This is a genomic window from Paenibacillus sp. FSL R5-0473 (genome assembly GCF_038004565.1).
In the GTDB taxonomy this organism is placed as follows: domain Bacteria; phylum Bacillota; class Bacilli; order Paenibacillales; family Paenibacillaceae; genus Paenibacillus; species Paenibacillus amylolyticus.
The window spans coordinates 692,058-1,153,430 of the sequence record NZ_JBBORL010000001.1; the positions used below are offsets into that span (position 1 = coordinate 692,058).

General features: G+C 45.5%; 360 protein-coding genes, 1 other RNA gene, 4 pseudogenes and 1 other annotated feature (2 of these 366 running past the window's edge). Of the genes and pseudogenes, 278 read left to right on the forward strand and 87 right to left on the reverse strand.

Features of this window, described 5'->3' with window-relative positions; translation table 11 throughout:
* The 13 genes from MKY28_RS03160 to MKY28_RS03220 all read left to right on the forward strand — a co-directional run.
* Positions 1–282: the final stretch of a glycoside hydrolase family 43 protein gene (locus MKY28_RS03160; RefSeq protein WP_340934834.1), read on the forward strand. Its footprint begins 1,209 nt before the window's first position; only the last 282 of its 1,491 coding nucleotides appear in the window; its start codon lies beyond the left edge, outside the window; its stop codon occupies positions 280–282.
* 71 nt (positions 283–353) lie between these two features.
* The gene (locus tag MKY28_RS03165) at positions 354–953 is read left to right on the forward strand and encodes a hypothetical protein (RefSeq protein ID WP_340934835.1); all 600 of its coding nucleotides are present in this window, start codon (positions 354–356) and stop codon (positions 951–953) included.
* A 100-nt stretch (positions 954–1,053) separates the two neighbouring features.
* Positions 1,054–1,599: a GrpB family protein gene (locus MKY28_RS03170; RefSeq protein WP_340934837.1), complete on the forward strand. Its 546-nt coding sequence runs from the start codon at positions 1,054–1,056 to the stop codon at positions 1,597–1,599.
* A gap of 41 nt (positions 1,600–1,640) precedes the next feature.
* A complete protein-coding gene (locus MKY28_RS03175) occupies positions 1,641–2,063 on the forward strand; it encodes a hypothetical protein (protein ID WP_340934838.1) in 423 nt (140 codons plus the stop codon).
* A 30-nt stretch (positions 2,064–2,093) separates the two neighbouring features.
* Positions 2,094–2,615 carry a cysteine hydrolase family protein gene (locus tag MKY28_RS03180; RefSeq protein ID WP_340934840.1) on the forward strand — a complete coding sequence of 174 codons (522 nt, stop codon included), beginning with the start codon at positions 2,094–2,096 and terminating at the stop codon, positions 2,613–2,615.
* Between the two features lie 137 nt (positions 2,616–2,752).
* Positions 2,753–3,097: a hypothetical protein gene (locus MKY28_RS03185; RefSeq protein WP_340934842.1), complete on the forward strand. Its 345-nt coding sequence runs from the start codon at positions 2,753–2,755 to the stop codon at positions 3,095–3,097.
* A 566-nt stretch (positions 3,098–3,663) separates the two neighbouring features.
* On the forward strand, positions 3,664–4,143 hold the full coding sequence (locus tag MKY28_RS03190) for a DinB family protein (protein ID WP_340018188.1): 480 nt from the start codon (positions 3,664–3,666) through the stop codon (positions 4,141–4,143).
* Between the two features lie 42 nt (positions 4,144–4,185).
* Positions 4,186–4,614: a GNAT family N-acetyltransferase gene (locus tag MKY28_RS03195; protein WP_180361841.1), complete on the forward strand. Its 429-nt coding sequence runs from the start codon at positions 4,186–4,188 to the stop codon at positions 4,612–4,614.
* A 33-nt stretch (positions 4,615–4,647) separates the two neighbouring features.
* Positions 4,648–5,520: an aminoglycoside phosphotransferase family protein gene (locus tag MKY28_RS03200; protein ID WP_340934843.1), complete on the forward strand. Its 873-nt coding sequence runs from the start codon at positions 4,648–4,650 to the stop codon at positions 5,518–5,520.
* A 135-nt stretch (positions 5,521–5,655) separates the two neighbouring features.
* The gene (locus MKY28_RS03205; protein ID WP_340934845.1) at positions 5,656–6,003 is read left to right on the forward strand and encodes a hypothetical protein; all 348 of its coding nucleotides are present in this window, start codon (positions 5,656–5,658) and stop codon (positions 6,001–6,003) included.
* A gap of 238 nt (positions 6,004–6,241) precedes the next feature.
* Positions 6,242–7,243 carry an endo-1,4-beta-xylanase gene (locus MKY28_RS03210; protein ID WP_340934848.1) on the forward strand — a complete coding sequence of 334 codons (1,002 nt, stop codon included), beginning with the start codon at positions 6,242–6,244 and terminating at the stop codon, positions 7,241–7,243.
* Between the two features lie 199 nt (positions 7,244–7,442).
* Positions 7,443–7,613, forward strand: coding sequence for a hypothetical protein (locus tag MKY28_RS03215; protein ID WP_186327841.1), 171 nt, complete (start codon positions 7,443–7,445; stop codon positions 7,611–7,613).
* A 165-nt stretch (positions 7,614–7,778) separates the two neighbouring features.
* On the forward strand, positions 7,779–8,597 hold the full coding sequence (locus MKY28_RS03220; protein ID WP_036617166.1) for a purine-nucleoside phosphorylase: 819 nt from the start codon (positions 7,779–7,781) through the stop codon (positions 8,595–8,597).
* 118 nt (positions 8,598–8,715) lie between these two features.
* Here the strand turns inward: MKY28_RS03220 and MKY28_RS03225 are convergent, their stop codons facing one another.
* Complete coding sequence (locus tag MKY28_RS03225; RefSeq protein ID WP_340934850.1) at positions 8,716–9,792, reverse strand: LacI family DNA-binding transcriptional regulator; 1,077 nt, start codon at positions 9,790–9,792, stop codon at positions 8,716–8,718.
* 540 nt (positions 9,793–10,332) lie between these two features.
* Here MKY28_RS03225 and MKY28_RS03230 point away from each other — a divergent pair.
* From MKY28_RS03230 to MKY28_RS03360, 27 genes are all read left to right on the forward strand, one after another.
* On the forward strand, positions 10,333–11,193 hold the full coding sequence (locus tag MKY28_RS03230) for an ABC transporter permease (protein ID WP_223200008.1): 861 nt from the start codon (positions 10,333–10,335) through the stop codon (positions 11,191–11,193).
* 16 nt (positions 11,194–11,209) lie between these two features.
* Positions 11,210–12,091 carry a carbohydrate ABC transporter permease gene (locus MKY28_RS03235; protein WP_036617174.1) on the forward strand — a complete coding sequence of 294 codons (882 nt, stop codon included), beginning with the start codon at positions 11,210–11,212 and terminating at the stop codon, positions 12,089–12,091.
* Positions 12,092–12,146: 55 nt separating this feature from the next.
* Positions 12,147–13,754 (forward strand): ABC transporter substrate-binding protein, encoded by a 1,608-nt coding sequence (locus MKY28_RS03240; protein WP_340934852.1) that lies wholly within the window; start codon positions 12,147–12,149, stop codon positions 13,752–13,754.
* Between the two features lie 25 nt (positions 13,755–13,779).
* Complete coding sequence (locus MKY28_RS03245; RefSeq protein WP_340934853.1) at positions 13,780–15,252, forward strand: glycoside hydrolase family 32 protein; 1,473 nt, start codon at positions 13,780–13,782, stop codon at positions 15,250–15,252.
* A 28-nt stretch (positions 15,253–15,280) separates the two neighbouring features.
* The gene (locus MKY28_RS03250; protein ID WP_340934855.1) at positions 15,281–16,180 is read left to right on the forward strand and encodes an ROK family protein; all 900 of its coding nucleotides are present in this window, start codon (positions 15,281–15,283) and stop codon (positions 16,178–16,180) included.
* 244 nt (positions 16,181–16,424) lie between these two features.
* Positions 16,425–16,862, forward strand: coding sequence for a GNAT family N-acetyltransferase (locus tag MKY28_RS03255; RefSeq protein WP_340934857.1), 438 nt, complete (start codon positions 16,425–16,427; stop codon positions 16,860–16,862).
* A gap of 275 nt (positions 16,863–17,137) precedes the next feature.
* Positions 17,138–17,419, forward strand: coding sequence for an acyl carrier protein (locus MKY28_RS03260; protein ID WP_076252870.1), 282 nt, complete (start codon positions 17,138–17,140; stop codon positions 17,417–17,419).
* 92 nt (positions 17,420–17,511) lie between these two features.
* The gene (locus MKY28_RS03265; RefSeq protein ID WP_340934859.1) at positions 17,512–18,708 is read left to right on the forward strand and encodes an acyl-CoA dehydrogenase family protein; all 1,197 of its coding nucleotides are present in this window, start codon (positions 17,512–17,514) and stop codon (positions 18,706–18,708) included.
* Positions 18,709–18,851: 143 nt separating this feature from the next.
* Positions 18,852–19,658 carry a phosphotransferase family protein gene (locus MKY28_RS03270; protein WP_340934861.1) on the forward strand — a complete coding sequence of 269 codons (807 nt, stop codon included), beginning with the start codon at positions 18,852–18,854 and terminating at the stop codon, positions 19,656–19,658.
* A 74-nt stretch (positions 19,659–19,732) separates the two neighbouring features.
* On the forward strand, positions 19,733–20,539 hold the full coding sequence (locus MKY28_RS03275; protein WP_076252867.1) for a helix-turn-helix domain-containing protein: 807 nt from the start codon (positions 19,733–19,735) through the stop codon (positions 20,537–20,539).
* An 88-nt stretch (positions 20,540–20,627) separates the two neighbouring features.
* A complete protein-coding gene (locus tag MKY28_RS03280) occupies positions 20,628–21,335 on the forward strand; it encodes a thioesterase II family protein (RefSeq protein ID WP_256720101.1) in 708 nt (235 codons plus the stop codon).
* Between the two features lie 23 nt (positions 21,336–21,358).
* Positions 21,359–23,923 (forward strand): non-ribosomal peptide synthetase, encoded by a 2,565-nt coding sequence (locus MKY28_RS03285; RefSeq protein ID WP_340934863.1) that lies wholly within the window; start codon positions 21,359–21,361, stop codon positions 23,921–23,923.
* A gap of 20 nt (positions 23,924–23,943) precedes the next feature.
* Positions 23,944–27,795, forward strand: coding sequence for a type I polyketide synthase (locus MKY28_RS03290; protein ID WP_340934864.1), 3,852 nt, complete (start codon positions 23,944–23,946; stop codon positions 27,793–27,795).
* 13 nt (positions 27,796–27,808) lie between these two features.
* Entirely contained in the window at positions 27,809–39,751 is an 11,943-nt protein-coding gene (locus tag MKY28_RS03295) for an amino acid adenylation domain-containing protein (RefSeq protein ID WP_340934866.1), read from the forward strand.
* A 28-nt stretch (positions 39,752–39,779) separates the two neighbouring features.
* Complete coding sequence (locus MKY28_RS03300; protein WP_340934868.1) at positions 39,780–47,525, forward strand: SDR family NAD(P)-dependent oxidoreductase; 7,746 nt, start codon at positions 39,780–39,782, stop codon at positions 47,523–47,525.
* On the forward strand, positions 47,503–56,496 hold the full coding sequence (locus MKY28_RS03305; RefSeq protein WP_340934870.1) for an SDR family NAD(P)-dependent oxidoreductase: 8,994 nt from the start codon (positions 47,503–47,505) through the stop codon (positions 56,494–56,496). Before MKY28_RS03300 ends, MKY28_RS03305 begins: the two co-directional genes overlap by 23 nt.
* A gap of 27 nt (positions 56,497–56,523) precedes the next feature.
* Entirely contained in the window at positions 56,524–57,375 is an 852-nt protein-coding gene (locus MKY28_RS03310; RefSeq protein ID WP_340934873.1) for a 3-hydroxyacyl-CoA dehydrogenase family protein, read from the forward strand.
* Positions 57,376–57,410: 35 nt separating this feature from the next.
* Positions 57,411–57,644 carry an acyl carrier protein gene (locus tag MKY28_RS03315; RefSeq protein ID WP_076252859.1) on the forward strand — a complete coding sequence of 78 codons (234 nt, stop codon included), beginning with the start codon at positions 57,411–57,413 and terminating at the stop codon, positions 57,642–57,644.
* 58 nt (positions 57,645–57,702) lie between these two features.
* Complete coding sequence (locus tag MKY28_RS03320) at positions 57,703–58,773, forward strand: HAD-IIIC family phosphatase (protein ID WP_340934875.1); 1,071 nt, start codon at positions 57,703–57,705, stop codon at positions 58,771–58,773.
* Positions 58,774–58,803: 30 nt separating this feature from the next.
* Complete coding sequence (gene fabD / locus MKY28_RS03325; protein ID WP_340934877.1) at positions 58,804–60,078, forward strand: ACP S-malonyltransferase; 1,275 nt, start codon at positions 58,804–58,806, stop codon at positions 60,076–60,078.
* Between the two features lie 87 nt (positions 60,079–60,165).
* Positions 60,166–61,146 (forward strand): ABC transporter ATP-binding protein, encoded by a 981-nt coding sequence (locus MKY28_RS03330; protein ID WP_017686951.1) that lies wholly within the window; start codon positions 60,166–60,168, stop codon positions 61,144–61,146.
* Entirely contained in the window at positions 61,143–62,015 is an 873-nt protein-coding gene (locus MKY28_RS03335; RefSeq protein ID WP_047843969.1) for an ABC transporter permease, read from the forward strand. Before MKY28_RS03330 ends, MKY28_RS03335 begins: the two co-directional genes overlap by 4 nt.
* A 37-nt stretch (positions 62,016–62,052) precedes the next feature.
* Positions 62,053–65,739 carry an amino acid adenylation domain-containing protein gene (locus MKY28_RS03340; protein ID WP_340934879.1) on the forward strand — a complete coding sequence of 1,229 codons (3,687 nt, stop codon included), beginning with the start codon at positions 62,053–62,055 and terminating at the stop codon, positions 65,737–65,739.
* Positions 65,740–66,013: 274 nt separating this feature from the next.
* Complete coding sequence (locus MKY28_RS03345) at positions 66,014–66,757, forward strand: hypothetical protein (protein WP_340934880.1); 744 nt, start codon at positions 66,014–66,016, stop codon at positions 66,755–66,757.
* Positions 66,758–66,910: 153 nt separating this feature from the next.
* Complete coding sequence (locus MKY28_RS03350; protein WP_340934882.1) at positions 66,911–68,140, forward strand: MFS transporter; 1,230 nt, start codon at positions 66,911–66,913, stop codon at positions 68,138–68,140.
* Positions 68,141–68,170: 30 nt separating this feature from the next.
* Positions 68,171–69,493, forward strand: coding sequence for an LLM class flavin-dependent oxidoreductase (locus MKY28_RS03355; RefSeq protein ID WP_340934884.1), 1,323 nt, complete (start codon positions 68,171–68,173; stop codon positions 69,491–69,493).
* Between the two features lie 146 nt (positions 69,494–69,639).
* Positions 69,640–70,467 carry a sugar phosphate isomerase/epimerase family protein gene (locus MKY28_RS03360; protein ID WP_340934886.1) on the forward strand — a complete coding sequence of 276 codons (828 nt, stop codon included), beginning with the start codon at positions 69,640–69,642 and terminating at the stop codon, positions 70,465–70,467.
* A 70-nt stretch (positions 70,468–70,537) separates the two neighbouring features.
* Here the strand turns inward: MKY28_RS03360 and MKY28_RS03365 are convergent, their stop codons facing one another.
* Positions 70,538–71,416, reverse strand: a complete 879-nt coding sequence (locus tag MKY28_RS03365) for an SDR family NAD(P)-dependent oxidoreductase (protein WP_340934889.1) — start codon at positions 71,414–71,416, stop codon at positions 70,538–70,540.
* A gap of 136 nt (positions 71,417–71,552) precedes the next feature.
* On the opposite strand from MKY28_RS03365, the gene MKY28_RS03370 reads away from it, so the two are divergent.
* The 4 genes from MKY28_RS03370 to MKY28_RS03385 all read left to right on the forward strand — a co-directional run bounded on the left by MKY28_RS03370 (position 71,553) and on the right by MKY28_RS03385 (position 74,083).
* Positions 71,553–72,032: a MarR family winged helix-turn-helix transcriptional regulator gene (locus MKY28_RS03370; protein WP_340934891.1), complete on the forward strand. Its 480-nt coding sequence runs from the start codon at positions 71,553–71,555 to the stop codon at positions 72,030–72,032.
* On the forward strand, positions 72,029–72,976 hold the full coding sequence (locus tag MKY28_RS03375) for a helix-turn-helix transcriptional regulator (protein ID WP_340934893.1): 948 nt from the start codon (positions 72,029–72,031) through the stop codon (positions 72,974–72,976). The genes MKY28_RS03370 and MKY28_RS03375 overlap by 4 nt, the downstream gene beginning before the upstream one ends.
* 67 nt (positions 72,977–73,043) lie before the next feature.
* Positions 73,044–73,580 carry a DinB family protein gene (locus MKY28_RS03380; protein ID WP_340934894.1) on the forward strand — a complete coding sequence of 179 codons (537 nt, stop codon included), beginning with the start codon at positions 73,044–73,046 and terminating at the stop codon, positions 73,578–73,580.
* 26 nt (positions 73,581–73,606) lie between these two features.
* Positions 73,607–74,083 carry an EVE domain-containing protein gene (locus tag MKY28_RS03385; RefSeq protein ID WP_340934896.1) on the forward strand — a complete coding sequence of 159 codons (477 nt, stop codon included), beginning with the start codon at positions 73,607–73,609 and terminating at the stop codon, positions 74,081–74,083.
* 42 nt (positions 74,084–74,125) lie between these two features.
* Here MKY28_RS03385 and yidD read toward each other — a convergent pair whose 3' ends face one another.
* Both yidD and MKY28_RS03395 read right to left on the reverse strand, forming a co-directional pair.
* The gene (gene yidD / locus MKY28_RS03390) at positions 74,126–74,632 is read right to left on the reverse strand and encodes a membrane protein insertion efficiency factor YidD (protein ID WP_340934898.1); all 507 of its coding nucleotides are present in this window, start codon (positions 74,630–74,632) and stop codon (positions 74,126–74,128) included.
* A 16-nt stretch (positions 74,633–74,648) separates the two neighbouring features.
* On the reverse strand, positions 74,649–74,870 hold the full coding sequence (locus MKY28_RS03395) for a hypothetical protein (protein WP_100529170.1): 222 nt from the start codon (positions 74,868–74,870) through the stop codon (positions 74,649–74,651).
* Between the two features lie 261 nt (positions 74,871–75,131).
* Between MKY28_RS03395 and MKY28_RS03400 the strand changes: the two genes are divergently transcribed.
* The 4 genes from MKY28_RS03400 (at position 75,132) to MKY28_RS03415 (ending at position 78,666) form a co-directional block, all read left to right on the forward strand.
* On the forward strand, positions 75,132–75,725 hold the full coding sequence (locus MKY28_RS03400; RefSeq protein WP_340934900.1) for a YdeI/OmpD-associated family protein: 594 nt from the start codon (positions 75,132–75,134) through the stop codon (positions 75,723–75,725).
* Positions 75,726–75,845: 120 nt separating this feature from the next.
* Positions 75,846–76,094, forward strand: coding sequence for a type II toxin-antitoxin system HicB family antitoxin (locus MKY28_RS03405; RefSeq protein WP_340934902.1), 249 nt, complete (start codon positions 75,846–75,848; stop codon positions 76,092–76,094).
* A gap of 192 nt (positions 76,095–76,286) precedes the next feature.
* Positions 76,287–76,649 (forward strand): hypothetical protein, encoded by a 363-nt coding sequence (locus MKY28_RS03410; RefSeq protein ID WP_340934904.1) that lies wholly within the window; start codon positions 76,287–76,289, stop codon positions 76,647–76,649.
* Positions 76,650–77,262: 613 nt separating this feature from the next.
* Positions 77,263–78,666, forward strand: a complete 1,404-nt coding sequence (locus MKY28_RS03415; protein ID WP_076252988.1) for a DHA2 family efflux MFS transporter permease subunit — start codon at positions 77,263–77,265, stop codon at positions 78,664–78,666.
* 243 nt (positions 78,667–78,909) lie between these two features.
* Here the strand turns inward: MKY28_RS03415 and MKY28_RS03420 are convergent, their stop codons facing one another.
* The 4 genes from MKY28_RS03420 to MKY28_RS03435 form a co-directional block, all read right to left on the reverse strand.
* The gene (locus MKY28_RS03420; RefSeq protein ID WP_076252846.1) at positions 78,910–80,232 is read right to left on the reverse strand and encodes an amidohydrolase family protein; all 1,323 of its coding nucleotides are present in this window, start codon (positions 80,230–80,232) and stop codon (positions 78,910–78,912) included.
* A 421-nt stretch (positions 80,233–80,653) separates the two neighbouring features.
* Entirely contained in the window at positions 80,654–81,265 is a 612-nt protein-coding gene (locus MKY28_RS03425; protein WP_340934905.1) for a TetR/AcrR family transcriptional regulator, read from the reverse strand.
* Positions 81,266–81,474: 209 nt separating this feature from the next.
* Positions 81,475–81,903, reverse strand: coding sequence for a hypothetical protein (locus MKY28_RS03430; RefSeq protein WP_143781275.1), 429 nt, complete (start codon positions 81,901–81,903; stop codon positions 81,475–81,477).
* A gap of 34 nt (positions 81,904–81,937) precedes the next feature.
* Entirely contained in the window at positions 81,938–82,597 is a 660-nt protein-coding gene (locus tag MKY28_RS03435; protein WP_076252844.1) for a hypothetical protein, read from the reverse strand.
* A gap of 356 nt (positions 82,598–82,953) precedes the next feature.
* On the opposite strand from MKY28_RS03435, the gene MKY28_RS03440 reads away from it, so the two are divergent.
* The 3 genes from MKY28_RS03440 (at position 82,954) to MKY28_RS03450 (ending at position 85,967) form a co-directional block, all read left to right on the forward strand.
* A complete protein-coding gene (locus MKY28_RS03440; protein ID WP_076252843.1) occupies positions 82,954–83,223 on the forward strand; it encodes a hypothetical protein in 270 nt (89 codons plus the stop codon).
* 199 nt (positions 83,224–83,422) lie between these two features.
* Positions 83,423–84,460, forward strand: coding sequence for an ROK family protein (locus MKY28_RS03445; protein WP_340934910.1), 1,038 nt, complete (start codon positions 83,423–83,425; stop codon positions 84,458–84,460).
* A gap of 307 nt (positions 84,461–84,767) precedes the next feature.
* A complete protein-coding gene (locus tag MKY28_RS03450) occupies positions 84,768–85,967 on the forward strand; it encodes an MFS transporter (protein WP_340937814.1) in 1,200 nt (399 codons plus the stop codon).
* Positions 85,968–86,165: 198 nt separating this feature from the next.
* On the opposite strand, the gene MKY28_RS03455 is transcribed toward MKY28_RS03450, so the two are convergent.
* Positions 86,166–86,771 carry a DedA family protein gene (locus tag MKY28_RS03455; protein ID WP_169483162.1) on the reverse strand — a complete coding sequence of 202 codons (606 nt, stop codon included), beginning with the start codon at positions 86,769–86,771 and terminating at the stop codon, positions 86,166–86,168.
* A 712-nt stretch (positions 86,772–87,483) separates the two neighbouring features.
* Between MKY28_RS03455 and MKY28_RS03460 the strand changes: the two genes are divergently transcribed.
* From MKY28_RS03460 to MKY28_RS03475, 4 genes are all read left to right on the forward strand, one after another.
* Positions 87,484–87,786, forward strand: a complete 303-nt coding sequence (locus tag MKY28_RS03460) for an AbrB/MazE/SpoVT family DNA-binding domain-containing protein (protein ID WP_051449997.1) — start codon at positions 87,484–87,486, stop codon at positions 87,784–87,786.
* On the forward strand, positions 87,783–88,118 hold the full coding sequence (locus tag MKY28_RS03465) for a type II toxin-antitoxin system PemK/MazF family toxin (RefSeq protein ID WP_340934913.1): 336 nt from the start codon (positions 87,783–87,785) through the stop codon (positions 88,116–88,118). The genes MKY28_RS03460 and MKY28_RS03465 overlap by 4 nt, the downstream gene beginning before the upstream one ends.
* A 299-nt stretch (positions 88,119–88,417) precedes the next feature.
* Positions 88,418–91,585 carry a GNAT family N-acetyltransferase gene (locus MKY28_RS03470; protein ID WP_340934915.1) on the forward strand — a complete coding sequence of 1,056 codons (3,168 nt, stop codon included), beginning with the start codon at positions 88,418–88,420 and terminating at the stop codon, positions 91,583–91,585.
* Positions 91,572–92,450, forward strand: a complete 879-nt coding sequence (locus tag MKY28_RS03475; protein WP_237177071.1) for an amidohydrolase family protein — start codon at positions 91,572–91,574, stop codon at positions 92,448–92,450. Before MKY28_RS03470 ends, MKY28_RS03475 begins: the two co-directional genes overlap by 14 nt.
* A gap of 169 nt (positions 92,451–92,619) precedes the next feature.
* Here the strand turns inward: MKY28_RS03475 and MKY28_RS03480 are convergent, their stop codons facing one another.
* Complete coding sequence (locus MKY28_RS03480; RefSeq protein WP_340934917.1) at positions 92,620–93,576, reverse strand: phosphotransferase family protein; 957 nt, start codon at positions 93,574–93,576, stop codon at positions 92,620–92,622.
* A 97-nt stretch (positions 93,577–93,673) separates the two neighbouring features.
* Between MKY28_RS03480 and MKY28_RS03485 the strand changes: the two genes are divergently transcribed.
* On the forward strand, positions 93,674–94,837 hold the full coding sequence (locus MKY28_RS03485; protein ID WP_340934919.1) for an iron-containing alcohol dehydrogenase: 1,164 nt from the start codon (positions 93,674–93,676) through the stop codon (positions 94,835–94,837).
* A 154-nt stretch (positions 94,838–94,991) separates the two neighbouring features.
* On the opposite strand, the gene MKY28_RS03490 is transcribed toward MKY28_RS03485, so the two are convergent.
* The gene (locus tag MKY28_RS03490; RefSeq protein WP_340934921.1) at positions 94,992–95,417 is read right to left on the reverse strand and encodes a hypothetical protein; all 426 of its coding nucleotides are present in this window, start codon (positions 95,415–95,417) and stop codon (positions 94,992–94,994) included.
* A 276-nt stretch (positions 95,418–95,693) separates the two neighbouring features.
* On the opposite strand from MKY28_RS03490, the gene MKY28_RS03495 reads away from it, so the two are divergent.
* Positions 95,694–97,751 (forward strand): methyl-accepting chemotaxis protein, encoded by a 2,058-nt coding sequence (locus MKY28_RS03495; RefSeq protein WP_051449996.1) that lies wholly within the window; start codon positions 95,694–95,696, stop codon positions 97,749–97,751.
* A 100-nt stretch (positions 97,752–97,851) separates the two neighbouring features.
* On the opposite strand, the gene MKY28_RS03500 is transcribed toward MKY28_RS03495, so the two are convergent.
* The 6 genes from MKY28_RS03500 to MKY28_RS03525 form a co-directional block, all read right to left on the reverse strand.
* On the reverse strand, positions 97,852–98,238 hold the full coding sequence (locus MKY28_RS03500) for a RidA family protein (protein WP_047843941.1): 387 nt from the start codon (positions 98,236–98,238) through the stop codon (positions 97,852–97,854).
* 19 nt (positions 98,239–98,257) lie between these two features.
* On the reverse strand, positions 98,258–99,634 hold the full coding sequence (locus MKY28_RS03505) for an amidase (RefSeq protein ID WP_076252836.1): 1,377 nt from the start codon (positions 99,632–99,634) through the stop codon (positions 98,258–98,260).
* 193 nt (positions 99,635–99,827) lie between these two features.
* Positions 99,828–100,859 carry an ABC transporter substrate-binding protein gene (locus MKY28_RS03510; RefSeq protein WP_340934925.1) on the reverse strand — a complete coding sequence of 344 codons (1,032 nt, stop codon included), beginning with the start codon at positions 100,857–100,859 and terminating at the stop codon, positions 99,828–99,830.
* Positions 100,860–100,893: 34 nt separating this feature from the next.
* The gene (locus MKY28_RS03515) at positions 100,894–101,760 is read right to left on the reverse strand and encodes an ABC transporter permease (RefSeq protein WP_127549961.1); all 867 of its coding nucleotides are present in this window, start codon (positions 101,758–101,760) and stop codon (positions 100,894–100,896) included.
* A complete protein-coding gene (locus tag MKY28_RS03520) occupies positions 101,760–102,536 on the reverse strand; it encodes an ABC transporter ATP-binding protein (RefSeq protein WP_036617567.1) in 777 nt (258 codons plus the stop codon). Before MKY28_RS03520 ends, MKY28_RS03515 begins: the two co-directional genes overlap by 1 nt.
* A 241-nt stretch (positions 102,537–102,777) precedes the next feature.
* The gene (locus MKY28_RS03525; RefSeq protein WP_340934929.1) at positions 102,778–104,457 is read right to left on the reverse strand and encodes a PucR family transcriptional regulator; all 1,680 of its coding nucleotides are present in this window, start codon (positions 104,455–104,457) and stop codon (positions 102,778–102,780) included.
* A gap of 228 nt (positions 104,458–104,685) precedes the next feature.
* On the opposite strand from MKY28_RS03525, the gene MKY28_RS03530 reads away from it, so the two are divergent.
* From MKY28_RS03530 to MKY28_RS03555, 6 genes and pseudogenes are all read left to right on the forward strand, one after another.
* Positions 104,686–105,216 carry a hypothetical protein gene (locus tag MKY28_RS03530; protein WP_340934931.1) on the forward strand — a complete coding sequence of 177 codons (531 nt, stop codon included), beginning with the start codon at positions 104,686–104,688 and terminating at the stop codon, positions 105,214–105,216.
* Positions 105,217–105,229: 13 nt separating this feature from the next.
* On the forward strand, positions 105,230–105,568 hold the full coding sequence (locus MKY28_RS03535) for a hypothetical protein (RefSeq protein ID WP_340934933.1): 339 nt from the start codon (positions 105,230–105,232) through the stop codon (positions 105,566–105,568).
* Between the two features lie 124 nt (positions 105,569–105,692).
* Positions 105,693–106,337: a hypothetical protein gene (locus MKY28_RS03540; protein ID WP_340934935.1), complete on the forward strand. Its 645-nt coding sequence runs from the start codon at positions 105,693–105,695 to the stop codon at positions 106,335–106,337.
* Between the two features lie 210 nt (positions 106,338–106,547).
* A pseudogene (gene fabZ, locus MKY28_RS03545) lies at positions 106,548–106,980 on the forward strand (3-hydroxyacyl-ACP dehydratase FabZ).
* Between the two features lie 53 nt (positions 106,981–107,033).
* Positions 107,034–107,219 carry a hypothetical protein gene (locus tag MKY28_RS03550; RefSeq protein ID WP_100529189.1) on the forward strand — a complete coding sequence of 62 codons (186 nt, stop codon included), beginning with the start codon at positions 107,034–107,036 and terminating at the stop codon, positions 107,217–107,219.
* 131 nt (positions 107,220–107,350) lie between these two features.
* Entirely contained in the window at positions 107,351–107,776 is a 426-nt protein-coding gene (locus tag MKY28_RS03555) for a hypothetical protein (RefSeq protein WP_340934937.1), read from the forward strand.
* Positions 107,777–107,926: 150 nt separating this feature from the next.
* On the opposite strand, the gene MKY28_RS03560 is transcribed toward MKY28_RS03555, so the two are convergent.
* Entirely contained in the window at positions 107,927–108,289 is a 363-nt protein-coding gene (locus MKY28_RS03560; RefSeq protein WP_017687018.1) for an iron-sulfur cluster biosynthesis family protein, read from the reverse strand.
* Between the two features lie 287 nt (positions 108,290–108,576).
* Here MKY28_RS03560 and MKY28_RS03565 point away from each other — a divergent pair, with 287 nt between their 5' ends.
* From MKY28_RS03565 to MKY28_RS03600, 8 genes are all read left to right on the forward strand, one after another.
* Positions 108,577–109,605, forward strand: coding sequence for a LacI family DNA-binding transcriptional regulator (locus tag MKY28_RS03565; protein WP_036617286.1), 1,029 nt, complete (start codon positions 108,577–108,579; stop codon positions 109,603–109,605).
* A gap of 181 nt (positions 109,606–109,786) precedes the next feature.
* The gene (locus tag MKY28_RS03570) at positions 109,787–111,058 is read left to right on the forward strand and encodes an ABC transporter substrate-binding protein (RefSeq protein WP_076252824.1); all 1,272 of its coding nucleotides are present in this window, start codon (positions 109,787–109,789) and stop codon (positions 111,056–111,058) included.
* Positions 111,059–111,159: 101 nt separating this feature from the next.
* Complete coding sequence (locus MKY28_RS03575; protein WP_036668619.1) at positions 111,160–112,047, forward strand: carbohydrate ABC transporter permease; 888 nt, start codon at positions 111,160–111,162, stop codon at positions 112,045–112,047.
* Complete coding sequence (locus tag MKY28_RS03580; RefSeq protein ID WP_017687022.1) at positions 112,040–112,885, forward strand: carbohydrate ABC transporter permease; 846 nt, start codon at positions 112,040–112,042, stop codon at positions 112,883–112,885. Before MKY28_RS03575 ends, MKY28_RS03580 begins: the two co-directional genes overlap by 8 nt.
* Positions 112,886–112,975: 90 nt before the next feature.
* Positions 112,976–114,472 (forward strand): glycoside hydrolase family 30 protein, encoded by a 1,497-nt coding sequence (locus MKY28_RS03585; RefSeq protein WP_340934940.1) that lies wholly within the window; start codon positions 112,976–112,978, stop codon positions 114,470–114,472.
* Between the two features lie 264 nt (positions 114,473–114,736).
* Entirely contained in the window at positions 114,737–117,775 is a 3,039-nt protein-coding gene (locus tag MKY28_RS03590; protein ID WP_340934942.1) for a beta-galactosidase, read from the forward strand.
* Between the two features lie 442 nt (positions 117,776–118,217).
* Positions 118,218–119,564 carry a glycoside hydrolase family 43 protein gene (locus MKY28_RS03595; RefSeq protein ID WP_340934944.1) on the forward strand — a complete coding sequence of 449 codons (1,347 nt, stop codon included), beginning with the start codon at positions 118,218–118,220 and terminating at the stop codon, positions 119,562–119,564.
* Positions 119,565–119,604: 40 nt separating this feature from the next.
* Positions 119,605–121,449, forward strand: coding sequence for an RICIN domain-containing protein (locus MKY28_RS03600; RefSeq protein WP_076328224.1), 1,845 nt, complete (start codon positions 119,605–119,607; stop codon positions 121,447–121,449).
* Between the two features lie 134 nt (positions 121,450–121,583).
* Here the strand turns inward: MKY28_RS03600 and solA are convergent, their stop codons facing one another.
* On the reverse strand, positions 121,584–122,717 hold the full coding sequence (gene solA / locus MKY28_RS03605; RefSeq protein ID WP_143781427.1) for an N-methyl-L-tryptophan oxidase: 1,134 nt from the start codon (positions 122,715–122,717) through the stop codon (positions 121,584–121,586).
* A 131-nt stretch (positions 122,718–122,848) separates the two neighbouring features.
* Here solA and MKY28_RS03610 point away from each other — a divergent pair, with 131 nt between their 5' ends.
* The 6 genes from MKY28_RS03610 to MKY28_RS03635 all read left to right on the forward strand — a co-directional run bounded on the left by MKY28_RS03610 (position 122,849) and on the right by MKY28_RS03635 (position 127,487).
* Positions 122,849–123,406: a GNAT family N-acetyltransferase gene (locus MKY28_RS03610; RefSeq protein ID WP_076328222.1), complete on the forward strand. Its 558-nt coding sequence runs from the start codon at positions 122,849–122,851 to the stop codon at positions 123,404–123,406.
* 110 nt (positions 123,407–123,516) lie between these two features.
* Entirely contained in the window at positions 123,517–124,272 is a 756-nt protein-coding gene (locus MKY28_RS03615) for an exodeoxyribonuclease III (protein ID WP_076328221.1), read from the forward strand.
* 233 nt (positions 124,273–124,505) lie between these two features.
* On the forward strand, positions 124,506–125,489 hold the full coding sequence (locus tag MKY28_RS03620) for an alpha/beta hydrolase (protein WP_047843923.1): 984 nt from the start codon (positions 124,506–124,508) through the stop codon (positions 125,487–125,489).
* A gap of 50 nt (positions 125,490–125,539) precedes the next feature.
* Entirely contained in the window at positions 125,540–125,686 is a 147-nt protein-coding gene (locus MKY28_RS03625; protein ID WP_017687030.1) for a hypothetical protein, read from the forward strand.
* A 32-nt stretch (positions 125,687–125,718) separates the two neighbouring features.
* Entirely contained in the window at positions 125,719–126,297 is a 579-nt protein-coding gene (locus MKY28_RS03630; protein WP_047843922.1) for a hypothetical protein, read from the forward strand.
* A 212-nt stretch (positions 126,298–126,509) separates the two neighbouring features.
* The gene (locus tag MKY28_RS03635; RefSeq protein ID WP_017687032.1) at positions 126,510–127,487 is read left to right on the forward strand and encodes a diaminopimelate dehydrogenase; all 978 of its coding nucleotides are present in this window, start codon (positions 126,510–126,512) and stop codon (positions 127,485–127,487) included.
* A gap of 159 nt (positions 127,488–127,646) precedes the next feature.
* Here MKY28_RS03635 and MKY28_RS03640 read toward each other — a convergent pair whose 3' ends face one another.
* Both MKY28_RS03640 and gdhA read right to left on the reverse strand, forming a co-directional pair.
* A complete protein-coding gene (locus MKY28_RS03640) occupies positions 127,647–128,501 on the reverse strand; it encodes a pentapeptide repeat-containing protein (RefSeq protein WP_340934951.1) in 855 nt (284 codons plus the stop codon).
* A gap of 154 nt (positions 128,502–128,655) precedes the next feature.
* Positions 128,656–130,041, reverse strand: coding sequence for an NADP-specific glutamate dehydrogenase (gdhA, locus tag MKY28_RS03645; RefSeq protein WP_200904550.1), 1,386 nt, complete (start codon positions 130,039–130,041; stop codon positions 128,656–128,658).
* 388 nt (positions 130,042–130,429) lie between these two features.
* On the opposite strand from gdhA, the gene MKY28_RS03650 reads away from it, so the two are divergent.
* The 5 genes from MKY28_RS03650 (at position 130,430) to MKY28_RS03670 (ending at position 134,902) form a co-directional block, all read left to right on the forward strand.
* Entirely contained in the window at positions 130,430–130,903 is a 474-nt protein-coding gene (locus MKY28_RS03650; protein ID WP_340934952.1) for a GreA/GreB family elongation factor, read from the forward strand.
* On the forward strand, positions 130,893–131,399 hold the full coding sequence (locus MKY28_RS03655; RefSeq protein ID WP_036617317.1) for a cation:proton antiporter regulatory subunit: 507 nt from the start codon (positions 130,893–130,895) through the stop codon (positions 131,397–131,399). Before MKY28_RS03650 ends, MKY28_RS03655 begins: the two co-directional genes overlap by 11 nt.
* Positions 131,400–131,402: 3 nt before the next feature.
* Positions 131,403–132,608, forward strand: coding sequence for a cation:proton antiporter (locus MKY28_RS03660; RefSeq protein WP_017687037.1), 1,206 nt, complete (start codon positions 131,403–131,405; stop codon positions 132,606–132,608).
* Positions 132,609–133,127: 519 nt separating this feature from the next.
* The gene (locus MKY28_RS03665) at positions 133,128–133,844 is read left to right on the forward strand and encodes an expansin EXLX1 family cellulose-binding protein (protein ID WP_036668609.1); all 717 of its coding nucleotides are present in this window, start codon (positions 133,128–133,130) and stop codon (positions 133,842–133,844) included.
* A gap of 110 nt (positions 133,845–133,954) precedes the next feature.
* The gene (locus MKY28_RS03670) at positions 133,955–134,902 is read left to right on the forward strand and encodes an alpha/beta hydrolase (RefSeq protein ID WP_340934953.1); all 948 of its coding nucleotides are present in this window, start codon (positions 133,955–133,957) and stop codon (positions 134,900–134,902) included.
* A 69-nt stretch (positions 134,903–134,971) separates the two neighbouring features.
* Here MKY28_RS03670 and MKY28_RS03675 read toward each other — a convergent pair whose 3' ends face one another.
* Positions 134,972–135,850, reverse strand: coding sequence for a PhzF family phenazine biosynthesis protein (locus MKY28_RS03675; protein ID WP_340934954.1), 879 nt, complete (start codon positions 135,848–135,850; stop codon positions 134,972–134,974).
* A gap of 196 nt (positions 135,851–136,046) precedes the next feature.
* Here MKY28_RS03675 and MKY28_RS03680 point away from each other — a divergent pair, with 196 nt between their 5' ends.
* A complete protein-coding gene (locus MKY28_RS03680; RefSeq protein WP_036668743.1) occupies positions 136,047–136,973 on the forward strand; it encodes an NADP-dependent oxidoreductase in 927 nt (308 codons plus the stop codon).
* Here MKY28_RS03680 and MKY28_RS03685 read toward each other — a convergent pair.
* Positions 136,957–137,592 (reverse strand): type 1 glutamine amidotransferase family protein, encoded by a 636-nt coding sequence (locus MKY28_RS03685; protein WP_340937816.1) that lies wholly within the window; start codon positions 137,590–137,592, stop codon positions 136,957–136,959. The two genes, MKY28_RS03680 and MKY28_RS03685, sit on opposite strands and share 17 nt — an antisense overlap.
* Before the next feature lie 200 nt (positions 137,593–137,792).
* Between MKY28_RS03685 and MKY28_RS03690 the strand changes: the two genes are divergently transcribed.
* From MKY28_RS03690 to MKY28_RS03700, 3 genes and pseudogenes are all read left to right on the forward strand, one after another.
* Complete coding sequence (locus MKY28_RS03690; protein WP_340934957.1) at positions 137,793–138,530, forward strand: cyclase family protein; 738 nt, start codon at positions 137,793–137,795, stop codon at positions 138,528–138,530.
* 248 nt (positions 138,531–138,778) lie between these two features.
* Positions 138,779–139,000: pseudogene (locus MKY28_RS03695) on the forward strand (hypothetical protein).
* A gap of 64 nt (positions 139,001–139,064) precedes the next feature.
* A complete protein-coding gene (locus tag MKY28_RS03700) occupies positions 139,065–139,523 on the forward strand; it encodes a GNAT family N-acetyltransferase (RefSeq protein ID WP_047843914.1) in 459 nt (152 codons plus the stop codon).
* Between the two features lie 265 nt (positions 139,524–139,788).
* Here MKY28_RS03700 and MKY28_RS03705 read toward each other — a convergent pair whose 3' ends face one another.
* Complete coding sequence (locus MKY28_RS03705) at positions 139,789–139,989, reverse strand: hypothetical protein (protein WP_026080945.1); 201 nt, start codon at positions 139,987–139,989, stop codon at positions 139,789–139,791.
* A 1,032-nt stretch (positions 139,990–141,021) separates the two neighbouring features.
* On the opposite strand from MKY28_RS03705, the gene MKY28_RS03710 reads away from it, so the two are divergent.
* Entirely contained in the window at positions 141,022–142,008 is a 987-nt protein-coding gene (locus MKY28_RS03710; protein WP_340934960.1) for an ROK family protein, read from the forward strand.
* 61 nt (positions 142,009–142,069) lie between these two features.
* The gene (locus MKY28_RS03715) at positions 142,070–142,711 is read left to right on the forward strand and encodes a sugar O-acetyltransferase (RefSeq protein WP_076252810.1); all 642 of its coding nucleotides are present in this window, start codon (positions 142,070–142,072) and stop codon (positions 142,709–142,711) included.
* Positions 142,712–142,772: 61 nt separating this feature from the next.
* Here MKY28_RS03715 and MKY28_RS03720 read toward each other — a convergent pair whose 3' ends face one another.
* The 3 genes from MKY28_RS03720 to MKY28_RS03730 form a co-directional block, all read right to left on the reverse strand.
* Positions 142,773–144,593 (reverse strand): ABC transporter substrate-binding protein, encoded by a 1,821-nt coding sequence (locus tag MKY28_RS03720; protein WP_340934963.1) that lies wholly within the window; start codon positions 144,591–144,593, stop codon positions 142,773–142,775.
* A 76-nt stretch (positions 144,594–144,669) separates the two neighbouring features.
* Entirely contained in the window at positions 144,670–146,181 is a 1,512-nt protein-coding gene (locus MKY28_RS03725) for an ABC transporter permease (protein WP_076328215.1), read from the reverse strand.
* 36 nt (positions 146,182–146,217) lie between these two features.
* A complete protein-coding gene (locus MKY28_RS03730) occupies positions 146,218–147,660 on the reverse strand; it encodes an ABC transporter permease subunit (RefSeq protein ID WP_340934967.1) in 1,443 nt (480 codons plus the stop codon).
* Between the two features lie 150 nt (positions 147,661–147,810).
* On the opposite strand from MKY28_RS03730, the gene MKY28_RS03735 reads away from it, so the two are divergent.
* Complete coding sequence (locus tag MKY28_RS03735) at positions 147,811–149,562, forward strand: ABC transporter ATP-binding protein (RefSeq protein ID WP_340018102.1); 1,752 nt, start codon at positions 147,811–147,813, stop codon at positions 149,560–149,562.
* Positions 149,563–149,676: 114 nt separating this feature from the next.
* Here the strand turns inward: MKY28_RS03735 and MKY28_RS03740 are convergent, their stop codons facing one another.
* The 3 genes from MKY28_RS03740 to MKY28_RS03750 form a co-directional block, all read right to left on the reverse strand.
* The gene (locus MKY28_RS03740) at positions 149,677–150,456 is read right to left on the reverse strand and encodes a hypothetical protein (RefSeq protein ID WP_340031002.1); all 780 of its coding nucleotides are present in this window, start codon (positions 150,454–150,456) and stop codon (positions 149,677–149,679) included.
* 110 nt (positions 150,457–150,566) lie between these two features.
* On the reverse strand, positions 150,567–151,328 hold the full coding sequence (locus tag MKY28_RS03745; protein WP_338706764.1) for a LuxR C-terminal-related transcriptional regulator: 762 nt from the start codon (positions 151,326–151,328) through the stop codon (positions 150,567–150,569).
* Between the two features lie 26 nt (positions 151,329–151,354).
* Positions 151,355–152,419: a suppressor of fused domain protein gene (locus tag MKY28_RS03750; protein ID WP_340934969.1), complete on the reverse strand. Its 1,065-nt coding sequence runs from the start codon at positions 152,417–152,419 to the stop codon at positions 151,355–151,357.
* A 147-nt stretch (positions 152,420–152,566) separates the two neighbouring features.
* On the opposite strand from MKY28_RS03750, the gene MKY28_RS03755 reads away from it, so the two are divergent.
* The 6 genes from MKY28_RS03755 (at position 152,567) to MKY28_RS03780 (ending at position 161,023) form a co-directional block, all read left to right on the forward strand.
* Positions 152,567–152,860, forward strand: a complete 294-nt coding sequence (locus MKY28_RS03755; RefSeq protein ID WP_051447477.1) for an antitoxin Xre/MbcA/ParS toxin-binding domain-containing protein — start codon at positions 152,567–152,569, stop codon at positions 152,858–152,860.
* A 290-nt stretch (positions 152,861–153,150) separates the two neighbouring features.
* Positions 153,151–154,608 (forward strand): glycoside hydrolase family 1 protein, encoded by a 1,458-nt coding sequence (locus tag MKY28_RS03760; protein WP_340934972.1) that lies wholly within the window; start codon positions 153,151–153,153, stop codon positions 154,606–154,608.
* A gap of 135 nt (positions 154,609–154,743) precedes the next feature.
* Positions 154,744–156,426: an S-layer homology domain-containing protein gene (locus tag MKY28_RS03765; protein ID WP_340934973.1), complete on the forward strand. Its 1,683-nt coding sequence runs from the start codon at positions 154,744–154,746 to the stop codon at positions 156,424–156,426.
* Between the two features lie 48 nt (positions 156,427–156,474).
* Complete coding sequence (locus MKY28_RS03770) at positions 156,475–157,899, forward strand: glycoside hydrolase family 1 protein (RefSeq protein WP_036617361.1); 1,425 nt, start codon at positions 156,475–156,477, stop codon at positions 157,897–157,899.
* A gap of 233 nt (positions 157,900–158,132) precedes the next feature.
* Positions 158,133–158,984, forward strand: coding sequence for a BglG family transcription antiterminator LicT (gene licT / locus MKY28_RS03775; RefSeq protein ID WP_036617363.1), 852 nt, complete (start codon positions 158,133–158,135; stop codon positions 158,982–158,984).
* A gap of 128 nt (positions 158,985–159,112) precedes the next feature.
* Positions 159,113–161,023: a beta-glucoside-specific PTS transporter subunit IIABC gene (locus MKY28_RS03780; protein WP_076252801.1), complete on the forward strand. Its 1,911-nt coding sequence runs from the start codon at positions 159,113–159,115 to the stop codon at positions 161,021–161,023.
* 71 nt (positions 161,024–161,094) lie between these two features.
* On the opposite strand, the gene MKY28_RS03785 is transcribed toward MKY28_RS03780, so the two are convergent.
* Positions 161,095–161,997, reverse strand: coding sequence for a LysR family transcriptional regulator (locus MKY28_RS03785; protein WP_101315078.1), 903 nt, complete (start codon positions 161,995–161,997; stop codon positions 161,095–161,097).
* 184 nt (positions 161,998–162,181) lie between these two features.
* Here MKY28_RS03785 and MKY28_RS03790 point away from each other — a divergent pair, with 184 nt between their 5' ends.
* Entirely contained in the window at positions 162,182–162,769 is a 588-nt protein-coding gene (locus MKY28_RS03790; RefSeq protein ID WP_101315079.1) for an ankyrin repeat domain-containing protein, read from the forward strand.
* Positions 162,770–162,818: 49 nt separating this feature from the next.
* Positions 162,819–164,162 carry a uracil/xanthine transporter gene (locus tag MKY28_RS03795; protein ID WP_257468256.1) on the forward strand — a complete coding sequence of 448 codons (1,344 nt, stop codon included), beginning with the start codon at positions 162,819–162,821 and terminating at the stop codon, positions 164,160–164,162.
* A 75-nt stretch (positions 164,163–164,237) separates the two neighbouring features.
* Here the strand turns inward: MKY28_RS03795 and MKY28_RS03800 are convergent, their stop codons facing one another.
* Complete coding sequence (locus tag MKY28_RS03800; protein WP_036617371.1) at positions 164,238–164,615, reverse strand: PilZ domain-containing protein; 378 nt, start codon at positions 164,613–164,615, stop codon at positions 164,238–164,240.
* Between the two features lie 188 nt (positions 164,616–164,803).
* Here MKY28_RS03800 and MKY28_RS03805 point away from each other — a divergent pair, with 188 nt between their 5' ends.
* The 7 genes from MKY28_RS03805 to MKY28_RS03835 all read left to right on the forward strand — a co-directional run bounded on the left by MKY28_RS03805 (position 164,804) and on the right by MKY28_RS03835 (position 169,289).
* Positions 164,804–165,271 carry a DUF6386 family protein gene (locus tag MKY28_RS03805; RefSeq protein ID WP_340934981.1) on the forward strand — a complete coding sequence of 156 codons (468 nt, stop codon included), beginning with the start codon at positions 164,804–164,806 and terminating at the stop codon, positions 165,269–165,271.
* Positions 165,272–165,299: 28 nt separating this feature from the next.
* Positions 165,300–165,980: a hypothetical protein gene (locus MKY28_RS03810; RefSeq protein ID WP_340934983.1), complete on the forward strand. Its 681-nt coding sequence runs from the start codon at positions 165,300–165,302 to the stop codon at positions 165,978–165,980.
* Positions 165,981–166,007: 27 nt separating this feature from the next.
* A complete protein-coding gene (locus tag MKY28_RS03815) occupies positions 166,008–166,655 on the forward strand; it encodes an SMI1/KNR4 family protein (protein WP_340934985.1) in 648 nt (215 codons plus the stop codon).
* A 14-nt stretch (positions 166,656–166,669) separates the two neighbouring features.
* Positions 166,670–166,996, forward strand: a complete 327-nt coding sequence (locus tag MKY28_RS03820) for a hypothetical protein (RefSeq protein WP_076318774.1) — start codon at positions 166,670–166,672, stop codon at positions 166,994–166,996.
* 34 nt (positions 166,997–167,030) lie between these two features.
* Complete coding sequence (locus MKY28_RS03825; protein WP_340934987.1) at positions 167,031–167,432, forward strand: hypothetical protein; 402 nt, start codon at positions 167,031–167,033, stop codon at positions 167,430–167,432.
* A gap of 179 nt (positions 167,433–167,611) precedes the next feature.
* Positions 167,612–168,160, forward strand: coding sequence for a sigma-70 family RNA polymerase sigma factor (locus MKY28_RS03830; RefSeq protein ID WP_340934989.1), 549 nt, complete (start codon positions 167,612–167,614; stop codon positions 168,158–168,160).
* Complete coding sequence (locus MKY28_RS03835; RefSeq protein WP_340934991.1) at positions 168,150–169,289, forward strand: DUF4179 domain-containing protein; 1,140 nt, start codon at positions 168,150–168,152, stop codon at positions 169,287–169,289. Before MKY28_RS03830 ends, MKY28_RS03835 begins: the two co-directional genes overlap by 11 nt.
* Positions 169,290–169,412: 123 nt before the next feature.
* Here MKY28_RS03835 and MKY28_RS03840 read toward each other — a convergent pair whose 3' ends face one another.
* Positions 169,413–171,398, reverse strand: a complete 1,986-nt coding sequence (locus tag MKY28_RS03840; RefSeq protein WP_340934994.1) for a beta-galactosidase — start codon at positions 171,396–171,398, stop codon at positions 169,413–169,415.
* A gap of 114 nt (positions 171,399–171,512) precedes the next feature.
* On the opposite strand from MKY28_RS03840, the gene MKY28_RS03845 reads away from it, so the two are divergent.
* The 4 genes from MKY28_RS03845 (at position 171,513) to MKY28_RS03860 (ending at position 176,874) form a co-directional block, all read left to right on the forward strand.
* Entirely contained in the window at positions 171,513–172,355 is an 843-nt protein-coding gene (locus MKY28_RS03845) for an AraC family transcriptional regulator (protein WP_101315012.1), read from the forward strand.
* Positions 172,356–172,644: 289 nt separating this feature from the next.
* Positions 172,645–173,688 (forward strand): pectate lyase family protein, encoded by a 1,044-nt coding sequence (locus tag MKY28_RS03850; RefSeq protein WP_445670881.1) that lies wholly within the window; start codon positions 172,645–172,647, stop codon positions 173,686–173,688.
* Positions 173,689–173,990: 302 nt separating this feature from the next.
* Positions 173,991–175,469 (forward strand): methyl-accepting chemotaxis protein, encoded by a 1,479-nt coding sequence (locus MKY28_RS03855; RefSeq protein WP_340934996.1) that lies wholly within the window; start codon positions 173,991–173,993, stop codon positions 175,467–175,469.
* Positions 175,470–175,665: 196 nt separating this feature from the next.
* The gene (locus MKY28_RS03860) at positions 175,666–176,874 is read left to right on the forward strand and encodes a GNAT family N-acetyltransferase (RefSeq protein WP_340934998.1); all 1,209 of its coding nucleotides are present in this window, start codon (positions 175,666–175,668) and stop codon (positions 176,872–176,874) included.
* A 119-nt stretch (positions 176,875–176,993) separates the two neighbouring features.
* Here MKY28_RS03860 and MKY28_RS03865 read toward each other — a convergent pair whose 3' ends face one another.
* Positions 176,994–177,359: a VOC family protein gene (locus tag MKY28_RS03865; RefSeq protein ID WP_076328197.1), complete on the reverse strand. Its 366-nt coding sequence runs from the start codon at positions 177,357–177,359 to the stop codon at positions 176,994–176,996.
* A gap of 574 nt (positions 177,360–177,933) precedes the next feature.
* Between MKY28_RS03865 and MKY28_RS03870 the strand changes: the two genes are divergently transcribed.
* The 5 genes from MKY28_RS03870 to MKY28_RS03890 all read left to right on the forward strand — a co-directional run bounded on the left by MKY28_RS03870 (position 177,934) and on the right by MKY28_RS03890 (position 186,523).
* Positions 177,934–179,535, forward strand: a complete 1,602-nt coding sequence (locus MKY28_RS03870) for a hypothetical protein (RefSeq protein ID WP_179086493.1) — start codon at positions 177,934–177,936, stop codon at positions 179,533–179,535.
* 14 nt (positions 179,536–179,549) lie between these two features.
* Positions 179,550–180,284: an OmpA/MotB family protein gene (locus MKY28_RS03875; protein WP_245838147.1), complete on the forward strand. Its 735-nt coding sequence runs from the start codon at positions 179,550–179,552 to the stop codon at positions 180,282–180,284.
* The gene (locus tag MKY28_RS03880) at positions 180,274–181,509 is read left to right on the forward strand and encodes a hypothetical protein (protein WP_076328195.1); all 1,236 of its coding nucleotides are present in this window, start codon (positions 180,274–180,276) and stop codon (positions 181,507–181,509) included. Before MKY28_RS03875 ends, MKY28_RS03880 begins: the two co-directional genes overlap by 11 nt.
* A 42-nt stretch (positions 181,510–181,551) precedes the next feature.
* Entirely contained in the window at positions 181,552–184,281 is a 2,730-nt protein-coding gene (locus MKY28_RS03885) for a DEAD/DEAH box helicase (protein WP_179086492.1), read from the forward strand.
* Positions 184,282–184,363: 82 nt separating this feature from the next.
* Entirely contained in the window at positions 184,364–186,523 is a 2,160-nt protein-coding gene (locus tag MKY28_RS03890) for a Z1 domain-containing protein (protein WP_340935003.1), read from the forward strand.
* Between the two features lie 184 nt (positions 186,524–186,707).
* Here MKY28_RS03890 and MKY28_RS03895 read toward each other — a convergent pair whose 3' ends face one another.
* Positions 186,708–188,360, reverse strand: coding sequence for an alkaline phosphatase (locus MKY28_RS03895; protein ID WP_340935005.1), 1,653 nt, complete (start codon positions 188,358–188,360; stop codon positions 186,708–186,710).
* A gap of 229 nt (positions 188,361–188,589) precedes the next feature.
* Between MKY28_RS03895 and MKY28_RS03900 the strand changes: the two genes are divergently transcribed.
* The 3 genes from MKY28_RS03900 to MKY28_RS03910 all read left to right on the forward strand — a co-directional run bounded on the left by MKY28_RS03900 (position 188,590) and on the right by MKY28_RS03910 (position 193,825).
* The gene (locus MKY28_RS03900; protein WP_340935008.1) at positions 188,590–190,503 is read left to right on the forward strand and encodes an AraC family transcriptional regulator; all 1,914 of its coding nucleotides are present in this window, start codon (positions 188,590–188,592) and stop codon (positions 190,501–190,503) included.
* Between the two features lie 726 nt (positions 190,504–191,229).
* A complete protein-coding gene (locus MKY28_RS03905) occupies positions 191,230–193,473 on the forward strand; it encodes a carboxylesterase/lipase family protein (protein ID WP_101315005.1) in 2,244 nt (747 codons plus the stop codon).
* Positions 193,474–193,618: 145 nt separating this feature from the next.
* Positions 193,619–193,825 (forward strand): hypothetical protein, encoded by a 207-nt coding sequence (locus tag MKY28_RS03910; RefSeq protein ID WP_340906305.1) that lies wholly within the window; start codon positions 193,619–193,621, stop codon positions 193,823–193,825.
* Positions 193,826–193,958: 133 nt separating this feature from the next.
* Here the strand turns inward: MKY28_RS03910 and MKY28_RS03915 are convergent, their stop codons facing one another.
* Positions 193,959–195,545 (reverse strand): choice-of-anchor I domain-containing protein, encoded by a 1,587-nt coding sequence (locus MKY28_RS03915; RefSeq protein ID WP_340935011.1) that lies wholly within the window; start codon positions 195,543–195,545, stop codon positions 193,959–193,961.
* 321 nt (positions 195,546–195,866) lie between these two features.
* On the opposite strand from MKY28_RS03915, the gene MKY28_RS03920 reads away from it, so the two are divergent.
* The 3 genes from MKY28_RS03920 to MKY28_RS03930 all read left to right on the forward strand — a co-directional run bounded on the left by MKY28_RS03920 (position 195,867) and on the right by MKY28_RS03930 (position 198,775).
* Positions 195,867–196,826: a helix-turn-helix transcriptional regulator gene (locus MKY28_RS03920; protein WP_340935014.1), complete on the forward strand. Its 960-nt coding sequence runs from the start codon at positions 195,867–195,869 to the stop codon at positions 196,824–196,826.
* A 111-nt stretch (positions 196,827–196,937) separates the two neighbouring features.
* A complete protein-coding gene (locus MKY28_RS03925; protein WP_340935016.1) occupies positions 196,938–198,140 on the forward strand; it encodes an MFS transporter in 1,203 nt (400 codons plus the stop codon).
* A 191-nt stretch (positions 198,141–198,331) separates the two neighbouring features.
* The gene (locus MKY28_RS03930) at positions 198,332–198,775 is read left to right on the forward strand and encodes an Hsp20/alpha crystallin family protein (protein WP_036668649.1); all 444 of its coding nucleotides are present in this window, start codon (positions 198,332–198,334) and stop codon (positions 198,773–198,775) included.
* Between the two features lie 135 nt (positions 198,776–198,910).
* Here the strand turns inward: MKY28_RS03930 and MKY28_RS03935 are convergent, their stop codons facing one another.
* Together MKY28_RS03935 and MKY28_RS03940 are read right to left on the reverse strand one after the other, a co-directional pair.
* Complete coding sequence (locus MKY28_RS03935) at positions 198,911–199,468, reverse strand: DUF1697 domain-containing protein (protein WP_340935018.1); 558 nt, start codon at positions 199,466–199,468, stop codon at positions 198,911–198,913.
* 34 nt (positions 199,469–199,502) lie between these two features.
* On the reverse strand, positions 199,503–200,153 hold the full coding sequence (locus MKY28_RS03940) for a hypothetical protein (protein WP_340935020.1): 651 nt from the start codon (positions 200,151–200,153) through the stop codon (positions 199,503–199,505).
* 336 nt (positions 200,154–200,489) lie between these two features.
* Here MKY28_RS03940 and MKY28_RS03945 point away from each other — a divergent pair, with 336 nt between their 5' ends.
* The 3 genes from MKY28_RS03945 (at position 200,490) to MKY28_RS03955 (ending at position 204,118) form a co-directional block, all read left to right on the forward strand.
* Positions 200,490–202,124, forward strand: a complete 1,635-nt coding sequence (locus tag MKY28_RS03945; RefSeq protein WP_340935022.1) for a DUF1593 domain-containing protein — start codon at positions 200,490–200,492, stop codon at positions 202,122–202,124.
* A gap of 178 nt (positions 202,125–202,302) precedes the next feature.
* Positions 202,303–203,109 carry an alpha/beta fold hydrolase gene (locus MKY28_RS03950; RefSeq protein ID WP_036617433.1) on the forward strand — a complete coding sequence of 269 codons (807 nt, stop codon included), beginning with the start codon at positions 202,303–202,305 and terminating at the stop codon, positions 203,107–203,109.
* A 25-nt stretch (positions 203,110–203,134) separates the two neighbouring features.
* Positions 203,135–204,118 carry a sensor domain-containing diguanylate cyclase gene (locus tag MKY28_RS03955; RefSeq protein ID WP_340935026.1) on the forward strand — a complete coding sequence of 328 codons (984 nt, stop codon included), beginning with the start codon at positions 203,135–203,137 and terminating at the stop codon, positions 204,116–204,118.
* Positions 204,119–204,248: 130 nt separating this feature from the next.
* On the opposite strand, the gene MKY28_RS03960 is transcribed toward MKY28_RS03955, so the two are convergent.
* Complete coding sequence (locus MKY28_RS03960) at positions 204,249–205,736, reverse strand: DUF5123 domain-containing protein (protein WP_445670882.1); 1,488 nt, start codon at positions 205,734–205,736, stop codon at positions 204,249–204,251.
* A gap of 102 nt (positions 205,737–205,838) precedes the next feature.
* Between MKY28_RS03960 and MKY28_RS03965 the strand changes: the two genes are divergently transcribed.
* Positions 205,839–206,495, forward strand: coding sequence for a DUF2625 domain-containing protein (locus MKY28_RS03965; RefSeq protein WP_036668639.1), 657 nt, complete (start codon positions 205,839–205,841; stop codon positions 206,493–206,495).
* A 153-nt stretch (positions 206,496–206,648) separates the two neighbouring features.
* Here the strand turns inward: MKY28_RS03965 and MKY28_RS03970 are convergent, their stop codons facing one another.
* A complete protein-coding gene (locus MKY28_RS03970; RefSeq protein WP_340935029.1) occupies positions 206,649–207,989 on the reverse strand; it encodes an MFS transporter in 1,341 nt (446 codons plus the stop codon).
* A gap of 290 nt (positions 207,990–208,279) precedes the next feature.
* On the opposite strand from MKY28_RS03970, the gene MKY28_RS03975 reads away from it, so the two are divergent.
* Positions 208,280–208,663, forward strand: a complete 384-nt coding sequence (locus MKY28_RS03975) for a VOC family protein (RefSeq protein WP_192133516.1) — start codon at positions 208,280–208,282, stop codon at positions 208,661–208,663.
* Between the two features lie 63 nt (positions 208,664–208,726).
* On the opposite strand, the gene MKY28_RS03980 is transcribed toward MKY28_RS03975, so the two are convergent.
* Positions 208,727–211,378: a cation-translocating P-type ATPase gene (locus tag MKY28_RS03980; RefSeq protein ID WP_036668636.1), complete on the reverse strand. Its 2,652-nt coding sequence runs from the start codon at positions 211,376–211,378 to the stop codon at positions 208,727–208,729.
* Positions 211,379–211,687: 309 nt separating this feature from the next.
* Here MKY28_RS03980 and hcp point away from each other — a divergent pair, with 309 nt between their 5' ends.
* The 6 genes from hcp (at position 211,688) to MKY28_RS04010 (ending at position 219,263) form a co-directional block, all read left to right on the forward strand.
* Positions 211,688–212,980 carry a hydroxylamine reductase gene (hcp, locus tag MKY28_RS03985; RefSeq protein WP_076214070.1) on the forward strand — a complete coding sequence of 431 codons (1,293 nt, stop codon included), beginning with the start codon at positions 211,688–211,690 and terminating at the stop codon, positions 212,978–212,980.
* A gap of 297 nt (positions 212,981–213,277) precedes the next feature.
* Entirely contained in the window at positions 213,278–214,687 is a 1,410-nt protein-coding gene (locus MKY28_RS03990) for a PTS transporter subunit EIIC (protein WP_340935034.1), read from the forward strand.
* Positions 214,688–214,914: 227 nt separating this feature from the next.
* On the forward strand, positions 214,915–216,540 hold the full coding sequence (locus MKY28_RS03995) for a helix-turn-helix domain-containing protein (protein ID WP_340935036.1): 1,626 nt from the start codon (positions 214,915–214,917) through the stop codon (positions 216,538–216,540).
* 102 nt (positions 216,541–216,642) lie between these two features.
* The gene (locus tag MKY28_RS04000) at positions 216,643–217,659 is read left to right on the forward strand and encodes an ABC transporter substrate-binding protein (RefSeq protein WP_340018053.1); all 1,017 of its coding nucleotides are present in this window, start codon (positions 216,643–216,645) and stop codon (positions 217,657–217,659) included.
* Positions 217,660–218,691, forward strand: coding sequence for an NAD(P)/FAD-dependent oxidoreductase (locus MKY28_RS04005; RefSeq protein ID WP_340018052.1), 1,032 nt, complete (start codon positions 217,660–217,662; stop codon positions 218,689–218,691). It begins immediately after the preceding gene.
* Between the two features lie 173 nt (positions 218,692–218,864).
* The gene (locus MKY28_RS04010; RefSeq protein WP_036617460.1) at positions 218,865–219,263 is read left to right on the forward strand and encodes a hypothetical protein; all 399 of its coding nucleotides are present in this window, start codon (positions 218,865–218,867) and stop codon (positions 219,261–219,263) included.
* Between the two features lie 570 nt (positions 219,264–219,833).
* Here the strand turns inward: MKY28_RS04010 and MKY28_RS04015 are convergent.
* Entirely contained in the window at positions 219,834–220,808 is a 975-nt protein-coding gene (locus MKY28_RS04015) for an ABC transporter substrate-binding protein (RefSeq protein WP_340935038.1), read from the reverse strand.
* Between the two features lie 204 nt (positions 220,809–221,012).
* On the opposite strand from MKY28_RS04015, the gene MKY28_RS04020 reads away from it, so the two are divergent.
* The 4 genes from MKY28_RS04020 (at position 221,013) to MKY28_RS04035 (ending at position 226,798) form a co-directional block, all read left to right on the forward strand.
* Positions 221,013–222,863, forward strand: coding sequence for an AraC family transcriptional regulator (locus tag MKY28_RS04020; protein WP_340935040.1), 1,851 nt, complete (start codon positions 221,013–221,015; stop codon positions 222,861–222,863).
* 170 nt (positions 222,864–223,033) lie between these two features.
* On the forward strand, positions 223,034–223,576 hold the full coding sequence (locus MKY28_RS04025) for a CueP family metal-binding protein (RefSeq protein WP_340935042.1): 543 nt from the start codon (positions 223,034–223,036) through the stop codon (positions 223,574–223,576).
* A 175-nt stretch (positions 223,577–223,751) separates the two neighbouring features.
* Positions 223,752–224,753 carry an ABC transporter substrate-binding protein gene (locus tag MKY28_RS04030; RefSeq protein ID WP_340935044.1) on the forward strand — a complete coding sequence of 334 codons (1,002 nt, stop codon included), beginning with the start codon at positions 223,752–223,754 and terminating at the stop codon, positions 224,751–224,753.
* On the forward strand, positions 224,750–226,798 hold the full coding sequence (locus MKY28_RS04035; RefSeq protein WP_340935046.1) for an iron ABC transporter permease: 2,049 nt from the start codon (positions 224,750–224,752) through the stop codon (positions 226,796–226,798). Before MKY28_RS04030 ends, MKY28_RS04035 begins: the two co-directional genes overlap by 4 nt.
* A 290-nt stretch (positions 226,799–227,088) precedes the next feature.
* On the opposite strand, the gene MKY28_RS04040 is transcribed toward MKY28_RS04035, so the two are convergent.
* Positions 227,089–228,261 carry an aminotransferase class I/II-fold pyridoxal phosphate-dependent enzyme gene (locus MKY28_RS04040; RefSeq protein WP_340935047.1) on the reverse strand — a complete coding sequence of 391 codons (1,173 nt, stop codon included), beginning with the start codon at positions 228,259–228,261 and terminating at the stop codon, positions 227,089–227,091.
* A 94-nt stretch (positions 228,262–228,355) separates the two neighbouring features.
* On the reverse strand, positions 228,356–230,431 hold the full coding sequence (locus tag MKY28_RS04045) for a methyl-accepting chemotaxis protein (protein ID WP_340935049.1): 2,076 nt from the start codon (positions 230,429–230,431) through the stop codon (positions 228,356–228,358).
* Between the two features lie 258 nt (positions 230,432–230,689).
* Between MKY28_RS04045 and MKY28_RS04050 the strand changes: the two genes are divergently transcribed.
* A complete protein-coding gene (locus MKY28_RS04050; protein WP_340935050.1) occupies positions 230,690–231,718 on the forward strand; it encodes a hypothetical protein in 1,029 nt (342 codons plus the stop codon).
* A gap of 79 nt (positions 231,719–231,797) precedes the next feature.
* Here the strand turns inward: MKY28_RS04050 and MKY28_RS04055 are convergent, their stop codons facing one another.
* From MKY28_RS04055 to MKY28_RS04075, 5 genes are all read right to left on the reverse strand, one after another.
* Positions 231,798–232,517, reverse strand: a complete 720-nt coding sequence (locus MKY28_RS04055) for an SDR family oxidoreductase (protein ID WP_036617480.1) — start codon at positions 232,515–232,517, stop codon at positions 231,798–231,800.
* A 174-nt stretch (positions 232,518–232,691) separates the two neighbouring features.
* Positions 232,692–237,665, reverse strand: coding sequence for a discoidin domain-containing protein (locus MKY28_RS04060; protein WP_340935053.1), 4,974 nt, complete (start codon positions 237,663–237,665; stop codon positions 232,692–232,694).
* A 254-nt stretch (positions 237,666–237,919) separates the two neighbouring features.
* Entirely contained in the window at positions 237,920–238,117 is a 198-nt protein-coding gene (locus tag MKY28_RS04065) for a winged helix-turn-helix transcriptional regulator (RefSeq protein WP_340937823.1), read from the reverse strand.
* Positions 238,118–238,274: 157 nt separating this feature from the next.
* Positions 238,275–240,338, reverse strand: coding sequence for a beta-xylosidase family glycoside hydrolase (locus MKY28_RS04070; protein WP_340935055.1), 2,064 nt, complete (start codon positions 240,336–240,338; stop codon positions 238,275–238,277).
* A 33-nt stretch (positions 240,339–240,371) separates the two neighbouring features.
* Positions 240,372–242,306, reverse strand: a complete 1,935-nt coding sequence (locus MKY28_RS04075) for a carbohydrate-binding protein (protein WP_036668624.1) — start codon at positions 242,304–242,306, stop codon at positions 240,372–240,374.
* Between the two features lie 903 nt (positions 242,307–243,209).
* On the opposite strand from MKY28_RS04075, the gene MKY28_RS04080 reads away from it, so the two are divergent.
* Together MKY28_RS04080 and MKY28_RS04085 are read left to right on the forward strand one after the other, a co-directional pair.
* Positions 243,210–243,569 (forward strand): hypothetical protein, encoded by a 360-nt coding sequence (locus MKY28_RS04080; protein WP_340935058.1) that lies wholly within the window; start codon positions 243,210–243,212, stop codon positions 243,567–243,569.
* Between the two features lie 33 nt (positions 243,570–243,602).
* On the forward strand, positions 243,603–245,099 hold the full coding sequence (locus MKY28_RS04085; protein WP_340935060.1) for an exosporium glycoprotein BclB-related protein: 1,497 nt from the start codon (positions 243,603–243,605) through the stop codon (positions 245,097–245,099).
* Between the two features lie 180 nt (positions 245,100–245,279).
* Here MKY28_RS04085 and MKY28_RS04090 read toward each other — a convergent pair whose 3' ends face one another.
* Positions 245,280–247,229 (reverse strand): AraC family transcriptional regulator, encoded by a 1,950-nt coding sequence (locus MKY28_RS04090; RefSeq protein WP_340935061.1) that lies wholly within the window; start codon positions 247,227–247,229, stop codon positions 245,280–245,282.
* A 225-nt stretch (positions 247,230–247,454) separates the two neighbouring features.
* Between MKY28_RS04090 and MKY28_RS04095 the strand changes: the two genes are divergently transcribed.
* The gene (locus tag MKY28_RS04095) at positions 247,455–248,384 is read left to right on the forward strand and encodes a DUF5050 domain-containing protein (RefSeq protein ID WP_340935063.1); all 930 of its coding nucleotides are present in this window, start codon (positions 247,455–247,457) and stop codon (positions 248,382–248,384) included.
* A 226-nt stretch (positions 248,385–248,610) separates the two neighbouring features.
* Here MKY28_RS04095 and MKY28_RS04100 read toward each other — a convergent pair whose 3' ends face one another.
* Complete coding sequence (locus tag MKY28_RS04100; RefSeq protein WP_340935066.1) at positions 248,611–248,964, reverse strand: DoxX family protein; 354 nt, start codon at positions 248,962–248,964, stop codon at positions 248,611–248,613.
* 139 nt (positions 248,965–249,103) lie between these two features.
* Between MKY28_RS04100 and MKY28_RS04105 the strand changes: the two genes are divergently transcribed.
* Positions 249,104–249,487 carry a winged helix-turn-helix transcriptional regulator gene (locus tag MKY28_RS04105; protein WP_076254337.1) on the forward strand — a complete coding sequence of 128 codons (384 nt, stop codon included), beginning with the start codon at positions 249,104–249,106 and terminating at the stop codon, positions 249,485–249,487.
* 24 nt (positions 249,488–249,511) lie between these two features.
* Entirely contained in the window at positions 249,512–250,549 is a 1,038-nt protein-coding gene (locus tag MKY28_RS04110) for an NAD(P)/FAD-dependent oxidoreductase (RefSeq protein ID WP_340935069.1), read from the forward strand.
* Positions 250,550–250,700: 151 nt separating this feature from the next.
* On the opposite strand, the gene MKY28_RS04115 is transcribed toward MKY28_RS04110, so the two are convergent.
* Positions 250,701–251,462 (reverse strand): ankyrin repeat domain-containing protein, encoded by a 762-nt coding sequence (locus tag MKY28_RS04115; protein WP_340935070.1) that lies wholly within the window; start codon positions 251,460–251,462, stop codon positions 250,701–250,703.
* A 65-nt stretch (positions 251,463–251,527) separates the two neighbouring features.
* Positions 251,528–252,499, reverse strand: coding sequence for a phosphotransferase (locus tag MKY28_RS04120; RefSeq protein WP_340935072.1), 972 nt, complete (start codon positions 252,497–252,499; stop codon positions 251,528–251,530).
* Between the two features lie 745 nt (positions 252,500–253,244).
* Here MKY28_RS04120 and MKY28_RS04125 point away from each other — a divergent pair.
* Positions 253,245–253,832 carry an imm11 family protein gene (locus tag MKY28_RS04125; protein WP_340935073.1) on the forward strand — a complete coding sequence of 196 codons (588 nt, stop codon included), beginning with the start codon at positions 253,245–253,247 and terminating at the stop codon, positions 253,830–253,832.
* A gap of 102 nt (positions 253,833–253,934) precedes the next feature.
* Here the strand turns inward: MKY28_RS04125 and MKY28_RS04130 are convergent, their stop codons facing one another.
* Entirely contained in the window at positions 253,935–255,152 is a 1,218-nt protein-coding gene (locus tag MKY28_RS04130; RefSeq protein ID WP_282320615.1) for a hypothetical protein, read from the reverse strand.
* A gap of 312 nt (positions 255,153–255,464) precedes the next feature.
* A pseudogene (locus MKY28_RS04135) lies at positions 255,465–255,617 on the reverse strand (sulfurtransferase); the annotation flags it as partial.
* Positions 255,618–255,904: 287 nt separating this feature from the next.
* Here MKY28_RS04135 and MKY28_RS04140 point away from each other — a divergent pair.
* Complete coding sequence (locus tag MKY28_RS04140; RefSeq protein WP_340935078.1) at positions 255,905–257,464, forward strand: acetamidase/formamidase family protein; 1,560 nt, start codon at positions 255,905–255,907, stop codon at positions 257,462–257,464.
* 230 nt (positions 257,465–257,694) lie between these two features.
* On the opposite strand, the gene MKY28_RS04145 is transcribed toward MKY28_RS04140, so the two are convergent.
* Together MKY28_RS04145 and MKY28_RS04150 are read right to left on the reverse strand one after the other, a co-directional pair.
* Positions 257,695–258,531, reverse strand: a complete 837-nt coding sequence (locus MKY28_RS04145; protein ID WP_340935080.1) for a sulfurtransferase — start codon at positions 258,529–258,531, stop codon at positions 257,695–257,697.
* 63 nt (positions 258,532–258,594) lie between these two features.
* On the reverse strand, positions 258,595–259,539 hold the full coding sequence (locus MKY28_RS04150; RefSeq protein ID WP_076318813.1) for a DMT family transporter: 945 nt from the start codon (positions 259,537–259,539) through the stop codon (positions 258,595–258,597).
* 228 nt (positions 259,540–259,767) lie between these two features.
* On the opposite strand from MKY28_RS04150, the gene MKY28_RS04155 reads away from it, so the two are divergent.
* From MKY28_RS04155 to MKY28_RS04165, 3 genes are all read left to right on the forward strand, one after another.
* Positions 259,768–260,670, forward strand: coding sequence for a polysaccharide deacetylase family protein (locus MKY28_RS04155; protein WP_340935082.1), 903 nt, complete (start codon positions 259,768–259,770; stop codon positions 260,668–260,670).
* Between the two features lie 37 nt (positions 260,671–260,707).
* The gene (locus MKY28_RS04160; RefSeq protein ID WP_340935087.1) at positions 260,708–261,361 is read left to right on the forward strand and encodes a YkyA family protein; all 654 of its coding nucleotides are present in this window, start codon (positions 260,708–260,710) and stop codon (positions 261,359–261,361) included.
* 142 nt (positions 261,362–261,503) lie between these two features.
* On the forward strand, positions 261,504–262,394 hold the full coding sequence (locus MKY28_RS04165) for a hypothetical protein (protein ID WP_340935088.1): 891 nt from the start codon (positions 261,504–261,506) through the stop codon (positions 262,392–262,394).
* Between the two features lie 212 nt (positions 262,395–262,606).
* On the opposite strand, the gene MKY28_RS04170 is transcribed toward MKY28_RS04165, so the two are convergent.
* Together MKY28_RS04170 and MKY28_RS04175 are read right to left on the reverse strand one after the other, a co-directional pair.
* Positions 262,607–263,779, reverse strand: coding sequence for a mannitol-1-phosphate 5-dehydrogenase (locus MKY28_RS04170; protein ID WP_340935090.1), 1,173 nt, complete (start codon positions 263,777–263,779; stop codon positions 262,607–262,609).
* Positions 263,780–263,826: 47 nt separating this feature from the next.
* Entirely contained in the window at positions 263,827–264,495 is a 669-nt protein-coding gene (locus MKY28_RS04175; RefSeq protein ID WP_036615249.1) for an HAD family hydrolase, read from the reverse strand.
* Between the two features lie 506 nt (positions 264,496–265,001).
* Here MKY28_RS04175 and MKY28_RS04180 point away from each other — a divergent pair.
* Positions 265,002–265,928 (forward strand): ADP-ribosylglycohydrolase family protein, encoded by a 927-nt coding sequence (locus tag MKY28_RS04180; RefSeq protein WP_340935092.1) that lies wholly within the window; start codon positions 265,002–265,004, stop codon positions 265,926–265,928.
* A 26-nt stretch (positions 265,929–265,954) separates the two neighbouring features.
* Positions 265,955–267,202, forward strand: a complete 1,248-nt coding sequence (locus MKY28_RS04185; RefSeq protein ID WP_340935094.1) for an MFS transporter — start codon at positions 265,955–265,957, stop codon at positions 267,200–267,202.
* 66 nt (positions 267,203–267,268) lie between these two features.
* On the opposite strand, the gene MKY28_RS04190 is transcribed toward MKY28_RS04185, so the two are convergent.
* The gene (locus MKY28_RS04190) at positions 267,269–269,674 is read right to left on the reverse strand and encodes a galactose-binding domain-containing protein (protein ID WP_340935096.1); all 2,406 of its coding nucleotides are present in this window, start codon (positions 269,672–269,674) and stop codon (positions 267,269–267,271) included.
* Positions 269,675–270,330: 656 nt separating this feature from the next.
* Here MKY28_RS04190 and MKY28_RS04195 point away from each other — a divergent pair.
* From MKY28_RS04195 to MKY28_RS04230, 8 genes and pseudogenes are all read left to right on the forward strand, one after another.
* On the forward strand, positions 270,331–271,143 hold the full coding sequence (locus MKY28_RS04195) for an alpha/beta hydrolase (protein WP_405159413.1): 813 nt from the start codon (positions 270,331–270,333) through the stop codon (positions 271,141–271,143).
* A 219-nt stretch (positions 271,144–271,362) separates the two neighbouring features.
* Positions 271,363–271,542: a hypothetical protein gene (locus MKY28_RS04200; protein WP_036615241.1), complete on the forward strand. Its 180-nt coding sequence runs from the start codon at positions 271,363–271,365 to the stop codon at positions 271,540–271,542.
* A 130-nt stretch (positions 271,543–271,672) separates the two neighbouring features.
* Entirely contained in the window at positions 271,673–272,371 is a 699-nt protein-coding gene (gene sigK, locus MKY28_RS04205) for an RNA polymerase sporulation sigma factor SigK (RefSeq protein ID WP_017687130.1), read from the forward strand.
* 178 nt (positions 272,372–272,549) lie between these two features.
* Complete coding sequence (gene tnpA, locus MKY28_RS04210) at positions 272,550–273,023, forward strand: IS200/IS605 family transposase (protein WP_100529447.1); 474 nt, start codon at positions 272,550–272,552, stop codon at positions 273,021–273,023.
* 695 nt (positions 273,024–273,718) lie between these two features.
* On the forward strand, positions 273,719–275,794 hold the full coding sequence (locus tag MKY28_RS04215) for an AAA family ATPase (protein ID WP_340935097.1): 2,076 nt from the start codon (positions 273,719–273,721) through the stop codon (positions 275,792–275,794).
* Positions 275,779–277,731, forward strand: coding sequence for a UvrD-helicase domain-containing protein (locus MKY28_RS04220; RefSeq protein ID WP_340935099.1), 1,953 nt, complete (start codon positions 275,779–275,781; stop codon positions 277,729–277,731). The genes MKY28_RS04215 and MKY28_RS04220 overlap by 16 nt, the downstream gene beginning before the upstream one ends.
* Before the next feature lie 106 nt (positions 277,732–277,837).
* Positions 277,838–278,338: pseudogene (gene sigK / locus MKY28_RS04225) on the forward strand (RNA polymerase sporulation sigma factor SigK); the annotation flags it as partial.
* Positions 278,339–279,197: 859 nt separating this feature from the next.
* Complete coding sequence (locus MKY28_RS04230) at positions 279,198–280,559, forward strand: amino acid permease (protein WP_100528531.1); 1,362 nt, start codon at positions 279,198–279,200, stop codon at positions 280,557–280,559.
* A gap of 58 nt (positions 280,560–280,617) precedes the next feature.
* Here MKY28_RS04230 and MKY28_RS04235 read toward each other — a convergent pair whose 3' ends face one another.
* Positions 280,618–281,802: a serine hydrolase domain-containing protein gene (locus MKY28_RS04235; protein ID WP_340935101.1), complete on the reverse strand. Its 1,185-nt coding sequence runs from the start codon at positions 281,800–281,802 to the stop codon at positions 280,618–280,620.
* Between the two features lie 170 nt (positions 281,803–281,972).
* On the opposite strand from MKY28_RS04235, the gene MKY28_RS04240 reads away from it, so the two are divergent.
* The gene (locus MKY28_RS04240) at positions 281,973–282,425 is read left to right on the forward strand and encodes an Lrp/AsnC family transcriptional regulator (RefSeq protein ID WP_100528533.1); all 453 of its coding nucleotides are present in this window, start codon (positions 281,973–281,975) and stop codon (positions 282,423–282,425) included.
* Between the two features lie 94 nt (positions 282,426–282,519).
* Here the strand turns inward: MKY28_RS04240 and MKY28_RS04245 are convergent, their stop codons facing one another.
* Positions 282,520–283,725 carry an MFS transporter gene (locus MKY28_RS04245; RefSeq protein WP_340935102.1) on the reverse strand — a complete coding sequence of 402 codons (1,206 nt, stop codon included), beginning with the start codon at positions 283,723–283,725 and terminating at the stop codon, positions 282,520–282,522.
* A gap of 222 nt (positions 283,726–283,947) precedes the next feature.
* Positions 283,948–285,012 carry an ABC transporter substrate-binding protein gene (locus MKY28_RS04250; RefSeq protein WP_340935104.1) on the reverse strand — a complete coding sequence of 355 codons (1,065 nt, stop codon included), beginning with the start codon at positions 285,010–285,012 and terminating at the stop codon, positions 283,948–283,950.
* 166 nt (positions 285,013–285,178) lie between these two features.
* Here MKY28_RS04250 and MKY28_RS04255 point away from each other — a divergent pair, with 166 nt between their 5' ends.
* Entirely contained in the window at positions 285,179–286,255 is a 1,077-nt protein-coding gene (locus tag MKY28_RS04255) for a FecCD family ABC transporter permease (RefSeq protein WP_339287244.1), read from the forward strand.
* A 2-nt stretch (positions 286,256–286,257) separates the two neighbouring features.
* Positions 286,258–287,025 (forward strand): ABC transporter ATP-binding protein, encoded by a 768-nt coding sequence (locus MKY28_RS04260; RefSeq protein ID WP_340935107.1) that lies wholly within the window; start codon positions 286,258–286,260, stop codon positions 287,023–287,025.
* Positions 287,026–287,167: 142 nt separating this feature from the next.
* Here MKY28_RS04260 and MKY28_RS04265 read toward each other — a convergent pair whose 3' ends face one another.
* Positions 287,168–287,800: a DUF421 domain-containing protein gene (locus MKY28_RS04265; protein WP_340935108.1), complete on the reverse strand. Its 633-nt coding sequence runs from the start codon at positions 287,798–287,800 to the stop codon at positions 287,168–287,170.
* Between the two features lie 154 nt (positions 287,801–287,954).
* Here MKY28_RS04265 and rnhA point away from each other — a divergent pair, with 154 nt between their 5' ends.
* From rnhA to MKY28_RS04290, 5 genes are all read left to right on the forward strand, one after another.
* Positions 287,955–288,608 carry a ribonuclease H gene (gene rnhA, locus MKY28_RS04270; RefSeq protein ID WP_036615228.1) on the forward strand — a complete coding sequence of 218 codons (654 nt, stop codon included), beginning with the start codon at positions 287,955–287,957 and terminating at the stop codon, positions 288,606–288,608.
* 332 nt (positions 288,609–288,940) lie between these two features.
* Positions 288,941–289,810 (forward strand): alpha/beta fold hydrolase, encoded by an 870-nt coding sequence (locus MKY28_RS04275; RefSeq protein ID WP_036615225.1) that lies wholly within the window; start codon positions 288,941–288,943, stop codon positions 289,808–289,810.
* A gap of 299 nt (positions 289,811–290,109) precedes the next feature.
* A complete protein-coding gene (locus MKY28_RS04280; RefSeq protein ID WP_036615222.1) occupies positions 290,110–291,099 on the forward strand; it encodes a serine/threonine protein kinase in 990 nt (329 codons plus the stop codon).
* A 309-nt stretch (positions 291,100–291,408) separates the two neighbouring features.
* Positions 291,409–291,849 carry an Imm48 family immunity protein gene (gene imm48, locus MKY28_RS04285; RefSeq protein WP_051447381.1) on the forward strand — a complete coding sequence of 147 codons (441 nt, stop codon included), beginning with the start codon at positions 291,409–291,411 and terminating at the stop codon, positions 291,847–291,849.
* A gap of 31 nt (positions 291,850–291,880) precedes the next feature.
* The gene (locus MKY28_RS04290) at positions 291,881–292,420 is read left to right on the forward strand and encodes an RNA 2'-phosphotransferase (protein WP_340935111.1); all 540 of its coding nucleotides are present in this window, start codon (positions 291,881–291,883) and stop codon (positions 292,418–292,420) included.
* A 203-nt stretch (positions 292,421–292,623) separates the two neighbouring features.
* On the opposite strand, the gene MKY28_RS04295 is transcribed toward MKY28_RS04290, so the two are convergent.
* Complete coding sequence (locus MKY28_RS04295; RefSeq protein WP_340935113.1) at positions 292,624–293,481, reverse strand: SDR family oxidoreductase; 858 nt, start codon at positions 293,479–293,481, stop codon at positions 292,624–292,626.
* Between the two features lie 110 nt (positions 293,482–293,591).
* Positions 293,592–294,017 carry an Rrf2 family transcriptional regulator gene (locus MKY28_RS04300; RefSeq protein ID WP_036668516.1) on the reverse strand — a complete coding sequence of 142 codons (426 nt, stop codon included), beginning with the start codon at positions 294,015–294,017 and terminating at the stop codon, positions 293,592–293,594.
* 423 nt (positions 294,018–294,440) lie between these two features.
* On the opposite strand from MKY28_RS04300, the gene MKY28_RS04305 reads away from it, so the two are divergent.
* The 16 genes from MKY28_RS04305 to MKY28_RS04380 all read left to right on the forward strand — a co-directional run bounded on the left by MKY28_RS04305 (position 294,441) and on the right by MKY28_RS04380 (position 328,709).
* The gene (locus MKY28_RS04305) at positions 294,441–294,917 is read left to right on the forward strand and encodes a DUF6790 family protein (RefSeq protein WP_026080959.1); all 477 of its coding nucleotides are present in this window, start codon (positions 294,441–294,443) and stop codon (positions 294,915–294,917) included.
* 63 nt (positions 294,918–294,980) lie between these two features.
* A complete protein-coding gene (locus tag MKY28_RS04310; protein WP_340937825.1) occupies positions 294,981–311,759 on the forward strand; it encodes a non-ribosomal peptide synthetase/type I polyketide synthase in 16,779 nt (5,592 codons plus the stop codon).
* Complete coding sequence (locus MKY28_RS04315; protein WP_340028800.1) at positions 311,749–315,945, forward strand: beta-ketoacyl synthase N-terminal-like domain-containing protein; 4,197 nt, start codon at positions 311,749–311,751, stop codon at positions 315,943–315,945. The genes MKY28_RS04310 and MKY28_RS04315 overlap by 11 nt, the downstream gene beginning before the upstream one ends.
* Positions 315,942–316,199: an acyl carrier protein gene (locus MKY28_RS04320; protein WP_036668520.1), complete on the forward strand. Its 258-nt coding sequence runs from the start codon at positions 315,942–315,944 to the stop codon at positions 316,197–316,199. The genes MKY28_RS04315 and MKY28_RS04320 overlap by 4 nt, the downstream gene beginning before the upstream one ends.
* Complete coding sequence (locus tag MKY28_RS04325; RefSeq protein ID WP_076328140.1) at positions 316,196–317,347, forward strand: acyl-CoA dehydrogenase family protein; 1,152 nt, start codon at positions 316,196–316,198, stop codon at positions 317,345–317,347. The genes MKY28_RS04320 and MKY28_RS04325 overlap by 4 nt, the downstream gene beginning before the upstream one ends.
* Positions 317,344–318,324 (forward strand): ACP S-malonyltransferase, encoded by a 981-nt coding sequence (locus MKY28_RS04330; RefSeq protein ID WP_340935114.1) that lies wholly within the window; start codon positions 317,344–317,346, stop codon positions 318,322–318,324. Before MKY28_RS04325 ends, MKY28_RS04330 begins: the two co-directional genes overlap by 4 nt.
* On the forward strand, positions 318,321–319,640 hold the full coding sequence (locus MKY28_RS04335; RefSeq protein WP_036668522.1) for an aspartate aminotransferase family protein: 1,320 nt from the start codon (positions 318,321–318,323) through the stop codon (positions 319,638–319,640). Before MKY28_RS04330 ends, MKY28_RS04335 begins: the two co-directional genes overlap by 4 nt.
* 28 nt (positions 319,641–319,668) lie before the next feature.
* The gene (locus MKY28_RS04340; protein ID WP_047843827.1) at positions 319,669–320,520 is read left to right on the forward strand and encodes a 3-hydroxyacyl-CoA dehydrogenase family protein; all 852 of its coding nucleotides are present in this window, start codon (positions 319,669–319,671) and stop codon (positions 320,518–320,520) included.
* Positions 320,510–321,589, forward strand: coding sequence for an HAD-IIIC family phosphatase (locus tag MKY28_RS04345; RefSeq protein WP_445670883.1), 1,080 nt, complete (start codon positions 320,510–320,512; stop codon positions 321,587–321,589). The genes MKY28_RS04340 and MKY28_RS04345 overlap by 11 nt, the downstream gene beginning before the upstream one ends.
* Positions 321,590–321,604: 15 nt before the next feature.
* Positions 321,605–321,868, forward strand: a complete 264-nt coding sequence (locus MKY28_RS04350; protein WP_017687156.1) for an acyl carrier protein — start codon at positions 321,605–321,607, stop codon at positions 321,866–321,868.
* The gene (locus MKY28_RS04355) at positions 321,865–322,749 is read left to right on the forward strand and encodes a hypothetical protein (RefSeq protein WP_017687157.1); all 885 of its coding nucleotides are present in this window, start codon (positions 321,865–321,867) and stop codon (positions 322,747–322,749) included. Before MKY28_RS04350 ends, MKY28_RS04355 begins: the two co-directional genes overlap by 4 nt.
* A 25-nt stretch (positions 322,750–322,774) precedes the next feature.
* Positions 322,775–323,515 carry a thioesterase II family protein gene (locus MKY28_RS04360; RefSeq protein ID WP_340028803.1) on the forward strand — a complete coding sequence of 247 codons (741 nt, stop codon included), beginning with the start codon at positions 322,775–322,777 and terminating at the stop codon, positions 323,513–323,515.
* Positions 323,516–323,550: 35 nt separating this feature from the next.
* Positions 323,551–325,884, forward strand: a complete 2,334-nt coding sequence (locus MKY28_RS04365) for an ABC transporter permease (RefSeq protein ID WP_340028804.1) — start codon at positions 323,551–323,553, stop codon at positions 325,882–325,884.
* A 12-nt stretch (positions 325,885–325,896) separates the two neighbouring features.
* Positions 325,897–326,664, forward strand: coding sequence for an ABC transporter ATP-binding protein (locus MKY28_RS04370; RefSeq protein WP_047843824.1), 768 nt, complete (start codon positions 325,897–325,899; stop codon positions 326,662–326,664).
* Between the two features lie 60 nt (positions 326,665–326,724).
* The gene (locus MKY28_RS04375; RefSeq protein WP_036615194.1) at positions 326,725–327,360 is read left to right on the forward strand and encodes a TetR/AcrR family transcriptional regulator; all 636 of its coding nucleotides are present in this window, start codon (positions 326,725–326,727) and stop codon (positions 327,358–327,360) included.
* Between the two features lie 20 nt (positions 327,361–327,380).
* Complete coding sequence (locus MKY28_RS04380; RefSeq protein WP_340028805.1) at positions 327,381–328,709, forward strand: MFS transporter; 1,329 nt, start codon at positions 327,381–327,383, stop codon at positions 328,707–328,709.
* A gap of 162 nt (positions 328,710–328,871) precedes the next feature.
* Here MKY28_RS04380 and MKY28_RS04385 read toward each other — a convergent pair whose 3' ends face one another.
* From MKY28_RS04385 to MKY28_RS04395, 3 genes are all read right to left on the reverse strand, one after another.
* Positions 328,872–329,696 (reverse strand): carbohydrate ABC transporter permease, encoded by an 825-nt coding sequence (locus MKY28_RS04385; RefSeq protein ID WP_340018004.1) that lies wholly within the window; start codon positions 329,694–329,696, stop codon positions 328,872–328,874.
* A gap of 1 nt (position 329,697) precedes the next feature.
* A complete protein-coding gene (locus MKY28_RS04390) occupies positions 329,698–330,570 on the reverse strand; it encodes a carbohydrate ABC transporter permease (protein WP_017687164.1) in 873 nt (290 codons plus the stop codon).
* Between the two features lie 100 nt (positions 330,571–330,670).
* Positions 330,671–331,972: an ABC transporter substrate-binding protein gene (locus MKY28_RS04395; protein WP_340935120.1), complete on the reverse strand. Its 1,302-nt coding sequence runs from the start codon at positions 331,970–331,972 to the stop codon at positions 330,671–330,673.
* Between the two features lie 180 nt (positions 331,973–332,152).
* On the opposite strand from MKY28_RS04395, the gene MKY28_RS04400 reads away from it, so the two are divergent.
* Both MKY28_RS04400 and MKY28_RS04405 read left to right on the forward strand, forming a co-directional pair.
* Positions 332,153–334,051, forward strand: a complete 1,899-nt coding sequence (locus MKY28_RS04400; RefSeq protein ID WP_340935122.1) for a cache domain-containing sensor histidine kinase — start codon at positions 332,153–332,155, stop codon at positions 334,049–334,051.
* The gene (locus tag MKY28_RS04405; protein WP_036668535.1) at positions 334,035–334,844 is read left to right on the forward strand and encodes a response regulator transcription factor; all 810 of its coding nucleotides are present in this window, start codon (positions 334,035–334,037) and stop codon (positions 334,842–334,844) included. The genes MKY28_RS04400 and MKY28_RS04405 overlap by 17 nt, the downstream gene beginning before the upstream one ends.
* On the opposite strand, the gene MKY28_RS04410 is transcribed toward MKY28_RS04405, so the two are convergent.
* From MKY28_RS04410 to nirB, 4 genes are all read right to left on the reverse strand, one after another.
* Positions 334,845–335,474: a YfbR-like 5'-deoxynucleotidase gene (locus tag MKY28_RS04410; RefSeq protein ID WP_074095934.1), complete on the reverse strand. Its 630-nt coding sequence runs from the start codon at positions 335,472–335,474 to the stop codon at positions 334,845–334,847. It lies immediately after the preceding gene.
* Positions 335,475–335,758: 284 nt separating this feature from the next.
* Complete coding sequence (locus MKY28_RS04415; protein ID WP_076318837.1) at positions 335,759–336,541, reverse strand: formate/nitrite transporter family protein; 783 nt, start codon at positions 336,539–336,541, stop codon at positions 335,759–335,761.
* A gap of 43 nt (positions 336,542–336,584) precedes the next feature.
* Complete coding sequence (nirD, locus tag MKY28_RS04420) at positions 336,585–336,911, reverse strand: nitrite reductase small subunit NirD (protein ID WP_076254401.1); 327 nt, start codon at positions 336,909–336,911, stop codon at positions 336,585–336,587.
* 57 nt (positions 336,912–336,968) lie between these two features.
* Positions 336,969–339,398: a nitrite reductase large subunit NirB gene (gene nirB, locus MKY28_RS04425; RefSeq protein ID WP_340935125.1), complete on the reverse strand. Its 2,430-nt coding sequence runs from the start codon at positions 339,396–339,398 to the stop codon at positions 336,969–336,971.
* A 275-nt stretch (positions 339,399–339,673) separates the two neighbouring features.
* Here nirB and MKY28_RS04430 point away from each other — a divergent pair, with 275 nt between their 5' ends.
* Positions 339,674–340,381, forward strand: coding sequence for a metal-dependent hydrolase (locus MKY28_RS04430; protein ID WP_036615169.1), 708 nt, complete (start codon positions 339,674–339,676; stop codon positions 340,379–340,381).
* A gap of 226 nt (positions 340,382–340,607) precedes the next feature.
* Here the strand turns inward: MKY28_RS04430 and MKY28_RS04435 are convergent, their stop codons facing one another.
* Together MKY28_RS04435 and MKY28_RS04440 are read right to left on the reverse strand one after the other, a co-directional pair.
* Positions 340,608–340,931, reverse strand: a complete 324-nt coding sequence (locus MKY28_RS04435; protein ID WP_074095924.1) for a hypothetical protein — start codon at positions 340,929–340,931, stop codon at positions 340,608–340,610.
* A 179-nt stretch (positions 340,932–341,110) separates the two neighbouring features.
* Complete coding sequence (locus MKY28_RS04440; protein ID WP_340935127.1) at positions 341,111–342,184, reverse strand: M42 family metallopeptidase; 1,074 nt, start codon at positions 342,182–342,184, stop codon at positions 341,111–341,113.
* Between the two features lie 786 nt (positions 342,185–342,970).
* Here MKY28_RS04440 and spoVAC point away from each other — a divergent pair.
* The 17 genes from spoVAC to leuS all read left to right on the forward strand — a co-directional run bounded on the left by spoVAC (position 342,971) and on the right by leuS (position 360,302).
* On the forward strand, positions 342,971–343,474 hold the full coding sequence (gene spoVAC, locus MKY28_RS04445) for a stage V sporulation protein AC (RefSeq protein WP_036615164.1): 504 nt from the start codon (positions 342,971–342,973) through the stop codon (positions 343,472–343,474).
* Positions 343,471–344,487 carry a stage V sporulation protein AD gene (gene spoVAD, locus MKY28_RS04450; RefSeq protein WP_036615162.1) on the forward strand — a complete coding sequence of 339 codons (1,017 nt, stop codon included), beginning with the start codon at positions 343,471–343,473 and terminating at the stop codon, positions 344,485–344,487. Before spoVAC ends, spoVAD begins: the two co-directional genes overlap by 4 nt.
* Before the next feature lie 5 nt (positions 344,488–344,492).
* A complete protein-coding gene (gene spoVAE, locus MKY28_RS04455) occupies positions 344,493–344,843 on the forward strand; it encodes a stage V sporulation protein AE (protein WP_036615159.1) in 351 nt (116 codons plus the stop codon).
* A 208-nt stretch (positions 344,844–345,051) separates the two neighbouring features.
* On the forward strand, positions 345,052–346,008 hold the full coding sequence (locus tag MKY28_RS04460) for an AAA family ATPase (RefSeq protein ID WP_036615157.1): 957 nt from the start codon (positions 345,052–345,054) through the stop codon (positions 346,006–346,008).
* 3 nt (positions 346,009–346,011) lie between these two features.
* Positions 346,012–347,259, forward strand: coding sequence for a DUF58 domain-containing protein (locus tag MKY28_RS04465; protein WP_445670884.1), 1,248 nt, complete (start codon positions 346,012–346,014; stop codon positions 347,257–347,259).
* Positions 347,256–349,469 carry a DUF4129 domain-containing transglutaminase family protein gene (locus MKY28_RS04470; RefSeq protein WP_340935132.1) on the forward strand — a complete coding sequence of 738 codons (2,214 nt, stop codon included), beginning with the start codon at positions 347,256–347,258 and terminating at the stop codon, positions 349,467–349,469. The genes MKY28_RS04465 and MKY28_RS04470 overlap by 4 nt, the downstream gene beginning before the upstream one ends.
* 110 nt (positions 349,470–349,579) lie before the next feature.
* Positions 349,580–350,107 carry a YqeG family HAD IIIA-type phosphatase gene (locus tag MKY28_RS04475; protein ID WP_036615148.1) on the forward strand — a complete coding sequence of 176 codons (528 nt, stop codon included), beginning with the start codon at positions 349,580–349,582 and terminating at the stop codon, positions 350,105–350,107.
* A complete protein-coding gene (gene yqeH / locus MKY28_RS04480; protein WP_017687184.1) occupies positions 350,104–351,231 on the forward strand; it encodes a ribosome biogenesis GTPase YqeH in 1,128 nt (375 codons plus the stop codon). The genes MKY28_RS04475 and yqeH overlap by 4 nt, the downstream gene beginning before the upstream one ends.
* A 42-nt stretch (positions 351,232–351,273) precedes the next feature.
* Positions 351,274–352,143: a shikimate dehydrogenase gene (aroE, locus tag MKY28_RS04485; RefSeq protein ID WP_340935134.1), complete on the forward strand. Its 870-nt coding sequence runs from the start codon at positions 351,274–351,276 to the stop codon at positions 352,141–352,143.
* Positions 352,144–352,412: 269 nt separating this feature from the next.
* Positions 352,413–352,706, forward strand: coding sequence for a ribosome assembly RNA-binding protein YhbY (yhbY, locus tag MKY28_RS04490; protein ID WP_017687186.1), 294 nt, complete (start codon positions 352,413–352,415; stop codon positions 352,704–352,706).
* Between the two features lie 15 nt (positions 352,707–352,721).
* Positions 352,722–353,312: a nicotinate-nucleotide adenylyltransferase gene (locus MKY28_RS04495; RefSeq protein WP_074095918.1), complete on the forward strand. Its 591-nt coding sequence runs from the start codon at positions 352,722–352,724 to the stop codon at positions 353,310–353,312.
* Complete coding sequence (yqeK, locus tag MKY28_RS04500; RefSeq protein WP_340935136.1) at positions 353,296–353,862, forward strand: bis(5'-nucleosyl)-tetraphosphatase (symmetrical) YqeK; 567 nt, start codon at positions 353,296–353,298, stop codon at positions 353,860–353,862. The genes MKY28_RS04495 and yqeK overlap by 17 nt, the downstream gene beginning before the upstream one ends.
* Positions 353,863–353,879: 17 nt before the next feature.
* On the forward strand, positions 353,880–354,227 hold the full coding sequence (gene rsfS / locus MKY28_RS04505; protein WP_036615136.1) for a ribosome silencing factor: 348 nt from the start codon (positions 353,880–353,882) through the stop codon (positions 354,225–354,227).
* Positions 354,224–355,129 (forward strand): CvfB family protein, encoded by a 906-nt coding sequence (locus MKY28_RS04510; RefSeq protein ID WP_340935138.1) that lies wholly within the window; start codon positions 354,224–354,226, stop codon positions 355,127–355,129. The genes rsfS and MKY28_RS04510 overlap by 4 nt, the downstream gene beginning before the upstream one ends.
* Before the next feature lie 319 nt (positions 355,130–355,448).
* Positions 355,449–356,219 carry a class I SAM-dependent DNA methyltransferase gene (locus MKY28_RS04515; protein ID WP_076254435.1) on the forward strand — a complete coding sequence of 257 codons (771 nt, stop codon included), beginning with the start codon at positions 355,449–355,451 and terminating at the stop codon, positions 356,217–356,219.
* Between the two features lie 221 nt (positions 356,220–356,440).
* Positions 356,441–357,397 (forward strand): phosphotransferase family protein, encoded by a 957-nt coding sequence (locus tag MKY28_RS04520; protein ID WP_340935140.1) that lies wholly within the window; start codon positions 356,441–356,443, stop codon positions 357,395–357,397.
* A gap of 112 nt (positions 357,398–357,509) precedes the next feature.
* Positions 357,510–357,779, forward strand: a binding site (T-box leader).
* Positions 357,780–357,857: 78 nt separating this feature from the next.
* Positions 357,858–360,302: a leucine--tRNA ligase gene (gene leuS / locus MKY28_RS04525; RefSeq protein ID WP_036668549.1), complete on the forward strand. Its 2,445-nt coding sequence runs from the start codon at positions 357,858–357,860 to the stop codon at positions 360,300–360,302.
* Here the strand turns inward: leuS and comER are convergent.
* Positions 360,283–361,128, reverse strand: coding sequence for a late competence protein ComER (gene comER / locus MKY28_RS04530; RefSeq protein WP_036668550.1), 846 nt, complete (start codon positions 361,126–361,128; stop codon positions 360,283–360,285). The two genes, leuS and comER, sit on opposite strands and share 20 nt — an antisense overlap.
* Before the next feature lie 185 nt (positions 361,129–361,313).
* Between comER and MKY28_RS04535 the strand changes: the two genes are divergently transcribed.
* The 5 genes from MKY28_RS04535 to MKY28_RS04555 all read left to right on the forward strand — a co-directional run bounded on the left by MKY28_RS04535 (position 361,314) and on the right by MKY28_RS04555 (position 367,007).
* Positions 361,314–361,949 carry a ComEA family DNA-binding protein gene (locus tag MKY28_RS04535; protein ID WP_165789847.1) on the forward strand — a complete coding sequence of 212 codons (636 nt, stop codon included), beginning with the start codon at positions 361,314–361,316 and terminating at the stop codon, positions 361,947–361,949.
* Between the two features lie 39 nt (positions 361,950–361,988).
* Positions 361,989–362,507 carry a deoxycytidylate deaminase gene (locus tag MKY28_RS04540; RefSeq protein WP_017687196.1) on the forward strand — a complete coding sequence of 173 codons (519 nt, stop codon included), beginning with the start codon at positions 361,989–361,991 and terminating at the stop codon, positions 362,505–362,507.
* 102 nt (positions 362,508–362,609) lie between these two features.
* A complete protein-coding gene (locus MKY28_RS04545) occupies positions 362,610–365,486 on the forward strand; it encodes a ComEC/Rec2 family competence protein (RefSeq protein WP_340935146.1) in 2,877 nt (958 codons plus the stop codon).
* Positions 365,487–366,618: 1,132 nt separating this feature from the next.
* Positions 366,619–366,849 carry a hypothetical protein gene (locus MKY28_RS04550; RefSeq protein ID WP_340935148.1) on the forward strand — a complete coding sequence of 77 codons (231 nt, stop codon included), beginning with the start codon at positions 366,619–366,621 and terminating at the stop codon, positions 366,847–366,849.
* 2 nt (positions 366,850–366,851) lie between these two features.
* Positions 366,852–367,007 (forward strand): hypothetical protein, encoded by a 156-nt coding sequence (locus MKY28_RS04555; RefSeq protein ID WP_307416693.1) that lies wholly within the window; start codon positions 366,852–366,854, stop codon positions 367,005–367,007.
* A gap of 136 nt (positions 367,008–367,143) precedes the next feature.
* Here MKY28_RS04555 and MKY28_RS04560 read toward each other — a convergent pair whose 3' ends face one another.
* Positions 367,144–367,446, reverse strand: a complete 303-nt coding sequence (locus tag MKY28_RS04560; RefSeq protein WP_076211684.1) for a hypothetical protein — start codon at positions 367,444–367,446, stop codon at positions 367,144–367,146.
* A gap of 351 nt (positions 367,447–367,797) precedes the next feature.
* On the opposite strand from MKY28_RS04560, the gene MKY28_RS04565 reads away from it, so the two are divergent.
* The 3 genes from MKY28_RS04565 to holA all read left to right on the forward strand — a co-directional run bounded on the left by MKY28_RS04565 (position 367,798) and on the right by holA (position 370,899).
* Entirely contained in the window at positions 367,798–368,346 is a 549-nt protein-coding gene (locus MKY28_RS04565; RefSeq protein WP_017687205.1) for an RNA polymerase sigma factor, read from the forward strand.
* Positions 368,343–369,626, forward strand: coding sequence for a zf-HC2 domain-containing protein (locus tag MKY28_RS04570; RefSeq protein WP_340935153.1), 1,284 nt, complete (start codon positions 368,343–368,345; stop codon positions 369,624–369,626). Before MKY28_RS04565 ends, MKY28_RS04570 begins: the two co-directional genes overlap by 4 nt.
* 256 nt (positions 369,627–369,882) lie before the next feature.
* Positions 369,883–370,899, forward strand: coding sequence for a DNA polymerase III subunit delta (holA, locus tag MKY28_RS04575; RefSeq protein WP_036668560.1), 1,017 nt, complete (start codon positions 369,883–369,885; stop codon positions 370,897–370,899).
* A gap of 188 nt (positions 370,900–371,087) precedes the next feature.
* Here the strand turns inward: holA and rpsT are convergent, their stop codons facing one another.
* Positions 371,088–371,360, reverse strand: a complete 273-nt coding sequence (rpsT, locus tag MKY28_RS04580; protein ID WP_024628504.1) for a 30S ribosomal protein S20 — start codon at positions 371,358–371,360, stop codon at positions 371,088–371,090.
* A gap of 175 nt (positions 371,361–371,535) precedes the next feature.
* Between rpsT and gpr the strand changes: the two genes are divergently transcribed.
* The 18 genes from gpr to MKY28_RS04670 all read left to right on the forward strand — a co-directional run bounded on the left by gpr (position 371,536) and on the right by MKY28_RS04670 (position 389,538).
* A complete protein-coding gene (gpr, locus tag MKY28_RS04585) occupies positions 371,536–372,537 on the forward strand; it encodes a GPR endopeptidase (RefSeq protein WP_036615103.1) in 1,002 nt (333 codons plus the stop codon).
* A 146-nt stretch (positions 372,538–372,683) separates the two neighbouring features.
* Positions 372,684–373,979 carry a stage II sporulation protein P gene (locus MKY28_RS04590; RefSeq protein ID WP_340935155.1) on the forward strand — a complete coding sequence of 432 codons (1,296 nt, stop codon included), beginning with the start codon at positions 372,684–372,686 and terminating at the stop codon, positions 373,977–373,979.
* Between the two features lie 55 nt (positions 373,980–374,034).
* Positions 374,035–374,394 carry a hypothetical protein gene (locus tag MKY28_RS04595; RefSeq protein WP_100527021.1) on the forward strand — a complete coding sequence of 120 codons (360 nt, stop codon included), beginning with the start codon at positions 374,035–374,037 and terminating at the stop codon, positions 374,392–374,394.
* A gap of 145 nt (positions 374,395–374,539) precedes the next feature.
* Positions 374,540–376,354, forward strand: coding sequence for a translation elongation factor 4 (gene lepA, locus MKY28_RS04600; protein WP_074095901.1), 1,815 nt, complete (start codon positions 374,540–374,542; stop codon positions 376,352–376,354).
* A 182-nt stretch (positions 376,355–376,536) separates the two neighbouring features.
* Complete coding sequence (hemW, locus tag MKY28_RS04605; RefSeq protein ID WP_036615094.1) at positions 376,537–377,721, forward strand: radical SAM family heme chaperone HemW; 1,185 nt, start codon at positions 376,537–376,539, stop codon at positions 377,719–377,721.
* A gap of 118 nt (positions 377,722–377,839) precedes the next feature.
* A complete protein-coding gene (locus MKY28_RS04610) occupies positions 377,840–378,310 on the forward strand; it encodes an N-acetyltransferase (protein ID WP_017687214.1) in 471 nt (156 codons plus the stop codon).
* Positions 378,311–378,564: 254 nt separating this feature from the next.
* A complete protein-coding gene (gene hrcA, locus MKY28_RS04615) occupies positions 378,565–379,596 on the forward strand; it encodes a heat-inducible transcriptional repressor HrcA (protein WP_036615092.1) in 1,032 nt (343 codons plus the stop codon).
* Between the two features lie 44 nt (positions 379,597–379,640).
* Complete coding sequence (grpE, locus tag MKY28_RS04620) at positions 379,641–380,204, forward strand: nucleotide exchange factor GrpE (RefSeq protein WP_036668567.1); 564 nt, start codon at positions 379,641–379,643, stop codon at positions 380,202–380,204.
* Positions 380,205–380,365: 161 nt separating this feature from the next.
* Positions 380,366–382,213, forward strand: coding sequence for a molecular chaperone DnaK (dnaK, locus tag MKY28_RS04625; protein WP_036615087.1), 1,848 nt, complete (start codon positions 380,366–380,368; stop codon positions 382,211–382,213).
* Positions 382,214–382,342: 129 nt separating this feature from the next.
* Positions 382,343–383,467: a molecular chaperone DnaJ gene (gene dnaJ / locus MKY28_RS04630; RefSeq protein ID WP_036615086.1), complete on the forward strand. Its 1,125-nt coding sequence runs from the start codon at positions 382,343–382,345 to the stop codon at positions 383,465–383,467.
* A gap of 240 nt (positions 383,468–383,707) precedes the next feature.
* Positions 383,708–384,076 carry a hypothetical protein gene (locus tag MKY28_RS04635; RefSeq protein ID WP_017687219.1) on the forward strand — a complete coding sequence of 123 codons (369 nt, stop codon included), beginning with the start codon at positions 383,708–383,710 and terminating at the stop codon, positions 384,074–384,076.
* A 257-nt stretch (positions 384,077–384,333) separates the two neighbouring features.
* Positions 384,334–384,513, forward strand: a complete 180-nt coding sequence (locus tag MKY28_RS04640) for a YfhD family protein (RefSeq protein ID WP_017687220.1) — start codon at positions 384,334–384,336, stop codon at positions 384,511–384,513.
* The gene (locus MKY28_RS04645; RefSeq protein WP_211080824.1) at positions 384,506–384,898 is read left to right on the forward strand and encodes a hypothetical protein; all 393 of its coding nucleotides are present in this window, start codon (positions 384,506–384,508) and stop codon (positions 384,896–384,898) included. The genes MKY28_RS04640 and MKY28_RS04645 overlap by 8 nt, the downstream gene beginning before the upstream one ends.
* Positions 384,899–385,088: 190 nt before the next feature.
* A complete protein-coding gene (gene prmA, locus MKY28_RS04650; RefSeq protein ID WP_036668569.1) occupies positions 385,089–386,054 on the forward strand; it encodes a 50S ribosomal protein L11 methyltransferase in 966 nt (321 codons plus the stop codon).
* Between the two features lie 3 nt (positions 386,055–386,057).
* Positions 386,058–386,738, forward strand: a complete 681-nt coding sequence (locus MKY28_RS04655; protein ID WP_036668570.1) for a site-2 protease family protein — start codon at positions 386,058–386,060, stop codon at positions 386,736–386,738.
* 137 nt (positions 386,739–386,875) lie between these two features.
* The gene (locus MKY28_RS04660) at positions 386,876–387,640 is read left to right on the forward strand and encodes a 16S rRNA (uracil(1498)-N(3))-methyltransferase (protein ID WP_036668571.1); all 765 of its coding nucleotides are present in this window, start codon (positions 386,876–386,878) and stop codon (positions 387,638–387,640) included.
* 2 nt (positions 387,641–387,642) lie between these two features.
* Entirely contained in the window at positions 387,643–388,989 is a 1,347-nt protein-coding gene (gene mtaB, locus MKY28_RS04665; RefSeq protein WP_036615072.1) for a tRNA (N(6)-L-threonylcarbamoyladenosine(37)-C(2))-methylthiotransferase MtaB, read from the forward strand.
* 114 nt (positions 388,990–389,103) lie between these two features.
* Entirely contained in the window at positions 389,104–389,538 is a 435-nt protein-coding gene (locus tag MKY28_RS04670; RefSeq protein ID WP_036668572.1) for an NUDIX hydrolase, read from the forward strand.
* Between the two features lie 64 nt (positions 389,539–389,602).
* On the opposite strand, the gene MKY28_RS04675 is transcribed toward MKY28_RS04670, so the two are convergent.
* Positions 389,603–390,604, reverse strand: a complete 1,002-nt coding sequence (locus MKY28_RS04675; RefSeq protein WP_017687227.1) for a Na/Pi cotransporter family protein — start codon at positions 390,602–390,604, stop codon at positions 389,603–389,605.
* 334 nt (positions 390,605–390,938) lie between these two features.
* On the opposite strand from MKY28_RS04675, the gene MKY28_RS04680 reads away from it, so the two are divergent.
* From MKY28_RS04680 to MKY28_RS04705, 6 genes are all read left to right on the forward strand, one after another.
* The gene (locus MKY28_RS04680) at positions 390,939–392,315 is read left to right on the forward strand and encodes a class I SAM-dependent rRNA methyltransferase (protein ID WP_036672074.1); all 1,377 of its coding nucleotides are present in this window, start codon (positions 390,939–390,941) and stop codon (positions 392,313–392,315) included.
* A gap of 199 nt (positions 392,316–392,514) precedes the next feature.
* Positions 392,515–396,018, forward strand: a complete 3,504-nt coding sequence (addB, locus tag MKY28_RS04685; RefSeq protein WP_036672073.1) for a helicase-exonuclease AddAB subunit AddB — start codon at positions 392,515–392,517, stop codon at positions 396,016–396,018.
* A complete protein-coding gene (gene addA / locus MKY28_RS04690) occupies positions 396,015–400,442 on the forward strand; it encodes a helicase-exonuclease AddAB subunit AddA (RefSeq protein ID WP_036672071.1) in 4,428 nt (1,475 codons plus the stop codon). The genes addB and addA overlap by 4 nt, the downstream gene beginning before the upstream one ends.
* Before the next feature lie 59 nt (positions 400,443–400,501).
* Positions 400,502–401,686: an exonuclease SbcCD subunit D gene (locus MKY28_RS04695; RefSeq protein ID WP_036672068.1), complete on the forward strand. Its 1,185-nt coding sequence runs from the start codon at positions 400,502–400,504 to the stop codon at positions 401,684–401,686.
* Positions 401,683–405,102: an SMC family ATPase gene (locus MKY28_RS04700; protein WP_340935165.1), complete on the forward strand. Its 3,420-nt coding sequence runs from the start codon at positions 401,683–401,685 to the stop codon at positions 405,100–405,102. The genes MKY28_RS04695 and MKY28_RS04700 overlap by 4 nt, the downstream gene beginning before the upstream one ends.
* A gap of 427 nt (positions 405,103–405,529) precedes the next feature.
* Positions 405,530–405,874, forward strand: a complete 345-nt coding sequence (locus MKY28_RS04705) for a hypothetical protein (protein WP_036674796.1) — start codon at positions 405,530–405,532, stop codon at positions 405,872–405,874.
* A gap of 770 nt (positions 405,875–406,644) precedes the next feature.
* On the opposite strand, the gene MKY28_RS04710 is transcribed toward MKY28_RS04705, so the two are convergent.
* A complete protein-coding gene (locus tag MKY28_RS04710) occupies positions 406,645–407,778 on the reverse strand; it encodes a bifunctional cystathionine gamma-lyase/homocysteine desulfhydrase (protein ID WP_340935168.1) in 1,134 nt (377 codons plus the stop codon).
* A 1-nt stretch (position 407,779) separates the two neighbouring features.
* Positions 407,780–408,703 (reverse strand): PLP-dependent cysteine synthase family protein, encoded by a 924-nt coding sequence (locus MKY28_RS04715; RefSeq protein WP_036674798.1) that lies wholly within the window; start codon positions 408,701–408,703, stop codon positions 407,780–407,782.
* A gap of 248 nt (positions 408,704–408,951) precedes the next feature.
* On the opposite strand from MKY28_RS04715, the gene MKY28_RS04720 reads away from it, so the two are divergent.
* From MKY28_RS04720 to rnpB, 24 genes are all read left to right on the forward strand, one after another.
* The gene (locus MKY28_RS04720) at positions 408,952–409,311 is read left to right on the forward strand and encodes a histidine triad nucleotide-binding protein (protein WP_024628477.1); all 360 of its coding nucleotides are present in this window, start codon (positions 408,952–408,954) and stop codon (positions 409,309–409,311) included.
* A 232-nt stretch (positions 409,312–409,543) separates the two neighbouring features.
* Complete coding sequence (rpsU, locus tag MKY28_RS04725; protein WP_005547957.1) at positions 409,544–409,717, forward strand: 30S ribosomal protein S21; 174 nt, start codon at positions 409,544–409,546, stop codon at positions 409,715–409,717.
* Between the two features lie 15 nt (positions 409,718–409,732).
* Complete coding sequence (locus MKY28_RS04730) at positions 409,733–410,176, forward strand: GatB/YqeY domain-containing protein (protein WP_017687237.1); 444 nt, start codon at positions 409,733–409,735, stop codon at positions 410,174–410,176.
* A 282-nt stretch (positions 410,177–410,458) separates the two neighbouring features.
* Positions 410,459–411,781, forward strand: a complete 1,323-nt coding sequence (locus tag MKY28_RS04735; RefSeq protein WP_051450046.1) for an NfeD family protein — start codon at positions 410,459–410,461, stop codon at positions 411,779–411,781.
* 158 nt (positions 411,782–411,939) lie between these two features.
* Positions 411,940–412,950 (forward strand): flotillin-like protein FloA, encoded by a 1,011-nt coding sequence (gene floA / locus MKY28_RS04740; RefSeq protein WP_036615045.1) that lies wholly within the window; start codon positions 411,940–411,942, stop codon positions 412,948–412,950.
* 13 nt (positions 412,951–412,963) lie between these two features.
* Positions 412,964–413,563 carry a hypothetical protein gene (locus MKY28_RS04745; protein ID WP_036674800.1) on the forward strand — a complete coding sequence of 200 codons (600 nt, stop codon included), beginning with the start codon at positions 412,964–412,966 and terminating at the stop codon, positions 413,561–413,563.
* A 180-nt stretch (positions 413,564–413,743) separates the two neighbouring features.
* On the forward strand, positions 413,744–414,037 hold the full coding sequence (gene yqfC / locus MKY28_RS04750; RefSeq protein ID WP_036674801.1) for a sporulation protein YqfC: 294 nt from the start codon (positions 413,744–413,746) through the stop codon (positions 414,035–414,037).
* Positions 414,034–415,227 carry a sporulation protein YqfD gene (gene yqfD / locus MKY28_RS04755; protein ID WP_036674802.1) on the forward strand — a complete coding sequence of 398 codons (1,194 nt, stop codon included), beginning with the start codon at positions 414,034–414,036 and terminating at the stop codon, positions 415,225–415,227. The genes yqfC and yqfD overlap by 4 nt, the downstream gene beginning before the upstream one ends.
* Before the next feature lie 6 nt (positions 415,228–415,233).
* Positions 415,234–416,205 carry a PhoH family protein gene (locus MKY28_RS04760; RefSeq protein ID WP_017687243.1) on the forward strand — a complete coding sequence of 324 codons (972 nt, stop codon included), beginning with the start codon at positions 415,234–415,236 and terminating at the stop codon, positions 416,203–416,205.
* 16 nt (positions 416,206–416,221) lie between these two features.
* Positions 416,222–418,471, forward strand: coding sequence for an HD family phosphohydrolase (locus tag MKY28_RS04765; RefSeq protein ID WP_036674803.1), 2,250 nt, complete (start codon positions 416,222–416,224; stop codon positions 418,469–418,471).
* A 115-nt stretch (positions 418,472–418,586) separates the two neighbouring features.
* Positions 418,587–419,084, forward strand: coding sequence for an rRNA maturation RNase YbeY (gene ybeY / locus MKY28_RS04770; protein ID WP_036615036.1), 498 nt, complete (start codon positions 418,587–418,589; stop codon positions 419,082–419,084).
* Positions 419,084–419,455, forward strand: a complete 372-nt coding sequence (locus tag MKY28_RS04775) for a diacylglycerol kinase family protein (protein ID WP_017687246.1) — start codon at positions 419,084–419,086, stop codon at positions 419,453–419,455. Before ybeY ends, MKY28_RS04775 begins: the two co-directional genes overlap by 1 nt.
* A gap of 302 nt (positions 419,456–419,757) precedes the next feature.
* Positions 419,758–420,171 (forward strand): cytidine deaminase, encoded by a 414-nt coding sequence (locus MKY28_RS04780; protein WP_036615035.1) that lies wholly within the window; start codon positions 419,758–419,760, stop codon positions 420,169–420,171.
* 39 nt (positions 420,172–420,210) lie between these two features.
* Positions 420,211–421,110: a GTPase Era gene (era, locus tag MKY28_RS04785; RefSeq protein ID WP_017687248.1), complete on the forward strand. Its 900-nt coding sequence runs from the start codon at positions 420,211–420,213 to the stop codon at positions 421,108–421,110.
* 104 nt (positions 421,111–421,214) lie between these two features.
* On the forward strand, positions 421,215–421,355 hold the full coding sequence (locus tag MKY28_RS04790) for a YqzL family protein (protein WP_074095877.1): 141 nt from the start codon (positions 421,215–421,217) through the stop codon (positions 421,353–421,355).
* 33 nt (positions 421,356–421,388) lie between these two features.
* The gene (gene recO / locus MKY28_RS04795; RefSeq protein ID WP_036615032.1) at positions 421,389–422,141 is read left to right on the forward strand and encodes a DNA repair protein RecO; all 753 of its coding nucleotides are present in this window, start codon (positions 421,389–421,391) and stop codon (positions 422,139–422,141) included.
* Between the two features lie 410 nt (positions 422,142–422,551).
* Entirely contained in the window at positions 422,552–423,439 is an 888-nt protein-coding gene (glyQ, locus tag MKY28_RS04800; protein ID WP_017687252.1) for a glycine--tRNA ligase subunit alpha, read from the forward strand.
* A complete protein-coding gene (gene glyS / locus MKY28_RS04805; protein WP_340935172.1) occupies positions 423,432–425,507 on the forward strand; it encodes a glycine--tRNA ligase subunit beta in 2,076 nt (691 codons plus the stop codon). The genes glyQ and glyS overlap by 8 nt, the downstream gene beginning before the upstream one ends.
* A 208-nt stretch (positions 425,508–425,715) precedes the next feature.
* A complete protein-coding gene (locus MKY28_RS04810) occupies positions 425,716–426,204 on the forward strand; it encodes a YaiI/YqxD family protein (protein WP_047843776.1) in 489 nt (162 codons plus the stop codon).
* Positions 426,205–426,251: 47 nt separating this feature from the next.
* Positions 426,252–428,072 carry a DNA primase gene (gene dnaG / locus MKY28_RS04815; protein WP_036615029.1) on the forward strand — a complete coding sequence of 607 codons (1,821 nt, stop codon included), beginning with the start codon at positions 426,252–426,254 and terminating at the stop codon, positions 428,070–428,072.
* A 43-nt stretch (positions 428,073–428,115) separates the two neighbouring features.
* A complete protein-coding gene (rpoD, locus tag MKY28_RS04820; RefSeq protein WP_017687256.1) occupies positions 428,116–429,255 on the forward strand; it encodes an RNA polymerase sigma factor RpoD in 1,140 nt (379 codons plus the stop codon).
* A 184-nt stretch (positions 429,256–429,439) separates the two neighbouring features.
* Positions 429,440–430,198, forward strand: coding sequence for a tRNA (adenine(22)-N(1))-methyltransferase (locus MKY28_RS04825; RefSeq protein WP_100527037.1), 759 nt, complete (start codon positions 429,440–429,442; stop codon positions 430,196–430,198).
* Entirely contained in the window at positions 430,174–431,289 is a 1,116-nt protein-coding gene (locus MKY28_RS04830) for a Nif3-like dinuclear metal center hexameric protein (RefSeq protein WP_076328102.1), read from the forward strand. The genes MKY28_RS04825 and MKY28_RS04830 overlap by 25 nt, the downstream gene beginning before the upstream one ends.
* 82 nt (positions 431,290–431,371) lie before the next feature.
* An RNA gene (gene rnpB / locus MKY28_RS04835) (RNase P RNA component class A) lies at positions 431,372–431,781 on the forward strand.
* Positions 431,782–432,038: 257 nt separating this feature from the next.
* On the opposite strand, the gene MKY28_RS04840 is transcribed toward rnpB, so the two are convergent.
* Positions 432,039–433,268 carry an aminotransferase-like domain-containing protein gene (locus tag MKY28_RS04840; protein WP_036615022.1) on the reverse strand — a complete coding sequence of 410 codons (1,230 nt, stop codon included), beginning with the start codon at positions 433,266–433,268 and terminating at the stop codon, positions 432,039–432,041.
* Between the two features lie 107 nt (positions 433,269–433,375).
* Here MKY28_RS04840 and pdxR point away from each other — a divergent pair, with 107 nt between their 5' ends.
* Both pdxR and MKY28_RS04850 read left to right on the forward strand, forming a co-directional pair.
* Positions 433,376–434,896 carry a MocR-like pyridoxine biosynthesis transcription factor PdxR gene (gene pdxR / locus MKY28_RS04845; RefSeq protein WP_036615019.1) on the forward strand — a complete coding sequence of 507 codons (1,521 nt, stop codon included), beginning with the start codon at positions 433,376–433,378 and terminating at the stop codon, positions 434,894–434,896.
* Between the two features lie 86 nt (positions 434,897–434,982).
* Positions 434,983–435,240 (forward strand): hypothetical protein, encoded by a 258-nt coding sequence (locus MKY28_RS04850; protein ID WP_036615016.1) that lies wholly within the window; start codon positions 434,983–434,985, stop codon positions 435,238–435,240.
* 102 nt (positions 435,241–435,342) lie between these two features.
* Here the strand turns inward: MKY28_RS04850 and MKY28_RS04855 are convergent, their stop codons facing one another.
* Complete coding sequence (locus MKY28_RS04855) at positions 435,343–437,217, reverse strand: S8 family peptidase (protein ID WP_340935175.1); 1,875 nt, start codon at positions 437,215–437,217, stop codon at positions 435,343–435,345.
* Positions 437,218–437,500: 283 nt separating this feature from the next.
* On the opposite strand from MKY28_RS04855, the gene MKY28_RS04860 reads away from it, so the two are divergent.
* From MKY28_RS04860 to thiI, 6 genes are all read left to right on the forward strand, one after another.
* Positions 437,501–438,007 carry a YpuI family protein gene (locus MKY28_RS04860; RefSeq protein WP_017687263.1) on the forward strand — a complete coding sequence of 169 codons (507 nt, stop codon included), beginning with the start codon at positions 437,501–437,503 and terminating at the stop codon, positions 438,005–438,007.
* A 165-nt stretch (positions 438,008–438,172) separates the two neighbouring features.
* On the forward strand, positions 438,173–438,391 hold the full coding sequence (locus tag MKY28_RS04865) for a DUF1540 domain-containing protein (protein ID WP_074095869.1): 219 nt from the start codon (positions 438,173–438,175) through the stop codon (positions 438,389–438,391).
* 35 nt (positions 438,392–438,426) lie between these two features.
* Positions 438,427–438,840, forward strand: coding sequence for a hypothetical protein (locus tag MKY28_RS04870; protein ID WP_036674813.1), 414 nt, complete (start codon positions 438,427–438,429; stop codon positions 438,838–438,840).
* Positions 438,841–439,031: 191 nt separating this feature from the next.
* On the forward strand, positions 439,032–439,784 hold the full coding sequence (locus MKY28_RS04875; RefSeq protein WP_340935176.1) for a lytic transglycosylase domain-containing protein: 753 nt from the start codon (positions 439,032–439,034) through the stop codon (positions 439,782–439,784).
* Between the two features lie 172 nt (positions 439,785–439,956).
* Complete coding sequence (locus tag MKY28_RS04880; protein ID WP_340935178.1) at positions 439,957–441,105, forward strand: cysteine desulfurase family protein; 1,149 nt, start codon at positions 439,957–439,959, stop codon at positions 441,103–441,105.
* 5 nt (positions 441,106–441,110) lie between these two features.
* Positions 441,111–442,352, forward strand: a complete 1,242-nt coding sequence (gene thiI, locus MKY28_RS04885; RefSeq protein ID WP_100527636.1) for a tRNA uracil 4-sulfurtransferase ThiI — start codon at positions 441,111–441,113, stop codon at positions 442,350–442,352.
* Positions 442,353–442,475: 123 nt separating this feature from the next.
* On the opposite strand, the gene MKY28_RS04890 is transcribed toward thiI, so the two are convergent.
* Complete coding sequence (locus MKY28_RS04890) at positions 442,476–443,186, reverse strand: TerC family protein (protein WP_036615002.1); 711 nt, start codon at positions 443,184–443,186, stop codon at positions 442,476–442,478.
* An 87-nt stretch (positions 443,187–443,273) separates the two neighbouring features.
* Between MKY28_RS04890 and MKY28_RS04895 the strand changes: the two genes are divergently transcribed.
* The 6 genes from MKY28_RS04895 to MKY28_RS04920 all read left to right on the forward strand — a co-directional run bounded on the left by MKY28_RS04895 (position 443,274) and on the right by MKY28_RS04920 (position 449,045).
* A complete protein-coding gene (locus MKY28_RS04895) occupies positions 443,274–443,933 on the forward strand; it encodes a TerC family protein (RefSeq protein WP_047843767.1) in 660 nt (219 codons plus the stop codon).
* Positions 443,934–444,230: 297 nt separating this feature from the next.
* Complete coding sequence (locus tag MKY28_RS04900) at positions 444,231–444,725, forward strand: hypothetical protein (RefSeq protein ID WP_143781059.1); 495 nt, start codon at positions 444,231–444,233, stop codon at positions 444,723–444,725.
* Positions 444,726–444,902: 177 nt separating this feature from the next.
* Complete coding sequence (typA, locus tag MKY28_RS04905) at positions 444,903–446,747, forward strand: translational GTPase TypA (RefSeq protein ID WP_036674819.1); 1,845 nt, start codon at positions 444,903–444,905, stop codon at positions 446,745–446,747.
* A gap of 298 nt (positions 446,748–447,045) precedes the next feature.
* Positions 447,046–447,342, forward strand: a complete 297-nt coding sequence (locus MKY28_RS04910; RefSeq protein WP_036614990.1) for a YlaH-like family protein — start codon at positions 447,046–447,048, stop codon at positions 447,340–447,342.
* Between the two features lie 90 nt (positions 447,343–447,432).
* Positions 447,433–448,494 (forward strand): LCP family protein, encoded by a 1,062-nt coding sequence (locus MKY28_RS04915; protein WP_340935182.1) that lies wholly within the window; start codon positions 447,433–447,435, stop codon positions 448,492–448,494.
* A gap of 98 nt (positions 448,495–448,592) precedes the next feature.
* Positions 448,593–449,045 (forward strand): pyridoxamine 5'-phosphate oxidase family protein, encoded by a 453-nt coding sequence (locus MKY28_RS04920; RefSeq protein ID WP_076318866.1) that lies wholly within the window; start codon positions 448,593–448,595, stop codon positions 449,043–449,045.
* A 7-nt stretch (positions 449,046–449,052) separates the two neighbouring features.
* On the opposite strand, the gene MKY28_RS04925 is transcribed toward MKY28_RS04920, so the two are convergent.
* Positions 449,053–449,748, reverse strand: a complete 696-nt coding sequence (locus tag MKY28_RS04925; RefSeq protein WP_076318867.1) for a YhcN/YlaJ family sporulation lipoprotein — start codon at positions 449,746–449,748, stop codon at positions 449,053–449,055.
* A gap of 152 nt (positions 449,749–449,900) precedes the next feature.
* Between MKY28_RS04925 and MKY28_RS04930 the strand changes: the two genes are divergently transcribed.
* Together MKY28_RS04930 and MKY28_RS04935 are read left to right on the forward strand one after the other, a co-directional pair.
* Complete coding sequence (locus MKY28_RS04930) at positions 449,901–451,235, forward strand: PhoH family protein (protein ID WP_024628438.1); 1,335 nt, start codon at positions 449,901–449,903, stop codon at positions 451,233–451,235.
* 221 nt (positions 451,236–451,456) lie between these two features.
* The gene (locus MKY28_RS04935) at positions 451,457–452,728 is read left to right on the forward strand and encodes an extracellular solute-binding protein (RefSeq protein WP_340935184.1); all 1,272 of its coding nucleotides are present in this window, start codon (positions 451,457–451,459) and stop codon (positions 452,726–452,728) included.
* A gap of 23 nt (positions 452,729–452,751) precedes the next feature.
* On the opposite strand, the gene MKY28_RS04940 is transcribed toward MKY28_RS04935, so the two are convergent.
* Together MKY28_RS04940 and MKY28_RS04945 are read right to left on the reverse strand one after the other, a co-directional pair.
* On the reverse strand, positions 452,752–453,831 hold the full coding sequence (locus MKY28_RS04940; RefSeq protein ID WP_340935187.1) for a hypothetical protein: 1,080 nt from the start codon (positions 453,829–453,831) through the stop codon (positions 452,752–452,754).
* Between the two features lie 184 nt (positions 453,832–454,015).
* A complete protein-coding gene (locus tag MKY28_RS04945; RefSeq protein WP_017687281.1) occupies positions 454,016–454,252 on the reverse strand; it encodes a DUF2626 domain-containing protein in 237 nt (78 codons plus the stop codon).
* A 313-nt stretch (positions 454,253–454,565) separates the two neighbouring features.
* Between MKY28_RS04945 and MKY28_RS04950 the strand changes: the two genes are divergently transcribed.
* The 7 genes from MKY28_RS04950 to MKY28_RS04980 form a co-directional block, all read left to right on the forward strand.
* Entirely contained in the window at positions 454,566–455,216 is a 651-nt protein-coding gene (locus tag MKY28_RS04950; protein ID WP_036674824.1) for an RsfA family transcriptional regulator, read from the forward strand.
* A 150-nt stretch (positions 455,217–455,366) separates the two neighbouring features.
* Positions 455,367–456,326, forward strand: a complete 960-nt coding sequence (locus tag MKY28_RS04955) for a ketopantoate reductase family protein (protein WP_340935189.1) — start codon at positions 455,367–455,369, stop codon at positions 456,324–456,326.
* Positions 456,326–456,700 carry a DUF3397 domain-containing protein gene (locus MKY28_RS04960; protein WP_036614898.1) on the forward strand — a complete coding sequence of 125 codons (375 nt, stop codon included), beginning with the start codon at positions 456,326–456,328 and terminating at the stop codon, positions 456,698–456,700. Before MKY28_RS04955 ends, MKY28_RS04960 begins: the two co-directional genes overlap by 1 nt.
* 153 nt (positions 456,701–456,853) lie before the next feature.
* Entirely contained in the window at positions 456,854–458,551 is a 1,698-nt protein-coding gene (locus MKY28_RS04965; RefSeq protein WP_036614896.1) for a peptide ABC transporter substrate-binding protein, read from the forward strand.
* A 189-nt stretch (positions 458,552–458,740) separates the two neighbouring features.
* A complete protein-coding gene (locus MKY28_RS04970) occupies positions 458,741–459,673 on the forward strand; it encodes an ABC transporter permease (RefSeq protein WP_036614893.1) in 933 nt (310 codons plus the stop codon).
* 47 nt (positions 459,674–459,720) lie between these two features.
* Positions 459,721–460,602 (forward strand): ABC transporter permease, encoded by an 882-nt coding sequence (locus tag MKY28_RS04975; RefSeq protein WP_370511422.1) that lies wholly within the window; start codon positions 459,721–459,723, stop codon positions 460,600–460,602.
* A 17-nt stretch (positions 460,603–460,619) separates the two neighbouring features.
* A protein-coding gene (locus MKY28_RS04980) for an ABC transporter ATP-binding protein (protein WP_036614890.1) crosses the window boundary here: on the forward strand, positions 460,620–461,373 show its 5' portion. It continues 1,016 nt past the right edge of the window; the window shows 754 of its 1,770 coding nt (coding positions 1–754); its start codon is at positions 460,620–460,622; its stop codon lies off the right edge, out of view.

Genomic DNA, 461,373 nt, shown 5'->3' on the forward strand with positions numbered 1-461,373 from the left:
TATAAGGTGATCGAGCGTCTAAACATCGGTGATATCAAATCGAGAGAACATGAAGTGGATCTGGGAAATAAACAGCATGCAACGCTGGTGATCCGCTCAAACCAAGAACGCTACAGTTTCCTGTTTCAAACAGATGGTGAAGAGATTCTGCTAGGCACGGCACAGACGAGATACCTATCCTCGGAGGTGGCAGGAGGTTTTACAGGCGTACTCATTGGGTTATACGCGAGTGGGCAAGATACTTCAGCTGAGTTTACAAATTTCAAGTGTGATTATCATTAAGAAGTTAAGGGAAGGGCCTAAGGGTCCTTCTCTTTTTTGAAATTTGTGTCAAAATATAGATATATTAATAAATGCCAATAGAAGAGAGTGATTTAAACTTGCAAGTACATTATAAAATGCCAGAATCCTTAGTAGACATCGTTCGAATAGATAAGAAATTACGTGAACAACATGTTGGAACCATCGACGATTATATGGGTTTTTATATTAGTTTTAACAATGATGATGATAGATACTATTGTACGCCAGATGATGCCATCATGTTTGGAAGAACAGGGGCAGATGGTGACCATTTTGCTTTTTTCACGTTCAACAGATCCATTAGTGATTTGGAAGAAGCGCCTATTATCTTTATTCAACCTACGGCATTTGGGAATCAAGTAACGTTAGTGGCCAGAAACCTTAAGGATTTTATAGCATTATTTATTAATCTTAAAGAAATTTATGTGTTGGAAAGATTTCGGTTTTATAAGAATAAATTAGATTTTACGAATGACTATAACGATAATTATATGGAAGATATAAAGATGCGAGAGAGTGATAATCATTTAATTATTGAACTGCTAAAGGAGAATATAAAAGGGATAACAGAAATTGATGATGTGTACGAATATATGATTGAATCCCAAAAACAAATAGAACTCGGAATAAATAATGATGACTTCGGATGATCTCTCTATTGAATCTTTAAAATAGTCTACATGTAACAAAAGGTTAAAAGAACGTGTTATTTAATTATATAGTTTGATTGGATAACCAAGGAGGAGTTATATGGAGGATCAATGGAGAATCGCAAAGTATGACCCGGCATGGCGTGATTTGTTTCTCGAAACGGGTTCGAAATTAAGAGAAGCGTTAGGAGAAAAGGCCGTGCGGATTGACCATGTTGGGTCCACTTCAATTGTGGGAATAGATGCGAAACCCATCATAGATATACAAATATCTGTTTCCCAGTATGAAAATCTGTTGGACTACAAACATGAGATCGAAACAGTCGGATTTGTATTCAGAGCAGAAAATCCAGATAAGACTAAACGTTACTTTCGTGAAGAACCCGGAAACAGAAGGATACATATACACGTTAGACAGGTAGGCAGTTTCTCCGAGCAGATGACCTTGCTGTTCAGAGACTATTTAAGGGAGCATCCAGAAGATTGTTTGAAATATGCAGAAGAAAAGCACAGACTCATGTCATTGTATAAAGATCAGCGTCCCAAATATGTTGAAGGAAAAGGACCAATGGTGTGGAGCATATTACAGAGAGCACATCGTTGGTCTCAAGAAATCGGATGGCAGCCGGCAAAATCTGACGCATGAGCACATCCAATGAATAGAGATAACTGTATTGGAGTGATGAGATGAACATGGGAAGAAAGCTGATAACAACCGCTCTAACCATCATTTGTTTTACTTTGGCTGCAAGTCTCATATCGATGAATGAATCCTACAGTTTTGATTTTTACATTCTTATTTATCTGATATACGCGACTCCCTTGATCCTGTTGATCGGGCTACCTTTATCGATATTGCTAGACTATCTGCTCAGCCGAATACAATTCCCTAATCATGTGTTGTATCTAAGTACGAGGATATTAGGCTATGCATGCGCTGGAGTTCTAGGTATGTATATTTATTATGTGGTCATGGGCGCAGGAGAAGCAATCTTGGATTTCAAAGAGACATTAGTTCTGACCTTATTTGGCGTTCTTGCCGCTATCCTATTTGTATTGATTGATATGGGATTGGAAGTTTTGTTAAAGGTACGAAGAAAAAAGAGTTGAATTAAATTGATTTGTCAGGAGGAAAGCAAAATGACAACGCATTGTGCACTTCTAATCATTGACGTACAGGTAGCGATGTTTGATGAAGCAGATCCCGTATATCAGGGGGAACGATTGCTTCAGAAGATCCAGGTGTTAATTGCCAGGGCCCGTGAAGCAGGGCATTCCATCATATATATCCAACACTGCGAAGGGCCAGGCAGTCCACTGGAACGAGGAACACTGGGGTGGGACATCCATCCGTCCATTGCACCTAGTGCTGGTGACCTCGTTATCGAAAAAGAGACACCGGATTCGTTTCACAAAACCGATCTGCATCTGAAATTGCAAGAAGATGGCGTGACGGAGTTGATTCTCGCGGGTATGCAAACTGAGGTATGTGTAGACACGACTTGCCGCAGAGCGTTCAGTCTGGGTTACACGGTCAATCTGGTTCAAGATGCGCACAGCACATGGAATTCAAAGACGCTTCAAGCAGAGCAGATCATTGCACATCACAATACGGTACTGAGATTGTTTGCCAACGTGGTGGATATGGAGAATGCGCTGTAATGCTAGGAAAACGTAGGCGATTCTGGTTTTTCATAGGTGCGGCAATCCTGTTTTTGTATTTTCTAATCACGAGTAACCCTGATCCAAATAAGCCGATTTCGAGAAATCAAGTGATAAGCACAGAGATGAGCATAGTTGTGTACACTAGGACAGGCGACGGTGGAGCACACGTTAGCATTGACAATGTTACGTTAAGTAAAGAAGACATTAGCCGTATAGTCGGCTGGCTGAATGCAGCCCCGGAATCAGCCAAAATACCAGTAGATGATGTCACAGGAAGCATTAGTGCGGGAATTGCTTTGAAATTAAAGCATAACGCTAAAGTTACGATTCAATACAATCGGAAACAGATTATTGTAACCAGAAAAAGCAGATTTAATAGAAGTTCGAGATATATAGTTGATCAAAAGGACTTAAGAGACTTTATGGATCAAAAGTTGAAAGGCACGTATTTTGGTAAAGATCCCAATAAGGATGAATGAGGAGGAGAGGTATTGACGATTAACAAAAGAATAATGAATCTATCAGCCTGGCTTGCTGTATTAGCCATCCTATGTATTCCTGGAACTTTACATACTGAAGATGGACCGCTCCGAACAGAGTATGGTTTCCCGCTCCGATTTTTTACGGATTATCATTATGCTAATTCTGAGGGAACTATCTGGTTTATATCGGGCATCTATTTAAATGTACTTCTATATTTGTTCAATGTTCTGTTTATTTATGCAGGAATTCATGTAATCTTGTATATAAAAAAGAAAATAACTAAATAAATTGAACTGAATATTTACACGAAACGGAGAGGACAGAAAAAAACTGAAGAAGCGAAGTGTTCGCCTAATAGCTTTCTGAAAGAAAGCTGCATCGGAAGCATAGGCTTATCCCCGGAGTTTCCCATTATAAAATGAATCAAAAAACTCTGGGGATAACAGCGATCGGAAGGTTGTTCTGTCATCGGAGTGGTAAGTGTAAACATTCGGAGGATACCTTTGCCCATACAGAATTGATCGAATCTCTATGAAAAACATCGATAAAGGGGAATATACCAATGGAAACATTCTTTCGTTATAACTGGATGGTGCGTGAGCAATGGTATGTGTGGTGTGAAGATGTACCGCTTGAAGAATTGCTTCGGCCTCGCACGGGCGGAGTAGGCAACATATTACAAACATTATTTCATATCATTGATGTAGAGTGGAGCTGGCTTCAGTTGCTACAGGGCAAACCGGATGATGCAGAAGATTTTGCAAACTACCAGAATCTTGAGGCGGTAAGGAGACTCGATCGCAAGTTACGTCCTGATGTGGAGGCATTTGTTAGAGCCTGGGATTCGAGTATGGAAAAAAGAGCTTATATTGATCATCGCTCAGCTGGCAAGGCCAGTACAGATTCATGGGGAGAAATTATGCGACATGTGATCGCCCATGAGATTCACCATATGGGTCAGCTGTCGGTATGGGCCAGAGAATTGGGCAAACAGCCAGTATCCGCCAATGTCATTGGCAAAGGCCTGATTATACCTGACTAACAGGGAGAGAGCGGCATGACATGAATGAACGGAGGAGAAGTGATGATTCATTGCAGGAAAGCTACGATTCAGGATGGCGAAGTGATGAGCCAATTATCCCATCAACTGGGTTATGTCAGCACAACTGAAGAAATCAAGGAGAGACTAACTCTTCTCTCTTCCTTACCAGACCATTATGTATGTGTAGCTGAGATTGATTCGAGGGTCGTAGGCTGGGGCCATGTACAGGGAAGACATTCCATTGAGAGTCCATCTTTTGCCGAGATCGGTGGACTAGTTGTGGATGGGATTCATCAAGGGATGGGGATTGGTAAGATAATCATGAGCGAATGCGAGGAATGGGCTCGGGTTAACGGCTTTGATAAGATTCGGGTACGTTGTAACGGAAAAAGGGAATCTGCACATCGGTTTTATATAGCTATCGGTTATGAAGAGAAGAAATGGCAGAAGGTATTTGATAAACGATTATAATCTAATCTTGTGTATCATGGAAGGAGGGGAACGATGACGATTCAACTTAGCCAGGTGAATTGGGTAGAACTGGATGAACGTATTCAGCAGGTGATTAAACAGGAGTATCAGATCATTCCCTTGTCACCTGGACTAGAAGCAACTGTGATGAAAATCGAAATGGGAGATCAGCGGTACGTCTTGAAAGTCTGGGACAAGGATTCTAAACCGGATATCGCCAAACAATATCGACTATTGTCCAAGCTTTATCAAAGTGGAATTCGTGTTTCCAAACCCTACGGTTGGGGATTAGACGAGCAAGAGAATCAAGTGCTGTTAACGAGCTATGATGGAGAGCGGATTACCCAATTAACACAAACCAAACTGGCACATTTGGCTGAGCGATTAATGGAGGTCCATCGTTATCCGGTGAATGAAGTGGGTACTGGAGAAGATGAAGAATACATATTCAGGTACGATTTTGTTCAATACTTTTTTCCTCAAATTGAGTTACATGACGATATAAATGATCTTCTGGCAAACTTGATCCAGCAGGTCCAGATCAGACAGGATCGCTTGATTCATGGCGATTATAATCTGGGAAACATTCTTGAGATGGACGACCATTACACCATCATCGATTGGACTAATGGGCAGTATGGTGACCCAAGGTACGATATGGCATGGTCTGTGTTTCTGATCACGATCTATAATGGGGAAAGTTATGGTGAGATGTATCACGCTCAATTTGCACGTTCTGCAAGTTATACGTACACGCTGGAAGAGGAGCAGGTTTTTGAAGCTGTAGCTTGTCTTCGCTGGATTCTGTTAAAGCGCGTTGGGGATGTACCCATGGGGCCAAATGTAATGCAACGGGTGCACAACATGGCTGTCCATAATTCATATTTGCATGAGAATCTGCTGTAATCGTAATACGAGGATATACAATGACGACAGTATACGACTAAGTAATAGAAAGACCACTTTTTTTAAATAAAATAAACAGCCAGTCCTAAACTAGCGATCCTCGCATACCTATGATAGTAGAGGAGCGTGATTGATATGGAGCAGAAAGTGCAAACTTACTTCGAACTGAAACAGCAGCAAAAAGATATTGAGCAGCAGTTGTCTATACTACGAGATGAGATTGTCGCGTATTGTGCAGAACAAGGGGTCTATGAGACGCAGGTTGGTGGTTACACCGTGAAAACAGTGCTTCAGAACCGGAAGGAATACGATGATCAGAAGCTGTATGCTTCTCTTCCAGACCCGGACATCTGGCGATTGTTATCCAAGGTAGACAGCCATAAGCTGAAAAGCCTCATCAAGCTGAACATTCTGTCCGAGGAACAAATTAACCCGGCATGCACAGTGAAACAGGTGACCTTGTTACAGGTAGACAAGCTTTAACGCTTCATATCCTCTTTGTATATGAGTTGATTTAAATGAACATCACGATCACAAACACCTTCCGAGAAATGTTCTGTTGCGATGAGCAGTGGAACATACGTGGAGGTGTTTTTTATTGCGCGAATAGGGCCCGGGATTATAAATAGTTAAATATGAGGGGGAAGAAGTATAATTTGTTCATTGTAAGCGTATTTAACAAACGATATGATGGATAAAAAATGGCAGGGAGGAATTGTAAATGCCAACCGAAATTCCATCACTACATGCTGCGTACGCTAATACGTTCAAAATAGGTGCTGCTGTACATACCAGAATGTTGCAGTCCGAAGGAGATTTCATTGCCAAACACTTCAATAGTATCACGGCTGAAAATCAGATGAAATTTGAAGAAATTCACCCGGAAGAGGATCGTTATTCATTTGAGGCGGCGGATAAAATTGTTGATTTTGCTGTTGCCCAAGGGATTGGGGTTCGCGGACATACTTTGGTCTGGCATAATCAAACATCGAAATGGGTCTTTGAGGATATCTCAGGTGCTCCCGCTTCCAGAGAGCTGTTATTATATCGCTTGAAGCAACATATTGATACGGTAGTAGGTCGGTATAAGGGGCAAATATATGCGTGGGATGTCGTTAATGAAGCTGTTGAAGATAAGACCGACCTGTTCATGCGGGACACGAAGTGGTTAGAGCTGGTGGGAGAAGATTATTTGCTGCAAGCGTTCAGTATGGCTCATGAAGCTGATCCAAATGCTCTTCTTTTCTATAATGACTACAATGAGACGGATCCGGTCAAACGGGAGAAGATCTACAATCTGGTTCGGTCTTTGCTGGACAAGGGAGCGCCTGTACACGGGATTGGGTTGCAGGGGCATTGGAATATTCATGGTCCTTCGATTGAGGAGATCCGAATGGCTATTGAGCGTTATGCTTCACTGGATGTGCAGTTGCATGTTACGGAGCTGGATATGTCCGTGTTTCGTCATGAGGATCGTCGAACGGACCTCACCGCGCCAACTTCAGAGATGGCTGAGCTACAGGAGCGTCGATATGAAGAAATCTTTAATTTGTTCCGTGAGTATAAATCATCCATTACCTCTGTGACATTCTGGGGAGTAGCGGACAATTATACCTGGTTAGACCATTTCCCGGTACGCGGACGCAAAAATTGGCCCTTTGTTTTTGATCAGCAGTTGCAGCCAAAGGAATCATTTTGGCGTATCATTAACCCTATGTCCTGAACATCAGGGAAGTGGAGAGAATCGGTCACGATGTGGCCGATTTTTTGCTGTAGTCAATATAGATTATACAGTGCGGTTATCTCGTGCATGATTAGAGGCGTTGATTTGTATGGATGATAAAAATATGGTATTAAATGGGATTATGTGATAGGGTTGAAGAAATGGTGAACCAAATTCTTTCCTGAAATGAGATGAGAAGATGGATCGCACCCGCAATTACCTGTTAATATTTGCAGGAAACTTGGTCGCTGCGTATTATATCTTTGAAGAAGGTACTTTTGCCAAACCACTGATGTTTGCTACATTCATGCTGTTGCTGATTATGACTATCGATTATATGAAAAGTAGAAACAAATATACATTGGATTAGGGTATGTCCATGTTTTTAAACGATTCTGGAGCATAGGGTCGTTTTTTTATTGTATATAGAACAGCTTCCATTTACATCATGACCATTGTTCATTACACTTGATGAGTAACACCTCATTAACTCAGTTTTCGTTAACTCAATTCAGATCATCAGGAGGATATCATTATGCATCAATCCGCACATATTCAGGAAGCAAGAGATTACATATTAAACCGAATCCATACCAAACCTGCCGTAGGCATGATTCTGGGTTCTGGACTGGGAGCGCTCGCGGACGAGATTGAAAATGCGACCGTTATCCCGTATACAGATATTCCGTATTTCGCTCAATCTGAGGCTATCGGCCATGCCAATGAATTGGTTATTGGTGAACTGATGGGCAAAACGGTTGTAGCGATGAAAGGCCGCCTTCATTATTATGAAGGTTTTACATTGGACGAAGTGACTTTCCCCGTTCGGATCATGAAGGCGCTGGGTGTCGAGCAATTGCTTATCACCAATGCCTGCGGAGCCATCAACACAAGCTTTGAGCCGGGTCAACTGATGCTCATTACAGATCATATTAACCTGGTAGGCAATAACCCGTTGATGGGGCCGAATAACGCCGAACTGGGTGTTCGTTTCCCAGACGTATCACAGGTATACAATCGTGAACTGCGCAGCATTGCCCTTAAGGTTGCAGAAGAGCAGAATGTTGGCTTGCAGCAAGGTGTCTATGCATGGTGGAGTGGCCCGGCATATGAGACACCAGCGGAGATTCGCATGATTCGTACGATGGGTGCGGATGCAGTGGGGATGTCCACGGTACCTGAAGCCATTGTTGCCATCCATGGCGGTATGAAGGTACTAGGCATTTCCTGTCTGACCAACATGGCCTGTGGTATTCTGGATCAGCCGTTAAGTCATGATGAAGTTATTGAAGTGGCTGCGCAAGTGAAAACAACCTTTATCGGACTTGTAAAAGGCATCTTGAAAGAGATTTAATCGCGAGATGATTTTTTATCTAGGCCACGATGGATAGGATAGAGTTTTCATCCAACCAAATCGAAACCACAAAAAAACGTATGCTTCACGAGTTGTTACTCGTGAGACATACGTTTTTTTATTTTGCAGAACTATGAACCATCTGAGAATGCTCGGCCATGATTGATGGCGTAGACTCCCTGATGATGGGTTTGGTCACAATGTGGGAGACCTGATATGGCTGTGTCGGGCTATTAATCCGGGATAACAGCATCTCCGCAGTCTTAATGCCCATCTCATTGCTATAAATATGAACCGTCGTTAATGCTGGCTCAATAATTCGAGATTGGGGTGCATTATCGAATCCGCATATCGCAATATCCTGTGGCACAGCGACATTTCTGTCTTTTAACGCTCTAATCAGATCAACTGCTATAAAGTCATTAGCGCATACGTAAGCGGAAGGTAGGGAGGCCAGCTCTGCCACTCGCTGGTTCAACCATCCTGGCTTGGAGAAACACAGGCGATCATTATCTACGATGCAATGGGACAGGTCGACCTGCAACCCCGCCTCCAGCATAGCACGCTGATATCCAACCCATCGTTCATTAAAGCTCTTGCAGTGATTGTAATCTCCGACGAATCCAATACTTGTGTAGCCGCTCTCAATTAATTTTGTGGTTAACTGATAGATGCTATGTTCATTCTCCATGAGTAGCAGATCTGCTTTGAATTCGGGATAACATATGTTGGAAGCGCAATCGATAAAGATGGTGGGAATGCCCAGATCGGTAATCAGCTGTGTATATTCCAGATCAAATAATTCAATGCAAATGATGCCGTCTACTTTGGCTATATCAAAATTGTTGGGAAGTGTAAGTGTATCTTGATCGTCTTCACGCACGATATGAATCGAGAGATTGTATCCCTCCGCACTGATTCTTTTCTCCAGACCACTGATTAACAACGAACCAAAGTGAGATGTACCAGGCAGGTTTTCAGTTAACAGGGCGATATTGCCCGGAGCCTTGGTTAGAACATGCTCATTGTCCATATAGGCAAACTGTTTATATTTAAGTTCAATTGCTTTTTTAATTACACGATTTCGGGTTTCATCCGGGATGTTTCCGCTATCATTTAATGCTTTGGAAGCCGTATTTCTGGAGATCCCCAAAGCATCAGCGATGTCTTGTATCGTGACTTTTTCCTTTGCCATCTAATGCTTCACCTCTAATCCTCAATAGTCATCCATATTCTTCTCTAAGTCAAATGTATAATAGAACGGGACAAATAGCAATCTCTGTTTTACAAATGCACAATTACATTTACATTTAGATAGTCGAATTCTATTTTCATAATTGTTCCAGAAGTTTTGTTAATTAGTGTAACAATGATAATCTATTACAGTCATGATATAGAAATATCTATGCGAGTATTAACGATTCAGTGCTGTATATATGCAAATTTAATCCTCTTTAGTTACATTAATGCAAAGATGAAATGATCAAATGCACAAATATTTTTTTACAAAACGTATTGACTAAATCCGTTGAAACCTGATAAATTGTAAATTATCAAATAGGCAATTGTAAATATTGAAAGCCCTTACTGAAAACAATTGTCAACTTCTAGAATGAACGGGGGTATCGTGTTGGATAACATAGCCGACAGCAAAAAGGGCGAAGGAAGGGTACTGAAAGTGAGGACGACAAGCGGTCATAGGTTACAGCAGCTCAAAAAAAATTACTTTTTATATATGTTGCTTGCACCAGCCTTAATTTTGACTCTTATCTTCAAGTACATTCCGATGTACGGAGCCATCATTGCGTTTAAGGATTTCAGTCCGATCAAAGGCATCATGGGTAGTGATTGGGTAGGACTGAAGCATTTTGAGAAATTTATAGCTTCACCCAATTTCGATATCATTTTAATGAATACGCTTAAACTCAGCTTTTTGGGATTGATATTCAGTTTCCCGGTGCCCATCTTACTGGCACTCATGCTGAATCAGGTACGCAAAGCTGGCATCAAGAAAAATATTCAATTGTTTCTGTACGCACCCAATTTCATCTCGGTTGTTGTGGTTGTGGGTATGCTGTTCATCTTCCTCTCACCGACAGGGCCAATTAATCAATTAGCCACATGGATTACAGGTCAGCCGATCATGTTTATGTCTGAACCGGAATATTTCCGCTGGATCTACATTTTGTCCGATATCTGGACCGGAGCGGGCTGGGCTTCCATCATATACGTCGCGGCTTTGGCCAATGTTGATCCGGAGCTTCACAATGCGGCTAATCTGGATGGAGCCAATCTCCTTCAGCGTATTCGCCACATTGACCTTCCAACGATTCGTCCGATTATGGCCATCGTCTTTATCCTTGCAGCTGGCGGGATTATGTCCATTGGATTTGAGAAGGCTTATCTGATGCAGACGTCCATGAACCTGCCTTCCTCCGAGATTATTGCCACGTATGTCTACAAGGTGGGGTTACAGTCTGGAGATTACGCTTATTCTGCGGCAGTTGGATTGTTCAACTCGGTTATCAATGTGATTTTGCTGGTGACGGTGAATCTGATTGTGAAGAAATTGAATGAAGGCGAAGGCCTCTATTAGGAAAGGAGTATTATCCATGGTTGTTAAACACACGGGAATGGATCGATTGATCCTCACACTCAATGCCATCTTTCTCACCTGTGCTGTACTGGTTGTGGTTGTTCCCCTGATTTATATTGTTATCGCCTCTTTCATGGACCCAACGGTGCTACTGAATCGTGGACTGTCCTTTAATGTATCGGACTGGAGTCTGGACGGATATCAGATGATTTTGTCCAATCCAGCCATGATCCGGGGGTTTGCAAATGCGGTATTGTACTCAGTTTCCTTTGCACTGATCACCGTGACCGTATCCATATTTGCAGGTTATGCATTGTCGGATGATAGGCTCGCGGGACGTGGATTTTTCATGATTATCTTTATCATTACGATGTTCTTCGGCGGGGGATTAATCCCTACGTATCTACTCATACGTAATCTCGGCATGCTTGATACGGTGTGGGCGATCATCATCCCTGGAGCGGTTAACGTCTGGAACATCATTCTCTCCAGAACCTTTTTCAAAGGAGTCCCTCGAGAACTGAAAGAAGCTGCAAACGTGGATGGCGCCTCTGAGATGAAGATTTTCTTCCAGATCGTCATTCCATTGTCGAAACCGATCATTTTTGTACTCGCACTCTATGCGTTCGTTGGGCAATGGAATTCCTATTTTGATGCAATGATCTATCTCGATAATCCGAACTTGCATCCGTTACAGCTCGTTCTGCGTTCCATTCTGATTCAGAATCAGGCTGCACCGGGCATGATCAGTGATCAGCTCGCGATGGCAGAACTGAAACGGCTCTCCGAGATGATTAAATACTCAGCGATTGTCATTTCGAGTCTGCCACTCATTATCATGTACCCGTTTTTCCAGAAGTATTTCGAAAAAGGTGTCATGGTCGGTTCCCTCAAATAGTGAACAGCCTGCGATACAGTAAGTTGATCCAATCCAACTCATGGAGGTCATTATTATGAAAAAAGTGAACAAGTCCAGAAAAGCCGTTACAACGGCATCCATTTCCATGTTATCTGCAATGCTCTTTTTAACCGCCTGTGGCGGAGGTGGAGGCGGCGCGGCAAGTGAGGCGCAATCCCCTGATGGCAAGGTGACATTGAATTTTATAACACAGAGCTCTCCGCTGGCTCCCGCTGATCCAAACGACAAGCTAATTAACAAGCGACTCGAAGAGAAAACCAATGTGCATATCAACTGGAAGAACTATACGAGTGATGTGTTTGCAGAAAAAAGAAATCTGGCGGTCGCCAGCGGTGATTTGCCGGATGCCATTTTTGATGCAGGTTACGGGGACTATGATCTCCTGAAACTGGCGAAGGACGGGGCGATCATTCCACTTGAGGACATGATTGAACAACACATGCCCAATCTGAAAAAGGTGCTGGAGGAAGCTCCCGAATACAAGAGCATGATTACGGCTCCAGACGGACATATTTATTCATTCCCATGGATTGAAGAACTCGGAAGTGGCAAACAACGGATTCAGGCGGTGGATAACTTACCCTGGATTAATGTGGAATGGCTGAACAAGCTTGGACTGAAGATGCCAACGACAACCGAAGAACTGAAAGAAGTATTGATCGCGTTCAAAACTCAAGATCCAAACGGCAACGGTAAGGCCGACGAAATTCCGTTATCTTTCATTAACAAACCGGGCGGAGAAGATCTGACATTTCTCTTTGCGGCATTTGGACTCGGAGAGAACTGGGATCATACCGTGGTAACCAATGATGGGAAAGTGGTCTTCACGGCAGCTGATGAAGGCTACAAGGAAGCGGTTAAATACATTCATGAGCTGGTTAAGGAAGGCCTCGTGGATGTCGAATCGTACCAGCAGGATTGGAACACGTATCTTGCGAAAGGCAAGGATAATAAGTACGGCATGTACTTCACATGGGATAAGGCTAACATTACAGGCATGAATGATACGTATGATGTTCTGCCTCCGGTTGCCGGGCCTAACGGAGAGATCAATGTCACAAGAACAAACGGAATAGGACTTGATCGTGGTCGCATGGTCATTACCAGCAGCAATAAAAACCTGGAATCCACAGCGAAGTGGGTAGACCAACTGTACGATCCGATCCAATCTGTGCAGAACAACTGGGGTACCTATGGAGACGAGAGTCAGCAAAATATTTTTGAATTCGATGAAGCCAAAGGCATGCTGAAGCATCTTCCGCTGGAGGGCTCTGCACCAGTTGAACTCAGACAAAAAACCAGTATCGCAGGACCATTGGCCATACTCGACAGTTATTATGACAAATACACAACCAAACCGGAAGATGCGGCTTGGCGGATGGAACTTCTCGATAAGGTTATGGTTCCGCATATGAAAGCGGAGAACGTATATCCAAGTGTGTTCTTCTCCATCGATGAACTGGATCGATTGTCCACGATTGAGACCGATCTCTTCGCCTATGTGTTACGTCTGCGTACAGAATGGTATCAGAACGGGAAAATAGATCAGGAATGGGATGCTTACTTGAAAGAGCTGGATCGCCTTGGATTGCAAGAATGGCTACAGATTAAACAAGCGGGATATGACCGTAATAACAAATAAAGAAAAGTACGGAGGAGAAACCATAATGTCGACAATTCTTAAACAAGATTACAGAAATGAATACCATTTTTCACCGAAAGAGAAGTGGATGAACGACCCAAACGGCATGGTGTTTTTCAATGGGGAGTATCACTTGTTCTATCAGCATCACCCACATGGAACCACATGGGGCCCCATGCACTGGGGCCATGCAGTGAGCAGGGACCTGATCTCCTGGGAGGAACTTCCGATAGCTTTACTCCCCGATGAGAATGGCACTATATTCTCGGGAAGTGCCGTAGTGGATTGGAATAATACGACCGGATTCTTTGAGGGTGAGCCAGGATTGGTTGCTATTTTCACCCATCATCTTGAAGTTAAAAACCAAGATGCCATACAAACCCAGAGTCTGGCGTATAGCAAAGACAGCGGCAGAACCTGGACTAAGTACGAGGGTAATCCGGTATTAAAGCATGAGTCCTTTGTTGATTTCCGTGATCCCAAAGTGTTCTGGCATGAGCAGACCAAGGAGTGGGTTATGATTATCGCTTGTGGTCAAACGGTATGTCTGTATCGTTCTCCCAATCTGAAGGATTGGACGCTAGGAAGTGAATTTGGAGCAGGGATTGGTTCACACGATGGCGTGTGGGAATGCCCCGACCTGTTCCCGCTTGCATTAGATGGAGATTCAGGGCAGGAGAAATGGGTGATGCTCGTTAGCATCGGTGCAGATCCTGCTTTTATTGAAGGCTCCAGAACACAATATTTTACCGGAGATTTTGATGGAACTACATTTGTCCCAGACGAGGCATCCCAGACGATTCGCTGGATTGATTATGGTCGGGATAACTACGCAGGAGTTAGTTGGTCTGACGTTCCTGAGGAAGATGGAAGACGCCTCATTATCGGCTGGATGAGCAACTGGATGTATGCCAACCAGACGCCGACCAATGATTACCGTGGAGCAATGACCATTGCCCGGGAGTTGACACTGGAGACAAGAGCGGGAGAAGTTATATTGATTCAACGTCCTGCACGTGAACTTGAGCAAGCCCGTACGCCAGTATTGTCCCTACAGGATGCTTCGATTCAGCAAGTGAGTGAGCAGTTGAACACATTGCAACTCGTGAACTATGAGATCCATGCAGAGTGGGCTCAGGATCAGACGTTCCATTTTGCACTAAGAAGCGGCGCAGATCACGAAACGGTCGTTGGTGTAGACTCGATCCGAAGTGAAGTGTACGTTGATCGTAGTCGATCGGGCATCGGCAATTTTCATGAACTTTTCCTGAGCCGTCATACAGCTGAGTTAAAAGAAGTGAACGGAAATCAAAGTTTGCGTATCTTTGTAGATCATTCATCTGTGGAGGTATTTGCAAATGATGGTCAGGCGGTTATCACGGATCTGATCTATCCGGATGCGGATTGCCAAGGCATCTCTGCTCATGCCGAAAATACAGATCTGGTCTTCTCTTCACTTCATATCTATGAGATATCATCAACCAAGGCTAAAGGTTAATTGTAATGAAGGAAAGGGGCCCAAAACGATGCGTATTGGAGCTATAGAAGCGGGCGGAACAAAGTTTGTATGTGGTGTAGGTAATGAGCATGGGCAGATTGAAGATCGGATCAGCTTTCCAACAGAACATCCGGAGACTACCCTTGCTAAGGTGATCGACTATTTCAGGGATAAAGATGTGGAAGCCCTGGGGATCGGCTCCTTTGGTCCGATTGATCTGCAACCGGATAGTCCCACCTATGGTTATATTACGACCACACCTAAGCCTGGGTGGGAAAACTGTAATGTGGTTGGAACCTTGAAGCATGAATTTCCGGTTCCTTTTGGATGGGATACGGATGTGAATGCTGCCGCGCTCGGTGAAGCGACGTGGGGAGCGGCGCAAGGACTGGACAACTGTGTATATTACACGATTGGTACAGGAGTTGGTGTCGGACTTGTGGCAGGGGGCAAACGAGTACACGGATTGTTACATCCCGAGGGTGGACATATTCGGACAAGACGCCATCCAGACGATCACTTTGCCGGATTATGCCCATATCATGGCGATTGCTTGGAGGGAATGGCAGCAGGTCCAGCCATTGAAGCTCGTTGGCAGATCCCTGGCAGTGAACTGCCGGCAGATCATCCGGCGTGGGAGATCGAATCCTTTTACATTGCGGAGTCGATTACTACGGCCATCTTGCTTCATTCGCCGCAGAAGATCATCTTGGGTGGTGGTGTGATGCAGCAAGATCATCTGTTTCCTATGATCCGGGAGCAGGTAGTGCGGAATCTCAATGGTTATGTAAATGCTGCCCCAATCACGCAACATATCGACCAATATATTGTGCAGCCCGGATTGGGCCAGCATGCAGGCCTATGTGGTGCGTTAGCATTGGGTCTGGAAGCATTACAACATGCGGCACAAGCTTCACATGTTTCATAGTTTTCTATAATAATCTACATCCCAGAAGGGATGGCTGCAGGTTCGCTTATTGGTATAAGCAAGACTGCACCGTCCTTTTTGGGCTTTTTTATTTTTTTGAGGAGTTCAGTATGTTTGAAAAATATAGTGCGTTCTAAAATCCGGTGTTGCTCAAGTGAGTTGCCAAAGGTATGATTTTTAGTGTTCTATAGTGCGATATGACATTCAAAAATTAACGTTTCTCCACTGGAAAGGAATTCAACAAATGAACCCAATAACAATGCGTCAAGCTGTACAGGCAGACCAAGAGCAACTTGCTGATTTGCGAGCCTTGGTATTATACGATGATCTAACCAGACTGGGAAGGTACGATGATGTGAAGGTGCGTGAACGTTTCCGGAATACATTCAATCCTGCCCAGACACAGATTATTGAAGTGGAGGGTTCAATGGTAGGTTGTGTAGCGTTAAAGCCCAAGGCTGAGGCATATCTATTGGAACATTTCTACATACATCCCGATTATCAAGGCCAGAGAATAGGAACTCAGGTACTGAACATGCTGCTGGAACAGGATGAAGTTCAGGGGAAACGTGTTATTTTAAATGTTTTGCAGGGAAGCCCTGCTCGGCGATTGTATGAACGATTTGGATTTATATTGGACAGTGAAGATGAGGTCGATGTATTTATGTCAAAGCACCTTTGAGATAATGAATCATTGTCGCAAGATAGGGATATCATCTCGAAGGTGGAAACCTATTAAATATTTGTGAATACATGGCAATAGTGATTGCTTGACTCAGGAAAATTATGATAGTATCGAAGTCAGAGAATATATGGAATATTTACAAAATGTAGGACTTTTTTTGTTGCGATTCCTATACTCTTAGGCAAACGTTCGAACAGATTCTGATCACAGAAATGGTGCTACAAAAATGGATTTTCAAAGATTACATGTCTCACATCGAGGAGGAATCTTTTTTGCAAGAATATCCTGTGGCTTATGATCAGTTTGATATTCACTTCTATCAGGTCGTGGAAATGTTTTCTGAACAAAAGCTGGATGTAAGTGCGTTGGATGAGGATTTAAGAGTTCTTGGATTAAACTCCATTTCATTTATCAAACTGATCATTGCCTTGGAGAACGAATTCAATATTGAGATGGACGATGAGTATCTTGAATTGGAGAACTTCACAACATTGCAACATCTGAAAGACAGTTTGCGTAAGTGCATCAATTATGAGATTCCCAATGAGTCATAAAGGGGAAATGACGACACAAGCTTATATCAGACAATCACAGCATCGAGTTCCGTTTATTGGACTTATAACCTCAAAATCAGGAGTGATATGTGATGAAAGTTGAACTGAATGCGGAGCAATTGATGTGGCAGGAACAATTCAAGGATTTTGTAGACAGCGAGATTATTTCATATGCTAGTTTAAATGACAGCGAAGAACGAATTCACCCGGAACTCCTTGCGAAAATAACAGAGGCTGGTTATCTGGGCTCCATGTTGCCAAAAGAATATGGCGGGATGGAACTGGACAATATCACTATCGGGATTCTTAACGAAGAGGTTGGACGTGGGTGCTCCTCTGTCAGAAGTTTGTTAACCGTTCAGGGGATGGTGGGTTTAGCGATCTTGCGTTGGGGAACGGAGCAACAAAGACAGTACTGGTTGCCTGCATTAGCTACGGGAACAACTTTGGGTTCATTCGGATTGACAGAACCGAGTGTTGGAAGCGATGCCAAAAGCATTGAAACAACGGCCGTATTAGACGGAGATGAATACATACTTAACGGTCATAAAAAATGGATTACCATGGGGCAGCTTGCAGACGTATTTTTGATTCTTGCCCAATGTGAGAACAAGCCGACAGCGTTTATCGTGGAGAGAGATTCCATTGGGTTCAGCGTTGAACCTATGAGCGGGTTGCTTGGAGCGAGAGCATCGATGATTGCTGAACTGAAAATGGATTCTTGTCGTATTCCGAAGGAAAACCTCCTGGGTCAAGTTGGTACAGGGTTATCACATGTTGCTCTACCTTGTCTGGATTATGGAAGATACACGATCGCTTGTGGCTGTGTAGGTTTAGCCAAGGCATGTCTGGATGCATCGGTACATTATGCCAATTCCAGAATCCAATTCGGAAGAGCTATACGCGAGAATCAAATGATACAAAAAATGATCACTGAAATGTCAGTGAATATGAAAGCGGCACGGATGCTGTGTTACAGAGCAGGATATTTAAGAGATGTGGGTGATCCAGAGAGCATTATGGAAACTTGGACTGCCAAATACTTTGCTTCAACCATGGTGAATAAAGTTGCCAGTGATGCGGTGCAAATTCATGGTGCCAATGGTTGCCATCGAGACTATCCCGTAGAGAGATATTATCGGGATGCCCGGATCAATGAAATTATCGAAGGCACGACTCAAATGCATGAAATTTTAATCGCAACACAGGAGGTTGTAACACACCGCCGTGAAATAAGAGGTTCAAATAAAGCAGAAAAAGTTAAGGATAGCGCGAATCGAAACGTTTAGATTTTGCATTGCAGGACCTAAGGAAGAGCCCTTTTTTTGCATTAGGCAGGATCATTCATTATGCTATGAAAAAAGGGCTTGATCATTAGGTTCTTTGATGTTTTACCATAATTGATTTAGGAAAGATACGGAGTTGATTAGGATTGAAACGGATTGGGCAGGGACAGACAGCGGAAATATTCAGACATGGTGAAACTTCAATTTTGAAACTTTTCAGAGAAGATTTCTCTGCGGAAGCGATTCAGCATGAGTTTGATAATACTCGAATCGTTTTGGAACTTGGAGTTAAATGCCCACAAACAATCGATATGGTGACGATCAATAATCGTAAAGGTATCATATTTGAGTTGGCCAGTGGAAGGACACTTCTGGAAGAGATGATTATTAAACCGTGGTCCATTGAGCGCAGAGCAAGGCAGATGGCAGAACTTCATCATCAAATACACCAGCAATCGGGTGAACAGATTCAACAAAAGCATAAGACTGTATTAGAGAAGAATATATCAAACGCAAGCGATCTATCGGACATTGAGAAGCAACAGATTATGGACTATGTACATAGTTTGCCGGAAGGCAGATCTCTATGTCATGGGGATTTCCATCCCAATAATGTGATTACAGGCAAAGAATCCTGGATCATAGACTGGATGACAGGCGCATCGGGCTGTCCAGCAGCAGATGTGGCAAGGACGCTAGTGTTATTAAAATACGGAAATTTGCCCAAAGGCGCTCCATTGATGATGAAAGTTCTGCTGAAGATAATCAAAAGCAGGATGAGTAAAGCGTATATTGAGTATTACTTGTCTCTCTCGGGCATGGACATTCGCGAGATACATCGATGGGTTCTTCCCATTGCTGCAGCCAGACTAACGGAGTGGATACCACCTGAGGAAAAAAAAGATTTATTGGATTACATTCGTAATCAGCTTAAAAAATTCAACACAACTTAGATCAAGATTAGGAATGAATGTATAGCACCGTACTTGTCAAAACCGTCCGAAAAACAATCAGGAGGTTAACGATAATGGATTTCCAACTACGTTCTGTTGTTTCTTATGATATGGTCGTCCGTGAAAAAAAACATCTATTTGACTTGTCTCTCAGAAGACAGATTGCCATATTTGAGGTCATGGATGCATTGGAAATCAGTGTGTTTAGCAAAACGGTGCAAGTTAAGGCAGGGGCTGTGCTGCTGGCAAATAAAATAAGACTGCAAAATTACGATAAACCTGTTCTGAAAATGAGGGGGATTATTTTTGGATCGGATCTGCTTGAGCGACTGCCAAGCTGTCACATATTAAGTGAGAATGGTAGTAAACACTATGATCTTGCTGTAAGTCTGTTGAACCGAACGGTAGAGAGTAGAGAGGACATCGAAATAGCTGAAAGAGATTTTCTTGAAGTATACTCCAGTTACTATCAAACGAATTTGGCTAATTTGATGCGACCGGAAACGGATCGGGAGGACTCAGTCAAACGGAACTTGGTCATGATATGCAAGTATATCCAAAACAATTATGAGAAGCCAATTACTCTGCAATTTCTGGCGGATATGGTTGGTTATAATCCAGTGTATCTGTGTAATCTGTTTTCTAAGGTTTTCAATGTTTCGCCACTGAAGTACCTACAGCAGATTCGGGTGGATAAGGCACAGGAGTACGTAACCAAGACGGATCTTCCAATCTCTGAAATTACGACGAAGCTAGGGTACAGTTCTAGTACACAATTTAGTGCAATGTACAAGAAAAAAGTAGGCAAAAGTCCGACCGAACATCGCAATCAATTCAGAAGCAACAAGGGAGATTTGCCCCTATCTATTCAATCTACATAATGTATTCAATAACACAGAAAATATTGTATTTTTTTACGTAAAATGATAAATTACGATAAAAATAAGAATACGAGGAATGATAGGGCTAATGAAGAAAATTCAACTTTTTTGTTTGCCTCATGCAGGTGGATCAGCCATGATTTTTCATCGCTGGAAATCATCTTTAAGCCCTTTTATTGACGTAATACCGATCGAATTAAAAGGAAGAGGCGCTCGAGTGGGGGAACCATTCTATGAAAGCTTTGAAGAAGCGATTGAAGATATCTACCCCACGGTTTCCTCACTAATTCATGGGCCTTATGCTATTTTCGGACATAGCATGGGAAGCTGGATGGCGCTCGAACTATATTACCGACTTGCACAGTCAACGAAACAATTGCCTGAACATATGATGCTTTCAGGCAATCGTGCACCACATATTTTCAAGGATGAGAATATTCACGCATTGCCAGACGAAGAGTTCAGAGAGGCGATTCAGAACATGGGTGGAACGTCGGATGAGGTCTTTACCAATAAAGAGCTCTTTTCGTTATTTGCACCTGTACTTAGAGCGGATTTCAGGATTGTCGAACTCTATCGTTTTCAGCCCAAGCCTTTCAAGGTTCAGAGTGATATTACCGTGTTAACTGGCAGAAGCGATACCCGAGTGAAATCTAGCGATCTGATCGGATGGAAAAAGTACGCTGGTTCACAATGTGACATTGTCAAATTGGATGGAGGACACTTCTATATCCAGGATAATATTCAGGAAACAACGAGAATTATAAATGAAAAGCTGCAACCTTATGTAATCTAGTTGACAAGGAGTGTGTTCCAGTTATGAGCATGGATAACTTGGCTCAATTATTTAGCTCCCTTGGTTCAGTCACAGACAGAGGTATTACTTTTCTGAATGGCAGCAAAGAAGAAAAGGTTGTATCGTACCAGTCCCTTCTGCAATCAGCCAAAATCCGATTAGGAGAACTTCAAGCATTCGGGATGCAGCCGGGTAATGAATTGATCTTCCAACTGAACTCGGAAGAAGAGTTTATTGTCACCTTTTGGGCTTGCACGCTTGGAAAAATCATACCGGTTCCGATAACCGTAGGCGGAAATCAGGAGCAAAGAATGAAGCTTTACAATGTGTGGAAAACGTTGAATCATCCGTTTATTGCTGCTGATCAGGATCTCACGGAAAGCTTGGACAAGTTTGCCCGGAAGAATGGACTGGAAGAGGTTGTCCAAGAAATGCATGCCCGAATCTTTATAGTACAGGGCATCTCGAACGTACGAGAAGAACCTATTGTTGAGGGAATTGAAGCTAGCATCCAGCCGGATGACATAGCCTTTATCCAATTTTCTTCAGGTTCTACGGGACAAACCAAGGGTGTAGTAATTACACACCGCAATGTCATGATAAATATACAAGCTATGAATATAGCAACCCAAATCTCCTCTAATGACCGTTCTTTGAGTTGGTTACCCCTGACCCATGATATGGGTCTGATTGCGTTTCACCTTACAAGTACCTTCCAAGGTCTGCAACAGTTTATTATGCCGACTTCCTTATTTATCCGTCACCCTACATTATGGTTAACCAAAACTTCTGAACACCGTGTCACCCAACTATATGCTCCAAATTTTGCTTATAAATATTTTCTGGATTCATATAATCCACTAACCTTTGCATCAACCGATTTGTCTTCGGTACGTTTTATTATGAACGGTGCTGAGCCGATATCTCCGGCACTTTGTTTCAATTTTCTGGAGGCGATGAGTCCTTATGGACTGGCTTCCAATACAATGCTGACGGCGTACGGCTTGGCCGAAGCAACCGTTGGTGTTTCTTTTGGTAACGTCGGTGATTTGACTTGTTATGTACTGGACAGAAGATATTTGGAGACCGGGAAACCATTCATAGAAGTTGAACCGGGCTCAGAACATGCTGTTTCTTTTGTGGAAGTAGGCAAGCCGGTTCAATACTGTGATGTACGAATATGTGATGATTATGATAAGCCGGTCGAGGAATTGGTGCTGGGCAGTATTCAAATTAAAGGATTGAGTGTAACAAGCGGTTATTACAACAATGCAGCAGCTACGGAAAAAGCAAGTACAGCCGATGGATGGATTCGTACTGGAGATATTGGATTTATGAATGATGGCGCAATAGTCATTACGGGCAGAACCAAGGACATTATCTTTATCAATGGTCAAAACGTATATCCGCATGATATTGAACGTGTAACGGAGGAACTGGAGCAGTTTGATCTGGGGAAAGTCGCTGTATGTGGTGTCTCCAATCTACTTACAGGATCGGAAAGCGTTGTAATGTTTGTACTGTATAAAAAGGACTTGCCATCTTTTATTCCAAGAGTTGGAGAAGCCAAAGCACATATTCAGCAGCGGATGGGGATTGAACTCAAGTCCGTGCTGCCCATTAAGCAAATTCCTAAAACGACGAGTGGAAAATTTCAACGTTACAGGCTTCAGGAGCGGTACGAAACAGGAGAATTTAGTGAAATCGAACAATCTATTCAGAGCATGTTAAGCCATATCCAGGAGAACAAAGAAGTACAACCAGCTCGTGATCATATCGAACAAAAGCTGATTGAGATTGTTGAGTCCGTAGCGGGACTTAGGAATGTCGGAGTAACGGATAACCTGGCTGAAGCTGGATTCGATTCGCTAAAAGTAACGCAGATTCATGAGGCAATCGATGATGCATTTCCAGACAAAATAGCAATTTCCAGCTTGTATTCACATACCTCTATTGTCTCATGGGCGAATCTGATCAGACAAGACAGAGTGGAAATGGAGCCTGTACGGATGGATCGGGGCTTTTTCCATACGGATCGAGGTTACGAAGCCTTGTCGTATCAATTCACTCTCCCAGCTTCATTGGTACAGGATATGCGACTGATTGCACAATCCGAAGCGATCAGTATTCATGTGTTGGCATCAGCTATGTATGCTTACTTGTTACACACGTTGTCAGAACAACCCTCTATTGATATGCACGTATCCTATGGTACAGCGAGAATGATCACACCTGTACGATTGAATTTCGATCAATACAAGACAATGAAAGAGCTCTTTCAAAATGTTCATCAACAGATCATAACCATGCCTTCCGATCGAGCGTTTCCCGTCGAGCAGATGAGCCAGATCAGAACAAGCAGCACGGAGTGGGCAATTATTCCTTTATATGGTGAACAGCATCTGTTCAAGGCATCGGACGATGTACTGAACTATTACGATCTGATTATCCTAGTGTCTGACGAAGGTGATATTCTGCAGTGCAATTGTCGTTTTAATGGACGTAAATTAAAACAGAGCCGTGTGAAACGTCTTATTGCCAATTATGTGAGAGGACTTCAACTATTGGTACAACCGGAATTGAAATGAAATTTCATAGGGGGACGGCCATGCTTGATCAATTGTTCGACAGAGAGCAATGGGAAGAAGAAGATGACCAGGACACTACTACTGAAATGGATATAACAACGGATAATAGACATGATATAGCTGTTATAGGTATCGGTGCGAAGTTGCCGACCGGAGAGTCGCTGGATGAATTTTGGAAGATGCTTGATTATGGAATTGATTGCATACGTGAATTGCCCAATCATCGAAAGGGCCAGTTGGATCAATACTTGCTTCACAAGCAAGGTTCATTGGAGCATGTACGTTATTTGAACGGAGCTTATCTGGACGAAATCGATGAATTTGATTATTCCTTCTTCCGTATGAGTGTACAGGAAGCCAAGCTGATGAGTCCGGTCCAACGATTGTTTTTGCAAACGGTATGGCGTGCGGTTGAGGATGCAGGTTATGGTGGTGACCGTTTGGCTGGAAGTTCAACAGGGGTGTACGTGGGTGTAATCGGAGATCAAGAAGGTTACAAGTACAAACAGATGGTCGAGGAATTAAGCCCGGACATGTTACCGATCGCCACCGTAGGCAATCTTTCGTCCATCATTCCTGCAAGAATTGCGTATCTACTTAATCTGACGGGGCCGGCTATGGTTGTAGACACAGCATGCTCCTCTTCGCTGGTTGCTCTGGATATGGCAGTACGTGCATTACGTGAAGGAAGTTGTGATATGGCTATCGCTGGAGGGATCAGGCTGAATATGATTCCACTGGATAAAGAGTATTACAAAATCGGTATTGAATCCAGTGATGGAACAACAAGAACCTTTGATGAAGATGCGGATGGATCAGGAATGGGTGAGGGTGTAGTAAGTGTTGTACTTAAACCTGTGGAACAGGCATTGCGGGATCATGATCATGTGTATGCAGTCATAAAAGGCACAGCTGTGAATCAGAATGGGTATTCGGCAGGGATCACAACGCCCAATGCGGTAGCTCATGAAAAAGTACTGACTCATGCTTGGCGTGATGCTGGAATTCATCCAGAGAGTCTTTCTTATCTGGAAGCACATGGGACAGGTACGCTCATTGGGGACCCGATTGAACTGGAAGGAATCAAATCGGCTTTTCGCAGATTTACGGACAAAAAACAATTCTGTGCCATAGGATCGGTTAAGTCCAATGTGGGCCATTTGTACGACAGTGCAGGATTAGCGGGTCTGCTGAAGGCGATTATGGCACTCAGATCCAAACGTATTCCCTCTACACTTCATTTTAATAAGCCAAACCCAAAATTTGAATTTGATACATCACCAGTCTATGTCAATGTCATTTCAAGGGAGTGGGAGGCGGCCACTCCTCGAAGATGTGGAGTCAGTTCATTTGGGTTAAGCGGCACCAATTGCCATGTCGTACTGGAAGAAGCTCCGAACATATCAGTGGAATTGGGGCGCGATGACCATTATCCCTTTTTGATCTCAAGTGTATCATCCGGAAATCTCTCCCGTCAGGTGCAATCATATGTGAAGTGGATCAATGAGAACCCGAAGGCCGATGTGAGGGATGTATGCTGCACAGCAGCTACTGGAAGACAGCATCATGCACACCGAGCGGTGTGGGTGGTCAGTTCGTTGGATCAATTGCTGCAGCATTTAAACGACTTTCTTGCAGAACCCAAGACCGGTAAATATGAACAAGATACATTTAGGAAAAGTAATCAGTTATTCACTACAGAAGAACTTATCTCGAACTGGCATATCGAAGGATGTGATAGAGCAACCGTGCTAGAGGAGTTGTGCACACATTATCAAGGCGGTGCTCAGATCAATTGGTCAAGAATCTATCCAGATGTGACCTATAACAAGTTGAGCTTGCCCACATATTCATTTGAGGAGAGTAAGTGCTGGATTGATACTAACCCCGATAATTCGGTACAGACTGAGGAAGAAGCGATGTATTATTCATTGTCATGGAAGCCTTGGAGCGAGATCGGCAAGATTAACTCATCCAGCATCCATAATGTTGAACGTGTTTTATTAATACGAAATGATACACAGCTACATGCAACCCAGTTGGTGAACCAAATTCGTGAAGCTGGAGTAGCAGTTATCGAAGTGATATTGGGAACATCTTACCTTCAACAGGATGCACAGACATATGTAATTCGAAATAACGAGAGTGATTATATCAAACTTTTGCTGGAAGTGTCCTTTGGAGGTCCCTATCGGATCGTGCATTTAGCATCACTTGACCATTTAGAAAATAAGGAAAACAGGCTGGACAAAGGTCTTATGTCTGTATGGAGACTTACCAAGGCGTGCTCACACGTCATTGCAGAGCAGGTTGAGATGATTTTGGTGACAAGCTTTGCTAATGAAGTGACGGGTGACGAGAAAGTTCTGTATCCGGAGAATTCGGCGATGCTGGCTTTCGGACATACGGTACAGCGTGAGATTCAGAATCTCGAATGCTTCTGTATAGATGTTGACCAAGATTGGGATACCTCTCAGTATATGCGTTACATTTTGGGGCCGTTGGAGAAGAAGTCTTTGGCGATTAGAAATGGACAAGCATACCAAGCTGAATTCGCACCTGCTGATGTGGGTTCCATGCCTGATGTTGATATGAACTGGAAAGAAAACGGCGTATACATTATTACAGGTGGACTTGGTGGTCTGGGGATGGAGATTGCTGAACGCTTGCTATCATTTGGACGTATGAATCTGGCTTTGATTGCAAGAACGGCACTGCCCAAACGTCACAATTGGGACATCATTCTAAATGCGAAAAATACTTCACCAGATCTAAAAAGTAAGCTTCTTCGGTTGCTTGATATGGAGAAACGGGCCGGACAGTTGATGTATCTCGGAGCTGATGTTGCCGATGCAGATCAGTTAAGTCAAGCCATTGAACAATTAAGAAGTCGATTTGGTCGTATACATGGCATCATCCATGCAGCAGGCGTTGGGAGTACACAACATGCTGACCAGATGACTGAGGAAGAGTTTACAGCAATGCTGGCTCCGAAAGTGAAGGGGACTCCTCTGCTGGATCAGTTAACAGCCGATGATCAGCCAGATTTTCTAGTCATGTTCTCGTCCGTCGCTACGTTATTTGGTTCTACTGGACAGGCTGCTTATGCCGCCGCGAATGCATATCAGGATGCCTATGCCCCAATGCGGAACCGCAAAGGGATGCGTACGATAACGCTGAATTGGACTACCTGGAAAGAGGTAGGCATGGCTTCCAGAGCCGGGTTTGATTTTGACACCTTATTCAAAGCGATGCCCAAAGAGTGGGCATTGGATCGATTGTTCGAAATAATGGGAAAACAGACCGACCGTCTGCTGGTGGGGGAATTGAACTGGAATTCACCCTATTTAAACATTTTGAATAACTACCACTTTCATCTTGATGCCAACATCGGACAAAGGTTACAAAAATTGATGAGAATGCCGGAAAGAGCAAAGCAAATATCAATGAAGAAGGAATCCGCTTCTACTGTTCAGATCCCAACGGAACAGTATGAACTTGAATTGGAATCTTCCGTGGAGATGGACCGGACTATTGCGAATATAGTTGGACCATATTTAGGCATTAAAGAGATGAATGTACATGACAGCTTTTTCGAACTCGGTGCAGACTCTATTATGATTAAGCAGATTTTCTTGAAATTGGACAAAACTTACCCTGGAAAACTCATACTGACCGATCTGTTTGAATATCCAAGTATCTCCAGACTAACTACTTATATGAGCACCACAGAAAAGCAGAAGCCTCACCAGTCTCCTCAAAAGGAAACTTTCGAAGAGGAACGGGATACAGATCTTGAGAATCTGTTCGATGAGATCGAACGTGGAGCAATGGATCTGGATGAAGCAATCATCAACCTTCAAAAGATGTAGGGGGACGTGAAGCGTGGAGAAAATTCTGAAGCTCCTGGTAGAGAGTGTCAAGGACCAGAAGATGAACAAAACAACGGCGGCTCAGATCGTGAAAATGCTAAAAGAAGGGGAAAAGAAACCCGTCAAGGATATCGCCATCATCGGTATTTCAGCCAAGTTGCCCAATATGGAAACACTGGATGACTACTGGGATAATATCCAGAGTGGTGTAGATTGCATACGTCCCATTCCCAAGACACGAAAATCGGATATGGACGCTATTCTCTCTTATATGGATATACCTGAGGGAGATATTCAATATTACGAAGCGGCGTACCTGGACAATATTGACCAATTCGACCATGAATTCTTTCGTTTGCCTCCCAAAGAAGCCAGTTTAACGGATGTTAATCAGCGTTTGTTTATGGAGACGGCATGGGATGCCATGGAGGATGCAGGATACGGTAACGATAAATTATCGGGCACCAATACAGGTGTCTATGTAGGCTTTTCCAACAATATCAAAGATATGTATATGCGATATATTACCGAAACGATGCAGACAAGTGCACTGTCCATCGTTGGAAATTTGGCTTCCATATTATCCAATCGAATCTCGTATCTTCTGAATCTGAAGGGACCCAGTATTGTTGTTGATACAGCGTGTTCCTCTTCACTCGTAGCTGTCGCCATGGCATGCCAGGCTATCCGGAACAAGGAATGTGATATGGCAATCGCGGGCGGTGTGAAACTTCATCTCATGACACGCGAGAATCAGAATGAGAAAATCGGGATGGAATCTCCAGACTACCGGACCAAAACATTTGATGATTCTGCAAATGGGGCGGGAATGGGCGAAGGAGTCACTGCTTTATTGCTGAAACCACTAGACGCTGCAATGCGTGATGGGGATCAGATCTACGCGGTAATTAAAGGTTTGGCCGTCAATCAGGATGGAAGTTCTGGCGGATTAACTGTACCAAACCCATCCACTCAGGCTGAGTTGATTGTAAAAGCGTGGGAGGACGGTAACATTGATCCCGAAACGATCTCGTACTTCGAACCGCATGGTACGGGGACAGAATTGGGAGATCCCATTGAGATTAAGGGAATTCAGAACGCGTTTAAGAAATATACTTCCAAGAAACAATTTTGTGCGATCGGTTCGGTTAAAACCAATATCGGTCATCTGTACGAAGCAGCTGGAACTGCTGGCTTAATTAAGGCAATTCTGGCGCTGAAAAATAAAAAACTCCCTCCAACTTTGAACTTTGAAAAGCCAAACAGAGCCATTGACTTCAGTGGATCACCCGTTTACGTAAATACTACACTACGAGAGTGGAACACGGATGGAACAACTCCAAGACGGTGTGGTATCAGCTCTTTTGGCATTGGGGGAACCAATTGTCATCTCGTGCTTGAGGAAGCACCTGATCGGGCAACTGCAGCGCATCAAGCGAACACTTCTGTAACAGGTCCATCCATTCTGACGTTGTCCGCCAAGTCTGAGGAATCGCTACGTCAGATGATCAGTAAGTATATCTATTTTCTTGAAAAAAATGAACTGCCAACATTACAAGATATGTGTTATACCGCCAACACGGGAAGAGGAAAGTTTCCATATCGGGTAGCAATCATAATGAACAGCAACATCGATTTGCATCAGAAACTTACTCAGTTGGAGCGTTCAAAACAGCTATTTGGTACTTCACATGGTTCGCACATCTATACCGGTTTTCACAAGCTGGTTCAAGATGAGGAGGCAGCGGATCAGGAATTCAGAATGTCGCTCTCATCCAGGCATGAGATGAGCATATCGCTGGGACAAGCTCTTGGAGAATTCATGAACAGTGGGCAGCAAGACATCAATGCGTTACATCAGGCTGCTTCATACTATGTCTCTGGGGGCGATGCTGACTGGGAAGCGCTTTATGCGAATCAGAATGTATTCAAGGTCAGTTTGCCATCTTACGCATTTCAGACGCACAGATGTTGGATCGACATTCCAAAACGTAACAGAAGATCGGAAAAGGTACAGGCAGAGGGCATGTTTTATCAAGCTGTATGGCAACGATACACGTCCGTATCTCGAGATTCTGTCGTCTCAAAAATGAAAGGCGCCGTACTTCTCTTCCGCGGAAACGATCAAGTCAGTGCTGCCTTGACGGTCCGATTGGAGCGTGAGCTCGAAGCACGAGTCATTCAGGTAGCCTGGGGGGATCGTTATGAGAAGTATGATGATTCGCACTATGTGATTCGTGGTGATGAAAGTGATTACATTCAGTTATTGGATGATATGAAGGGTCAGGGGCTAACCCGCATTATTCACGGGTTTACTCTGGCAGAGAATGATTCAGATGATTATTTACAAAGCGAGGAACAATTGAAGTTAAGCCAGGACCGTGGAATTCAGAGTGCATTCTACTTGACCCGTGCGATTCTACATCATCATATGACAGAGGGACTTCAGCTTCAATTCATATCCTCCCTAGCGAATGCAGTTACGGGGTATGAAAGTCAGGTACGACCGGAAAATGCAACGCTTAACGGATTCGCAAAAGTCATTGAACAGGAGTATCCGGAAATATCCTGCCGATTCATTGATGTGGATTCAGATACCGATGCGGATACGATCTATGCAGAATTGAATAGCTCCCATGACCGTTTCCAAGTGGCGTATCGCCATAATCAGTCATACGTTGAAGAATTGGATATTGCCAACATTCTGGAAGCCAGTCATGAGGAAGTGACTATTCGTGAGAACGGTTTATATCTTATTGCTGGTGGAACAGGCGGAATTGGCTTGCAGTTCGCGAAGCATCTGGCTGATGAACGCTGCATTCGTCTGGCACTAATCAGTCGTACGGCGATGCCTGATCGCACTGTGTGGGACAAGCTTATTCAAGAAGAAGATCCAAAGATAATATCCATAGAAATGATTGAACGAATGAAAACCATTATGGAGCTTGAAGCCGGAGGATCAAGTGTTGAATTAATCAGTGCAGACATCTCCGATCTGGAGCAGATGACTCATGTTGTGCAGAGGTTGAGAACAAAATATGGGCAAATCTATGGGGTAATTAATAGCGCTGGTGTTGCCAATGATGGCTTGATTATCCGTAAGGAAGAGACTGCATTCCAAGAGGTTCTGAGACCGAAGGTTCAGGGAACCTGGGTTCTGAATCAAGTAACAGTGCAGGAACCACTCGATTTCTTCGTTATGTTTTCTTCTGGCATATCCATGTTAGGAGAACCGGGGCAGAGCGATTATGTTGCTGCAAACTGTTTTCTGGATAGCTTTGCGTCTTACCGTGCAAATGGGTCGGGCCGAACGCTAACCATTAACTGGCCTGCCTGGAAGGAAACCGGGATGGCTGCCAGATTTGGTCTGAATGTGGATACAGCATTCAAGACGTTAGCGACTCATCAAGCGATCAGTGCTTTTGACATGGTATTGAGCCGTCGTATACGCCGAGTGTTGATCGGTGAGCCCAATTATGCGAGTGAACTCCTACCGTTGTTAGAGTCGTCAAGAGTTATCCAATTTTCGGAAGCCATGACAGCACGAATTCAACAGGAACGTAATCATTTGAATTATCATAACAACCAGCTGACGAGAACTGAATATGAGCAGAAGGTTGAACTGCACGGACGAGATAACGGTATATATACAACTACGGAGAAGGAACTTGCCCAACTGGTGGGACATGTTCTCGGGTTTACCGGGTTAGATGTATACGACAACTTGTTTGAACTCGGCGTTGATTCAATATCAATGATGCGCATTATTACTGAAATACGGGTACGCTACCATGTTCACCTAAACTACCACACGTTCTTTGAAGGTATGAATCTGGCGAAGCTTGCAATTCATCTGATTGGTGCACTCAAGGAAACTGGAGCGATATCCGAGTATCCCCAGCAAGAGCCGGAACCGGCGACCCTGTATGAGGACTTCCCTTTGACAGAAGTACAGATGGCTTATCTGTTAGGTCGAGACGAGCGGTTTGAAATGGGGGGAACATCCACTCACTATTATCTGGAATTGGAAACCAAATTGAACATGACGCATTTCCAAACTGCATTGCAAAAAGTGATTCAGCGCCATCCAATGCTGCGAGCGGTCATATTGCCGGAGGGCATACAACGAATATTGCCACAGGTACCAGACTATCAACTGGAAATCGTTGATGTGTGCCATCTGAATGAGCAGGAAAAGTGGAAACACATTGAGGTGGAAAGAGATCGAATGTCCCATCATGTGTTTGAGCCGAGCCAATGGCCGCTGTTTGAATTCAAAGCTTTTAAAATAGATGATACACGGCATTACCTGTTATTCGGTTATGATCTGCTGATCTGTGATAGTGCGAGTATCCAGATCCTTGGAGAGGACCTGGTGCATTATTGCCGTGAGCCGGAAAAGGAACTTCCTGTACTCAAGTTTTCGTTCAAGGATTATATGATGGCATACAGAGAACTGAAAAAGGGTGAGATGTACGCACGTGACAAGAAGTACTGGATGGATCAGTTGGACACATTCCCTTCCGCTCCAGCACTTCCGCTGAAGCAGGAGCCCAGACATATCAAGAAACCGCAATTTTCACGGCTAAGCTGGATATTGGAACAAGATCTGTGGGAGCAATTAAAGCATAAGGCACAGCAAAAAAATGTAACACCTTCCGCGCTTCTGTGTACTGCCTTTGCTCGAGTTTTGGCCCGTTGGAGCAATCAGGATCGACTTGCCATTAATCTGGCGGCGTTCAACCGCTTTCCATTTCATGAAGAAACCGATCAAATTATCGGTGATTTTACATCCATCATGTTGCTCGAAATTAACGAACAAAAAAACAAGCCTTTTTGGGAACAAGCAAGAGACGTGCAGAGTGGCATGCTCAATATGTTGGAACATCGACATTATGACGGCGTGGAGTTCATTCGAGAACTGGCCCGTCATCGAGAAGCGGGTACTTCCGCCATTATGCCGATTGTATATACCAGCACATTATTTGTGGATGCCATCGGAAGCTGGCAGCATATCGGAGATCTGAAAATGGGTATCAGTCAGACCTCCCAAGTCTACCTTGATAATCAGGTGATGGAGACTGACGGGAGACTGACCATTAACTGGGACTATATTCAGGATCTTTTTCATTCCGATACACTTTCCGCCATGTTCGATGATTATACAGCGATAATTACTCATCTGTGTGAGCAAGAGAATATCGAGTTTTTACCAGATTTGCCTGAACAGGATAAGGCCATCTGGAATGCATTTAATTCAACAGCACAATCATTTCCTATATCTACACTGCATGGGTCTTTTATGGAGCAGGCGACCAAGACTCCTTATCAGACAGCATTGATTTACGGTAATCAGCAATTGACTTATCAACAGCTGGATGAACGTTCCAATCAGCTCGCTCATTACTTGACGCAACAAGGAATAACACGGGGAGACCGGGTGGGGTTGCTAGCCAAACGTGGTATGGAGACAATTGTGAATACCATCGGTATTCTCAAAGCAGGAGCGGTATACGTGCCTGTTGATCCCGATTATCCTGAAGATCGTCAGCAATACATTTTACAAAATAGTAACTGCAAAATGCTGTTATTACCCGAACTTTATACGTTTGAGGGACTGGCTGAATTGCCGGTGGAGCCACTGGAAAATAACGCAGCACCTGACGATCTTGCCTACATTATTTATACGTCTGGCAGCACGGGAACTCCAAAAGGGGTAGCTACTGCCCATGGCCCGGCAATGAATACCATTCGGGATATCAATATGAAGTTTGAAGTGACGGATCAAGATCGGATGCTTGGTATCTCTTCAATGTGCTTTGATCTGTCAGTCTATGATATTTTCGGTGGACTTGCGACGGGTGCAGCACTTGTGATCATTGCTGACCAGCGTGATATTCATGACATGTACGACGCAATACAACAGCATAAAGTAACCATCTGGAATTCAGTTCCAGCCATTATGCAACTGATGGCAGATTACGTAACCGATCAAACCAATGAACAATTAAGACTCATCCTGCTCAGTGGGGACTGGATACCAAAGAAATTGCCAGAGCAAGTACATGGGCGTTTTCCTTCGGCACAGGTTATCAGCTTGGGAGGTGCGACAGAGGCATCCATTTGGTCTATCTATTGTCCCATTGATACTGTCAAGTCTGATTGGAAGAGCATTCCTTATGGAAGACCACTTGCGAATCAGACATTCTATACGCTTGACTACACGGGTTGCCTGAGCCCAGTCGATGTCATTGGTGAGCTCTGTATCGGTGGAGCAGGATTGGCTCAAGGATACTTTAATGATCCGGTGAGGACCGACAATGCATTTTTTAATCATCCGGAATTGGGACGTTTATACCGTACAGGTGATTTTGGAGTCTTGCGAAGAGAAGGGTACATTGAATTCCTTGGCAGACGGGATTCCCAAGTGAAAATCAGGGGTTATCGGGTTGAACTTGGAGAAATTGAAAGCCGATTATCTACAGTTCCTAGCGTGAAGCAGGCTGTCGTTATAGATAAAGTGGACATGCAAGGGACAAAGGTACTGGTAGCCTATTACTCAGCGGAGCGCAGCTATGACGAATTGGAGATGAAGCGTCTTTTGGCAAAAGCACTTCCGGATTACATGGTTCCTCAGCATTTAATCCAGTTGCCTGAATTTCCACTTACACCCAATGGAAAGATTGATCGGAAAGCGTTACCGGAACCAACCTTTGGACAACAGTCCAGTGCACTTGCAGGGACAGAAAGCCCAACGGAGCAAAAGCTGATTGAACTCTGTGAATCGGTATTTGGTATGAATGGAGTAGGAACTCACGACAGCTTTTTCCAGATGGGGATCAATTCAATTCTAATGGTGCAGCTGGTGAATCGGATTGGGCAGGAATTCAATCAGCGTCTCAGCTTCAAGGAATTTATGGCCCTGAGAGATATTTATGAACTGGCGGCTCTGCTTGAGAGCTCTGTGGAAAATGAAGAGTCAGTGGTAACAATTCATTATCCGCAACATGATCCATGCCCTGATCCTGAAGGCCGACCATTCCCGCTGACCGAGGTACAGATGGCTTATGTCGCAGGAAGAAGTCAGGCTTTTGAAATGGGGGGCACTTCGACACACGGGTACCTCGAATTCGAAACTCAGCTGGAGATGACGCGCTTTAATGAAGCACTAATCAAGCTGATTGAACATCATCCTATGTTGCGGGCAATTATCCTGCCTACCGGAGAGCAACGAATCCTGCCACATGTACCGGTATACCGGATGGATATTGAAGATATCAGTGGTTTGAGTTCTGACGAGATGGAACGGGTGATCATAGCCGAAAGAGAACGTATGTCTCATCATATTTTTGAATTGGAGCAATGGCCATTATTTGAGATACGTGCGAAAAAAATATCTGAAAATACACATCTGCTGTTGTTTGGATATGATCTGCTCATTGCTGATGGGGCAAGCATACAGATCTTCAATAATGATCTACTGAAATTCTATCATCATCCCGAGATTGATCCGGAGCCTAATCCATTTACATTCCGCGATTATATTCTTGCTTACAATGAATTCCGTAAATCGAATACGTACCTGGCTGACAAACAATACTGGCTTGCCCGAGTAGAGGAGTTCCCAGCAGCACCTGCACTCCCATTGAAGACAGATCCTGCACAGATCAGCGAGCCAAAATTCAAGCGACTCAATGAAGTGTTTGAACCACAGCGTTGGGAGATATTGAAAAAAATTGCTAATGGACACGGGCTAACACCTTCATCGCTTCTCTGTGCAGCCTATGCCCAGATCTTATCGTACTGGAGCAATCAACAGAAGATTGCACTGAACCTGACAGTCTTCAATCGTTATCCATTCCACCCAAGCATACAGGATATCATTGGGGACTTTACTTCCATGATTTTAATTGATGTGGATATGACTTCAGGGAACGATTTTATGGGTCATGTACGCCATGTTCAGAACAGTATACTGGAGGCGCTGGAGCACAGGCATTATGAAGGCATCGAATTCATACGTGATCTCTCCAAGCATCATCAAATGGGGAACAAGACCGTAATGCCAATTGTCTTCACAAGTATGATCTTTAATGAACGTGAGACATCTGAAGCAACTCAGGGACTGATTGGAAAGGTTCGAACTGGGGTCAGCCAAACATCGCAGGTATATCTGGATCATCAGGCTTCGGATGCGGGAGGGCAGCTAACGCTAACCTGGGATTACGTGGATGACTTGTTTGACCAACAGGTGGTCGAAACGATGTTTGCGCAATATATTGCACTGCTGGATGGCCTAATTGTAGGAGAAACGATTACGGGGCCTGACATTCCTTCAGTCGATCGGAGCATTTTGGAAAGGTATAACCAATCAGAAGAAAATATTATGCCAACAACATTGCAACATTTATTTGACCGTATGGCCAAACATTATCCAGATCAGGATGCATTGTTGTTTGAGGATGAGCGGATGACGTATTCGGAGCTGGACCGAAGATCCGGTCAACTGGCAGGATATTTACTTGAACAGGAGATCGGGCGAGGGAATCGAGTTGGCGTTGTAGCAAGGCGCCGTATGGAGACCATTGTAAATGTAATGGCTATACTTCGCACTGGTGCGGCATATGTACCACTTGATCCGGATTATCCTGAAGATCGGCAAGCTTACATGCTTAAGAATAGTGATTGCCGAATTGTATTGGACGTGGATGCCTATGATCAGGTCTCGGCTTCAGGTTATCCTCTACTCGAAGGTGAGCCATCTGGAACACCTGATGACATTGCATATGTGATCTATACCTCGGGAAGTACGGGTAGACCGAAGGGTGTGGCCATTACTCATGGGGCTGTAACGAATACGATTCAGGATATGAACAGAAAGTTCGGTGTTCATGAGAAGGATCGCATGCTTGGCGTATCTTCCATGTGTTTCGATTTATCCGTATATGACGTGTTCGGTGCACTTTCCTCGGGTGCAGCTCTCGTAATTATATCCGACCAAAGAGATATCCGAATGATGAAAGAGGCCGTTGATCGCCATCAGGTTACAATCTGGAATTCGGTTCCAGCGATTATGGATATGTTCATGGATCGACTGGAATCCGATGCTGGACGAAGTTACCGTTGGGCAAGTGATGAAGAGATTCAGACGTCAACCCAACTCGCTGTGGAGAAAGAGTCAGTAGAATCGGTGTACCACTGGTCATTCTCCACGCTGTGGCGAATGGATGGAAAGCATATCTACGTGGATGAGTTCAAATGCCCTGCATATGCAACTGGTATGTTCCCTGAACTGTATTTCTTGGCACAAAAGGGGATTCGGCAATCCGAGATTGCTTCTTTCTTCCCGAATGTACCTGTTAGTGAAGTGAATTCGCTCATGGAACTGCTCATTCGCAAACGTGCTTTGGTCAGCGGACTTATGGAGCCAGCGGAAATTTTCAAGAAGCAGACGCAGTTATTCCGCAATCCGTATGACGAAAAGGTGGCATACGATGCACAGGCATACGAGGAATTTAAAAAAATACAGTTGCATCGTAATTTCGGTGAGAACACCACACTTGAGGTCTCACTGGAGCGTGGTGTTGAATATCCTGATTTCATCTCCAAGCGACGTTCTCATCGTTCCTTTAAGGAGGATCAGCCTGTCACCATGAAACAGTTCTCCGATCTGATGGGAGTACTGGGTCAGTATGATCAAGGACAGGAAATTCGGTATTACTATCCTTCTGCGGGAGGGCTATATCCGATAGATGTGTTTGTGTATGTGAAGGAAGGAAGAGTTGCGGGAATGGAGGCGGGCTTGTACTACTTTAGTCCAGTGGATTACACGGTACGCCTTATTCATGGCAATCAGTCATTCACTGATGAAATGCACTATTACACAAACAGGTCCATTTATCAGTCTTCAGCGTTTACTGTTTTCTTCATTTACAACGCGGAAGCAACCATGCCGAAATATGGCGCGCAAGGTTATTTATACTCCCTTATTGATACCGGAATTATGGTATCCTCACTAAACAGTGTTGGAGAGATGTTGGGCATTGGAATGTGTTCGATTGGAGATATGCCTTTTGAGAAAATAAAACCGTTATTCAATTTAAATGAAAATCAGATCTGGCTTCATACGGTGGAAGCAGGATTGAAGCCAGACGATGAAATGGCTTCTCCAGAAGAATGGAGCAGCAGAAATTATATCAGGCAAAGTCCAAGCGTATCGGTATCCTATGGCGAAAACTCAATGGCTGCTGACCCATCCCTATTATCGGAACGTTCCGTAGCAGTCCTGGGTGCACAGACCGCTCCGCTGGCTAAGTTAAATATCCAAAGTTCTGATATAGAAAGAGCAGTAAACATCACCAACGAGGGTAACCATCAAAGCAGTCTTCGTCTTATACTGCTCAGCGGTGACTGGATACCTCTATCGTTACCGGGCAAAGTCAGAAATCTGTGTCCTGATGCAAGCATTGTGAGTCTCGGTGGTGCAACAGAGGCTAGTATTTGGTCCATTTATTACCCTATTAATTCAATATCTGATGCGTGGAACAGTATCCCTTACGGGTATCCGTTGGCGAATCAAACATTCCATGTGCTCGATTATAAACTGCGTCCATGTCCGGTTGATGTTCCAGGTGAGATGTTTATCGGCGGAGTAGGTCTTGCAAATCAATATGTGAATGACTTGGATAAAACGGAGAAAGCATTCATTCAGCATCCGCTCCTTGGTCGATTGTATAGAACGGGAGACCATGGCGTCATGCGTAAAGAGGGATACATTGAATTTTTGGGCAGAAAGGACAACCAGATCAAAATCAGGGGGCATCGCGTGGAACTTGGTGAAATTGAAGCCATATTCATTCAGCACCACGCCTTGAAGCGTGTGTATGTAATGGACAGGCAGAACGAGCAAAAGAAAAAATATCTGTGTGCCTATTATGTCTCTGATCAAGAAGTTTCCATTGCTGAATTGCGAGAATTTCTGATATCCAGATTGCCGGAGTACATGGTGCCTTCATTCTTTATCCGGTTGGAAGCCATCCCTCTAACAGCAAATGGAAAAATCAATCGTAACGCATTACCTGAACCAACAGCTCTACACACAGCTCAGGTCCAATACAAGGCTCCCGCCAATGATATTGAGAAACTATTGGTACAGATATGGAGCGAAGTACTTGGCAATGCTCACATTGGTGTGAATCAGCATTTCTTTGAGATCGGCGGCGATTCTGTTCTGATGATCAAAGCACATGCCAGACTTGATGACCAATATCCGGGAATTGTGAAGATAACCGACATGTTTAATTTGCCAACTATTTCGGATATTACGGCATTTATCGAGAATCAGTTGGACGAGATGGATGTAATCCATGTATCACGCTCCCGCATTCCCTTGTCCATGGATTATTTCGTGGAAGGAGATTCAACATCAAACGAAACAGAAGAGTTGCAGTTTGCCTTATCGGCAGAACTCTATGATCGTGTGGTGAATGCTGCCAGCAGGTGGGACGTGGAGGTGGATGATATTTTATTTGCCGGCTTTGCGTACCTTCTCGCACAGGCCTCCAACCGTGATCGGATAAGTGTGCATGCAGCCATTGGGCAGTCCGACTATATTCAAGTATTTGATCTGGACTTCGGCTCGTTGGAACAATTTAATGAATTATTCCAGCTTATCCATCAATCCAAGGGTCAAGATGGCAGAGAGACCTTCCACACCAAACATGTTAGTACACTTTTGCAGGAGCCCGGTACAGGAACATTACCTTTGTTCTATAACGCTGGTGCAGTTGCTTCGGGAGTGCCGGTGTCTGAACTGTACGACTTAACGTTACAAGTGGTTCATCAGGAGGACAGCCTGCACTTCGTATGTGGATTCCGTTCAATGAAATGGCGGAAGAGCAAGGTAGAGTCACTCTTGCAACTCTACTTTAAACTACTGAACCCGATACTCGAATGATCTCAAGCCGACTGTAAAGGAGAGCAAAATGAGAAAAGGATTAATGGGAAGTATTAAACTGGATGATCTCCTGGAATCCGGAGCAGAATCGGTCGATATCGAAAGTGTTTCGACTAAGGACATTGCCATTATTGGAATGTCCGGCAGATTCCCTGGTGCAGAGGAACTCGAGGCATATTGGAGCAATCTGGTTAACGGTGTGGACAGTATCAGCGATTTTCCCGCAGAACGACAATCTTTCACAGATTATTATATGAAGACACGGGGAGAGTCGGTCGCGTATACCAAAGCAGGGTTTTTGAATCATATTGACCGATTCGATTATCGTTTCTTCAACCTGTCTCCCCGTGAAGCTTCTCTCATGGACCCCAATCAGCGGTTGTTTCTTGAAACGGCTTGGCATGCCATTGAGAATTCGGGATATGGGGGCGGGAAGCTTAAAGGAAGCAACACAGGTGTGTACGTTGGGTTTCGAAACGATGAAGTATATGACTACAAAAGATTAATCACTGACTTGGAACCTCAGGCAGATCCCAGTGCAGTTCCAGGTAATCTGGCCTCCATTCTGGCTAGCCGGATTTCTTACTTGCTGGATCTGAAGGGGCCGAGCCTTTGTCTTGATACAGCATGTTCATCTTCTCTCGTAGCCATCCATCTCGCGTCCCAGGCCATTCGAAACGGGGATTGTGATCTGGCTGTCGCTGGTGGCGTAAAGATACGTTTGTTTCCCCTCGATGAAGGGAACAAGCTTGGTGTGGAAGCGCCAGATGGCAAAGTAAAGGCATTTGATGCAGATTCGGATGGGACGGTCTGGGGTGAAGGCGCTGCCGCTATTATACTCAAACCTTTGAACAAAGCACTCAGGGATCGAGACCATATTTATGCAGTCATCAAAGGAAGTGCTGTGAATCAGGATGGAACTTCCGTAGGCATCACAGCGCCGAATACCGCTTCACAGACAGATTTGCTGGTGAAAGCATGGAAAAATGCGGGGATTAACCCGGAGACGCTTAATTATATTGAAACACATGGTACAGGAACAGATATGGGAGATCCCATTGAGTTTGAGGCCATTCGCAGAGCGTTCCAAAAGTTTACGAACAAGAAACAATTCTGTGCTATCGGTTCAGTGAAAACAAATGTGGGCCACTTGGATTGTGTAGCTGGCATGGCTTCGCTTTTCAAGGTCATTATGGGGATGCGTGAAGGCATGATGCCACCCACACTTCATTTTCAGCGTCAAAACTCAAAAATCAACTTTGAAGATTCTCCAGTCTATCTCAACACACGCCCTAGAATATGGCATGCCGAAGGAGCTCCACGCAGATGTGGTGTCAGCGCGTTTGGTCTAAGTGGAACCAATAGTCACATTGTAGTTGAAGAGCCGCCACGTTATCACAGGCCAGATACCGCAGTGACCCCGGATATGCAAATTTTAACGATCTCTGCCAAAAGTGCTGCCAGCTTAACAAAGCTGGTGCAAGCGTATCAGGCCTTGCTCGTTTCAGATCCTGAACTTTCGCTGGCAGATCTATCATTTTCGGCTAATACCGGAAGAGGGCACTACACTCAAAGGCTTGCGATCACTTACAGTGATCGCAAGGATTTGGAAAGAAAATTGAAGCTTGTATCAGACGTAAATGGTGGTCCTGATCTCGAGATAAACGGAGTACACACAGGCATACATCGGATAATAACAGCCGGTGCAGGGGAGTCCACGCGAAGTACATGGGAAATCACGGAGCAGGAGGTCAGACTACTTGGACAGAAGGCCCAAGTATGGCTTTCTGAACCTCATGTTCATCCGAGGGAAGTGCTGTTGGAGGCCATTTGTGATTTGTATGTTCAGGGAGCCGATGTGAGTTGGGAAGATCTGTACAGAGAAAAGTCTGTGCGCAGGATTCCACTTCCGTCATACCAGTTTGAACCGAACATATGCTGGCTGGACTGGAAATCGGACATGGATCAACGCCAGACAGATGACATGTATCGGAGCATGTATAGAACGCGCTGGATCGCGGATTCTTTGGAACCATCCATACCCGATGAGGAGCAGCAGCCAATTGATGATGGGATAACCCTGATATTGCGAAAAGATAAGGACCTTGAAGGCGAAAGGCTTGAAACCACCTTGCGTAATCTGGGACGAAAGCTGGTATCCGTGACATTTGACGGAGATGTTGCCGTTATGGAAGGACTCTCAGGTCTAGTGCAACTTTCTTCAGAAGATGTTTATGATCATCTGCTTGGTGCATTGCCTTTCAATGATATAACCCGTGTTATTCATCTACTGAGTTCAACGCCCAGAATGCAGGTGCATAATCTGGCGGATCTTTCTCAGGCGGAAATAGAGGGTCCTCTGAGTCTGTTCAGACTGGTCAAATCTCTGGTGCAGAGGGCGGTGTCTGGCCCTGTAGACATATCAATTGCTACGACAACTGCTTATCAAGTGACGGGGGACGAAGTGGAACTGTATCCTGAGCACGCTGCCTTGATCGGCTGGGCTAAGGTTATAGGAAAGGAATATCCGCATATCCGGTGTCAGTGCATTGACAGAGATGAACATAGTTCACTTGAATCTATTCCGGAGTTGGTTGGTGGTATAGGCATCTCCAACGAGAATTTTGCCTATCGGAATGGGATTCGTTATGTTGAACAGCTGGATGAATGGAACACAGAGACTCAGGAAAATAGCGACTGGCAACTGGTTGAAGATGGAGTATACATCATAACGGGTGGAGCAGGGGGGATAGGTTCAGAGATTGGGAGATGGATGGCTGGTCAGACAAAGGTACGAATTGTCCTACTGGGACGGACTGAATTACCCAACAGAGAGCAATGGCCCCTGCTTCGTAAGAATGGGAAAGACCAGACGGCTGTTCAGCAGATTATTCGTGAAATAGATGCCATGGAGAGTCTTGGAGCAATGGTAACTTATTTTAGCGTAGATGTATCCGATGAAATGCGTCTTACCCATACGTTGGATGATATCAGACAAACGGCTGGTTCTATACGTGGAATTGTGCATTGTGCAGGAACGGGCAGTGATCTGTCTACCGATCAGAAGAGTGAAGATGACGTCAAGCGCACGTTGGCTCCCAAGATCAGGGGGACATGGCTGCTTGATCAACTTACCCGACAAGATCAGCCTGATTTTATGCTGTTATGTTCTTCTATCGCTACAACATTCAGCACGTTGACTATGGGAGATTATGTTGCAGCTAATGCCTACCTGGATACGTTCGCTGCACAACGAACCAAGCAGGGACTTCACACACTCGCGATTAACTGGGTGACCTGGAGGGAGCGGGGAATGGCAGCACGTTCGGGTTTTACGGCGGATACTATATTTAAGGCCATTTTACCTGAACAGGCGATCCATACTCTCGCAGACGTTGTTACTCAAAAAGTAGACCGCGTTATTATCGGGGAATTAAACATAGATGGTGGGGGCATTCGTTTACTCGAACGTTCAGGGATTCGGGTTGCTCCACATTTGCTCGAACGATTGAAGAGAATGAAGTCTACGACCAGGTCTATAGCAGAAAGGGCTTCTACCCGATCACTTTCACAACATGGCACGGGTCAGGTGATCCTAACGGGAAAAGAAAAAGAGGATTACACCGAAGCAGAACGACGTGTCGCTGATGTTTGCAGACAGGTATTGGGTTTCGAGGAAATTAACATCCATGAAAATTTCTTTGAACTGGGAGCCGATTCCCTCTTGTTAAAAACAATGCATGCCAGATTGGAACTGCTTGATCCAGGTTCACTTATGATTACGGACTTGTTTGAGCACGCAACAGTGTATAAGCTGGCCCGTTTTCTGGTAGATAAACGCCAGGGAAGCAACAACATGACACATCATACACCGATGAAAGGAACGGAACAGGACATAGCCATTATTGGTATTTCCGTCAAACTGCCTAACGCCAACACCACAGATGAATTCTGGGACAATATTCGTAACGGATTGGATTGCAGGACCGCATTGTCTGCAGAACGAAAGGATGCCATTGATCGCTATATTCGATATAAACAGTTTCCTGAGGGCAGCGTTGCTCTTGTGGAAGGGTCCTATATTGATGAGATTGATAAGTTCGATAGTACCTTTTTCCGTTTGTCTCCCAAGGAAGCAAGTCTGATGGACCCACATCAGCGTCTCTTCCTGCAGGCATGCTGGGAAGCAGTTGAAGATGCCGGTTGTGTAGAAGACATTAGTGGAAGTTATACCGGGGTGTTTGTTGGATACTCGCCGAATATTCGCGATATGTATTCACGACTCATTTATGAAACCAATCCGACTCTGCTATCCAGCGCTATGGTGGGCAACACAGCAGCAGTTACCTCTGGAAGAGTATCTTATATGCTGGACTTGAAAGGGCCGTCGATGGTCGTAGACACAGCCTGTTCATCATCGCTCGTTGCTGTAGATGCAGCATGTCAATCGATTCGTAGTGGCAAGTGTGAAATGGCCATAGCGGGTGGGATTAAAATCCATACGATGCCGATTCATCACACGAATACACGCATGGGAATAGGTATGGAATCCATGGATGGAATCACGCGTGCATTTGATGAGGAATCGGAGGGAACGGGATTTGGCGAAGGCATTGGTGTAATCATGCTCAAACCACTCGAAAAAGCTAAACAGGATGGCGACCAAATCTATGCGGTCATTAAGGGATCAGCATCCAATCAGGATGGCAGTTCTGCCGGGATGACAGCACCAAATCCGGCGGCTCAGGAAGACGTGATTCGCAAGGCATGGGATGATGCTGGCATTGATCCTGCGACCATTGGTTATGTGGAAGCTCACGGGACGGGTACACCTTTAGGGGATCCGATTGAAGTAAACAGTTTGACGAATGCATTTCGTATGTTCACCGACAAACGAAATTTCTGTGCGATTGGATCTGTCAAAGCCAATATGGGTCATCTGCTTGAGGCAGCGGGAATCGTCGGGTTGATCAAAGTAGCGTTGGCACTTAAAAACAAGGAATTGCCTGCAACGATTCACTTTAATCGACCCAATGAAAATATCCCGTTTTACGATTCTGCCATATACGTCAACACCGTTACTCGTAAGTGGGAGGTTGAAGGCCATCCGCGGCGAGCTGGCGTCAGTGCGTTTGGCATGAGCGGAACCAATGCCCATATTGTGCTGGAAGAGCCACCGGCGGATTATACCCATAAAGAACTCCCTGACCATGTTCCTCACGTTGGGCCACAGTTGTTCATGCTTTCAGCCAAATCACGTGAGAGCTTGCAGCAACTTGTTACGAGGTACGTTGCATATGGCCCGCAATTATTACAAATGGATTTGCAGGATATTTGTTACACGGTCCAGGCTGGGCGCAGTCATTATCCGCATCGATTAATTTTTGCAGTGAATACGACAATGGAGCTTGTTTCCCGTTTGAATGAATTGAACCGGCTCTACTTTTGGGAGCCTGAACTGGGTGACACCGGCAAGGTTTTCTATCGTTATGGAGAACACCGATTGGTATCAGGTACGGATGGGATTAGACGTCCGGATGATCTTACTCTGGTTCAGAAGGAAAGTTTGAACGCCGAAATTCAAGAAGTGTCATTAGCGTGGAGGGACGGCTTGTACAGGGACGAATCCATGCAGGTCAAAATTAGTGAGTTGTATTCGGCGGGCGCAGATTTGCCACCATTATTATGGAATGACGGACAGGCAACTCGTAAAGTGCGGCTCCCGGTGTATGCTTTCGAGCGTAAGACACACTGGCTGGACATACCCGACGTCGCCCCTGTAAAAGTGGAACGTATGGAACAACCATTTCATGTTATTCGTTGGGTTAACACGCCATCCAACGATGGGACATCATGGATGTCCTCCGAATCTGGAGATGTGTTATTGTTCACAGGAAAAACCGCTCTTTCGGCATCGATCTATGAGAGATTACTAGCTGCGGGTCGGAAGGTTGTAAGAGTAGAGATTGGACTTCAAAAGGATTCTACTCCAGGTGATGGATGGTATGGCGTTGATTCAGATAAACAGGCGTATGAGGACTTGTTAACAGATCTTCAATCCGAGTATCGATTCACACATATTATCCATATGTCAACGACTGAACAAGCAGTATTTCCCGAGAGTATCGAGCAATTAGAGGTGACCCAGCAACGTGGGGCTCGCAGCCTGATGTATCTTACACAGGCGCTGGCACATGTGGGTTATGAACGCGGGCTGAGTCTTACGCTGGTATCTGATTATGTGAACGAAGTGACAGGTAATGAACGTGTCCTTCAGCCACAACAAGCTCCTTTTATGGGAATGGGACGAGTTGTAGGTCAGGAATTGATGGGCATATCCTGCAAATTTCTGGACGTTGATGATGTTGTCTCTGCTGAAGATGTGTTACAAGAGATCGGCCGGAAGTCTGATTTGTATCTTGTTGCTTACCGGGAAGGTACCCGTTATGAGGAGCAGTTCGAGACTTTGAACGATACGACGGTGATCGGCCATGCGCCAGCAATTCAAAATGACGGTGTATACGTGATTACTGGCGGCACGAAAGGCATTGGACTGGAAGTTGCCCAGTACTTGGCTGACAAGGGAGCAGGACATGTTGCTTTGCTTGCCCGTTCACCTTTTCCGCCGCGTGACCAGTGGACTGAATGGCTTGATCAGAACAGAGACAGGGAAGTGTGCGAGACGATAAACCGCGTCACGGATTTGGAGAAGAAGGGAACATCATGTTCCTTTTATCAAGTGGATATCGGGCATCTGCATAGGCTACGTGAGGTATTTGATGAACTTCGACATACCTGCGGTCCCATTCGTGGCGTAGTCCACAGTGCCGGTGTACCTGGTGAAGGCATGCTGATGCGCAAGACGGAGGAACAGTTCTCAGCGGTGATAGGTCCCAAAGTCCATGGAACATGGGCGCTTGATCAGGTCACGCTTGAGGATAATCTTGACTTCTTCCTGCTCTTCTCCACGATCTCTTCGGTGTTTGCTGCTCCGGGCCAGGGGGACTATGCTGCTGCCAATGCATACCTGGATGCGTTTGCTGCATATCGAAGCAAGCTCGGGAAACGAACCCTAACTATGAATTGGAACACATGGCGAGATACGGGGATGGGCGTTCGTTACGGCATCAATGTGGATGGCGTATTCTCTGCCATTCCTACGGAGCAGGGCATTGCATGGCTGGATCGTGCGATGGGAATGAACTTGAATCGGGTAATCGTCGGCGAGATCAATCGTGAAAGCAAATTGCTTGGCATGATGTCAAGTGTTGCTGTGAGACTATCTGATGACCTGAGATCCCTGGCTACTGATGAGAAAACTGTGTTTCCTGAAACTCAGAACCAGACCGGTTATGCAGAAGTTACTCTGGATGGCAGGACAGGAGAAGGAGCATATAGCGATGCTGAGGATCTGATTGCCAAAATCTTCGGTTCGGTACTAGGGTTCAGTGAAATCAATATTTATGACAGTTTCTTCGAATTAGGGGGAGATTCGATCATGTTGGGCCAGATGCATGAGTTATTGGATCGGCATTTCCCCAATAAGATCAAACTGGTAGATCTGTTTGAATATACTACCGTAGACAAACTCAGCAATTACATTGCAGGCAATGAGCAACATATCCTGCAAGCTGCACCGATAACATCCGCATCAGAAGAGCAGGACGGAGATTGGAATGACTCATTAAGCCATATGCTGGACAAGTTGCAGGACGGGGAAGTATCTGTCGAAGACATTCTTCATCGTTTGGATGAAATACGGCCAGGGGAGTGAGCTTGTGGAGAAAGTCTACAAACATGTTGTTGAAAACATAGCCTCCGGCAAAATTGACAAAGTGACGGGGATTCAGGTCATTAATCTGCTGAAGCAGGAAGAAGCAAATCATCAAGAGGATATAGCAGTCATAGGCATGAGCCTTAAATTTCCCCATGCGAATCGTCCAGAGGAATACTGGCACATTGTTGAGCAGGGGATTGATTGCATAGGTGATTATCCATCTGATCGAAAATCTGTAACGGATGAGTACCTCAGACTAAGCGGATATTCAGACGAATTCCTTCAATATCTGGATGGTGCTTTTCTGGATGAAGTGGATCAATTCGATTATAAGTTCTTCCGTCTCTCGCCAAAAGAGGCCAGTCTGATGGACCCTTGTCATCGTTTATTTTTGCAAACAGCATGGCATGCCATCGAAGATGCTGGTTACGGTGGGCAAAGGCTTGCAGGAAGCAATACCGGCGTCTTTACCGGATTTGCCAATAGTAACAACTATAAGGAAATGATCAAGGATACCAATCCGGAAGAGTTGTCTATTGCGATGACTGGAAATATCGCGTCAATGCTTCCTACCCGCATCTCGTATCTGCTTAATCTAAAAGGACCGACCATGGTAGTGGATACGGCTTGTTCGTCCTCGTTGGTATCCGTTTATCTGGCTTGTAAATCGCTGATGAACGGGGATTGCAACATGGCGATTGCCGGAGGAGTTAAGCTGGATATTTTGCCAGTGGATAATGATTTTCTGAAGATTGGGATTGAATCCACCGACTACCGGACAAGAGCTTTTGATAAAGAAGCAGATGGGTCCGGTATGGGTGAAGGTGTGGCTGCAGTAATTTTGAAGCCGCTTCGTCAGGCTCAGAAGGATGGAGATCACATCTATGGTGTAATCAAAGGCATCGCTTTGAATCAGGATGGAACGTCCATGGGCATCACGGCCCCTAATCCGGTTGCTCAATCCGAAGTAATCGAGGAAGCGTGGAAGCGAGCAGGCATCCACCCGGAATCTCTGGCCTATATTGAAACCCATGGAACAGGAACGAATCTGGGTGACCCTATCGAGATTCAGGGGCTGGAACGTGCTTTTCGAAAATATACGAATAAAAAGCAATTTTGTGCAATTGGTTCGGTCAAAACCAATGTTGGGCATCTGTATGAAACAGCAGGTATGGCCAGTCTGATCAAAGGACTTTTATCGTTGTATCATCAGAAACTCCCGCCTTCCCTTCATTTTAATTATCCAAACCTGAATATTGATTTCGGGAATTCACCCGTCTATGTCAATACAAGGTTAAGAGAGTGGGAGCGAGGTGCTGATCCGCGTAGATGCGGGATAAGTACATTTGGTTTGAGCGGAACGAATTGTCATATAGTGCTGGAAGAAGCTCCTGTACAGGCCACTTTGAACGTTACGCATGATGGGCATACGGGTGTTCATCCATTCACGTTGTCTGCGGGATCAGATCATGGAATTCAAGTTCTGATGAAACAGTATCTGGACGGAGTATCTACCTTCTCCGACAGGTATTCATTACTGGATGTGTGTCGAACAGCCAATGCATGTCGCGGACATTATGCTCACCGAGTGATCATTTTGGCTGAACATTTGGAGGATTTTCGCATTAAGCTGACCCAGGTTATATCTGGAGACATTCATACGTTCACAGCACCTTGGTTTCATTATGGGGAACACCGACTGATCAGCGACAATAGGGAAGTTTCAGGGGTACATGATATTACTCAGAAAAACGTTCGTGCGTTAAGCGAAGAGGTCCGGCAAGAATTGAACCAGATGAATGAGGCTACATTTGACTGGGGGCGCCTGTGTACTCTTTACGTGCAAGGAGCATCCGTGGACTGGTGGCGTCTGTATGAGGGCAAGTCTACGAAGACCGTACCTCTGGCGGGTTATCCTTTTGATTCGCAGAAATGCTGGATTGACATGGGAAGCAGACCAGCAGAAGAGAGTGTCCACCATGACAACGGATTGTTTTCTCTCACGTGGCATGAGCTTGAGGGAGATTACGAGGATAACGAAGTTCATTCAAGCGAGAGAGTTGTACTCTTTACGGCTGATGACAAAGGTGGGGCTGACCTTGCATTGCTTTTGCAACAATCGGGTAAGGACGTCATTAAGGTTTGCCCGGGAGATTACTATGAACAGAGGAACGATACTGATTTTCGAATTGGTTCCAAAGAGGTCGATTTTGATTCTTTAGTCAATGCTTTGGATTCAAAATCATGGTCACAGGTCATCTACGCACCTACCTTTGCTTCGGACACTTCTGTTCAGAATCTGGTGGAGTTGAATGAATCACAGGAACGCGGCGTTTACAGCCTGCTGTATCTGGTTCGTTCATTGACCAGACATGGTATTGATTATGATATGGATATGGTGATTTTGACCCAATGTGTCCATCATGTCACAGGCAAAGAACAGATTCTTAGACCCGAACTCGCACCCCTAGAAGGTCTTGCCAAGGTCATACGCAAGGAGCATCTGAACATACAATGTCGAGTTATCGACGTGGAAGATGTGCTATGGAGCAAAGGGAGTGCAGAGCCTCTTTTCAGAAAAACAGATCACTTCCTTACCGCCATTCGAGACGGAAAACGGTATATTCAGTCATTCGGTACACTCCAGCCTGTTGCAGAGTCGGACAGTAACAATGGACAATTTCCGGCTCTTCATTCAGACGGGATATATCTTGTGTCTGGTGGAGCCGGAGGTATCGGGATTGAAGTATCCAAATATTTGGCTGGCAGGGACAAGGTACATCTGGCATGGATTAATCGTACTGCCTTTCCACCCCGGAGAACATGGGAAGCGATTTTGGAAGCACAGCAGGATCAATCGTTATGCCGAAAGATTCAGGGAGTGCTTGATATTGAAAATATGGGAGCTACCGTTGAAATATACAGCGCTGACATTTCCAAAAAAGAAGAGGTAGTTCCAATTGTAGAAGAGCTGCGTCAACGTCATGGGAAGATCCGGGGGGTTATCCATGGCGCGGGAATCGGAAGATCCGACCTGTTGATGAATCGTACGGATGACCAGTTTAAAAGCATTTTCAATCCGAAGGTGATGGGTACACGTATTTTGGATGAAGTTACCCATTCGGATGATCTGGATTTCTTTATTCTGTTTTCTTCGGTAGCAACGATGTTTAGCGGAGCCGTTCAAGGAGATTATACTGCAGCCAATGCTTATCTGGATGCCTACGGGGAATATCGGAACAAGCTCGGCAGAAGGACACATGTGGTGAACTGGACGACCTGGAAAGAGACTGGTATGGCCCTTGAAGGTGGTTTCACAATCGATACCATTTTTAAGACGTTGCCAACCGGCAAGGCTCTTGAAGGGTTTGAGCAGGTGTTATCCCATAATGTACCGAGAGCACTTGTAGGTTATCTCAATTATGAGAACGGTGGAGTCTTCCTACTCGAAAAATCAGGGGTGATGCTCTCTCCTGTGCTGACTGCGCAAATTGAACTATTCAAGGAGAAAAAGAAGCAGGAAAAAGCGAACAAAGCAAAGAGTGCAGCGACAAATCCAGCAGGAGAAGTAAGTCTGACAGGAAGTCTCAACGAAGAGTTTAGTGATACGGAAAAACGTGTGGCCGAATGTTGCAGAAAAATATTAGGTTTTGATCAAATTGATATTCACGACAACTTCTTTGAACTAGGTGCGGACTCTATTCTGCTAATGAAAATTCAGAGTGAGATTGAGCGAATTTTTCCAGGAGCCATTAATGTTACGGACCTGTTCGAATACTCGAATGTTCATCATCTCGCAAAATTTATCGGTGGAAAAAACAAGAAGGAGGAACAGCGTCCTTCTCCAGCGATGCATCTCAAGAAGCGTACTGCGGCGGAACGAGATGGAGATATTGCGATTATCGGCATGGCTGTGAATGTGCCGCTTGCTTCCACACCTGAGGAGCTGTGGGCGCATCTCGTCAACGGCACGGATCTGGTTCGGTCGTTTCCGGAATCGAGAAAAGCGGATATTGACAAGCATTTTGCGTTCACAGGTCATGACCAGGCACAGATGAAATACAACGAAAACGCGTATCTGGAAGACATAGACAAGTTTGATGCAGGTTTCTTTCGGTTATCGCCCAAGGAAGCAAGTCTAATGGATCCCAATCAGCGATTATTTCTTGAAGCTGCGTGGACTGCAATTGAGGATGCAGGGTATGGCGGCACCAGATTGAGTGGTAGTAAAACAGGCGTATATCTTGGATATGCGGCAACCTTGCGAGATCTGTATGCACGTCTCTTATATGAAGTTGATCCTGGGAGCGGATCAAGCTCCATGGTGGGTAATCTGACAGCAATGATGTCTGCCCGGATATCATATTTATTGGATCTAAAAGGCCCAAGCATGGTTATTGATACGGCCTGTTCATCTTCATTGGTGTCTGTAGACATGGCTTGCAAAGCTATTCGTAGCGGACAATGTGATTATGCACTGGCTGGGGGGATCAAGATTAATCTGTGCCCGGTGGATGATGAAAATATGAAACTTGGCATTGAGTCTACAGACCATCGCTCCAAAGCTTTTGATGATGAAGCAGATGGAGCAGGTATTGGTGAAGGGGTTGCAGTGGTACTGCTGAAATCACTTCAGCAGGCATTGGATGACCATGATTCGATCCATGCTGTAATTAAAGGCGGGGCTGTGAATCAGGATGGCAGTTCAATAGGCATCACGGCACCTAATCCGGCATCCCAAACAGAGGTAATCATATCTGCTCTGGAGGATGCAGGAGTTGAACCGGAGACAATCACCTACATTGAAACACATGGCACGGGCACGACATTGGGAGATCCGATTGAAATTAAGGGCATATCCGATGCACTGTCGAGCTACACAGATCGCAAGCAATTCTGTGCGGTGAGTTCCATCAAGACCAACTTGGGGCATTCTTCGGAAGCTGCTGGAGTGATTAGTTTGGTGAAGGCGGTCATGGCGTTGCGTGAGAAAAAGCTTCCTCCGACGCTGTACTTTAATCGACCTAATCGAATGATTGAATTTTCCAATTCACCGGTCTTCGTGAATACCCGTCTTCGTACGTGGCATTCAGAGGAAGGACCGCGACGTTGTGGGATTAGCGCGTTTGGGATTAGTGGAACCAATTGTCACGTTATCCTGGAAGAGGCCCCAGTGCAGACATTTGTCCAAGCAGAGGAACGCAGACCTTATATTTTGCCTCTTTCCGCCAAAAGTAAAGACTCTCTATCCAGATTGATCGCAGCTTATCATGATTATCTCGATAGTTACGATGAACTGGATTTGTTAAGCCTGTGCGGAACAGCTGCTCAGGGAAGAGGACACTACAAGTTGCGTATCGCCATTCCTTTTAAAGACAAAGAAGAGCTGGTATCCCGATTGGACAAGCTGCGTGGGTGCCCGTTTAGCGAGATTAAACCGCCCGTTGCTTATGCATCTGAACATCGAATGGTTCCTGAGACGAAGGAGCCGGGTGTTGGCGAATTGACGGAACAAAAACTTCGTGAATTAAACGAGCAAGCAGACAGGGTACTGAAGCTCATTAACGAGCACGGATGGGAAGATCAGCACTTGGAGGAAATATCGATTCTTTATACACAGGGGGCCGATATTGACTGGTCCAGATTGTACGCAGAAGAGGAAACCTTCCGGCTCCATCTTCCAACGTATCCTTACGAGCGCAATCGTTGCTGGATTGATATTCCCGAACGAGTTGCGGTTCAACCATCCGTTGTGCAGAAGGAAGAACCAACGATGCATTATACCATTGGCTGGGTGGAAGCAACGAATCCTGAGCGGCTCATTCCGAATCCGCAAACCGTCTTGCTTTTGAAGGGGACAATTCCGTTATGTGACAGTCTCTCCCGGGAACTTACTGAACGTGGAGCACATGTAATTGAAGTTACGCTTGGTGCAACATATGCGAAGATCTCTCCGGTTCATTATCAGATCGATGGTTCGGAGGACCAGTATCTGCAATTATTGAAGGCTACGAAGAACCACAGAATAGATCAGATTATTCATACCTTTACCATAAATGGTCATACAGCACCCGAGAGTCCGAAGGAACTGGAGGATGCCTTATGCCGAGGTGTGCATAGCTTGTTTTACCTTACAAAAGCCATTGCAGGTGCAGGATTGCGAAATCGAATGCGCATTGTTCTGTTATCCCAGTACGTTCACGAAGTTAGCGGCCACGAATCACATCTTGCTCCTGAATATGCAACGATGTTTGGCCTGGGCAAAGCGATTGGACAAGAGCATCCTCAGCTGGAATGCAAAGTCATGGATATAGATGATGACACCGCTATTCCTATTTTGCTCAATGCAATGAATGCAGATGATGTTTTCTACTCCACTGCTTATCGGAAGGGTCAACGATATGTGGAAGAGTTTAGGAAGACAGATCTGTTGGGAGCTGAGCTCTCTGAAGTAACCATTAAGGAGCAAGGGGTCTATCTCATCACTGGTGGAATGGGCGGCATTGGCCGAGCATTCGCAGAACATTTTGCCAACAGACACAACGTTACCTTGATTCTTGCAGGCAGATCGGATTTCCCTGATCGGGAAACATGGCCAGCCATTTTGGAGGATAACAAGGATCTGGAGCAATGCAACAAAATTAAATGGATACATTCGATTGAGACCAAAGGTTCCACAGTAGGTCTCTACAGCGTGGATACAGGTGATCTTCAACAAGTATCAAGACTCATGGAGAACATCAGAGAGCAGTACGGCAAAGTGGATGGCATTGTTCATGGTGCAGGGGTAGCCGGTGAGGGGTTCCTTGCATCCAAGGATGCGGAGACCTTTAACCGTGTGTTGCTTCCGAAAGTCCAGGGAACCTGGAATATTGATCAGGCAACAGCCCAAGACTCTCTTGATTTTCTTGTTCTGTTCTCAACCACTTCAACATTATTCAGCTCTCCGGGTCAAGGAGATTATTCAGCAGCGAATAGTTATCTGGATGCTTATGCAGCGTATCGCAATCGCAGGGGCGGACGAACGTTAACGATCAATTGGGTGGCCTGGAAAGAGACCGGGATGGCCAAAGATTTTGGCGTAAATGATGACATGGTATTCAAGTCTGTTTTAACAAAGTCTGCATTAAAGGCCTTTGACCAGGCTTTTCAGCGTAAAGTGCATCGATCTATCATCGGCGAACTGAATTATGACTCGGAATATATGGCCTACGTAGGTGATATGCCAATGATGATGTCGGAGGAAGTATACAACACGATTCAGGATCAAAGTGCCAGCGTGATTGCTGAAGTGGAGATGAGAAAGGCAACGCTGAACAAAGAAGTCTCATTACACGGCCGCAATGATGGTCAATATACAGCCATGGAACAGATGTTATCCCGGATCTGGTCACTTCATTTGGGACTGACAGAAATGGATCTGTATGATGATTTTTACGAATATGGTGGAGATTCCATTATTGGGCTCAAGATGGCATCGGATATATACAGGGAAACGGGGATACAGGTTAATCCTTCGGATGTGCTGCAATATCCAACGATCTGGGGACTGGGAGTTCACCTGCAATCTCTGGTCGATGTGGAGAATGCAACAGTTGGACAACAGTCTATCCCTCATGCAGAAGTCAAAGAAAAATATCCACTTTCATCAGCTCAAAAAAGGATATTCTACCTTTGCACTCAGGACCCGGACAACATCAGCTATAACCTGAACAAAGCATTGATTATGGAGGGGAATTTTGACCCATTCACGTTGAACGGTTATATGAACACTCTGATTCAGCGCCATGAATCGTTCCGTACATCATTTCACTGGGAACAAGGAGAGCCGATTCAGAGAATTCACGAGAACGTGGATTTTTCGATCGAAACGTTGCCAGATGTCATTTGTGGAACGGAAGCAGTAGAAGATGTAGTGAAGCAGTTTGTCCGACCGTTTGATCTGGAAGCGGCACCGTTGATTCGCATGATTGTCGGTTCGTTGGATGACGGTCGTCATCTGTTGATGTTCGATGTGCATCACTTGGTTACAGATGGTATGTCGATGGACAATATGATGCACGAAATCACGTCAATGTACAGTGGTTCACCTCTACCGAATATTCCTTATCAGTATAGAGATTACTCGGAGTGGAGCAACCAGTATCAGCAATCGGATTCGATTAAATCACAGGAAGCCTTCTGGCTGGAAACGCTGAAAGGACCATTGCCGACACTGCAACTTCCAACAGACTTTTCACGACCTGATCGAAAAACCTATGATGGAGCCAAAATGACTTTTTATGCTGACGAAGCACTCACTGCACGTATAGGCAAGCTCGGAGCACGTACAGGAACCACGCTATACATGTTACTCTTATCCGCCTTAAATGTCCTATTGCATAAATACACGAACCAGAGTGATATACTCATCGGTTCGCCTGTTACGGGTCGCCAACAGGGTAACTTTGATGCCACGATTGGCATGTTTGTGAATACAATTGTCCTGAGAAACGAACCTGTGCCCGATGACTCATTCAGGGAGTTACTTCTGGACGTGAAGCAGCGTACGTTATCGGCTTTTGCACATCAGGACTGTCAATTCGACCGAATTGTACAGCTTGTGAATAGTACACGTGATCCGAGCAGAAATCCGCTGTTTGATGTGTATTTTGCACTGCAAAATGTTGGGATGTACACCGGAGAGATTGAGGATTTCAAAGGCACATTAATCGATTATGACAGTGGAGTTTCAAGGTTTGATCTGGCACTGGATGCGATTGAGCGGGACGGTACGATCGAGTTTATTCTGGAATATAATACAAGCTTGTTCTTGCCTGGCACAGCTGAATATATCGCCAAAGATTTTGTGAAAATTCTTGAGATAATTTCAGAGCAGCCGGATACTTTGATCTATGATATTGAAGTTGATCGTGTCACGGATATCACGGATGAAGCTGTGGATGAAGAAGTGAATTTCAATTTCTAGCCAGATCACAGAGGGGCGTTGATAGGAATGAAGGTTGGTGTAATCGGAGCAGGCGTCATGGGAAAAGGGGTTGCGCAGAGCCTTGCCCAGTCCCGGCACAACGTGGTTTTGATCGACGTGAGTGATGAAGTTTTGGATCAGGCGAGAACAGCCTTGTTTACCAATATCCGATTTTCGGGATTCTACAACAAGGATACCGAGGCCGAAGACCCGGAAATGGTGCTCTCGCGTGTGGAGTTTACGACACATTACGATTCGCTCAGCGATGCTGATTTCATTATTGAGAACGTGCCTGAGCAATGGGATGTGAAAAAAGAAGTCTATGCACAGCTTGAAAACTATTGCCCCGATTCTTGTATTTATTTGGTCAATACATCATGCATTTCGATTACAAAAGTTGGTTCCATCACCAAACGGCCTGACAAGGTCATCGGTGTACATTTTATGAATCCGGTCCCGTTAAAGCCCGTAGTCGAAGCTATTCAGGGTTATCACACTTCGGATACAACGATTGAAGCGACCAGATCCCTGCTCCATACCATGGGCAAAGAAGCCATACTGGTACAAGATCTTCCCGGTTTTGTATCTAACCGAATATCCCATCTTCTCATGAATGAAGCTGCCTTTGTTGTTCAGGATCAGGTAGCTTCACCGGAAGAGGTGGATGACATATTCGTCAAATGTTTCGGACATAAGATGGGCCCACTTCACACAGCAGATTTGATTGGTTTGGATACTGTGGTTCATTCATTGGATGTACTCTATGAGAGTTATCAGGACCCGAAATACAGAGTATGTCCCTTGCTTCGCAAGATGGTGGATGCCGGATTGTTAGGCGCAAAAAGCGGTCAAGGCTTCTTTGAGCACGTGATTCTGTAAGGGTATCGACTATAAATTATACGAGGTGACTGTGCATGGAGTCCAAAGTCAAAGTGAAAACATTTCTGAGTCGTTTCTATCGCAAACGTGAAATTGAGGATGATGAGGATATTTTTGAATTGGGTTTTGCCAATTCCCTGTTTGCAATGCAGATGGTGATGTTTCTGGAGAAAGAATTCAACATTCGGATTGAGACCCAGGATATGGATCTGAGCAACTTCCGTACGTTGAACAAGATTAATGAACTGATTGAACGAAAGACAGCATAGACTGCCTGATGGTCTTGAAGCAATAATTTGGAACAATATGCCAAGGAGGGGTTCAGGTATGGGTGATCCATCGGTAAGTTCGGTAATGGACAAGCAAAAGCAAGAGAAGGTGAAGCTGCTCGTCTGGGATCTGGATAATACAATCTGGGAAGGTGTCCTACTGGAAGATGAGAATGTTGTCTTGAGAGAGGGAATTATTGATGTGATTCGGACACTGGACGAGCGTGGGGTTCTGCAATCCATCGCCAGTAAAAATGACCATCAGACAGCCATGGAGAAGCTTGAGGAATTCGGAATTCATGAATACTTCCTATATCCCCAGATTCACTGGAATTCCAAGTCGAGCTCGATTCAATCCATCATAACTTCCATTAATATCGGAGCGAATACGGTTGCTTTTGTGGATGATCAGATGTTTGAGCTGGAAGAGGTACAGTTTGAGCATGCTGAAGTTCGATGCATAGATGCTGCCCAGTACCTGGACATTCCCGACATGGAGATGATGAATCCCCGTTTTATTACGGAGGACTCCAAACTTCGCCGTTTAATGTACAAAAGCGATGAGATCCGTAATAAGGCGGAAGATGAATTCACAGGTCCCAAAGATGACTTTCTGGCTTCACTTGGCATGACATTCACGATATCTCCCCTCAAGGGAGATGATCTGCAGCGTGCTGAAGAGTTGACGGTGCGGACTCATCAACTGAACACGACAGGGTATACCTATTCCTATGAAGATCTGGAACAACTCAGTCAATCTCCTAATCACAAACTTCTCATTACAGGACTGGAAGACAAGTATGGAGCATATGGAAAAATTGGACTCGCTTTGCTTGAGATGGAAGAGGAGTACTGGACCGTGAAGCTGCTGCTGATGTCTTGCCGTGTAATGTCACGAGGGGTAGGCACGATTCTCATGAATTATATCCTGGAACAGGCGAAAGAAGCCGGGGTCAAGATACGGGCTGAATTCAAAATGACCGATCGTAATCGGATGATGTATCTGACCTATAAATTTGGCGGATTCAAAGAAATCCATCAGGAAGAGGACCTTGTCATTTTTGAACACGACATGAGCTATATTCAGAAAATTCCTTCATATGTGGAACTGAACATTATTAATAATTAATACACCAACCCTATTAATGGAGGTTACGACATGGAAAAAATAGCACTGCTGTTTCCGGGACAAGGTTCTCAGTATGTAGGTATGGGAAAGAGTTTCTATGATCAATATAGCATTGCCAAGCAAACGTATGAGGAAGCGAGTGACGTTGCAGGTGTGGATCTGGCAAAACTATGTTTTGAAGGAAGTCTATCTGAACTGAATCAGAATGAGAACATGCAACCTGCTCTTCTGGCAACGAATGTAGCGGCTTTCAGAGTGTATATGGAAGAAGTGGGGATTCGACCACAGTTCTGCGCAGGTCACAGTATGGGTGAATATTCGGCATTGGTATGTTCAGGCGCCATGACATTTTCCGATGCTGTTCGAATCACCAAATTGCGTGGTGCGATGATGCAGATTCATATTGATCGGGGCACAGGATCAATGACCATTATGGACGGTATTGATGCATCCATCGTGGAGCAACTCTGTGAACAATACAGCGGCGAGCAGGGTGTAGCTGTGGTCTCCTGTTATAATTCGCCAACACAAGCTGCCGTATCTGGTCATCAATACGTACTGGAGGAGATCGAAGCAGCTGTATTGGATGCCGATGGTCAGGTTACTCCCCTAATGTCCAGTGCACCCATTCATAGTTCGCTGATGGCGGAAGATGCAGAGCGGCTCGGCCAAGAACTGGCAAAGTATTCGTACAATATGTTCAAATGGCCGGTACTATCCAATGTTACAGGTCAACCTTATGGTGATGTGGAGCGAATTCCGGGATTGCTGACAGATCAGATGGTCAAACCTGTGCAATGGACACGGATTCTTCAGTACCTTGAGCGTTTTGGTGTCACACTTGCCATCGAAATGGGACCCAAAAATGTATTGAATAAATTGACAAAAACGAACTATCCTGATATCAATTCGCTCTGCTTTGGCGAAAAAGCGGAACGACAAAAATTGATCAGCATGTTTCAATTGGATGGCAAGAAGAAAAAAGGAGTACCCACAGTCATAACTAAATGTTTAGCAATTGCAGTGGCAACGCCGAACCAGAATTGGGATGAAGCAGAGTATCAACAAGGCGTTGTTCAGCGTTACAAACGAATCCAGGCAATTCAGGAACAGGTTGAAAATGCGGGGGACAAACCCTCAAAAGAGCAAATGATAGAAGCGTTGGAACTGCTCAAGGGCATCTTTGAAACTAAAAAGTTACCTGTTAAAGAAAGAAATCAGTGGATGAATCATATCATTGATGATACTGGACATCACTACGAACTGGCGGAGTATCTGGTACACGAAGCTGTCGGCGTAAAGTGATTACATTAGGGGCGAAATGCGCTGCAATAGCGTATTCGCCCTTCCATGAATTCAGCAATACAGGCAATACATAAAGGGGGAGAACAAGTGAGAGTACTATCCGCTGAGAACGTCACGAAGTCCTATGGTAAACACCTAGCGTTAGATAACATGTCCTTTGAGCTTCGCAAGGGTGAGATCCACACAATTCTGGGCACCAACGGTTCAGGTAAAACAACATTTATTAAAGTTCTGGCGACTCTGTTGACCAAGGACTCCGGAATTGTCAATATCGGCGGCTACGATTTGGATACCGATGCGAACATCATCAGGAGACTAATCGGATACGTGGGTCAAGATACTGAACGCTCAGCTTATGCGAGATTAACTGTTCGAGAGAACTTGATATTCTTTGGAAGACTTACCGGACTTAGCAAGCAAGAGATTTCTAACCAGATTGACAAATTAAGTACGTATCTGGATTTCTCGGAACATCTGAACAAGCAATTTATGCAATTATCGGGAGGCCAAAAGCAAACCGTTGTCATTATGCGAGCCCTGCTGCATGATCCTGAAGTGATATATCTGGATGAACCGACCAAGGGCCTGGACCCCGTGATCTCCAGACGTGTACGTGAGTTCATTAAAAGTTATGTGCGAGATGAGGGGAAATCCATTATTCTGACCTCTCACATTCTGACTGAGGTAGAGGACATGACGGACCGTGTGTCCCTGATGCGCAAAGGAACGCTCCTTAAAACAGGTACAATTGCCGAACTAAAATCCAATCTGGGCGCAGTCGAATTCATCGACATTCCCAGAGCAGACTTGCCCCCTTCCATTCAGGAGCGAATCACTGCTCTGCCGGAGGTAACTTCCACTATTATTCGTGAGGAGGAAGACACGGTTTCCTTCGGAATCACGAACCTGTACGACGGGATGGGCGCGGTGATTAGTGAATTAAAAGAAGGCAATATCCATACGACCATTCAGCATAGACAACTAACACTTGAAGATTTGTTTGTTCAGCTCTATGTGAAGTCTGATGAGAATTTAGAGTACACATTGGCAGGAGGCAGAGAACAGTGAGTATCGAATACGCTAAAACCGGGACAGGTCAGGAAACGCTAAAGCTGCAAGCCATAGGTAAACCTACCGGATTTTTCACCGTCGTGTGGGCAACAACCGTGAAGGAATTGCAGATTGCTGTAAGGTATCTGCCCAACTTCTTCGGTAACTTCCTACAGTTGGGTCTACGAGTACTCTTTTTCCTGCTGATGTCCACGTTTGTTGTATACGAGGGAGAGAATGTACTTCAAGGAGATAACCTGTTTATCTTTTACCTGGGTGCAATCCTTGTATGGCTGTTCTACGGAGTAGCGTTAAACGCTCCGCTCGGTGCCGTGACGAATGATCTCCATAACGGCACTTTGGAGTATCTGTACTGCAATCCAATCTCTCGTTATGCGTATTATGTGGGGACGGTTGTAGCCAGTGCATTAATGAATGTCATTGTGTTCATACCGATGTATATCCTGCTTGTTCTGTACGCAGGTCTCAACTTTGCTGAATCCATGATGATTCTAGTCACCTGTCTTGTGGTCATCGTTGCATTAATGGCGCTTGGCGTCATGATTGCACTACTGGGGATTCTGTACCGCCAGGTCTCATCCATTGTGGGTATTTTGTTTATCATGTTTGAATTTGTAGCAGGTGCTTATTTCCCAGTGGACCAGTTTCCGGCAGTCGTTCGTTGGATCGCATATCTCCTGCCTTATACCTGGGGGTATGATATGGTGCGTTATTACAGCTTCAAAACAGATTGGGTACCCCTTGCACCGATCTGGATGGAATGGTGCATCCTCATCTTTTTTGCCATTTCGTATACAATCATCTCAATCGTTATGCTGCGCAAGGTAGAAAAGATGGCAAAGAAAAAAGGTCTCAACCTAATCTGATTATTCTTGATCCCAAAGAGAATGGGAGGCGTGCTAATTGTCAGCAGAGCCAGGTGCATTCATGCAAAATTTGCTATTATCGAGCCGAAAGTTCGAAGAGGAGAAGCAATATTGGCTAAACCATCTCTCAGGGGACCTTCAATTCAGCATGTTTCCTAGTGAACAAACGAGGGGGACATGGGGTGAGCAAGTGTTTGAGGAGATGCAATTTGCATTTCCTCAACCTGTTTCAGAACAAATCTTTCGTATCTCCGGGAACACCGAAGCAGGGGCATTTATTCTTCTTCTGGCAGGTGTCACATATGTGTTACACCGTTACCTGGACAATGACGATATAACTGTAGGTATTCCCGCTTCGTCTGGTGCAGCAAATTCAAGTCAACTACGTGCTATTCGCATCAATTTTGGTGAAGAGTGTTCTTTTAAGGAGCTTGTTCTTCAGCTCAGGACCCTTGTGGGTACAGCCAAAAAGTTTAACCATCTTTCGCTGGAGAAAATTCTTGAATTGCTTGGTCATGAGGGGACAGACTCGCCAAGGGTGGCCACTGTGGTTCGAATGGACAATATGCAGGAGAATTTACAGGAAACAGGCCCCCTAGCCGATATGGTGTTTTCACTTCAAATGTCTAAAGTGGGGCTGGCGTTACGAATGAATTACAATGCTGCATTATATTCTCCAGCAATTATTGAACAGATTGTAGACCATGTGATGCGTGTGCTCTCTATTTGTACAACCCATCCAGATGAGGGATTACATCATATAAAGATGCTCTCGCGCAAGGAAGACCAGGTTATTCAACATCTGAATGATACGGAGATACGTTTTCCTGAAGCTCGTTCAATCATCCAGATGATCCAGTCTTGGTCTGCACAACAGCCGGATATTCCCGCAGTGATCTGCGGAGATAATATTCTTACCTATCGAAGCTTGGATTGCAAATCAGATCAACTTGCGAAATACCTGTTAGCTCAGGGAGTAAGGTCAGGTTCCGTTGTAGGAATTCTGTTAACGCGATCGGAAGACATGCTCTTGGCTATGCTGGGTGTACTTAAGGCGGGGGCTGCTTACATGCCGATGGACCCTGCATATGCAAATAATCGTTTGCAGTTCATGCTGGAGGATAGCCAGGCTGCGATTTTGCTAACTAGGCCCGATCTAATCGGCTCACTCATATATACAGGCCAAATAATCGATATTTCTCGCATGGAAGACTGGGATGACCAACATATCTCACTGCCTGTTATTTCGTCGGAGCAGTTGGCTTATTTGATATATACTTCCGGATCTACAGGCAGGCCAAAAGGGGTCATGATTGAACATCTGGCACTAAGAAACTTTGTGGAAGGTGTATCCCGCAGCATTTCTTTTGAAGCTGGCAAACGAATTCTCGCCCTCACAACATTCTCCTTTGATATCTTTGTACTGGAAACGCTTGGGGCACTCGCTAACGGGTTAACACTGATAATGGCGGTCGAGGAGGATCAGTTAAGTCCAAGCCGTATTGCGCATCTAATTGTTACTCACAACATTGAATTAATACAAATAACTCCTTCTCGACTGCGAATGCTTCAGATTGGGCTTACAGTCGATTCACCGGTATGGAGCGTAATTCAAATATTGATGATTGGAGGGGAAGCTCTACCGTATGCCTTGTATAAGGAGGTCGCGGGGATGACCTCTGCCCGCATCTACAATATGTATGGTCCCACAGAAACAACAATATGGTCGAGCATTAAGGAACTTTCACCTACCTCGACAATTTCGATTGGTCATCCGATTGCCAATACCCGTATTTATATTCTGGATAAGCGGCATCGGCATATGCCAATCGGAGCAACGGGAGAGTTATGCATCGCAGGAGATGGAGTAGCCAGAGGTTATTGGAACAGACCTGAGCTTACGGCCGAGAGGTTTGTAAAAGACCCTTTTCATGAAGGCGCTTATATGTATAAAACGGGAGATCTCGCACGTCTCAATGCTAATGGAGATCTGGAGTATCTGGGTCGTTCCGATTTTCAAGTGAAAATACGTGGTTATCGGATCGAACTCGGGGAGATCGAGAACAGATTGCTCCAGTACCCGGCTATCTCGGCTGCTGCGGTCACAGTTCGGTCAGATCAGGATGGGCAGTCCCTGTTATGTGCCTATTACACAGTAACGGAGAGCCAAAGTATCAATCAGGAGCAATTGCGATCTTTTTTGCTGGCAGAGTTGCCTGAATATATGCTGCCCTCCAGATACACCAAGTTGGATCATATGCCATATACGGCCAATGGGAAATTGGATCGAAAAGCTCTTCCAGATCCTTTGCTCTTACAGGGAGAAGGGACAGATACTACACTGCCACGCAATGCATTAGAGCAGTTGCTCGCTGAACTGTGGTCGGATCTGTTGCAATTGAAAGAGATTGACGTTCATGCCCGCTTCTTCGAAATTGGGGGGCATTCACTGAATGTCATCAAACTTGAGGCGGATATGGAGAGGCAGAGTATTCCGCTTACTGCTGATGAAGTGATGCGGTATGAGACCATTGAATCACTGGCTGAAGTGCTTCGAAACAAGGGGTATGAAGCGGATGAGTATAACTCTGAAAAAGAGATACTTCTTGAAGAGCAGGATATGCGAGAGACAGATGGTGCAATGGAGCAATTTACCGAAGAAGTCGGGGCAACAGCGGAAGCGGATCACCTTATATTACATCATTCCCATAGGCCAATAGTTATCATCGCAGGAATAGAGCCGTTTAATGATGTTTTCTACAAAAACTGCTTCTATAATTCACTTTTTCCCGTATTAAACCTCTATTCAATTGGTGTACTGCCTGTGATGATCAACGACCGAATGCACTATAGATTCGATGAACATCAGGGCATACTCCGATTAGAGTATCAAGCTGTATTATCAGATGCCCAGCTAATTGAACGTATGGGGCTAACTTATGAAACGAAGACCTACAGCGAGGATGTACGAAAAGATATTATGGAGGCGGTTAATTTGAACCGCCCAGTAATTATCCGAGTGGACTGTTATTACGAGTCCTTGCGCAAAGACATGTATTTACGTACCCACTGGCCTCATTCCTTATTAATCTATGGGTATGATCTCCAGCGGCAAGTGTTCCATGTAATAGAACATGATCACCGGGACAATCTCACGTATCAACCGATGGAGATGCCTATGAATGATATTGTACAAGCTTATGAAGGATTCGTACGGCTTTTCATGGAGGAAGAAGAAGTACCCACGTTCTATGCATTTTCAGCTTGTGAAACTGTCGCACATGAAAGAAACAATATAATGTTGGGAGAACTGCGTGACATGTTTATTGATCATGTACGCGTTACACCAGGGGAGATTAATCAGGAAATGAGTCATCTTCTGTCCTTCATACAGAAGACGTATCAGTTCAATGAAGAAGAAGATTCACCTGATATGGCCTATGCTGAACTTGTTCTACAATCCATTGTAGACATTGTGAATGCCAAAAAGGTCGAAACCTATCGTATGCAACGGTTATATGAACATCATACCGATCTTGTTTCTGCTGCTCAGGCAATACAGGATCATTGGAGGGAGTTACGTAACGTGCTGGCGAAGGCGGTATATCGGGAGAATATGACACATAATCAGTGGAGAAAATTCACAAGCAAGCTGGAAGCCATTCATGAACTGGAGAAGCATAACTTAATAAATTGCTCAGGATTGGAGATCAGTCATGATTAAAAAATTGCAAATGAACGAGCCTCTAATGACTACCTACCCACATCATGCGAGTCTCTTTTCCATGCTAGATTTGGACAAGCGTTCACGTAGCTGGATTTATCATAATTTTCTATTGGTCATCCTAAGTCACAATGATGAAGGGGGCTATGGATTGGACGTCTGTTCACAATATTATCCTTGGCATAAATTCAAAATGTCGACATGCCCTATGTTGATTACAAGGGTGTACGATAGAGATATGATTTTAAAACAGTGGGAACTGCAAGATTTTTTAGTGGAACTAATTCAAAAGAATAATTATATTTATTTCCTGAGAAATATTCCTGGCGGTGGTAAGCATGAGGTATTCATCTCTGGATTCGATTCGGATCGTAAAGAGTTTCTGTGCCATGATTTTTGGGATGGATTCTACGGTGAGAAATGGCTTCCCTATGATGAGATCACTGTTATTCAAGATTCGAATTTCGATGCTGAATGGTCTACGGATTACCTAAACGGAATATGGGCCATTGAAAAGACAGATGAGTATAAGGAACCCAGTGAATATTATTATGAAACGGTTCTCCAGTTCTCCAAAGAGGATCTAATGAATATTTTGAAAGAATACGTAGGAGAGACTAATCAAGTTCGCAGTATTCTGAGAAAGGATCACCGTTATCTTGGAAGTGAAATATACGATAAGATGATTAAGATGCTGGGGATGCAGAAGAAAGGGATGCAAAATCAGCCGTTTGCTATACATCCTTTTCACCTGCTTTACGAACATAAACAACTGCTTGCTCAAGCCATACTTGACTTTCTCCCCGATCCTTCGTTAAAAATCCGATTGGAAGAACTGGTAAGCGAAGCTTTGAAACTCCGTAATCTGGTCATGTATATGAATGAATTCATCATGGAGCAGGGTGTATACAAAAAGTATGATGTCATGCTTGATAAAATCATTGAATTGAAAAATATGGAATTGGCTATTATGAAACATGTATTCGAATACGAGTATCAATCACAGTTAGGACAATAACCAATACGATGTATCGCCGATAAGATAGACCCATTCATTTAATTCTTGAATGGGTCTATTGAACTTTTCTATTATACTTTCCAGTGGTCGTATTCTAACATGGATAATAACCTACTTTTTATATAGGAATTATATAGTATGGAGAATGCCAAGATGCCACAATGGAAGAGAAATCTGTATATTCTGTGGTTCGGCCTGTTTTTTAATCATATGGCGTACTCGCTATCCGTTCCGTTCTTTCCTATATTCCTGCAAAATGATCTTGGTATCCATACCGGTCTGGAAGCCTGGTCCGGTATTTCCATCTCCATCAGCTTTCTGATCAGTGGATTATGCGCACCCTTCTGGGGATCACTGGCTGATCGATATGGCAGCAAACTGATGCTGGTCCGTTCTGGTGTAGGGCTAGGCATTGCACATCTCGCTAACTTTTTTGTGTACGATCCGTATACGTTTATCGCGGTGAGGGTCTTTCAGGGACTCATGGCTGGTTTTCATCCCGCCTCGATTACACTGATTGGCACCAATACTCCGGAGAAACAGGTGGGTTATGCACTTGGCGTGATCTCCACGGCCAGCGCTGCGGGCGGGATTCTTGGTCCTCTTGCTGGAGGTGTGCTAAGTCACTGGATCGGACTGCGGGGATGTTTCATTGCATCGGCCGTGATTACGTTACTCGCGGCACTGATGGTCCTCGGTGTTAAGGAGTCACGACAAGCTCGGACGATCGTTCCAACGAAGATCATAGGGGATTTGAAAAGAGCGGCTTCCACGCCGGGTTTGATGCGAATCTACGGTTTGATTCTGCTAGTTTCGACCTCCGTGCTCATCATCGAACCGGTGCTGACGCTCTATGTGGTCCAGATTGGCGGAGATGTTGGCAGTGCAACACTCAGTGCAGGGATTGTCTTCTCAGCGATTGGTGTGGCAACCGTCATTATGGGGCCGCGCTGGGGCAAGATTGGTGGAAGGATCGGATACGAGAAAACACTGTTTATTGGTCTGATTGGCGGTGGAATTGGCAGTCTGCTTCAAATGACAGCAACGAATCTGATTTATTTTGGCAGCCTGCGATTTGTTTATGGTTTGTTCTTTGCCGCAGTCTATCCGGCACTTAATGCGCTGATCATCAAATATGCTGATCACGACTTTCGTGGGAGGGCTGTCAGTCTGAGTCAGACGGCGAGTCAGTTCGGTATTGTGCTTGGACCGTTAATCGGTGGTTTTCTCGGTGGATGGATCGGCATTCCGTTTATTTTTCTCTTCACAGGAATTGTATTGCTTGGAGCGGCTTGGGCAGTCAGAGTTAGTGATGTGAAGAAGGCGGATAAAACCGAATTGCGGATGGCAGTAGACTCAGGTAGTACGAATATGAAGAAGTGAACACTCACAATGAAATGGGGAGGAATATATATGTCACAACGACGATTGAAACTGGGAGCCAATCTGAACGGCGTAGGGAACAGCATTTCCTTTTGGCGTCACCCCGACATTCCCGTTAACGCGAGTGTTAGTCTGGGATTCTACCAGAAGCAGGCACGTATCGCGGAGAAAGGGAAGTTCGATCTGCTTTTTATTGCAGATGGTCTCTTCATCAACGAGAAGTCCAATCCTCATTTTCTCAATCGCTTCGAACCATTGACACTTCTGTCCGCACTCGCCGGGGCAACTTCCCACATCGGGCTGGTTGCTACATTGTCTACTTCCTATAGTGAACCCTTCACGGTTGCGCGGCAATTTGCCTCGTTGGATCAATTAAGCGGTGGGAGAGCAGGATGGAATGTGGTTACTTCACCTCTGGAAGGTTCGGCACTGAACTTTGGCAAAGGCGAACATCCGAACCATGCGCTACGCTACGAAATTGCGGAAGAACATTTGAATGTGGTCAAAGGCTTATGGGATTCCTGGGAGGACGATGCCTTTATCGGAGACAAAGAGCAGGGCGTATTTTTCGATCCTGCCAAGTTACATACGCTGAATCACAAAGGAACGCACTTCTCGGTACAGGGTCCGCTTAATGTAGGGCGTTCGAAGCAGGGGCATCCGGTCATTTTCCAGGCGGGCTCATCTGAATCTGGTAAAGATCTGGCCACCCGATCGGCGGATGCCGTCTACACAGGACATGAGACGCTGGAGGAAGCAAGGGAGTTCTACCGCGATGTGAAAGCAAGAGCGGTGGCTTATGGACGCAAGGCAGAGAATATCCTGATCTTCCCGGGCATCGGCCCGATTGTGGGTAGAACAGCGGAAGAGGCTGAGCAGAAATATCAGGAAATTGCCGAACTGGTGAATATTGATCAGGCGTTGAATTATCTGGGACGTTACTTCGATCATTATGACTTCTCCCAGCACGCGCTGGACGAACCTTTCCCCGAGATTGGGGAGATTGGCAGCAACAGCTTCCGCAGTACAACAGACAAGATCAAGCAGCAGGCAAGAGAACAGGGGCTGACCTTGCGCCAAGTGGCATTGCTGGCATCTACCCCGCGTACATCGTTCATTGGTACACCGGATCAGATCGCAGATCGGATTCAGGAATGGTTTGAAGGCGAAGCGGCAGACGGATTCAATGTTCGTACCGTGGTACCCAATGGCTTGGAAGATTTCGTGGAGTTAGTTGTTCCAGTTCTGCAAGAACGAGGGCTGTTCCGTACGGAGTATGAACATGAGACGCTAAGGGAGAATCTGGGTCTTGAGATTCCACGTAACCGGTATACATTAGAGAGCGTGAGATAGAAAAGATAGAGCGGTAATGACGTTAAGGTAACGTTGTTGCGGCTCTTTTTTGATGGTTTCTTTTTCGGAGAGTACTGCTATTATAAAATGATAAAGAAAATGATACACAAGTTGCAATTCCAGACGAGTCACAGGAGGAGATTGGGATGATTAGAGGGTTAACGAATGCGGGACTGGGCAATATCGAGTCTGATGAACAATATATCATAGATGCGGCCAAGCACGGATTCGGATCTGTAGATTTGAATCCGCTCTCATTGATTGAAACGTATGGCAAAGAACAGGCACAACATCTGCTGGAAAGCAATAAGGTGATCATCGGTTCATCGGGTCTGACGGTGGAGTGGCGGACGACAGATGAACAGTTCCGTGAGGGGTTGCAATCGTTGGTCGCTATGGCAGAAGCTTCTGCTTCGCTGGACTGTTACAGCTGTTGCACGTATATTTTACCCTCAACGGATCAACCGGCAGCGCAATTTATGGCGGCGGCTACGAAACGCTTGAGACTCTGTGCAGATATCTTGGATGCTTACGGGATTAAGTTGGGTCTGGAGTTTGTGGGTTGCCATCATTTGCGGACGCAATGGAAAAATCCATTTATCTGGCGTGTGGAAGATACGCTGGACTGGATCGAGACGATCCATGCGCCTAACGCAGGTTTACTCGTAGATTCCTATCACTGGCATACAAATGGTTTACCGATGGAAGATCTGTTGAAGCTGAAGAAAGAACAGGTTGTTCATGTTCATATTAATGATGCTTATGATCTACCCGTTGAAGAATTGCTGGATTATGAGCGTTTGTACACCGGCGAAGGGGTCATTGATCTGGGTGGATTTCTGAGAAACCTGCAGGCGATTGGTTACAATGGTGTGGTGGCTCAGGAAGTACTGGCACCGGCATCGAATCTAAGTTTGAGTGAAATATTGGCTAAGTCGAAAGCAGGTTTTGACAAGGTATTTGCGACAATCTAAGTTACTGAAAAAAGGAGGGGGTGTTCCTAGCTGTGTTTATGGCTTATGGAACACCCCTGTTCTTGTTCAATTAATCCAGTATGCCGTGATCTTTCATCAGTTGTTTCGTAACGATCCACAGTCTGTTTTGCATGCCCTCATCTCCGCCAGGATGTATAGGAACAATAGATGCTCCAGTTCCCACATTAAAATATCCTCCTGATACCTCGCCATACTTCGAATCCACAGCCAACCTAGTAATGATATCCGCACCCCGGCGCGGGTCGCCGATATGCAAAAAGGTTAACATGCGTTCAAACACACTTGCAAACCATAGCTCTCGTCCAAGACCCGTAACATTAAAGCCAGGATTCAAGGCATTTACGCGAATTCCGGTTCCACGCCATTGTCTGGCTAGTTCACCAGTAAACATAATATTGAGCAGTTTGGTTTTGCCATAGATTGGAGAGGAACCACGTGCAGTAAAAGGAGTGATATCCGTTAAGTCATCTGGCAACACCAGAGTGCCGTGATTCCGCGAAGCTTCAGATGCAACATTGACGACACGGGCATGGCCCGACTGAATCAGGGAAGATTGCAAGGTGTGCGTTAACAGCCAAGGTGCCAAATAGTTGACGGTAATCATCTCGGCATATCCTTCGGACGTGACTCTCTGTTCAAAAGCATGAAGTCCGGCATTATTCAAAAGTACGTCTATACGCGGATAAGCGGCTGCAATCTCTAACCCAATACGTTTTACATCACTCAGTAAGGATAAGTCTCCATAGAATAATTCGATTTTGGCAGAAGACATGATCTCCTTGATTTTGTACCTGGTAGCCTCGGCACGTTCCTTGCTTCGGGCTGTAAGTATAAGATGTGCCCCGCGTTTGGCGAGTTCCATGGCTGCAAGCTGCCCTAAACCGCTTGTTGCTCCGGTAATTACAATAATGGGATGTTTAGTTTGCATAAGAAGATCTCCTTTTGACACGAATAGATTCGGAATTATATAATGGACATAAATCAACTATAAATATTAATTGATATTTGTCAACTATATTTCCGGAAGTCTACTTTCATGTTTCAGGGAGAGGGAGTTAACAATAATGAGTGAAAATCCAGTCAAAACCAAAGATAGAGCAACCCTCGAGCTAGCGCTGGGTGAGCAGATTCATGCACTGATCAGTGCATCGCATGCGCTTAACGTTCGATCTGCCGAGCGTTTTGATGCGAACCTGCAACCTGCCGCTTTTCAACTGGTACGGTGGCTCTACTCCTATGGCCCAACAAGTGCCGCGGCTTTGGCAGAAGCGAATGCAATGGACCGCAGCTCGGTCAGCCGATTAATCAAACAACTTGAAAAGTCGGGATATGTTAGCAAAGAGCAAGACCCCAAGGATCGGCGCGGGGTGTTACTATCTCTTACGGAACTTGGTCAACAATCGACGGTTGGTGCGCTCAAGGAGAAGGAGTCAGCTTTTTATAACCGTATATCCAGATGGGATGATAAGGAACTGGAACGTTTCACCGCCATGCTCAGGCAGTTTAACGGATTGGATGATGAAACGGTGGGGGTTAGAGAATGAACAAAACGGAGCGGCAACTTGCGATTACGCTTGAATTGCAGCGAAGAAAGATGTTAAGAGCAGAAGATTTAGCTGCTCAATTCGAGACAAGTGTACGTACCATATATCGAGATATTCAGGCATTAAGTGAGGCTGGTGTTCCGATTATGGGAGCTCCGGGTCAGGGGTATTCCCTCATGGAAGGATATTTTCTGCCCCCGGTAAGCTTCACCGCAGAAGAAGCCGTATCCCTGCTCATGGGAGCTGATTTTATCGAACAGAGATTGGATACAGAATACGCGATGGAGGCTAAGTCGGCTCAACGCAAAATTGAAGCGATCTTACCAGAATCCGTTCGTAATGAATCAATACGTGTACGGGAAACGATGCGACTGCTTCATACGGTTGAACCTTTAACCCGAGCGCGGGTGAAAACATACCTTAACCAGATACGTAATGCTATTCTGGATCAACGTAAAATCAGCTTTATGTATCTGAAAAAAATGCCAGGAACGGATGGAAATCGGTATAACATGCGAGAGGTTTCACCCTATGGCCTCTCACTGGTTCAGGAGAATTGGATGTTAATTGCACGTTGTGATATGCGACAAGACATTCGTCATTTTCGTTTGTCACGGATGACTGAACTTTCCGTGCTGGAGGATCAATTCCTTTTGCCACCGGATTTTGATCTAAACAGTTATCGACCTCCTGACGATCGTAACGAACAAGTATTAATCAGAGCAAAACCTGAAATTGCTGACAAAGTTATGGAGGCCCTTCATTTTTATATGGATGCATTTGAGGAGCGAGAGGAAGATGTTGTTTTTCATTTTCGTGTCCGCTACCCGGAAGAAATATTGCATTATTTACTTGGATGGGGTGGAGATATCGAGGTCTTGGAGCCAGAGTCTTTGCGCTTCCGAATGCAGGAAGTAGCCAAAAACATCTTAAAACACTACTGACATACACCTGTCAGTAGTGTTTTTTTATACTTTGATATATCACAGATCAAGAGGAGTGGGTTGAAGGATGAGAAGTACAACGGAAGTATTGAAATCATTTGAAACGGCAGTAGAACGATATTTGGCAGAACTGAAAAATTTGGATATGTCTAGCTTATATAAAAAACAGAGTGAAGAGGAATGGTCCATTGGACAGATGTATGTACATTTGATTCAATCAGCGCTCTTCATGCATCTACATAATATTGAACAGTGTTTGAGCAGCGAGGATTCGACGTTAAATTCGGATGAGGAAAAAACAGAACTGGGTAGGCAAGTGTTTGAATTAGGACAATTCCCTCCCGTTCCCGTTAGAGTACCCGCTTCCCCGCAGTACACCCCGCAACCACCTGAGAGCATGGATTCCTTGATCGATGGGCTTCACGAGGTAGTGAACCGGATGAGGAGTACAGAACCTCTTGTATACCAAGCATCGGTAAACAACAAAATACGTCATCCAAGGCTTGGCGCTCTAAACGCTCAGGAGTGGTTTTTGTTGATAGAGATGCACTACAGACATCATTTTTTGCAATTAGACCGATTGAAATCGAATCTGGAAATGTAAACGAGAGAAGGGAATGAGATGTATCCATGAAACCAAATCAGGACAGCAGATATTGGATTGGTGTTGTATCTGCTTCTCATGTGAATGTAGCCGTAGAGGGAGGGTTTGCGCAGTTGTGCCATGGCAAGTCAGCGCTGTTGCGACAGATGTCCCCTGGTGACTGGATGATATACTATTCTCCACGCACAGATATATCAAGTGGCAAGCCACTTCAGGCTTTTACCGCTATTGGTCAAATTACCGACGACAGGATATACCAATATCAGATGTCGGAATCCTTTATACCCTTTCGCCGAGATCTTCGTTATCTTCCGTGTCGAGAAGTAAAGATCGCAACGTTGTTAGACCAACTCAGTTTTACACGCGGGAATCGCAATTGGGGGTTTCCATTTCGTAAAGGTCACTTTGAAATTGGGGTTGATGACTTCAGGATGATAGCTTCCTCCATGTTGGAAGAAGAGACACAGGCACTGCTCGGTATTAGCTTAAGCCAGAAATGTTAACCAAAGCAAAAGGCCCATAGATTGTCTATGGACCTTTTGGCTTTATGGATAATCATATCCTCCACCGTTGATATTACATTTGCGAAGACGATGAATGCCCAAGGAAAGACCTTTAATCGCCCCGTATTTCTCAATAGCTTGAATCATATACACAGAACAGCTTGGTTCAAAACGACATTTGTTCCTCACTTCAATGGGGGCAAAACGTTGATGAATTCTAATACTCCATATCAGGATCACTCTAACACGTCGTAGAACTATGAATAACATACTTGCTATGAAAACAATCTGGGCACTTAGCAAAGCATATACTGGGGTGAATAGATTCAAGAGATAGAAACAGATCATAGAGATGATTAGACCTGTGAATAATGCAAGTGAAACGTTAAGCAAAGACTTCAACCAATCAATTTCTGGAATAACATGAGTTCTTATATAGAAACTGCTTCGAGGATCGTTTTCTTCATGATGTGTATGTAAGAGTCTAATAAGTTCTTCTTCGGATGGCATGTTATTAAATATCAGTTCCTCAGATTCTGAGTTTCTCATGATTGTTGTACTATTATTAAATCTCTCTGTAGAAAATCAGCATATAATGATGCGTTGTAACAGGTTGCTGGAGACAACCGGGCTTCTCGGTGACAGCTAGCGACTCCATCGATTGATAGATCCATCCGGATTGTGCTTTGTGATTGATGATATCAGCAAATAAATTAACAGCAGCCTGAGTATCACCTCGGTTTACTTGAACATTTTTTGGACCTGGAACGACTGTGTACTCTCTCATTTAAATCTTCCTTTCGTATGTTGGAATTATGGCAATAGACATTCCATTATTTTACTATGGGTATGGTGAACTGTCGATTGAAACTTATTAGATGAGATTGAATTAAATTATAGGCCATCTAACAGGAGGGTCTTTGTTGTTATGAAGGTTTAAATTCAAGTGGAAAAGTCAATAAAAGCTCTGTAAGCAACGCTGTACAATCCACTGAAAACCAGTACAATTGATCCTATAAGAACATGAGATAAAGAGAGGTATTTCTCCATGACGGATACAAGTGGGAATCGCAAAGTTGACGGCTATCTAAAGAAACTCAAAACGTGGAAGGAAGAGTCCACAAAACTGAGAGAGATTATTCGGGATTTTGAACTGACAGAGGATATGAAATGGATGCATCCTTGTTACATGCTGGATGGGAAAAACATCGTTTTAATTCATGGATTCAAAGAATACGTGGCTATTCTGTTCTTCAAAGGTGCTCTGCTGAAGGATACACACGGCATTTTGGTCCAGCAAACGGAGAATGTACAGGCAGAACGCCAGCTTCGCTTCACCAGTCTGGAGCAGATTGTGGAGCAGGAGGCTAGGATCAGAGCCTATATCCAGCAAGCGATTGAAGTGGAACAGGCAGGATTGCAGGTGGAAATGAAAAAGACTACCGAATATAGCGTTCCTGAGGAACTTCAGCAGCAATTCGATGAGAATCCTGCTTTCCGAGATGCATTTGAAGCACTGACACCCGGACGTCAGCGGGCATATCTCTATTATTTTTCACAACCGAAGCAATCCAAAACAAAAGTGTCACGAATCGAGAAGTATATGCAGCCGATCCTGGAGGGCAAAGGGTTGAATGATTAATCTTATAACAATATATTTGAGGGAAATTAAGAGTTAAAACGAGTGAAAGCCTTTCAGATATAATCCGAAAGGCTTTTTGCTGTTTTTGCTAAAAGTATAGATAACAGGAGAGTGTCCCATATGATTCGAACTTACCAATACTACGCAATTTTTAATTTTGCTGAGGATGGCATTAATGTTACATTTCCTGATCTGCCTGGATGTATCACCTGTGGCGAACCAATTGATGAAGCATTATTGATGGCGAAAGAAGCACTTGAATTATTTTTGGATGGAGAACCTGTTGAAGATATTCCGCCTTCTCAAAGCATAATGCCTGAATTATTGAATCCTAAAGATAAAGCATATTTAATTGAAGCAAATATCTGAAGCTTCAGCAGAAAGATCGGAATAAATAACTGTGAGTTGTTACAATTAGTGAAAATATTTTCATAATAGATGGGAAAACTTTGAGAATAATGACTAGTAACGGGAATGGACTGAATTAAAGCATCATTTCTACAAGAATCGATATCTCGATCAACAATTCGCTGGAGTTGTTATTGCTAGGTCAAATTTCCAATGAGATGGATAGCCAACTTGGTAATGTTATTAGGTAAAAAGATTCAGACCGAATGTATTACTGAATCCATCTCTGAAAGAGAAGTATCGAACTTTGATGTAGATCTTGGAGATAAGGCGGAAGACCCTTTTGAAATATCTAAAATTATTGCTTCTAAGAAAGGTGATGATCATATCAATGAAGAGCATTTACAGCAAGCTCTGAGAAAAATTGTAGAAATATCACGACCTTTTAGAGTGAATCCTTTTAATCGCATAGATTTTGATTTGCAAGATGAGTTAGCTAAGGAGTCTCGAAAGAAAGGCCCAAAAAATTCAAATATGAGTGAGAAGCAAAATTATCGTAAAAGTGCTAATAAATAAGTACATCACTGATCATAGCCCCATCACGTAGAGACAATTAAAAAGATTTTCACTAAGCGGCGACTTTTTCCCTAGAATTCAATCGGGGAGAGGTCGCCAATTTTTTTTGAAGAAACTTCAAACCAAAATAACTGACTTCGCAACTTGCTCATATTATCTGAATACACCTTTTTGGTTTCAGGTCAGACGCGACAGACTAAGTTTAAACATCGCTGAATCTCTGGGAACATAGGTAATTGTAAAAAAATAAATATCGTAAGAAAGTAGCACATCGTTTCGTTTTTTTGTGAATCTAAAAAAAAAGGGGGGTTGACTTTCTCTTTGGTTCAGGGGGGGCCTTGACAGGCGTATGTTATGATCAAAAAGTTGAAAGTTCTCCTGCAGATTTTGAACGAGAATCAGATAACTTTCCAAAAGGAGGTTTATATATGAGCAAAACACAATGCCTTTCCTGCTATTGCAGTTCTGGTTAACATATGCAGACAGAGGTATTTTGTTCTACTTAATTTCTAACATGAATCAAAAATTTGAAAGACACTGAGGAGTGAAGGTTTTGCAATCAGGTACTATTTCTGAAAATCAAAAAGTTCCAAATGTTAAGGTTTTCCCTATTATGTTTGCATTGATGCTTGCTGGTATCATAGGTACTTTTAATGAAACGGCAATTAATATTGCTATAAGTGATATTATTAATCAGTTCGCGATTACGGAAGCTAAAGTTCAATGGTTAACAAGTGGTTACTTACTTACACTGGGAATTCTAGTTCCTCTTTCTGGACTATTGATACAATGGTTTTCAACACGTCAACTTTTCCTGACATCAGTCAGTATGTCTATCGTAGGATCTGCAATTGGTGCTATGGCGGGAAGTTTTGATATCTTGCTATTAGGGAGGATACTTCAAGCAGCTGGAGCAGGGCTATTATTCCCATTGATGCTTAATACGGCTCTTATTATATTCCCAGCCGAGAAACGCGGAAAAGCGATGGGACTAGTCAGTCTTGTGTTCACAGCGGGACCTGCTTTAGGCCCAGCCATCTCAGGTCTTTTAATTGATTATCTAAGCTGGAATTGGATATTCTGGGTATCGTTGATGGCTCTGGTGCTTGCTTTGTTGGCAGGCGTAGCGTTTATGAAAAATGTAGCACCTATAACCAAACCACGTATTGATATATACTCTCTAGTCTTGTCGACAATTGGTTTTGGTGGACTTGTTTATGGTATTAGTAGTGCAGGAGAGGGAGATCATGGTTGGAGTAACCCTGTTGTTATTGTACCCCTGATTGCCGGGGTTATCGCATTAATCCTATTTGTCATTCGTCAACTGAACATGAAAAAACCTCTAATGAACTTAAGAACTCTACAGAACCCTATGTTTGCTATAGGTACTTTGCTGGTATTCATATGTATGATGGTTTTTCTATCGTCCATGTTCATTCTTCCCATGTTTATGATTCGAGTTCTTGAATTAAGCGCACTGACGACTGGACTTATTCTTCTACCAGGCAGTGTAATTTCAGCTGTACTTTCTCCTGTCGTAGGGGCACTATTTGACAAATTCGGACCTAAGTTTTTGGTAGTCCCTGGTCTTATCATAGTTGCAGTCACTCTATGGTTCTGTTCTAATATTACGGTTGCTTCGTCCATTGCTTTGATTATGGTCATGCATACCTGTCTAATTGTCGGAATTCTGATGGTATGGATGCCTGCTCAGACAAATGGTCTGAATCAGCTACCTTCTGATATGTACCCCGATGGTGCGGCTATATTGAACACACTTCAACAAATCGCAGGAGCTATCGGTATTGCAATGGCAGTAAGTATCATGACAACCGGAACCGCAGACTTTATTAAGGGTGTGGCTGATCCTACGGAGCTGGGAAATGCAACACTGGCGTTAACCGCTGGTATGCAGAACGCATTATTCTTCACGATGTTTGTAGCCCTTGCCGGACTTGTTCTAGGTGTATTTGTAAGACGAGTGAAAGTTCAGAAGTGGTCTGGAAACTCGGAATAGTCATAATATAGCTCTGCCAGATCAGTGGACTACTATTATGAGACAACTTTACCGAATACTGATTTGATGATGATCTAATAAGTTGAGATACAGATCATCTTTTAAAAACTAAATTGTACCCTACAAGATAGACACTTTGAAAAAGTCCATCTTGTAGGGTGTTTTTCAAAAGGTTGTAAAAATACCGTTGACCCAATAATCATAGAGGATAACAATATACCAAGCATGATTTCACCCCTGAATTTACCAAACTGAGTTTAGAACATCGTCGACTTCTTTGATTCTTGTGACAGATGGTGTTTGAATTAGATTTCCTTTGACCATGACCATAGAGATGTCTGACAAGGCCTCGATATGTTCCAGTGGATTTTGCTCCATGATAATCAGATCGGCATGTTTTCCGATATCCACCGTCCCTGTAACATCGTCAACACCGAGGATCTTTGCATTGGTTCGAGTCACTATGTCGATGACCTGTTTGTTGTTCAGGTTGGCCTGTCTCATGTAGTGGTCCATCTCTCTCCACATATCATAGTGAGTCACGTAAGGCATAGCGGCATCGGTGCCAATCCCGATGGTGATGTCGTTTTCGATCGCTTGTATTACGCCCTTGAGCATTGAATCGTAGACGAGTCTGGAATTCTCTTTTACCGTTGCACTTACCTTCGTTACGCTCGTATCCAGTGAAGCGGAGGGATAAGCGGCTTGCAGGGTGGGGATGAGTGCGGTGTAGCCATTCAAGGCATTGGGATTATTTTTGTACAAACGAATGATTTCGTCATCCATCTCCGAACCGTGCTCAATGGTATCGACGCCACCTTGTAACGCAACCCGTACGCCTTCCGTGCTCTCCACATGCGCTACCACCCGCAAACCAATCTTATGCGCTTCATCGCAGATCGCCGCAACTTCGTCCACCGTCATCTGTAAACGGCCAGCCTCGCCGACTATTTTCGCATCCGTCACACCACCCGTCACACAGATTTTGATCAGATCCACGCCGTGTTTCACATTAATGCGTACATTTTTTCGTGCTTCCCACGGAGAGTCACCAACCAGAGCCAGAAATGGAGCACCGTGCCCACCCGTGACACTTAGGAAAAACCCGGAGACGAGCAGATTGGGGCCGACAAAGTCACCGTTGTTAATCTCATCCCGCAGCTGGACATCCGTGTAAAAGAATTCCCCCACACTGCGCATCGTTGTTACACCCGCATGGAGTGCGGTCAGTGCATTGCGTTTCATTCGTTTTTTCAAAACGTTTCTGCCAAACTTCGTGTTCAATATTCGATCATAGCCAAACTGCAACAAGCCTTCACTGACCGAGAGACTGAACGGTTTTCCATCTGCAAAGAGGTGTACGTGTGCATTGATCAGTCCTGGCATTACGTATTTTCCTGAGAGGTCGATGGTTGTGTAGTGACTTGGGATATGCAAATCGTTATCTCGGCCGATATCCTGAATAAGTCCTTGTTCATTGACGAGAATGGTCATATTTTCTTGCAAATTGCGGCTTGAGTCGCCGTGGATCAGATTGACGTTTTTCAATGCGTAAGCGGTGTTCATGTTGTGTTCCTCCTTAGAATGTGGATGGGATTATATAAGTTGAAAGAGGGTATGTACACTTGCCACTCCGATGACAGAACAACCTTCGGATCGCTGTTATCCCCAGATTTTTTTGATTCCCTCTTAATAGGGAAAATCCGGTGATAGCTTATGCTTCCGATGTAGCTTTCTTTCAGAAAGCTTTCAGGCGAACGCTTCGTTTCCTCTGGTTATTTCTGTCCTCTCCGTTATCGTGTAAATGTAGGTTCAACTTAAATAGTTTGGTAAATGGTAAATATCCAACTTAAAAATGAATTATAAATTCATTTTTGGGTCAAAAAAATAGAGTGACTTAATATTAGTGTTTTTTTGCGTGCAAACCAAGTGAAGTTGATCTGATCTGCACGCTTTGTCTACCTGGCATAAGTGATTAGATGAAGCGTTATTCGTTGAGACTCTTCATACCGTACAGTCTGTATACATACAACGCCTCAAAGATTTGCTTCCGGCTGTCCTCACTCATCTCTCGCTTCAATAGATCCAGGTTCATATCAATCACGTTGTGCGCGAGAATGTTCAGCAAGATCAGGTTCTCCTCGGTGCCGATCTCATATCGTTTATATTGATTCTTCAGATAGGCCTTCTTGGTTTCGATCATCAGCTCAACAAGCTCATTCTTGGCGTTGGTGTAGATGGTGCCTTTATTCTTTTCAAAGATAATGACAATCTGATTCCGGTATTTTCGTAATACATCCACCTGTTCCTGCAACAGTGCCGACTTTCGCTCGCTATCCGTTTCCTCGAACAAGGTCTGATTATCAAAGTGGATCGTCTCCACCAGCACATTTTTTAGATAATCCACGAGATCCGGCGGCACAACGGCGTAGAATAATTCTTTCTTATTCTTAAAATAAGTATAGATATTGCCCACGGAAATACTGATCTCATCCGCGATATCGCTCATCTTGGCACCCACATAGCCTTTTTCAAAAAAGACCTTGAGCGCTGCGTATTCAATCTCTTTCCTGACTTCGTCTTTCTTGGCTTGCACCATCGGGAACGACTCCTTAATAGTGAATGGTTGGTTCGTTATTAGGATAGACCTTTTTGAGGGTGGGTGTCAAATGGGGGAGGGAATGCCAATAATAATGTAACAAATATGCTATCTAAGTTGTAGCCAAGTGGATATTATTTATTTTGTCGGACTCGAATACAAGAAAAATTAAGCATCCATAGTTCAGTCGAATATTGAACCAAGGCTGCTTAGGGATTTTTGGCAACTGTCCTAGAAGACATAATTGATGTGTTCATTCCTAGAGTCCAAGCATATAAATTTCCGTTAACGTCAGAATAATAATTACCAAAGTAAGCAATGGTACTCGTGTTCGGATCAGCGTATTTAATAACTCTTCCGTTAGTAGACTCAGTATTAGTTTTTGTAATATTAACTACACCAGTAGTATCCCACCTTGAGGCTCCGTTACTGACATATCCAGCGTATGTTGAGTCAACATTTTGGAGATTATAAGTGAAATTTGAAGAACCTTGATGATTGTTACAATCAACAGAGTATCCAGAAGATTCTCCATTCTGGTGACAAGTATTAGGAGACTTATGTGCATATGCATTTATAGGAACAAGAGTTGATAAAAGAAGAGATGATACTGACAATTTTACTAGGAATTTTCTCATAATCTATACCCCATTTCTTTCTCATTGTTAATAACTACTTAGTTACTGATTCTATTTTCTTAATGAATTCTTCTTCGTTGAGCACTTGGGTGTTAGTCGTTTCATTGAGATTTAAAGTATGGTTATTCTCAATATCATAAAGTTCTTTGTCAATATAACCTAATTTTTCAACATTGTTATTTCTAATATTTTTATACATATTAGTCTCTTCACCCAGTATCCAATAAAGGTTTGGATATTCTTTTGCCACAGAACCAACAGCTTTTTTCAAGAATAGAATATATTCTTCATTTTCTTGGAATAACGGATTATCATTAAACAAGACTTCATTATTACCTTGTTGCATGATACTAATAGTTTCTGATACTAGTGTAGGGTCACTTTTTTGAGTACTTAGAATTTGAGCATTAAATATACTTTTAGGGACAGGTTCGGTAAGTTCACCAAGGTTTTCACGTAATACTACTTTGACAATTAAATCGGCTTGTTTAACCCCATCCTCGAAGGGAAATACCTCTAGTTGACCTCTGAAGGTTTTCTTTTCATTCGTTTCTTGAATATTAATAGGTCCTGAAGTCTGAGCATCCCCATTAACGACTGTCCCTGAATTCCTTTGATCAAGTGTACCTGAGTAAATCATTCCACCTGTCATTAAAGAGAGTATGACTGTTGAAAAAACTAATTTTTTATTCATAAAGCTAACCTCCAATCAAAATTTATGTTCTTTCCAATAATTAGACAGTGGAATTTATTGAAATGTTTCAAATATGTATATAAAAAATTGAATTAATGATTGTTTTATGTTGGAAATCTAAAATAATAATACTTTATAAAGCCGCATTTGCTTCTGGCAACGTCAAAGTTTTCATTTACACAAAAATCTTGATGCTACCTGCTACACATGCAAAGCTTAAAAATTACTATAAATTCAGTCAAATAGATGATTACTTTTAATAAACAATGATGTGAGTAGGAATACAATGGTACGTTCTCACGTACCACATCTTTTCTAGTGAGATGTTACCCTCTCCTTAACAAAGGAGTGGTGACATGACAAGTACCAACAGCGAAGACCTGAGTTCACAGTACGCACAACACATTGAACAGGAAGACGACTACGTTAACCAACTGGTCACATGTAACAAACTCATATTAGACGCCATGGACATCATCGCAAAGCAGGCAGGTGTGCTAGAGATGGATACCGTGAAACAAGCAGCGTATCACCTTCATGCCATGGAACAGGATCTGAACCGAAAGTTATTTGAAGTTCGACTGGAGAAGAGCATCTTGGCAAATCAAATGAGCCAGTCTACATAAAATCACCTTAACAAAAGGACAGCGCAGGATCATACAAGATGATCTTGCACTTTCTTTTTACCTTCCCGTCCAAACGATTTTTGCTCCCAATTAAGCATTGACTTTCCCCACAAATCCCCCTAAACTTCAATTATTAAAATACTTTTAAAAACTTTCATTGAATGGTTCGAAATGAACGAAAGGAGGCATATAACTAACCATGTTACCTACATCACACAACACCCAACAGGTGAAGCGCATTAATGTCGAACTGGTGAAGAACACGCTCCGATCCATGGGAGTAGGCACGAAGGCTTCGATTGCGAACCTGACAAAACTCAGCGTCGCAACATGCGGCACGATCCTTAACGAATTACTCCAAACGGGTGAAATTATCGATCTGGGCCCGGATGAATCGAGTGGGGGAAGACCTGCGAGTCGGTATCAGTTCAATGCGGACTACGCAAGCGTACTGTGCCTGATTATTCGAACAGAGGGTGGCATTCACTCGATCACACATACATATGCCAATCTGAACGGAGAGATGGCGGATGAACAGACACTCTTTTTGGATGAGATTAATGTAACGGTGGTAGAGGATCTAATTGCAAATCTGATTGAACAACACCACAATGTGCAGGCGATTGGTATCGGTATACCTGGTGTGGCGCACAACGGCGTGATTGGCATTTGCGACGTACCGGAGCTGATGTATCAGCCACTCGGGCCAAGGCTTAAGGAGCAATATGAAGACGTGGAAGTGGTCATTGGCAACGACATGAACCTGACCGTTTACGGTCTGTACAACCAGCAGCAATTTGAGGAAGAGAAGAACTTTGCGGTGGTGACTTTTCCGGAGAACCATTTTCCGGGTGCAGGTTTTATCATTGATGGTCGTCCGCTGACAGGGAATACGCAATTTGGGGGCGAGGTGTCCTTTTTACCTTTTGGCGTGTCACGAGAAGAGCAACTGCGAATGTTGAAAACGACGGAAGGGTTGCAGGAACTCGTCACAAAGACGCTTGTATCCATCATCGCGATCATTAACCCCGCTACGATTGTGGTTACAGGTGATACAATGGACCCAGCTATGCGGGATGGACTGACGCAAGGTTGTCTGAATCATCTAATTCCACAGGAGCATATGCCGGAGTTGATCATCCAAAGAGACACGCGCCGCGAATATGTGACTGGGCTGGTCGCGGTGACGCTGGAGAGCCTGACCTACCGCATTCAGGTGGTTGAGAAGCAGTGGTAAAGGAAAAAGGAGCTTTTACGAGTATTCTATTTTTAGGAATAAAGCTTAACCATGTTTCCTGCCTCAAATGTACAAATTATTGACACGATAACGTAGAGGGCAGAACCAATCTGAAGAACGCCTTTATCACTGTATTTTCACCTTTAGGAACAATTCAAAAAAATACAGGGATAACAGCGGTCGGAAGATGGTACTGCAATCGTAGTTATAACGTGCAATCATTTTCCTGAACACACTGGAGGAACTTATTTTGAATCAGCAAGCAGGTACGCAAGGGAACAAACGAAAGTTCAACAAGCTGTACGCCATGCAGCTGGCAACAATCTTTCTGGGATTTATCGTATTTGGCATATCGGAAAATATTAAGGGGCCGGCCATTCCGCGCATTCAATTCGACTTCAATCTGGATGAGAAACAGCTCGGGACGTTATTGTCCCTGAACGCACTGGGGTACCTGATCGCCTGCTCCTTCACGGCTATTCTGGTTCGCAAATGGGGCATCAAGGCGGTTAGCATCATTTCGTTTGCATCGATGATCTTATCGGGTGTGTTCATTTACATGTCTCATAACTATCCACTCTTTGCTTCATCGTACTTCTTCATGTACATCGGTAACGGTATGCTGGAGATTGCTTTGGCGATTCTGGGTGCGCGGATCTTTGTGAAAAACACAGGTACGATGATGAACCTGTCTCATTTCTTCTATGGGCTGAGTTCAACGGTAGCACCTTTGCTGGCGACGGGTGTGATGTCTTTGCGCGTGTTTGGACACGAACTGGACTGGCGCGGCATGTATCTGGTGATGCTGTCACTCTGTCTGCTGCCGATTATTGCGGCGCTGCGCAGCAAATTCCCGGGGGACGATCTTCCTCATGAAGATCGGACTTCACTCAAGACGTTAACACGTGATCCTGCCCTTTGGCTGATGGTGCTCATTCTTTCTTTTGGCGTGGTATCGGAACTGGCGGTTGGGGGTTGGCTCGTTAACTTTCTGGAGAAAGCCTATACGTGGGATACGGTCAAAGCATCTGGGCTTCTGTCTGCGTTCTTCCTCAGTTTCTCGCTGGGACGCCTGCTGCTTGGTCCATTGACGGACCGAATCGGATTTGTATTGTCACTGATTCTGTTCTCGGCTTTCTCGGGAGTATGTACGTTCGTTGCGCTTGCAGGGGGAGAACGACTTGCGATTTTCTTTGCGATATCTGGCGCGGGAATAGCGATGATCTATCCAACAGTTATGGCATTTATCGCACGCAGATATCCGAACGGCAGTGACACCGCGATTACATTCACGGTTACCTTGATGGGAGTGGGTAGTGTCATCGGTAACTATGTGATTGGCTGGGTGATTGAGGGCGTGAAGAATTTGTACGGTTCAACGACTCAGTTGGGACTGCTGCGCGGACTTCAGGCGGGATATGGATTCATTGGTTTATGTGCGGTGATCTGTGCGGCATCGGGTGTAGTGTTGTATGTGTATTTGAAAAGAAGGCAGGAATTGATTTAGTTATCAATTGAACTGATAAAGCCCCACTGATCGCCATGATCGGTGGGGCTTTGCATATGAATATACGAGTAGATTAGTACGGTATATCATCTATCACTAGTATCTTAACAAATCATAACCACGGGTCATGTAGAATAAGGACTTTTTTTCATCATATACCAGCCACTTTACTATACAGTCTGAATTTCCTCAACAAGCCTATGACTTGTTCAAAGCCGTTCTTCTTTTCCAACGTTTCAAAAGCACGTACAATCCAAAAGCACCTAAGAAAATCACCGCTGCCGGAACGATATAAGGTTTAACAATCTCATCCACATGCTCCCATTGAGAGCCTAATTTGAAGCCTAGGTAGATATACAATGAGGTGATCGGAAGCATGGCCAAGAAGGTAAAGATACTGAACTTAAACACATTCATCTTTGCCATTCCACATGGGATGGAGATCACGGTCCGAATACCGGGTACAAAACGTCCATAGAAAGCTACCCCGCTGCCATATTTCTCGAAGAACTTATCGGAAGCGTCTAGATGGTGGGGGCGAATCAAGAAATACTTGCCGAATTTTTCGACCATCGGCCTGCCGCCGTATCGTCCCAGGGCATACAACGTCAGAGGTCCAAACGTACCACCTACGGTACCAGCCAGAATAGCCAGCCAAAGCTTCATATCCCCAAGATACACCCAATATCCCGCCATTGGCAGTACAAGTTCAGCAGGTACGAATTCAAACGACAAGGCAATAACCAGACCTGCGTATGACAAATCTTTAAAAAAGAGTATAAATTGCGTGATCCATTCTGTCATGCTTTCCCTCCATGAATCTATCTTTTTTATATATAAAAGAAACACTCCTGTACAAAGAGTAACAATAGCGAATAGAGCTTGTCAAAGTTCACATGGATGTCCTTTTCAGGGCACACTGCGGCAATATGTTTACCCATACATAAGGGTTGAATGGATTCATTGACACTTCATACGGAAGTGGATACCGAAGCAATGATATATTATTCTCTGAAAATGCTTCCAATTATAGTATGATAAAACTATCACTAGCTTCTTCACCATCCTGTACATAAAGAGAAGGAGATCAGAACATGACCGTAACTTCGATTATCGACCAGATCCATATTATTGAATACGCCCCCTCTTACGCTACTGTGCGCAAGACCGTGGAGGCCGGATGGCCGACGGGAGTGTGGTTTTGATTTCTTTGACTATACGTGGAAAAAGGGAGATGTCTCCATGCGGGCTGCATTTGAAAAGTCGGGTCGCGGGCTGACTGCCCTCGAAACACCGGATTACGAAATCTCTACAGAGGTTGATGATCATGATCTGGTTTTCGGTTCCAGCTATAAGGTTCGCTATCGCATTAAGAACACTTCTGCGTCCGAACTGGCAGTCGAGATCAAGGCACATTATACAAGGGTAAGCTACCGAGGGACTATAGCTCCAATGTATCCTTTTATTGTTTCATGTATATCATATAGATATACAACTGTAGGGAGGTGAGGTATAATTGGAGCATCAATCAAACGAAAGGCGTGGGATTGCCATGACTACAGCCACACTTAGCAAATGGGGAAATAGCAGTGCAATTCGCATTCCTAACCAATTGCTTAAGCGTCTAAATCTGGAAGAAGGCTCGGAAATCGAGATTTTGGTGACAGAAGATAATGAATTGTTGTTGCGTCCAAAAACCAAGCCTGTAGAGTCCAATGAGGAACTACGTAACCATCTAAAGACTTTGCTCTCTAAAGTGAAACGGGATACAAGACATGAAGAAATAGACTTTGGTACTGAAGGGAACGAGTTACTTTGATTATTCCCAAACGAGGCGATCTGATATGGCTTGACTTTGATCCTCAAGCGGGTCACGAGCAAGCCGGGAGACGACCGGCTATTGTTCTATCGGAACTTGAATTCAATGAAACAACGGGTTTTGCCGTTGTATGTCCCATAACGAGCCAAGCCAAGGATTATCCTTTTGAAGTTACACTACCAGAAGAGCTGCCATTTTCAGGTGTTGTTTTGACGGATCAGTTGAAGAGTCTTGATGTGCGGCAACGACGTATCCAAATTGCGGGGCATGCCGAACCAACCTCTGAATTTATGAAATCAGTTCTACGCAATGTCCGTTCTATATTGGCATAATTTAAAATTAGTAGCTGATCATATTCCTAAATCCACGTCTAACTAAAAGACGTGGATTTTTTCTTTCATGCCTAAATAGATTCGTCCATCCTTGACGCTTCTAACAAGAGCTTCCGAAAGGCACATATAAGTTGGAAAGAAAGATTTTTAATTCTCTGAAAATGCTTCCATTTATAGTATGATAAGACTATCGCTAGCTTCTTCAAACATGGCCTGTATTATCTCTGCGGCTATCGGGCAAAGGCCATATCGAAAGTTCACAAAGACCATCCTATAGATAAAGATAAGGAGATCCAAATATGACAGTAACTTCGATTATTGATCAAATCCATATTATTGAATACGACCCCTCTTACGCTGCCGCACTCGCGGATATGTGGAACCGTAGTAATGAAAGCTGGGGAGGGGGCACCAACCTTAGAACAGAGGAAACAGTTCGCCGGGAGATGGAGAGTTCGTCCAATCTTTATGTGTTTCTAGCCGTTCATGAGAAAGAGGTTGTTGGCTTCTGCAGTTTTGCTCATTACCGCTATGACGAGAGAGCCCTATATGTACCGTTGCTTAACGTACGCCCCGACTATCACGGTTATAAGGTTGGACGTAATCTGATCCTGAATGCTGTGCGCAAGACCGTAGAGGCCGGATGGCCCCGCCTGGATCTGTTCACATGGGCAGGGAATACAAAGGCTGTACCGATGTACAAGAAATGTGGATTCTTCTGGGAGAAAAAAGATGATAATGTACATCTGATGAATTTCATCCCTACCATTTTGCAGACCGAAGCACTTGCTCCATATTTCGAGGAGTTGGATTGGTATGCAGACAGCACGCGTGAACTCGTGGTCGAGCCGGATGGCCGACGGGAGCGTGGTTTTGATTTCTTTGACTACACGTGGAAAAAGGGAGATGTCTCCCTGCGGGCTGAATTTGAAAAGTCGGGTCGCGGGCTGACTGCCCTTGAAACACCAGATTACGAAATCTCAACAGAAGTCGATGATCATGATCTGGTATTCGGTTCCAGCTATAAGGTTCGCTATCGCATTAAGAACAATTCTGCGTCCGAACTGGCGGTTGAGATCAAGGGTGAGGATAACAAAAACATTCGATTTGCGCTGGACATTGCACAAGCAGTCGCTCCGGGAGAAACCATCATCGTGGAAGGTGAGTTTCACCTTGATCCAATTACAGAGGAACAGAATAACAATAAGACTCATCCCGTGGTTGTCAGCACATGGTTGATTGGCGGTAAGAAAGCGGAGTTCAGGTTAGGTATTGCCCCGAAATTCCCGGCCAAGATCAAGACCATCTTGCCTGTGAAGGAACTCTATCCAGGCATCCCGGCGGAGTTGGTTCTGAACGTGGAAAATAATGTGGATGCCGAAACGGAGTTCAGCTTGGACCTGCCAGAGGATGAATTCCTGGAATGGGCGGAGCGTTCGGTGCGCTTTACGGTGCCTGCCAAAGGTAAGATGTCTGTGCCAGTGCCTTTCACCTTGCGTTCATATGGTCTCTATTCCCAAGAAGTAGAAGTGACGGCTGTCCCAGTGGGGAACCATGCGATCTCTTTTACAAGCAAACTTTCTGTACTGATGAAGGGAATCGAAGGGAAATATGGCGGGCAGATTGAGGATCAATGGGTGGCTGTTAACGGCGCATTCTCGCTCCATATGAACAAGCAAGATAATAACATGTGGATTGAATACCCGGGCTCCCGTCATTCGTTCTGGTGGACTTATCCGAAGCTGGGTAAGCCGTTTGCCGAAGAGTTATCCAAGAAACAAGCAAAAGAAGTGAATATTTATCCCGAAGGGGAACGTCAGGTTCTTGAAGCACTGTATGACTCGGAGGATTTCCCTGGCTTGCAGATCAAGTCGGTGGTCAAGCTGTCTGCGAATGGAATCGCCGAATTCCACCATGAGGTTGAAAATACACGAGATACTGCCTGGGAAGAGGACCTGTATCTAATGAATAACTTTGGGTTCTATGGTAGCAGGTTAATCCTTCCTTATCAGGGGCGCTTCGTGGATATGGGTGATTCTTACGCTGGCGATCCGAGCCATTGGAATAGCTCACAGATTACGGAGAACTGGCTGTTCTGCAAAGAAGAGTATGGTGCCAGCGGTATCTATTGGGACCCTTCTCTGAAGCTGCTTCGCCCGGAATACACGCTGGGGTTGCAGCATGAGCTTGGCCGTATTGCCGCAGGAGCCGTTGTACGGACCAAAGCAACTGTATATGCTTTGAACACGTTTGCCAAATGGCATGATTTCCGTGCGTTTGCACGTAAGCAGCGTAACCCGGTCATTCCGTTGCTGGACAGTCATCTGGATCTGACACTAAGTGAGGGGAATCCATTTGCACCAGACGAGCTGCAAGCAACGTTGACTGAACACAAACTGGTTCCGCTTGCGGGCAAGCTGGAGCTATATGTGCAACAGGGTGGCGAACCGGAGGTTATGGCAAATGCTAAGGAATTCAGTCCGGAGCAGAACCTAAACTCCGCCAAGCTGACATTTTCACCAGACGAAGCGGACCGAGACCAGCACGTGAGTGGTTGGAAAGTTCGTGGGCTATACCGGGGCGAAGATCGGATTCAGGAGCGAACTGCCCTTTGGTTCCCGCAGAGCGGAACAGAGGTGAAGCAGAAGATTGAAGAAGGTTCTGCTGGACCTTTGTACACTGTAGACAATGGAGTGTTGTCGATCGCTGTTGCTCCTGTATTCGGGAGTGTAGTACATTCCCTGCAATATGCAGGAGAAGAATGGCTGGATAGCTCGTACCCTGAACCGGCTCCACGCTCGTGGTGGAATCCGTGGTATGGCGGGCTGGGTGTCGGGGTTCCAGGCATGAATGGTTTCAGCCGCCAGTTGGAACAAAGAGCCGCTTCCTGGACAGAGCAGAAGGATCAATACGGCAACGTCTGGAAGGGTATAAAGCTGACCACCCGGATTGAGAAGCATGAAGCGAATCGTGGAATCACGATCCACCAGCATTATCTGATGCTGCCCGGTGTTCCTGTGCTATGCACGTTGCTTGCCGTAACAAACGAAAGTGGCCTGACGCTGACGGATTACTCGCTTGCGGAGGAACGTTTCCTCCAGCCTTCATCTGTATTTGCGGAAGGTTGGATAGAGCAACCGGGTAAAGATCGATTCCCGCTGGGCAAGGTGGATGTGGGCCTGCCACTTGAAGATCTTTTGCGAGTAGGATCGGTTTCGCGTGAAAACATGCTGCATGCGGTCCATCGTTACCCGAATCAGAGTGCATGGGGGTTTGCCAATAATCAGGTGACTGGTCTGAATGTTCATCATCATCTGACACTCCAGCAGGGGGAGACGGTCTGGACGGAGCCGACGTATCTGGTTCTGGGACCAATCCCGCTAAGTTCACCGGATGTGCAGGACCTTCTCAAACTTAATTTTGCAACTTCTACCGATGAAAAGGAGGCTTCACATGCCGATCATTGATATTCATATTCACCTGTCGGACATCGACAGTTTTCACCGAACAGCGATTGATCTGTCTAAAGTGGATTACTCTGCCGCTGGTCTTAAAGCGGAGTTTGATAAAAACGACGTCATTATGGGTATCGGAATGGGGGTTACGGAGCAGACGAAGGGAGCGTTCCCGGATTCCAGTTCCCCTAACCCGATGGGACTTGATCTGGAAGAGAAGGTTCCGTCATTCCTCATGGAATGTGTGGGGATCAATCCTAATGCGTTAGACGGTAAACACGCTCAGGACGAGCTGGACCGGATTGAAGCAAGACTGCAATCCCCTGAAGTAGCCGGAATCAAACTCTATGCCGGATACTATCATCACTATGTGTATGACAAAATCTATACTCCGGTCTATGAACTCGCAGCCAAGTACAACCTGCCTGTCGTGATTCATACGGGTGACACTTACTCCATGAATGGATTACTCAAATATTCGCATCCGTTGACGGTGGATGAATTAGCCTTGCAGCAGCGTGGTGTGAACTTCATGATCTGTCATCTGGGTGATCCCTGGGTGATGGATGCAGCTGAAGTGGTGGCAAAGAATCCTAACGTGTACGCGGATTTGTCTGGTCTTGTGGTGGGGGATCGGCCTCATTTTGAACGGTTCATGAACGAACCTTTATTCATGGATCATTTCCGCCGGGCCTTGGTCTATTCGGATCATTACGAGAAAATGCTGTTTGGCACCGACTGGCCGCTTGCGCCCATCGATCTGTATGCCGAATTTGTCCGCCGACTTGTACCGGAACAGCATCATGATAAAGTCTTCTATGAGAATGCCTTCGGGCTGTTTCCGCGTATTGGACAGCGGATTGCCGATCTGGGGTAGAACCTAAGTACCGAATTATTAATATCTGAGGGGATGTAAACCATCCTGTTATGGAAGCATGCGATGGTTATATTGAATCCATGTGATGTAAGCTCCTGCCACTTTGCTGGCAGGAGTTTTTTTATCCAGGAGAACAAGGCATTCATCGTACGTCTAATCTGATGAGGGATTAGGAGAACAAAGGTTGAGTCACCATTTTCATATACCTTTTTAAGTCGTTTTCTGCATGTGGGTATTGTTCCCAAACCCCAAGGTTCCAACTCATATAACGAATGCCGAGATATCGGGATGCCAGAGAGAAGTACTTCTCGAATTGATGTTGTGAAATATCGTATCCGTGAGAACTTAGGGACTCCCGATAGATATCAACTTGTTTCAAATGTGTACAGCGCAGAGGGATATCAAAGAACAGGGAGCCATACCTTGCTTCCTCCCAATCGATAAAATAAACATCCTCATTCTTGTGTACCAATACATTGCCAGGATTCAGATCATTATGAATCATCGTATGTGTGTGCTCATCTTCGATGAGAATTTCAAGATCATCTACAATATGATCTGCTACAGCTTCAATTTCCGAAATGAGCGGTGATCCGAATTCCTCAATGAATGATGGACGTTCTATGGCGGTGTTCCACAACGGTCTCCAGCGTCTTTCCATCATTTCGATGATATGAGATCGATCCACAATAGGTATCCATGGCAGTTCTTTTTTCGACCCCATATTCGTTCCATGTATGTAGGCCAGTGCTTGTAATTCTTTATTCTGAAGCAGGTCTATATCCAGATGACTATAATCGGTTTGGTAGTCCACATCCTGAATGCAGATCAGACTGCGATCTTGAGTATGAACTTCATTTGATAGACTATAGGGTACATTGGCTCCCTGTAAAAATAATCTGGACAAGGCAGAGTGTTCAATGAACGTGGCCTTCTTTGTTACGTAAGAAATATCCTTTTTCACTCCATTTATAAGGAATTCAATGTGATGTCGAAGCAATTCAACGGCTTGAGATCCGGCACCGATTGGGTTACTTTTGATACTTAGAATGTGAATATCCGAGGATACATATTGATTAATGGTTTGTTTTATTAATTGTTGTAATGTGACAGACTCCATACTCATTTGTTATCTCCTTCTTGCCTGTATTTGTTTTTGCGAATAAAGAGAACTATAATGGTGGATGCACAAAATTTCAGATTTCTTTGGAGGAACATACGTTATGAGATCTTTTCAGTTTTATAATCCGACCCGGCTGATTTTTGGCAAAGGGCAACTTCAAGCACTACAAACCGAAGTTCCAAAATACGGAAAGCGTATTTTGCTTGTATATGGTGGTGGAAGCATCAAACGTAGCGGGCTGTACGATCAGGTAATCAGCCAGTTGAATGAAATCGGAGCAGAGATTACGGAACTGGCTGGTGTGGAACCGAACCCTCGTCTGTCTACGGTTCATAAGGGTGTAGATCTATGCAGAACACATAACATTGATCTGGTTCTTGCGGTTGGCGGCGGCAGTGTGCTTGACTGCGGGAAAGCCATCGCAGTAGGAGCCAAATACGATGGAGACATGTGGGATGTTGTTGTGCGCGAAGCAACCCCAGAAGGCGGCCTTCCACTGGGTACAATTCTAACGATGGCAGCGACAGGCTCCGAGATGAACAACGGTTCAGTAATAACCAATCAGGACACGCAGGAAAAATGGGCATGGTTCAGCGAGTATTCTTTCCCGGTGTTCTCCATTCTTGATCCGGAGTACACATACACCGTACCACTGGATCAGACTGTATACGGCATGGTAGACATGATGTCTCATGTGTTTGAACACTATTTCCATCTGGATACGAATACACCGGTCCAGCTTGGATTCTGTGAGACGATTCTTCGTACCGTTATTGATACGGCCCCTCGTCTGATTAAAGATCCAGAAAACTATGAACTGCGTGAAACCATTCTCTACTGCGGAACAATGGCGCTTAACGATGTCCTGAATATGGGTCTTGCCGGAGATTGGGCTTCTCACAATATAGAACATGCTGTATCGGCTGTGTATGACATTCCTCATGGGGGAGGTCTTGCAATCCTCTTCCCACACTGGATGAAGCATAATCTGGATGTGGATGTAGATCGATTCAAACGTATGGCCATTAATGTATTTGATATTAATCCTACTGGAAAGTCGGACAAACAAGTGGCTGAAGAAGGGATTGAAGCGCTGCGTACATTCTGGACTTCGATTGGTGCCCCTAGCCGTCTGGCGGACTATGACATCGACGACAGTCAGATTGACGTAATGGCTGATAAAGCGATGCGATTTGGTCCGTTCGGATTCTTCAAAAACTTGCAGCGTGAAGATGTAGTACAAATCTATCAAGCTGCACTGTAATTGTAAATCTTACAATCACTTTGTATAATGAGTCACATTAAACAAGGACCTTCCTGTAATACATAGGAACGTCCTTGTTTTTTTATTATGACATCATATCTTATGCGCTCCACCGTGTATCTGGACTTCAATATCATGTGATCCCCTTTTCGAATTAATTCTTCGGTTCAACTACGGCTTCATTGACAGGGGTATCCTTTCGTTTCAGATACATCTTGCTTGGACGATGCAAGAGCACGATGAGCAGGGCGAAGAGATGAATCAGGGTGAACAGGTTACTCTCATTTGGAATGGCAACGAATAGCGCCAGACTCAGAAACGTCACGGTGAGCTTGAACTTTCTTTTGGTGATGAATATAACAGCGAGCAGGCTGGGACCGATGATAAACAACATTCTGGCTAAGATTACGCCAGAGGCGTAAGCCAGATCATCTCCTTTACGTAAGAAACCCAGATAGGCCTCCATGTTCTGGTTGAAGTCAATGAGGAACACGATAAAGGACACAATCACGTAGATCAGTTTCACACTCAATAAAATACGCACGACATTTAATAGCGTAGGTAATGCTGTTTTTGCCATATCACTTCTCCTATTCGACTTTTAATAAAGTAGGCATTTTCGGATTCAATGCGTCGTCCCTCTTCCTGCACGATATGTATTTTATATATTATACGATGTTGATGTTATATTTTGTATTAACCCAAAGTCTTCATTTTCCAATCGTTTGCAGTGGCCTTTGACCTAGTATAACTGGCGAAACAGCTTACAGATTATTTGATATCGACCGATATAAAGTAGATACATAGAATTTGGACTTCATAATGATGAAAATGAAAATGGATGGTGAATGTAATCATGGTATTTAGCAAGGCAAGAGAACGCATGCGCAACATGTCGTTCAGAGTCAAACTGCCACTTATGATCAGTCTGCTGGTGTGTATCGTACTGGCGGTAACTGCAGTAGTATCCTACACTGTAGCGGCTGTCATCACACTCGACAAAAGCAAAGATGAGATTAAAGCAACCTCGGACCGGGTGGGGGCAGGTTTGTATGCTTCACTAAGTTTGGAAGAACAATCCACCTTTTTGATCACAACACATCGGACCTTCCAGGATCTGCTGGAGATTCGAAATACGGATGGACAGGAAGGGGAGAATTTTTTCTCGGAAAACAATGAACTGCTGGATAAGGCAAGTGGTATTCTTGCGGACAGTCTGGCAGGTATGGAAGGTAACAACAGTCTGATTTTGTTGGATCGGAATGGCATTATTATTGCAGCGAATGATCCGGCAGTTATCAAGGCGGAACGCGGAGATCGGGCATATTTCCAAGAAGCGATTCAGGGTAAAAATGTGATTAGTGAAGGGATTGTAGCCAAGTCCTCAGGACAACTAGGTACGGCTTTTGCCATGCCAATCTACAATGAGAATCAAGAAGTACAGGGAGTGCTCGTATCTGCAGCATCCACCTCGTTCTTCGTTAATCAGCTACAAAATATCAATATTAATGATGAGGGAAAAGTGATCATTCTGGACCGTGTAGGTACGGTCATCTACGATTCAGCGGATGAGAAGTTGGCAGGCCAGAAGATGGAGTCCGGCGAATACCAATCATTGATAGATCTTGCTCCTGGCGCTGAACTACAGCAAGGGGATATTAGCACAGATGAGAAAGTGGCGTATTACTCCAAAATACCAAGATCAGACTGGACCGTCGTTGTTGAAGATAAACTGAGTGATGTGCAGAAGCCTTTGCGTGCGATGGCAAAACAGATGTATATTGTTCTGTTTAGTGCTATTGCGGTCTCCGTCGTAGCGGGTATTCTGATCTCTTTGCTGGTAACCAGACCAATTACAAGACTAACTGTGTTGTTCAGACAGCTTGCTGACGGCGATCTGACGGTGCAGGCTCAAGGTAAATATAGCGGAGAATTCAAACAATTGGTGGACAGCTTCAATACCATGGCAGCAGGCAATAAACAGCTGATCTCCAGCATGAACCATTCCATCGGCATCCTGAAAACTAGTACATCCGAGCTGGAACAGTCCACTCAGCAAACTTCGACCACGATTGCCGAAACAACGACAACAGCATTTGAGATTTCACGAGCGATGGAGTCCCAGGCCAACGATACGGAAGCCATTGTGGACAAATTCATGAATGTTGGTAACAAGATTGCCAACGTGAATGGAATGTCACAGGCAGTGAAGTTCAAGGCAGATGAAATTACGGATGCATTCAAAAATAATCATGAAGTTATTGATGCACTCATTGCGGTGAACGGGCAGAACGAGATTGAAGTTGGCAACATCTCCAAAATTACAGTGCAACTCGCCGAAAGCTCCTCGGGCATTCACCAGATTACAGGTACGATTGCCGAAATCGCAAATCAGACGAAATTACTTGCGTTGAATGCTTCGATCGAGGCGGCGAGAGCTGGTGATCAGGGACGTGGCTTCGCAGTCGTTGCTTCTGAGATCCGCAAGCTGGCAGAGCAGACGACAGCTCAATCGGAGGATATCAACCGAATTGTAATGCAGACCATTGATCACGTGGAGCAGAATAACCGAAGTGTTCAGGCTATTGAAGCGATTGCGGAACAGCATAAGAGCAGTGTTAGCCAGACCAAGGAGACATTCAATTTTGTCACCGAGAATATGAATGAGATGATGAGCCAGGTTCAGGCTATTGCCACGGAGATCGAATCCATTGAACGTGATAAGGATGACGTCATTGGGGCTGCACAGAATTTGTCTGCTTCCGGTGAAGAGGTGTCGGCTTCTGTTGAGGAAGTCACAGCAACAATGCAGGAACAGTCCGGCATGACGGAACATTTGACAGATATGGTGCAGAGAATCGATGGACTGACCAAACAACTTGCCGAAGAAGCATCTCGCTTCAAAACAAAATAGGAATACGAAAAGAAACCCGTTTTTCAAAAGAGAACCGGGTTTCTAGAACAAAAAGAGCACCTGTACCCATCTATGGCTACAGGTGCTCTTTGGTGATGTGTTATTCTCCTCGAATGGAAGGCGCATACGCCAGCACTTCCATTTCAATTAAATAAGGGCCTAAACCGCTGAATACGGTAATACGGGCGGGATAGGGTTGTTTAATCATTCGCGCATACACTTCGTTGTATTCGGGTTGATCCTCGACTCGGGCCAGATGAGTGGTTACCTTCACAATATGATCGAGTGTAAGTCCGGCTTCTTGCAGGATCACCTCAATATTACGAATGCACTGCTCCGTCTGCTCCTTAATGCCGCCAATGGGCTCAAGCGTCTGTGGATCGACACCTACCTGACCTGCGACGTAGAGGAAATCTCCTGCGCGGACAGCATGGGAGAAAGGAAGCGGGAACTTGGGTGCTGCACTTGCATGTATGATGGTAGACATCGTAGCGGTCATTCCTTTCCTAATGAATGTGTATGATTGGTGTTAACTGATGCCAGTTCGTAGCCTGCTGATAATGATGAGCGATGGACAACAGGCGGTCTTCTCGCATGAGTGGACCAGCAAGCTGCATGCCGATAGGTAATTGCTTCCCTGAGGTGGTATCAAACCCGATGGGTACGGTGATGGACGGTAGACCCGTATTGGTGAACGGTCCGTTAAAAATCGGGCTCCCCGTCTTGTAGCCGTATGGGGCCACATAGGGTGTTGATGGAGTCAATAACACATCCACTTCATCGAAAAGCATCATCATCTCGCTCCGGAATATCGTTCGGATGCGTTGTGCCTGCAAATAATCAACGGCACTCGTCTGGTAACCGAGTTCAAGCTGCTCCCGCATCGTGTGGCCGTAACGATCAGAGGCTTCCGCGAAGCGTTCCTGATGGAAGGCGGCAGCTTCTGCCCGCATAACCGTACGATGAGCAGCAATGGTCTCTTCCATATAAGAGGGCAGGTCAACTTTCTTCCATTGCATGCCCAGCTTCTCAAGCACAGCGATTGCCGACTCTACCGCTAACAAGATCGCTGGTTCATCGGTTTGGAAGAAGTTGCTCGGGAGACCGATCACCATTTCTGAAATAGGATGCTCAAGAACATTTTTTAAGTCTGGCTTGCCATAAGGAAGCGTGAAGGAGTCCAGCTCATCTTGCCCGGCCATTGCTTCCAGAACGATTGCGTTATCTTGTGCGGACCGAGTGAATGCGCCAATATGATCCAGGCTCCAACTGGCTGTGATGACACCATTACGGCTAACTCTGCCGTAAGTGGGTTTCATACAGGTTAATCCGTTGTAAGCTGCGGGTCTAAGCAGAGATCCAAAGGTCTGTGTCCCGAGTGTGAAGGAAGCCATGCCAGCCGCTACTGCAGCGGCAGAGCCGGAGCTGGAACCGCCCGGGGTATGTTCTAAATTCCATGGGTTGCGGGTTGGTGGTTCTCCTCCCTGAAAGGCGTATTCCGTCGTTGTTGTCTTGCCGAGCAGGATAGCTCCTGCAGCTTGCAACTTATCAATCACTGTTGCATTCGTTCCGGGTACGAAGTCTGGAAAGGTACTTGATCCAGCGGAGGTGCGTATGCCAGCGGTATGGATAATGTCTTTGGCTCCATAGGGAATACCATGCAGAGGACCGAGATATTCGCCATTCATCAGTTTTTGTTCAGACTCTCTCGCGGCCTGCAAAGCCTGTTCGGCGGTGACCGTAACAAAGGCTTGCACAGAAGGCTCTACTTTCTCAATGCGATTCAAATAGGATTTTGTAAGCTCAACAGGAGATATCAACTTATTTTTAATCAGTGTTGCGGCTTCAGCAATCGTCAGCTCGTTAAGTGGTTTCGTAATCATCGCAGAGGCACGCTCCTATGCGGGGGATTGGGCCCTACTTCTTCTGGCAACTTGAAGTTTCGAATCAGCTCTAAGTCTGCTGTAAATAGGGCAAGCTCCTCGCTTGTAATAACTCCGTCCGCATATTTGGCGCTTTCTGTACGGCGGTGTGTGAGATAGTCGTCCTGGTTCAGAGTAATCACCCTTTCTCTCTCTATTTGGTGGTGAAGCTTGAATCGATAATCTCCTCGTAAGCGAGGTCTTCCTTCAGATTGCCGATGAAGCGTTGCATGTCGATTGCGGTCTCGAAGGCTGATTCATTGATGAGCCCCTCCGCAGGATATACCTTGCTGTCGATCATGCGTTGTACCGCTTGCTCCACGACGTTTTTGTCCAGATTCGGAAATTCCTTCACGGCAACTGCTTTTGCGCCTTCAGGATTCGATTGAATGTAGTCCAGAGCTTGCTCAATAGAGGTGACAAAGCGCTGGGTGAGATCAGGATTCTTTTCAATGAAGCTTGCAGTTGTATTCATGGTTGCAAAGGCAAAGTCAGGATAATCCTTCGTAAAATCATGGACAATATGCAGTCCCTCAGCAATGCCTTGATCCAGCTGCGGCTCGTAAACGATGGCAATGTCGGCTTTGCCGGCTAATACAGCACCAAGCTCGGAGCCATTCTGAACCTCAGTGATCGTCACATCCTTGTCGATATCGATGTTATTGTCAGCGAATAGTTTCTGCAGTAAGCTGTTCGAACTTGTAGGTGCCAAGCCCACAACGATGGTTTTACCTTTGAAATCCGCTGTCGAGTTCACGGTTACTCCTTCTCGCGCAACTGCCCATACTGGAGCACTGCCGGATAGAAGGACCAGTGAGCGAGCATCTCCGCCCTTTGCATTAGCAAATGCGACATGCTCAGGACCATGGAAGGAGAACGCCGACTCGCCTGAGATCACCGAAGACAATGCTGTTGGACCGCTTCCGGCAGCACGGATGGAAGATAGCTCAATGCGATTCTCCTCTAGAAAACCTTGGTTGTTCGCTACATACAAGGGAAGGTAGAGCAGGTTGTGATACACCTCGGAGACCATAATTTTGTCCACCTGCGTATTTGCTTGCCCCCCGCTATTAGATGCACCTGCACCACTCGCGGGTGTTGTGGCATTGCTTCCGCATGCACTGAGCAGTGTAGTCAAAATAACCGTCATCGTTGCTAGAAAAGCTATCTTTTTGAATGTACGCATTAGTCATCAGTCCCCTTTAATCGTTGTAGGTCAGCTATACAGATGTGGATTTGCTGCTGGTCTTGTTGTCATTCCATGGAAGGAGACGGGATTCGATATAACCGACACAGGTGTAGAGGAGCATGGCGACCAGCATAAGCATGAACACGCCGACCCATACGGCCGGAAGGTTGAACAGGTTACCTTCGACGAATACCATGTGTCCAAGTCCTTTATCTGAAGAGATGAATTCTCCACCTACAACAGACACCAGTGCCAAACCGATATTGATCCGGAAGGCCGAGATGATCCATGGCAGAGAGGAAGGAACGATAATTTTGCGGAAAATTTGTGATTTCTTTGCACCGAAGGATTTCATCAGATTAATCTGGGATTCGTCGATTTGATGCGTCGCTTGGTAGGCGGATAATAGCGCGACGATAAATGTCGCCACGGAGGCCAGAGCAATTTTGGAGAAGATGCCTGAGCCAAACCAGATGATAATCATGGGAGCAAGTGCGATCTTCGGAATACCGTTCATCGCTACAATGAATGGATCGAGTACACGGGCAACGGACTTGGAATACCACATGAGCAGTCCTGCCAATGATCCGATTAAGCTTCCGGCTACAAAGCCGATAACGGTGGCATTCACCGTTGCAAACGCGTCTGTAAGCAGTTGTCCTGAGCTAGCCATGGTGATGGCGGCATCAAGAATGGCGCTTGGTGATCCCATGAGGAATCCGTTAACAAGTTTCAGACGAACGGCGGATTCCCAGATCACCAGGATGACCGCTACAATAATGAACCGCCACAGCATCGTCATCAGCCATTCTTTGGAGAAGGTGGGCTGTCTGCGTTTGCTTTTCGCAACTCCAGCAGGCTTTCCGGCAAGGGTAATTTCAGGTGATGTGCTCTTCATTAGCTGATCCTCCCCATTTGGATATCAAGCTCTGACCAGATCGATTCAAAATACTGTTTGAACTTCTGGTCGGAGCGGGCTTTCAGTGCTGAGCCATATTGCGAGGCGAGACCAATGTCATACACCTGCTTCACAGTTGTTGGTCGTTTACTCATAACGGCAATGCGGTCGGAGATGGCGATGGCTTCCTCAATGTCATGCGTGATCAGGACGCCTGTCTTGCCCTCGGATTTCAGGATAGACAAGATCTCATCCTCCAGAATGAGTCTGGTCTGATAATCAAGTGCGGAGAAGGGTTCATCCAGTAATATAATATCGGGCTGGGTAACGAGGGTACGAATGAGGGCTACACGTTGGCGCATACCGCCTGATAGTGTGGAGGGATAGGCTTCTGCGAATGAGGCCAGGCCATAGCGATCCAGATAATCCATGGCAATATCGCCGCGATCCTTTTTGGACATGCCCTTCACTTCCAAGCCTAGCGTGACATTGTCCAGGATGCTTCTCCAAGGAAGTAACAGGTCCTTCTGCATCATATAACCGACATGTCCGGTGGTCTGATCGATCTCTTCGCCACAGACGATAACCTTCCCATTTGTCGGCTTAAGCAGACCTGCGATAATATTGAAAATCGTACTTTTGCCGCAACCGCTCGGTCCCACGATACTGAAGAACTCCTGTTTCTTGATTTGCATCGAAACCTCAGCCAGGACCTGAATATCTTCTCCGGTTGCACTGACAAATGATTTGGATACGCCTTGTATTTGTATAGCCATGATAGGTAGCCCCTTTCCTACAGCCTGATGTTTTTTCGTTTCTTGATGTAATTTGATGTTAATTAACATGACATTAATGGATATATTCCTAATCATATAGACTGTTTGCATCATTGTCATTAGTTACTCTGAACATAAAAATAGAATTAAATCAGTTAAAATGCACAAATGAAGATTGAACGTGAATTGAATATGAAAAGAAAACAAAAGAACGTGTCATTATACATGACACGTTCTCGATTTAAGACGTATGATTAGCTTCACTAGGGGCTGGATTAACATTCAAAAGGGACTCAAGTGCGAAGGCAAGTCGGAAGCGAAGGCTCTCCATTGGGTCCTTAATGTTCCTGCCGGTTAGTTTCTCGCATTTCTCCAACCTATAGATCACTGTATTGCGATGTACAAAGAGCTCTTTGGCTGTATCGACGATCTGGCAATGATTCTCATAGAAGGAGGACAAGGTTTTCATCAGTTCGTTGCGCTCGTTTGGATCTCGGTCGTTGAAGGGCTTAAAGGTTTCATGATGGAACTGCAGCATCTCATCGTGGGGAATCATGCGCAGCAGACGGCTTATATCCATGGTTTGATAGGAATGAGCGAAGCGGGTCTTTCGCATCTGATAGCCGGACTGGAGCGCCTTGACTGCTTCTTTATAGGAGAGTCCAATATCCAATACATTCGTGTAGGAATTACCTATGCCGAAGGATAGGCTGAGCTGCGACTCTGTATACAGATTGATCGCCATCCGCTCAAGCTGCTGAACAACGGTGTGTTCGTCCCAAGACGTTTCAGCCAAAAAGACGAGTATGCCGAACTGGTCGTTCTTAGTAAACATGACAAAGGAGAGATCCAATCTGGCGAATTCCTGTTTAATCAGCTCATAATTAGCGTCTCGTTCCGAGATGAATCGCTCTTCCCCAGAGGGAGTAGAGTTCTGCTTAGGTATGCCCGCTAAGGATTCATCCTTTTTGGCAACGATGAGAACAGAACTTCCTTTGGCTTGCAGCCCATATTTCTTGCCGCGATGCAGCGCTTCTTGTTCCGAACGAATGAAACCCTGAATGAGATCGGAGAAATATTCATTTTTGTAACGGCGGGAGCGCTCCTTGACGGCTTGCTTCTTGGTTAACTCGAGACCGATCACATTGACGGCTTGCTCCAGTGCCAGAGTGGAGAGTTTAGAGGTTGCGGAACTGTCGTATAGTGCGATCAAATAACCCTCGTGCCGATCCGTGAAGATGGGATGAAGCTCGGCGTGTCGATATTTATCAGCAGTAAGCAGGCAGATCGAGATTGCGGTGTGGAAGGAAGGGTGCTCATCTATAAATGTCAGTATGGGCGCGGCAAGAGACAGGTCATCCATCTGTTGTGCATAATGGGAGCTTGCCGTAATCTGCTTCTTCGAACCAAGCAGTAGTACAGGTGAGGATAGCAGTTGAGACAACGTATCTACGATGGATGGTATGCCTTTTCCCTGCATGACCATCGTGGAAAATTGCTTGTGAATAGACAAGGCATAATGTAGCTCATGGGTTTTATTCTGAAGGATGGCACTAATCGAATGTTGAAATATCTCACCGAGTGTATTGTCAATCTCAGACAGTTCGATGATTGGGAAGCCCAGCCTGTCGGCTGTCTCAAGCAGTTGCGGAGATAATTCAAGAGAGAAACGCTGAGTCTTGACAGCAAGCGCCGCACAGCCAATAGTATGCATGTCTGTAATGAATGCAAGATGAGCATCAGGACGCTCTTTCAAGATATAACCGTTGGTCAGCAGCATATCTCCCGCCTTCAGGAATTGGACAATATCTGGCGCATCCATAATATTAATTGATTGCACCAAGCGATCTAGTCCGCGATGTCCTGCAATAACCTTTGCTTTGGAGAGAATGGGGATATTCAATAACTGTTGCAGATCCATCTTCAACCCACTCGCTTTCATAATAATATGTTATAAAATCTAACATTAAGTTAGGTGGGCGTAAAGAAGTGTTTGGATAAAGAGGCTAAAAGATAGATGTAAACATATTTCTCATAAATATAAAAACTTTCCAATAATTCGATGCGTTATACTAAATAGATCTCAAAGAAAATTTGATCGCTATTACCAACTCTATCAACTCTATCACTAAAAAGGAGTTCTCAATCCATGAAACGAAAAGGATTAGTATTGCTTTTACTTGCCAGTGTTGTTGCTGGTTCTATTTTAGTAGCATCGACTACTACTGCGGAAAGAGTCGTAGCCCAAACTCCGATGGAAGCGGCAACGGAGTACTTTCAGGCTTACATTGCTAGGGATGTTGAAGGAATGATGTTCTATTCTAAAGATACCAATTATTTGGATGAGAAAAGTCGTGAAGAAGGATATGTGAAGGATTTTAAAACCAATCCAACTACAGGATATGAAATTGTGGAAAGCAAACAAATCAACACGGATGAAGTTCAATTTTATGTAGTTCAAAAGTATGCAGGACAAGACTACGAACAGTCACCACCACTCCCGTATAAAATTTTCGAAAGCGAAAATGGATGGAAGGTTTTAGTAGAGCCACTAGAAATCAATACATTGACAGGTGAAGTCACTAAAGGTACACCGATTCACGCTTTGCAGTATACAGATCAGTCGATGTTTTATCTGGTTTCTACTAAAACACAGGTCCCATTCTATAGAAACGATTGAGGAGTGACCACCAATGAAAAAATTCTTTATCAGTACGGCATTATTAATGACTGTTTCGGCAGTGACTGCTTTAAGTATTTATGCGAGTAATTATTATGATGATGCTAAAGCGGCTAACCCGAACTATCCGGATTTTGGTCCTGAAGTAAAATTATCAGAAGAGGAAATTAATAGAGCTCTAGAAAATGTCAGTGGTATAACGACATCATTCGGAACATTTAATAGGGTACCCGAGAAAGATGCCTTCATTTCCGAGAAGGAAACGGTGGATAACTTAGATCATTTAACTGCTGATACCAAACAGATTTTTTCTCACGGCAACTACTTTGTGAAAAGCGATTCCGAGGAATAAATTGTTCAGACAATTAAGATCGGAAAGGCGGTGTGGCAATGCCAGCGACCTGGACATTTAATGCAAATAAAAAGAGACATTCTCCCTTTTAAGAAACAATCTTATACAAGGGGATGGTTGTACAATGAAAATTTCAGACCGACTATTAAGACAATATTTAGATCACGTTTATTGGATATGTGGAGGCCCTTGTGGCGGCAAAAGCACGATGACAAAGTTACTTTCTTCAAAATGGGATATGAATTATTATTCCTCAGATGACCACACTTTCGATTATCAAAAAAAGGCTAATCCGCAGGATCATCCAGCAATTTTACGACACTTCATTGATTGGGAATGGTTCTTTTTAGGGCGTGGGAACGATAGAAGTCACTGGTTAAATTCAGTGTTTGATGAAAGCGTTGAGTTTATTATTTTGGATTTGTTACAGATGGGGAAAGAGAAGCCAATCGTAGTAGATACTTTTATGGAACCTGCTTATCTAAGGGAGATTGTTAACCCCAACCGCGTTGTTTATATGTTTGCAGAAGATGACCTAATTCGAGCGGAGTATCTGGATCGAGATCATCTGAGAGGCATGGAGGATGTGTTCCCTAATTTATCAGATCCACAACGTGCACGGGACGAAACATTAAACACGGTGGTTCGAGCATCGAATCATTACCTGCAACAAGCAGAGCAGTATCAATTAAAATGGTTTATGAGAACATCTCAGTCCAATAAAGATCAGATGTTATTGGAATTTGAAAAGCATTTCGGTTTTCGATGATACTGAAGTGTCAAATGATATCAGTCGTTTGTTACACTAAAAGTATACGGTAGCTCAATAAACCTCAGACAGCAGTCGATCAACCTGATCGGCTGCTTTTGTTCAGCTAGCGGGAAAGATACTTTAATAATGGCTGAGTTCTCCAGATGACATTAGAATGGTGATCAGCCAGTATTTGAGGAGGAAATCCATGCTTAATTTAAACAACAAATTAAAGCGCTTATTCCTCTTAGATATCTCTTTCTTTTGGACGATAGAATCTTAAAAATTGTCGAGGGAAAGAAAGCCGTTGGAATCAAAATGTGACTTTCAATGAATCATATTTCCTTGGTCACTTTCCCGACTATCCTGTCATACCTGGAGTCTTGATTTTAGAAGCTTTAGCACAGGTTGGTGGTATAGCTATGTCCAACGTAGACAGAAATAACCATAAGATAGGGTTACTGACTGGTATTGATAATTGTCGATTCAACAAGCAAGTAAAACCAGAGGATCAACTCATCTTGAATTTGAAGTGACCCGAACTAAAAAACAGATTGTCAAAGGAATAGGCGTCGCAATGGTAAACAATGAATTGGTTTGTGAAGCAGAAATAATGTTTGCTTTTAATTCTATTGGGCATTCAATTAACGGGAAACGATAGTTCAGGGAAATCAATGAACAGTTTTCCACCTGTCTTTTGAAGGAGAAGTGCAAATGAAACGTATTATTATTGGCCTGTTTGGAATTCTTGTCATCAGCTTTGTTTTATTATTAGGGGTTCGGATCATAGGCTTTCCTATACCCATAGTTATTGAGCATTCAGAGACTCCCGCAGAGACTGAATTAAAGTATCATGAGGAAGGTGACTCGAAGACTAAAATAATCTGGTGGGGAGATTAGGAAGGAACTTTCAGTGCAAGGGGAAATCGGATTATTATTGCTGCTCTCAAATAGTGTAATTCGCTTTTCATAGCGTAAGTATAATTCCATTAGCATCTTCAGTATGAAAGAGGTGATATAAAGTTAATAAAATGAGTAATAACATCTTAATGTTGGTATTAGTGGTATCCATGATATTTGCGGGATGTTCACCAAAAGAAAAAAATGAAGATACAATTACTGAACGTGTAGTAACATCTGATTTTATTCTCGAAGTAACAACACCAACTGTTTTAGGTACTGGTGAGGCACTGAAAGTAAAAGGAATTTTAAAATATACAGGTATTAAACCAGTTGAAGTATCTCATGGAAAACCTATCATTCGTTTTTCCTTCTCCGGTAGTAACGAGCAGCGTAATTATGCGGATGTGGGATATGTAACTGAGTTTAAGTCAGGTCAAGTGGTTGAGGTTGAAGATGAGTTTATAGTAACCAAAAAAGGGAAACAAAATCTCATTGTGGATATGACCGCGGATATCTCTATGACCATGAACCCAATTGAAATTGTTGTGAAGTAATCTTAGTAATATTTAACTGACAACAAACGTTAGCTCACATGAAATGTTTACGAAAATAATGCCTAATAAACTCATTAAAATCTTAAAAAACCTCCCGTCCCGCATGACATCTGGGCTTGGGAGGTTTTGATTATAGTGCTAATTAAACGTTTATCGTACAAACCATCCAGTGGGCTGAGGGGCTACGTCTGCGGTATCTCGTAAATCATGGACTTTGACATTACTGCCATAGATCATGGAATCGCTGCTCAGTCGGAATGAAGGGAAACTGTGCTCGGATTGCAGACGCAGAGACGGTTCAAAGTAAATCTGCTGCTGTTTGTTGATTACAAAGGGAAGCGACCCCGCTTCTACGGTAACATCATCGCTATCCGGCTCGTTTAAGATCAGAAGTACCGCAATTCCGTCACAACCGCATCCATCGGTATCATAAAACAATTTGAAATAGCCTGGTCGATCTCCCAGCTTTTCAGTAAGTCTTGCTTCTGCCAGCGGACTGACTTGAATGATCATGACGTTGTTCACACTCCTCTAATCTCCAATGAATTCGCTTACAATTTAATATATGGACCATAAACGCAGATTAGAAGGTGAAATAAAGAAAAGCAAACATGTCCTGTATATATTGACGCTAATGCGTAATGCAACGAACAATTTACGTATGAATGTTATACCCGGAATTTCTATGGGTTCAGTGTGAAATCATTCGCCCGTCAATGAAACCCATTTCATCGCCATTCCTTATCTGGTATGATAAGCAGGGAAAATAGGGAAAATTAGAGAAAAAGGAAGGTTCCGCTATGACACCGATCACCATATACGACATCGCCAAAGAAGCAAATGTATCTGTAGCGACGGTCTCCCGAGTACTGAATGATACGGCACCTGTGCGTGCAAGCACCCGAGAGAAGATTATGTCCATCATTGAAAAACACCAGTTTCAGCCCAACGCGCAGGCGCGCAGTCTGATCAAAAAAGAGACGGGCACCATTGCCATCATCCTGCCGGACATTACCAATCCCTTCTTCCCGGAAGTGTTCTGGGGCGCGGAGAATGAGGCTCGCGGATTGGGGTATACCTTCTTTCTGTGCAATACCGCAGGCGACTACAACAGGGAATCTGAATATTTGTCCATCCTGCGAGAGAAGCGGGTAGACGGGATTATTTTTCTCGGCGGGCGTATTAACATGCAGGTCTGTCCGGATGACATGGCTCAGGAATTGATTGATATGGGCAAACGTATGCCGATCGTGCTGGTCAATGGCAATATTGCCAAAGGTGGGTTCCACCGGGTATACACGGATGAAGGTGCAGGGGCAGCCCTTGCAGCTGAGCATTTGCTTGAACTGGGGCATCGCGATATCGCCTTTGTTGGCGGTCTGAAAGAGTTGTCCACCACCATGGTCAAGGTCAGAGCTGTGCAGAAGAAACTTCGGGAGCATGGGCTCGAAATACCAAAAGAACGGCAACTGCTCGGCAGCTTCTCCATCGACGACGGCAAACGGGAGATGTCCAAACTACTGGATCGTGACAATCCACCTACCGCAGTTATCTGTGTCAATGACAATACAGCGATTGGCGCCATCAAATCGACGATTGAGCATGGGCTCTCAATTCCGAAGGATATATCCATTGTAGGTTTTGATGATACACCGCTCGCCAGTGCCGTTATACCGGAACTGACAACCGTATCCCAGAACACGTATCAGCTTGGCAAACAGGCTGTGGATGTGCTGCATGAGTTGATTAACCAAGGCAAACCGAAGAAGCAGATCATTCTGCAACCGGAGCTGATTGTGCGTCAAAGTACAGGACCTGCTGCAAGATAAAGGGGCCTGTAATTGGAAAAGAAAGCGTTGACATTTCCTCGAAGGGTGAAATATAATGAGTGCGTGAATGAAACCCCTTTCATAAAGTGGAACGGGTTTTATGTTTCAGCTTAATGAAACCCATTTCATGAAACGGGTTTCAGTGTAGTCATCCATTCATTATATCAAGGGGGCGTAACGTATGAGAAGAAGTTTAAAGGTCATTTCGTTATTGATGCTGGTCATGGTAATGGGTCTGACAGCCTGTAGCAGCGGGAGTAAAAACGGTTCTTCCGGCGAGTCCGGTGGCAAGGTTGATTTGAGCATGACAATCTGGGGCTCAGAGGATGAGAAGAAGATTTATCAGGAACGACTCGACATTGTGAAACAGACGTATCCCGATATTAACGTGAAGCTGAACGTGGTTGCAGGGGATTATGACCAGAAGGTACAGACCATGATCGCCGGAGGAACGGCACCGGACATCATGATGATTGCCGAGAACTATCAGGCTTACGCCTCCAAGAATCAGATTATACCGCTGGATGACATGATTCAGGCGAACAATGTGAACATGTCCGAGCGTTATTCCGATGATATCGCAAACCTGATGAAGTATGATGGCAAACAATTTGGTTTGCCGGATCGTGCAGGTGCGATGGTCCTCTTTTATAACAAAGATCTGTTCGACAAGGCTGGGGTGGAATACCCAACCAAAGATTGGACGCAGGATGATCTGATGGCGGCAGCTCAGAAGCTGACGGTGAAGGAGAACGGCAAAACGACTCAATGGGGTTACTATCCCGGTAGCTGGTGGCCGCAATGGATGCAGCTGATCTACCAGAACGGTGGCTCACTGTTCGATGAGAGTGGCAAACCAACCTTCAATACAGAGCCTGTGCGGAAAGCATTACAATTCATGAATGATCTGACCTTCACACACGGTGCGGGACCAACGCCAACCGAGATTGCCGACATGGGGAATATTGGAGCTGATCCGCTGTTCGCTCAAGGCAAGATCGCCATGGAAACGACAGGGTTCTGGAACATCGGTTCACTTGCCAAGGTGGAAGGAATTAATTGGGATATCTCTCCGGTATGGGGCGAAACAAACGCATTCTTTAACGGGTTAACGATTACCAACGCTTCCAAACACAAGGAAGAAGCTTTCAAAGTCATCGAAGCACTGACCACACCGGAAGCACAGATGCCAATGGTCAAAGCCGGTCAGGATGCTCCTGCAACCAAAGCCGGTCTGTCCAGTGATGAATTCCTGAACGCAGAATATGGCGGCAAAAAAATCAACATGGCTGCGTTCAGTGAATCAACGATCTATGCAGAACCATTCAACCCGCAATGGAACGAAATGATGAAGCTCATTAACGATAAGCTGGGTGTCTACTTCAACAACAAAGCCTCGCTTGATGATACCGTAACCGAAATTCAGAGTGGACTGGAAAGACTCTACAAATAGAGGATTTTTCTGAACATGCACAAATAGCAGCGACAGCAGGACAGGTGGAATCGGCGAGAATGCGGGTTCCATCTGCTCTCTGCGTCATGGGAGGGCTTAACGTGAGAAAAAAGGACGGGAAATGGTTCTACATCTTCATCTCGCCTTGGCTGATCGGGTTTCTGGGGCTGACTCTGGGTCCGATCCTATTTTCCATCTATATGAGCTTCACGAATTGGGATCTGTTCCAGTCCCCTGAATTCATCGGTATCGACAATTACAAAACGTTACTGACCGATGATCCGATCTTCTGGAAATCCGTCGGCAATACATTCTTCTATGCACTGATATCCATTCCACTGGGCATGTCGATCTCGCTCTGGATTGCCTATTACCTGAACAAAAAAATCAAAGGGATCACCTTCTTCCGTATTCTGTTTTATCTGCCGTCGGTTGTTCCGGTGGTTGCGAGTTCATTGCTCTTCATCCACTTGCTAGCACCGACGGAAGGATTGATCAACCAGGCACTTGCAATCTTCGGTATCCAGGGTCCTGCCTGGCTTCTTGATCCGAACTGGGTTAAGCCTGCATTGATTCTCATGTCCTTATGGGGTGTGGGTGGTGGAGTGGTATTGCTGCTTGCAGGGATGAAAGGCATTCCACAGGAGCTGTACGAGGCCGCTGCCATCGATGGAGCGAAGAGTACACAATCGTTCTTCCATATTACATTCCCAATGCTAACTCCCGTCATTTTCTTCAATCTCGTGACCGGCATGATTGGAGCGCTCCAGACCTTCGCGCAGGTATTTATCGTAACTGCCGGGGGACCTGACAATTCAAGTCAGATGGTTGTTCCCTATTTGTTCCAGAATGCGTTCCAATTCTACAAAATGGGATATGCATCGGCGATTGCCTGGGTACTATTCATCATCATCATGGCGTTGACACTTGTTGTATTCCGTTCATCGGCGCTATGGGTGCACTACGAGGAGGGAAAAGCCAATGAGTAATCCATCGACTGTGGAGAAGACGATATCCTATATTTTTCTGATTCTGGTCGGGGTGCTGCTTGCTTCGCCTTTCCTGTACATGATCTCCATTGCACTGGCAAGTGACGCAACAACCGTCAAATCAGCCTTTACCTTTGTTCCAATGGAGTTCCAATGGTCGAATTTTTATACCATCTTCACGAATAACAATCTTGGAACATATCTCAAAAACTCGGTCATCATTACCGTCTTTACGATTGTCGGATCGGTATTATCAGCTTCGATCGTATCCTACGGCTTTGCCCGAATCAAAGCGAAAGGCAGCCGTTTCCTGTTTATTGTGTTGCTCAGTACGATGATGATTCCGGGTGAGGTGACGATGGTACCGCAGTTCATCATCTTCCGTCATCTGGACTGGATTAATACATTCTACCCGCTGATCGTGCCGAGTTTCTTCGCCGGAGCGTTCAACGTATTCCTGATTCGGCAGTTCGTCATGAGTATTCCAAAATCACTGGATGAAGCGGCCATGATCGATGGTATGGGACACCCGGGAATCTACTGGAAGATCATCATGCCACTGACTTATCCGATACTTGCGGCCATTGCGATCTTCTCATTCTCCTATAACTGGGGCAACTTCATGGGGCCGCTCATCTATATCAATGATCCGGAGAAAATGCCGCTGGCACTTGGGGTGCAGCTGTTGACTACGGTAGGTGGCGGGCAGATGCCGCCATGGAACCTTGTGATGATTGCTTCCCTGTTCCTCACCATTCCGATGGTGCTGGTATATCTGTTCGGACAGCGTTATGTCTATGAAGCCAACATTAGCGGCGGAAGCAGCGGAATCAAGTAACCGAAGTGTCTGTAGTGGTTGTATGTATTGAACCTGATGTTCAGGGTCAATGGAGTAATCAACGTACATGGAGAAAGGATTGTATAGCCCATGGCGCATAAAGAACAACGCAGCAGGAGCAAACGGAACTATATCCTCATGGGTGTAGCCCTGATTGCCCTGCTGGCAGGAGGAGGAATTGTTATCAATCATTTTGCCAATGAATCATCCAAAACACTTGAGTTCCAAGGGGAACCGGTACGTCTAAAGATGGACCAATCCTATGATCATTTTGAAGGTTGGGGTACGTCACTTGCCTGGTGGGCCAACGATCTTGGAGAATGGAAGGATCAGGCAAAGGTTAGTGAAGTGATGGATCTGGTCTTTGACCCGGAGAAAGGATTAGGTCTGAACATCGTTCGTTACAATATTGGCGGCGAGGAAAATCCGGAGATGAAAGCTCTTCGTCCCGGCGGGGATGTACCTGGCTTCCAGCCTGAACCTGGAGAGTGGGACTGGGATGCTGATGCAGGTCAGCGTGCTGTATTACAAGGCTCGATGGAGCGTGGTGTGAACATTGCCGAAGCATTCTCCAATTCACCACCTTACTGGATGACGATCAGTGGATCCGTTACCGGAGCCGTGGATGGCAGCAATAATCTGCGTGATGACCAGTATGATGCATTTGCCGATTATCTGACCGAAGTTGTAAAGCATTATCGGGACGAGTGGGGGATCACCTTCCGCACACTGAATCCACTCAATGAACCTTCCTCCGACTGGTGGAAGAAGGGCAATATGCAGGAAGGCAGTCATTTTACGAATGAGAAACAGGCCGAGATTATCAAGAAAGTTGCTGCATCGTTGAAAACCAAAGGACTGGATGGAACCGTCATTAGTGCCGCGGATGATAACAGCATTGATGAGACGGTGTTTAATTTCAACCTCTATGATCAGGACACGCTGGACGTAATCCAGCAGATCAATACCCACTCCTATAATGGTAGCAAAATGGAAGAGCTGCGCACGCTGGCAGAACGCCATGGCAAAAAGCTGTGGATGTCCGAGTACGGAACCGGCGGCAGCGAGCCGCACAGTCATGAGGATATGACCTCGGTGCAAGAATTGGCGGAGCGGATAATGTTTGATCTGAAAATCATGCAGCCATCCGCCTGGGTATACTGGCAGGCCGTTGAAGATGAAGGCGCCAATAACAATTGGGGCTTCATTCATGCCAATTTCAACGGAGAAGAGCAGTACGAGATGACCAAACAGTATTACGGCATGGCCCAGTTCACGAAGTTCATTCGTCCTGGCGCGACAATTATTCCAACCGATGGTGGACGCACGCTGGCTGCCTACGACGCGGAACACCAGAGATTGGTGCTAGTGATTCGCAATGAATTGTCAGCGGGTACAACGGCGTTTGAACTGGAAGGGTATGCGTACGGAAAATCAGCCACCGCGCAGGTGTATCAGACTTCACCGGATCGGAACATGGAACAGCTTGAAGACATCCCGGTGTATGCCAACGGACTGGAAGTGCCTACGGCTGACAATTCTATCACAACGGTTGTACTGGAAGGCGTAACGTTACAGGGGAATTGATGATTAAGGAATATAAATTAAACTAAACATTTACACCAAACGGAGAGGAAAGAAAAAACCTGAAAAAGCGAAGCGTTCGCCTACAAGCTTTCTGCAAGAAAGCTACATCGGAAGCATACGCTATCCCCGGATTTTCCCTTTGAGAAAAGGAAATCAAAAAAATCTGGGGATAACAGCGATCGGAAGGTTGTTCTGTCATCGAAGTGTGCAGTGTAAATAATCTTTAGTTCAATTTATATCAATAAAGAGAAGGAGGGGATAATTTTGACAGAGAAAGCATCCCTTTTGCTGCAGGAACAGGAGAAGAACATCGCAAGGGCTGAGAATGGTGTTCTATCTGAATTAACATACGATGCACGCAGCTTTTTCCTAAACGGAGAGCGTGTATTTCTGAACAGTGCCACGGTCCATTATTTCCGTATGCCAAAGGAGGAATGGCGTGAGGCTCTGCTGAAGGCGAAGCTGGCAGGTATGAACTGCATCGACACTTACTTTGCGTGGAATGTGCATGAACCGGAAGAAGGACAGTGGTCCTTTGAAGGGGACAACGATTGCGGAGCATTTCTGGATTTGTGCGCAGAACTGGGCATGTGGGTCATCGCGCGTCCGGGTCCGTTTATCTGTGCAGAATGGGATTTTGGCGGTTTCCCATACTGGCTTGGTACGAAGGACGGCATGAAATTCCGGGAAAATAATGAGACGTATCTGCACTATGTGAATTTGTATTTTGACCGGATTGTGCCGATTATTCGGGAACGCCAGCTGTCCGCTGGGGGCACGGTCATTCTGGTTCAGGTGGAAAATGAATACGGGTATCTGATGGATGACGCTGCTGCAAGTGACCATATGAATACGCTGAGAGATGGATTGTTGCAACGTGGCATTGACGCTACGCTGATCACTTGCGTTGGCGGGGCGGAAGGCACAATTGAAGGGGCTAATTTCTGGTCAGGTGCTGACGGGCATTATGAGAAACTCCGAGCCAAACAGCCGGACACCCCGAAGATGGTCACGGAATTCTGGACCGGATGGTTTGAGAATTGGGGAGGACCTTCAGCCATTCAGAAGACAGCCCCTTTACTAGAGAGACGTATCATGGAGATTCTGCGTGCCGGGTATACCGGAATCAGTCACTACATGTTCTATGGTGGCACGAACTTTGGTGGATATGGCGGCAGAACGATGGGTAGCAGTGACATCTTCATGATTACGTCCTATGACTATGATGCACCGCTGAACGAATATGGACGGGTGACACCGAAATATGCAGTAACCAAGAATTTGTCCTATTTCGTCCATGCTTTCGGGGCCCTTCTGATGGAAACAGAGGAAATTCCAGAAGAACAGATCGTTGTACGTCATCCTGAAGGCATATCTGTACGAGGCAGACAGGCTGACAACCAGAAGATTTGGTTTCTGGAGAGTCACAAGGATGAACGCGAGACGATGCACATTACTTTGGAGGAAGGCCGTACTCTTCCCGTATCGCTGAATCCAGGACAGATTGTTCCTTTGCTGGATCGAGTACAGATTGCTGAACACGTATACCTGACTGCGGGTACGATGATTACGGGCAATGAAATGATAAATGGAGAATTGACTCTGTTCATCGTGGCGGCTGCCGGGCAGCGTTCTGTTGTTGAACTGGAAGCCGAGGTATTAAACGTCACGGGCAGTACAGTGCAAGTGCTGGTCGAACATGATTCAGCCAGGAACGTATACCGCTTCGATTTGTTCCATTTCCAAGAGCCGGGAACGATCCAGCTGGAAGCAAACGGCACACCGATCCGATTCATCATTCTGGATCAAGAAACGATGAATCGAACATGGCGATTGGAAGCAACAGATCAGAAGGGACTACGTTATGTGATCGGTTTCGATGACGTGGACGTATTGCCAACTGGTCAGGTCAAGGGTATGATTACTGACCCAGATCGCACAATTACGCTGCTTGGTGACTGGACCGATGGAGAACGGACGTTAACAGGTCACGAGTTCTATACCAGCGAGAAGCCTATTGCAGGTATACAGCAGCAGCTTCCGTGGACATTACCGAGTGCGCCGACATTGTCTGATTCTCCTGAGCTGTCACGTGTTACGTTAACTGCGAAGCAGCGTCCGGCGAGTGGACAACCAGAAGACTTTTCCCGATACGGACAAGATTTTGGTTATCTATTGTACGAATGTGATTTCGAGAGTCCAACCGAAGGGATCACTAACCTCATTTTGCCGGATATCCAGGATACTGCCAGAATCATTGTTAATGGTGTTCAGCAGGCATTAGTGCGTCAGGTAGGTGCCGCTGGAGTACAGTTGCAGGTGGCCAAAGGGAAGAATACACTTCAGATTCTGGTGCAGCATATGGGCAGATTGAACTTCTCCCCGTATTTGGGTGAGAGCAAAGGTCTGGCTGGTGCTGTGTATCTGGATGGCAAGGTTCAGGATATTCGCCGGGATTGGCGTATGGAGAGTGGACTTGTGCATCTCGACGAGGTGAACTCTCTCCAAGGATCTCCACTGCTGAGCAGAAGCTTTACGCTGGATGGCATGGATCGGGCGATTCTTGTGGGTGCCTTGAGCAAAGGTCTTCGTATCAATGGCATCGAAGTTCCGATGGAAGGATATCAGGATTGGTTTGCCTTCCAGACGTTAGACATATCCTTGTATATCAAGCCCGGAGAGACGAATACATTGGAAATGCCTTATAGCCGTTCATCGCTGGATAGACTGGAACTGATCACATATCCGAGTCAGGGAGAACTGAAGGATTGGCGTATTGCAGGGACGGATGCATTGCTTCCGCAACAATGGGAGAGCTACGAGGTAGGACCGGAATCGATCCATCCTGGAGCACAGGGGTCAATCCAGCGTGCAGGACAGACTGGTATCGCCCCAGGTGGCAATTGTACTGCCAATTTGATTCCCCACAACACGAATGGATCGGTTAATAGTGCTACATTAAGCGAGAAGTCTCACCCTGTATCCAATCATACTCCAGTCCGAGGATCGTATGGTCAGCCGGTCTGGTACCGCTGGCGTTTCGCGAAGCCTGCAGTTTCAGAGCATCATAAAGTGAACCTGATGCTTCGCCTGACCGGAATGAGCAAAGGAACCATTCACCTGAACGGACATCATCTGGGCCGTTACTGGCAGATTGGTCCGCAAGAGGATTACAAAATTCCAGTAGCATGGCTACAGGAAGAGAATGAATTACTTTTGTTCGATGAAGAAGGCAGAACACCAGAACGTGTACGATTCCTGTTGGATGCGTTATCCCGTTATCCGTGGGTTGTGGTGAAATAGTTCATGCATGGATCGTTAGCTGTCTTACTGATCCAACTATAGTTGAGAACAATAACTGGATCGAGATAGTTCGAGTTGGGCTCAGCATTTCACCTTTTTTACTACGGTCACACTACCTCATTTTCTTAGTCAAATAACTCGAGCTTGTGAATCTTTGGATTCAGTCTTGCGGAGTGAATTAGCTAAGGGAATGGGGGAACTGTGGTGATCAGGTTGGTACAACGAACTAAGGTAACACTTGTAGTTTAATTAATTGTAACCGTTTACATATATAAAGAGTGTTCATCCATGATCTTTGAAGGGAGTGATGCTTCATGTAATTGGAATTTGAACAGGTAGTCGTGAGGTGTTGCTTATCAGTGGCAGTCCCAGGTACGCTTTGTCATTGGTAATACAGTAAGGTATTCCTCTGTTCATCACTCATGAATAAGGAGATGACCCAATGTTGACGAAGAAGGAAGAGGGAATAGGAATAGGAGTAGGAAAGTCCAAAGGTTTCAAGGCCGGAATGATTCTGCTGCTTGGAACATTGCTTCTATTAACGATGTTATTCCCCAATACAGCCAGAGCAGCAACAAGTGTATATACGATATCCGCTTTTACGAACACAAGTGAGTCCAATATGTATATCTACGAATCCTATAATGCGACCCACTATGGTTTGCTAAAAGGGCCAGCCTATACACCTCCGGCCGATCTGATCCGCGATCCCAGCATCATGAAGCACACAGATGGTCTATATTACGTTGTTTACACCACGAACTGGTCGGGTAACACCATTGGCATCGCCTCCAGCCCGGATAAGGTAAACTGGACATTTGTCCGTAACGTTACATTATCCACCCCTACCACAATCGCACACACCTGGGCACCAGAATGGTTCAAAGACAGCAACGGCAGTCTGAACATTATCGTGTCCCTCTCACCAGGAAACTATCAGAATTTCAAACCTTATGTACTCACAGCTTCAGGTAGTAATCTAACATCTACCTCATGGTCTGCACCTACTGAACTGGCAGGCATTGCTCCCAATTATATCGACACTTTTATCGTGAAGACAGGCTCAACCTATCATGCTTTTACCAAGAACGAGACCACCAAATACATTGAATATGCGACAGCAACCTCGCTAACGGGTCCTTATACCTTTAAAGGTACAGGGGATTGGGCAGGTTGGGGTTCTTGGGTGGAAGGTCCGGCGCTTGTTCAGCTGGATAATGGTTCATGGCGAATCTACTTTGACGGCTATGCAACACAAAAATATTATTACAGCGACTCTGCTGACAACTTCCAGACTTGGGGTGCCAAACAAGAGATTGCAGGTCTTACCGGACTCGTCCGGCATATGACCGTATTGAAAGAGTCCGGACAACCGGGGGATATCCGCAAGCTGGAGTCATTCAATGTGCCTGGCAGCTTCATTCGTCACTACAACTATCAGGCACGGATTGATGCGAGTGTCAGTCCGGCGGAAGATGCACAATTCCGTATCGTTCCCGGGCTGTCGAATGCAACAGGCATTTCGTTTGAGTCCATGAATTATCCGGGTTATTTCCTGCGCAATAATAATGGCAACATCACACTTGTGAAAAATGACGGCAGCACTACATTCCGAAATGACGCCACGTTCAAACGTGTAAATGGACTTGCTAACGCTAGTTGGACATCGTATACCTCGTTTAGTAACCCGAACCTGTACCTGAGACATTATAATAACATGTTGAAACTGGAAGCTGTCGTTACTGCACTCGATAAGTCAGACGCGACCTTCAGAGAGGTTGCACAATAATTGGTGTTCGTGTTTTGAAAAATGATAAGGAGTGAAGCGGATGAAGTGGTTAAAACGAATGAGCTCGCTGCTGCTGGCAGGAAGTCTGTTAACAGGAAGTTTAGGTGTGGGGACAGAGGTATCTGCTGCAGGAGCCTACACGGCTGTTGCCGATCCATCGAAGCAATATCAGACGATGGAAGGATGGGGGACATCCCTCGCGTGGTGGGGAAAAGTGGTTGGAGAATATTCCAATCGGGATGAGTATGTGGAGAAAATGTTCAACGCGAATACCGGACTGGGTTTGAATATCCTGCGGTACAACATTGGAGGCGGGGATAATCCATCATCCAATATCCTCGAATATCGCAAAGCCGTTCCTGGTTACCAGCCTTCTCCCGGCGTGTATGACTGGAATGCAGATGCAAACCAACGATATATGCTGCAAGCTGCCAAAGCGCAAGGCGTGAATGTCATCGAAGCTTTTGCAAATTCCGCACCTTACTGGATGACCATCAGTGGTAATGTGTCCGGTTCGGCCAATGGTGGTAACAACCTCAAGCCCGATTACTACGATGATTTTGCCGATTACTTAACTGAGGTTGTGAAGCATTTTCGTGATAACTGGGGGATCACATTTGATAGCGTAACTCCGCTGAATGAACCGATCTCGACGTGGTGGAAGCAGGGCAATGACCAGGAGGGCATGCACTTTGACCGGGCGGATCAGAACACAATTCTGAGTCAGGTACAAGCTTCGTTGAATGCAAAGGGCCTGTCCACAAAGCTGAGCGCACCGGAAGAATACAGTATCGATGATTCCAATGTGTCGTTCAACAGCTACAGCAATGCGGTTAAATCAGCGATCACTCAGATCAACACTCATACGTATGGCGGAAGCAATCGTACTGCTTTGCGCAACACAGCGACGTCTGCGGGCAAACATCTGTGGACCTCGGAATATGGAGACGGGGATGCAAGTGGACTTACCATGTCACGTACCATCCTCAAGGATATTCGCAATATGGGCGCAAGTGGATGGGTGTATTGGCAAGCCGTCGATAGTGCAGAAGGATGGGGATTTTTCAAGAACGTGTTGAACAATACACAAACGACCAGTTACACCGTGAACCAAAAATATTATGTCATGGGTAATTACAGCAAATTTATTCGTCCTGGGTACAAGATTATCGGCATGAGTGATGCCAATACCCTTGCAGCCTATGATGCAGCTTCCGGCAAAGTAGTACTGGTTACAACCAATTCGGAATCGACGGATACAACGGTAACCTATGATCTCAGTCGTTTTACGAACACAGGCACGTCTGCTCAAGTATATCGGACCTCTTCAACGGAGAAGTTGCAGCAACTGACCAATATTTCGGTGCAAAACAAAACCTTTACCGCTACGGCAAAGGCCAATTCGGTCACAACCTACGTCATTTCCGGTGCAACTTACAATGGCGGTACAGGATATGAATCCGGGGCCATCTACAAATTAATCAACCGCAATAGTGGACTTGCACTCGATGTTAACGGTGCTTCTTCTACGGGTGGGGCAACAATCATTCAGTGGAATGATAATGGAGCAGCCAACCAGCAGTGGAAGCTGGAGTCCGCAGGTAACGGATATTACAACATCCGCAATGTGGGCAGTGGGCTTTTGCTGGATGTGAATTCGGGTTCCACACAAGGCGGAGCCGCTCTGATTCAGTGGCAGGATAACGGGGGCAACAATCAGCAATGGCTGCCAATTGATGTGGGAGGATATGTGGTACTTGCGAATCGAAACAGTGGCCTGACGGTTGACATCAATCAAGGGTCTCTAACCGCGGGTGCCTCAACCATTCAGTGGGCCGACAATGGCGGGGCCAATCAGCAATGGAGCCTAGTCAAAGTTAATTAGTGTGAGTACGCATGAATTAAACGTTATTACGTGTCCTTTTTTCTTGAGGGTGCAGTGCTCTAAGCAACACTGCACCCTCAAGGAAAGTAGCTATTTTAGACATACATACATATATTCATCCACCCAGCTGGTACTTAACGAAAACGGGATAGGGCGAACCTGCTAATATCCTGATCGGTGTGCCCCGTTTGCACCAAGTCGGATAGAATCTGCCCAATGGCACTTGCAAACTTGAAGCCATGACCGGAGAAACCGCCTGCGAGCCACACACGTTCATGGGCAGGGTGTCGGTCGATAATAAAATCTTCATCCGAAGTGAATTCATACTTGCATACACTACCACGCTTCAATGCTCCTGCTGCCTGAGGCATATGAAGTTCGAGCAGCCTGCGCAGATCCCCCTCGTCCGTTTCTTCCGTACCAAATGGAGCCATTGTACTTCCTGGTGTCCACACCTGGCCCGTATCATGACGACCCATCTTCAGACCTGATCCGCCAATGCTTGGAAATCCATAATATGTACCTTCTTTTCCCGCCAGTGTAAAACCGGGGAAGTGTGCCTCGCCATACAAGGCTTCTGGTGCATCAAACCATCCAACCGTTTTACGTACAGCCTGGATCGGGAGATCCACGAAAGGTTTCAATGTCTGAAACCAGGCGCCAGCGCTCAGGATGATTTGATTTGCATGGTATGTCTCACCACCTGAAGTCTGAACTGCCACGGAATGTGGTCCGTATTCGATATGCTCCACCCGTGTGTGTGTTAACAAGGTGGCACCATGAGCCTCGGCCGCCTTGCGAAAGGCACGAATACAGGGTTCACTATACAAATAACCCGCATCAGGCTCATACATGCCCTCGTAATGTTCAGGTACTGTAATACCTGGCCAGCGTTTCATCACCTCGGCTGCGTGCAACGTTTCATACCGAATACCTGCATCATCTGCATGGCTCAATCGGTTGTGGAAGGAATGAATCTCCGGATCAACCACATTTATTACACCGGAAGGAACAAACAGTTGGTCTCCGGTCGTTTCCTCCAGCTCGTGCCATAACTTCTGTGCAAGTAATGCCATGGCAATATAGTCAGGCCCACCACTGTACACATGGCGCATCAGTCTGCTATCCCCGTGATGACTTCCTTCCGTATGCGGAGGATCAAAGGCATCGATTAATAAAGTTTTGCATCCACTGCGCGATAGATAATACCCAGCACTCATACCCATGGAGCCGGCTCCAACGATAATAACGTCATATGATTGTGTGATAATAGCACGTCCTCTCCTATGTATCCTTTTCTACAGTAATGCCTTAATAGAACATATTAATAGTAAAAGCTTGATGAAGGCAAGTGTAGTAAAATGGACTTCTACAATGAATGTTGCAAAGGAGACCTCGCATGAGTGAGCAATTTAGGTTTGATCTATTTCCATTAATTCAGACAGAACGATTCATCCTCCGGTCAGCCGAGGCTGGAGACAGCCATGATCTGCTCGCGTTATATTCCGATGAAGCTGTGGTTCAATATATGCCATTCACTCCCTTTGAATCCGTGGAGGATGCACAGGGTGAGATGAATTGGTATACGAAGATTTTCAAAGAACACACGGGTTTACGCTGGATGATTGAAGACCGTGAAACTCGTAAAGTGATCGGAACCTGTGGGTTCCTGAACTATGAAGATGTACATAACCGTGCAGAAATTGGATACGATTTGCGTTCATCTTTCTGGGGCCGCGGTGTTATGACGGAAGTGGCCCGTGCAGTGTTACATTTTGGATTCACAAGCATGCAGCTCAACAAAATTGAAGCAAAGGTTGAACCGGAGAACGAGGCGTCAATTCACCTGTTACATAAACTTGATTTCCAACAGGAAGGTGTACTGCGGCAGCATGAGTTTGAGAAAGGCAGATATATTGACCTTGCGGTGTTCTCTAAGTTACGAAGCGAAATATAGGCAAGCTAGCCCCATCAGGATTCCAATGACTCCATCTCATTCCAGAGCCGTAAGGCTTGTCCCTCTGAATGAGCCCGTGCTATATTGGAGAGATGTGAGGAGATGAGGATATGAAGCTGGTGTCCTGGAATGTGAATGGCTTAAGGGCATGTGTGACCAAAGGATTCATGGATTATTATCAGGAGAGTCAGGCGGACATTTTCTGCCTTCAGGAGACCAAATTACAAGCCGGACAGATTGAGATGGACCTGGGGGAAGATGTTTATCAATATTGGAATTATGCGATCAAAAAAGGTTATTCCGGTACGGCTGTATTTAGCCGAATCAAACCTTTATCCGTTCGTTACGGGATGGAGGAGGACAGCGAGCCGGAAGGCCGGATGATTACACTGGAGTATGATGAGTTTTATCTGGTGAACGTCTATACCCCTAATGCGAAGCGGGATCTGACCCGGCTGCCTTATCGTCTGGAATGGGAGGATCGATTCCGGGGGTACATTCTGCAATTGGAGCAGACTAAACCGGTTATCGTCTGTGGTGACCTGAATGTGGCTCATGAGGAGATTGACCTGAAGAATCCGAAGCCCAATCTGGGCAATTCCGGATTTACCCTTGAAGAGCGTGGCAAGATGACTGATTTGCTTGCTTCCGGGTATGTAGACAGCTTCCGTCATCTGTATCCGGATCGTACGGATGTATACAGCTGGTGGTCTTATATGCCGAAGGTTAGAGAACGGAACGTGGGCTGGCGCATTGATTATTTTCTCGTATCCAATCAATTGGCACCTAAGGTGGCAGATGCGCATATCGACTGCCACGTGATGGGCAGTGATCATTGCCCGGTGGGTCTTACTTTGCAACTATAGGTAAGGATCATCGTGAGATAGATTGAGGTAAGAGTTTTAGAATACAAGTATAGATCAACTGCAAGTTTCCTGAATGGGAGATTTGCAGTTTTTTTTGCGTCACAGGTAGGGGAGGGACACTGGACTTTGGTTGGGGAAAGAACTGGACTCGGGATTGTTTCAATCCCGCTATTTCTTGGGTACGATTGAAGCATACATATATAGATGAACCTTTGGGGTAAGGGGTAGAGAAGATGAAGAAGGGGTTACGGAGAGGGTTAAAAGTGCTGGGAGGCATCATGCTTGCCACAGGACTTTTGCTGCTGGCAGGTACAGCGTATGAAGCGTATCAATCCACGCAGGATATGAAGTCCTATCCCCCGCCAGGCAAGTATTATGAAGTGAGTGGTCGCAACATGCACCTCTACACCGCCGGCAAAGGAGAGGTAACCGTGGTGTTTGCCTCAGGCTGGGGTACACCCAATCCGTATGTGGATTTCAGTCCGCTATATGACAAGTTGAAATCACAGGTGAAAATTGCGGTATATGATCGGTTCGGGTATGGATACAGCGACTATACGGATGACCCTCGTGATGTTGATACCATCTCGGAAGAGATCCACCAATTGCTACGAACATCCGGTCAACGTCCACCTTACATCATGGTCGGTCACTCCCTGGGTGCGCTGGAGACACTGCGGTTTGCGCAAAGGTATCCTGATGAAGTGGCTGGCATGGTCATGATCGATGGCGGAAGCCCAGAGTATTACAGTCGTACGGATCTGAATACACCGGAATGGATGATGGATGGGTCCCGTTTTCTGGTGAAAACAGGCATCGCACGAACATTGCTGCAATCGGATCGCATGATGGCATCTCTGGTCATTGACCCAAGTCTGGTAACGGAACCGATGAAAAAAGCCGTCACGATATCCACGCTGAGACATGCGTACAATGACAATGTCATGGAAGAGGTTCGGAATTCCAGAACAAATGCAGCGTGTGTGCTTGAGAACAAAACGAAGTTTGGCTTTCCCCTGACGATCCTCACAGCCGGTTCGGAGGAGTTGGATGAGGACAGTCATGCATGGCAGGCCGACCAAGCGAATTTTGCTTCATGGTCAAGACACGGAACACAGCTGACAGTTCCACAAGCGACACACAGTATCCACAACAGTCAACCGGATATTGTCGCCGCCGAGATCATGAAATTAGTGACACCGTCCAGTGACCTATGAGTAACATGATTCCACAAACACATGATGAACAGGATGAGGAGGAGGGATGGATGAAAAAGTTTAAAGTAATCACCCGCTTCCTGTCCATTCTTGTAGCCAGTTGTCTATTGTCTTTAAGTGTATTATCTGTATCTGTGATATGGGTTAAGAATAACGTTCATGCGGTGCCTGTGATCCAGCCGTTTGAACGTGATTAGCACATAAAATGAAGATGAAGGAGTGGTAACGGATGGTAAAGAGAAGGAAATATGTATTGGCTTGTGCGGCACTGGCGATGGTAGTGGCCTTGAGTGCTTGCAGTAGCGCGGCAGACGAACCGAGTGATACGGAGAAGGTGGACACTGAAGTTTCCTCCGGAACTGGTGAACAAGCGACTGATGAAGGTGCAAGCGAAGCAACAACAAGTGCAGTGACCGAAACGGAGGGTACGACTGCACCAACCGACTCGGACTCGGATAGTGGTGAAGAAACGTCTGCTGGAACCAATGAGTTGCCGGAGAACTTGCCAAGTGATTTCCCATTGCCGGAAGATGCAACAATTCGTTTAGCCAATTCTGGTGAGAATGAAGGCAAGCAATCGGCGATGGTGATTTTCTCCACTGAACAAGATATGAAAACCGTATCTCAGCTGTATAAAGATTACTTCAACGCCAAAAAGTTGACGGATGCAGGTCAGACGATCGATGACAAAAATATTATCATTCAGGGAACCGATCCAGAAACGCAGGATGTCTGGTCCTTGATTGGAGGAACATTGGCGGGACAGGAAGGCGTCATTGAACTGACGTTGACCTGGACAGAATCATAAGCAGAAGATAAGGGCTATTTTTCTTTCCTGCTTTTTTTCTTCCTAAAATAACGAATGAACGCCATAATACCTTGCATACGGAGCCGCATTATTGCTGCACCGCTGCAAGGTATTTTTATTTCGAACTGGAAACCTGACAGGTTACATGTTATGTTATATCATTATAAACAGAGTAATAGACAACTATAGAAGAAGACAGGAGAGGATTGAACATGATTAGAGTGGGTATTGTTGGTTACGGTAACTTGGGTAAAGGTGTAGAGAAAGCCATTTCCCAGAACGAGGATATGGAACTGATTGCTGTGTTTACACGTCGTAATCCGGAGCAGATGGTCGCTGAAAGCACAGAAGTACGTTTTGAGCATATCTCTGCAGCGGAGCAATACATAGGCAAGGTTGATGTTATGATCCTCTGTGGTGGTTCTGCAACCGACCTTCCAGAGCAGACACCAGCCATCGCCAAGTTGTTCAATACGGTAGATAGCTTCGATACACATGCGAAGATTCCTGAATTCTACAAGGAAGTTAATGCTGCGGCAGAGCAAGGCGGTCACGTAAGTGTCATTTCCACAGGTTGGGACCCAGGCTTGTTCTCCATGAACCGTCTGCTTGCACAGTCCATCCTGCCAGAAGGAAAAGAGTACACGTTCTGGGGCAAAGGTGTGAGCCAAGGCCACTCGGATGCTATTCGTCGTGTTCCAGGCGTTAAGGCTGGTGTACAGTATACTGTACCTGTTGAAGAGGTGATCAACCGCATTCGTGCAGGGGAGACACCAGAGCTGTCTACACGTGAGAAACATCTGCGTCAATGTTATGTGGTAGCAGAAGATGGTGCTAATCAGGATGAGATCCGTGAGACGATTGTGTCGATGCCTAACTATTTTGCAGATTACGATACAACTGTAACATTCATTAGCGAAGAAGAATTGAAATCCGAGCATGAAGGTATGCCGCATGGTGGATTTGTAATTCGCAGTGGGGTTACAGGTGCTGGTCAAAAGCAAATTATTGAATTTGGTCTGAAACTCGACAGCAATCCTGAATTTACAGCAAGCGTACTTGTAGCGTATGCAAGAGCCGCACAACGCTTGAGCGTGGAAGGACATAAGGGAGCAAAAACGGTATTTGATATTCCGCTCGGTCATTTGTCTCCAAAATCGGCTGAAGATCTTCGCCGCGACTTGTTATAATTCTGATTCGTTCCAGTGATTTTATAGAAACAGCTCGTCCTTGGATGTATAGGACGAGCTGTTTTTTTTGCTGTTGCTGTATACGATTCATACATTCATATGAATTGGCAGGTACTATCCTGCCTGTATCCCTGCTCGTGCTCTTGCGGAAATGGCACCCTACACCCAGTGTGAGGGAATGTTAAGATGATCCGGCAACTTGGTATTCACATTACCTTTGGCTGCATTAATCTGGGATTGCGTCAGGAAGATGCCACCTCTCAGGTCTGCATCGCCCAGATCCGTATCCCGCAAGTCCGCGCCAATCCAATCCGCATTTCTTGTGTCTGCATTTCGGAGATCGGCTGCGATCATTAAAGCCCCTCGGAAGCTTGCGCCCCGCAGGTCAGTCCCTTTTAAATTGGCACCAAAAAAGTCACTTCCGGTACGTTTTTTACTCTTCTTCGACTTCCCTTGTCCATGAGCGGTGGGTGGCACATTCGCGCGTACCATCTCACTTGCCTGGACCAAGAGTTGATTCACACTGGACCGATAATTGGCGATGTCCAGACGGAGAAGGGCCGCAGGCTCCAGATTGCTCAAGCGCTCAACCTCCTCATATAACTCACCAAATGCCGAGTGAAGGGATGACGTCTCCGGTCTCATCATCATTTCCTTCATATAACTGAGCAACTCGTGAAGTTGTCGCAAGGCAGGCAGACAATCGAACATCTCGTTTGCAGACTCTGGATGATCACGCCAATCTCTGCCCGCGTAGGTCACTTGAGACAGCTTCTGTCCAGCTCCGAAACAGTCGTATACCGTGCAACCTTTGAACCCTTTCTGCCGAAGCTGGGTATGGATACCACATCGATTGTCCGTACGCAGATTGGGACAGGGTGTGCCGCTGGCTTTATCAAAAGCAAAGTCAGATGACTTGCCATAGGGCAAGGCAACACAGCACAGGCCAAAACATTGCTCACAGTCTGCGCTAAGATGAGGACTCGCAGTGCTGGCAAATGGTTGGTTAGACAATGTAAACACTTCCTTATAATAGTACAAATAGATGGAATTACGTCAGTACCACTTTACCATTGCCTTGCGATTAGAGCAATTGAAGACAAGGAAAAAAGGGCAGTTTCCCAAATGGATGGGAACGCCCTCTGATCGTGGAGAATCACGTATTAAATTAAACTACACCTTGAGCGATCATGGAATCGGCTACCTTGAGGAAACCGGCGATATTCGCTCCGGCTACGAGGTTGCCTTCACAGCCATACTCTTCAGCAGCTTCTACACAGCTGGTGTAGATGTTCTTCATGATGTCATGCAGCTTGGCGTCTACTTCTTCAAATGACCAGGACAACCGCATGCTGTTCTGTGACATTTCAAGAGCAGACACGGCTACACCTCCGGCATTAGCCGCTTTGGCTGGACCGAACAGCACGCCTGCACCGTGGAAGACGTCAATGGCAGCCAGGGTGGAAGGCATATTGGCGCCTTCGCCAATGGCCTTCACGCCACCTTTGATTAGAAGGGCCGCAGCTTCTTCATCGATCTCATTTTGCGTTGCACATGGAAGAGCAATATCACAAGGGATGGACCAGATGCCTTCACAGCCTTCAGTATATGTAGCATGCGGGTGTTCTTTGATGTATTCGCTGATGCGAAGACGATCAACCTCTTTCAGACGTTTCACGGTATCCAGGTTGATGCCTTGTGGATCGTGTATGTAGCCACCTGAGTCACTACACGCCACAACTGTAGCTCCAAGCTCCTGTGCCTTCTGAATGGCATAGATGGACACATTACCAGAGCCAGAGACAACGACTGTGCTGTCTTGGAAGCTGAGTCCCTTGGATTGCAGCATCTCCTTCACGAAGTACACACAGCCGAAGCCAGTCGCTTCCTTACGCGCCAAGCTTCCTCCGTACAGCAGTCCTTTACCTGTCAATACGCCTGCCACATGTCCGCCATGGATACGTTTGTATTGGCCGAACATGTAACCAATTTCCCGTGCACCTACACCAATGTCACCTGCTGGTACATCGGTATCGGAACCAATATATTTGTAAAGTTCAGTCATGAAGCTTTGCGTGAAACGCATGACTTCCAGATCCGATTTTCCTTTGGGATCGAAGTCAGAACCGCCTTTACCACCGCCAATGGGCAGACCGGTCAAAGCATTTTTGAAGATCTGTTCGAAGCCAAGGAACTTGATGATGCCCGAGTATACAGAAGGATGGAAGCGAAGTCCGCCTTTGTAAGGGCCAATGGCACTGTTGAATTGCACACGGAATCCACGGTTAACCTGAACTTTGCCCTGATCATCTACCCATGGGACACGGAATGTGATTACACGTTCAGGTTCAACAAGCTGTTCCAACAGACTATGGTTCTTATACTTAGGGTGTGCTTCAATAACAGGAATAAGGGAATCCAGAATTTCTTTGACAGCCTGATGGAACTCATCTTCGTGCGGATTTCTGGCGACAACCGACTCGTAAACGGAATGAACATATTCTGCGGCAGTAACTTGAACGGACTCTGTAGTTTCTTTTGTTATCGTGGACACTTTTTCGATGCACTCCTTTATTGTGTTAAAGTCTGTAGAGGCTTATTTGCATAAATTGAATAAAAGTTTGTAGTTAAATATACAGGAAAGCAAATAAAAATACGAGATGAAAATTCATAAAATGTTTTTTATGCAGTAATTAAAATGTTCTATGGATCTACCATATGATGTGAAGAATTAAGTTATTAAATGGAAGATATGACCACAAATGATAATAAAAAAGCAAGTTAGACGAATATACTGGATTAAAATATTAGTTTTGGTAAGATGGTAAGAAGGTCTCGTATCCCGGGGTCTTTTTAAAATAAAAAGGAGGAAAACAAGATGATGAAGAGAAACATGCCAATCAACATGGAGAACAAGGCTTGTATAGGGGGTGAAATCTATTATGAACCATAGGACTTCCCGCCATAATTGCAGAGAGAAGCTGGTGAGCCAGCTATTTACATTCGGTGAAGAGAAAAGAACATTTCTCGACGCCTATTTCGACGTGCGCGATCCAGAGCGGATACAATTGGAAAAACAATTGTCCGCATATACAGAGTATGTGGAAAAACTGCTCCTGGGTCCTGATGAAGATCTGGACTCAGCTGTATTGATCGGCAGTCATATTGATTTTGAATATCTCGATTTTCATACGTCAGATTCTTTCATGATTGTCATGCCAGAGGATACTAATCCTGATGAGGGTCGTATTTCCTTCCTCTCTCCAGTAGGGAGTCAATTACTGCTTGGCAGTAAAGGGGAAGTTAAGTCTGTTCATACACCATCAGGTTCCATGAGAATCCGCATTACGGGGATCGAGCTGAAAAGCGAAACCTTGAACGAGCCGGCGCTAGGGGGTGCAGATCATGCACTTTAAAGAGACGGACTTACCAGGGATTGGACGTAAATACTGGCTGCATACCCGTAGTGGTGAGCATTTGGTCATAGTGATTCATAACGACGAGCGACGTGACCTGTTCCATATGGAGTCAGGGGATACACCTGAAGAGGTGGGTGATATGGTATCTCTTGTCACCCTGGACGATGATGAAGCCCGGGCGGTAGCCGCTATTGTTGGTGGTATGACCTATAAACCGAAGTTTCAGGATGAGCGTGAAGTGATGCTTGAAGGGCTGTTAATCGAATGGCTACGGATTGAGCCTCACGCCGCAAGCGTAGGCATGACGATTGGTGAACTGGATATCCGTCAGGCCACGGGCGCCGTAATTCTCGCTGTTGTGACCAAGGATAAGGAGAAGCATTTTAATCCAGGCCCGGATTATGCTTTTACCGCTGGAGCTACAATTGTAGTTGCCGGTGAACGGAATCAGATCAAACATCTCAAACAATTGTTAACTGATGGACGGACTTAGCCTATGGATATGCTCATATTCGAAGTGGGAATTGCCGTTGCGCTGATTACACTTACTGGGCTGATATCTTCACGATTACGATTTTCGGTCATTCCTTTCTATATCCTGATTGGTATGGCTGTTGGACCACATGCACCACAGATCGGCATAGTGGATTTACGTTTTATCGAAAGTTCGACCTTTATTGAATTTATGGGCAGGCTTGGCATTTTGTTTCTGCTATTTTATCTGGGTTTGGAGTTCTCGGTCTCCCGGTTATTAAAGTCTGGCAAAGCCATTCTGACCGGGGGCATGTTCTATGTTGGTCTGAATTTTGTCTCTGGATTGCTGTTGGGGTGGTTCATGGATCTGCCCCTTCAGGAGACACTTGTTGTCTGCGGGATCATGACCAGCTCTTCTACAGCCATTGTAGCTAAAGTGCTCGTTGATCTGAAACGCACGGCAAACCCTGAAACAGAGATTATTATGGGCATGATCATGTTCGATGACTTGTTCATCGCGATTCATATCTCTATCCTGACCGGGCTTGTGCTCAGCGGGGCAACTTCATTCTTAAGTGTTCTGTTAGTATCGCTGTCTGCCCTGCTGTTTATTGTGCTGTTCCTGATTATTGGCAGGAAAAGCATCAAATATATTGATAAGGCACTGAATATCAAGTCATCAGAGTTGTTTCTGCTTACCGTCATGACACTGCTCTTCCTGGTAGCAGGTTTCTCGGAGACGCTGCACGTAGCGGAAGCTATTGGAGCGTTGATGATGGGGCTTGTGTTGGGCGAATCAAGACATGTGAGTCGGATTGAACATCAGATCATGCCTTTCAAAGATTTTTTTGGTGCAATTTTCTTCTTCAGTTTTGGCCTGACCATTGAGCCGGCTTCACTTGGCGGAGCTGTTGGGATGACGATTATTGCCGTTATTCTGACGATTGCCAGTAACTATGGTGCAGGTATGATCGCTGGCAGACTGGCTGGAATGAGCCCTAAGGCCTCGTTGAATGTGGGCTTTACCCTGGTCTCCCGGGGCGAATTCTCCATTATCATGGCGAACATCGGCAAGGCCGGAGGGCTGATGGCATCCATCCAATCGTTTGCCGTGTTGTATGTGTTAATTCTGGCTGTGCTGGGGCCTATCCTGACCAAAGAATCTCCGCGGATCTATGCTCAGTATGCGCGGCTAAGGAAGCGGATGAAACGAAGGGAAACGGGTTGAGTCAAACGCTGGCTGTCCTTGGACAGACCGGGTATTCTGACTGTAGTGTTTAATAGGCGTCACACCATTTGGAGAGCGAAATTACTCCGGGGTGTGGCGTTTTTTTATTACGGGGAACCCATCGAATACAGCCTTGTTATTATACCTACTTCACCAAATTATGGTATGTATCCATATCTTGTGCGTGGTCGTGAATGTTCAAATCCACGGGCAGGACTAAAGATGTGATTTAGTTGAGAGGGATTGAAAATAAGAAGTTATTATGTAAAATAATGTTATATTCAAATCTAGCAGTTGAATGGATCATTTACACGAGAACGTAGAGGACAGAAGAAACCTGAAGAAGCGGAGCGTTCGCCTTTATCAACAGATTTTCACCTTTGTAAAATTGAATCAAAAAATCTGGGGATAACAGTGATCGGAAGGTTATTCTGTCATCGGAGTGGCAAGTGTAAATATTCTTTAGTTCAACTTATGTTTCAATGTAACAGAAGTTAGAATGACGAGGAGGAATAGCTTATGAACAAGAAAAGTAGATTTCAACGGTTAAAATGGGCCGGTACAGGGATGTTGCTCAGTCTCGTATTATTTGCTCTACCTGCATCTGCCGCATGGAACGATACATATCAGGGTTACGCGACGTATACAGGCTCAGGCTACTCGGGAGGTGCAGTGTTGCTTGATCCCATCCCGGCGGACATGAAGATTACTGCACTTAATCCGTTCCAACTCAATTATAACGGAGTCAAAGCCGCTTTAGCGGGAGCCTATCTCGAGGTGCAGGGTCCTAAAGGCAAAACAACAGTCTATGTAACAGACCTCTATCCAGAGGGTGCCAGCGGAGCGCTGGATCTCTCACCGAATGCTTTTAACCTGATCGGTGACCCAAAGGCAGGCAAAATCGATATTAGTTGGAAAGTGGTCAAAGCTCCAATTCAAGGCAACGTCTCTTATCGGATCAAGGAAGGCAGCAGTCAGTGGTGGGCAGCCATTCAGGTTCGTAATCACAAATATCCGGTGCTGAAGTTCGAAGTGAAACAGAAGGATGGCACGTGGCTCAATCTTGAAAAGCAAGACTATAATCATTTCCTCGGAACTGGACTGGGCAAAGAAAAATTAAACGTTCGTATTACCGATATTCGCGGTCAGGTATTAAATGACACGATCCCGGCTCTGCCTAATGATGGGTCAGGTGGTGCATATATCGTACCGGGCAATGTACAGTTTCCCGATTGACAGATATACGGAGTTGTTATAAAAAGAAGTATGGTCATAGACGTATTCTTAACGAAAAGTCGTACACTGTACGGCTTTTTTTTGTATACAAAAAGAGGAGAATGTAACGTATGAAAAAAAGTTTGCCTTCATATCAGACAACACATCCCTATTGGAAACAGTATCAGGCCTTTTTCCCGGAAGAAGTGAGGTTAGGGGAGCATACAGCTCCTGAGGAAGAATGGTGGGAGTCAAATGGGGTTCATCTGCATATCGATCGCTTGCCTGCGTCGGAGTCTTCAATCAAAATTCTGTTCATTCATGGTGCGGGAGGCAATGGCAGGTTGCTCGCTCCGTATGCCCGCATGTTGCAGCGACATGGATACGAGGTGGTATCGCCAGATCTTCCGCCGTATGGGTTAAGTTACGCAATGTCTGGTACACGTATTAACTACGAACTTTGGATAGAGCTGCTTGTGTCACTCATCGAACGGGAACACAAAAAAGATGGCAAGCCAATCGTTGTATTGGGAAGTAGCATCGGAGGTATGCTTGCCTATCACACCAGTGCACGCAGCAAGCGTGTTAAGGGTTTGATCGCAACTACATTTGTAGACACGAGTAATCAGGAAATGCGAGATCAGCTTGCACCGAATCGTCTGGTAAGCCGGGCGGGAAAACGGATGATGGATCTGTTCCCTGGTCTGCTAGATCATGTACGTATTTCGGTCAAACAGGTATCCCGAATGCAACTGATTACTAATAACCAGGACTTAACCGGGCTTATTATGAATGATCCACAAGCGGCAGCTACACGTATTCCGTTGGAATTATTAAGAACATTCCTTAATAAAAAACCGGAGGTAAGCCCGGAACAGTTCAATCAGTGTCCGGTCCTGTTGGTTCACCCTGAACTGGACCCCATGACACCGATCAGGTTCAGCCAATCTTTTTTTGATCGTCTGGTGGTGGACAAGGAATGTGTGATCTTGGAAGGGGCAGGTCATTTTCCTATAGAGCAACCAGGACTGAACCAGTTGGAGGTAGCGGTACTACGATTTTTACAACAAATTCAATGATGACCACAGGCTACTACACTGCTTCGCATAAGATAGTTTACATATCCTAAGTACGTGAAACACCTTCCATTAAGGGAGGTGTTTTTGAATGTTTCTGATATGAACTGCGCTACCGCCAACCTGAATCTGTGTGATTTCATTAGAGCTGTTCAAAGTTAATCTGGCTCGGATCTCAGAGGGGCGGTTCATGGTATACCCTTGTCTGATCGTGTACGTGTGAAGATGAGGATCTGAAAGCTGGTTGTACTGGGATAAATAACAGAGCATTGCACCATTGGATGTGCCCGTCGCGCTCTCTTCCGGTATATCATAAAGCGGTGCAAAATTACGGCATTCTGCCAGAACGTCCTCAGCATCTGATTCGAGTGTAAACACATGATAACCTACGGCATGATGAGCCTTGCATATTTCAGAGATACGCTGGAAGTCAGGGTCGATTTTGGTCAGAACATCAACATCCCTAACAGCTATCAGGATATCGGGTAACCCGGTAGACACGATCTGTACAGGTAGCTCGGAATGCAAATCCTCCATAGAAATACGTAACGAATCGGCAATCTGCTGTCGATCCACGATCTCCCCAAACTCCGGCAACGTCTGAGACAGATAGACTTCTCCATTGACTTCGATATCAACTTTAAGAATTCCGGCCAGTGTCTCCAGTGTATATGTACCAACATTAACGAGATGTTGTGTCTTCATTAGATAAAATAAAGCAATTGTGGCATGTCCACATAGATCGACTTCATCACTTGGGGTGAAATAACGCACTTTGAAATCAGCCTGATCCGATGGCATGACAAACGCAGTCTCTGAAAAACCGACTTGTCTGGCAATCTCCTGCATCTGGGTTTCAGACAAATGCGCTGCTTGTAAAACAACACCTGCGGGGTTTCCGCCATGAGCCTTGTCCGAAAATGAATGTAATGTACTTACTTCTACTTCCATCGTGTTACCTCGCTTGTTCAGTTATTGGGTTAAGATTTAACGTAATCGATAATGGACATTATATCACGATTGTTGAACGGGCTTGTGAATCCCAGATTGCTGTGAATTTTGAATGAATAGGTCAAGTGATCGCCGGGAAAGGGTAATGAAGTGAGAGAGAGTATAACAATAATCAATGGAAAGGCTGGGATTTCTAATGAAAGCAATTGTGATTGAGGAATTTGGTGGAGCGGAACAATTGAAGGAACAAGAAGTAGCCAAGCCAACATGTGGAGTGAATCAGGTATTAATTCGAACACATGCCACGTCGGTGAATCCGGTAGACTTCAAAATCAGACAAGGTTATATGAAAGAAGCAGCGGAGAATTTTCCGTTGATTCTGGGCGGCGATGTTGCCGGTATTGTGGCTGAAGCAGGCTCAAATGTCACGAGGTTCAGAGAAGGTGATCGGGTATTTGCACGTCCGCGTCAATTCGGGACCTATGCAGAATATGTTGCTGTTGATGCAGACATTATTGCCCGTATACCGGAGAACTTGAGCTTTGAGGAAGCGGCAGCGATCCCGCTGGCTGCGATGACGGCATGGCAGGCACTTGTGGATCACGGACGTTTAGGCAAAGGGCAGAAGGTACTCATTCATGCTGGTGCAGGTGGTGTGGGAACGTATGCCATTCAGATCGCCAAGTCCCTCGGCGCTGAAGTGGCTTCCACGGCAAGTGAATCAAACGAAGCGTTGCTTCGTTCGTTGGGTGTGGATCATTTTATCAACTATAAAAAAGAAGATTTCTCGGAGATTCTCTCCGGTTATGATGTTGTGCTGGACACCATGGGCGGTGATATTCAGCGCGATAGCTTCAAGGTGTTAAAGTCTGGCGGGCATCTGGTATCCTTGGTGGAACAACCGGATGAGAAGCTTGCCAAGGAAGCCGGAGTAACGGCCAACGTCTTCATGATGGAGCCCAAAGGGGATCAACTGGATCAATTGGCTGAACTGGCTGCGGAAGGCAAGCTCAAATCGATTATTGATGGAACGTACCCGCTAACTCAACAGGGAGTAAGGGAAGCACATGAGAAGAGTGAAACCCATCATACCCGCGGGAAACTGGTTATTCAGGTGCAATAGAATTCATTAACTCGTAGAAGTATTTGGACTCATGAGTCTGATATAGATTGTACCAGGCCTGTAAGGTTTCTGGTGTATAGACATTCAACAGCTTCAACACATGCATTGTAAATTCTAACGGAGCTATTCCAGATGCAGTAACTAGATTTCCATCGGTTACTGCAGGCTCCGTTACATAATAGGTTTCTCCTGTATAATCTGGGCATATTATCTTCAGGTATTCTAAATCATTGCTTGTATGCTGTCTGGAATCCAGTATTCCTATTTTTGCAAGTGCAACTGTCGCACCGCAAATCGCCGCAATAACCGTACCCTCTTCTATAGAGGCAGCAACTTTTTTCAATAGGGGATCATGGATGGTGTCCATCCAGGTGTTTCCTCCCGGAAGAATGATGAGGTCGTCACCTTTCAATGTACATTCATCAATAGAAATATGAGGAAGGATGTTCAATCCTCCCATGGTAGTTACCGGATGTTTATCCACGCCTACGGTTACGACCTGTAAAGGCTGGATCTCTTTCCTGAAATACCTTCCCGAGTTCAATTCAGCAGTTAGATATCCTACCTCCCAGTCTGCCATCGTATCAAATACATATAGATATACGTTCTTCGTTTGCATCATACATGCTCCTTTTGTTTTCATGATTGAATGGATTACTCTTGTATTATAAATTAACTTCACTGACATCTACGGTCAGTGAAGTTTTTGAATTTGAAAATTAACAGCCCTAAGAACCAATATAGGGACTGCTCCCCAATTGTAGTGGAATAAGATATAATAGGAGAAATTTATTCCATTTTGTGCATGAGGTGATTAGGATGTCCAACGAACTCATTCAAGCCATTCAATTGTTAAAAGAAAAGAAATGGGTGGATCTGACCCATACGTTTGGTCCAGGCTCTCCACATTTTTCAGCTTTTGAGGCAGCACAATTCGATACCCTGTTTGATCACGATCAAGGTTTCTTTGCCCAGAGCTTCAAGTTCCCGGGTCAATACGGGACACATCTTGATGCGCCGATCCACTTCGTTCGGGATACCCGGTATCTGGATGAACTAGGTTTGAAGGAGCTTGTGCTCCCGCTTGTGGTCATTGACCAGTCCGCCGAAGTAGAGAACAATCCGGATTTCACACTGGATGTGGAGCATATTCTTGCATTTGAAAGAGAGCATGGCGTGATTGAAGCGGGAAGTTTCGTAGCCTTACGTACCGATTGGAGCAAACGCTGGCCTAACCATGAAACATTTGATAACAAGGATGCGGAGGGCAACAGTCATGCACCCGGCTGGTCGGTTAGTGCGCTCATGTTTTTATTCGAGGAAAGAAAAGTGCAAGCCATTGGGCATGAAACCTTTGACACGGATTCAGCGGTGGATTATCAGAAGAATGGAGCACTTCTGGCAGAATATTATGTACTTGCCCAGGATACATATCAAGTTGAGCTGTTAACAAACCTGGATCAGGTGCCGGCCAAGGGCGCTGTTATTTTCAATATTGTACCCAAAGCGGAGAAAGCTTCTGGTTTCCCAGTCCGGTCTTTTGCCATTCTGCCGTAAAACGGGGTAGATCAAAAGCTGAAATAGATAAATCCGGCACAGAACTCAGAATGATACTCAAGCAGACAGCCGGCTAAATAGTCGGCTGTCTTTCAACTAACGGGCAGAATAGTTGAAAAAGGTATTTTAATTTAAACCTCGAATATTTAATGTAATCGGATAGCTAAAAATTTGATGATAGACAGGAGTTAGATACGATGATATAAGGTTTCGGAGGAGTATTTTGGAGAACTAAGAATCTTGAAGTTATAAAAAAGGTACAGTCTTTATCAAGAATGACAGTTATTTTCCAACAGAACAACAAGTGATGTTAAATTTCCAAGTACCAAGTACATAATCTAAACGAGACTATGAAGCATCTTGAACAGATTAGTGTACTTCTTGCAAAGAAAAAAGAGACTAGTGAATTTGGAAAGTTTATTTTGAATGAATTTCCTGAAGGTCGACTGGTCGAGCTTTGGGAGAAATAACGGCATTAATTTTAAGATTAGAACAGGTATTCCATAATTTATATTATATATAAGGGGTAAGTGTATGCAGATTAGAGCTTTTCAAGAGTCCGATAAAGATTTCATTGTAAGTCTGGCTTTACGATTTATGGACTTTGAGCTGATGAGCTGGCGTGATCCAGACAAAATGGAAGAATCACAGCTCAGCCTAGCCCAAGAATCAGTAGACAATCTTTCTCCTGGTACTGAGATTTTTGTGGCGGAAGATGAAACAGGAGAGCTACTGGGTTTCCTTGAAGTACAGCCGCATAAAGATAAATTGAACGATATAGAACAAGGCTATATTGTGGCGATTGCGGTTTCTCCACAAGGAGAAGGAAAAGGGGTCGGCAAGGGACTCATGACCAAAGCAGAAGAGTGGTCAAGGCAAAAAGGCTATCGACAGCTTATACTGAATGTCTTTAACAATAACCTTCGTGCCGTAAATTTCTATAAGCATTTAAATTATGAAATTGAAGTTGTGAAGATGGTAAAAGAGCTATAGAGACCCTTACTTATAAGCTAACGGGAAACGTTAGTTCATAAAGCACGGGGCAGACTGCAGGTTGGCAGGCTGCTCTTTTTTCATTTAGCTAACTGGTAACAGGTAAGTAAGCTTATCAGGAACCAAGTTCAGCTAGGATTTGATTTATTTAGAAGCATAAATGTGTGCTTTGGCAAACTTATGGGTTAAGTCACAACTAACAAAGTCTAAATGATTCAAATATGTAAATAGCAAGGGAGGCGTATTCCGCCTCCTTTTTATGTTGTTACTTTTGATCCGAGTGAGGATCTTGATTAAATCTTTGAGAGATTTTTTTCTCTGTTTTCTTACGCCGTATCCAGCGCTTGAGTATGCCTTCTTCTTTGCGTTCTTGCAGTGTTTCCTTCAAACCTTGAATCATAAATTCCGATCTTCGTCTGTCATCCCGACTAATCTCGCGTAATTCCTTAATAAATTTGTCGTCCATATCTGCCTCTCGCTTATTCAGGATAATCCCATTATACCGAACGTACGTTCTTTTATCAAGTTTTTCCATTACGAATGATTTTCGAGATCAATATAGTGAAAAGCAGCACAGGAACAATACGTGGCATGTGTGAGAATGGTACTAGAGGGTTTGAGTATAATCCTCTTGCCAGTTTTTTGTTCCCGGGGATCATCCTATTGCTGGTTCTTGGCGTGATGCCTTCAACGATTGCTATTTCGCTCATCTGCTACATTCATTAGGGGCTGGGTGAGAGACTGAATCTCTATCCTGACCGCTATTGGGCTTGGACTTTTTCGTTGTATACGGGGTTTGCTCTCATCATCTGGATTATGGCGCAGGTGTACTGGATTCAGGATGTCTCTATCATTCACTTGGTCTATTTTGCATGGGGAGTGGGTATCCAAGTTGTGACCTTATTGCCCGGGGTACAGCGAATATATTCAAAATAAACTGCTTGTATATTGAACAAATGGCTGCCGACAGAATCGTTGAATGATTCTGTCGGCAGCTATTTATTATGAGCATCGAGATGATACGTGTTGTTGTAGTGATGTTTTCCACTTGTTTCTTGGACTGAGAGGGAATCGGATAAATCATATTGACAAAGAACTACTATCCTCGCATACTTACATAATACACTTTATAAAGTATATTTATTAACTAGAGGAATAGTCACATGTGGTAAGTATCGCAAAATCATAATCCGCATGAAACAGGGAGGTAAGTATGGATGGTCTACGTTATTATGGCAGTTATAATATGGGCAGGTACCTATGCAAGTATGGTCTTGTCAAAGCAACCGATTGAAGTGAAGCCTGTGAAATCGATGGATGATTTGTTTGAGTGAACAAAGTAGTTCGGCCGATTTCGATCCTTTTCCAGCACGATGGAACTCATGTGTTCGAGTAAGGCATTATGTTATGATATGGTGTGAATGACATCCATACCATTGCTTTGGCTCAATTGAACCAGAGTAGAAACGAGAGGGTTATGAAAAAAGCCAACGCTACAATGATGAAATACATCAATTTGAATAATGTGCGTGAAGTCATGCAGCAGATTGAGACGGCGACCAAACCGCAATTAGCTTTATTAACCAATCTTAGTGTTGTTACCATTAATGCGCTGATTCAGGAATTATGTGATGGCGGAGAGTTGTTCCAGGATAAAGTGGTTCCCTCTAACGGCGGTCGTCCTGCTCAGGCATATCGATATAATTATAACTTCAAGCTTGCTTTGGTTCTTTACATCAAAGAGATGAAAGGCCAGGAGTTGATTTCGGCGACGGTCATGAATCTGGAGAATAAGGTTGTGTTGAAGGAAGAGCGCATCTTGCCTGTTTTTGATAAACAGCATATGCTGCAACTTATCGCGCGTTTCATTAAGGAGTATCCCTCCATTGATATGATCGGCATCGGTATTCCGGGGCAAGCCGTGGATGGGGACATCACGGTGAGCAGTCATGAAGAGCTTATCCATTCACATCTGATACGGGAGATCGAGAGCGAGTTCCAACTGAACGTTCTCGTGGAGAATGATGTTAATGCAGCGATTAGCGGATACTGTACACAGCATGCGGATATGAAGGAACAGAGTGTAGCAGGAATTTATTTTCCGAACCGATACCCGCCGGGTATGGGCATGATGTTGAATGGACAGATGATCCGTGGGAAAAACGGGATGTTTGGTGAGATCAAGTATCTTCCTTATTCACCTGATTGGCACCGTGACATGAGCAAAGATGATTTTGTAGTGAACGTATGTCACATCTTGCAAACGATTAATGCCGTCGTTGCCCCGCACCAGATTGTCATTTATCAGGAACGGGTGGAGAGAGAAGAGCTGGATATGGCGTGGAAACAATACGGGAAGGATCACCCCATGCCGTCGTTGCCTGAGATCGTACATCAGGATTCGTTCCAACATGATTTTGATGCTGGGTTACGAGGAATGGTGCTTCAGGCGTTGAAGTCAGGCATTCTATCAGAAGCCTTATAACCCACAGTTCATGTCTGTGGCTTTTATTTGATAAGCTAACTCTTGTAGAGGAGGATTCATGATGCGTGAAGAAGAGAGAATCATGAAGGGCGTATTGTTCAGTCCAAGTGATCCCGAATTAAAGATCATCAAAAGGCGAGCCCATAATCTCAGTCAGCGTTACAGTCAGACCTTTGAAGAACAGACTGAGGAAAGGGATCAGATATTGCAACAGCTACTGGGAGAGATTGGAGAAGGCGGATTCATGCAAGGCCCCATCTTCTTTCATTATGGTGTGCATACCCGGATAGGCGAGCATTTCTTTGGTAATTACAATCTGACGATACAAGATGACGCGCAAGTGACGATCGGGGACTATACCAGTTTTGGACCCAACGTTACGATTGTTACCCCCATTCATCCCATGATTGCCAGCGAGCGGAGACAGATGGTGGACCAGAACGGTGATGTGAAGTCGCTATGTTATGCCAAACCGGTCACGATTGGAAACGATGTATGGATCTCGGCAAACGTCACAGTGTGCGGGGGCGTAACGATTGGAGACGGCTGTGTGATTGGAGCAGGTAGCGTGGTGACTCGTGATATTCCACCGCATTCTTTTGCAGCAGGCGTACCGTGCAGAGTTATTCGCAAAATTACTGATGCGGACAGCATGCGAAACTATCCCGATGTTCTGGCAGATTGCCGTGTGCTGGAAGAATAAAAAAGGCTGCCATCAGGATCAAATAGATGATCCTGGTGACAACCTTTTTTTTGTTATGCGTTTACTTGGAGGCGTTGTAGTTACTCAAGAATTCTTTTACTTTTGCAGGATCAGCTTTCAATTCATTCCCGGTCTGAACGAGCGGGCTTACTGTAGAGTATGCTTTGAGTTTGTTGTTCTTGTAGAAACTCAAAATCTCATCCTGATTAATGGAGTACAGCACGGCTTTTCTCAGGTCACTGCTCTTGGCAACTTCACGATTGGCCGTATTAAACAACAGATAGGAGACAGCGTTACTTGGCAGACTTTGCAGTTTCAGTTTGCTGTCATTTTCGATGATGTCATACTTGGTTTCAGGTACACCGTAGTATAAGTGGATTTCACTGCTGCGAAGAGCAGAGAGGGCACTGTCTGCATCCGCGATGAATCGGACGTTAACCTGAGCAATTTTTGGCTCATCTTCCGTGCCTTTACGGTAAGCCGGATTTTTTAAGAATACACCTTCATAGTCATTTTTATAAGACAAAATATAAGGTCCGCTAGTATAAAGGGTGTTATTGTATGCTGCGCCTTCAGTCACCGTGTTCTGATCACCGTAAGGAATATCTTTGTTGACGTCAAAGGAAGCTACATCATATGTGTTGATGCTCTCCACCTGTTTTTTGGACACGATGCCCGCAGATTGGTGAGCCAGATAGTTCAGTACTTGCGGGAAAGGTTCAGTTGTGGTCAGTTTAACGACCTGATATTTACCTGCGCTATTATCTGCTTTGGTTTTGTCCGTCACGAGTTCTGTAATTTTGCTGCCCAATCCTTGTTCCAATGCTTCGAGGATTGTGCCATTACCACTGGATTGTTTGATGGATTGTAATGCACTCAGATCCGTTACAACCTCAGCTTCTTTGATATGTTCATGCAGACTGTACGTCCGGTGATCCGGAACGGAATCTTTATTTTTAGCACGATCCAGGGAGAAGATCACATCATCTGCACCGACACGTTCTCCTGTATCTACGGCTTTTTTGTTATCAATCTTCGCAAAGTTGATATCGTCTCTGAGAATGAAGTAGTAGTCCGAATTACCTTCAGCAATACTGAAGTTATGGGACAGTGATCCATCTGCTGTCAGCTGATCGTCATCCGTCAAGTTAACGAGACGTACATACATATTGGTGTTCAACTGGTTGATGGAGCCGTCGTTTCCTTTGATTGGATCAAGGGAAGTCAGTACGGATGCACTTTGCGTCAGAATCAACGGATCTTTGGCATTTTTGGAGCTGTCCTTGAACTCAATCGGTTCCCAAGCCATGGCGCGGGATTTGGAGAGACGAACGGTGTCGACATTCAGAATGTCTTGGTTCACAGCCTGACTTTTCAGGGAAATGTACAGAGGAGCGATATACGCCTGATCCGTTACCAAGCGATCTTCCAATTGTTTGTACGTGTCTTTGTACTCATCTGGAGTTTGAGTAGCTGCCTGATCGATGAGTTTATCAAGTTCCGCATCTGCAAGGATACTGTAATCTCCACCTGTTTTGAAAAGAGAACGTACGGCATAATCGGGATTACCCGTTACCGTTGTCCAGCTGGACAAAGCAACGTCATAATTCCCTGCATCCTGCTGGGATTTGAAGCTGCCGTAATCCGGCTGCAGGTTCAGCTTCACATTGAAGCCGTTTTTGGTCAGCTGGTCGCGCACAATGTTTACATCATTTTCGGAAGAACTCATGGCGAGCAGTTCAATGTCTGCCGGTTTTTGTGCAGTTTCTGTTGCGTCCGCTGGTGCGGTCTCCGCCTGGGATTCAGTTTTCGTTTTTACGCTGCAGCCGGAAATCACAATGACGAGAATTAATAGTAATGAGATCAGTGTACGTTTTTTCATGGGATTACCCTCCATATCTTGAATGTGTGATGTGTGATTTCTTTTTTCTATATCATTCATTTCAACGACGAATCAGTTATGCCTTTTCCAGCTTGGGATCAAGCGCATCACGCAGACCGTCACCGAGAAAGTTAAACGAAAGAACCAGCAGAATAATAGCCAAGCCTGGATAAATCGCCAGATAAGAGTGGGTCTCCAGGTATGTACTGCCGAGCTTCAGAATGTTACCCCATTCCGGAATATGCGGCTCCACGCCGAGTCCCAGATAACTCAAACTGCTGGTAGCGATAACCGCTCCACCAATCGTGAGTGTGGACTTGATAATCATGGGCGCAAGGGAGTTGGGAATAATGTGTTTGAAAATAATCGTACGATTGTTGTACCCCAGTGCACGTGCAGCTTCCACAAATTCAAAAGTAGATACATAGAGCACACTGGCTCTCATGGTACGGGCGTAAGTTGGGATCGAACCCAGACTCAGCGCCAGAATAAGATTGACCGTATTGGCTCCAAACGCCGCAATAATGGCAATGGCGAGCAGAATTCCCGGAATCGCATAGAGAATATCCAGCAGCCGCATGATGATGTTATCCGTATGCCTTCCGTAGAAGCCGGAGAATGCTCCGAGGACTCCACCGATCAACACAGGAATGATGGTCGACATGCAACCTACGATTAAGGAGATCCGGGCACCAAATACAATCCGGGAAAATAAACATCGTCCGAAGTCGTCCGTTCCCAAGGGATACGCAAGGGAAGGGGGTTGAAGCAGAGCGGAGTAGTTGTTTTCCACAGCCATGCTGTAATCAAAAGTAAAGAAGCTGCAAATCGATATCGAGAACAGAAAAATGATAAAAAACAAACCGGACATGGCAGTCATATTTGGAGCAAGTCGCTCCCACAGATCATTCCAGAAGTTTGATTTTTGTTTCCCCTGTCTGCGAATGCGCCCAATAATGGAAATGCCGAGCAATAGGGCAAATACATTACCTGTGATTGAGGTCAGAATCAGCACTACACTGACACCGATCATCCAGCGAGGGAGGATAGAGGTCGCGTTATATCGGGATACGATAATCAGTACGACCAGGTCGATGACCAGAATAAATATGAGCACCGCCATAGCTGGCAGAAAGTTGTCAGCCACATAAGGTTTGAAAACATTTAACGCAGATACACCGATGACGAACAGCTGGGTTAACAGCATATATACCGCAAAGGTGTACTCCACATTCCTGGCTTTTCGAATCAGATGAAAGGCTGCCGTTACGATAAATATATTGCCAGAAATGATGGCAAGTAGCTGAACCCAGGCTAACCTGCGGGTCAAAGTAGAGATCGTACCCGTACGGATCAAGTCTTTTCGAATCCGAAGGGTGATGACACTTTGGACCAGTGTGAAGAATACATAGATCCCAAGTATCGTTAGCAGAAATGGTTTGAACGTCTGCCCGCTCCAGTCATAACTGTTGAACAGCAACAAGGCAGTCAAGAGAAGGGACGTGATCCAGGCGAAGCTTGCCTGACTATATTCTCGAGAAGACTTAAGCCGGAAACGCATTTCTTGTGTTAAGGACGAGTTTGTCATAATACACCTGCTTTAAGAGGTAGTTCAACACACACTTTAATATTGTTTCATCTTGGAGCGCACTCTTGGATCAATAAAAGCGTACAGCAGATCAACCGCTACATTGATAATGGAGATCGTAATTGCTGTGTAGATTACTCCGCCCATGATACTCGGAATATCGGGGATGAATTGTTTATCCACAATATAGCTGCCGAGACCGCTGATATTAAACACTTTCTCCGTCACTGCTGCCCCGCCAAGCATGGCTCCGAATTGAAGTCCAACCACAGTTACGATTGGAATCAATGCATTACGTACAGCGTGTTTCAGCATGACCTGACGTTCGCTTAACCCCTTGGCGCGGGCGGTCATCACATAATCCTCATGAATGACTTCCAGTGTAGAAGACCGGGTCATTCGTGCCACCGCAGCCGTAAGTCCTGTGCCCAGCACAATGGTTGGCATAATGATCGACAGCCAGTTCTGCGGGTTGAAGGTGGCGGGAAGCCACTGTAATTTGATCGAAAAGTTCAGAATGAAAATAAGTCCTTGCCAGAAATTCGGGATCGATAATCCAATCAGAGCGATGAACATAAACGTATAATCGAACCATGAATTAGGCTTAATCGCTGAGATGATACCGATGGGCAATGCGATGACGAGTGCTAGCAGCAGGGAGATGACCGCCAGCGTCAATGTAATTGGAAACTTTCTTGCAATCGTTGCTGTTACGTCTTCATTTCCTGCAAAAGACTTGCCAAGATCGAAGAGAGCAACTCCCTTAATATTGTTCCAGAGCTGTGTAAGATAAGGCTGATCCAAGCCATACACCTGATTGAATGCTGCGATCTGTTCCTGCGTTGCTGTCTCTCCGAGAATGTTAGCTGCCGGGTTGAACGGAGACATATACAAAATCGTAAATACGAGTGTGGCTACGCCCAGAATGACAAATACCGTCATCAGTATTCTTTCAAATATGTACTTTAGATAAGGATTTCCATACAAAAAGAGGATGCCATACATCAGACAGCCAGGAATAATGGATATCGCGAAAAACCACGGTTTGTCGATAAGGGTGTGGAATGTATTGGCCATCGTAAGACGTTGACTTCCCTGTTCCTGAAGTATGCGAGAAGTCCGCTCCTTCAACTCTTTCTGAACCGTTTCTTCCAACCATTCCTCGGTCTGACGTCTGAATTCTTCCTCACTGACCTGCTGCTGGAAAAAACGATGTTTGCGTCGAAGCTGTTCTTCGACTTCCAACTTCAGCTTGTTCCGATAGGAAGAAGCGAGCAGTTCTTGCTCAGCCATCTGCCTGGCGGCTACCCAGCCGTCATTTTTTCGATTCGAACGCCATATTAGAAACACGACCAGATTGATCGGTAATCCAAGAATGAACAGAACATATCGGTAGGAAGGATGAAGCAGCATTTTGCCATAAATAAAACTTAAATTGTGCACCAACCGCGTGAGTCTGCTGCCTTCTGCAAGATTCAAACCAAGCGTGCCTCCTTTCATTCAGGTTTAAATTGCATTATTCCGATTGATATAGTATATATTATTTAGGGTCTAAACAATTGTCAAGGAATTAAATGGTATACATATGAGATAAGTGAATGTGAAATACGGATGAGAGCTGGTGATAACATGGAACCTTTATTGAAAGTTAATGATCTATCGGTCTCTTTTCATTCTGGAGAGAGTGAGTTTCATGCAGTACGAGAGGTAAGTTTTGAAGTGCGCAAAGGAGAGACACTAGGCATTGTAGGCGAATCGGGTAGTGGCAAGAGTGTAACCGCACGTTCCATTATGAGGCTGCTTGCATCGCCGCCTTCACAGATGAAAAATGGAGAGATTCTGTTCAAAGGGGTCGATCTGGCGAATAAAACGCAGAAAGAGATGGAGAGCATCCGTGGGCGTGATATTGGCATGATCTTTCAGGACCCGATGAGTTCTCTTAATCCGACTATTAAAGTGGGTAAACAGATCTCTGAAAGTCTGATCAAACATCAGAAGGTGTCCAAAAGGGAAGCCAAGAAACAGGCAATTGCCATGATGGAGCGGGTGGGGATAACTCGTAGTGAAATACGCTACAACCAATATCCACACGAATTCTCCGGAGGCATGCGTCAGCGGGTCATGATCGGTATTGCACTTGCTTGTCGTCCTGAATTGCTCATTGCCGATGAGCCGACAACCGCACTTGACGTTACGATTCAGGCACAAATTCTTAATTTGATGAAAGATATGCAGGACCAACTAGGCACATCGATTATCCTGATCACGCATGATTTGGGCGTAGTAGCAGGCATGTGTGATCGTGTTGTTGTTATGAAAGAAGGACAGATTGTGGAAACCGGGACAACAACAGAGATTTTTGCTAATCCCAAACACCCGTATACGATCAGACTTCTGAATGCATTACCACGTCTGGATCAGAAGAAAAAGCCCAAACCGGTATCGTTGGTCCCGAGAGATCTGGAAGACGATCAACCGTTGCTTGAGGTGAAATCACTCAGACAACATTTTAATCTGGGCAAAGGTAACACCTTAAAGGCTGTTAATGATATCAGTTTTCATATTCGTCAAGGAGAGACGCTTGGCGTTGTAGGGGAATCCGGTAGCGGAAAATCAACCACGGGCCGTGCGATTCTGCGATTGCATGAGCCAACAGGTGGAGATGTACTGTTTAAAGGAGTCCCGCTCAATCGTTTGTCGGCTTCGGAGATGAAAACGATGCGTAGACATATGCAAATCATCTTCCAAGACCCCTATGCATCTCTGAATCCCAAAATGAGGATTATGGATATCATTGGAGAAGCGCTTGATATTCATCAACTTGCAGGCACTGCCGCTCAGCGGGAAAAGCGTGTGGAGGAATTGCTGGAGATGGTGGGTCTTGATCCCACCCATGCGCAGCGTTATCCACATGAATTCTCGGGTGGGCAGAGACAGCGGATCGGTATTGCACGAGCTCTGGCTGTGGAACCTGAATTCATCGTATGTGATGAGCCATTGTCTGCACTGGATGTGTCGATACAGGCTCAGATCGTACAATTGCTTGAAGAGTTGCAGCAGCGACTCGGATTGACGTATCTCTTCATCGCGCATGACTTGTCCATGGTTAAACATATCAGTGATCGAGTGGCGGTGATGTATAACGGGAAAATTGTAGAGCTGGCGGAGAGTGAAGAACTTTATTCCAACCCGCAACATGCCTACACCAAGGCTTTGCTATCTGCTATTCCCGTGCCTGATCCGGCGGTAGAAGCGAAGAAAAAGAGACATGTTGTCAAAGAAACAACTAGAGAAAATGTTGAAGTAGAGGACCGTTATAATCTGGAACATTCCAAGTGGGTAGAAGTCACGGAAGGGCACTGGGTAGCCATATCTAGTTAGATAGTGCAATATATAGTCTGTTTCAACGACAAAAGAACCCCGACGATGATCTCCACAGATCGTTATCGGGGTTGAGTTATATGTTCTTCGTATAATGGCAGTAATCAAAAGCGATTATTTGAATTGAACCGATTTCTTGATGGTATCAATCTCGGCTTTGGTCTTATCATCCACGTAAGTGAATATGAAGTTGAAAGCATATCCTTCAATAATTGTACTATAGTAATCTTGAGTAACGGTTGAACCGTCACCTGGATCCATCGTGATTTGCATCAGATCCATCTCTTTACCACCGATGGTTTCCGTTGTCATTTCCTTATAATCGTAAGGGAACTGGCTATCCACCATGAATTTTTTGGTTGCTTCCAGGTAGTCTTTACCTGTACGAATGCCTTGCAACAAGCTTACTTTCTCAGCAACCGCAATTGCGGAAGGACCAACTTGGCCTGCATCTAATGGATACTTTGAAGCCATAAGCAGATTCAATGTTTTGGTCTGAGACAGTTCAATTTGTTTTTTCTTTGTTTCATCATCACCAGCAATCGCTTCGGATGAAGCACTTGTCAGCTCATTCATGCCTGCAGCATCCTGGAACTCCCAAGCTTCCGGAAATTTCAGAGATACGCCAAAATAGTCATTGGTGTAAGAACCTTTTTCCGTAGTCCCCAGCTCAACGTCTTGTGAATTATCAGTTTCCTTGGACTCTTCGCTTGCTGGTTCTGTGTTCTCTGTTTCTTCTGTATTGGCTGTATCAGAATCAGTACCTGTCGTTGTTTCTGTCGGGGTAGGCTCTTCTGTTGCGGCTGTGTTATCTGCTTTGTCACCGCAAGCGGCTGCAACCAGCATAATCATAATGAGCATGGCGAATAAAGAAGCTTTTTTTGGAATTGTCATATTACCCTCCTGAAATGTGTGTGTGTGTTTCTCTCTCTACATGTTGCCTGCTTCCTAAATTGTAGCACAAACGTTCTCATATACTACCTATAGGAATCTATAGGGGTCTTCTATACATAAGACATTCGGCTGGCAATTGAAACAGCTTCTGTGCTGGATTGCACACCTAATTTGTTAAAAATCACTTTTTTGTGATGATTCACGGTGCATTCCTTGATCTTTAATTTCAAAGCAATGGCTTTTACCGTGAGGCCTCCGGCTATCATCTCCAGAATGGTTAACTGACGCTCGGTGAACTCCACCGCCGGTTTGTCGCACACTTCAGCAGTCTGTTGACTCTGATAACAGTTCTGCATGTACGCTGGAATTAGCTTGGCAATGGCGATCAGTTCACCTTGCATATTTGCATTAATGGTGGACACATCCAGATAACCTACATGTTGCGATCCCATGAACAGAGGTGCGGCGTAACAATGCCAGCTTTGAAAATAAGGACTTTCATGCTGCTCGGGCAGCAGCACTACAGGCTCGTTGCTGTCCATCGTTACAGATATGGCGTTAACTCCACAGCTCTGTGCAGTGAAGAACATGCCCGGACGAATGGGAGAATCTTCTACTACAGCTTTAAGATCTGAACTGTAATTCATCGAGAGGAGCACACCGTTGCTATCTGTGAGTAGAAACAGATAAGTGCCCGTTAAATTCTCTTGGATAACCGAGATACTGTTCTGGAATGCATGAATCAGGAAATGATTGATTTTACGAAGCCTGTCCAGACTGGGTTTTGGTAAATAGTCGAACGGAGCCGTTCCTGCTGCATGCGAGCAAGTCGGAGACTCTTCGTGTCGTGAGGCAAATGTAATGGCAGGCATGTTGTTTCCTCCTTGCTGCACAGTTCTCATCCAATCGTTTGAATGACGTGTCCTTCTTGGTCCTTGATTTCTGTTCTAACAATCTGAACGAGAATATGATCCAATGAAGTTATCTCGAATGTTCCTTCAAACGGGCGAAGGTTCTCTGCCAGCTTATCAACAATTTGTTTGTTCACCGTCAGGGTAACTTGTCTGTCCGATTCCAATACAGCTGGATGTTCTCCTGCTTCGAACAGAATATTAGTATCCGGTCCGATCAAGGATAGAGAGGCACCTTTCGAAATTCGGCTACGAAGGATGGTGCCAACTAGTACGGCTTGTTTGGCTCCAAGCTGGAGTTTGGCCGGAACCGATTTTTGCAGCATTTTTTTGCGAGGAGATTCCCAAGCCAGTTGTTGTATGAATAAAAATGCTGTGCTGGACCCGTCCTGCTCCATTCCATCCTCAACCGCTTGTATAACCGAAGGAATATCTGCGTACGAATTTCTCATCAGATCCGTCACATATTTGGGCATGAACATGGAGGAGGCAGACAGGAAGCCATGAGCATTCCAACTTTGAATCATTTCCAGTTCCCGACCTGTAATGCCAACCATCTGAATAAATTGCACTGAACCATTAGGCGTTGAGACCGCGGGTAGGTCCGGATCTTCAATAAACGAGAGAGCAGTCAGCAAAGTATCGGATTCCAGACAGATGGGGCCATTGGCGTCCATGTAATCCCCTGGCTGAAAGATATTTCCGCTGTTGAACACGTATCGTCCTACATTCTGTAACAGATTCAGCGCCCAGGCTGGCGGATCAGTCTCTGCTTCACTGCGTGTAAGACGAAAGGTGATTTCAAATCCATACCCGCTTTTGGATGCATCCTGCATCTCTTTTTCATATAATTCTGAGAAACCGTAGGTAACAAAATGCCAGTGAGGCATAGGTGTGTTCACCTCATAAACGCTAATGCCATCGAGTGGATCGGGACCTCCAAGAATATATGGAAGGGCAGTGCCGTAGTGTTTTGGCTCTTGTTCCCCATACAATTCACGCATGGATTGATCAATCGCATCCCAACCGGATGTGTTTTCTTCCTGAGTCATTATTGAATCCTCCTTGACTGTTCTTTCCCCCGAAAAACATTTAAAATTAAGTCTACCTGTTACAGAAACGGATTCAAGCGGCTTAAGGATGAATTGTGTCAGATAGGACTTGGGTGTTATTAATTGCAATTCAGGGAGTGAAATTACATGAGTATGAAAGGTATCTATTTAAAGGAGTTTAATCATACAAGCTGGGACTCATTTTCCGAAGGGTTTGAAGAACTTGGACAAAAGTTGGACCCCGCGTGGGTAGAACGTGCGCGATTACAAGGGATTCCGGCAGATATAAGTCGGGTGCTTTTGTGTGAAATGGGGGAGTACGTTTTTGAATGGATAGCGAAAGATATCCCGGCTTTAGGGGACAAAAGTCCCGCCGCTTACCTGGAAACGGAGGAGGGAGCGCAGGCATTAAGGGCAGCCATTATGCGTATGCCACGTTAATTTCTCTGATAAAGAGGTGTGCGAACGATCAGTTGATCCAGTGAAGTTGATTTTGCAAAATAGATATGTTACGCTTACATTACAAGAGCAAACACAACAGAATATGCAATAACATCTTTTGATGGATTGTAACTGTGAAGACAGGCAAAACCTAAACTGATGGTGAAATGAAAGCTCCTTTTTTTGGTGCTATTTTACCTTGAGTTTAGGTTTTTCTTGTTTTCTGCTCTAAATCACACCATTTTTCACCTGGAAAAACCAAAATAAATTTCGAAAAGAGGTTGTTGTTCATGACCACGGCAAAAAAAGGATTCCCCGAAAACTTCCTATGGGGCGGCGCTACAGCTGCCAATCAATTGGAGGGTGCATTCGATAAGGACGGCAAAGGCCTCTCCACAGCGGACATGATCGCTCATGTTCCCAAAGAGAAGCGTACAGGCGGACATGCTATGGAAATTTCCTCTTCCCGAATCGAAGAGATCCTCTCCGGCAAATTTGAAGAACGTTTCCCGAAACGTTTTGGTATCGATTTCTACCATCACTTTAGAGAAGATATTGCATTGTTCGCTGAAATGGGCTTCAAAGTATTCCGTTTGTCCATTCACTGGGCACGTATTTTCCCGAACGGTTATGATCAAGAGCCGAATGAAGCAGGCTTGAAATTCTATGATGAAGTATTCGACGAATTGTTGAAATATGGCATCGAGCCGCTCGTTACATTGTCTCACTATGAGACACCGCTTGGCTTGACGCAAAAATATAACGGCTGGGCTGGCCGTGAAGTAATCCAGCACTATGTTCGGTATGCAGAAACGGTGTTCAACCGTTATAAAAATAAAGTGAAATACTGGCTGACGTTTAATGAAATTAACGTAATGCTGTTCAGCCCATACACTGGCGGCGGCATTCTGATCGATAAAGTGGACAACAAACTGCAAACCACTTATCAAGCGCTGCATCACCAATTTGTAGCAAGTGCATTGGTAACGAAGCTTGCTCACGAGATTATGCCTGGTTCCCAAGTGGGTTGTATGCTTGCTCGTATGGAAACTTATGCAGCAACATGTAATCCGGTAGATGTTCGTCTGGCTCAACACGAGAATCAGATTAACCTCTTCTTCACGGACATGCATGCTCGTGGTAAATACCCGAACTACATGGCTCGTTATTTTGAAGAAAACGACATCGTGATCCAAAAAGAAGCAGGCGATGACGAGATCTTGCTGAACAATACCGTTGATTTCATCTCCTTCAGCTACTACATGTCCGTAACCAAATCTGCATCTGCAGACAAGGAAGAAACATCGGGTAACCTGACTGGCGGCGTGAAAAACCCTTATCTGGAAGCATCCGACTGGGGCTGGGAGATCGATCCTGTCGGTCTGCGCGTAACCTTGAACAACTTCTGGGATCGTTACCAGAAACCATTGTTCATCGTAGAAAATGGTCTGGGTGCATATGACCGTGTTGAAGAAGACGGTTCGATCCATGACTCCTATCGTGTGGATTACCTGAAAAAACACATCGAACAAATGAAAGAAGCCATCAAAGATGGCGTTGATCTGATTGGATTTACAGCATGGGGCCCGATTGACCTTGTGAGCATGTCCACTTCCGAAATGTCCAAACGTTATGGTTTCATCTACGTGGATCTGGATGACGAAGGTAACGGAACACTCAAACGTTCCAAAAAGGATTCATTCGAATGGTACAAAAACGTAATCTCCAGTAATGGTGAGCAACTGTAGTTCTCACGTTTTCTGAGCGGGCAAACCTGATATAACAGTTAGTGTTTAATGGAATTTAATGTTCCTGAGGGCCTGCTGATTAGCGTTTGTCCGCTTTTTTATGTGCTGCAAACATTACATATGGAGGGATATCTTTTGAAAAGATGGAGTATGAACACAAAAAGTATGGGATGGATGCTTGCCCTGACACTAAGTCTGAGTGTGATCTGGCCAGCAACCGTTGGTGCGGAAAGCACCCAGGTTACTCAAATCCAGGCCAATACCTATGTTGGTGATCCTGGAGAGATGGTAGAGTCCTTTGACATTACTGTAGCGAATCCGGAGAAATATCAGAATCTGAAAGCTTCAGACTTCGAAATTACTGGCAATTATGATGGCTATCCTTTAAATAAAGCGGAAGAGATCATACAAAATGAGTATGAAGATGACGGAATAAAATTGACAATTACGGATCATACCATCCATATGGCGGTAAAGCCTTTTAAATATCCAGGTGGATTTAAGTCAGCATTTGCAGTCAAAAGCAAGGCGTATCCTGAACTTTCTTTTGACGATAAAAATGTAAATGTAGTCAAAACGCGTACGGTCGATGAGTTTGAAAAAGGACAATTTACAGGCAGTAATGGTGCGAACTTGTCCTATCAACTGAAACGAAGCACGTCCGAAGAACCGAAGCCGCTCATGGTATGGCTCCATGGTGGTGGCGAAGTTGGTACGGACGGGCGCAGCCATCTTACTGCAAATCGTGGAGCTGTAGTCTGGACGGAATCGGGGTATGATACTTCCGTACTGGCCGTACAGTATCCTGAGAATTACAGCTTCAAAATCTATGATAACCCGGAGCAACTGGCCCAGATGCAGGCGTACTTCGTGGCGCAGTATGAGTTGATTCAGAAGCTGGTTGCTGAAGGTGAAGTTGATCCGAATCGGATCTATCTGTCTGGTGTTTCCAGTGGCGGTGGTGGTGCCTTCCGTTTCTTGACACAATATCCCGATCTGTTTGCTGGAGCGATTATTGTAGCGGCCAAGGATACGGTAGCGGATTACACCGGATCTGTAGAAGCATTCAAAAAAGAACTGAAAGATATTGTGGATGTTCCAGTATGGATTATGCATGCCAAAAATGATCCAACCACTGACAGCCGGACAAGCTCTTTGGCTTATCAGGCTTTGACTGAGCTTGGAGCCAAGCATGTCAATATGACGCTGTATGACGATGCATACATGGATAGCCAAAGACTGTACGGTGGCATGAAGCATTGGTCATGGGTACCGGCTTTTGACAACAAAGAAGTACTTGCCGACCTGTTCCAACTAAGCAAAGGGACTTCAGGGGAACAGGATGGAGGTAACATAGAGCATGGAACAAAACCAACTGAGCCTGTGACAAGAGCGCAGATCGCCCTCGTGCTTGCCGACAAGTTAAATCTTCCTGAAGTATCCGAATCTGTTTACCCGTACACAGATTCTGCTCCTGAATGGGCTCGTCAGGCCATTGCAACAGTGACCAAGGCAGGATTGATGAAAGGTGTCAGCAATCAGATATTTGCCTCGGGAGAGGAAGTAACACGTGCACAGATGGCAGTGATCGTAGACCATATTTTGACGAGTCGCGTCTGGAATGCTGCAGACGAGTCAACTGTAGTATTGTTCAAGGATTTGAATGATAAGCATTGGGCTTATGAAGCCGTTCAAAATAGTGCCAAAGCCGGTATTATGTCCGGTATGTCCAAAGATCAATTTGATTCATCGAAGTCGGTTACAGGTGCTCAGCTGGAGCTGATTCTGCAACGATTGGAACAATTGCCAACAAACTAAGTTCAATAACCAACTTTATAATGATAAATAATGAGAGGAATGATTGATATGACTACACCATTTCCGAAAGACTTCCTATGGGGCGGCGCTGTAGCAGCCAACCAACTTGAAGGAGCTTATAATACAGATGGCAAAGGTCTGTCTGTTCAAGATGTAATGCCACATGGGATTACAACGCCTAGAACGGAAGCACCTACAGAAGATAACCTGAAACTGATCGGTATCGATTTCTACAACCGCTACAAAGAGGATGTTAAACTGTTTGCTGAAATGGGCTTCAAAGTGTTCCGTACATCCATCGCTTGGTCCCGTATCTTCCCTAAAGGTGATGAATTGGAGCCAAATGAGAAAGGTCTGCAATTCTACGATGACCTGTTCGATGAGTGCCACAAATACGGGATTGAACCACTCGTAACGATCTCTCACTATGAGACACCGCTGCATTTGTCCAAAACATATGATGGCTGGGTTAACCGTAAAATGATCGATTTCTACGAGCGTTATGTAACAGTGCTGTTCAACCGTTTCAAAGGCAAAGTTAAATACTGGCTGACATTCAATGAAATCAACTCCATCCTGGAGGAACCATTCATGAGTGGCGGCATCTATACGCCAAAAGCTGAACTGTCCAAACAGGATCTGTACCAAGCGATCCATCATGAATTGGTAGCCAGTGCGTTAGCTGTGAAACTGGGTCATGAAATTATGCCTGAAGCCAAAATCGGCTGTATGGTACTGAGCATGCCTACGTATCCGTTGACTCCAAACCCGGATGATGTGGTTGCAGCCATGCATGCGGAACAGCGCAATGATATCTTTGCTGATATCCATGCACGTGGTTATTATCCGAAATACATTAATCGTTATTTCAAAGCGAATAATATCAATATTAAGTTTGAAGATGGCGATGCTGAAATTCTGAAGCATACCGTAGACTTTATCTCGTTCAGTTATTATGTAAGTATCTGTGAGACTGGTGATCCCGAGAAACGTATCGAAGGCAAAGGAAACCTGTTCGCAGGTGTGCAAAACCCTTATCTGAAAGCGAGTGAGTGGGGCTGGCAGATCGATCCGCAAGGACTGCGCGTAACCTTGAACAAATACTGGGACCGTTATCAAAAACCATTGTTTATTGTCGAAAATGGTCTGGGCGCAGTCGATGAGCTGATTACGGACGAAAATGGCAATAAAACGGTGAACGATGATTACCGTATTCAATACTTGAATGACCATCTGGTACAGGTTGGCGAAGCTCTTGAGGATGGCGTAGAAGTGATGGGTTATACGTCATGGGGCTGTATTGACCTGGTAAGTGCTTCAACAGCAGAGATGAAGAAACGTTATGGTTTCATCTATGTAGACCGCAACAATGACGGTTCAGGAACATTGGATCGTTACAAGAAAAAATCATTCCATTGGTACAAGGAAGTTATTAGTACAAATGGCGCAAGTCTTAAGAACAACAACGAGTAAATACTAGTTCTATAAGCATAGTTGTGCAAGCACCTTCTGATGTCACATTAACGCACATTAACCGCTTTCACAAAAACATTGTCATATGGATAATTATATGGTAAGATGGGCCTAAGGCTAATGAATACTGGATTGTTACTGTTCAATCAGGCAAAACCAGAGGCGGGGCATATTTCGTGACCTGCTTTGGTTTTGCCTTTTACTACTTTGACGGTGCAAGGTGATGTGGAGAAATGAAAATTGAGAAGGTGCTGAACAACAACGTAGTTACCGTAATTGATCCGGGAGGAAACGAACTGGTCGTTATGGGACGTGGAATTGCCTTCAAAAAGCATACTGGTGAATCGATTGACGAGAGTCTCGTCGAAAAAATATTCTCGCTTGAAAGTAAGGAAGTATCACAGAAACTCAAAACACTTCTGTCTGATATCCCGGTTGAATATGTCGAGTGCTCGGATGAGATTATCCGTTATGCCGAGACGGTGTTAGGTGAGAAGCTGCATGAGAGCATCTACATTTCACTGACGGATCATATTCATTTTGCCATTGATCGACATCGTCAAGGATTGCAGATCCGTAACGCATTGTTCTGGGAGATCAAGCGCATGTACCGGAAGGAATATGCCATTGGACTCAAGGCGCTACAGATTATTGAGGAAACATTAGGTGTCCTGCTACCCGAAGACGAATGCGCATTCATTGCAATGCATCTGGTTAATGCCCAGATGAACGGTGAGATGAGGGAAACAATCAGTATTACGAACATCGTTAAGGACATACTTAACATCGTAAGACGTAGCTTTGTGATTGAACTTGATGAAGATTCATTGAGTTATTATCGATTTTTAACTCATCTGAAGTTCTTTGCCCAACGTGTGTTGCAAGGAACGGCGATTGAAGATAAAGAAGTAGATAATCCGCTTCATGACTTGGTGAGCAAGCAGTATCCGGAAGCACATGCATGTGCAGTAAGGATCAGTGACTATACGCGTAAGATCTATAATCGGGTATTGTCCAAGGAAGAAATACTGTATCTGACCATTCATATTGAACGGATTGTCAGAAATGAACAAACAATTGAATAAAGTTGGGATTGTTACTGCTAAAAAGGCAAAACCTAAACGTTGAATAATGATAAGCTTTTCTGCTTTGTCATTATTCAGTGTTTAGGTTTTTTTTTAACCTTCATTACACATAAAAGGAGCAAAACACAATGGATAAACAACAATTGTCCAAGGACATTTTGAAGCTTGTTGGTGGGGAAGAGAATATCGATCAAGTCACACACTGTATGACAAGACTCAGATTTAACCTGAATGACAACCAAAAAGCGGACAAAGCGACGCTGAAAAATACACCAGGCGTTATGGGCGTGATGGAGAACGGTGGACAGTTCCAGGTTATCATCGGTAACGATGTGCCTATCGTGTATAACGCACTCGTTGGCAACATGTCCAAATCACCAAACGCAGATAATGCAACCTCAAGCGCTTCAACTGGGGAGAAGAAAAAGAGAAATCCAATAAGTGCGCTGTTCGACTTCATCTCAGGTATGTTTACACCAATCCTGCCTGCAATTACGGGTGCAGGTATGATCAAAGGGATCGTGGCTATCCTTGTCGCACTTGGATGGTTGTCCGATACTAGTTCAACCTATATCATTTTGTCGGCAATTGGTGACGGTGCCTTCTACTTCCTGCCAATCATTCTGGCGATCAGTGCTGCACGTAAGCTGGGTAGTAATATGTATATTGCCGCGGCGCTTGCTGCGGGCATTATGCACCCGACCATTACAGCATTGCTGGCCGATGGTCACAATTCATCCTTTATGGGGATTACAGTCATAGCGGCAACGTATTCTTCTACAGTTATTCCGATTGTTCTGGCCGTTTGGATTGCTTCATATGTAGAGAAAGCCGTTGATCGTGTTATACATGCTTCACTTAAGTTACTCATTGTTCCAACAGTTACCTTGTTAATTATGGTTCCACTGACGTTGATGACAGTAGGTCCATTGGGTACGGTTCTTGGTAATGGTTTGTCCGGTGGTATTTCATGGTTGTTCGACAACATGTCCATCTTCGCAAGTATCCTGATTGGTGGTACGATGTCACTGCTGATCATTACAGGTATGCACTATGCGTTGCTGCCAATCGTTGTTGGTTCAATGACAACACTGGGTTACGACTTTATTATTCCACTGATGTTTGCAGCTAACTTGGCACAAGGTGGTGCAGCATTTGGTGTAGGTCTCAGATCGAGAAATAGCAAAACCAAATCCCTGGCCTATTCCACAGGTCTTACGGCTATTATGGGGATCACGGAACCAGCGATGTATGGTATCAACATGAAGTTCAAAAAACCATTTATCGCAGCTCTCAGCGGGGGTGCTATTGCTGGTGCATTCATGGGAATCTTCAATGTTAAATCGTATGTTATTACAGGACTTGCAGGTCTGCCGAGTATTGCGGCATTTGTCAGTCCAGCAATTAGCACATTGATTTATGCTTTGGTTGGTGGTTTGATTGCCATCGTAGCGGCAGCAATCATTACGTATATCTTGGGCTTCCAAGAAGAAAATGCATCGGAGCCAGTAGCTGCACCAGCAGCAGAGCCGGCAACACCAGCAGCAACAACTTCTGCTGCTGTAACTGAAGAAGCAAAAGCACAAGATGAGCAAGTATTCAGCCCGATCACAGGTGAAGTTAAACCGCTGAGCGAAGTGCCAGACCCTGCGTTCTCTGAAGAGATTATGGGTAAAGGATTCGCGATTCAACCATCTGAAGGTCGCGTCGTATCTCCGATCAACGGAACCGTGTTCTCGTTATCGAAGAGTGGACATGCCATTGGTCTGGTAAGTGATACAGGCGCAGAGATGTTGATTCATATCGGGATTGATACCGTGAAGCTGAAAGGTCAATTCTTCTCTCCTAAAGTTCAAGCAGGTGCGAAGGTTGCTGTAGGTGATGTACTGATGGAGTTTGACCGGGAACAGATCGAAAAAGCCGGTTACACAACGATTACACCAGTCATTATTACAAATATGCATCAGTATGAGTCGATTGAGTCTGCTGGTCGCACTACGATCAAAGAAAAAGACTTGTTGTTCACAGCTAAAGCTTAACCATAAAAATGAAACAGCAGCTTCACTGGAATGTAATCCGGTAAAGCTGCTGTTTTTTTGCTTATAGCCTTTTACACGGAAAGCATCCCCTGAACCAATTGCACAAAATGTTGTGCAGGCTTGGACAGATAGCGGTTCTGCAGCCAGACCAGCGCCGAGCCAACCGTGGAATGCTGGTCCTGAATGCGATATACGTGAAATGGGTGCTCGTGATATAGCTGTAGTACCGTGTGAGGCACGATGGAACTGGCAAAGCCGAGTCGGACCAGCTCGAGCAACATATTAATGTCTGAGCACTCACCCATGATGGAGGGGGTAACCTGATGCTCCCGAAACTTGTCCAAAATTAGCTCGAACATACCGAGTCCTTCTGTGCTTGGAAGCAGTAGAGGGATACCTGTAAGCTGCTCAAAATAAGTCCCCATCTCCACTCCTGGTCCCATCTCTGTCGGACTATCAAGCGGTGTTGAAGAAATGTAGAAAAGGGGTTCCTGTGGCAGATGCAGAACCTCATAACGTTCAGTCTGGACAGGCATGCGTACACAGGCAAGTTCAACTTTGCCATCTTCCAGCAATCGGCATAATTGCGCAGATTCATTTTGTTGAATTTTATAGGTAACCTGTGGGTGGGTGGTGCGAAACTGTTGCAGTGCTTGCGGGATCAGGCGATCCGATATGGTATTGATGCCGATGGCGAGTTTGCCCCGTATGCCGTGACGGAAACTTTGCATCTCCATTACAGCTTCCTCCATATATTTGGTCAAGGTAACCGCATAATCATAGAAGCTGCGACCCGCCTGCGTTAGTTCCATCATACGTCCTTTGCGTTCAAACAAAATTACGCCAAGCTCTTCCTCCATTAACTTTAGTTGCTGACTTAAGGGTGGCTGAGCCATGTGCAGTCTTCGAGCTGCGGCTGTAATCTGTTTCTCCTCAGCAATGGCAATGAAATAGCGACATTGTTTGATATCCAAGTGGTTGTTCTCCTTCGCCTGCAATGTATATGTAATTCATATGGAAAGGCAACAAAACATGTATTTTTAATATACTACGATCTTATGTTACCATACATTAGATTTGCATACCTGACTAACAGGGTTTGGTTTCTATATGAATATTACTGCATGAGAAAGACCTTGAATTGGAGGATAAAACAACGTGGTTAGAACAATACATGATGCTGCTCAAGCGGGCCATACCGATGAGGTCATTCGATTTATCACACAACAGGGTAGCCGGTTGAATGAACGGGATGCATTGGGGCGAACACCTCTGCTGGCTGCGGTGCACGGTAACAAGATAGACACGGCAAGGATGTTAGTGGACGCCGGAGCCGACATTAATCTTCGGGATGCACGATTGGACAACCTGCTGTTATACGCGAGTGCTGAGGGTATGTATGACATGGTCGAATTGGCGATCACAGCAGGTGCAGATACGAGGTTAACGAATCGTTTTGGCGGCACAGCCCTTATCCCAGCAGCGGATCGGGGCCACGTGGACATTGTGGAGCTTCTGCTGACACGCAGTGATGTGGATGTGAACCATATCAACAACCTGGGGTGGACAGCCTTGCTGGAAGCGGTCATTTTGGGAGATGGTGGGCCGCGTCACCAGCAGATTGTTGCCTTGCTTTTACAATATGGTGCAGATCCAAAGATTGCGGATCGGGACGGGATTACACCGCTTGCACATGCGAACCGGCATCGGTATACCGAGATGGAACGACTATTAACCCAAGTCTGAAAAGGCTATACATTTATGATACAGAACAGTGAAAGGATATTCCAAACGAATGAACAGACATCAAGAGCATTTTTTACAAAAGAATATGAAGGACGTATCTTCACTGATTTTGGCAGGTATACAGTGGTTTTTCTTCCTGTTTACCAATACCGTTGTTGTTCCGCTATCCATTGGACATAATTTTCATCTGTCTCCGGATGCCATCGCTGCCTCCATGCAGCACGCATTTATCCTTACCGGAGCAGTGTGTATTCTTCAAGCCGTATTTGGTCATCGATATGCGATTATGGATGGTCCGTCAGGATTATGGTGGGGATTGACGCTAAGTTTGACGGTATCTGCTTCATCGGCCGGTATGAGTATGGAGCGTATTGGCGGTGGGCTGGCTGCAGGTTTTCTGTTAGCGGGATTAACGATGGTGATTCTGGGTTGGCTGGGAGCAGCGCAAGTGCTGCAAAAGCTGTTCACACCTATGGTGAAGAGTGCCATGTTGTTCTTAATGACGATTCAATTAACCATGAATTTTTTCAAAGGTATGATTGGATATACGGAGTTTGGTCGATTCGATCTGCCTGTTGCCGCATTGTCCGTTGTCATTGCATTTTTGGTGGCATGGATTCAATTAAAGGGCAGGGGGAAGCTGGGGAACTACGCGATCCTGATTGGGATTGTGGCAGGCTGGATCGCTTATAGTCTATTGTTTCCTGGACAACATAGCGGACAGCCGAATCAGGCCCCGGCTGGTCTCGAACTGTTTCCGTGGGGAGCGCCCAGATGGGAACCGGGTATTGTCATTACTGCATTTTTCGTGGGACTGGTGAACATGACGAATTCGATCACCACATTAAGCACAGTTGAGAAACTATACCGGACAGAAACAACAAGTCGTCAGTATAGGCATTCCTATGCGCTAACGGGTCTGTTCACGATGTTGTCAGCCTGTGTAGGTGTGCTGCCCTTTGGTTTATTTGCATCATCGATCGGGTTCCTGGAGAGTACTCGCATTCTGCGTCGTGCTGCCTTGATTATTGGAGCGGGGATGTTATGTGTGATAGGTCTTACACCTTCAGTGACAGCATTTTTTGCACAAATACCACCAAGCGTCGGCAGTGCGGTTTTGTTCGTGGCTTATCTTCAGATGTTTGGCACGGCACTTAGAACGCTTGAAGGTACGACGTTTAATTCTAAAACGATCTATCGTGTAGCGTTGCCGGTCCTCACGGGAGTTGCGGTCATGAATATTCCTGCGGAGGCCTTTCAAACTTTGCCCATGTACCTCATTCCGATCATAAGTAATGGTCTCGTCATAGGGGTATTGGTTTCACTGGTTCTTGAAAAAACCGTGAACTGGTCCAAAATGGAACAACCAGCGACAGTTAGTAAAGCGGCATAAAGAGTTTCATCTTGCGACAGTCCAATTTGATTGGGCTGTTTTTTTGTTTTTGTTACAGGTTTTAAGGCTATTTAACTATTTCACAATGATTTTGCCTTGTCCTGCAAGCATTCGCATCTCTCTAGAGAGACGGTCCTGGTTCCCATCCTGCATTTCGAGTTGAACCCCATAGTGCCATGAGGTATTTTTTTCTTGACCCCAGCGGAGAGTGCCTTCCATATATAGAGGGTCTTCAAAAAGCAGCATATTCATTCCAATCCGAATATCGTTATTCTCTACAGGAAGGGATAGCGGAAATGACAGCTGACAGCCGGATCGACTGATGTCACAGAGTTCAGCCTGAATGGGCTTGGCTGGTGCGTTAACCCCGTTGATGCTGAGAATATAGATCTCAAAGTGGATCGGTTCCTTCAATGTGTATCGAAAGGGTTCTTTTCTATTGTTAATTGACATGGCTTGGCTTCCTCCATCAGGTTCAAAAAAAGTCAGTTATGCTTATATCGACCATTTGGAGCGAGAAATGAAGAGTTGCGCAAGCAGAGATGGTCCGTGGGTTCCTTTTACACGTGTATCAGGCTTGATATAATGATGGAATATATTTCTGAGGTCAGACTTGGATCAGACAGAAGGGACGGGTGAATATGAGAGGAACATTTCAAATGGTTACAGATACGGCAACATTGTGCCTGTATGATCTGGCAGCGTTAAAACATCGGCTTGAGGATACTTCGGACTGGTGGTCCATTCCAGTGGATGAGCTGGCTGAGGTGAATACAGGTCATTGTCTGTTCTTGAATCTGGGTGCGGATGGAGTGTATGAGGTGGAATGGAGCCTGGAGGATGTGGAGGAGGATTCAGATCCAGATCACGCAGCGGAACGGGAAAAGGTGTATCATCTGCAAGTTCCGTCTGGGCACGTCTATCTGGGAGCGGCGGATGATGTCACTGGCGGTGAATTGGAGCCGGATGAGACGTGTGAAGGGGTTCTGTTTCAGTTAAAGCCGGGAAATTATGCGTGTATCGTCTCCAGAGAAGCCAGTCGGATCACCATTGTCATGACACCAAGTATTCAGGGAAATAACACGCTGGATGAATTAATCCGGATATAGTGTACATATACGAACAGGAGGGATTCATATGCAGGAATGGAACGAGATAACGATGATGAATGCAGATGCCCTGCGTAAACGGATGAGAATACTCACTGCTTTGGATATCATTTTTTCGGAGGAAGAATGGCTACGCGTTCATCATTATGAAGATAAAATTCAGCCAGGTGTGGCATGGGGAAGCATCAATAACGGCGCAGGTGATCATCTGCATGTATTGTTTACGAACTCAGGCACGTTGATCAAAGGATTCGATCATGAGTCACCCTTGAGCCCACATGCTCGTGAGGACGGCGAAATCTATTCGGGCATGTACGATGAAGTACCAGAGGTCTTGATGGCAGTTCTGCGAGATCAGGAGGAAACATTGGATCTGGAGGATGTGACCTTTTGCCTATGGCAGGAAGGGAACGACTTGCCATGGAAGGTTGGTAACTGGATTCAGCTGGCGATGGCCGAGGAAGACAAAGCGGACGCCAGAGGTGGCGCAGAATTTTTACTGGGATATTTGGAGAAGAACCCGGTAGATTACGTTGATTGGGCCAAAGGGTACTATGACTTGCCGGATCTGCCGTTGGAAGCCGTAGCTGAAGTATATGAAGAAAAACCGGTGACCGCCAGACTGATTAAGCAGTTGTGTCCTGAGCGAGATGTGGCAGCAGCACTGGATGAGTTGCAGCAACGCGGGTACGCCGTGGAACAAACGTAATGGAGTAGCAAAGGAGGGAAGTAGGCCATGTACAATGTACAACTGGAACGTATGCGTGAAAAGTTGATCACTCTCCGAAGTCTGGACCCGGATCTGGAGCTGTTTGGCGCAGAAAACCATGAATATGAGATGGTACCTGTATGGACACAGGAGGATATTACGCAATTTGAACAGAAATGGCGAATTGAGTTGCCGGAGGACTATAAGGTATGGCTTCTTCATATGGGAACGGGTGGTGCAGGGCCTTATTATGGTCTGGAAAACCCGGATGACGGCGTATACGCTGTGCTTGGTTATGACGATGAGCTGAACGCGGTCTCGGACCCTTTCCAATTCACGGAAGCATGGAACTGGAACTATGACTGGTTCGATGATAGCAAGGAAGAAGAGGAATGGGAAGCGCTGGAACATGAATATTTTGATCCAAAATGGTCGGCAGGCATGCTGCGCATCAGTGATTTTGGTTGTGGCGTCTCCATGAATCTGGTTGTTAAGGGGGCCTCCTACGGAGAGATCTGGGTTGATGACCGGGCTAACCGCAATGGAATCTATCCTGATCAGTATTGGGGCAATACGAATCGATTACATTTTCTGGACTGGTATGAGTTGTGGTTGGATCGTTCAATCCATCAAATGCATGAACAAAAGCAACAATCTGGAGCGAACGAAGTCTGAAGGAGGTTGTACATATGGGCTGGGAATATGGGATTAGAACAACGGAGCCTGCGATTTTACCTGAAGTTGTGAAGCGTTTGGCAAGTTCATTAAAATTTACCGAAGTGTATAGTTTGGAACACCAAGCCAACGGCTTTGTATTGAAACGTGAAGATCCTTCCTGGCCTAGAGCCCTTGAAGTGTGGATAGAAAAAGCTTCCGGGTTAGAAGAGATTGTGGATGGGGATTCGTATATCTACTGTTTGTTTCATATCTGGGGTGAAGAGGCGCGGAGCTGGATGCATCAGATGGAGCAAGAAACCAGGCGGGTTGATGGTGGTTTAATCTGGTTTGAACTCTGATGGGTAGAAGATTTGCCTGAAACAGGAGGAGCATATGGCTAAAAAATCAAAGAGAACAATTCCTGCGCTCATGTATCAGTATCAAGGTCCACAGCGGAATGTGGGTTTTGTTTTATCCCCTTTATACATACAAGAATCGGTTGAAGTAGAGATGGAAGACATGCTGTTCATATATAATGAAGACTTTGACTATATTTGTCCCGCATTGGATCGTGCATTTCCCTTAACTGACCCGCGAACTGGAGAAGAGATGAAGGCTCTTGATTCCTGCTGGGAGAATCCGATTACGAAGGATGTGTGGGTGGGGATTTTATCAGAGCTGGATCAACAGGTGGTTGCAGAGCCTGAATTACGGAACTTTTTGAATCAGTTTACAGCTTGGGTGAAAAACCATCTGCAATTGGCTGACGGGATCGAAGTCACCGGCAACCTGTAAGTTAGTTGATCTTGGATTGTTCATTCGTGTACGTAATTCAGTATACCGGCAGCCGAAGTGCTATGTAATCAAGCTCCCTCATAATGATGGCGGAGCTTTTTTGATGAACAAATATTAAAAACCGTTTGCTTCACTCACCCGTCTTATACCACAGAAAGAGAGAGAAGGAGGGATGCGGGGTGGAAACAAAAGCAGAGATGAACCAGAGGATATATGTACAGACCGAAGACGAGACGGCATTTGTGCAATCCATTATGGAACATCAAGATACGCTCATGTCCATTGCCTACAGTTACCTGCGTAACCAGCAAGATGCGCTGGAAGCGGTACAGGAGATGACGTGCCGGGCTTGGATCAAGCGTCGGACGCTGAACAATGAGAAGGCGTTCAAGTCGTGGATCATTCGGATTCTGATCTATATCTGCATCGATGAGCAGAGGCGCCGCAAGCGGGCGACACCTCTGGCGAAGGAGGATATAGAGGACAGCATTCCGGCGTCTTGGATGATTAGCGTTGATGATAATCGAATAGCTATGGAATCTCTTTTGCAAAAGGTGAAACCAAAATATCGCCATGTATTATTGCTGAAATATTATAACGACATGACACTGACGGATATTGCCTCCATCCTCGGCAAACCGGAAGGGACGATCAAGACCTGGCAGCACAAGGGGCTCCAGCAGTTGCGCAAGTTGATGAGGAATAGGAGGGATTGGCATGACCACTAACCCGGAGGAGAAAGCACTTCTTGCAGACGCATATCAGGTGAAAAGAGATAACCAGCAATGGAATCCGGCGGACACGACTGTTGCGATTCAACGTGGTCTCGCAAAGGCCAGAACAAAACGATCAGGTAGGACCGTTCGTATCAAATGGATCACAGCAGTGCTGATCACGGCCCTGGCTGCTGGTTGGTTTCTCTTAGGTCCGCTTGGGAGTTATGGTCAAGAGCAGGCAACATATACTGAGCCTGTGACCCATTGGGGAGTACTTGAACCCTTTCGTGAGTTGGCAACCGATGTGGAAAAAACCACGATAACATCAGCAATTAATAATGGGTATGTGCAACTTGTAGATCAGACGGTTACATCGGGTATATATGCGTTTACTGTGAATGCAGTTATGGCAGATGAGAATAGAATAACGGTATTGTATACTGCCAAAACGGATGCTTCGCAGGAGATGTATTCGACTGTCAATATGAAGATGACGGATGCATTGACAGGCGATTTGCTTGACAACGGAAGCTCAGGCGGTGTGTATTTTTCGAAGGATAAGCATATAGTGTATGGTCGAAGTACAATTGATCGAAATCGAAATAAACCATTGCCTGATCAAGTGAATCTACAATTCCAGCTGTCTTCAGTTGTACCAGATGTGGTGGATTATACAGGCAACGGGGAGAAGGAACGAAAATATCAATTCTCCAAAAAAATGAATGTTTCTTTCCCTCTGGATCCCAAGTTTTCTATCCCCAAAACGGAAATCATTAACGTTAATCGGACTTTTGTTCTTGGAGGCTATGAGGTCTTGTTGTCGGAGGTGGAGGTGTCTCCGCTGGTAACTCGGGTCAGATTTGTCCATGCACCTGATCAAGAGACTGATTACAAAACGAAGTTGTCGCTCAACGAGATTGTTCGGCCTATCGAGATCATTTCGACCTCCCGTAATGGGAAGCAGACCAAGTTATCCATGGTAGGTGGAAGCGGATCGGAAGATGGAATGATGTATTCTTTCAGTAGCAATCTGTTGGACCATCCGGAGTCCATGGTGTTAAAACTTAGTGGTAAACCAGATAAGGTCTATGATGATTTGCAGGAAGCCAAGAATGATGAACTGGAAATCAAAATCAAATAAGATGAACTAACTGGCAATACTCTTATTCAGATTAGGTGGATGTTAGTGAAAGCAGAGAAGGGATGTCCCTCAAGGTCGTAAGCCTTGTGAGACATCCCTTTTTAAATATGAAAACGGCTGATCTTATACAGTTAAAATATCTACTCCCAGAGCTGGAAGGGTCAACTTTTGATCCAACCTCTCGCTGGTCAACAAGCTGCGATAAGGAACGTCCAGCGTAATCTCTCGTTGCTCATTCATCAAATTGATCAGGAAGAGGAACTTTTGCTCCCCCTTCGTTCGAATCGACAGCTCGACACCTTCCGGCAACTGGATTTTGGGCGCCAATTCCTTTTCCTTCAATATGCCTTCAAACAGCTGATAGAAATACGATGGCTCCGGCCAAGTGCCGACATAATATATTTCACCTTCACCAAACTTATTGACAGTAACCGCTGGTACACCTTCGTAAAAGTCGTTGTCATACCAGGCAATCGGCTCTGCCCCTCGCAGTTCCAGTAGATCACACCATTGCTTCGCAGCAAATGTCTTGCCCTCCACGTTCCGTATCCGATGCTCACTGTTGCCGATGGCATCATATTCACTTACGACAACACCCGCCGCTTCCGCCAATAGCCCCGGCAGAGGCAGCATCTCACATACATTCCTCATGTTCTTCACACCAGTCCGATTGGTAAGGACAACCGTACCACCCTTGGCTGCGAATCGCTCCAGCCGCTGTGCTACTTCTTCACTTAACAGGAAGAGGGAAGGGACAATGACCAGCTTGTACCCATCGAGTTCCTCAGTCCAGTTGATAACGTCTGTACCGACGCCCATTTTCAGAAATGCATTATGCATAAAGGACAAGTTGTCTATATAGTGCATTCCCCCTTCCGCCTGCGGCTGAAGGGAAAGCGCTGTGTGCTGATCATGCGAATGCAGAATAGCAACCTGGGTAACAATGGTTGAGTCGGCGAGCATTTCTCCTAACCGGTTCACCTCGCGAGTAAGCTCGGCAAACTCCCTGAACCTGCGTCCAGGAACATTGCTGTGGTCGATCAGCCCATGCCAGAATTGTTCGGCTCCGCCGGTAGCACTCCGCCAGCGGAAATGGACGACCATATCCGCACCGCGGGCGATTGTCTGCCAGGAGCGAGCTCGGATCAGTCCAGGATACGGGGTGCGCTGAATCGGCATCCAGGCACCCTGTGCTCCGCTGAGCTGTTCCATTACCCAGAAATTCCGGCGTTTGATGCCGCGAACCAAGTCCAGCGTAAGCGCTCCGTTCCTCGGAAACCGATCGCCATAATCGCGATACAGCTCATTCGGATAATAATCAACAGAGACGAAGTCCAATTCGTTGTGCATATCATAATAGTCCAGGCTATTCGGATACTGCCACATGTTATGCGTCACAAATTGGCCTGGACAGTTACGGCGTAAAATCTCAAGCTGCCATCCCAGCAGATAGCCTACGCTGTCAGAACAAAACCGCTTGTACTCCAGAAGATAGGAAGGATTCATCGGTTTGCTGGCACCGAGTGGTGTTGTTACCTCAGCCCAACTGCTGTACTCACCACTCCAGACGACCGTTCCCCACTCCCGGTTCAACTCCTCCAGATTGGAATAACGCTTTTGCAGCCAAGCGACAAATGCACGATTACATGTATCACAATGGCATTCCTGGTAGTGCATCTCGTTATCGATTTGCCAGCCAATGACTGCGGGATGCTGTCCATAGCGCTGTGATATCGCTTCCACAAATTTGGAACCCAGCATTCTCAAGGAAGGGCTGTTGTTGCAACGATGTCCACGCACACCTGGCCGAATGATGTGGCGTTGTTCATCCATGGGCAGCACATCCGGATAACGGGTTGTCATCCAGTTTGGCGGGGTATTGGTGGGGGTGCATAACACAATTTCCATACCACGCGAAGCGAATACTTCTATAGCCGCATCCAGCCATTCAAACTGATAATTACCCTCAGTCGGTTCCATTCGGCTCCAGGCGAACTCCGCCATTCGCACAACTGCAACCCCTGTCTGTTGCATAAGTCTAGCATCTTTCTCCCATAACTCCGGGGTCCATTGCTCTGGATAATAATCAATTCCGATCTTAATTGTCATCCTGTGATCTCCTTTATTTATCAATATATTGCGATTATATGTTATATTAATTCGAGTGAATATCTTAAATAATTAATATGATATAACAATATTAAGATTAGGAGAGTTAGTCGTATGCCTCATCCCAATCGTAATTTTCCGGTGTTATCTGCCCGAGACAAGCTGCTCCCTTTTTATTTACTTGGCATCGGCCTGCATCATGAACAGGAGCATATCCGCCGAGACCAAGGCATTGAGGATTATCAGTGGATACAATGCCGCAGCGGTGTGGGTAAGCTCAAGCTAAGTGAAACGGAACATATCGTCAAGCCAGGTATGGGCATGCTGTTATTTCCTGGACAGAAGCACGAATATTATGCGCTATCCGACAGTTGGGAAGTCGACTGGATCATTTTCGATGGCAACGGGTCAGCAAACTTATTTGAAACCGTGGGCATTGTCGACACATGCGTATACACGCTTGCACAACCTGAATACCTTCTCTCCCGAATGCGGGAGTTGCTGCAAGCTGCCTTAACACCACAAGAGCAGACATTAAGCAATTACGCCTGCTCCGCCATTCTCTATACCTTATTGACAGAGATTATTCAACGCGTATCTGTTGAGGGCAGCGATACGGTCGGGCAGCAGTATGAGCGATTAAAACCGGTTCTGGACTATATTGAACAGCATTATGCTGAAGAGATCACTTTGCCAACGCTGGCTGGATTGATCTGTGTCACACCAGAATATTTCTGTCATTTGTTTAAGAAGACGACAGGTATTCGTCCCATTAGCTATGTTAATCAGGTAAGAGTCAACAAGAGCAAGGAACTGCTGCTCGACAATGTGCAGCGCGGGATGGAGGATATTGCTCGTCAAGTCGGCTTCGAATCGACCAGCTATTATGGAGCCATCTTCAAGAAGCTGGAACGAATTACACCTGGCTTCTTCCGCCGCAGCTATCAGAAGTCGTAACATATTATTATCCGCAAGCGATGTGTTTTTGTCAGAGGCTTTAGGAACTGATCCAAGGGTGGATCAGTTCCAAGTTGGATCACATAGTACTCGTTAATAGAGCCGCTAATTAGCGGCTCAATTTTGTGTGAACGAATAGCATGGTTTTATGTTTTTTCACTATATCTGATCTGCTGTTGCATAAAAATGATAATTGTTGTCTTTTTGCAATTTTTGTATTGTCACAGCCAAAGTTACACGATATAATCGAGTTGTCTTTGAGGATAATATTATAAAGGATGGTGAAATTTTGAAGAAATTTTCGATGCTTTTACTCGCTGTAACTCTATTGTTGTTAACTGTCTCCACAGCCCCATCTACATATGGTGCGGCAAGTTATCCGAACACAGGTACGAACGGGTTGACTGGTTTTGCAGGCAGTGCCAAGAATGAAAATGGTGTATCCAAGTCAGCTACGACAGGTGGCAAGAACGGTCAGGTGGTTTACGTTAGTAATCTCAATGACTTGAGAACACATATGGCGGGCTCTACAGCCAAGATTGTCGTCGTCGAACAGAATATTTCTTCCTCCACGCTTCAAAAGGTTGAATTTGGAGCCAACAAGACACTTGTAGGTTCCTTTGGCAAACATACATTAACGAATATTCATTTCAGATCCACAAGCAGTTCAAGCAATGTGATTTTTCAGAATCTGACTTTTGAACACGCTTCCAATATTAATGCCAATGATGATATCCAGATGTATATCACTTCAGGCTCCAATTACTGGATTGATCATGTGACGTTTGCTGGTCACAGCTACAGCTCTGGCGGTAGTGATCTGGACAAACTTCTGTATATTGGCGATCGCGCCGACTATATTACGATTAGCAATTCCAAATTTGCGAACCATAAGTATGGCGTCATCCTCGGTCATCCGAATGATGGTAACAGCAGTTACAATGGAGTACCTCATGTGACGATGTCCAACAATTATTTTGAAAATTTATATGTACGTGGTCCTGGACTTTTAAGATATGGTTACTTCCATCTCAAAAACAACTATGCAAACAACTTTAATCAGGCCATCACAATTGGTGAAAAAGCACGAATTTATTCCGAAAACAACTACTTTGGTGCCGGCGCTGAAAAGGGAGGCATCCTGGATGACAAAGGAAAAGGTGAGTTTACGGATACGGGCAGTACACCAGCGCTTAATAGTCCGACTTCTCCTAAAACGAACTGGAGACCAAGCTCCAATTACAGTTATCAGGTAGAAAGTTCCAGCTACGCGCGTGAGTTCGTCACCAAGTATGCAGGCTCCTCCAATACAACACTTGTATTTGGAAAGTAAGAGCTGTTGCACATCCTTTCACGACCCAAAAGGCCTGTCTTGTGCGCCATAACGCATGAGACAGGCCTTTTTTATTTGTAAAATGATATGCTTACATATCATTTTACATTTCATATTCATTTTAAATGTTGAATACCGATATACATAAAGTAGCGCTGGTTTCATACTTATGAAGTTAATATGTACTATGCTAAGGCGCTGCGTATTTGCGATTTGCACATAAGCAGGACCAAAGACTACTAGATGTAGTACAGAAAGGCCCTACAACTTACATTTAACCTACATAAAAGGACGGGGTAAGCATGAATCGTATGGACGAAATTATTTGGAAAAGGAACAAATTAATCGGTATCATTTTGTGGATTATTATTGCCATTGGTATGGGGCTGGCCTTTACGATGCCGAAGTTACTTGTGTCCAATGGAGTAGCTCTGATCTTTGTAGTTTGGATTACATACGCTAATGCGAAAAAGAAACATATTCATCTCATTCCATGGCTGATTACTGTATTACTTACAATATGTGGAGTCTATGTCGGTTGGGGAACGGTCAATTTTGCGTTAAGTTTGGTCATAACCGCAGTTCTACTGTTATTTCCTAACAAGAAATTTTTTGTGGTTGGATTTTCGGTATTACTAGTCAACAGTGTTCTTCAATTATTTGTTATGAATACCGTTGACTCTGTTGAGCTAATAGGTAATATCGTTAATGTGGGACTATTCGCTCTCACGGGGGCCATTCTGATGCTGGTCTCCCAGCTGAATCAAAGGCTCTTCCATGAAAGTGAAGTACGCCAGAATGAGGTGGAGCATTCTAAGCAAAGAGTGGAAACCATGCTGGAGCGTGTGAAGGAATCGGTCGAAGGTTTATCACGTTATACAGATCAATTGAAGCAAAAAGTGAATGCGACTGGTTCTATCACCAATGAGGTGACGCTTGGGTTCAGTGAGGTTGCAAAAGGTGTTGAGTTCCAGGCGACCAGTGTGGCCGAGATCTCGGAATCCTTATCTGTATCGGATCAGCATATCAAGGACGTTGCTTCGTATTCGCAGCAGATGAAAGAGTTGTCCGCAAGTATGGCAACGAGCACGCAAACTGGAAGCACACAGATGGACCAGCTAAACATCCAGATGCAAGATCTATATGAAACGATCAATACAACTGCAAATGACATGCGAAAGTTCAACGAGGAAAGTGAATCCATGACGCTTATGCTGAACAGCATAGCGGATATTGCGAGTCAGACCAACCTGCTCGCGCTTAATGCAGCCATTGAAGCCGCTCGTGCGGGTGAGCATGGACGTGGGTTTGCTGTTGTATCAGAGGAAGTGCGCAAGTTGGCAGAGAACTCGGGTCAGTCCGCAAGTGATATCGGAACCATCCTGTCTCGATTAAAAGGACAAACGCAGGCACTGACAGATCGATTCGAACGTATTCGTCTATCGTTACAACAAGGAAGAGATAGCGTCCATACGGCAGAGGAAGTATTCCGTACGATCAACAGCAACTCTCAGCATGTGTTGAATCAAGCGACAGATATCGAGACTAGTTCGGCGACCATGAAGGAATCTTCCACCAGAGTTGTGAATGAGGTTTCCGAGATTTCGAGTGTAACGGAGCAATCCAGTGCAGCGACAGAAGAGATTCTGGCGAGCATGGAAGAACAACGTAACCTGACACAGAAGATGGTAGAGAGCTTTGGAGAATTGGAGCAACTGATTGTGGACTTGAATGAGTTAGTCTCGGATCATCAGGCTTCTTCCGTTGAGAATAAATTTTAATATTAATAGTTGAGGGCCTGTTGGTACGTATTTAGCGTACTAGACGGGCTTTTTTCATCTGGAATACAGCTTGATGCCGACATTTTTTTCCTATACAGTGATGTGTAGAGTATGAAGAGCGTAGAACTGAAACTGTAAATGGTAGTTAAAAGAAGATGTAACCTCATGGGGGAGTAGAAGGTTGAAGGATAAAGGAATGAAAGATAGATTGGACTGTGATGACCGTACATATGAGGTTAGGAATGATAATCGAACTGCACGCGTGCAGCTGTATGATCAGCAATCGTTCAAAGACATGGATTGGCCCGATACGGAGGATGGCAGATATGCCAGAGTCTATCTGGAACCTATGATGCTGGACGGGACCCAAAGCTTTATGTCCAACGTGGAAACGACATTGTTGCTCGCACGAATTGATGATCTCGTTATTCCGCTGACGGTGAATGATACAGAGTATGATAATGCTTACGTTTGTTCGCCATATACGCATTATGTGAGTTACGCCAAGCAGGAATTGACCATGTTGCAGAAGCCTGTGTTGGAAAAAGGTCTTTCTGTGCTGCTCAGTCTAATAGGTTGGGGAATGAAGCAATCACAGATCAACAAAGTTGTGCATGTGAACAACTGGTTGTTGTCCACCAATCTGTATCCAGCCATGTCCGGTGAACAGGCGGAATGTTTGCTCGCATCGGTACAAGAGCGATACCCTGAACATGTCATTGTGTTTCGCTCCTTGTGTCCAGGACTTCATCCCGATCTGACGGCGAGGCTAACGGAAGCGGGCTGCCGATTAATTCCGAGCCGACAAATCTACCTGTACCAAGCGCATGATCCGAATTTTGGCAACTCGAAGTCACGCTGGCTGTTGAAGCGGGATTACGAATTATTGGCCAAGCATGGATACGAATTCGTATCCGTAGCAGATATGCCAGATGCAGATATTCTACGAATCGTTGAGCTGTACAAGCTGTTATATCTTGAAAAATACTCCTATCACAATCCGCAATTTACCGAGCGGTTCATTGCTGCTGCAATGGCATCAGGAACACTCAGGATCTATGGACTGCGAAAGGAGGGACGCCTGGACGCGGTGATGGGTTATTTCTGCCGAAATGGAATCATGACAACGCCACTGTTCGGTTACGATACAGCGGTGCCCCAGTCCATCGGACTATACCGCATGTTATCAGCTTGTCTGATCGGACAGGCTCGCGAGAACGGCCATCTGTTACATGAGAGCGCCGGGGCTGCGCAGTTCAAGCGCAATCGCGGTGCTGTGGCGGATTTTGAATATTCGGCTGTGTATGAGCGCCACCTTCCATGGGGCAGACGCTGGTGTTGGCTGCTGCTTGATCGGTTGTTGAATCGCATAGGTGTGCCGCTGATGCGCCGCATGAAGCTGTAAACAGACACAAAAACGTGCTTACGCTGCCCGATGCAGGTATGAGCTTGCATCTGGTTTGACTGCAAACACGCACTAACAACTGGTTATTGTGATACGCACATTTGTGCGCAATCGCCTAATTAGACATGCTCTGCGAGTTGCACCTCAAAGCCATCTGGATCTGTAATGTAAATAAACCGCAGATGCGGATTGGGCTGGATGGGGCCACGCACAATCGGAATATTCAGTTCTGCCAGTCGTTCCATGGCTTCATCCAGCGAGTTCACCTCATAACCGATCGACACGCCAGCCTCTGGTTTAAGAATGGATTCACTGCCCTCAATCAGTTCCAGCTTGGCTTCATTCTCCATGCCGAGCATTGCAATCTGCCGTCCACGGCTTTCGAATCTGCGCTGAATTGGAAGTCCAAGCATGTCGTGGTAGAACCCGAGTGAAGCTTCCAAATTACTGACCCTCAGCGTGATCCAGTTTAATTTGATCAACATAGGTGAATCTCTCCTTTTGTTTTGCATGATATGTATTTTTGTTACGTTCATTATACGATAGGCTTAAAGTTGAATGAACATAGACACACGTTAATATGGAGAAGGGTTCGTTTGGACTATTTATTTCTAAATTTTTTTTCTCTTAATAGGAAAAAATAGGTATAATGAACTTGGTAATTATGATAATCTTGGTTTGCAAGAAAAATATTGAAGTATAACAAGCATACTTTGAGTTGGGTATTTAAATTTAGTATCAAGTGAAGACCGTAATTTAGTTAACTACTATATATCTTTAGGAGGAGCTATGGCAACATTTTTTACATCTACAGAATTCGCATGGGGTTACATAGGTTTAATGGTCTCGATTTTCGTACTATGTTTGTTTTTTGTCCTCATACCTTACTGGAACAGCAAAAAAGCTGAATCTGACATCAAGGCTAAGCTTGATGAATTATCTAATATTACTGAAATGACAGCAAAGTTTCATAGCTTCAATGATTGGATGGAAAATCAGGATAATAAGTACATCAAGGGACATTTACTCCCCGCATGGAAGAGTTTCTATGTTAAGTATATGAGTTATCAACAGAAAGGCATACTCTACACACCAGATGTATATGACTTCTTTTTTGAAGAGCCTCTAGTACATAAATTTGGAAAAAGAAAGTTTGCAGAAGTTGTTGCGGGTATTTTTCTCTCCATGGGAATTGTAGGAACTTTCGTTGGGATTGCATTTGGTGTATCTCAAGTGCATGTCAATGGCGACTCAAGCACGATGCAAGACGGAATTAGCTCATTGCTTACGGGGATGAAAGTTAAATTTGCATCATCGATTGCGGGAGTTCTGCTGTCTCTCATTTGGCAGTTAATCGACAAAGGAATTTTCTATCCAAGGCTCACCAATGCATTTGGCAGTATTCGTCAACAGCTTGACGAGTCATTTCCAACTCAAGATCAAAGCACGTTATTGTTCAGCATGGACCAACGGCAAGAGAAGCAGATGCAGGATTTTCAGTCTTTTTTGTCAGATGTACTTATCCCTAATATGGTTAACGGTGTGGCAGATTCCATTCAGAAATCACTCGCACCTCAGATGGAACGAACTGAGAAAATGATGACAGATTTAATGCAGACATCGACAGTGAACCAATCCGAGGGTATGCAACAGATGGTTAATCAATTCGTTACTCAATTGAATGAACTAACTGGAGATCATATGAAGAATCTCGGAGAAGCATTGAACAATACCGTGGAATGGCAGAAAAAAGTGCATGAGGAAATGGGTGCGCTTGTGCAATCCATGCAGGATTCGGCTGCGGGACAGTCAGCGATGGTGGACAAGACCACCGTTCTTACGGAACATATTCATAATTATACAGAACGGATTACGGATTATCAGACAGTGTTGGAGAAAACCGTATCGGAATTGAACGAAACAACGGAGAAAAACAGCGAGCTTCAGAAGGTTACAGCAGATCTATTGGACAAAATGACGGAAGAACGCAATACGTTTAATGGTTATTTTGAAAACCATATGAACACGCTTAGAGAAAATGTAGATTCGATTGTGACCCAAACAGGATTACAAGTTACTTTCCAGCAACGTTTAGAAGAGAATTTACAGCGGATATCCAGCATTACACAGAGTCAACAATCATTGGCTGTCACATTATCTCAGCAAGCTGAACTTAGTCAAAGGTCGAATCAGGAACTGGAACTTATCTTTGATAAATTCACAAATAATAATACAGAGTTTGTTCATATCCAAGAAGATATGCAATCCTTGATGAGAGAAATCCAACATGAACGTGAAGCAGTGGGAAATATATCAACTAGGGTGCAAGACCAATTAGCTGAACAACTGGAAAGCATGGATCAGCGAGTGGAACATTTGCAGCAAGTGTGGACTTCAGCAAGCGAATCGATGTCCAAGACGAATAAGCATCTGGAAGTTTCCATGAATCAGTTTACAGATGATATGCATCGTGGTCTTCAAAACACGTTTAATCAATTTGACCAAGAACTAACCAAGTCAGTTCAGCATTTGGCGAGTGGCGTTGATGCGATTCAGGAAGGTTTGATCGATTTGCCTGATGCCATGCAGACATTGAAGCAAACGGTGTTGGAGATTAATCGTCAATCCAAACGGATCATGAATCCGGTAACTTCAGAGTAAGGTGATGATGCATTTTGGCTAGAGGATTTCGCAATGAGCGGCATATGTCACGAGCGCATGAAGGTGAAAAGGAGAGTTTTTGGGTATCTTATACCGATCTAATGTCGGCGTTGCTTGTCATTTTTGCCCTCGTACTCATGATTACCATATATAATACGCAATCGGCGTATGAAGAGAAAGAAGCAGCAATCAATGAAAAAAATCAGATGATTGAGGAAGTCATCGGTGTCAAATCGGAAATTATTCAGGAATTAATCAAAGCATTTAAAGATTCGGACCTAGCTCTGGAAGTCGATCCCCAGACAGGAGCAATCCGCTTCTCTGGCGGGGTGTTCTTCGATTCGAATAGCAGTCAAGTTTCGGCTAAAGGAAGAACGTATTTGGAACAGTTCATTCCGCAGTATATCAATATTCTATTGTCCGACCGTTTTCGCGATGAAATATCGCAAATTATCGTAGAAGGCCATACGGATACCGCAGGCGGATACCTATACAATCTAAAACTTTCCCAAGACCGCGCACTTTCTGTTGTTGAGCAAGTATTCCAGCCTAATTTCCCGGATTTTAAATATAAAGAAGAGCTAAAATCAGTCATTACGGCTAATGGTCGTTCCTTTAGTATACCGATCTTGAAGAAAGATGGGAAAATTGATGCAAATAAGTCCAGACGGGTGGAATTCAAATTCCGTTTGAAAGACGATCAACTATTGGATCAACTTCAAGGGTTGGGTGAGAAAGATGGAAATTAACCAATACTTTTATCAATTCTCGTTTAAACCACAACTGCTTACCGAAGAAAGAATTAAAATGGAACGGAAATACAAAAACAAACAGGCGGATATTATCCGGCAGCGCAGTAGAATGTTGCTTCCGAAATTGCTAGAGATCATTCGCGCTACCCCCATGGAAAATGTTGAGGAATTGGCGCACTCACTGAAGAAAATGGAAGTGCTGATGCTGATCTATAGCGAATATCCATTTCCTAATGAAAATAAGGATACGAGGCAGAAAATTAATCGTATTTTAACAGCGCGTTACTCTGTGGAAGTAGGAAAGACCGCATGGGTAATTTTCCAGCATCAATATGAAGAACCTTACTTGCTGGATCTTTTGCGCTCAATCTATCAAGTCGATCAATTTGGGTTCCTGTTGCTAGACGATAAGATACAGCACCATATGGAAAATGCGATGTACCACGAGTCCGGTATGGTGCAGGGAATTACTTCTGCTCTCCTACTAACGGGAATCAAAATGACAGATACATTTCATGCACTGAAAATCGAAGAAGAATCCAAGCTTGAATCGACTTTGATGCGAAAAATATTGGAGCAAGGACTCTCGCAAGATCATATGATTAATCGGGATGGAACCGATTTTATTGTTCGACTGCTAGAGAATTATTCAATGCACGAATACAAACAGCTCATTAAAAACTATTTAGAGCCACGTAAATACACTCAATTTCATGTCGCAATTGTTCAGCAGGCCGTAGCCAGGTTGAGAGATCCCAGGGAACGCGTCACGGATTGGCAATTTCTAAGTTCCGGTGCTCTTGAAGAAGTCAAACGCTGGCTTATCCAGAAGAAACTGCAGATTCTATTCGAAAACGACCAAGATAACCAACGATTGAACTATTGGAAAAGATTCATTGATTATATGCAGGACGTAGAGCTTGTCCAGGATCCCATGATCGCTTTTATACACTTCGATAACTTCGTTGTGGTTGAATACGGTAAGATGGGGGCGGCCTATTTCTATCATCGTGAAGGATTTGAGAAAATCATTCGTCCGATAAGCACATCACCGACTTTTAGAAACAGCAGGAGCCGCAGCAATAAAGAAAGCATGCTTAAAGTACCTGAATCCAGTCGAGCAGGTGTCCAGCTATTTATAGAGAAATTGGGTCATCATGGTCGAAGCTGGGACGATAAGTTCGATAGCTATATGAGACAGTATTTAAACGGAAGATTTTAGAGAATAGGAAGGCGAAGGCAGATGGCAGGTCTCTTTGGTTTCTTGAGCAAGCGTCGAAAGTCGACAGATTCTATAGTTTCGGACATACAGGTTGAGAAGGAAATGGTTCCGAACGGGCTATTGTATTCCATTGTCAGAGAAGAAAAGGCACTACAATTTCCACTTGGTCTAAGAATCTCCGAACTTCGACAGATCAGTAACGCTGAGCTGTTAGAGACTCTGGAAGACATGTGGTTCGAGGGATATTTGGATAAACAAGATAGCAATTATGTATTAAATACAGATAAATTTGACGATGTACCACCAGAACTGCGGGAGAGATTGGGCATTCCTGCATCGAAGAAGCTTGACCTGAAGTTAGGCCACGAGAGCGCAGTGGGAACGGCTCATTTTAAATTCGTGCTGGAAAAGGCTTGTGGTTCGTGGAGTCATTTGGAGCGAACTGCAAAAAGGATTGGGCCATGGCTGGTGTTACCCGATCAGCAGGTATTGCTTATGGATTCGGAGCAATATCAATTTCAACAGCTGATTGATAAGGCTCCTAATCCATTGGATCAGGAACGTATCTTCAGCTATATTGCGGAAGTTCGTCATTGGGCAATACATCATGAATATCCTATGGATGACTATTTGCTGCATCAGGAATATCTGTTTGTTGATAAAGTGGATCTTGGATTGGAATACAATTCGGAAGGTGTTTCGTTTCATCCGGAGTACCACTCATCAGATCCAATTAGCCCCGATTTGTTAAATGAAATGGGTTCTTCCGCTAGTCGTTATGCCGTGGATCGTCAGCGGAGAAAAGTATTTGTGAAGCCCTCAGTTGTAGATCATGCCGATCGTATTCGAGAATTACCAAAGATTCAAGGAGCGGATATCCCGAAATTTGCTGAAAATCCTGAAGCATATGTACCTGAAATGGAAGGTATTGATTTGTCCCTGTTTGGTGAACGGGTAAAGTCACTAGGTATTCGAGTCTATAAAGCCCAGCCATTTGTGCATGCTACTGAACAAGAGCGAGGATGGTTCGAACTGGATTTTGGCTTTTCCGCGCAAGACGAGACTGGGGAAGTACAGCAAACGTGGGAAGCTTCTGACATGTTGGATTTGATCTCAAAGGCCAAGGAGCAAGGCGAGGACTACATAGAATGGAATGGCAGCTGGCTTAAATTGCCGCAAGATGCTGAGGCCTTTGTAGAAACTACGGATACGGCAAAACGAGAAATGTTTAGTGAAGGTAACTTGGTAGATATAACGAAGCTGCCGTATGTGTTGGAGATTTACGAGAACATCAGTCAATTGGAGTTTAATCAGCCGATTCTGCAAGCGCAGCAAGAGATGCAGGATCTGGGAGTGTTCTCAAACCAGCCGCCTGAAGCATTTATTGCTTCCCTGAAACCATTCCAGGCAGATGGATTCGTATGGATGAAATCACTCCATTATCGCAAATTGGGAGGTCTATTGGCTGATGATATGGGGCTTGGGAAAACGATACAAGTGATTTCTTTCCTGTCTTATCTCCAGGAAATCGGAAGACTTACGCCAACATTAGTTGTGGTGCCCAAGACACTCATGGACAACTGGGAGAAGGAAGTGCGCAAATTTGCTCCTTACTTGCTGAAGTCGCTGTACCTTCATAGGGGAACGGAGCGGTTGAAGGATGCGGTGGAACTGAGGCACATTGGCATCACAGTAACAACGTATCATACCTTAGTGAAAGACCAACTGTCGTTTGGACAAGTGAACTGGCAGGTGGTGATCTGTGATGAAGCACAGGCCATCAAAAATCCCTCAACGGCTGCCTCCAAGGTGCTGAAAGCGATGAAGTCCAAATTCCGTCTCGCCATGACAGGAACCCCTGTGGAGAACGGATTGAGTGAGTTGTGGTCTATCATGGATTATGTGCAGCCAGGATTATTAGGCAGTCTCAGTCAGTTCAAGGAAGAATTTGTGAACAAGCTTACTACAGACTCAAGAGACACTGATGTCGAGCAGCAGCTTCTGGCTCGAATTGCGATGGTGTACAAGCGCCGCACGAAATCAGAAGAACTCGGGGATCAATTGCCGACCAAGCAGGCTGTCATTACCAATGTGCCTTTGGGAACGGAACAGGAACGTTTGTATAGCGAAGTAATCACCTTGGTCAAAAATAAAACGATGGACGGTTTGCAGGCTATTCAAAAACTAAAAGCGTTGAGCTCTCATCCGGGATTGATTGCTGACCAATACATGAATATACCGTACCAGCAAGTACCCAAGCTTAGAGAAACGGTGGAACTGATTCGTCAAGTCAAAGCAAAAGGGGAAAAAGTCCTTATCTTCACCGAATATATCAAGATGCAGGACATTTTACGAACAACGGTACGTGACTGCTTTGAGATCACGCCAATGATCATTAACGGCATGACCGATCGCAGACAAGAGCAAGTGGATCGCTTTAACAGTAACGTTGGATTCGATGTGATGATTTTGTCTCCGAAAGCTGCAGGAACAGGACTGACCATTACTTCAGCCAATCATGTGATCCATTACACGCGCTGGTGGAATCCGGCAGTTGAAAATCAGGCTACAGACCGCGTATACCGAATTGGGCAGGACAAGCCTGTAACGGTATATTACCCTATTGTTGCGGACACACAAGGCATGACCAAACAAGGTTCAGTTGAAGAGATCGTGCATCGGATTTTAAGTGAAAAACAGGAGATGGCTTCATCTGTCATCGTATCCAGTAAGAAATTAAGTGTTGAAGATGAAGTGTTGAAGGGGATATAAACTGAGTTATTCTATTTTTATGGGCTTATTTTAACTGCATATTGTAGGTGGAATTTTATTTGGAAAGGATGTATCAGAATATATGATTAATACTCTCAATTTAACGGGGGATTTCTTTACATATTTACAAAAAAAGAATAGTTATTCCTCTGAGTTAATCGAATGTATGGAGCGGACAGTCAAAAATTTACTCGATATAAAAACAACGGTAGACCGGCCAGGGATGCTCCTTGGGAAAATTCAATCAGGAAAAACCAGGACTTTCCTCGGAGTGATGTCACTAGCCTATGATAATGGGTATGATATTGTTATTGTACTGACAAAAGGTACAGAGGCTCTTACACAACAAACTTTGGAAAGGTTAAAGTCGGAGTTTAAGGATTTAAATGATCAAGATTATATGCAAATTTATGACATTATGGTAATGCCAACATTGACAAGATATGAGCGTAATCAGAAGCTTGTCTTTGTAGTGAAAAAGGAAACAAAGAATATGGATAGGTTACATCAAGCGTTCTTTGAAATTTATCCTGATCTTGTAAATAAAAAGATACTCATAATTGACGATGAAGCCGATTTTGCTAGTATTGGTTTTTCTAAAAAGAAAGATGAAGAGCCGGAGATTAAGAAAATAGCAGGGAAAATTAATGAATTCAGAAAATTAGTAAAGGATTGTAGCTTTCTACAAGTAACGGCTACTCCTTATTCGCTATATTTGCAACCTGAGGATATTGTTGTTGACTCGGAGGTTTTTAAACCGATTAAACCTGTTTTTACAGAACTTGTACCTATTCATGACAAATATATTGGTGGAGAATATTACTTTAAAGAAAGTGAAGAAGAGGGCACTATTGCTTATCATCTATTTGAGAAGGTTCCTCAGGAAGAATTATCTGTCTTGAAAAAAGAAGATAGGCGTGTTTTCAAAACTGAAGAATGTTTATACAGTAACAAAATTAAATCGCTTCGAGATGCTATTGTCAATTTTATAATAGGGGGCTGTATACGTCGCATACAAGATAGACAAAACCAAAAAGTTATAAAAAAATTTAGCTTTATAATACACACAGAGCTGGGGAAATCTGCACATGAATGGCAAGAGAGCATTGTAGATTCTATTGTTTCTAAACTAGCAGATGAATCTAAAGAAAGTTCGCCTCTTTTTGATCGACTTGTAAAAGAGGCATATGAAAATTTAAAAGACTCAATTAAACTTTCTAATTTACTAATGCCAGATATTTTGCAAGTTAATACTGAAGCAAAACAAGCTTTAGATGAAGGTCACATTATGATAACCAAAGTGAATTCCGAGAAGGATGTAAGTGAGTTGCTTGATGCATCTGGACAATTAAAGCTGAGAACACCTCTTAATATTTTTATTGGAGGACAAATACTAGATCGTGGAATTACTATAGGAAACTTGATTGGTTTCTATTACGGGAGACGACCAAAGACATTCCAGCAGGATACGGTCTTACAGCATTCACGTATGTATGGGGCAAGACCTATCGAGGACCTAACAGTGACACGGTTCTACACAACAGAAGGTATTTATTCCGTGATGCAACGTATTCATGAATTTGATTCAGCTCTTCGTGAAGCTTTTGAGAAGGGGAGCCATGAAAACGGTGTTGTATTTATACAAAAGGATTTATGGAGTCAAATTGTTCCTTGTTCACCTAATAAAATATTACTATCTAACACTACTACATTAAGACCAAAGGCCCGGCTCTTACCGGTTGGATTTAAGGTCAGAGCTAAAACACATGTTTTAAAACCAGTTGAGGCAATCAACACAATCATTGAGAGATACTGCAAAGATGTAAGTGATTCTCCAGAACCTTTTCTTATGGGGGTGGAGGATGTATTAAAAATAATAGATTATGTTGGACAAACATTTGAAGAGGGACATTCTTGGAATCAAAATGCGTTCATGGCAAGTATTCAATACTTAACTTCTATACCGAAAAATGAAGAGGATAAAGGGAAGGTCTGGATCATATTAAGAAAAGATAGAGATATATCGAGAGAGAAGAAAGATGGGCGATTAGAAAACTCTCCAGATTCTTATCAAGAGAAAGGTCTTGCAAAAGAAATAGCGGTAAATATTCCCGCAATTATACTTCTTAAACAGAATGGTACAGCCGAGGGATGGAGAGGTCATCCTTTTTATTGGCCAGTCCTTGTGGCCCCTCAAAAAATGAAAACAGTTGTATTTGCTAATCATTTGTACACAGATTGAGAAACGTATCACTTTAACTTTAAAAGATGGTCATTACAGTTTAAGATGGTTTGAGATAAAGCGGAACCTAAAATTCTTCATAAGAATCTAGTAATAAAACTAAAGCCTTAAACGTAAAAACTGCCGAGATTTTACCTCGGCAGTTTTTAAAGAGGATTCTTCATAGGTCAGGCATGCTCTTTTTTTATTGAATCAGATCAACGGCCGTTTGTGGTACAAATGCCTCTACGCCGTTATACACAATGACACCCTCCAAAGTTGTCTTTTTGCCGTTCACCAGTGCAATATTTTTGTAGATTTGCAGTTCCAGTTTGGTGTTGCCTTTTGTAACGAGAATCTTCGGATTTTTGGCGTCCGTCAGGTCCAGTTTGTACGTCGCGCCTTTGGCCGTAAATGCTTGTTTGGCAGGTACAAACAATTGTTTGCTCACGCTGTCGAGATCCAGATCCAGTACACATGCCATATATTTGGCGACATCCGTGTTATCAATCACACCGAATGGACGGTCATTGTTCGGAGCATACGTGTACAGCACAACATCTCCACCTGTATGACCACCGGTTGTCCAGCCGATCCCTGCACGTTTGCTAATCATTGGACCGATTGCATAGTTAAGACTGCCCGGCTCGGCCGCTTTAATGGTGGCAATCTCCTCGGAAGTAAGATCGATAATGCCATAATATTGTTTCATCACTGCTTTGATGTTTGTACGCTTGGCATTCAGCTTCGCTTCAACGCCCTCGCCTGTCAGTTTGGCCTTTTTCAAAGGTCCGATAAATGTGGACAACGGCTCTTTGTCATAAGTGCCGGAAGTTGCGTTGTTACCAATGGTGAGTCCACCATTACCATGGTCCGTAACAGCCACAACGGCAGTCTCTCCATCCGCTTTAGCAAAATCCATGGCTACTTTTACGGCATCGTCAAAAGCCAGTACGTCACTGATAATACCAATCGGATCATTGGCGTGAGCTGCCCAGTCCACTTTACTGCCTTCGACCATGAGGAAGAAGCCATCTTTGTCTTTGGACAGTACTTCAATGGCTTTGGATGTCATCTCGGCAAGGCTTGGCTGTTTTGCAGGATCACGGTCCATATTATAAGCCATGCCCGCTGGCGCGAACATACCCCATAGCTTGTTCGAATCGGATGCTTTCATTGCAGCTGGTGTAGTGACGTAATCGTAACCCAGTGCCTTGATAGACGAAACCAGATTCTCGCCGTCTTTACGTCCGGCTGGCTCAAGGTATTTGCTACCTCCACCCAACACAACGTCCATGCCATTGTAGACTTGTTGTTTGCTGAGTGCATCATAGTTTTTACGGTCCGGATAGTGAGAGGAGAAGTCCGCTGGTGTGGCGTGCATAATCTCGGATGTAGCGATAATGCCAGTTGCTTTACCCGCCAGTTTGGATGCTTCCAGCACGGAAGCAACAGGTTTTCTTTCGTCTCCAGGCGCAATCGCCTTTTGCCCTGGCATCGTAGCCTTGTCCGGCAGTACACCAACAAATCCGGTATGAGATTTATAACCTGTTGCAAAAGCAGTTCCGGCAGGAGCTGAGTCGGCAATCGGCGCATCGGCGGAGTGAGTCCGAACCATGCCGCTTGCCATGGAGTCCAGTGTCAGGGACGAGCCCTTATACCAACGAGCCAGAGCGGTAGCATCGTTAGCCATACCGTCAGGAATCAGAATAATCACATTTTTAATCGGTGATGCAGATGTCGTTGAGGTGGTATCTTCCACAGCCCACGCTGCACTGCTTCCTCCGAGTGTAGCCGTAATAATTGTTGTCACCGCGAGCATCATTTTGGCTGCACGGACATTAAACCGGTTTAACATGAATGCATCCTCCTAGAATATATGTATAGTTTGGTATCCCAAACCAAGTGTATACAACAATTGCTAAACTAACGTATGAAATGGATTAACTATATGTAAAATTTACGATTAGTGAAGGATGCTGGAATTCAGGTGTACTGGACAAAATGAGGACCACTCTTGTATGTTAAGGAGAAAATCGGGCTAGGGAATGAACCTCGTCTAATGATCGGCATTGAGGTGGTTTGTAATGAAAGAATGGTCAGAAGCCATTCAGTGGTGGAATAAAAATCAGGTGAAGCTCATGGACATTCGTCATCTGGTCTTGAAGCCGGGACAGGCAATTAAGCCGTATGTTTTGCCAGCCCATGCTTTTTTGCTTATGGTCAGAGGAGAAGCCATTGTTCATTTGGGCAAAGAAAAGCTCAGGTCCACCCAGACGCAGGTTCTGCATGGTGTCAAAGGCACAACTATACATATCCATTGTCTGGATGTCCCCTTTGAATATTATCTGATTTTATTTAAACCCCAGCCAAGCTCCACTGGTACCGACCCGTCGAGAGTAGAAAACGTACAACAAGAGTATGAATTTTCCCCGCAGCAGTATTATTTTGCAGCAACATATCCGCTGTTGCTAATTCCCATAATGGAGAGAATGCATGAATGCTGGGCAAGCAGCGAAGAATTGGACAGGTTGCAGGTTACAGGACTGTTGTATCAGTTTGTATACGAACAGTTTCGTCAATGGAAGCAGGCGAGTGATCAGGTAGCTGATCCTCCAGAATTAGCCGAGCAGATTGCAGCATACATTCAGGAGCACTACGCACATCCCGTGTCCATGGAGGATATGGCGGCCCAATTTCATTACAGCAGTCATTATCTGGCACGGGTATTCAAGCGAAAATTCGGTTGCAGTCCGATGGAATACGTCATCCAAACCCGGATGAACCAAGCCAAAGTATTGTTAACAGAGACAGAGGCTCAGATTCGTGATGTGGCTGAGAGCGTTGGATATAAAGATTTGTACTACTTTAGCCGAATCTTCAAACGAATAATGGGAGAAACTCCCGCTCAATATAAAATGCACAGTCATCTGCTTAAAGGTTCAAATCGTACCAATAAGAAGTCGGAATCGTTCATTGCTGGAGAACTCACACAACGCTATATTGATAATAACGATAATCATTATCAATACAACACTTGGAGCGTGAATAACTTGAATGTTCGTTTTAAGCCTACTTTGGCGGTCAGTTTATTATTTAGTTTATCCCTGCTATTAGCAGCTTGCGGGGGAGGAACTGATCCACAGTCAACAGCAAATGAAGATGCTTCACTGCCTGCAACCAAAATGTATACCGACGCATCGGGGAGAACGGTTGAGATCCCAGCCCAATCAGCCAAACCGGTTGTGATCACATATGGGGGGTATTTGCTGCCACTCGGAATGAAGCCGGCGGGTGCCAACAAGGAAACACTGGATCTGTACCCGGAAGAGATGGCTAATGTGCCGGATATCGGATCAGGAACGGGGAACGTAGAAGTGGTCTCGGATCTAGAGCCAGATCTGATCATCGTACCTGATTATACAAGCACGGAAGTGATCGGCACCTATGAGAAAATTGCGCCTACGATTACGGTAGCCTGGGGCGGTGACCCAGATGTCATCAACACCCTGAGAACGATGGGTGAGATTATGGATAAAAAAGAGGAAGCAGAGCGATGGATTGCTACTTTCGAAAGTAAATTGAATGGGATCCGGGATGAACTGAACATCAATATTGAACCGGGAACAACGGCCATGTCCTTCGTTATCTACAATAAGGAGGTATTACTTGGGGGAGAAGGCGGCACATTGGGCAAGTTGATATACCAGGATTTCGGATTTGTTATGCCTGAACAGTACAAAGCCTATGCAGATGGTGGAACCGTGCTCTCATTGGAGAAGCTGGCGGATAAACCTGCAGACTACTTCTTCACTCAGATGGACGATGAAGAGATGGAGCAGATGATGGAGCTATTCAATGAGCCGGTGTATCAGAGTATTCCTGCGATCAAAAATCATCGGATCATTAATGTTTCTCGCAACTATTGGAATTATGGACCTTATCTGGTCGACAAGGGGCTGGATAGCCTGATTGAGCAAGTGAGCAAGCTACAGGAATAAAAAAACATTTCATTCTACAAATTTGACGCAAATCACGTTATATCAGAGCAGGTTCATAGGTGGATGCGCCTATGGCCTGTTTTGTTATGTCGGCGGTTCTGTATGATTAAAGCTTACAACCGCTGGGCGCAGCGACCGCCATGCTCAATATTTATGGGCTTTTGGCTAGGCAGATACCCGAATCAATGTAGGTTCCGATTCGATATGATATGGAACTTGCAGAGCTTGTTTTTAATGTTACCCATTCAGAGATATATATTGACGATTAAAAAAAGATATTGCGAACGCTTACATTATGTGCTAACATCACCATAACAACAGGATTGTAACCGTGTTTAGGGCAATACCTGTGTCAGTTCATTCGTTGGTTGTTTGTTCATCAAACGATTGATTGCGTTTACATTTTCATATGGAATGAACCTCATTCCTCAGGGTTGTTACTGATTGCAGGCAAAACCTGAATTGAGGGCAGTAGACCACGCTAAAGCGATGTCTGTTTGCCTTCGGTTCAGGTTTTTTTATATAAAAAAATGCCTGATGGCATGACCGCAAGCGCCGTAGCAGATATTTCGAGCAGAAAGGAGCGCAGCAGATTTAATTTTTTCATAAATAGAGATATAGACTCATCCAGACATTGGAATACTGATTCTTAGATACGCAACTCAAATGGACATTCCAATGAACTTATCCCATCACACACTATTCGACAGCGAGGAGATTTATGACATGAAAACCATTAAACGTTCGATTGCTGTAGCAACAATTCTGGGGTTATGTGTATCCGCTCTACCAGCTTATGCAGCAGGCAATACAGGACCTTCTTCTTCAGCAGCGATGGACAAGCTGATCCAATCCGAGCTTATTCGCGGTAGCGGTCAAGGTGTTAATGCAGCTTATCTGAACAAAAAGGCTACACGCATTCAGGCCGCAGTACTTTACTTGCGTTTGTCAGGATTGGAGAAAGAAGCTCTCGCTTATCAGGGATCGGAAACGTACGACGATGCGGCTCAGGCAGGCAAAGTATTGCAACCGGTCGTTGGTTACTTGAAGCAGCATCCATATGTGTCTGAGATCGTAACAGGAACGGAGAAGTTTGAACCTAATGCACCCCTTACAGCGGAAGGTTATGCCGAAATGCTGCTGAAGGTGCTTGGATATGAAGCAGGTACGGATTATGAGCAGGGATCGGCTTCCACCTATGCAGCTGGTAAAGGAATCAAGGCGCTTCAAGGGAAGGGCGCGAGTCAACTTACCAACCGCCTGATGGCAGAGGCAACCGCACAGGCATTGCAGATACAGCTCAAGAATGGCAGTGGAACTTTGGAGCAGAACTGGTTGAAACATAAAGAAGCTGGAGCGTTCCAACCTCAAACGGTGCAACAGACCAAGTATGGCGCGATTGATGGCAAAACCTATGAGCAATATGGCACACTCGGCTGGCTCGGTGTTCCATACGCGGCACCTCCGGTAGGGGAACTGCGCTGGAAAGCCCCGCAAGAACCGGAATCATGGACAGGAACGAGATCGGCTAAGGAATTTGCAGCGAACAGCTTGCAGATCTCTGGTAAAAATACTGTAGGCAGCGAGGATTCGCTGTATCTCAATATCTGGCGTCCCGACACAACCAGTTCGAAACTTCCGGTTATGGTGTTCCTGCACGGCGGCGGGAATATGACCGGATCAGGTAAAGATTTTCAAGGTGAACAGCTTGCACGGAGCACCAACAGCATTATCATTTCAGTGAATTACCGTTTGGGAGCCCTTGGATTTTTCGAGAATGCAGCGCTGAAAACAGGCAATGCCCTGGATGACTCAGGTAACTATGGTCTGCTTGACGCATTCCGTGCATTGGAGTGGGTACAGGATAATATCGAAGGGTTTGGCGGAGATACAGGCAATGTTACATTAGCCGGACAATCTGCTGGTGCACGTGATGTGCTGGCAACTCTGATCTCGCCACTTAGCAAAGGATTGTATCAAAAAGCAGTTGCTTTCAGCGGAGGATTGACGACAGCATCACCGGAAGAAGGCGAGCAAAAATCCGAGGATGTACTTGTGAAGCTACTCGTGCAAGAGGGGAAAGCGGCTAATGCAGAAGAAGCAAAAGCATGGATTGGCAAGCAATCTCAGGCACAGCTGGAGAGCTATCTGCGTGAACTGCCTGCGGACAAGCTGGTCACAGCGTTTGGTGCAACCGCAATCCGTATGGACCCATTCCCGCATCTGTTCCGTGATGGCACAGTGATTCCAAAAGAAGGATTTGACGCCATCAATAATGGCAATTACACGAAAGTCCCTGTATTGCTCGGCAGCCTGGAAACGGAGTTCTCTGGTTTTGCCTTCGGTGATCCAAACTTCTCTCCATCCATCACGGATGAGACTCTGTTTACTGATAAAACCAAGGCGGAACAATATGCTGCTGCGTTGAAATACGGTAGCGAAGCTTATGCAGGCTTTAATGCAGAGCGTGTAGCGGAGCAATTGACCAGTGAAGCAGGTCAGCCACCGGTATATGCGTATCGTTTTGCATGGGGCACACAACCTGGGGTCATCTCTGAGCGTTTGCTCACGTTACTGGGCGCACCACATGGTGCGGATATGGACTTCTATACAGGACACGCAGACGGAATTGCTGCCTATTTCCCTGATGGGTACTTTAGCGATACAAACAAACCAGGACGTGATCAGTTGTCTGCCGCGATGGCAGCATATCTGAAGCAGTTCCTGTACACAGGCAATCCAGGCACGGGTGGATCACCTGATCTAGCGGCATGGACATCTTGGACGAAAGATGCTCAAGCCCCAATCATGCGTCTGGATGCTAGCAATACAACGGCAGAGATTGGCATGTCCACACAATATAATCAAGGCAAAGACGCCGTTATGGCAAAGATGAAAAAAGAATTGCCTGAAGAAACGTATAAACTGTTGACGGAAAAAGTGTTCGCAGGTCGTTTCTTCTGGGAATAAGGATCACCGGATAGGAAGGTATATATAGATAAATTGAAGCCAAGGGAGCATGCTCTCTTGGCTTTTTATACTGTTCGTTATGCTTAATTATGGTATTGTTGTAAATATAAATTAATAGAATGTCGGAAAGGGGAAACGTAAAGTTATGATTAGCTCTATAGGTATTGCAGGTATTATAACGCTATTAATTTTCTTTATTATGATTGGTCTTGTATTATATCTGGTTTTCTATCTTGTGATGAAGAAGTCTGGCGTCAAAGAGGAAGTATCCGCATTAAGGATGGAAGTACGAGTGTTACAAGAGGAAGTCGAGCGGAACAGGCGGGAATTGGAAAATATGAAACGTCGATAACCTTAGCAGCATTATATGTGGTACGTGGAATAGCGCATACAATAGTATGAGAGGACAGGGGCTCTACGCCCCCACCTACTCAATATAACGTGAAACCGCTCATTTCAGCCTTTACATACTAGGTACACTTGATCTATTTCTTGGCAAAAAAACTAAGTGTTCCCGTGCTTTCATCTGCACTCACAAACAGGCTACGTCCGTTAACACGATGAATTCCCTCTGGTGATTCTCCGGCTGTAGGAATTAGACCCAGGTAGTCCGGATTGACCGGATCAGCAAGATCAAAGAACAAAATGGCATCTGCCCGTTCGGAAGCTACCGCGGCATATGTTGTGCCGTCTACAGTAGCAACGGTCAGATTCTCCACTTCACTTCCCTTGTTGGGACTGCGATCATCGGGATACAAGCCGACCATAGCTGTTGCCTCGTCAATGAGGTTCTGGCTATCGTACATCCGCTGGCCTTGCAGATCCCAGACAGCGATATTACGTCCGCCTGCTTTTACACCATCCTCAAATTCATTCTTGCCCAAATCCCCTTCGTTAGCTGTCAGCAGGTATTTACCATCTGCCGAGAAAGCAATTCCATCCGGTTCATAACGAGCGGTCAACGTCTCTTTAAACTGAACGATACCATCATCTTTCAGATCTGCTTGATGTGAAGTAGTACCCAAAGCGAAGATTGAGCTGATTTTTTTTGTCTCCAGATCTACGAGGGCAACGACATTGTTTTCCTGTAACGTGATGGCTGCTGTTTTGTTATCTGGACTAATGGCAACATACTCTGGTTGTGGATCATGCGGATAGATGGCACCTTCTACATTTTCGAGAGATACCGGTAAGTTGGTGATCTCGCCCTCTAATACATTCCCGCCAGCAAAAGATACAACCATAATGCTACCCGGACGTTTGGTGTTGGCATAGTCAATTTCATCGGCAGCTTTATTCAGCTCTTCATCCTCTATGGCGATCACCGCATGCAGACCGTCAGGTGACAGTGCAATCGAGTCAGGACCAATGCCCAGTTCATACGTTTTGACGGTTTTGTAGGTTGTCAGATCCACAATGGCAAGCAACCCTTTGTTTGCTTCACTGTCTGTATCCCCTGTACGAATAACAGCAAGACCGTATTTGCCATCTTTGGACACGGTTACGCTTGTGACTTCAGCTTTGGCGGAGAGGTCCTGGAAGCTGACTGTCTTTAATAGGTTGACGTTTTTCAAGTCAGCAATGTCCAGTACGGAAATGCTGCCATTGTCTGCTTCGGTTACGAGCAGGCGTTGTCCATCTGGCGTAGAGGCTGATATTTCTGCTTTTCCACCAGGCATCTGAAACGTTGCGGTCTGTTCAAAACCGGTTTTATTTTGTTTCAGGATCAGTTGATCCGTAATTAATTTTAGCGTTTGGGAAGATACATACGTTGTACCTTTGGTGATGTAGCTTTTACTGTCCAGAGGAGTTTTCACACCGTTGATGGTGACCGATGACGTTCCTATAGGAAGTTGTACTTTAGTATCTGCGATCTGGATATCAACACTGTGACTGCTTCCGTTCCATGTGACCGTACCCTGCATATTTTGGATGGCTGTGCGCAGTACGACATGATCATTGGTGGTTTTAGTTGCGTCAGCGGCATGAATCATTGATGTGTAGCTGGTTGCTCCTGCGGTAAGAATGGCAGTCATCGACAGAACGGCAAGCCATTGATTTCTCTTTTTCAATGTTCCAGATCCCCTTTATCGTTTCGTGTGTAATGAGTTATACAATTGTTTTAGTATAGGGAGCTAATGTTAAGGTGAGGTAAGAGAAGTCTGCGATTTGTGTAAAAGGTTAGATAAGAGATATTTTTCCAAATTGGATATGTAAGTTAGCATATAAAATGATGTTGCCACATGAAGAAAAAAGCAGACGTGAGCCTTCATATATATAGGACTGGTCGAACGGGAGAAAATACGCTAGAATCATAATTGAGAATCATTATCAATTAATTCAGACTTTCTTTACTGACAAGTCTGATCAAGATATAGGCGAGGTGAATACCCATGCGCACGGATGATGCATTAGGCGTAGTATATCAGCATTACCTGACCCAGGAACCTTACAGTCAGAAAGATGAACACACGTATCTGCTCTCTCCCAAGGCGGGTAGCGGTAAGGTCAAAAGAGTGACAACATACAGTGGCATTGAGATTTTATATTCCCAGGTTGAATATCATCAGCCTTATCCTACGTATTTTGCGTCTGAGACACCCATTGTGGAATTGCAATTTGCCTTGTCAGGAGAGCGACATGTGGATATATCCGGTCAGGATTATTCATTATCGATAGGGCAAGGGGCCCTTATTTTTATGCATGATTTCGAAGCGTGGTTCCATCCTCCGGCAAGGGAGCTGTATACGTCTTTTTCGCTGGGGATTCCGGTTTCTCTGTTTAATTATGCAGCAGCACAATTGGGCGGTTTCAAGTCGATTGCGTTTAATCAGGTGTTGGGACGAAAAGTGTTCAAGCCGATTGTATTTCAATTGGATAACCGGATACGAACGATGATTGATAGTCTGATTGTAGAATTAAACAATAGTTATCGATCATCCTTAATGATGGAAGCGATAGCCTTGGAGATCTTGAATCGATTTATGATCCAATTGTTTGATTTGGCGCCAATCCCCGCGGGATTCTCCAGAGAGGACATCCGGAAGTTACATACGGCACGGGAGATTATGGAGGCCTGTATGGTAGATCCTCCATCTTTGCTAGCATTGTCCAGACAAGTAGGACTTAACGATTTTAAATTAAAAAAAGGATTCAAGGCACTTTTCGGAAGCACGGTGTTCGAATATTTGCGTCAGGTTCGTCTCGACAACGCCATGAAGTTGTTGCGCAATCAGGATAACAACGTCACCGAGGCCGCGATTGCGGTCGGTTACAGCAATGTCAGTGCCTTTTCGCAGCAATTTTATCGCAAATTCGGCGTGAAGCCTTCCGAGATGAAAAAGATTTATTAATAAATCCGTCTTGCCGTGAATTGTTCCGTATAGAGGCAGTGGGGATTCATTCAGCCTTGTATACTCCAGGTACAGTGGGTACTGTACTGAAATATAGAGGAGTGTACAAACATGAATAGAATCAGAGGAAGTATTTTTTTTAGCGTATTTGCAGCCATGTTGGGTCTGATGCTGATTGCACCCATTATGCCACCACTTATTCGCGAGTTGGGCATGAAAGAAAGTCATTCCGGTCTTATTATCTCGCTTGGGTCCATTATGATGGCTGTCATGGCTCCGGTATGGGGCAGATGGAGTGATCTGAAGGGTAGAAAACCCATCATATTGATTGGGTTCATAGGAATGTCTGTGAGCTGTGCATTATTTGCACTGGCATTGTACGGGGGATTAAATGCATGGATCGGAGGAGGGCTACTGTTAACCCTTCTGATTGTGACGCGCAGTCTGATTGGCATGTTTATTCCTGCCGTACTTTCTTCTGCCCAGGCCTATATGGGTGATGTGACAGAAGGGGAGGAGCGGGGAAGCGGGATGGCGATTATCAGTGCTGCGAATGGACTTGGCCTAGTATTTGGACCTGCGATTGCAGGAGCATTTACCCTTATCGGTCTGCTCTGGCCGCTTTATTTCGGCATTTTTATAGCGATAGCTGCATTTATTATTGCCTTGCTGTTAATCCCGTCAGCCAAACCGGTCATTCAGGCAAAACCGCCTAAAGTCAACCCGTTCCAACGTGGTTTACGAATGTACCTTGCTGCCGGCTTGGTCACGATGATGGGTATCATGACACTACAGGTTGTCGGGGGTTTTTATTTTCAGGATCAACTGGCTCTATCCTCAGCGGCGACGGCTCAAATGGTTTCGTTTGGACTCATGTTCTCTGGAGCAGCGATGTTGATCATGCAGGTCATTCAGATGAAATGGTTGAAATGGCAGCCACGCCCAATGATTTTGCTCGGGTCCCTTTTCCTGATCGCAAGTATGATCCTGTTTTTGGTCTTTAATGTGTTATCCATGTATTATTTCTCGTTTTTCCTGTTTGGCATGGGGTCAGGTCTGATGATGCCCGGGTTCATGGCAGGTGCTTCGCTGGCAGTTAGCAAGGAACAGCAGGGAGGGGCAGCGGGATTGGTAGCAGCCATCCAGGGGATATCCGCCGTTATTACCCCTTTACTTACAACGACACTCTATCAGGTGGACAAACATGTTCCATTTATGCTCGTAGCTGTTCTGGTTGTCTTGCTGGCAATCATGATGCTGGGAATGCGGAAGAATGAATCCAATACTGTAACGGACCCCATTCATTCGTTATAGTCAGACAAAGTCAGAAGATCAAATAAGGTCAAAATAAAAGAAAAAAGGATCTATTTTAAAATAGTGAACCATGATGAAAGAAAATCGGTTTTTTTGGTCTTTTACAGACTTTGAGCCTTATTTGCACGGGTATTATAATAATCAATGTAAGGAACACCAATAAACCAACCACATAAAAGGAGCTGATTTTCATGTTTGATCTGATTCCGTTTCGTAAACGAAATGAAGACCCGTTCGGACACATGTTGAAATCCTTCAATGACATGGTTGAGAACTCATTCCTCTCCCCTTTTGGAACTGGCTCCCAGCCATTCCGGACCGACATTCGTGAGGAAGAAGACAAATATTCGGTAGAAGCCGAGCTTCCGGGCATTGCCAAAGAGGATATAGACATTCAGGTTCAAGGTAATGAATTGATTATTCGTGCCAAACGCAATGATGTAGTGGAGCAGAAGGATGACTCCAATCGAATCATACGGCAGGAACGCCGTTCCGGCGAATTTATCCGTCGATTCTATGTTGATCATATTGATGAGGAGCACATTAAGGCCAGATTGGAAGAAGGTGTGCTGAAGCTCGAGATTCCGAAACGTCCTGGTGATGATCAATCTCGCAGACGCATTCAAATTGACTAATATAAAGTGGAAAAAATAGTTTCCTGACACGGCAAAAAGCATGCAGGAGACATCCATAAGGATGTTTTCTGCATGCTTTATTTTTCATATGAATTGGACGATGCATAACTGACTATCCATTGTGTTGGTACCGAGTTATTTCTCTGCTGTTGCTTGCATCAGGGCATATATCTTACGTGTGGTATTCACATTTCTAACCGTCATATAGGCATATACTTTGGATCCCACAAGCTTGTTCATGCCACTTTTGGATGCATCTTCTCTGCTGACTGAGTATAAAATCGCTCCGGGAACATAGATTAGTGTGCCGATTCCCGGTTTGATGGGCAGCTGGTCCAGCACGGAGGGCTCATTGATCTCATCCCAGAGGAACATCACATCACTTTTGGCTGTGTCATCATTAACCCATTCTTCTGGCAGCGCCTGAATAACGGATTGAATTTCATCCATATTCCGCACCATTACCCTGATCTGTAAGCCAAAATCGGCGGCGATGGCCTGTTCTAACACATGGGATATCTCCACATTCGCATTGGCACGTTCCTGATGATCGGCAAAAATAATATTGCCAGAGTTGATATAGGTAACGACATCCAGCATGCCTGCTTGTTCAAATGTTTCTTTCAGCTGCTTCATATTGATTTTATTGTTCCCGCCTACATTAATGCCTCGTAGCAAAGCCACATAGATCATATGGGCGCCCCTCCAATTCCTTTAATTCACCGTTTTAACAAAAGGACAGATACTCGAACAGATGAGCGGTATACTCTTCTCCCAACAGATCTTGCAATAAAGGTTCCACTTGCTCCAGATACTCGGGCTTGGTTTCATAGGTTTCTTCATCTTTTACTTCTCCGGCATAGGTGCGCGCCGCTTCAATCAGGATGGCTAGTGCACTGAAAAAGTCTGACAGCGAATCAGCAACACGGTTTGGTTCTCCACCTGTAAAAGCGGCATATACGGGAGAGTTTGGTGCTTCCACATCTACAATTAACGGATCATCGTTAAAGTTTGCGATGACGACGTGATTTTTTGGCCAAGTGGAGGACTCCTCATAAGGTTCATTCATGCCAATCCAGCGGAACCCCAGTTGCTGACGAAGCAGATGTTCAGGTGCGACAAAGGAAATCAGCGCTGCATCACCGATTTCGACGGCGGCATTTTTCATTTTGAGTGTACCTTCCGCATCCGCATCCATCATTTCATAATGACTGTACAGATACTGAAGTTCTGGAGAAAGAGGTATTCGAGTATCCACTTCCGGCTGGTGATGTTGTTCGCGGGGACGCAGATCATGATTTTTAAAAAGTCCATAAGCTTCATTATATATATCCTGCTGTTCCACCAAACGGCTCAAGGCCGCATCCAGTTGTTGCATGATGTCTGAGTCCTCCTAATAACATTGATATAATAACAGGCCGATTCGTTTGATTCTTGGCTATAAGCATTATACTATATCAAAGATAAATTCAAAAAAACATTTGAATACGTTTACATTCATGAGTGGACATGATATACTTTCACTCAAATAAGGATTGTTACTGCTTTGGGCAGGCAAAACCTGAACATCACTATGCGTGGACTTTGTTCCATTCATAATGTTGTTCGGGTTTTTTTGCATTCTACGGTCCATATTAAGGATAGAAAAAACAGAGGACGTACTTATTTCCAACCCAACACTAACATCACGCTGTACAGAAGAAAGGGGAGCATTATGAACAAGAGAAAATGGTTAAACGGTTTTGCCGCAGGTTGTCTCAGTATCATCCTGGTGATTAGTGGGTGCGCATCCAAAGCGCCACAAACCGTAAGTGACACACCGAATCAGCCGACAGAACAGACAGAGAATGAAACCCAGGAACCTGCAAACAACCAAGCTGCCAAAGGCAGAACAGTGATTACAACCGACGGTGAAGTGGATGATATGAACTCCGTCATTCGTTTCCTCTTATATTCGAATGAGATGGACCTTGCCGGAATTGTACTGACCAGCTCGGTGTATCATTATGCTGGAGACGAGGAAGCGGGGATCCAACCGTTCCGCTGGACAGGCACACAGTGGGTGTACGACATGATCGATGCCTATGGCGAGATTTACCCGAACTTGTCCAAACATGCGGATGGGTACCCGGAGCCGGAACAGCTTCGAGCGATGACGAAGATCGGTAATATTTCCGATAAAGGGGAGATGGAGAAGGAAACCGAAGGTTCTGAGTTCCTCGAAACTCTTTTCCTCGATGATGACTCCCGAGACCTGATTGTTCAGACATGGGGGGGCACCAATACCACAGCCAGAGCGCTGAAATCGATTGAAGAACAGTACAAAGATACGGCCGAGTGGGATACGATTCGCAAAAAAGTCAGTGACAAACTGGTCCTGTACATCATCCTCGATCAGGATGACAGCTACAACGAATACATTGCGAAGAATTGGCCGGATATCCGCATTCTCAACGACCAATCGAACTTCTGGCATTTTGCCTATGCATGGAAGATGCATGCCGAAGAAGTGAACAGTAAGCTTCATGGCGACTGGATGGTCAAGAACATTCTGGACGGACATGGCAAGCTGATGGATATGTATGCATCGATGGGTGATGGTAAAATGATCGAAGGCGAACTAGCCGAAGAACAACGGGGAAGTGCTGAGTATCTGAAGAACAATCCACAATATGACAAGTACGATTTTATATCTGAGGGTGACTCTCCTTCCTTCTTTTATCTGATTGATAATGGGCTGCGCAGTATGGAAGACCCTTCCTACGGCGGTTGGGGTGGACGCTTTGGCGTTGTGAACGACAAGCTGTTTAGAAACAATGTGCTTGATTACGATCCGTACACCAAACGCTATGAAGCCGAATACTCTCTGATGAGATGGTTTGACGATGTGCAGGATGATTTTGCAGCACGTGCAGACTGGGCCGTTGCAGACACTTACGAAGGTGCCAACCATAATCCGTCTTTAACGATTAAGGAAGGGGTGGATCTTAGTGTTAGTCCTGGGGAGGAAGTTACTCTTCACGCGGAGGGTAAAGACCCGGATGGAGATCAACTGACCTATACGTGGTGGAGATATTCCGAAGCGGACACTTATGAGGATTCCAAAGTAACACCGAACAAAGTTCAGCCTGAAATGGCGGGTGACCTGCAGCTTGGATTGCATCGTGAACTTGCCAAGGATGAGCAGGTGGATACGATAAAATTACAGGGCAGTGACACCGAAGCGGTGACATTTACCGTTCCTGACGATGCCAAATCGGGTGATACTCTTCATATCGTTGCCGAAGTACAGGATGATGGAGAGCATCAGTTGAAGCATTATCAACGTGTGATCCTAACTGTGAAATAAAGAAATAGGGGGGCTGTCCCAAAAGTCATCAACATGGCTGGTGGGACACCCCTCTTATTTATTTTTTTGGTGGATGAGAGAAGTTATTAATTATTTTTAATTCATATTCCAACATTTTCCGGTATACTAATCAGATAAAATGATTCAAGTGAATACTACCTCGGAGAGGTGATATGTAGTGACTGTTGATATACTTGTAAGAAATAATGTTAAGGTACTTGGCTCGGGTAGCCAAACGATTGTATTTGCTCATGGTTTTGGATGTGATCAGGATATGTGGCGTTACATTATTCCAGGTTTTATGGAGAACTACCGTGTGGTGTTGTTTGATTATGTTGGATCTGGCGAATCTCAAATTAACTATTATGATGCTATCAAATATAGCAACCTTCAAGGATACGCCCAGGATGTGCTGGAAGTTATGGAAGCGCTCGAACTAAAGGACACCATATTTGTCGGGCATTCCGTCAGTAGTATGATTGGTATGCTGGCATCAATTCAGAACCCCAAATATTTCAAAAAAATTATAATGTTAGGGCCCTCCCCACGTTACGTGAATGATCTGCCTAATTATTATGGAGGTTTCGATCGGAATGATATCGATGAATTGCTTGAGATGATGCAGATGAATTTTATTGGGTGGGCGAGTTATCTGGCACCCATTGTGATGAACAATCCGGAACGGAAAGAGCTGACGGAAGAGTTGGAGAAAAGCTTCTGCTCCAGAGATCCGCATATTGCGAGACAATTTGCCGAAGTGACGTTTTTATCTGACTGTCGTATTGATCTGGAGCAGGCAACTGTGCCAACATTAATTCTTCAGTGCTCGGATGACAGCATTGCCCCAGTAGAAGTAGGGGATTATCTACACGCCCATCTGAAGAATAGCAGGTTGCAACAGATGACGGCCAAGGGACATTATCCGCATCTAAGTCAACCGGAAGAAACCATCCGAATGATTAAGGATTATTTAACGAGCGCATAAAACGCGGAAGAAAGGCAGTTATTCCATGGATATACAATTAGATCTGGCTCCCTGTGGATACTTCTCTATCTCTGATTCGGGCGTCGTACAGTCGATTAATCAAACTTTGCTTACGATGCTTGGATATGAACGCGATGAGCTCATAGGGCAACATATTGAATCCACCATGTCGGTGAGCAACAAGGTGTTTTTCCATACGTATTTCTATCCCTACATCCAGTTATATGGACATGTGGACGAGATGTACTTCACGTTCCGTACCCGTGATCAGCAGGCTGTTCCTGTTCTGCTTAACGGTGTTCGTCAGACCCGTAACGGGGAAAGCGTGGTAGATTGTGTCGTTGTAGTCATGCGTAAGCGAATCGAACATGAGAAGGATATTTTGCATACCAAAACGAAGCTTCAGGAGCTGTATCAAGCGACGCAAGAAGCGAATAAGGAGCTTGAACGACTGCATGAGGAATATAAAATTAAAGAGCAGGCGTTAATCAAAGTGAATGATCAGTTGGAGACAATGGCCTCCACCGACTTGTTGACAGGATTGAAGAACCGCAGGTTTTTCCAGGAAAAAATGCTTGAAAGCTTACTGATGTTCCAGGAGAAACAACGTTATTTCTCCCTTCTCGTTGTGGACATTGATCATTTCAAAAACATTAATGATACGTACGGACATCCGATCGGAGATCTGGTGCTCGGTAATCTGGCAGGGCTGCTGCAAACGGTATCGCGAAGTACGGATGTGGTTGCACGTTACGGTGGGGAGGAATTTGTTGTCATTCTTCCAGATTGTGAAGAGGAGCAGGCGATCGGTATTGCAGAACGATATCGTTCACAGGTTGCTTCAGCCGATTGGGGTGAATATAACATTACTGTGAGTATCGGTGCGGCCACTGTAGTCGAGGATGATACGGAAAAGTCCTTGTTCCAAAGAGCGGACAACGCCCTGTATGCCTCCAAAACCGGAGGACGAAACCGGGTGACACATGCAGCTCAGATGGTAAAAAGTTAAGGGTTGGATTACATCAAAAGAAAGCAAAAAGGAGTCTGTGCATGATGAGGGAGATGATCCCACATGCACAGGCTCCTTTTATTTGCGTGAAAAAGATTTACTAAGTTGAGATGGCAGACTCAGGGTTAATTTATCGCGGTGCAAGGTAACCATACGCCTTTGCCGGAGAGTTCGCCTGAGGACGAAAATCTTCGTTGGGTTCATCCATAAATGCCGGGTTCACATATATGGAGTGTGCATCATTGCCAGATCCCTTGATGTAGGCGGCGATGCCGGAGTAGGCTTTATTTTTCCAAACCCACAGGGCATCTTCCTGCTCACCTGGTGAGTAATAGACATTATGGTCAAACACATTGCCGGTATTGCTAGTATATTCGTTGTATATTAGTACTTCCGAGCTGCCTGATACGAGAATGTTACGCATGAATGTATTGTTCTTTGTCCGTGACTGCATGAATAACTGTCCATTGCCTGCATTCAGGGTATCATTTCCCACAAGCGTATTGTACATAATCTTGCTATCCTCGGTAGCTCCTCGTTCCTCGTCATAACCTCCCATGGCAATACCCGTCAATCTATTGGAATAAATCAGGTTATCACGCACGGTAATGTTGCTGGTTGAACGTCCGGCATGCTCTGATGCAATCTCAATTCCGATGTCGCTCCGATATACCCGGTTCTGGTCGATGATATGATCTTTCCCGCCATCTACATAGATGCCGCCGGCCGAGTTGGTATTATTGGGCAGGTCTGTACCGTAGGAGGGATTGTTATTGGACGTAATATCGTATACTTCGTTGCCTCGTACAATGCCGTTCCGAGCCTGATCGTACGTGTCGTCCTCGGACGTACCCTCGTACCCGATCAGATCAATACCAATATTGTCGGAATCATGGATGATATTGTCCTGGATGGCAAAGGTATCAACATTACCGTTGACTGCGAGTGACTCGCTTGAACCAAGTGTAAGATCATACAATTCATTATCCTTGATGATGATATCGCGTAAAGCTTGAGGGTGCTCTGTGCCATATATGGCAATACCGTGGGCATCCCTGCCCCGCAAATCGGGACCTTCAGGAGTTGCGTAACTAGCAATCGCGTGTATGGTGTTGCCTAACAGCTGAATATGCTCACCTGCTCCGTGGACATAGATCCCGGTTGGAACTTGGCCCCCAAGTGTGGTTGTAAAATTACGAATTTCGAGATTTTGAATCGTGAGATAACTGGCATTTTCAATTTCAATTAACCCTTCAATGCCCCGGACAGATAAACCTTTACCATCAATGATAACCTGCTCCTGAGGATAACTTGAAAATAGGGTTGGATTAGCGGAAGAATTACCGCTCCGGGTGATTTTGACTTTCTGATGATAGACACCTTCACGCAAATAGATCGTGCTTCCTGGCGAAGCGTGGTCGGCTGCGTGCTGCAACGTTTTCCAAGGAGATTGAATGGTTCCTTTATTCGAGTCGTTTCCTTGGGGTGATATGTAATGGATGACCTGGGGATCAGACTTTTGAACAGAAACGGGTTCCTTCATGGCAGATGTATGATTCTGACAACCGGATACGAGCACCATCAGAATCGGAATCATAAGTATAACTACGCGAATCAAATCGTTTCCCCCTTGAATTTAGCTTTGAAGATAGATTATAGCAGATTTGAACGGGTTAATAACCCATGATATGCTCTTATAAAATCAGCGAGGAGACTGCTCATGAATACATTAACGATAGCTGAATTAGTAGATCGGGAGAATCACGCATGGGAAGAACTCAAGGAACTTCTGGATAGTGGGCAAAATACATATGTGTATGTTCCAGCAAAACAAGAGGCTGGAGAGGATACCCTCTATCGTCTGCAAATAAGCACCAAATCCTATTTGGGGGCTGTTGCTTATGAGACAGAAGGTATTGTACTGGACCATGGCTGGATCACGTTGCTTGGTGCGGGTGGTGACAGTACATCGGGGAGTCTCACCAGTTGGAATGGTGTGAGTGAGCAACCTTGGGTAGATGTGCTGGAAGGTATGATGGTCGTTGCATATGATGCGGCAGGCGGTTTCTTCGGACTGGATACAGGCAAGTATGGCCGCACGGGACACATATATTATTTTGCACCGGATACACTCGAATGGGAATCGACAGAACTGGCATATTCAGGTTTCATCAACTGGCTGGCGAATGGTGATCTGGAGCAGTTCTATCGGACCTTTCGCTGGAAAGGCTGGCAAGAGGATATGTCTCAGCTCCAGACAGGACAAGTATTTGCGTATTACCCACCACTTTGGACGCAGGAAGGTGACGGCGAGAGCAGTAGTAAAGCCCCAATTAGCATAATGGAGGCCTGGAAGTTCGCACTGGACGGTAAATAGTTGGCATGCTGCTGTAGGATGAAATCAGGAAAGTAACCGGTAAGTTCAAGTTCATTGAGTGATCTACTTTAAAAAAACGGCGTTTCTGTTCCAAACTAAAAAAGGCTCGCGCTTGCTGCGGGCCTCTTTGTTCTGAACTTTAAACCTCAATTATCAATTGTCCAATGTAACAGGTTTAATGCCTGAGCGTGAAGCTCTGCTATGCCAGACGGTCAACCCGAGTGAAACAACGCAGACGAGCAACAGACAAGCATACACCACATGATAAGCTTGCTCGACCGAGACTCCCGGAATGCTGTGTAGCAGCAGCCCACACACGGCTACAGACACCGAACCACCGAAGAACTGAATCAATTGTAACATGCCCATACCGGAACCGATTTGCGCTTTGGGCAGCACACGTGACGCTTCATTATTCAGTGAAGCCATGGAGGCTGACAGTGCCGGTGAGAAAAAGAGATAACCACTGGTAATGATCAAGGCGGACTGATCCAGTCCGAGCATGAATAAAGCAAGTACCGCTGCGAGCAGGGTGTGTCCGATGATCATAAATCGCATATTGTCATAACGGTCGATCCAGCGTCCAACGAAACGGGTGCAGAATGCTGCAACAATAGCTCCAGGTGCAATCAGCAAACCAATGGCGAGCGAAGAGCGTCCATATAAATCAGCGAGCACAAGCGGCATCAAAAACAGATTTCCCAGATTCACCACCAGCACGCAGAATCCGATAAGGATTAACCGGGTGTATCCTGGCGTTCGGAATACTTGTGGATTCACAAACGGAAGACTCGCTTTTCGAATATACAGGAGGTGTGCAACAAGTGAAATAACGCCCACGGCAAACCATAACCAGGATTGCTGGGTGATCGCGACGAGAAGTGTAGTGGCATTAATGACGGTTAGTATGGCACCAATAACATCGAACGGCTGATCTGTTTTGACTGTTTCCCGTGGAAGGAAATAGAGCAATACAGGCAGGGCGAGCAAGACAAGCACCGTTATGGCAAAAAGTCCGTTCCAGCCCCAGTATTCGCTAATGAGTCCGCCGACAATGGGGCCAAGTCCAAAAGCCATGGCGCTACCTGATGAGATCAGCGCGATGGCAGCTCCGCGTCGTTCCACCGGGATGTAACGACTTGCAATGACGAGACCCAGCCCGGCCATAACTCCTGCACCCGCAGATTGCAGAATACGTGTCAGTAACAGGATTGCAAAGTTATGTGCGAACAACCCTAGCAATGAAGATAACCCCAGGATCAGAAGCCCGACCGTTAACAGTTTGCGTACCGGGATACGGTCTGACAATCGGCTGTAGATCACCGTCGACAGGGCGTAACCAATCGAATAACTTGAGATGACCCAAGACCCCAGGTCCGAGGTAATCTGTAGATCTTGAATAATGACTGGCAAAGAAACATTGAACATGGTGGTATTCATCACAACGATGAACAAGCAGCATGTCCAGAGTGGCATGACAATTTTATCTTTCACGGTACCATTCCTGTCTTGGGTATGAATATGAATTCGGATTGAGCTCTGATGAAAATGTGATGAAAAGCAATATATCATTTTACACCCAAATTTATCATATGGCAATAATGTCATATTAATTCATTCGGATGTGATGAGCATAGAAAGATATTAATAATAAACAATAGACGGATTTCCTGAATTTAACTAAAATGATCATTGAAGCATACATAAGCAGATGGATCAGCGGTTAGGTAACTAGATATGTAAGTAATTAGCATGTTGAATTGAAAATGAAGGAGATTATACCCATGACTCATGCATTATTAATGTCCCATAGCGTATTTCCGACGCTTGATATGAATCGAACCGCGCAGTTTTATGAAGAAAAGATGGGCTTTCGGGTCGTCGAATATCTCGATGCCGCGGAACCTCATATCTGCCTGTATCGTGATCTTACCGAGATTATTTTGACCCAAAGCAATGGACAGAAGGTCATACCCAACAGAGAATTATATGGCTATGGATATGATGCATATTTTATTACCCAGAACCAGGAAGAGCTTCAACAGGAATTGATCAACGCAGATGTGAAAATCGTACGTGCCCTCAATCATACAGACTATAATAACAAGGAGTTTGTGATCGAGGATATTGATGGACGCTGGATCGCTTTTGGCATCAAACAGGGATAATTAGATACAGAAACAGGCGCTCCGATAACGGGCGCCTGTTTGTGCATGTTATAACTGCAGATCTTACGCCACAGTAACTTGTTTGCCGCGATTGCGAATCCACTTGATGACATCCATGAGAATGACTGCAGCAAGAGCAAGTCCGCCTGCAATCAGGAACTCATTCCAGCCGAATGTATCCGGGATGGCGAAGACACCGCGAACACCTGGAATCAGTGTGATTGCATAGAGACAGAGACATACCAGAATGGAGCCAAGCACGAATTTATTGGTCGTGAAACCCACCTGGAAGATCGTCTGTGTGTTGGAACGTGCTGCAAAAGTTTGCAGACTGCGTGCCAGAATCAAGGTTGTGAATGCCATAGCCACACTGATTTCCTCCGAGATGCCAAGTCCAATATATTGGGACACAATAACAGCCGCACCAATCAGGACACCACGCGTAATCACAGCTTGCAGGGTTCCGCCTGCGAAGATACCCTCGTTAATATCACGCGGTTTGCGTCGCATGACATCCGGCTCGGGTTTCTCTGTACCCAAAGCAATGGCAGGCAGGGAGTCGTTCACCAGATTGATGAACAGCAGCTGTAGGGCCGTAAATGGATTAACCCAGCCGACGATCAAGGCAAACAAAATGGCGATAATCGCGCCGAGGTTACCGGCAAACAGGTATGCGATGGCTTTTTTGATGTTATCAAATACCATCCGTCCAACACTGACCGCATTCACGATGGAGACAAAGTTATCATCCGTCAGAATCATGGCAGCCGCATCCTTGGCGACATCTGTTCCGCTACCCATCGCTACGCCGATGTCGGCTTGTTTCAGCGCAGGTGCGTCATTAACTCCATCTCCGGTCATGGCTGCAACTTTACCTTTTCGCTGCCATGCACGCACAATCCGGATTTTGTTCTCAGGTGATACTCTGGCGTAAACCGAGATATGTTCGAGTTGTTGATCCAGCTCCTCATCAGACATTTTGTCCAGTTCGGCTCCGGTAATGGCGAGGTCATCCGGTTCGGCAAGGCCGATATCCACACCGATCGCCTGAGCCGTTGTTTTGTGATCTCCAGTGATCATGATGGTGCGAATGCCCGCTTTTTTGGACTCTTCAATAGAACCGTATACCGCTTCACGCGGTGGGTCAATCATCGCTGTCAAACCAACCAGTGTCAGATCATGCTCGTCATCAATGGTGACCTGGTTTTTATCATCGAATTTTTTGTACGCGTAGGCCAGCACACGGAAGGCACGTTTCGAGAAGGCCTCATTTTTTTCTTCAAACTGTGTGCGAATCTCAGGTGTGAGGGGCTGAACCTCACCGTTGATAAACACATGACTACAGCGACTGAACAGCACATCAGGTCCACCCTTGGTCAGCAAAGCCGTCTGTCCCTCAAAGGTATGCACCGTACTCATGAGCTTTCGATCCGAGTCAAAAGGAAGCTCAGCTTCACGCGGGAACTGGTCACGGATTTCATTGTAATCCTTGTTCACCCGGTTGCTGAAGGCAATGAGGGCCACTTCGGTTGGATCACCCAATTCCTTGCCTTCCTGGTTAATATTTGAATCATTGCAGAGCACTGCAATATGTAACAGACGCCGTTCCTCTTCCGACCACTGATCGGGATCATCGGGGAATTCGTCCTTGGTGCCATGGGGAATGTAATAATCAACGACAGTCATCTTATTCTGAGTTAGCGTTCCTGTTTTATCCGTACAGATGATACTGGCAGAGCCGAGCGCCTCAACGGCAGGCAGTCTACGAATGATCGCATGTTGTTTGGCCATCTTATTTGTTCCGAGTGACAATACGATAGTCACAATGGAGGATAAGGCCTCAGGAATGGCAGCAACCGCAACAGCTACGGCAAACATCAGTGCATTTACGATGGAAGGCCCGATATTCTCCGTACCTTCGGTCAACCATACACGACCGGCTTCAATGCCAAAGATGAGAATCGACAAGCCCAGGATGAAAAAGCCCAGTTTTTTGCTGAATGATTCCAACTTGCGCTGTAATGGTGTGTTCTTGGCTTCGGCATTTTCAATCAGTTCGGCAATTTTGCCGATTTCGGTTTTGAGAGCTGTACCTGTAATGACAAGCATGCCCCGTCCATATACGACCAGTGAGCCACTGAAGGCCATATTGCGACGATCTCCGATTGGAGCCTCATCCGGGATGGTATCGGCGTGTTTCTCCGCAGCTTCGGACTCTCCGGTCAACATGCCTTCGTTGATTTTCAAACTTCCTGATTCCAGGATACGCCCGTCTGCCGGGACATAATCACCTGCATCCAGCATAACAATATCACCGGGAACGAGTTCCCTCGCTGGAATGGTTTTTTTCTGCCCGTCACGAATGACCTTGGCTTCAGGTGCAGACATTTGTTTCAGCGCGTCAAGTGAACTCTCGGCTTTTTTGGTCTGCACTACACTGATCACCGCGTTGAGCAAAATAACCAGGAATATGATCAATGATTCAATCAGGTGTCCAAGTACAACCTGTACCGCGGCTGCAATCAGCAGCACGATGACCATCGGATCTTTGAAATTTTCGAGGAACAATTTCCAGACGGGTGTTGCATCTTTACCTTTTAACTCGTTATATCCTTCCGTTTCAATTCTCTTGGCAGCTTCGGAGGTCGTAAGTCCCTTGGAGGAACTTTGTACATCCTGAAGGGTTTCCTCCGCACTGTGTCTGTAATGTTGCAATTGACCAGCTCCTTGAATATTAGATTTCTCTGTGTATTACCCTTACGGGCAAAATCTAGAATCGTTTCATTTTCGTATTTTTTTAAGATTATGGATTTATACGTTTTTAGCTGTACACAGTATTTTTCATAATGATCCGAGATATGCCTTTTTTTGAATGTTATTATTTCCAGTTTGGATGATAATCTGGAGAACCAAATATAGATGTTGGATCAGAAACTGTGTGCACCATCACACTAGCTCATATCAGGGTCTGTTACGCTATTACATAACGAACTGCGTTTAATCTAAGTTTGGAGGGGAAACCATATGTTTTGTTATCAGTGCGAACAGACGCCGAGTGGCGGGTGTACCGTGGTAGGGGTATGCGGCAAAAACGAAACAATCGCAAGTTTGCAGGATACGATGATTTTTGCGTTAAAAGGCATCGCTGCTTATGCGACACATGCACGCCAGTTGGGATATTCTGATCCTGAGGTGGATCGGATTACACATGAGGCATTATATATGACATTAACGAACTCGAATTTTAATGTACAGGAACATCTGGAGATGGCGATGAAGGTAGGTAATGCAGCAATCCGCATTATGGATGTGCTGGATCGTGCGCACACGGACCGTTTTGGTGTACCGCAACCGATTACGGTTAGCCAGAACCAGATTGAAGGACAGTGCATCGTGGTGACGGGACATAATCTGTATGCATTGGAGGAGTTGCTTCGTCAAACTGAAGGGAAAGGAATCAACATCTATACCCACTCGGAAATGTTGCCTGCGCACGGTTATCCGGCGCTGAAGAAATACGCCCATCTCAAGGGTAATATCGGCAAAGCCTGGTACGATCAGCGCAGACTGTTCGAACAATTCCCGGGTGCGATTCTCGCAACGACGAACTGTGTTATGCCGATCAAAGGCACATATGCAGACCGCTTTTTCTCATACGAAGTGGCGGGTCTGGAGGGTGTTGCCAAGATTATGGATGATGACTTCTCACCTCTGATTGAACGTGCATTGTCCCTGCCTGCGGCCGATATACAGTCCGAGCAAGTCTTAACGACAGGGTACCATCATGAGACCGTGATTGGGCTTGCGCCAGAGATTATTCAAGCGGTGAAAGACGGTCATATCCGTCGGTTCTTCGTTATTGCAGGCTGTGATGCACCAGGCAAAGGCGGCAACTACTATCGTGAACTCGCGACATCATTGCCGAATGATACCGTAATTCTGACGACTTCCTGTGGTAAGTTCCGCTTCAACGATGTGGATTATGGTACGGTTGGAGACACGGGTATACCGCGTTATATCGATCTGGGTCAATGCAACAATTCCGGTTCTACGGTGAAAATTGCAATGGCTTTGGCGGATGCTTTTGGCTGTACCGTGAACGAGTTACCTGTCAGTATTGTGCTGTCCTGGTTTGAGCAAAAAGCAGTTGCGATCCTGCTTGGCCTGTTCAGCCTTGGCATTCAGGACATTCGTATTGGACCAAAACCGCCTGAGTTTATATCGGAAGGTGTCTTGGATGTACTCGTAGATATGTTTGGTCTAAAGTTAATTACAACGGCAGAAGAAGATATGAACGCGATGTTGGCACTGTCATAGGATGAGGATGTATATTTACGTGCAACATCATCTGATGACTGCGAATGTCGGTTGTGAGTATGAAGAGTATGACTCATACGTACAGATGGATAAGAGCCTACATAAAAGTAGGCTTTTTTGCTTTTTCGACTTTCATAGGTCCATATACCTTGTATAAATGAACATGAAATGTCAGGTAAATTAGTTTTTTTATCCTATTGAAGTTTTTTCATGGAAATGTGTATATAGATAGAGGCATATTAGATCATAACACATCACAAAACACGGGTTTACCGTAATATGAGGAGATCGTACATAATGCATGACACACAGATTGAAGATTGGTTGAAACTCGCAGGTGGCAAGGAGAACATTAAGCTCGTAGAACATGATAAGGACACAACGACACTGGTACTGAAGGACAGTACACAGTTGAACATGTCGGCTCTTACCTCCGCAGATGTTGTAGCAAATATTCGGGTAACAGGTGAGCATTGTCATCTGGTAATAAGAGATGAATCTTCACTCATCTACAATACGTTACTGGGTATGGACGCTTGGGATTCGACAGGGACAGCGTTGCAGGAAGCGGGACACGCGAAGAAAAACGGATTCTCGATCTTACATTTTGTATCCGATGTATTCAGGCCCTTGATGCCTGCGATTCTCGGAGCCGCTGTTATTAAAATTATAGTCGCCATTATTGCGTTAATGGATACGTACAGTTCTGCCGACTCTTCAGCATTGATGGACAGCCAGACCTTTACGATCTTCAGGATCATTGGAGACAGTGTATTTTATGTACTGCCTGTATTGGTAGCAATCAGCACAGCGTATCGGTTGAAGAGTAATATCTATGTTGCAGCATCTATTGGCGGACTCATGTTTTATCCGGAGATGACCATGCTGATGTCAGGGGAAAAAGAGGTGCATTTCCTGGGTTTGCCACTTGTGTCCCAGCCTGCTTTTTACTCTACACCCATCTGGGTCATTCTCACGATCTGTGCAGCGGCCTGCCTGGAAAGAGTCATTGAACGATGGAGTCCAAAATTCTCCAAAGGGATGGTTGCTCCATTCCTGACGTTACTGATTCTTGTTCCGCTAGTATTGATGATACTTGGTCCAGTCGGCACCTGGATTGATGAATATCTGCCGGAGGCATTGAATTCACTAGTAGCTAATGCTCCAGTGTTGTCGGTGATGTTACTGGGAGCTGTCTTCTCACTGATGTTAATTATAGGATTACACTACTGGCTGATTGCCATCATCATTAATGAAATGGTTATGAATGGTGGTTCTATGGTGATTGCTGCCATGTTAGTGGCGATTGTTGGACAAACGGGGGCCGCGCTTGCAAACGGAATCCGCTCGAAAGAGCCAACATCAAGAAGCCTGGCTTTCTGGGCTACTGGAACCGCCCTCCTTGGAGTGGTAGAGCCTGCATTGTATGCGGTCAACATGAGAAAAAGATCCTCTTTCTATGCGGCATTGCTGGGTGGAGCTGCGGGTGGACTATATTTCGGATTGTTATCTGTCAAGGCATTTGCTATGGTGGGAAATCCGAGCTTGGTCAGCCTCCCGCTCTTCATCGAAGAGGGTAGCCTGAATCTGTTACACACTTGCATTGGTGTGGTTATTGCATTTGGTGTCTCAGGTGGACTAACGTATTGGATGGCAGGAAAAGGACAGAAACGGGGACAGGGGTCACCGAAAGCTAGTATTGATTAATATGTAAAACGTAGCATTGAAAAGTAGCATTAAAGTTGTAAGAAAGAGCTTGTACCTTATGGTGCGGGCTTTTTTGTTGTGTTTTTCTGATTAATGTAAGTATGAAATGTATAATCGCTGTCCTCCATGTTATTCAAGCCATACCTTGTTGGTTATGGAGTTGTCATGTATTTTGATATAGTGAAACCTATAAATCTGGATTACTAATCCCTTTGAAAGGATAACCTATGTCTGACAACATGGAATGGATTGCTCAATGGAAGTCAACGAATGCACTAAGCAACACATGGATAACGAAAGGCGAGCTGCATCACTTTTTCAGTCACACCTTGATATTTATCATTGATGGAAAAGCGATCTGGAATATAAATGGACACCTAGTTCACGTCTCCTATGGAGAATTAATTGCGCTTGAAGAGAACTCCGTAATGGAGGTCATTGAAGGTGGCAACCTGGATCTGGCAGGCTGGTATGTTCAGTTCGATACATATTCGGTGCTGCATGATAGACGGGAAGCTCAGAAGTTCGAATGGCGGTTACCGTCAGGAGAGGCGTATCAGAAAGTGCAACTGTCCGGTGGAAGTCTGCCAAGTATCATTCAGCATTGGAGTGAAGTGCATACACCGGATCAGAGTGCAGAAAGGGTTGGCAATCAGCATTTGTTATATGAGTTGTTAAGTAATCTATATCGGAAACAGCCGGATAACGAGTTGAAGCCGGAACACGGTATACTTCGCTCCATTGACTACATGCAGCAGCATTATGATCAGGTCATTACACGTACACAGTTAGCTCAAATTGCCGGTATTAGTCCATGGCATTATTCCCGCAAATTTAGTGAGCGATATGGTAAGCCACCTCTGGATTATCTGGCCCACTACCGGATCTATCGCGCGCAGGAAGAACTGATATTAACCGCTGCAACCTCACAGGATATTGCCAAAAAAACTGGATTTGAAGATGCTCATTATTTTAGCCGACGATTCAAACAGTTGACTGGCGTATCACCTAAGAAATATAGGCAGACGATGACGCAGCGCAAGATGGTGTCACTTTCTCCAATCTGTGCAGAAATTATGATTCATCTGGGTGTCATCCCCCATGCCGTAGTGGTCACCCCAATCCTGCTGTCCCCACATCACCATGAACAATTTAAAGCGTATGGAGTAGAGATGCTGGAGGTAACACAGTATGAGGTGGAGATAGAACTTGTTCGACAAGTTCAACCGGAGATGTTGATAGGAAACGTATTGACGGAAGAGGTCAAAAGGGAGTTGCGCACAATTGCACCGATTCTAACCGGACTTCATCAAGATGTAGAACCAATGCTCAATCAAATGGCAGCCTGGTTTTATAAAGAAGATGAGGCTTATAGACTGCATCAGCAGATGAAACACGAAGTCAGCGTAGCTAAGCGACAGTTGCAACCCTTCATCCAATCCGCGTCCACTGTCATGCTGCTGAGGGTAGAAGCGTTTGGTTATCGATATCTGGGTGGGCATTCACACGGGGTATCACACTTGTTATATGAACAGCTTGGATTAACACTGCCGCAAGCACTGGATTCAGGTACAGCATGGTTTAACCCTTGTTCGCTTGAACTGCTCACACAAGCCAATCCCGATTACCTCTTTGTGGAGAAGCGGATTATGCAGCACTTCAGTGCTGAAGAGAATATGAGGAAACTATGGGAGAGTCCGCAATGGAACGAGCTGAAGGCTGTGAAAAATAATCGGGTATTTTACGTAGATACTCACCTGTGGGTAGACGGTCACGGAATAACGGGACACACTCTGATTCTTAATCAGATCATTCGCCATTTTACGGAATCTTTTCATGAGAGAGCACAATAATCCAACGGAATACGCACGATATGCTATGGAAGCAACACTTCTTATTTGATACTATTTGATAATAATTATCATTATCAATATACATAAGGGGCGAAGTATATCATGTCACGAAGATTTAAAGGGTTTGGTATCATGCTGTTGGTGATTAGTGTAATGCTGGCGGCATGTTCCGGTGGAACCAAGGAAGAGAACACTACAACTGGAACAGCAGGTGCTACAACTGAAGGAGTAGCGAGTACTGCAGAAGAAACAGCGACTGAAAGTGGGACTAAGGTGGTGAAGGATCAGTTTGGAGAAGTAACGATTCCAACTCATCCTCAAAATCTGGTTGTGTTTGATTCGATCTATGCCGAGTATCTGATTGAGATAGGTGTAACACCCCAAATCGTTTTGTTAACTCCAGAAGTTGAAGCGGAATACCGCCCTGATTATTTGAAAGAACACGGAGTCCAGATCATTGAAGTCGAGCAATATCAATATAATTATGAGCAGTTGCTTGCGTTGTCACCGGATATGATCCTTGCAGCTGGCGAAGGCATGGAACAGGGCGTATATGATGAATTGTCCAAAATCGCTCCTACGGTGGCACTGGATGCCAACAGTGAAATGAAACGTGCTATGCCAAAGCTGGCTGCCATATTTGACAAGACCGAAGAATCTGACAAAGTACTGGCTGAATTCGATGAGAAAGCCTCACAAGCGAAAGAGAAAATCGCGGTAGCCCTGGGAGACAAGACCGTATTGGTTCTCCGGGTAGAGCACAATCGTTACCGTTTCATGGGTCCCAAAGGAGGAAGCAGCAGTGTTTTCTTCTATGATATCCTGGGTCTGAATAGTCCTGAAGCGATCAAAGACTCTACAGATTGGTTTAGCCAGTTCTCCCTGGAATTCTTGCCTGAGATGAATCCGGATTATATTTTCCTGGAAGACAGAACCCTCGTAGGTTATGACACGAAGAAATCCATGGAAGATCTGAAAGCAAGTCAAGTGTGGTCGAATCTGGAGGCTGTGAAGAATGATCATGTCTTCCCGTTGAAGACAAGCCAATTTGTATCAGGTGTAGGTCCGATTGGCTCTGTAAAATTGATGGACTATGTTGTTGAAAAGTTGGTGCCTTAAATGACAACGGAGACACAATTGGATATCTACGATATTACGATTATAGGTGGTGGGCCTGCTGGAATGTACGCCTCCTTTTATAGTGGCATGAGAGCCATGCGTACCAAAATCATTGAAGCCAAACAGGAACTGGGTGGATTCATGCGTACGTACCCGGAGAAGCTGATCTGGGATGTGGGAGGGGTTGATCCGATTCGCTGTGAGAAACTGATTGAATCGCTGGAGAGACAAGCGAGAACGTTCGATCCAACGATTGTATTTGGGCAGGAAATTGCTGAGCTTGAACGACGTGAAGATGGTGTATTTGTACTCATGTCCAAAACAGGGGAGCGCCATTACACACGTACCATCCTGTTATGTGCGGGTAGAGGCATGACTCAGGTGCAAAAGCTGGATGTCGAGGGTGCCAATCGGTATGAGCTGACAAATCTGCACTATACCGTAACTGATCTATCCCGATTTGCCGGGAAGCGTGTTCTGATCTCGGGTGGTGGCGATTCCGCAGTCGACTGGGCGAATGAAATGGGCAAAATAGCAAGTGAAGTTACGGTGGCACACAGACGTCATGAATTTACCGGACACGAGTCGCCAGTTGCTCAGATGAAAGCTCAGGCCAACGTCATGACGCCGTTTAGCATCTCACGCTTATACGGTACAGGTGACAAAATCGATCGTGTCGAGCTAGCCCATGTAGAAACTGGTGAGATCATACATGTTGAAGTGGATGAAGTTGTTGTAAGCCATGGGTATGATCGTGATTTCGGTAACCTTGTGCAATGGGGACTGGCGCGTGAAGATTACGGCGTGTCCGTTGATCAGCGCATGCGTACCAACATTCCAGGTATCTTTGGAGCGGGTGATTTCATCACTTATGGAAGCAAAGTCAGGCTGATCGCAGGTGCTTTTAACGATGCGGTGCTCGCAGTCAACAGTGCCAAGACGTATCTGGAACCTGCTGCTTCCGATATGGCGGGTGTCTCTTCCCATAATGCCCGTTTTTATGAAAAAAACAAAGCTCTCTCCAATACGTAGATAGGTTTGCGTGAATGGAAGGCAATCTGAAGAGCCCGACACAATTTCGAGATCTCCTCGAAATTGTTCGGGCTTTTTTCAATAGAATGATGAAGTAAGGAAATGAAATACAAGTTGAAGAAATGATATAATCATAACAAAGAAATATGAAAGATCACTATGGGAGGTAGCAGATGAAAAAGATAAACAAATTTATATCTTCTCCTCTTGAATTTGAGGTCTTGGAGCATGACCAGGTGATTGCCAAAGTGAAGTTGGATTATAGCAATCAAACGGTTGAAGTATGGCAAGATAAAAGTGTATCGCCTGTTTTTCTCCCTTTTCCAAGCAAGTCTAAGGTAACCGTTGGGGATGTACTGGATTACTTTGAATCCAGATGTTTCCCTCGCACCAGACATCATGCCGATAAAATTTTGCAATCATTAGGTCTGAATGATTATGTAGCTTCGGAGATCGTAAAACAAACACATGGTGTGTTATATGATGATTATGTCTGGATTCGATTTTCTAATGAGGAGTTGTCTTGTGCTGATGTCCATCCCCGTTTTGCAGGTGAGCAAGGATTCTCGTAAGACTTTTGTCAGTAGCAGCAAGATTTTGAGATAGTTGCTCAAATTTTAAGATCCCAGATTCGAAAGTATGAACACTTATTTGTGTGATTAGATATTTATAGTCTTTCGGCTTATGATCATTGACGACAGCGAGATATTCAAACCAAATAAAACAGCGCCACCTGAATCGTTCTGGTGGGCGCTGTTTGTGTAATCTTTTTTGAGCTGGATAAAGAGTCTTAAATCCCCAGACTGCCGATCTTGGCGAATGGATAGATGATTTTCTAAGGAACTCAGGACATCTTATTTGGCCTTCCGCTCCTCTTCTTAAATTCTAAGGAACCTCAGACACGTTATCTACCAAAATGCCCTTATAAAAACACTGAAAACGGCTTGTTAATCGGATATAGAGTGTCTCAAGTTCCTTAGATTTCTGCACGCGCTTCAAATCGTTGAATAAGACGCCTCAGATTCGTCAGTGCCTGCTCTCACTTGAAGGGCACGTTCTCATACATTCAGGATTCAGTGCGCTTGCCTACGCTGAACACGTTCAGGTTCGGTTTCGGGTCTCACTAGAATTGAAAACTCGCGCTAATTCAGCTCAGTCTGTCCACTTGCGAGTCGATCTGCGATCTCTTCGGCTTGTAGAATAGAGGTATAGGGATCAGCAGTGAAATATTTATGAATATCCAGTTTGTAGATATGGTCGTTCTGCACCGCAGGCAGATTGTCCCAGACGGTAGGCAACAGGGAGTGATCTTTCGTGCCTTTTGTAACCATCATCAGCAGGTAATCACCTACATACTCTCCAAAGACCTCCGCGCTAGCTTCCAGGTTTTCTTTGCCTTGGTCCAGAAGATCTGATTTTACCTTGGGTGCCGGAGTTAGTCCAAGCAATTCATAGGCTGCTCTTCCACCACGATTGGCGCTGTTGCCGATAATGGCTGGGTTCTTCAAAAAGTTAAAATCGGCAACGGTGAAGGTGGCACCGTCTGGAATGACACCTTTAATTTTGGCCTGAGCTGCTGCGATCCGTTGTTTAAATGATTCGTTCCAAGTTATAGCTTCTGCTTCGCGGTTCAGAATCTCGCCCATGGCTGTCACTTCTGCTTCCATGGAATCATACTGATCGGGTACGAATACGATAGTCGGAGCGATTTTGGAATAGGTCTGAAATTTCTCCTGGTCCCATGTGATAATCAGATCCGGTTCCAGCTCTACCATTTTCTCAAGTGAAACCTCACTATGGTTACCCAAATCGGCGCTATCGACAAGTTTGTCACGCAGGAACATTCCATAATCCAGCAGGCTGCTCGGCACACCAACGGGTGTTACGCCGACAGCCAGAACATGTCCTATATTCCAGTCAACGACAACCCGCTCCGGGTTGAGGGGGACTGTAACGTCTCCCATCATCGTAGAGAGTGTTCTTGTCTGTGGTGTGGTGTTACCTGTTTCTGTCGCGACGGGTTCCACCGTCTCTTGCCGGGTGCAACCACTAATGAATATGGCCATGATCAGCAAAACAGGCAGGGCGATACGATACCAAGCTTTCTTAAACAACATGACGAACCCTCTTTCTAATTGATAATGATTTTCATTTAATATAACTCTAGAGGCAATCTTGCGATTGCACAATAACCGATTCGGAAGCGGAAGCATAACCATTTCAGAACTCAATCGACAGGTTGAACTGAGAATGATTATCATATATGATGAGGCGAAGCTTTGGATGTGGTAACGAGGAAACACAAAGAAAGGTCCATGACGATGAACATAGAAGAATACGGGGCATTATGGGAGCATATAACAATCCGATTACTGGATATTCGGATCATGACCGTTAACATTAGTGAAGATCCTAATACGTGGACGCTTCCCTCGAATGCTTTTTTACTAATTACGAATGGCAAGGGGAAGATCTGGCTTGGTCAGGCGATGCATCACATTAAAGGGACATATATTCTGCACGCCTCCAAAGGAACGAGCCTGGATTGTATGGCTAAGAAGCCGATGGAAATACATATGTTGTCTTATTCGTCACCAGAGTCAGAGAAGCCAAATACTGAAAGATCCCAAACATATACTGGGGTGGAGTCTCTGCAATTCAGTTTTGGTTTTGATCCAGCGTGTCCATTGCCATTAATTGAAATCATGCAGTTGATGTACAGACAATGGAATGAACTACAGTCAGCAGGCCGGATTCAAACCAAGGCGTTGTTCTACCAATGGCTCGCCGAGATGCTGAAACAAATGCAGGAGCAGAGGTTTAACGATGCTAAGCTGGATCGGGTAGATCAGGCGGTGCATTATATGAAACGTCACTACGGAGAACCACTTAAGATAGAACAGGTAGCTGAAATGCTGAATTGTAGTCCAAGGTATCTGAACCAATTGTTTCAGCTTCAATTAAATACGAGTCCCAGCCGTGTGCTGTCACAGATTCGGATGGAACAGGCATTAAAACTACTGGTGAGCACGAATGGGACCTTACAGGAAATCGCGGAGAGAGTAGGCTATGAGAACGGCTACACGCTAAGTCGTTATTTCAAGAAACATTATGGTGTATCTCCTGAGTTTTACAGAAAGCGTCGAGAGTGCAGTGCTCCAGATGTAGCCCTGCAAACATTCCAACCACTTGCCGTTCTGGAAAGTCATTATTCGGGATGGAGCGAACGAACGGTACCTATAGTTGAAGCTGACAAAAACCAGCCAAAACAGAAGATTATAGATCTACAAGGAGTCCAAGTGAGGAAGCCCCCAGCGCCCGAGGTACCAAGAGCCAGAACTCGAAAACTTGCCACAAGCATGGGCGAGATTACGATACCGACCAAGCCTAGCCGTGTTGTCGTGGACTGGAATTTGGGAGAAGTGCTGGCATTGGGAGTGACGCCTCTTGGAGCGCCGCATTCACTCATTGAAAGTAACCAAATGCTGGAGCCTTATATCTATGATCAAGTACAGGATATCGGCAATCATAATTTTATCTCGCTCGAAAAAGTGCTTGAACTGGAGCCCGATTTGATTATCACCTGGAATCCTGCTGCCTACGCTTCCTATGCCAGAATTGCACCTACGGTGGTCTATGGAGAGACTGGTTACGGCTCTGTCGCGGAGGAGATTCGAGAGATGGGACGTATTCTGAATCGCCAGACAGAAGCCGAAACATGGATTAAGGAATACGGGCGGAGAGTACATACTTTGCAGCAAACGATCCCGGGCAAGGTCTCCGCAGAGAAGACATTTACCGTCATTGATCCGAACTGGGGAGAACATATTACCCTTGTGGGAAATACGGGAACTCGTGGAGGTAAGGCAGCCTACGGGTTACTGAACTTGAAGCCAGCAGGCAAGGTTCGCCAGGAACTATTGGAGCCGGGCCTGGAATACCTGGATATTGCGCGGAGTGCGGTAGGTGGGTACCTGGAGGACTACCTGTTGGTGTTGGATAATGGTCCAAGACACGGACTTGATCAAGCTTCAGGCAAACCATGGCAGAAGTCCATCGAGACAGATCACTGCCGGATTATTAGCCTTGACTGGAATAGATATTTTCTATCCGACCCGTTGTCTGCGGTACTTCAAGCCGAGGAAATGGCAGACCGGATTATGGCATATTAATTGTCGCTCACGCAATGAACTGTAAGACTTATCGACCAGATATCATATATGCATATCCCGAAATGAGCGAACCATATATGTGAATATCTGGTGAATTTCTCGATGTTTAAGTCCATGATGGTTTGTTCTCCATTATACTTGATGAAAACGGACGAGGAGATGGACTCCAAATGAAAAAACAAATGTGGATCATTGCAAGTGTTGTAGTTGTGATTGTAATCGGAACCTATCTGTTTGCAAGCAATACGGGCAAGGAAGAGGCGGGTACAGCCAATGCGCCCAACATCCGAAAATTGGTGGAAGATATCAGCACAGGAAAAGAAACACCAGAATCTGCTTCCATCAATGCCAAACAGTTAATCGTCACCGATCAAGATGAAAAAACCATTACATATGATTTGCCTGAAAATGAATTTTTCCTTTCCATTGCACCCTATGTGGACCAGACCCATCCCTGTGCAATTCATAGCTTGACCGGTTGTCAGGGGGAAATGAGCAATAAGGAATTTAGCGTTACCATTCACGATTCTCAAGGCAACACTTTTATGAAAGATGCAGTGATGAAGTCTGGTGCAAACGGATTTATGGATTTTTGGGTGCCTAGAGACAGAACCTATCTGATTCGTATTGTTGGAGATGGAAAGGTTGCAGAAACGCAATTGTCTACATATGAAAATGATAGTACATGCATCACTACGATGCAGTTGAGTTAACAGCAATCAATAGAAGGGAAGGATGGCTTTTGAGCTATTCTTTCCTTTTTTATTTGATAAAAGAATGGGAATAAGGTACTTTCCATTGACAAAAATTCATTCCTACGGCATAATCCAATAGTGATAATGATAATTGTTATCATATAAATACATATTAACAGGGGAGAAAAGAGATATGAAAAAAGGGTTGAATGGACTGTTGATTATGCTGGCCTTTGTGCTGGTTTTGGCGGGTTGTGGTAAAAGCACGACTACAACAGATACAAGTCAAGGTATTGACTCGGGTAGTGCTCCGGCTGAAGAGACAGCAGGTCCTGTTACCGTGAAGCATAAACGTGGAGAGCTTAAGCTGGACAAGCCAGCAGAACGTGTCGTTACGCTTGAATGGACATATACGGAAGATGTTGTTGCCCTGGGTGTTCAACCAGTAGGTAACGCAGATAACGCTAACTATAAAGTGTGGGTAACATCCGAAGCAGCACTGGATGACAGTGTAACGGATATCGGAACACGCAGTGAACCAAATCTGGAAGCTATTGCTGCATTGAAGCCAGATCTCATCATTGCTAATGCAGATAATAACACGGCGGTCTACGATCAGCTTAACGCGATTGCTCCAACGATTGAATATGATCCGTATGATGGTGACGGCTATGATTATGACAAGATGACAGAGATCTTTAATAACATTGCAACGGCTCTGGGTAAGGAAGACAAAGCAAAAGAAGTTCTTAGTGATCTCGATCAACACTATGTAGAAGCCAAAGAAAAACTGGCTGCTGCGGGAAAAGAAAACTTCAACTTTGCACTGACACAAGCATTCACATATCAAAATGCAGTCAGCCTGCGTATGTTTACCGATAACTCGGTTGTGATTGGTACATTGGACAAAATCGGACTGGTTAACGAATGGAAGCCGGATAAAGTTGAGAACTATGGCTTCTCTACAGTAGGTATTGAATCCTTAACCGATGTAAAGGACAGTAACTTCATTTATATTACACAACCAGACGATGACGTCTTTGGCACAGCCATGAAAGATAACTCGGTATGGAACGGACTGAACTTTGTGAAGGAAAAACGCACATATCAACTTGATAGTACAACATGGACATTTGGTGGACCGATCTCCTCCAAAGTATTGGTTGATGGGGTAGTCGAGGCGATTACCAAATGAGTTCGGTTCAAGGATCTAAGCCAGCTATGAATTGGCGCACAATAAGCATATATGGGGGCGGTCTAACCGCTCTCATCGTGCTTTTTTTTGTAAGTCTGTGTTATGGAGAAGCTTCCATTCCTTTGCATGTCGTTTGGGACGCTCTTACAGGCAGACAGGATTCATTAGAGCACAATATGGTCTGGGACTTGCGCATGCCGCGTACAGTAATCGGTATTCTTGCGGGTGGCGCACTGGCTGTTGCGGGCGCTTTGCTGCAAACGATTACTCGTAATCCATTGGCTGCTTCAGATACGCTGGGCATTAATGCAGGAGCGTACTTTGTGGTGGTGCTGGGAGCTATCGCTTTTCCAGGTCTATTAAGTCAGTCGCCTTTTCTTTTCGCAGCACTAGGTGGTTTGCTGGCAGCATTTGCGGCTTATTTCATGGGCGGCGGACGAACATCAAGCCCGGTTCGACTTGCGTTGTCCGGTATGATTGTATCGATGGTGCTTGGTTCATTTACAAGTGCATTACATATTTTTTTCTCCATGGAGACACAAGGGTTGTTCCTTTGGGGCTCCGGAACACTTGTCCAGAATGACTGGAGTGGTGTGTTTTATGCTTTGCCTTGGGTGGTTGGTATTACCCTTCTCGCGTTAATCCTGTCCAGACAGTGGGATATGCTGGAGTTGGATGAATCAACAGCCTCTTCCTTGGGACAAAAGGTTACATTGGCTCGTGCAGTAGGGTTAATTCTTGCTGTATTGCTGGCTGCTGTGATTGTAAGTGTAATCGGACCGATTGGCTTCGTGGGACTGGTCGCACCACATCTGGTTCGATTGAGTGGTGTACGTTCTAACCGATTACTTTTACCCGGTGTGTTCATATGGGGCGCAGCGCTCCTGGTTGGAGCAGATGTCCTCGCCAAGATGGTGCATAACTCCAGCATGGAACTGCCAACGGGTGCTGTTATGGCGATCATTGGTGCACCGTGGCTCATCTGGCTTGTTCTTACACGGATGAAGGCTGCGAACGGATCAGGCATGTCTACTTCAATGAGCACAGGAGGAGCTGCGCGTCGTTTTGCATTTGGCCCGATGGCTGTATTATTCTCAGTCATAACGGTCGTGCTTATCTTGCTCAGTACGATGTTTGGCGGTATGCGAATTCCCCTGGCCGATTGGTTACCAAGTCTGTTCCAATCGGATGGACTGTTCTCCGCGCTGATTCAGCTTCGGATTCCGCGTACACTTGTTGCCGCAGGTGCAGGAGCTGCACTGGCAATCAGTGGTGTACTCATTCAGATGGCGGTACGTAACCCGCTGGCAGATGCTTCAATTGTTGGTGTGTCCTCAGGTGCAGGGCTTGGAGCGATGATGGTCATCATCTTATGGCCGGGTCTTCCGATATACTTGCTGCCAATTGCGGCAATCATCGGTGCAGCCATTGCTGCAGTGGTGGTGTTCTCCCTCGCCTGGAAGAAAGGACTGAACCCTTCGGCGGTTGTGTTGCTGGGGATTGCAATGTCTGCCATTGCTGGAGCAGGTATTCAGATTCTGATTGTCCGTGGTGCGGTATACGGTAGCAGCGGATATATCTGGCTGACAGGAAGCACCTATGCTCGTACCTGGGAACAGGTGAAGGTTATCGGATTATTTTTAGTTATTCTGGTACCGGTGGCTTGGTGGCTGGCACGCAGATTCGAACTGCTGGTATTTGACGACAACAGTGCATCCGGGCTTGGTCTAGGAGTACGTCGTACACGATTATTGGCCATGACAGTGGGTGTATTACTTGCAGCAGGTGCGGTTGCTTGTGTAGGAACCGTTGGTTTTATCGGCCTGATTGCACCACATATGGTACGGCTACTGACGGGGAATAAGTTAAGACGATCCATGTTCCTATCCGCATTAGCGGGTGCAGTCATGCTGGTGCTCGCCGATACAATCGGCAGAACCGTCATGGCACCGACAGAGATTCCATCAGGCATACTCATTGCGATCATCGGAACACCGTACTTCCTGTATCTGATGTATCGTTCCAACTGGCGCAAGTCTGTATAAAAAGTTCAAACCTGAAGCCTGCTCCCCGAGCAGGCTTTTTGCTGTCACGGTATGCCCTCCAGCCATGATCTTATGTTCCTGTTTAACCCGGTTGCATAGATATTGGATCATTGGACCTGACGTGTGGTACCCACAGATAACCTCACCCGATGAATGTCTACTCCCGCACAAAATGACAAAATCCCCTCACGTCTACAAGAAGTAGAGACCACGTTTATCAAACGTGAAACTCTTACTCCCTGTGGATCTTGAGGGGATTTTGGCTTGAGCACATTCGAATTGTGCTCCCGTTAGCTGGATTTCAGAATCCCGCTGTCATCAACTGATTGTACCGCCTGTTGCAATATTTCATTATCCTGAACGAGGGCGAAGCGCACATACCCTTCACCTGAAGGACCAAAGGCACTGCCTGGCGTTGCGATGACTCCTGCATGTGTAACCAGATCCATGGCAAATTGCTCCGAGCTGTCGTAGTGCGCCGGAATCCGGCTCCAGACGAACATTGTTGCTTCAGGTTTGGCAATCGGCCAACCCAGACTGCTGAAGCCCTCACAGAGGATGTCTCTGCGCTGTTCATAGATTGCTCTGACCCGTTCAACCTCGGATTGATCACCAGTAATGGCGGCAATTGCTGCTTTTTGGATCGGAAGGAACATCCCGTAATCCATATTGGATTTTAGCTTTTTCAGCATGGAGACCATGGTTGCATTGCCCACACAGAAGCCGATTCGAGCTCCTGCCAGTCCGTACGTTTTTGACAGGGAATTGAATTCCACACCGACGTCCATGGCGCCAGGGAATGCGAGGAAGCTTCCACATGACTTTCCGTCAAATACGAGCTCGCTGTACGCATTATCGTGAAGCACGATAATATCATACTTCTTCGCAAAGGCAATCATGTCGAGATAGAACTGATCCGGTGCCATTGCAGTTGTTGGATTGTTAGGATAGGAGACCAGCATGAATTTTGCTCGATGAGCGATATCTTCCGGTATATCCTGAAGCTGAATAACATACCCGTTTTCTTCTTTTTGCGGCATATAATACAGTTCTGCACCTGCCAGTAACGGCCCATCCGCGAAGACGGGATAGCAGGGGTCAGGGACGAGCACCAGATCACCTTCATCGACAATGGAGAGGGATATATGTGCCAGCCCTTCCTGTGAACCGAGCAAGGAACAGATCTGTGTTGCCGGGTCTAACTCGACCTGATAGCGCTGCTTGTACCAATCGCTTGTAGCTTGCAGCAACTCAATCTGATCATTCACAGCATATATATAATTAGCCGGATCAGCTGCGGCCTCGCATAGTGCAGCTATAATATGCTGCGCAGGTGGGATATTCGGCGTACCCACACTGAGATCAATAACGGGCTGCCCGTTCTCCAGTCTGCGGCGTTTGATCTCCAGCAACCGGGTGAAAATTCCTTCGTTGAAATGATCCATTCGTTTGGCAAAGTTCATGATGATGATTCAGCCTCCAATCCTCTTCGTACGCATATTCATTAATAATAAATGGACAGAGACTAAAAGAGAAGAGCAGGGGAAAGCTTGTGGATCATGACTTTACTTTAAACTGGCTTAGTTCGTCTTGCAGTTTGCCAGATAGCTGGTTCAACTGTTTCGACAGATCCGCTACCTGTTCGATACTATCCAGCTGATCCTGCGTGCTGGCGCTTACTTCTTCCGTCGATGCCGAGTTCTCCTCTGTGGTGGAGGAGATAATCTCCAGTGCCTGGAATATCTCATCTTTGTGTTTGTGTACATTGGCGGTATTAGTGGTAATCTGCATCATACGTTGCTGTAGATCTTTCAGGTCTTTGTTAATACTGAAGAATACATGTTTGGTATCTTCTACGGATTTGGCATTCTCCTCCGCAATCTTCATACCGCGCATGGTATGTTCAACAGACAGGGTTGTTTTCTCTTCAATAACATTCACCTTTTTGTTGATTTCCTCTGTTGCCTGAGCCGTCTGTTCTGCAAGTTTGCGGACCTCTTCGGCAACGACGGCAAATCCTCTTCCATGTTCGCCAGCACGTGCAGCCTCAATAGAGGCATTCAGGGCGAGTAGGTTCGTTTGAGAGGCAATCTGTTTGACTGTATCCACAAAACTGGATATTTCATTCCGACTCAGGTCAATCTCCTGGATAATAGAGGACATTGCTTGGGTGGACTGGTGGTTTTCGTCGGACCATTTCGATAATTGTTCCACGACCGCAAGTCCTTGGCTGCTTTGATCAGCAGATGTCTGCACGACCGTTCCCATAGCCTGCGCATCGGTAGCAATTTCATCAATTTGGCTGGATAACGAGCCTGTTTTGCGTAAGATATTTTCCGTTTCGATGGACTGATAATTCGTTGCATTGGCAATCTCGTTAATGGCTGTTGATGTGTCATTCATGGTCACAGCCGTTCGTGAGGAGATGGCCTGCAGATCATTCGACGACTGGTTCAGGATTTGCGCCGAGCTACCGACCATTTGCAGCATGCCCTGAATTTTCTGCACCATGGAATTCAAGCCTGTGGCGATCTGTCCAATTTCATTATTAGATTTGATATCCAGTTGGACAGTCAGGTCACCTTGTTCAATCTGTTTAATCTTGGCCAGCAGCTGTGGTATGGAGCGTAACAGACGGCGAAGGGTAATGTAACAGATAATCACAAGCAGAAGGGTGGCTGCAGCAAAACCGCCAAGTGTAATCCACGTGAATGTTTTTAATTCCGCAAGAACTTCTTCTTCGGATATGGTCAGACCAACGGACCATCCCGTATCTTTGCTGGTAGCGTAGCCGATATATCGACGTTCCCCATTGTCGTTCATAAGTTGTACGCCGTTTTCACCCGCAAGCATTTTCTTGCCGATGTCTCCCATGTCCCCCGTACTGTTCAGGATGTTTTCCTTCAATACCTTCTCTTGATCTGGATGGTACAGAATTTCCCCGCTCTTGGACAGCAACATGGAATAGCCCGTGCTTCCAAGGGAATAACTCTCCATAATCGCCGGGATATCCTTGAATGCAATATCCGCTGCCGCAAAGCCGATCGTGGTGTTGTTTTCGTCTTTGATCGGATAAAAGATACCCATGAGTACATCGCCTGCTGCAATATCAATGTACGGATCGGAGAAATAAAGTCCGTCTGCGTCGGTAACCGGCTTGTAGTATGGACGTGATTGGATATCAAAGTCCGGTGCAGATACGACACCATCATTTTGAATCCAAAAGCCTTTTCCATCCAGGCCCGCGACCCAGGCATCGGCAAACGAAGGCTCTGCCTTAACGATAGCGGCGAGTGTCGCCTGTGTTTCCGCAGCGTAGGTTGAACTTTTCGCATCCGCAGCAGATGCTGTTGTTTCTATGTATTGCTGAAATAATGTGTTGGTGGACATTTGCTTGACCAGTGCACCTTTTTCCTTGAATAGTGCATCAAATTCACTAACAATGGCTTGTGTCTTGGTCTGGAGCATGGATTCCTGCTGTTTCACCAGAATATTTCGTGTGCTTGCAAACATAAATGTTCCCAGCACGGCAAAGACAACTACGATAATGATCAGCAGCACAATGGACAACGTATTTGCCATACTGGATGTCCGTGCTCCCGTTTTCCCCCACTTGTTCAACATGTTCGACATATTCCATCTCCCCAGATGATTAATAAAAAGCTCAAAACGCCTAAGTTATATGTCGGCTTAATCTATAGTTTTATGTAGATTTCTGTCGAATAATCCTGAAAGCGACGGAAAGGAAAGGCATGAGTATGAGAAGGTTGAAAGGGGAGGGATGAAAAAAGAGGAAAGGAATGAAAAAACGGGGATCGGTGGTGGTTCATCCAGGCGATCTTGTTTATAATGGAATGAATTGGAACTATGGATGGAAAAGGGGGATTATCTGTGAGTGAGTTATGGCATGCTTCAATACAGGGGGTTCCATGGAATGCCGAAAAGATGCACCAGGCGGTGCATCTGTTGCGTCGCAGAGCAACGGTTCATTTTCGCGTTGACGCGGATACATACGAGGACCTTGCCGAGCTCGATGCCAAAGTATTTTCTGCCCGGCCGGATCTGATTCTACACATATCACATATGGACCCTAAAGGGGTATATTCATCCGGATTTTTGGGGCGACTGGCACAGTTGAAACATGTGTCTGCCTTGCAGCTTGATCTTTCGCAGGCACAGGATTTGACGATTCTGGGTGCGATGGAGCAACTGCAGTTTCTAAGATTGAATTCACCTGCAAAGGCGACCGTGCTGGATTTTATTAAACACTACAAACGATTGACCTTTCTTGAACTGCGTGGCAAATTCAACGGATTTGCTTCCATTGCGGCATGTCTTCAACTGCATACGCTCATTCTGAACTGCACGGTCGAAAGTGTTGATGTGTTAGCGGAATTGCCCATGCTTCAGTATCTGTCCCTGGATCACTGTGAGTTAAAAGGCGGACTGGATGTATTGACACAGTCGACCATCTCGATGTTGAAGCTCAGCTCTGTTCGCAAACTGACGAGTATTCAGGGACTCGAACAGATGCGCGGGCTGGAATATCTGCATCTGTCCTTGCCCAAGCTGGAGCAGTTATGCGACTTTTCCCATCTGACCTCTCTCAGACAGCTCGAACTGGACTATATGAAATCGTTGCGGGATACGACACATCTATGGACAGCCCGTGCTTTGGAGTCTATTGAACTGAAAGAGATGAATACGGCGCTCAAGGCGGATTCGTTTGCTGGACTGACCGGGCTGGAGCATTTGCGCCAAATCGATTTTCGTTTTATTGATGTTAACAAAGGACGAATTGCAGCTATGCGTGATCACCTGGACAAGGCCGGAAAATCCCATTTGTTATATGAAAATATCCCTGAGCATGAACGCCTGAATTCCGCAGGTATTGCGCACTTAACGCATGTATTAATGTAAACGGGCTTCTGTCCAGCGTGTGTATACAGAGTGCACTCCGGTGAACGGACCGATTGAGGCGTGTAGATGTCATTGCTATCTAGGTGTTCGTATCCGTTAATGCGGGCATGTTGATCTCTTTCACGCAGGCCGCTTTGGACAAGCTGATGATACATCGAACGATGGAGACCATATCCTGCAGGGGAATGCGGGTCCCATCATACTCGGCCAGTGCACGTTCCATCCCGTCTTCATACGGAATTTCTGCCGCCAGTTCTCCCGGGTTGATGCATGTCACCGCGATGCGGTCATTTCTCGTATGTTCTCTTAGAGCTTCCGTAATACCCCGTATGGCAAATTTGGAGGCGACAAAAGAAACCTGGCTGCTGCCTGCATTGCTCAAACCGGCTGTTGAACCAATCAGGATGATCTTGCCTGCTTCAGACTGGCGGAGCTGAGGCAGTAAAGCCTGTATACATACAATTGTAGAAGTCACATTCACATGGATCAGCTGACTGATATCTGCGGGTTCATCCTTATCAAACGTGTAGTGCTCTTCAAATCCTTCCTTTTCCCAGATCCCCACGTTATAAATAAGCACATCCAACGTCTCGCCTTGAAGTTGGCTGGCAACTTGCTCTGCGGCCTGAAGCTCGGAAAGATCAGCCTGAATCCATATTCGCTCGACGCCATCCTCCACGGACAGACTTTCCGGCTTGCTGCGGGAGACCACCCAGACCTTATCACCGGATTGTGGCACACCTCTGACAAATGCATCGCCCAATCCCTTGCTTGCACCAAAGACAATTATATTTTTCAAATAAAGCCCTCCTTATCGATTAGAAATTAATAATATTTACATTAATCTATATCTTACTATAAAGGTGATATATGGAACATGAAGTTTACATGAGGTATGCTTCATCCTTATCAAGAAAAACCACCTCTGCCCCGCAAGGACGGGAGAGAGATGGTTGGAGAGATCATGATGACATTAATGGTAAAGTTTTAACTCGGCGATGGACCACCACCACTCGGGAGTGTCCGCGGTCAAGGCAATTTTGATGTATCGCGCCGTTTGTCTGGAGAACGTATGTGAGATGACAGGTCCTGTTCCCAGTACTTCCGTAACCCCTTCCCAACGTTCGCCATCATCAGAAGTGAAAAACTGGAAGCTGCGAGCATAATCGTTGCTGCTGCTGCTGCCTGAGTCCATTGTCAAGCGGCTGAAGCTCTGCTTGCTTCCCAGATCAATCTGGACCCATTGATTGGCATGTTGACCAGATGAAGAGGTCCAGCGTGAATTCAGATCGTCGTCGAGCATCGCCGCAACATCTTCAGAGGTGGAGGCAGTCGCTGTCCATGATGTTCGATCCAGTTCAGCAGGTAGCAGATGATCCTGTTCCCCGGATATCCAAGGTGTCTGATCAGCGGTATAGACCTCTAATTCAGCCACGGACCACCAATGAGAATCGGTACCCGTCTGTACGACCTTAATATAACGTGCCTCATGCGGTGTAAAAGCGATAGAAAGTAGCGCATCTGATCCTTCACCCGAAGCCAAGGCTTTTCCCCAATGCTCTCCATCCAGAGAAGTATATATTTCATAACCGCGAGCAAAGTCTTCCCGGCTGTGCGCGCTGTCCAGCACAATCCGATTCACTTGCTGCGAGGCTCCCAGATCAAGCTGAATCCATTCGCCGCCTGTTTGAGTCTGACCGGAGGTCCAGCGTGTTTGGTCCGAGCCGTCGAGTATAGCCGCTGCATCGTCTCCGGAGGAAGCTGTCACGGACCAGCCATCTGGCAGCAGCCTCTTTTGTTTGCCCGTTCCATTATGATGAACAGACAACTCGGAGATCGTCCACCATTGATCGGAATCCCCGATCTGCACCATTTTCACATAACGTGCTTGCTGTTCAGGGAAAGTGATGGACATGCGTCCAGGCGTGCCTTCGCCGCCCGCAATGGATGTGCCCCAGTGTTCACCGTCATCCGAGACATAAATCCGATACTGTCTCGGATAGTCTACTTTCGCATGGCCCGGGTCCAATTCTATGGCATCGAAAAAGCTCTTCTGGCCGAGGTCAATGGTAATCCATTGTCCTTTGGTTTGCTTCCTACCGTTTGTCCATAGTGTAGCTGAACTTCCGTCCAGCAAATTGGCTGTAACATCTGCTCCTTGAGTAGAGGAGGCGGTTACGATCCATGAAGAGCGATCTGGAGGCGGTACGGGCTGTGGGAGCTCTGGTGTTGCTTCAAGCTTGCCAAATCGGGCAAGCTTGAGTTCAGAGATCGACCACCAGCTGTCTGCAGAGGAAGTCAATACAATTTTGACATAACGGGCGGTTTGCATGCCCAAATCAACGGACAGACTTGGAGATGTTCCTGCTCCCTCTGCGATAGGCTCGCTCCAGTTCTCGTTATCTTTGGATACGTAGATTTCGTACCCGTGAGCATAATCACCGCCGTTGTTGCCGGAGTTCATGAATACCGTATCCATAAACTGTTCGCCACCCAGATCGATATGCAGCCAATCGCCGGGCTTCTGAATCTGTCCGGATGACCAGCGTGTAGTCAGATCACCATCCACCATGTGCTCTACCGGCTCCGAACTGGAGGATGCCGTAATGGTCCATTGGCTCCGATCGAGATAGACTACACCCTGAGAGGCATCCGGCTGTTTAACGACGGAATGTTCCAGCGGGTTAACCTTTACTTGCGCTTTGGCATACACGGTAGCCGAACCCAAAGCGCCATGGGCATTGTAGAAATGAACTGTTTTGACAGTGTCGGACGGATTCCAGATTTGCGCTGTATAGACGCCGTCTTTTTCATACACGGTTGCTGCCGGATCATCTGCCCATATATCTATCGTGCGTGTTCCCGTAGAAGCCATGCTGTGCATGAACCAGTACGCGTTAAAGACTTCATTTTGCTGCATCTCGCTCGTATTCCATTTGGCTAGAGCACCTTGCGGGTCTCCAATGGACTGGAATGGCCAGATAATATGCTGCCATGTGCGCTCCTGCTGACCACCCAGGTCCTTAATGAGACCATTGTAGAGAGCCTTAGTATTCTGCGGATCACGTCCATAATAGGTCATCCATTCCGCTGGCGGCAGCCAGTGAATACCGTAAATATGCTCCGCCTCATTAGAGAAGTACGTTCCATACAGGTAGGCGCTGCCGTACACATGACCTACCGTAGCGTGTTGGTAATCCTCCAGCCAGTTATCCCCGTCATAGTTAAACCAGTATTGCTCGGCAGCTTTCTCTTCGGTCATGAAGCCCCAGATCCCGGTGTCGCGATAGGCTTTGTTGCCTGTCACCTCACCCCACATATATTGGCCGACCCAACTAAAGAGCGCTTCTCCTGCGGCCTCCTGATTATTCCCGCTGCGATTATCGGCGTAACCACCTGCCCAGGAGTGACCTGCGTACGGATCAAAATTGCGAAGCCATGGAAACTGATCATCTGTCCGTGAAGGATTGGCATAGTCCCGAATCAGAAGCTCAACCATGTCGCCGTAATCTTGCAAGAATGTTTTGTCATATGTGGCCAGTACAGCCGATGCAAAAACGTAATAACCGTAGGTGAAATGATGATCTGTCAATCCGGTATTAACACCGAATCCGCTACCGTAAGGGAAGATGGTTCCCCATTCATCCGAATAATAAAAATAATACGAGTGCAAAGGTTCGTCCGGCGAATAGGTATACCAATCTGTCAAAATGGTTCTAAGCAGGGACAGATAGTTGTCTCGTCGTACCGTATCTCCTATCTGGTCGCTGATGAGCACACCCAGCGCAAGCGGATGAAGCTTTTTCCCTTGCCAGTAAGGATCCTCGCTCATCAGATTGCCTGCCGTATCCGCGTCAAGCTGATCCAGATAGCTGATTAATTGTGCACGCGAGTAGGTTGGATCATCTGGCTCCACAAATTGCGGAATAATGCCATAGAATCGATCCTGTGTCGTAAACGTATTGCCTTCACTTACTTTCATCATGCCGCGAATGGAAGGGTAAGCAAGCTCCGTTACCGGAGTAGTCGCTAGTTTCCATTGGTGCGGCAACAAGGCCATCACTGTCTCGGATGAAAAGCCTGCCCGCTTCGTCCGGGTTACCGAGTTGAAGGTAGTCGTTACCAGTGAAGTGCTCTCATTATAATTGTAGTCCACTGTTGTATCGGTTACAAAGGCGTAGGCATGCCGGTAATAATAAGACAGTTCTGCCGCGGACGGCAGGGTAGCGAGTGACAGATAGTCTTCGCTCTGGCCCAGCTTGATTTTGAGCGTATTGCCAAGTTTCATAAATACGGTTCCTTCAGGTGCAAAGATCCCGTAGTTTCTTGTAAAGGTCTGAGGCGTGGGCGCTCTGTCCTGATTGGTTACTTCAACACCGATATGATCGGCCGTCAGCGATTCTCCATCATTCAGAACAATTTCACGGTTCTGATCATCGAAGAGACGTGTGATGTTGGGAGAACGAACAATAATGGTATCCGGGTTATCGAAGGTGTTGTACAGGAAAGGGGAACCTTTCACAAACGTGGTATTCATTTTGGCTGTGTCATCATCGCTCATGATGATCGTTGCGGAATAATCCCCATATCCCGTCACCTTGGTATTTACCTCAGCCGGGTTCATATTGCTGGTGCTCATGATCAGATCCGGTTCACCGTCAGCGTCCATAGAACCGCCATCAGCCGAAACGTAACCAGCTCCGGGATTCAGAAGTTGAAGTCCTTGTTTGGTATATCTGCTTTTAAGCGGGAGTGTGACCAAACTGTTGCCATCCCCCAGATCGGATACAAGAATAGACTGCCACCAGTCATTGGAAGGGAGGGGCGCTGTGATGTCAGCCGTGCGATTTTTCGGGTTTTTCGGCTGCAGCATGGTGATGTCATTTACAGCGTAACTCCCGGAACCCACCTTTACCGAGGACGGTTCAGGGATATTCGGAATTGTATGCACAGGTTTGGCATCGCCTTCGATATACTCGTAGACGTCGAATGCGTACAGGGAGTATCCGTTGGTTGTTCCTCTGCCAAGTCCGGCTAATTTCACATACCGTGCTTCGGCGTATACCGGAATCTCATCCCGTCCACCGTCGCTGTGCAGTTCCCGGTATAATGTAGTCCACTGGTCTGCATCATTTGATACTTGAATATCGTATGCACGTCCAAAAGCGTTTTCCCATTGTAGGGATACGTTCCCGATCTCCCGGATTAGTCCAAGGTCTACAACAATCCATTCCTGATCCTTGTAGATGGAAGACCAGCGTGTATCCGGACGGCCATCCGTTACATTCCGTGCTTCGTAATTCCCTTTTTCCATTTTGGCTTTATCCTCGGCTGAACGGCTGGGCTCATCAATTTCTTCCGAAGACGCTGTAACCGGTTGTCCTAGTGCAAGGTTCATTGCTAATGGTTTGGGAGGTGGATTTGCTCCGCCCGTCCCATATACATTGAATTCGTATACAGAGACGCCATAGGCTGGCTGTGCTCTTTGATGACTGAACAAGCGCACATATCGTGCCTCCGCTGTGACCTCAATTTCTGTCAGGCCGCCTTGCCCCTTCGTTGTCGAGTAAACAGACTGCCAGTTGACCTCGTCGTTGGATACTTCCAGATTAAAGGCGGAAGCATACGCATTTTCCCACTGGATGGAGATGCCCGAGATGGAGGCCACCGTGCCTAAGTCAACATAGATCCACTGCGGATCTTTCTGCCATATGCTTTCCCAGCGGCTGTTTTTGTTGCCGTCAACCACAAGATCTGCCGTATTGCCGCCCAGAGATGACGAACTGTACACAGGCCGGTTCAGGGATAACAGATGATGTTCCTCATCTGCGGCGTTCACTTTTGAGACCGGCCACAGCGGGATGCTGCTAATCAACAACAGAACAGATAACAGCAAGTTCATGTAGATGTTGTGTGTTTTTCCTCTTTGACTCGTTCGTACCTTCATATGACTACTCCTTTGTTAGCCCTTGCCATCTCACCAGACAGAGCTTCTCTTATTCTCTTACTCGCTACCGTATGTATCATTTTGTTTCCCGTGTTGCTTTTGTGAGATGTGAATCCAATGCTCAACACGGGATATTCAGGTGCCCCATTTTGTATATCGATCATTTTGTCTGGAATATAAAGGTTTTTTAATCGTTTTCGTGGAAAAAGAGACATATGTCCTACATAATGTATGGGGAATGTGCAACTGTGAAATCAAGATTCGGAATCGTTGTTCTCCAACAATACGATATCTTCGCCCCGTTGTTGCCTGAGAGCAATATTGTCCCTCCCCCAAGCACACATGACATCCACGATGGTGTTGGCGGTAACGCCATATTCTGTAAGTCCATATTCTACTTTGGGAGGCATCTGTTGGTAGACATGTCTGGTGACAAGGCCGTCCCGCTCCAGCTCGCGCTATTGTTGAATTAACACTTGTTCCGGGATTTTTAAAAGTTAAAAGCTGAAACTCTTCATAAGAAATGTACTGAAAAGGACCTGGCTCACACATGGTGAAGTCCAGGTCCTGATCAATAAACGAAACATTAATAACCGAATAAAACTACATTTATTCTACGCGGAAATAATCGAAATCTGCATATCCTCCGGTAGACTTCGTTGCATAATTGAATAGTGCAAACCGATATCCCATAAAGTGTGGCAGGGTGTAAGACATTTGAAGTGTGTTGCCAATGGTTGTCCAGTTGCTACCATTCAGGCTATAAGCAAAGTAGGCTTTGTCGGTTTGGTTCGTAAAATCACAGATGACGCGTAGATAGATTCTGTTCTGGTTTAATGGCACAGTTGCTACTTCAGTCATGGTGCCGGAACTGGCATTAGCCATAACGATGGATTTGGTGCTGCCCGTCATTTTTACGCCGACAAAACCATATTTGGCCTGAAAAGCAGCGAGTCCAGCATAATCACCATCCTTCATGCCGGCTGTATCCAAAGCGGTCATTCCTGTGCTTTTTGGACCAAAGGTTCGTTGTGTCAGCGTGTTGCGGGCTTCTAACAGGTTCTTGCTGATTTTGCCTGCGGTTAACCGCATGAAACCGGGCCGCTGGAGCAGGGACCAGTTGGCAGCATCAGGGTTATGATTCCACTGCCAGAAAGTAGCGAGACTGGATGTACCGGAAGATGAATTGCTCGTCAGGGAGACGTCATCTACATAAAACGCCATCAAATCATTGGTCGGGTCCGGATTCGAGTTATACGGTGTTTCCACAAAAATAAAGCTTTGGGACAGGTCTGCATTTGACGGAACGGTATACGTACCTTGAATGGTACCCCACTGTCCGCGAGTTAACGTCGCACTGCCCATAATGGTAATTCCGGTGTAACTTGCACCGTTCTGGATGCTAAGATTGAACGTTTTGGTTGCAGGACCAGTAGTGTATTTGATCTTTGCCGAAAAAGAGTATGTTCCTCCAGGTACCAGCTTGCCTGTAACCATCTGTTTGGCTCCGCCTGCTGTCTGCTGTCTGCCGCTGACAAGCAAGCTTTTTGTACCGCTGAACACTTCGGCATTTGTTACGGTGATGTTCGCCGTATTGTTGCTGGTCCAGGGCTGAATGCTACTTTCCTCAAAGCCGCCGTTCACTAACAGTTGCGTTACTGAGGGTGTGCCTGATGTGGTTGCGTTGAACTCATCGGACCCGTAGATTTTGGCAGTAGGCTGACCTTCAACGGGCATATTCATGTTAAGGGGAACCTTGCCGTTCACCCCAAACACAGGCCAGTTATCCGACCACGTCACTGGAACAAGATAGGGGATGCGCCCAATGGCTCCGCTATCACGAAACAGCAAGCCGTACCAAGCGCCGGATGCGGTATCCACGATGCCTCCTTGGGCGATTCCCGAGTCTCTGAGTACAACTTTACCTGTGTATGGACCTGTCAATGTGTTTGCACGATAGGCAAGCTGAATGCGACCATCACCCGAAGGCCAGGCAATCAGGAATACATAGTACATACCATTGATCTTCTGAATGTGTGCTCCTTCTGCCTTTACAATCATGTTGGAGCCGGCAACACTGCTTGCGTTTGGAATCAGGACCTGATTGAGCCCGCCGGATTTAACGGCTTTGGCATCAGGTGTCAGCTCAACGATACTGATGTTATCACTGCCATGAACAAGAAAGGTTCGATTCCCATCAAACAAAAGGGAGGGGTCATGATAATAACTGTTCAATGTGTAAGGTGTCCATGGCCCTGTTTCAATATTGCTGGTTTGGTAAATATACGTCTTGCCCGTGGAAAGCGAGCCAAAGGCCACATAATATATACCGTTGTTGTACCGCAAGCTGCTCGCCCAGGAACCACGCCCATACTCGTTTTGTCCATTGTTCAGATTCTGTATATCCCCGTTTCCAAGCGTATCGTATACATAGTTTACGATGCTCCAGTTGACCAGATCATAAGATTTCATGACCGGGACTCCCGGATTCATATGCATCGTTGTGCTTGTCATATAAAATGCATTGCCCACCCGAATGACGTCACTGTCAGGAACATCCGCGTAAATAACCGGATTGCTGAACGTTGCGGCTGAAGCTGCCGGACTTGTCAAAGGGAATGATGTTATAAGCAAAGGAAGAGCGAGTAGAAGAGTACTGATTTTTTTCCACATATTCTATCCTCCCAATTGATCATGTCCTATGAATTAAAGCGAGTACTCCAGATAATCAATGTAAGCATCCCAAGTGCCATTATCCGTTGTTACGACCAACTTGATTTCCTGATTGCCTGTACCGTGAGTGATGCCGGTGAGGGTTTGAACGGTCGGCTCCGTTCCCGTGAAGTAGAAAGAACCGGCGGTTACACCCCCGATGACCAGATCAACACGGGCTGTACTATTATTGTTGGAAGCGCCGCGGACAGAGAATTGATGGGTTGGGAATGCAAAATATTGATTGTATGCTGCATAATCATTGTTCCCGTAAAGAGCGACTCCATTAAAAGGGGAACTGATCACACCAGCGTATTGGCCGCCAAGCGTCATATTCTCGGCTTCGTAACGGGTAACGTTTGGATTGGGATTTGGATTAGGATTTGGGTTACCGCCCGAACCGGATGTGAACTGCCAGTAGTCCAGTTTGAACAGATTTCCATTGCCCGAGCCTGTAAACACCAGATATAAACGATGTACCCCTGTAGCATTGGTAACATTGGTCTCCATCTCGCGCCAAGTTTGCGAACCGCCAGTTGAACTTACGTTAAGTGTTCCAACTAGTGGGCCTGTCGGACTGTCCAGTCGAACCTCGATGTTGCCATTTCCGGTAGAAGCGACATTGGCCTTGAACTTGGAGGCTCCAGCTGAGCCAAAATCAACATTGCCAACCGCGATCCAATCCCCGTTATGAATATTAGTGACATTCTGATTGGCTACAGGTCCACCGCTCGCTTGACTCGGTTCAGTGTTAATTCCTGCTTGCCAGCCAATGGTTTCGGCTTCCACCCGGACATACGGGTTGAGGTTAGTGGTCTGAGGTACACCTGTCATATTCCCCTGAACTTCCTGGATTGTTCCATCCGCATTATGTGTCAGTTTGTTGATATGTGTGGAACGGTACCCTTTACCATCACCGAGGAATGCCTTGCTTACCGTTTGCGCATGGTACGCCACATACCATTCGTTGTTGAATTGGAACACGGCATGGTGGTTATTGCCGCCTACACCGAAGAACGTGCCAGGATTTTTCAGAAAGTGTCCTTTATACGTGAAGGGCCCCATCGGGCTGTCGCTGACCATGTATCCGATCTCACCTTTCGGATATGCAGTGGGGTGTGTTCCCGCGAAGTTGATGCAGTAGGAGTAATAATATTTGCCGTTATACTTGTGGATGCCGGAATCTTCGAACATATAAGGAGAATCAATAGTCACAGCACTGCCCACCACACTGGTCATGTCGGCACCGAGACGAATGACCCGAGCTGTTTTGGGATTGGCAATGGAAGCAGCGTTGGTATCGTTCGGGATGCCGCCTCCAGCATACAAGTAAGCAGAGCCATCATCATCGACAAGTACAGCCGGATCAAAGAGCCAGGTTACGCCGGACATACCCGGTGTACCGTGAGTCAGGAGGGCACGACCAATTGGATCGGACCACGGTCCAATGGGGGAATCAGCCGTGAGTACGCCAATACCTCCACCCGAGTTGGCAAAATACAGGAAAAACTTTTCTTTGCCAGCAATGGTTTTCTTCGCCATGGCAGGAGCCCAGGACTGAGTAGCCCATTTGGCAATTCCTTGTCCATTATTGGCATTATTCGCACCCGCTACCGGGATGGAACCATGGTCTGTCCAGTTCACCATGTCAGCTGAGGAGATGACGTTAATTTTCCCAATCGTGCTGTACTGGTTCTCTCGGACAGAGCCGTCACTGTTGTACAGATATGCATCACCTGTCATGTAGACATAGACCCGATTGTTATGGACGAGCACATAAGGATCGGCTCCCAGTTTATGATCGATGAGGGGGTTAGAGTTTCCAGGAAGTTTGGCAACGGCTGCATTGGCTGCATGGCTTGATTCCATGGGCAGGGTGACAAAGATTAACAGACACGACAACAACAAAACTAGCGGTTTACGAATCATACGTTTCGCCTCCATGAGATTGGATTAGTTGGTGAGCTGAAATTCAGGATAGCTGAGATGATGAAATGCCGAAAAAACGAAAAGATTCTCCTCATGTCACCCCCTTCTTGAAATAATGGTTAGGTTGGCTGTTAGGTTAAGTCTTCATGTTGTCATATATGGTTTAAGCCAGACAACCTGTGCACCGGGTACGTGGTCACGGCAGCAAGGGGAGTGGCTATAACCCGAAGTAAGCCTGTATCTGTGGGTGCGATTAGAAAAGCTATAATCTGTCAGGTTTCTTTTTGTAATCGCTTTCAATAAAATGGGTTAGAACACTGAAATTTGGCGAAGAAAGAGGTTTGGCCACATTTAAATGTAATTATATTTCATATTTTCTTTTAAATGTTTATTAACTTGACGATATCATATCACAATTTTAAGATAATACAATCTTTTTCTATTTTTTAGTAGAGGATGAAGAAAATGATTATTCTATGTGTTTAACATTGGGCTTGATGGTAAAATACGATCTCATATTCTATAAAACTACACTTTCAAGCATAGCTTTACCCGGCCAACAATTAGATACGAGAAAAAGACGTCTTAAGCTGTGACCGTTTCCCTGGAATCTACCAGAGGAACGGTTATTTTCGTTTTTTTCTGGAATCGATCCTGGTTATATAACAAAATCTACTCTTACTTGCTGACCAACTTTGACATTGCATAATTTCTTCTCTTTGTTGTACATATTTCAGTTTTTGTATAGCTAAAGCCCTGTGCTTAAAAGGTTGTTAAGTGATAATGGTGGGTTGCCCCCTGTGTTTTGTCCACACCGTTGATTGAGTGTTTGAATATTACTATCGAGTGAGCTTATGCCAAATACTGCTAGAGTCAGAGGTTCATAAAGGTGGGATGGGAAAAATGGCTATTTTGTCAACTGGGCCGATTGAAAACAATCCGGTTTCCGGGGTTAGACCGACACAACAGGTAACGATTAGATTGGTAAGTCGGGCTGAGGTGGATTCTGTAACAGTATCCATTCAGGGGTATGTGCTAAGCACAACAAGAACGCTGTATGTGAGTGAAGTAATCAGTATTGCCCCTAATGAAGCAGTGACCAGAACTTATTTTGCAGATTTAGATGCTTTTGAGTTTGTTTTTGGAACAGATGCGGAAGGCGTGGAGGAAGTAGAAATTTCAGTGTGGGGCAAACAAGCCTCTGGACAATTGGTTGATGCACACCGAGTGGTAGAGCACGAAAAAACAGTCAAGAACAGCTAAAAGATAAAATTTACTCAAAAAGGAGATGTAACGATGAGCTTTTTATCAACAGGGCCAATAGAAAATAATGCTGTTAGCGGTGTAAGACCGACTCAGACAGTTACAGTTAAAATTGATAACCGCAGTGATGTGACTACCTCAACCATACAAATACAAGGGTATTACATGAGTGGTGGAATGAGAGTTCTGTATGTCAGTGAGACTTTCGACCTTGCACCCAATCAGGTAATAACCAACAACTATTTTGCCAATCTGGATGCCTTCGAGTTTACTTTTACAACAACAGCGACGATTAATGATCCTGTTCAAGTATCCGTATGGGGTAAGAGCAGCACAGGCGCTTTGGTAACAGCCCATCGTTTGGTTTCTTCCGAATTGCTGGGCGAAACCCCAAGCATCAACGGAGCTACAGGCGCAACTGGGGCTACGGGGGCGACAGGCACACCAGGGACAGCTGGAGTGACAGGTGCAACAGGAGCACAAGGCACAGCAGGTACAACAGGTGTAACCGGAGCAACAGGCACAGCAGGTACAACGGGAGTAACCGGAGCAACAGGCACGGCAGGTACAACAGGTGTAACCGGAGCGACAGGCACAGCAGGTACAACCGGAGTAACGGGAGCGACAGGCACAGCAGGTACAACCGGAGTAACGGGAGCGACAGGCACGCCAGGTACAACCGGAGTAACGGGAGCGACAGGCACAGCAGGTACAACGGGTGTAACCGGAGCGACAGGCACAGCGGGGACAACGGGTGTAACCGGAGCGACAGGCGCATCAGGTACAACCGGAGTAACCGGAGCGACAGGCACAGCAGGTACAACCGGAGTAACGGGAGCGACAGGCACGCCAGGTACAACGGGTGTAACAGGTGCGACAGGCGCAGCAGGTACAACGGGAGTAACGGGAGCAACAGGCACGGCAGGTACAACAGGAGCAACAGGCGCACCAGGTACAACGGGAGTAACCGGAGCAACAGGTACAACCGGGGCTACGGGTGCGAGTGGTTCTGGAACAATTATTCCTTATGCATCAGGACTTCCCGTTGTGTTGACTACAGTTTTGGGTGGACTTTTGAATACTTCCAGTTTAGTTGGTTTTGGTAACAGTTCTACCGGAGTAAGTGTTAACGGAGGAATTATTGATCTCACAGGCGCTGCAGGCACATTGCTTAACTTTGCTTTCTCAGCATCGCGTGCAGGAACGATTACTTCACTGGCCGCTTATTTCAGCACAACAGCCGGACTTAGTTTGGTTGGATCTACAGTAACCTTAACTGCACAATTATTCCGATCCACTACACCTAATAACTCCTTTACAGCTGTACCGGGTGCATTGGTAACCTTAGCTCCTCCACTGACCGGCATTTTGGCACTGGGCACAATATCCAGCGGGGTGACTACAGGACTGAGTATTCCGGTATCTGCCGGTGACCGCCTGCTTATGGTGTTCTCAGCATCAGTAACAGCCGGAATTGATGTGGCTACAACGGTAGCCGGATATGCAAGTGGGGGCCTTACCATCACTTAACGGAAAATGGGCTATATAACAAGTTTAAAGACAGGGACTCTTGCCAACATGGTGAGAGGTCCCTGTTTATGTGTGTGCTTTTGTTTTCAAACTCTCTTCAAATGAAAGATAAGGACTATACAAAAACATAAAAAGACGAGGATTGCTCCTCGCCTCGTACATACCGTGGCCTACTCAATTTCACTCTGTTTTGGTTAGGCTGTCTACGACAAATTTAAGTTGGGCTTCCAACGAAATTGGGTCACTAAACACGAAGCCATGGCTTTCCTCGCGATAAACGTGATTATTCTGGACAGCAGGGAGGTTATCCCAGATAGGACCTTCAAAAACGGAATCTCCACTCTCATCACCTGTCCATCCACTTACAAAGATATAATCTCCTGCATATTGTGGTAACAATTCAAGTGATAACTTGGCCCAACCTTTGCCGCTATCGATGGCTTCCTTCTGAATGATCGGCGGTGCCTTCAGGTCAAACTCGCCATAAATAATATCTCCACCTCTACCAAAGCTCCCGTAGGCATAAAATTCTTTGGCACTTCCCGTATCAAAAATCGAAACCGTGCGATCACCTACCGCTTGCTCCACGAGTGGTTTATATTCAGCGATCTTAGCATCCCACTCTGCGATCCAGGCCTTCGCTTGCTCTTCTCTACCAGTCATCTTGCCAAAATCCATCAATTGCTCCCGTAGAGGTATTCCATATTCAACAGCGACGGTCGGCGCAATTTTGGACAGTTTTTCGATCGTTTCAGGGTCATTCCAAACGACAATTAAATCCGGTTGCAACTCCATGATTTTCTCGTAGGGTACATCGTTACCGATGTTGACAACGTCATCGAGCTTTCCTTCTGTATAACTGTTAAAGGACTCATCACCAGTTCCAACAGGCTTAAGGCCAAGAGCTAGCAAATGACCGGTAAAGGCTCCTGCAACCATTACTACCCTTTGAGGTTTTTTTGGGATTTGTACTTCACCGTTAACCGCAGAATAGGTTACCATCTCCGAGCTTCCGTTTGTGGTGTTATTGATATTACTCTCTGCACCTACAGTTGGACTTTGCGTACTGCCAGTGCTTCCATTCGTGTTTGCTGGCCTGGAACATGCGCTAACCAATAGAGTTAGGCACAACAGTAGGGTAATTCCTACAGGTAGTTTGCTTCTATACATCCGTAAATCTCCTTTTTCGCTATGTTGATAATGATTATCATTTCTGATATCAATATAACGACGGAGTTTACGCGGAGCAATGGATGATCGAAGCCTAAGGATAGGACGATAAGAACCTTTTGTCACTTGTCCGGACTCATCCTTGAATTGCTTTGGTGTGACTCCCGTATGTTTTTTGAACATTCTTATAAAATAGGATACATCAGCATATCCGACGCTTGCAGCGACTTCTTGCAGAGATAACTCGGTCTTTTGCAGCAGCGTTACTGCTTTGTTCATCCTAATACCGATTAAGTAATCGATTAGACTTGCGCCAGTTTCACGTCGGAAGTACTTGGACAGATAAGGGACGCTGTAATGGAATGTATGAGCGAGGGTTTCCCGCGTCATCGGCTTGGCGTAGTGCTCCTGCATATAGCGAATAAGCTGAGAAGCAAGGTTAGGCCTAACAATGCTTACCTGCTGTTGATCCATTTGTCTGAGCAATTCATATACAAATTGATAGAATAGTGTTTTGGTATGGAGTCGCTCCAAGCGTCCCGGTTTATTCCACTCGCCCAGCATTCGCTCAGTGATTTCGTAGAGGATGGCAGGATGATATGGAATAAAACCGTACTGGAGGTGGAATGGCAATGGTTGATCCGGTTGTTGAAGTGTATGCTGCTTGCCAGATAGCGGTAAGGAGGCTTTGTAGAAAATCAGGTAATAATGAAAGGATTCGTCCGTTAGGATGATGTCCAGACGGGTGTTTTTGCCCCCATGAAGCATATAAAATGGTTTGGTAGCATGCTCATTTCCATCTAAGATCACGGTTGCATTGCCATTCGTTACGTACAAAAAGGCGCTGGCAGGGAACAGGTAAGGACGTACGCACTCGTCGGCCTGTATGACAATATGTCGTACATCCATGATTTTGAGCGATGCACAATTCCAGATGAGTATGTGTTCTTGTACATTCAAGGTTGCTTTCAATAGAGAGTTGTCTTCCTTTCATGAGCTGTTGAAGCCAGCCTTTTATGTGGTGAGGTTATTATATAATAATATTAGTGGCTTCTTGAAAAAAAACTGAAATACAGCTGCTGCAATGCGATATACCTATTCCGAAGTCTAAATGAATTGTGTTGCAGGTGAAAAACGATCTATAATAACAGATGTATAAAAATACATATTTTAGGGAGAGCCAAGATGGGAAAAATATTGTTAATAGCACTATTAGGTATGATCATGTTATTTGGAGTGGTACCTGCATATGGTGCAGGAACTTCTGGAAATTCTTTAATATGGGAGGGTTATAACGACAACGGAAGAATGGTGGGTATTAATTTCACAACGTTTACAGGCAAAAAAAGCACAACGAAATCTATTTATAATAAGCAAGCTTCACAGCAAAAAATTATTGGGAATTGGATTTATTTTTTAGTAGAGGAAGAAGAAGATCATTATTCTATCGCTAAGATTAAAACAGATGGTTCGGCATTCGCTTACGTATCCCGAGATGATAATTTTGCAAGTTTTGATGTTGCTGGAGATACGATTTACTTTGTGAAAAGTGAATACAACGGTAATTTGTACGATGATTTGTCTTATGGCTCAATGAAGACAGATGGTACGAAGAAACAGATTATTTTGCCTGTATCTCCTTTTTATAATTTTGAGATTAATAAAGAGTATGTATACTATACGGAGCGGCATACAGACTTGTTTTATCGTATGAAAAAAGATGGTACCGCGACTAAATCATTATCCTCAAAAGGTGTGTCAGTATACAAATTTTATGGTAATGTGTTGTTTTTTTCTGAGATGATAGATGGAGGGTATAGTTCCAGAGGTGTCTTTGCAGAGTTGGATGGAGCCAGAAAAAAGACATTTGCATCAGATGGTTATATTCATCCTTTAGCATACTTGAATAATAAGTTCTATTACCGAAAAAATACGATAGACAAAGTAGGCAATACTAAAAGTATTATTTATGTTTATAATCGCTATACAGGTAAGAAGAATAAATTTGCTTCTTTAGATTATTATGACCGCTTCTTAGGACAAGTTGGAAACAGTCTTGCATTCCTAACCTTTCCAAAAGGAGATGTGTATAAAATTGGGCTTGATGGAAAGTGAAAATAAATCTGGTCATATTCGCCCGCCTTCCTGGCGGGCTTTTTGTCACCTTTCAATATGTTTTCCCGGTAGCACTGGATTCTCCTTATATTGATCTAGTCGCTCCAACTTTCGGAATACAACTTCATATTTGTGTGACCCGCTTCTTCCAGTGTGATCACATCCGTTAGGGCAAGCCGAGACGTCTGAGCCATAGCGGACCATGAAGGTTTACTTAGTGCGATGTTTATAGTCTTCCAAAGGCTACGATCAACGCAAGAACTATAAAAAAGATATTTACGCCGAGCTCCCGGTACTCTTTACGCGAAACATGAAACAGCATTCCAAGCAGTGTGACCGTAGCCAAAGCGATTGCGGCGATCGGCGTAAGCACCGGAGTGATGTTCAGTGCCCAAGGCAAAACAAGGCCCAGCGCTCCTAGTAGCTCCGCGATACCGATCCAAATAACTAGACTTTTTGGCACATCATTAACCCAGGCCCAGGTCTTTTTTGACGACTCGATACGAATGGTTTTCATCCATCCTGAATATATGAAACCTAGCGCCAATATAAGTTGTACGATCCATAACGTTACATTCATCTTTCTTATCCCCTCACTTGCTCGATTTTAATATCTGCCTCTATACTAAAGTGAGAAGGCCCAATCTGGAAGTAGGCACTTAAACCTAACCAGGTAACCAAAAGTATACCCGGGTATGGTCAGAAAGTGAGGAATAAGAATGACGGTATATTGTAAATTCGGAACGGCCTTGGATATCCTTACGGGTAAATGGAAATCTTTGATTCTTCTACGACTGCTGAGCAACGGTACAATGCGGTTCAGCGAATTACAAAAAGCCATTCCAGATATTTCAAAAAAAATGCTGACCCAGCAGTTAAAAGAACTGGAGTATCACGATATTGTACATCGCGAAGTATATGCTCAAATTCCCCCTAAGGTCGAATACTCGATTACGGAGTACGGACAGCTCATGAAACCTGTGCTCCAGACAATGAGCGACTGGGGAGCCGGCCATATGCAGCATATGGAGAAGCTGTACAGCGAAGAAGACGAAAAAGGAGCACACCCATCCGAACCTCGGAAAATCGATTCCTTGGGGTGATAGGGTGACAAGGGAGAGTTAGTTTTGAATAAACAAAAAATTGTGATCATTGGTGCAGGGATTGTTGGGGCGTGTATGGCCTATCATCTAGCCAAACGAAATCAAGATGTAACTGTTATTGAACGCCACTCAGCCGCGGCGCGTGAAGTCACGGAAAAATCATTTGCCTGGATACATACGACGCATAGAGTGGCTCCTGAATACTGGCATTTGTACGATGCAGCTGTGGAAGAGTATCACACACTTCAGCAAGAGTTGTCCGAACTGAAAATTCATTGGCATGGCGCGCTAACTTGGGACACTCCGCCTCTAAGGGAGCAACACTTTCAAAAATTAAACCGGGAGCAGCTTGAGGCATTGGAGCCCAATCTGAAGGAATATCCGGATGAAGCCATGTTTGTCAGCGAAGAAGGTGCGGTGGACCCTATAGCGGTAACGGAGCTGTTGTTGAGCAAAGCGCAAGAGTACGGAGCAAAGATTCAGTTCGACACCAACGTTACACAGCTGAAGCAAGAGGGTTCCCGTCTGGTTGGTGTTCATACGTCCAAGGGTTTTGTGGAGTCGGATGTTGTGGTATTGGCCGCAGGAACAGGTACACCCGAACTTTGTAACCCGTTAGGTTGTCACGTGCCGGTAACTTCGTCACCTTCAATTCTGATTCGGATGAAAACTGCTAATAAACGGATACACACATTAATCTCCAATGCGCAATTTGAAGCGCGTCAACTGACAGATTATACGCTGCTGGCTGCGGAAGATTATATCGACGAGTCGGAGGAAAACGGACCACAGGCGGTCGGTAAGCGAGCTTACGATACATTGCGTCGCAGTCTCAAGCACGGAAATCAACTGGAACTGGAGAGCATAAAGGTTGGATGGAGACCCATGCCTGAAGACGGTTATCCGATTGTGGGCTTCCATGATCACATGAATGGACTTTATCTGACGGTAATGCATTCTGCAATTACGCTGGCGCCGCTGATTGCGAATCTGGCTGCAAGTGAAATTATTGATGGCAAATCAAGAAATGAATTAGACCCTTGTCGCCTCTCACGGTTTTAGAATCACCACACAATGAAAAGGACATCGCTCAAGTGGCGATGTCCTTTTCATTGTGTTTATTTGTTGGAGTCCTCTAAACTTCACCAGTAGCCACCGGATTCTCCTCATAACTAAGTCGCTGGCGATTGGCAATTCCATGCTAGCTATTCATCTACATGTGAATCTCGCTAGCGGATTTGGCACCTTGACTTTCAAGCCACGGGATCAGCTCAGCTGAAAAATTACGTTTTGCTGTATCCAGTGGAGTCATTCCATCCCAGGTGGCTATCCAGTTCAGTTCGGCGCCTTGGTCAAGCAGGCATTCGGCTGTTTCTCTTTGACCTCCATGGCAAGCACACCAGAAGGCAACGGTTACTGCATCGGGAGGAGAAGGGGAAGTGCTTGTTCCCCAAGGATAACTTCCCGGGAGTTGGGCCCCTTTAAAATGTTCTTGTATAGCGTGAATATCTCCAAGGGCGGCCGCATGCCAAAGGGCAAAGATCGCGCCGCGCTCAACCAAGCGCCGTGCTGCATCCCATTGTGCAAAAGCAATAGCATCATCCAGCGGCGTGCCACCGGCGATCACCGCGCCAGGCGTTTCAATGTCTGCGCCAGCATCAAGAAGGGCATCAAGCACTTGAACATCATTGGAGCTTGCAGCCCAATGTAAAGGTGTCTCGATGTTTGGACCGACAAAAGGAGCGTTCACTTCCGCACCGAACTTGGTCAATACTCGCACGGCATCCGCTCCATTAGGGAAGTGCCCCGGCCAATCCGTCACCACGTGCAGCAGCGTTCGAGAGATCCTGGAGTATGCATCTACGTTGTCAGGCTTTCTTTCCAATATTCTTATGTTTGCCAATCCCGGATTCTCTGCCAGCAGTTGCTCTAACGTTGGAATATCTCCAGTGTGAATGGCTTGAATAACGCTCACTGCAAGTTTTTCATCTTCGTGAATAAACTCCATGCTCAAATCTCCTTCCAGGCTTATATCCATATTCATGAAAGCATCTGAACTGCACATCTGGCATGATACTCCGCGAGGCCTCTTGCGAATTGCTGATCGGGGAATTGTCTGTGAAGCAGTTTCAGTCCTCCTGATATCAAGGACAAATGATGGCAAAATCGATAAAATGTCATCCGCTCCGGGTCGAGATCATTATTTTTTAAGTAGTGATAAAAGTCTCCAAATCGAAACTCCAGAAAGCTATGCTCATGTTCGAGATCGAAGAATCCTGCACCCTCAATATCAATAAGGCATGGTTGCATAGCATGATCTATCCATATATGATCCGGACCTAACTCTCCATGAATGAAACTATAGAGATCTCTGGGTTGAATTGCTGCTTCCAATTCGCAAAGTTTCTCAAGCAACCTTTCGTCATTTTTCCTTATATCTGTCATGTGTTTGGATGCATAGGATAAGGCTGTTTCGGCATCCAACCGCTGAACTTGGTAGCAAGGCCCAGCCTTTTTGTTGTTATCGTTGGCGCTTCCATAAACGTTTCTTTGGATGTTATGCATATTAGACAACATATCCCTGATCCGTTGAAACAACTCATCCCGATCTTTGTGATTTTTATGCTGAAAATATGCTTCGGCTTTCTGTCCATCCACATACTCAACAAGAGCAAAATCATAAGAGCGCTGGTCTCTATCGTTATTTAGATCATACAAGATTGGTGTTCGAATTCCATGTTGAGCGAGAAAGCGAGTATTCAAAGAGAAAAGTTCGCTGCCATAGGAACTGTGGAAAGTGGGTTCATTCAAGATCTCTTCCTGAAAATAGTTGCTGGAAATATCCCAAACGTACAGCATACAAGTGAAACCATTCGTGCAGTCAATTTTGTAAATGACTTTTTGTGCGCCTCCATGTATTCTTGCGCTCTGCGTTATGAGGTAACTGGCACCAAATACATGTTGCACATAATCCTGTAATTCTTCACGAGTAAGATGGTTGTTGGACATCATCGACTTAAGCTCCGTTTCAACTGTATTTTGCCGGCCAGCAACCTAAATATATAGAACATTTTCCCAAAAATATAGACTGTTTCTTTTTGATCTGTTAAAGTGTTGATTAAGGTCTGTATATTCATATGTATATCAAAGCAAGGGGTCGGGTACTCACGTTAGTGGGTGATCCGGCCCCTATTTTGCATGCAAGTTGACTCTCTATTGACTAATATATGACCAATGATTTTAAGGAGCTGGGAAGCCATCTTACATTTCAATGAACATCTTTTATTATGGAACAAGGCATCTATTAAAATAATGGATATTCGCCATATAACTATGCAAAGGAAGGAGGGACTTCACTCCTTCCGATTCCCCCTCGTTCCATGCGTTAACGAATCTAGCACATCTTAAATGGTGGATTATGAAAGACTACAAGGTTTAACAAACCTCAGTAACGCTATTCCGTCATAAAACGGTGTCAACACCTTAAAAATGGACCGAACTGACGAAATAACGTCTCTGGGATTCGTTAGAATTTAAACTTGTGCTAATGAGAGCAAATAGCGTGTGCTAGATTCATTAAAACAATATAACCCTAACGAAGGTCCGCATCGTTCGATGTGGGCCTCTATGTAGTCTATAAAAAATAAAAAAGTACACCAACAAAAGATGAATCTAACTTGTCATGGTGTTTTATTTATCGCTATTTGACCCGTATAATTGATTAAAATGTACTTCATTCGGAAGGAGACATCATTCTTTGAACTATTATTTTCTGGAATCTCAATACCCACGTAGAGGGTTTATTAGTGGCGGAACAACCTTCACTCCCCAATTAGATATGAATTATTTGGCGATAAAGAATCCGTTGCCAGAGGGGACAATGGCAGAGGTTGAGTTACTGTCTACGGTGCGCAACCTGAACGTAGATTATTTTGAGACGATCACAGGAACGAGACACGTATCAGATCGTTTTAAAACGCTGTTGGAGGAAACGAAAACAAACACACAGTTTATTCCGACAACGGTGTGTTACCACGACGGTCGTGCGGTTGAAAAAACCTATTGGACTGCACATCAGCTTGATCGTTTGGATGTTTTTGATTATGAACTTTCGGAATATGGGCGCAAAGCGGTCATTGCTGCATCTGTACAACAGCCTCCACGTAAGATCGTCAAAGTTGTATCTCAAATCTGCCTTCATGAAGAGCGAATTGGCGAGCATGAATTTTTTATGCTGGATTATATAAATATCTTCAAACCCATTGTTTCAAAAGATTTTTACGAAGTATGCCGAAAACATAAGCTGAATCTAAACGTTACAGAAGTCGGAGATGTAAGCACCTAAAATGTATGGATATAATGAAAGCACAAAGAAGCCCACGCAAAACGTGGGCTCTTAGTCTTTATTTTTCCCCGGTAGCCACCGGATTCTTAGATTGTGAGTTGCTTAACTCGCCAAAATGATGTTAATGTCCTTTATAGTTTGATTTCGTGCACCTTCTACATTTAAGCCATGCTTAGTATAAAATTTAATACCTTCTGAGAGAGAAAAAGTAAAGTTACTACTGGAACCGTTATACAGGGATTCTAAAGAGTTTTGATAATTTATTATATCAAAAGATACTTGAGAGTTGAAAATTATGCCGTGATGTGTACTTTCACTCATTAGATATGATTTGATTGACTGTTTTTTCGTTTCTGTTGGGGGCATAAGAGGAATTGAAGATGGATTAGTCTCAAATGGTTGAATTAAATCCATTTCAATTTGATTCTCTATAGTTAAATTATCAGCACCAACAAATGTATAAAACCTTTTACCATATTTTTTAGTGACTTCACGTAGATTTAAATCAGTCCGAGATTCATTTAAAAGGTATGCATAGGTTTCTAACATTGGAAAATCACCAAATACTTCTTTGGAACTTGGATTAAAGTTGTAAGTTACATTAAAGAGGTAATCCTCAATAGATAGGTTCCCAGAGAGATCAAATCGAGTCTTGTTGTAAGCTGTGGTATCATCATAACCCAGAGAAGTGTAGAATTGCTTGCCAGCGATAATTGATTTCTGTTCAAGTTCTTTGTTTAACTCCACTTCATTAAGATTTTCAGCGTAGTTTTTTAATGTTTTGAGTTGACTCTGGTTTAAATTATGTTCAGCAAGACTATATAGTAAGTAGCTTTCTTTCAGAGATATGTCTTGATTAGTATTAAAGATGAAACTTGGATACTTTGTATGTGGGACTAGTGACGAAATCCCGAGATAACTAAAGTTGTCATTGATATAATTATTAGGATGCGTTCTGTAGTGTGGTCTAACATAGGTACCATCTTTTCGGTAATATCCGTTTACATATACGAGATTTTCAATCTCAGCATTTCCTACATAATTATTTCCTTTGTACAGATTGACTGTATTTGACAAGCCGAAATAATTATTATCTTGAGTGTACGTAGGTACGTAAGGTTTATAACTAGAGTTATTATCTGTTGTCCCACAGCCTCTATAGTATCCACTCACTCTCGTTCCATTTTTCTTAGTATAACCACTTACGTATGTACATTTAGCTTCAGCAAATCTAGGTGAAATAGAATCTAGGAGTAATGATAGCAATGCTATAGTGAATACGATCACTATAAATTTCTTTAACGAATTGTTTTTTACCAAGTAATATCTCTCCTTAGGACTTTAGTAGGTACTCTATTTCCTTATAGTACCATTTCTTCGTGAGGAATGAAGTTTTTTTTATGTAGTTTAGTTCACGTTACATGTTCATATCTATTTTAGAAACGTTTTTTAAGAAGTACACTTGGTAACAGAAGATCATCTAGGGGAGCAATCACTGCCACCTAATAGATAATATTGAAGAGAAAATCAGCCCATCCATTCAGACATCCTGAAGCAAAATACCGCCTGAATTTACTACAGGCGGTATTTTTTATGTCAATTGGTTCTTTTGTATTCCCTATAGATCGTAACTTAAACCTCTCCCACAGTTCCCACCGGATTCTCCTCATAACTAATCCAGTAACTCCAGCTTCCGGAATACAACTTCACATTTGAGTATCCCGCTTTTTCCAGTGCAATCACGTGCGGACAGGTGATTAAGCCTGAACCGGAGTGCAGTAGTATTCCTGCGGCGGGTTCAGAAACATGAAATACATACATAATTTTCCTAAAACTTATTTCATTTGTTCAAATCTCTGAAGAAGGATCCTTAAGTTTACTAAATGTATTTAAGTTTTATATGACTTATAAATGGTAAGTATACTTACATATTATTTATATTTATAAGTTTTTCTTGATATGTAGCTCGTTAATGTTATGTTTGTTAACAAAAAAAATATTGTTGTAAATGTATTTATATGTTAGTGTTTATTTGTGTTAGAAAATATTACATAGTATAGAGGGGGAGCGTAATGTTTATTAACCGAACGATTAGGAAATTTGGAGTTTCAGTAGGGATTATAAGTATGTTTACATTTGCTCTACCTTCAGTGGGCTTTAGTATGCCACTGCAACCAACAACTATCGATAAGGTAGAAGGTGATTATTATGTAACGTCTGCGATTGAGAACATTCGCTGGGGATCACTGCCTAATCGAGACAGCTCTCCGATTCTTACTGTACCATCGGGAAGTGCTGTAACATTTGATACGGTATCGCATGAGGGACTGATAGAGGATCAAGGGAGAAATCCAGTGGAGTACTTCGGCAAATTCGGTATCTCACCCGATGGAGTATTGGATGATGCGAAGGTGATTGCGGCTTCTGAGATTAAGCATGATTATGTAAAAGACGGACCTCATATTATCACTGGGCCAGTAGCGGTTGAGGGAGCGGAGCCGGGAGATGTTCTTAAAGTAGAAGTCCTTTCGTTGCAAACTCGAGTTCCGTATGGTGTCATTTCTAACCGCCATGGTAAAGGTGCCCTTCCTAACGAATTTCCAGAAAATACAGGCCCACAAGAGGGAGCTAGCGCAACAAAACCGGAATTATATAATAATGTATCTATATTTACGCCTATTGAAGAAATCAACGGCAATTGGTATGGAGTATTACCAACAAAAGCTGGCAAAAATGTACGTTTTCCAATTAACCCGTTTCTAGGTGTTATGGGGGTTGCACCAAATACCAGTGAAGTTGTGAGTTCTATCCCACCTATTGAAACAGGAGGGAATATGGATATTAACGAGTTGGGTGTTGGTGCAACTATTTATTATCCGATTCAAGTTAAAGGCGGGCTATTCTATACTGGAGATCCACACTTTGCTCAAGGAGATGGAGAAGTAGCGTTAACTGCATTGGAAGCTTCCTTAAGGGGGACAGTTCGGTTAACGGTGTTAAAGAAAGGTGATCCATCACTACCACATAGTGGAGAATTCACGCAACCCTTTGCTGAAACAGAGGATTATTGGATTCCAATTGGACTGGACCCTGATTTGGATGAAGCAATGAAAGAATCAGTACGTGAATCGATTCAATTCTTATCTGATAAGCTTGATATGGATAGGAGTGTAGCTTATGCGTACCTATCGGCCGCAACGGATTATGAAGTATCTCAGGTCGTAGACCGAACTAAAGGGGTTCATGGACTCATTCGAAAAACCGATTTCCTTGAATATGTTGACGTTACAATGAACGTAGGTGGTACGTTAATCAAACCGGTTGTTCATAACAATGAGTTCTACGTACCGATTCGAACAATTTCCGAGCTATTGGGCGGTACAGTAGTGTGGGATAATAAGACGCGTACAACGCAAATCAAATTAGGTACGAAAAATATAAGTGCTCAAATTGGTTCAGATGTGTATTCAATTAACGATAAACTAGTGTTCAATAGTAACGTACCAAAGCTTTTAAATGGCGAAACCGTAGTTCCGGTTTCTGTTATTAATGAAATACTAGGTGCTTATGTAAACTGGACGACGATCGACAAGACGTTAACAGCTAATGTATCGTTGAGTAAAAAACAATAATAGATTTCATTATTCAACCGTGGTGGACAGATATCCATCACGGTTTTTTCCGTTATCATGAATCAAAAAAAGCTGCCACTTGATGTCTACTTCTGTGTGCTTTTAAATACTGACTGGGTTGTGTTGTTGAATTGATGTTGACTCCGAACATAGAAAAATACATCGCCGGGGCAGATAAGCCACCTAGCGATGTATTCCTCTTTGAGATAATGTGCACCCTCGTTACATTCTTAATTTTCCCCGGTAGCCACCGGATTCTCATCATAACTGATCCAGTCGCTCCAACTTCCAGAATACAACTTCACATTTGTATATCCCGCTTCTTCCAGTGCAATCACGTTCGGGCAGGCTGATACGCCAGAGCCGCAATACACGATAATCGCACCATCCTTGTCCAGCTTACTGAAACGCTCTTCTAACACCCCAGTATCTGTCCAACGTCCATCCCAATCCAACACATCTTTCCAAAAATAATTCACCGCACCCGGAATATGTCCAGCCTTGGCATCAATCGGTTCCTCCAGACCCGCATAACGGCGAGCATCACGGGAGTCAATTAGCACGGCACTGCCATTTGCCGAAGTCTGCTGAACATCCTCAACACTTGCCAGCATGGCTGGCTGCACATTCACCTCAAAAGAAGCCGGGATCTGAACTGGCACATCCGCGGTCACTGGGAATTTGGCGTTTTTCCAAGCGGAGAAACCTTCGTCCATGATATACACCTGTTCATGACCGATATAGCGAAGCAGCCACCATAGCCGAGATGCATTCATCCCGCCTTGATCGTCATAAGCAACAATACGACTATTGGAGCCGATGCCAGCTTTGGAGAGACGACTTGCGAGCACAGCCGGATCAGGAAGTGGGTGACGTCCTCCGTGCGAAGACACAGGAGCGGACAGATCTTTTTCCAAATCGAGATAGACAGCTCCTGGAATATGTCCAGCTTCATAGGCTTGTCTTCCAGTCTCCGGCTGACCGAGCAAGAATCGGCAATCTGCAATAACTACATCCGGTTCATACATTCTGGCGAGCAGCCAGCGCATGGATACAATATTTTTCATCAAAATACACCGCCTTATGAGAGTGGTAGAGTCGTTTATTACTATGCATTAAGAAAAAATACGTTATACCGTGGTAGGTTCAACAGGCCCTTTGCCAGCGATAGGAGCATCAGCAGGAATGGGTTGAGGTTTGGTTTTGCCATATCGAATGAAAATCCATACCCCGAATATAATGACAACCCCGGCAGACATCTGTAATGCACTGAGGGATTCGCCGAGCAGCATCCAGGCCAGTAATGAAGAGAATACGGGTTCCCCAAGTACGCCCATGGATACCGTCGTGGCATTCATATATTGAAGCAGCCAGTTGAAGAGATAATGTCCGAAGATTGTCGGCACAATGGCGAGCAGCAGGAAGATTCCCCACTCTGACGCAGCGTAACCCCCGAACGGGTGGCCCATGATCAGATTATATACCGCCAGCGTGCAAGCAGCTACGAAGAAAACCCAGAAGTTATACGAAAATGCACTAAGTCCCGCTCGCAAAAATTGACCCAGCAGCATATGAACGGCGACTGCGATTGTGCCAAGTAAAGACAGGACATCACCTTGCAGGGCAGTACCTGCCAACTGGAAATCTCCTGCGCCAATGACGATTGATCCAAGCAGGGCGATGCCCATGCCGATGATCATCATGCGGTTAATTTTGGCTTTGAACAGCCATACCGAACCGGCAAGAATCAGTATAGGCTCCAGCGCGAGAATAACTGTGGAACTGGCAACACTGGTGAGCCGCAGCGAACCCATCCAGAGCAGAAAATGAAGGGCCAGCATCACACCGGATGCAAGCAGCAAGCCCCACTGCCGTAAGCTCAGCCGCATCATCTCATGTCTGTATTTCCAGACAAACGGGAGCATTAGCAGGTTGGTGAGAAAAAGACGGTACATGGCAATGACCGCAACATCTGCGGTAGACCAGCGTACAAAGATCGAAGAAAAAGAAATGGCAATAATGCCGACAAAGAATAACAGATAGATGGATCTGCCGGCACGGTTCAAGCTTGTCATGGGTGTAGCTCCTTCTTGAAGTCTGATAGCGTAAATCACTTCATTATACAGGAGAAGACAACCGCAGGAAAGATAAAGAGAATGAAGAGATAAGTAGATTGTAACCGGGCTTGTAACTTTTCTGTCATTCTCCCGATCCATTTTTCTATTAATCTTCTATATAGAGACATGAAACGAGATAATATACCAATAATCGGGAAAAAATGAAAGTAAGGAAGTGGCATGACAGTGAGAGTTCAACAAGAGAGAGCGGGAGAACGTGGCAGTATTCCGCCTAGCACAAGTCGCACGAAAACACATAAACGAAGAAAAATCCGGTATGGAAGGGTAATCATAGCTCTAATGCTCCTGGTACTGTTCGTTACCGGTATTACATATATATTCTTTGGCATGACGCATTGGATCAAAAGCGTTGTGGCGCCGCCTCCGATTACTGTAATCGAACAGCCGGCCAAGCTCGGCATGATACAAGTTACTCCGGATGCGAAGGAGGAGCCGGCACGGTTCCAGGGCCAGGTTCGCAAATTGGCATACATAACGTTTGATGATGGGCCAACTGAATATACAGAACAACTGCTGGATATATTGAAGCAGCATGAGGCGAAGGCTACCTTTTTCATGATCGGACGTCAGTTGAATCAGCATCCAGAAGCAGTGAAACGGCTGTTGAAAGAAGGCAGTTATCCTGGACTCCACAGCATGACGCATAACTATAAAAAGCTGTATAAGAGCGGCAACTCGGCAAACTTTGTGAAAGAGTTCAAGAAAGAGCAGAAGATGGTGCAGGACCTGATTGGTTTTACACCTCATCTGATTCGTGCACCTTATGGCAGCAGTCCACAGATCGGTGAAAAGTTTAGAGGTGACATTGCGGCGGCCGGATTCAAAATGTGGGACTGGACGACAGATTCACTCGATTGGAATCTTCCCGGTCAGCCGGACAAGATTGTGGCCCGGGTGAGCAAAAGTGTACATCGGGATAAGGAAGTGATTCTGATGCATGAGCGGGAGCAGACGGTTCAGGCTTTACCACGCATTCTGAAGTTACTCGAAGATCGGGGTTACGAGTTCGAAGTATACGATCCGGATGCACACTGGGTAGCCAATTTTAGCGGAGATACCCGCTTGTAATATAACAACAAGATGATGCAAGAGAGGAAGGACTTTGGTGCTAACGAGTAAAAAAGTGGCGCTTGCGGCAGTTAGTGTATTGCTAATTCTGCTGGTGAGTGGTTGTGGAGATCCGCAGGAGCCTGCGGCAAATCAGATAAACCAATTGGTGCTCAGCGGTCAGGAGATCGATCAGAGTTTGAAGACGCTGACCAGTCATGAGCAGGAAGATATGAAGTTATACAAGTCTATTTTAGACAAAGGCAAGAACAAAAACAGTGATCTCGAAGCACTGCTGGATCAGGCAGCAGATCATATCCATGAACGAAGAACGTTGTTGAAACAGGCGGAAGAGGCCATGGAACAGACCAACGAGAAGACGGTGGCCCTGCGCGATTCATTGAAAGAACTATCATTTGAAAAAGAAGAAACGTTGGCACAGGCTGAAAAGGTGCTGGATCAATATGAAGCTAGAGCACGTGCGTTGGAAAATTTTGTTGCTTCGTATCAGTTGAGTCTGAGTGCCGATGAGCAGTTGTATGATCTGATGAGAGAAAGTACAGAACCTAATCTGGTTAAGATTAAGCGAGCTATTCGGGTACGGAATAGCGAATATGCGAAGCTTGCTGAATTCCGAAAGCAATTTAACCTCCAGACCAAAGCGTTTAACGGAGCCAATGCCAAACTGGTACAGATGGATCAGGCCAGCTGAGCAGAGGATCTGAGAAACCATTCAGACATTTTGCATGATTGAGCTGCCTGTCTCCCGTGTAAGTACTAGTATACAGCCAAGCCAATGGATGAGAAGCAACATGGACAAGCATCATTGCGTATAAGCTAACGGAGGTGTTCATATGCGAAAAGGAAATACAATGAAAGTCAGTGCATCACTCCTGGTTTTACTTATGGGATTCTCGCTTGTGGCTTGTGGGAACAGTAATCCTGCTGCACAGCCGACAGTGAATAATACGGAAGAACAGTCACCAGCACCGGAGCAACAACCAAATGAAAGTGCTGCAATAGAAGCAGAAGGTATTCTGACTGGATGGGCTGATCCGCATACCGTTGAGATTCGAGTGAATGAGAAGCCGATGTCATTCCAGGTGAGTGAAGATCTGCAGAAGTCTCTGGATGATATCGATGACGAAGATTCCGTTCGTTTCAAATATGTAGAGAAAACGATTGATGCAACAACGAAACAGCTGGTACTTACAGAGATTGCAAAGATTGAATCGAGTGATGATAATAACGGTTCCAATGCAGGCGGTACAGTAACGTCCGATCGTTCGAAGACATCAGAGCTGGAAGTGACGGTAGAAGGAATGACCGAGAAACGTCCAGTGACATTGGCACAAGCGAAAGGTTATTCACTTTATGTGTTTGAACCGATGGCTTTTGACGCCGAAGACCATGAATTAACAATGAAGATTGATCCGGATTATGAGGTAGAGATTGAGAAGCTGCCGGCGAATTACAATCTGGATGCGCTGAAGATGGATGCCAAGGAAGAGTTGTCCGAGACCGGAGAAGTGAAGCAGTTAACGGCTGAACAACTCAGCAACGGCCCGATGAAGGATGCAAGATTATACATGATGTCCCAGAATGATAAGAAAACAGAGTACTTTATTGTCAAAGAACTGGACGGCAATGGTTTCATTTTCCACATCCAAGCGCCTATTGGTGAACCTTCGGAAGGTTTCCTGCCCATGGCATATGCCTCCCTCAATTCCATTATGAATGAGTAGAAAATTAAATTAAAAAGATTCCCCAAACAGCGTGTTTCCTTGAGAGAGGAGATACGCTGTTTTATTAACGTTACTACAATATAGATAGAATGTACCGTGCCGTGCATAGACAAATAGCCGGAAGGAGCGATGCAGCTGCATAGGTTCCTCCCGGCTTCTTGGCCGTTCTTCTATTCAGTTTGCAGGATCGAACCCATGCCCTGATCCGTTACTCAGGTTAGTATAGTCGATTCCTTGCGCCCTCTGAGTTCTTGATAACGGGCGATTACATTCTGATGAACGGGATGTTCGTCGGGAATTCCCATGCGTTCACGGATGAAGGAGGAGACGCCATCTTCGCGAATCATGTGTTGTAGCTTCATGGCTTCCTCGTCGCGCTTGTCATTGAACAGCATTGCGGCCGCCATAGCAGAAGTTAAATGAGGAATTTCAATTCCGAATTCACTGGCCTGCATCGCTGGGCGAACAAGCCGATCATGAGGCGAAAGCTTGCGAAGGGGGGAACGTCCGACCCTGGTGACCTGATCCGTCAGGTTGGGATTGGCGAAGCGTTCCAGTATGGTATCGATATATTTGTTATGCTTCTGAGCGTTGAATCCGTGCTTCTGGATAAGCATCTGACCGGTCTCTTCCATAACATGGCGCACTTTGGCCCGCAGGGTGGAATTACTCATCACCTGGCGGATCGTCTTGAATCCTTCGAGATAGCCGAAGTATGCGGCGACACAATGGCCTGTGTTGACCGTAAACATTTTACGCTCGATATAAGGTTCAAGCGAATCCACATAGTGGACGCCATCTATTTTCTTAAATCCATCCAGAAGTGCTGGACGATGAACGACCCATTCGTAAAAAGGTTCAACAGTGACCTGCAGCGGGTCTTTGTGGTTTTGAGCCGGAACAATCCGGTCCACAGCTGCATTGGGGAAAGAAACATAACGTTCGGCTTTTTTGCGAGTTTGTTCATCCAGAAATGGATAGATGCGTTTCTTCAGCCTGGTGCTACCACCGATGGCATTTTCGCAAGCGATAATATGCAGTGGAGCCTGATTATTGTTTTTCATGCGAAGTTGAATGCCTTTGGCGATCGGTTCGGCGATATCTCCGAGTGCAGATACACCCACCGCGGTTGTGATCACATCGGCTGAAGCGATCTCTTCAGCAACGAGATTCTGCTCATTCACATTGATAGCCGTCACGTTGTTGACAATCGTAGTGTCCTGATCTCTATTGGCAAGTGTAATCGGATATTCCTGTCTCTCTTGAAGCATGGAGATTTTCTTCGGGTTACGTGCGACAAAGCAGACTTCGTAGTCGGAAGCGGACAACATATGACCGATAAAACCGCGGCCTATATTGCCCGCACCAAAATGTACAGCTTTCATGTGTGAACTCCCCCTTTAAGGATTAAATCGCGAAATTCGTGCAGACCTTAGACGGTAGTGACGAGTGGCTTCGAAATCAAATCGTTAAATGTAAGGTCAGTCAAGCAAGATAGCCGTTGGTGAGGCATATCGAATTCCAGTGTTCCTGTGATGGTATTCGATATGACTACGCAGTGCATACCAGCCGCAGCAGCTGCACGCGCGCCGTTAGGTGAATCCTCAATCGCTACGGCTTCGTCTGCAGTTACTCCAAGGGCTTCAAGTGCTTGAGTATAGAGTTCCGGGTCAGGCTTCACATTTGCAACATCATCTGCCGTACGAATGACTTCAAAATAATCTTTCAGTTTCAGTTGTTCCAGATGTTGTTCAACCCACTCCCGTTTGGAGCTGGATGCTACAGCGAGTTTCAGTCCGGCTTCACGTGCTTGTTCAAGATATTCCTGAATACCAGGACGCACCTTTTCTTTGTTCATCAATGCAGCGTGCTGCAACTGAACGGATTCCCTGAACTCTTCCCGATCGATCGGAAGATTCAAATCTGTGATGAGGTACTCATATGGATTAAATGTTTTCAGACTGGTACCGATGCATTGTGAATACATCTCCAGGGTTAAATCTACGCCGTGTTCCTTGTAAGCATCACGAAAAGCAATATACCATGCTGTCTCTGTATCAATAATCGTTCCGTCGAAATCAAACACCAGTGCCTTAATCATAAATTTGTTCCTCCTGTTTCAGAATTAGTTTGGGGATGAAATAAAAAAAATGAGAATTTTCTGCAAATTCATTCCCTGCATTCATTAACCTGCGGGATATTAGTTGACGCAATACACCGAAAATGAATATTAATTTGGGAAAAAATATGCGTTTTAAGCTAATGAAACCGTAACATAGGACAAACCGAAGGGTCAAGCGCGTCATGATTGTTTACATTGAAAATTTTCACATATATGATTTGTTTTCAGAAAATGATGAACGTTGCAAACCGTTAACCCTTTTGCATGTAAGCGGTGTACTGAATAAACTGTTTTTACAGCTCAAAAAAATAAAACTTTTTTTATGAAAATTTGCTATTCTGGCCGTTCAACAGCTTTCGACACTTTTATAATAGAAGAAATGGAGCTGAATTTATTGGATTTTATTATCTTTACGCCAGATCAGGCCCTGTGGGAGAATGGAAGAAAGATTGTGAAAGTATATGGAGTAAGGGAGGAAGACAAGCATGTTGCAAAAGGACCGTTTCAATGGCTGCTTCATCGGGCTTGCAGCGGGTGATGCTTTGGGAACTACAGTGGAATTCAGCAGCCCGGGCACATTTGAACCCGTAACGGATATCGTGGGCGGCGGTGTATTCGGGCTGGAGGCAGGGCAATGGACAGATGATACATCCATGGCTCTGTGTATGGCAGAAAGTCTGGTACGCAAGGCAGACTTTGATCCTGCGGATCAGATGCGCAGATACACCAATTGGTACAAGGTCGGGTATATGAGCAGCACAGGCGATTGCTTTGATATCGGCGGGGCCACAAGAAGTGCCTTGGAGAGGTTTGAGATAACTGGAGAAGCCTACAGCGGATCAATTGACCCGATGACAGCGGGCAATGGCTCTATCATGAGGCTTGCACCTGTCGCGATGGCTTATGCTAATCAACCAAACGAGGCGGTTCGTTATGCCGGGCTGAGCTCCCGGACAACACATGCTGCAACGGAAAGTGTGGAAGCATGTGAAGTGCTGGCCGCCATAATTGTTGCCGGTCTGCGTGGAGCCGACAAGAGCGTCATGCTGATGCCGGAGACATGCAGACAGTGGAGGGAAGAACCTGCTTTTTCGCCCGCTATTGAAGAGGTTGTTATGGGTTCCTATCAGAGCAAAGAACCGCCGGAAATTAAGGGCAGTGGTTATGTGGTTCGTTCACTTGAGGCAGCACTATGGGCGTTCTATAAGTCCTCAAGTTTTGAGGAAGGCGCGTTGTTAGCTGTTAATCTGGGTGATGATGCGGATACCACGGGTGCGGTGTACGGACAAATCGCAGGTGCTTATTACGGGCTAAGCGGCATTCCGGCACATTGGCGGAACAAGCTGGCTATGCGTGAAACGTTCGAACAACTAACAGATGCCTTGTGGTTGAAGGCGACAGAAAATCGTTGATTAAGAGACAGGAGAAGAGAACATCTATGAGCACGACTGGACACACAGTACAACCACAGTTTTCACCGTCAGGTAAACGAGGGGCGTTTCCAATATCCCTGTTATGCCTGACGATAGGGGCTTTTGCGATTGGTATGACTGAATTTATTATTATGGGCCTGCTGCCCAATGTGGCAACAGACCTGAATGTAAGTATTCCGCAGGCAGGACAACTCATTACGGGATATGCGCTTGGTGTAGCGGTAGGTGCGCCGATTTTGACCGTATTTACACACAAGATTCCACAGAAAAAATTGCTGGTACTGCTGATGTGCATTTTCATTATCGGAAACGCATTGTCCGTTATTGTTCCCACCTATGGGTTGTTAATCTCAGCACGGATCTTAACGGCATTTGCCCATGGTACGTTCCTCGGTGTAGGTTCAATCATGGCGACGCGGCTTGTTGCGCCCGAGAGAAGGGCAGGAGCGGTATCGGTTGTTCTCGCGGGGCTAACGATTGCCAACATTATTGGCGTTCCGTTTGGTACATTTATCGGGCAACAGCTTGGATGGCGGTCATCCTTCGGGGCGATTACGATCTTGGGCATCATATCGTTGATTGGTATCATTCGTTTCATTCCCGTCCTCCCGCAAGGAGCACCAGCGAACCTCGGACAGCAATTTCGGAATCTGGTTCGTCCACAAGTGTTGCTGGTTCTGCTTATTGGGGCGTTGGGGTGCGGAAGTTTGTTTACAGTCTTCACCTATATTACGCCGATGCTTGTGGATATTAGTGGCTTTGCGGAGCAAAGTGTGACCTGGATTCTGGTGTTGTTTGGCTTCGGTGTAACCTTGGGCAATTTGGTTGGCGGCCGTCTGGCAGACTGGAAGTTGATGCCTTCCCTGATCGTCAACTTTGGTATCCTTGCTGTTCTTCTGGCAGTGCTCACGCTGACACTGGAGAATCCGTATCTGGCAGTGCTCACGATATTTTTCTGGGGGGTTGCCGCTTTTGGTATTATGCCGGGACTTCAGATTCGGATTATGAATATGACTCGTGAAGCACCGCTACTTGCGACAACCTCAAGTCATTCGGCATTTAACCTGGGAAATGCCGCTGGTGCCTATATGGGTGGGTATGCAATTACGCATACAGGACTTATCTCAGTGCCTTTGTATGCTGCAGTAATTGCTGCACTGGGTTTGCTGGGTTTGTTCATCAGTCTGTTGATGAAAGACAGACTGGCATCACCCGAGGGTGTAGAGGTAGTTAATCCAGTATCCGTACACTAAACAGATGTCAAGAAAGCCTCAGCCATCCTGTGTAACCAAGGGCTGAGGCTTTTTGGGTATGCTGTTTTAATAGATTTCAAGCTCATTGATTCGCACATAGGTTGGCTGATGGGAAGGACCTTTACTCGCTACGACACGGATCTTGGAGGTACTGACTGCTGAAAATGTGTGTGAACGCGTTAACTCTTGATTGCCTGTAATCTGTACAAGATTCACCCAATTTGAGCCATTCCAGTATTGCAGATCATAATTGGCAAGCGGGTATCCCTGGGTGGTGTACAGATCAATTCGCTGGATTGAACTCGATGCCGGCAAATCAATGACGACATATTGGGGAAGTGAGGAATTACGGTTATTGGCCCAGCTATAACTTTCCCCCAAGGCCGTGTTACGATCTCCGTCATTGATTCGGGCTGCTGAATACCCGGGATAGGTGGAAGTTACCGTTATGGCAGCATTTCGTGCCAGGTTCTGTCCGGTTCCCGGATTGGTAGGGGTTTTCACCAGATTCACCAAATTCCAGCGCAGCTCGAAGAGTTTGAAGGACTTATTAAATACAGCTCCTTCTCCTTTGACGAGAGCATCAATCTTTAGAGACATGGTACTGGGCACATTATTGCTGCTTGTCCATTTTCCTGTGCCTTCAATGCCGGCAAAAACACTTACCTCAAGTATTTTTTTGCCGGCAATTTTCAGACCGACTTCCGCTTTGGCTCCTGCCCAAGCAGTGATCTGTCCTTCAATTTTATGGGTTACCGTAAGATATCTGTTCACACTGCTGTAAGGCTGGATCTTCACGGGAATAAAGACACGTGTTTTCCCTTTGACTCCCGCGGTAACCGTGTATCCCTGATCGACCTGAAATTCAAAGGTGACGTTGCCGTCAATACCGATGACCAGAAAAACGCCGACAGATACGGCTCCGAGATTGCCAGCACCAATGTTGAAGCCCATGATTGGAACTTTGACTTCTTTTTTGAACTTGGCATCACCTTTGATATAGATGTTGGCTTTTTCACCAGCGGTAAATTTCAGATCATATTTTCCCCAAAATCCGTATTTCCCCGTAACTTTGGGTGCAATCAAGGTGAGCTTGCCACCTGCTTCAACGAACACTTTGTTACCGTTTGCATTTTGTTGATTTACAAGTACCTTCTTGAAATCACAGACAAACTCATTGCCGGATTTTTTGCAATTGGCAAAATCACCTGCTCCAGCAGCACGAATCACATCATTCAGATCCGTTGAATTAATATCAGTTAATTCCGTGGAGTTTATTTCATTCAGATCCATATCATTTGTATCATTCATGTCCATGGAGTTCACATCATTCAGATCCATGGGTGCGATATCCGTGGAAGCGATATCCATTGTTTCTGCATCCGCAACAGTGTCCATATTTGCATCTAAATCATTTTGAATCGTGTTGTCGATGTTGAACTGTCGCATTTCAGCATCGTCAGTTATATCGGTCTCTAACAAGGAAGGGGTTTCCTGAACAAGCCATTCCTTGCTATCCAATACCATCTCAGGATCAGGCATGACGATATTACGCTCTTCGAACGAGACCTCCTGCTCGGGAATATCATAGTAATCGAACAATTCCTCCACACCCGGAGTGGTGTAATCTACCTGCATACCACCAGAGCTTCTATTGACACTTGTAACTTTGATAGCCCGGGCAGAGGACTGATCGAGAAAGATCTGACCAGGAGCTAGGCTATTACCGATTTGGTCAGCCTCTTGGGTGCTAAGTTCTATAGAACCTTTCTCTTCCACCGTTTCAAAGACGGCATTTACCACGGGAAGTCTCTTCACCATGGAAGCAGGCATGGGTTGGGTCGGTTTTAACTGATAATCGACTTGCTCGAATTGACCTGAAGAAGAAATGGGGTTGCTAATAGCCAGTCCATCTTCGGAGACGTTAAATGAGATTCGAAAATATGCTTCTGAAACTGGAGCATCCACATTGGTCTTGCCTGCCCAGATCCAGCGTGCACTGGTCTCCTCTGGCATGCCACTAATCTGTTTCCAAGGATCACTGCCATACCGTCCGAAATCAGTAGCACGTGACCATGACGAATCATCGAATTTGGGTTGCTCCCAACCTTCGATATATCGTTCAGATACTTTCCAGTTGAAATCCGTAACCAGATTCTCATCTCCGTAGCTAAGGTCTGCCAGCAGTCCCGCATAGAGGCCTATATCCTTCGCTTGAACCGCAATCACATTGATGCCAGATTGAATCGGCACAGGGAACGTATAGGCTTTGGCCCAGTCGGTGCCTTTTCCCGTCTGTCTGCCGTTTATAAAAAGTGTGAATTCATCATCTGCGGTTATGGATATTTTTCCTTCATTGTTAGATGCAGCATAGACATTGGATGGCCATAACCCCACAAGTAAAGGCAGCAATAATGTAATAACCAGGAATGAAGCCCATGCTTTTTTGATCGAAAAGCGTACATTGAACATCATCATTTTCCTCCCAGAAAATAAAGTAGTTGCAAAAGATATTGGTGGCCGAAACGTTGAAACTTTTGCGTAAGCATATCTCAGAAGAAAAATATTATGAATCTATTGAAATTGTTCATAGACACCCCCCCTATGGAAGTTATAATAAGGTAAAATATTCAATTTAACAACAGTATTTTACAATTTTCAATTATGATTCGAGAATAAAAAAAAGTAGAAAAACTCTGATGCTCTAAGATCATTGAATTGAATCGATAGAAATGAAAATATTGTTGCAAAAAATGGATAAATAAGTTTAAATATACTATATAAGTAATTCTATGTCGGGAAAACAGAGTAAAATCTACATGTTTCAGTGTTTTTCTGAAGGGAAGGGAGGTGATCTAACTCGTTTGTTGTAAGGGCTTTCAATATTGGGTTGAGAGGAAGCTTGCTTCACCGCGTTAGAAAAAGTTGAACTTCAGCATCAAGCGTAATCCAGTGAAACTTCGAGAAACGCATACTTAAGTTTGACAAAATTGAGAGGAGAAATTGAGATGAAAAAACGTATTACAATCCTTTTAAGTCTTTCGATGATCGTTGCCATGATTGCCCCAACAATGGCTTTTGCTACGGATTCCAGCGAGGTTGGTGCTCAGAACACAGCGTATGAATCTATGAATGTATCCAGCAATGACGCAAACAATGCTCTGGCTAATACTCCGGTGGTGCCGGCACCACCGGGTTTTGATGGCTATCGAAACAATATTCCGCACGGAAATACCAATCTGATATCCTATTACTCCACAACGGTGGGCAATACACGGAAAGCGACCGTGTATACACCGCCAGGATATTCTCCGAATAAAAAGTATAACGTCTTGTATCTCCTGCACGGCATCGGCGGGGATGAGCATGAGTGGGTCAATGCAATGAAACCCAAGAACATTTTGGACAACCTGTATTCGGAAGGCAAGCTGTCCCAGATGATCGTTGTCATGCCGAATGGCCGTGCCATGAAGGACGACCGTCCAGTCGGTGACATTTTTGCTCCGGACAAAGTGGCTGCGTTTGAACGGTTTGAGCAAGACCTGCTCAAGGATCTGATTCCTCATATCGAGGCCAATTATCCGGTATACAAAGACAAGAATAGCCGTGCGTTGGCCGGTCTGTCCATGGGTGGTGGGCAATCGCTTAACTTCGGATTGAAAAATCTGAATACCTTCGCTTGGGTAGGGGCCTTCTCGGCTGCACCGAATACGCAATCTGTATCACAGCTGGTTTCCAACCCGGGACAAGTAGCCAGCCAACTCAAATTGTTGTGGATCTCCTGTGGATCAAGTGACGGTCTGTTATGGGTCAGCCAGAATTTCAAAAATGGCTTGAGCAGCATGAACATTCCGCATACCTTTTATCTGGATGTAGGTGGACACGAACCATCTGTCTGGAACAGCGGCCTGTATCAGTTCTCACAACGAATCTTCAAGTGATTTAATTTGAATTAGCTTCTTGAAGCAATCGACAGGAGAAACAGGAATTCATATCGATATGTAGCCTCAGTTCTGTTCTGCACAGGGCTGGGGCTTTATGTTGGTTAGTGTGCGAATATGACATGATGAATGAGAGAGAATATGTTAGCATGAAGGAAGCAGATCCACATGGAGCGGGTAGTTAATTACATAGGTAGATACATGAAGGAGAGAAATAGGATGTTCTATTACAAAGGTGCATTCCGGGAAACGGACAATGTGATCTATTTTAAAAGCGATGTTTCATTAGCCCAGAATGATGTTGTCCTATTTGGTGAAAAGAAGTATTTTATCGAAAGTGTGGAAAAAGAATTTCTCCTGCTTCAGCGGGTGGGCTCCATTGTTTCTGTGAGTCTGTGAAATCTTCGCAAGATCATCCCCTTTTTCAAGTGTACGTGCACTTCTGGGCCTCTGCCTACATACAATAGATCGACCCTGTTCCCACATGTGCTCAGGCCAGATCGTTGTAAAACTGCAGGAGGTGTCATCTGTGCCCGGATTGTTTACCGCAATTGCTCTATTCATTAAAGAGTTAACGTTACTCGTCTCGTATGTCAAAAATAATGCGTTCCCCCAGCCACTGGCTGAGGGTGATGAAGCCAAACATTTGCGCCTTATGGCTGAAGGCAATGCTCACTCTCGCAATCTGCTCATTGAACACAATCTGCGCCTCGTCGCGCATATCGTCAAGAAGTTCGATAATACGGGTGAAGATCAGGAAGACCTGATTTCCATCGGAACCATTGGTTTGATCAAAGCCATCGAAAGTTTTCAACAAGGCAAAGGTACGAAGCTTGCCACATTTGCGGCGAGATGTATTGAAAACGAGATACTTATGCATCTGCGTTCTCTGAAGAAAACACGCAAAGATGTATCCCTGCACGACCCTATCGGTACGGATAAAGAAGGCAATGAAATTACATTAATCGATATCCTTGGCACAGAAGCTGATGATGTTGTAGATCGGGTACAGCTCAAGATTGAAAAAAGCAAAATTTATCGCAATCTAGACATCCTGGATGATCGGGAGAAGGAAGTTGTAATCGGTCGATTTGGCCTGGAGGCAGGCGGGGAGGAACGAACTCAACGCGAAATTGCGAAGGAACTGGGCATCTCACGTTCTTATGTATCAAGGATTGAGAAGCGAGCGTTAATGAAGCTGTACCACGAGTTTTATAAGCAAAAGTAGTTGCTGGAGTCTGTCAATAGACAGACTTTTTTTTATTATGGCTTTAGCCAGTTGAGTGCGTGAAACGCGCGAAACAAAAAACCACCCGCTATGCGGGTGGAGGGATCGAGGGTTTGACCACCAAGACCATTCCGATAAAATTGAGATGTTCAGGCTCAAAAGAAAGGAATGGTCTTCGATGGCAAACAAGAGCTATAGCCTAGCTCACACAAAGTGGATGTGCAAATACCACATTGTATTTACCCCGAAGTATAGACGGAAAGAAATCTATAATCAAGTGAGAAAAGATTTAATCGAAATTTTCAAACGTCTGTGTAAGTACAAGGGAGTAGAAATTATAGAAGGTCACATGATGCCCGATCATGTTCACATGTTGGTAGCGATTCCACCGAAAATGGCAGTCTCCACGTTCATGGGATATCTAAAGGGAAAAAGTTCACTAATGATATTCGAGAAGCATGCCCAGCTCAAGTATAAATACGGCAATCGAAAGTTTTGGGCAGAAGGGTACTATGTGAGTACAGTGGGTCTAAATGAAGCAACGGTAAGAAAGTATATTCGTGAACAAGAAGCACATGATCAAGCGTTAGATAAGCTGAGTGTAAAAGAATACGAAGATCCATTCAGCAGTAATCGGAGCAAAAAGAAGTAAAACCAGTTTAACTGGTGAGTGAAAGTGACAAATAACACTGAGCCTGAACAGCCCTGCTGTCAGGCTAGCGTCTTTAGGCGCAGTTTGGCAACAGGGGGTTATACCCCAAGAGCAAACCACCCGTTGGACGGGTAGTCCTGATTCTAAAATACAACAAAAAATAGGGGCTCAAAACCGTAATTAGTGGTTGACTATAATCTGATCTCTAATCGCCTAAAAAAAGAATTGTTGAATGGAGTCCCAAATACATTGAAGATTGAAATGGAGCTGTCAACCACTAATTTTAGATTGAGCCAAAATGGGTCTAAAGAATTATCTCGGCATGATTGGATGTTATACATTTCACACTTGATTATGCTATAATTTGGGTTAAGTTCTATTTGAAAGGAGGGTATCGCTAGGTATTAAGTCTTACGTGTGAGGCTTGGAAGTAGGGACGATGATGGCGGCGGCTATGAACGAGAAATGTACGTTATTGTTTAACTCAGTTATCTTTGAGCTACTTTAAAAAGATAGAAGCACAAAGGTTGACCTAAAGTTCTCGGAGTATTCAGGGATATTCTCTTCGTTTTCTAAATTTTATTTTATACCAAATTTTAGTTCTAATAGATATATTGTGAATATGGTGTTAAGCACTTCTTATAAAAAAATTATATGAAAAGGTATCCGTTAAGACATAGGGGGAAAAGACTGAAATGATTTTAAAACAGATAGTAATACAGAATTACAGGAAATTTGTGAATTCTTCTTTATCATTAACAGATGATATTACGCTTCTAGCTGGAGCCAATAATAGTGGTAAAACTTCTATAATAGATTTACTTGGGAATATATTCAACGCTGGAAAATCTACTTATTGTGTTACCGATATTCCTGTGACATTATCTAAGAACTGGTCAGAAAGGGCCTATCCTATTTTTGGAAAACATTTTGACGAAGGTTTGGAAAAGGATAAAACAATAGTATCGTTAGTTGATGAGCTTTACCCACTTGAACCAACAAATACAAATCCTGCAATTCTAATTCCATCAGCTGTGATTAAATTTAGGATTGATTATGAGTTGAACGATGATATCAGGAATTTTGCTGACTACATCATGGATTTTGACCCAGTTAAACGTTCTATATATTTTGAGTATTCCTTTGAAGTCACACGAACGTCGCTTAGTCAAGCAATAGAATCTGATTTCGATAAATTAAAAAGTAGATATGAAAAGCTTGATGATAGAGACGCTGATACTTCTAAAGTTAAATTATTCAAAGAAAAAATAATTAGTACATATGCAGCTGGTATTGTTGAAAAATGCTATTTTACTGATAGCACTTTTCAAATTCGAAATGAATTGGAGATATCAGATTTCCGAAAACTTTTTAATTATAAAAATATTATTGCTGGAAGGCCGCTTGATGATCAAAATAACGGGCAATCAAAAAGTATTAGTAAAAATGTACTTGATTTAGCATGTCACAATGATGATTGGCAATCGCTACTAGATATATTACCAGATAAAATTCTTCAACCTATAGAGGAGTTAGATATTACTGAGGTTGTTCGTAAAGCTTCAGTTGATGGACTAAGTGATGCTATGCGCACAATAGCTCAAGCAAACGGTGGCAATACGGGTGGGTTAGTCCTTAACCTTGATATTACTGAAGATGCTATTAATTCTCTTATAGGTCAAGTAATGAATGCTAAATACCAACTTGAAGATCATTTTTTAGGCGAGGCATCACAAGGTTTAGGTTATAGCAATATGATTTTTATTCTTCTCCAACTAGAGACGTATAAACGTAATATAGATCCCCTATTAGTAAATTTATTTGTTATTGAAGAGCCAGAATCTCATATGCATCCTCAAATGCAAAATGTATTTGGTAAATATCTACGAACCTACTATAAAGAGAAAAAAATACAGGGACTTGTGACAACCCATTCGAGTGAGATGGTTCGAGCAACAGATATGAGGAATCTTAGAGTAGCACGCCCTTCTAAATTATTTGAAAGTGAAATTTTAGATTTTTCTTCTTTTAAAGAAAGCTTAAGTAGCGACTCTGTTCTTGATAACTTTTACGATTGGTTCTATGAAATTGGGTTTTCAGATATTGTCTTCGCTGATAGGGTTATACTCTACGAGGGAGATACTGAGAGAATGCTAATACGAAAATTGTCGTTGTTAGAAGATTTCCGAGTCCTGAATCAGCAATATATTGCATTTGTACAGGTTGGTGGAGCATATGCTTATAATTACAGTAAATTAATAGAATTTATGAATATAAAAACTTTAATATTAACAGATATTGATTATCAAAAGTCAGCTAACAATGTGGATCTTATCATGAACTCTAAAACGACAAATGCAACAATTAATAACTTTTACAAACTAAAGTTCCCGAATGCTTCTCCAACAGTTGCTGATCTATACCAATGGAAGGAGAAACATGGAAATATACTGTTTAATGGAAGCGCATTTTTAGCATTTCAAGGAAAGTCAGATAAATTTGCACGCACATTAGAAGAGGCTATGCTTGCACAACATTATAATATAAATGCTATCGTTGAAAAAGAACGTGCTGAATGGAAGGAACTACGAGATTCAGATAATTTAAAATATACCATTCCTCAGGAAGCGGGGAAATATACACTGAGAGAAATTGTAAAACATACTTCAAACGGAAAAACTGACTTTATGTATTCTGTTATTCTGAATAATTTAACAGAGAAAATGCTTCCCCATTATATTAAGGAGGGACTAACTTGGCTGGTTCAATAGTTGAAAATATCTATCTGGTAAATGCCCCTGCTGGAAGTGGGAAAACCACAAAAATCAAATCAATGATTTTTAATCACACAATTGAACACCCAAAAGATAATATTCTTTGCATAACATTTACAAATAGAGCGGCAGATGAACTTAAAAAAGACACCAAAAACTCTAAAGTTTATTTTTCAACAATTCATTCTTTTTTCAATAGTTTCATTGGTATCTATTTTTCTCATCCTCAAGTAATTGAGATATACTTTGAAATTTATGGTGAGGATATAAAACAGAGAATTGATAACGTTGAAGAGGATGTGAATATTTATAGAAGTAATCAGAAGTATATTGATAAATTTGGTAGTCTAAATTTTGAATCCATTCAAAAAAACCTGAGATATCTATATTATAATGAGGCCCAATTTAACTCACTATATTATGGTGGTTTGTCGCATGATGATTTAATAAAATTCACAAAAATAATTTTTGATACCTTTCCTGTTGTAAAAAAAAGGCTGACACAAAAGTTTCAACTAATATTTATTGATGAGTACCAAGATTCATCTGCAGCTGTTTTAAAGATTTTTTACGAAGCGGTATATGGAACTTCTACAAAATTGTATTTTCTTGGTGATAAGATGCAACAGATATATAAGAACTATGATGGGACATTTGAAGATAAATTGTCTATTCTTAATAAATCAATAGCACTAACGACAAATCATAGATCGATATCACAAGTGCTAAATATTTTAAATAAACTATATAACAATGATTCATTCAAGCAAGAACCATCCCCTAATAACTTAGATGGTTTATCTGATCATCCTCCCCGAGTAATAATATGTGATCAAATTTTTGATAGACTTGATATAGAAAAAATGAAATATCCTGAAGCATTACTTCTTTTCCTTCTTAACCAGAAGAGATTTGACTCGATCGGTTGTGGGAATTTATACAGGGGATTTAATAAAATGGAAATATATTCATTTGTACAACAAAATAGGGCTATAGATGTTCTTACAGATCAAACAAGCGATAACCCTGATCCTCTCATTAAGATGCTATTTGCAGTACATCAGATTTCAGAATATTACGCCGATGGAAACTTGGGAACCATTATTCAATTATTAAGAAAAAACTCCAAAATGTTTGATAAGAGTACGTACGTAGTATTAAAACATGAAGATAAGAATCGATTGAAAGATAACTTGGATTTGATCTTGGGACTATATAATGATTCAGAAGATATCTATGATATTAAATCAATTGTATCTATTCTCAAGTCAACAGGTTTGGCAAGAGAGGATTTTATTGATGCAATACTTAATAGTGAAGAATATTCGTCCGTGTTGGAAGTTGGGGTTAGCGAATTTAAAACTTTAGTCAATTACCTTAAAACACCTAATGTATCAACTCAGCATGGGGTAAAGGGTGAGAGCCATGAAACAGTTTTTTTTATTGCCGAGAATAGCAGTTCTACGCCTGTAGTTCATATGTATCAATTCTTTAATTTGTGGTGTAAAGTTGATATTTCACTTGATTATTTTGAGAGTTTTTATTATGAATATGTTGAGTTCATTAGTAATATTAATCAACATCTTGGTTTCAAAATATCTAATATAAATAAGGAGCTACATGAGGAGTATCAGAATTATCTGGTTGAGAGAGCTAGAGAGTTGATTGATGCCTTTAAAGATAATTTAATTTTTAAAACTTTATGTGAGAAATCTTACACAGATTATTTATCAAATCTTAATGTTACAACTGTTAAGAGATGTTTTAAAGAGAATCAAGTTTATGGTGTATTAAGTGCGTATCGATTATTTTATGTTGGTTGTTCCAGAGCAAGGCGTAATTTAACTGTCTTCATTGATAAATCAAAAATTGATGGTTTTTCAACTCAGCTTATTGAGAAGTTTAGAACAGTTGGCTTTAATATTGAAGAATAACATTGAATAGTTCTCTACTTAGCTGGATGATAAAAAAAAGTTGATACCTAGGAAGTTTATTGATTTAATTAACATTTAAAATAGCTTCTCCTATTATCCATATCCTCAGAAGTTCGACAATACGGGTGAAGATCAGGAAGACCTGATTTCCATCGGAACCATTGGTTTGATCAAAGCGATCGAAAGTTTTCAACAAGGCAAAGGCACGAAGCTTGCCACATTTGCGGCGAGATGTATTGAAAACGAGATACTTATGCATCTGCGTTCCCTGAAGAAAACACGCAAAGACGTATCCCTGCACGACCCTATCGGTACGGACAAAGAAGGCAATGAAATTACATTAATCGACATCCTTGGCACAGAAGCTGATGATGTTGTAGATCGGGTACAGCTCAAGATTGAAAAAAGCAAAATTTATCGCAATCTAGACATCCTGGATGATCGGGAGAAGGAAGTTGTAATCGGTCGATTTGGCCTGGAAGCAGGCGGGGAGGAACGAACTCAACGCGAAATTGCGAAGGAACTAGGCATCTCACGTTCTTATGTATCACGGATTGAGAAACGAGCGTTAATGAAGCTGTATCATGAGTTTTATAAACAAAAGTAGTTGCTGGTTAGATAGCACTTTTCGTTAAAAAGATGGTGCTTTCTGAACCTTCCATATTTGTAGCGAGATGCATTAAGATCGAAAATTTGATACACCGCGCTCTCTGAAAATGGTACGGACAAAGAGGGCAATGAAATTACACTAATTGATATCCTCAGAACAGATTGGATAAGCAAAAGGAATAGCTGAACAACCAGAGGGCACCTTTATCGGGAGCCCTTTTTACTGTGAAGATGCTTAAAATTGATCTATATAGTATTAATTATTTGGGATTATGACCTAAATAAAGGAATTTCCATTCCTGTTGAAGAATATCTTGTAAATAGACCAATTTAATATATAAGGAGTAAATCATAATGAAGCAGCTTTTTCAGAAAACTCCACTGTGGTTTTTGTTAATCTGGATCGTAGGATTTATGATGATCGTGTTCAACTCGTTTCAATCAAACTCGGGTACCATTAACTTGCTTGCATTATTCATAATTAATGTTGCTAATGCTATTCGAATTTGGAAAAACGAACGTTCATTAGCAATTACCTTTTTAGTTGTTGCCGCTCTATGCTTGGCTTATATTTTAATATACTTCTATAGATATGTATAATCAGCATGACATGGCATGAGGATAACAAAGGAATGTACATAGGCTGATGATAATATGGATCGGATGTAACTCAAGATCATAAAAGCCAGGGCATGAAATACGAGCGTATCAAGAGGTCACCTCTTACAAAGGTGGCCTCTTTGCTGTGCAAAAAAATATATAAAAGAGGGATATGTATTCTGGGCAGATTATTATATGATGAGTAATAATATTTTACATCGTAGAGAGCATTTGCAGAAAGAGAGTGGTGGTTGATCATGCAGCAAGAAACGTTAACAAGGGGATTAAAGAACAGGCATGTGCAGTTGATGGCGATCGGAGGTGCGATCGGTACAGGGCTGTTTCTCGGAGCAGGCAAAACGATCCAGCTAACAGGGCCATCCATCTTGCTGGCCTACATTATTACGGGTGTTGTGTTGTTCCTGATCATGCGTGCATTGGGGGAGCTGCTGTTAAGCAACTTGCAGTATCATTCCTTTGTCGATTTTGTGCGTGATTACCTGGGAAATATGGCGGCATTTATTACAGGCTGGACCTATTGGTTCTGCTGGATCTCCATTGCCATGGCTGATATTACGGCAGTTGGATTGTATACACAGTTTTGGTTTCCAAATGTACCTCAATGGATGCCAGGGTTAATTGCGCTGGTCATTTTGCTAATCATGAACTTGGCAACGGTCAAGTTGTTCGGGGAGATGGAATTCTGGTTTGCCCTGATTAAAGTCGTGGCTATTCTGGCACTTATTGTTGTAGGTTTATATATGATCTTCAAAGGTTTTACGACGGATCAGGGTCCAGCAAGTTTCACCAATCTGTGGAGTCATGGGGGATGGTTCCCGAATGGAATGCATGGATTCATCATATCGTTCCAGATGGTGGTGTTCGCCTTTGTAGGCATGGAGCTGGTGGGACTCACAGCAGGGGAAACGGAGAACCCGGAGAAGGTTATTCCGAGAGCCATTAACCAGATTCCGATCCGAGTACTGCTCTTCTATGTTGGCGCACTGCTGATTATTATGAGTATCTACCCGTGGAACGCCATTGTGCCTACTGAAAGTCCGTTTGTACAAGTGTTTGCCGCTGTAGGTATTGCAGCCGCAGCAGGTATTGTGAACTTCGTGGTACTGACTTCCGCAGCGTCAGCGTGTAACAGTGCCATTTTCAGTACAAGCCGTATGGTGTTCTCCATGGCAAAGGATCACAACGCACCTGAATCATTTGCAAGACTGAACAAGAGGAAAGTCCCTTCCAACGCGCTGTTTTTCTCCACGATTGTTATTTTGATTGCAATTGTTCTGAACTATATCATGCCAGAAGGCGTATTTACGCTGATCACGAGCGTGTCGACCGTGTGTTTCATCTTTGTATGGGGCATCATGGTCATCTGTCATCTCAGATATCGTCGTACTCAGCCGGAACTGGCGAGTCGCAGCCGTTTCAAACTGCCACTATATCCGTTTTCGAACTACTTGATCCTGGCATTCCTGGCGTTTGTGCTAGTGGTATTGGCATTGGCCGATGACACGCGTGTGGCACTGTTTGTCACGCCGGTGTGGTTTATTCTTGTTGCGGGGATCTACCTTTTTAAAAAGAAAAATTTGAGCAGTAACAGACAGTAGGTCTTACCATCGTTGCCAAATAAATAGCCGCCCAATGATATTGGGTGGCTATTCGTATTTAAATTCTTGCAGCCTCTTTGCCTTCACGAATGCTCGCGTAGATGGCATCACAGATATCGGTGGTATACTGGCCTGACATTCCTTCAAGTGCTGTATTGGTGAATGCTACGACACTAAGTTCTTTTTGTGGATCAACGAACCACGAGTGACCATAGGTTCCACCCATCCGCCACGTACCCGGGGATTCCGGTGTACCGGCTGCGACAGGATCTTTAAGTACGGTAAAACCAAGGCCAAACCCTCTGCCTGGCCAGTATGGCATCACGAGATCACCGATTTGATTGGTAGACATCTCAGCCGCAACGGCTTCTGTAAGGAGAGGCTGTCCTCCTAGTCGCAATGCTTCAAGTAAAGTAAGAAAATCTCCGGTACTTCCAACCATACCCGCTCCGCCCGACAAGTAAGCAGAAGTATGATTCACACGATTGGGTGACAGTCGGAAGCCAGCAGTACCCTCAATAAAAGGAATCAGCTCCAACTCCTGATGAAGGAGACGCGGTTCTTCAGAACCATTAGCATATGCGGCTGTCAATCGTTCCGAATCCACCGCAACAAAGTCAGTGTCGGTCATGTGGAGTGGATGAGTAACCAGCGTTTGAACAGCTTCTCGTAGTGACATCCCAGTTACCTTTTCGATAACGGCACCAAGTACATCTGTCGCAATGGAATATCTCCACATGTTGCCTGGCTCATACAGAAGCGGAGCAGAAGCCAGCCTTTGCAGATTCTCCTCCAGACTCATTTCAGACCAATCCATTCCGTCCGATACCCCTGCAAGCTCATAGGTTCCCTGATCTTCTTGGAAGAAACGGTATGTCAAGCCTGCGGTGTGTGTCATCAACTGATGTACTGATATTAAAGCGTCCTGACCATTGGCAAGTTTGGGCCGGAATGCAGGAAGCCAGCGTGTCACCGGATCATGCAGACTCAGCTTTCCTTGTGAGATTAATGCCAGAGCTGCTGTCGAGACAATAGGTTTGGTTACGGAAGCAAGTCGAAACAGAGCGTTTTCCGACATGGTGCGTTTTTGCTCCCTGTCTGCGAAACCAGCAGCCCGGCTATATACCAGTTCCCCTCCTAATGCAACCTGTACAACTGTTCCTACAATTCTTTTTTCGCTTAGAGCGCGATCAATAGCTTCATCCACATAAGTGTGCAATGTCGTCATGTCTTCTTTTCCCATGTTTATCTTCCTCTCACCAACTGATGTATTTGATTTCTCGGGATAACTGTGTTTATTATATAAATGATTGATCTTGTATTACATGGTTTGTTAAAGGCATTATAATGAATTAGCGAATATACTTAAGGTAATTTCTGAATATATCTTACGTATTTAAAGGAGTGGATTACATGGACGAAATAGATCAGCATATTCTGTATCACTTGGAGAATCACGCGAGATTATCCATGACCGAACTAGGCAAATTGGTGGGGTTATCTCAGCCCGCCGTTACTGAACGAGTCAAACGAATGGAAGAAAAGGGGGTTATCGAGGAATATCGAACCGTGATCTCCCCATCCAAATTGGGCAAGCAGAGCACAGCCTATGTTCTTTTTCGTACGCGGGATTGTTATCCTTTCCTGGATTTCTGTCGTGCGTCCCCTGAAGTTGTGGAGTGTTATCGGATAAGCGGAGAGTACAATTACTTGCTGAAAATCCTCACAGATACCATTCAGGGACTCGAGGAGTTTCAGAACAAGTGTGATCCGTACGGTACTTACATGACTTTAATCACCATGTCTTCTCCAATTGCACATAAGAATCTCGTGGAAGGACCAAATCTGTTGGCACAGGCAGAATAAGATTCTGGTCTTTAAAATGAAAAACAGAAGAGGAGTCCACATCAAGTGAACTCCTCTTTCCTCCTGTGTGTAACTCATGCAAAATGCCTTCCTGTTAATTTGCTCTGGTAAATCCATATTTATAAGCACGCATAGCTACAAGCAACGCAGGAATAAGCAAGATAAACAGCGCCCCAGAAAGGTATCCTGCTCCAAATACTTCAAGAAGGATGCCCCCGATGATGCCTCCTCCGCCAATCGCCAGATTCCATGCTGTAACCAGCATCGATTGGGCGACATCTGTGCTTTTGCCTCCGGCTTGAGCGATGGCAGTCTGTAACAGTGTCGCGGCTCCGCCAAACGTAAGTCCCCAGATCATGACGCCAAGGATAATAATCACAGGTTGATGAGTAGCGATTCCCATCACGACAGAGGCCAGAGCGAATGATGCCAAGCTAATGATAACCAATCTCCTCAAAAATCGGTCAATGAGCATGCCGGTTAACCAAATTCCAACAATGGAAGTAAAACCGAAAATGAGCAAAATCAAGTCGACTCTATTAGCAAATACGGTCTGGGCAAGGTAGGGAGAAATATAGGTATATAGAATGTTATGGGCAAGCATCCAGGCCAGAACAACAAACAGAATAGGCCTAACTCCCGGAATTAAAAACACCTTATGCAACGGAAGACGTTCACCAGCTGGCTCTCCGGCAAAATCCGGCATTCTCCAGAGAACCCATACGATTAAAGCTACGGTTAGAAGAGATACCATCCCGAAGATGAGGCGCCAGCCGACATAAGAACTGAGAAAACTACCGATTGGGACACCCAGGGCTAATGCTACCGGAGTGCCGACCATAGCCACAGCCATGGCTTTACCTTTTAACGAATCCGGAACCATCCGACGAGCATAACCTGCTGTCATTCCCCATAACACACCCGCAGAGACTCCCGCCATGAAACGAGCAGCAAGTGTCAGGATATAATCCGAAGATAAGGCGGTAACGGTGTTAAAGACAAGAAAACCACTAATGCATACTAACAGTAGAGGTCGGCGTCTCCATCCGCGTGTAGCAGTAGTCAAGGGAATGGCAGCAACAAGTGATCCAATGGCATAAAGAGTCACCAACTGTCCTGTGAGGGCCTCTGTGATCCCCAAGTCTTTTGCAATTTGCGGCAGCAGTCCCGCAGGCAGGCTTTCAGTGAGGATGCAAATAAATCCCGCCATGGCTAATGCAAGAAGCCCAGCCCACGGAAGGCGTTCTGAAGATATGGAAGGCAGCTCCCTTTGTTTTGGGAGGGGTGTGTTAATGGCCATGAATAAAAAACCTCTTTTCTTATCGTTTAATCTTATCCAGAACTATGCATATAAGCTTATCTGAAAAAATCAAACTTTTGCATACAGGATTAAAGGTAAGAAGGAGGTTTTAACATGATTTTTAATTTAATTTGTGAGTTTATCCGTTAATTTAGTATGTTCTAAAGTGGACTGAAAAAATGAGCAGGGAGAATGTCTTCTCCTGCTCATTGGCTCAAGTCATTACTTCATCGGATTAGCTTTCATTTCCTGTCCCATTTTCTCAATACCGTCCAGAATTTGATATCCATAACCCCAGAACTGGCTGAAATCTGTGACATAGATCTGTTTGTTCTTGATTGCGTTCATACTTTGCAGGGCAGGGTTGGCATACAGATTTTGAATCAGTTTGTCGATATCCGGTGAACCGGCATACGCGGACAAGAGCAGGTAGTCGGGATGCGCTGTGATCAGTTGCTCTACACTAACTTCACCTTGCACACCATCAAACGTATTTTTCAGCTTCAACAGGCCAAGTGCATCAAGCTGATACGTATCGTTCTGCATGCTGCTTACCGTAATGGTGTCTTCCGTAGCGGGTACGATATAAGCAAAAGTATGATCAGGCTGATCGGCTACACTTGCCTTAATGGCTGCAACACGAGTCTTCAGATTTTCCGTGAATATTGCGGCATTTTCTTGAACATCGAAGATCTGCCCAAGTTGTGCAATATCGCTATACAGGCTATCGAGTGTGCCTTTGTGATTCGTCGTTTGCAGGAACGTGCGGATATTCATGTCATTCAATCCATCGACGGTACCTACGCCCCAGTCTGCATCAGCGAACAGGTCGCCCCGTCCGAGAACCAGATCCGGGCTTGCACCTACAACCAGCTCTTTACCGACATAATCCTTGGACAATACCGGAATTTGGGCGAAATCATCAGCCACATCCGGTGTAACGGAACCGTATAGAGCAGCAACACCGACCATTTTATCGGTCAGACCTAATTTGATGAGCATCTCAGCCGCAGATTGGGTATTCGCAACAACACGTTCAGGTGCTTTATCGAATACTTGCACTTTGGGTTTCCACTCGCCACCCTCACCCGAGATCGTGAAATTCTCAATGGTGAGCGGGTACGTCGTTTTATTTGTATTCCCAGCAGGAGCTGAAGTTTCTGTCGTGTTAGTTGTTGAAGTTGTCTCTTCGGCAGGGGAAGAAGTTGATGCATTCGAACAGGCTGCAAGCAGCAGTAACAGGAGACTTAGAGCAGCAAAGCCAATGGTTCTGGATGTGAATTTCATTAAATGATGAACCCCTTTTCTATGTGTTTTAAATTGACAAAGATAATCATTCTCAATTATAATCCGAGAAAACACATTGTAAATAGCTAAATTTAATCTGTTCTACATTTTACGCGAATTGATGGGGGAAGAGATGGCACAGACGGTTCAGGTTCAAACACAGCGTATGGGGAAAAGAGAGTCTCTGATTCATAGTAAATCCGGGTTTGCTTTACTGATTGCAGCTTTAATCATGATTACGCTTATATCCGTAGGTATTGCAGTTTCCATTGGACAGGTACAAATTCCACTGGCGGAGTCATATCGTATTCTTTTAACCAAATTAACGGGATTTCAGTGGGGGACAACACCCATTGAGGCAGGTTCCTTTACCGATATCATTTGGCAGATTCGTTTCCCGCGTGTGCTGATGGCGATGTTTATCGGCGCAGGCTTGGCCTTGTGCGGTGCTGTTATGCAGGCTGCTGTGCAGAATCCACTGGCTGATCCTTACATACTGGGTATATCCTCAGGCGCTTCACTTGGAGCAACCTTTGCAATTCTTATTGGATTCGGTGCGATTGGGTGGCTAGGTCAGACGGGGGTGGCTTTCTGGGCCTTTGCCGGTGCGATGGGTGCGTCATTACTAGTCCTGACTTTGGCAGGGATTCGGGGGAAAATGACGTCGGTCAAGCTGGTGCTTGCGGGAATGGTGATTAACGCGTTATGCAGCGCTTTTTCGAACTTTATTATTTATTTTGCCAACAATGCTGAAGGCATCAAAACGGTGACATTCTGGACCATGGGCAGCCTGGCGGCTTCCGGATGGAATAAACTTCCACTCGTAGGTATCGTCGTGCTTGTGGCGATTCTATTTTTCCTTTTACAGTCCAGAGTTCTTAATACGATGTTATTGGGGGATGAAGCAGCCGTTACACTGGGCATTAATCTGAGTGTGTACCGCAGGGTGTACATGCTGTTAACCGCTTTGGTGACAGGTGTTATGGTGGCGAGCTGTGGCATGATTGGTTTTGTTGGACTCATTATTCCGCATATTGTCAGAGGTCTCGTGGGTTCCGATCATCGTAAAGTGATGCCTGTATCCGTGCTGTTTGGAGCCATTTTCCTCATCTGGACGGATGTTATTGCACGATCCCTCATATCCAGCGTGGAGTTGCCAATCGGTATTATTACGGCCATGATTGGTGCACCAATGTTTATGTATATGCTGGTCAAAAAAGGCTACGGTTTTGGAGGAAATTAAACATGAAGCTGAACGTAGAGAATGTATCCATCTCCGTGCTGAACACGGACATCATCAAGGATATTTCATTACAGGTGAACGGCAAACAGTTCGTTGGACTGATCGGACCCAATGGTTGTGGCAAGTCAACGCTGCTCAAGAGCATCTATAAAGTGATCAAACCGCAGCAAGGTAAGGTGTTTCTAGACAATACCGATATTCTCAAATCCAGTCCAAAGCTTGTTTCCAGACACATGGGCGTTGTTGGCCAGTTTAATGAATTGAGTTTTGATTTTACAGTACGCGAGATGGTCATGATGGGCCGTACCCCACACAAAAAAATGCTGGAGACGGATAATGAACGGGATCATGAAATCGTAGAGCAGGCTTTGGAAAAAGTACATCTGACTGGACATGCAGACCGCAATTACGTGTCTCTGTCTGGTGGGGAGAAACAGCGTGTCGTATTGGCGCGTGTCTTGGCACAGCAACCCCAATTCCTGATCCTGGACGAGCCAACGAACCATTTGGACATCAAATACCAACTTCAGATTCTAAATATTGTCCGTGGACTCGGCATTGGCATACTGGCAGCGCTGCATGATCTCGAACTCGCCGCAGAATATTGCGATTATCTCTATGTAGTGAAAAAGGGCCAGATTGTGGTTCATGGCAAACCGGCTGATATTCTGACTTGCGAGATGATTGGTGAGGTGTTCGATGTCGATTGTGAAATCTATACAAATCCGGTTACGGGCGGCTTAGGCATTGCTTACCTGAGTACACGTTGATTGGGACTATATCTTCGTTTGGATGACCTGGAGCAATCTTTCGAAATAATCAATTGAAATGAACATAGACCGTACCTGTTAGAGTGATGTTATTGCATGCTCGCAGGGCCGGTCTTTTGTTTTTAAGTGGGGTAGGGATTAACTATTGAAGCTTAGGATCAACGGGATGAGCATGAGCACCTTTGCTGACTTCTTGAAAAATATCTGAGGAATTATCGCTATGCGTTGAAGACTTGTTGCTGTTGTCTTGTTGGGGGTGTTCTCCCGTTGCTGGACTACTACCTGTAATCGCATAACTTCGTAGGATCTCTTCCAGATCTCCAATCGTCACGGGACGAGCATGTCGTTTCAGGACATAACCAAGTTGACCATTGGGCTCCACCGTTGCTGTCTCCAGATCGTCTACACTTGTAATTCCGTGCTGTCGCATATGCATCTCAAGCTGATCCATCGTATAACGCATACGTTTCAGATTCGGGATATTGACCTTTCCGTCCTCTACCACGATTTTGGAACTGCCACTCATTAACCGTTCAAAAATATTAAATTTCAATTGCAGTTGTTCCACTACAAGCAATGTCAAAATGAAGACCGATGCTGATCCAATCGCTTTGCCAAGCTCATGATTTGCGATGGGTTGTACAATCGTTGTTCCGATGGAGATCATGATGACCGTTGTGGCGACACTCATCTGTGAGATCGACTTGCGTCCTGCAATTCGCAGCAGAATCATGCCGATAAGTACAAGTAAAACAGATTTCCATATCCAGTCCATACGTATATTCCTTTCTATTCCAGTATGCGCTTTGTTTCTTAGACTGTTCTGGAGTTGGAGGAATTATGCAGATGGCTAAATCCATAGCTTTCATTCCGCCCACCGGATCGTTTACAATAGGGTATTGATGAAGTGAACAAAGGAGCGGGTTACAGTGGCAAAACAGAAATACTATGTTGTCTGGGAAGGCAAGAAGCCGGGTGTGTATAACACATGGGCAGATTGCAAAGCGCAGACGGATCATTATACTGGAGCAAAATATAAATCCTATGAGTCCAAAACAGCCGCAGAAGAAGCGTATCGTGCTGGATGGAAAGGGAACTGGGGTTCAAGTGCAGGCGGAGCGTCGAAGACAAAGTCGGCTGGTAGCGGAAGAAGTGCTGGCATGGAAACGTCAGAGGAAGTGGATTACGACAGCGTCTCTGTTGATGTGGGCACACGTGGTAACCCCGGACCTGTAGAATACAAAGGGGTAGACACCCGCACCGGTGAGGTTATTTTCTCCGTCGGACCGATCTCCAAAGGCACGAACAATCTGGGCGAATTTTTAGCCATTGTACATGCCCTCGCACATCTGAAAAAAGAAGGCAGTACCAAAACGGTGTATACCGACTCGGTCAATGCCATGAAATGGCTAAAGCAGAAAAAAGTAGCCACAACGTTGCCAAGAGACAACTCCACGGAAGAGATCTGGTTGATGATTGATCGTGCCGAGCAGTGGCTCCAGACGAATACGTACAGCAATAAAGTGCTAAAATGGCAGACCAAACAGTGGGGCGAAATCAAGGCAGATTACGGCCGGAAGTAGGTATTTATCCGTATTAATTTCATAATACCTTTCGCTGCTTCAATTAAGGCTAGATATAGATCAAAGCGGTTTAATTTGTCTATATCTAGTTGCAAAAATCCATTTTTAGTGAGTTATGAAATTGATTTTTCCAAAGGATGCCTCCTTAATTTCTGGTCTATTAGAATCGTTATTTACAATTTCCAGTTTCCGCTCTATAATCATCTGAATATGATTAGTTAAACATATGGAGGAGCCTGTCATCTGCAGGCCCTCTTTATCTTTTTGGTCCATTGATTAGCAAGTCCATTCAATAGAATGGGGTATTTGAGTATATATTGCAGGAGGCAGACATGAGTTCCATTTATAGAAGTGAAGAAGGCAAGAGCAGCATACTTGAAGAGTATGAGATTTATTTGAACGAGTTGGGTGAGGAATTTACTCGGGAGTATGTAGAGACGCGTTTTGGAAAGACACATGTTTTACTGACGGGTCCTCTAGATGGCAAGCCGTTATTTATTCTCCAAGGCGGTAATTGTGTGAATCCGATGACGTTGTCCTGGTTCTCTTCTTTATTTAAAGAATACCGGATTATTGCTCCTGATACGATTGGTCATCCTGGTTATAGTGAGGAAGCGAGTATCTCGACACGGTTTGATAGTTTGGCATTATGGGTATCGGATCTGCTGGATCACTATGATATTGAAAAGAGTGCATTTATCGGTCCATCGTTTGGAGGAGGCATTATCCTCAGACTAGCTACCTATATTCCGGAACGCATCTCGTGTGCCGTATTGGTTGCTCCTGCGGGTCTTGCGGTCAATTCCAAAATTAAAACAGCTCAGGATATCACGCTGCCACTCGTCAAGTACCGCATGACGTCTTCACCATCTTCTTTGCAAAAAATTACGGACAACATGTCGTGCAACTGCATGAAAGAAATGGATAAAAACATTATCGGTAAACTTTTTAAATACGTCAGCATAGATCAGGATCTGCCCAAGCTCACGGAGCGAGAAGAACTGGTGAATTATACGTCACCAACCTTGTTATTGGTAGGAGAGAAGGATGTCTTTTTCCCAGCGGATAAGTGTATTGAGCGAGCTCAAAAGATTATTACGAATGTAGAAGCCATCAAGTATGATACAGGACATTTTCCTTCACAGGACGTATTGGTTCAGATGAACGAGGAAATCGGGCGTTTTTTACAGAATAATTATTAATAAAAGCTGTTAATGAAGGATGAGAAATGTTTTTCTCCAGTTTAATAAAGTAATTACATCCATCTGTCGATACTCTATATAAGAGAATGCTTTTCTTCTATAGAGTAGTTTGGATAGGGATTAGCAGTATATCGTAGAAGGCTTGATATCATTAATATTTAAATATTTCGCGTGAAGGTGTTTCAAATTGCATCATTTGGTTTAAATGTATAGTTGGCGATGAATTGCTGACTGGTTAAACCAAGTGATGCATTTACGCGGAAAGTCTTCCGATCGACAAGGTTGAAAAGAGGTCTGTTATGAGAAAAGACAATTGTAAAATGACATTGCAGCGCAATGTGATTATAAATGATACATATCAGGTAAGACAGGTATTGGCCAGCAGTGAGTTGGCTATTGTATATGCAGGGCGAGATCGTAACACAGGTGCCAAAGTAGCCATTAAGGAATTTTTCCCACAGAGAATGGCTGAACGGCAGGCAGACAAGCGAGGGGTGTTCTGCTCTTCACGAGGATACGGTGGGCAATATCAGGAGTTACTGGCTGCATTTCTGCTCGAAGGTGAACTATTATCGAAACTAGATCATCCCCATATTGTATCGTATATGGATCATTTTGAAGCGAATGGTACGGGGTATCTGGTTATGGAATACTGCACGGGAATCACATTGACCGAGTATTTGAATGAACATAATCATGCTCTTGATGCTGCTTTCATAACGGAGACGCTGCTTCCACTGGTGGATACATTGGATTACATACATAAGCAAGGCATTCTTCACCGGGATGTGAAACCTTCCAACATTATGGTTATGGAGGATGGTACACCCAAACTTCTGGACTTTGGCTCAGCTACCCGTTGGCCTATGCAATCCGGAGAGAAACAGGTGATATTTACATCGGCAGGTTATTCTCCGCTGGAGTTTTATTCTGAGAAATCTAGTCAAGGACCGATGTCGGACATCTATAGTTTGGCAGCTCTGCTCCATTATTGGACATGCGGGCAACCTCCTATGGACGTGAAACAGCGGTTGTTCCAGGATGAATTGCCATCTGTTCGCTCACATAATGAGTATGTGAATCCTTGGCTCGCTCGTGTTATTCATTGGGGGTTGACGGTTCGTTCTGAGAAACGCTGTGCTTCCTTAGCTTGGGTCAGAAGCTCGCTGCGAGTTCAAGCCTGGGTATGGAAAGTGCGCAAGCCAGGTACAGTGGAATGGTCTTTAGCCGAGAATGAACATACGCAGGTCTATGAAGTGGAGTCGAAAAAGCAACATGAGATGGCTTGAGTTATAACACCTCTTTTATAAAATGGTATGCTAGATGAGCATATTCGTACAATAAATTAAACCAAGTCGACTTATAAAAGAGGAGATTTGGTTTTTTTGTTATTTATTATGTTATAGGGAATCGGATGTAATTGAATGACGTTATATTTTATAGAGTTCGTCTCGAAGTTAGCCAGACGATAAATCATGCCGTGATTAACAGCTCCACCTATAGATAGAATTTGAAACGAACACCCCAACTCCGATACAATGTTCTCATAGAGTCTGAGAGAATGGATCAAATACGGTGCAGAAATGGAGAAAACCAATATGACTGAATTTATCAACGCTGACGATATTAATGACGTAATTCTGGCTGCGGCAGCAAACGAGTTGGAGCAGATGGTGGACAAAATGTGTGAGCTGATTGGCACGCCTTTGGAACAGACAACAGAACTGGAGCGTCAGGTCATGGCTGCTTTTGGTTTTGGCGCGGTGTATGGCATCACTCATCGGGATCAGCTGGCGGAGCCGCAGGCCCATGCCTTGAGCATTCGGATGCTGATTAAACCGTTTAATTACAGTGAACAGCAGGCGGTTGATTTTGCCGATGATCTGATTCGGGTGGCTTCTGATCGTGAGGTTCATCCGGTGATGAATACGATTATCCAACGTGGGATTGATGGACACCGCCAATTCAACCAGGAAAACGATGAAGGATTGGAACGTAACATTCAGGAGATTTTAACAGCGGTTCAATCGCAAAAATAGACGGTTTTATTAGATGTGGGAGATGATTGCATTGGATCTGATGAAATTAAGCAAGGAACTCTCATACGCTCTGCGACATGCACCATGGGAGTATGAACTGGAACTGGACGAAGAGGGTTGGGTGGAGATCTCGCAATTGCTGGTGGCTTTACATGAAAGTCCGCAGTGGAAGGGAGTCACGCAAGTTGATCTGGAGCAGATGATTCAAGCCTCGGAGAAAAAGAGACATGAAATCCGTTCTGGCCGCATCCGGGCATTGTATGGACATTCGACACCTCATAAGATATCGAAAATATCTGCTGAGCCACCGGAAACCCTGTACCATGGGACCCCGGCACGCGCAGTAAATTCTATTATGGAACATGGCTTACAGCCGCGGCAAAGGCAATATGTACATCTGTCCGCAGACATCGATACAGCCAATCAGGTGGGACGAAGACGAGATGATCAGCCTGTCATTTTGAAAATCAATGCTGCTCAAGCGGCCACAGACGGAATCCTCTTTTATCATGGAAACGAAAATATCTGGCTGGCCGATCACATTCCTGCACGTTATATTCTTGAGCAGTGAGCAGTGAGCAGTTACTGGTGAGCAATGAGTGATGAACTGTTGTGGAAAGCATAAATACCTATCTCGAATTGCAACAGTCGCAATGAATGGATTGAATGTGCAGTCTTCCGTTCAAGTTGTATACCGTTGTATTGATCGTTAGCTACACAAAAAAAGGGACGCATCCAACACTTGTTGGTGTGTCCCTTTCTCATATCCAAAACTTACTTGCCTACAATTGCTTTAATACCTTCGCTAAGTGGCTGAGCTGGATGGCCAAGCAATTTCTCTAAGGTATCACTTTCTACAGCCAGTGCGCCTTCACGAATGGCACCTTGCATATCAACGAGCATGGACACGACAAAGTCCGGTAGACCTGCGCCTTTCATGATGTCAGCATAAGCGGCATCGTCCACGTTTTGCACGTTGATATCCTGTCCGAGCACTTCACCAACAATGGCAGCCAGTTCAGCTTGAGTGCGCAGTTTGCCGGACAATTCATATACGGTATTCTCATGTCCTTCTCCTGCGAGAACAGCTGCAGCAGCATGGGCGTAGTCACTTCGGGTAGCCCAGCCTACTTGGCTGTTGTTGGTGGCATGAACCCAAGGTGCACCTTGGGTAGCTGCTTGCACACTGCCTGCTTCATTTTCCAGGTACCAGTTGTTGCGCAGGAAGGAATACGGTATGCCGGATTCACGAATAGCTTTTTCTGTAGCGCGGTGAACTTCCGCCAGGGAAAGGGTGTTTTTCTCTGCATTCACAACGCTTGTATAAGCGATGAATCCCACGCCTGCGTTCTTGGCAGCGTCAATGGCAGCCTGATGTTGGCGAATACGCGTTTCATTGTCACCATCAGTTGAGATGAGCAACAGACGGTCTACACCAGCGAAAGCTTTCTCCAACGTCTCTGGTTGATCGAAATCACCGTGACGTACTTCAACGCCTTGAGCGCGGAATGTTTCCGCTTTTTCCGGATTACGTACACTTACTGCCACATCCTTGGCAGAATTGTTTTTTAACAATGCCTCTACAACCAGTGAACCCAATTGACCTGTTGCGCCAGTAACCAAAATTTTCATTTTCTTTTCCTCCTAGGATATGTGTTTTGTTTGCATATGGATGTAATCAAAATTGTTATAACAGGTGTGATTACAACGAAAGGGTTAAAAAAAGCTCATTATGAGCTTTTTTATTCAGAGACATGAATCTGATCCATCATCTGTTGTATGGTTACACGATTCAAGCGCTGTTCCATGGCTGTCTGAGCCTCAATGAGTTCGGCACGCAAGGTGTGTTCAATCATGTTGCCGACTGGACATTTCGGATTCGGATGTTTGTGAAAGTTAAACAATTCCCCATCCTCCACGACCTCAAGCGCTCGATATACATCAAGAAGGGTAATGTCGGCTGGATCTTTCAACAAGGAAGCACCACCCACACCGGGTCTGACGTCAATCAGTCCAGCCTGTTTCAGCTTGGACATAATCCGCCGAATAATCACGGGATTTGTATTCACACTCTGCGCGATCACATCTCCGGTGCATTCATTGGGCATAACAGCGATCAGGGACAGGGTATGAACCGCAATGGAAAAGCGACTGCTGATTTGTCTCATGGGATAATCACCACCGTTGTAACTATAATAGTTACAAAGAGATCGGATGTCAATTCCTTTATATTATATTTTAATGGATAGTTGCTGTTGTTCTGTAATCGTAGATGATCAAACAGATGATAATTGAACTATCAGCTATGTCAAATAAATGAGTTGTGGTTCTTTTGAAGCGTTAAAAAAGAAGTAGGTTTCAAACCTTTTAATGTAATAATAGGGCTAAATTCCTATTATTTTCAAGTTAAATGGAACTATATGGTTTTCTTGTTTGCGTACAGAAGAAGAAAAATGACAAAAGCTTCGACAAACTAGAAAATTATGTATGAATTGACAAATGTAAAAGCGATTATATAATGTGTTTAACTACAAGATTGTACATTTAGTTACAAATGATTCCAAATAACAAACGGCGGGAGTGGGACAGGCATGTGGTTTTTGGTTCTATGGTTGTTAGGTCTAATTTCAGGGGGAGTACACCTATATGTGTTAGGTTTTCCCGGGGAAATGAGCGAGATTAGCAGGGTGTTGCTGCTTCATCAGTTTGTGGTTACGTTTGGATTGGTTGGAGTGATTGGTTATGTTGTCAACATTGCCAGAGCGGATCAGACAGCCAAAATGTTAGGATGGCCTGGTGGACCATTTCAGGTTAAATACGGTTTTTCCCAGGTAGGGCTTGGAGTTATGGGGATTATGGCCATCTGGTTCCAAGGGAACTTTTGGGTTGGTGTATTGGTAACGATGTACATATACGGATTAAGTGGTCTTTGGTCACATACTTATGTCATGATTAAAAATCGCAAGGCAGATGGAGACAGTATCGGGAATCTCATTATGGATGTGGTGTATCAAACGTTTATCACGGTTCTCTCCGTATTGGCTGGTGGAATCTGGGTAATGCACTAAGCTGTAACTGATTTTTTGCCTTACACAGCTTGAATCTCAATTAAACGATGAGGTGTGGTCGTGATGGTACAAAAAACCGTTGAACTTTCCGAAACACAAAAGGGAATCTATTTTGATTGTCAGGTGAATGATCCCACTTCGTATAACATCTCAGCTTCAATGCAATTTGATCATCTTCAAATGGAGATATTTCGCCAATCCATCGAATTGCTTATGTATGAGCAAGTGGTGCTGCGTACTCGGATTGAGATTCAAAATGATGTACCCGTGTTATCCGTTCATGAAGATATGGATTATTCACTTACCTTGTGGGACCTAAGTAGCGAGAATCAGGAGAATCCAAAGGAACAACAGTTAGAAGCATTGGTGGATGAATGCATCGGGACACCTTTTGATCTGGAGAAAGGTCCTCTGTTCCGTATAATGATTGTTCAGATGGATAAAAGCCGATATATTCTAACCTTATGTATTCATCATTTAATATGTGATGGCTTGTCGCTTGAACTGATGAAAAACAAACTTATCCAGTCATATACATGTCTTCTTGAAGATCAACCTGTGGATGTCAAGCTGGATGAAGGATTCATCTCTTATGTTGAGGCAGAGAACAAGAAACTGCACGAAAACAAGTACTCCAAAGAGCGGGAATACTGGTTAAACAAAATGAAGGGAGCGGAACCTCTTTCTCTAAAGCACGACTTTCCAGCAGGTTCTGTACAAGAAGGGATTGGTCATGAACTGCGATTTGATATTTCGGAATCGTTAATGGCTGATATTACACAGATGTCCAAAGATAATGAAGTAACCGTTTTTATGTTCTTTATGGGTGCCTTTGGCATTCTTATGAGTAAATATGTCGGTACAGACGATATCACCTTTGCCTCCCCATATTCTCATCGTCCCGGTATGGACTTGGAAGAAACGATTGGATGTTTTGTCCATATGTTGCCTATGCGATTCCATATTGACCTCGAATCAACTCTAAAACCTCTGCTGCAACAAGTAGCCACAACCTGGATGGATACGTACAGGAACATCGGATATCCCAATAACCTCATTGTCAGAGACAGCATGTTACAGGCTCAACCCGGATCACCATCGTTGTTTGATATCTCCTTTGTTTATGATTCCTATGAGGAAGATATGCTCGGAACTCGTATTCTGGATCAGGATAAGGTTACGTTCCCAGGAGATCTGATGGTGGTGTTAAGCCGTTTACCGCAAGGTGCTCAGTTGAAGCTGCAATATAAACCGAGCTTGTTCCGTGAAGATTCAATGGAGCGAATGGGCCAACGATTTCTATATTTGCTGAATCAACTAGTAACCAATTCTGAGCAAAAAATCAGGGAGTTCAGCCTCCTGATGCAGGATGAGAAAGAAAACCTACTGTACCGATTCAATCAAACTTCTTATTTTCCCTACACTCCACAACATATTATGGATATATTTCACGATAAAGTAGCACGTTTCCCGGAGCGGGTAGCTCTAATGGAAGGCAAGCAGCATCAGACCTATGCGCAGGTCAACGCAAAAGCGAATCAATTGGCTAGGCAGATCGTTGCGAGTAAAAAAAGTGATAACGCGGCAGTTGGCGTGCAGATGCCACGTTCCTCGGATATGGTCATTGCCCTATTGGCTGTATTAAAAGCCGGATGTGCTTTTGTACCTGTAGACCCTTCCTACCCTTTGTCCAGAAAGGACTATATTATATCGGATGCAGACATATCCATAGTGCTGGCTATGCAGCCCGAAAAAGATGACGAGACTCTGGATGTCCAGTACATCTACGTTGAGGGCGATCAGGCCTATACGGGGGATGTCTCAAATCTCGAAGAGGCGCTGAATCCGCATAGCCTTGCCTATATCATGTACACGTCCGGATCAACAGGCAAGCCAAAAGGAGTCATGGTTGAAAATCATAGCGTAGTCAATACACTGCTTGATCTGGAGCGTCGTTTTCCAATGCAGGCGCAGGATGTTTACTTGCTGAAAACGGCATATACCTTTGATGTGTCCGCCACGGAACTTTTCGGCTGGTTCATGGGTGAAGGCGCACTAAGTATTCTTGAGCCTGGAGCAGAAAAAGACCCTGCTCGTATTGTGTCTACGGTGGCATCACATAAGGTTACACACATCAACTTTGTTCCAACGTTGTTCCGTCTTTTTCTGGAAACGATGGAGCTTCGCTCCGATCTGTCAGCATTGGAAACGCTGAAATGGATGTTTGTTGGCGGAGAGGCAGTCACGCCAGACATCATTGAGAAATTTAACAGGTTAGGCATTGGAGCAAGTCTTGAAAATGTTTATGGTCCAACCGAATGCACCATATGGGTTTCTCATTATCCATTAAGCCATTACGAAGGCTTGGGCAATGTACCGATTGGCTACCCGCTCAATGAGTCCAGATGGTATGTCGTCGGAAATCATGATGCGCTTCAGCCGTTAGGTATTCCAGGGGAGCTTTGTCTTAGCGGTGTTGGACTTGCACGTGGATATCTGAATCTGGAACAGATGACCCGAGAGAAGTTTGTCCCTAATCCTTTCTTTCAAGAAGGACAGGACGCAGAGCATTTCAGATACATGTACCGCACAGGGGATCTGGTACGTTCACTCCCAAGCGGTACGATCGAATATCTGGGACGCATTGATTTTCAGGTTAAAATTCAGGGGGCCAGACTGGAGACAGGTGAAATTGAGAATACCCTGTCATCCTATCCGGGTGTCATCCAGACCGTGGTAGTCATGAAATCATTTGAAGGTAGGTCCGGCTTGCTGTATGCCTACTATCTGTCAGAGCAGGAGCTGCCTTCTGTCGAATTGAGAGAGCATCTGTCTCGTTTGTTACCGGCATATATGATACCATCCGTTTTTGTACATAAATCCGAATTTCCATTGAATAGCAGTGGGAAGATTGACCGGAAGGCACTCATGGCAGATATCACGCATGCTCACGCTTCCAGTACGTTCTATACCGCTCCGTCTTCTGAGCTTGAGAGGATTATAGCCGAAGTGTGGGCCGAAGTGCTCGGTGTTGAGAGAGTAGGGCGCGATGACCATTTCTTTGAATTGGGCGGAAATTCATTTTCTGTCATTCAGGCTCACAATAAACTAAAGCATTATACTGATGTGGAGTTCCCTGTTCCTCGTTTTTTCGAATGCCCGACATTGCGTCAATTTGCCGCACTGGGTCCGAAAGATGAGGGAGTTCGGATACCGACTGAAAGGGAACAATTGTTTCAACGAAAAGATGGCATTATGCGTGAGGACATTGCAATTGTGGGCATGGCGGTGAATGTGCCGGGTGCTGAGGATATAAGGGAGTTCTGGAGTAACCTTGTTGAACGGCGGGAAAGCATTCACTTTTATAGAGATGATGAATTGAGGGAACTTGGCGTGGAGGAAGCACTGCTGCGTTCACCTCGTTATGTCAAGGCAAAAGGACGTGCCAACGGCATCGATGAGTTTGATGCAGGGTTCTTTGACTATACTCCCGGTGAAGCCAAAATGATGTCTCCCCAATTCAGACTTTTGTATCAGGGAATATGGGAAGCGCTGGAGGATGCAGGCTGCAGACCGGATGAAGCGGGTAAGGTGGGTGTGTTCCTTGGCGGGTCCGATGACTTCGAATGGTACCGTCAAGTGCTTTTTAACGATGCTAACTATAGCAGTAAATACGAAGCATTCACCCTCAGCACCAATCATTTTCTCGCTACCCGAATGGCTTATAAGCTGAACTTAAAAGGGCCGGCCTATACCGCTCTGACGGGATGTTCTACTTCATTGGTTACACCTCATCTGGCATGTCAATCTTTGATCGTTGGAGAATGTGATGTGGCCGTGGCTGGTGGGATCACCGTGGAGTTGCCCAATGAAGGGGGTTACATATTTGAGGATGGCATGATGTTTTCCACAGATGGACACTGTCGTCCATTTGATGCGTCAGCCAGTGGAACCGTCTTCTCCAATGGTATGGGAATTGTGGTGTTGAAACGGGTAACCGATGCTCTGCGGGACGGAGATCATATCTACGGGGTCATCAAAGGCTCAGCAATTAACAATGACGGACAAGAGAAACTCAGTTTTCTTGCTCCTAGCGTAAGCGGACAGGCTGAGGTCATTCAGGATGCTTATAAGGTAGCCGGAGTAGACCCGGAAACGGTGAGTTATATCGAAGCACATGGTACGGGAACGTTGCTTGGTGATCCAATTGAAGTAAACTCGTTAACTCGGGCCTTTGCTTCCGACCAAAAGCAATTTTGTTATCTGGGTTCGGTTAAAGGCAATGTGGGACATATGGATACAGCCGCAGGTGTGGTTGGTTTAATCAAGGTAGCGCTCAGTCTTGGACAAGGTTATATCCCTGGAACAGCGAATTATGAGCAGCCTAATCCCAAAATTGATTTTTTGAATACACCTTTTAAAGTTAATGCACAAGGGGTGGACTGGAAACAGGGCAAAGTTGGAGTCATGCGCGCAGGAATCAATTCATTTGGTGTGGGGGGCACGAATGCTCACATGGTATTGGAGGAGGCTCCCAAGATGGAGAAGTGCAGTCCGGATGATGACGTAAATATATTGCTTTTTTCCGCCAAAACAGAGTACTCGCTGAACCGCACCGCTGAACGCATTATGGAACATCTGACTCAGCAGCCAGATCAATCTGTATCGAACGCAGCGTGGACCTTGCAATCAGGTAGATCTGTTTTTGCGTATCGTAAGGCACTCATTCTGGATAAGACATGGAAGGATAATCCGGACAAGCTGATACAGCAGCTGGGGAAAGCACGCGTATACCATTCGGCTCAAGGCACTCGTCCCGTATACTTTATGTTCCCCGGACAGGGCAGTCAGTATCAGGGAATGGGTGCAGAACTGTACAGATCTACAGAGCAAACAGGCCTGGCTCCAATCTTCAGAAGTTATATTCAGGAAATATTGGACCTTCTGCCTGCGGAAGAACGAGAAGATATGCTGTCTGTTGTATACGGGGATCAGCACCCTGAGCAAATAAACCAGACGGAGTACAGCCAATTCGCACTGTTCATGACAAGTTATGCGCTGGCCAAGTCGCTGCTGGATCTGGGCATCAAGCCAGATGGCATGATCGGGCATAGCATTGGTGAATTGGCTGCCGCAGCGGTAGCGGGTGTATTCGAACTCGGAGATGCTGTCAAGTTAGTTCGACTTCGCGGACGTCTGATGCAGCAACAACAACCTGGGGTCATGCTTGCCATAATGGCGGATGCACAGCAGGTGAAGTCACAACTGGAGGAAGACATGTGGCTTGCCCTGGTGAATACTACAGGTTCCAGTGTGATTGGCGGGACAGCTGAAGCCATTTCACGGATGGAAGCCAAGGCTGAAGGACTGGGGTGGAAGTGTATTCGTGTGAAGACTTCCCATGCATTCCATACGCCAATGATGAGTCAGGCCGCCGAGGAATTTAGAGGTTATTTAGCAGAGCATTCACTTCATACGCCACAGATCCCATTACTGTCCAATACCAGTGGAACATGGGCGCTTGGAGATGAAATCACACAACCTGACTATTGGTCCCGTCATATTTTACAGCCGGTGTTGTTTGAATCAAACCTGGCTGAAGTGTTGAAGGATGAGCGGGCTGTATTAATTGAAGTAGGTGCAGGACGAACGCTAAGCTCCTTTGCCAGACAGCACAGTCAATCAAGAGATTCCCAGACGGTACTGAATATGCTACGTCACGTAAGGGAGACGGAGCAGGACAGTATCTATGTGAACCGCAGACTTGCGGAGTTATGGTGCGAAGGCATTGAACCGGACTGGAAGGTGCTCAAAGGGCAGACGGTACGACGCAAATGCTCTCTGCCTACTTATGTTTTCAACAAACAATCCTATCCTGTCAGTGTTTCTCTTTCTGGCTCATCAGCAGCGGAAGGAATGGGTACCGGGGATGATAGGCAGCATGCAGAGCAGGGTAAGGGAAGTGGCTCTACTCTAGTAAAAGGGACAGTTTATACTGGTGGTTCAGACCAACTGAAACAGATTGTCCTGGACGCATATCGAACGATTTTTGGCATCGATGATCTAGATGAAGAGGTTAATTTCTTTGCGGTTGGAGGAGATTCTCTCAAAGCAGTCAGCTTGTCTGCATGGATCCGGTCTCATTTAGGAATTCAGCCTGAGGTAGCAGATATTTTCAATCATTCAACGCCTATTCAACTGGCGGAGCATCTCTATGTCATAGCGAAACCAAAAGTAGACCAACAGACCATTCAATCTGCACCCACTATGGATGCTTATCCAATCTCTTCTGCACAGATGCGTATGTTCACACAAGCGATGCTTGATCCAGGCAATACGGCATACAACCTACCGTCTGCAACCATTATTGAAGGTGAATTGGACCGTATAAGAGTTGAGGCTGCTTTGCAGAAGTTGATGCAGCATCATGAGGCGCTCAGAACATCGTTTGAGATACGGGGTGGTCAGATCGTTCAGATCATCCAACCTTCGGTTCGCTTAAGTATGGGCTATGCAGAGCAGCATGTGGCAGATGACCAAGAGTTGCCTGCGATGATCGAGACATTGATTCGTCCTTTTGATCTGGGGAGTGCTCCGCTTATGCGGGTTGAACTGATTAAAATAGGCGAGCGCAAGCACCTGTTATTCTTTGATATTCACCATATTATCGCGGATGGTACATCTGTCGAAATCATCACTCGTGACTTCAATGATTTATATTTTGGCAAAGAGCAAGCAGTCCGATTGCAGTACAAAGATTACGCGGTATGGCAGCAGCAGTGTCTCGCTTCACAGGAATACATTTCACATCAAACATACTGGCTGGACCATCTTGGCCCTTCTTTACCTGTGCTGGAGCTTCCACTTGACCAGGAGCGTCCATCACAGCGATCCATGCAAGGGGGACGTCTCCATTTCACGTTGAATCGTTCGTTAACACAACAGTTGCACGAGCTGGCTTCCTCATCGGAAGCATCCATGTATATGGTAATGCTAAGTGTGTGGAATCTTCTTCTTGCACACCGCTCAGGTCAGCAGGACATTGTGGTAGGAACGCCTGTTGCAGGAAGGATGCAAGAGGAGTGGAAAGAGACGGTAGGCATGTTTGTCAATATGATTGCGATGCGGAATTTTCCAACGTTTGATCGTACGTACACTGATTTTTTACGCGAACTTAAACAACATACACTCGATGCTTTTGCGTATCAGGAGTATCCGTTTAATGAGCTTGTGGCACAACTGGGCGTTACACGTGAGTTGAACCGAAATCCGGTATTTGATGTTTGTTTTGATTATCAGAACATGGATTTGCATGGGCTTGAACTTCATGGGTTGCAATTCAGTTCTTTTCCGGTGGAGACGGGTACGTCTACTTATGATCTGTTAATGACCTGTCAAGAAAACAGGGAGAAGCAGGTCATTGAAGGATATATCGAATACTCGCTGGATCTGTTCCGCCAGGACACAGTTGAAGGTATGATGCAGGAGTTTATCGGACTCTGTCAAGAGGTTGTACAACAGCCTGACCTGTCTCTGAGCGAACTGTTTGAGAGAAACGAACGTTCTCATGAGCACCCAGTCCATCGTCTTGCTGGTCCACGTCTGGATTACAATTCTGCGGGGGGGCTGCATCGGCTGTTCGAGCTGCAGGCAGAACACACACCAGACAAGAAAGCTCTCCTTGTATCATCCGGAGCCTCTTTTACCTACAGGGAGCTTAATGAAAAAGCTAATACGCTGGCTTGGAAGCTGATTGATCAAGGTGTGCGCCGGGATGAACCTGTAGGCATATTATCCAGACGAGATGAATCGTTGATCATTATGCTATTGGCGGTGCTGAAAGCTGGGGCGGCTTATGTGCCTCTGGACCCTGCTTTTCCGCCGCAGCGCATCGAGAATATGATCGAAGATAGCCGAATGAACGTATTGCTGTGTACGCCTGATGAAGAAGGCACAGTGACTTTTAGCGGAGAGCAATTCGTGTATGATCCAATTGCCCAGGATGTGCGCTCATCCGTTAACCCGGACGTAAACTTCCTGTCTTCGGACCTATCCTGTGTGATTTTCACCTCAGGATCGACGGGTCGTCCCAAAGGGGTCATGATTACTCATGAGGCGATGGTCAATTTTGTTGAGGACATCAGGCACCGACATATTTTTGCACATGAGACAGATCGCATCATCAGTGTAACGACCATATCTTTTGATATTTTCGGATTTGAAGTGTGGGCACCATTGTGCACCGGATATTCGCTGTATCTGGCCAATGAGCAGGAGCAGCTTGACCCGGCTCTTGCTTCACGTCGAATACGTGAACATGGTGTTACACACATTCTTAGCACTGTCTCACGCATTAAGGCATTTGTCGAAAATCCGGAATTCGCTCAGGCGCTGGGCAATCTGCGGTGTGTACTTACCGGAGGGGAAAATGTCCCTGTGGGACTCCTCACCGATCTGAAGCGGCTTACGCCCGCTCGAGTCTTTAACATGTATGGACCAACGGAAACTACGATATGGTCAACGACCAAAGAATTGAATGACACAGCTGCGATTACCATTGGCAAGCCCATTACCAATACAGAGATTTATATTCTGAATGATGAAGGTGAAATACTGCCACCTGGAAGTTATGGAGAGCTGTGCATTGCAGGAAAAGGATTATCCCGCGGTTATCTGCACAATGCAGCTGAGACCGATGCCCGATTCATTGCAAACTCCAATGTTTTGGGAGGCCGTTTGTACCGAACTGGCGATCTGGCCCGTATACTGCCGGATGGGGATGTTGAGTTAATGGGACGGTTAGATCAGCAGGTGAAGATTCGGGGTTACCGGATTGAACTGAACGAGATTGAGCAGGCAGCGATGAATTATGAACGTGTAAGAGAAGCTGTCGTTAAGGTAGAAGGGGCCGAGCCACATTCATTGCAATTAATCCTTTTCTACAGTCTGAAGCCTGGGATTGGGCCTTCCGTTATGGAAGATGAAGATGTACAGCTTCGGACCTGGTTAAAGCAGCGGCTTCCACAGTACATGATGCCTTCTCGCTTGATTCGTCTGGAAAATCTGCCTGTGCTGCCTAATGGCAAACTGAATCGCAATGCCCTTCGTCTGGCTGATTTTGAAACGGGAGAGAAGGCTAATCCGGCTCTGGTTTATGGCTCATCGATTCAAGGAATCGAGCGGGCAAAAGTTGATCTGGAGCAGATGCTCATTGCAACGTGGAAGGAAATATTGAATCTGGATACGGTTAATATCCATGATCACTTTTTTGACATCGGAGGCAACTCGCTGGGGCTTATTCTGATCAATAATCGGCTGAATGCCTATCTGGATAAAAGCGTTCCGCTGGTGCAATTGTTTGAGCATTCCTCCATTGTAGCGCTGGTCAATCATCTGGTGGCTGAGCAGATGCTGCCGACAGTTACACAACAGGTACAAGAGGAGAGCGGACATATCGCTTCGACTGGATATCCTGTTACGAACCCGGAGCCGACAACAGCTCCAAAAGAGTATGTGAGGAGCACAGTTGAACACAGCAAAGTGGAGCAGGGCAGACCGGAACAGAGTATCCCGTTTGCTTCAGAACACAGTAGCAGATTTTCTTCTTCCTCGGATATCGCAGTCATTGGCATGGCAGGGCATTTTCCTGGCTCAAGAAATATTGAGGAGTTCTGGGATAACCTAATGGCAGGTAAGGACGGTATCACCCGTCTGAATGAGGAGGATCTAACCGCTGCGGGTGTACGACCGGAAGACTTCAAACATCCCGATTATGTACGTGCCAAAGGTGTACTGCAAGATACTGAGTATTTTGACTCCGGATTTTTCGAATATCCGCATCAGGAATCCAACATGATGGATCCGCAAATACGGTTGCTGCATCAGTGCTCATGGGAGGCACTTGAGCATGCCGGATGTGATCCTTACAGTTATGAGGGATCTATAGGATTGTTTGCCGGAAGTGGACTGAGCTTACCATGGATGGTGCAATTTCTCGGTCGCTCCGGTAATTTGTTACAGGCTTTTGAAGCCATGACTTTAAATGAAAAGGACTATATTACAACCCGAGTATCTCACAAATTAAATCTGAGAGGGCCGAGTATGGCAGTCCAGACCGCATGTTCGACTTCTTTGGTCGCTATCCACCAAGCTGCTGAATCTTTGATTCGGGGAGAGTGTGATGTGGCACTTGCGGGAGGTGTCTCTATCTCCTATCCGCTCAAAGAAGGTTATCACTGGCATGAAGGCATGATTTATTCAAAGGATGGTCATTGCAGACCGTTCGATGAGCAGGCATCTGGTACGGTGTCTGGTAATGGATGCGGAATGGTTGTGCTCAAGTCACTCCGCGACGCTCAGAGAGATGGAGATCATATCTATGCAGTCATTAAAGGTTCAGCGATTAATAATGATGGCATGGACAAAATTGGATATACGGCACCGAGTGTGGCCGGGCAGGTCAAGGTTATTCAATCAGCCCTGCATCGTTCGGGAGTGTCTCCAAAAGAGATCTCCTATCTGGAGGCGCATGGAACAGGAACCAAACTGGGGGACCCGATTGAAATTGAAGCGCTCAGGCAGTCATGGGGAACAGATCGTAGAAATTATTGTGCTCTAGGTTCTGTGAAAGCCAATATTGGGCATCTTGATGCGGCAGCAGGTGTCGCCGGTTTTATTAAAACCGTACTGACGCTTTATCACCGGGTGGTTCCGCCACAGATTCACATGAATCGGACGAATCCGATGTTGAAGCTGGAGCATAGTCCATTCTATATCAACAGGGAGCCACAGCCATTAGAAGACGCGAAGCGTATCCTGCGAGCAGGTGTCAGTTCGTTTGGGATCGGGGGGACCAATGCTCACGTCATTCTGGAGCAGCCGCCCGTCCAAGAGAGCCAAGCCAATTATGAATCTTTGCTTCTGCTGCCCTTCTCGGCCAAAAGTGAATCTGCGCTGGAACGAACGTACGATTCGGTTCTACAGGCGATCCATGCATTACCGGAGCAGTTGCCCAATGCTGCGTGGACGCTACAGAAGGGAAGAAGCAGATTCATTCATCGTAAAGCGCTAATCGTTGTAGACGGTTATTTTCCGCCAAGCGAGCAGTCTGTAGAGTTTGAGACACAGGCAAGTGTGATCAATGGGAAGCCTAAGGTCATGTTTTACCTCAGCGGAAATGCAGGTTGGGAAGCGCGCAAGATTCGGGAACTATATGCTTCTGTGTATCGCAGCCAGGTCTCAGAGATATTCAAACAGCACTTTGAAGAGATACTGAACCTCTTTGAATCCAAGGAACAGTATGCCATTCGCCAAGGCATAGGGCGATCGTTAACCGATTCAAGGCTTGAGCGCATGCAGTGCTTTGTTGTGCAATATGCTCTTTATAAAACCGTGATGCAGCTTGGTATCAAGCCAGATGCTGTCTGTGGGCAAGGCGTTGGTGAACTGGTGGGGTTGGTTATTAGTGATGCACTTGATCCAGTACATGCCGTGGGGCTTTTATACAATCTGGAGCATTGGTCACTAGAAGAAGGTGCATTGTCAGATGCTTTGACAGGAAGGATGACAGATGCAACTGTACTAGACCATGCGTCGAGTATTGCACCACTGTTATCTCCAAATTTCCTGTTTACGCTGCTAAATCGCAAGACGCTTTCTGAATCTGATGGGCATACGCTGTGGATCGTTTCGAATCAGCTGCAGGATACAGAACAAATAGCCCCAGATTCATTTTCAGAGCCAAACATCATTGCTCTTACTGGAGATCGTCAGAACTTGCTTGAGGCAGACGTGTATTTAATGAAAGTACTTGCTTTTTGCTGGTGCTCTGGCATGGAGTTGGATTGGGGACAGTTAAACGGAACGTGGCGTAGGCAAAAAATCTCGCTGCCGACGTATTCCTTTGATCCGATTGTTCATCAACATGATGTTGCGTTGTATCAGCTTGCAGGTATGTCGCAGGTTGCAGCGGGTTCTATCGCAGCATTAGACCAATCTCCATCCGGGAAAGTCAGGGTTCAACGGACTGATGATGAGATAAGGCATGTATTATCGCAATTGTGGCAGGAGTTGCTTGGTAATGGAGCAGTCGGCCTTGAAGATGATTTCTTTGAGCTTGGAGGTCATTCTTTAAAAGCGATTTCCTTGGCGTCGAGGATTAAAGAAATGTTTGGACTGAATTTGGGGCTGGAAGAGGTTTTTGATCATTCTGTATTTGAACACATGGTTCAATGGATTGCTGAACATCAGGCTACAAGTGACTCTGATACAGTGAACCCAATCTTGCCTGTAACTAAAAAAGAGAAATACAAGACCACTTCTGCACAGCGAAGAATGTATGTGGTGCATGAGTGGATGAAAGGTGAGAGTACGGCGTACAATCTCGCCAGTTCCTATAGGGTAAGAGGAAAACTTGACCCTACCCAATTCAGAGTAATAATGGATGCACTGGTAGAGAGACATGATGCATTCCGTACCAGATTTGAAATGATTGACGGTGAGCTTTTCCAGGTTGTCGAAGATCAGGTTCCAAGCGTGGTGGAGTTGCTGGAATTAGAAACGGCAGGATTAGAGCAGGTCATGGAATGGATCAAGCCTTTTGATCTGACCAGCGCACCATTGGTTCGTGTTAAGCTGATTCGCCTTTCTCAAGAGGAACACATCTTATTCATCGACATGCATCATATCATTTCGGATCAGAGTTCCATTGCTATCCTGATGCAGGATTTTGCACGCATGTACAGAGGAGAAACATTGCAATCTCTTGACATTCAGTATAAGGATTATGCGGAATGGCGTGATGAAGCTGCGTCACATGGACAATCTGTTGAAGACGCCGAGTTTTGGATACGGGAATTCGAGGACATGCCTGCACCGGTTGAATTGCTTACAGACTTCCCAAGACATGGCGCGTCATCCTACAGCGGAGACAGACGTTCCATTGAACTTGGTGAGTCGTTAAGCACACAGGTCAATGACTTCTGTACTCAACAAGGGCTTACACCCTATATGTTGTTTATGGCAACTTTGAATCTATTAATCTGGAAGTATACAGGTCAAGACGATTTGGTCGTTGGTACAGCGGTTGCAGGGCGTGAGAAGCCAGAACTCAATAACGTTATGGGTATGTTCGTGAACATGCTTGCTATTCGCACCAGCATGGACAGAGAATGGTCCACAGAGACGTATTTGAATGAGATGCGTGGCAAGCTGTTATCCTGTTATGAGCATCAACAATATCCTTATGAAGCACTGGTAGAACAACTTGGTCTATTCAGTGATTTAAGCCGCAACCCCCTATTTGATGTGGTGCTAAATTACATTAATATGGGGACCGATGATCCTGAAGCCGGGGAACTGAAGCTTGAACCATGGGTCGAAGGTAAGGTGGATGCCAAATTTGACCTGACTTGGACACTGGTTGAGCATAAACAATGTTACACGGTTGAACTTGACTATCGCTCAGATTTGTTTAAAGCGGAGTCCATGGAACTGATGCTGGATAAATTCCGGTATATCCTGTCTCAGATCATAACAGGGGATAACGAACGAATTGGTCAGATTAAGCTCACTACACCGGAGGAAGAGGAATGGTTGCTGTATGGAGTCAACGATAATGCCGCCCAGTATCCGCGAGATGCGACCATTTCCCAATTATTCGAGGAACAAGTTCATGTGCATGCACAAAAGACAGCATTGGTCTGGGAAGACGGTGAGTGGAGCTATGCGGATCTGTACGAACGTGTTCAGTGGCTGGCGTTCAGCTTGCTTGGACAAGGGGTGAAATCAGGCTCCAGTATTGCTCTCATTCTGGACCGTGGACCGATCCAGATGATCAGTATTCTTGCTACACTCCAAGTGGGTTGCAGTTATGTCCCGATCGACCCGGCTTCGCCGCCATCGAGAATTGAATTTATTTTGCAAGATTGCGATGCGGCTGTGTTATTGACTGAAACGGCGTATGCCTCCACATGGCAATCTGTAGTTCCTTGTATCGTGCCCGCAGATGAACTGGCAGCATTTGATTCAGGAGACATGCAGGAGCCCGTTGAACATATGAACAAGACTGCTCTTGACCCGGCTTATATCATTTATACATCAGGGTCAACAGGAACCCCGAAAGGGACTGTGATGAGTCATCGCAATGTGACCAAAGTCATGAAAAACAGCAATTTTGTTACCGTTGTGCCAGAGGATCGTATCCTGCAAATTTCTAACTATGCGTTTGACGGTTCCATTTTCGATATTTTTGCTTCATTAATAAATGGCGCTACTCTTGTATTAATCTCAAAAGAGACCATTTTGGATATGGCTCGTTTGGCGGATGTCATCCAACAGCAACGGATTTCAGTATTTTATATTCCGACGTCTTTGTTTAATATGCTGGTGGATTGGGATGCTGAATGCTTGAGGAATGTGCGTAGAGTGATGTTTGGTGGTGAAGCTGCATCGGTGAGTCATGCCAACAAAGCGCTTGCATGCGTGGGGCCAGGCATCTTGTTAAATGGATATGGGCCAACGGAAGCAACCTTTTTTGCCTCCTACCACTTATTACAGCAAACAGAGCCTTATACTGGCTCACTGCCCATAGGTTACCCCCTGTCTAACACAGCCTTGTATGTTCTGGATGATGCGCTGAAGCCTGTGCCACCCAACGTTCCAGGGGAACTGTATATCAGTGGGGATGCGGTAGGTATTGGATATCTTAACCGTGAGGATCTTACCCGAAAACACTTTCTTGATGATCCCTTCCGCAAGGGAGAACGAATGTATCGGACAGGTGACATCGTCAAACGTCTGATTGACGGCAGTCTGATTTTTATTGAACGTTCGGATTTCCAGGTCAAAATTAGAGGTTTCCGCATTGAGTTATCGGAGATAGGCAATTGTATGGAGCGTGTTTCGGGAGTTCGTGATGCCTTTGTCATGACAGTTACAGAACCATCAGGAAGTCTATACATTGCCGCTTTCTATACAACTGATACTGGAGCAGATGCTGAGTATATTCGAAGAGAACTTCACCAGCAGCTGCCTGAGTACATGGTACCTGCACGAATTATTCGAATGGATCATCTTCCGATTAATGCCAATGGCAAAGTGGACCGAAGAGCATTGTCCGAGCATTTGGTTGAGGAGCAGCAGAGGTCTCTGGAGGTGAGTTCACCTCGGACAAAAACAGAGCGTGTCATTCTTGCCGCCATGCGACAGATTCTGGGTAATCCAGGCATTGGTGTGGAAGATCACTTCTTTCAAAATGGGGGGCATTCGCTCAAAGCGATTGCATTCACTCAAATTTTGGCAAAAGAAGGAATTGCCATCAATGTGAACGAATTATTCCAATATCCGACAGTTAGAGGACTTGCCAAATTGGTAGATATTAATCCTCCGGCGTCAGTTTGGTCCGAAGATAGCCTGCATATTCAGTCCCCGATAGTCATACCACAGGACATAACACTTCATGAGAAACAACTGGACAGCCTGGTCCTACATGTCTTAAACAGCTGCAATCAGGTTTCATCTTTTATGGCGGGCATGACCCCTATGGGTCAATTCCCACTATCTCCAATTCAACAAGCACATGCTTCTACGACTTCACGAGCAAGCGGATTTACAACAACGCTCGAAGGCGAATTGAATGAACAAGCTGTAAAACACCTGATTCTTGGGGTTATATCCCGGCATCAGTTGCTGCACAGCATGATATATGAGGAAGAACAATTGTATTGGCATCCATGTGATATGTCGTTAGCGGCGGACATGCTGCAACAGCTTATCCCATATCTTGATATTCGTCATTATGCTCCGGCTACGATTGAGCAGTTGGAGTACAAACTGGTTCAGTCTCTGTTACACAAAACGTATACGTTGAAGGAACTACCTTGGCGTCTGTGTATTTTGCGTACAGGAGCCACAGAGCATAAGTTGATTTGGAGTTTTGATCACCTTGCGTTTGATGGTATGAGTGCCCAGATCATCAAGCAGCAACTTGAGTCGAAGGCATTATATAGACCGCAAGGTATAGAGATCGAGAGTGATCTTCTGTACCAAGTACGAAATTATGAGGATTATGTAAATTTTCTGTCTCAAGGCCCCATAGGGGTATCAGAAGATGAAATGGAGAAACAATTTTCGCTTCAGGCATGGAATAGATGTAACACCATCGTCATGAACAAGTTGAAGGAAACAGAAACATTGTCGCCTTCAGCGATGACTGCCGAGTTGTCCCTTGCAGGGAAGGAGCCTGCAGATGTGTGGTGGACATGCTTTGAAACTTTTGCCAACATCATTGCGGCTTATCTGAACATAAGCCAATTGCCAATAGCCCTGGTGCATTACGGAAGGGAGTATGGCGAAGAATCCTACTATGATTATGTGGGAGAATTCCTAGATCTAATTCCAGTGCTGGTAGACAGTGAATTCACACAGGAAGATCTGTTGGAACGTCTGGAATTTACGAAGCAACACAGCATTAACTTTATGGCACTTACACATGATTCTTCCCTCTCGGCACAATATGATGGCATACAGGAACAATTGGGAACTGCCTACAGGCAAGCAGAACAGGAGCCGCGTCAGATGATTCTGTTTAATTATCAAGGCTTCATCTCCAGTAGCGAAGCGATCCCAATGTCGTCTCAGTCGTCGGATGACCAAGATTCGAATTCGGGACTCGCCCAATTCGAATGGGTTATTCGCTACGACGAAGAGTGTCTGTACGTACAACTGGCCTGTCAGGCTGGTCTGGACATCAAACGTATGAAACAGCTGATTGATGACAAGCTTGGTAGCGATGTGAGAGTGGTAGTTCACAATGAGGCAATGGAGGTGCAACATGTCCAGTAAATCCATACAGCGAGGACCCGAGCTGATTGTGCCAGAACATTATTCAACAGTGGCTGAGATGCTAATCTACATTGCAGATACTCATCCAGAAAAGGGAATGACCTATATCAGCTCTTCAGGTGACGAACAGTTTGAAGCATATCCTGAATTACTGATGCAGGCGCGCAAGTACCTGCAGTCTCTTCAGGAGCAAGGCATTCAACAAGGACAGGTCGTTATTTTGGAAGTTGACCAGTCACAGGAATTTTACCGTACATTTTGGGCTTGTATGCTGGGGGGCATTATTGTTGCCCCGGTTAGTCCTCCGGCTGCCTGGGAACCAGGCTCAGCCGGTCTGGAGAAATTCACGAAAGTGTGGGAGGTACTCGGGCGTCCAGTCGTTATCGTCGAGGAGGCCTACATGCCCAAGTATAAGCAGCTTGGGGAAAGTCCGGTATTCAAAGGTCTTATGTTGATTAGCGTGAACCAGCTTCAAGCAGGCCAGCAGATGGCTGATCTATGCCCAACCTCTCCTGATGACATTGTGTTCCTGCAATTCTCATCAGGAAGCACGGGAATTCCCAAAGGTGTGCAGTTAACCAATCACAATATTATCGCCAACAGTATTGCATGCAAGACTTTTCTTGGAGCTGAAGAAGGAGATAATGTGTTTACCTGGTTGCCGCATACGCATGATATGGGGATTTTTGGACAGCATCTGACACCCGTCCTGAGTGGAGCCAATATCATGGTGATGTCACCTTATACCTTCGTACGGTCGCCTTATCTGTTCTTGCGCAAGATTACGGAGCATCAGGGAAAATGGTTTTGCTGCACCAATTTCGGTTTCGAATGGATGGTTCAGAAGATCCCGGATTCCAAGCTCTCAACGCTGGATCTGTCTTCACTGCGTATGACCTTGAATGGTGCAGAGCCTATATCAACGTCTGTTATCGAGCGATTTGTCAAAAAATTCAGCTCTTGTGGCTATCGTCCCAATATGATGTTTCCTGCATATGGCATGGCAGAAGCGACAGTAGGTGTATGTACCTCCAGACTGGGGGAAGAGCCACGAATTGAACGTATTTCGCGTACACGGCTGGTGCAGGAAGGACTGGCTGTGCCAGTCCAGCTACCTAGCAGTGATAGCCATACTTCGGATGTGATCGAATTTGTCCATGAAGGATATCCCATGACAGGGATTCAGATCCGGATTGCGGATGAACAGGGTGAAGTGCTGGATGAGCGGGTTGTCGGCGAAATCCAGATTCGTGGGGAATCGGTAACCTCCGGATATTACAGTCTTCCGGAGATCAATCGTGAAATGTATGTGGATGGGTGGCTTCGCACTGGAGACTTGGGTTATATGGCTGATGGCTCCCTGGTTGTAAGCGGACGAATCAAGGACATTGTGTTTATTCGGGGACAGAACCATTATGCGCATGATCTTGAAGAAATTTTGTACCAGAATAGCAGCATTCCGAGAGGCAATCTGACGGTAGTCGGGCACTTTAACAGCCTCAAACAAGTAGAGGAGCTGCTTGTATTTGTTAAATACAAATCGAGCGCTCCACAGTTTCTGGATGTACGTCAGGATCTGATCCAACGTATGAGGGCTGGATTGGGTATTGAGATCACCCATGTTCTCCCAATCAAGGTTATTCCCAAAACGACGAGTGGTAAGGTCCAGCGCTTCATGCTGAGAAACGAATATGAGCGTGGAGTATTTACCAAGGACATCGAGGCCATTGAAGAGCTGATTCGCGAAAACACGCAACAACAACACGAGACGGTTTCCGCATCGTCTTTGGAGTATACCGTACGCAAGGCCTGGGCCGAAATTCTTCAATTGCCCGCAGGAAAGATTGAGATGGATACTTCTTTTCTCGCACTTGGAGGCAATTCCATTCTCTCTTATCAATTACTTGACAAGCTGTCTGCACATATGGGACGTGAATTAGGACAAGAACTACTTGTTTTTTGCAGTACAGTACGTGAGATGGTGGAATATCTGCAGGACCTTCCAGCAGAAACGAAGGACTTTGAACAAGCTGAAACAACAGATAATCACCTGAATGTACATCGTGCTATTGCTATTACCGGGCTGTCTCTGCGTCTGCCTGATGCCGACACCCAAGAGCAGTTCTGGAGCAATCTGGTTAACGGGTTAGATAGTGTTGACCGGGTTAGCTTAGAGCGTGCAACACGTTCCAAGCAACCCGGTTGGGATGACTGGATTGGGGAACTGAAGCAACCGGATACGTTTGATCATGAGTTCTTTGAAATCCCGTCTGAACAAGCTGCATTTATGGATCCGCAGCATCGCAAGCTGCTGGAAGTTGCTCATGAGGCGCTGGAGGATGCGGGTATGCTCGTGGACCATGAGGATAAGCGTGATGTGGGTGTGTATGTAGGGATTAACCCAAGCACATACTTCGATCTGGTTATTGATTATATGAACCGGTGTCTTGGAAAGGCTGTTCATTCTCACGCTATGGTAGGCAATATGTCCAATATTGCAGCGGCCTCCATTTCACACATGTACAATTTTACAGGGCCGGCACTGTCCATAGATACAGCATGTTCTTCTTTTCTGGTAGCACTGACACAAGCTGTGGCGGCCATTCAGGACAAGCGTATCTCTGGGGCAGTTGTAGGTGGAGCGAACATTTTGGCTACACCGCATGTTCATCAACTATCACGCAATGCTGGAATCTGTTCTTCCACTCAACATACGAAGGTATTTGACCGGGAAGCAGATGGTTCAGTCTTGGGAGAAGGTGCTGTTGTTGTATATCTGGAGCCGCTAACAGAGGCAATTCGCAACAATAAACATGTTTATGGTGTGATTCGCGGGACAGCGGTGAATAACGACGGATATTCCCTGGGCATTATGGCACCCAACCCTCAGGGGCAATATGAGGTACTCCGTGCCGCTTATCGCGATGCCAACCTAAACCCGAGCGAGATTTCTTATATTGAAGCACATGGATCGGGGACAAGGATTGGAGATCCAATTGAGGTGAATGCCTTGCTCCGACTGTTCCGGGAAAAGGGATATACAAGCGATAATTCGATTGGATTAGGTTCAGTCAAAACCAATATTGGTCATTTATTTGCAGCCTCCAGTGGAGCCAGTCTTGCCAAGGTTCTTCTCAGTATGCAGCATGGGGAACTGGCACCAAGTCTGCATATGGATAATCCGAATCCGGCCCTCCGACTGGAGCAATCGCCGTTCCATATCGTTAGCGAGCATAAAACGTGGGATGTACCTGAAGGAAAAACACGGAAGGCAGGCATCAGTTCATTTGGCCTGGGAGGTACGAATGCCCACATTGTGTTAGAGGAATGGAAAGCCCCTGTCCGTGCAGAAGCCCCGGCACGCGGCCAGTTGTTAACGTTCTCTGCGAAATCAGAGCAGGCTTTAAAAAAGCTGATTGATAACACGGAGCAATATGTGAAGAAACATGCGGACCTGGCACTAGAGGATCTTTGTTTTACCCGGAACAGATATAGAAAACATTATCGGTATCGTGCAGCAGTAGCTGTCAGCTCAACCGGAGAGTGGAACATCGAAGAGATGGAATTTGGCTTCAAGCCTAGAAACCGAGCTGCTCGTGTCAATATTGTGGTTGGGGGGCATGAGATTCGCGGAGAAGATGAGGCTCAAGCTCGTAAGGTTATCAGGCCAGACGATTCTAATGAAGATACCGTATCAACCTTGAACTACTGGGTGACTTTGCTTGAGACACTTGTACGTCTGGTCCCTTCCATTCAAGAGATTCGAGGAATAGCTACAGGAGAGGAACTTGTATCCAGTTTACATCTGGATGGCGAGGAACATCACAGCGCTCATGCAAGCCAATCCATTCCAGTGAACAACAGAGTGACGTTAGACAGTCTGCAAGACACACCTGGCAAGATGGCAAACGCCGACATTGTAATTATAATTGCTGCAGATCAGACAGTTCAGCAGCTCGAATACAGTGGCAAGGAGAGCATCATCCGCCTGTCTGCCGAGCCGACACTTACCATGGAGGATCAGCTTGCTTTATTACTGGGACAGCTTTATGTACGTGGTGCTGCGCTGGATTGGGAACAGTTACATCCGAATGGCTCTGGCCAGATTGTACATCTGCCAGCACATCCATTCGAGCCGTATGTACATTGGATAGATGTGAATCAGGGAACGGAGGTCATGATATGACAAAAGAAGAAATTGAGCTTTTTCTTAAAAGCGAGATTGCTGCAGCGTTGAATCAGGAGCCAGAGGACATCGATGAAGAGATGAATTTTTTGAAAATTGGTGTCTCATCTGTGCAGGCGCTCAAGATCATTAACCGTGCGCGTAAGCATCTTCAAGTTGACATCAGTCCGGTTGCGTTGTTTGAATACAAAACAATTGCCGAGTTCGCCGCTTATCTCAATGAATCTCTTCTTCAAGAGGGGGTTGCCGAATGATTGAAGCGGATATAGAGCAAGAGATCATTCATGAAGCTGAATTGTTTGCTGCCCGTGAAATTCGTCCTTATGCTCAACAGATTCAAGAACAGCAAGCCATTCCCAGAACATTGATCCGTGCCATGGCTGAAAAAGGTTACTTGGCTGCCTCGATCCCGGCTGAATATGGCGGCATGGGTCTCGGCCCTAAGGCGTACGGGCTGTTGACTGAAGTATTTGGTAAGGCTCTTCCAGCCGTTCGCAGCTTGTTAACGGTACATACTTCCCTTGTAAGTGAAACTTTGGTACGTTTCGGAACGCCTGAGCAAAAATCGTCCTGGCTGCCCAAGTTGGTGAAGGGAGAATGGATTGCTGCCTTTGGCCTGACTGAACCGGAAGTTGGTTCGGATGCCAAAAGTGTAAAGACCGAGTGGAGAGAAGAATCGGACTGTTATGTTTTGAATGGAAAAAAGAAGTGGATCACGTTTGGACATCTGGCAGATGTATTTATCATTATTGCCTCGAATCAGGGACGAAGCACTGCTTTTTGGGTCGAACGCCAGTTTGAGGGTGTACAGACCCAACCTATTGAAGGTGTCATGGTTGCGGGAGAGACAGGTATAGCTGAGATTGATCTCCATGAGGTGCGTGTACCAAAGAATCACATTATTGGACGTCTGAATGAAGGTTTTGAGTACATCGTAACCGGGGCGCTGGACCAGGGCAGATATAGCATTGCCTGGGCAGGGCTGGCGATTGCGCAGGAAGCGCTGGATGCCATGGTGACTTACTCAAGGAAGCGGAAGCAATTTGATCAGAAGCTGAGTCATTTTCAGCTGATTCGCGGCATGATTGGAGATGCGGTGACAAAAGTCCATGCAGCACGAGCATTATGTTTACGGGCAGCCGAGCTGAGAGAAGCCAAGGACCCGCAGGCCGCCATGGAGACAACGATCGCCAAATATTTTACGTCCAAAGTTGCTGTTGAAGTTGCAAGTGATGCGCTACAGGTTCATGGTGCGAATGGAATTAGTAACCAATATCCTGTTGCCAGGCTGTATAAGGAAGCCAAAATTCTGGAGATTATTGAAGGTTCTTCTCAGATGCAGCAGGAGATGATCTCGCATTACGGATTAAAAGCCTATTACAAGCGTGGCGGTAGCGTATGACGTTCTGTGCGCTATTTCCCGGGCAGGGAAGCCAGTATATCGGAATGTGCAGCGAGTTGTTGGACAGTGAGCCGGAGGCGAATCAGATCTTTGCGGAAGCGAGCGAGGTGATCAGATTTGATTTGAAGGCACTGGTTATGGAAGGGACCCTGGATCAATTGACGGTCTCTGAATATGCTCAGCCTGCTGTACTGACGGCAAGCTACGTTTTATTTGACTCATTTGTTCGGCGGACTGGAATGACTCCAGATTATGCAGTAGGTCACAGTTTGGGGGAGATTTCGGCTTTAGTAGCGGCGGGAGCATTGCGATTTGCTGATGGAATCCGTTTTACAGCTCAGCGTGGTGCGTTGATGCATCGCTCCATTCAGGAGCAAAAAGGAAGAGCGGGTATTGTCGTTGATGTAACCCAAGAAGCGCTTGAAGAATTAGTCGGGAATATTCGTCAGAACGAGTATGTGACGATCTCCGGTTATAATTCACCGGGACAGTTTGTCGTCGCAGGTACTGCGAAGGGTCTTAAATTGCTGGATGATCAGGTGGATGGCTACGGTGGGGAATTCATTCCTTTTCGCATGATGCCAATGAAGGCAGATGCACCTTATCATAGCGAGTTGATGCAGTTCATTCAGCCTGAGCTTGAAGAGATGCTTGCAGGGATTTCCTTCTCTGCACCGGTGTTTCCCATCTGCTCTACAGTACATGGTGAGTTCATTCGCGGAGCCGAGGACATTCCTAAGCTGCTGAGCAGCCAGCTTTTGCAACCCATTCGCTGGAATCAGGCATTGGCACGTGTTCAAAATCTGGGAGCGACGGTATGGATCGATATCGGTCCAGGCCAGAGCGTAAGAAATATGCTGGCTGAGAATAAGACCTTGCCTGCAGCCTATTCGCTGGATGATCCGCAAGATTGGTCCAGGTTACTGGACCGATATGAAGCAGTAAACCAGACAAGTGGGGGAGGCGATAAGGGATGATCACGGAGATGATGCAGTACAATCAGCGGGTGAAACAATGGCTTCCTGGAGGTGTGCACTATAATTTCCACCTTCCTTGGGAAGAGACGCCGCTCCATTTCAAGCATGCTTCCCGAAGCAGAGTGACGGACATGAACGGCAACGAGTATTTGGATCTATATGCCCGTTTTGGTGCCCTCATTGTTGGCCACGGCAACGAGGAGTATAACGAGTGTCTGAAGGATACCATTGACCGTGTTCTTTCCGTAAGTCATTGCGATCTGGATGCAGAGGCTCTGGAACTGATCCATCAATATGTACCTTCAGCAGAGATGATTCGTTTTGGGTTATCAGGCACGGAGATTGTCCAGAATGCACTTCGTCTTGCCCGGGCGTGGACAGGTAAAAATCGCTTTGTACGTTTTGAAGGCCATTATCATGGCAATGCGGACAATATTATGGGTGGCAAGACTGCACGTACAGGTCTGCCTGTACCTTCAGACTATCCTGGTGACATGAAAGGAACAAAGGGGAGGGCAAGGGATGCAATGGAATCTCAATCCTACCTCCTGCCATGGAATGACGCACCCCGTCTGGAGGAACTATTTCGCCAGCATGGAGACGACATTGCAGCAGTAATCATGGAGCCGGTTTGTGTAAATGGAGGCGGAGTCATGCCTGCTCCAAGTTATCTGCAAAAAGTCAGACAGTTATGTGATCAGTACCAGGTCGTGCTCATTTTTGATGAGATTATAACAGGATTCCGTATGGGTCTCGGTGGTGCCCAACAGTTATTCGGTGTAACGCCTGATCTGACTACACTTGGGAAGGCAATCGCGGGTGGCGGAGTTCCAGTGTCAGCCCTGGTTGGCCGAGCGGATATCATGAAGTTGCTTGTAGACAAAAAAGTAATTCATGCGGGTACGTTTAATGGCTATCCATTAGGTACAGCTGCTGTAAAAGCTACGCTGGAAATGTTGGGACGCAATGGAGGACAGGCGATGCACAGCATGAACCGCCACGCTGAGATGATGCATGACATACTCTGCCAGGAAGCAGTGAAGGTAGGTCTGCCTTTAATTGTTCAAGGGCCGTCTGGCTGTGCTTCTTATCACTGCTGCACGGAGCCGCTTACGGATACGGCTGATTATACGTTTGAATTGATGTCTTTTGATATTTTGTTAAATAGCAAGCTTGCTGAGCACGGTGTTCTGGTATCTACGCTCTCGCGGATGTATCCGAATATCCTGCTTGATATGCAAGATGTTGCCTGGTTCCGTGAGCGTGTCCCTGCAGCACTTGCAGAAATGAAAGAGATCTACGACGAGCTGATCTGATGGTAGCTCAATAAGGAGGTGATTAGGTATGCATAATCGACTCATTGCAATCATTGGCGCAGGGGTGATGGGATGCGCCACAGCACTGGATGTCGCGAGGGCTGGTTATCGTGTAATTTTGCAGGATATTTCGGCGTCGGTCATCGAACACGCCCCTGATGTTATACGTCGTGAATATCGTTCAGCTTGCTTTCTGAAGCAAGGGTACGGTCAGGTGCCCCTGGATCAGATCATGGAACGGATCTCGTTCCAGACACAAGATGAAGGTGTGGAAGAGGCAAGTATCATTATTGAAAATGTAACCGAGAACCTGGAGTTGAAAAAGGAAGTTTATGCACGACTATCCCACAAGGTTCGTCCGGATGTTTTATTTGCGCTAAATACAAGCTGTATTTCCGTGACAAAGCTCGCTTCATTTTTGCCTGACCCAGGTCGAGTCATTGGGGTGCATCTGATGAATCCGGTTCCCGTTAAATCCATGGTGGAGGTGATCAAAGGACATCATACAACACAGGGTACTGAACATGAGATGGTAGCGTTTTTGGAAACTCTTGATAAAAGTCCAGTTGTCATAGAGGATCTGCCCGGGTTTGTCTCTAATCGCCTCTCGCACTTGTTAATGAATGAAGCGGCGTACATTGTACAGGATGGAATCGCTACACCCGAGCAGGTGGACGCCATTATGAAGAAGGGCTTCAATTATCAGATGGGGCCGCTGGAGACGGCGGATCTGATTGGTCTGGATACGGTCGTGCATTCATTGAAAGTATTGTACGACAGCTATCAGGATCCCAAATTCCGATGCTGTCCGATGTTGCAGAAAATGGTTGATGCAGGACAGTGGGGGCGGAAGACGGGTCAAGGTTTCTATGCCTACTAAGATGAAGGGTGGCATGACCATGGAAAAGCTCAAGGATATCAAGTGTATCGTTTGGGATCTGGACCACACCATATGGGATGGGGTTTTGCTTGAATCTGCAGATGTGCAACTGAAGCCGGGCTTAAAGGAGGTGATTGAAAAACTGGACCAGCGAGGTATTTTGCATTCTGTTGCCAGTAAAAATGATGCAGAGTTGGCTTGGGCGAAACTAAACGAACTGGGCATCGCCGAATATTTTCTGTATCCCGAGATCCATTGGGATGCAAAATCCGTCTCTGTTCAGCGGATTCAGCAGAACATTAATATCGGCATGGATGCCATTCTGTTTGTGGATGATCAACCTTTTGAACTGGAAGAAGTGCAAAGTGTACATGCTGACATCCAGGTACTTCATGCGGATCAATATGAAGCCATGCTTGATGACCCAAGGCTGATGCCCCGATTCATTACAGCCGACTCTGCGTGCAGAAGGCAGATGTATCAGGCGGATACGCTCCGTAAACAGGCTGAAGAACAGTATGCAGGACCTTCAGAACAATTTCTGGCTACGCTCGGCATGAAATTTTCCATCTACGAGGCTACTGAGGATGACCTTCAACGTGCAGAGGAACTTACCGTCCGTACCAATCAGCTAAATGCAACGGGAATTACCTACAGTTACGAGGAGCTGCATCAACTGATGACTTCGCAGGACCATATGTTATTGGTGTGTGAACTCGAAGACAAATACGGAACGTATGGCAAAATTGGGCTTGCACTAATTCACATGCAGCAGAAGGTATGGCGGCTAAACATGCTTCTGATGTCTTGCAGAGTGATGTCCAGGGGAGCAGGGAGTGTACTGCTAACGTATATCATGCGTGAAGCTCAGAAGCAGGGCAAACAGATGCTTGCGGACTTCAGGGATACCGGAAGGAACCGGATGATGAATATCAGCTACCGCTTTGCCGGTTTCAAGCAGCAATCTGCAGATCAGGAAGGAAGAGTACTGTTTCATCATGATTTACAGCAGGCTGTAGAGTTTCCAGACTACATTGAGGTTTTAGTGCCCGAGGGGCAACATCAATAACAAGGGGGAAGGGCAGTGGATTATCGTCAGGAAATTCGGGAGTTTATCGGGAACAACCTCACCATGGATCATGAGGACACTCAAATTAATGATAATGACAATTATTTTGAGCAGCGGTTCGTCAATTCGCTCTTTGCGATGCGTTTGGTGGACTTTGTAGAGCGTAGATTCCAGATTGAGATAGCAAATGAAGATCTGGATTTGGCTAATTTCTGCACGATTAACCGTTTGCATGATCTTATTGAGAGAAAGTTGACTGAGAAGGAGGCGGCACTATGATTACAGCTAATCAGGCATCCATTCGTCCAGTCACAAGTCCGGCAACCAGCCCGTCCAACAAATATATGTATTTGTTTTTGGGAATTTCCTTTGGCACATGTTATGGAATCGCAAGTTTGTTCATGTTCTTTGCGGATTTTATTGTACCCATAACAGGTGAGTTAACCTTGATGCATCCACTTGCGATCGTTGCTCTGTATTCACCTTCCATTGCCGGATTAATTACATGTTATGTGATGGGCGGAAAGGAAGCATTAAAAGGAATGTTTATGAAGCTGGTTCCGCGCAGACAGGACCTGTTCTGGATACCGCTCATTATTGGAATTTCCATCATCTTTGCATCAACAATGCACTTTGGTTCCTTGTTATTCGGCATACCGGTCCCTGAACTGACATATAGTGTACCTGAAATGATCTGGTTGGGGATTGTGAATCTGATCAAGGAGACGGGGCTGATTGGTGGGCTGTTTGGCTGGATCGGATTTTTGCTTCCATTCTTGCAAGGGAAGTTAAAAAATAATATAACAAGTGGTCTGATTACCGGCCTGTTGTTCGGATTATGGGTGCTTCCGGGATACTTGATTTCCTCTTTTGGCACCTCAACCACTTACATATACTACGTTGTTCAGCTTATGGCATTTATCGTGTTCCAAAGTTATATCTTCAATGCAACCAAAGGTACACTTCTGTTTTATCTGCTTGCATTCTGGCTTGTAGCTACAGGAAGTCAAATTGATTTGTACTACTTTAATCCGCAAGTTCAAATTATGCAATTTTTCTTTTTTGCAATATCGGCTATTGTCATCCATGTCATCTTCAAGCGTAAAAATGTGGATACTTCACTTCAGACATTTCCTGCATATGTTCTGGAAAGAAAGTAAGCCTGGTTATGGTGGTGGATAAGTGATGGAACCGATCTATTTGGAGCAACTACAAAAGGGGGAGGGAAACAGACAAATGGTCTGTTTTCCTTATCTCGGTGGCAACTCCAACAGTTTTCAGCCCCTAGTGCCGTACCTTCCTGACACGGAAATTTGGGCGTTTACGCCCCCGGGTCATGGTCTGAACACCGAAACACCTCTGGAGCATATGCAGCAACTCGTAGAACTGTATACCAGCAAGCTGCTGGATGTTATACAGCCCGGCAGTCTGTTATTTGGACATAGTCTGGGAGGGATTACAGCCTACTTCGTTGCGCAGCGCTTATGTCAGGAACGTCCAGATGTAGCTAAAACGCTACGGCTTGTGTTATCTGCCTGCAACACGCCTGACGAATGCGGGATGCAGAATTATGATCGGATGTCAGACGAAAATCTGATTGATCATCTGTTTTCCTATGAAGCGCTCCCGCAAGAACTGATACATGAAAAAGAATTATTGAATTATTTTCTGCCCGTCATTCGGGCGGATTTCAGGATGCTGGAATCTGCAGCAACGCTTGAATATGAGCCGCTCTCATTGCCGGTATTGTATCTGTGGGGAGAACGGGACCGTACCGTTACCCTTCAATCAGCGTTGAGATGGGGCCGATATTTTGGCACATCCATGAAGCTTCAAACCATCAAAGAGGGTGCTCATATGTTCATGATGCATCAACCTTCAACGGTGGCGCATTGTCTGACAAGCTTTATGACTCCAGCTAAATAGGAACAACTTGTAGATGAGAGGAGCCATGTTCGTTTATGCTGCTACGAATGCTGAGAAACGATATAACGAGAAAAAAAGGGATTACGGCTGCGTTATTTATTTTTGTACTGCTGGCCGCCTTGCTGGTATCTTCGGGGTCACGAATGATTATGGAACTGACGAGTTCCATCCAATATCTATTTTCTGAATCCAAAACACCACACTTTGTGCAAATGCATGCCGGAGAGATCGATCAAGCCAAAGTGAACACATGGGCTGAAGAAAATGCCATGGTCCAGCAGCATCAGATTGTGGAAATGGTCAACATTGACGGCTCTAATCTGTTTCTCGGAGCAGAGTCCGAAAAGAACAGTGTTATGGACATTGACTTTGTTACACAGAATCAGGGTTTCGACTATTTGTTGAATCTGGACAGTGAGATTATTCAGGTCAAAGATGGCGAGATCGCGGTTCCGGTATATTACATGCAGCAAAAAAAATTGAGCGTGGGCGACCAGGTTCGGATCGATAATGGTCAATTTGAGCGTTCTTACACCATCGTTGATTTTGTCCGTGATGCTCAGATGAATCCATCGGTTGTGCACTCCAAACGGTTTATCGTGAGTGCAGGGAATTTGCAAGAACTGAAGCAGAGCATCGGAGAGATGGAGTACCTCATTGAATTCCGGTTGACGGATCCCGGACTGACGAGTGAATTTACCCAGGCTTACCAAAATGCCGGACTTCCTAACGCGGGTCCAGTCGTAACCTATGGGCTGTTCCAGGTACTGAATGCCATGACCGACGGAGTTATTGCAGCTGTTATTATTCTGGTCAGTCTTGTGCTGATTCTGATTGCGATGCTTTGCATCCGATTCACGATGCTTGCGACCATCGAAGAGGATTATCGTGAGATTAGTGTCATGAAAGCGATTGGAATCGCAGAGAAGGATATTAAGAGACTGTATCTGATGAAGTATGTATTTATGGCGGGATTTGCATCCGTGCTTGGTTACATTGCATCACTTGGCGTTAACAGACTATTTGTTTCCAACATCATGTTGTATATGGGAAAAGCACCTGCAACCCTGTTGCATTTCGCGATTCCGTTATTAGCCGCTGGAATAATATTTGCCATGGTTGTTCTGTTCTGTCGAACGGTACTGCGGCGTTTTCGTTCCATCTCCGCGGTGGATGCTCTCCGTACCGGGAGCCTGGGAGATACACAGATCATTCGAAACCGGCTTAGTTTGTCCCGCAATCGCTGGTCTTCCGTACCTGTCTTTCTTGGTCTGAAGGAAGTCATACAGCGAATCAAGATGTTCCGATTATTGTTATTTGTCTTTGTAGTCAGTTCATTTATCATGATTGTGCCGGTCAACTTCCTGAACACTTTGCAGGCGCCAAGTTTTATCTCTTATATGGGTGTTGGACAAAGTGATATTCGTATTGACTTGAGGCACACAGACGATGTGGAGCAGCGTTATGACAATCTGGTTGCCCAGATCCAAAATGATAAAGACATCAAAACGTATTCCCCATTGGTAACAAGCCAGTTCAAGATTAAAAATGCGGAAGGAAGTTACGACAATCTGAGTGTAGAAACCGGGGATTTCAGTATTTTCCCATTGTCTTATGTTAGCGGTAATGCGCCAACAACCGAGAATGAAATTGCGTTATCTGATGCCAACAGTAGCGAGCTGCGCCTGAAGACTGGTGAGCAACTTACCTTGCTGGTTAATGGCAAGGACCAGATGATGACGGTCAGCGGAATATACCAGGACGTTACGAATGGTGGCAAAACGGCGAAGGCCTTATTGCCCTACAACAAGGATAGTGTGTTGTGGTATGTGGTCAGTTTGGATCTGAATAATCGCGGGGACATGGCTACCAAAATTGCTGAATATGAGGCGGCTTTCTCGCCAGCCAAAGTAACCGATCTTCAAGGTTATCTGGATCAGACGTTAGGCGGAACCATCCAACAATTGAAAATGGTGACGATGCTGGCCTTGGTCATCGGTGTCTTCATATCTATTTTAATTACAGCACTGTTCCTTCAGATGTTAGTAGCCAAGGACAACAACGACATTGCTGTACTAAGAAGTCTTGGGTTTGCCTTGTCTAAAATCAAGTTCAAGTATGTCGTGATGTCACTTGTCATATTAATCTTAGGGGTTGTTACTGGAACGATATTGTCCAATACGTTGGGTCCGTTGCTGGTTAGTGCCATTATGTCGACGTTTGGTGCTTCCAATATTGTTTTTGTTGTTGACCCGTTACAGGCATATGTTTTGTGTCCATTGTTACTTGCAGGCACGATTGTACTGACAGCATGGATTAGCATCCAATCGATCAAGGAAACGAGCATATCCAAAATGATTGTCGAATAGGGAGGATCAACGATGACAACTATACTTGAGGCTAAAGACGTGAATAAATCCGTAGCGATCGGCGAGAATGAAGAACATAACATCTTGAAAGATATCAACCTTCAATTAAAAAAGGGAGAATTTGTTTCCATCATGGGGCCATCTGGCTCAGGCAAGTCTACCTTACTGTACAACATAAGTGGTATGGATCAGATTAGTGCTGGAAGTGTCTATTTTAATGGCAAAAAAATATCGGCATTTGAGGAGAGGGATCTGGCAAGTCTACGTTTGACCAAGATGGGATTCATCTTTCAAAATATTCACTTGCTCAAGAATCTGAATCTATTGGACAATATCGTACTTTCCGCGTATCTGGCCAAGAATAGCAGCAGAGAAACGATTAATACACGGGCGATGTCATTAATGAAAAAAATGGGGATTGATGAGCTGGCTGGGCATAACATCACCCAGGCCTCAGGCGGACAGCTTCAACGGATTGCCATTTGCCGTGCGCTGATCAATAATCCAGATATTTTATTCGGCGATGAACCAACGGGGGCGCTGAATTCCAAATCAACGTATGAAATCATGGATATTCTGGGCGATATTAATGCAACAGGTACAACCATTCTGCTGGTGACCCATGATGTGAAAGTCGCTGCCAGATCGGAACGTGTATTGTTTATGATGGACGGTAAGCTGGTTGCAGACAGAAATATTGGAAAATATGCAAGAGAGCGTCAGGATCTAAAAACAAGGGAAAGCCATTTGGCGCAATGGTTGACTGAAATGGGGTTCTAAAAAAAGAACTCCATGACTACAATAGACCGACAGTCGGTCGAACGTATCGGAGGCCAGGATATGAGACTGATAAAAAACCCGGAAGAACGCAGGAACGAGATTTTGGATGCCGCCGAGATTCTGTTCATAACAAAGGGGTACACCAAAGCTACGGTCATGGATATCCTTCAGGCGTGCAACATTGCCAAGGGTACATTTTATTATTATTTTCAGTCCAAGGAAGAGGTTATGAACGCCATCGTTATGCGTTTTATTCTGAGTGGGGAGGCATCGGCCAGGCACGTGGTGTCCGATCCCAAACTGAATGCCCATGACAAAATTTTTCGCATCATGATGGCGCAGAATCAGCCTGACGGCAGAAAACATGATCTCATCGAGCAATTGCACAGTGTTCATAATGTGGAGATGCACCAAAAGAGTCTTGTAGAGACGGTAATTCGATTAAGTCCCATCTTGGCCGAGGTGGTAGAGCAGGGCATTCAGGAGGGGGTATTTCATACACCTAACCCAAAGGAATCCATCGAATTCCTGCTCGTATCGTCACAATTTTTGCTGGATCGAGGCATCTTTCAATGGGAGGAGGAAGAACTCCAAAAAAAGGTTGAAGCATTCACACATATTATGGAACGTGTGCTGGGAGCAGAACAAGGAAGCTTCGCCTACGTCACTCGTCTTTATTTTCCGAATCAAGGTTAGCCGAGAAAGGAGTATTATCCATGGAACATACCGTTCAAAAATCATTTAAAAAGTTTCTGGTCGTATGGTTTGGTCAGCTCATCTCCATGATTGGGATTGGACTTACAGCCTTCTCCCTGGGGGTGTATGCCTTCGAAAAAACGAATACGGCAACAAGTGTTGCATTGATTACCTTATTCACGTTTCTGCCGAATATCCTGCTTCGACCTATTGGAGGGGTACTGGCAGACCGATTCGACCGTCGAACGATGATGATTATCGGCGACCTGGGGTCGGCAGCCGGTTTGATTTTCATTCTGTCCATTATGCTCACAGGTGATATCCAATTATGGCATATCTATGTGGGAGTGGCCTTTAGTTCCGTGTTTTCCGCGTTGCAGAGCCCGGCATATAAGGCCTCTGCTACGGACCTGCTGGATAAGGAACAATTCTCGAAAGGAAGCGGTCTTGTACAACTGGCTGAATCCTCGAAGTTTCTGTTTTCACCGATCATTGCGGGCATTCTGCTTAGTATAACAACTATTGAAGTCATTCTGGTCATTAATATTCTGACATTCCTGATTGCCATTCTGGCTGTGCTGGTTATTCGGAAGAGCATGAAGGTGGAGCGAGAGGATCGAGAAGGAAAAAACTGGATCACCGATATTCAAGAGGGCTGGAGAGAAGTTGTAACCAACAAGGGAGTACTGTTGCTGGTGGTGATTATTTCACTTGTCACCTTTTATCTGGGATTCCTGGAGACACTCATTGGTCCGATGCTTCTGTCATTCACGGATGCAAAGACACTTGGAACGTTTCAGTCTGTTAGCGCCATCGGCATGCTGATTAGCAGCTTGTGCATCGGCATATTTACAATAACAAAGAGATACGCAAGTGTGCTTGTGATGGGTCTAATTTTGTGCGGCTTGTCTTTCTCGCTTCTGGGGATATCCACCAACATTTATTTTATTATCTTCGCAGGTTTTCTGTTCCTGTCATCGCTGCCGTTTGTCAATATGAGCGCAGATGTACTGGTGCGAAACAATATCGCCAACGATAAGCAGGGCAGGGTATGGGGAATCATTGGTATTCTGTCACAACTCGGGTTTATTATCGCGTACAGTTTGGCTGGTTTTCTGGCCGACCATGTGTTTAATCCGTTACTAATGGAGGGGGGAGCACTGGCTTCGTCTGTTGGTCAAATTATTGGAACTGGGCCAGGCAGAGGTATTGCCTTTCTGTTTATCATCGCGGGTCTGTTTGTTATTCTGATCGCAATAATCACATCCCGTTTGAAAATGATCAAATCTCTGGAGCAGAGCCCAGATATAGCGGCTCCATCCGATGTTGGCGGGTTGGCGCACGATTAATTCGAATCCAACAGCGTAAGCCCTTGTCCGCAGCAGTGTGTGATACTTCTTCTGTACGAAGAAGTTATTCACACGATGAGCAGACAAGGGCTTTTTTGTGCTGAGGAGTCAGAAGATGTACTTAGACAAGAGTGTTTGTGTATTTGGATTGTTCGGTGGAGCTTACCCTTTAACCGCCCCTGAAGTTAGTCCTCCTACAATATACTTTTGCCCAATGAGGAACACAATCAACACAGGCAATGATGTGAGCACGATATCGGCACTGACCAGATTCCACTGGGCACTGAATTGTCCAAAGAAGTTATATACAGCCAGCGTCATCGGCCACATCTCCACTGTATTCAACATATAGAGTGGGGCAGTAAACTCATTCCAGACACTCAGGAAATTAAGAACAAATACCGTTACCAGCACCGAGGTTAACAAAGGTACAATGATTCTCAGAAACAGTTTGATCCCATTACATCCGTCCATGATCGCGGCTTCATCCAGCTCCTTCGGGATGTTAGACACAAACGCATATGTAATGAACAGCGAGATTGGAATACCCATAGCCGTATAGAGCAGAATCATGCCGACATGTGAATTGATCATACCCATCGACTTCATCACTTCCATCAGCGGAATGTAGTTGAGTGGCAGCGTGATGCCAAGAATCAGGAAGAAGTACAGAAACTTGCTGAACCTCGAATGGTTACGGGATAACGTGAAGGCCGAGAAAGCCACAACAAACACCAATAGCAGGGAAGAAGCCCCGGAATGCAGCAGACTGTTGAAAAAGGAACCTCCCAAGTGTCCTTGTTCATAGACGATTTTGTAATTTTCGAAGATAAACTTCTCGGGCAGCGTCAGCTTCAGCACTTTGGCCTCGGCGTCCGACTTGAATGAATTCAGTACAATGACCACAAAAGGAATCAAGACCACCAGGCTAAGCAGCCAGGCGAGTGCATTTAACCCGATCGAAGCCAATCTTTTTCTCAATCGCATGTCAGTATTCCACCTTTCGGTTCATCAAACGAATGATGAAAAAGGAGATGATTGCCATGATGACAAACAGAATGGTAGATAGCGCACTCCCCAGTCCCCAATACCCTTTGGCAAAAGAGGAATAGACCGCCGTGTTAATCACATCTGTCGCGTTACCGGGGCCACCATTGGTTAACACGTATACGGCATCGAAAACTCTCAGCCCATATGTAATATTAAGCACCGTGGCGATGGTAATGGTAGGCATCAGCATCGGAATCGTAATTCGGAAAAGCTTCTGCCCGAACCCGGCGCCATCAATGGATGCTGCTTCGTAATAATCACGTGGAATCGCGAGCAGTCCGGCGATGAACAGCACCATGATGTACCCCATGCCTTTCCACGTATCCACTGCCATAATGGATGGCATGGCCCAGGTCAGGGAGCCCAGCCAGTTCTGGGCGAGAACGTCTAGTCCCATGGAACGCAGAGTTACGTTAACGAACCCGTTGTTTGGGTCGAGCAGACTTTTGAAAACAAGCCCAACAATCAGGAACGATAGCACCTGCGGGGAGAAAATGATCATCCGGTGCAGATTGGCGGCCTTTACACCGCTGACCAACAGTAGAGCCAGGAACAGGCCCAGAACCGTCTTGGCGATGGATGTAACGAGGGTGAACAGGACTGTGTTTTTGATAAAAAGCAGATAGGTCGGATCACCCGCCAGAATAGTACGGAAATGCTCCAGACCAATAAAGTTCTTCTCCGAACTATAACTGTTCCAGTCGGTGAAGGAATAATAGATGCCCAGCAGGGCGGGAGCGACAATGAACAGTAGATATAACACAATTGCTCCAGATGAGAAATACCAGGGATAGATTTTGTTTGCATTCATAATCCGTAACACCTTTCCTTCCTGCCAAAATACATGAGCGGGCAAATGCCCGCTGCATATAACGTTGTTCAGCGTTTATATTTATCTGAAATATGTGCTGTTACTGCCACTTCTCATCTTTCAACACTTTGGCTTGTTCAGCACGACGTTTATCAATATTTTGCAAAATCTGATCCGGTGTCATTGCTCCGGCGAACATACCTGACAAGTCCTTGCCAATATCCATCCATTGTGGATCAATGTATTTTACAGCGGCCTGCATAACCGTACCTTTTTCATGATCTTTCTCATAGTCGATGTAGTCCTGTGTCAGCTTTGGTTCGATTTCCGGCCAGCAGATCGTCAGGTTACCTTCACCTTCATCGAACACACGCTGCAGATGATCATGCTGGGTAATCCAGCGGAAGAATTTCAGCACTTCTTCGGGATGTTTACTGTTTTTGTTACCAAACATCGCAGCCGATCCGCCCGGGTTCACACCAATCGTCTGATTATCTCCCCATGGCATGACGAAGAATCCCATATTGTCTTCCATTGCCGGATACGCTTCGGACACTTCCTTTTCCGTCCCTGGAACCCGCAGCAACATCGCTGCTTTCTCCTGACCAAACGCCTCAATTCCCGCTTCTACCGTATTGGACAAGAAGTCTTTGCCGAAATAACCGAGATCCGCAAATTCTTTTAACTGTTCAATGACCGTCTTAAGCTGTGTCATATCTGCGACTTTCATCTCATTGTTGTTTAATTTCTCGTAGGTTCCCGCTGTTGTTTGCTCATAGTTAGGTCCCGTTTCGAACAAAGGCAGAACCTGATACCACCCGCTGGCAGGTGCCTGATAGAACGGAATAATGTCTTTATCCTTAATTTTCTGGCTGATAGCCTTGAATTCGGCATAGGATGTAGGAGGCTCTATGCCGAGCTCTTGGAAGATACGTTTGTTATAGTACACATACCAGATTTTCGTTGGTGCAAAAGAAACCCCATACACTTTGTCATTGTGACTGACAGTTGGCAAAATCTCTTCAGACATCCGACCTGTGAATTCCTCATTGGTTAGGTCAATGGCATTTTCCTCCGGTCTTACGTTAGCCGGCATGCTCAGTGGGCCCACATCGACATTGAAAATGTCAGGTGCTTCGCCAGAGGCCAGCTTCACCTTGATCAGGTCACGCCACTGTGCGTCAGGGACGACCTGGAAGTCAATTTTGACACCCGTCTCCTGCTCATATTCCTTGGCCATCGTCTGCATGATGCCTGTACGCGGAATACCGGATTGACTTGTTCCAAACGTGAGAGTCACCTTACCCGAACCTTCCGTACTTTTACCTGAGTTGCACCCGGCAAGCAGCAGAGTGGAGAGCAGGAGCACACTTACAAGCGAAAATAGAAATCGTTTTCTCATCATTGAACCTCCCGGAATATAAAGAAAATTGTCACTTGCCGAAACGCTTAATGTAAGCGTATTCTTATGTGGATAACTTTACTGTGAACAGCAGATGTGCTCAATAGACAAAAGCGTTCTGTTGGGTGGACATTTTCGAATGGTGTGACAGATATCATCATAGGACGAGGTGTGTGAGGATTGCGATATCGATTTGGAACGCTTCAGCAAAGTCTGTTTGCCTATTACTCTGCGGTATTTATTATCTTTTCGCTGATTGTGGCGGGGCTTCTGTATGTTTTTCTCGCAAGTGACATTCGTCAGCGAAGTGAAGAACAGCAGAGACAACTGAGTGTATCAATCGTCAGTAACCTGGATCAGGAAGTGGTGAAAATGAACAACTTTTCCATGAATATCGTGTACTCCAATCTGGTCAAAGAACACTTCAGTCACTACTTAGCACCAGCAGAAGGCAGTGAGCAGACAATGACGAGTGATCCAGCATTGTATAAGGATACAACCACACTAATTGATGTCATTCTCGCGATCATCAGCAGCTCCAATACAGCCAAGCAGGCCAATATCTATGACGTGAATGGCAAGATGTTGGGAGCGGGTGCATTCAACGGTCAACTGTCGGTAGACCTGACTCAGCGACCGTGGTACAAGGAAACCTGGGAGCGGAGTGGATGGCGGGTAATCCAACTGTTAGAGGGCGGAGCTTTGCCCATGCCAACAGGCGAGGGTAAATCAGATCAACCTTACATTTCCCTTACCCGGGTATACAAAGATGGCAACTATGTCAGCCAGGGTGTCGTTGAGATTTTGCAGGATGCCGGAACCCTGTTCCAGCATTTGAATGATTTGCAGACAAATAACGACGATCTTCGGATCTATGTAGTGGATGAACAAAATACACGGTTGTATCCACTTTCTTCGGATGCCGATGCTTCTCAAGCAGGCCATTTCGATGATGTGGACTTGATTCAAAATCTTTCATTTACGCCTGATACGATGCAGGAGATCACCGATCCTTTGAGTCAGTCCAAACAAATGATGACGTACATGACGTCACAGGAGACGGGATGGACCGTTATTGTCATGCAGTCCAAACAGTCCCTTTTCGCGAGTCTCAACCGGATGGCTGTGATGTTTATCGGTGCGACGTTAGCAACTCTCATGCTGATTCTGGTTCTCTCGTATCTGATCTCCAAACGGGTTACTTTGCCGCTACATCGTTTGCAGCGCATTATTCAGAAAACGGGTGAGAATGATCTGGTATCGGGACAGGAATCCGGTCAGTTGTTCAAGCTGGAGCATCCCGGTTCTATCCGGGAGATGGATGAGCTGAATGATACGTTTATCCGGCTGAATCAACAGCTTGTGCAATCGTTTCAGGACAGGCTGGCGATGAAATCTCAGGAGACAGAAGCGAGATTACTGGCGCTGCAATCCCAGATGAACCCGCATTTTCTCTATAACAACATCACTAATATTAGCATCATGGCGGAAGAGGGCATGAATGAGCAGATTGTCGCGTTCTGCGCCAATATTGCGTCTATGCTGCGTTATATTTCTACTCCGGGAAAGAATGGGGTTCCCCTGTCTCAAGAATTGGATTATTGTGAGCGATATCTGGAGTGTATGAAGATTAGGTTTGAGGATGATCTACACTACGGGTTTCATATTCCGGAAGAGATGAAGTATATCCAGGTTCCGATGCTGATGGTACAACCACTACTCGAAAATGCCATGAAATATGGACTGGGTGATACCCCGCCATGGAAACTGAATATTACTGGAGATATGGATGCGGCACAGCAGACCTGGCAGATCCACGTGGAAGACAACGGACCTGGCATGGAACCCGAGGCACTTGCCAAGATCATGCATTACATCGAACAGTCACAGGAGTGGGAGCGTATGCCTGACCTCGAAATCAACGGCATGGGACTCAAAAATATATGGGTCCGATTGAAATTATGGTATGGCACGGCAGCCCACATGCAGATTACGAACAAGCCTTCCGGCGGTGTCCAGATTACAATAGGTGGTTCCATTCGAAAGGAGCATGACCGAACCCGTGACAATCAAATATAGAACGATTATTGTGGAAGATGAAGCCCTGATTCGCCGGAATGTCTCGCGCAAATTCAGAGAGCTGGACACCCGGTTCGAGGTGATCGGTGAAGCGCGGAACGGTCAGGAAGCGTTACAGCTCATTGAACATTCCGTACCTGATCTGGTTGTAACTGATATACAGATGCCGGTAATGAATGGATTGGAACTCGCCAAACATCTGTACTTTGCCTATCCGCATGTGAAAATTGTCATTCTGAGTGGTTATCATGAATTCGAATATGCACGGCAGGCGATCAGTTACAAGGTGGAGGATTATCTGCTCAAACCATTATCGGAAGAACAGCTTCGTACACTGCTGGATGCGATGGAATTGAAGCTTGGGAGCGCTGTGGATTCGCTTGCGCATGTCAGTGCCGTGCTGGATGAGCAGGTGAAGCCGGAGGATATCGCAGAGGCCGTTAAGTTGTATTTGAAGCAGAATTACATGCATGAGATTACACTCCAGGACATGGCGGGACAGATGCATTTTAGTGTGGACTATCTGGGGAAGTGTTTTAAGAAAGTAACGGGTGAGACTCCGCTGAAATATATGACAGGTCTGCGGATTAATGAAGCAAAACGCATGCTCGTTACTCATGAGAATATGGATATCAAGACTATTGGTGGAGCGGTAGGGTATAGTGATTCCCACTATTTCAGCCGGATCTTCAAAAACAAAACGGGCATGTACCCTAGCGAGTACCGACTGCAATTGCAGGAACGAAAAAAAGCCCTGTCCATGGATGATGAGCACCATGTTGACTTGAGCTGATTACTGGGCCAGAGCTTCTTCGGTTATTTTGCGAATATCAAACGGGGAGCGGATACCTTCTTCGATCATGTCGGGGAGAATCTGTTCCAGGAAATACTGCACACAGTGGAGGTCGATATTTTTGATTTTGACCAAGGCATAACGGTACATAACGATAAATTCTTTCTCCGTATTGCCACGTTGGAGCTCAGCAAAGGCTTCATATACCTGATCCATCTTGTCTGCGACTTCGAGAATCAGTCCTTCAACCGATTGGTCTTTGCCCTCACGTAGCTGTCTGCGGAAAATAGGCTGGAACTCTTCAGGAATATTTTCATTAATAAAATGTTCAACCATGCCTTCTTCCACCTTTTGCAGCATTGAACGCAGCTCCAGTGAATAATGTTTGACTGGTGTTTTGATATCACCGATGAAGATTTCGCCATAATCATGACTGCTCGTAATTTCGTATAACTTCTTCCAATCGATGGTGGTTCCATGTTGCTCCTCAATATCTGCGAGCGTTTTGGCGTACTGTACCACTTTCCAGGAATGAGCGGATACGCTATGTTCTTCGAATTTGAATTTGCCAGGTGTACGAATAATACGTTCAAGATCGTTTAGTGACCTGAAGTACGTGTGAATTCCCATATAAGCGTTCATCCTTTGCTGGTTGAGTATAAGTGTGAGTATCCATCGACTATACGCCAGTTATGTCAACTGTGGATTAACGCGGATAGCGACGAAGGTAAAATGAAGTTTTAATTCTCTATAGAAGGACGAGAGGATGAATGGGAAGCGTGCGAGAGAGTAACAGCTTATCGACAAACAATAAAAAGCCACGATGTGTGACTGAACGTGAGTTCGGCATCCATCGTGGCTTCAGTGTGTAGATGTTGTGCTCTAGCGCTACATAAGTGCAGTTGAATCAAGAATTATGCTTTTTTACGTACCGGAGAAGTATACCAGTACGCCATTCCAACAAAGAGGGCACCGCCGATAATATTACCAAGCGTTACCGGAATCATGTTATGGAACCAGCCTGCCATCGTGATTGTATCCGGGTGGTTTGGCAGCAGCCAGGATAAAGAGAGTAAAGTCATATTGGCAACACTGTGCTCATAACCACTTGCGATAAATGCGTACAGACACCACCAGATAAGAACAAGTTTGGCGATATCTTCTTTAGAGCGAGCTGCCATCCAGATCGCCAGACAGACGAGCCAGTTACAGAGAATGCCGCGGAAGAACAACTCAGACACGGGCGCCGCCATCTTTTTGGCAGAGACAACGAATAACAGATGTTCCGGTGTGGCCGTTTTGAACAGGCCGCTACCGACAATGAGTAGACTTAATAGAATTGCGCCGAGCAGGTTACCAACAAAGACGAGCCCCCAGTTCTTCAGCGTTTCATTCACTGTGGTTCGGCCTGCCAGTGTACTCATGGTAAAGAACATATTGTTACCTGTAAACAGTTCCGATCCGGCAAAGATGACCAGCGTGAGCGCGAGTCCGAAGGACATGCCCATCAACATGGTTTGCAGTGGTGACTGTGCCGCTAGGAGCGGAGCACCAATACTGAAGATCAGAACGATGCCAAGCCCTACATAGGCACCAGCCATCAAGGCAGCAACCATATATCGTGACAGGCTTGCGTTCATTTGATCCCGTTTTTTAACCGCAGCTTCAATAATTCCCTCAACACTTGGTGTATACATCACGGTTTCCCCCATTATTTTGCATCAATCTTTGAACGTTTCGCTATATTTCGATCCAAACCTGGCCGTTCTCTACCTTTACCGGATACATCTGTACTTGACCGTTGTCCGGTGCTTGCACAAGACCTGTAGTCAGGTCAATTTTCCAATCATACAGCGGATCGTACAGATAATGCCCGGACACGATGCCTTCAGCCAGCGGCCCACCCTTAGGATGGGGGTTGTGATTATCCGCAGCGAAGATGGTACCATCCGATGCAAGAAAGACAGCAAGCTGATGATCCTTAATCTCAACTACTCTTCCGATTCGTGGCAGGAATTCTTCAACTACTCCGGCAGGGAAGTAGGTGCCTGATTGTTTTGTCGTCATCTTAAACCACTCCTTATCTATATTTAACATTCCGGCAGTATTAATCTGCAAGCTTACTTATGGACGAGCCGATACTTCGATTCCATGGAACATTTTGCTTTGGCCTTCTTCATTGCGAATCGCTTTTTGCCAAGGTTCTTCAACATGCTCAAGTGCAAATTCAATTCGCTGCATCAACGCTTTACGTTCCTCAAGGTTATCCACAACAACCGAACGAATATGCTCCAGACCCATGCGTTCCACCCACTCGGACGTCCGTTCCAGATAGTTACCTGTCTCGCGGTAATATTGCATGATGGCGCCGCACAGTTCAATCAACTCTTCATCCGTTTTCACTTTGCATAAGGGATCAGCCAGTCTTGCTTTAATACCGCCGTTACCGCCGATGAAGATCTCCCAGCCGCCGTCGTTACCAACGATACCGATATCTTTGGTACATGCTTCTGCACAGTTCCGCGGACAACCGTTGACAGCATATTTAAACTTGGCTGGCAGATCCAGACGTTCGAATTTACGTTCGATGCGAGCACCCATGGCCATGGAATCCTGTGTACCGAATCGGCAGAATTGGGAGCCGACACATGTTTTGACCGTACGCAGCGATTTGGCGTATGCATAACCTGAAGGCATATCCAGTTCAGCCCAGACTTTGGTCAGATCTTCTTTTTTAACACCAATCAAGTCGAGACGCTGACCGCCAGTCACTTTGACTGCTTTTACATCATATTTGACTGAAACGTCAGCGATGCGTTTGAGGTCCGCTGGTGTAGTCACCCCGCCGTACATCCGAGGTACAACCGTATACGTTCCATCTTTTTGAATATTCGCGTTCATCCGTTCGTTAACAAAACGAGATTCTTTCTCATCTTCGTGTGTGTCTGGTGCAATCATGCCAAGGTAGTAGTTGATCGCCGGACGACATTTGGAACAACCTTCTGGCTGACTCCAACCCAGTACATTCATGACCTCTTTGGTCGTTTGTAATCCTTTTTCACGAATCTCGGCTACGATTTCATCTCGACCCATGGAAGTACATCCGCAGATGCCCTGTTTGGTTCCAGTACTGAAACTGTCTCCAAGTACATATTGCAGAATCTGTTCCACAACCGGTTTACACCCACCGCAAGAGCGTGTTGCACCGGTACAGGCTTTGATTTCATCAACAGTGGTAAGGCCCTGGTTTGTAATTACATCAACAATGGCTCCTTTGGTTACCCCGTTACATCCACAGACGATCTCGTCCTCGGGCATCGTTTCAACAGAGGTTGCTTTCTTATGACCGCCGCAGCCTGTACCCATGAGTGAACCGTACAATTCCTCGGTCATTTCGGTTTGATTTTTAATCAGTTTCTGCAATTCGGCAGAATCCGTAATGTCACCGAAGAGAACAGCGCCGACCATTTTATTATCACGAAGCAGAATTTTTTTGTAGGTCCGTTTCCAGTCATCTTTGTGCGAAATGACGGTGTGCTCTGGGCTGTCGATGAATTCACCAGTTGAAAACACGTCCACACCCGAAATTTTCAATTTCGTGGATACAACTGAACCTTCATACGGAGCCGTTTCGACACCGCAGATATGTTTCGCCAGAATCATACCTTGTTCAAACAATGGGGCAACGAGGCCGTAACATACCCCGCGATGCTCTGTACATTCCCCGACCGAGTACACATTCTCAAGTGAAGTCTGCATATAGTCATTCACGACAATACCCCGGTTCACTTCCATACCGCTTTCGCGGGCTACAGCCGTATTGGGTTTAATGCCTACAGCCATGACAACAAAATCAACACTCAGTACAGAATCATCGGCAAAACGAATTCCTTCAACGCGTTCGCCGCCCAGCAGTTCGGAAGTCTGCGCACCCATCTTGAACCGGATACCCTGACGTTCGAGTTCTGCCTTCAACATGGATGAAGCTTGCGGATCAAGCTGACGCTCCATCAGATCTTCCATCAGATGCACTACGGTAACTTCCATGCCAAGTTGTACCAACCCTTTGGCAGCTTCAAGGCCTAGCAGTCCGCCCCCGATAACGGCCGCTCTTTTATACTGCTTAGCAGCTTCCAGCATGACATTGCAATCGGCGATATCGCGAAAACCAACAACACCCTCTTTGTCATGTCCCGGTACGGGGAGAATGAAGGAGTTGGAGCCTGTTGCAATGATGATTTTGTCATAAGGAACGCGAGTTCCATCTTCAGTCACAACTTCGTGTGTCTCGGCATCGATTCGTGTAACCGTTGTGCCTGTGTGCAGCGTAATGCCGTAATCTTCATACCAGTGAAGGTCGTTCAGCACGATATCGTCCAGTGTTTTGCTTCCTTCCAGTACATAAGACAACATAATGCGGTTGTAGTTAGGATAGGGCTCTGTGCCAAAAACGGTAATATCAAATCGCGTAGTTAATTTTAAAATTTGCTCAACGGTACTAATTCCTGCCATTCCGTTACCTATGATAACGAGTTTCTCTTTTTTTCCGTTCATGTGTGTATGCCTCCTTGGATAGACGCTGTACATTACCAACAATTTTAGTGGTTTATATTTGAAATTATACAAGTAGTTGACGATAGTTTATGTGATTTAATTCACTAATAAAGATAGAAGAGTCATAAATATAATAGTGTGAGCCCCATCACAGAAAGTTATATTTATTTTCATACAAATAAGAAATGCGAACTATTGTTCTTATTTTGTTTTCGTTGTAAAATCGGAACTGGGCCGTATTGTTCCCGATTTCTTCGAAAGGACGTTTTTGCATCATGATGGGAAGATCCCACCTTATTATCGGGACAGGCGTGTCGCTTTCTGTTCTGCAGTTGGCCGGTATGCCAGTGACCGCGCCAGCAGTTACGGTTGCTCTGATTGGTTCGTTATTGCCTGACATTGATGAGCCAAATTCGCTGCTGGTATCCAGAGCCTTGCCTAACAGTCTGATCAGGTTGTTACAGACGATTCTGTTGCCCACAGCTGTATTTGTGTACTTCTATGTTCATGCCAAACCATGGAACCTGTTGCTTGCGATCCTCATTGCGCTTGTGTCATTCCTGCCTTCGCGTTCGCTTCGCAAAGTGTTGATGTTTGCGATTGGACTTGGGCTGGTTTTCTATGGTCACGCGTTCGCACCGTGGAACTTGATTGCAGGCAGTTTGTTAATGCTCTGCACCACACTGACTCATAGGGGACTGACACATACCCTGTACGGAACCGCAATATGGGCGGGCTTGTTGTACAGCACGACCCAGCAGCAGGGACCGGAGATCTGGGTAGCGGGAGGCACGGCATATGCGATGCATCTGTTGGCCGATTCACTAACCAATCGGGGTATTCGTCCGTTACCACCGCTCAAGTGGCGAATACGGGTGAATCTGATGAGTACAGGGACCAAGCGTGGTGCCGTTGTAGAGAATGTCTGCATTGTGCTTACTCTTATTTTGGCCTGGATTGCATTCTCGCCATTATTTCTGTAATGACCAAATACCAGTCCTACATAAGGACTGGTATTTCTCTTATCTTATTTTACCTGTAAGCCATGAGAAGAGGGTTATGAGATCAAGTCGCTGTTGGAGTGCTGGATAAACTTTCAATATCGGAGGAGCCAAATACAAATAAAACAACAAGAATAAGCACAATTAACAGTTCGGCAAACCCGGTTCCATCAAACTCGGACATGATGTCCACCTCATTTCTTGGCCATTAAGAATTGATCCTCTGCTGAAATGCCTGTATAACATCATTAAGCGTCATATCGCCGCCAGTTTCATCCAGGAATTGTACCAGTTTGTCTGAATTGGAGGGTGTGACCTTTTGAAGTGTTTTATATTGACCAACCAATTCTACAACCAATGTAGCCTCACGAAACAACGTGACGGCATCCACTCTCAACTTTCCGCTCACCAATAGCGCCGCTACAATCAGTTCGAGATTTTTCCCTTTGAGGCTTCCATTAAGGAGGGTGTTAGCAGCGTTTGGTTTTTTGTTAGAACCTTTATTTGATTTTCCGTTCCTTCCCACTGCCATAACAGGTCCCCCACTGGTTGGTGTTTGGTTATTGATCTTCCATTATCGTATATCTTATGTGGCATTCTCCATAATGTTCGACCTATTAATCTAGTTGATTACAAAAAAAGAGACATCCCGGTCTGACGGGACATCTCTTTCAGGTACATCCTATTTAAGGACTTTCCGTTTAACCTTTACTACGCGTTATTAATTATGGTATTCATCGTTGTCCGATCAAGACCTTTGACCAGTTTCACGATCAGTTCTTTGGCCGCATCGTAGTCATCCGTATGAATGATGGAAGAAGAGGTATGGATATAACGTGCGCAGATACCAACAACTATTGATGGTACACCAATGCCACTCAGGTGAACTTGACCTGCATCGGTACCACCTGGTGAGATGAAATACTGCATTTTAACCTGATTGGATGAAGCCGTATCTTGAACATATTCCACCATTCCGCGATGGGTGAACATACCCGGGTCAAAAATACGAAGCAATGCGCCTTCTCCAATATGTCCAAATGACTGTTTGTCACCTGTCATATCATTCGCCGCGCTACAGTCCAGTGCAAAGAAGATATCAGGCTGAATCAGATTGGCCGCCGTACGTGCACCGCGAAGCCCCAGTTCTTCCTGAACCGTTGCACCAGCATAAAGCGTGTTAGGCAGTTTTTCCTTGTGCAGCGCTTCAACCAGTTCAAGTGCAAGTCCTACGCCGTAACGATTATCCCACGCTTTAGCCATAATTTTCTTCGGGTTCGCCATCGGAGTGAATTCACAGATCGGTACGATCTGCATACCTGGGTGGATGCCCCAAGATTCTGCTTCCGCACGGTTGTCTGCTCCAATATCGAGATACATGGAATTCAGATCAACAGGTTTGTTCCGCTGGGACTCGTCCAGCAAGTGTGTAGGAGTAGAACCTACAACTCCGGTAATGCGGCGATCAGGTGTGATGATTTCCAGTCGCTGAGACATTACAGCCTGACTCCACCATCCACCTAGTGGACGGAATTTGACCATACCCGTTTCCGTAATGCCTGTAGTCATGAAACCAACTTCATCAAAGTGTCCGGCTACCATAACTTTAGGACCGGATTCCTCCCCGCGTAATACACCAAATAGACTCCCCAGGCGATCCTGGACGAACTCATCGGTATAAGCGGAAAGCTTATCTTTCATCCAACCGCGAAGCTCACGTTCAAAACCGGATGCGGAAGGAAATTCCGTCAACGTACGAAACATATCCATCGTTTTTTCATTCATGTGTCAACAACTCCTCTGTTGGTATGTATTTCAGGTCACAGTAGAACGGCTACCCGCCTGTTGTCCTTTTAAGATGTAGTTCATAAAGTCCACTTTTGATTACGAATCATGCCTAACGGCATGATCAGCATCGAATATGAAATTCAGCCGAAATGTCCGTTGCTCACGTAGTTTTCCTACGCTCCGCTACTCCATTTCTATCTTCATCCCATCTTCTTGGTACTGAAAACTAGACTTTTTGAACATGCACTTTAATATGCTGAGGACTTGTTATTTAACCACTGGTCACATTACAGTATGAACCTTGCGCAAGTGATTGTCCATGTTTATGTCACGTATTTAAGGCATATTTTGGGCGCTTACCGTGTCCAAGTTTCATGACTCTATCCGCTGTAGTCGCAGTCCTGATGCCACTTCAATGAATATGAATATATGGAGGAGATGTCATCATTTTGTGAAGTTCTTTATTTCAATATTTGTTTGTCTGTTTACAGGAAGGAGCTAAATATCCAATGAAGCCTCCAGAAGAGGGCACGGAAAAAGTACTGTTTATCGTTCTTTTTATCTTGCTCGTGATTGTTCTTCTTTATTTATAGACGTCTCTAAAAGTCCTCAGATCCGGCGTATTCCCATCTTGCTTTCACAACATGATCTTGTTGGAAACATATGCTGTCTGTCGCCGGATACATAACCTTCCGATTATTAACAAACAATGAATATAGGATTACACACATTGGCATTCAGCCGTAGCTTTGAACCATTTTCACATAGAGGAGGTCTTGTATCTTGCCAGCTCAATCTGCATCCGGAAGCGAAAAAAAATCATCGTCCCTGTCCATGGATGAAAAGGAGTACAAAAAAGTCGCAAAAAAACATGAGCCGCCTCGTCCAATCCTGAAAAATTGCCTCAAAGCATTTCTGGTTGGGGGTACCGTCTGTTTGATTGGACAGGCCATTCAAGAGGCTTTTATGGCCGGTTTCGACATGACATCGAAGGAAGCTTCCAGTCCTACGGTAGCGGTCATGATTCTCATATCGGTTATTCTAACGTGTCTCGGCGTTTACGATAAAATGGCTCAATGGGCAGGAGCGGGAACGGCTGTGCCGGTTACCGGATTTGCCAATTCCATGTGTTCTGCTGCACTGGAACATCGGGCTGAAGGACTGGTGCTCGGTGTAGGGGCCAACATGTTTAAACTTGCTGGTTCCGTTATTGTGTTTGGTGTCGTGGCAGCATTTGTCGTAGGGATCGTTTATGCCTTTTTGGGATTTGGAGGTGGGCACCTGTGAAACGATTGGGTCGCCAGACATGGCAGTTTGAGAATCGTCCGCGGATCATCGGTAAATCCGCAGTTGTAGGACCAGAAGAAGGCGAGGGTCCATTGTCATCTGATTTCGATTATGTCTACGACAACCTCGAGATCGGCGAGAAAACGTGGGAAAAGGGAGAACGTAAACTGCTCGAACAGGCCTCCCAACTGGCTTTGATAAATGCAAATATCACCAAGGAAGAGCTTCAATTTTTTGTTGGTGGAGATCTGATGAACCAGATTATCAGCAGTTCGTTTTCAGCGCGAAAACTGGGTGTGCCTTACTTGGGTGTCTTTGGAGCCTGTTCTACTTCCATGGAAACGTTAGCGTTAGCGTCCATGATCGTTGACTCCGGAGCTGGCGATTATGTCCTTGCAGGAACGGTGAGCCACAACTGTACGGTGGAGAAACAATTTCGGTATCCGACGGAGTATGGCTCCCAAAAGCCGCCTTATGCGCAATATACCGTCACAGGAGCAGGGTGTGGTGTGGTCTCCCGTACGGGTGATGGTCCCGTTGTTACCAAAGCCACCATTGGACGCATTATGGATTTGGGCATCAAAGATCCCTTTAATATGGGTTCAGCCATGGCGCCAGCAGCAGCCGACACTATAATCTCTCATTTCAGGGATACGGGATTGGAACCCGGCTATTATGATCTCATTGTGACCGGGGATCTGGCTTCCGTCGGTCTGCCAATTACGAAAGAGCTTTTGCAAAAAGAAGGCATTCCCATGGAACAGACGGTTTTTAATGACTGCGGCCTGATGATCTATGATCGGGAGAAACAGCCTTATGTGGTTGCCGGGGGAAGTGGCTGCGGATGTTCTGCCACCGTCACCTATGGTCACATTTTGAACCGGATGCAGAAGGGTGATCTTAAACGGGTGCTCGTCGTTGCTACGGGGGCGCTGTTATCTCCGATTTCGTACCAGCAGGGTGAAAGTATTCCTTGTATTGCACATGCCGTAGCCATAGAAAAGGAGGGATAAAGGTAATGCAGTTCTTGTGGGCATTTATTGTTGGCGGTTTAATCTGTGTTATCGGACAGCTTCTAATGGATGGGGTTAAACTGACCCCAGCTCATACCATGAGTACACTTGTTGTGACAGGTGCGCTTGCGGATGCATTTGGCGTGTATGACCCCTTGGTTAAATTTGCAGGTGCGGGTGCTACTATCCCCATCACAAGTTTCGGTAATTCCTTGGTGCACGGGGCATTGACGGAATTGGAAAAAGAGGGATGGCTGGGTGTGATTACAGGGATTTTCGATCTGACTGCGGCGGGAATATCGTCAGCGATCATCTTTTCTTTTCTCGCGGCATTGGTGGTTAGACCAAAAGGCTAACATAGAATGAGAAATCTCCTTGAACATATTGCGATTCAACAGAGGCTTCGGATAACTTTTATCCGGGCCTTTTTTGTCGTATTCATGCGTGAACTGCGGTGAATCTGACGGGCTGGAAACAAATTGTGAGTTCCTTCGAGTGTACTCGTGACTCTGGATCATGTACAATAAAAGGAAATCTGTATGCTTTTTTAGGAGGTTAGACCACATGCCTGTGCGCAAAGAGTCGATCCAAATCATATCCGCAGTTCGTTCTAATCTGGAATCCTGTATTATGGGGAAATCCTTTGAAATTCAACTTTTACTTACAGCTTTGCTTGCAGGCGGGCACGTTCTGATTGAAGACGTACCGGGAACTGGCAAAACGCAGTTAATCAAGGCGTTATCGAAATCCATGCGTGGTGAGTACCGGCGTATTCAATGTAATCCTGATATTTTACCTAGTGATATTACGGGCGTATCTGTGTTCCATCCGAAGGATGAGCGTTTTTATTTCCGACCAGGTCCTGTGATGACCAACATTTTGCTGGCTGATGAGATTAACCGGGCCACAACAAAAACCCAATCGGCTCTGCTCGAAGTGATGGAGGAGCGCAGCGTAACCGTTGATGGCGATACGTATGATCTGCCACATCCATTCATGCTCTGTGCAACTCAGAATCCGATTGATTTTGAAGGTACGTATACGTTGCCGGAAGCACAACTCGACCGGTTTATGTTGAAAATAAGTCTGGGTTATCCCGATAAGGAAATTGAGAAAATCCTATTGAAACAGCATCAGCTCGGTCAGCCTGTAGATCGCCTTGAATCCGTGACTCATATGGACCAGATCTCGGCAATTCAGCAGGAAATTAAAGAGGTCTTTATCGGTGATCCGGTCATGGACTATCTGCTTGATGTTGTTCGTCAAACCCGCTCCCACCCATCTGTATTACTGGGTGCCAGCCCACGGGCAGCCATATCGTTCATGATGGCCGTAAAAGCCTTTGCTTTCTTGCAGGAACGTGATTATGTGCTTCCGGATGATGTGAAAACGATGGCCCCTTATGTGATCTCTCATCGTATTGTGCTTCGTCCCGAATCGAGACTGGACAGTATGAGTTCCGAGGCCGTTTTGAATGCCGTACTCCAGCAAGTACGTGTGCCCGTCTCCATGGGGCAATAGTTCATGAAGCCGCTTTTGAGAACAGTCAATAGAGGGTTACGCCACCCACGCGTATGGAGCATCGCAATGGTGTGGATGTGCTGTCTGGCTTATGTTTTGTTTCAGGGCGGGAAGACATCCCTTATGCTGCTGTCGATGGTGACCCTGCTCTGTGTGTACCTTGCCATTGCTGGATTTAGCGGGGTAAGACGTGCTCAAGGAGTTCGTAGGTTATCTTCTGGTCCAGACCACGAAGAATTGCTGCATGCGGGTGACCAGGTTCAAGTACAGCTGAGTCTGACGATTCCGGGATTCCTCCCGCTTCCCTATGTTGTTGTGCGTGAAATGCTGCATCGGCATAACGGAGAATCGTGGTCGTTCAAGGAAAGTTTGATTCCCAATATGCGAGGTAATGGCCAGCTGTCATTCCAGACACCGCCACTTGAGCGGGGGAAGTATGTTTTTTCAGAAACGGAATGTGTTAGCGAGGACATATTCGGACTGATTGAACATCGAGGAAAGTTTAAGGCCAAAGGTGAGTTTCGCGTACTGCCAAGAACGGTATTTATTCCATATTGGCAGCTTTACGACCGCAAATCACGGTTATCCGGTCCTCAGACGGCGTTAACCCGCTCAAGGAGAGAGACCACTCAGATCAATGGTGTACGTGACTACGTATACGGAGATCGACTTTCCCGTATTCACTGGAATGCAACGGCAAAGACAGGGAACTGGAAGTCCAAGGAGTTTGAACATGAGTCTGTGCCCAAAACCATTCTGGTTCTGGATGCGCTGGCATCAAGTTATGAACATGGGGATGCATTTGAAATTGCCGTTTCCACGGCTGCCTCTCTGCTGGAGTATGGTGTCAGGGAACGAATGGGGATGGGGTTGTTGACATTGTCAGACCAGACATCCTTCATGGCCCCCAGTGAAAGTCTGATGGAACGACAGAAGATGATGCATCATCTGGTGGATATTCAATATAACGGTCAGGATACCCATTTGTTGCCCGGCGTGGAAAGAATCGCACGTCAACTGCCTCAGGGAGCTTACTTTGTTGTGATTTCTCCCCAGAAGGATGAAAAAATAATGGAACTGTTGCGCTGGGCCGATACGCGGGGCATGACGCCATGTCATATTCTGATCGATACCAGTGAATCCCGCCGGAGTGCCGAGTGGAATGCCATGTTGCGTGGAAGAGGCACGAGGTCATTCACTGTTTCTCACTTGCAGGAGCTTCCAACGGTGATGGGGGGAGGTTCTGTATGAGTACAAAAGGAAATGAAAGTATTGCAGGCAAACGATCCTGGTACCATGCAGCATCATTGCTCTGGATTTTCCTGATTGGAATGCAGTGGATTTCATTTACGCAGGAATCGTGGTACACGGAGACAACTTCTCTGGTGTTATGGACACTTGCAGCGGTCAGTGTGCTGGAGGTCATTCTGCCCTTCAAAACGATCTATCGGGCGATCATCAAGGCGGTCGTTGTTGGTTACATTTTGCATAAAACGCTGATTGATTATACGGTATACATCCCTTATGGCTCTTTAACGGACCGAGCGGAGCAATTCATATTACACATGACGCCGTACATCTGGTTCTCCCTGTGTGCATGGGTGATGCTTGAAGCTGCGCTTCGACTCGTGACCACAACACGTCGCATTCTTGTTTTTCTGGGTGTTAACATCATTTCGATGGGGATTCTCGATTCTTTCACCCAGATTCCACTCTGGATTGAAATCGCGTGGGTGATGTTTGCGGGGATGGGATGGCTCGTATGCCAGCATTTCCGTAACTATCAGCTACAGTATCCACAAGGTTGGAAACGAATCATCCGGTATCCTTATAAAGTCCTGGCCAATATTGCCATTATCTTTTCTTTGATTATTGTAGCCAGCGTTAATATGCCTGAGATTCCACCCACCTTGACGGACCCATATACGGCGTGGCGTAACTATACCGGAACTTCCACAAGTCAGGCTGGTAACGGAAACCTTGATATTCCCGCGGCTACCGAATCGGGATACAGCAGGGAAGACAATCAGCTTGGTGGAGGATTCAACTTCGACTATACCCCTGTCATGTCTGTCACGACCAATGAGCGTAGTTACTGGCGCGGTGAGACACGTGCAGAGTATACAGGCACAGGTTGGGATGACCGTGGACGGGGTACGACAGAGAATGTTCAAGCCGGACAGCCTCTGGAGAACCAAGAATCCGGTAATGTGAATACCAAACAAGTGACTCAGAATGTAACGATGCTGAATGATAATGTCTATCCGATTCTCTTTGGTGCTTATTCGATCTCGGAAGTGAGCTCAATTAATGGTGAGGACAGAACGGAACGGATGTTGTGGAATGCTGAACAGGCTGAACTGCACGTGGTGACAGACCGTCAGCAACCACAGTATCCCAAGACGTATACTATCGTATCGGAAGCCCCTGTGATTGTGGAAGATGAGCTTCGTACGAAGTCATTTGAAGATCTGTATAACAGTAATCCGGCAGATGATATGTACTTGCAGTTACCATCCCGTTTCCCTGACCGGGTGTCGAATCTGGCAGCCGAGATAACGGCATCTGCGAATACTCCGTATGAAAAAGTGGCATTACTGCAAAACTATTTACAAACTAATTTTGAATACACAAACAATCCGGATTTATCTCGAAAAGTAAGCAGCGACTTTGTGGAAGGTTTCCTGTTTGATATTATGGAAGGCTACTGTGACTATTTCTCCACTGCGCTGGTGATGATGGCGCGCTCGGAGGGCATTCCTGCAAGGTGGGTTAAAGGTTATGCGCCTGGACAATTGTCCCTGAATTCGGACATGCAGGCCCCACGTCAACCTGGTGCGGAGATTGAGACGACCTACACCGTTACCAATGCAGATGCACACTCCTGGGCAGAGGTTTATTTTGGTGAGTATGGCTGGATTCCTGTTGAAGCAACGCCGGGCTTTGATATGCCGCTGCTGACGGAACAGCCTGATGTACAACCTGTAGATGAGCCTGAAGAAGAGCCAGAAGAGGAGCCGGTACAAGAGGAAGAGCAGACCCCTGCACCTGAGCAGACTTCGTCTGCCATCCCAACTTTTGTTATCTGGGCTGCAGGAGCCATTATAGTATTGTGGGTAGCATACATGTTCTGGCGTAATCGTTTCTCCATGCGATTCTTCCTGCTTCGTCTACGGACAGGTGGACCGCTCACCCCTGAACAGAAGGTAGTGGCAGAGACCGAGCGTTGGATTCAGTATGTGAAACGCAAAGGGTTGACCCGGAGCGGAGACGAGACACTTCGTGAATCGGTAGCCCGCTGGAGCCAGGCAAAACCTGCTGCAGAAGCAACATTTTATGAGCTTCTCACGAAGTTTGAACAGACTCGTTACAGTCCGGCGTCCGTAACTGCCGACGACTGGAAGGGCGTCTATCAGACCGCCTTGAAGCTGCGGAAGGAACTGAAAGCGGAACGGGCATAGTTGTTGCCCGTCCCGTTTTTCCTTTTTTCCTATGCCATCAGGCGCTGTATGCATTTTCAGGAAAGACGGATTTGTGATATAGTGTGTCGTATGAAACTGAGGTGACTTCTTTGTTTAAAATGTTAATGCCCAAGCTGCGTGTAGACACGGTTTTTGACATTAATCTGGAAGAGCTGTACGCTCAAGGCTACCGTGGAATTATAACTGATCTGGATAACACACTCGTTGGAGCCAAAGCCCCTGACGCTACGCCCGAACTGATTGAATGGTTTGCACGTGTGAAAGAGGCAGGTTTCAAGCTGATGATTGTGTCCAATAACAATTTGAATCGTGTATCCCTGTTTGCGACCCCGCTGGATATCCAGTTTGTGCATAGTGCACGCAAACCATCGAATGTACCGTTTCGTAGAGCAATGAAAATGATGGAGTTATCTCCTGAAAACACGATTGTAGTAGGTGATCAGATGCTTACGGACGTTTATGGAGGGAACCGAATGGGGTTATATACCGTTCTGGTACTGCCAATCTCCATTGGGGACGAAGGTTTTATGACCCGCTTCAATCGACGCGTGGAACGGATTGCTCTAACGAGTTTACGCAGGAAAGGCTTATGGCTTGAGGAGGAAAAGAAGAAATGACAGAACCGCATAACGGCAATCTTGCCGTAAGGTGCAGCGGATGCGGCGTGCATCTGCAAACAGAAAATTCGGAATTACCAGGGTTTATCCCAGAGAAGGCACTGGATCGTGAACCGGTTATATGCCAGCGCTGTTTCCGCATCAAAAACTACAATGAGTCATCATCCGTTACGGTAGATCAGGACGAATTCCTGGCGCTGCTTAGCAAAATCGGGGATAAGGATGCACTTGTCATCCATATCGTTGATTTGTTTGACTTTGATGGCAGTATTATCTCCGGTCTGCAACGTTTTGTAGGCAATAATCCGGTATTGCTTGCTGTGAACAAAACGGACTTGCTTCCGAAAGTAACCAACTGGAACAAGGTTCGCAACTGGGTACAGAAGCAAGCCAAAGAACAAGGTTTGCGTACCGTCGATGTAGTCTTGTGCAGTGCAAAGCAAAACCAGGGCTTCGACCGACTGCTTGAGCTTGTGGGAACCTATCGCGAAGATCGTGACGTGTACGTGGTTGGCGGTACCAATGTGGGCAAATCCACACTGATTAACCGTCTGATTCGTGATTACAGTGATCTGGAGCAGGAACTGACCACATCCCGTTATCCGGGAACAACGCTGGATATGGTGAACATTCCGCTGGATGATGGAAAATATATTATTGATACGCCTGGAATCGTGTATCCATGGCGTTTCAGCGAGATTGTTTCACGTAAGGATCTCGCTGCCATCATGCCGGAAAAACCGCTTAAACCGGCTGTGTATCAGTTGAATTCCGGTCAGACGCTGTTCTTTGGCGGCATGGCTCGATTTGACTTTGTCGAAGGTGATCGCCAGTCGTTCACTTGTTTTATCAGCACTGCGCTAGATATTCACCGGACGAAGCTGGAGCGTGCAGATGACCTGTACCGCGACCACTTGGGAGAATTGTTGTCTCCACCAACCCGTGAGGATGCAGCAGAGATGGCTGAATGGACCAGACATGAATTCCGCATCAAACGCGGCAGTCAATCGGATGTATTCATCTCGGGTCTGGGTTGGATTAAGGTTAATGGCGATATTGGAGCGCTTGTTGCTGTTCATGCTCCAAAAGGCATTCGTGTACAGATCCGCCCATCCTTGATCTAGTAATCTCAGAAGCTGTACATCAGATGGATCGGAGGCGGACCTATGTCTGAGCAGAACGAATTCAACTCTTCACTTCCAGTGTTGCTTGGTGTTATGGGTGATCCTATTGCTCACTCCAAGTCTCCGGCAATGCACAATGCGGCTCTGAAGGCTGCAGAAGTGAATGGAATGTATATGCCACTGCATGTTCATCCGGATCAACTGGAAGCGGCAGTTCGGGGAATTGTGGCACTGGGCTATCGTGGTGTCAATGTCACCATCCCGCACAAAGAGCAGGTGATGCAGTATCTGGATGTGATCGATGAAAGTGCTCGCCTGATTGGTGCGGTGAATACCATCGTTAATGAAGGTGGAACACTGACAGGGTACAATACGGATGGTATTGGTTATGTCCGATCGCTGAAGGAAGAGGCTGTGCCTGAGCTTGCGGGTAAACGTATTGCTGTACTGGGAGCAGGTGGAGCAGCGAGAGGTGTCATATATGCACTTGCATTGGAGAAGCCTGAACGCATCCACATTCTGAACCGTACAGCGGACAGAGCTATTGCACTTGCTTCGGATTTACGAGGCCATGGCTTGGGAGAAATCTCGGGCAGTGGCATGGAAGACGCTACAACGGTACTGGCTACGGCTGATATCGTGATTAACACAACGGCTGCCGGAATGCACCCGCATGTTGATGACGTGCCGGTTGATCCCGCACTAATTCGTGAAGGCGCAGCTGTGAGTGATCTGATCTATAATCCGCTGGAAACTCGCCTGCTTCGGGAGTCGCGGTTACGTGGATGCACAGTGCACGGTGGTCTGGGTATGTTTGTATATCAGGGCGCTGTAGCCTTTGAACATTGGCTCGGCATTCCCGCTCCTGTGGAGACAATGAGACGAGCGGTACTAAACAGTTTTGAAGTGTGAAAATGATATTAAGAGTACAGGCAGACGACGAGTGCAGAACCAATCTGAAGAAACGAAGTGGTCGCATTTATCACCGGATTTTCCCTTTGTGAAAAGGAATCAGAAAAATCTGGGGATAACAGCGATCGGAAGATGGTACTGCACTCGGAGTCACCTTGTGTACTCAGTGATCATTTTTACCATTGAAAAATAATAATTGAATGGTCAGGTCCGGACAGTTTTTGCGCTGTCGATCAGGGCCTGCTCAACATAAGGAGTATGGAGTATTCATGTTAAACGGTAAACAAAAGCGCTTTTTGCGGTCACAGGCACATCACCTGACCCCTGTATTTCAGATTGGTAAAGGTGGAACCAACGAGCACCTGTTCCGTCACATCGAAGATGCGATTGAGAAGCGCGAATTGATGAAAGTGCAAGTGTTGAACAACAATGACGAGGACAGAAAAGAGATGGCAGAAGAAGTTGCCCGTGAAACGGGAAGTGAGCTTGTACAACTCATCGGTAACACAATCATCTTGTACAAAGAATCTCGCGATAACAAACAAATCGAACTACCTAGATAAGGGAGCGTGACGCAGGTGAAGATCGGCATCATGGGTGGTACGTTTGATCCGATCCACATGGGACACCTCCTGGCAGCTGAAGCGGCAAGGGATTCACATGCACTGGATGAGATCTGGTTCATGCCTTCCCATGTTCCACCTCACAAACGCGGAGCCGGAGCTTCGGGACAGCAACGTCTCGATATGACGGAAGCGGCTGTGAAGGGTGTGCAGCAATATGAGGTGCTGGGTATCGAGATGGAATTGGGCGGAGTGTCTTATACCATCGATACGATGAAGGAACTGTGGCGTCGCCATCCTGAACATGAATTTTATTTCATTATCGGGGCGGATATGGTGAACTATCTCCCCAAATGGGAGCAGATTGAAGAGCTTGCAGAACGCTTAACCTTTATCGGAGTTGGTCGGCCGGGCTTCCAGTTACATCTGGATGATTTACCAGACGAGTTACAGGATCGGGTCCTGCTGGCCGAGATGCCCTTGGTCGATATTTCATCGACAGCCGTACGCAGACGTCTGGCCAAAGGTCATTCGGTACGCTTCATGATTCCTGATGAAGTGCACCAATACATTGTAAGGAGCGGTTTATATGGCACTAAGCCGTGATGAACTGATTCAAGCCGTATCCGGACAAATGCCGGAAAAACGCTGGAAGCATACACTGGGTGTAATGGAATCGTCAGTGATGTTGGCTGAAAAATACGGTGCTGATCCTGTGAAAGCAGATCTGGCAGCGATATTGCATGATGTGGCGAAGTACTGGCCCGTAGCGGAGATGGAAGCGGTCATTCGTGATAACGGATTAAACCAGGAACTTCTGCAGCATGACAAGCAACTCTGGCATTCCGAAGTCGGTGCTTTTGTAGCCATGCGTGATCACGGTGTGGAAGATTCCGAAGTTATTAATGCCATCCGGTGGCATACCTCGGGTCGGGTAGGCATGAGCTTGCTGGACAAAGTGGTATGTCTTGCCGATTACATTGAACCGGGACGAGATTTCCCGGGAGTGGATCACATTCGCGAACAGGCTGAACGTAGTCTGGAGGAAGGTTTAATTGCCGGATTCGATTCGACGATCAGCTTGCTGATCTCGCAACGACGTGTCATTTATCCTTTGACCATGCTGTCGCGGAATGACTTAATTGCACAATTATAGATTATGGAGGTTGGTTCATGACAGTATCATCGAAAGAACTTATGAATATGGCGGTTGCTGCCGCTGACGACAAAAAGGCATCCAACATTGTAGCGTTGGATCTGATTAATGTTTCCCTGGTGGCAGATTATTTTGTTATTTGTCACGGGAATTCCGATACACAGGTACAAGCCATTGCCACTGAAATTCGCAAACAGGCTCATGCAGCCGGAGCGACGATCAAAGGTATCGAAGGTATGGATTCCGCACGTTGGGTATTGATGGACATGGGCGATGTTGTTGTTCATATCTTCCACCGTGACGAGCGCGAATACTACAACATTGAACGACTATGGTCTGATGCCAAAGTGGTGGAAACTGTATGAGTTTGATTGCTGGAACAGTCGTCTCTTTGGCGGTTTCACGTGAAGTGTCTCCGTTTGGCTTCTTTTTGACGACAGGATCGGAAGATGTACTGCTTCACTACACCGAGTTAACACGGGATATTAAAATTGGTGAGACGCTTGAGGTATTTGTATTCTTTGATACAGAAGATCGTCTGGCCGTAACGATGAAAAAGCCTTATCTCATGCTAGGCGAAATGGCACGACTGGTTGTGGCAGATGTTCACCCACGACTGGGCTGTTTCCTGGAAATGGGCCTTGGACGGCAATTGCTACTTCCTATTCGTGAATTGCCTGAACTGGAAGAATTGCGTCCTCAAGTGGGGGATGAAGTCTTTGTAATCATGGAACATGACAAGCAGGGACGTCTGCGTGCCAAATTGGCCGGGGAACGTGAGCTTTCACCATTGTCTTTCCATGCGCCAACTTCATGGTTAAACGAGTGGGTTGAAGCGACGGTATACAAACCACTGCAGATGGGTACTTTTGTACTTGTAGAGGGCGGTGTACTGGGCTTTGGCGCAATTGGTATGATTCATTCATCCGAACGTAGTCATATGCTGCGTCTTGGTGAAAAAGTGAAATGTCGGGTGACACTGGTACGTGAAGACGGACGTGTGAATCTGGCGATGACTCAACTCAAACAAGTTGGACGTAACGAAGATGCAGACAAGCTGCTCGCCTTTATGAAAGAACGCCCTATGGGTGGCATGCCATACTCGGATGCAACTCCGCCGGATATCATCAAGCAACGCTTTGGCATCAGTAAGTCTGCCTTCAAGCGTGCCTTGGGCAAATTGATGAAGGACGGACTGGTGGTCCAAAAGGAAAGCTGGACGTATCTGTCCGAATCTGCTCCTGCGGATCAAAGTGAAAACAAGTAATCTTCCTGATTAAATAGTTGTAATATGGAACTCGGATAAGGCAGGGATAGGCTGGGTAAACACCGGATGCCCCTGCTTTTTCTTTTGTTATATAAATTGAACTAAACATTTACACGAAACGGAGAGGACAGAAAGAACCTGAAGAAGCGGAGCGTTCGCCTTTATCCCCGGATTTAAACCTTTATAAAAGGAATAAAAAAAATCTGGGGATAACAGCGATCGGAAGGTTGTTCTGTCATTGGAGTGTCCAGTGTAAATATTCTTTGGTTCAACTTATATAGATCAATTCGAAAATGAAATTGAAAGTGCGGTGCCTGACATGTCTTACCGGAAATTTGCCTATGTGTATGATGAATTAATGGAAGATATGCCTTATCCGGACTGGATAAGGTTTGCAAGAACAGCATGGGAAAAGCATGGAATGCCCAAAAGTGTCGCTGAACTTGGCTGTGGAACGGGCTCCATTACGATCCCGCTCGTGAACTCCGGTTTCGAAGTTACAGGCATTGACCTCTCATCAGATATGCTGTCGGTTGCGCGCAGCAAGATGGAGGCTACGCCTCAGGGTCATCGCTTGTATCGCGAGGGCAGTGTCCGTTGGGTGCAGCAGGATATGCGGGAATGGCGAGTTCCGGAACCTGTGGATTCGGTGATATCTTTCTGTGATTGCGTCAATTACCTGCTTGAACAAGAAGATGTCGTTCGAACATTCCAGCGGACATACGAGATGCTGAAGCCTGATGGAACGTTCCTGTTTGATGTGCATCATCCCAATACCCTTATTCGTTATGATGAGGAGCAGCCTTTTGTACTGGATGAGCGCTCCGTGTCGTATATTTGGACATGTGATCTGGATCAGGATCGCTGTGAGATCGAACATCATCTCAGTATTTTTTCGCGTGTGGATGATGGTAGCAAGGATATGTATCAGCGGTTTGAAGAAGTTCATGTCCAGCGTGCATATAACCCGGACTGGATGAAGCTTGAGTTGTCCAAGGCAGGTTTTAGAGACGTGAAGGTATATGCGGATTTTGAATGGAAAGAAGCTGGAGACAGCGCACAGCGCTTGTTCTACGTTGCTGTGAAGTAAGAGTGAATAATGAGAACTGTCCTTATGGTCCATAAGGGCAGTTTTTTGTTTGATTTTTTATGGAGAATGAATAGCAATAGTCTTAAATAGGCTAAAGGAATGCAAGAAAAGACATAATCACGTGACAAAAAGTATTGCCAGTTAAAGTAAAGGAGGCGATAATAGTCGGATAGAAAGCGTTTTCTGAGAAGATAAATCAATTGTCAATGTGAGGTGTAAAAATGGAAAGTACATATAAAACAAGACTTTCGTCAGAACAGTTGAATGCAATAATAGAGCAGCATTTCTCTGCAAGTATAGAGGACTACAAGGAAATGGTGGATGGCTGGGCCAATCATGCATATCTCATCACACTGAGTGACGAACAGCGAGTGGTACTGAAAATTGCACCGTCGGCTTCGACAAATCTGATGCGTTGTGAACAGGATCTCATGATTGCTGAGGTTGAGGCACTACGCCTCATCACGGAGCTACAGGATGTTCCCGTACCCCAAGTGTTGGCTTATGATGATTCGTTAACTATGGCTTCAGCGCGTTATTTTATCATGGAGTACATGTCTGGAGCGCCCTATAATCAGGTCAAGGATCAATATTCTGCGGAAGAACAGGAGGCCATTGAACACCAGCTCGGTCGGTACAATCGTCGAATTAATGAAATCAAGGGCGAGCAGTTTGGATATTTCTCGGAGCAAAAACAGCGATATTCCACATGGAAAGATGCATTTATGAATCTGATGGATGACATTCTTACCGACGGGGAAGAAGCCGGGATTACATTTTCGATCGATTACCCTGAATTGAGACGCCTGATTGAAGAAAAATCGGATGTGCTGGACGATGTCAAAGAACCTGTGCTTATCAGTTGGGATCTGTGGGATGGCAATGTACTAGTGGACGCGGGTCGAATCACAGCGATTATTGATTTTGAACGTTCACTGTGGGCAGATACTCTGATGGAGCATTATTTCAGTCATTTTAACTATACGCCTGGTTTTGTGAAAGGGTATGGGCATGAGATTACGACTGAAAGTGAACTGAAAAGAAGAAGTCTCTATGACTTGTACTTTGATCTGGTGCTGCGCATTGAGTGCGCTTATCGTCAATATGATAATCAGGAACATGTGAATTGGACCATTCATAATCTGGAGGAAGGCATTGAGCGTTTTCGGTTATCCTGAACAGCAACGAGTATTATTGAACGGTACGAACCGTATGACTTAAAAGGGTCATTATAACGTGTAATATTGACTTTGGGCTTGCTTTTTTATATAATGGTCCCGATATTGTATACATATTTCGATGATAAGGATCAGTAGTAATTCCTGTACATAACAGAGAGCCGGCGGTTGGTGCAAGCCGGTTGACAGTGATTTGCGAACTCGCCTTGGAGAAATGCGGTGATTACACCATTCTGTTTAACCTGCTTGTATAAAGCTTGGGTTCAGGAATGGAAATCCGCATCGGTTAACCGCCGTTACAGGTCCAAAGGGAGTGGATGACGAAGCACGTTCGTCCACTAACTAGGGTGGTACCACGGGAATTCAACCTCTCGTCCCTAGCGCTGCAAACGCTACGGGATGCTGAGGTTTTTTTGTTGCAATTAAAGCTAAAGTGAATAACCTGAAGGAGGAACAATAGATGAGTGAGAATAACCAGCCGAAACACGGCTATCAGCCACAAGTCATGGAAAAAAGTTGGCAGCAATATTGGGATGCAAATAAAACGTTTAAAACGGGTGAGGACCCTGCTAAACCGAAATTTTATGCACTGGATATGTTCCCTTATCCATCCGGTTCAGGTCTGCACGTAGGTCACCCGGAAGGATATACGGCAACGGATATCGTTTCCCGTTACAAACGTATGCGCGGTTACAACGTATTGCACCCAATGGGTTGGGATGCTTTCGGTCTGCCTGCTGAGCAGCATGCACTGGATACAGGTGAACATCCACGAGATATTACATTCCGTAATATTGACAATTTCCGTCGCCAGATCAAATCGCTTGGTTTCTCCTATGACTGGGATCGTGAGATCAGCACAACGGACCCTGAATACTATAAATGGACACAATGGATCTTTATTCAGCTGTACAATAAAGGCTTGGCTTATGTGGATGAAGTTGCAGTTAACTGGTGTGAAGCCCTTGGAACGGTACTTGCTAATGAAGAGGTTATTGATGGCAAGAGTGAACGTGGTGGACATCCGGTTGTACGCAAACCGATGCGTCAATGGGTTCTGAGAATTACCGAGTATGCAGAGCGTCTGTTGGAAGACCTGGAAGAGCTGGATTGGTCTGAAAGCATCAAGGATATGCAGCGCAACTGGATCGGTAAATCAACAGGTGCGGAAGTTGTATTTGCCATTGAGGGTCGCGAGGAAGTTATCAAGGTGTTCACTACCCGTGCGGACACATTGTTCGGTGCGAGCTTTGCAGTACTTGCTCCAGAACATGAATTGGTAGAAGCAATTACAACCGATGACCAACGTGAAGCTATTCAGGCTTATCAGGAGCAGGCTTCTCGTAAGAGTGATCTGGAACGTACAGATTTGGCCAAAGACAAAACAGGTGTATTCACTGGCGCTTATGCAATCAACCCTGTTAATGGTGCAAAACTGCCGATCTGGATTGCTGATTACGTTCTTGCAGGTTACGGCACAGGTGCGGTTATGGCAGTTCCGGGTCATGATGCGCGTGACTGGGAATTTGCGAAGCAGTTCGGTCTGGATATCATCGAGGTTATTCAAGGTGGAGACGTTACACAAGAGGCATATTCGGGTGATGGCGCACATGTGAATTCCGATTTCTTGAACGGACTGAATAATGAAGAAGCGGTTGCCAAGATGATTGCTTGGTTGGAAGAGAACGGTAAAGGACAAGGGAAAGTGACCTATCGTCTGCGCGATTGGCTGTTCAGCCGTCAGCGTTACTGGGGTGAGCCAATCCCGATTCTGCATCTGGAAGACGGAACGATGAAGACAGTACCTGAGGATCAACTTCCACTGCTGCTGCCTGATATCGACCAGATCAAACCTTCGGGTACAGGAGAATCACCACTGGCGAATGTTACGGAGTGGGTGAATACGGTAGATCCGGAAACGGGAATGAAGGCACGTCGCGAGACCAATACCATGCCACAATGGGCGGGTAGCTGCTGGTATTACCTGCGCTTTATCGATCCGCGCAATGACAAGGAACTGATCTCCAAGGAGAAACAGCAGCAGTGGCTGCCAGTTGATCTGTACATTGGCGGAGCAGAGCACGCCGTACTTCACTTGCTGTACGCTCGTTTCTGGCACAAAGTGCTGTATGATCTGGGTGTTGTGGAGACCAAAGAGCCTTTCCACAAACTGGTCAACCAAGGTATGATCCTGGGTACCAATAATGAGAAAATGAGTAAATCTCGTGGTAATGTCATTAACCCGGATGAAATCGTGAATGAATTCGGTGCAGATACATTGCGTCTGTACGAGATGTTCATGGGACCATTGGAAGCGACAAAACCGTGGAATGCAAACGGGGTTGAAGGCATGCACCGCTTCCTGTCACGTGTATGGCGTCTCTTCATTAACGAAGACACAGGAGCCATCAATGACAAGATTACGGTGGACGGTGGAACGGATGAGTTCAAACGGACTGCCCACAAAACGATTAAAAAGGTTACGGAAGATCTGGAACATCTGCGCTTCAACACATCCATCAGCCAGCTGATGATTTTCATCAACGATGCATACAAAGCGGACACACTGCCTCGTGAAGCGATGGAGAAATTTGTGCAGCTGTTGTCACCACTGGCACCACATATGGCAGAGGAACTGTGGAGCCGTTTGGGTCATGAAGGTGGAATCTCTTACGTGGCTTGGCCTGAATATGATGAGTCCATGACAGTGGATGCGGAAGTAGAAATCGTTGTTCAGGTAAATGGTAAAATTGTAACTCGTGCTACAATCGCGAAGGATCTGGATGCACAGGGTATGCAGGACTTTACGATGGAGCTGGCACCTGTTAAGCAGGCGCTGGAAGGCAAGACCATTCGTAAGGTCATTGCCGTTCCAGGCAAACTCGTTAATATTGTTGCCGGTTAATCTCACCGGCTCGGAATAGTTCATCCAGCTTTAACAAATCTTCATCATATTTGTCATGTGTCGTGTGGATCAGGTTGTCGAAAACGCCGTCAAGACTAACCTTCAGCAGTGCGAGTGCCTGAGCGGTAATACCGCCAGGTACAGCGACACGAGCCTGAAGCTCTTGCGGGGTGTATCCTCCTTCGGTGAGCAGCTTGCCTGTTCCCAGGAGCATTTCGCCAGCCAGAGCGCAGGCATCTGCCCTTTTGATGCCAGTCAGCTTCACTGCACTTTCGATCCACTGTTCCAAAAAGAACGATATGAATGCAGGTCCGCAGCTGGAGAAGTCGGATGTAATTCGTGTACAGGCTTCATCCACTTGGTACGGCCTGCCTATATGACTGAGAAGACTTTCCAACACAGCGCGGTCTTCACTGGTCATTCGTTCGCCATGTATGCAGAGGGATGCTCCACTGCCGACTTGGTGTGTGACGCTGGGAATTACCTTGGAGACTTTGCAAGGAAGTGAAGATTCCAGATGTCGCAGCTGCACGGGACTGGTGATCGAGACAATTATATGATTGGGATTCACGACAGGCAGGATGTCGTCAATAACATGTTTGAATTCAAGCGGCTTCACGCACAGGAAGATGATATTACTTCGGATCACCGTTTCCCGATTGCTCTGGGATTCATGCAGACCGGGGTAACGGAGGGATAACTGACGTACTTTGGACGGGGTTCGATTGCTGGCCGCGATCTGCCGGGGCTCAAGTGCACCCGATTGGATCAGGGCATAGATTAGCAGGCTGCCCATGCTGCCGGTTCCGATAAATCCAACCTTCATTGTTTCAGGCCTCCTTTCATGCTTTACGGTACTGGCGCAGTTCATTCCCTCTATTCTATGCGTGAGGACCTGTTTCACATGACATGAAAAATGCACAACTTGTTTCATCAGGAAAGTTCAACGGTTCGGAAGCACCGCCCGTGTTCGAAATGAATGATTTTGAATTCAGGGAGAGGTGTGGAAGAATGAGATGGAACAAAGGGATGACCATTGCTGCTGCGGTGGTTGGAAGTATACTTATATTATGGTCGGGCAAAAGTGAACAACCACCTAGTGGCTGGGAACCCTTGCAGCTCGGCACCGAGAAGCCGACGATAGAGCAGGAACTCCCTGCTGTACAGTCGGCTACTTCGGTTCAGGGCAATACAGGAGTATCTTCGGGAGCGGATGCAAGTGGGATGCAGACTGGGAATGAGGCTAAGGCAGAAGAGTCTAAAGAGCTTGTGAGCGTTAGGGTTGAAGGTGATTCAGTTGTTCAAACTACAAGTCAGACGAATAATAATCCACCGGACACCTCAAATTCGATTGAACCAGTTACACAGGGGACGAATTCTGATCCTTCGGTTACCTCCGAGACGGCATCAAGCAGTAATCCACCTGTAGTTCGTGAGGAAGCTAGCGACAATGGCAAGATTGATGTGAATACCGCTCCTGTCTCCAAGCTTATCGAGCTTCCCGGAATTGGGGAGAAGAAAGCTCAAGCTATTGTGGACTATCGGAATGCACATGGTCCTTTTGCAAAAGTCAGTGATCTGACAAAGGTCAAAGGAATCGGGATGAAGATGCTGGAGAAGATGGCGCCGTATGTGCAGATCCGGTAAAATTAAAATATAAATTGTATTAAGCGGGAGGAAAGCAGCATGAGTACAGAGGTACGCAAGGACTGGGATACGTATTTTATGGACATCGCGTATATGGTTTCCACCCGTTCCCGCTGTTCGCGCCGTCATGTGGGTGCCGTTCTTGTTCAGGGAAAGAAACTGCTGGGAACAGCCTATAATGGTGCGCCCACCGGCGTCCCGGATTGTTCTGAAGCAGGTTGCATGATATCGGAAGAGTATGAGTTGGTCGTGACCGATGGGCAAGAAGAAATGGTGAAAAAGCAACGATGCATTCGCACAATTCATGCGGAGCAAAATTTGCTTTTATTCACAGATCGAATCGACCGCGAAGGCTCGTCCGTGTATGTGACCGACGAACCGTGCTGGACATGTGCCAATATGCTGGCGAATAGCGGGATTACAGAAATCGTGTTTCATCGTTCTTATCCTAAAGATACCGGCAAGGTTACCAATATGATGGAACAGAAGGGCATAACGTTCCGCAGGTTGGAGAATTACCAGCCCCCGCGGGAAACGATGATGACTGTGAGCAATTAATGTGAATATGGTCGAATATGTGAGGGAGAACCTCCGGCAAGCCTGAATTGGCTTTCCGGGGGTTTTTCTGCGTTCAACGGGTGAAATGAAGGAGGGGGAGAAATGAAAGGCAGACCGTTATTAAGTTTTACGATTTGTTGGTTGTGCGGGAGCGGGATAGCATGCGCGTTAACAGGCTGGACGTTAATCTGGGGGTTAATTGGAGCTCTGGCATGTCTGCCACTTTTGCTTCGTTTTATGGATGTACGTGGATGGTCTGTTTTATTTTTACTCGCTGCCTTTATTGGAGGTGCTGCACATTGGGAGTGGAATGACACACGCAATCATAGCAGTCTGCCGGAGACCATGCATATCGCTACTCACGAGTTGGACGGATGGTCAGCTGAAATTCAGGGTGAGCTGGTGTCAGATGTACGTATTGATGGAGATCGGGCTGACTTTAAGATTCAGATGTCTTCAATATTGCCAACATTGGATTCGTTAGCAGATACAGATCTTGTAGCATCATCTGCGTTCAAAATAGATGAACAATTGATGGTACAAGTCAGACTGTTGGAGGAAGAAGAACAACAGGTAGCAGCTGGCTGGAAGAGGGGCGATTTGATTACGCTTAATGGTTCTTTTGTCCTTCCTGGTGAAGCCAGGAACTTTGGCGGGTTTGATTATCGCAGTTACTTGCGCACCCTGCATATCCACTGGTTGTTCAAAGTGAAGGGAGCCAGTTCGGTAACAGCAGTTGCTCCTGAGGGACTTGGACAATATAACATACTAAGGTGGACGGATTGGACGAGGCATAAGTTGGGCTCGGCGGTTGAGCAGTTATTTGCAGAGCCTCATGCAGGATATATGAAGGGGCTTATTATCGGGATGGCTACTGATATCGATCCTGGAACCTATGGTCATTTTTCACAACTGGGTCTAACGCATATCCTGGCAATCTCCGGAACTCATGTCGCTGTATATGTTGCGTCGTTGCTTCTCATTCTATCTTGGCTAAGGCTTACCAGAGAGACGGCACTCACGATTGTTCTGATCCTGGTGCCAGCTTATGTACTGTTATCCGGAGGTTCACCTTCAGTGATTCGGGCAGGAATTATGTCCATGATTGGGTTGTATATGGCACGTCGTGGTCTCGCCAGAGACGGTCTTCAGATGATCAGTGCAGCAGCGTTGCTGATGATGTGGTGGGACCCGTACTTTTTGCTAAGCGTGAGCTTCCAGTTATCCTTTCTAGTGACCGCAGGTTTGATGATCTACATGCCATTAATTAACCGGCTGTTCAGCGGCTGGCCGAAATCTCTGGCTGCAACGGCATCCGTTACCGTGACCGCTCAGCTGATTTCGTTCCCAGTAACCATTTTGTATTTCAACCAGTTCTCACTACTCTCATTTGTAGCTAACTTTCTGCTGGTTTCTTTGATCAGTGCGATTGTATTACCTCTGGGGACGGTCGCCATGTTATTGTCATTCATATGGGTTCCCTTGGCGAAACCTCTCGCATGGATTGCGATGCAACTGAATCAACTGACGTTTGTAAGCGTGGAGTGGATGAACAGCCTGCCAGGTTTTGTGTTGATCTGGGCAACACCCCCCTTGTTATGGATTTCCGCATATTATGCTGTGTTGTATGCCTTACTCTACCTGTTGCATCGTGGCAATGGTGAGCAGCGAGAAACAACGTTTATTGAGGAAGAGACGGCACCTCTTGTGAGGCGACAACCTTCAGTTTCAATGGCGAATATGGGCATTCGCTCTTCGATGTCTACCGTGTTACAGGATCAAGGTAAGAACCGCCGCGTAGATGGAAAAGAATCTTCATTAACGACATTAGGAGCCAGTATTGCCTGGCCGGAGTATACAAGTGCATTTACCGCACGAGGTGCAGGTTATTATTCAAGTGAACGAATGAGTAAAACTCAGCAATGGTTGTGCGGGTTGCTCGCTATCAGCTTTATTGCTGGATTATGGTGGGCATATCAGACTCCCAAGCCTGCTGGAACCGGCATCGTGCAGTTTTTGGATATTGGACAAGGGGACAGCACATTGATTACAACCCCGGAAGGCAAACACATTCTGGTGGATGGCGGGGGAACGGTTAGTTTTGGGAACACCGAACAATCGTGGAAAACAAGACGTGATCCGTATGAGGTGGGAGCCAAGGTCGTTGTTCCTCTATTGAAAAAAAGAGGTATCCATCAACTGGACGCTGTAATTGTAACGCATGCCGATCAGGATCATGCCGGAGGACTACAGGCTGTGCTGGAACAGATTCCGGTTAAACGTTTCATGTTTAATGGAACGACCAGCGGTAAGGATAACTTTGATAAGTTACTGAATACAGCCATGGAACGGAAAATCCCTCTATACGCCATTCGGCAGGGTATGTCCTATAAGGCTGATAAGGAGACAATTTTACATTTTATAGCTCCGGATCTGGCACATATGGATGTAATTGAATCAGGCAATTTGCCTGTATCTGAACACCAGAATCATGATTCGGTTGTCTTTTTGCTGGAAATGGCCGGGGCTTCCATGTTGTTCACCGGAGATATGGATGCAGCAGCCGAGCAGGACCTGCTCTATATGATTCAGGATGGCTCGTTGGCTGCCCAGTTTGAACAGAAAGGTGCAGATATTGGAGTTACAGAGGGAGTTGTTCAAAGGATACTTACACGCCCGTTGCAGGTTGATTCAAAAGATGCTTCAGCGGCGGCGTCTGTATCCATTGACGTTCTAAAGGTCGCTCATCATGGTAGTAAAACGTCGTCCACTGAAGCCTGGCTCCAATACTGGAACGCCAAAACCGCTGTGATATCTGCAGGAGTTAACAATACATATGGGCATCCCAATCCGGGAGTGATGGAACGTCTGGAGGCTACCGGGTCAGATATTTATCGGACAGATCAGATGGGAGAGGTTCAGATGAGGGTGAAAGATGGGAAGATTGATATCCGGTACAAGTTGTTTGGAGTTGAGTGAAGGCAGGCAATCTATTTATCGGTATGAAGATGAGTGAAGAAAACTCCGATTTAATACCAACTGGAAGGTTAAAAAGACAAGAGAACATACAATAATGTGGATAGTTTGAGCAGAAAAAGTACTGAAGTTACGTGTAAATATCGAGTAGATGATCCCACCTATGAAGCCTAATAGACCATATGCAACGATTGCAACGAGCAATCTTTTATACGTACTATCTTTTTTTCTGTATAAAAGTAATCCATCCACCAATATAGAAAGTGGCGTAAGTAAGAAAAGTAAAATAGCGAGGTTAATCAATAATCCAACCGCAAATTTATAGCCGAATGAATAATAGTAAGTATTCTCTAATCTTTCATCTATAGGGACATAGTGATATATCCCCATTGCAAGTGAAATGAGAACTGCAGTTAATACAGCTGCAACTATTTTTCCGCGCGGCCTATTGATTCTATGGGTGTTTGTCATTATGAGCATTAACCTCCATCTTGAATAACTATATTCAACAACTGATAGACTTAGGGAGTTATTATATTTTAGCATACACAGGCTGAGAAAGATGAGTGAGGGACATTGAGAAAGTAGTATTTGGTTAACCAATAACAGAAAAAAGTCGTTCCGCTGCGAACGACTTTTTTTTGAATTTCATGATAATAACACATTTCAATCGTTATGCGTTATGAGGATAGTTTGGTTGTCAGTTAGTATAGTTGACTAGGGAGGAACGACTCTCACTCTTTTGCTTTTGAGATACTAATCGGCAAGCTAATTATAGTTGCGCTGAACAAGTTGAGTATGTGATCAATTTGATCCCAACTTTTATGCCCTATTATCATATTAAATGCAATGAATAAAGCACTACTGAGAAGAAAGAATCCCATGAAGTATTTGAAAAAGATTTTTAGATTCATTTAATCACCCTATATTCAATTGAAATTTTGTTGCGGTTGTACGTTTATATGCCATTTTAGATTATTGAATAGAAGTATTTGTATGTTATTCGTTAATTTCGTGTAAAAATATGGTTGTAGTTGCGGTTTTTATTAGTGTTAAGTAATTTTATTGCAGGATTATGGTTATTTTTACCGAATATTAGTTAGGCCCGCCTTGAAGAAGGGCTAGAGATACCAAAGTGACCATATCAGATATCAAAATTGAGAAGGTTAAATACGGTGATCGAAGTTACTCTATTATCTTCCGTAATGCAAAAGGAAAAACCGTTTCTGCCTACGCAGGAGGTGCACCTTCCAGTGTGACGGAGATGCTTGCCGATTCCAACCAATTCTTCTCTTCTGATCCGTATAAGAAATACAATTGGTCCAAGTCCACTTGGAATAAAATCATTGCTGGAGAAGTAGCTTAGGAATGAACATAACTCAGGTGCGCCTTGCTTGGGGAGATCCATCGAGCATTACGTATGAAACGAGTTCAAAAGGCAAAATCGAGGTTTGGGTGTATGCCAGCTCCGCAGGCATAAGAGCTTTAGGGTTTCTCAATGGCAAACTGATGGCGATTTACTGATAAATATACCAATTAATCACTTCAATTGATTGCAAGTTACAGCACAGCAAAAAAAAAGCCCGCTTTCCGTTACACTCCAGGAGGGAGAATATCGGAAAACGGGCCATTTTTTCAAAGTGTAGAAGAAATATAAGAACTACTCCACGCCATCCTTAAAGTGTTTGTTCCAATGTTTGTCACCCTTGTGCAACAGATCTTCTACCGTTTTCTCAAGAGTCATCAACAGCTGTGCTCTGACATCAAGTACGGTTTCTCTGTACAAGCGTTCTTCCGATCCAACGATTTTATCGCCGTACAATGCCTGTGCAGCTACGTACTTCCGATGTTCCTCTACCAGAGTATCAATGGAGTCCAATGCATGTTCCACAAAGTGGGAAATACTTTGGTATTCTTTGGGCATTTGTTCTTTTAAAGCTTGAATTTTCGCAAGAGCTGGCATGCTCATCACCTCGTGTTTATGAATGTAAATTTACAATACACTATTTTCATGAAAATTGCATTAAAATCAGCTTAAATTTGGACAAATTTCGACTTTTTTTATTTTAGGAACCAAAAAAGTGCTTATCTATAATGTATGCCATTGCATTTGAATTGAGTCGTGTAAGTAATGGAATCCCTTTTGGATACGTTTGGTGACTCGTTATGCAATTTCTGTTATTCTAAGAGAAGATTTCAGCGGCCCTAATACATACGCCGTTATTTTGTTATGGCAAATTAAAAAAATACTTAACTTTGCAACAATTTTATTGATGATCACGTCTGTAAGGTTGCAGGGAGAGGGGGATCCTTTGTGGTAGAGCCGGAACTCATCAGAGCCGCTCAATCGGGCGATCGCGACGCTCTAATTACCCTATTGCGGGAGATTGAACAACATGTCTATCGGACCGCATATTACATTCTAAATAATGAACAGGACGCTTTGGATGCTGCTCAGGAAGCGTTGATCCGAATTTACACCAAAATCAATTCATACGAAGAAAAGGCCCAATTCAAAACATGGGTACAACGCATCGTCACGAACATCTGTATTGATAAATTCAGAAGAACCAAACCGTCCGTCTCCATTGACGAACATGACATGGTTTTTCAGGATAATCAGGATGTGGAGTACGAGGTCATGTCTACATATGTGGCCCAGGACATTCAGGATGCGATCAACAAGCTTCCCGAGCATCATCGTACCGTTATTGTTCTAAGATATTTGCAGGACTTATCCTACAATGAAATTGCGGATTGTCTCGATCTTCCGTTGAATACGGTGAAATCTTATTTATTTAGAGCCAGACAGCAGTTACAGAATCTACTACAGGAATATCAGAAAGGTGGTGTGACAGGATGAAATGCGAAGAGGTGGTGGAATGGATGCACCGCTATCTGGATCATGATCTGGGCGAGGCGGAAACCGCGCAGATGCTACAGCATGTGGCAAAGTGTCCGGAGTGCGCCGAGAATTTTAGTTTACTCAGAGCTCTTTCCAGAGAACTGGAAGAATTACCGCAAGTAAGCCCGAAATTTAGTCTGGTTGATGCGATTATGCCACAGCTTGATGCCATTGACGAAGCTCGGAGGGAACAAAGTAGCACCATACAGGAAATGAATCCTGTCCCCGCTACATTTGAAAATTTACAACGTTCAAGTGAGCGGAAAACAAAGCAAAAATGGCTTAACTCGATGGCAGGACGTATGTCCATGGGTGCAGCGGCTGCGGCAGTTATATTGGGATTTGCCATCTGGGGAAATCCGCCTGAACAGATTGAGAATGCCGATTCCATGCTGATGAGCTCTGGAGCTTCTCAAGAGAGCGGCAATGTGGACGAGAATCCACTAAGCAAGAATATTGAAAATTATGATCCTGCCACTTCGTCCCAACCAAGCAGCAACGATGTGTTTGTGGGTCAATCGAATGATTCACCAACTAAACCAGATAACCAAGGCGTAGAAACAATGCCTGAAGAGAACGGTGGAGATGAGGTACAGGAGCCTGAAGTTCAGTCAGATCCGACACCTCAACAACCGGCTACTGAATCAACGCCTGCTCCGAATAAAGGACCGCAGGATAATTCGTCCAGAACTCCTTCGACCGATAATCAGAAGAATCCGGCTCAAAACCAAGATTCTGAGCAGAGAATTCAGGGATCAGGAGATTCTCCTAAATCTTCTGCAGATGGGGAAGAGAGTGGAGTAACAGAAACAGAAAATGGAGATGCGCAATCCTTCACTTCTCAGGATACAACACCTAATATGACTGAAGATGTTCCGGTTGAAGGTAACACTGTACTTGATTCCAGTGCAGGTGCAGACGCTTCTGGAGGAAACAAAGGAGTCGCAGCAGGACCGGATCAGGGAATGGCTACAACAGTAGCACCAAAAGAATGGAAGTCACCTGACGGTTCCTATGTAGTTATGCTTATTGGTGATCAAATCAGCATATACTCCAAACCTGTGAGCGAACCGGATGTTCTAAATTTGGTTGAACAACGCAGCATAGAGGGGACACTGAAGTCAGCGAGTTGGTCGAAGGATGGTACCCTTTTTAATTACGAAACGGACAAGGACGGAACAACGGCGAAGAACTCGTTTAATGTACCTGCTGTTTCAGGTGGAGCTCCTGCGAAATAATTAAAAATGGGGAGTACGCTCCTCTAAACGAAAGAACATTTTCAGTATGACAAGCATATAGTGGAAGTAACAAAACGTCCTATCTCAGTTCAAACAACTGACGTCGTATGACCGCGCACCGGCTTTTTCTAGAACTGCTGGTGTCAGCGTTTATATAGATGTAGGACAGGGGACCTTCATCCATAACTGGATGTAAGGTCCCTTTGTTGTCTTGCGTTTTTTCTGGTAGGATAAGAGGGATAAGGAGGCGCCGTGAATGGATGTAAAAAGTGCAACAAAGGCAATACGTAATGGAGAAACGGCACCGATCTATGTGCTGTACGGAACGGAGAAGTACCAGATACAGCAATTTACGGATATGTTAAAAGAACAGGTTATTGAAGAAGAACATCGTGATTTTGCGATTATTCCATATGATTTGTCTGAAACGGCTGTGGAGGTCGTTATTGAAGAAGCAGAGACTGTACCTTTTCTGGTTCCACGCAAATTAATTATTGTAAGGGATGCGAGCCTGTTCACCGCAGGTAAAGAATCCAAGATTGAACATCAGGTTGATCGTCTGCTTACATATATGGAAAATCCGGCAGATTACAGTACGATTGTTTTCCTGGCCCAAGGGGATAAGCTTGATGAGCGTAAGAAACTGGTGAAAGCTGTCAAGAAACAGGCAGTAGTTCTTGCTTTTGCTCCACTCAGTGGAGAAGAGCTGTTGAATTGGATAGTGAAACTTGCGAAGCAGCGGGATGTTTCCTTGGAGACGGGAGCGGCGGAAACGTTGATCAGCTATGCAGGAACAGGTCTTCAGACCCTGTCTGCTGAAGTAGATAAGTTATGTTTGTTTGCGGGTAATGGGGGGACAATCAAACGTGCTGATATCGAGTCACTGGTTGCCCGTAGTACAGAGCAGAATGTATTCTCGCTGGTGGAAGAACTCGCTAATTTGCGACTGGAGAAAGCGTTGGCTCTTTTCTATGAGTTGCTGAAGCAGCGGGAAGAACCGATTAAAATTGCGGCTTTAATCGCACGCCAGTTTCGGATCATGATCCAGGTGAAAGAGTTGGGACAACAAAGTTACTCCCAGCAGCAGATTGCCAGTCAGCTTGGTTTGCATCCGTATGCTGTTAAGATTGCGGGTGAACAAGCTCGGAAATTTCAGCCGGAACGTCTGAGAATGATTTTGAGTCACCTCAGCGAACTGGATTACCAGATGAAAACAGGAGCGGTGGATAAAGTGCTTGGTCTGGAGCTGTTCTTATTGAGACTTGGTGCATGAATGGATAAGTAAACGTAATAGATTACTAGTGTGAGAAACAAACAAAGAGACCTTTGCTCCATGATCGTTAAATCATCGGAATAAAGGTCGCTTTATCTTTGTCTTATACTTATCGAATCAGATACTAAAAAATCCTGAAAGCCTATGCTGTTCAGGATTTTTCCATTGGATCGTATAAGTAACGCTTCTTACGCTTGTGCGGAAAGAGCGTTCAGTTTTTTCGCCAAGCGAGACTTTTTGCGTGCTGCAGCATTTTTATGAACCAGACCTTTAGTTACAGCCTTGTCCAGCTTTTTGGAAGCAGCTTGAATCGCAGCTTTTGCAGTATCAACTTCGTTACTTACCAGAGCAGCATCAGCAGCTTTAACAGCTGTACGGAGTGCAGACTTCTGAGAAGCGTTGAGTGCGCGGCGCTTGTCGCTCGTTTTTACGCGTTTAACAGCGGATTTGATGTTTGGCATTACATTCACCTCCTGTAAGGCATTTGCATGAATACAAACGTTTCACAACTTAAAATATTCTATCACGCTAGCATGTAAAATGCAACAGATATTCCTACGATGTTCGACATGCTGTATAAAGAAACCCTTTTTCCCACACAATATGCTCAAATGCGGTAAGGGAGGCAGGGACAGAATGACACTGGATTTGCAAAACTATACAGTTCGTACCGATTTGGCGATTGACTCCAAGGAAATGGCGCAAGGTGGACAGAAACAGACGATTCCCGGACTACAGGAAGATGTAGAGAAAAAAGAGGGCATTACAATTACACGTATTGATGTCCTGACTGAAGAAGCAGCCACGGCTATTGGTCGGGTGAAAGGTCACTATGTCACCTTGGAAGTACCTTCACTACGGAATGGTGATACCGAGTTACAGGAGCGAGTTGCTGCCGAGTTCACACGTGAAATGGAAGATTTTATGGTTAAGGCCGGAATTAACAAAACCTCCAAGGTTTTGATTGTTGGCTTGGGCAACTTAAATGTCACCCCGGATTCACTTGGTCCACTTGTTGTGGAAAATCTGATGGTGACGCGTCAGTATTTCGAATTGGTGCCAGATCAGGTTGCGCCAGGGTATCGGGAAGTCAGCGCGATTGCTCCCGGCGTGTTAGGTACAACGGGCATTGAATCCAGTGACATCGTACAGGGGATTGTAGACCGGACCAAGCCGGATGCCATTATTGCGATTGATGCCCTGGCCTCCCGTTCCTTGGAACGTGTAAATACAACGATTCAGGTAGCGGACATTGGTATTCATCCGGGGTCCGGTATTGGGAACAAACGGCGTGGCCTGACCCGTGAGATATTAGGTGTGCCTTGCATCGCCATCGGAGTACCAACCGTATGTTATGCGTCCACCATTGTGAACAATGTGATTGAGATGATGCGCTCACACTTCCGCCAGGAAACGGATCAGACCAAACAGATCATGGGTATGCTGGACGACATCGGTGAACAAGATCGCTTGAGTCTGGTGAAAGAGGTACTGGAGCCACTAGGTCATGACCTCATTGTTACCCCGAAGGAAATTGATGAGTTTATTGAGGGAATTGCCAATGTTATCGCTACAGGACTTAACGCCGCACTCCATGATGCAGTAAATCCGGATAACGTAGCCGCTTATACACATTAAAACTTAAAACTGCTGAGAAGAAGGTCCGAATCTATCGGACTTTCTTTTTTTTGTTTCTTGAATCTTTCATTTTCCTGTTCTAGCAAATTGGGCGGGCTCATAGAGTTGAAGTATAAGAGTTGTCCAGCAGGGAAGGAGACAGCAGAATGAACAAGATATTGGCCTGGAATATTGGAAAGTGGAAAAAAAGATGTCTGCACGTGCTGGCCATGGGCCGTACGTTGTTGTTGCTTATGATCATATCTGCCTTGTTTTTTGTCGTACTGGGTCTGGGGGGGATGGCAGAGAAACGCTTGAATAATTCACCCGTTTCTTCCATGAAAGGATTTGCGAGTGCCGTATCAAGCCGCTTTTTCGTCGATATGCTCGGTATGGAGATGCCCCATCTCACCCAGAAGGAACAGACTTCTGCTATATCCGGTGAGAATCTCACCTCATTTGTTTTCCAATTACTAACGAATGTAAATCCTCAAGATCCGAAAAGCTTGATTGCGAGAGAAATGCCGGGCATGGGTTCCAACCAACCTGTTCTGCTCCGTCCTGGATCTGGTAACGAAAAAGCCGAGGCTCCCGAAGATTATCAGCCCGGTCCCGGTCTTACGGACACGGCTTCCGCAGGTGGAGGAAAACCCGGTAGTGAGCTGCATGTTCCACCAGGTCAGGACAATACGGATCCACCTGAGTCTAGTGAGCCTGGAGATGGAGAAGGTAAAGAAGATCCCCCAGCGAAGAATGGTGAGAAAGACAATTCAGGCTCACCTACAACAGGCAAAAAGTCAATTCTTATCTATCATTCCCATCCACGGGAAGGCTACAATCCACTGCTAGGTACGAAAAGTGATAATCCATCATCAGGCAAATCAACAGGCAATGTGTTTCAAGTGGGAACCTACCTCTCAGACAGTCTGGAGAAGCTGGGAATCGGCGTAGAACACGCCAAGGATGATTACCCCACTAAAGTTAAGGACTATAGCTGGAACTATTCTTATAAATACTCCCGTCAAACGGTAAAAGCGGCACTCGCTCAAAATGATGATCTGACATATCTCATAGACATTCATCGCGATTCACAGCGTCATGGCAAAACAACAACCACTATTAATGACTTGGGCTACGCCAAAGTGTATTTCATTATTGGACATGAAAATCCAAATTGGCGGCAAAATGAAGCCTTTGCAGCGAAAATTCATAAGAAACTGGAAGCCAAGTATCCTGGGGTATCCCGTGGTGTGTGGGGCAAAGATGGGGGAGGAGCCAACAATGGAGAGTATAACCAAACCCTTTCACCCAACAGCATTTTGATCGAGATTGGCGGCATCGACAACACAGGAGCTGAGCTCCAACGGACATCGAAGATTCTAGCAGACATGATTGCCCAAGTGTATTGGGAAGATCAGAAGGTGGACAAAGCCAGTGCAGAAACGTCATCACAGGGTGGATAGGGACTATATATGGTATGAAGCACAAAATAGTAGAGAGTGACAGGAGGCAAAGCATATGTCCAGATTCGGTAAAAGACTGTTATCCATCGCTGTATTAATGTTGCTGGGTGTGCTGTTTGGAATGCAGTTGGCTGGCAGCAACTTTCATATGGGTAATTCATCAGACGGCACGTCAACCGCTGTGACAACAGAGCCAACTTCATCGGTGACCGAATCTGTTCCGACTGCACCTGTCCAAAAGGAAATTAAAGAACCACCATTTGTACCTGTTCAGTCACCAAGCCAAGTGCTTGGGGCGGATCAAAATAAGGCTCCGGTTGATGTGTTGGCAGACAAAACGGCTGGATTATTGCAAAATCTCTCACACAGTGGAATCAAATGGGTGGTCTCTCTTTTTAGCGGCGTTGCTGAATAAAATACTATAAATTTAAGGTACAATATAACCTCTGGGAGTGCATGATGACACTTTATTATAAAGTTGAGACATCACGGGATTGATGCACTGTGCTTCAACTGTTATAATGAAGTGATTGACACTAGGCTGTTTCTGGGGGTAAGGAATGACTGACATTCGGGCAAGACAACGTAAAATTCGTAACTTTTCTATTATTGCACATATAGATCACGGCAAATCAACACTTGCGGACCGGATCTTGGAGCACACAGGTGCGCTCACTTCACGTGAAATGCAGGAACAAGTTCTGGATAAAATGGACCTTGAACGTGAACGTGGAATAACGATCAAGCTACAAGCAGTAGCCTTGACTTACAAAGCGGATGATGGTGAAGAGTATTTATTGAATCTGATTGATACACCGGGACACGTAGACTTCACGTATGAAGTATCACGCAGTCTTGCTGCATGTGAAGGTGCTCTGCTGGTTGTGGATGCGGCTCAGGGAATTGAAGCCCAAACACTTGCCAACGTGTATCTGGCATTGGATAACAATCTTGAAATTTTACCGGTTATCAACAAAATTGACCTTCCGAGCGCTGATCCTGAACGGGTGAAGCAGGAAGTGGAAGATGTTATTGGTTTGGACACAAGTAATGCGGTTTTGGCTTCGGCCAAATCAGGAATCGGGATCAAAGAAATTTTGGAGCAAGTGGTGAAAAGTGTTCCGGCACCAACTGGTGATCCTGACCAGCCTTTGAAAGCGCTGATTTTTGACTCGCACTACGACCCGTACAAAGGTGTAATCGTATATGTGCGTGTTGTTGACGGCAAAATCAAATCCGGTTCCAAAATCAAAATGATGGCAACAGGTAAATCATTTGAAGTCATTGAAGTTGGCGCGTTCAAACCTCGTATGACCATCGTGGACGAGCTGAACGTCGGGGATGTTGGATTTATCGTTGCGGGTATCCGGCATGTTGGCGATACACAAGTCGGGGATACGGTAACGGATGCCAAAAATCCAACACTGGAACCTTTGCCGGGTTATCGTAAAATTAACCCAATGGTGTATTGTGGTCTCTATCCGATCGAAACATCGGACTATGTTGATCTGCGTGAAGCGTTGGAGAAATTGCAGTTGAACGATGCGTCTCTGAGCTTTGAACCGGAAACATCCAGTGCTCTCGGTTTTGGATTCCGTTGCGGATTCCTTGGACTGCTTCACATGGACGTTATCCAGGAGCGGATCGAGCGGGAGTTTAACATTCCGTTGATCACAACGGCACCAAGTGTAATCTATCACGTTACCTTAACGAATGGTGAAGTGATGAAAATCGACAACCCATCCAACTATCCTGAGGTGGGACGGATTGATTACGTCGAGGAACCATACGTCAAGGCAGATATTATCGTACCGAATGATTATGTAGGTACCATTATGGAGCTGTGTCAGACTAAACGCGGTGAATATGTAAATATGGAATATCTGGACACAACCCGGGTTACCATTACCTATGAGATTCCGTTGTCCGAGATTGTATATGACTTCTTCGACCAGTTGAAATCCGGTACCAAAGGATATGCATCTCTGGATTATGAGCTGTCCGGTTACCGTCAGTCCAATCTGGCAAAAATGGATATTGTACTCAATGGCGAACAGGTGGATGCTCTGTCCTTCATCGTTCACCGTGATCGTGCCTATAATCGCGGACGCATTGTCTGTGAGAAACTGCGCGAGCTGATTCCACGGCAAATGTTCGAGGTGCCAATTCAGGCATCTGTAGGTACCAAGGTCGTTGCTCGTGAGACGGTAAAAGCAATGCGTAAAAACGTACTTGCCAAGTGTTATGGTGGTGACATCTCGCGGAAACGGAAACTGCTTGAGAAGCAGAAGGAAGGTAAGAAGCGGATGAAGCAGGTTGGTAACGTTGAGGTGCCACAAGAGGCATTCATGGCGGTACTGAAAATTGATGATTAAATAATCTAATTTGAAATACGTCACAGAATGTGAGTATTCAAACTAGATTAGGAGAATTCAATTTCGGGTACATCACAGAGTGTGTGTATCGAAATTGAATTGGTACAACACAGAATATTAAATAACTAAGCTGAAAGGGAAGCCGGATGGCTTTCCTTTTTTCAAATAGAGGGGGACTTGCCATGACATTGGCAGCACACAGCCGGAAGACAGGTGCGCCCCAAGCGGTGTATCTTCACATTCCCTTTTGCACGAATAAATGTTTTTATTGCGACTTTAACTCTTACGTTCTGAAAGATCAGCCCGTGATGCAATATCTCGAAGCGCTGGAACGGGAGATGGAACATACAGTTAAGGCCAATCCACCGGGTGAGATCAAGACCATATTTGTAGGTGGGGGTACGCCAACAGCACTGAAACCGGATGAGATGGCCGTATTTCTTCGTTCCGTGAAGACGTATTTCCCAAATTGGGCGGACGATATTGAATTTTCGATGGAAGCCAACCCGGGAACAACGGATGCGGAGAAACTCGCTGCGATGAAAGAAGGCGGCGTCAACCGCGTCAGCTTTGGCGTGCAGGCTTTTCAGAATGATCTGCTGACAGGCATTGGGCGTATTCATAATACGGATGATGTATATCGCAGTTTGGAGAATGCTCGAAAAGCAGGCTTGAATAACCTGTCCATTGACCTGATGTTTGGGTTGCCAAACCAGACTGTTGAAATGTTGAATGAGAGTATCGACAAAGCGCTGGAACTGGATCTGCCGCATTACTCCATCTACAGCCTGAAAGTGGAAGAGAATACACTTTTCCATACCCTGTATCAGAAGAACCAGTTACCACTTCCTCATGAAGATGATGAGCTGGAGATGTATCTTCTATTAATGAGACGTATGAAAGAAGCGGGCTATGGACAATACGAGATTAGTAACTTTGCCAAGCCGGGCTTTGAGAGTCGTCACAATATTACCTACTGGCGTAATGAGGACTACTATGGTCTGGGTGCAGGTGCGCATGGATATGTGGGCCGCGAACGGCATATGAATATTAAAGGTATAAATCCTTATGTTGAAGCTTCACGAGCAGGACTGCCTCGTCTGGATCATTTTGAGATTGCACGCCCGGAAGCTATGGAAGATTATCTGATGGTTGGACTGAGAATGTTGGAGGGAGCTTCGGCCTCACGCTTTAGCGAACAGTTCGGAGAGTCCATGGAAGAAGTGTTTGCGAAGCCTTTGGGCAAAATGTTGAACGCAGGGTTGCTTGAGCGGACGGCAGACGGCTTCAGACTGAGCGAGAAGGGTATCCTGTTCGGAAATGACGTTTTTGCGGAGTTTATCGGGTCCATATCGCTGAATTCATAGCTTGAAATTGTATACGCTTTGTTGTATATTTATTCATATTGATTTTACAGAGCGTGTTAATTTAACAACTACGAAGTCAGCTTTCCTCTGGAAAGCTTGGTAATAGGAGGAGAGCAGGATGTCGGTAATATGCAGAAAAGCCGTGCCGGAAGATGTTGAACCACTGTATGAAATGATTAAGGGCTATGCAGAGCGTGGGATCATGCTTCCGCGATCACGGGAAATACTGCACCGACAGCTGGAGCACTTTGTTGTAGCCGAAGTTGATGGTGAAGTGGTGGGTTGCGGATCGCTTTGTCGTCTGGGGAATGATTTGGTGGAAGTCAGATCACTCGGTATCTCGGAAGGACACAAAGGGCTCGGTATTGGCTCCCGATTGCTGGACCGACTGGTAGAAGAAGCGGAGAAACAACAGATTCCTAAGGTTATGGCGTTGACATATGAAGTATCCTTCTTCCTCAAAAACGGTTTTGCCGTAGTGGAAAAAGAGATTTTCCCTGAGAAAGTATGGACCGACTGTGTTCATTGCAGCAAGCAGGATTGTTGCGATGAGATCGCGGTATTAAAAGAGCTTAACGTTTCAGCTTAACAACTGAATGGACTGCATGGATCGAGCCGAGTCTGCCTCTGCCCTACATGCAGTCCTTTTTTACTTCAAAGTATGTTCAATAAAGTTGTTAGGACTCGTCGACATTGGTCTATACTATAAATAGATGAGCCCACTCATCAAACTCACTTGACAATGTTCACGTCAGTTTGGTATTTTTGTATTACCGCTTAGCACTCATCTAACCGGAGTGCTAACGACATGGGACAGTACAGTCAGAAGGAGGGATACTCACCATGTTAACAGAGCGTCAACGAATGATTCTGAACGCTATAGTGGATGACTATATCCGTTCAGCTGAGCCCGTAGGGTCCCGGAGCATTTCCAAAAGGGGAGATGTTGGATACAGTCCGGCGACGATCCGTAATGAAATGGCGGACCTTGAAGATATGGGTTTCCTGGAACAGCCGCATACATCGGCAGGACGTATTCCATCCCATAAAGGCTATCGATATTATGTCGATCATTTGGTTCCCTGGAATCAGGTGGAGCCTCAGGAGTTGGATGATCTCAAGTCGTTCTTCGCTGAAAAACTGAACGTCATGGAACAAGTTATTCAGCATGCATCCAATATTTTGTCACATATGACGAATTATACTTCGATCCTGCTTGGACCGGAAGTATTCCATACGTCCTTACGTCACTTCCAATTGCTTCCGCTGAACGAGAGTGAAGCTGTGGCAATCATCGTGACCAATACAGGTCAAGTGGAGAACAAGACGGTGCAGATTCCACCAGAAATCTCGGTAGCCGAGATGGAAAATGTGGTTCGCTTGTTAAATACCAAGCTTGTGGGCGTACCAATCTACAAATTGAAATCCCGTCTTTATACCGAACTTGGGCAAGAGATGGAACGGCATATTACACGTTACGAGGAAGTTATGCAGGTGCTGAACAGTGCCTTTGACAACGAACATGATAATCGTCTGTTCCTCAGTGGTGCCACCAATATGTTGACTCAACCGGAGTTTAAAGATATCGAAAAGGTAAAAGATATTCTTGACCTGCTGGAAGAGACACCAACACTCATGAAATTGATGATGCCCGTGCCGGGTGGATCTGGTATTCAAGTGCGAATTGGCACTGAGAATGATCATGAAGCCTTTGCCAACTGCAGCCTGATTACAGCCTCCTATTCATTGGACGGTGAGGCTTTGGGTTCGATCGGTATTCTAGGACCCACGCGGATGGATTATGCACGTGTCATTCATATTTTAAATACACTATCCCGTGACTTGACGGCGATGCTAACACATCGTTTCAAATAAGATTCGGGAATGAACCATTTCATTCGTATAAGGAGGTGAACATCTTGAAAGAGGAGCAATCATTTACAGAAGAACAAGAGGTAACAGCAACTGAGCAGGAGCCTATTAATGAAGCTGGCGCTGCAGAAGCACAAGCTGAAGAGATGGCTGGTCAGGAGCAGGATGAGCTTGCACGTCTGAAGGCAGAAGCTGAGGAGCAACAACAGCGTTATGTCCGTGCACAGGCTGATTTTGATAACTTCCGTCGTCGTACGCAGAAGGAAAAAGAAGAATTGGCTAAATACGCTTCGATGAAGCTGGTCACCGAACTGGTACCGGTTATTGATAACTTCGAGCGCGCCATGGCTACTGTACCGGAAGGAGCAGAGGTCGAATCTTTCTCCAAGGGCATCCAAATGATTTTCCGTCAATTGGAAACCGTGATGAATAATGAAGGTCTGACGGCTATGGAATCGGTAGGACAACCGTTCAATCCTGAATTCCACCAAGCAATTATGCAAGTGGAGAGCGACGAGTACGAAGAAGGTATCGTTGTTGAGGAAGTCCAAAAAGGCTACATGCTGAAAGATAAAGTGCTTCGTCCAGCTATGGTTAAAGTCAGCTCATAAATTCCTTATAGGAAGGAATGAGTCGGCTCCATGGTTGAACAATGTGGGCGAAGTTTAATATAAAGGTTTGTACACATAGAGCACGATTAGCAACATGAACATCTAAATAAGGGTCAGATCAGACCCATTCATTTTAAATTGTTGAGGGAGGAAATTTTCGGATGAGCAAAGTAATTGGTATTGACTTAGGAACAACAAACTCATGCGTAGCAGTAATGGAAGGCGGCGAGGCTGTCGTAATTCCAAATCCGGAGGGCGCACGTACAACTCCATCCGTAGTTGGTTTCAAAAAGGATGGAGAGCGCGTTGTTGGTGAAACAGCAAAACGTCAAGCCATCACCAATCCGGATCGTACCATCATGTCGATCAAACGTCACATGGGTACTTCCCACAAGGAAACAATCGATAGCAAAGACTACTCCGCACAAGAGATCTCTGCAATCATTCTGCAAAAATTGAAATCCGATGCTGAAGCTTATCTGGGTCAAACGGTAACTCAAGCAGTTATCACTGTACCAGCTTACTTCAATGACAGTCAGCGCCAAGCGACTAAAGATGCGGGTAAAATTGCAGGTTTGGAAGTTCTGCGTATCGTCAACGAGCCAACAGCAGCAGCTTTGGCATACGGTATGGAGAAATCCGAAGACCAAACGATCCTCGTATATGACCTGGGTGGCGGTACGTTCGACGTATCCATTCTTGAACTGGGTGATGGCTTCTTCGAAGTTAAAGCAACTAGCGGGGACAACAAACTAGGCGGGGATGACTTTGACCAAGTGATCATTGATTACCTCGTAAGTGAATTCAAAAAAGATCAAGGCATTGACTTGAGTAAAGATAAAGCAGCGGTTCAACGTTTGAAAGATGCAGCGGAAAAAGCGAAAAAAGAACTTTCCGGCGTATTGACTACAACGATCTCCTTGCCGTTCATCACAGTTGCTGATGGCGTTCCTCAGCATTTGGAGTTGAACCTGAGCCGTGCGAAATTTGAAGAAATCTCTGAAGGTCTGGTTGAGCGTACGCTTGAACCAACTCGTCGTGCATTGAGTGATGCGGGTATGACGCCTAACGATATCGACAAGATCGTATTGGTTGGTGGTTCGACACGTATTCCAGCAGTACAAGAAGCAATCAAAAAACTGACGGGTAAAGAGCCACACAAAGGCGTTAACCCGGATGAAGTTGTAGCTTTGGGTGCTGCTGTACAAGCGGGCGTACTGACAGGTGACGTGAAAGACGTTGTATTGCTCGACGTAACGCCATTGTCCCTGGGTATCGAAACAGCGGGTGGCGTATTCACTAAAATGATCGAGCGTAACACTACGATCCCTACAAGCAAATCTCAAGTGTTCTCCACGTATGCAGACAATCAACCAAGCGTTGAGATTCATGTTCTGCAAGGTGAGCGTGAGATGGCAGCGGGTAACAAATCGCTTGGACGTTTCATGTTGGGTGATATTCCACCAGCTCCACGTGGCGTTCCACAGATCGAAGTTAGCTTCGATATTGATGCCAACGGTATCGTTAACGTATCTGCAACAGATAAAGGTACGAACAAAACTCAAAAAATCACAATCACTTCTTCCAGCGGTTTGAGCGATGCTGAAGTTGAGCAAATGATGAAAGATGCTGAGTTGCACGCTGAAGAAGATAAAAAACGCAGAGAACTCGTTGAAGCGAAAAACAGTGCAGATCAATTGATCTACTCTGTTGACAAAACGATCAAAGATCTTGGCGAAAAAGCAGATGCTGGCGAAGTTGAAAAAGCGAATGCTGCCAAAGAAAAACTGCAAGGCGTTCTGGCTTCCGACAACCTGGAAGATATCAAAGCTGCTACAGAAGAACTGACAGAGATCGTTCAACAACTGTCCGTGAAACTGTATGAGCAAGCTCAGGCGCAAGAGCAAGAAGCACAAGGTGCTGAAGAGCAACAACAAGGTTCTGCTAAACGTGACAACGTCGTAGACGCTGATTACGAAGTTGTGGATGAAGATAAAAAACAAAACTAATTCGTAGTTCTACGCGAATTAAACATCGGTGACGTTCGAATTAGAGGGAAAGTCATAGCCGGGGCTCCCGCGCTTTGGCTTTCCTTTTGTCACGATGTGCGATATGGTGAATGATATGGGGGTGGAAGAGTGGCTGAAAAGCGTGATTATTATGAGGTGCTTGGCGTTAGTAAAACGGCTAACGACGATGAAATTAAAAAGGCTTACCGTAAGCTTGCCCGTCAGTATCACCCTGACGTAAACAAGGCTGCTGATGCGGAAGCTAAATTTAAAGAAGTTAAAGAAGCTTACGACGTAGTGAGTGACGGTCAGAAGCGTGCACAATATGATCAATATGGTCATGTCGATCCGAATCAAGGTGGATTCGGTGGTGGCGGTGATTTTGGCGGCGGCGGATTTGGCGACATCTTCGACATGTTCTTTGGCGGCGGTGGCGGTGGACGACGTGATCCAAATGCTCCGCAACGCGGGAATGATCTGCAGTACACGATGACAATTGAGTTCAAGGAAGCTGTATTCGGTAAAGAAACCGATATTACGATTCCGCGTACCGAAGGCTGTGATACCTGTCATGGCTCAGGTGCCAAACCTGGAACGAAACCGGAAACCTGCTCGGTCTGCCAAGGTAGCGGTCAGCAGGAAGTCGTGCAAAATACACCGTTTGGTCGTATGGTTAATCGTCGTGCATGTTCGAACTGTAGCGGTTCGGGCCAAATTATCAAAGAAAAATGTACAACGTGCAGTGGTAGCGGTAAAGTCCGCAAGCAACGCAAAATCCATGTCCGCATTCCAGCGGGTGTAGATGATGGCGCGCAACTGCGTATGACAGGTGAGGGCGAAGGCGGCCTGCGTGGCGGACCAGCGGGAGATCTGTATATTGTCATTCGCGTGAAATCACATGATTTCTTCGAGCGTGAAGGCGACGATATTTATTGCGAAATCCCACTTACCTTTGCTCAGGCAGCTCTGGGAGATGAAGTTGAGATCCCAACGTTGACCGAGAAAGTGAAGTTGAAAGTACCAGCTGGTACACAAACGGGAACGTATTTCCGCCTCAAAGGCAAAGGTGTACCACGCCTGCGCGGTATGGGGCAGGGGGATCAGCATGTGAAAGTGGTTGTGGTTACACCTAGTAAGCTGAATGACGAGCAGAAGGATCTGCTTCGCCAAATTGCTTCGCTGGATGGAGAGCAAACACATGAGCATGAACAATCTTTCTTTGATAGAGTGAAACGCGCCTTCCGCGGTGACTGAGAATAAAATAAAGTAAGTTCAAAAGGACACCACAGCGGTTTTTAACGCGGGGTGTCCTTTTTTGTACGCCTTTTTTAGTGGTTCAGTGGTTTTTGTGAAATCCATGGATTTATGCTACAAAGAACGACAGCAATTTGTGGGAGCATTTCGGTATATTCTGAGCGAACTTGCGGAAAGATAGCATGGCGAGAATGATATGCATAGCTGATATGCGAGAAATTAGGGAAGCAGGTGAAGCGGATGACCGAGAAAAATATTTTGGCGTACTTTCACAGCCCGGAGCAGGCTCAAGGGGCGGCCAAAAAACTGGAGGCATTGCGAGTGGAGGACCTGTCAATTAATCGATTCAGCCGATATGCGGGTGTAGGACCAAGCGGGGCTTCCTACAAGCCGGGCGTTTCCGGCAGTTTTTCATCATGGGTGCCCGATTCGATGCAAACAAATGCCAGTGCTGGAATTATGGCTGCGGCGGACCCTTCTGCAAGCGGCATGAGTGATGGTGGACAGGGTGGACCTACAGGAAGAGATGTATTGCTAACTGTCATCGTAGATGAATCGGTACATCACCGCGCCATGTCCATAATCGAACAAGCCGGTGGAATGATCTAGTTTCAAGAAATCCATATAAGATGGACAGATAATTACACTTTAACGGAGAGTGTAGAACCAATCTGAAGAAGCGAAGCGTTCGCCTAAAAGCTTTCGCAAGAAAGCTGCTTCGGAAGCATACGCTATCCCCGGATTTCTCCCTTTAAGGAGGGAGTTGAAGGAATCTGGGGATAACAGCGATCGGAGGATGGGGCTACAATCGGAGCTTACAGTGTAACAAATATTAGTTCATTTTAATTTGAAGGAGGAGCATTACAATGGCAGAACATGAACGTCCAGGTAAGATTTTAACGAAAACGGAAAAGATGAAACGTATGCAATCCGCGAAAAATGAGGACGTGGAATTCAGCGCTGAAGCTGCGGATCATGAAGATATAGAAGCACTACGCCGCAGTGAAGCGGCTGATCGACGACAGGGACGGGAGCTTCATGACTGAAGATCGCTCGGCAGTGACCCTCGAAGCTGTTTTTACAAGCTGGACTGAGGCCGAGTCTGCACGCAGAGCCCTGGAATTGTTGCACCCGAACCAATTAAGCATTGAGAGCCTTGGCAATGAAGCGTCTGCATTGGACTCAAACGATGTTACGGGCTCCGATAATTCTCCTACGGCCGTCGTCGGAGGATTTAGTGGCGAACTGAATGTACTTGCCTTGATTAGTGATGAAACGGAAATGTTGTCCAATGGTCAGGTGTATGATACACCCAAAGAGGACTCGGCCAACAGGCTAAAACAAGAAATTTTGCTGACCGTGTCCGTATCCAATGATTCGCTCCCGCAAGCCGCAGAGATGATCACGCAGAATGGTGGGCGTTTTTGCTAACTGAGATTCAAATTATGCAATATGCTGAAGTATATGAAACAGATATGTATGAATAGATGACAGGATATTCGAGCAGTCAGGCTGCGGATATCCTGTTTTGTTTTTCTTTTACTGGTGCGGCTTTGTGCTCCGGCTAGCATGTGTAGTACAATAGTTGGGATGTTTGAAAAATGAGGAGGAAAAACCAAGTATGTTATGGCATGAACTAACAATACATACCACAGAAGAAGCTGTGGAGATGATTTCTAATTTTTTACATGAAGCGGGTGCTGGAGGGGTTTCGATTGAAGAGTCCGGTACTTTAAATAAAAAACGGGACACGACATATGGTGAGTTATACGACGTTCCTTTGAATGATATTCCGGAAGGTTTTGCAGTCATCAAAGGGTACTTCTCCGAAGGTACGGATATGGTTGCATTACAGTTAGAAGTTAATCCGAGAGTTGAGGAACTCTCCGAATTCGGAATTGATACAGGCGAGGTTCGTTATGAGACGCGTACAGTGGATGAAGATGACTGGGCAACAGCCTGGAAACAATATTTCAAGCCGGTACGTGTATCGGAACGTCTGACGATCAAGCCAACGTGGGAAGAGTATACGCCTGAAAGTCCAGATGAGAAAATTATTGAGCTTGATCCAGGCATGGCCTTTGGTACAGGAACACATCCAACGACCTCCCTCTGCTTGCGCACACTGGAAACGGTTATTCAGGGCGGCGAGGAAGTTATTGACGTAGGTACAGGCTCTGGTATTTTGGCTATTGGAGCGATAAAACTTGGGGCAAAACATGTACTGGCGCTCGATCTTGATCCAGTTGCCGTAATTAGTGCCAGGGAGAATGTGGAACTGAATGGGCTGGAGCAACAAATTACGGTTAAAGAGAGTGATCTGTTGTCCGTCCTTGGGAGTCAGGACCCTGCACTTGGTGTACAACTGCCGGTTAAGGTTGTCGTGGCGAACATTCTGGCTGAGATCATTTTGTTGTTCGTAGACGATGTCTATAATGCGCTTGAGTCTGGTGGCACCTATATTGTATCCGGCATTTGGAAGAACAAAGAGCAGGTTGTGCATGATGCACTGGTAGCCTCCGGATTTGAAGTGAGTGCGATCCACCGTGATGAGGATTGGCTGGCGTTTGTAGCCAGAAAGGGGTAACGTATGGACTTTTGGAATTCGTTCTTTCGTTATCCGATCGATCAGCTTCCGTTTTTCCTGCTGACCATTCTGATCGCATTTACAGTGCATGAATTCTCGCATGCATATTTTGCCAACAAATTTGGTGATCCAACAGCGAAGCTGTTGGGTCGGGTCACGCTGAATCCGGTTGTACACTTTGACTTGTTAGGTGTGCTGCTGCTCATTATTGCCGGCTTTGGTTGGGCACGTCCAGTTCCCGTTAATCGGGCTAACTTCGACAAACCTAGATTGATGGGCATCATCGTATCTGCAGCAGGGCCTCTGAGCAATCTGTTGCTCGCGATCATCGGTACAATCATCTATGCTTCACTGGTTGGTTCGGGAGCACTCGGTGGGATTGATAATGAGCGTCTGCTCACAGCAATCACGACGTTTTTCGCTATCTTTAACTTAACCAACTTTTTCCTGTTCCTGTTTAACTTGATTCCGTTGCCACCACTGGATGGTTATCGGATTCTAGAGGATCTACTGCCACCTTCAATCAGCCGCAAGCTGCAAGGGGTGGAGCAATGGTCTATTTTTATCTTCCTATTGATCCTTGTTATACCTCCGTTGCAAAATGTGACGATTCAACCTTTGTATGAGTTTGCGCAAACGATGTATGTGGATCTGGCAAAGGTGATCATCGAATTATATCGCTAAAAGCGCATTGTTTATGGACCGGAATACTGGTCAGAAACACGTAAAAGTTGTATGATCATCTGTGGCGATTGGATTCACGCCTGCCATCAGGCGGGGTGAATTCCAGTCATAACAGGACAGAATGGGTGGATTGACTAATGCAGCGATATTTTGTATCTGCAGAACAGTTTATTGAACACGCTGTGATTATCACAGGTGATGATGCACGCCATATTGGCAAGGTCATGCGTGGTAAACCTGGAGATAAACTGATTGTCAGTGACGGAAACTCCAGAGAAGCACTCGTGGAAATTGAGAGTATTGAAGTGGGCCAAGTGACAGCCAATATTGTGGAACCTCTCGAGATGGACCATGAAGCACGGATTCGTGTAACCGTGGCACAGAGTTTGCCCAAGGGCGACAAGATGGAAACAGTCATCCAGAGATGTACTGAGATTGGGGCGGTATCATTTGTACCCTTCCTATCAGAACGTACGATTGTGCAATATGATGCCAAGAAAGAAGGCAAACGGTTGGAGCGGTGGCGGAAAATTGCCAAGGAAGCTGCCGAACAGAGTCACCGGAATCGTATTCCATCCGTCGAACAGCCGCTTTCCTGGAAAGGGCTATTATCTTCTTTTGAGGGCTATAGCCTGGTATGTTATTGTTATGAGAAAGAAAACGGTAAACAGCTGAGAGATGCACTGAAACCGTTTATAGAGCAACTTGCACCTGATGCAAGTGCAGAAGTATTGATCGTGGTTGGACCGGAAGGTGGATTTTCTGAGAAGGAGACGGCAGAGGCTGATCAGGCAGGTGCTGTATCTGTTGGACTGGGCAAACGCATTTTGCGTGCTGAGACAGCTGGAATGGCAGCACTAACTTGCGTGCTATATGAATCCGGAGAAATGGGAGGAATGTAATTATGCCATCCGTGGCGTTTTACACCTTAGGCTGCAAAGTTAATTTCTATGATACAGAGGCGATTTGGCAATTGTTCAAAAACGAAGGTTACGATCAAGTGGACTTTGATGAACAGACAGCGGATGTATACTTGATTAATACTTGTACAGTAACCAATACCGGCGACAAAAAGAGCCGTCAAATTATTCGTCGTGCCATTCGGCGCAACCCGGAGGCGATTGTGGCCGTTACAGGCTGCTATGCGCAGACTTCTCCGGCAGAGATTCTGGACATCCCAGGGGTGGATCTGGTTATCGGTACACAGGACCGTGACAAGATTCTGCCATATGTTAATGAAATTCAGGAGTCCCGTCAACCGGTTAACGCAGTACGTAATATTATGAAAACCCGTGTATTTGAAGAAATGGACGTACCGGATTTTGCTGACCGTACCCGCGCGTTCCTGAAGATTCAGGATGGTTGCAATAACTTTTGCACGTTCTGCATCATTCCGTGGTCTCGTGGTCTCTCACGCAGTCGTGAGGCGAACAGCATTATTCAACAGGCGCATCAACTCGTACACGCCGGATACAAAGAGATTGTTCTCACGGGTATTCATACAGGTGGATATGGGGATGACATGGAGAACTATGATCTGACCGATCTGCTGTGGGATTTGGATAAGGTAGAGGGTTTGGAGCGTATTCGAATCAGCTCGATTGAAGCCAGCCAGATCGATGACCGCATGCTCGACGTGATCAAACGTTCGGACAAACTTGTTCGTCACTTCCATATTCCGCTGCAAGCGGGTGATGATACGGTGTTGAAACGCATGCGCCGTAAATATACGACAGAAGAGTTTTACAACAAGATGCTTCGCATTCGGGAAGCAATGCCGGATGTAGCGATTACAACAGACATCATTGTTGGATTTCCAGGTGAGACGGATGAGATGTACCGTAATGGCTATGAGTTGATGCGGAAGATCGGTTTTTCCGAAATGCACGTATTCCCTTATTCCAAGCGTACGGGCACGCCCGCAGCACGAATGGAAGATCAGGTGGACGAAGAAGTCAAAAATGCACGTGTGCATGAACTGATTGACTTGTCTGAACAGATGCAGCTGGAGTACGCTGAGCAGTTTGTTGGACAGGTACTGGATGTTATTCCCGAAGGGGAAGCCAAAGGCCGCGAGGGAAGTGGCAAGCTGCACGGTTATAGCGACAACTACATTCAACTGGTCTTTGACGGAACGATGGATATGGTCGGTAAAGTGTGCCGAGTCAAAGTGGTTAAAGCCGGCGTCAACGAGAGTCAGGCTACGCTGGTACGTGTGTTGGAAGAGAATCTTAAGTCCGCCGCGATGTGATCGAGGCGTCAGAAACAAGGATTTCATTTCCTTGGGGAGCTTACCCGGGGAGATGAGGTCCTTCTTTTGCAAAAAAATAAGATAAAGATATCGAAGTTGATGGGGGAGAGCACGATGAACAAAAAAGAAATTTCAGCAGGCGGAGTTGTTTATAGAACAGGGGAAGACGGACGTCTTCAAATTCAGCTTATCGTAGATCGTTATGGTAAAACAACTCTCGCCAAGGGCAAAATGGAAGATGGAGAAACAATTGAACAGACGGCACTGCGCGAGATTTTGGAGGAGACAGGTATGGTGGGCCGCATTGTAGAACCGGTTGATATCATTGCTTACACGTACCAACATGCAGACTTTGGCCCGGTGGACAAGGAAGTTCATTATTATCTCGTTGAAGCCGAGAGTGGTGATTTACAGCCTCAGATTGAAGAAATCAAGGGTGTGGATTGGTATGCTCCGGAAGAAGCATGGTCCTTACAGCAGCAGAGCGGATATGATAATAACGATGATATCTTGCGTGTAGCCCTGAACAAGTTAGGCGTTAACGTATAACGCATTATAGTTCTGGTTCGAGTCAGTTAGCCGCGCGCTCTGTGGGGTCTGGATAGGCAGATCATCAAGCCACGGGTGACTTCGCCGCGGGGGCGTGGACCGGTGGTTTTTTGTGCCAGATTGGCAAGTAACAGAACGGTAAAGCAAGCAGTGAACTGGTGATGTTAAAAAGGGTCTGGGCATGCGCAATCTGTGCCCCGTTGTCCGCTGACAGCCAAGCCGAAGCTGCATGCAGCTGGCCGATCAGCGGCATAAACAGCAGCGCTCCCGCAATGTTTAATACAACATGGGAGGCTGCGACAAATTTGCCTGCGGATGCTCCACCCGCGGCAGCAATCACAGCGGTGATGCAGGTCCCCACATTGGACCCGATCACAATGGCGATGCCGATCTCCACAGGCAATACCCCTGTGGCTGCCAGCGTAATCGCCATGCTAATGACAGCTGCGCTGCTGTGAATGAGCGCTGTCAGACAGGCACCTGCCAGGAAGCCCCACCACAAGCTGTCGGCCGAGCGGTCGAGAAACCATTGAAATACGCCCATGCTCCGCAAGGGTAAGGCAATGGATTGCATCACCTGAATGCCTGTCATAACAAGTGCAAATCCGGCAGCTGCGAGGAAGCTGTACTGGATGTTAAACAGAGTCTGACGCGTGCGTTCAGGAGCGGCCAGATTGCGTTCACCAAGAACAACAAACATGGCCCAGCCCGTTAGCGACAGGACGAGTAGCGGCAGGGAAGCACGTCCGATCTGCAGTCCCACCAGCTCCGTCGTCAGGCATGTCCCGATGTTGGTGCCGAGGATGATGCCAAGTGTGCGTCCATAGGTAATTAATCTGGCATTAGCCAGTCCAATGGTGAGTACGGTGACCGCAGTACTGCTCTGTAACAGGGCTGTTGCGCCTGCACTGAAGGCCATGCCTTTCCATGGAGCAGAGGTGGCGCGATTGAGCCAACCCGCCAACATGGGCCCAGCCATGCGCTGCAAGGCCGTTTCCATCAGCTTCATGCCACCAAAAAAGATAATAAGCCCATAGAGTAGGGGCAATATCACATCTCTAAACATAGTAATATCATTCCTTCCGTCCGGTTCCTTAACTCATCCTATGAGTAAGAAAAGACAACCATGACAAGCCTAAAGGAATTCAGAGGGAAGTGACCTAAATTACCCCACCCCAATTCGAAAGATACGGTGATTCGTGCAAGCGTAGTGGAGGGGACGAAATCGAATCTGAAGAAGCGAAGCGTGCGCCTTTGTCTCCAGATTTTCCCCTTTAAGAAAGGGAATCAAAAAAATCTGGAGACAACAGCGATCGGAAGATCGATTCGAACCCGGAACGTCATTTACGCGCCGCACCAAACCTATCTTTTCAACTAACTATGAAAGAAGTGGATCTACCTTGCCATCAGTTACACTCGAACGCAGTCGCAAAAAGCGGCTTGAACATGCACATCCATGGATATTTAACAATGAAATTGCCTCTGTTGACGGAAACCCGGAACCGGGAGATCTGGTCAATGTATTGAATCATCAAGGTCGCTATCTGGCGACAGGTTATTACAATCCTGCATCTCAGATCACTGTAAGGGTTGTAGCGTATCAACCGCTGGAGTCCGAACAGATGGACACCGCGTTTTTTGCAGCGCGTTTCCGCGATTGCTTGCGTCACCGGGAACGTTTTATCCAGGATGGAGAGGCATACCGTCTCGTTTACGGCGAAGCTGATTTTCTGCCAGGATTAATCGTTGACCGATTCGGCAGCATTCTCGTTGTACAGTTGCTTACACTTGGCATGGATCGTTGCCGTGAAGCCATCGTACAGGCACTCATTGAAGTAATGCAGCCGGAAGGTATATACGAGCGCAGTGATGTCTCGATTCGTGAACTGGAAGGTTTGGAGCAGACCAAAGGTCCACTGTACGGAGATTGCCCAAGACATGTCACGGTTACAGAGAATGGACTACTCATTAAAGTGGATATCGTGGAAGGGCAGAAGACAGGTTACTTCTTCGACCAACGCGAGAATCGTGCAGCCATCGAACCGCTTATGAAGGGTTGGGGCTACAAGAGTGGAATCACACTACAAACGACCGAGCAGGATGGCACAGAGCAGCTCTTGCCTGTGAATAAAAGTGGTAAAGTAGTTACATTCCCATATTGGGATGGTGCCACTGTACTGGAGTGTTTCTCACACACGGGTAGCTTTACGTTGAATGCTTGCAAGTATGGAGCCAAAAAAGTGACTTGTCTTGATATTTCGGAGCATGCCATTGAGAGTGCACGAACAAATGTGGAGCTGAACGGTTTCACTGACCGGGTCGAGTTCGTAGTTGCTGATGCATTCCAGTACTTGCGTGAACAAGTGAAAGGGCTGGATGAACGTACCGCACGTGCACGTGCAGGCGAACAGAAAGTGGATACATCCAAAGCGCTTGCAGCTGGCGGTAAAACATTTGATGTGGTCATCCTTGATCCTCCTGCATTTGCCAAAACGAAATCAGCAGTTAAAGGTGCATGTCGCGGTTATAAAGATATCAATCTGCAAGGAATGAAACTGGTCAATGAGGGTGGATATTTGGTAACAGCCAGCTGTTCGTATCACATGCGTCCAGACCTCTTCCTGGATACGATTGCCGATGCAGCGGAAGATGCAGGCAAAGTGCTTCGTTTGATCGACTGGAAAGCAGCCGGTAAGGATCACCCACAAATTTTGGGCGTGGATGAAGGACATTACCTGAAATTTGCTATTTTCGAAGTGCGCAGTAAAAAGAATTAATCGTATGATTTTCGTTCCAATCAAATATAGATCAAGTCAAAAGTCCACAGTGTGATAGCTGCGGGCTTTTTGCTGTTTTGCTGTGTTAACGGAGATGATCTCCGGTTTTACCGGATAGTGGCAAACGTATGTTCCGAACCAAGTCAGATATGTTATACTGGGAATTAAAATCTTGTACGTGTGGTTTGGAGGATTAGACATGTCCGTTCGTTTTGTTATTGGCCGGGCAGGCAGCGGCAAAAGCTCGCTGATTACCCGGGAAATTACATCCCTGCTTCAACAAGAACCGCAAGGTACACCTTTAATTTTGCTCGTTCCCGAACAGAGCTCTTTTCGAACAGAGCAGGCATTGGTGTCTTCTGGAGCAATTAAAGGTACCATGCGTGCAGAAGTGCTCGGCTTTCGCCGTTTAGCCTATCGTGTAATGCAAGAAGCAGGTGGTTCTGCTCGTATTCCGATCGGAGCCGAAGGCAAAAAGATGCTGCTCTACAAGGTCATCCAGCGCCGTAAGGAAGAATTGAAGCTGTTTGGTGCATCCGGCAGCCAGCTGGGTTTTATAGGCGAATTAAATGACTTATATAGTGAATTTAAACGTTATGAAGTTGATCCATCAATGCTGGAAGACGGGCTGTCTGGAGGGAATAGCTCATCCACTTCGCCGATTCTGGAGGACAAGTTGCATGACTTGAATCTGATATATCGTGACTATGAACAGGAACTGACCAATTTATATATTGATGATGAAGACACGTTGACCGAGCTGACAGATCGTTTGTCGGAAAGTGCATTGCTGCAGGATGCCCAGATCTGGATTGATGGTTTTCAGGGATTCACACCACAGGAGATGAGTGTGATCGGTAGGCTGATGTTGCAGTCCTCTTCCGTGACGATTGCCCTGACATTGGATCGTCCTTATGATCATGGCGCACTGCCTGGAGAACTGGAACTGTTTTATCCTACGGCAAGTGCCTATGCACGCCTGAAAGGAATGGCTGACGAACTGGGTGTAACGAGCGATATAACCGTGCTAGATTCGGAGATTCCACCGAGATACAAGGATCGTCCGGGACTTGCTCATCTGGAGGCTGGTTTCGACCGGCGAATTCGTTGGAAAAGTGAAGGCCTTGATTCCGGAATCCAACTGGTTGCAGCGGAGAACCGACGAGCTGAGATGGAGGGAGCACTGCGTGAGATGCGGCGCCTGGCACAAAACGAAGGTGCGCGTTATCGGGACATGGCGGTACTTGTCCGGCAGTTGGATACCTACGCTGATATAGTTGAACCGTTATTCAGGGATTATGACGTACCCGTCTTTCTGGACCGGAGAAGAAATGAACTTCATCATCCATTATCTGAGTTTATCCGTTCCGCACTGGATATTGTTCGGCGCCACTGGCGTTACGAGGATGTATTTCGCTGTGTCAAAACGGATTTGCTGCTTCCGCGTGATGGTTCCATCACTCGTGAAGATATGGACCAGCTTGAGAATTATGTACTGGCTTGTGGTATTCACGGGTATCGCTGGACTGACGGCAAACCATGGAAGTATGTACCAAGCCTGTCGCTGGAAGACAACGGTCAGGATGGCCGTAGTCGAGGACGGGACCAGATGCTTTCTTTAATGGAGAGCTGCCGAACGGTCATTACAGATTCCTTGGGTGTTTTTGAGAAGCGAATGAAAAAGGCAAAGACAGCCAAAGCCCAGTGTGAGGCACTATACAGACTGCTGGAAGATGCTGAGATCGCATGGAAGCTGGAGAATATGTCTGCTGAAGCTAAGGCACAAGGTGACCCCGAACGGTCGAGAGAACATCGGCAGATGTGGGGAGCTGTGCTGGATTTATTGGATCAGATGGTCGATATGATGGGGAATGAACGGCTGGATATCACGCTGTTTTCCGGGATGATTGAGACCGGATTGACGGAACTGAAGCTGGGTCTGGTACCACCAGCACTTGATCAGGTTTTGATGGGTTCTATGGACCGTACACGCCTTCAGGACATCAAATACGTATTTATCCTTGGCGCCGTTGATGGTGAATTACCCGCTGTACCTCAGGATGATGGCGTATTAACGGAACTGGAGAGAGCGTTACTGACGGAAAGAGGCGTGGCGCTTGGACCAGGTGCAACAAGGCAGATGCTGGATGAACGTTTCCTGATCTATACGGCACTTACAGCGGCAAGCAGCCAGTTGTGGCTGAGTTACCCGGTTGCTGATGATGAGGGGAAAACACTGCTTCCTTCCGAGATTGTCCGCCATGTACGGAAGATGTTTGGTCTACAAGAACAGCCATTGCTCGCTCAACCACCGGTTGCGAACTCGGAAGAAGCGCATTGGTCCTATGTCACCCATCCAGGTCAGAGTCTGTCTACGCTCATTGGACAATTGCGCAAATGGCGCCGCGGAGAAGACATCCCTGAAATGTGGTGGGCGGTCTACAATTGGCATGTATCTAGAGAGACAAGCAGACCTCAGCTGGAGCGGTTGATGGGATCGATCTTTTATCGTAATCGGGCCTTACCACTACGTACAGCTACCAGTCGCAGACTGTATGGTACAGAGGTGAGGACGAGTGTCTCGCGAATGGAGCGTTTCGTAGCTTGTCCGTTCTCCCATTTTGCTTCGCATGGGCTGCGCCTCAAAGAACGGCAATTGTATCGCCTTCAGGCTCCTGATATCGGACAGCTGTTTCATGCTGCACTAAGCCAGCTGGCTATGCGGTTGCGTGAAGAAAATCGTAGTTGGGGCAGTTTGACTCCAGACCAATGCCGTCAGGAAGCCGAGCAAACGGTGGAGCAGATTGCACCACAGCTGCAAGGGGAGATTTTGCTAAGCACCAAGCGATACGGTTATATTTTCCGCAAATTAAAGGACATTGTTAGCCGGGCATCCGTCATTCTTGGTGAACAGTCCAGACGCGGAAGTTTTGAACCGATTGGGCTGGAGCTTGATTTTGGACCGGATAAAACACTGCCGCCATTACGTTTTGAACTGGAGAACGGTTGTGTGATGGAGATCGTGGGTCGAATTGACCGTGTAGATGTCGCAGAAGGAGAGAATGGTCTGCTCTTACGTGTCATTGACTATAAATCAAGCCAAACGGACCTCAAGTTACATGAAGTTTACTATGGTCTGTCATTACAGATGCTCACCTATCTGGAGGTGCTGCTTAGTGCTGCCGAAGAATGGCTTGGGGAAACGGCGATGCCGGGAGGAACGTTGTATTTCCATGTGCATAACCCGCTGTTGCAATCCGCAAACGGCATGACATCAGAGCAGGCAGGACAAGAACTGCTGAAACGGTTCAAAATGAAAGGTTTGCTGCTGGCCGATCGGGACGCAATCGCTCAAATGGACAACACCCTGGATAAGGGGTATTCAGCAATTATTCCAGTTGCCCTTAAGGCGGACGGAAGCTTTTATAGCAGCGCCGCTGTAGCTACGCCAGAGCAATGGGATACGCTGCTTGCTTCGGTTCGCAGTAATATCCGTGAGATTGGTACCCGAATTACGGATGGGGATGTGGCCATTGAGCCTTATCGTATTCAGCAGGAAGTGGCGTGCACGTTCTGTCCGTATAAGCCTGTTTGTCAGTTTGATGAGAATATAGAAGGAAATGAGTATAACCTGTTGTCCAAACCGGGCAAACAGCAAATCTGGGATATGTTATCTCACACCAAGGGAGGGGAAACATCATGACGAATATGCCAAAACCGGAGGGTAGCTTCTGGAGTGATGACCAGTGGAGTGCCATCTCGGAAAGCGGAGAAGACATACTGGTTGCCGCAGCGGCGGGATCAGGCAAGACAGCCGTGCTGGTTGAACGAATTATTCGCAAGATCGCAGATCCCTCCCAAGGATACAGTGTGGATCGTTTACTTGTAGCTACGTTTACCAAAGCGGCCGCCGCCGAGATGAAACAACGGATTCGGGAAGCGTTGGAACGTGCGCTGGAAGAACAGCCTGGAGAAGAGCATCTGCGTAAGCAGCTGTCGCTGCTTGGACGGGCATCTATTACAACGCTGCATTCATTCTGTATGGAAGTCATTCGCCGTTATTATCAGCAAATTCCGTTGAACCCGGCTTTCCGTATCCTGAATGAAAATGAAGCGGAAATCATGCGGCAGGAACTGCTTGAAGAACTATTTGAGGAAAAATATGGCGAAGAAGATGAAGGGAGTACATTCCGCGAATTAGTAGACTGGTTCAGTGGAGAACGAAACGATGATGCGATGCATCGACTGGTGCAACGTTTGTATGATTTCTCCCGCAGTCATTCCTGGCCGGATCATTGGCTCTCAGAGATGGCGTCTGCTTTTCAGGTGGAAAGTGTAGAGGCACTTGGACATTCAGCATGGGTTCAGAGTATTTTGCGTGATGCGGCTCTTGCTTTAAGTGGTGCAGCAGGATTGCTCCGTCAAGGCATTCATATTTCCATGCAGCCTGAAGGTCCGGCACCTTATGCAGATACGTTAAAAGAAGACCTGGTGATGGTAGAAGAGCTGTTGTCTGCGGTTGAGATTATGCCATGGGAAAGGTTGCCTGAAGTGTTTCAACCCGCTACATTTGGCAAATTGAAACCCTGCAAAAAGGATCAAACAGACCCGGCTTTACAGGATCAGGTGAAGGAACTCCGTGAGGCCGCGAAAAAGGCAGTTACCGACCTGAAAGGTTCATTGTTCGGGAGAAGTGCGTTTGCGTTCTGGCAGGAGTTGGAGCAAGCGGCACCACTCATGCAGGAGTTGTCGAGGTTGGTTAGTACATTTGGAGAACGTTATCGACAGGCCAAACAGGAACGTGGGCAAGTTGACTTCAGTGATCTGGAGCATTACTGTCTTCACATTTTGCGACATGAGGATTCAACGCCTGAACTGTCGATGCCTTCCGATGCGGCTATGGAGTACCATTCGCGATTCGATGAAGTGTTGCTTGATGAATATCAGGATACCAATACGGTTCAGGAAGATATCGTGAAACTGATCTCCAGAGAAAACCCGGGTAACCGATTCATGGTCGGTGATGTCAAACAGAGTATCTACCGTTTCAGGTTGGCTGAGCCAGGTCTATTTATGAACAAGTATCGCCAGTATGGAGCGAGCACAAATGAGGACGGAATGGTGGAAGAACGTCTGCATCGTACAGGTCAACGTATTGATCTTGCGCGGAATTTTCGTAGTCGAGCAGAAGTCGTGCATTCGGTCAATATGATATTCCGGCAACTCATGAACGAAGGTGTGGCAGAGATTGCTTACGATGAACGAGCTCAACTGGCATATGGGGCTACCTTCCCGTCAGAAACACTTGGTGATGAGGCGTATACACCTGAACTCATGCTGATCGATCGTCAGGGTGGTGGTCCTGATCTGACAGAGAGTACGGATGAGAATGGGGATGCATCGGTCTCCGCAGAACTGGAGAGTGCCGAACTTGAAACAGCCCAGTTGGAAGCGAGGGCAATCGCAAGGCGTATTCGGGAGATGGTTGGAGACACGGACAAACCTGCCCTTCATGTATATGACAAAGCTCTGCAAACGATGCGCCCGGCACGTTACGGTGACATGGTCATCTTGCTGCGTTCAACCTTGATGTGGGCTCCGCTCATGATTGAGGAGTTCAGACAGCAGGGAATTCCTGCTGGAGGAGAACAGAGCAAGGGTTATTTTCAGGCTACAGAAGTGGAAATCATGATGTCTCTGCTTCAGCTTGTTGATAATCCAAGACAGGATATTCCGCTCGCTTCCGTGCTTCGTTCCCCGATTGTTGGACTGGATGAAGAGGAACTGGCACAGATTCGGCTTGGTGACAAAAGACAGTCATTCTATGATGCGGTTATATCGGCTGCGGGAGATTGGAGCGATTCCTCCACTAATGCTGTACAACAATCCCGGCAGGATAATCATCCTGATTCCAATATCGTCCAGTTGCAGTGGCCGGAAGCCTGGTCAGAGATGGAACAGGGGGAGCGGGAAACAGCAGCTTCAGTTGAGGCAGAGACTCTGGACGATGTACACGAATTCGATGGGCGTACAGTACAGACAGATGGAATACAAGATGCTGGTGTTGCGGGACATGCAAGTGAGGATCTGGGCATAACGGAGATCTCAGGATCGGAGTTGCAGCAAAAGTTAATTCGTTTTATGCGTCAATTGCAGCAGTGGAGACTTGAGGCAAGACAAGGCAGCTTAAGTGAACTGATCTGGCGTATGTATCGGGAAACCGGTTATTTGGACTGGGTTGGTGGTCTTCCAGGAGGACTGCAACGTCAAAGTAATCTTAAGGCATTGTACGATCGCGCACGACAATATGAGGAATCAACTGCAAATCGTGGCTTGTTCCGTTTCCTGACCTATGTTTCCAGACTACGGGAAAACGGGGGAGACCTCGGGACTGTAGCAAGTAGTTCTGGTGAGCAGGACAACGCCGTACGTATCATGACCATTCACCGGAGTAAGGGTTTGGAGTTTCCAATTGTCTTTGTCGGTGGCATATCTAAGATGTTCAATCAGCAGGATCTGAACGCACCGTTTCTAATGCATAAGGAACTGGGATTTGGTCCAAGGTTTGTAGATCGTGAGAACAGGGTTGCCTATCCTACATTAGCCAATCTGGCGATTCGTCGTCGGGCGCAATTTGAACTGCTTGCTGAAGAGATACGTGTGCTGTATGTTGCGTTGACTCGTCCCAAAGAGAAAATGATTCTGCTAGGTACCGTAAAAGATGCCGCGAAAAAAGCGCTCGCGTGGTCTCAGGTCAAGGATAGCCCTGAACTGGCATTGCCAGACTATCTGCTTGCTGCAGGACGAAACTACCTGGACTGGATTGGGCCATCCCTGATGAGACATCCAGATGCGGCTGTGCTGCGTGAACTTGCAGGAAGCAATGATTCGTTCTCAGCCTGTCTTGCAGATGATCAATCTCGATGGGCGATTTCTATTATTTCCGCTGATCACGTGTCCCGTGACCATGTGGTGAATCAGACACTTGGGGAAGAAGATGGGATGACTGAGGTGCGGAAAGAACGAATTGCTGCACTAAAAGCCGTTCAGCCTGTGAAGTTGGTTACATCCTCAACGGTAGAAGAACTGACGAAGAGTGCACAAGTCACGGCTAACCAAAACATTGGAGATGAAGGTGCAGCTACAGTAGATCTTCAACAAGAGGAGGCACGGCTGATCAACGAGGTTGATCAACGACTTTCATGGACGTACCCCTTTGAAGCAGCAACTCAAGTAGCAGCGAGCACATCTGTCACGGAGTTGAAAACGTTACTTGCGATGCAGGATATCCAGTCCGTAGAGGTGATGGAGGAACTGGGAGAGCAGTCCGAGAAATTATTGGATTATAACACCCCAGGAATCAATTACACCAAAGATGAAGCAGGCCATGTACTACGTTGCGTATCCGATGAATCTAACGAGCGTGAGACTGGATCAGGGTCAGATTCAAACGGTACGGTGAACGTTTCGGATGCGGGATCTGCGGGTACGTCTTTCAAACTGCACCTGCGTCGTCCGAAATTCATGGAGGCAACGCAGCTGACAGGGGCAGAACGGGGGAACGTGTATCATACATTGATGCAGCATCTTCCTATAGATGGATCATCCGTTGATTCACAGCTTATTGAACAGACGATTGAGCGGTTGATTAAGCTTCAGATTTTGCTGCCCCATCATGCTGCGGCTATCGAACCTGAAGAACTGGCCGGATTTTTCAATACAGAACCAGGAAAAGAATTATTGCGTGCAGCGTGGGTGAAACGGGAAATTCCGTTTGTGTATGGACTTCCGGCACATCAGTCTCCTGTGGAATGGCTACATGAACGGGCGGCGAACTCAGATATACAGATGTTAAATGAAGATAGCAAAATGCAGGCAACGATTGAAAATGAAACCGTGCTTGTACAGGGGATTATCGATTGTCTGTATGAGGTGGACGGCGAGCTTGTCTTGCTTGATTACAAGACGGATCGGGTATTGGAGCATCGTGGTGGTTTGGATGAACTTACCAAAAATTATCGCTTCCAGCTAGATCTGTATGGCCGGGCCATTGAAGATATATTGGGTCGGAAAGTTGACCGGAAATGGCTGTACTTTTTTGATGGTGGACATGCAGTGGAATTGTAAAAGAACTGGATCGGAATTTAAAACCATGGATTTCATATGGGAGAGGGGTGGAACGGACAATGCGTATTTTGCATACAGGGGACTGGCATTTGGGAAAAACGCTGGAAGGACGAAGCCGACTGCGTGAACAGGAAGATTTCGTTGATGAACTCGTCAGGGTAGCTGATGAGCAGCAGGCGGATGCCATATTGATGGCCGGAGATGTGTATGATTCGGTGAATCCTCCCGCAGCGGCGGAACAGCTTTTTTATGAAGCGGCAGCGCGTCTGACGGAGCATGGAAGACCCCTCGTGGTGATTGCTGGAAATCATGATCAGCCAGAACGTGTAGCTTCTGTAACTCCACTTGTGAACAGACAGGGCATTACACTCGTAGGGATGCCTACTTCAGAAGCGGTGACTATCCATGCAAAGCGAACCGGAGAAATTGCACAGATTGCCGCATTACCTTATCCTTCTGAAGCCAGATTGAATGAACTGCTGACAACAGATGGGGACGAAAATGTGCTTCGTCAGGCATACAGTCACCGGGTGGGCATGTTAATGCAGCGTCTGGCAGCTTCTTTTCGCCCGGATACCGTGAACTTGGCCATGAGTCATATCTATGTGCTCGGCGGACTTGAGAGTGATTCGGAACGTCCGATTCAGATCGGTGGGGCCTACACGGTGGACCCTTCATCTCTAGCGACTGGTGCGCAATACACGGCGCTTGGGCATCTTCATCGTGCACAGGCTGTCAAAGGAGACGGTGTGATTCGATATAGCGGTTCTCCTCTCGCCTACAGCTTCTCGGAAGCAGGGCAGAGCAAGTCTGTCACGATGGTTGATCTGGCGCCGGGTGGAGCAGCACAGGTAGAAGAAGTTTTGTTAACGTCCGGGCGTCCGCTTGTACGTTGGCAGGCCCGTGGTGGTCTGGCAGAAGTATATCGCTGGCTGGATGAGGGGCGTGATCCACAGGCTTTTATCGACATGGAAGTGTGGCTGGACGAGGCGATGTCCCTGAAGGAGATTCAGCAGCTGCGAAAATCACATGAAGGTATCATCCATATTCGCCCGGTGTATCCCGAGATGGCTGCAGCAGGACTTTTGGAGCAACGATCCGAGCTACCTGTGCATGAACTGTTCCGTAAATTTTATCAGCGTCAGACCGGTGGTGCACAACCGGAAGACAGCCTGGTACAGCTTTTCCTGGAACTTGTGGATGAAGACGAGCCGGGTGCGCGTGAGGAGGTCGAGGAAAGATGAAGCCGATTTTATTAAAAGTTGCCGGACTGCAAAGTTATCGGGAGATGCAGGAGATTGATTTTACCGTGCTGACGGAGACGGGACTATTCGGTATTTTCGGTCCAACGGGTAGTGGTAAATCTTCTTTGCTCGATGCCATCACACTCGCTATGTACGGAAAAGTGGAACGCGCGGTGAACGGGACGCAAGGCATTATGAATCATGCAGAGGATTCGTTGTCGGTTGCTTTTACATTTGAACTGATGTCGGCGGAAGGCACTCGAAGGTTCCGGGTAGAGCGACGTTTCAAACGAAATAATGAAGTTTCGGTGAGTAACACAATCAGCAAATTCATAGAGACGGTTAATGGCGAAGAACAGGTACTTGCCGACAAATTGGCAGATGTGAATCGCTGCGTTGAAGATGTGATCGGTTTGAAGATGGATGATTTTACACGGGCAGTGGTGCTTCCGCAAGGGAAGTTTGCCGAGTTTTTGTCACTCAAAGGCAGTGAACGTCGTCAGATGCTGCAACGATTGTTCCATCTGGAGAAGTATGGGGATCAGCTGGCCATCAAATTAAGTCGGCGGGTTAAGGATAATGATATGGTTCACCAATCTCTTGCTGCGGAGCAACAGGGACTTGGGAATGCCAGCAAGGAGACGCTGGAAGAAACGAAACGTCTTCTTCAAAACGCTGTTCAGCAGTCTGAATTGTCCCGCAAAGCGCTGGATGAAGCTGTGAAGGAAGCTGAACAACTGGGCAAAATTCGTGAGTTAAGTAACGAACGGCAGGCCCGGACGGATGAACAGCAGAAGCTGAAAGCACTGGAACCACAGATAGAGGTAGGCGAACAACGGCTGAAACAATCCGTTGCGGCAGATGCAATACTGCCTGCATTGCAGACGGTTCGAGATGCCATGACTACACAGAAGCAGCGGCAGGATACTGCCGAGACAGCTCATCAGCAAGCACTGGAACATGAGCGTCTGGCTGTTCAGGAAGCGGAGAAGGCTGAGACGGCACGCAAGCAAATGACTGAGGAAGAACCGAAACTTCTGCTGCGCCTGGAGCAACTCGAACAAGCGAAAGAGCTGCAACGTGAACGGGACGGACTTCAAGCCGATTGCTCGCGCCTCGCGCAGTTGCTGGAACAGGGGCAGAGCGAACAAACTACGCTGGGACAGCAGCTTGAGAAAGAAAAGGAACTGCAACAGCGCGGACGCAAACGGCGAGAGGAACTACAGGAGAGCCTCAAGCCAAATGAAGTGAAGTCAGAGGAACGCAGGCAACTTCAAGCTGCGCTAGAACTGAAACATCGTGTGGATACTGCCGCGGAGCAGTTGCAGCAAAATAAGGCTGACATGCAAGCCTATAAGCAATCGGCAGAACAGGGAGCCGACAAGCTGAAGGCGGCGGCTGAGGAAGAAAAACGCCTGAGTGATCAGCGTCAGCATCTGGTAGAACAGGCGTCAGCAGGTCTTGAGGCCTTGCTTGCCTGTGAGCAGGATATTAGCCGCGAACAAAGCCTGCTGGCCCTTGCGGAGGAACGGCTGCGTGGCACGATGCGCGAGCAGGAGCTACACCGGCTGTCCTCCGCCTTGCGCGCCGAACTGCACGACGGCGAGCCATGCCCGGTGTGCGGCTCGCCGCACCACCCGCTCCCGGCTGCGCCGCCGGGAGAAGGTCCGCACGCAGGCGATGCGGACCTGGAACTGCTGCGCAGCCTGCACGCGGAGCTGCAGGAGCTGCGCTTTGGGCTACGCCAGCAGCTGCACGAACGTCGCAGCCTGCTGACGCAGCTTGGCGCTGCGGCCGGCGAAGCTCCTGCCGCAGCCGAGGCCGCGCCTGCGGCAGCGGAGCCCGAGCCCGCCGGGTCGCCCGAACACGGGCGCTCCCCGGCAGGCTGGGCATCGCGTGCCGCTGCGCTGCGCGAAGCCGCGCAGGCGCTGGCTGGCGCAGCAGCGCCGCTCCAGACCGAAGCCGCCGCGTTGCAGCAGGCGGCTGTGGGCGCGCAGCAGCGCCGCATGGAAGCGGCAGCTGCGCAAGAGGCCGGCCGTGCCGGGCTCACCCAGGCGGAGCGTAAGCTTGCCGAGAGCGAGGCCGCAGCGGTTGCCTTGCAGGGCCGCTGGACCGCGGAACTGCCCGGCATCGCTCAGGAGGAGGCCAAGGCCCTCTATCAGGCGATGCAGGAGCGCGATGCGCGCGCCGAAGACATCAAGGAACGTCTGAACAAAAGCGTGACGTTCCTTGAGGAAAAAGACCAAATCATTCAATCTCTCCAGCAGAAGCTGGTGGAATTGGACAAACAACTGATTCAGTGGCAAACGGAGTGGCAGGGCAATAGCAAACAGCTGGCCGAGAAGGAAGAACGCTTGCGCCAGTGGGTTGGGGAGCAACGGGTAGAAGATCTGATTACTGCGGCTCAGGCTCGTCTGGATGGACTGCGGAAAACAGCTTCGGACTCGGTACAACGCTTCAAAGAAGCGGACACGCTGAAGCAGGAATCAGCTAAAAAAGACGTTATGGCTCAACAGGCAGCCGCCTCGGCCACAGAACACCTGCAACAGGCACAGGAACGGTGGAAGCAATTGCTGGAACAATCCCCGTTTGACTCGGATGATGCTGTTTTATCTGCGGCAATTCCTTCCCAGGAAGCAGAACGACTGGCAGGAGAGATCCAGCAGCACCGTGAACGTGAGCGTGAACTGGCATCCCAGTTGCGTGAATTGGAACAAAAGCTGGGTGGTGCTGTCGTATCGGAGGAACAGTGGTTAGCGTGCACCGAACGTTTGCAGCAGGTCCGAATTGAGGATGAGGCTTCCCTTCGTGCCAAAGCACGTGCAGAACGTGATCTGGAGGATGTGGAGCAGCGACATGTTCGCTGGACCGAACTGGAGAACAAGCGGGTGGAGGTAAGCCGTCAAGGCGAACTGCTCAGCAAACTTCAATCCGCGTTCAGAGGCAATGCTTTTGTCGAGTATATTGCGGAGGAACAACTGATGCAGGTTAGTCATGCGGCATCTCAGCGTCTGCGTTTCCTGACCAAACAACGTTATTCACTGGAGGTGGATTCCGGTGGTGGTTTTGTAATCTGTGATGATGCCAACGGGGGAGTCAAACGACCGGTATCAACGTTGTCAGGTGGCGAGACGTTTTTGACTTCGTTGTCACTGGCCTTGGCACTGTCGGCCCAGATTCAGCTGCGAGGTCAGTACCCACTTCAATTCTTCTTCCTGGATGAAGGATTTGGTACACTTGACCCTGAACTGTTGGATACCGTCATTACGTCTCTGGAAAAATTGCATGACGACCGATTGGCTGTTGGTGTAATCAGTCACGTGCCTGAACTGCGTGCACGCTTGCCGCGCAAACTTGTGGTGATTCCGGCTGGTGAGGCCGGAAACGGCTCACGTGTGGTCTTGGAGACTCTGTAGAGGGCAATGTGTAAGCAATATAGATCATAGAAGCGCCTCTAATAGTCCAAGCAAAATGAATATTAGAGGTTGTTCAAAAAGTCCGCTTTTGATTACGAATGGTGCCTATTAAACACGCACGATTACGGAATGTTATTTTTGTGAAAATATTTCTTTTCTTGCTTTTATAACATAACGGAGTGAGTTACATCACAGATACAGGTTCATCCCGCTGTTATACTACAGTTAAGCCGACAAACTTTATTTAAGTACCCCGGCGGACATCTGATCAGGACGTTTCCTGAATAGATGTCCGCGCAGCAGACTTCCAAGGAAGCCGCTCACGGGGTGCTTCTTTTTTTGTGTTTTTTCGTCAGTAGTGTCAATTCGCCCAGTTCTGAATACCATGAAAAGGTGATCAAGAGCTGAATCAGGGAGGCGTTGGCAAGTGGAAAAAGTGGAAGCAAAGAAAATATGTAAGGAACACATGCACCGTTATGTATGTGTACAGATGAATGACGGTATGCACTACGATGGCATTATGGAAAATGTGGATGACGAAATGATCTACCTGGCTGTTCCCGTTGGACCGGAAGCCATGGTGAATCATGCGAACTGGGCTCCAAATGCAATGCCTGGAGCAAACTATCCGATAGGTCATACTCGCGGATTTTATCCAGGTTACGGCTACCCTACACCTTATCCGTATTATGGTTATGGCCGTAGACGTTTTAACCGACTGGTGCTCCCGTTATTTGCGCTTACAGCATTAACCCTTTTACCGTACTATTGAGATTAGAAAAAACAGTCATAACTAAAGTGACACATTTTTATGTACCTATGGGCATCCTATGAAAATCCTCGAAAATAACTAGCTGAGGATGGATGTTTCATTCATGGTACCGTACAGCATGAATTAGAGAGGTCTTATCACATACAGAGTCTCAGCCTGATGTATCGCAACAGTCTTTGCAATACAACTGGCAACATACCGAATATCTAAAAAGGTCATGCCTGTGCAGAAGCGAACTTCTGTAAGGCATGACCTTTTTTTGAATCTAATTAGTGTAAGGTCGATGATGAACGGATGGCACATAACGTGTATTTAAACCTACTGAAAGCAGACCTGGCCTGAACGTCCGCAGCAGCAATCGGTGTACTGCATCCTGAATATGCGAGAACGTCCTATGTGCAAGTTTACGATCAAGACACCGAAAAGCTTTAATTCTCTATCCCGATAAAAAGCTTCGCTTCTGGTGGAATCCATGCTGTTCTCTTGTCCACGGTTGGAGGAGTAGAGCATGATATGAGCGCTGACGAATCTGAGGGATCTTATTCAAGGCTTTGAAGCGCCCGCAAAATTTTAAGGAGTCTGAGACACGTCATTACCGCATAAAGAGCCGCTTTCAGCATTTTATTGAGGTAATTTCGGGAAATAACGTGCCTGATGTTCCTTATAATTTCAAATGTGGGCCTGAACATCAAATAAGACGTCCTGTGTTCCTTGGAAAATCGTCCACTGCACCTTCTCCAAGATCAGCCAGCACGGACTTCAAAATGCCCTTAATTTAATGCAGATTTCAAATCCTCAAGTAAATCTTCAACATCCTCGATCCCAACGGAGATCCGAATCAAACCATCCGTGATCCCCAATTCTTGCCGACGTTCATAGGGAATGGAAGCATGTGTCATTCGGGCAGGGACAGAAATTAAACTTTCCACCGCGCCCAGACTTTCAGCCAATGTGAAATAACGGATTTTGCTTAACACGTCATTTACTTTTTCAGCACTGCCTACATCAAAGGAAACCATACCGCCATATCCTCTCGCTTGCATGGAAGCAAGCTTGTGCTGCGGATGGTCGGGCAGTCCGGGATAATAAACTTTACTCACTGTTGGATGCTGATTCAGAAATGTCACAAGCTGCTCTGTATTGCGCTCTTGCGCTTCCATCCGCAATCCCAATGTTTTAAGACCTCGCATTAACAGCCAGGAATCCATAGGTCCCAGAACTGCGCCAATTGCATTTTGAATAAAATGCAGATCTTCACCAAGTTGCTCGCTGTTGACAACCGCAAGTCCTGCCACGACATCACTATGCCCACCGATATATTTTGTTGCAGAATGCAGTACAATATCTGCCCCAAGAACCAGCGGAGTTTGCCAATAAGGTGTACTAAACGTGTTATCCACGATGAACAGCAACTCATGTTGTTTTGACCATTTCGCTACAGCAGCAATATCGGTGACCTTGAGTAACGGATTGGTAGGTGTTTCTACATAAATGGCCTTTGTATTGGATTGCAAAGCCTTTTCCAGTGCTTGTGGTGAGGTAGTATCTACAAAGGTAGACTCGATCCCCAGACGACTCAGCACCTTGGTGAAAATACGGTAAGTCCCGCCGTATACATCATCCGTCAGAATGACGTGATCTCCAGTTTTCAGCAGAGACAGTACAGCGTGAATCGCAGCCATGCCCGAACTAAAAGCAAAACCTCGAACGCCATCCTCCAGCTCTTTAATGACTTCTTCCAACGCATGACGGGTAGGGTTGCCTGTTCGTGAATACTCGTATCCTTTGTGTACGCCAACCGATTCTTGCTCATACGTGCTTACTTGATAGATCGGTACACTCACTGCTCCAGTGTTTGGATCACCAACAATACCTGCATGAATCAGCTTGGTTTTTGGTCTCATTTCATTGTCCTCCATTATAGATATTTTGGCTTAAATACCGTTCGCTGCTATCCGGGAAAATAACGACGATGTTACTTCCGGGAGCTGCGTGAACAGCTTCGTTTAATGCGGCTTGCATAGCTGCACCTGAGGAACTTCCTACCAGTAAGCCTTCCAACAAGGCCAGATCCTTTACCCGCTCAAAGGCATCTTCATCTGAGATCGTATGAATGGCATCAAAGTAACTCACATCCATAAAAGAAGATAACGTTTCGACCCCTATTCCTTCTGTACGATGTGGTCCCGATGGACCTCCTGCGAGTATCGAACCTTCGGGTTCTACGATACATGTTTTAATTAACGGTTTTTGCTCCTTCAAATAGCGAGATACTCCCATGAAAGTTCCGCCAGACCCGGCTCCGGCGATATATACATCCACCTGCCCGTTCAGATCACGCCAAATCTCAGGGCCCAGATGTTCATAATGTGCGAGTGGGTTATCCGCATTGGAGAACTGACCTGGAATATACGAACCCGGTATTTCTTTCGCCAGCGATTCCGCCTTGCGTATGGCACCAGTGATTCCTTCGGATGTGGGTGTGTTGACGACCGTAGCACCGAGGGCTTTCATCAACTGCTGCTTCTCAAAGCTGAACTTCTGAGGTACCGTGAAAATGACCTTTAAATTCAGGCCTACAGCCGCCATTGCAAGACCAATTCCTGTGTTGCCAGCGGTAGCTTCAATCACTGTTCCACCTGGCTTAACATCTCCTCTTGCCAAGGCCTTCTCCAATAAAAACTTGCCGATCCGGTCTTTCACACTTCCTCCGGGATTCATGAATTCCAGTTTGGCGAACAGGCGGATTCCTTCCGGTAATGGATAACGAGTTAATTCAAGCAGAGGTGTATTACCTATAAGTTCCTGCACATGTTGATAAACGGTCAAATTAACCAATCTCCTTTTGTGTGTCATTAACCATACATATTTGTTTAATTGGGAAAAGTGCGTGATAAAACCATATTTCGATAAAAGAGCTTGGTATACAATCCAATGTTGTATAGTGTTCGGCTCGATGATAGATGGAGAGTTGACCTAGAATACCTGGTTGTGTGTCTAAAGATTGGACGTGGGTTTTTACTTTTAGTATGATAGAGGGGAATACATACACTGGAATACAAAGGAGGGTATGAACTATGGATTGCTTATTTTGCAAAATTGTAGAGGGCAGCATTCCCTCCAATAAAGTACTGGAGAATGACCATGTTATCGTTTTTCATGACATCCAGCCCGCTGCACCGACACATGTTCTTGTCATTCCGAAGAAACATATTGCTTCCATGAATGAAGTTACTGCAGAAGATCTGCCATTGATCGGCGAGATTCATCTGGCTGCTCAAGAAGCGGCGAAGCGTCTTGGCGTGGAGGAAACAGGATATCGATTAATCAACAATTGTGGTAAGGATGGAGAACAAACCGTTCATCATCTGCATTACCACTTGTTGGGTGGTACCAGACTTGGCGTGTTAACAAGTCTGTCCGATTCTCACAAATAAACGAGCTGATGGGTACTACTATTGAGGATTTAGTCATATGCATTAAATCCATGAATGTGTGACCAAATGCTTATATAATGAATCCATTTCATAATACCTTTGAGTTATAAAATGGATTCAAATAAGTGATCATTACATTGAGGTTGACACCTTTATTATCTTTCGCCTATAATGTAAGATGATGAACCGTGTTATTGCTCTTGGACGGTCTGGTCGGAGGGAGGGAAAACTGGTGTCTGAAACTAAAGTTCGCAAAAACGAGACTATTGATGCTGCACTTCGTCGTTTTAAACGCTCCATCGCTAAAGATGGCGTATTGGCTGAGGTGAAGAAACGTAAGCATTATGAGAAGCCAAGCGTAAAGCGCAAGAAAAAGTCCGAGGCTGCTCGTAAGAGAAAGTTTTAGGAGGATTTTAATTACATGAATCTTAGCGAACGATTGAACGAAGATATGAAGCAAGCGATGAAGAGTAAGGACAAGTTCAGACTCTCCAACATTCGGTTGATTCGTTCGACGATCAAGAATCTTGAAATAGATTTGAAAAGAGATTTGGATGACAACGAAGTGCTTGATATCCTGAGTCGTGAAATCAAACAGCGCAAAGATGCCCTCCAAGAATTTGACAAAGCGGGCCGTGAAGATCTCGCGGCAAATGCAAAAGCGGAAATTGAAGTACTCATCCAGTACCTTCCCACACAGCTTACCGAAGAAGAAATTAAAGTTATTGTACAGCAGACCATCCAGGAAACCGGTGCTTCTTCGAAAGCCGAGATGGGGAAAGTCATGGCGGCCCTTATGCCGAAAGTTAAAGGCAAAGCGGACGGCAAACTGGTAAATCAAGCAGTTCAACAATTTCTGCAATAAAGCAAATCAATAAACACCTTCTGACTTGTCAGGAGGTGTTTTTTCCATTTATCAGAAGGCATCATGTCCTTGGGATGACGAAATTTCTTTTTAATGGTTAATATATATTATTATGGATTTTTATTCTTGCAATTGATTGAGTTTTCAAATATAATTTTAAGATTTTGAAACGAAATGTTGCATTGCACGTAATAAATACCATAAGCTGGACAGTATAACATTAATGGAAAAGGGGGGACTATTGTGAAGGGAAAGCGCCGGAAGAAGCTTACGGGGCCATTGATGCTCTTAATGCTGCTGACGCTGTTGCTTCCTGTCTGGATTGGATCACCGTCAGCGCATGCAGCTGAGAAGAGTGGTGCCGTATATATTATTCCGGTTGATAAACCAATCGAGCAGGGACTTGGCAAGTTCATGGAACGCGGGTTCAAGCAAGCAGAAGAGATGAATGCTGGCCTGATCGTTCTTGATATCAATACGCCGGGAGGCCGTGTCGACACTGCAGAAGCATTGGGTACCCTAATTAAGGACAGTCCGATTGAGACTGTTGCATTTGTTCGTGGAGATGCTGCTTCAGCAGGGAGTTTTCTGGCTCTGAATGCAGATAAGATCGTAATGTCACCAGGCAGTATGATTGGTGCGGCAGCAATGGTCGACAGTACGGGTAAACATGTTGATGATCCAAAGCTTGTTGCATTCTGGAAAAGCAAAATGCAGGGAGCGGCTGAAATCAGTGGTCGTGATGGCAAGATTGCAGCTGGAATGACGGATGTTAACATCGTTGTTGAAATGCCAGAGATCAATAAAACCAAGCAAAAAGGTGAAATTATTGCTCTCTCGGCTGAAGAAGCGCTGAAAGTTGGTTATGCCGACCACATCAGCAACACACCGGAAGAAGCGGCAGCTTGGCTCGGTTACAGTCAGGATGACGTATTTAAGGTAGAACGAACAACAGCGGAGAATATCTCCTCTTTTCTTACCAATCCGGTTGTGATGACTGTGTTATTGTTCCTCGGAATCGCGGGTGTGATCATTGAATTGATTGTTCCTGGTTTTGGAGTTCCTGGTATTGTAGGTATCGTGTGTTTCGTGTTGTATTTCTCGGGTAATTACATTGCTGGATTTGCCGGAGCAGAGACATGGGTGCTATTTACCGTTGGACTCATCATGATGATTCTGGAGATGTTTATTCCGAGCTTTGGTATTCTGGGGATTTTGGGATCAATTGCGCTTGTGGCCGGTGTTGTAAGGGCTGCTTATGATACGAGTGATGCATTTGTATCTCTAGGTATCGCTTTTGGAGCAGCACTGGTAGTCATTGCGATCATCTCAATTATCTTTAAGGATCGAGGGATATGGAATCGCTTCATACTGAGTGATAGCATGTCTGCGGATCGGGGTTATTCATCAGCCACAGAACGTAAAGAGCTGGTTGGTCTGCAAGGAATCAGTCTGACACCACTTCGTCCTTCTGGAACAGCGATGTTTGAAGGGGAACGAATTGACGTTGTGACCGACGGAGATTTTATTCCCATCGATACTCCGATTATTGTGATTAAAGCGGAAGGTACCCGGATTGTGGTTCAGCAAGCTTTGCCGGTGTAACTCGCTCTGTTGTCGAAGCGGATTAACGCTTCGGCAATGTACATAACCACGTAGCTGAAGCTGCCAGCAAGGTGGTGCATTCTTTCATTTAGCAGCGGACTCAAGAGTGTATTCTCAAATATTTTTATCAAATTCAAATTGCAAATGGAGGAAATTAAATGGACACATCTATGATTACGATTTTGCTCATTGCGGTAGTAGGTATTATCGTATTGAGCGTATTCTTCAGCTTTTTCCCGGTTATGCTCTGGGTTTCAGCGATTGCATCCGGCGTACGCGTAAGTATTATTACACTGGTAGCGATGAGACTGAGACGTGTAACGCCTAGCCGTATCGTTAATCCAATGATTAAAGCAACTAAAGCTGGTCTTAAACTTTCAATGAACCAACTGGAAAGTCACTTCTTGGCCGGTGGTAACGTTGACCGTGTTGTAAACGCTCTGATTGCTGCACAACGTGCCAACATTCCACTCGAATTTGAACGTGCTGCTGCGATTGACCTCGCAGGTCGTGACGTATTACAAGCCGTACAGATGAGTGTTAACCCACGAGTTATCGAAACACCGATTGTCTCTGCGGTTGCCAAAGATGGTATTGAAGTTAAAGTTAGAGCACGGGTTACGGTTCGTGCCAATATTGACCGTCTCGTCGGTGGTGCTGGTGAAGAAACGATCATCGCCCGTGTTGGTGAAGGTATCGTAAGTACAAACGGCTCCTCCAATTCTCACAAAGACGTCTTGGAAAATCCGGATCTGATCTCCCGAACCGTATTGTCCAAAGGTTTGGATGCAGGTACTGCTTTTGAAATCCTGTCCATTGATATTGCTGACGTTGATGTAGGTAAGAACATTGGTGCCTTCTTGCAAACAGAGCAAGCAGAAGCTGACAAACGTATCGCTCAGGCAAAAGCCGAAGAGCGTCGCGCAATGGCCGTAGCCCAAGAGCAAGAGATGAAAGCACGCGTAGTGGAAATGAGAGCACGCGTTGTTGAATCCGAATCCCAAGTACCTTTGGCAATGGCTGAGGCACTTCGTAACGGTAAAATCGGTGTGATGGATTATATGAACCTGAAGAACATTGAAGCGGATACTCAAATGCGTAATACATTGGGAAAACCTGGTGAAGGTTCGAATTCCAACGATCAGGGTGATTCCAAAAACGGAAGATAGGCGGTGAGTGCATATGGGCCTATTTGAATGGATTTTTGATAATCTGTATATTGTGGCCGTCATCGGTTTTGCACTCTTCTCCTTCTTGGGGAAAGCTGCCAAATCGGCTGATCCGAACAAAAAGCGTCCTGCCAACGGGATGCCTACATTTGGAGGCAGTGGTGATTCAGGCCGGGATGAACGTTCAAGAGACAATTCATCTCCGCAGCAGTCTTCCGGACCTACAGACCCTCGCTATGATGAACAGTATGACGATCGGTATGATGACGTGCAATATGAGAATCAGTATGATGAGCCGTATTCGGAGCCTGCTGCATCTTCTCGCCCCGCAACTGACTACAGAAGTGAGGGCACGATGAGTGCGATGGCAAATTCACTTGAGGAACAGATGAGAGGCATGGAAGAACAGCAGCGCTTGATTGAAGAACGCTTGAATCGCATCTCTTCTGCGAATCGGCCAGTTGTGTCTGATTCCAGTTGGGATGAGACCAGCACCGATGAATCGGGAGCGTCTCCACTTCGTCCTGCTGATATTCGTACAGGTGTCCTGTGGGCAGAAGTACTGGGTTCCCCTCGTTCCAGGCAACCGTTTGGTACAAGAGGAAAACTGTAAACAAGTCAATTTATTGGACGGAAATAAAGCCGTCTCTGGTGAGCATAAAGCCGCCGGAGACGGCTTTTTCTGTGTTCTATCCTTTTTTCTCAACATTCGTCCCTAACACGCCCCGGAATTTTCATAATTTCATGAATCTGCGCATAAGTTGAACTGTAGAGGAAGGGGGAAGACCTTCGAATGACCCGGATCAGCCGCAAGCTGCGCAGATGGACCAGTGAAGTGTTGGATCTGCCGCAGGATGTGCTTTATGATATGCCACGGTTAACCCTGATCGGCAGTAAGCAACTGTATATAGAGAATCATCGCGGTGTCATCCATTTCACGCCGGATCGTATCGTGTTGGCTCTTTCCCAAGGCCAGTTAGAGATCAAAGGAACTGCCTTGGTGATACGTAACATTTTGCCGGATGAAGTAGCTGTTGAAGGAACGATTCTGGATATTCATATGAATGGAGTGGAGGGGAAGGGATGAAGCAGCCCAGTCTGTACAAACTGCGGGGAGCAGTCCGAATCACGGTCACTGGGGGAGACATTGAAACATTGATCAACACGGTGGCAGAGCAGGGACTGGAAGTGTGGAACCTGCGTGCTCACGATGGACGCGTGGCAGAGATGAACATTCTGCTGCCGCATTTTTTCAGGTTGCGTCCTGTGTTGAAACGGACAGGCTGCAGGGTGAAAGTAACCCATCGCAGCGGTTTCCCTTTTTTTGCGGCCCGATTATTGCGGAGGAAGTTCTTTCTTGGGGGTATGCTGTTTTTTGTGGCAGCTTTGTTTGCGTTGTCGTCCATGGTATGGAGTGTGGAGGTCAAGGGTAACGTCACCATTCCCACCGACGAGGTGCTTGCAGCAGCGAAGAAAGAGGGCATATATCCTTTGCAATGGGGGTTCCGTTTGCAAAGCCAAGACAAGCTCTCCAGGCAGCTTGCACTCGCTCTGCCGGATGTAACCTGGATTGGCGTGAGCAAAGAAGGGACAACCATTACCATTCAGGTCGTAGAATCGGCGCAACCAAAGCGCGAACCATTGCTGAATCCCAGGCATCTGATCAGTAAGTCAGATGCTGTGGTCACTCAAATCTATGCGGAGCAGGGACGCCCTGTTGTTCAGAAGGACATGCGTGTCAAAAAGGGTCAGGTATTGATCTCGGGGATTCTCGGGGATGAGGAGAACACCAAAACCATCGTTGCCAAAGGCGAAGTTCGTGGTCTGGTATGGCGTGAGTATCAGGTAGAGGTTCCGCTGGTGCAAAAACATAATACAATGACAGGTGAGAGCAAAGAACGTTTTTACATGGTGCTGGGGAATTGGGCGATTCAACTGTGGGGGTACGGAAGTACACCGTTCAGTTCATTTGATACCGAGAGTAATCATAAACCATTAACGTGGCGATCCTTTACACTTCCCATGGGTTGGCTGACAGAGAAAGATCTGGAGACCCGAGAGCATGAGCAACAACAGACGATAGAATGGGCCAGAACGAAAGGATTGGAAGGAGCAAGGAACGATATTACCGCCAAAAACGGCAAAGGAACAAAAATTATAAGTGAAAAAATTTTGCATGAGAAGAAAGAGAATGGTAAAGTTTATATGAAAGTCTTATTTGAAGTAGAAGAAAGCATTGCGGAAGAACTTCCGCTAGTCCATAGTCAAGGAGAATGAGGATATTTGTCAGAGCAAACACGCAGCATACAAATCTCGCTCCAGAGTGCGGGAGAGGGCCAATCTCTTTTTGGACCCCAAGATACTTTTCTTAAACTGATTGAATCCGAGATTCCCGCCCAGATTGCATCCCGTGAAGCGGAGATTGTGATTTTTGGCAACGCACAGCAGGTGGAATCGCTTGAACAATTATTTGATGTGTTACTGCAATTGATACGCAATGGATATGTGTTAACCGAGAGAGATGTGAAGTATGCGATTGAACTTGCCAAGGATATGCGGGCAGACCAGCTATTGGATCTGTTCAAGGGCGAGATTACAACGACATACCGAGGTAAACCAATCCGTGTTAAAACCATTGGACAGAAGCACTATGTAACTACAATTAAAAAACGTGATATTGTATTTGGCATTGGTCCTGCCGGTACGGGTAAAACCTACCTTGCTGTTGTACTGGCTGTTGCCGCAATTAAAGAAGGCAGCGTCAAACGGATTGTACTCACACGGCCTGCTGTTGAAGCGGGAGAGAGTCTTGGATTTTTGCCAGGTGATCTTCAGGAGAAGGTAGACCCTTATCTGAGACCGCTGTACGATGCCCTATATGACGTTATGGGACAGGAACAGACCGCTAAGGCACTGGAGCGAGGGTTAATCGAAATCGCGCCACTCGCCTACATGCGGGGGCGTACGCTGGATGACTCCTTCATCATTCTGGATGAAGCACAGAACACAACGCCGGAACAGATGAAGATGTTTCTAACCCGTCTTGGTTTTGGCTCCAAAATGGTCATCACCGGAGACGTGACACAGATTGATTTACCGCGTGGTAAGAAATCCGGGCTTGTGGAAGCGAATACGATCTTGAATGAAGTTAACGAGATTGGATTTGTCTATTTTGCCGAGCAAGATGTTGTACGGCATTCCCTTGTCCAGAAAATTATCGTGGCTTACAACCACGCCGCAGAAAATCAAGCATAGAAAGGGATTGTCTAAAGTGACCTCGAAGGAACCGTCAAAAGGCAAATCTTTTCAGAATAAGGCTACAGGATGGAAGTATAGCGTGTGGGCACGCTATCTTCTGTTTTTGTTTCTGGTGATTCTTTTCTACGTCAGTCTGGCTTCCAAACTGCTCCCTGAGCGCTATGATATTCAGGAAGGGACACGGAGTGAAGTGGACATTGCTGCGCCCATGCAGATTCCGAATAACAAGGCCACACTCAAAGCACAGGAAGAAGCTGCTGAACGGGTACAGCCGATATTTCAGATTGTCCAGTTGCGAAACGAAAATTTGATGACTACCCTGCTTGATCGTGTAGATCGATTAAATCAGGATGATCAGATTTCAAGTCAGGATAAGATTGATATTTATCGGGATGAAATTCCACAGCGCCAGAAGGATTTTGTGACCAACTATATCAATAATAATCGGAAAGCCGGTACATACTCCGAGACTCTTTTGGAAGAAATCAGAAATGTGGTACAGGAGCAAAGCTACCGTATTCCCGAAGAAACTTACATCAAAATCTCGCGTCTGACATCGGATGATATCCAGGAGATGAAACCGGTTGCGAGGGATATTGTTGCCCGGTTAATGACGGATCAGATCAGCGATGCAACCACTGCCCGTGCCAAAGTAGCTGAGATGGTGAGTGTCAGCTCTCTTGGTAAGCGAACGCAACGTGAGGTCGTGCAAGAGCTTGCTCGCCTTGTGGTGACCGCGAACCGCTTCTACGATGAAGAGGGAACTAAGGAAGCCAAAGTACAGGCGCGTGAGAACACGCAAACCGTCTTTATCAAGCAAGGGGACACATTAGTTGCCAAGGGTGAGATGATCACCCCGGAGATGTATACTTTGCTGGATGAGAATGATTTGCTGAAAAATGAAGTGAACTACTGGCCGCAGCTTGGACTTCTTATGTTTTCCTGCCTGTTGTCAGCAGCCATTCTGATGTATATTCAGCAAGGCAGCGGAACACATTTTAAATATAATAATGCCCAGCTGTTGATGCTTGTTCTCATTTTTATTATTACGATTGTGGTTATGCATGTGACGGCGATTATCCAGACCAATGAGAGGTCTTATGTTGGCTTCCTTGCACCTGTTGCGGTAGGAGCGATGTTAATTGCCTTGTTACTGGATACCTCGCTTGCCTTTGTATGTTCGATATTGATCGGTATGTTGTCCAGCATCATTTTGAATACCCATCAGGGTCAGCTTTTTGACTTCGAATTAGGTTTCTTCGCTGTATTGGTTTCGTTTGTTGCGATCTTCGCAACTCATAAGGCTAGCCAGCGATCAACGATCCTGAAAGGGGCCATTATGGTCTGTCTGTTCGGGTCGATAGCCGTCTTCACCTTGGCTTTGATTGACTCGGGCGATTGGAATCGAACCACGACACTGTACGGTGTTGGATTTGCATTTGCGGGTGGCGTATTAACTGCCATACTGGTCATTGGGCTGATGCCATTTTTTGAAACTTCATTTGGCATCTTGTCAGCGCTCAAACTGGTGGAACTGTCTAATCCGAACCATCCGCTTCTTCGTAAGTTGCTGACGGAGACACCGGGTACCTATCATCACAGCGTTATGGTAGGGAATCTGTCCGAAGCAGCAGCAGAAGCCATAGGAGCTAACGGATTGCTATGCCGAGTCGGTTCGTATTATCATGATATTGGCAAGACGAAGCGCCCGATCTATTTTATTGAAAATCAGAACAATATGGAGAATCCACATGATTCAATTGATCCGAAACTGAGCAAATCCATTATCGTTGCCCATGCGCGCGATGGGGTGGAAATGCAGAAGGATTATAAGCTGCCCAGACCTATTCGGGATATTGCGGAACAGCATCACGGCACGACATTTCTCCACTATTTCTATCACAAAGCACTGCGCCAGGCGGAAGAAGCAGGTGTTGAGCCTGATTTCACGGAAGAAGATTTCCGTTACCCTGGGCCGAAGGCTCAGTCCAAGGAATCGGCTATTGTTGGCATTGCTGATAGTGTAGAGGCTGCTGTGAGATCTTTGCGCAAACCGACAGTGGAGCAAGTGGAGTCCATGATTGAGAAGATTATTAAAGGACGATTGGATGATCATCAATTCAATGATTGTGACCTTACGATGCGTGAACTGGATATCGTCGCCAGAACATTGAAGGAAACGGTGATGGGTATCTTCCACTCCAGGATAGAATATCCGGAGGAGATCAAGAAACCAAAGCCGACTTCACCCGAAGCAGGCTAATTCAATAATAGTTCGTGTTCAAAAAGGTTGGTTTTCAGTACCGAGAAGATGGGATGAAGCTAGAAATGTTTTTTTTGAACAACCTCTAATATGAGCAGACAGGAGTTATGAAAGAATGAGTCTTAACCTGGCATGGAATAATGAACAACAGGATAAAGAAATTACAGACCCGATGATTGCAATGCTGGAACAATTGCTGAATCTCGCAGGAGAAGCGGAAGGTGTGGCAGACGGGGAAGTGGCTCTGACTTTTGTGAATGATGAGCAGATTCATGAGTTGAACCGTGATTATCGCGGCATTGACCGTCCTACGGATGTACTGTCTTTTGCGATGAACGAAACGGTGGATGAAGAACTAGATATTATCTATGAGCTGGACGAAGATGAAGAAATGGAAGAAATGCCGGATGTTCTTGGAGACATCATCATTTCCGTACCACGGACCATCCTGCAAAGTGAAGAGTATGGACACTCATTTGAACGTGAACTTGGTTTTCTGTTTGTCCATGGTTTCTTGCACCTGCTCGGATACGACCATCAGGATGAAGCGAGTGAGGCTGAAATGATGGGCAAACAAGAAGCGGTATTGGCCCAGGCCGGGTTGACACGATAATGAAAAGACGCTCCTGGGGTCTGGTATTCCGCAATGCTGCGGAAGGAATCGCATATGGGTTGCGGACTCAGCGTAATGTGAGAGTTCACACGGGAGTGGCTATTTTGATGTGTGTAGCCGGCTTTTTTTTCAGAATCTCAAGAACGGATTGGATGTTTGTGCTGACCGCTGTCTTTTTGGTCCTGGTGACTGAATTGATGAACACGGCTGTAGAGGCAGCGGTTGACTTGGCACACCCCCATATCCATCCGCTGGCAAAAGCGGCAAAGGATACCGCGGCCGGGGCAGTTCTGCTGGCTGCGGTATTCGCCGTCATCATCGGTTGTATCGTTTTCATTAAGCCGGTGATGAGCTGGCTGGGTTTGTACTGATTTTGTATTAACTTTGATTCGTTTTGTGATTTTAATACTACACAAATTTGTGAAGTTAGACCGTTTTTAAGTTGAACTTGTTGACATTACACGATAACGAAGAGGACAGAAATAAACCTGTAGAAGCGAAGCGTTCGCCTTTATCCCCGGATTTTCACGTTGAAAAAGTGAATCAAAAAATCTGGGGGTAACAGCGATCGAAGGGTTATTCTGGACTCGGAGTGGCTAGTGTAAAATTGGCTTTGGTTGAACTTAATTCGTAGGTACTAACTTTATATTGCACCCTAAGGGAGAGATTATTAATGGATAACGGTTTGTTAATGCAAGAAGCAATTAAGGCACGTACGAAGGCGTATACGCCTTACTCCCATTTTGGTGTTGGCGCGGCTTTGCTTGACAGTGAAGGTCATGTGCATCATGGTTGTAATATTGAGAATGCTGCGTATACACCAGGTAACTGTGCTGAGCGTACAGCGATGTTTAGTGCCATTGCAGGTGGGCAGAAGCCTCGCAGCTTCACAGCGATTGCCATTGTGGGAGACACGGATGGTCCGATTGCTCCATGTGGCGTATGTCGTCAGGTCATGTACGAACTGTGTGAACCCGATATGAAAGTCATCTTGGGGAATTTGAAAGGTGATCTGCAAGAGACCACCGTTGCTGAACTGTTACCTTGGGCTTTTGGGCCTTCTGATCTGAATTCTGCCAAAAAATAAACCAATACATTCCAGGCCTAGGCGCCTGAGGAGGAACATATGAAAAAACAAAAATTCAAATCCGGTTTTGTAGCCATTATCGGACGTCCAAACGTTGGTAAATCCACTTTGATGAACCAAGTCATCGGACAGAAAATTGCAATTATGTCGGACAAGCCGCAAACAACCCGTAATAAAATTCACGGTGTATATACATCGGACAATCAACAGATCGTTTTTCTGGATACACCAGGGATTCATAAACGTCAGTCCAAATTAGGCGATTATATGAACCAGACCGCTTTGAACACACTGAGTGAAGTAGAAGCAGCCTTATTCTTGATTGATGCTTCCGAAGGAATGGGCGGTGGTGACCGCTATATTGCGGAACAGCTGAAAAATATCCGTACGCCTGTCATTCTCGTTATGAACAAAATTGACAAAATTGAGCCGGAAGCGCTGTTACCACTTATTGAAGAGTATCGCAAATTACACGATTTCGCTGAAATTGTGCCTGTGTCTGCCAAGCATGGCAATAATGTCAGCACATTACTGGAACAGCTCGGCAAGTATCTGCCTGAAGGTCCACAGTACTATCCTGACGACCAGGTTACTGACCATCCGGAGCAGTTTGTATGTGCCGAGTTGATTCGTGAGAAAATTCTGCAAATGACTCGTGAAGAAGTGCCTCACTCCATTGCTGTAACGATCGAAGATATGAAAGTGCAAGATAACGGTGTCGTTTATATCTCAGCTGTCATATTTGTGGAACGGGATTCGCAAAAAGGGATCATTATCGGCAAGCAAGGTGCCCTTCTGAAAGAAGTGGGTAAACGAGCTCGACATGACATTCAAAACTTGCTTGGCTCCAAAATTTTCATGGATCTGTGGGTCAAAGTGAAAAAGGACTGGAGAAATCAGGATCGAGTTCTGCGTGATCTTGGCTTCGGGCGCGACTGATCATCCGAGTTGTATCCAGTAATTGCAACACATAGTTTACCTTGCAAGACTCCATCCTATTTGGTAGATGCAGACGTCATTTCCGAAGAGAGGATGAAATTCCGATGCGAGATTTTTCGTGGAAGGTTTTTGCGATGACGGGGGACGTGGAGTCCTATTTGTTATATACCGAGGCGTGTAACTCGTTAGGACAGGAGTCGGATAATGCAAGGGAAGTGATTGAAGATGAAGAAGCCGAAGGATAACTGGCTGATTCGGGAATGGTTAGGTGACGAGGCATGCTATACAGGGTGGAAGGCATTGTCATCCGCAGCATGGACTACGGCGAAGGGAACAAAATCATTACACTTTGCACCGAAAGCGGCGGGAAAGTAGGGGTACTCGTCCGCGGTGCCAAAAAGCCCAAGAGCCGACATGCTGCACTGGTGCAGCCGTTTACGTTTGGTCAATATGTTTATTTTCGCAATACGGGTCTAGGTACACTGAATGCTGGAGAAATCGTTGAATCCTATCATGAGTTGCGTGAAGATCTGGTCAAGGCCTCTTATGCCTCTTATGCGTGTGAACTATTGGATCGGGTGCTTCAGGATGAGGAAACAGGTACATTTTGGTTCAAACAGTTAAAGGCGTGTTTGCAGGCGTTGAAGGAAGAGAAAGATCCGGTTGTTATTATAAGTCTGTACGAAATGAAAATATTACAGGCATCCGGATATGGTCCACAGTTCGATGAGTGCATCTCCTGCAACCAGGAGCGACCAGATGAGCAGTTGTTTATAAGTCCCAGACTTGGTGGCGTCTTGTGTCGAGCATGCAAACATTTCGATCCTCCAGCGATGTCAGTTAGTCCAAAGGCTCTGAAGTTGTTGCGTTTGTTCGCACAGTTGGATCTGCAGCGCTTGGGGAATATATCAGTGAGTGAATCTACCCGTGATGAGATCAAAAAGTTGATGCGTGCCTTTATGGATCATCAGCTTGGTCTGAATCTTAAATCCCGTTCTTTCCTCGATCAGATGGAGAAGTACGGGATTTGAGGCGTTTTGGTGGAAGTGAAACTATATCTTGACTTCATACTAGATTTTATATATTATGAAATATAATTTCTCTTTATGAGACATGCATTGAACGAGAAAGTAAAAGACTGGATTTATTACATTTATGGAGACAAGTCGTTGTATAACACTTGGGAATCATGAATGAGCGAGTCGGGGATGGTGGGAGCCTGGCTGAATCGGTTTTTGAAACGGCACTCGGGAGCATGAATGGACACGGAAAAGTGGGCTGGAACGAACAGGATCATCTTGTTTGATCTAAGCCAAGTAGGGTGGAACCGCGGGAATAGCTCTCGTCCCTACGTCTGTACAACAGGCGTAGGACGGGGGCTATTTATTGTTGTCTTCACCGTCCTAAGCTTGCTAACAAACCATTGAAAAGGAGCATGATTATGAATTTTCAGCAGATGATTCTAACGCTGCAACAATTCTGGGCCGAGCATAACTGTATTATTGTCCAGCCATACGATACGGAAAAAGGGGCAGGTACGATGAACCCGATGACCTTTTTACGCTCGCTTGGACCCGAACCTTGGAAAGTGGCCTATGTGGAGCCTTCCCGTCGTCCTTCGGACGGACGTTATGGTGAGAACCCTAACCGGCTGTACCAGCATCATCAGTTCCAGGTCATCATCAAGCCTTCTCCGGACAATATTCAGGAAATTTACCTGGAAAGTCTGAAACGTCTTGGCATTGATCCGCTCAAACATGATATTCGGTTTGTTGAAGATAACTGGGAGAATCCTTCCCTTGGTTGTGCAGGTCTTGGTTGGGAAGTATGGTTGGACGGAATGGAAATTACACAATTTACGTATTTCCAACAGGTCGGTGGGATCGAGACAAATCCGGTAGCTGTTGAAATTACGTATGGTATGGAGCGTTTGGCTTCTTACATTCAAGATAAAGAGAATGTGTTTGATCTGGAATGGGTGGAAGGTATCACTTATGGTGATGTATTCCGTCAGCCAGAATTCGAACACTCTAAATATACGTTTGAAGTATCTGATGTCAAAATGCTGTTTACACTCTTCAACATGCATGAAGAAGAAGCAAACAAGGCCATGGCGCAGCATCTGGTATTCCCGGCATATGACTATGTGCTGAAATGTTCCCACACGTTCAACCTGTTGGATGCACGTGGAGCCATCAGTGTAACGGAACGTACGGGTTACATCACACGTGTTCGTAATCTGGCTCGCCAAGTCGCTGCAACATATATGGAAGAGCGTGAGAAGCTAGGCTTCCCGCTGATCAAGAAAGGGGGAGCCGAGCATGTCTAAGGATCTATTGTTCGAAATCGGGTTGGAAGAAGTACCTGCACGCTTTATGCGCACAGCAATCGCACAGCTGCAAGAGCGTGTCGTGAAATGGCTTGACGCATCCCGCATTGCTTATGGTGAAGTGAATGCATATGCTACACCGCGCCGTCTGGCTGTTTTGATTCACAATGTGGCTGAAAAGCAGGAAGATATCGAGGAAGAAGTGAAAGGTCCTTCACGCAAAATTGCCCTGGACGACAGTGGCAATTGGAGCAAGGCTGCACTCGGATTCGCCCGCAGTCAAGGTGTTGAACCGGACCAGTTCACGTTCAAGGAACTGAACGGTGTCGAATATATCTATGCAACGAAGAGCAGCAAAGGTGTGGAGACGGCTTCTGTAGTTGGCGAAGGATTACTTTCTGTATTACATGCCATGACGTTCCCAAAATTCATGCGTTGGGCTTCCTATGATTTCAAATTTGTACGTCCAATCCGCTGGATTGTGGCTATGCTCGGCAGTGAGGTTATCGATCTGGAAGTGACAGGTGTTAAGTCGGGTAATGTAACTCGCGGACATCGTTTCCTCGGTAAGGAGGCTGTGATCTCCACTCCGTCTTCATACGTGGAAGTGTTGCGTTCCGAACATGTCATTGCTGATATCCAGGAACGTGAACAGATGATTGTATCCCAGATTCAGGCACTGGCTGCGGAGAAAAAATGGGATATCGCGATTAAGGAAGACTTGCTGGAGGAAGTTCTGTTCCTGGTGGAAACACCTACCGTATTGTTCGGGACATTTGACTCCTCATTCTTGAATATTCCACAAGAAGTATTGATTACTTCCATGCGTGAGCATCAGCGTTATTTCCCTGTACTGGACAATGAAGGACAATTGTTGCCATTCTTCGTGACGGTACGTAACGGTGGAAGTGATTCACTGGACGTTATTGCCAAAGGGAATGAAAAAGTTCTGCGTGCACGTCTGTCTGATGCCAAGTTCTTCTATGAGGAAGATCAGAAGCTACAGATTAAGGATGCATTGTCGAAGCTGGAAAGTATCGTCTTCCAGGAAGAATTGGGAACGGTTGGAGATAAAGTGCGTCGTATTCGCAAGATTGCCGATGGACTTGCTACCAAACTGCAAGTATCCGGTGATGTTGCTGAATCCGTTAGCCGCTCAGCAGATATCTGCAAATTCGATCTGGTGACACTGATGGTGGGAGAATTCCCGGAACTGCAAGGTGTGATGGGTGAGGATTACGCTCGTAAAGCTGGCGAAAAAGAAGAAGTGGCCAAAGCGGTATTTGAACACTATCAGCCACGTTTCGCTGGAGATCAATCCCCTGCTTCTCTTGTTGGTGCCATTGTGAGTGCTGCGGACAAAATGGATACAATCGTGGGTTGTTTCTCCATCAACATTATTCCAACGGGTTCTCAAGATCCGTATGCGCTGCGCCGTCAGGCTGCAGGTATTGTACAGATTTTGCTGGATCACAAGCTTCCGCTGACATTGTCAGACGTGTTCGGAGTAGCACTTCAAGTGCATGCCCAGATGAACCTGTTGAAACGTGCAGATGAAGAGGTTCGTAAAGATCTGCAAGACTTCTTTGGTCTTCGTGTGAAAAAATTGTTGTCCGAAACAGTTCGCTACGACGTAGTGGATGCCGTAATTTCTTCCGGATTCGATGATATCAGCGCTGTTGTACCAAAAGGTGAAGCGTTGATGGCGGCTGTTATGACAGGAGACGCATTCAAAACAACGGTTGAATCGTTCAACCGTGTGGGTAATCTGGCGGCCAAAGCATCCAATGCTTCCGTACATCCAGAACTGTTCACAGAAGATGGAGAACGTCAGTTACATGAGGCATGGAGCAAAACGAATGCAGAATATCGTCAGGCGTTGACTCAGCATCATGCTGCTGAAGCACTGGCTATTGCATCTGCCTGGAAGGATGGTATTACCTCATTCTTCGATTCGGTCATGGTTATGGCTGAAGATGAAGCTGTTCGGGCGAACCGACTTGCCTTACTCGCGGCTATTGATCGTGACTTGAAAGGATTTGCTGATTTTTCCAAGTTGGTTTGGTAATTGGGCGAATTTCATGAGTCCTTTTCCACAGACTTGGCGCAAAGCTAAAATTCAGTATTAAAGAAGGATATATGAGGGTATAAATATACGGAACGGGTTGTGAATTGTATTTTTGACAACCGCTCCGTATTTTAGCCTTTGATTTCCCTCGTTCCGGCAGAAGGATTTTGCCTGGCCGGGGTCGTATATAACAATATGCAGCTATTTTATGAAACCGGGTGGTCTGGGTTTGAGTGAGTTAAATATACGCCACATTGTTGTGGATGGTGATGCTTGCCCGGTCAAAACCGAGATTGCGCAAACAGCTCGCCTTTTCAACATCCCCGTATTGTTAGTCTCTTCATTTGATCATTTGCTTCAAGGAGGAGAAGGGGTACGAACCGTGCAAGTGGATCGCAGTGATCAGAGCGCAGACCTGTATATTGCTAATCATATTAAGCCATATGATGTGGTTATCACTCAGGACTATGGACTTGCGGCACTTGCGCTTGGCAAACGTTGTTATGTTTTGTCCTTTCGTGGTCGTGAGTTCAACGATCGTGACATTGATTTCATGTTGGATTCTCGTCATACTGCGGCCAAAGCACGAAAAAGAGGCCATTACGGGAAAGGCCCAAAGCCTTTCACAGAGCAGGATCGAGAAATGTTTCAACATAAACTGACAAAACTTTTAAAAGATTTGCAGGAGAATGTGTAAGTTTATCGAATTATATTTACGTGTTGAAGAGATGAAGGTGGCCAGAGATGAGTACCGGACAAGGCGGTATACCCGAAAGTATTATTGAATCGGTGTTACAGCAGAATGATATTGTCGATACGGTGAGCCGATTTGTGCATCTGACCAAACAGGGGAAGTATATGAAAGGCCTCTGTCCTTTTCATTCCGAGAAGACGCCTTCGTTCACCGTTACACCTGAGAAACAAATTTTCTACTGCTACGGTTGCGGCACGGGCGGAAATGCCATCAAATTCAGGATGGAAATCGAAGGGTTATCCTTTCCCGAGGCTGTCAAAACGATGGCGGAAGAAAGTCACATCTCTATGGGGGACTGGCAAGGGCGTGAATCTGCTCATGTGAATCCGGAGACAGAACGTCTGTTGGAGGCTTATGAGCTTACCGCGAAGCTGTATCATTTTTTGTTGAAAAATACAGAGCACGGCAAGTCAGCCATGGAGTATTTACGCTCAAGAGGTTTTGGCGACAAGTTGATTGACCAGTTCCAGATTGGTTTCGCACCAAATCGTTGGGACACACTGGTACAATTTCTTGAGAAACGTAACTATCCACTCGAAGAGATGGAAAAGGGTGGACTTCTGTCACCCCGAAATGAAGGTCAGGGATATGTTGATCGATTCCGAGACCGGATTATGTTCCCGATTAATGGCAGGAGCGGCAAGCCGATTGCATTTGCAGGACGCATATTGGGAGATGGGCAACCGAAGTATCTAAATTCACCGGAAACCCGGTTATTTAACAAAAGCCGTGTTCTCTATAATCTGCATCATGCCAAGAATGCAATTCGCAAACAAAGACAAGCCATTTTGTTCGAGGGATATGGTGATGTCATCTCCGCATGGGACCAGGATATCCAGAATGGTGTAGCGGCAATGGGCACTGCGTTAACCGAGAATCAGGCACTGATGCTCAAAGGGATGTGCGACGAAGTCATCATATGTTATGACGGCGACAGAGCAGGACAGGCTGCTGCACTCAAAAACTTCCCTATTCTTGAGGAAGCTGGATTGCAGGTCAAAGTGGCTCTCATTCCCGAGGGACTTGACCCGGATGATTTTATCCGGAAGCATGGTGGTGAACGGTTCCGAAACCAGATTGTGGACGGTGCCGTGACAACTACAAAATTTAAACTTATAAACTTAAAAAAAAGCCATATACTGCTAGAGGGTGGCGGACAAATCGCCTATTCGAAAGAAGCAGTAAAGTTGATTGCACCCTTACCTTCTCCAACAGAAAGGGAAGTGTATCTTCGTGAACTGGCTGCAGAAGTGGACGTATCGTTCGAAACATTGAAGCAGGAGTGTAATGAAGAACGGGAGGCGATGAAAAATAACCTCCAGTTTGGGGATAATAACCCGAAAAGGTGGAATAATGGTAGGCAACAAAATAGGCAGGTGCCTACACCCAATCTGTTGCCGGCTTATCACGCTGCCGAACGCAAACTGATTGCCTGGATGTTGCAGGATGATGAGGCTGCCCAGTACGTGAATGAGCATCTTGGTGAAGCTTTTAACTTGGATGATCATGCAGCTATTGCTGCTTATCTATATGCCTACTATGCGCAAGGCAAACCGTCGGATACAAGCCGTTTTATGTCTTCACTGCATGACGATCGCCTGGAAAAGACGGTTAGTTCAATCTCGATGATGGATGGTCCAGGTGAATGGAGTATTCAAATGCTCGATGATTGCATCAGGGAAGTGCTGAAGCATCCGCGTAAGAAAGAGTACGATTTGAAAAAAGAAGAAATGATTGCTGCAGAGCGGGCAGGTGATTCTGTACGCGCGGCACAGATTGCAATTGAAATGATTGCCCTAGAGAGACAGTGAACGTCTGATGATTAGATGTTTCTAGGGAGGAGGGAGTCGAATTATGGCGAATGATCAGCATACTGAACTAGAAACAGAATTGACACTGGATCAGGTTAAAGATCAATTGATTGAATCAGGTAAGAAAAGAGCTTCGCTGAATTACAAGGAAATTATAGAGAAACTCTCTCCTTTTGAGCAGGATGCAGAGCAAATGGATGAGTTCTATGAGCAACTGAGCGATCTGGGTATCGATGTAGTGAATGAAAATAATGAAGAGGTTACACTTCGTCCTAGTGAAGATTCCGAGAACAACACCAGAGAGGGAGAGGACGAATTCCACTTTGATGATGATCTGAGCTTGCCGCCAGGTATCAAAATCAATGACCCTGTCCGTATGTACCTCAAGGAAATTGGTCGTGTGCCACTGTTGTCGGCAGATGATGAAGTACAACTGGCTAAACGGATTGAGAACGGGGATGAAGAAGCCAAGCGTCGTCTGGCTGAAGCTAACTTACGGCTCGTTGTCAGTATCGCCAAGCGTTACGTTGGACGTGGAATGTTGTTCCTTGATTTGATTCAGGAAGGTAATATGGGTCTGATCAAAGCGGTTGAGAAGTTCGACCACAAAAAAGGATACAAGTTCAGTACGTATGCTACATGGTGGATCCGCCAAGCGATCACTCGTGCTATTGCTGACCAGGCGCGTACAATCCGTATCCCTGTGCACATGGTGGAGACGATTAATAAGCTGATCCGGGTATCCCGTCAGCTGTTGCAGGAACTTGGGCGTGAACCGACACCAGAAGAAATCGCTGCTGAGATGGATCTGAGTGTAGAGAAAGTTCGTGAAATTACGAAGATTGCACAGGAACCGGTTTCTCTGGAAACACCGATTGGTGAGGAAGATGATTCCCATCTGGGTGACTTCATTGAGGATCAGGAAGCACTTGCTCCGGCGGATGCTGCTGCGTATGAGTTACTGAAAGAACAGCTCGAAGATGTATTGGATACACTGACTGAACGTGAAGAGAACGTGCTTCGTCTACGTTTTGGTCTGGATGATGGACGGACGAGAACGCTGGAGGAAGTCGGCAAGGTATTTGGTGTTACGCGTGAGCGTATTCGTCAGATCGAAGCCAAGGCTCTTCGTAAGTTGCGTCACCCGAGTCGTAGTAAACGACTCAAGGATTTCCTCGAATAATCGAACTATGGGAGACTTTCCGCAAGACGCTTTAGCGGCGGCGGGGTCTCCTTTATTTTTAATTTAAACGTCTTGATTTCTTGGTTTTGGAAATTCATCCTTGAAATGTTTTATTGGATTTTATTTTATCGCTTTTCCTTGTTCAATGCAAATCAATAAATTAAATGAATGGTGTAGGTGCTTCATGAAACTTTCGAATCGATTACAGCGAATACATGATCAAATTCCCGATGGCAGCCGCATGGCTGATATCGGTTCAGACCACGCGTTGCTGCCAGTAGCCGCAATCCGCAGTGGGAAAGCTGCAAGTGCAGTAGCCGGGGAAGTCAATCCTGGCCCTTATGATGCTGCATGCAAACAAGTCAGTGATGCTGGCCTGAAAGAAAAAATCACGGTGCGTCGTGGAGACGGTCTTGATGTGATCTCTGCGGGTGAAGTGGATGTCATCACCATCGCAGGCATGGGCGGTGCCTTGATTGCTTCTATTTTGGATAGAGGTTTATCCAAACTGGAAGGAGTCCAGTTACTTATTTTGCAACCAAATGTGGGTGAGGATATCCTCAGACGCTGGTTACTGGAGCATCACTGGGTGGTTGTAGCAGAACAGTTGCTCGAAGAAGATGGCAAGATTTATGAGATTATAACGGCGATGCCACAATCTGTAAGCCCGATTGCCAATGTAGAGGTGTATCGTGCACGTCCGCTTCAAGGCGGGACAGAATTGACGGAAGATTTGCTACTACGGATGGGGCCTTATTTGGTTGATCGACCGACGGATGTATTTTTTTCCAAATGGGAAAGTGAGATCGTCAAACTGCAAGGGGTTGTTAACTCCATCTCCAAATCCGATCAGGATTCTTCCCGGGACAAGGCGGCTGAGGTAGAGCGTCTTATCGCAAACTTGAAGGAGGTTTTGGCATGTTTGCCAAAGGTCAAACTGTAATTCAACTGATGGAGCAACTCGCTCCCAAACATCTGGCTGTACCGGATGACCGCATTGGTCTCCAGCTTGGCAGTTTGCAAAAAGAAATCCGTCACGTGTTAGTAGCTTTGGACGTGACGGATGAGGTGGTGGACGAAGCGATTCGTATCGGTGCCAACCTGATTATCGCTCATCACGCGATCATTTTCCGTCCGGTTAAGTCACTGAGTACAGATACACCTATGGGTAAATTGTATGAAAAGCTGATTAAGCATGATATTGCTGTCTATATCAGTCATACAAACCTGGATGTGGCCGAGGGTGGGATGAATGACTGGATGGCCGATGCACTTGGCATCGAGAGTAAAGAATCGCTGGAAGATGTACACACAGATCATCTGTACAAGCTGGCTGTCTTTGTGCCTCGTACCCATCATGAACAGGTTCTTCAGGCCATTCTGGAAGCCGGAGCGGGGAGTATCGGTCAATACAACAAGTGCAGCTTTAACACGGAAGGTACAGGAACATTTGTACCTGGTGAAGGGACTCAACCGTTTATCGGTACCCAAGGGCAGATGGAACGTGTGGAAGAAATGCGTATTGAGACCATCGTACCCCAAAGTCTGAGAAGTAAGGTTGTTCAGGCGATGCTTAAGGCTCATCCATATGAGGAAGTGGCCTATGACCTCTATGCAATGGATTTAAAGGGCCGTACGCTCGGTCTGGGACGCTTGGGACCCCTTAGGGATCCTAAGACATTAGGTGAGCTAGTGGAGGTCGTGAAGACCCAATTCAATGTGCCTCATGTGCGGGTAGTAGGAGATCTGAACAAGCAGATCAAAAAAGCAGCGGTTCTTGGCGGCTCTGGCAGCCGTTACGCGCTGACTGCCCGCTTCAAAGGTGCGGATGTTATTGTGACCGGAGATATTGATTATCACACGGCTCATGATGCGTTAATGGCAGGTATGTGTATCATCGACCCGGGACATAATTCCGAGAAGATTATGAAACCGAAAACAGCGGATTGGCTTCGTTCCCGTTTGGAAGAGAAACGATATGATACGCAAGTTACGGCTTCTGAGGTAAATACGGAAGTGTTCCAGTTTATCTAAAAAGACCGTTGCTGTGCAGCTCCCAGTAATATTAAGCTTGTCTGGGAACCTAAATGCCTGTATACTATGTAATGTTGTTCGGAAAGCTTGACAGACAATCGCTGGTGGCCTTTGTTGCCACGAGAGGAAAGTCCGGGCTCCACAGGGCAGGATGCTGGATAACGTCCAGTCAGCGCGAGTTGAAGGATAGTGCCACAGAAATGGACCGCCGATGGCCGGATTTTCCGGCACAGGCAAGGATGGAACCGAGGTGTAAGAGACCCCGAGGAACGCTGGTGACTTCGTTCCTGGTAAACCCCATCTGGAGCAAGACCTAATGGGACACAGCCGCCTCTTCGGAGGAGGCAACCTTAGCCCGAGGTGTGTCTAGGTTGGTCGCTTGAGCTGTGCAGCAATGTATGGCCTAGATAGATGATTGTCGCTTCTGGTGGGAGGGTAGTTCCCGTATGAACCACGAAGAGCACAGAACCCGGCTTACGGTAAGCTTTCCTAACTGCAACAACAACACTATTGCAACACAATGTAGTCCACCTATCAGTCGAGGACAACTCGTATGAATTATCCGATGGCCTGACTGATCAGAAGGACCCATGAACATCTAAAAAAACTTAACTCCTGTTGATAACAGGTTCTATAAAAATAAGGCGGCAGTTCCGATATTCTCGGGCCTGCCGCCTTATTTTTGTTTCTCATATCAAGTTATTAATCTTCATATGCTAATGGAATAGTCAAACGTTTATGACAGTTCATTACAGTGTAACAACACTGTCCGATGTTAAGGAAGCATGCCAACGTTGGATGGCGCGATCCATTCTTTCCACGGCTTCCGGAAGGAGCTCAGGGTCCGTATGAGTAAAGTTGATCCGCATGCGGTTTAACTCTGGTGTACCTGCATAGAAGGAATCACCAGGGACAATGCACACTTTCTCCTGGATACCGTAAGTGAACAGATTGCTTGCAAGCATGCCTTCAGGCAATTGCAGCCACAAGAACATACCACCTTGTGGTGAATTCCACGAGATGCCTTCCCAAGCTTTGGCTGCCATAAGAGTAGTCAATGTTTTCATGCGTTGTTCGTAATCCTCTGAAATATGGCGGATATGCGCATCCAGATCGAAAGATTCAAGCAGTGCATGAAGCGCTCTTTGGTCAATGCTGCTGGAGTGCAAGTCGGCACCTTGTTTGGCTCGTGCTGCCATTTTGACAATATCGGGAGCGGCCAGAATCCATCCCGTACGAAGGCCAGGTGCTACCGTTTTGGAGAATGTACTGGTGTAGATAACGTTGGAAGGGCCGTCATAGGATACTGCATCCAGTTCTGCAAGAGCAGGGACATCCAATTGCTCCGGATTAAACCGAATTTCACCATAGGGATCATCTTCCAGAATGAGTACTCCATACTTGCGGCACAGATCCACAGCCTGCTGTCTTCTTTCTCGCGACCATACTTTTCCCGTAGGATTGGAGAACGTGGGATTAATGTAGACAAGTTTTGGACGATGCAACTGGAGCTGTTCCTCCAGAGATTCAGGCAACATGCCGTGATCATCACAGGCTACGCCGTGAGATTCAGCCTGATAGGAATGAATGACTTGCAGAGCAGCGAGGTAGGTTGGTGATTCAACCAATACGCGGTCACCCGGGTCGAGAAGGATGCGGCAAACCAAGTCGATGGATTGCTGTGAACCCGTAGTGAGAAGCATGTGATCGGGTGAAGCGGGAATGCCCTTGGATTCAAGACGTTCAGCGATTTTGGCGCGAAGAGGACGGTAACCCTCAGTCTCCGCATATTGAAGAGCGGCTGCTCCGCTCATAAATACTTTTTCATATGCAACGCGGATGGCTTCCAGCGGGAATGAAGTCTGGGCGGGTAATCCACCGGCTAGAGAGATCATTCCAGGTGCCTGAGCGGCCTGGAGCATGTCGCGAACGACAGAGGACGGGGTGTTTTGTGCCATTTTGGACCAAGGGATACTCATGTTATTCTCATCTCCTGTTATTCACTGTTATACTGATATTATAAACTATAATAGACGGACTACACTATAACAGTAAAATGAAGATCATAACAGTTGGGGGAGCACATATGCATATTGAATTAAAGCGGGGAAGCAGTACCAAATTGTACGTGCAGATTGCGCTAACGATTGCCGATCGCATCAGATCAGGACTCATTGAACCCGGAACCCGACTTCCTTCTGTTCGTAAAATGACCGCGGATTTGGGTGTCAGCCTGGTCACTGTATCCAAAGCATATGCTGAACTTGAAGCGATTCAATTGATCACCTGCTCCCAGGGGAAAGGTTGTTATGTGAGAGGTACATTGAACGTGGATCAGATGGAGGATGTGGACCGAACGCAGCGAAACAATGCCAACAGTGAATCCAGTACGTCATGGAATTGGCAGATGGCACTGGTGGATTATTTACCGCGAGCCCAGCTCTGGAGACATTTTGATACGTCACCTCAAGTGCGGTATGAACTTCATATGTCAGCGATTCAGCCTGAACTGTTGCCTACACGAGAGATTATCGACAGCGCCTACCGACTCTCCTCTGATCATACAGAGCGTATGGCAGCTTACGGATCTTTTCAGGGGGATCGGGAGCTTAGACAGATCTTGGCCGAACACTTTGCCGAGCGTGGACTACAGGCTGCACCTGAACGCATGTTAATTACAAGTGGTGCTCAGCAGGGGATCGATCTTGTGGCACGGACTTTTGTCGGACCTGGTGATGTTGTATACATGGAGGCACCAAGCTATACCGGAGCCATTGATGTATTTACGAGTAGAGGCGCGAAGATCATTACGGTCCCGATGGATGACGAAGGCATGCGTATTGATCTGTTGACCCGATTATGTGATACCTATCCGCCCAAGCTGATCTATACGATCCCGACCTATCACAATCCAACAGGTATCACGATGAGTGCAAGAAGACGAGCACAACTTCTTAATCTCGCGCAAAGCTACCACTGCCTCATTCTGGAGGACGATCCGTTTGCAGATCTTTATTTTCGGGACCCTCCCCCGGCTTCCATTAAATCGATGGATGGGACAGGTCATGTCGTATATATCAAAAGCTTCAGCAAGGTGTTGTCTCCCGGTTGCCGTATAGCCTGCGCCATCGCAGACGGAAGTGTATTGACCCGGCTTGTGGCCGCGAAATCTACGGCCGATCTGGGGAGTCCGCTGCTTACACAAAAGGCACTGCAATCTTTCATTCAGAATCAGTACGGTGCCTATGTATCCCGATTGAGGGATGAATTGTATTCTCGCTTGTGCGCAGCATCTGAAGTGCTGGAAGAGCATGCTACTATGGGCATGCAATGGCGCTTGCCAGAGGGAGGGCTCAATCTGTGGCTCCAACTTCCAAGTAACTTAGATATGCGTGAGTTGCATCATCAGTCACTTGCTGCAGGGGTCTCTTTCCTCCCCGGTTCAGCCTGTTATGTAGGGGAGATGGATACACCAAGTCTGCGTATCTGCTTCACGGTAACAAACGTTGAGCTTTTGTGTGAGGGACTTCGTGTACTGTGCCAAGTCATTGACAGAGTAACACCTGGGCAGGGTGGGACAGTGGCGGACAGGCTACCGCTCATATAATTTTTCGGACTATGGACATACATCCAATCCACTTTCGATCTGTTGCAATAGGTTATAGTATCACCAGAAAGGGAGTTGGTTTTGAAATGAACCATTACTGTCCACCGCTTTGCCCGATTGTCTGTGACCCGATCCAGGTTGTTGAGGATTATTACATCCCACAAATCGTGCCTGTAATCCACCCGATTGAAGTGATCAAAAAACATCACTGTGTTCCGATTCATCACCACATGTATCCTGTTGTTGTCAAAGAAGAAGACCCTTGTTATGTATCCAGCCATAATCCGAAGAAAAAATCCGTGAAAAAATCAAGCAAAGCCCGCACAACTTCTCGCAAACGCTAATCGCAGCGGGTGCCCCGGGGAATTGGATATAAACCAAAAAGAGCAGCGTACGCCCCGGGGCGCAGCTGCTTTTGTATTTTTTACAGATTATCCTCATTACGCTTACTGCGTATACTTTTTCATCGTATTATCCATTTGTTGTCTGACATGTTGCGGCCAGAACTGCAAAGGAGCGCTGTTGCCTGATGCGGCTTGCAGTGCCTTATAGACATCGATTTGACCATAGCCGAAATACTTATCGTGACCCGGATCACCGAGGTCAATAACACTTTGGCGCATCAAATCCATCACTTCCGTGTTGGTCAAGTCCGGGTTCAACGAACGAATCAAACCTGCAAGTGCGGCTACATGAGGGCTAGCCATGGACGTTCCAGACAAGGCCGCATACTGATTGTTTGGATAGGTACTGGCGATACTGGACCCCGGAGCCATCACATCCACATAGTCCCCGTAGTTGGAATAGGAAGCTTTGCTCATATCCGGGTCCGTAGCAGATACGGCAAATACTTCCGGATAAGCAGCAGGGTATCCTGGACGCTCGGTATTATCGTTCCCCGTGGCTGCAATCAGGACGATATCCCGGTCAAAAGCGTATTTAATGGCATCATGAAGAAATTGCGCATCAGCATAATTGCCCAGACTCATGTTGATAACTTTGGCTCCATGGTCGGCTGCCCAGATGATGCCTTCGGCAACGGCGTATGTGGTACCAGAACCTGAGTTGTCGAGTACTTTAACGGGTAGTACCTTGTTATACCAGCTCATGCCTGCCACGCCTTCGTTATTGTTGACAATAGCGCCGATAATGCCTGCAACGTGTGTTCCATGTCCCACATCATCCATAGGTTGGCTTCCGGGCTCGACCACATTATAACCTTCAAGGAGCTTGCCCTTCAGGTCAGGGTGATTCATATCAACCCCCGTATCAACTACTGCTACGATGACATCTTTGTTTCCCTTGGTAATATTCCAACCTCTGTTTGTCTCAATCGCAGGCAGGTTCCACTGATAATCGGAGAACAAAATGTCATTGGGTATCGTTACATCTGTTTGTTCAGTTACAGTATCATTGGTTAAATACATATAGTGGGGCTCCATATAGAGTGGATTCCATTTGCTTTCGAAATAACTATGCAATTGTTTGTAACTCATATGTTCTGACCGAAAAACATACGTGTATCCCAGCTTGCGCGCAGATTGCGCTCTCAGATCGGATTTAATGATACGCATATCCCGTTCACCGGGATCTTGGCGAAAACGGATGACGATTTCATTTTCATAAAAATGACTGGCATTTGCATTATCATGTCCAGTTTTTACTGTGATTTCGTTAAGCGTATCCGGGTGAACAGACTCAATTTTGAATTTACCCTCACGCGGATAAGGGATCATGCGCAGATTTTTGCGCTGATGTTGTTCAACAGCATTTAATACGTTCTGACTGAACAAGGCAATTACAGCTCTTTTGCCATCTTTGGAGGGTTGCCCCATAACAAAATATTTTTCTTTTCCCAAAGGAAAAGAAGAGGATTCAAAACTTTGACGTTTGTTTACCGCTTTTTTGGCAAGGTTGAGCGAATGTTGAAGCTTCTGTTGTTCCAACTTGCTTCCTTGTGTGGAGGCGTGATCAAAGGGCTTGTTAAAAGAGCCATTGGTATTCATGAGATGAATGGATCTGATATGTTCATGTGAATTTTGGAGATCATTCACATATCGGCTAACCTGCGCAGCATTCATTGTGGCGGTTTTCTCCAGCATGATACTGAGATGTTGCTTGGCATCCATACGGGTCAGAAGATCGGTTGCTTTGACATCCTGCACTTTCAGACGCTGTTTACTCGTGTGCTCCTCATGAGCAGAGTCAGACAGGGCACCTGGCTTAGGTTCGGGACGATTGGATGTTGGAAGCAGGAGTGTCAGAGCGAGTGCTCCTGCACCAGCTGCAAGGGCCCAGTTAATCCATTTCGGTCTGGACATGGTGGATGGAACCTCCTTCGTTCATTTTGGACAATCATTAACAGTGCTTCGTCGTTGTCACTGGTCATATCTATCGTTAGAAAAAGCGGATATTTTTATGCAGGCGGGTTCGAGTCTAACTGCGTATAATAGGCATGTTTAACGGCAGAAGCGGAAAGCATGATTAAGGGATACCGCTCGTCATCTTTTTATGGTAGGATTATAGCTGAGAATTCAAAGGTCAGGGGAAAACCACCGTTGGCCGACCTATATGTAAGGACTTATTTAAGGGGGAGCTACCTTTATGTCAGCAGCCAATGTACAGAAAACATGTGAGTCAACTAGGGAAAAGTTAAAACCGGCTATCGATCGGATTGAAAATTTTTTGAATGAGAATGCTTTGCCTGAACTGGATCAGAATCAGACGGAAGAATCAACAGCCTTCTACAAAGGATTTCTTTCAGATCTCCGTCATTTGCTCGTTTTTTCTGAAGTTTCTTACGAAAAACTTGGCGTTGTGCTGCGTCGTGCCAACTTTGATGTCGATTTTGCCGAAAAGGCTCTTTATAATACGTATCACCAATGCGTAAACAGCTTTTTCTATCCCAAAAATGAATGTTATTCCGAAGACGGAAGATACGCTTACACAGGACAAGATGCCATTCGTTTCCGTGACAAGCCAATCCGTGCAGTACGGGATGTCATTCTTGAGGTTTCCAAAACGTACGAAGAATTGCGCGATGATCTGGCATATTATGAAAGTGATTACCTGACTCAGCGCCGTATGCAAAATCAACGGAATCACGCCTAATTAACGTTTAAACCTGAATATGAAATTGGACGAAACCGCCCTTGTGGCGGTTTTTTTGTGTTTTTAGTGAGAATCAGACGAGGTGTGATCATGTCATCATCTGGCATTTTGACGGGGAATATCAGGTTTGTGGCGGGGAGACAATAGTAGTCGAGGTGATAAAAAATGAGCCAAGACAAACCAATTGTCAAATGCAGCGTCTCCAACTGCAACTTTTGGGGAGAGAACAACTTCTGCCACGCTGATGCCATCATGATTGACATCGACCAACATGCCACCCGTCGTCTGCATGAGGAATTTGCCGGTGAGACATTTGACTCCGATCACCATGATCATGCACGCACATCCTCTGCAACATGCTGTCACACGTTCAAACCCAAGTGAGCAGTCATCCCTATTCATAACGGAGGTGCTTCCCAATGAAAAATGACGATAATAAGTTTAATTTGCAGGATCGCCCTAAAATCAATGTTGACGGTGAAAAACAGCGTATGCGCGTCGATTATCCCAGAAAAGCACATCGGGAAGAATACGGGGCAGAGGTCGCTCCTCCGACTGTCGTAAGAACTGGAGGTACCGAACGGGCAGAGCCTGTACCTGAGAAGCATGAGGCAGACCGGGTCATGGAATCAACAGGCAAGGTTGCGGGTTACATGGGACTTGCCTTCGGGATCGCGTCTTTGTTTATGTGGTCAATCGTACTTGGACCGGCCGCAGCTGTACTGGGTTACTATGCCTATGTGAATGGTCGTAAGACAGCGGGAGCCTGGTCCATTGGACTGGGTGTTGTAGCTACGCTGAGTTATTTTTTCATGATTCCATTCGCTCGTTAACGTGTAAAATGATTCATTCAAAAGCCTTCTGTTCTCACCCAAATACGGTGAATTACAGAAGGTTTTTTTCGTATATGCGCAGGTTAAGTGGAGAGATTTATATATTTTTTTGAAAACAATGGAACCTTGCTGTAAAACGATGTAGAATAAGGTCATAATACGCTTAAATTATACGGGAGTGGGTATAACTCATGCAGATTGATCCAAGCGGATCGCGGCAGTTGTTGGAACTGCAATTGTCCAATGTGAATAACCAAACCAGTGGATCACAATCGGATGCTGGTTCAACAGTGGATTTCGCAAATGTGATGGACGGGCTGTTAGGTACGGGTGCCAATTCGACAAGCAATACAGATTCCACCGCGACGGTCTCCAAAAGATCCAGTGATGGTCTGTTGTGGCTGCAACTCGGAAGCACGTACAATCCAGATATAAATACGGCAGGATCGTCCTCTGTCTCCAATAACATCGTTGAGTCTTTATTATCTTCATCCAATACAGGAATCGTGGATTCAGGTGCATCTGTACCTACGGATTATGAATCTTTGATTGCCGAGGCAAGTGTCAAATACGGTGTTCCTGAATCATTGATCAAGGCCGTCATTGACACAGAGTCCAATTTTAACCCAAATGTCGTGTCCTCCGCCGGTGCCAAGGGGCTTATGCAATTAATGGATGGCACGGCTGCAGGGCTGGGTGTGAGTAATTCATTTGATCCTGCCCAGAACATTGATGCGGGTACGAAGTATCTTTCCCTTCAGCTCCAGCGTTTCGGTGGAGAAGTGAAGATGGCACTTGCTGCATATAATGCAGGACCCGGTCGTGTTTCACGTCTGGGCGTGTCGAGTGATAGCGAACTGATGAGTGTACTTAACCGTCTGCCTTCAGAAACACAGAATTATATCTCCAAGGTGGAGAAGGCACAGTCGAAATATGTGATCTAAACTCACAGATAGACATTTGTGAAAACACATGATAGGCAGGATGAGATCAAATGTGGGAGCAGAAGCGCTTGAAACGCCTGTTCCCGGTTGGTCTTTTTGTGTTGTATGGGTATCGTGTTACAATGCTCACTGTAGGTTCAAGAACGAAGAGATAAGGGAGGTCTAACCTCATTTGAAATATTTTGATTATGCTGCAACCACACCTCCCCATCCTGATGTGATTCGTACGATGGCCGAAATTATGGAGACACAATTCGGTAATCCGTCCTCCATCCATGGGTATGGAGAGCGTGCCGATCAGTTGCTGCGTCGTGCTCGATCTGGATGTGCTGCGGCAATCGGCGTTAAGCCAGAAGAGATTGTATTTACTTCCGGTGCGACAGAGAGTAATAATCTTGCGATAAAAGGTGCGGCATTACGTTATCAGTCACGAGGCAGACACATCATCACAACAGCTACCGAGCATGCCTCTGTGTACGAAAGTGTTATGCAATTGCAGCAGTGGGGATGGGAAGTGACATTAGTTCCCGTGAATTCCGATGGAGAGGTCAACGCTCAGCAGGTTGTAGACGCGATCAGGCCCGACACGGTGCTTGTAAGTCTGATGCATGTAAACAATGAAACAGGAGCCATCCATCCGATTGCAGAAATCGGCAAACAGCTCAAAAAGAAAGCACCACGCGTGCTTTTCCATGTGGATGGTGTTCAGGGTTTTGGGAAAATGGAGGCGACACCTGCCGCTTGGGGTGCAGATCTGTACAGTCTGTCTGCTCACAAGATTCGTGGACCGAAGGGAGCAGGTCTCCTTTATGTTCGAAGTGGAGTAGAGCTTACCCCACTATTGTCAGGAGGATCACAGGAGCAAGGCCTAAGAGCAGGCACAGAAAACGTGGCCTTGCTGGTAGGCATGGCAAAGGCTATGCGAATGGCAGCAGAAGATCAGGTTGATTTTGCCCGGCGTACAACGGTGCTCCGTGATCGATTGATGGAAACGATACGTGCCATTCCTGAATTTGAATTAATAAGTCGCCCAGAGGGTGCACCTCATATTGTACACTTCTCCTATCCCGGGATGAAGGCAGAAGTGGCGCTGCACACCTTGGAGCAACTTGGCGTAACCATATCGACCCAATCTGCCTGTTCTTCGCGTTCGGCTGAACCGAGTCGGGCTCTACTTGCGATGGGCAGAGATGCAGCTTGTGCTATTGGCGGATTGCGTATTAGTCTTGGAGATGAACATACAGAAGAAGATGTAGCCTTGCTTGAACAGGCTTTACATCAGATGGTGGCGCAGTTGCGGCCCCTCGAAAGGCGGATGTAATGGATATGAAATATGATATGCTGCTTCTCCGTTTCGGAGAGTTTATGTTAAAAGGGAAAAATCGTGCCCGATTTGAGAAAACGATCATTACACAGGTGAAAGCTTTGCTTAAACCTTATCCAGGAGCGAGCCTTCGCAAAGAATATGGCCGTGTCTATGTGGATCTTGGCGGTGAATCACATATTGAACTAATTAAGGTGCTGAAGCGGGTCTTCGGTGTGATGTCGATTAGTCCGGTTAAAGTTACTCCATCCGAGCTTGATGAGATTGTGAAAACAGCAGTTGCGTTTATGGACGAAAGGGAAGACGAATTCAAAGAAGGCACCACATTTAAGGTAAATGTAAGGCGGGTTTGGAAAGAGTTCCCGAACTCCTCCCATGAAATGAACCATTTGGTCGGTTCCCCGATCCTTCGGAAGTTTCAGCAATTAAGTGTTGATGTTCGTCAACCTGATATTGAACTGCGAGTGGAAATTCGGGATCAGGGTACCTATATTTTCAACGAAACCATTCCGGCAGTAGGTGGGTTTCCGCTGGGCACGAATGGAAAAGCGATGGTACTGCTATCAGGTGGAATAGACAGCCCGGTGGCAGCCTGGTCTTCCATGCGCCGTGGACTGGAAGTGGAATGTGTACATTTTTACAGTTACCCGTTCACAAGCGAGCGCGCCAAAGAGAAAGTCATTGATTTGGCACGTGCCCTTGCTGATCATGCGGGAACAATCAAGCTGCATCTGGTTCCATTTACGGAGATCCAAACGGCATTTACCCAGCTGGGTCAGGATAATCTGATTATTACGCTGATGCGACGTTCAATGCTGCGAATTGCCTCCAAACTTGCCGAGCGTGAGCGGGCATTAGCACTGATCACCGGGGATAGCTTGGGCCAAGTTGCAAGTCAGACTCTTCCGAGTATGAATGTCATTGGTCGTGCGACGGATCTGCCACTGTTGCGACCACTGGTTATGATGGATAAACAGGAGATCATTACCTTGTCCAAACAGATCGGAACGTATGACATTTCTATTTTGCCATATGAGGATTGCTGTACTCTCTTTGTGCCAAAGTCACCTTCAACCAATCCAAATCTTCGAATTGTGGATAAAATAGAATCAACAATGAGCCATCTGTCAGAATGGGTGGATCAAGCGGTGGAACAAACTGAAACGATCACGCTGCACGCCGGTGAAACTTCTGTGGTAACGAATCCAACAGGAGACAATGGCATGAAGGATGACTGGTTCTAAACTCAATAAAAATTAGCATGGCTGACATAATAAGGGCTATGTTAACTGCAAAAAAGGACTGTCCGATGAAATATCGTTCAGTCCTTTGCTGTATTCAGAATGAAATTTTTAGTTTAAATTAGCCTACGAATAGGAGCGCTGCTGTTCCCCACCAGATCCCTTGTGGCCGGAACTGCTGGAGCGTTTGCGATAACCTGCAAAGACTACACCTGCAATAACCACAACGATAAAGAGAATGCGCAATGCCGGATGTTCCGTAAAGTAAGGCAAGAGTCGCTGTTCCTCAGTGATCATATTGGAAGCCGTATACCCGAGAACAATGGCTCCGACATAGATAATCCAAGGAAAGTGATTAATTAGCTTGATAAACAGGGTACTGCCCCAGACGATAATAGGTACACTAATCAGGAGTCCAAGGATGACAAGCACGAGATGCTGCTGCGCTGCTCCAGCAACTGCAATCACGTTATCTAATCCCATGGCTGCATCCGCGATCACGATGGTACGAATAGCGGTCCACAATGAAGTTCCCGCCTGGACATCATTGTGTTCATCTCCCTGATCCGCCAATAATTTATAGGCAATCCAGATCAGAAGTATGCCTCCCACAAGCAAGAGCCACGGAACTTTAAGCAACCATAAAACAACAACTGTTGCTAAAATTCGAATCAAAAGTGCGCCGCCAGTTCCATATAGAATCGCCTTTTTCTGCACGGAAGGGTGCAAGTTTCGAGCTGCGAGACCAATGACGATGGCATTATCCCCAGCCAGAATTAGATCAATAAAGACAACGTTCAGCAAAGCCAGCCAGAATGTGGGACTAAATAGCTCCATGATATATGTCACTCCTTATATACGGTTCAATCATTAAGAATAGCATGGACAACTCCGACATACAAGTTAATGTGGGGGGATGAGGACATGGATACACTATGGCTGTTAACTGAAATTTTAATGATCAATCTGGTATTAAGTGGAGATAATGCGGTTGTTATTGCGCTTGCCAGCAAGGATCTGCCACCAATACAACGCAAAAAAGCGGTATGGTGGGGAGCTTTTGGCGCGGTGCTGCTGCGTTGTGTGTTAACCTTTGTAGCGGTATTATTGCTGGGGATTCCCTTTATCCAAGCGGCAGGTGGGCTGTTGCTACTCTGGATTGCAGTAAAGCTGCTGCTTCAAAATGAGGATGAAGTACATATTCGAGAAGCTTCTACGACCTGGAAAGCCATTCAAACCATTCTGATTGCCGATTTTGTAATGAGCTTGGATAATGTTTTGGCCATAGCGGCTTTGGCAGATGGAGATTTGGCTCTGATCGTCATTGGTATTGCAATCAGTATCCCCATCGTCGTATGGGGGAGCGGCTTAATTGTTGGTTTGTTGAAGCGATTTCCGATTCTTGTATTCGTTGGATCAGGCATCCTGGCCTTCACAGCAGGTGAGATGGTGATGAAAGACCCCAAGTTAGGAGAATGGCTGGGAGGTATGGCATCAGAGGTGCATACGCTGCTACCCGTAGCCATGGCTTGTCTTGTGGTTGCGATTGGAGGCGCACATAAATTTGTGCGGAAGAACGCATAGTTTAATTTTGGATAAAAGCTTGAACATATGACCGTCTGAACCGTCCGGTTTAGGCGGTTTTGTGGTGAGATAATACGCTTGTCAATACAACAATCATTGGGCTGGTCATAAGTTGCACATTTTAGGGTAATACAGGTAAAGGACGCACGCAAAGTGCGACATAAAGTATAGTTTTTTGCCGAAACATCGGATACACTAGAAGCATGATTAAAGGTTTGATTATCAACAGTCAGCATGGAATGCGTATCGTTTATGAAGAAATAAAGTACATAGCCATAGTATAAGAGGTGATTTTAGATGAGGATGAGAAATGAAAAAGCGATTGGACTATTTATTGTAGCAGCGGGAATTATTATTCTGCTTGGCAAGTTTGGCGTGTTTGGATTTATTGGTCGTAATTTCTGGCCTTTGCTGATCCTGCTGCCAGGCATCGCCCTTCATGCGTTATATTATGCGCGTATTTCACCATCGTGGTCACTCGTTCCTGCCGGCATACTAACGGTGTATGGTGTTTTATTTAGTATAACGAATACCTGGGGCGCTGGACTTATGAGCAGGCTGTGGCCAGCATTCTTGCTTGGGATCGCCATAGGGTTACTCGAATATGGAATGGCTGAACGGCGAAGACCGGAATATGTGTTACCTGCAGCTTTGATCCTTGGTGCGGTGTCCATCATATTATTCGGATTTACCTTGCTGCAAACGGGAATAATCTATGTACTTGCTGTCCTTTTGATCTTGGGTGGAGTCTGGTTATTACTTGGACGAGGACGTCAAGGGAGAGGCTGGTAATATTCCCAGTGGTCTTTTCGTGCGAAATATCTTGATTTTTACCTATAATAAACTATAATATAAGGGATATAGACATGCGTCGGGATATCACCGACGCTTATTTTGTGAGTAACCTGCGAAATTGCGGGAAGTTTAAGTAGATATGATTTGAAATTGGAAAGGATATGGATACAAAACATGCATTCAAGAGAACACATTCGCAATATTGCGATTATTGCCCACGTCGACCACGGAAAAACAACACTCGTTGACAAGTTGCTCCAGCAATCCGGTACTTACCGAGATCACGAAACGGTACAGGAGCGCGTAATGGACTCCAACGATTTGGAGCGTGAACGCGGTATTACGATTTTGGCCAAAAACACGGCTATAACTTATAAAGATTACTTGATTAATATTGTGGATACACCAGGACACGCCGACTTCGGTGGTGAAGTTGAACGTATCATGAAAATGGTTGACGGTGTATTGCTCGTTGTTGATGCTTATGAAGGCTGTATGCCACAAACGAAGTTTGTACTTCGTAAAGCACTTGAGCATAACCTGACACCAATCGTTGTTGTAAACAAAATTGACCGTCCAGCGGCTCGTCCGACTGAGGTTATTGATGAAGTATTGGACCTGTTCATTGAACTGGGTGCCAACGATCAACAACTCGAATTCCCTGTTGTATATGCTTCCGCATTGAACGGAACATCCAGCATGGATAATGATCCTGCCAAACAAGATGACAACATGATGGCGATCTACAATACCATCGTTAGTCATATCCCACACCCTACCGAAAATGTTGAAGAACCACTTCAATTCCTCGTTACTTTGATGGACTACAATGAATACCTTGGCCGTATTGCCATTGGTCGTGTTAACCGCGGTGTGATCCGTCAAGGACAATCGGTAACGGTTATTATGCGTGATGGTAAGAGTAAAACTGCACGTATCGAGAAACTGTTTGGTTTCCAAGGTCTCAAACGTATTGAGACGGAAGAAGCAGGAGCAGGCGACATCGTTGCCATTGCAGGGATCAAGGACATCAACATTGGTGAAACCATTGCCGACCCTAACAACCCGGAAGCTTTGCCAGTTCTGAAAATTGATGAGCCAACACTGCAAATGACGTTCCTCGTGAACAATAGTCCATTCGCAGGTCGTGAAGGTAAATGGGTAACTTCCCGTAAACTTCGTGAGCGTTTGTTCAAAGAGTTGGAAACAGACGTTTCCCTTCGTGTTGACGAAACGGATAGCCCTGATGCATTTATCGTTTCCGGACGTGGTGAGCTTCACTTGGGTATCCTGATTGAAAATATGCGTCGTGAAGGATATGAGCTTCAAGTATCCAAACCAGAAGTTATCGTAAGAGAAGTTGACGGTAAGAAAATGGAACCTGTTGAGCGCTTGTTGATTGATATCCCTGAAGAGAGCATGGGTTCCGTAATGGAGAGCCTGGGCGCACGTAAAGCAGAGATGGTTAACATGGTTAACACAGGTAGTGGTCAAGTTCGTCTGGAGTTCCTGATTCCAGCACGTGGTTTGATCGGATACAGCACAAACTTCCTGACATTGACTCGTGGTTACGGTGTAATGAACCATGCATTTGACAGCTACGCTCCAGTAGTATCCGGTCAAGTGGGTGGACGTCACCAAGGCGTGTTGATCTCAACTGAAACGGGTACATCTACGTTCTATGGCATGATGGGCGTTGAGGATCGCGGTACGCTCTTCTTGGAGCCGGGTACTGAAATCTACGAAGGTATGATTGTTGGTGAACATACACGTGACAATGATATCGTTGTTAACATCTGCAAAGAAAAACAACTGACTAACGTTCGTTCTTCTGGTAAAGATGATACGGTTAAAATTAAAACCCCGATTATCTTCTCATTGGAACAGGCGCTTGAATATCTGAATGAAGATGAATATTGTGAGATTACACCAAAATCTATTCGTCTTCGTAAAAAGATCCTGAACAAATCCGAGCGTGAGCGTGCAGAAAAACAACGCAAAATGGCTTCTAAAGCCTAATAACAACAAAATAAACTATATAAGTTAGCATTTGATGGGCCCGGCAAGTAACGAGAGGGTTGTACAGCTAAAGTAGTGTAGGGATCAGAATCGATTCTGAAGAAGCGAAGCGCTCGCCTTTATCCCCGGATTTTACCATTGAAAAATGGATCAAAAAAATCTGGGGATAACAGCGATCAGAAGAACGAGCTGAGACCGAAACGGTCACGATGCACGTACTGGCTCTCTAAGTTGCTAAAGGGAATTCCATCAATCAGTTAACTTATCCTAGCATGAACACGAAAGGAGCTGGCTGTGCATGCAAGCATGGTTCGCATCACACCCGATCGTAGCCTACATCGTCATCTTTGTATTGATTACTTACGTATATAATAAGGTGTTTCGGGTACGTCAGAAATTGCCACTTGGTAAGGAAATCGTTCTCTATATTTTGATGGCGATGGGCACATTCATGCTTCTTATTTTTCAGATCGACAAGCTGCCCATCATTCAATGTTTGCTGGTGGCGGTTGGTTTGATGTTATTAGTGAGAGTGCGTTATTTTATTGAAGGTCGTCAAAAGAAAAAAGCGGAAGCTGCCGCTCGAAACTCATAAATCCTGTCTTGTACAGACCATCCGTTTTCCTTAGGGAAAGCGGTTGTCTTTTATTTAGACAAAAACAGATGTGATAAAGGTGTTGAAGATATGAACTCAAATTCGAACGGACTGCCTCCACGGAGACAGGCACCAACGCAATCCGGTGCTTCTGGATCGAAGAATGGCAAGGGCAAGCAGCCTAAGAAGAAAAAGAGAATGAATGCTTTTGGCAGAATCCTTTTAAGTCTATTGGTTATTGCCATTGTGGTAGGCGGTGGATATGCGTACTGGGTATACAATCAAGTCGTGGATACAGGCATCGATAAACCGGTACCTCCCGGGATGTCAGCCACAACCAAACCGATCACGATGCTGTTATTAGGCACAGATAACCGTCCTGAAACTGGCACACATCTCTCGGATGTTGTTATGGTGGCTTCGTTGAATCCAGAGACCAAGACGGCAACCATTGTATCTTTACCACGAGACACACGTATTCAATTGGATGGGTACAAGTCGAACAAGCTGAATTCCTATTATCCAAGATTCAAAGCACAGGAAAAAACCACTGGCAAAAATGCAGAGGATCAAATGAAAGAAATGATGGGCAAGTATTTGGATGTAGATATCAATTATACAACCGTCCTGAATTTCCAGGCATTCCGTGATGCTGTCAATGCCGTGGGTGGCGTGGATGTGACTGTGGATAAAAATATGTGTTATAGAGATACAGCCGACGGTACGGATATCAATCTGGTCGCAGGCGCACAACATCTCGATGGTAAAACAGCACTAGATTTTGTTCGTTACCGCAAATCCAATTGTAATCCGAAGACTGATGAATCCAATGACTTTGATCGTAATAAACGTCAAAACCAAGTGCTGAACTCCATGCTGGATCAGATGAAATCTCTTGGGGGCATTACAAAGATCAGCAAAGTGATTGGTGCAGTTGACAAGAATATGACGACAGATGTGGAATCGGAACAAATGAAAAACTTTATCTCGACGTATTGGAACATTTCCACTTCGGATGTGCATTATACTCCAGTTACTGGAGAATGGAGAAGTCCATATGTGTATATTAATGAAACGGAACTCGCCAATGCCAAGCAGGCTTTACAAGATACACTTTCAGGTAAAGTAACGGCTTCACCTTCAGGCGAATAACCTTCATTCTTTTGGGATTGGAAGCACGTTAATCGGTATGCTATAATAACATAAACCAAGTACAAGAATTGCATAAAGAAGGTTAGGGGGCTGGTTGAATGTCCGAAGCCGTCACACAATTAACTGAATCTCTTTTACAGCAATTCAAGAATGAGACCTTTGTGCTTCTGAGCACTGTGGATGTAGAATCCGGAGGTCCGACTTCAACAGCCATCTCCTGGATTTATGCGGAGAATGCTTCTACTTTTCGTGTAGCAATTGATCATCGTTCACGTTTAGTGAAAAACATGATTACTAATCCGCTCATTACGGTAACTGTCTTTGGAGAAGAGACGGTGTACGCAGTGAACGGACGTGCTGCAGTAAGACAAGATCCGCTGCTGGACGTTCCATTTAATATGTGCTGTTTCGACATTACAATTGAAGCGGTGAGGAATGCTCTGTTTTACGGCGCTCAATTGTCCTCTGTGCCTCAATATGTCAAAATATATGATCAGCGTGCTGCTGAGAAATTAGATGAGCAGGTTTTTGCTGCCATGAAAAAAGCCTAGTGAGAGATCACTGGGCTTTTTGTTGTCTTTTGTCCGATGAATGCAGCTGCTGCATTTGTTGTTTTTGATTCATGTGTTCATCCGGATTTTGACGGACTTTGACGTCTTTTGGGAGTTGAGGGATAATTCGTCCCACCATGTCAGCGAGTTCTGAAGCAAAACCGGAGATTGGGTGCCCTTGACGAATATGTTCACCAATCTCTTTAATTCGTTCAGTGACATCTGCATCAGCAGTAACGATGGAATCTATACCTTCGGGGTCTTTGCGAAGTGCTTCGGCAACAGCGTACTTAATGGTACCCACCCGAGCACGTTCCAGTTCACCATCAACATCGATGCCAACTACGGCTGTATTACCGAGTATGACGCAGTTCGCATCTTCAACACCTTCTACTTGCTTGGCAAGGGCTTTAAGGTGATTGATTCGTTTTTCATTGGGCATCCGGCCACTCTGTGCATCATCCGCAATGTTGGTATCATGGACTTCACCTGTATTCTCATTGAGACGGTCCAAACGTGAAGGATTCATCCGATCTTCCTGTGCATTGAGCATGTGAGATCCTTTCCCTTGATCTTGCTGAGTTGTTACATTTCCTCCGTAACCTTTCGCATGTGTACCTTGATTCGGCGAAGCGCTGCGTGTGGAACTGTTGCAACCTGTAAGTATAAAGATCAGAAGCAGCGTGCAAACCCATATTTTCATAAATGTTCATCCTTTCTTGGAGTTTTTCAGAATGGTTGACAATTATTTTGCCCTAGTCGAATACATTTATGTATGGGATCATGATTGTCCATGCCGCTGCTGAAAGATCACACTATTCATGCCTTTAACGACGCCGCTTTGGAGGGGATTGAATGAAAAAGATTTTTGTATTGGATACCAACGTGCTTCTGCATGACCCCAATGCCATATTTGCCTTTGAGGAACATGAGGTAATCATTCCCGCGGTTGTACTGGAGGAGATCGACTCCAAAAAAAGAAATGCCGATGAAATTGGGCGTAATGCCCGTAATGTATCCAGACTGTTAGATGGATTACGAGAGCTGGGTCACTTGCACAGTGGGGTACCTTTGGCTAATGGAGGTAACCTGAAAGTAGAGCTGAATCATCGGAGTTTCGTGAAAGTTCAGGAAATGTTTGGTGAAGTGTCCAACGATAATCGCATTTTGGCTGTCGCACTGAATTATCAGATTGAGGAGAATGAAAAGGAAGTAGTCGAACGTCAGGTCGTGCTTGTCAGTAAAGATGTACTTGTGCGTATCAAAGCGGATGTACTTGGTCTGTTCACACAGGATTACTTATCAGATCGGACGGCAGGACTCAGTGAGTTATATCCAGGTTATACGGCCCTAAAAGTTCATCCGTCAGTGATTGATGAGTTTTACACATATCGTTTTTTACCAATCAAACCGTTACAGTTGTCTTATTCGTTGTATCCGAATGAATTTGTCATTCTCAAGGATGAGATGGGAACCAATAAATCGGCTTTGCTTAAAGTGAACACAGAGGGAACAAAGCTGGAGCCGCTTTTCCTCAGTAATGACAATGTCTGGGGCATTAGCGCACGTAACGCACAACAACGCATGGCACTGGAATTGCTTTTGAATGATGACATCCCGCTTGTTACCATCACCGGTAAAGCCGGAACAGGGAAAACCTTGCTGGCACTTGCAGCAGGTCTGCTTAAGGTAGAGGATGATCATAAGTACAAAAAACTGTTGATCGCTCGCCCTGTCGTTCCAATGGGGAAAGATATCGGTTATTTGCCTGGTGAGAAGGAAGAAAAACTTCGTCCATGGATGCAGCCAATATATGATAATCTGGAGTTTTTGTTTGACACCAAAAAAGCCGGAGATATCGATAAAATCCTAATGGGGCTTGGCAGTATTCAGGTGGAGGCCTTAACGTATATTCGTGGAAGATCGATACCTGGACAGTTTATCATTATTGATGAAGCCCAGAACCTGTCGCGCCACGAAGTGAAGACCATTGTATCAAGGGTCGGTGAAGGCAGTAAGATTATTTTGATGGGAGACCCCGAACAGATAGACCACCCGTATCTTGATTCTGCCAGTAATGGTCTGACGTATATCGTGGAACGGTTCAAACAAGAGGGAATCAGCGGACACATCATGCTCGAAAAAGGAGAACGGTCCAAGCTGGCACAGCTTGCAGCTGATTTATTGTAAAATTTAGGGGATTTATTTCCCGGAAAATGTTGTTATGGAAGCCGGCTCCTGAAGCCGGCTTTTTGCTGAAAAAATAAGTAAGCGTTATTACACAGAACTCGATATGCTCGTATTATGCAAAAATCCGAAAAAGTGTTTTTCGGCAGGGTAGGACAAGAGTACTACTTATTTGTTACAATAATTGCTGCAGGAAAAAACTAGGTGAACAGGGAGGGAAGTTAATGAAGCGTAGACATCAGGTTGTTTTATTCGCGGTATTGCTGCTTTCGTTAACGATCTTGTCACCGAGTTTTGACTTTAGAGGTTCGCAGCTCAATCAGGAACGCGATCAGGAGAAGGATGCTTTTCCTGGGTCTTCGTCCCGTAATGAAGATGCTCAAGCTCCGCTGGAGATTGTAGTGGCCATGTCGGATGAAGAGTTCCAAGCCTTTCAAAAAATAGCCAAAGAAGTTGCTGCCTCCCAGCTGGTAGAGATTAATCTTCGGAATGAGAAGCCGGATACATATAAGCATGTTTTGGATCTTGAATTTTCACTAGGGGAGAACGGTGATGTTGTTCTGCTTGATAGTGAGGAAGTGCAATACTATGCCCAAAAAGGGTACCTGTATCCGTTAAACGGAACAACATTATCGAAGTCGCTAGGAGATACGGTAGTTGGGTTACGGGGAATGACAGAGTGGAATGGTTATCAGTGGGGAATGCCTTTTGATTTTGATCCGTACATTCTGGCTACACAATCTTCATTTCTGAAGAGAGCTGGTCTGGAGTCATTACCCCGCAATAAAGATCAGTGGGTCAAACTTACTCAACAAGCCGTTGCGGAAGGCACCCCTTTAATTATAATGAACATCAATGATATGTACGGGACAAATGCGTGGCTGAATCATTTGGAACCGAAAATGGCACCAGACCAAGTTAAACGAACACAGATAGATTCGCAAACGGGGAATCTTCAGCAGGGGATTCAGTTGATGAATCAGATTCAGCCCCTTATTAAGCTGGAGTCTACCAATTCAGAGTTCTCTCCAACTGCTGACCAGAACGGCACACCGATGGTTGTATCATTGTTATCTCAATTATTAAGTGCGGATCAAGCGAGTGCAGTTGATAAAGATTCTTTGGAGCGGATTTCTTTCGAAACCTTGGAAACCGTAAACTCCAGAAGCCTTGTTATTACTGCGGGGTCGGTTGAGGCTGAGGAGGCCAGTAGATGGATTGAAGGAATGACGTCCGCTACGACACAGCTGAAATGGTACCAACAGGTTAACCGGTTGCCCGCAAAGCAACAGGAGCTGGATATGGAGTCTGAGAAACTCGTTGGACGTTATGACATGACAAAGGGACAATCCTGGTTCCCGACCACCCAAGATGTCCCTGCTGCAACGACCGAAAGTCATGCTCTAATAACTCGTTTTCATAAAAAAGTACAACAATTCTTAAAGGGTGAAATTACAGCGAATCAATACGTAGACAGTATTAGAACGACGAATTAACGTTAAGTTCGTGTTCAACCTCTTTAAAAGGATATAGCTAGTTTTACTTCCAGTATGCCTTCACTTGTTGAAACATCGGTTGCTTTGACAAACGACAGGATTTTCTGTGGATAGAACCCAAGGTCAAATTCTTTTTCAAGCATTCGGCGAGTGGTGTCTGGTAATTCAAGCTGGTTGAATACAAGTTTGTCCACATGAAAACGAATGGAGTTTTGGGGTTCATTTTCTACCGTATAATGTCCTTCTATGCTTAATTGCAACTGATCCCGCTGACCGGAAGCTATAATCTTATCCTGATTAAACTGAAAGGCAAAGTCTTCAAAGATTGAATTTTGGGAACGAAGAAATGCATTAAGCTCATCCTGCCCAATTCGAATCGTATACGTTGTTCCAGTCGTGGATATTCCTCCGTTTTGTTTTTGGATAAAATCAGGCAGGTTCTGCATGGCAGATGCCAATGCTTTGAAATATCGTTTCACCTCATAGATGCCTATATTCTCCCAATAAAGGGTTAATTCATCCATCAGTTTCTGAATCGCTGCCGCATCTCCGCTGGTGGCTATTTGGGCATCCACTTCTTTTTGCAAGGCGACTACACGTTCCCGCTGGTTTTGAAGATTAGTCTTCATTTCGGTTAATTCTGTTGTAGTCTGACGAATCTGAGTAGAAGTCTGTTGCAGATTGCGATAACGGTCCTGATACTTGTCCAGCACAGCCTGATCCCGTCCGATAATAATCTGGTAATAATCATACAGTACAAACAGGTCTTTGAATGATCTGGCTCCCAGGACCGTCATGAGGAGGCTGTCGCGTTCTCCTGTGTAGTAGGACCTCACTACAGCTCCGGCCCGATCTTGCTGAATATGTATCTGCTCTTCCTGTTCCTGCAGCTGGACGGATAATGTCTCGTGTTGTTGACCCAGCTGCTTCTGCCTTTCGGTGATGCGTTCGATTTCATGATCGATTTCAACGATGGATAGACTTTTTTGTAATATCTCACGTGTATCCTCAGGTGAAGACTCTCCATAGGCATAGGCTAAAGGTAGCTGGAGGAATAAAATGATGCATAATATAAAGGCGGAAATGCCGTGTTGACGTTTCACCGATCCATTCTCCTTTCCACTTCTTAAATGACAATCGTACAGGCTTGTTGTCTTCCAGACAATATATGAAACAAATACGTGAAATATCCTTAGTGGTTACATAACACCATAAGCATTCATTTAATCTGAACACAACAAAAAAGCAACCCGACAGATATCGGATCACTTTGATGCTGCAGGTGGATTAGAGCGGCAACCCCATTTCGAATACGGTCCAGTAGCTGAACCCCGTGAATGTTACGATCATATAACCCCAGAAGAGCAATATGTACGTTCGCTCGGTAAATTTCAAGTATCCCAAAATGACAAAAAACGCAGTCTGCAGGAAAAAAAGCAAAGCCATTTCGACCAGATCTCCCGCAAAAGCCATCAGGCCAATTGCAAGCGTGAAGAACCCGAGTACCCGAAACATGCGTGCCACGGTAAATCCTCCTCTCCTAAGTACGTTCATAGATTGTCTACACAACATTATACCGGGAAAGGAAAAACGTGTAAACAAATTTGGATATGAAAGCGAATTCTTTTTTTCTCAAAGTAAGTATAGAGGGATATGTTTTACGTATGTCACGTATGAGCAAGCCTGAATGTGGAAATACATTTTAGTATGAAATCAATTCTATGAACTCTATGAGAGGCATAAGAATGAATGAAGCAGCTTTTATACCTAATTCACATACCGGGCTTCCGGTAATGCGGACGGTTATTTTAGGATGTTGTTAGGAGGGTATTATAGCATGACTGCAGTGAGACAGGATGCTTGGAGTACAGAGGACGATTTGATATTGGCTGAGGTTACTTTGCGTCATATTCGGGAAGGCAGTACACAATTGGCCGCTTTTGAAGAGGTGGGCGAAAAAATAGGCAGAACATCTGCCGCATGCGGTTTTCGCTGGAACAGTTGTGTACGTAAAAAGTATGATTCTGCCATCAGTAACGCCAAGGCACAACGACAAAAACGAAGTTATCTCAGAAAGCAACCAGCTATGCTCGGACCGCAGGTTGCAGCACTGTCTACACTGGACACTGAAGAACATCTGTACAAATCAGATGGGATCTCAGACGATTCATTATCGATGGATGCAGTAATCCGCTTCCTGCGACAATGGAAGGGAACGGTGCAGGAGAGTAGTCGTCAACTCAAGATGCTGGAGAAGGAGCTTCGGGAGAAAGAAGATGAATTGCTTGAACTACGTCTTGAGAATGACCGTCTCTCCAAGGAAGTGAATGAAGTACAGACGGATTACCGTGTGGTGAATGACGACTACAAAGCTTTGATTCAGATTATGGATCGGGCTCGCAGACTCGCATTTTTGTCCGAAGAAGAAGAGGAACTTAAGACACGTTTCAAGATGGATGCCAACGGGAATCTGGAACGAATTGAATAACAAATTCAGACGTTTGATTTGTGAAAGTCAGGTATGAACCCGCCACACCTCCGTTACACAACGGCAGGTATGACGGGTTTTTAGTTTGGTGTTTTTGTTCTATTATAGATAATAGAAGAGAAACTACTGAAGCGGAGAGGAGTGCATCATATGATCATTGACATCGTAGGAGCGGGGGCACTTGGTCTTTTGTATGGCGGGAAACTGCTGGCGTCAGGTAACCAGGTCAGATTTTGGACCAGAACAACAGCTCAGGCAGACCTCCTCAGCCATAATGGAGTAACCATTGTGGAACAAGACGAGGAAATACATATTCTACCGGATCAATTACAGGCGAAACCAATAAGTAAGCTGACTGACACATGGAAGAAAAAACCAGGAGAATGGTTATTGCTCATGGTTAAGCAGACAAGCATTGATGATTTCATTCATGAGATTAGTCCATTACAAGATCATGTGCTGAATGTCGCTTGTTTTCAGAATGGGATGGGCCATCTTACAAAACTTCAAGCAGCTTTGCCAAAGTCGCTTCTGTGTAGTGCGGTTACAACAGAAGGTGCGAAGCGAACACAAAGTCAGGTGACTCGTGCAGGTACAGGTGAAACTAGGCTGGGGAGGTACAACATACATATAGGAGCTTCTACCTCTATAGAGGAGAAGAGAACATTTACTCTGTCGGGATCGTTGCAGCAGGCAGGATTTGACTGTACAGTGTCGAATGAAATCGATAAGCTGATATACAGGAAACTATTGATTAATTCAGTCATTAACCCGCTCACGGCACTATGGCGAATCCCTAATGGAGAATTGATCGTCAAGGAAGAACGAAAGAGGCTAATGCGCCAGTTATATGATGAAGTATTGTTAATCTACTCTGCAAGTGGAATATGTTTGGATCAGGATATGTGGGATCAACTGATATCGGTCTGTCGTTCTACTGCCACGAATACTTCCTCCATGCTTGCAGATGTTCTCGCTGGACGTGGTACAGAAGTGAGGTCAATTAACGGTCATATTGTAAAGATGGCACAGAAGTTGGACCTTTTTGCACCTACACATGAAATACTGCTTCATCTGATTGAAGGAATGCAACCGGAAGGAGTGAATTAATGGGACTTTTTATTGTGTTGAGCATATTGCCCTTTTTTCCGTTCTTTCTTGTCTATTGGGGCATGTACGTATGGAAAAAAGACAAACGTAAAGCATTGCGAATGGCAATGGATGTAACCACTTTTTTTCTTGTATTTTCAGTTTCAGCGTTATTCAACTTAACATTTGATTCGAATTTTGGTTTTTATCTGACATTAATACTCATACTAGTAGCACTTGGATTCATCGGGGGTGCGCAAAATCGACTAAAAGGGAAGGTCGATAGGGGTAGAATGTTCCGGGCCGTATGGCGCATGTCTTTCGTCATCATGAGTTTCGGGTATGTTTTGTTTACTTTATTTGGATTATTTAGATACTTCATGCAACAGATGTAAGGTTACATAACGCATAAGAGGCAAAAAATGTGTCGATTTTGTCGAAAACTGAAAAAAACATTACTTTCTGAAAAAGTAATGTAGATTTTTTTGACCGGTGGTTGTATAATCTATAAACATATAAACCATATCAATTTAGGGGGAACGTGTTAGATGAAAAGGAAAAGTCTATTAGTCCTTTTGACGCTGATTTTGGCGTTCGGTACCGTACTTGCAGCGTGCGGATCGAAAAACGAAGGCACAGGTAACACCGATACTGGTTCTGCAAACGAAGGAAATGGTCTTGCTAAAGATCAAATTCTGAAAATCAACCTGTCAGCTGAACCTCCTACGTTGGACCCGGCTCAAGCAAAAGACAGCCAAACCAACACAGTTCTGAAATTCTTGTATGAAGGTCTTGTTCGCATCGATGCTGATGGTAAAGAACAAGCGGGCGTAGCTAAAGACTGGACAATCTCCGAAGATGGTTTGAAATATGTTTTCAACCTGAACCCGGAAGCTAAATGGAGCAACGGTGATGCAATCACTGCCGAAGACTTTGTTCGTTCTTGGGAACGTGCTTTGAAACCGGAAACAGCTTCTCCATATGCATACCAATTGTACTATATTAAAGGCGCTGAAGGTTACAACCTCAGCAAAGATGAAACATACAAAGGTACTAAAGTCACAGATTTCTCACAAGTAGGCGTTAAAGCTACTGATGAGCACACATTGGAAGTAACGTTGGAAAACCCAACACCTTACTTCTTGGGTCTGACAGCATTCTACACGTACTACCCAGTACATGCATCTGCTGACACCAATGACAAATTCTTCACAGACTACAAAAACATGATCGTTAACGGACCATTTGTAATGGATCAATACTCTAAAGGTCAAAAAATTGTTGTGAAGAAAAACGATGGTTACCATGCAGCTGCCGATATTAAATTGGCTGAAATCGATATGTCTCTGACAAACAGCAGTGCTTCCGAACTGCAAGCTTACAAATCAGGACAATTGGACTACACTGGTGCACCTAACGGTGAAATTCCATCCGACCAAATTCCTTCTGTAAAAGCGGAATTGCCGGACGAGTTCAAAGCTACTGGTATTGCAAGTACGTACTACTATCAGTTCAACGTAAACGAAGCACCATTTAACAACGTTAAAATCCGTAAAGCATTTGCAATGGCAATTCAGCGTCAGCTGATTGTTGACAAAGTTACACAAGGTGGACAAATTCCAGCATTCGGCTTTGTACCTCCAGGTATCCGTGGTGAAAACGGCGAATTCCGTGATGAGCACAAAGACGATTACTTCACTGAAAATGTTGAAGAAGCTAAAGCATTGCTTGCTGAAGGTATGAAAGAAGAAGGTTACACAACATTGCCAGCTGTTACGTTGATCTACAACACTAGTGATGGCCACGCAAAAATCGCTTTGGCGGTTGCTGACATGTGGAAACAAAATCTTGGTGTTGATGTGAAAACAGAAAACCAAGAGTGGGGCGTATTCCTTGAGAACCGTCAAAACCAAAACTTCCAAGTAGCTCGTGCAGGTTGGTCTGCTGACTACAACGATCCATACAACTTCTTGGAAATGTGGACTACTGGAAACACAAACAATGATTCCAAATTCAGCAACGAACAGTATGACAAAGATGTTAAAGAAACTGTAAAATCTGCTGATCCAGCTGCACGTATGGCTGCATTTGCTGACGCTGAGAAAATCCTGATTCAAGATGAAATGGGCGTTATGCCAATCTATTATTACACTAACGTATCTTTGACTAAGCCTTACCTGAAAGGTGTACAACTTGATTTCAGTGGAGCTATTGACTACACTCGTGCATATCTGGAAGAGAAATAAGTTGTTCTGAAGTCTAATATGAATACTTCGGGATATATATGTGGAATTCCATATATATCCCGATTTTTTGTATGTGCACCGATTTTCCTTATAATTCTTGAAATTTCCGATAAATGGATTGGACTTTATTTCTGTCTAATTCTACAATCGATTTGTATACAAAATATTGTTTGTGGAGGTGTGCAAGGGTTGGTTAAGTATGTGTTGAAAAAACTATTATTTATGCTGCTATCGCTTTTCATACTCGCATCTGCAACCTTCTTCCTGATGAAGGCTATTCCGGGTGACCCTTTTACATCTGAGAAAAAAGTATCGCCTGAAATTCGGGTCTTGCTGGAACAGAAGTATGGATTGGACAAACCGATGTATGAACAATACCTGAAGTATATGGGTGGAATCATTAAGGGAGATTTCGGAGTCTCAATGAAATATCTCAATCGAGATGTAGCCGGAATGATCGGCGAAACATTCACCGCTTCGCTGAAGCTTGGAGTGTTTGCAATTGTTATCTCCATTATCGTGGGTGTTCTGCTGGGCCTTATTGCTGCAGTTTACCATCGTAAACTCATTGATGATATCACGATGATCCTGGCTGTCATAGGGATAGCTGTTCCGAGCTTCTTGCTTGCGTCACTATTGCAGTATCTCTTTGCTACTAAATTAGGCTGGTTTAACGTTATGGGCTTTGATGGTCCATTGGATTACGTTCTTCCGGTTGCAGCGCTATCTGCATCTCCGATTGCTTTTATCGCTCGTTTGACGCGTTCGAGCATGCTTGAAGTTTTACATGCAGATTATATCAAAACAGCTAAAGCCAAAGGTTTGAAATGGCCTGCAATTATGTTTAAACACGTTGTAAGAAACGGTATTCTACCAGTAGTAACTTATGTTGGTCCAATGACAGCGAATATCATCACAGGTTCCGTTGTAATTGAACAGATCTTTAACATCGGGGGAATTGGTAAAGTATTCGTAGAGAGTATCACAAACCGTGATTACACTATGATCATGGGGATCACGATTTTCTATGGTATCCTCCTGATGTTGGCTCGTTTCTTTACGGATATCGCTTACGTGCTGATTGATCCTAGAATTAAGCTGGAAAGCCGGAAGGGGGCATAACGTTGTCTGGCACGAATAATAAAAAGAATGAAACGGCGAACACGAACCTGACTAGTCAGGCAGCGGTTAAACCGCAAGAAAGTGTATCCCTTTTTAAAGATGCCATGTACAGACTTGCAACCAATAAGGCTGCAATGATCAGTCTGAGCGTGTTGGTTCTTGTCGTGATTTTCTCTTTGATTGGTCCAACTTCTTTGTTTACAAGTTATAATTATTATTCCAATGATTTGTTGAATGCCAATGCAGCACCGAGTGCGGAGCACTGGTTCGGTACGGACGAGCTTGGTCGCGACGTGTGGGTAAGAACTTGGGTAGGAGCACGTGTATCCCTTACTGTAGGTTTGGCCGCAGCCTTGATTGACCTTGTTATCGGGGTTATTTATGGAGCGATCATGGGTTTCTATGGTGGACGTGTAGATGGAATTATGAACAAGTTTTCCGAAATCCTTTACTCCTTGCCGTACATGCTTGTTGTAATTTTGTTGCTGGTTGTACTGGAACCAAGTCTGACAACGATTATCATTGCCCTCACCATCACAGGCTGGATCAGCATGTCATGGATTGTGCGTGGTGAAATTATGCAACTCAAAAACAGAGACTTTATTCTTGCTGCAAGGTCCATGGGAGCAAGCACAGGGCGTCAATTGTTCCGTCATTTGTTGCCCAATGCAATTGGACCGATTCTTGTAACATTGACGTTGTCCATTCCAAATGCAATCTTTGCTGAAGCGTTCCTGAGCTTCCTTGGATTGGGTGTATCAGCACCAAGATCTTCACTTGGTTCTATGATCAATGATGCACTTACAGGCTGGACGCTATTCCCGTGGCGGATGTGGTTCCCAGCAGGTCTGATGGTTCTTACAATGCTTGCATTTAACTTGCTCGGAGACGGTCTGCGTGACGCACTCGATCCGAAATTACGTAAATAGAAACAGGAGGTGGGATTATGGAGCCGATTTTAACTGTCAAAGACCTGAGTGTGTCGTTCTCAACACGTTCTGGTGAATTTGATGCCGTTAAACATGTGAGTTTTGAACTTGGCAAAGGAGAGACGCTGGGGATCGTAGGTGAATCGGGTAGTGGTAAGAGTGTTACCGCCCAAACCATCATGAAATTGATTCCCTCCCCGCCTTCGAAGGTCAAAAGCGGAGAAATTACTTTTCACGGGCAAGACCTGCTGAATAAGACAGACAAACAAATGGAAGCGATTCGTGGTAAAGATATCGGTATGATCTTCCAAGATCCAATGACTTCATTGAATCCTACCATTAAAATTGGTAAACAAATTACTGAAGTATTGCGCAAGCATCAGAACATGTCCAAACAAGCGGCGAATAAAGCGGCTTTGGAGATGCTGGAACTTGTAGGTATTAAAAATGCGGCTATTCGCATGAATCATTATCCTCACCAATTCTCTGGTGGTATGCGTCAGCGTGCCATGATTGCGATCGCGCTTGCATGTCGTCCATCCCTTCTGATTGCGGATGAGCCGACAACTGCACTTGACGTTACAATTCAGGCTCAAATTCTGGATGTCATGAAAGACATGCAGCAAAAGCTGGGAACATCGATCATGCTGATTACGCATGACCTTGGTGTCGTAGCGGGTATGTGTGACCGTGTTGTTGTTATGAAGGAAGGCGAAGTTGTTGAAACAGGAACAACTGCAGAAATCTTTAGTAACCCTCAACATCCATACA

Excerpts from the sequence above, each read along its gene's own strand:
- dnaK (WP_036615087.1), top strand. The coding sequence starts at position 380,366 with ATGAGCAAAGTAATTGGTATTGACTTAGGAACAACAAACTCATGCGTA.
- MKY28_RS03805 (WP_340934981.1), top strand. The coding sequence starts at position 164,804 with ATGAGAGGAACATTTCAAATGGTTACAGATACGGCAACATTGTGCCTG.
- MKY28_RS03435 (WP_076252844.1), bottom strand. The coding sequence starts at position 82,597 with ATGAATAAAAAATTAGTTTTTTCAACAGTCATACTCTCTTTAATGACA.
- MKY28_RS04380 (WP_340028805.1), top strand. The coding sequence starts at position 327,381 with ATGGAACATACCGTTCAAAAATCATTTAAAAAGTTTCTGGTCGTATGG.
- MKY28_RS03220 (WP_036617166.1), top strand. The coding sequence starts at position 7,779 with ATGCATCAATCCGCACATATTCAGGAAGCAAGAGATTACATATTAAAC.
- prmA (WP_036668569.1), top strand. The coding sequence starts at position 385,089 with ATGTTATGGCATGAACTAACAATACATACCACAGAAGAAGCTGTGGAG.
- MKY28_RS03620 (WP_047843923.1), top strand. The coding sequence starts at position 124,506 with ATGAAGAAGGGGTTACGGAGAGGGTTAAAAGTGCTGGGAGGCATCATG.
- MKY28_RS04120 (WP_340935072.1), bottom strand. The coding sequence starts at position 252,499 with ATGATGTCCAACAACCATCTTACTCGTGAAGAATTACAGGATTATGTG.
- MKY28_RS03615 (WP_076328221.1), top strand. The coding sequence starts at position 123,517 with ATGAAGCTGGTGTCCTGGAATGTGAATGGCTTAAGGGCATGTGTGACC.
- MKY28_RS03315 (WP_076252859.1), top strand. The coding sequence starts at position 57,411 with ATGGAGTCCAAAGTCAAAGTGAAAACATTTCTGAGTCGTTTCTATCGC.
- MKY28_RS04190 (WP_340935096.1), bottom strand. The coding sequence starts at position 269,674 with ATGTTCAATGTACGCTTTTCGATCAAAAAAGCATGGGCTTCATTCCTG.
- MKY28_RS03865 (WP_076328197.1), bottom strand. The coding sequence starts at position 177,359 with ATGTTGATCAAATTAAACTGGATCACGCTGAGGGTCAGTAATTTGGAA.
- MKY28_RS03470 (WP_340934915.1), top strand. The coding sequence starts at position 88,418 with ATGACAGTAACTTCGATTATTGATCAAATCCATATTATTGAATACGAC.
- MKY28_RS03525 (WP_340934929.1), bottom strand. The coding sequence starts at position 104,457 with ATGGATCTGCAACAGTTATTGAATATCCCCATTCTCTCCAAAGCAAAG.
- MKY28_RS04735 (WP_051450046.1), top strand. The coding sequence starts at position 410,459 with ATGCTCTTAATGCTGCTGACGCTGTTGCTTCCTGTCTGGATTGGATCA.
- MKY28_RS03750 (WP_340934969.1), bottom strand. The coding sequence starts at position 152,419 with ATGACTCAGGAAGAAAACACATCCGGTTGGGATGCGATTGATCAATCC.
- MKY28_RS04255 (WP_339287244.1), top strand. The coding sequence starts at position 285,179 with ATGGGGAAAAGAGAGTCTCTGATTCATAGTAAATCCGGGTTTGCTTTA.
- MKY28_RS03880 (WP_076328195.1), top strand. The coding sequence starts at position 180,274 with ATGGAAATTAACCAATACTTTTATCAATTCTCGTTTAAACCACAACTG.
- MKY28_RS04850 (WP_036615016.1), top strand. The coding sequence starts at position 434,983 with ATGAACCATTACTGTCCACCGCTTTGCCCGATTGTCTGTGACCCGATC.
- MKY28_RS03650 (WP_340934952.1), top strand. The coding sequence starts at position 130,430 with ATGAACCATAGGACTTCCCGCCATAATTGCAGAGAGAAGCTGGTGAGC.
- MKY28_RS04595 (WP_100527021.1), top strand. The coding sequence starts at position 374,035 with ATGTCCAGATTCGGTAAAAGACTGTTATCCATCGCTGTATTAATGTTG.
- MKY28_RS03795 (WP_257468256.1), top strand. The coding sequence starts at position 162,819 with ATGAACAGACATCAAGAGCATTTTTTACAAAAGAATATGAAGGACGTA.
- MKY28_RS03515 (WP_127549961.1), bottom strand. The coding sequence starts at position 101,760 with ATGAAGAGCACATCACCTGAAATTACCCTTGCCGGAAAGCCTGCTGGA.
- MKY28_RS03215 (WP_186327841.1), top strand. The coding sequence starts at position 7,443 with ATGGATCGCACCCGCAATTACCTGTTAATATTTGCAGGAAACTTGGTC.
- MKY28_RS03200 (WP_340934843.1), top strand. The coding sequence starts at position 4,648 with ATGACGATTCAACTTAGCCAGGTGAATTGGGTAGAACTGGATGAACGT.
- MKY28_RS03895 (WP_340935005.1), bottom strand. The coding sequence starts at position 188,360 with ATGTTAAACCGGTTTAATGTCCGTGCAGCCAAAATGATGCTCGCGGTG.
- MKY28_RS03360 (WP_340934886.1), top strand. The coding sequence starts at position 69,640 with ATGATTAGAGGGTTAACGAATGCGGGACTGGGCAATATCGAGTCTGAT.
- MKY28_RS03800 (WP_036617371.1), bottom strand. The coding sequence starts at position 164,615 with ATGTCAATTAACAATAGAAAAGAACCCTTTCGATACACATTGAAGGAA.
- MKY28_RS04590 (WP_340935155.1), top strand. The coding sequence starts at position 372,684 with ATGAACAAGATATTGGCCTGGAATATTGGAAAGTGGAAAAAAAGATGT.
- MKY28_RS04925 (WP_076318867.1), bottom strand. The coding sequence starts at position 449,748 with ATGAAAATATGGGTTTGCACGCTGCTTCTGATCTTTATACTTACAGGT.
- aroE (WP_340935134.1), top strand. The coding sequence starts at position 351,274 with ATGTCTGAGCAGAACGAATTCAACTCTTCACTTCCAGTGTTGCTTGGT.
- MKY28_RS03940 (WP_340935020.1), bottom strand. The coding sequence starts at position 200,153 with ATGCAACAACTGGATGCGGCCTTGAGCCGTTTGGTGGAACAGCAGGAT.
- MKY28_RS03165 (WP_340934835.1), top strand. The coding sequence starts at position 354 with ATGCCAATAGAAGAGAGTGATTTAAACTTGCAAGTACATTATAAAATG.
- MKY28_RS03670 (WP_340934953.1), top strand. The coding sequence starts at position 133,955 with ATGAAAAAAAGTTTGCCTTCATATCAGACAACACATCCCTATTGGAAA.
- MKY28_RS03720 (WP_340934963.1), bottom strand. The coding sequence starts at position 144,593 with ATGAAAAAACGTACACTGATCTCATTACTATTAATTCTCGTCATTGTG.
- MKY28_RS04295 (WP_340935113.1), bottom strand. The coding sequence starts at position 293,481 with ATGAAAATTTTGGTTACTGGCGCAACAGGTCAATTGGGTTCACTGGTT.
- MKY28_RS03870 (WP_179086493.1), top strand. The coding sequence starts at position 177,934 with ATGAGTTATCAACAGAAAGGCATACTCTACACACCAGATGTATATGAC.
- MKY28_RS03375 (WP_340934893.1), top strand. The coding sequence starts at position 72,029 with ATGAACAAAACGGAGCGGCAACTTGCGATTACGCTTGAATTGCAGCGA.
- MKY28_RS04325 (WP_076328140.1), top strand. The coding sequence starts at position 316,196 with ATGATTGAAGCGGATATAGAGCAAGAGATCATTCATGAAGCTGAATTG.
- MKY28_RS04010 (WP_036617460.1), top strand. The coding sequence starts at position 218,865 with ATGAAAAAGATAAACAAATTTATATCTTCTCCTCTTGAATTTGAGGTC.
- MKY28_RS04965 (WP_036614896.1), top strand. The coding sequence starts at position 456,854 with ATGAAAAGGAAAAGTCTATTAGTCCTTTTGACGCTGATTTTGGCGTTC.
- MKY28_RS04535 (WP_165789847.1), top strand. The coding sequence starts at position 361,314 with ATGAGATGGAACAAAGGGATGACCATTGCTGCTGCGGTGGTTGGAAGT.
- MKY28_RS04730 (WP_017687237.1), top strand. The coding sequence starts at position 409,733 with ATGAATCTTAGCGAACGATTGAACGAAGATATGAAGCAAGCGATGAAG.
- MKY28_RS03855 (WP_340934996.1), top strand. The coding sequence starts at position 173,991 with ATGAATCGTATGGACGAAATTATTTGGAAAAGGAACAAATTAATCGGT.
- MKY28_RS04005 (WP_340018052.1), top strand. The coding sequence starts at position 217,660 with ATGACAACGGAGACACAATTGGATATCTACGATATTACGATTATAGGT.
- MKY28_RS03490 (WP_340934921.1), bottom strand. The coding sequence starts at position 95,417 with ATGGCAAAAACAGCATTACCTACGCTATTAAATGTCGTGCGTATTTTA.
- MKY28_RS04780 (WP_036615035.1), top strand. The coding sequence starts at position 419,758 with ATGGATAACGGTTTGTTAATGCAAGAAGCAATTAAGGCACGTACGAAG.
- MKY28_RS04540 (WP_017687196.1), top strand. The coding sequence starts at position 361,989 with ATGAGTACAGAGGTACGCAAGGACTGGGATACGTATTTTATGGACATC.
- MKY28_RS03595 (WP_340934944.1), top strand. The coding sequence starts at position 118,218 with ATGTTGACGAAGAAGGAAGAGGGAATAGGAATAGGAGTAGGAAAGTCC.
- MKY28_RS03265 (WP_340934859.1), top strand. The coding sequence starts at position 17,512 with ATGAAAGTTGAACTGAATGCGGAGCAATTGATGTGGCAGGAACAATTC.
- MKY28_RS03430 (WP_143781275.1), bottom strand. The coding sequence starts at position 81,903 with ATGAGAAAATTCCTAGTAAAATTGTCAGTATCATCTCTTCTTTTATCA.
- yidD (WP_340934898.1), bottom strand. The coding sequence starts at position 74,632 with ATGAGAAACTCAGAATCTGAGGAACTGATATTTAATAACATGCCATCC.
- MKY28_RS03320 (WP_340934875.1), top strand. The coding sequence starts at position 57,703 with ATGGGTGATCCATCGGTAAGTTCGGTAATGGACAAGCAAAAGCAAGAG.
- MKY28_RS03250 (WP_340934855.1), top strand. The coding sequence starts at position 15,281 with ATGCGTATTGGAGCTATAGAAGCGGGCGGAACAAAGTTTGTATGTGGT.
- MKY28_RS03935 (WP_340935018.1), bottom strand. The coding sequence starts at position 199,468 with ATGATCTATGTGGCTTTGCTACGAGGCATTAATGTAGGCGGGAACAAT.
- MKY28_RS04435 (WP_074095924.1), bottom strand. The coding sequence starts at position 340,931 with ATGGCAGTGGGAAGGAACGGAAAATCAAATAAAGGTTCTAACAAAAAA.
- MKY28_RS03705 (WP_026080945.1), bottom strand. The coding sequence starts at position 139,989 with ATGGACGACAAATTTATTAAGGAATTACGCGAGATTAGTCGGGATGAC.
- MKY28_RS04170 (WP_340935090.1), bottom strand. The coding sequence starts at position 263,779 with ATGAAAGCTGTACATTTTGGTGCGGGCAATATAGGCCGCGGTTTTATC.
- MKY28_RS03710 (WP_340934960.1), top strand. The coding sequence starts at position 141,022 with ATGATGAAATACATCAATTTGAATAATGTGCGTGAAGTCATGCAGCAG.
- MKY28_RS03285 (WP_340934863.1), top strand. The coding sequence starts at position 21,359 with ATGAGCATGGATAACTTGGCTCAATTATTTAGCTCCCTTGGTTCAGTC.
- MKY28_RS04520 (WP_340935140.1), top strand. The coding sequence starts at position 356,441 with ATGGAAAGTACATATAAAACAAGACTTTCGTCAGAACAGTTGAATGCA.
- MKY28_RS03530 (WP_340934931.1), top strand. The coding sequence starts at position 104,686 with ATGAAACGAAAAGGATTAGTATTGCTTTTACTTGCCAGTGTTGTTGCT.
- MKY28_RS04855 (WP_340935175.1), bottom strand. The coding sequence starts at position 437,217 with ATGTCCAGACCGAAATGGATTAACTGGGCCCTTGCAGCTGGTGCAGGA.
- MKY28_RS03715 (WP_076252810.1), top strand. The coding sequence starts at position 142,070 with ATGCGTGAAGAAGAGAGAATCATGAAGGGCGTATTGTTCAGTCCAAGT.
- MKY28_RS03400 (WP_340934900.1), top strand. The coding sequence starts at position 75,132 with ATGACGGATACAAGTGGGAATCGCAAAGTTGACGGCTATCTAAAGAAA.
- MKY28_RS03635 (WP_017687032.1), top strand. The coding sequence starts at position 126,510 with ATGATTAGAGTGGGTATTGTTGGTTACGGTAACTTGGGTAAAGGTGTA.
- MKY28_RS04040 (WP_340935047.1), bottom strand. The coding sequence starts at position 228,261 with ATGAACTTTGCCAAACGAATGGATCATTTCAACGAAGGAATTTTCACC.
- MKY28_RS03700 (WP_047843914.1), top strand. The coding sequence starts at position 139,065 with ATGCAGATTAGAGCTTTTCAAGAGTCCGATAAAGATTTCATTGTAAGT.
- MKY28_RS03780 (WP_076252801.1), top strand. The coding sequence starts at position 159,113 with ATGGATAAACAACAATTGTCCAAGGACATTTTGAAGCTTGTTGGTGGG.
- MKY28_RS04695 (WP_036672068.1), top strand. The coding sequence starts at position 400,502 with ATGCGTATTTTGCATACAGGGGACTGGCATTTGGGAAAAACGCTGGAA.
- MKY28_RS03175 (WP_340934838.1), top strand. The coding sequence starts at position 1,641 with ATGAACATGGGAAGAAAGCTGATAACAACCGCTCTAACCATCATTTGT.
- MKY28_RS04305 (WP_026080959.1), top strand. The coding sequence starts at position 294,441 with ATGTGGTTTTTGGTTCTATGGTTGTTAGGTCTAATTTCAGGGGGAGTA.
- MKY28_RS03820 (WP_076318774.1), top strand. The coding sequence starts at position 166,670 with ATGGGCTGGGAATATGGGATTAGAACAACGGAGCCTGCGATTTTACCT.
- lepA (WP_074095901.1), top strand. The coding sequence starts at position 374,540 with ATGACTGACATTCGGGCAAGACAACGTAAAATTCGTAACTTTTCTATT.
- MKY28_RS03540 (WP_340934935.1), top strand. The coding sequence starts at position 105,693 with ATGAAAATTTCAGACCGACTATTAAGACAATATTTAGATCACGTTTAT.
- MKY28_RS04790 (WP_074095877.1), top strand. The coding sequence starts at position 421,215 with ATGCGAGATTTTTCGTGGAAGGTTTTTGCGATGACGGGGGACGTGGAG.
- MKY28_RS03965 (WP_036668639.1), top strand. The coding sequence starts at position 205,839 with ATGAATACATTAACGATAGCTGAATTAGTAGATCGGGAGAATCACGCA.
- MKY28_RS03535 (WP_340934933.1), top strand. The coding sequence starts at position 105,230 with ATGAAAAAATTCTTTATCAGTACGGCATTATTAATGACTGTTTCGGCA.
- MKY28_RS03975 (WP_192133516.1), top strand. The coding sequence starts at position 208,280 with ATGACTCATGCATTATTAATGTCCCATAGCGTATTTCCGACGCTTGAT.
- MKY28_RS03845 (WP_101315012.1), top strand. The coding sequence starts at position 171,513 with ATGCCTCATCCCAATCGTAATTTTCCGGTGTTATCTGCCCGAGACAAG.
- MKY28_RS03835 (WP_340934991.1), top strand. The coding sequence starts at position 168,150 with ATGACCACTAACCCGGAGGAGAAAGCACTTCTTGCAGACGCATATCAG.
- MKY28_RS03310 (WP_340934873.1), top strand. The coding sequence starts at position 56,524 with ATGAAGGTTGGTGTAATCGGAGCAGGCGTCATGGGAAAAGGGGTTGCG.
- MKY28_RS04365 (WP_340028804.1), top strand. The coding sequence starts at position 323,551 with ATGCTGCTACGAATGCTGAGAAACGATATAACGAGAAAAAAAGGGATT.
- MKY28_RS03385 (WP_340934896.1), top strand. The coding sequence starts at position 73,607 with ATGAAACCAAATCAGGACAGCAGATATTGGATTGGTGTTGTATCTGCT.
- MKY28_RS03580 (WP_017687022.1), top strand. The coding sequence starts at position 112,040 with ATGAGTAATCCATCGACTGTGGAGAAGACGATATCCTATATTTTTCTG.
- MKY28_RS04045 (WP_340935049.1), bottom strand. The coding sequence starts at position 230,431 with ATGTCGAACATGTTGAACAAGTGGGGGAAAACGGGAGCACGGACATCC.
- MKY28_RS04515 (WP_076254435.1), top strand. The coding sequence starts at position 355,449 with ATGTCTTACCGGAAATTTGCCTATGTGTATGATGAATTAATGGAAGAT.
- rpoD (WP_017687256.1), top strand. The coding sequence starts at position 428,116 with ATGGCGAATGATCAGCATACTGAACTAGAAACAGAATTGACACTGGAT.
- MKY28_RS04830 (WP_076328102.1), top strand. The coding sequence starts at position 430,174 with ATGTTTGCCAAAGGTCAAACTGTAATTCAACTGATGGAGCAACTCGCT.
- floA (WP_036615045.1), top strand. The coding sequence starts at position 411,940 with ATGGACACATCTATGATTACGATTTTGCTCATTGCGGTAGTAGGTATT.
- MKY28_RS03190 (WP_340018188.1), top strand. The coding sequence starts at position 3,664 with ATGGAAACATTCTTTCGTTATAACTGGATGGTGCGTGAGCAATGGTAT.
- MKY28_RS03905 (WP_101315005.1), top strand. The coding sequence starts at position 191,230 with ATGAAAACCATTAAACGTTCGATTGCTGTAGCAACAATTCTGGGGTTA.
- MKY28_RS04035 (WP_340935046.1), top strand. The coding sequence starts at position 224,750 with ATGAGTTCGGTTCAAGGATCTAAGCCAGCTATGAATTGGCGCACAATA.
- MKY28_RS04610 (WP_017687214.1), top strand. The coding sequence starts at position 377,840 with ATGTCGGTAATATGCAGAAAAGCCGTGCCGGAAGATGTTGAACCACTG.
- MKY28_RS03675 (WP_340934954.1), bottom strand. The coding sequence starts at position 135,850 with ATGGAAGTAGAAGTAAGTACATTACATTCATTTTCGGACAAGGCTCAT.
- era (WP_017687248.1), top strand. The coding sequence starts at position 420,211 with ATGAAAAAACAAAAATTCAAATCCGGTTTTGTAGCCATTATCGGACGT.
- MKY28_RS03235 (WP_036617174.1), top strand. The coding sequence starts at position 11,210 with ATGGTTGTTAAACACACGGGAATGGATCGATTGATCCTCACACTCAAT.
- MKY28_RS03205 (WP_340934845.1), top strand. The coding sequence starts at position 5,656 with ATGGAGCAGAAAGTGCAAACTTACTTCGAACTGAAACAGCAGCAAAAA.
- MKY28_RS03180 (WP_340934840.1), top strand. The coding sequence starts at position 2,094 with ATGACAACGCATTGTGCACTTCTAATCATTGACGTACAGGTAGCGATG.
- MKY28_RS03630 (WP_047843922.1), top strand. The coding sequence starts at position 125,719 with ATGGTAAAGAGAAGGAAATATGTATTGGCTTGTGCGGCACTGGCGATG.
- MKY28_RS03230 (WP_223200008.1), top strand. The coding sequence starts at position 10,333 with ATGTTGCTTGCACCAGCCTTAATTTTGACTCTTATCTTCAAGTACATT.
- MKY28_RS03300 (WP_340934868.1), top strand. The coding sequence starts at position 39,780 with ATGAGAAAAGGATTAATGGGAAGTATTAAACTGGATGATCTCCTGGAA.
- MKY28_RS03725 (WP_076328215.1), bottom strand. The coding sequence starts at position 146,181 with ATGACAAACTCGTCCTTAACACAAGAAATGCGTTTCCGGCTTAAGTCT.
- thiI (WP_100527636.1), top strand. The coding sequence starts at position 441,111 with ATGAAATATGATATGCTGCTTCTCCGTTTCGGAGAGTTTATGTTAAAA.
- holA (WP_036668560.1), top strand. The coding sequence starts at position 369,883 with ATGGATGTAAAAAGTGCAACAAAGGCAATACGTAATGGAGAAACGGCA.
- MKY28_RS04950 (WP_036674824.1), top strand. The coding sequence starts at position 454,566 with ATGACTGCAGTGAGACAGGATGCTTGGAGTACAGAGGACGATTTGATA.
- MKY28_RS03415 (WP_076252988.1), top strand. The coding sequence starts at position 77,263 with ATGTTTGCATTGATGCTTGCTGGTATCATAGGTACTTTTAATGAAACG.
- MKY28_RS03770 (WP_036617361.1), top strand. The coding sequence starts at position 156,475 with ATGACTACACCATTTCCGAAAGACTTCCTATGGGGCGGCGCTGTAGCA.
- MKY28_RS04640 (WP_017687220.1), top strand. The coding sequence starts at position 384,334 with ATGGCAGAACATGAACGTCCAGGTAAGATTTTAACGAAAACGGAAAAG.
- MKY28_RS03280 (WP_256720101.1), top strand. The coding sequence starts at position 20,628 with ATGAAGAAAATTCAACTTTTTTGTTTGCCTCATGCAGGTGGATCAGCC.
- MKY28_RS04000 (WP_340018053.1), top strand. The coding sequence starts at position 216,643 with ATGTCACGAAGATTTAAAGGGTTTGGTATCATGCTGTTGGTGATTAGT.
- MKY28_RS04085 (WP_340935060.1), top strand. The coding sequence starts at position 243,603 with ATGAGCTTTTTATCAACAGGGCCAATAGAAAATAATGCTGTTAGCGGT.
- MKY28_RS03925 (WP_340935016.1), top strand. The coding sequence starts at position 196,938 with ATGAATAGAATCAGAGGAAGTATTTTTTTTAGCGTATTTGCAGCCATG.
- hcp (WP_076214070.1), top strand. The coding sequence starts at position 211,688 with ATGTTTTGTTATCAGTGCGAACAGACGCCGAGTGGCGGGTGTACCGTG.
- MKY28_RS03600 (WP_076328224.1), top strand. The coding sequence starts at position 119,605 with ATGAAGTGGTTAAAACGAATGAGCTCGCTGCTGCTGGCAGGAAGTCTG.
- MKY28_RS03900 (WP_340935008.1), top strand. The coding sequence starts at position 188,590 with ATGAAAGAATGGTCAGAAGCCATTCAGTGGTGGAATAAAAATCAGGTG.
- MKY28_RS04280 (WP_036615222.1), top strand. The coding sequence starts at position 290,110 with ATGAGAAAAGACAATTGTAAAATGACATTGCAGCGCAATGTGATTATA.
- MKY28_RS03450 (WP_340937814.1), top strand. The coding sequence starts at position 84,768 with ATGCAGCTGGCAACAATCTTTCTGGGATTTATCGTATTTGGCATATCG.
- MKY28_RS04700 (WP_340935165.1), top strand. The coding sequence starts at position 401,683 with ATGAAGCCGATTTTATTAAAAGTTGCCGGACTGCAAAGTTATCGGGAG.
- MKY28_RS04555 (WP_307416693.1), top strand. The coding sequence starts at position 366,852 with ATGAACATAACTCAGGTGCGCCTTGCTTGGGGAGATCCATCGAGCATT.
- MKY28_RS04140 (WP_340935078.1), top strand. The coding sequence starts at position 255,905 with ATGTTTATTAACCGAACGATTAGGAAATTTGGAGTTTCAGTAGGGATT.
- MKY28_RS03445 (WP_340934910.1), top strand. The coding sequence starts at position 83,423 with ATGTTACCTACATCACACAACACCCAACAGGTGAAGCGCATTAATGTC.
- MKY28_RS04840 (WP_036615022.1), bottom strand. The coding sequence starts at position 433,268 with ATGAGTATCCCTTGGTCCAAAATGGCACAAAACACCCCGTCCTCTGTC.
- MKY28_RS04660 (WP_036668571.1), top strand. The coding sequence starts at position 386,876 with ATGCAGCGATATTTTGTATCTGCAGAACAGTTTATTGAACACGCTGTG.
- MKY28_RS04195 (WP_405159413.1), top strand. The coding sequence starts at position 270,331 with ATGAATGTATCCAGCAATGACGCAAACAATGCTCTGGCTAATACTCCG.
- MKY28_RS04825 (WP_100527037.1), top strand. The coding sequence starts at position 429,440 with ATGAAACTTTCGAATCGATTACAGCGAATACATGATCAAATTCCCGAT.
- MKY28_RS04955 (WP_340935189.1), top strand. The coding sequence starts at position 455,367 with ATGATCATTGACATCGTAGGAGCGGGGGCACTTGGTCTTTTGTATGGC.
- MKY28_RS04745 (WP_036674800.1), top strand. The coding sequence starts at position 412,964 with ATGGGCCTATTTGAATGGATTTTTGATAATCTGTATATTGTGGCCGTC.
- MKY28_RS04910 (WP_036614990.1), top strand. The coding sequence starts at position 447,046 with ATGCAAGCATGGTTCGCATCACACCCGATCGTAGCCTACATCGTCATC.
- MKY28_RS04430 (WP_036615169.1), top strand. The coding sequence starts at position 339,674 with ATGATGGGAAGATCCCACCTTATTATCGGGACAGGCGTGTCGCTTTCT.
- MKY28_RS04330 (WP_340935114.1), top strand. The coding sequence starts at position 317,344 with ATGACGTTCTGTGCGCTATTTCCCGGGCAGGGAAGCCAGTATATCGGA.
- MKY28_RS04300 (WP_036668516.1), bottom strand. The coding sequence starts at position 294,017 with ATGAGACAAATCAGCAGTCGCTTTTCCATTGCGGTTCATACCCTGTCC.
- MKY28_RS03550 (WP_100529189.1), top strand. The coding sequence starts at position 107,034 with ATGAAACGTATTATTATTGGCCTGTTTGGAATTCTTGTCATCAGCTTT.
- MKY28_RS03380 (WP_340934894.1), top strand. The coding sequence starts at position 73,044 with ATGAGAAGTACAACGGAAGTATTGAAATCATTTGAAACGGCAGTAGAA.
- MKY28_RS04900 (WP_143781059.1), top strand. The coding sequence starts at position 444,231 with ATGAGGATGAGAAATGAAAAAGCGATTGGACTATTTATTGTAGCAGCG.
- MKY28_RS04185 (WP_340935094.1), top strand. The coding sequence starts at position 265,955 with ATGAGCACGACTGGACACACAGTACAACCACAGTTTTCACCGTCAGGT.
- MKY28_RS04920 (WP_076318866.1), top strand. The coding sequence starts at position 448,593 with ATGTCCGAAGCCGTCACACAATTAACTGAATCTCTTTTACAGCAATTC.
- MKY28_RS04720 (WP_024628477.1), top strand. The coding sequence starts at position 408,952 with ATGGATTGCTTATTTTGCAAAATTGTAGAGGGCAGCATTCCCTCCAAT.
- MKY28_RS04070 (WP_340935055.1), bottom strand. The coding sequence starts at position 240,338 with ATGTGGAAAAAAATCAGTACTCTTCTACTCGCTCTTCCTTTGCTTATA.
- MKY28_RS04395 (WP_340935120.1), bottom strand. The coding sequence starts at position 331,972 with ATGAGAAAACGATTTCTATTTTCGCTTGTAAGTGTGCTCCTGCTCTCC.
- MKY28_RS04960 (WP_036614898.1), top strand. The coding sequence starts at position 456,326 with ATGGGACTTTTTATTGTGTTGAGCATATTGCCCTTTTTTCCGTTCTTT.
- MKY28_RS04180 (WP_340935092.1), top strand. The coding sequence starts at position 265,002 with ATGTTGCAAAAGGACCGTTTCAATGGCTGCTTCATCGGGCTTGCAGCG.
- MKY28_RS04635 (WP_017687219.1), top strand. The coding sequence starts at position 383,708 with ATGACCGAGAAAAATATTTTGGCGTACTTTCACAGCCCGGAGCAGGCT.
- MKY28_RS04810 (WP_047843776.1), top strand. The coding sequence starts at position 425,716 with ATGAAACCGGGTGGTCTGGGTTTGAGTGAGTTAAATATACGCCACATT.
- MKY28_RS04675 (WP_017687227.1), bottom strand. The coding sequence starts at position 390,604 with ATGTTTAGAGATGTGATATTGCCCCTACTCTATGGGCTTATTATCTTT.
- MKY28_RS04265 (WP_340935108.1), bottom strand. The coding sequence starts at position 287,800 with ATGGACTGGATATGGAAATCTGTTTTACTTGTACTTATCGGCATGATT.
- MKY28_RS03955 (WP_340935026.1), top strand. The coding sequence starts at position 203,135 with ATGGATATACAATTAGATCTGGCTCCCTGTGGATACTTCTCTATCTCT.
- MKY28_RS03840 (WP_340934994.1), bottom strand. The coding sequence starts at position 171,398 with ATGACAATTAAGATCGGAATTGATTATTATCCAGAGCAATGGACCCCG.
- MKY28_RS04030 (WP_340935044.1), top strand. The coding sequence starts at position 223,752 with ATGAAAAAAGGGTTGAATGGACTGTTGATTATGCTGGCCTTTGTGCTG.
- MKY28_RS03945 (WP_340935022.1), top strand. The coding sequence starts at position 200,490 with ATGAACAAGAGAAAATGGTTAAACGGTTTTGCCGCAGGTTGTCTCAGT.
- MKY28_RS04560 (WP_076211684.1), bottom strand. The coding sequence starts at position 367,446 with ATGCCAGCTCTTGCGAAAATTCAAGCTTTAAAAGAACAAATGCCCAAA.
- MKY28_RS04570 (WP_340935153.1), top strand. The coding sequence starts at position 368,343 with ATGAAATGCGAAGAGGTGGTGGAATGGATGCACCGCTATCTGGATCAT.
- leuS (WP_036668549.1), top strand. The coding sequence starts at position 357,858 with ATGAGTGAGAATAACCAGCCGAAACACGGCTATCAGCCACAAGTCATG.
- MKY28_RS03735 (WP_340018102.1), top strand. The coding sequence starts at position 147,811 with ATGGAACCTTTATTGAAAGTTAATGATCTATCGGTCTCTTTTCATTCT.
- MKY28_RS04510 (WP_340935138.1), top strand. The coding sequence starts at position 354,224 with ATGAGTTTGATTGCTGGAACAGTCGTCTCTTTGGCGGTTTCACGTGAA.
- MKY28_RS03755 (WP_051447477.1), top strand. The coding sequence starts at position 152,567 with ATGAGTATGAAAGGTATCTATTTAAAGGAGTTTAATCATACAAGCTGG.
- MKY28_RS04385 (WP_340018004.1), bottom strand. The coding sequence starts at position 329,696 with ATGCGATTGAGAAAAAGATTGGCTTCGATCGGGTTAAATGCACTCGCC.
- MKY28_RS04470 (WP_340935132.1), top strand. The coding sequence starts at position 347,256 with ATGAGTACAAAAGGAAATGAAAGTATTGCAGGCAAACGATCCTGGTAC.
- MKY28_RS03995 (WP_340935036.1), top strand. The coding sequence starts at position 214,915 with ATGTCTGACAACATGGAATGGATTGCTCAATGGAAGTCAACGAATGCA.
- MKY28_RS03255 (WP_340934857.1), top strand. The coding sequence starts at position 16,425 with ATGAACCCAATAACAATGCGTCAAGCTGTACAGGCAGACCAAGAGCAA.
- MKY28_RS03485 (WP_340934919.1), top strand. The coding sequence starts at position 93,674 with ATGAGATCTTTTCAGTTTTATAATCCGACCCGGCTGATTTTTGGCAAA.
- MKY28_RS03305 (WP_340934870.1), top strand. The coding sequence starts at position 47,503 with ATGAAATACGGCCAGGGGAGTGAGCTTGTGGAGAAAGTCTACAAACAT.
- MKY28_RS04250 (WP_340935104.1), bottom strand. The coding sequence starts at position 285,012 with ATGAAATTCACATCCAGAACCATTGGCTTTGCTGCTCTAAGTCTCCTG.
- MKY28_RS03350 (WP_340934882.1), top strand. The coding sequence starts at position 66,911 with ATGCCACAATGGAAGAGAAATCTGTATATTCTGTGGTTCGGCCTGTTT.
- yhbY (WP_017687186.1), top strand. The coding sequence starts at position 352,413 with ATGTTAAACGGTAAACAAAAGCGCTTTTTGCGGTCACAGGCACATCAC.
- MKY28_RS04165 (WP_340935088.1), top strand. The coding sequence starts at position 261,504 with ATGCGAAAAGGAAATACAATGAAAGTCAGTGCATCACTCCTGGTTTTA.
- MKY28_RS04215 (WP_340935097.1), top strand. The coding sequence starts at position 273,719 with ATGATTTTAAAACAGATAGTAATACAGAATTACAGGAAATTTGTGAAT.
- rsfS (WP_036615136.1), top strand. The coding sequence starts at position 353,880 with ATGACAGTATCATCGAAAGAACTTATGAATATGGCGGTTGCTGCCGCT.
- MKY28_RS03745 (WP_338706764.1), bottom strand. The coding sequence starts at position 151,328 with ATGCCTGCCATTACATTTGCCTCACGACACGAAGAGTCTCCGACTTGC.
- MKY28_RS04545 (WP_340935146.1), top strand. The coding sequence starts at position 362,610 with ATGAAAGGCAGACCGTTATTAAGTTTTACGATTTGTTGGTTGTGCGGG.
- comER (WP_036668550.1), bottom strand. The coding sequence starts at position 361,128 with ATGAAGGTTGGATTTATCGGAACCGGCAGCATGGGCAGCCTGCTAATC.
- MKY28_RS04245 (WP_340935102.1), bottom strand. The coding sequence starts at position 283,725 with ATGGCCATTAACACACCCCTCCCAAAACAAAGGGAGCTGCCTTCCATA.
- MKY28_RS04025 (WP_340935042.1), top strand. The coding sequence starts at position 223,034 with ATGAAAAAACAAATGTGGATCATTGCAAGTGTTGTAGTTGTGATTGTA.
- pdxR (WP_036615019.1), top strand. The coding sequence starts at position 433,376 with ATGCATATTGAATTAAAGCGGGGAAGCAGTACCAAATTGTACGTGCAG.
- MKY28_RS03810 (WP_340934983.1), top strand. The coding sequence starts at position 165,300 with ATGCAGGAATGGAACGAGATAACGATGATGAATGCAGATGCCCTGCGT.
- MKY28_RS03930 (WP_036668649.1), top strand. The coding sequence starts at position 198,332 with ATGTTTGATCTGATTCCGTTTCGTAAACGAAATGAAGACCCGTTCGGA.
- MKY28_RS04370 (WP_047843824.1), top strand. The coding sequence starts at position 325,897 with ATGACAACTATACTTGAGGCTAAAGACGTGAATAAATCCGTAGCGATC.
- yqfC (WP_036674801.1), top strand. The coding sequence starts at position 413,744 with ATGACCCGGATCAGCCGCAAGCTGCGCAGATGGACCAGTGAAGTGTTG.
- MKY28_RS03405 (WP_340934902.1), top strand. The coding sequence starts at position 75,846 with ATGATTCGAACTTACCAATACTACGCAATTTTTAATTTTGCTGAGGAT.
- MKY28_RS04360 (WP_340028803.1), top strand. The coding sequence starts at position 322,775 with ATGGAACCGATCTATTTGGAGCAACTACAAAAGGGGGAGGGAAACAGA.
- MKY28_RS03510 (WP_340934925.1), bottom strand. The coding sequence starts at position 100,859 with ATGCGTACATTCAAAAAGATAGCTTTTCTAGCAACGATGACGGTTATT.
- MKY28_RS04020 (WP_340935040.1), top strand. The coding sequence starts at position 221,013 with ATGAACATAGAAGAATACGGGGCATTATGGGAGCATATAACAATCCGA.
- MKY28_RS04865 (WP_074095869.1), top strand. The coding sequence starts at position 438,173 with ATGAGCCAAGACAAACCAATTGTCAAATGCAGCGTCTCCAACTGCAAC.
- MKY28_RS04335 (WP_036668522.1), top strand. The coding sequence starts at position 318,321 with ATGATCACGGAGATGATGCAGTACAATCAGCGGGTGAAACAATGGCTT.
- MKY28_RS03555 (WP_340934937.1), top strand. The coding sequence starts at position 107,351 with ATGAGTAATAACATCTTAATGTTGGTATTAGTGGTATCCATGATATTT.
- MKY28_RS04150 (WP_076318813.1), bottom strand. The coding sequence starts at position 259,539 with ATGACAAGCTTGAACCGTGCCGGCAGATCCATCTATCTGTTATTCTTT.
- MKY28_RS03690 (WP_340934957.1), top strand. The coding sequence starts at position 137,793 with ATGTCCAACGAACTCATTCAAGCCATTCAATTGTTAAAAGAAAAGAAA.
- MKY28_RS03505 (WP_076252836.1), bottom strand. The coding sequence starts at position 99,634 with ATGATTACGAAACCACTTAACGAGCTGACGATTGCTGAAGCCGCAACA.
- MKY28_RS03440 (WP_076252843.1), top strand. The coding sequence starts at position 82,954 with ATGACAAGTACCAACAGCGAAGACCTGAGTTCACAGTACGCACAACAC.
- MKY28_RS03740 (WP_340031002.1), bottom strand. The coding sequence starts at position 150,456 with ATGACAATTCCAAAAAAAGCTTCTTTATTCGCCATGCTCATTATGATT.
- MKY28_RS04145 (WP_340935080.1), bottom strand. The coding sequence starts at position 258,531 with ATGAAAAATATTGTATCCATGCGCTGGCTGCTCGCCAGAATGTATGAA.
- MKY28_RS03425 (WP_340934905.1), bottom strand. The coding sequence starts at position 81,265 with ATGGTGCAAGCCAAGAAAGACGAAGTCAGGAAAGAGATTGAATACGCA.
- MKY28_RS04235 (WP_340935101.1), bottom strand. The coding sequence starts at position 281,802 with ATGGGAAAAGAAGACATGACGACATTGCACACTTATGTGGATGAAGCT.
- MKY28_RS03240 (WP_340934852.1), top strand. The coding sequence starts at position 12,147 with ATGAAAAAAGTGAACAAGTCCAGAAAAGCCGTTACAACGGCATCCATT.
- MKY28_RS03290 (WP_340934864.1), top strand. The coding sequence starts at position 23,944 with ATGCTTGATCAATTGTTCGACAGAGAGCAATGGGAAGAAGAAGATGAC.
- mtaB (WP_036615072.1), top strand. The coding sequence starts at position 387,643 with ATGCCATCCGTGGCGTTTTACACCTTAGGCTGCAAAGTTAATTTCTAT.
- MKY28_RS03560 (WP_017687018.1), bottom strand. The coding sequence starts at position 108,289 with ATGATCATTCAAGTCAGTCCGCTGGCAGAAGCAAGACTTACTGAAAAG.
- MKY28_RS03815 (WP_340934985.1), top strand. The coding sequence starts at position 166,008 with ATGTACAATGTACAACTGGAACGTATGCGTGAAAAGTTGATCACTCTC.
- MKY28_RS03625 (WP_017687030.1), top strand. The coding sequence starts at position 125,540 with ATGAAAAAGTTTAAAGTAATCACCCGCTTCCTGTCCATTCTTGTAGCC.
- addA (WP_036672071.1), top strand. The coding sequence starts at position 396,015 with ATGACGAATATGCCAAAACCGGAGGGTAGCTTCTGGAGTGATGACCAG.
- dnaG (WP_036615029.1), top strand. The coding sequence starts at position 426,252 with ATGAGTACCGGACAAGGCGGTATACCCGAAAGTATTATTGAATCGGTG.
- gpr (WP_036615103.1), top strand. The coding sequence starts at position 371,536 with ATGACACTGGATTTGCAAAACTATACAGTTCGTACCGATTTGGCGATT.
- MKY28_RS04890 (WP_036615002.1), bottom strand. The coding sequence starts at position 443,186 with ATGGAGCTATTTAGTCCCACATTCTGGCTGGCTTTGCTGAACGTTGTC.
- MKY28_RS03500 (WP_047843941.1), bottom strand. The coding sequence starts at position 98,238 with ATGTCTACCATCATACATGCAAGTGCAGCACCCAAGTTCCCGCTTCCT.
- MKY28_RS04105 (WP_076254337.1), top strand. The coding sequence starts at position 249,104 with ATGACGGTATATTGTAAATTCGGAACGGCCTTGGATATCCTTACGGGT.
- MKY28_RS03665 (WP_036668609.1), top strand. The coding sequence starts at position 133,128 with ATGAACAAGAAAAGTAGATTTCAACGGTTAAAATGGGCCGGTACAGGG.
- MKY28_RS04935 (WP_340935184.1), top strand. The coding sequence starts at position 451,457 with ATGAAGCGTAGACATCAGGTTGTTTTATTCGCGGTATTGCTGCTTTCG.
- MKY28_RS03420 (WP_076252846.1), bottom strand. The coding sequence starts at position 80,232 with ATGAACACCGCTTACGCATTGAAAAACGTCAATCTGATCCACGGCGAC.
- MKY28_RS03680 (WP_036668743.1), top strand. The coding sequence starts at position 136,047 with ATGAAAGCAATTGTGATTGAGGAATTTGGTGGAGCGGAACAATTGAAG.
- MKY28_RS04275 (WP_036615225.1), top strand. The coding sequence starts at position 288,941 with ATGAGTTCCATTTATAGAAGTGAAGAAGGCAAGAGCAGCATACTTGAA.
- MKY28_RS04355 (WP_017687157.1), top strand. The coding sequence starts at position 321,865 with ATGATTACAGCTAATCAGGCATCCATTCGTCCAGTCACAAGTCCGGCA.
- MKY28_RS03520 (WP_036617567.1), bottom strand. The coding sequence starts at position 102,536 with ATGGCTATACAAATACAAGGCGTATCCAAATCATTTGTCAGTGCAACC.
- MKY28_RS04655 (WP_036668570.1), top strand. The coding sequence starts at position 386,058 with ATGGACTTTTGGAATTCGTTCTTTCGTTATCCGATCGATCAGCTTCCG.
- ybeY (WP_036615036.1), top strand. The coding sequence starts at position 418,587 with ATGAGTCTTAACCTGGCATGGAATAATGAACAACAGGATAAAGAAATT.
- MKY28_RS03245 (WP_340934853.1), top strand. The coding sequence starts at position 13,780 with ATGTCGACAATTCTTAAACAAGATTACAGAAATGAATACCATTTTTCA.
- MKY28_RS04390 (WP_017687164.1), bottom strand. The coding sequence starts at position 330,570 with ATGAATGCAAACAAAATCTATCCCTGGTATTTCTCATCTGGAGCAATT.
- MKY28_RS03275 (WP_076252867.1), top strand. The coding sequence starts at position 19,733 with ATGGATTTCCAACTACGTTCTGTTGTTTCTTATGATATGGTCGTCCGT.
- MKY28_RS04075 (WP_036668624.1), bottom strand. The coding sequence starts at position 242,306 with ATGATTCGTAAACCGCTAGTTTTGTTGTTGTCGTGTCTGTTAATCTTT.
- MKY28_RS03195 (WP_180361841.1), top strand. The coding sequence starts at position 4,186 with ATGATTCATTGCAGGAAAGCTACGATTCAGGATGGCGAAGTGATGAGC.
- yqfD (WP_036674802.1), top strand. The coding sequence starts at position 414,034 with ATGAAGCAGCCCAGTCTGTACAAACTGCGGGGAGCAGTCCGAATCACG.
- addB (WP_036672073.1), top strand. The coding sequence starts at position 392,515 with ATGTCCGTTCGTTTTGTTATTGGCCGGGCAGGCAGCGGCAAAAGCTCG.
- MKY28_RS03480 (WP_340934917.1), bottom strand. The coding sequence starts at position 93,576 with ATGAGTATGGAGTCTGTCACATTACAACAATTAATAAAACAAACCATT.
- MKY28_RS04080 (WP_340935058.1), top strand. The coding sequence starts at position 243,210 with ATGGCTATTTTGTCAACTGGGCCGATTGAAAACAATCCGGTTTCCGGG.
- MKY28_RS04260 (WP_340935107.1), top strand. The coding sequence starts at position 286,258 with ATGAAGCTGAACGTAGAGAATGTATCCATCTCCGTGCTGAACACGGAC.
- MKY28_RS04465 (WP_445670884.1), top strand. The coding sequence starts at position 346,012 with ATGAAGCCGCTTTTGAGAACAGTCAATAGAGGGTTACGCCACCCACGC.
- yqeH (WP_017687184.1), top strand. The coding sequence starts at position 350,104 with ATGACAGAACCGCATAACGGCAATCTTGCCGTAAGGTGCAGCGGATGC.
- MKY28_RS03890 (WP_340935003.1), top strand. The coding sequence starts at position 184,364 with ATGATTAATACTCTCAATTTAACGGGGGATTTCTTTACATATTTACAA.
- MKY28_RS03365 (WP_340934889.1), bottom strand. The coding sequence starts at position 71,416 with ATGCAAACTAAACATCCCATTATTGTAATTACCGGAGCAACAAGCGGT.
- imm48 (WP_051447381.1), top strand. The coding sequence starts at position 291,409 with ATGACTGAATTTATCAACGCTGACGATATTAATGACGTAATTCTGGCT.
- MKY28_RS04015 (WP_340935038.1), bottom strand. The coding sequence starts at position 220,808 with ATGTTGTTTAAGAAAGCTTGGTATCGTATCGCCCTGCCTGTTTTGCTG.
- MKY28_RS04415 (WP_076318837.1), bottom strand. The coding sequence starts at position 336,541 with ATGTATACACCAAGTGTTGAGGGAATTATTGAAGCTGCGGTTAAAAAA.
- MKY28_RS04230 (WP_100528531.1), top strand. The coding sequence starts at position 279,198 with ATGCAGCAAGAAACGTTAACAAGGGGATTAAAGAACAGGCATGTGCAG.
- hemW (WP_036615094.1), top strand. The coding sequence starts at position 376,537 with ATGACATTGGCAGCACACAGCCGGAAGACAGGTGCGCCCCAAGCGGTG.
- tnpA (WP_100529447.1), top strand. The coding sequence starts at position 272,550 with ATGGCAAACAAGAGCTATAGCCTAGCTCACACAAAGTGGATGTGCAAA.
- spoVAE (WP_036615159.1), top strand. The coding sequence starts at position 344,493 with ATGCAGTTCTTGTGGGCATTTATTGTTGGCGGTTTAATCTGTGTTATC.
- fabD (WP_340934877.1), top strand. The coding sequence starts at position 58,804 with ATGGAAAAAATAGCACTGCTGTTTCCGGGACAAGGTTCTCAGTATGTA.
- MKY28_RS04710 (WP_340935168.1), bottom strand. The coding sequence starts at position 407,778 with ATGAGACCAAAAACCAAGCTGATTCATGCAGGTATTGTTGGTGATCCA.
- MKY28_RS04315 (WP_340028800.1), top strand. The coding sequence starts at position 311,749 with ATGTCCAGTAAATCCATACAGCGAGGACCCGAGCTGATTGTGCCAGAA.
- yqeK (WP_340935136.1), top strand. The coding sequence starts at position 353,296 with ATGGCACTAAGCCGTGATGAACTGATTCAAGCCGTATCCGGACAAATG.
- MKY28_RS04240 (WP_100528533.1), top strand. The coding sequence starts at position 281,973 with ATGGACGAAATAGATCAGCATATTCTGTATCACTTGGAGAATCACGCG.
- MKY28_RS04060 (WP_340935053.1), bottom strand. The coding sequence starts at position 237,665 with ATGAAGGTACGAACGAGTCAAAGAGGAAAAACACACAACATCTACATG.
- rpsT (WP_024628504.1), bottom strand. The coding sequence starts at position 371,360 with ATGCCAAACATCAAATCCGCTGTTAAACGCGTAAAAACGAGCGACAAG.
- MKY28_RS03565 (WP_036617286.1), top strand. The coding sequence starts at position 108,577 with ATGACACCGATCACCATATACGACATCGCCAAAGAAGCAAATGTATCT.
- MKY28_RS03225 (WP_340934850.1), bottom strand. The coding sequence starts at position 9,792 with ATGGCAAAGGAAAAAGTCACGATACAAGACATCGCTGATGCTTTGGGG.
- glyQ (WP_017687252.1), top strand. The coding sequence starts at position 422,552 with ATGAATTTTCAGCAGATGATTCTAACGCTGCAACAATTCTGGGCCGAG.
- MKY28_RS03585 (WP_340934940.1), top strand. The coding sequence starts at position 112,976 with ATGGCGCATAAAGAACAACGCAGCAGGAGCAAACGGAACTATATCCTC.
- MKY28_RS03455 (WP_169483162.1), bottom strand. The coding sequence starts at position 86,771 with ATGACAGAATGGATCACGCAATTTATACTCTTTTTTAAAGATTTGTCA.
- MKY28_RS04895 (WP_047843767.1), top strand. The coding sequence starts at position 443,274 with ATGGATACACTATGGCTGTTAACTGAAATTTTAATGATCAATCTGGTA.
- MKY28_RS03495 (WP_051449996.1), top strand. The coding sequence starts at position 95,694 with ATGGTATTTAGCAAGGCAAGAGAACGCATGCGCAACATGTCGTTCAGA.
- MKY28_RS03570 (WP_076252824.1), top strand. The coding sequence starts at position 109,787 with ATGAGAAGAAGTTTAAAGGTCATTTCGTTATTGATGCTGGTCATGGTA.
- typA (WP_036674819.1), top strand. The coding sequence starts at position 444,903 with ATGCATTCAAGAGAACACATTCGCAATATTGCGATTATTGCCCACGTC.
- MKY28_RS03660 (WP_017687037.1), top strand. The coding sequence starts at position 131,403 with ATGGATATGCTCATATTCGAAGTGGGAATTGCCGTTGCGCTGATTACA.
- MKY28_RS04100 (WP_340935066.1), bottom strand. The coding sequence starts at position 248,964 with ATGAATGTAACGTTATGGATCGTACAACTTATATTGGCGCTAGGTTTC.
- MKY28_RS03825 (WP_340934987.1), top strand. The coding sequence starts at position 167,031 with ATGGCTAAAAAATCAAAGAGAACAATTCCTGCGCTCATGTATCAGTAT.
- MKY28_RS03475 (WP_237177071.1), top strand. The coding sequence starts at position 91,572 with ATGCCGATCATTGATATTCATATTCACCTGTCGGACATCGACAGTTTT.
- MKY28_RS04375 (WP_036615194.1), top strand. The coding sequence starts at position 326,725 with ATGAGACTGATAAAAAACCCGGAAGAACGCAGGAACGAGATTTTGGAT.
- MKY28_RS03655 (WP_036617317.1), top strand. The coding sequence starts at position 130,893 with ATGCACTTTAAAGAGACGGACTTACCAGGGATTGGACGTAAATACTGG.
- glyS (WP_340935172.1), top strand. The coding sequence starts at position 423,432 with ATGTCTAAGGATCTATTGTTCGAAATCGGGTTGGAAGAAGTACCTGCA.
- nirB (WP_340935125.1), bottom strand. The coding sequence starts at position 339,398 with ATGAACGGAAAAAAAGAGAAACTCGTTATCATAGGTAACGGAATGGCA.
- MKY28_RS04340 (WP_047843827.1), top strand. The coding sequence starts at position 319,669 with ATGCATAATCGACTCATTGCAATCATTGGCGCAGGGGTGATGGGATGC.
- MKY28_RS03170 (WP_340934837.1), top strand. The coding sequence starts at position 1,054 with ATGGAGGATCAATGGAGAATCGCAAAGTATGACCCGGCATGGCGTGAT.
- MKY28_RS04775 (WP_017687246.1), top strand. The coding sequence starts at position 419,084 with ATGAAAAGACGCTCCTGGGGTCTGGTATTCCGCAATGCTGCGGAAGGA.
- MKY28_RS04440 (WP_340935127.1), bottom strand. The coding sequence starts at position 342,184 with ATGAATGAAAAAACGATGGATATGTTTCGTACGTTGACGGAATTTCCT.
- MKY28_RS03920 (WP_340935014.1), top strand. The coding sequence starts at position 195,867 with ATGCGCACGGATGATGCATTAGGCGTAGTATATCAGCATTACCTGACC.
- MKY28_RS04670 (WP_036668572.1), top strand. The coding sequence starts at position 389,104 with ATGAACAAAAAAGAAATTTCAGCAGGCGGAGTTGTTTATAGAACAGGG.
- nirD (WP_076254401.1), bottom strand. The coding sequence starts at position 336,911 with ATGACGACAAAACAATCAGGCACCTACTTCCCTGCCGGAGTAGTTGAA.
- MKY28_RS03760 (WP_340934972.1), top strand. The coding sequence starts at position 153,151 with ATGACCACGGCAAAAAAAGGATTCCCCGAAAACTTCCTATGGGGCGGC.
- MKY28_RS03395 (WP_100529170.1), bottom strand. The coding sequence starts at position 74,870 with ATGAGAGAGTACACAGTCGTTCCAGGTCCAAAAAATGTTCAAGTAAAC.
- MKY28_RS04645 (WP_211080824.1), top strand. The coding sequence starts at position 384,506 with ATGACTGAAGATCGCTCGGCAGTGACCCTCGAAGCTGTTTTTACAAGC.
- recO (WP_036615032.1), top strand. The coding sequence starts at position 421,389 with ATGCTATACAGGGTGGAAGGCATTGTCATCCGCAGCATGGACTACGGC.
- MKY28_RS04345 (WP_445670883.1), top strand. The coding sequence starts at position 320,510 with ATGCCTACTAAGATGAAGGGTGGCATGACCATGGAAAAGCTCAAGGAT.
- MKY28_RS04875 (WP_340935176.1), top strand. The coding sequence starts at position 439,032 with ATGCAGATTGATCCAAGCGGATCGCGGCAGTTGTTGGAACTGCAATTG.
- MKY28_RS03355 (WP_340934884.1), top strand. The coding sequence starts at position 68,171 with ATGTCACAACGACGATTGAAACTGGGAGCCAATCTGAACGGCGTAGGG.
- MKY28_RS03410 (WP_340934904.1), top strand. The coding sequence starts at position 76,287 with ATGAGATGGATAGCCAACTTGGTAATGTTATTAGGTAAAAAGATTCAG.
- MKY28_RS04915 (WP_340935182.1), top strand. The coding sequence starts at position 447,433 with ATGAACTCAAATTCGAACGGACTGCCTCCACGGAGACAGGCACCAACG.
- MKY28_RS03685 (WP_340937816.1), bottom strand. The coding sequence starts at position 137,592 with ATGCAAACGAAGAACGTATATCTATATGTATTTGATACGATGGCAGAC.
- MKY28_RS04200 (WP_036615241.1), top strand. The coding sequence starts at position 271,363 with ATGTTCTATTACAAAGGTGCATTCCGGGAAACGGACAATGTGATCTAT.
- MKY28_RS03610 (WP_076328222.1), top strand. The coding sequence starts at position 122,849 with ATGAGTGAGCAATTTAGGTTTGATCTATTTCCATTAATTCAGACAGAA.
- MKY28_RS03910 (WP_340906305.1), top strand. The coding sequence starts at position 193,619 with ATGATTAGCTCTATAGGTATTGCAGGTATTATAACGCTATTAATTTTC.
- MKY28_RS03860 (WP_340934998.1), top strand. The coding sequence starts at position 175,666 with ATGAAAGATAGATTGGACTGTGATGACCGTACATATGAGGTTAGGAAT.
- MKY28_RS04930 (WP_024628438.1), top strand. The coding sequence starts at position 449,901 with ATGAAAAAGATTTTTGTATTGGATACCAACGTGCTTCTGCATGACCCC.
- MKY28_RS04870 (WP_036674813.1), top strand. The coding sequence starts at position 438,427 with ATGAAAAATGACGATAATAAGTTTAATTTGCAGGATCGCCCTAAAATC.
- MKY28_RS03210 (WP_340934848.1), top strand. The coding sequence starts at position 6,242 with ATGCCAACCGAAATTCCATCACTACATGCTGCGTACGCTAATACGTTC.
- MKY28_RS04175 (WP_036615249.1), bottom strand. The coding sequence starts at position 264,495 with ATGATTAAGGCACTGGTGTTTGATTTCGACGGAACGATTATTGATACA.
- hrcA (WP_036615092.1), top strand. The coding sequence starts at position 378,565 with ATGTTAACAGAGCGTCAACGAATGATTCTGAACGCTATAGTGGATGAC.
- MKY28_RS04460 (WP_036615157.1), top strand. The coding sequence starts at position 345,052 with ATGCCTGTGCGCAAAGAGTCGATCCAAATCATATCCGCAGTTCGTTCT.
- MKY28_RS04410 (WP_074095934.1), bottom strand. The coding sequence starts at position 335,474 with ATGGGAATTCACACGTACTTCAGGTCACTAAACGATCTTGAACGTATT.
- MKY28_RS04320 (WP_036668520.1), top strand. The coding sequence starts at position 315,942 with ATGACAAAAGAAGAAATTGAGCTTTTTCTTAAAAGCGAGATTGCTGCA.
- MKY28_RS04095 (WP_340935063.1), top strand. The coding sequence starts at position 247,455 with ATGGGAAAAATATTGTTAATAGCACTATTAGGTATGATCATGTTATTT.
- MKY28_RS04860 (WP_017687263.1), top strand. The coding sequence starts at position 437,501 with ATGTCAGCAGCCAATGTACAGAAAACATGTGAGTCAACTAGGGAAAAG.
- licT (WP_036617363.1), top strand. The coding sequence starts at position 158,133 with ATGAAAATTGAGAAGGTGCTGAACAACAACGTAGTTACCGTAATTGAT.
- MKY28_RS03990 (WP_340935034.1), top strand. The coding sequence starts at position 213,278 with ATGCATGACACACAGATTGAAGATTGGTTGAAACTCGCAGGTGGCAAG.
- MKY28_RS04310 (WP_340937825.1), top strand. The coding sequence starts at position 294,981 with ATGGTACAAAAAACCGTTGAACTTTCCGAAACACAAAAGGGAATCTAT.
- MKY28_RS03370 (WP_340934891.1), top strand. The coding sequence starts at position 71,553 with ATGAGTGAAAATCCAGTCAAAACCAAAGATAGAGCAACCCTCGAGCTA.